Annotated in this window: 378 protein-coding genes, 6 tRNA genes, 3 pseudogenes and 1 riboswitch (2 of these 388 cut by a window edge); of the genes and pseudogenes, 211 read left to right on the forward strand and 176 right to left on the reverse strand. The window is 52.1% G+C overall.

Annotation, left to right across the window (positions count from 1 at the left end):
* Together sppA and LWL52_RS03295 are read left to right on the forward strand one after the other, a co-directional pair.
* Nucleotides 1-1,169 carry the 3' portion of a signal peptide peptidase SppA gene (sppA, locus tag LWL52_RS03290; protein WP_242916894.1) on the forward strand. Its footprint begins 595 nt before the window's first position, so 1,169 of the gene's 1,764 nt are visible here — the last part of the coding sequence; its start codon lies beyond the left edge, outside the window; the stop codon is at nt 1,167-1,169.
* A 351-nt stretch (nt 1,170-1,520) separates the two neighbouring features.
* Complete coding sequence (locus LWL52_RS03295) at nt 1,521-2,336, forward strand: purine-nucleoside phosphorylase (protein WP_242916895.1); 816 nt, start codon at nt 1,521-1,523, stop codon at nt 2,334-2,336.
* A gap of 11 nt (nt 2,337-2,347) precedes the next feature.
* Here LWL52_RS03295 and LWL52_RS03300 read toward each other — a convergent pair whose 3' ends face one another.
* The 12 genes from LWL52_RS03300 to LWL52_RS03355 form a co-directional block, all read right to left on the reverse strand.
* Nucleotides 2,348-2,527 carry a hypothetical protein gene (locus LWL52_RS03300; protein ID WP_242916897.1) on the reverse strand — a complete coding sequence of 60 codons (180 nt, stop codon included), beginning with the start codon at nt 2,525-2,527 and terminating at the stop codon, nt 2,348-2,350.
* Between the two features lie 187 nt (nt 2,528-2,714).
* A complete protein-coding gene (locus LWL52_RS03305; RefSeq protein WP_242916899.1) occupies nt 2,715-3,527 on the reverse strand; it encodes a DUF4249 domain-containing protein in 813 nt (270 codons plus the stop codon).
* Nucleotides 3,524-5,833 carry a TonB-dependent receptor gene (locus LWL52_RS03310; protein ID WP_242916901.1) on the reverse strand — a complete coding sequence of 770 codons (2,310 nt, stop codon included), beginning with the start codon at nt 5,831-5,833 and terminating at the stop codon, nt 3,524-3,526. The genes LWL52_RS03305 and LWL52_RS03310 overlap by 4 nt, the downstream gene beginning before the upstream one ends.
* Before the next feature lie 174 nt (nt 5,834-6,007).
* The gene (locus LWL52_RS03315; protein ID WP_242916903.1) at nt 6,008-7,363 is read right to left on the reverse strand and encodes a TolC family protein; all 1,356 of its coding nucleotides are present in this window, start codon (nt 7,361-7,363) and stop codon (nt 6,008-6,010) included.
* Between the two features lie 162 nt (nt 7,364-7,525).
* A complete protein-coding gene (locus tag LWL52_RS03320; protein WP_242916905.1) occupies nt 7,526-9,397 on the reverse strand; it encodes a M61 family metallopeptidase in 1,872 nt (623 codons plus the stop codon).
* A 168-nt stretch (nt 9,398-9,565) separates the two neighbouring features.
* A complete protein-coding gene (locus tag LWL52_RS03325; RefSeq protein WP_242916907.1) occupies nt 9,566-10,789 on the reverse strand; it encodes a hypothetical protein in 1,224 nt (407 codons plus the stop codon).
* Nucleotides 10,790-10,901: 112 nt separating this feature from the next.
* A complete protein-coding gene (locus LWL52_RS03330; protein ID WP_242916909.1) occupies nt 10,902-13,295 on the reverse strand; it encodes an ABC transporter permease in 2,394 nt (797 codons plus the stop codon).
* A gap of 479 nt (nt 13,296-13,774) precedes the next feature.
* Entirely contained in the window at nt 13,775-14,614 is an 840-nt protein-coding gene (locus tag LWL52_RS03335) for a toast rack family protein (RefSeq protein WP_242916910.1), read from the reverse strand.
* A 2-nt stretch (nt 14,615-14,616) separates the two neighbouring features.
* A complete protein-coding gene (locus LWL52_RS03340; RefSeq protein WP_242916911.1) occupies nt 14,617-17,025 on the reverse strand; it encodes an ABC transporter permease in 2,409 nt (802 codons plus the stop codon).
* Between the two features lie 73 nt (nt 17,026-17,098).
* Entirely contained in the window at nt 17,099-19,528 is a 2,430-nt protein-coding gene (locus LWL52_RS03345) for an ABC transporter permease (protein ID WP_242916912.1), read from the reverse strand.
* Entirely contained in the window at nt 19,509-20,228 is a 720-nt protein-coding gene (locus tag LWL52_RS03350; protein WP_242916913.1) for an ABC transporter ATP-binding protein, read from the reverse strand. Before LWL52_RS03350 ends, LWL52_RS03345 begins: the two co-directional genes overlap by 20 nt.
* Before the next feature lie 174 nt (nt 20,229-20,402).
* On the reverse strand, nt 20,403-21,656 hold the full coding sequence (locus LWL52_RS03355; RefSeq protein WP_242916914.1) for an efflux RND transporter periplasmic adaptor subunit: 1,254 nt from the start codon (nt 21,654-21,656) through the stop codon (nt 20,403-20,405).
* Between the two features lie 315 nt (nt 21,657-21,971).
* Here LWL52_RS03355 and LWL52_RS03360 point away from each other — a divergent pair, with 315 nt between their 5' ends.
* Both LWL52_RS03360 and LWL52_RS03365 read left to right on the forward strand, forming a co-directional pair.
* Complete coding sequence (locus LWL52_RS03360; protein ID WP_242916915.1) at nt 21,972-23,354, forward strand: sigma-54-dependent transcriptional regulator; 1,383 nt, start codon at nt 21,972-21,974, stop codon at nt 23,352-23,354.
* Entirely contained in the window at nt 23,344-24,741 is a 1,398-nt protein-coding gene (locus LWL52_RS03365) for a sensor histidine kinase (protein ID WP_242916916.1), read from the forward strand. The genes LWL52_RS03360 and LWL52_RS03365 overlap by 11 nt, the downstream gene beginning before the upstream one ends.
* Before the next feature lie 259 nt (nt 24,742-25,000).
* On the opposite strand, the gene trxA is transcribed toward LWL52_RS03365, so the two are convergent.
* Both trxA and LWL52_RS03375 read right to left on the reverse strand, forming a co-directional pair.
* The gene (gene trxA, locus LWL52_RS03370; protein WP_242916919.1) at nt 25,001-25,309 is read right to left on the reverse strand and encodes a thioredoxin; all 309 of its coding nucleotides are present in this window, start codon (nt 25,307-25,309) and stop codon (nt 25,001-25,003) included.
* A gap of 302 nt (nt 25,310-25,611) precedes the next feature.
* Nucleotides 25,612-26,445: a class I SAM-dependent methyltransferase gene (locus LWL52_RS03375; RefSeq protein ID WP_242916921.1), complete on the reverse strand. Its 834-nt coding sequence runs from the start codon at nt 26,443-26,445 to the stop codon at nt 25,612-25,614.
* Between the two features lie 483 nt (nt 26,446-26,928).
* On the opposite strand from LWL52_RS03375, the gene LWL52_RS03380 reads away from it, so the two are divergent.
* Entirely contained in the window at nt 26,929-27,327 is a 399-nt protein-coding gene (locus LWL52_RS03380) for a response regulator (RefSeq protein WP_242916923.1), read from the forward strand.
* A gap of 188 nt (nt 27,328-27,515) precedes the next feature.
* Complete coding sequence (locus tag LWL52_RS03385; protein ID WP_242916925.1) at nt 27,516-27,812, forward strand: HNH endonuclease; 297 nt, start codon at nt 27,516-27,518, stop codon at nt 27,810-27,812.
* Nucleotides 27,813-27,826: 14 nt separating this feature from the next.
* Here the strand turns inward: LWL52_RS03385 and LWL52_RS03390 are convergent, their stop codons facing one another.
* Nucleotides 27,827-29,302, reverse strand: a complete 1,476-nt coding sequence (locus tag LWL52_RS03390) for a nicotinate phosphoribosyltransferase (RefSeq protein WP_242916927.1) — start codon at nt 29,300-29,302, stop codon at nt 27,827-27,829.
* A 225-nt stretch (nt 29,303-29,527) separates the two neighbouring features.
* On the opposite strand from LWL52_RS03390, the gene LWL52_RS03395 reads away from it, so the two are divergent.
* Entirely contained in the window at nt 29,528-30,580 is a 1,053-nt protein-coding gene (locus LWL52_RS03395) for a DUF6687 family protein (protein ID WP_242916929.1), read from the forward strand.
* Between the two features lie 338 nt (nt 30,581-30,918).
* Nucleotides 30,919-31,770 (forward strand): universal stress protein, encoded by an 852-nt coding sequence (locus tag LWL52_RS03400; protein ID WP_242916931.1) that lies wholly within the window; start codon nt 30,919-30,921, stop codon nt 31,768-31,770.
* A 91-nt stretch (nt 31,771-31,861) separates the two neighbouring features.
* Here the strand turns inward: LWL52_RS03400 and LWL52_RS03405 are convergent, their stop codons facing one another.
* The 8 genes from LWL52_RS03405 to LWL52_RS03440 form a co-directional block, all read right to left on the reverse strand.
* A complete protein-coding gene (locus LWL52_RS03405) occupies nt 31,862-32,374 on the reverse strand; it encodes a DinB family protein (protein ID WP_242916933.1) in 513 nt (170 codons plus the stop codon).
* A gap of 148 nt (nt 32,375-32,522) precedes the next feature.
* The gene (locus tag LWL52_RS03410) at nt 32,523-32,927 is read right to left on the reverse strand and encodes a hypothetical protein (RefSeq protein ID WP_242916935.1); all 405 of its coding nucleotides are present in this window, start codon (nt 32,925-32,927) and stop codon (nt 32,523-32,525) included.
* Between the two features lie 48 nt (nt 32,928-32,975).
* Entirely contained in the window at nt 32,976-33,833 is an 858-nt protein-coding gene (locus LWL52_RS03415) for a thermonuclease family protein (RefSeq protein ID WP_242916937.1), read from the reverse strand.
* Nucleotides 33,834-34,022: 189 nt separating this feature from the next.
* Nucleotides 34,023-37,673 carry an AAA family ATPase gene (locus tag LWL52_RS03420; RefSeq protein ID WP_242916939.1) on the reverse strand — a complete coding sequence of 1,217 codons (3,651 nt, stop codon included), beginning with the start codon at nt 37,671-37,673 and terminating at the stop codon, nt 34,023-34,025.
* Between the two features lie 227 nt (nt 37,674-37,900).
* Nucleotides 37,901-39,130, reverse strand: a complete 1,230-nt coding sequence (locus LWL52_RS03425; RefSeq protein WP_242916940.1) for an exonuclease SbcCD subunit D C-terminal domain-containing protein — start codon at nt 39,128-39,130, stop codon at nt 37,901-37,903.
* Between the two features lie 143 nt (nt 39,131-39,273).
* On the reverse strand, nt 39,274-39,579 hold the full coding sequence (locus LWL52_RS03430) for an ArsR/SmtB family transcription factor (RefSeq protein WP_242916941.1): 306 nt from the start codon (nt 39,577-39,579) through the stop codon (nt 39,274-39,276).
* Nucleotides 39,580-39,752: 173 nt separating this feature from the next.
* Nucleotides 39,753-41,258: a catalase gene (locus LWL52_RS03435; protein ID WP_242916942.1), complete on the reverse strand. Its 1,506-nt coding sequence runs from the start codon at nt 41,256-41,258 to the stop codon at nt 39,753-39,755.
* Between the two features lie 263 nt (nt 41,259-41,521).
* Nucleotides 41,522-42,658 carry a BamA/TamA family outer membrane protein gene (locus LWL52_RS03440; protein ID WP_242916943.1) on the reverse strand — a complete coding sequence of 379 codons (1,137 nt, stop codon included), beginning with the start codon at nt 42,656-42,658 and terminating at the stop codon, nt 41,522-41,524.
* A 231-nt stretch (nt 42,659-42,889) separates the two neighbouring features.
* Here LWL52_RS03440 and LWL52_RS03445 point away from each other — a divergent pair, with 231 nt between their 5' ends.
* The 3 genes from LWL52_RS03445 to LWL52_RS20620 all read left to right on the forward strand — a co-directional run bounded on the left by LWL52_RS03445 (nt 42,890) and on the right by LWL52_RS20620 (nt 48,154).
* Nucleotides 42,890-45,913 carry an amidohydrolase family protein gene (locus LWL52_RS03445; RefSeq protein WP_242916945.1) on the forward strand — a complete coding sequence of 1,008 codons (3,024 nt, stop codon included), beginning with the start codon at nt 42,890-42,892 and terminating at the stop codon, nt 45,911-45,913.
* A 137-nt stretch (nt 45,914-46,050) separates the two neighbouring features.
* The gene (locus LWL52_RS03450; protein WP_242916947.1) at nt 46,051-47,400 is read left to right on the forward strand and encodes an amidohydrolase family protein; all 1,350 of its coding nucleotides are present in this window, start codon (nt 46,051-46,053) and stop codon (nt 47,398-47,400) included.
* A 634-nt stretch (nt 47,401-48,034) separates the two neighbouring features.
* Nucleotides 48,035-48,154: an AgrD family cyclic lactone autoinducer peptide gene (locus LWL52_RS20620; RefSeq protein ID WP_367615642.1), complete on the forward strand. Its 120-nt coding sequence runs from the start codon at nt 48,035-48,037 to the stop codon at nt 48,152-48,154.
* Between the two features lie 430 nt (nt 48,155-48,584).
* Here LWL52_RS20620 and LWL52_RS03455 read toward each other — a convergent pair whose 3' ends face one another.
* The gene (locus LWL52_RS03455; protein ID WP_242916949.1) at nt 48,585-50,387 is read right to left on the reverse strand and encodes a M61 family metallopeptidase; all 1,803 of its coding nucleotides are present in this window, start codon (nt 50,385-50,387) and stop codon (nt 48,585-48,587) included.
* A 220-nt stretch (nt 50,388-50,607) separates the two neighbouring features.
* Here LWL52_RS03455 and LWL52_RS03460 point away from each other — a divergent pair, with 220 nt between their 5' ends.
* Both LWL52_RS03460 and LWL52_RS03465 read left to right on the forward strand, forming a co-directional pair.
* The gene (locus tag LWL52_RS03460; protein ID WP_242916951.1) at nt 50,608-51,504 is read left to right on the forward strand and encodes a hypothetical protein; all 897 of its coding nucleotides are present in this window, start codon (nt 50,608-50,610) and stop codon (nt 51,502-51,504) included.
* A 143-nt stretch (nt 51,505-51,647) separates the two neighbouring features.
* Complete coding sequence (locus tag LWL52_RS03465; protein ID WP_242916953.1) at nt 51,648-52,127, forward strand: META domain-containing protein; 480 nt, start codon at nt 51,648-51,650, stop codon at nt 52,125-52,127.
* A 27-nt stretch (nt 52,128-52,154) separates the two neighbouring features.
* Here the strand turns inward: LWL52_RS03465 and LWL52_RS03470 are convergent, their stop codons facing one another.
* Both LWL52_RS03470 and LWL52_RS03475 read right to left on the reverse strand, forming a co-directional pair.
* Nucleotides 52,155-52,559 carry a DNA-binding transcriptional response regulator gene (locus tag LWL52_RS03470; RefSeq protein ID WP_242916955.1) on the reverse strand — a complete coding sequence of 135 codons (405 nt, stop codon included), beginning with the start codon at nt 52,557-52,559 and terminating at the stop codon, nt 52,155-52,157.
* A 201-nt stretch (nt 52,560-52,760) separates the two neighbouring features.
* Nucleotides 52,761-54,401, reverse strand: a complete 1,641-nt coding sequence (locus tag LWL52_RS03475; RefSeq protein WP_242916957.1) for a M28 family peptidase — start codon at nt 54,399-54,401, stop codon at nt 52,761-52,763.
* Between the two features lie 237 nt (nt 54,402-54,638).
* Between LWL52_RS03475 and LWL52_RS03480 the strand changes: the two genes are divergently transcribed.
* Nucleotides 54,639-55,175: a YceI family protein gene (locus LWL52_RS03480; protein WP_242916959.1), complete on the forward strand. Its 537-nt coding sequence runs from the start codon at nt 54,639-54,641 to the stop codon at nt 55,173-55,175.
* A 142-nt stretch (nt 55,176-55,317) separates the two neighbouring features.
* Here the strand turns inward: LWL52_RS03480 and LWL52_RS03485 are convergent, their stop codons facing one another.
* The 3 genes from LWL52_RS03485 to LWL52_RS03495 form a co-directional block, all read right to left on the reverse strand.
* Complete coding sequence (locus LWL52_RS03485; RefSeq protein WP_242916961.1) at nt 55,318-56,196, reverse strand: helix-turn-helix domain-containing protein; 879 nt, start codon at nt 56,194-56,196, stop codon at nt 55,318-55,320.
* Nucleotides 56,197-56,339: 143 nt separating this feature from the next.
* Nucleotides 56,340-56,723: a DUF983 domain-containing protein gene (locus LWL52_RS03490; protein ID WP_242916963.1), complete on the reverse strand. Its 384-nt coding sequence runs from the start codon at nt 56,721-56,723 to the stop codon at nt 56,340-56,342.
* Between the two features lie 176 nt (nt 56,724-56,899).
* Nucleotides 56,900-57,982 carry an AI-2E family transporter gene (locus LWL52_RS03495; RefSeq protein ID WP_242916965.1) on the reverse strand — a complete coding sequence of 361 codons (1,083 nt, stop codon included), beginning with the start codon at nt 57,980-57,982 and terminating at the stop codon, nt 56,900-56,902.
* A 227-nt stretch (nt 57,983-58,209) separates the two neighbouring features.
* Here LWL52_RS03495 and LWL52_RS03500 point away from each other — a divergent pair, with 227 nt between their 5' ends.
* Entirely contained in the window at nt 58,210-59,727 is a 1,518-nt protein-coding gene (locus tag LWL52_RS03500; protein WP_242916967.1) for a gluconokinase, read from the forward strand.
* 86 nt (nt 59,728-59,813) lie between these two features.
* Nucleotides 59,814-61,130, forward strand: coding sequence for a gluconate:H+ symporter (locus tag LWL52_RS03505; protein ID WP_242916969.1), 1,317 nt, complete (start codon nt 59,814-59,816; stop codon nt 61,128-61,130).
* 48 nt (nt 61,131-61,178) lie between these two features.
* On the opposite strand, the gene LWL52_RS03510 is transcribed toward LWL52_RS03505, so the two are convergent.
* The 4 genes from LWL52_RS03510 to LWL52_RS03525 all read right to left on the reverse strand — a co-directional run bounded on the left by LWL52_RS03510 (nt 61,179) and on the right by LWL52_RS03525 (nt 65,895).
* Nucleotides 61,179-61,844 carry a hypothetical protein gene (locus LWL52_RS03510; protein WP_242916971.1) on the reverse strand — a complete coding sequence of 222 codons (666 nt, stop codon included), beginning with the start codon at nt 61,842-61,844 and terminating at the stop codon, nt 61,179-61,181.
* A gap of 14 nt (nt 61,845-61,858) precedes the next feature.
* The gene (locus LWL52_RS03515; protein WP_242916973.1) at nt 61,859-62,581 is read right to left on the reverse strand and encodes a peptidase associated/transthyretin-like domain-containing protein; all 723 of its coding nucleotides are present in this window, start codon (nt 62,579-62,581) and stop codon (nt 61,859-61,861) included.
* Nucleotides 62,582-62,725: 144 nt separating this feature from the next.
* Nucleotides 62,726-64,576, reverse strand: a complete 1,851-nt coding sequence (locus LWL52_RS03520; RefSeq protein WP_242916975.1) for a T9SS type A sorting domain-containing protein — start codon at nt 64,574-64,576, stop codon at nt 62,726-62,728.
* 1,055 nt (nt 64,577-65,631) lie between these two features.
* Entirely contained in the window at nt 65,632-65,895 is a 264-nt protein-coding gene (locus LWL52_RS03525; RefSeq protein WP_242916977.1) for a GNAT family N-acetyltransferase, read from the reverse strand.
* Between the two features lie 190 nt (nt 65,896-66,085).
* Here LWL52_RS03525 and LWL52_RS03530 point away from each other — a divergent pair, with 190 nt between their 5' ends.
* From LWL52_RS03530 to LWL52_RS03545, 4 genes are all read left to right on the forward strand, one after another.
* Nucleotides 66,086-67,318 carry a Bcr/CflA family multidrug efflux MFS transporter gene (locus tag LWL52_RS03530; RefSeq protein WP_242916979.1) on the forward strand — a complete coding sequence of 411 codons (1,233 nt, stop codon included), beginning with the start codon at nt 66,086-66,088 and terminating at the stop codon, nt 67,316-67,318.
* A gap of 481 nt (nt 67,319-67,799) precedes the next feature.
* Nucleotides 67,800-69,782, forward strand: coding sequence for a PQQ-dependent sugar dehydrogenase (locus LWL52_RS03535; RefSeq protein ID WP_242916981.1), 1,983 nt, complete (start codon nt 67,800-67,802; stop codon nt 69,780-69,782).
* 87 nt (nt 69,783-69,869) lie between these two features.
* Nucleotides 69,870-70,310: a hypothetical protein gene (locus LWL52_RS03540; RefSeq protein ID WP_242916984.1), complete on the forward strand. Its 441-nt coding sequence runs from the start codon at nt 69,870-69,872 to the stop codon at nt 70,308-70,310.
* Between the two features lie 316 nt (nt 70,311-70,626).
* The gene (locus LWL52_RS03545; protein ID WP_242916986.1) at nt 70,627-71,526 is read left to right on the forward strand and encodes an ATP-grasp fold amidoligase family protein; all 900 of its coding nucleotides are present in this window, start codon (nt 70,627-70,629) and stop codon (nt 71,524-71,526) included.
* Nucleotides 71,527-71,562: 36 nt separating this feature from the next.
* On the opposite strand, the gene LWL52_RS03550 is transcribed toward LWL52_RS03545, so the two are convergent.
* From LWL52_RS03550 to LWL52_RS03565, 4 genes are all read right to left on the reverse strand, one after another.
* Nucleotides 71,563-71,799, reverse strand: coding sequence for a DUF3820 family protein (locus tag LWL52_RS03550; RefSeq protein ID WP_242916988.1), 237 nt, complete (start codon nt 71,797-71,799; stop codon nt 71,563-71,565).
* Between the two features lie 48 nt (nt 71,800-71,847).
* Nucleotides 71,848-72,297, reverse strand: coding sequence for a GNAT family N-acetyltransferase (locus LWL52_RS03555; protein ID WP_242916990.1), 450 nt, complete (start codon nt 72,295-72,297; stop codon nt 71,848-71,850).
* A 189-nt stretch (nt 72,298-72,486) separates the two neighbouring features.
* On the reverse strand, nt 72,487-73,458 hold the full coding sequence (locus tag LWL52_RS03560) for an aldo/keto reductase (protein WP_242916992.1): 972 nt from the start codon (nt 73,456-73,458) through the stop codon (nt 72,487-72,489).
* A 167-nt stretch (nt 73,459-73,625) separates the two neighbouring features.
* On the reverse strand, nt 73,626-73,811 hold the full coding sequence (locus LWL52_RS03565) for a CsbD family protein (protein WP_242916994.1): 186 nt from the start codon (nt 73,809-73,811) through the stop codon (nt 73,626-73,628).
* A 467-nt stretch (nt 73,812-74,278) separates the two neighbouring features.
* On the opposite strand from LWL52_RS03565, the gene LWL52_RS03570 reads away from it, so the two are divergent.
* Nucleotides 74,279-76,153, forward strand: coding sequence for a T9SS type A sorting domain-containing protein (locus LWL52_RS03570; RefSeq protein ID WP_242916997.1), 1,875 nt, complete (start codon nt 74,279-74,281; stop codon nt 76,151-76,153).
* A 217-nt stretch (nt 76,154-76,370) separates the two neighbouring features.
* On the opposite strand, the gene LWL52_RS03575 is transcribed toward LWL52_RS03570, so the two are convergent.
* Entirely contained in the window at nt 76,371-79,643 is a 3,273-nt protein-coding gene (locus tag LWL52_RS03575) for a Kelch repeat-containing protein (RefSeq protein ID WP_242916999.1), read from the reverse strand.
* Between the two features lie 104 nt (nt 79,644-79,747).
* Here LWL52_RS03575 and LWL52_RS03580 point away from each other — a divergent pair, with 104 nt between their 5' ends.
* The gene (locus tag LWL52_RS03580) at nt 79,748-79,957 is read left to right on the forward strand and encodes a hypothetical protein (RefSeq protein ID WP_242917001.1); all 210 of its coding nucleotides are present in this window, start codon (nt 79,748-79,750) and stop codon (nt 79,955-79,957) included.
* Nucleotides 79,958-80,122: 165 nt separating this feature from the next.
* Here the strand turns inward: LWL52_RS03580 and LWL52_RS03585 are convergent, their stop codons facing one another.
* Complete coding sequence (locus LWL52_RS03585; protein ID WP_242917004.1) at nt 80,123-83,827, reverse strand: SBBP repeat-containing protein; 3,705 nt, start codon at nt 83,825-83,827, stop codon at nt 80,123-80,125.
* 420 nt (nt 83,828-84,247) lie between these two features.
* Here LWL52_RS03585 and LWL52_RS03590 point away from each other — a divergent pair, with 420 nt between their 5' ends.
* From LWL52_RS03590 to LWL52_RS03610, 5 genes are read left to right on the forward strand one after another with little or no spacing between them, the layout of a single operon-like run.
* A complete protein-coding gene (locus LWL52_RS03590) occupies nt 84,248-88,267 on the forward strand; it encodes a response regulator (RefSeq protein WP_242917006.1) in 4,020 nt (1,339 codons plus the stop codon).
* Entirely contained in the window at nt 88,257-89,087 is an 831-nt protein-coding gene (locus tag LWL52_RS03595) for a CheR family methyltransferase (protein ID WP_242917008.1), read from the forward strand. Before LWL52_RS03590 ends, LWL52_RS03595 begins: the two co-directional genes overlap by 11 nt.
* Nucleotides 89,087-89,659 (forward strand): chemotaxis protein CheB, encoded by a 573-nt coding sequence (locus LWL52_RS03600; RefSeq protein ID WP_242917010.1) that lies wholly within the window; start codon nt 89,087-89,089, stop codon nt 89,657-89,659. The genes LWL52_RS03595 and LWL52_RS03600 overlap by 1 nt, the downstream gene beginning before the upstream one ends.
* 22 nt (nt 89,660-89,681) lie before the next feature.
* Nucleotides 89,682-90,851 (forward strand): sensor histidine kinase, encoded by a 1,170-nt coding sequence (locus tag LWL52_RS03605; protein ID WP_242917012.1) that lies wholly within the window; start codon nt 89,682-89,684, stop codon nt 90,849-90,851.
* A 58-nt stretch (nt 90,852-90,909) separates the two neighbouring features.
* Complete coding sequence (locus tag LWL52_RS03610; protein ID WP_242917014.1) at nt 90,910-91,212, forward strand: hypothetical protein; 303 nt, start codon at nt 90,910-90,912, stop codon at nt 91,210-91,212.
* Between the two features lie 178 nt (nt 91,213-91,390).
* Here the strand turns inward: LWL52_RS03610 and LWL52_RS03615 are convergent, their stop codons facing one another.
* A complete protein-coding gene (locus tag LWL52_RS03615; RefSeq protein ID WP_242917016.1) occupies nt 91,391-92,167 on the reverse strand; it encodes an NUDIX hydrolase in 777 nt (258 codons plus the stop codon).
* A 149-nt stretch (nt 92,168-92,316) separates the two neighbouring features.
* On the opposite strand from LWL52_RS03615, the gene LWL52_RS03620 reads away from it, so the two are divergent.
* A complete protein-coding gene (locus LWL52_RS03620; protein WP_242917018.1) occupies nt 92,317-96,081 on the forward strand; it encodes a ThuA domain-containing protein in 3,765 nt (1,254 codons plus the stop codon).
* Between the two features lie 156 nt (nt 96,082-96,237).
* Here the strand turns inward: LWL52_RS03620 and LWL52_RS03625 are convergent, their stop codons facing one another.
* Nucleotides 96,238-96,930 (reverse strand): GDSL-type esterase/lipase family protein, encoded by a 693-nt coding sequence (locus LWL52_RS03625; protein WP_242917020.1) that lies wholly within the window; start codon nt 96,928-96,930, stop codon nt 96,238-96,240.
* Nucleotides 96,931-97,223: 293 nt separating this feature from the next.
* On the opposite strand from LWL52_RS03625, the gene LWL52_RS03630 reads away from it, so the two are divergent.
* Nucleotides 97,224-98,195: a HEPN domain-containing protein gene (locus LWL52_RS03630; protein WP_242917022.1), complete on the forward strand. Its 972-nt coding sequence runs from the start codon at nt 97,224-97,226 to the stop codon at nt 98,193-98,195.
* Nucleotides 98,196-98,260: 65 nt separating this feature from the next.
* Here the strand turns inward: LWL52_RS03630 and LWL52_RS03635 are convergent.
* Together LWL52_RS03635 and hscB are read right to left on the reverse strand one after the other, a co-directional pair.
* Nucleotides 98,261-98,344 (reverse strand) — tRNA-Leu (locus LWL52_RS03635).
* Between the two features lie 21 nt (nt 98,345-98,365).
* Nucleotides 98,366-98,899 carry a Fe-S protein assembly co-chaperone HscB gene (gene hscB, locus LWL52_RS03640; RefSeq protein ID WP_242917024.1) on the reverse strand — a complete coding sequence of 178 codons (534 nt, stop codon included), beginning with the start codon at nt 98,897-98,899 and terminating at the stop codon, nt 98,366-98,368.
* 917 nt (nt 98,900-99,816) lie between these two features.
* Here hscB and LWL52_RS03645 point away from each other — a divergent pair.
* Nucleotides 99,817-102,822 (forward strand): malectin domain-containing carbohydrate-binding protein, encoded by a 3,006-nt coding sequence (locus LWL52_RS03645; RefSeq protein WP_242917026.1) that lies wholly within the window; start codon nt 99,817-99,819, stop codon nt 102,820-102,822.
* A gap of 130 nt (nt 102,823-102,952) precedes the next feature.
* On the opposite strand, the gene LWL52_RS03650 is transcribed toward LWL52_RS03645, so the two are convergent.
* Together LWL52_RS03650 and LWL52_RS03655 are read right to left on the reverse strand one after the other, a co-directional pair.
* Nucleotides 102,953-103,243 carry a putative quinol monooxygenase gene (locus LWL52_RS03650; RefSeq protein WP_242917028.1) on the reverse strand — a complete coding sequence of 97 codons (291 nt, stop codon included), beginning with the start codon at nt 103,241-103,243 and terminating at the stop codon, nt 102,953-102,955.
* 108 nt (nt 103,244-103,351) lie between these two features.
* Complete coding sequence (locus tag LWL52_RS03655; protein ID WP_242917030.1) at nt 103,352-104,128, reverse strand: SAM hydrolase/SAM-dependent halogenase family protein; 777 nt, start codon at nt 104,126-104,128, stop codon at nt 103,352-103,354.
* Nucleotides 104,129-104,225: 97 nt separating this feature from the next.
* Here LWL52_RS03655 and LWL52_RS03660 point away from each other — a divergent pair, with 97 nt between their 5' ends.
* From LWL52_RS03660 to thiL, 4 genes are all read left to right on the forward strand, one after another.
* Nucleotides 104,226-105,269 carry a PhoH family protein gene (locus LWL52_RS03660; protein WP_242917032.1) on the forward strand — a complete coding sequence of 348 codons (1,044 nt, stop codon included), beginning with the start codon at nt 104,226-104,228 and terminating at the stop codon, nt 105,267-105,269.
* A gap of 88 nt (nt 105,270-105,357) precedes the next feature.
* Nucleotides 105,358-105,786 carry a GNAT family N-acetyltransferase gene (locus LWL52_RS03665; protein ID WP_242917034.1) on the forward strand — a complete coding sequence of 143 codons (429 nt, stop codon included), beginning with the start codon at nt 105,358-105,360 and terminating at the stop codon, nt 105,784-105,786.
* Nucleotides 105,786-107,903: a ComEC/Rec2 family competence protein gene (locus LWL52_RS03670; protein ID WP_242917036.1), complete on the forward strand. Its 2,118-nt coding sequence runs from the start codon at nt 105,786-105,788 to the stop codon at nt 107,901-107,903. Before LWL52_RS03665 ends, LWL52_RS03670 begins: the two co-directional genes overlap by 1 nt.
* A 97-nt stretch (nt 107,904-108,000) precedes the next feature.
* A complete protein-coding gene (gene thiL, locus LWL52_RS03675) occupies nt 108,001-109,026 on the forward strand; it encodes a thiamine-phosphate kinase (protein WP_242917038.1) in 1,026 nt (341 codons plus the stop codon).
* Between the two features lie 407 nt (nt 109,027-109,433).
* Here thiL and LWL52_RS03680 read toward each other — a convergent pair whose 3' ends face one another.
* Together LWL52_RS03680 and rlmD are read right to left on the reverse strand one after the other, a co-directional pair.
* The gene (locus LWL52_RS03680) at nt 109,434-109,802 is read right to left on the reverse strand and encodes a hypothetical protein (RefSeq protein ID WP_242917040.1); all 369 of its coding nucleotides are present in this window, start codon (nt 109,800-109,802) and stop codon (nt 109,434-109,436) included.
* Nucleotides 109,803-109,902: 100 nt separating this feature from the next.
* Entirely contained in the window at nt 109,903-111,312 is a 1,410-nt protein-coding gene (gene rlmD / locus LWL52_RS03685; RefSeq protein WP_242917041.1) for a 23S rRNA (uracil(1939)-C(5))-methyltransferase RlmD, read from the reverse strand.
* A gap of 1,140 nt (nt 111,313-112,452) precedes the next feature.
* Here rlmD and LWL52_RS03690 point away from each other — a divergent pair.
* A complete protein-coding gene (locus LWL52_RS03690; protein ID WP_242917044.1) occupies nt 112,453-113,265 on the forward strand; it encodes an SDR family oxidoreductase in 813 nt (270 codons plus the stop codon).
* Between the two features lie 41 nt (nt 113,266-113,306).
* Here LWL52_RS03690 and LWL52_RS03695 read toward each other — a convergent pair whose 3' ends face one another.
* Together LWL52_RS03695 and LWL52_RS03700 are read right to left on the reverse strand one after the other, a co-directional pair.
* Nucleotides 113,307-114,578 (reverse strand): hypothetical protein, encoded by a 1,272-nt coding sequence (locus LWL52_RS03695; protein WP_242917046.1) that lies wholly within the window; start codon nt 114,576-114,578, stop codon nt 113,307-113,309.
* A 124-nt stretch (nt 114,579-114,702) separates the two neighbouring features.
* Nucleotides 114,703-115,236: an SH3 domain-containing protein gene (locus tag LWL52_RS03700; protein WP_242917048.1), complete on the reverse strand. Its 534-nt coding sequence runs from the start codon at nt 115,234-115,236 to the stop codon at nt 114,703-114,705.
* Nucleotides 115,237-115,510: 274 nt separating this feature from the next.
* Here LWL52_RS03700 and LWL52_RS03705 point away from each other — a divergent pair.
* A tRNA-Lys gene (locus LWL52_RS03705) sits at nt 115,511-115,583 on the forward strand.
* Nucleotides 115,584-115,731: 148 nt separating this feature from the next.
* Nucleotides 115,732-115,804, forward strand: a tRNA-Lys gene (locus LWL52_RS03710).
* Nucleotides 115,805-116,079: 275 nt separating this feature from the next.
* Here LWL52_RS03710 and LWL52_RS03715 read toward each other — a convergent pair.
* Both LWL52_RS03715 and LWL52_RS03720 read right to left on the reverse strand, forming a co-directional pair.
* Entirely contained in the window at nt 116,080-117,441 is a 1,362-nt protein-coding gene (locus tag LWL52_RS03715; protein ID WP_242917050.1) for a hypothetical protein, read from the reverse strand.
* Nucleotides 117,442-117,510: 69 nt separating this feature from the next.
* A complete protein-coding gene (locus LWL52_RS03720) occupies nt 117,511-118,269 on the reverse strand; it encodes an ABC transporter ATP-binding protein (protein WP_242917052.1) in 759 nt (252 codons plus the stop codon).
* A 368-nt stretch (nt 118,270-118,637) separates the two neighbouring features.
* Here LWL52_RS03720 and LWL52_RS03725 point away from each other — a divergent pair.
* Nucleotides 118,638-118,719 (forward strand) — tRNA-Leu (locus LWL52_RS03725).
* 153 nt (nt 118,720-118,872) lie between these two features.
* Here LWL52_RS03725 and LWL52_RS03730 read toward each other — a convergent pair.
* The 5 genes from LWL52_RS03730 to LWL52_RS03750 form a co-directional block, all read right to left on the reverse strand.
* Entirely contained in the window at nt 118,873-120,423 is a 1,551-nt protein-coding gene (locus tag LWL52_RS03730) for an NFACT RNA binding domain-containing protein (RefSeq protein ID WP_242917055.1), read from the reverse strand.
* Between the two features lie 167 nt (nt 120,424-120,590).
* Nucleotides 120,591-121,352: an MBL fold metallo-hydrolase gene (locus LWL52_RS03735; protein WP_242917057.1), complete on the reverse strand. Its 762-nt coding sequence runs from the start codon at nt 121,350-121,352 to the stop codon at nt 120,591-120,593.
* A complete protein-coding gene (locus tag LWL52_RS03740; protein WP_242917059.1) occupies nt 121,349-121,624 on the reverse strand; it encodes a hypothetical protein in 276 nt (91 codons plus the stop codon). Before LWL52_RS03740 ends, LWL52_RS03735 begins: the two co-directional genes overlap by 4 nt.
* Nucleotides 121,625-121,626: 2 nt before the next feature.
* Complete coding sequence (locus tag LWL52_RS03745) at nt 121,627-122,010, reverse strand: response regulator (RefSeq protein WP_242917061.1); 384 nt, start codon at nt 122,008-122,010, stop codon at nt 121,627-121,629.
* Nucleotides 122,011-122,019: 9 nt separating this feature from the next.
* The gene (locus LWL52_RS03750) at nt 122,020-127,239 is read right to left on the reverse strand and encodes a PAS domain S-box protein (RefSeq protein WP_242917063.1); all 5,220 of its coding nucleotides are present in this window, start codon (nt 127,237-127,239) and stop codon (nt 122,020-122,022) included.
* Between the two features lie 216 nt (nt 127,240-127,455).
* Here LWL52_RS03750 and miaA point away from each other — a divergent pair, with 216 nt between their 5' ends.
* The gene (gene miaA, locus LWL52_RS03755; protein WP_242917065.1) at nt 127,456-128,355 is read left to right on the forward strand and encodes a tRNA (adenosine(37)-N6)-dimethylallyltransferase MiaA; all 900 of its coding nucleotides are present in this window, start codon (nt 127,456-127,458) and stop codon (nt 128,353-128,355) included.
* A 94-nt stretch (nt 128,356-128,449) separates the two neighbouring features.
* Here the strand turns inward: miaA and pfkA are convergent, their stop codons facing one another.
* A complete protein-coding gene (pfkA, locus tag LWL52_RS03760; protein WP_242917067.1) occupies nt 128,450-129,421 on the reverse strand; it encodes a 6-phosphofructokinase in 972 nt (323 codons plus the stop codon).
* A 322-nt stretch (nt 129,422-129,743) separates the two neighbouring features.
* Between pfkA and LWL52_RS03765 the strand changes: the two genes are divergently transcribed.
* A complete protein-coding gene (locus LWL52_RS03765) occupies nt 129,744-130,172 on the forward strand; it encodes a TerB family tellurite resistance protein (RefSeq protein ID WP_242917070.1) in 429 nt (142 codons plus the stop codon).
* A 91-nt stretch (nt 130,173-130,263) separates the two neighbouring features.
* Nucleotides 130,264-130,518 (forward strand): hypothetical protein, encoded by a 255-nt coding sequence (locus LWL52_RS03770; RefSeq protein WP_242917072.1) that lies wholly within the window; start codon nt 130,264-130,266, stop codon nt 130,516-130,518.
* Nucleotides 130,519-130,532: 14 nt separating this feature from the next.
* Here the strand turns inward: LWL52_RS03770 and LWL52_RS03775 are convergent, their stop codons facing one another.
* The 3 genes from LWL52_RS03775 to LWL52_RS03785 form a co-directional block, all read right to left on the reverse strand.
* Nucleotides 130,533-131,156, reverse strand: coding sequence for a hypothetical protein (locus LWL52_RS03775; RefSeq protein ID WP_242917075.1), 624 nt, complete (start codon nt 131,154-131,156; stop codon nt 130,533-130,535).
* Between the two features lie 47 nt (nt 131,157-131,203).
* Nucleotides 131,204-132,961 (reverse strand): SLC13 family permease, encoded by a 1,758-nt coding sequence (locus LWL52_RS03780; RefSeq protein ID WP_242917077.1) that lies wholly within the window; start codon nt 132,959-132,961, stop codon nt 131,204-131,206.
* 253 nt (nt 132,962-133,214) lie between these two features.
* Nucleotides 133,215-134,402: an aspartate aminotransferase family protein gene (locus LWL52_RS03785; protein ID WP_242920645.1), complete on the reverse strand. Its 1,188-nt coding sequence runs from the start codon at nt 134,400-134,402 to the stop codon at nt 133,215-133,217.
* Nucleotides 134,403-134,579: 177 nt separating this feature from the next.
* On the opposite strand from LWL52_RS03785, the gene LWL52_RS03790 reads away from it, so the two are divergent.
* Complete coding sequence (locus LWL52_RS03790; protein WP_242917079.1) at nt 134,580-134,768, forward strand: hypothetical protein; 189 nt, start codon at nt 134,580-134,582, stop codon at nt 134,766-134,768.
* 59 nt (nt 134,769-134,827) lie between these two features.
* On the opposite strand, the gene LWL52_RS03795 is transcribed toward LWL52_RS03790, so the two are convergent.
* Nucleotides 134,828-135,940 (reverse strand): MBL fold metallo-hydrolase, encoded by a 1,113-nt coding sequence (locus LWL52_RS03795; RefSeq protein ID WP_242917081.1) that lies wholly within the window; start codon nt 135,938-135,940, stop codon nt 134,828-134,830.
* Nucleotides 135,941-136,257: 317 nt separating this feature from the next.
* Here LWL52_RS03795 and LWL52_RS03800 point away from each other — a divergent pair, with 317 nt between their 5' ends.
* The 5 genes from LWL52_RS03800 to LWL52_RS03820 all read left to right on the forward strand — a co-directional run bounded on the left by LWL52_RS03800 (nt 136,258) and on the right by LWL52_RS03820 (nt 140,842).
* Nucleotides 136,258-136,518, forward strand: coding sequence for a hypothetical protein (locus LWL52_RS03800; RefSeq protein ID WP_242917083.1), 261 nt, complete (start codon nt 136,258-136,260; stop codon nt 136,516-136,518).
* Between the two features lie 90 nt (nt 136,519-136,608).
* A complete protein-coding gene (locus LWL52_RS03805) occupies nt 136,609-136,872 on the forward strand; it encodes a hypothetical protein (RefSeq protein WP_242917085.1) in 264 nt (87 codons plus the stop codon).
* A gap of 412 nt (nt 136,873-137,284) precedes the next feature.
* Nucleotides 137,285-138,073, forward strand: coding sequence for a polysaccharide deacetylase family protein (locus tag LWL52_RS03810; RefSeq protein WP_242917087.1), 789 nt, complete (start codon nt 137,285-137,287; stop codon nt 138,071-138,073).
* A gap of 203 nt (nt 138,074-138,276) precedes the next feature.
* On the forward strand, nt 138,277-138,996 hold the full coding sequence (pepE, locus tag LWL52_RS03815) for a dipeptidase PepE (protein WP_242917089.1): 720 nt from the start codon (nt 138,277-138,279) through the stop codon (nt 138,994-138,996).
* Between the two features lie 37 nt (nt 138,997-139,033).
* The gene (locus tag LWL52_RS03820) at nt 139,034-140,842 is read left to right on the forward strand and encodes a DUF885 domain-containing protein (RefSeq protein ID WP_242917091.1); all 1,809 of its coding nucleotides are present in this window, start codon (nt 139,034-139,036) and stop codon (nt 140,840-140,842) included.
* Nucleotides 140,843-140,912: 70 nt separating this feature from the next.
* On the opposite strand, the gene LWL52_RS03825 is transcribed toward LWL52_RS03820, so the two are convergent.
* The 9 genes from LWL52_RS03825 to LWL52_RS03865 form a co-directional block, all read right to left on the reverse strand.
* Nucleotides 140,913-141,368, reverse strand: a complete 456-nt coding sequence (locus tag LWL52_RS03825) for a hypothetical protein (RefSeq protein WP_242917093.1) — start codon at nt 141,366-141,368, stop codon at nt 140,913-140,915.
* 6 nt (nt 141,369-141,374) lie between these two features.
* Nucleotides 141,375-141,824 (reverse strand): hypothetical protein, encoded by a 450-nt coding sequence (locus LWL52_RS03830; protein ID WP_242917095.1) that lies wholly within the window; start codon nt 141,822-141,824, stop codon nt 141,375-141,377.
* A 36-nt stretch (nt 141,825-141,860) separates the two neighbouring features.
* Nucleotides 141,861-142,400 (reverse strand): RNA polymerase sigma factor, encoded by a 540-nt coding sequence (locus LWL52_RS03835; RefSeq protein ID WP_242917097.1) that lies wholly within the window; start codon nt 142,398-142,400, stop codon nt 141,861-141,863.
* An 84-nt stretch (nt 142,401-142,484) separates the two neighbouring features.
* Nucleotides 142,485-143,438, reverse strand: coding sequence for a transketolase family protein (locus LWL52_RS03840; protein ID WP_242917099.1), 954 nt, complete (start codon nt 143,436-143,438; stop codon nt 142,485-142,487).
* A complete protein-coding gene (locus tag LWL52_RS03845) occupies nt 143,439-144,872 on the reverse strand; it encodes a vWA domain-containing protein (protein WP_242917101.1) in 1,434 nt (477 codons plus the stop codon). It lies immediately after the preceding gene.
* Between the two features lie 35 nt (nt 144,873-144,907).
* Nucleotides 144,908-145,765, reverse strand: a complete 858-nt coding sequence (locus LWL52_RS03850) for a transketolase (protein ID WP_242917103.1) — start codon at nt 145,763-145,765, stop codon at nt 144,908-144,910.
* Between the two features lie 195 nt (nt 145,766-145,960).
* Nucleotides 145,961-146,413 carry a thioredoxin-dependent thiol peroxidase gene (gene bcp / locus LWL52_RS03855; protein WP_242917105.1) on the reverse strand — a complete coding sequence of 151 codons (453 nt, stop codon included), beginning with the start codon at nt 146,411-146,413 and terminating at the stop codon, nt 145,961-145,963.
* Nucleotides 146,414-146,500: 87 nt separating this feature from the next.
* Complete coding sequence (locus LWL52_RS03860; protein WP_242917107.1) at nt 146,501-148,453, reverse strand: M23 family metallopeptidase; 1,953 nt, start codon at nt 148,451-148,453, stop codon at nt 146,501-146,503.
* Entirely contained in the window at nt 148,440-149,051 is a 612-nt protein-coding gene (locus tag LWL52_RS03865; protein ID WP_242917110.1) for a fumarylacetoacetate hydrolase family protein, read from the reverse strand. Before LWL52_RS03865 ends, LWL52_RS03860 begins: the two co-directional genes overlap by 14 nt.
* 359 nt (nt 149,052-149,410) lie before the next feature.
* Between LWL52_RS03865 and LWL52_RS03870 the strand changes: the two genes are divergently transcribed.
* Together LWL52_RS03870 and LWL52_RS03875 are read left to right on the forward strand one after the other, a co-directional pair.
* The gene (locus LWL52_RS03870; protein ID WP_242917112.1) at nt 149,411-150,205 is read left to right on the forward strand and encodes a M48 family metallopeptidase; all 795 of its coding nucleotides are present in this window, start codon (nt 149,411-149,413) and stop codon (nt 150,203-150,205) included.
* A gap of 11 nt (nt 150,206-150,216) precedes the next feature.
* A complete protein-coding gene (locus tag LWL52_RS03875) occupies nt 150,217-150,825 on the forward strand; it encodes a hypothetical protein (RefSeq protein WP_242917115.1) in 609 nt (202 codons plus the stop codon).
* A 131-nt stretch (nt 150,826-150,956) separates the two neighbouring features.
* On the opposite strand, the gene LWL52_RS03880 is transcribed toward LWL52_RS03875, so the two are convergent.
* Nucleotides 150,957-151,763, reverse strand: a complete 807-nt coding sequence (locus tag LWL52_RS03880; protein ID WP_242917116.1) for a 3'-5' exonuclease — start codon at nt 151,761-151,763, stop codon at nt 150,957-150,959.
* Between the two features lie 17 nt (nt 151,764-151,780).
* Nucleotides 151,781-153,160, reverse strand: coding sequence for a UDP-N-acetylmuramate--L-alanine ligase (locus tag LWL52_RS03885; protein WP_242917117.1), 1,380 nt, complete (start codon nt 153,158-153,160; stop codon nt 151,781-151,783).
* A gap of 211 nt (nt 153,161-153,371) precedes the next feature.
* Here LWL52_RS03885 and dnaB point away from each other — a divergent pair, with 211 nt between their 5' ends.
* A complete protein-coding gene (gene dnaB / locus LWL52_RS03890; RefSeq protein WP_242917118.1) occupies nt 153,372-154,949 on the forward strand; it encodes a replicative DNA helicase in 1,578 nt (525 codons plus the stop codon).
* A gap of 893 nt (nt 154,950-155,842) precedes the next feature.
* Here the strand turns inward: dnaB and LWL52_RS03895 are convergent.
* A complete protein-coding gene (locus tag LWL52_RS03895; RefSeq protein ID WP_242917119.1) occupies nt 155,843-156,430 on the reverse strand; it encodes a nitroreductase family protein in 588 nt (195 codons plus the stop codon).
* A 201-nt stretch (nt 156,431-156,631) separates the two neighbouring features.
* Between LWL52_RS03895 and LWL52_RS03900 the strand changes: the two genes are divergently transcribed.
* Entirely contained in the window at nt 156,632-157,909 is a 1,278-nt protein-coding gene (locus tag LWL52_RS03900; RefSeq protein ID WP_242917120.1) for a PAS domain-containing protein, read from the forward strand.
* Nucleotides 157,910-157,927: 18 nt separating this feature from the next.
* On the forward strand, nt 157,928-158,284 hold the full coding sequence (locus tag LWL52_RS03905) for a histidine kinase (RefSeq protein ID WP_242917121.1): 357 nt from the start codon (nt 157,928-157,930) through the stop codon (nt 158,282-158,284).
* Between the two features lie 61 nt (nt 158,285-158,345).
* On the opposite strand, the gene LWL52_RS03910 is transcribed toward LWL52_RS03905, so the two are convergent.
* On the reverse strand, nt 158,346-160,079 hold the full coding sequence (locus LWL52_RS03910; RefSeq protein WP_242917123.1) for a phospho-sugar mutase: 1,734 nt from the start codon (nt 160,077-160,079) through the stop codon (nt 158,346-158,348).
* Between the two features lie 359 nt (nt 160,080-160,438).
* On the reverse strand, nt 160,439-161,533 hold the full coding sequence (gene hppD / locus LWL52_RS03915; protein ID WP_242917125.1) for a 4-hydroxyphenylpyruvate dioxygenase: 1,095 nt from the start codon (nt 161,531-161,533) through the stop codon (nt 160,439-160,441).
* A gap of 148 nt (nt 161,534-161,681) precedes the next feature.
* Between hppD and LWL52_RS03920 the strand changes: the two genes are divergently transcribed.
* Nucleotides 161,682-162,077 carry a hypothetical protein gene (locus tag LWL52_RS03920; protein WP_242917127.1) on the forward strand — a complete coding sequence of 132 codons (396 nt, stop codon included), beginning with the start codon at nt 161,682-161,684 and terminating at the stop codon, nt 162,075-162,077.
* 387 nt (nt 162,078-162,464) lie between these two features.
* On the forward strand, nt 162,465-164,396 hold the full coding sequence (locus LWL52_RS03925; RefSeq protein WP_242917130.1) for a KUP/HAK/KT family potassium transporter: 1,932 nt from the start codon (nt 162,465-162,467) through the stop codon (nt 164,394-164,396).
* A gap of 76 nt (nt 164,397-164,472) precedes the next feature.
* Here the strand turns inward: LWL52_RS03925 and LWL52_RS03930 are convergent, their stop codons facing one another.
* From LWL52_RS03930 to LWL52_RS03950, 5 genes are all read right to left on the reverse strand, one after another.
* A complete protein-coding gene (locus LWL52_RS03930; RefSeq protein WP_242917132.1) occupies nt 164,473-164,841 on the reverse strand; it encodes a VOC family protein in 369 nt (122 codons plus the stop codon).
* Between the two features lie 170 nt (nt 164,842-165,011).
* A tRNA-Pro gene (locus LWL52_RS03935) sits at nt 165,012-165,085 on the reverse strand.
* A 309-nt stretch (nt 165,086-165,394) separates the two neighbouring features.
* Nucleotides 165,395-166,828: a TolC family protein gene (locus LWL52_RS03940; RefSeq protein WP_242917134.1), complete on the reverse strand. Its 1,434-nt coding sequence runs from the start codon at nt 166,826-166,828 to the stop codon at nt 165,395-165,397.
* Complete coding sequence (locus LWL52_RS03945) at nt 166,821-170,039, reverse strand: efflux RND transporter permease subunit (RefSeq protein ID WP_242917136.1); 3,219 nt, start codon at nt 170,037-170,039, stop codon at nt 166,821-166,823. Before LWL52_RS03945 ends, LWL52_RS03940 begins: the two co-directional genes overlap by 8 nt.
* A 26-nt stretch (nt 170,040-170,065) precedes the next feature.
* Nucleotides 170,066-171,157 (reverse strand): efflux RND transporter periplasmic adaptor subunit, encoded by a 1,092-nt coding sequence (locus LWL52_RS03950; RefSeq protein ID WP_242917138.1) that lies wholly within the window; start codon nt 171,155-171,157, stop codon nt 170,066-170,068.
* 548 nt (nt 171,158-171,705) lie between these two features.
* On the opposite strand from LWL52_RS03950, the gene LWL52_RS03955 reads away from it, so the two are divergent.
* The 15 genes from LWL52_RS03955 (at nt 171,706) to LWL52_RS04025 (ending at nt 184,214) form a co-directional block, all read left to right on the forward strand.
* Nucleotides 171,706-171,963: a hypothetical protein gene (locus LWL52_RS03955; RefSeq protein WP_242917141.1), complete on the forward strand. Its 258-nt coding sequence runs from the start codon at nt 171,706-171,708 to the stop codon at nt 171,961-171,963.
* 50 nt (nt 171,964-172,013) lie between these two features.
* Nucleotides 172,014-172,436 (forward strand): EamA family transporter, encoded by a 423-nt coding sequence (locus tag LWL52_RS03960; RefSeq protein WP_242917143.1) that lies wholly within the window; start codon nt 172,014-172,016, stop codon nt 172,434-172,436.
* A 511-nt stretch (nt 172,437-172,947) separates the two neighbouring features.
* Nucleotides 172,948-174,291: a PQQ-dependent sugar dehydrogenase gene (locus tag LWL52_RS03965; RefSeq protein ID WP_242917145.1), complete on the forward strand. Its 1,344-nt coding sequence runs from the start codon at nt 172,948-172,950 to the stop codon at nt 174,289-174,291.
* Between the two features lie 234 nt (nt 174,292-174,525).
* Complete coding sequence (locus LWL52_RS03970; protein ID WP_242917146.1) at nt 174,526-175,668, forward strand: TIGR03118 family protein; 1,143 nt, start codon at nt 174,526-174,528, stop codon at nt 175,666-175,668.
* Nucleotides 175,669-176,619: 951 nt separating this feature from the next.
* The gene (locus LWL52_RS03975; RefSeq protein ID WP_242917147.1) at nt 176,620-177,156 is read left to right on the forward strand and encodes a YceI family protein; all 537 of its coding nucleotides are present in this window, start codon (nt 176,620-176,622) and stop codon (nt 177,154-177,156) included.
* Nucleotides 177,157-177,228: 72 nt separating this feature from the next.
* Nucleotides 177,229-178,164, forward strand: a complete 936-nt coding sequence (locus LWL52_RS03980; protein ID WP_242917148.1) for a ring-cleaving dioxygenase — start codon at nt 177,229-177,231, stop codon at nt 178,162-178,164.
* Nucleotides 178,165-178,213: 49 nt separating this feature from the next.
* Nucleotides 178,214-178,573: a cupin domain-containing protein gene (locus LWL52_RS03985; RefSeq protein ID WP_242917149.1), complete on the forward strand. Its 360-nt coding sequence runs from the start codon at nt 178,214-178,216 to the stop codon at nt 178,571-178,573.
* A 32-nt stretch (nt 178,574-178,605) separates the two neighbouring features.
* On the forward strand, nt 178,606-179,235 hold the full coding sequence (locus tag LWL52_RS03990) for an alpha/beta hydrolase (RefSeq protein ID WP_242917150.1): 630 nt from the start codon (nt 178,606-178,608) through the stop codon (nt 179,233-179,235).
* 10 nt (nt 179,236-179,245) lie between these two features.
* Nucleotides 179,246-179,548, forward strand: a complete 303-nt coding sequence (locus tag LWL52_RS03995; RefSeq protein ID WP_242917151.1) for a GNAT family N-acetyltransferase — start codon at nt 179,246-179,248, stop codon at nt 179,546-179,548.
* 17 nt (nt 179,549-179,565) lie between these two features.
* Entirely contained in the window at nt 179,566-180,516 is a 951-nt protein-coding gene (locus LWL52_RS04000; RefSeq protein WP_242917152.1) for an adenylate/guanylate cyclase domain-containing protein, read from the forward strand.
* 176 nt (nt 180,517-180,692) lie between these two features.
* Nucleotides 180,693-181,670 (forward strand): ring-cleaving dioxygenase, encoded by a 978-nt coding sequence (locus LWL52_RS04005; protein WP_242917153.1) that lies wholly within the window; start codon nt 180,693-180,695, stop codon nt 181,668-181,670.
* A 33-nt stretch (nt 181,671-181,703) separates the two neighbouring features.
* Nucleotides 181,704-182,282, forward strand: coding sequence for a Crp/Fnr family transcriptional regulator (locus LWL52_RS04010; protein ID WP_242917154.1), 579 nt, complete (start codon nt 181,704-181,706; stop codon nt 182,280-182,282).
* A 106-nt stretch (nt 182,283-182,388) separates the two neighbouring features.
* On the forward strand, nt 182,389-183,051 hold the full coding sequence (locus LWL52_RS04015) for an NADPH-dependent F420 reductase (RefSeq protein ID WP_242917155.1): 663 nt from the start codon (nt 182,389-182,391) through the stop codon (nt 183,049-183,051).
* A 117-nt stretch (nt 183,052-183,168) separates the two neighbouring features.
* Complete coding sequence (locus LWL52_RS04020) at nt 183,169-183,741, forward strand: YceI family protein (protein ID WP_242917158.1); 573 nt, start codon at nt 183,169-183,171, stop codon at nt 183,739-183,741.
* Between the two features lie 20 nt (nt 183,742-183,761).
* Entirely contained in the window at nt 183,762-184,214 is a 453-nt protein-coding gene (locus LWL52_RS04025; protein WP_242917159.1) for a DoxX family protein, read from the forward strand.
* A 391-nt stretch (nt 184,215-184,605) separates the two neighbouring features.
* On the opposite strand, the gene LWL52_RS04030 is transcribed toward LWL52_RS04025, so the two are convergent.
* On the reverse strand, nt 184,606-184,770 hold the full coding sequence (locus LWL52_RS04030; protein ID WP_242917161.1) for a hypothetical protein: 165 nt from the start codon (nt 184,768-184,770) through the stop codon (nt 184,606-184,608).
* Between the two features lie 84 nt (nt 184,771-184,854).
* On the opposite strand from LWL52_RS04030, the gene LWL52_RS04035 reads away from it, so the two are divergent.
* The 4 genes from LWL52_RS04035 (at nt 184,855) to LWL52_RS04050 (ending at nt 189,756) form a co-directional block, all read left to right on the forward strand.
* Nucleotides 184,855-186,318: an MFS transporter gene (locus tag LWL52_RS04035; protein ID WP_242917163.1), complete on the forward strand. Its 1,464-nt coding sequence runs from the start codon at nt 184,855-184,857 to the stop codon at nt 186,316-186,318.
* A 41-nt stretch (nt 186,319-186,359) separates the two neighbouring features.
* Nucleotides 186,360-187,625: an amidohydrolase gene (locus LWL52_RS04040; protein WP_242917165.1), complete on the forward strand. Its 1,266-nt coding sequence runs from the start codon at nt 186,360-186,362 to the stop codon at nt 187,623-187,625.
* A gap of 19 nt (nt 187,626-187,644) precedes the next feature.
* Entirely contained in the window at nt 187,645-188,307 is a 663-nt protein-coding gene (locus tag LWL52_RS04045; RefSeq protein WP_242917167.1) for a trimeric intracellular cation channel family protein, read from the forward strand.
* 372 nt (nt 188,308-188,679) lie between these two features.
* Nucleotides 188,680-189,756, forward strand: a complete 1,077-nt coding sequence (locus LWL52_RS04050; RefSeq protein ID WP_242917169.1) for a calcium:cation antiporter — start codon at nt 188,680-188,682, stop codon at nt 189,754-189,756.
* Between the two features lie 77 nt (nt 189,757-189,833).
* Here LWL52_RS04050 and LWL52_RS04055 read toward each other — a convergent pair whose 3' ends face one another.
* From LWL52_RS04055 to LWL52_RS04065, 3 genes are read right to left on the reverse strand one after another with little or no spacing between them, the layout of a single operon-like run.
* Nucleotides 189,834-192,869, reverse strand: coding sequence for an efflux RND transporter permease subunit (locus LWL52_RS04055; protein ID WP_242917171.1), 3,036 nt, complete (start codon nt 192,867-192,869; stop codon nt 189,834-189,836).
* A complete protein-coding gene (locus LWL52_RS04060; RefSeq protein ID WP_242917173.1) occupies nt 192,866-193,804 on the reverse strand; it encodes an efflux RND transporter periplasmic adaptor subunit in 939 nt (312 codons plus the stop codon). Before LWL52_RS04060 ends, LWL52_RS04055 begins: the two co-directional genes overlap by 4 nt.
* Nucleotides 193,801-195,039, reverse strand: a complete 1,239-nt coding sequence (locus LWL52_RS04065) for a TolC family protein (RefSeq protein ID WP_242917175.1) — start codon at nt 195,037-195,039, stop codon at nt 193,801-193,803. Before LWL52_RS04065 ends, LWL52_RS04060 begins: the two co-directional genes overlap by 4 nt.
* A gap of 433 nt (nt 195,040-195,472) precedes the next feature.
* Between LWL52_RS04065 and LWL52_RS04070 the strand changes: the two genes are divergently transcribed.
* On the forward strand, nt 195,473-196,231 hold the full coding sequence (locus tag LWL52_RS04070; RefSeq protein WP_242917177.1) for a hypothetical protein: 759 nt from the start codon (nt 195,473-195,475) through the stop codon (nt 196,229-196,231).
* A 98-nt stretch (nt 196,232-196,329) separates the two neighbouring features.
* Here LWL52_RS04070 and LWL52_RS04075 read toward each other — a convergent pair whose 3' ends face one another.
* Together LWL52_RS04075 and LWL52_RS04080 are read right to left on the reverse strand one after the other, a co-directional pair.
* Entirely contained in the window at nt 196,330-197,682 is a 1,353-nt protein-coding gene (locus LWL52_RS04075) for a sensor histidine kinase (protein ID WP_242917179.1), read from the reverse strand.
* Nucleotides 197,672-199,030, reverse strand: a complete 1,359-nt coding sequence (locus LWL52_RS04080) for a sigma-54-dependent transcriptional regulator (RefSeq protein WP_242917181.1) — start codon at nt 199,028-199,030, stop codon at nt 197,672-197,674. The genes LWL52_RS04075 and LWL52_RS04080 overlap by 11 nt, the downstream gene beginning before the upstream one ends.
* A gap of 285 nt (nt 199,031-199,315) precedes the next feature.
* On the opposite strand from LWL52_RS04080, the gene LWL52_RS04085 reads away from it, so the two are divergent.
* The 12 genes from LWL52_RS04085 (at nt 199,316) to LWL52_RS04140 (ending at nt 217,035) form a co-directional block, all read left to right on the forward strand.
* A complete protein-coding gene (locus tag LWL52_RS04085) occupies nt 199,316-201,742 on the forward strand; it encodes an ABC transporter permease (RefSeq protein WP_242917183.1) in 2,427 nt (808 codons plus the stop codon).
* 263 nt (nt 201,743-202,005) lie between these two features.
* Complete coding sequence (locus LWL52_RS04090; protein WP_242917185.1) at nt 202,006-202,371, forward strand: BlaI/MecI/CopY family transcriptional regulator; 366 nt, start codon at nt 202,006-202,008, stop codon at nt 202,369-202,371.
* A gap of 12 nt (nt 202,372-202,383) precedes the next feature.
* Entirely contained in the window at nt 202,384-204,741 is a 2,358-nt protein-coding gene (locus tag LWL52_RS04095) for a M56 family metallopeptidase (RefSeq protein ID WP_242917187.1), read from the forward strand.
* 247 nt (nt 204,742-204,988) lie between these two features.
* Complete coding sequence (locus LWL52_RS04100; protein WP_242917189.1) at nt 204,989-207,451, forward strand: outer membrane beta-barrel family protein; 2,463 nt, start codon at nt 204,989-204,991, stop codon at nt 207,449-207,451.
* A 349-nt stretch (nt 207,452-207,800) separates the two neighbouring features.
* On the forward strand, nt 207,801-208,364 hold the full coding sequence (locus LWL52_RS04105; protein ID WP_242917191.1) for an SRPBCC family protein: 564 nt from the start codon (nt 207,801-207,803) through the stop codon (nt 208,362-208,364).
* Nucleotides 208,365-208,523: 159 nt separating this feature from the next.
* Nucleotides 208,524-208,964 (forward strand): DUF1569 domain-containing protein, encoded by a 441-nt coding sequence (locus LWL52_RS04110; protein ID WP_242917193.1) that lies wholly within the window; start codon nt 208,524-208,526, stop codon nt 208,962-208,964.
* Nucleotides 208,965-209,075: 111 nt separating this feature from the next.
* Complete coding sequence (locus tag LWL52_RS04115) at nt 209,076-210,317, forward strand: acetyltransferase domain-containing protein (RefSeq protein WP_242917195.1); 1,242 nt, start codon at nt 209,076-209,078, stop codon at nt 210,315-210,317.
* A gap of 190 nt (nt 210,318-210,507) precedes the next feature.
* Entirely contained in the window at nt 210,508-211,257 is a 750-nt protein-coding gene (locus LWL52_RS04120) for an SDR family NAD(P)-dependent oxidoreductase (protein WP_242917197.1), read from the forward strand.
* A 415-nt stretch (nt 211,258-211,672) separates the two neighbouring features.
* On the forward strand, nt 211,673-213,370 hold the full coding sequence (locus tag LWL52_RS04125) for an arylsulfatase (protein ID WP_242917199.1): 1,698 nt from the start codon (nt 211,673-211,675) through the stop codon (nt 213,368-213,370).
* A gap of 10 nt (nt 213,371-213,380) precedes the next feature.
* Nucleotides 213,381-214,274 carry a bile acid:sodium symporter family protein gene (locus tag LWL52_RS04130; RefSeq protein ID WP_242917201.1) on the forward strand — a complete coding sequence of 298 codons (894 nt, stop codon included), beginning with the start codon at nt 213,381-213,383 and terminating at the stop codon, nt 214,272-214,274.
* A gap of 36 nt (nt 214,275-214,310) precedes the next feature.
* Nucleotides 214,311-216,077, forward strand: coding sequence for a SulP family inorganic anion transporter (locus LWL52_RS04135; RefSeq protein WP_242917203.1), 1,767 nt, complete (start codon nt 214,311-214,313; stop codon nt 216,075-216,077).
* A gap of 289 nt (nt 216,078-216,366) precedes the next feature.
* On the forward strand, nt 216,367-217,035 hold the full coding sequence (locus LWL52_RS04140; protein ID WP_242917205.1) for a DUF998 domain-containing protein: 669 nt from the start codon (nt 216,367-216,369) through the stop codon (nt 217,033-217,035).
* Here the strand turns inward: LWL52_RS04140 and LWL52_RS04145 are convergent.
* From LWL52_RS04145 to LWL52_RS04155, 3 genes are read right to left on the reverse strand one after another with little or no spacing between them, the layout of a single operon-like run.
* Nucleotides 217,032-219,644, reverse strand: coding sequence for a phosphatidylglycerol lysyltransferase domain-containing protein (locus LWL52_RS04145; protein WP_242917208.1), 2,613 nt, complete (start codon nt 219,642-219,644; stop codon nt 217,032-217,034). The two genes, LWL52_RS04140 and LWL52_RS04145, sit on opposite strands and share 4 nt — an antisense overlap.
* A 25-nt stretch (nt 219,645-219,669) precedes the next feature.
* On the reverse strand, nt 219,670-220,740 hold the full coding sequence (locus LWL52_RS04150; protein ID WP_242917210.1) for an AI-2E family transporter: 1,071 nt from the start codon (nt 220,738-220,740) through the stop codon (nt 219,670-219,672).
* Nucleotides 220,741-221,628: a cyanophycinase gene (locus LWL52_RS04155; protein ID WP_242917212.1), complete on the reverse strand. Its 888-nt coding sequence runs from the start codon at nt 221,626-221,628 to the stop codon at nt 220,741-220,743.
* A 203-nt stretch (nt 221,629-221,831) separates the two neighbouring features.
* Here LWL52_RS04155 and LWL52_RS04160 point away from each other — a divergent pair, with 203 nt between their 5' ends.
* Complete coding sequence (locus LWL52_RS04160) at nt 221,832-222,404, forward strand: HdeD family acid-resistance protein (protein ID WP_242917214.1); 573 nt, start codon at nt 221,832-221,834, stop codon at nt 222,402-222,404.
* Between the two features lie 180 nt (nt 222,405-222,584).
* On the opposite strand, the gene LWL52_RS04165 is transcribed toward LWL52_RS04160, so the two are convergent.
* Together LWL52_RS04165 and LWL52_RS04170 are read right to left on the reverse strand one after the other, a co-directional pair.
* Nucleotides 222,585-222,830 carry a heme NO-binding domain-containing protein gene (locus tag LWL52_RS04165; protein ID WP_242917216.1) on the reverse strand — a complete coding sequence of 82 codons (246 nt, stop codon included), beginning with the start codon at nt 222,828-222,830 and terminating at the stop codon, nt 222,585-222,587.
* A gap of 12 nt (nt 222,831-222,842) precedes the next feature.
* Nucleotides 222,843-223,112: a heme NO-binding domain-containing protein gene (locus LWL52_RS04170; RefSeq protein WP_242917218.1), complete on the reverse strand. Its 270-nt coding sequence runs from the start codon at nt 223,110-223,112 to the stop codon at nt 222,843-222,845.
* Nucleotides 223,113-223,544: 432 nt separating this feature from the next.
* On the opposite strand from LWL52_RS04170, the gene LWL52_RS04175 reads away from it, so the two are divergent.
* From LWL52_RS04175 to LWL52_RS04195, 5 genes are all read left to right on the forward strand, one after another.
* Nucleotides 223,545-225,746, forward strand: coding sequence for a S9 family peptidase (locus LWL52_RS04175; protein WP_242917220.1), 2,202 nt, complete (start codon nt 223,545-223,547; stop codon nt 225,744-225,746).
* Between the two features lie 118 nt (nt 225,747-225,864).
* Entirely contained in the window at nt 225,865-227,352 is a 1,488-nt protein-coding gene (locus LWL52_RS04180) for an alpha-L-fucosidase (protein ID WP_242917221.1), read from the forward strand.
* Between the two features lie 197 nt (nt 227,353-227,549).
* Entirely contained in the window at nt 227,550-228,599 is a 1,050-nt protein-coding gene (locus LWL52_RS04185) for a flavin monoamine oxidase family protein (protein ID WP_242917222.1), read from the forward strand.
* Nucleotides 228,600-229,119: 520 nt separating this feature from the next.
* Complete coding sequence (locus LWL52_RS04190) at nt 229,120-230,613, forward strand: sensor histidine kinase (RefSeq protein ID WP_242917223.1); 1,494 nt, start codon at nt 229,120-229,122, stop codon at nt 230,611-230,613.
* A 42-nt stretch (nt 230,614-230,655) separates the two neighbouring features.
* Entirely contained in the window at nt 230,656-231,330 is a 675-nt protein-coding gene (locus LWL52_RS04195; protein WP_242917224.1) for a LytR/AlgR family response regulator transcription factor, read from the forward strand.
* A gap of 263 nt (nt 231,331-231,593) precedes the next feature.
* Here the strand turns inward: LWL52_RS04195 and LWL52_RS04200 are convergent, their stop codons facing one another.
* Nucleotides 231,594-232,154 carry an RNA polymerase sigma-70 factor gene (locus LWL52_RS04200; protein WP_242917225.1) on the reverse strand — a complete coding sequence of 187 codons (561 nt, stop codon included), beginning with the start codon at nt 232,152-232,154 and terminating at the stop codon, nt 231,594-231,596.
* Between the two features lie 195 nt (nt 232,155-232,349).
* Between LWL52_RS04200 and LWL52_RS04205 the strand changes: the two genes are divergently transcribed.
* The 7 genes from LWL52_RS04205 (at nt 232,350) to lysA (ending at nt 245,865) form a co-directional block, all read left to right on the forward strand.
* The gene (locus LWL52_RS04205; protein WP_242917226.1) at nt 232,350-233,396 is read left to right on the forward strand and encodes a FecR family protein; all 1,047 of its coding nucleotides are present in this window, start codon (nt 232,350-232,352) and stop codon (nt 233,394-233,396) included.
* Between the two features lie 325 nt (nt 233,397-233,721).
* A complete protein-coding gene (locus tag LWL52_RS04210) occupies nt 233,722-236,946 on the forward strand; it encodes a TonB-dependent receptor (RefSeq protein WP_242917228.1) in 3,225 nt (1,074 codons plus the stop codon).
* A gap of 4 nt (nt 236,947-236,950) precedes the next feature.
* Nucleotides 236,951-238,459, forward strand: a complete 1,509-nt coding sequence (locus LWL52_RS04215; protein ID WP_242917230.1) for a RagB/SusD family nutrient uptake outer membrane protein — start codon at nt 236,951-236,953, stop codon at nt 238,457-238,459.
* Between the two features lie 78 nt (nt 238,460-238,537).
* Nucleotides 238,538-240,541 (forward strand): MGH1-like glycoside hydrolase domain-containing protein, encoded by a 2,004-nt coding sequence (locus LWL52_RS04220; RefSeq protein WP_242917232.1) that lies wholly within the window; start codon nt 238,538-238,540, stop codon nt 240,539-240,541.
* Nucleotides 240,542-240,549: 8 nt separating this feature from the next.
* Nucleotides 240,550-243,675, forward strand: coding sequence for a beta-galactosidase, LacZ type (lacZ, locus tag LWL52_RS04225; RefSeq protein ID WP_242917234.1), 3,126 nt, complete (start codon nt 240,550-240,552; stop codon nt 243,673-243,675).
* Between the two features lie 7 nt (nt 243,676-243,682).
* Nucleotides 243,683-244,636 carry a homoserine kinase gene (locus LWL52_RS04230; protein ID WP_242917236.1) on the forward strand — a complete coding sequence of 318 codons (954 nt, stop codon included), beginning with the start codon at nt 243,683-243,685 and terminating at the stop codon, nt 244,634-244,636.
* On the forward strand, nt 244,627-245,865 hold the full coding sequence (gene lysA / locus LWL52_RS04235; protein WP_242917238.1) for a diaminopimelate decarboxylase: 1,239 nt from the start codon (nt 244,627-244,629) through the stop codon (nt 245,863-245,865). The genes LWL52_RS04230 and lysA overlap by 10 nt, the downstream gene beginning before the upstream one ends.
* Nucleotides 245,866-246,612: 747 nt before the next feature.
* Here the strand turns inward: lysA and LWL52_RS04240 are convergent.
* From LWL52_RS04240 to LWL52_RS04265, 6 genes are all read right to left on the reverse strand, one after another.
* Nucleotides 246,613-246,768 carry a hypothetical protein gene (locus LWL52_RS04240; protein WP_242917240.1) on the reverse strand — a complete coding sequence of 52 codons (156 nt, stop codon included), beginning with the start codon at nt 246,766-246,768 and terminating at the stop codon, nt 246,613-246,615.
* Complete coding sequence (locus tag LWL52_RS04245) at nt 246,762-247,397, reverse strand: HipA domain-containing protein (protein ID WP_242917242.1); 636 nt, start codon at nt 247,395-247,397, stop codon at nt 246,762-246,764. Before LWL52_RS04245 ends, LWL52_RS04240 begins: the two co-directional genes overlap by 7 nt.
* A gap of 158 nt (nt 247,398-247,555) precedes the next feature.
* On the reverse strand, nt 247,556-247,885 hold the full coding sequence (locus LWL52_RS04250) for a HipA N-terminal domain-containing protein (RefSeq protein WP_242917244.1): 330 nt from the start codon (nt 247,883-247,885) through the stop codon (nt 247,556-247,558).
* A complete protein-coding gene (locus LWL52_RS04255; RefSeq protein ID WP_242917245.1) occupies nt 247,866-248,093 on the reverse strand; it encodes a helix-turn-helix transcriptional regulator in 228 nt (75 codons plus the stop codon). The genes LWL52_RS04250 and LWL52_RS04255 overlap by 20 nt, the downstream gene beginning before the upstream one ends.
* A 781-nt stretch (nt 248,094-248,874) precedes the next feature.
* Nucleotides 248,875-249,624 carry a LytR/AlgR family response regulator transcription factor gene (locus tag LWL52_RS04260; protein WP_242917246.1) on the reverse strand — a complete coding sequence of 250 codons (750 nt, stop codon included), beginning with the start codon at nt 249,622-249,624 and terminating at the stop codon, nt 248,875-248,877.
* 188 nt (nt 249,625-249,812) lie between these two features.
* The gene (locus LWL52_RS04265) at nt 249,813-250,829 is read right to left on the reverse strand and encodes a sensor histidine kinase (protein ID WP_242917247.1); all 1,017 of its coding nucleotides are present in this window, start codon (nt 250,827-250,829) and stop codon (nt 249,813-249,815) included.
* Between the two features lie 214 nt (nt 250,830-251,043).
* Between LWL52_RS04265 and LWL52_RS04270 the strand changes: the two genes are divergently transcribed.
* On the forward strand, nt 251,044-253,497 hold the full coding sequence (locus LWL52_RS04270) for an outer membrane beta-barrel family protein (protein WP_242917248.1): 2,454 nt from the start codon (nt 251,044-251,046) through the stop codon (nt 253,495-253,497).
* A 485-nt stretch (nt 253,498-253,982) separates the two neighbouring features.
* Here LWL52_RS04270 and LWL52_RS04275 read toward each other — a convergent pair whose 3' ends face one another.
* Nucleotides 253,983-256,154, reverse strand: a complete 2,172-nt coding sequence (locus LWL52_RS04275) for a PAS domain-containing sensor histidine kinase (protein ID WP_242917249.1) — start codon at nt 256,152-256,154, stop codon at nt 253,983-253,985.
* Between the two features lie 492 nt (nt 256,155-256,646).
* Nucleotides 256,647-257,693, reverse strand: coding sequence for a T9SS type A sorting domain-containing protein (locus LWL52_RS04280; protein WP_242917250.1), 1,047 nt, complete (start codon nt 257,691-257,693; stop codon nt 256,647-256,649).
* A gap of 740 nt (nt 257,694-258,433) precedes the next feature.
* On the opposite strand from LWL52_RS04280, the gene LWL52_RS04285 reads away from it, so the two are divergent.
* The gene (locus tag LWL52_RS04285; protein ID WP_242917251.1) at nt 258,434-260,401 is read left to right on the forward strand and encodes a T9SS type A sorting domain-containing protein; all 1,968 of its coding nucleotides are present in this window, start codon (nt 258,434-258,436) and stop codon (nt 260,399-260,401) included.
* Nucleotides 260,402-260,429: 28 nt separating this feature from the next.
* Here LWL52_RS04285 and pdxR read toward each other — a convergent pair whose 3' ends face one another.
* Nucleotides 260,430-261,959 carry a MocR-like pyridoxine biosynthesis transcription factor PdxR gene (gene pdxR / locus LWL52_RS04290; protein WP_242917253.1) on the reverse strand — a complete coding sequence of 510 codons (1,530 nt, stop codon included), beginning with the start codon at nt 261,957-261,959 and terminating at the stop codon, nt 260,430-260,432.
* Nucleotides 261,960-262,156: 197 nt separating this feature from the next.
* Between pdxR and LWL52_RS04295 the strand changes: the two genes are divergently transcribed.
* From LWL52_RS04295 to LWL52_RS04320, 6 genes are all read left to right on the forward strand, one after another.
* Nucleotides 262,157-263,074: an NADP-dependent oxidoreductase gene (locus LWL52_RS04295; protein ID WP_242917255.1), complete on the forward strand. Its 918-nt coding sequence runs from the start codon at nt 262,157-262,159 to the stop codon at nt 263,072-263,074.
* 106 nt (nt 263,075-263,180) lie between these two features.
* Nucleotides 263,181-263,621, forward strand: coding sequence for a DoxX family membrane protein (locus LWL52_RS04300; RefSeq protein WP_242917257.1), 441 nt, complete (start codon nt 263,181-263,183; stop codon nt 263,619-263,621).
* A gap of 172 nt (nt 263,622-263,793) precedes the next feature.
* Nucleotides 263,794-264,306: an OsmC family protein gene (locus tag LWL52_RS04305; protein WP_242917259.1), complete on the forward strand. Its 513-nt coding sequence runs from the start codon at nt 263,794-263,796 to the stop codon at nt 264,304-264,306.
* A 277-nt stretch (nt 264,307-264,583) separates the two neighbouring features.
* Nucleotides 264,584-265,408: an AraC family transcriptional regulator gene (locus LWL52_RS04310; protein WP_242917261.1), complete on the forward strand. Its 825-nt coding sequence runs from the start codon at nt 264,584-264,586 to the stop codon at nt 265,406-265,408.
* A gap of 184 nt (nt 265,409-265,592) precedes the next feature.
* Nucleotides 265,593-266,162 (forward strand): hypothetical protein, encoded by a 570-nt coding sequence (locus LWL52_RS04315; RefSeq protein ID WP_242917263.1) that lies wholly within the window; start codon nt 265,593-265,595, stop codon nt 266,160-266,162.
* Nucleotides 266,163-266,785: 623 nt separating this feature from the next.
* A complete protein-coding gene (locus tag LWL52_RS04320) occupies nt 266,786-267,217 on the forward strand; it encodes a DUF1003 domain-containing protein (protein WP_242917264.1) in 432 nt (143 codons plus the stop codon).
* Nucleotides 267,218-267,515: 298 nt separating this feature from the next.
* Here the strand turns inward: LWL52_RS04320 and LWL52_RS04325 are convergent, their stop codons facing one another.
* Nucleotides 267,516-268,106, reverse strand: coding sequence for a Crp/Fnr family transcriptional regulator (locus tag LWL52_RS04325; protein ID WP_242917265.1), 591 nt, complete (start codon nt 268,104-268,106; stop codon nt 267,516-267,518).
* 455 nt (nt 268,107-268,561) lie between these two features.
* On the opposite strand from LWL52_RS04325, the gene LWL52_RS04330 reads away from it, so the two are divergent.
* The 19 genes from LWL52_RS04330 (at nt 268,562) to LWL52_RS04420 (ending at nt 287,267) form a co-directional block, all read left to right on the forward strand.
* Nucleotides 268,562-268,840: a hypothetical protein gene (locus LWL52_RS04330; RefSeq protein ID WP_242917266.1), complete on the forward strand. Its 279-nt coding sequence runs from the start codon at nt 268,562-268,564 to the stop codon at nt 268,838-268,840.
* 482 nt (nt 268,841-269,322) lie between these two features.
* Complete coding sequence (locus tag LWL52_RS04335) at nt 269,323-270,303, forward strand: L-histidine N(alpha)-methyltransferase (RefSeq protein WP_242917267.1); 981 nt, start codon at nt 269,323-269,325, stop codon at nt 270,301-270,303.
* A gap of 10 nt (nt 270,304-270,313) precedes the next feature.
* A complete protein-coding gene (locus tag LWL52_RS04340) occupies nt 270,314-271,717 on the forward strand; it encodes a mercuric reductase (RefSeq protein ID WP_242917268.1) in 1,404 nt (467 codons plus the stop codon).
* Nucleotides 271,714-272,931, forward strand: coding sequence for an ergothioneine biosynthesis protein EgtB (gene egtB, locus LWL52_RS04345; RefSeq protein WP_242917269.1), 1,218 nt, complete (start codon nt 271,714-271,716; stop codon nt 272,929-272,931). The genes LWL52_RS04340 and egtB overlap by 4 nt, the downstream gene beginning before the upstream one ends.
* A gap of 289 nt (nt 272,932-273,220) precedes the next feature.
* Nucleotides 273,221-273,664 (forward strand): hypothetical protein, encoded by a 444-nt coding sequence (locus LWL52_RS04350; RefSeq protein WP_242917270.1) that lies wholly within the window; start codon nt 273,221-273,223, stop codon nt 273,662-273,664.
* Nucleotides 273,665-273,679: 15 nt separating this feature from the next.
* A complete protein-coding gene (locus LWL52_RS04355; protein ID WP_242917272.1) occupies nt 273,680-274,648 on the forward strand; it encodes a bifunctional methionine sulfoxide reductase B/A protein in 969 nt (322 codons plus the stop codon).
* Between the two features lie 31 nt (nt 274,649-274,679).
* A complete protein-coding gene (trxB, locus tag LWL52_RS04360) occupies nt 274,680-275,642 on the forward strand; it encodes a thioredoxin-disulfide reductase (protein WP_242917274.1) in 963 nt (320 codons plus the stop codon).
* Between the two features lie 371 nt (nt 275,643-276,013).
* Nucleotides 276,014-276,307 carry a GNAT family N-acetyltransferase gene (locus tag LWL52_RS04365; protein WP_242917276.1) on the forward strand — a complete coding sequence of 98 codons (294 nt, stop codon included), beginning with the start codon at nt 276,014-276,016 and terminating at the stop codon, nt 276,305-276,307.
* Between the two features lie 321 nt (nt 276,308-276,628).
* Nucleotides 276,629-277,486: an AraC family transcriptional regulator gene (locus LWL52_RS04370; RefSeq protein WP_242917278.1), complete on the forward strand. Its 858-nt coding sequence runs from the start codon at nt 276,629-276,631 to the stop codon at nt 277,484-277,486.
* A 457-nt stretch (nt 277,487-277,943) separates the two neighbouring features.
* The gene (locus LWL52_RS04375) at nt 277,944-278,636 is read left to right on the forward strand and encodes a peroxiredoxin-like family protein (protein ID WP_242917280.1); all 693 of its coding nucleotides are present in this window, start codon (nt 277,944-277,946) and stop codon (nt 278,634-278,636) included.
* Nucleotides 278,637-278,717: 81 nt separating this feature from the next.
* Complete coding sequence (locus LWL52_RS04380; RefSeq protein WP_242917282.1) at nt 278,718-280,733, forward strand: protein-disulfide reductase DsbD family protein; 2,016 nt, start codon at nt 278,718-278,720, stop codon at nt 280,731-280,733.
* A gap of 13 nt (nt 280,734-280,746) precedes the next feature.
* Nucleotides 280,747-281,238, forward strand: coding sequence for a thioredoxin family protein (locus LWL52_RS04385; protein ID WP_242917284.1), 492 nt, complete (start codon nt 280,747-280,749; stop codon nt 281,236-281,238).
* A gap of 601 nt (nt 281,239-281,839) precedes the next feature.
* Nucleotides 281,840-282,283: a carboxymuconolactone decarboxylase family protein gene (locus tag LWL52_RS04390; protein ID WP_242917287.1), complete on the forward strand. Its 444-nt coding sequence runs from the start codon at nt 281,840-281,842 to the stop codon at nt 282,281-282,283.
* 110 nt (nt 282,284-282,393) lie between these two features.
* A complete protein-coding gene (locus tag LWL52_RS04395) occupies nt 282,394-283,044 on the forward strand; it encodes an HD domain-containing protein (RefSeq protein WP_242917289.1) in 651 nt (216 codons plus the stop codon).
* Nucleotides 283,045-283,606: 562 nt separating this feature from the next.
* Nucleotides 283,607-284,215 carry a Crp/Fnr family transcriptional regulator gene (locus LWL52_RS04400; RefSeq protein WP_242917291.1) on the forward strand — a complete coding sequence of 203 codons (609 nt, stop codon included), beginning with the start codon at nt 283,607-283,609 and terminating at the stop codon, nt 284,213-284,215.
* Nucleotides 284,216-284,255: 40 nt separating this feature from the next.
* Entirely contained in the window at nt 284,256-284,795 is a 540-nt protein-coding gene (locus tag LWL52_RS04405; protein ID WP_367615651.1) for a GbsR/MarR family transcriptional regulator, read from the forward strand.
* A gap of 63 nt (nt 284,796-284,858) precedes the next feature.
* Complete coding sequence (locus LWL52_RS04410; RefSeq protein ID WP_242917293.1) at nt 284,859-285,695, forward strand: thiol-disulfide oxidoreductase DCC family protein; 837 nt, start codon at nt 284,859-284,861, stop codon at nt 285,693-285,695.
* 10 nt (nt 285,696-285,705) lie between these two features.
* Entirely contained in the window at nt 285,706-286,389 is a 684-nt protein-coding gene (locus LWL52_RS04415; protein ID WP_242917295.1) for a DUF2071 domain-containing protein, read from the forward strand.
* Nucleotides 286,380-287,267: a Rossmann-fold NAD(P)-binding domain-containing protein gene (locus LWL52_RS04420; protein WP_242917297.1), complete on the forward strand. Its 888-nt coding sequence runs from the start codon at nt 286,380-286,382 to the stop codon at nt 287,265-287,267. Before LWL52_RS04415 ends, LWL52_RS04420 begins: the two co-directional genes overlap by 10 nt.
* A 697-nt stretch (nt 287,268-287,964) precedes the next feature.
* Here the strand turns inward: LWL52_RS04420 and LWL52_RS04425 are convergent.
* Nucleotides 287,965-288,174, reverse strand: a complete 210-nt coding sequence (locus LWL52_RS04425; RefSeq protein WP_242917299.1) for a hypothetical protein — start codon at nt 288,172-288,174, stop codon at nt 287,965-287,967.
* A 306-nt stretch (nt 288,175-288,480) separates the two neighbouring features.
* On the opposite strand from LWL52_RS04425, the gene LWL52_RS04430 reads away from it, so the two are divergent.
* From LWL52_RS04430 to LWL52_RS20625, 3 genes and pseudogenes are all read left to right on the forward strand, one after another.
* Nucleotides 288,481-292,506 (forward strand): Kelch repeat-containing protein, encoded by a 4,026-nt coding sequence (locus LWL52_RS04430; protein ID WP_242917301.1) that lies wholly within the window; start codon nt 288,481-288,483, stop codon nt 292,504-292,506.
* A 460-nt stretch (nt 292,507-292,966) separates the two neighbouring features.
* A complete protein-coding gene (locus tag LWL52_RS20495) occupies nt 292,967-293,098 on the forward strand; it encodes a hypothetical protein (RefSeq protein ID WP_255748391.1) in 132 nt (43 codons plus the stop codon).
* 12 nt (nt 293,099-293,110) lie between these two features.
* Nucleotides 293,111-293,314: pseudogene (locus LWL52_RS20625) on the forward strand (DUF1801 domain-containing protein); the annotation flags it as partial.
* Nucleotides 293,315-293,585: 271 nt separating this feature from the next.
* On the opposite strand, the gene LWL52_RS04435 reads toward LWL52_RS20625, so the two are convergent.
* Nucleotides 293,586-295,382, reverse strand: coding sequence for a PAS domain-containing sensor histidine kinase (locus tag LWL52_RS04435; RefSeq protein WP_242917303.1), 1,797 nt, complete (start codon nt 295,380-295,382; stop codon nt 293,586-293,588).
* A 268-nt stretch (nt 295,383-295,650) separates the two neighbouring features.
* Between LWL52_RS04435 and LWL52_RS04440 the strand changes: the two genes are divergently transcribed.
* Complete coding sequence (locus LWL52_RS04440) at nt 295,651-296,541, forward strand: cyanophycinase (protein ID WP_242917305.1); 891 nt, start codon at nt 295,651-295,653, stop codon at nt 296,539-296,541.
* A gap of 351 nt (nt 296,542-296,892) precedes the next feature.
* Here LWL52_RS04440 and LWL52_RS04445 read toward each other — a convergent pair whose 3' ends face one another.
* The 4 genes from LWL52_RS04445 to LWL52_RS04460 all read right to left on the reverse strand — a co-directional run bounded on the left by LWL52_RS04445 (nt 296,893) and on the right by LWL52_RS04460 (nt 299,392).
* Nucleotides 296,893-297,309: a hypothetical protein gene (locus LWL52_RS04445; RefSeq protein ID WP_242917307.1), complete on the reverse strand. Its 417-nt coding sequence runs from the start codon at nt 297,307-297,309 to the stop codon at nt 296,893-296,895.
* A gap of 140 nt (nt 297,310-297,449) precedes the next feature.
* The gene (locus tag LWL52_RS04450) at nt 297,450-297,776 is read right to left on the reverse strand and encodes a hypothetical protein (RefSeq protein WP_242917309.1); all 327 of its coding nucleotides are present in this window, start codon (nt 297,774-297,776) and stop codon (nt 297,450-297,452) included.
* A gap of 167 nt (nt 297,777-297,943) precedes the next feature.
* Nucleotides 297,944-298,579 (reverse strand): recombinase family protein, encoded by a 636-nt coding sequence (locus tag LWL52_RS04455; protein ID WP_242917310.1) that lies wholly within the window; start codon nt 298,577-298,579, stop codon nt 297,944-297,946.
* Between the two features lie 375 nt (nt 298,580-298,954).
* Nucleotides 298,955-299,392 (reverse strand): STAS/SEC14 domain-containing protein, encoded by a 438-nt coding sequence (locus LWL52_RS04460; RefSeq protein ID WP_242917312.1) that lies wholly within the window; start codon nt 299,390-299,392, stop codon nt 298,955-298,957.
* A gap of 270 nt (nt 299,393-299,662) precedes the next feature.
* On the opposite strand from LWL52_RS04460, the gene LWL52_RS04465 reads away from it, so the two are divergent.
* Nucleotides 299,663-300,115, forward strand: a complete 453-nt coding sequence (locus LWL52_RS04465) for a hypothetical protein (RefSeq protein WP_242917314.1) — start codon at nt 299,663-299,665, stop codon at nt 300,113-300,115.
* Nucleotides 300,116-300,730: 615 nt separating this feature from the next.
* Here the strand turns inward: LWL52_RS04465 and LWL52_RS04470 are convergent.
* Together LWL52_RS04470 and LWL52_RS04475 are read right to left on the reverse strand one after the other, a co-directional pair.
* Nucleotides 300,731-301,342, reverse strand: a complete 612-nt coding sequence (locus LWL52_RS04470) for a cupin domain-containing protein (protein ID WP_242917316.1) — start codon at nt 301,340-301,342, stop codon at nt 300,731-300,733.
* Complete coding sequence (locus tag LWL52_RS04475) at nt 301,339-301,887, reverse strand: RNA polymerase sigma factor (protein WP_242917319.1); 549 nt, start codon at nt 301,885-301,887, stop codon at nt 301,339-301,341. Before LWL52_RS04475 ends, LWL52_RS04470 begins: the two co-directional genes overlap by 4 nt.
* A gap of 325 nt (nt 301,888-302,212) precedes the next feature.
* Here LWL52_RS04475 and LWL52_RS04480 point away from each other — a divergent pair, with 325 nt between their 5' ends.
* A complete protein-coding gene (locus LWL52_RS04480) occupies nt 302,213-303,403 on the forward strand; it encodes an alpha/beta hydrolase (protein WP_242917321.1) in 1,191 nt (396 codons plus the stop codon).
* Nucleotides 303,404-304,342: 939 nt separating this feature from the next.
* Nucleotides 304,343-304,804 (forward strand): hypothetical protein, encoded by a 462-nt coding sequence (locus tag LWL52_RS04485; RefSeq protein WP_242917322.1) that lies wholly within the window; start codon nt 304,343-304,345, stop codon nt 304,802-304,804.
* A gap of 231 nt (nt 304,805-305,035) precedes the next feature.
* Here the strand turns inward: LWL52_RS04485 and LWL52_RS04490 are convergent, their stop codons facing one another.
* The 5 genes from LWL52_RS04490 to LWL52_RS04510 all read right to left on the reverse strand — a co-directional run bounded on the left by LWL52_RS04490 (nt 305,036) and on the right by LWL52_RS04510 (nt 309,392).
* Entirely contained in the window at nt 305,036-305,944 is a 909-nt protein-coding gene (locus tag LWL52_RS04490) for an NAD(P)/FAD-dependent oxidoreductase (RefSeq protein ID WP_242917324.1), read from the reverse strand.
* Between the two features lie 56 nt (nt 305,945-306,000).
* Nucleotides 306,001-307,152, reverse strand: a complete 1,152-nt coding sequence (chrA, locus tag LWL52_RS04495; RefSeq protein WP_242917326.1) for a chromate efflux transporter — start codon at nt 307,150-307,152, stop codon at nt 306,001-306,003.
* 198 nt (nt 307,153-307,350) lie between these two features.
* Nucleotides 307,351-308,103 (reverse strand): SDR family NAD(P)-dependent oxidoreductase, encoded by a 753-nt coding sequence (locus LWL52_RS04500; RefSeq protein WP_242917328.1) that lies wholly within the window; start codon nt 308,101-308,103, stop codon nt 307,351-307,353.
* Between the two features lie 16 nt (nt 308,104-308,119).
* Complete coding sequence (locus tag LWL52_RS04505; RefSeq protein WP_242917330.1) at nt 308,120-308,407, reverse strand: hypothetical protein; 288 nt, start codon at nt 308,405-308,407, stop codon at nt 308,120-308,122.
* 85 nt (nt 308,408-308,492) lie between these two features.
* Entirely contained in the window at nt 308,493-309,392 is a 900-nt protein-coding gene (locus tag LWL52_RS04510) for an AraC family transcriptional regulator (protein ID WP_242917332.1), read from the reverse strand.
* Nucleotides 309,393-309,592: 200 nt separating this feature from the next.
* On the opposite strand from LWL52_RS04510, the gene LWL52_RS04515 reads away from it, so the two are divergent.
* Nucleotides 309,593-310,654: a flavin monoamine oxidase family protein gene (locus LWL52_RS04515; protein WP_242917334.1), complete on the forward strand. Its 1,062-nt coding sequence runs from the start codon at nt 309,593-309,595 to the stop codon at nt 310,652-310,654.
* 423 nt (nt 310,655-311,077) lie between these two features.
* On the opposite strand, the gene mobC is transcribed toward LWL52_RS04515, so the two are convergent.
* The 6 genes from mobC to LWL52_RS04545 form a co-directional block, all read right to left on the reverse strand.
* Nucleotides 311,078-313,066 carry a conjugal transfer protein MobC gene (gene mobC / locus LWL52_RS04520; RefSeq protein WP_242917336.1) on the reverse strand — a complete coding sequence of 663 codons (1,989 nt, stop codon included), beginning with the start codon at nt 313,064-313,066 and terminating at the stop codon, nt 311,078-311,080.
* An 11-nt stretch (nt 313,067-313,077) separates the two neighbouring features.
* Nucleotides 313,078-314,376, reverse strand: coding sequence for a relaxase/mobilization nuclease domain-containing protein (locus tag LWL52_RS04525; protein WP_242917338.1), 1,299 nt, complete (start codon nt 314,374-314,376; stop codon nt 313,078-313,080).
* The gene (locus LWL52_RS04530) at nt 314,364-314,756 is read right to left on the reverse strand and encodes a plasmid mobilization protein (RefSeq protein ID WP_242917340.1); all 393 of its coding nucleotides are present in this window, start codon (nt 314,754-314,756) and stop codon (nt 314,364-314,366) included. Before LWL52_RS04530 ends, LWL52_RS04525 begins: the two co-directional genes overlap by 13 nt.
* 200 nt (nt 314,757-314,956) lie before the next feature.
* Nucleotides 314,957-315,871: a DUF8464 domain-containing protein gene (locus LWL52_RS04535; protein ID WP_242917342.1), complete on the reverse strand. Its 915-nt coding sequence runs from the start codon at nt 315,869-315,871 to the stop codon at nt 314,957-314,959.
* 160 nt (nt 315,872-316,031) lie between these two features.
* Nucleotides 316,032-316,712, reverse strand: coding sequence for a LytR/AlgR family response regulator transcription factor (locus tag LWL52_RS04540; RefSeq protein WP_242917344.1), 681 nt, complete (start codon nt 316,710-316,712; stop codon nt 316,032-316,034).
* Nucleotides 316,713-316,951: 239 nt separating this feature from the next.
* Nucleotides 316,952-317,302 carry a hypothetical protein gene (locus tag LWL52_RS04545; RefSeq protein ID WP_242917346.1) on the reverse strand — a complete coding sequence of 117 codons (351 nt, stop codon included), beginning with the start codon at nt 317,300-317,302 and terminating at the stop codon, nt 316,952-316,954.
* Here LWL52_RS04545 and LWL52_RS04550 point away from each other — a divergent pair.
* The 3 genes from LWL52_RS04550 to LWL52_RS04560 all read left to right on the forward strand — a co-directional run bounded on the left by LWL52_RS04550 (nt 317,289) and on the right by LWL52_RS04560 (nt 318,892).
* The gene (locus tag LWL52_RS04550; RefSeq protein ID WP_242917349.1) at nt 317,289-317,894 is read left to right on the forward strand and encodes a Crp/Fnr family transcriptional regulator; all 606 of its coding nucleotides are present in this window, start codon (nt 317,289-317,291) and stop codon (nt 317,892-317,894) included. The two genes, LWL52_RS04545 and LWL52_RS04550, sit on opposite strands and share 14 nt — an antisense overlap.
* A 190-nt stretch (nt 317,895-318,084) precedes the next feature.
* Nucleotides 318,085-318,561 (forward strand): MauE/DoxX family redox-associated membrane protein, encoded by a 477-nt coding sequence (locus tag LWL52_RS04555; RefSeq protein ID WP_242917351.1) that lies wholly within the window; start codon nt 318,085-318,087, stop codon nt 318,559-318,561.
* 31 nt (nt 318,562-318,592) lie between these two features.
* Nucleotides 318,593-318,892: a hypothetical protein gene (locus tag LWL52_RS04560; protein WP_242917353.1), complete on the forward strand. Its 300-nt coding sequence runs from the start codon at nt 318,593-318,595 to the stop codon at nt 318,890-318,892.
* 60 nt (nt 318,893-318,952) lie between these two features.
* Here the strand turns inward: LWL52_RS04560 and LWL52_RS04565 are convergent, their stop codons facing one another.
* The 6 genes from LWL52_RS04565 to LWL52_RS04590 all read right to left on the reverse strand — a co-directional run bounded on the left by LWL52_RS04565 (nt 318,953) and on the right by LWL52_RS04590 (nt 326,432).
* On the reverse strand, nt 318,953-320,335 hold the full coding sequence (locus LWL52_RS04565) for a RagB/SusD family nutrient uptake outer membrane protein (RefSeq protein WP_242917355.1): 1,383 nt from the start codon (nt 320,333-320,335) through the stop codon (nt 318,953-318,955).
* 26 nt (nt 320,336-320,361) lie between these two features.
* Nucleotides 320,362-323,550, reverse strand: a complete 3,189-nt coding sequence (locus LWL52_RS04570) for a SusC/RagA family TonB-linked outer membrane protein (protein WP_242917357.1) — start codon at nt 323,548-323,550, stop codon at nt 320,362-320,364.
* A 208-nt stretch (nt 323,551-323,758) separates the two neighbouring features.
* Nucleotides 323,759-325,099: a TlpA family protein disulfide reductase gene (locus LWL52_RS04575; protein ID WP_242917358.1), complete on the reverse strand. Its 1,341-nt coding sequence runs from the start codon at nt 325,097-325,099 to the stop codon at nt 323,759-323,761.
* Nucleotides 325,100-325,207: 108 nt separating this feature from the next.
* Nucleotides 325,208-325,684: a hypothetical protein gene (locus tag LWL52_RS04580; protein WP_242917359.1), complete on the reverse strand. Its 477-nt coding sequence runs from the start codon at nt 325,682-325,684 to the stop codon at nt 325,208-325,210.
* Nucleotides 325,677-325,952: a hypothetical protein gene (locus LWL52_RS04585; protein ID WP_242917360.1), complete on the reverse strand. Its 276-nt coding sequence runs from the start codon at nt 325,950-325,952 to the stop codon at nt 325,677-325,679. Before LWL52_RS04585 ends, LWL52_RS04580 begins: the two co-directional genes overlap by 8 nt.
* Before the next feature lie 150 nt (nt 325,953-326,102).
* The gene (locus tag LWL52_RS04590; protein ID WP_242917361.1) at nt 326,103-326,432 is read right to left on the reverse strand and encodes a hypothetical protein; all 330 of its coding nucleotides are present in this window, start codon (nt 326,430-326,432) and stop codon (nt 326,103-326,105) included.
* Between the two features lie 311 nt (nt 326,433-326,743).
* Here LWL52_RS04590 and LWL52_RS04595 point away from each other — a divergent pair, with 311 nt between their 5' ends.
* Nucleotides 326,744-327,151, forward strand: a complete 408-nt coding sequence (locus tag LWL52_RS04595) for a helix-turn-helix domain-containing protein (protein WP_242917362.1) — start codon at nt 326,744-326,746, stop codon at nt 327,149-327,151.
* Between the two features lie 213 nt (nt 327,152-327,364).
* On the opposite strand, the gene LWL52_RS04600 is transcribed toward LWL52_RS04595, so the two are convergent.
* From LWL52_RS04600 to LWL52_RS04630, 7 genes are all read right to left on the reverse strand, one after another.
* Nucleotides 327,365-328,840, reverse strand: a complete 1,476-nt coding sequence (locus tag LWL52_RS04600; RefSeq protein ID WP_242917363.1) for a class I SAM-dependent DNA methyltransferase — start codon at nt 328,838-328,840, stop codon at nt 327,365-327,367.
* Nucleotides 328,841-328,954: 114 nt separating this feature from the next.
* Complete coding sequence (locus LWL52_RS04605; RefSeq protein WP_242917365.1) at nt 328,955-330,898, reverse strand: DUF3732 domain-containing protein; 1,944 nt, start codon at nt 330,896-330,898, stop codon at nt 328,955-328,957.
* Nucleotides 330,899-330,909: 11 nt separating this feature from the next.
* On the reverse strand, nt 330,910-331,389 hold the full coding sequence (locus LWL52_RS04610) for a three component ABC system middle component (protein ID WP_242917367.1): 480 nt from the start codon (nt 331,387-331,389) through the stop codon (nt 330,910-330,912).
* 4 nt (nt 331,390-331,393) lie between these two features.
* Entirely contained in the window at nt 331,394-332,593 is a 1,200-nt protein-coding gene (locus LWL52_RS04615) for an ABC-three component system protein (RefSeq protein ID WP_242917369.1), read from the reverse strand.
* Between the two features lie 17 nt (nt 332,594-332,610).
* Nucleotides 332,611-333,849, reverse strand: a complete 1,239-nt coding sequence (locus LWL52_RS04620) for a restriction endonuclease subunit S (protein WP_242917371.1) — start codon at nt 333,847-333,849, stop codon at nt 332,611-332,613.
* Between the two features lies 1 nt (nt 333,850).
* Nucleotides 333,851-335,356: a type I restriction-modification enzyme R subunit C-terminal domain-containing protein gene (locus tag LWL52_RS20630; RefSeq protein ID WP_242917372.1), complete on the reverse strand. Its 1,506-nt coding sequence runs from the start codon at nt 335,354-335,356 to the stop codon at nt 333,851-333,853.
* 72 nt (nt 335,357-335,428) lie between these two features.
* The gene (locus LWL52_RS04630; RefSeq protein WP_242917373.1) at nt 335,429-336,631 is read right to left on the reverse strand and encodes a DEAD/DEAH box helicase family protein; all 1,203 of its coding nucleotides are present in this window, start codon (nt 336,629-336,631) and stop codon (nt 335,429-335,431) included.
* Between the two features lie 1,008 nt (nt 336,632-337,639).
* Between LWL52_RS04630 and LWL52_RS04635 the strand changes: the two genes are divergently transcribed.
* The 7 genes from LWL52_RS04635 (at nt 337,640) to LWL52_RS04665 (ending at nt 344,264) form a co-directional block, all read left to right on the forward strand.
* Nucleotides 337,640-340,549 carry a PAS domain S-box protein gene (locus tag LWL52_RS04635; protein ID WP_242917374.1) on the forward strand — a complete coding sequence of 970 codons (2,910 nt, stop codon included), beginning with the start codon at nt 337,640-337,642 and terminating at the stop codon, nt 340,547-340,549.
* Complete coding sequence (locus LWL52_RS04640; protein ID WP_242917375.1) at nt 340,530-340,943, forward strand: response regulator; 414 nt, start codon at nt 340,530-340,532, stop codon at nt 340,941-340,943. The genes LWL52_RS04635 and LWL52_RS04640 overlap by 20 nt, the downstream gene beginning before the upstream one ends.
* Nucleotides 340,944-340,949: 6 nt before the next feature.
* Complete coding sequence (locus tag LWL52_RS04645) at nt 340,950-341,477, forward strand: GAF domain-containing protein (protein ID WP_242917376.1); 528 nt, start codon at nt 340,950-340,952, stop codon at nt 341,475-341,477.
* A 649-nt stretch (nt 341,478-342,126) separates the two neighbouring features.
* Entirely contained in the window at nt 342,127-342,483 is a 357-nt protein-coding gene (locus tag LWL52_RS04650; protein ID WP_242917377.1) for a hypothetical protein, read from the forward strand.
* Nucleotides 342,484-342,977: 494 nt separating this feature from the next.
* A complete protein-coding gene (locus LWL52_RS04655; protein WP_242917379.1) occupies nt 342,978-343,355 on the forward strand; it encodes a hypothetical protein in 378 nt (125 codons plus the stop codon).
* Nucleotides 343,356-343,477: 122 nt separating this feature from the next.
* Nucleotides 343,478-343,969: a hypothetical protein gene (locus LWL52_RS04660; RefSeq protein ID WP_242917381.1), complete on the forward strand. Its 492-nt coding sequence runs from the start codon at nt 343,478-343,480 to the stop codon at nt 343,967-343,969.
* Between the two features lie 49 nt (nt 343,970-344,018).
* Nucleotides 344,019-344,264 (forward strand): Sec-independent protein translocase subunit TatA/TatB, encoded by a 246-nt coding sequence (locus LWL52_RS04665; protein WP_242917383.1) that lies wholly within the window; start codon nt 344,019-344,021, stop codon nt 344,262-344,264.
* A 263-nt stretch (nt 344,265-344,527) separates the two neighbouring features.
* Here the strand turns inward: LWL52_RS04665 and LWL52_RS04670 are convergent, their stop codons facing one another.
* The 5 genes from LWL52_RS04670 to LWL52_RS04690 form a co-directional block, all read right to left on the reverse strand.
* A complete protein-coding gene (locus LWL52_RS04670) occupies nt 344,528-345,178 on the reverse strand; it encodes a response regulator transcription factor (protein ID WP_242917386.1) in 651 nt (216 codons plus the stop codon).
* An 8-nt stretch (nt 345,179-345,186) separates the two neighbouring features.
* Nucleotides 345,187-345,972: a sensor histidine kinase gene (locus LWL52_RS04675; protein ID WP_242917388.1), complete on the reverse strand. Its 786-nt coding sequence runs from the start codon at nt 345,970-345,972 to the stop codon at nt 345,187-345,189.
* Nucleotides 345,973-346,002: 30 nt separating this feature from the next.
* Nucleotides 346,003-346,650: a hypothetical protein gene (locus tag LWL52_RS04680; RefSeq protein WP_242917390.1), complete on the reverse strand. Its 648-nt coding sequence runs from the start codon at nt 346,648-346,650 to the stop codon at nt 346,003-346,005.
* A 69-nt stretch (nt 346,651-346,719) separates the two neighbouring features.
* Nucleotides 346,720-347,133: a hypothetical protein gene (locus tag LWL52_RS04685; protein ID WP_242917392.1), complete on the reverse strand. Its 414-nt coding sequence runs from the start codon at nt 347,131-347,133 to the stop codon at nt 346,720-346,722.
* A 329-nt stretch (nt 347,134-347,462) separates the two neighbouring features.
* Complete coding sequence (locus LWL52_RS04690; protein WP_242917394.1) at nt 347,463-347,663, reverse strand: hypothetical protein; 201 nt, start codon at nt 347,661-347,663, stop codon at nt 347,463-347,465.
* 63 nt (nt 347,664-347,726) lie between these two features.
* Here LWL52_RS04690 and LWL52_RS04695 point away from each other — a divergent pair, with 63 nt between their 5' ends.
* The 6 genes from LWL52_RS04695 to LWL52_RS04720 all read left to right on the forward strand — a co-directional run bounded on the left by LWL52_RS04695 (nt 347,727) and on the right by LWL52_RS04720 (nt 352,968).
* Nucleotides 347,727-348,590 (forward strand): DNA/RNA non-specific endonuclease, encoded by an 864-nt coding sequence (locus LWL52_RS04695; protein WP_242917396.1) that lies wholly within the window; start codon nt 347,727-347,729, stop codon nt 348,588-348,590.
* A gap of 26 nt (nt 348,591-348,616) precedes the next feature.
* Nucleotides 348,617-349,036: a nuclease A inhibitor family protein gene (locus tag LWL52_RS04700; RefSeq protein WP_242917398.1), complete on the forward strand. Its 420-nt coding sequence runs from the start codon at nt 348,617-348,619 to the stop codon at nt 349,034-349,036.
* Between the two features lie 54 nt (nt 349,037-349,090).
* The gene (locus LWL52_RS04705) at nt 349,091-349,750 is read left to right on the forward strand and encodes an SOS response-associated peptidase (RefSeq protein ID WP_242917400.1); all 660 of its coding nucleotides are present in this window, start codon (nt 349,091-349,093) and stop codon (nt 349,748-349,750) included.
* A 50-nt stretch (nt 349,751-349,800) separates the two neighbouring features.
* A complete protein-coding gene (locus LWL52_RS04710) occupies nt 349,801-351,069 on the forward strand; it encodes a hypothetical protein (RefSeq protein ID WP_242917402.1) in 1,269 nt (422 codons plus the stop codon).
* A gap of 164 nt (nt 351,070-351,233) precedes the next feature.
* Nucleotides 351,234-351,698, forward strand: a complete 465-nt coding sequence (locus LWL52_RS04715) for a LexA family protein (protein ID WP_242917404.1) — start codon at nt 351,234-351,236, stop codon at nt 351,696-351,698.
* A gap of 4 nt (nt 351,699-351,702) precedes the next feature.
* The gene (locus LWL52_RS04720; protein ID WP_242917406.1) at nt 351,703-352,968 is read left to right on the forward strand and encodes a Y-family DNA polymerase; all 1,266 of its coding nucleotides are present in this window, start codon (nt 351,703-351,705) and stop codon (nt 352,966-352,968) included.
* Between the two features lie 613 nt (nt 352,969-353,581).
* On the opposite strand, the gene LWL52_RS04725 is transcribed toward LWL52_RS04720, so the two are convergent.
* Nucleotides 353,582-354,916 carry a sensor histidine kinase gene (locus tag LWL52_RS04725; RefSeq protein WP_242917408.1) on the reverse strand — a complete coding sequence of 445 codons (1,335 nt, stop codon included), beginning with the start codon at nt 354,914-354,916 and terminating at the stop codon, nt 353,582-353,584.
* 916 nt (nt 354,917-355,832) lie between these two features.
* Between LWL52_RS04725 and LWL52_RS04730 the strand changes: the two genes are divergently transcribed.
* The 13 genes and pseudogenes from LWL52_RS04730 (at nt 355,833) to LWL52_RS04790 (ending at nt 366,838) form a co-directional block, all read left to right on the forward strand.
* Complete coding sequence (locus tag LWL52_RS04730; RefSeq protein ID WP_242917410.1) at nt 355,833-356,507, forward strand: alpha/beta hydrolase; 675 nt, start codon at nt 355,833-355,835, stop codon at nt 356,505-356,507.
* Nucleotides 356,508-356,641: 134 nt separating this feature from the next.
* Nucleotides 356,642-357,159: pseudogene (locus tag LWL52_RS04735) on the forward strand (tyrosine-type recombinase/integrase).
* A 159-nt stretch (nt 357,160-357,318) separates the two neighbouring features.
* Entirely contained in the window at nt 357,319-357,636 is a 318-nt protein-coding gene (locus tag LWL52_RS04740) for a hypothetical protein (RefSeq protein WP_242917412.1), read from the forward strand.
* Nucleotides 357,637-357,738: 102 nt separating this feature from the next.
* A complete protein-coding gene (locus tag LWL52_RS04745) occupies nt 357,739-358,170 on the forward strand; it encodes a hypothetical protein (protein ID WP_242917414.1) in 432 nt (143 codons plus the stop codon).
* Between the two features lie 477 nt (nt 358,171-358,647).
* A complete protein-coding gene (locus LWL52_RS04750; protein ID WP_242917416.1) occupies nt 358,648-359,175 on the forward strand; it encodes a hypothetical protein in 528 nt (175 codons plus the stop codon).
* Nucleotides 359,176-359,236: 61 nt separating this feature from the next.
* A complete protein-coding gene (locus tag LWL52_RS04755) occupies nt 359,237-359,980 on the forward strand; it encodes a hypothetical protein (RefSeq protein WP_242917418.1) in 744 nt (247 codons plus the stop codon).
* A 331-nt stretch (nt 359,981-360,311) separates the two neighbouring features.
* The gene (locus LWL52_RS04760) at nt 360,312-361,667 is read left to right on the forward strand and encodes an IS110 family RNA-guided transposase (RefSeq protein ID WP_242917420.1); all 1,356 of its coding nucleotides are present in this window, start codon (nt 360,312-360,314) and stop codon (nt 361,665-361,667) included.
* A gap of 110 nt (nt 361,668-361,777) precedes the next feature.
* On the forward strand, nt 361,778-362,683 hold the full coding sequence (locus LWL52_RS04765) for a hypothetical protein (RefSeq protein ID WP_242917422.1): 906 nt from the start codon (nt 361,778-361,780) through the stop codon (nt 362,681-362,683).
* 117 nt (nt 362,684-362,800) lie between these two features.
* Nucleotides 362,801-363,244 carry a hypothetical protein gene (locus tag LWL52_RS04770; RefSeq protein WP_242917424.1) on the forward strand — a complete coding sequence of 148 codons (444 nt, stop codon included), beginning with the start codon at nt 362,801-362,803 and terminating at the stop codon, nt 363,242-363,244.
* A 71-nt stretch (nt 363,245-363,315) separates the two neighbouring features.
* Complete coding sequence (locus LWL52_RS04775; RefSeq protein WP_242917426.1) at nt 363,316-364,041, forward strand: hypothetical protein; 726 nt, start codon at nt 363,316-363,318, stop codon at nt 364,039-364,041.
* 643 nt (nt 364,042-364,684) lie between these two features.
* Complete coding sequence (locus tag LWL52_RS04780) at nt 364,685-365,806, forward strand: Fic family protein (RefSeq protein ID WP_242917428.1); 1,122 nt, start codon at nt 364,685-364,687, stop codon at nt 365,804-365,806.
* A gap of 243 nt (nt 365,807-366,049) precedes the next feature.
* Nucleotides 366,050-366,523 carry an MBL fold metallo-hydrolase gene (locus tag LWL52_RS04785; protein WP_242917429.1) on the forward strand — a complete coding sequence of 158 codons (474 nt, stop codon included), beginning with the start codon at nt 366,050-366,052 and terminating at the stop codon, nt 366,521-366,523.
* Nucleotides 366,524-366,655: 132 nt separating this feature from the next.
* On the forward strand, nt 366,656-366,838 hold the full coding sequence (locus LWL52_RS04790) for a hypothetical protein (RefSeq protein WP_242917432.1): 183 nt from the start codon (nt 366,656-366,658) through the stop codon (nt 366,836-366,838).
* A gap of 620 nt (nt 366,839-367,458) precedes the next feature.
* Here the strand turns inward: LWL52_RS04790 and LWL52_RS04795 are convergent.
* Nucleotides 367,459-367,989 (reverse strand): hypothetical protein, encoded by a 531-nt coding sequence (locus LWL52_RS04795; RefSeq protein WP_242917434.1) that lies wholly within the window; start codon nt 367,987-367,989, stop codon nt 367,459-367,461.
* Nucleotides 367,986-368,534 carry an RNA polymerase sigma factor gene (locus tag LWL52_RS04800; protein WP_242917436.1) on the reverse strand — a complete coding sequence of 183 codons (549 nt, stop codon included), beginning with the start codon at nt 368,532-368,534 and terminating at the stop codon, nt 367,986-367,988. The genes LWL52_RS04795 and LWL52_RS04800 overlap by 4 nt, the downstream gene beginning before the upstream one ends.
* A 224-nt stretch (nt 368,535-368,758) precedes the next feature.
* On the opposite strand from LWL52_RS04800, the gene LWL52_RS04805 reads away from it, so the two are divergent.
* Nucleotides 368,759-369,364, forward strand: coding sequence for a hypothetical protein (locus LWL52_RS04805; protein ID WP_242917438.1), 606 nt, complete (start codon nt 368,759-368,761; stop codon nt 369,362-369,364).
* Nucleotides 369,365-369,985: 621 nt separating this feature from the next.
* Here the strand turns inward: LWL52_RS04805 and LWL52_RS04810 are convergent.
* Nucleotides 369,986-370,774 (reverse strand): SDR family NAD(P)-dependent oxidoreductase, encoded by a 789-nt coding sequence (locus LWL52_RS04810; RefSeq protein WP_242920648.1) that lies wholly within the window; start codon nt 370,772-370,774, stop codon nt 369,986-369,988.
* Between the two features lie 187 nt (nt 370,775-370,961).
* Between LWL52_RS04810 and LWL52_RS04815 the strand changes: the two genes are divergently transcribed.
* Nucleotides 370,962-372,077, forward strand: coding sequence for an oxidoreductase (locus tag LWL52_RS04815; protein ID WP_242917440.1), 1,116 nt, complete (start codon nt 370,962-370,964; stop codon nt 372,075-372,077).
* A gap of 188 nt (nt 372,078-372,265) precedes the next feature.
* Here the strand turns inward: LWL52_RS04815 and LWL52_RS04820 are convergent, their stop codons facing one another.
* Together LWL52_RS04820 and LWL52_RS04825 are read right to left on the reverse strand one after the other, a co-directional pair.
* Nucleotides 372,266-373,252: a DUF1259 domain-containing protein gene (locus tag LWL52_RS04820; RefSeq protein ID WP_367615652.1), complete on the reverse strand. Its 987-nt coding sequence runs from the start codon at nt 373,250-373,252 to the stop codon at nt 372,266-372,268.
* 303 nt (nt 373,253-373,555) lie between these two features.
* Nucleotides 373,556-374,422 carry a sterol desaturase family protein gene (locus LWL52_RS04825; protein WP_242917442.1) on the reverse strand — a complete coding sequence of 289 codons (867 nt, stop codon included), beginning with the start codon at nt 374,420-374,422 and terminating at the stop codon, nt 373,556-373,558.
* A gap of 748 nt (nt 374,423-375,170) precedes the next feature.
* On the opposite strand from LWL52_RS04825, the gene LWL52_RS04830 reads away from it, so the two are divergent.
* From LWL52_RS04830 to LWL52_RS04845, 4 genes are all read left to right on the forward strand, one after another.
* Entirely contained in the window at nt 375,171-376,523 is a 1,353-nt protein-coding gene (locus LWL52_RS04830; protein ID WP_242917444.1) for a sigma-54-dependent transcriptional regulator, read from the forward strand.
* 732 nt (nt 376,524-377,255) lie between these two features.
* Nucleotides 377,256-378,365: a porin gene (locus LWL52_RS04835; protein ID WP_242917446.1), complete on the forward strand. Its 1,110-nt coding sequence runs from the start codon at nt 377,256-377,258 to the stop codon at nt 378,363-378,365.
* A 134-nt stretch (nt 378,366-378,499) separates the two neighbouring features.
* Nucleotides 378,500-380,335 carry a sensor histidine kinase gene (locus tag LWL52_RS04840; protein WP_242917448.1) on the forward strand — a complete coding sequence of 612 codons (1,836 nt, stop codon included), beginning with the start codon at nt 378,500-378,502 and terminating at the stop codon, nt 380,333-380,335.
* A 95-nt stretch (nt 380,336-380,430) separates the two neighbouring features.
* A complete protein-coding gene (locus LWL52_RS04845) occupies nt 380,431-382,335 on the forward strand; it encodes a potassium transporter Kup (protein WP_242917450.1) in 1,905 nt (634 codons plus the stop codon).
* 438 nt (nt 382,336-382,773) lie between these two features.
* Here LWL52_RS04845 and LWL52_RS04850 read toward each other — a convergent pair whose 3' ends face one another.
* A complete protein-coding gene (locus LWL52_RS04850) occupies nt 382,774-383,238 on the reverse strand; it encodes a JAB domain-containing protein (RefSeq protein WP_242917452.1) in 465 nt (154 codons plus the stop codon).
* 570 nt (nt 383,239-383,808) lie between these two features.
* Between LWL52_RS04850 and LWL52_RS04855 the strand changes: the two genes are divergently transcribed.
* From LWL52_RS04855 to LWL52_RS04935, 17 genes and pseudogenes are all read left to right on the forward strand, one after another.
* The gene (locus tag LWL52_RS04855; RefSeq protein ID WP_242917454.1) at nt 383,809-384,648 is read left to right on the forward strand and encodes an RteC domain-containing protein; all 840 of its coding nucleotides are present in this window, start codon (nt 383,809-383,811) and stop codon (nt 384,646-384,648) included.
* Nucleotides 384,649-384,887: 239 nt separating this feature from the next.
* The gene (locus tag LWL52_RS04860; protein WP_242917456.1) at nt 384,888-385,316 is read left to right on the forward strand and encodes a hypothetical protein; all 429 of its coding nucleotides are present in this window, start codon (nt 384,888-384,890) and stop codon (nt 385,314-385,316) included.
* 112 nt (nt 385,317-385,428) lie between these two features.
* On the forward strand, nt 385,429-385,782 hold the full coding sequence (locus LWL52_RS04865; RefSeq protein ID WP_242917458.1) for a DUF4134 domain-containing protein: 354 nt from the start codon (nt 385,429-385,431) through the stop codon (nt 385,780-385,782).
* 41 nt (nt 385,783-385,823) lie between these two features.
* Nucleotides 385,824-386,156 (forward strand): DUF4133 domain-containing protein, encoded by a 333-nt coding sequence (locus LWL52_RS04870; protein ID WP_242917460.1) that lies wholly within the window; start codon nt 385,824-385,826, stop codon nt 386,154-386,156.
* Nucleotides 386,157-386,186: 30 nt separating this feature from the next.
* Nucleotides 386,187-388,673: a TraG family conjugative transposon ATPase gene (locus tag LWL52_RS04875; RefSeq protein WP_242917463.1), complete on the forward strand. Its 2,487-nt coding sequence runs from the start codon at nt 386,187-386,189 to the stop codon at nt 388,671-388,673.
* A gap of 6 nt (nt 388,674-388,679) precedes the next feature.
* Nucleotides 388,680-389,351 carry a conjugal transfer protein TraI gene (locus LWL52_RS04880; protein ID WP_242917465.1) on the forward strand — a complete coding sequence of 224 codons (672 nt, stop codon included), beginning with the start codon at nt 388,680-388,682 and terminating at the stop codon, nt 389,349-389,351.
* A gap of 39 nt (nt 389,352-389,390) precedes the next feature.
* Nucleotides 389,391-390,041 carry a hypothetical protein gene (locus LWL52_RS04885; RefSeq protein ID WP_242917466.1) on the forward strand — a complete coding sequence of 217 codons (651 nt, stop codon included), beginning with the start codon at nt 389,391-389,393 and terminating at the stop codon, nt 390,039-390,041.
* Entirely contained in the window at nt 390,038-390,667 is a 630-nt protein-coding gene (locus LWL52_RS04890) for a tellurite resistance TerB family protein (RefSeq protein WP_242917468.1), read from the forward strand. The genes LWL52_RS04885 and LWL52_RS04890 overlap by 4 nt, the downstream gene beginning before the upstream one ends.
* 12 nt (nt 390,668-390,679) lie before the next feature.
* On the forward strand, nt 390,680-391,897 hold the full coding sequence (gene traJ, locus LWL52_RS04895) for a conjugative transposon protein TraJ (protein WP_242917470.1): 1,218 nt from the start codon (nt 390,680-390,682) through the stop codon (nt 391,895-391,897).
* A 39-nt stretch (nt 391,898-391,936) separates the two neighbouring features.
* Nucleotides 391,937-392,542 (forward strand): conjugative transposon protein TraK, encoded by a 606-nt coding sequence (gene traK / locus LWL52_RS04900; RefSeq protein WP_242917472.1) that lies wholly within the window; start codon nt 391,937-391,939, stop codon nt 392,540-392,542.
* A complete protein-coding gene (locus tag LWL52_RS04905; protein WP_242917474.1) occupies nt 392,539-392,805 on the forward strand; it encodes a hypothetical protein in 267 nt (88 codons plus the stop codon). The genes traK and LWL52_RS04905 overlap by 4 nt, the downstream gene beginning before the upstream one ends.
* Before the next feature lie 2 nt (nt 392,806-392,807).
* A complete protein-coding gene (traM, locus tag LWL52_RS04910) occupies nt 392,808-394,076 on the forward strand; it encodes a conjugative transposon protein TraM (protein ID WP_242917476.1) in 1,269 nt (422 codons plus the stop codon).
* A 50-nt stretch (nt 394,077-394,126) separates the two neighbouring features.
* Nucleotides 394,127-395,014 carry a conjugative transposon protein TraN gene (traN, locus tag LWL52_RS04915; RefSeq protein WP_242917478.1) on the forward strand — a complete coding sequence of 296 codons (888 nt, stop codon included), beginning with the start codon at nt 394,127-394,129 and terminating at the stop codon, nt 395,012-395,014.
* An 11-nt stretch (nt 395,015-395,025) separates the two neighbouring features.
* Entirely contained in the window at nt 395,026-395,835 is an 810-nt protein-coding gene (locus tag LWL52_RS04920; protein ID WP_242917480.1) for a hypothetical protein, read from the forward strand.
* A gap of 60 nt (nt 395,836-395,895) precedes the next feature.
* Complete coding sequence (locus tag LWL52_RS04925; protein ID WP_242917482.1) at nt 395,896-396,228, forward strand: hypothetical protein; 333 nt, start codon at nt 395,896-395,898, stop codon at nt 396,226-396,228.
* A 103-nt stretch (nt 396,229-396,331) separates the two neighbouring features.
* Entirely contained in the window at nt 396,332-396,496 is a 165-nt protein-coding gene (locus tag LWL52_RS04930; RefSeq protein ID WP_242917484.1) for a hypothetical protein, read from the forward strand.
* Nucleotides 396,483-397,217 (forward strand): annotated as a pseudogene (locus LWL52_RS04935) (recombinase family protein); the annotation flags it as partial. The gene LWL52_RS04930 and the pseudogene LWL52_RS04935, both read left to right, overlap by 14 nt.
* A 775-nt stretch (nt 397,218-397,992) precedes the next feature.
* Here LWL52_RS04935 and LWL52_RS04940 read toward each other — a convergent pair.
* Nucleotides 397,993-398,066: transfer RNA gene (locus LWL52_RS04940), tRNA-Arg, on the reverse strand.
* Between the two features lie 187 nt (nt 398,067-398,253).
* Here LWL52_RS04940 and LWL52_RS04945 point away from each other — a divergent pair.
* Nucleotides 398,254-398,670, forward strand: coding sequence for an organic hydroperoxide resistance protein (locus LWL52_RS04945; RefSeq protein WP_242917486.1), 417 nt, complete (start codon nt 398,254-398,256; stop codon nt 398,668-398,670).
* 267 nt (nt 398,671-398,937) lie between these two features.
* Here the strand turns inward: LWL52_RS04945 and sucC are convergent, their stop codons facing one another.
* The gene (sucC, locus tag LWL52_RS04950) at nt 398,938-400,140 is read right to left on the reverse strand and encodes an ADP-forming succinate--CoA ligase subunit beta (RefSeq protein ID WP_242917488.1); all 1,203 of its coding nucleotides are present in this window, start codon (nt 400,138-400,140) and stop codon (nt 398,938-398,940) included.
* A 273-nt stretch (nt 400,141-400,413) separates the two neighbouring features.
* Between sucC and LWL52_RS04955 the strand changes: the two genes are divergently transcribed.
* From LWL52_RS04955 to LWL52_RS04975, 5 genes are all read left to right on the forward strand, one after another.
* Nucleotides 400,414-401,082, forward strand: a complete 669-nt coding sequence (locus LWL52_RS04955; protein ID WP_242917490.1) for an ABC transporter ATP-binding protein — start codon at nt 400,414-400,416, stop codon at nt 401,080-401,082.
* Between the two features lie 260 nt (nt 401,083-401,342).
* A complete protein-coding gene (locus LWL52_RS04960; RefSeq protein WP_242917492.1) occupies nt 401,343-402,143 on the forward strand; it encodes a hypothetical protein in 801 nt (266 codons plus the stop codon).
* A gap of 137 nt (nt 402,144-402,280) precedes the next feature.
* Nucleotides 402,281-403,069, forward strand: coding sequence for a transporter (locus LWL52_RS04965; protein ID WP_242917494.1), 789 nt, complete (start codon nt 402,281-402,283; stop codon nt 403,067-403,069).
* A gap of 93 nt (nt 403,070-403,162) precedes the next feature.
* Nucleotides 403,163-405,070 carry a RecQ family ATP-dependent DNA helicase gene (locus LWL52_RS04970; protein WP_242917496.1) on the forward strand — a complete coding sequence of 636 codons (1,908 nt, stop codon included), beginning with the start codon at nt 403,163-403,165 and terminating at the stop codon, nt 405,068-405,070.
* A 306-nt stretch (nt 405,071-405,376) separates the two neighbouring features.
* Nucleotides 405,377-405,892 carry a DinB family protein gene (locus LWL52_RS04975; protein WP_242917498.1) on the forward strand — a complete coding sequence of 172 codons (516 nt, stop codon included), beginning with the start codon at nt 405,377-405,379 and terminating at the stop codon, nt 405,890-405,892.
* Nucleotides 405,893-405,996: 104 nt separating this feature from the next.
* Here LWL52_RS04975 and LWL52_RS04980 read toward each other — a convergent pair whose 3' ends face one another.
* The 11 genes from LWL52_RS04980 to treZ all read right to left on the reverse strand — a co-directional run bounded on the left by LWL52_RS04980 (nt 405,997) and on the right by treZ (nt 422,174).
* The gene (locus LWL52_RS04980) at nt 405,997-407,043 is read right to left on the reverse strand and encodes a proline iminopeptidase-family hydrolase (RefSeq protein WP_242917499.1); all 1,047 of its coding nucleotides are present in this window, start codon (nt 407,041-407,043) and stop codon (nt 405,997-405,999) included.
* Nucleotides 407,044-407,450: 407 nt separating this feature from the next.
* Nucleotides 407,451-408,488, reverse strand: a complete 1,038-nt coding sequence (locus LWL52_RS04985; protein WP_242917500.1) for an LLM class flavin-dependent oxidoreductase — start codon at nt 408,486-408,488, stop codon at nt 407,451-407,453.
* A 2-nt stretch (nt 408,489-408,490) separates the two neighbouring features.
* Complete coding sequence (locus tag LWL52_RS04990) at nt 408,491-409,474, reverse strand: ATP-grasp domain-containing protein (protein ID WP_242917501.1); 984 nt, start codon at nt 409,472-409,474, stop codon at nt 408,491-408,493.
* A 348-nt stretch (nt 409,475-409,822) separates the two neighbouring features.
* A riboswitch (SAM riboswitch) is annotated at nt 409,823-409,925 on the reverse strand.
* 278 nt (nt 409,926-410,203) lie between these two features.
* A complete protein-coding gene (locus LWL52_RS04995; RefSeq protein ID WP_242917502.1) occupies nt 410,204-411,643 on the reverse strand; it encodes an amidohydrolase family protein in 1,440 nt (479 codons plus the stop codon).
* A 156-nt stretch (nt 411,644-411,799) separates the two neighbouring features.
* Nucleotides 411,800-412,276 (reverse strand): GNAT family N-acetyltransferase, encoded by a 477-nt coding sequence (locus tag LWL52_RS05000; protein WP_242917503.1) that lies wholly within the window; start codon nt 412,274-412,276, stop codon nt 411,800-411,802.
* Nucleotides 412,277-412,378: 102 nt separating this feature from the next.
* Nucleotides 412,379-412,600, reverse strand: coding sequence for a VF530 family protein (locus LWL52_RS05005; RefSeq protein WP_242917504.1), 222 nt, complete (start codon nt 412,598-412,600; stop codon nt 412,379-412,381).
* Between the two features lie 90 nt (nt 412,601-412,690).
* Nucleotides 412,691-413,251 (reverse strand): peptide-methionine (R)-S-oxide reductase MsrB, encoded by a 561-nt coding sequence (gene msrB, locus LWL52_RS05010; RefSeq protein WP_242917505.1) that lies wholly within the window; start codon nt 413,249-413,251, stop codon nt 412,691-412,693.
* A gap of 291 nt (nt 413,252-413,542) precedes the next feature.
* The gene (malQ, locus tag LWL52_RS05015; protein WP_242917507.1) at nt 413,543-415,060 is read right to left on the reverse strand and encodes a 4-alpha-glucanotransferase; all 1,518 of its coding nucleotides are present in this window, start codon (nt 415,058-415,060) and stop codon (nt 413,543-413,545) included.
* A complete protein-coding gene (gene treY, locus LWL52_RS05020; protein WP_242917509.1) occupies nt 415,057-417,777 on the reverse strand; it encodes a malto-oligosyltrehalose synthase in 2,721 nt (906 codons plus the stop codon). Before treY ends, malQ begins: the two co-directional genes overlap by 4 nt.
* A 118-nt stretch (nt 417,778-417,895) precedes the next feature.
* Complete coding sequence (locus LWL52_RS05025) at nt 417,896-420,328, reverse strand: DUF3536 domain-containing protein (protein ID WP_242917511.1); 2,433 nt, start codon at nt 420,326-420,328, stop codon at nt 417,896-417,898.
* A 1-nt stretch (nt 420,329) separates the two neighbouring features.
* On the reverse strand, nt 420,330-422,174 hold the full coding sequence (gene treZ, locus LWL52_RS05030) for a malto-oligosyltrehalose trehalohydrolase (RefSeq protein WP_242917513.1): 1,845 nt from the start codon (nt 422,172-422,174) through the stop codon (nt 420,330-420,332).
* 213 nt (nt 422,175-422,387) lie between these two features.
* Between treZ and LWL52_RS05035 the strand changes: the two genes are divergently transcribed.
* The 3 genes from LWL52_RS05035 to glgB are packed head-to-tail and all read left to right on the forward strand — an operon-like array spanning nt 422,388 to nt 430,066.
* Nucleotides 422,388-424,412, forward strand: coding sequence for an alpha-1,4-glucan--maltose-1-phosphate maltosyltransferase (locus LWL52_RS05035; RefSeq protein WP_242917515.1), 2,025 nt, complete (start codon nt 422,388-422,390; stop codon nt 424,410-424,412).
* 21 nt (nt 424,413-424,433) lie between these two features.
* On the forward strand, nt 424,434-427,763 hold the full coding sequence (treS, locus tag LWL52_RS05040; protein ID WP_242917517.1) for a maltose alpha-D-glucosyltransferase: 3,330 nt from the start codon (nt 424,434-424,436) through the stop codon (nt 427,761-427,763).
* Nucleotides 427,763-430,066 (forward strand): 1,4-alpha-glucan branching protein GlgB, encoded by a 2,304-nt coding sequence (gene glgB / locus LWL52_RS05045; protein WP_437179339.1) that lies wholly within the window; start codon nt 427,763-427,765, stop codon nt 430,064-430,066. The genes treS and glgB overlap by 1 nt, the downstream gene beginning before the upstream one ends.
* 206 nt (nt 430,067-430,272) lie before the next feature.
* Here the strand turns inward: glgB and LWL52_RS05050 are convergent, their stop codons facing one another.
* Nucleotides 430,273-431,361 (reverse strand): mechanosensitive ion channel family protein, encoded by a 1,089-nt coding sequence (locus LWL52_RS05050; RefSeq protein ID WP_242917519.1) that lies wholly within the window; start codon nt 431,359-431,361, stop codon nt 430,273-430,275.
* Between the two features lie 292 nt (nt 431,362-431,653).
* Here LWL52_RS05050 and LWL52_RS05055 point away from each other — a divergent pair, with 292 nt between their 5' ends.
* Nucleotides 431,654-433,873: a bifunctional alpha,alpha-trehalose-phosphate synthase (UDP-forming)/trehalose-phosphatase gene (locus LWL52_RS05055; RefSeq protein WP_242917521.1), complete on the forward strand. Its 2,220-nt coding sequence runs from the start codon at nt 431,654-431,656 to the stop codon at nt 433,871-433,873.
* A gap of 87 nt (nt 433,874-433,960) precedes the next feature.
* Here LWL52_RS05055 and xseB read toward each other — a convergent pair whose 3' ends face one another.
* The 5 genes from xseB to LWL52_RS05080 form a co-directional block, all read right to left on the reverse strand.
* On the reverse strand, nt 433,961-434,224 hold the full coding sequence (gene xseB, locus LWL52_RS05060; RefSeq protein ID WP_242917523.1) for an exodeoxyribonuclease VII small subunit: 264 nt from the start codon (nt 434,222-434,224) through the stop codon (nt 433,961-433,963).
* Nucleotides 434,214-435,776, reverse strand: coding sequence for an exodeoxyribonuclease VII large subunit (xseA, locus tag LWL52_RS05065; RefSeq protein WP_242917525.1), 1,563 nt, complete (start codon nt 435,774-435,776; stop codon nt 434,214-434,216). The genes xseB and xseA overlap by 11 nt, the downstream gene beginning before the upstream one ends.
* 155 nt (nt 435,777-435,931) lie before the next feature.
* A complete protein-coding gene (locus LWL52_RS05070) occupies nt 435,932-436,486 on the reverse strand; it encodes a GNAT family N-acetyltransferase (protein ID WP_242917527.1) in 555 nt (184 codons plus the stop codon).
* A gap of 254 nt (nt 436,487-436,740) precedes the next feature.
* Nucleotides 436,741-437,097 (reverse strand): hypothetical protein, encoded by a 357-nt coding sequence (locus LWL52_RS05075; RefSeq protein WP_242917529.1) that lies wholly within the window; start codon nt 437,095-437,097, stop codon nt 436,741-436,743.
* 80 nt (nt 437,098-437,177) lie between these two features.
* Nucleotides 437,178-438,545: an aldehyde dehydrogenase gene (locus tag LWL52_RS05080; RefSeq protein WP_242917531.1), complete on the reverse strand. Its 1,368-nt coding sequence runs from the start codon at nt 438,543-438,545 to the stop codon at nt 437,178-437,180.
* A 417-nt stretch (nt 438,546-438,962) separates the two neighbouring features.
* On the opposite strand from LWL52_RS05080, the gene LWL52_RS05085 reads away from it, so the two are divergent.
* Nucleotides 438,963-439,808, forward strand: coding sequence for a hydroxymethylglutaryl-CoA lyase (locus tag LWL52_RS05085; RefSeq protein WP_242917533.1), 846 nt, complete (start codon nt 438,963-438,965; stop codon nt 439,806-439,808).
* Nucleotides 439,809-439,810: 2 nt separating this feature from the next.
* Nucleotides 439,811-440,551 carry a (Fe-S)-binding protein gene (locus LWL52_RS05090; RefSeq protein WP_242917535.1) on the forward strand — a complete coding sequence of 247 codons (741 nt, stop codon included), beginning with the start codon at nt 439,811-439,813 and terminating at the stop codon, nt 440,549-440,551.
* An 83-nt stretch (nt 440,552-440,634) separates the two neighbouring features.
* Here LWL52_RS05090 and LWL52_RS05095 read toward each other — a convergent pair whose 3' ends face one another.
* The 7 genes from LWL52_RS05095 to LWL52_RS05125 all read right to left on the reverse strand — a co-directional run bounded on the left by LWL52_RS05095 (nt 440,635) and on the right by LWL52_RS05125 (nt 446,326).
* Entirely contained in the window at nt 440,635-441,348 is a 714-nt protein-coding gene (locus tag LWL52_RS05095) for an outer membrane beta-barrel protein (protein ID WP_242917537.1), read from the reverse strand.
* A gap of 20 nt (nt 441,349-441,368) precedes the next feature.
* Nucleotides 441,369-442,031: a DUF3575 domain-containing protein gene (locus tag LWL52_RS05100; RefSeq protein ID WP_242917539.1), complete on the reverse strand. Its 663-nt coding sequence runs from the start codon at nt 442,029-442,031 to the stop codon at nt 441,369-441,371.
* A gap of 492 nt (nt 442,032-442,523) precedes the next feature.
* Nucleotides 442,524-443,243, reverse strand: coding sequence for a hypothetical protein (locus LWL52_RS05105; protein WP_242917541.1), 720 nt, complete (start codon nt 443,241-443,243; stop codon nt 442,524-442,526).
* A 10-nt stretch (nt 443,244-443,253) separates the two neighbouring features.
* A complete protein-coding gene (locus tag LWL52_RS05110) occupies nt 443,254-443,850 on the reverse strand; it encodes a hypothetical protein (RefSeq protein ID WP_242917543.1) in 597 nt (198 codons plus the stop codon).
* A 277-nt stretch (nt 443,851-444,127) separates the two neighbouring features.
* Nucleotides 444,128-444,454, reverse strand: a complete 327-nt coding sequence (locus LWL52_RS05115; RefSeq protein ID WP_242917545.1) for a 2Fe-2S iron-sulfur cluster-binding protein — start codon at nt 444,452-444,454, stop codon at nt 444,128-444,130.
* 7 nt (nt 444,455-444,461) lie between these two features.
* Nucleotides 444,462-445,472: an NAD(P)/FAD-dependent oxidoreductase gene (locus tag LWL52_RS05120; RefSeq protein ID WP_242917547.1), complete on the reverse strand. Its 1,011-nt coding sequence runs from the start codon at nt 445,470-445,472 to the stop codon at nt 444,462-444,464.
* Nucleotides 445,473-445,579: 107 nt separating this feature from the next.
* Complete coding sequence (locus LWL52_RS05125) at nt 445,580-446,326, reverse strand: DUF72 domain-containing protein (RefSeq protein ID WP_242917549.1); 747 nt, start codon at nt 446,324-446,326, stop codon at nt 445,580-445,582.
* A 291-nt stretch (nt 446,327-446,617) separates the two neighbouring features.
* Between LWL52_RS05125 and LWL52_RS05130 the strand changes: the two genes are divergently transcribed.
* Together LWL52_RS05130 and LWL52_RS05135 are read left to right on the forward strand one after the other, a co-directional pair.
* Entirely contained in the window at nt 446,618-447,364 is a 747-nt protein-coding gene (locus LWL52_RS05130) for a hypothetical protein (RefSeq protein ID WP_242917551.1), read from the forward strand.
* A gap of 98 nt (nt 447,365-447,462) precedes the next feature.
* Nucleotides 447,463-448,086, forward strand: coding sequence for a hypothetical protein (locus LWL52_RS05135; RefSeq protein WP_242917553.1), 624 nt, complete (start codon nt 447,463-447,465; stop codon nt 448,084-448,086).
* 72 nt (nt 448,087-448,158) lie between these two features.
* Here the strand turns inward: LWL52_RS05135 and LWL52_RS05140 are convergent, their stop codons facing one another.
* Nucleotides 448,159-448,506: an STAS domain-containing protein gene (locus LWL52_RS05140; protein WP_242917555.1), complete on the reverse strand. Its 348-nt coding sequence runs from the start codon at nt 448,504-448,506 to the stop codon at nt 448,159-448,161.
* A 538-nt stretch (nt 448,507-449,044) separates the two neighbouring features.
* On the opposite strand from LWL52_RS05140, the gene LWL52_RS05145 reads away from it, so the two are divergent.
* A complete protein-coding gene (locus LWL52_RS05145; protein WP_242917557.1) occupies nt 449,045-449,695 on the forward strand; it encodes a response regulator in 651 nt (216 codons plus the stop codon).
* A gap of 192 nt (nt 449,696-449,887) precedes the next feature.
* Entirely contained in the window at nt 449,888-450,757 is an 870-nt protein-coding gene (locus tag LWL52_RS05150; RefSeq protein WP_242917559.1) for a pirin family protein, read from the forward strand.
* 11 nt (nt 450,758-450,768) lie between these two features.
* Here the strand turns inward: LWL52_RS05150 and LWL52_RS05155 are convergent, their stop codons facing one another.
* Nucleotides 450,769-451,176, reverse strand: coding sequence for a hypothetical protein (locus LWL52_RS05155; protein WP_242917561.1), 408 nt, complete (start codon nt 451,174-451,176; stop codon nt 450,769-450,771).
* Nucleotides 451,177-451,757: 581 nt separating this feature from the next.
* Here LWL52_RS05155 and LWL52_RS05160 point away from each other — a divergent pair.
* The 5 genes from LWL52_RS05160 (at nt 451,758) to LWL52_RS05180 (ending at nt 456,383) form a co-directional block, all read left to right on the forward strand.
* Nucleotides 451,758-452,465 (forward strand): Ig-like domain-containing protein, encoded by a 708-nt coding sequence (locus LWL52_RS05160; RefSeq protein ID WP_242917563.1) that lies wholly within the window; start codon nt 451,758-451,760, stop codon nt 452,463-452,465.
* Nucleotides 452,466-452,660: 195 nt separating this feature from the next.
* Nucleotides 452,661-453,017 carry a hypothetical protein gene (locus LWL52_RS05165; protein ID WP_242917565.1) on the forward strand — a complete coding sequence of 119 codons (357 nt, stop codon included), beginning with the start codon at nt 452,661-452,663 and terminating at the stop codon, nt 453,015-453,017.
* Between the two features lie 187 nt (nt 453,018-453,204).
* Nucleotides 453,205-453,786, forward strand: a complete 582-nt coding sequence (locus LWL52_RS05170) for a hypothetical protein (protein WP_242917567.1) — start codon at nt 453,205-453,207, stop codon at nt 453,784-453,786.
* 449 nt (nt 453,787-454,235) lie between these two features.
* Nucleotides 454,236-455,516, forward strand: coding sequence for a hypothetical protein (locus LWL52_RS05175; protein WP_242917570.1), 1,281 nt, complete (start codon nt 454,236-454,238; stop codon nt 455,514-455,516).
* 300 nt (nt 455,517-455,816) lie between these two features.
* Nucleotides 455,817-456,383 (forward strand): helix-turn-helix domain-containing protein, encoded by a 567-nt coding sequence (locus LWL52_RS05180; RefSeq protein WP_242917572.1) that lies wholly within the window; start codon nt 455,817-455,819, stop codon nt 456,381-456,383.
* Nucleotides 456,384-456,625: 242 nt separating this feature from the next.
* Here the strand turns inward: LWL52_RS05180 and LWL52_RS05185 are convergent, their stop codons facing one another.
* Together LWL52_RS05185 and LWL52_RS05190 are read right to left on the reverse strand one after the other, a co-directional pair.
* The gene (locus tag LWL52_RS05185) at nt 456,626-458,275 is read right to left on the reverse strand and encodes a M1 family metallopeptidase (protein ID WP_242917574.1); all 1,650 of its coding nucleotides are present in this window, start codon (nt 458,273-458,275) and stop codon (nt 456,626-456,628) included.
* A 246-nt stretch (nt 458,276-458,521) separates the two neighbouring features.
* Nucleotides 458,522-458,800 carry a GNAT family N-acetyltransferase gene (locus LWL52_RS05190; protein WP_242917576.1) on the reverse strand — a complete coding sequence of 93 codons (279 nt, stop codon included), beginning with the start codon at nt 458,798-458,800 and terminating at the stop codon, nt 458,522-458,524.
* Between the two features lie 576 nt (nt 458,801-459,376).
* On the opposite strand from LWL52_RS05190, the gene LWL52_RS05195 reads away from it, so the two are divergent.
* The 3 genes in view from LWL52_RS05195 to LWL52_RS05205 are tightly spaced (at most 41 nt apart) and all read left to right on the forward strand, a layout consistent with a single transcriptional unit that may run on beyond the window.
* A complete protein-coding gene (locus tag LWL52_RS05195) occupies nt 459,377-460,255 on the forward strand; it encodes a TIGR02587 family membrane protein (RefSeq protein WP_242917578.1) in 879 nt (292 codons plus the stop codon).
* A 25-nt stretch (nt 460,256-460,280) separates the two neighbouring features.
* Nucleotides 460,281-460,688 (forward strand): hypothetical protein, encoded by a 408-nt coding sequence (locus LWL52_RS05200; protein ID WP_242917580.1) that lies wholly within the window; start codon nt 460,281-460,283, stop codon nt 460,686-460,688.
* 41 nt (nt 460,689-460,729) lie between these two features.
* Nucleotides 460,730-461,373: the 5' portion of a cyanophycinase gene (locus LWL52_RS05205; RefSeq protein WP_242917582.1), read on the forward strand. 337 nt of this gene lie beyond the right edge of the window; the window shows 644 of its 981 coding nt (coding positions 1-644); the start codon lies at nt 460,730-460,732; its stop codon lies off the right edge, out of view.

Here is a 461,373-nt window from a genome sequence, read left to right on the forward strand (position 1 = left end):
TCGATAAGATCAGCGCCCCGAACCGCGAGCAGCTCAATGCTTTCCTCAATGCCATCAACAATTACCAGTTGCAGAACATTGCCAAATCCAGGGGCAAGACTTTTGCCGAGATGAAGAACATCTCCGATAACATGCTGGTGCGCAATGCCGAAGATGCCCGCAAGTATGGCTTGATCACCAACATCGGCTACTACGACGAGGCGGTGGATTATATGAAGCAGAAAGCCGGATTGAAGGAAGCAGACAAACTGGAACTGGTGCAGCTATCGAAGTATAAAAAGGTAAAAGACAGCGCCGAAACCAACTCTTCTGAAAACCGCATTGCCGTTATTTATGCCGAAGGCGACATAGTGGATGGCCAGGGCGATGAAGACAACATTGGCAGCAAACGCTTTTCGGAAGCGCTGCGCCAGGCCCGCATGGACGAGAAGGTGAAAGCCGTGGTGCTGCGCATCAGCTCGCCGGGCGGCAGCGCGCTGGCTTCGGATGTGATCTGGCGCGAAATACAGCTGACCCGCAAGGAGAAACCCGTTATCGCTTCCATGTCGGATGTGGCTGCCTCCGGGGGTTATTATATTGCCATGGGCTGCGATACGATTGTGGCGCACCCGAATACCATTACCGGTAGCATCGGCGTTTTTGGGGTAGTGCCCGACATCCAGGGCTTCCTGAACAACAAGCTGGGCGTAACGGTAGATCACGTAAGCACAGGTAAATTTTCGGATATGCCCACCATCACCCGCCCCATGACGGAGGAAGAGCAGCAGATCATGCAGAACCAGATCAACCAGATCTACGAAACCTTTACGGGCAAAGCCGCCAAAGGCCGCCACATGACGCAGGACCACCTGAAAACCCTGGCCTCGGGCCGTGTGTGGTCGGGCGTGGAAGCCAAGGAACGTAACCTGGTCGATACCTTCGGGGGGCTCGAGAAAGCCATTGCCATTGCAGCGGCCAAAGCCGGCGTGCAGGACGATTACCGCCTGCTGGACCTGCCCCGCCGTAAGTCTTTCTTAGACGATCTGTTTGGCGACATGGGCTCGCAGGTAAAAGAGCAGGCTGTTAAAGCTGAAGTGGGCGAACTTTACCCGTATTACAAGCTCTACAAAAAAGTAGAAACGCTGCAGGGCATCCAAACCCGCCTGCCTTACGAGCTGGATGTGCATTAATCTGCTAGTTAGTTTTTGTGCTGATGTGGCAGGTATGAATCAGGCTGGGTAGTCTCCTATTTATACTTGTTCACCAAGCCTGACAGCAAAATAATTTATACTTGAAAACCGCTCCGGGATACAGCATCCGGGAGCGGTTTTGTTTTATGGCAAAGCTATTTTTTGCAACTTGCCGGAAGATTAAAGGTGTTGATCCAGTAATGTAGTCATATGCTAATGCAAGTATGCTGGCTTTTAGGGACAGCATCAACCCTGTGAAAGCAACGCCATTTCCCAGCACATTACCTCATCAGCACATCATCCCATTACCACATTACCCAACACCACATTAGCAAAATAGCACATTCACTTATGATACAATCGATACAAGAAGCTGCCGCATACATTGCCCAAGCCACCAACAGCTTTGCGCCGGAGTTCGGCATTATACTGGGCACCGGTCTGGGCGACCTGGTAAACGATGTGGAAGTGGCCCACAGCCTTTCATATGCCGATATCCCGCACTTCCCGGTGTCTACTGTCGAGAGCCACTCGGGCAAACTGATCTTCGGGCTGCTGGCTGGCCGCCGCGTGGTGGTCATGCAGGGGCGGTTTCACTTCTACGAGGGCTATACCATGCAGCAGGTCGCGTTCCCGGTGCGGGTAATGAAGCTGCTGGGCATCCAAAAGCTTTTCGTTTCCAACGCAGCAGGCGGCCTGAACCCGGCCTTTAACATGAGCGAGCTGATGGTGATCACCGACCATATCAACCTGTTGCCCGGCAACCCGCTCATTGGTAAGAACCCCGACGAACTGGGCCCGCGTTTCCCCGACATGAGCGATGTGTATGACGAGCACATGATCCGCGAAGCGATGGTGATTGCCGAAGATGCCGGTTTCGACCTGCGCGAAGGCGTTTACGTGAGCGCCCCCGGCCCGATGTTGGAGACCAGGGCCGAGTATAACTTCCTGCGCATTATCGGGGCGGATGCCGTGGGCATGTCGACGGTGCCGGAAGTAATTGCTGCCCGCCACATGGGCTTGCCGGTGTTTGCCATATCGGTAATTACGGATATGTGCACGCCCGACCGCCTGAAGAAAGTAGTGCTGAAAGATATTCTGGACGCTGCCGCCACGGCCGAACCCCGCCTGACGCTGCTGATCCGGGAGCTGGTAAAGCGCAGCTGATCTAGATGTTGTTAAGCGTTTTGAGCTAAGACAGCCATGGGCATCACGCTATTGGATGTCGTTTGCGCCAGAATAAGTTGATTCAGGGAAACGCTAAACAGCTTCACTAATAGCATCTCAAAACAAAAGGCAGCAGTCGGGGAGAGCCTCCGGTCTGCTGCCTTTTGTTTTATACTGGTATTTTTTGCCATACTTCTGCAGCTGTAGGTATAAAGCAAGTAAGTGTAGGAACAGAATTATACTGAAGTATAAATAAGAACTGTCATTCTGAAAGAACCTTGGTAGAAGAGAAGTTAAGCCCCTGCGACTGGCCCACAAGTTCCTTTTAGGATGACAACATACTTTAAACTAATCCTGTCCTCATACTTATGAACCAGGTTACTGGAGCACCACCACTTTGCGGTCGTAGGCCAGGTTCGTGAAAATGCCGATGCCGCCCTGCACCGATGATTTGATCTGGGCCGGTTGCGCAAAAGGATTGCCATTGGCATTCTTCGCATCAGCAGTAGAGCTCAGGAAATCGTAGTACTGCTTTTCGATGTGGAAGAGGGAAACGATGAGCAGATCCCCCTTATCATACTCGTAAGTCGAGCCGTACGAGGTGCGCTTGCCATTGGTGAGCTTGTCGGTGCTGATTTGCAGCTGCTCCGGGTCGGTGTGGAGGCTGTCCTGGTGCACCATGTAACGGTAAAAGTCGGCCGCATTGGGATCGTCCTGAAAAGTGGTGAGCAGGTACGCCTCCTCCTTGTCGTTAAACTTCCATTCGATGGTATCGATCGGCACGCGGGGCAGGATGGTGGTAAAGCCGGTTACTTTGCGGCCCTTTTCGTCGCTCACTTCCAGCCTGTAAATATCGCCGGGTTTGCCCTGCATGGTTTCGGTAGCGGAGTACGTATAAAAGCGCCCGGTGTTCTCGTCGTACTGCGGCTTATAGGTGAGCTTGGTTTTAGTGCCGTTATGCGCGATGTATACTTCCGCGTCGGTTACCAGGTCGGGCTGCGGCGTTGCAAAATAGCTGCTGCTTTCGAGCAAGGTCAGGCGGTAAGGTTTGCCGGGTTCCAGGTAGCATTCCACTACCAGCTGCGGGGTATAGGTGGGCAGGTCCACTTCCACGTCCTTCTGCAGATCGCAGGCACACAGCAACGCCAACAGGCACAGCAGCAGCATATAGCGGGAGGAGGGCTTTTTCATTTGAACTTAAAGTTATAGGTAACGGAAGGAACAATGGGAAAGAGCGACACCTGGCGGGCCTGGAAGCCGATGATCTGCCTGTCTATGTTGTCTTTCACCTGTTCGAAGTATACAAAGTAAGGGTTGCGTCGGTTGTAGGCATTGTACACGCTGAAGGTCAGGTCGGATTCGCCATACCTGGGCCGCAACTTCCACACAGCGCTTAGGTCCAGCCGGTGGTAGGCGGCCAGCCTGAAAGCGTTCCGGTCTGTGTAAATAGGCACGATAGTAGCATCCCGGCCTTCCACATCCTGAAAAGGAAAGCGGGCCACCGGCAACGAAAAAGCCTCGCCGGTGCTGTATACAAAGGCCCCTGTCAGGCTGAGGCGGTTGTTGAGCCTGTGCAGCAGCACGACGCTCAGGTCGTGGCGGCGGTCGTAGCGGGTAGGAAACCAGCGACCCTCGTTTATCTGATCAAACCGGCGCTCCGTCCACGACAAGGTATAGCCGATCCAGCCGGTGGTGCGTCCTTTCACTTTCTCCAGGTACACCTCGTTGCCATAGCTGCGCCCTTTGCCGAACAGGAATTCCTTTTCCAAACTGTCGTTCACAAACAGGTTGGCCCCTTCACGGAAATCGATCTGGCGGTGCATCCACTTGTAGTATACTTCGTTGGTGAGCAGGTAGCGGCCCTTGCCAAGCAGCTTGCTGAAGCCGCCGGCCACCTGCTGCGAGCGCTGCGGCTTCACCAGTGGCGTGGACGGGTACCAGACATCGGTGGGCAGCGAGGCCCCGGAGTTGGAAACCAGGTGGATGTATTGCTGCATGCTGGCAAAGCTTGCCTTCACGGAGGCCGTTTCGGTGAGGTTATACTTGGCCGAGGCTCTGGGTTCCAGGCCACTATACGTACTGCCCCCGCTGCTGAAGGCCGACAGCCGCAGGCCATAGTTCACCGATAGCCGGGCATTCACCTGGTAATCGTCGGAGGCATATACGCCCAGCTCGGCCGCTTTATAGTTGTTGCCGGCGCCAAACGAGAGGCTGTTGTCGTCGGAATCGAAGTTGAGCCGCCCGACCGTAAAATGGTGGTAGGTGGCCATTGCGCCGAATTTTATACTATGCCCGCCGCGCAGAAACAGGTCATAATCCGTTTTCAGAGTATAGTCTTTGATGTCGGAGGTCAGCTTAAAAGAGAAGATGTCGATCTCGTTGTTAATGGTATACTGGTAGCTGGTGGCGCTCAACGTAGTGTTGGCATACAAGCGCGGGCTATACTTGTGGCGCCAGCGCAGCGCGGCCATGCGGTTGCCCCAGTTAAAGCCAAATTTAAAGTCATCGTCCTTAAAACCGAAAATGTCATTGCCATAATAGCCGCTCAGGTCCAGCGCATCGTTCTCGCCCAGCTTGTAGGTAAACTTGCCGCTCAGGTCGTAGAAGTAATAATCCGGAATGGGGTTATAGTCGGGCTTGTCTTTGCTCAGGCGGTTTATCTGGCGGGTAAAAATATCCACGTAGGTGCGGCGCCCGGAAACGATAAAGTTGGCTTTGTCTTTTACCACAGGGCCATCCACAGTAAAACGGGAAGAGATCAGGCCCAGCCCGCCGGAAGCATGGATGCCCTCGTTGTTGCCTTCGTTAAGCTCCACATCCAGCACCGAAGAAAGCCTGCCGCCGAACTGCGCCGGAAAACCGCCCTTGAACAGTTCCACACTCCGGACCGCATCCGGGTTGAACACGCTAAAGAAACCGAACAGGTGCGAGGGGTTGTAAATTACGGCATCATCCAGCAGCACCAGGTTCTGGTCGGGGCCGCCGCCCCGTACATACAGCCCCGAAGAGCCCTCGCTGCCCGACTGCACCCCGGGCTTAAGCTGCAGGGTTTTGATCAGGTCAACCTCCCCGAACAGCGCGGGCAGCATCTTTGCTTCGCGTGAGGTCAGCTTCTCCACGCTCATGCGGGTGTCGTTCAGTTTCTGGCGCAGGGTGTTGGCTTCCACCTGCACTTCGCGCAGCTCGTTGCTGGCCGGCTGCATGGTCAGGTTCAGCGCCAGGGAAGCCGCGCCTACGCGGATCTGCTGCGTGGTGGGCTGGTAGCCGATGTAGGTGATCTGCAACGTATGGCTACCGGCGGGCAGGTATAAAGTATAAACACCCCGCTCGTTGGTCGTGCTGCCCGTCTGCAGGGCGGGCACAGCCACAGTGGCGCCTACCAGCGCCTCGCCTGTTGCGGCCGAGCGAACCACGCCGCTGACCACATGCGTCTGGCCAAAGCCAGGCACAGCAAACACGAGCAGAAAAAAGCTTAACAGCAAAAGCAAACGGCGCATCAGGGGAATAGCTAATACCTAAGTAGCAGGCGATTTCAGGTACAATTTAATCTAAAATAAAGAAGATACTGACAGTAACGCCAGTTTTACCTGATAGTTTATTTCTGCTCAAAAAAGAAGCCGCAGCCTTGGGGGGCTGCGGCTCTCAGGCAAATAGGTAGTAGCCGAATATTTTTAGCCCTGGTAAAGCGCCAGGATGCGTTGCTTAAAGTAGAACTCGCATTTGCTCTGGATGAGCTCGGCCTCGGCCTTGTTCTTGTTGTTGAGCGATTCGAGGTACGAAAAGAAGTCTGTTACGCCAGATTCGTAACGCCGTTTGGCTGTTTCGTAAGCTTTGTCAGTATATTCCAGGTTGGCCATTACGGTATTATACTTTTCCTGGGCTGCCAGCACGTCCTGGTACGCCTGCTGCACGGTCTGGCGCAGTGTGTTTTCGGTGGCTACATAATCCAGCTCGGCGTTACGCAAGTCGATGCGGGCCTCCTGCGACTGGAAGTGGTTGCTCAGGCCCCGGAACACCGGAATGCTCAAACTCAGCTGCACGATCTTCTGCTGGTTTTGGTCCAGTTGGTCGAAGTAGGGGATCTGCTCCATCTGCTGCGTTTCCGGGTTTTGCTGCATGATGTTGGTCGAGAAGTTGGACCCCACAATGCCGTTGAGCGAGAGGGTGGGCGAAAGGTTACTGCGCGCAATGCTGACGCCGGATTTGGTGGCAGCCACAGTTTCTTTGGAGGCTTTCAACTGCGGCGAGTACGCCAGGGCGCGGGCCATCACCGAGTCCAGGGGCGGCAGGGCGTCCGTGATAGCCAGGGGCGTGGTGGGCGTCTGCAATTCGTAGTTCAGGTTGGGGCCAGCGTTCATTTCCTGGGCCAGTTCCAGCATCGCGCGGCGGTAGTTGTTTTCGTGCGTGATGAGGTTGAGCTTTTCGGTGGCCACCTGCGATTTGAGCTGGTATACGTCGCTTTCGGTATGCGTGCCGGCCCGCTCGAGTATCTCCATGCGCTTTGTTTGCTGCTCGAGCAAGGTGATGCGTTCGCGGGCAATGCGGATGTTTTCCCGGTCCAGGATGGCCTGCATAAACTTTCCAGTCACGGTGGCCTCCATCGTGATCTCGGCCTGCGACTCGATATACTTGCTGGCGTTTGCCTGCTGGCGCGCGCGCTTCATCTCAAAGAACTTGGCAAAGCCATCAAACAACACCAGCTCGCCTACCAGGTATGGGTTGGAGGTGGTGGTGTTGCCCCGTTTCACCTGACCCTGCACGTTGTCGAAGGTAAGGCCGTTCACCCGGTTCAGGTCGTTGTAGGCCGTTACCGAAGGCAGGTAGGAGAACTTGTTGCGGCGCAAATTAACCGTGGCTTTGGTGCTGTTGTAGCGGGCCTGCCGCAGGGCCACGTTGTGCTGGCGGGCTATTTCGAGGCTCTGCTCGAGAGTAAGCAGTTCCTGTGCCTGGGCTGCCGATGCCAAACTAAGGCATAAGGCCAGCCCTCCCAGCTTTTTCAGCAGGGCTTGTGATGTGCTTTTTTTCATGGTTTTATTTTATACTAGTGGCAGCGAGTATTAGAATTACGAATTACGAATTACGAATTACGAATTACGAATTACATTTTCTTAGACAGCTCAGTATACCAGCTGGCGTCCTCTGTCTATTGTCTAACGTCTAAGGTCTAAGGTCTAACATCCAGCGTCTTTTTACTTGCTGTTCAGCCAGGCTGCACGCAGCGCCAGTTGTTCGGGCGTAGCGTTCGGGTCGGGCTTGAGCACGTGCAGGGCCTTGTGTTCCGAGGCTGTTACCCTGCCTTTGAGTTTCTTCTTTTTCAGCTTTCCCTTTTTATTGGCGCGGTTCACCGTAATAGTGATCTTTTCGCCCGGGGTCATTTGCTGCAGCTCTTCGCCGATCAGCTGGCGCACATTCAGGGGCGTAATGTCTTTGCCGTTCAGTTGCAGCAGCTGGTCGCCAGTCTTAAAGCCCATCGCCCGCCCAAAGGCATCCATCTCACTTGTTTCTTCCACAATAATGCGGTCTGTTTTCTCGTCGTAGCCCGGCATAAAGCCACCGTACGAGTTTACCACTTCGTTGGAGACCGGCTGGTACAGGATGCCTACTTTATGGAATGTTTCTGCCAGTGGCAGTGGCTCGGCGCCTTCCACGTAGCGGGTGAAAAAGGTGCGGATCTCAGGGTAGGTCAGCTCGGCGATCTTGTCAAACAGCTCGGCATCCTGAAAGGATTTCTCTTTGCCGTAGGTCTTGGCCAGGTCGGCCATCAGGTTGCGCAGGCCATAGGCGCCACCCGAATGTTCCCGCAGCTGCACATCCAGCGCCAGCCCGATCAGGGCGCCTTTCTGGTACACGTTGCCATACTCGTCGGCATACTTGTCCAGCACGCTGGCGCTCATCTCTGTAAAAGGCAGCGTGTCGTTAAACTGGGTTTTGGAGGTGATGATATACTCGCGCAGCTTATCCAGGTACTTGTCCAAGTCGTTGAGGCCTTCGTACGCCTGTACATGCGAGGCGAAATATTCGGTCACGCCCTCATACATCCACAGGTGCTTCGACATTTTCGGGTTGATGTAGTCGAAGTTGCCGATTTCCTCAGAGTGGATGCCCAGCGGCGTCACGATATGAAAGAACTCGTGGGCTGCCATGTCGCGCAGCGTGCTGCTGAACATTTCCTCCGGCATTTCAGGCAGGAAGTATACCGAAGAGTTGGGATGTTCCAGCGCGCCATAAGAGCCCGACTTGCCCACTTTCTCCGATACGTAAATGATAAAGGCATACTTGTCTACCGGAAGCTTGCCGCCCAAATACTGGCGTTGTGCTTCCAGGGTGCTCTTGATGTTTTCGGCTACCGGCCTGGAGGTTACCTTGCCAGAAGGGGAGTAAACGGAGATCAGCACTTTGGCATCGCCCACGTTCAGCACCGTGGTGTCGGGCTTGTTATACATCAGCGGCGAATCAGCCAGTTCCATGTAAGTGGGCACCTGGTACGTATCGGCTGTGGCCGTGGTCGAAATGGCCTTTAGCGGCGTGGAGCCGTAAAACCCGCTTGGTTTGGTAATGGTCAGCTCGTAAGGGACACTCTTCATGCCGTCGAAGTAGCCGATAAAGCCGAAGGTGTTGAGCAGGAAGTTCTTGCCGGCTTCGATGTTGGTGCCGCCCGGCTCAAAGAGCACGTCTTCCTTTTTGGGCGTATCAAACGTGTCGTTTGTCCAATAGGTGATGGTAGCCAGCTGCGGCGCGTTTTTAATACGCCAGCGGTTGGTGTCGAGCTGTTCCACTTCCAGGGGTTTGCCGCTTTTATCCAGCGCCGTGAAGCCGGTCACAAACTTGCCGAAATCGGAGATGGAATAGGTGCCCGGTACGATCTTGGGCATGTTGTAGACGATTTCCGGCTGGGTAATGGCGGGTGCCTGCAGGGTTACCAGCACCTTGTCGTCCTGCACGTTGGTCAGGTCGATAGTGAAATTATACTTGGGGGCCGCTTTGCCCTGCCCGCCAGCATAACCCGCAAAGCTCAGGCTTAGGCCGAAGCCCAGCAGGAAGAGCGATCTTTTTAGTGTCATCGTGTTTTTTTATAGTGCCTTATACTTGTAAGCCCTTAGTAACGGAAAGCTACAGGAAAATTTTCTGTACGATCGCTGCGGGGCTATGGGCATGCATCCTTTAAATATACCCTTTTCGTCTGGCTATAGCCTTGTTTTTCGACCAGCAGGCTAATTTTTCAGATGAACTTAATCCAGGGCGTCTATCACTTTGCGGTATTCATAGTCAGAGCTGATCGTCCGGGCCGTTTTTTTATAATCGTCGCGCAGGGCGGTGGCATTTGCCGGGATTTTGGCCGCTATGGTACGCAGCAATTTGCCTTTCTCATAATCCGAACTGATGCGGCTGACCACCGGCAGCAGCTCCTGGTATTGCGCCGGCGTAAAGTTATACTTGTTCAGGAGGCTTTGCAGCGATTTGCCCTTCTCATAGTCACTGGCAAAGTGGTCGATCACTGCAAAGGTGCTTTTATACTTGTCGGGGTTGAAATGGCCGTCGTTTACCCATTGCTGCAGCAGTTTGCTCTTTTCGTAATCAGACGACATGCTGCCAATAGCCGCCAGTACGTTATCCGTGGCCTCTTTGTGCAGGGTAGGTTGTTGCAGCAGGTAGGCCAGCGCTTTGCCTTTTTCATAATCGGACCCAAGGCTGCCTGCCGCCTGCAGGTATGCCGTGGTCACGCTTCCATCTTTCAGGAAAGAGGCCGGCACCTTGCCGAGAAGCTTGCCAAGCTCATAATCAGAATCCGTAAAGCTACCGGCACGTTGTAGGGCAAGCCGCATATCGGCCGGCTTCAGGCCAGGCTGCTCTAAAAGGTAATTCAGCATTCGGAGCTTTCCGGACCCATTTTCTACCTTTTCGGCTTCGGCCAATACGCCCTTGGTGCCTTGTTTCTGGTAAATAGCCTTTACACGTGCCTCCAGGCCAATGCCAGTGGTGGCCATCAGGCCGGGCATTACTTGCTGCAACCATTGGCGCCCGGCGGGTTCGTAACTAACAGCTTTGCCGTTCTCAAAGTAGGAGCGGGTCAGCTTACCCTGGGCATCGCTTTTTATCTCCAGCCGTTTTGTTTGATCATTAACAGTGGTGACATACTCCAGGTATCCTTTCGGCGAGATACTTTTGATGTCCTGGAAGTCGTCGGTGAGCGTGATATTCCCTTTGTAGGTAAGCTTTTCCTGGCGGTTGTCGTCGGAGTTGATGTAGACGAAATTCCCTTTTCCGCTCTCGCCGGTGTTGATCACCACGTGGTTGGTTTTTCTTTTGGTGGTATCCTGCGGCAGGTCTGTTGCCAGAAACAGCCTGCTGAAGGAAGAAGCAAACGTTGCCGGCGTGATGGGCTCACTGTAGAGGCTTAAGCTGCCTGAAAAAACAGCAACTGCTAAAATCGTGGTGGAGAAGAGGCTTTTCATAGTTTTAAATTTCTTGGTAACGTCTGCGGAAAGGAAGCTTCGGCAGGGCAGCTGCAACTACCCTTGCCGAAGTTTCACCTTAACACAAACAACTAACACTAACATAAATATTTTACTCGGTTCGCAGAGCCAGCACCGGGTCGGTCATGGCGGCGCGCGTAGCTTTGTAGCTCACGGTAAGGATAGCCAGCGCCAGGGCCGCCAGCCCGGAAAGTATAAAGATCCAAGCACTGATCTGGGTTCGGTAAGCAAAGTCCTGTAGCCATTTGTCCATCCCATACCAGGCAATAGGGCAGGCCAGCAGAATGGCGACCAGCACCAGCAATGCAAAGTCTTTGGTCAGCAGCAGCACAATTCCCGCCACCGAGCTGCCCATCACCTTGCGGATGCCGATCTCTTTGGTGCGCTGCTCGGCCATAAAAGAAGCCAGGCCAAACAAGCCCATGCAGGCAATCAGGATAGTCAGGCCGGCAAAGTAGCCGAAGATAGTCAGCATCTTTTCCTCGGCACGGTACTGTTGGTTAAAGCTTTGGTCCAGGAAAGTATACTCCATGGGTTGATTGGGTGCCAGCTGCTGCCATGTTTGTTCAATGTCCGCTATTGTCTCGCTGAAATGGCCGGGAGTGATCCGGGCCAAAAGTGAACCGCTGTTTTTAGGCGCCAGCAGCACGACCAGCGGCTCTATCCGGCTGTGCAGCGATTTATAGTTGAAGTCCTGCACTACGCCAATCACGCGGCCGGAGGTGGTGTCGCTTCCGCCTATCCGCCTGCCGATCGGTCCATCGGCCCAGCCGAGGGCTTTGGCTGCCGCCTCGTTGATGATATAGCCATTGTCCGGATCGGTAGCCATGTCTTTCGAAAAATTGCGGCCTTTTGTAACCGGGATGTCCATCAGGTCAAAATAGTCATAGTCTACCCAGATGGTATTCATGGTTTTCTCGGTCATTTTGCCGTCACGCTCTACATTAAAGACGATCACGCTGGTTTCTTCGCCCGGAATCATACCTGTGGTAGCTACTTTGGTGATGTTGGGGTTGCGGAGCAATCCGGCTTCGATCAGGGGTATTTTATTCACCAGGGTCGAGTCGCCGCTCGGGATATCGATCACCAGCACCTGCGCTTTGGTAAAGCCGAGGTCTTTGTTTTTGAGGTAATGCATCTGGCTATAGACCACCACCGTGCCGATGATGAGCACCAGCGAGATGGTAAACTGCAGCACGACCAGCCCCTTGCGCAGCAGCGCGCCGCCACCTCCGGGTATTTTGTCCGACTTCAGTATATCTGCCGGCCGGAAGTGCGACAGCACCAGGGCCGGGTAACTGCCTGCCACCAGGCCGATGAACACGCCGATGGCGAGGATCACCAACAGCAGCATCGGGTTTGTGAAGTAAGTAGCGGGGATCTGCTTTTCGGTTAGGGTATTAAAAGTAGGCAGGAGCAACTCCACAAACACCAGCGCAACTACCAGAGCCAGCAGCGTCAGCAGCACCGATTCGCTCAGGAACTGGGCGATGAGCTGTGGCCGGCTGGCGCCTACCACTTTGCGCAAGCCTACTTCCCGGGCGCGTTTTACCGAGCGGGCCGTGGCCAGGTTCATGTAATTGATCGAGGCAATGAGCAGGATAAAAATACCGACAAAAGAGAAGATGTAGATGTAGGATCTGTTGCCTACCGGGAAAGCTTCCCAAAGGTAATCGGAGTTTAAGTGGATGTAGGTGAGGGGCTGCAGGTAGAGTTCCACGCGCTCTTTGGTTTCGCCGCGGGCCGGTGCGACACGGCGCTTCACAAAGTCGGGCAGTTTTGCCTGCAGGGCGTCAGCCATACCAGGCTGGCGCAGCAGAACATAAGTATAACTGTTGGTGCCAAACCAGTTTGACTTGAACTGCTCCCGCAGGTCTGCCGGTAGCGAGCTCATGGAGACCAGTACATTCGGCTTCATATGAGCAGCATCTACAGCCTTAAAAATACCGGTTACTTTATAAGTGTCGCTGCCGATCCGGATGGTGCTGAACATGGCGTTGAGCGGATCGGCGAAAAATTTACCAGCTACCTCTTTGGAGAGCACGATGCTGTTGGGTTCCAGCAAAGCCGTTTTAGGGTTGCCCTCCAGCAGCTTATAGTCGAAGAGGTCGAAGTAGTTGCTGTCTGCAAAAAAGGTATTATCGATAGTGATGGCTTTCTCATGCTGGCGCAGCACCCGCTTGCGCCAGGGAATCATGCGGATAGCAGCCTCAATTTCGGGGTAATCTGCTGCCAGGTTCGGGGCCAGGGCGGCATGGGTCACAGACGCTTTTTCCACTTCTCCTTCCACCACCAGGTTGTTTACCACGCGGTAGATCCGGTCGTGTTTGGTAAAGGCTTTGTCGTAGCTGAGTTCGTGCTGCAGGTACATAAAAATAAGCAGGCAGGAGGCCACACCCATCGCCAGACCGAACACGTTGATCGCCGTGTATACTTTATTGCGCGTCAGGTTGCGCCAGGTCGATTTTAAATAGTGCTGTACCATAATTTCCTGCTATAGATTGTTGTAAAGCTTCTTCAGATTCAGTTTGTCCGCTTGCCTAAACCGGCGTAGTTCCAATTCATCCACGACTTCATTCCCTGCCATCTCACCCTTCCTTTTCGAAGGCTTCTACCCCCCAGGAGGGGAGTCTGTTGTTACTTTAGCTTAGGTATAAGTAGTATAGTTTTAGTTTAATTAGCTTACTCACAAGATCCTTTAAGGATGACAAGAGGTGGGACTCAAGAGGTCAGCATTATGTCTTTATACTTTCTACTTAGAGGCTACGAAGCGAATACTTTAACCAGGTGCACCATTTGACGATTCGATGTTTGAGCGTTCAGCGAGTTTCGAATTGTCTTGATTCTTTTGCTTACTTTTCTCATCAAGGAGAAAAGGAAGGCCCCGCCGGCGAGGCGAAAAGCTGGCGAAACGCTGTCCAGGTGAAGAGACGGAACACGCGCTAAGCGCATTCCGTTGGATTTCTACTCCTCTTTCACATTTATACTTCCCAACCCACCGGAAACCGTAATGGTAAGGGTGTTTTTGCTTTTGCCAAGCGCCGCGTTTGTAAAGTAGTCGCCGTTCTTTTTCAGGTTACCCAGGCTTCTGTCGCCAAGGCCCGACGTTTTTAGTTTCACGCCCGTGTTCTTTGGCAGCTTCAGGTTTACTTCGCCAATGCCGCCGGCAATCTCGATGGTCGCATCGTGGTCCCAGTTACCGGTCAGGTCCAGGTTTACTTCGCCAACACCCGCGCTTATACTTACATTGCGGGCACTGCTTCCCTTCAGGTTTACAGTCAGACCTACCGCTCCGGCTTCGATCGTCAGTTTCCGAAGCTGGCTGTTGCTCAGGTCCAGCTTGGTATCGCCGGCCCCCATTTTCAGGTATAAATCAAGTGGCGTGGTTTTGCTGATGTTAATGTTCCATTTATTTTCTCCGTTGTTGTCACCGCTACTCTTAAAGTCTTGTTGCTTAAAGGTCAGGTCTGTCACCCCGTTGCTGGTGTTCACATGCAGGCTGGGTTTCCAGTCAGCTTTGGCATACAGTACCTCGGTGTCGATCAGGTTGCTGCTTCCGTTGCGCAGGCGCAGCTCACCGGCCGGTATTTCCAGGTGGATGGTGCCTTTTTTGATGTTGCCCGTCGAAACGGTTTTGGTATACTTTTGCTGGGCCAGCAGCAGGTGCATGGGCAGCAGGAAACAAAGCGTGATCAACAGGTTCTTCATAATCATATTTTTTAGGAGGTGTAACAGGTTGGAAGAAGCTTTCCGGAAACCGCCGGCCATACTTGCTTGTGGGTCGCCGGTTTCCGGAATAGCCATTATTATTGGGTGCGAATGGCTTTCACCGGGTCGGCCAGGGCTGCTTTCATCGCCTGGAAAGAAACCGTCGCCAGCGCAATCACCATGGCCGATAGGCCTGCTACAGCAAAGATCCACCAGCTGAGTGGTACGCGGTAGGCAAAGTCCTGCAGCCACCTGCTCATGCCAAACCAGGCCACCGGGCTAGCCAGCACGATGGCCACCAGCACCAGCACGGCGAAATCCTTGGAGAGCAGCACCACGATGCTGCCGGTAGAGGAGCCCAGCACCTTGCGGATGCCGATCTCTTTGGTGCGCTGCTCGGCTGTGAAAGAGGCCAGGCCAAACAGGCCCAGGCAGGCGATCAGGATGGTGAGCCCGGCAAAGTAGCCGAACACGGTCAGCATTTTTTCCTCGGCACGGTACTGGCGGTCAAAAAACTCATCCATGAAAAAGTACTCCATGGGGTGTTTGGTGTCAAAGGCACGCCATTGGTTTTCTATAAATTTTATGGTAGCGTCCTGGTCTTTTGGTGCAATGCGCGCCAACAAATAACCCGGCGATGCTGGACGCAACTCAATAGCCAGAGGTTTTACTGCTGAATGCAAGGACTGGACATGGAAGTCTTTTACCACGCCAATTATCCGGGCATGATTACCCGTAAGCGTTGTATCGCCTGTATTTACTTTTTTGCCGACAGGATCATTCCAGCCCAGCCATTTTGCTGCGGCTTCATTTATGATGATGCCCGCGTGCTCATCTGTTTTCATGTCTTTGGAGAAGTTTCGGCCCTCCTTCAAATCAATGCCCATCAAGGGTATAAAATCATAGTCTACCGCTATAATGTCAATCGCCTTCTCCACCATTCTCCCATTCTGCTCTACCAGCATAATGGTGCGGCTCAACGATTCGGAAGGGATGCTGTAGGAGTTTGATATTTGCAGCACGTTGGGGTTCTGCAGCAGCCGTTGCTTAATTAGGGGCAGGCGCTGCACCAGCGTAGAATCACCGTTGGGGACATCAACAACCAAGATCTGTTCTTTTCGAAAGCCCAGGTCTGCGTTTTTAAGGAAGCGCATCTGTGCAAACACCACGAAGGTGCCAATGATCATGATGAGCGAGATGGTGAACTGCAAAACCACCAGCGCTTTGCGTAAGGCTGCGCTGCCACCGCGGGGCATTTTATCCGATTTAAGGACATCGGCCGGTTTAAAGCGCGACAAAAAGAAAGCAGGATAACTGCCGGCCACAATGCCTACCAAAACTACGATCGCAATTAAAAGGAGCATAAACTCCCACTGAAAGAAAAGGCCGTGGCTGAAGTTTTTGCCCGTAAGCGCGTTAAAGCTTGGAATAAACACCTCTACCAGCGCCAGCGCCAGCAATACAGCCAGCAGCGTAAGAAGCAAGGACTCGCCCAGGAACTGGCTGACCAACTGAGAGCGGTCTGCCCCGACCACTTTGCGCAAACCCACCTCTTTGGCGCGTTTGGAAGAACGGGCTGTTGCCAGGTTCATATAATTTATACTGGCTATCAGCAGCAGGAAGATGGCAACAACACTAAATATATAGATATACGCCATACTGCCGGCAGGTGAAAGCGCATAGGGGTCGCGGTTGTCGAAATGAATATCTTTTAGCGGCTGCACCAGTAATTTCATCTCAGCATTTAGCTTGTTTTCTTTTATCCAGGGGTTTATCAACTTGGCAGTCAGCTCATCTAACTGCTGTTGGAGAGCAGCGGGCTGCGTTGCTTCATTGAGCAGCACATAGGTGTAGTTGCTTAAGTTAAACCACTGGTTTTTTCTATCTTCTGCTGTAGAACCTTCTAAAAAGGATGCGTTAGAGATCACGCCTGAAGCATCGATGTGCGAATGTTTTTCATTGCGGTATACACCCGTTACGGTATAGGAGTCGCGGCTAAACTTGAGCAGCTTACCCATTGCCTGCGCCGCGCCACCAAAATATTTGTTTGCAAGCTCTTCGGTGAGTACAATCGTACGGGGTGCATCCAGGGCCGTAGCAGGGTTGCCGGCCAGAAACTTATAATCAAACACGCTAAAGAAAGCACTGTCACCAGCAAGCAACTTGTCTTCACTAAAGCTCTGGTTATTGTACCAGATCGTTTGCTTGTCCAGCTGAAAGCACTGCGTTACGGTTTCTATGCCGGTAAATTTTCGCGCTTCGTCCAGAAGCGGAGGGGGCGTAACGCCAAAATAATCCTGCTGCCCCTCAAACTTTACTTCTCCAACCACCCGAATAATGCGGTCTGCCTTACTGAATTGCGTGTCGTAGCTAAGTTCATCCTGTATGTAGAGGAAAATAAGTATGCAGGAGGCCACCCCGATGGCCAGGCCGGCAATGTTGATGGCCGAATATACTTTGTTTCGGACCATGTTGCGGAATGCAATTTTGAAGTAGTTCTGGAGCATTTCAGTAGTGTTAAAGCCGGCACCGAAGTGCCGGCAGTTTTATTTTTAGCGTATTTCGTAGCGTAGTATAAATTTATTCTGTCCGCAAGGCCTTCACCGGATTCGCCGAGGCAGCTTTGATGGCATGGAAGCTGATAGTGACAATGGCGATGATAAAGGCCAGGAAAGCAGCCAGCAGAAAGATGCCTGTTCCTATTGTCACACGGTAAGCATAATCTTCGAGCCAGCGGCTCATGGCATACCAGGCAATCGGCCAGGCCAGTAGGTTTGCGATCAGCACCAGCTTCAGAAAGTCGCTGGACAGCAGCGTGACGATCTTCAGGATGGAGGCGCCAAACACTTTGCGGATACCGATCTCTTTGGTGCGCTGCACGGTAGTATAAGAGGCCAGGCCAAATAAACCCAGACAGGCTATAAAGATGGCAATGCACGAGAACACGGTAAATATCTGGCCTTTGCGCTGTTCTGTTTTATACATGGCGCTATACAGTTCATCCATAAAGTCGTAGCGGAAGATCTGATCCGGTGCAAACTTGTTCCACACGGATTCGATGTGCGCCAGGGCCTGCTTCGGATCGCCGCTATACCGGATGCTCACGTTCGTGTAGCTGTCGGACCGCGACATCAGGAACACCATCGGGGCAATCTCTTGGTGCAGCGACTCGAAATGAAAGTCCTTTACCACCCCAATAATGCGGCCCCGCGTATCGCCATACTGAAATACCTGGTCCACGGCTTGCTGCGGCTCCTGCCAGCCGATCATTTTTACCGCAGTCTCATTCAGTATGAAAGCGGCAGAGTCGTCGGTGGGATGCTGGCGGCTGAAGTTTCTGCCGGCGGCCAGCTTTACTTTGTAGGTGTCGAACAGGTCCTGGTCTACATTCACATACTTGATCGTCACATCTGTTTTAGCCATACTATCGCCCTTCAGCACGCCGGCGCCCATCGAGTTGAGCAGCCTGTCGGAAGGTACCAGCAACGACTTGCCAACGCCCTGGATGGAAGATGATTTCATCAGTTCGGCTTTAAAAGCTTCATACTGCGGCGCAAGCGAGCTGTAATAGGGGAGCACGATCAGTTTTTCCTTGTCGAAGCCCAGCGCCTTGTTCTGCATAAAGAGCAGCTGCCGGTACATCACGCCTGTGGCAATGATCAGGGCAATGGAGATGGAGAACTGCACGATCACCAGTGCCTTGCGCATGGTGGGGTTTTTAGAGCTGTTGCTCAGGGAGCCTTTCAGCACCCGGGCCGGCTCAAAGCGCGTCAGGTACAGGGCAGGGTATAAACCAGCCAGCAACCCGATCAGCAAAGGGAGCAGCAGCACAAAGCCAAGTATAACAGGATCACTGAACACGTGCAGGTGCAGATCCTTCTGCGCAAAGTCGTTTAGCCAAGGTAGCGAGAGCTCCGTAAGGCCCAGGCCCAGCAACGTTGCTATAATGGCGACCACCACCGACTCCAGCAGGAACTGCTTTACTAGATCGCCTTTCAGAGCGCCCACTACTTTGCGCACGCCTACTTCTTTGGCGCGGCTCGTGGAGCGGGCGGTGCTTAGGTTGATGTAGTTGATGCAGGCAATCAGCAGAATGACCAAGGCTACTGCCGCCAGGATAAGCACCGTCGCCAGTTCACCGTTTGTTTCTTCCTCCGAGTCCAGGTGCGACTTCAGGTGGATATCGGTGAGTTTCTGCAGGTACAGGTGCGTGAACTCGGATGGTTTGCGGCCCCGGGCATGGTCGGTGCCGGCCAGTACTTTGTCCAGAAAGGCGGGCATCTGCGCCTGCAGCTTGTCTACCGGGTAATTTTCCGGTAACAGGAAATAGGTGCCGAAAGAGTTATTGCCCCAGTTGGTCTTCAGGTTCTCCGATCCGTAAATGGTCGTGTCGTTCAGGGTAGTAAACGACATCAGGAAATCCGGATGAAAATGCGCGTTTACCGGGAAGTCCTCGTACACGCCCGCTACCTTCACGCTGAAGGCATTGTTCACGGTCAGTACCTTGCCGGATGGGTCCTGGCCGGGATAATACTTCTGCGCCATCTTCTCGCTCAGCAGCACCGTAAACGGCTCGTCCAGCGATTTTTCGGGGTTGCCTTGCTTTACCGGAATAGTGAAGATCTTAAAGATATCCGGCTCGGCAAAGTATACATGCTCCTCGTTAAAGCGCTTTTGCGAGGTTTTGTCTTCCAGCAGCAGCGTGGAGTTGAGCGTGCGGGCCAGCGCCTGAATGTCCGGGAACTCCTGCTTAAGCAGTGGCCCGAATGGCGGCGCCACATGCCCCAGGCTCAGGCTCACTGTGCCATCGTTCGACAAAAAATCGCGGGTAACGCGGTAAATGCGGTCTGCCTTGGTATTGTAGCGGTCGTAGCTGACCTCATCTTTCACGTACAGAAAGATGAGGATACAGGCGGCTATGCCGGCAGCAAGGCCGACAATGTTAATGGCAGCGTATACTTTGTTGCGCAGCAGGTTACGGCTGGCAGTCTTAAAGTAGTTCTGCAGCATGACGTTTCACGTTGAGGTTCTCCGTCACGATTTGTCCATCAAATAAGTTTACAATACGGTGGGCGTACTCGGCGTCGGAAGGAGAGTGCGTTACCATCACGACCGTTGTGCCGGCCTCATTCAGTTCCGAGAGCAGTGCCATCACTTCACGGCCATGCACCGAGTCCAGGTTACCGGTCGGTTCGTCGGCCAGGATCAGGCTGGGATTTGATACGGTGGCACGGGCTATGGCCACACGCTGCTGCTGGCCACCGGAGAGCTGCTGCGGGAAGTGGTTGCGGCGGTGCGCAATGCCCATGCGCTCCATGGCGGCTTTTGTACGCTTCTCCGTCTCCGCCTTCGACACGCCCAGGTACGCCAGGGGCAGGGCAATGTTCTCCTCCACGGTCAGTTCATCGATCAGGTTAAAGCTCTGGAATACAAAGCCCAGGTTCTCTTTGCGCAGTTTGGCGCGCTGGCGCTCGGTGGCTTTGCTGATCTCCTGGCCCAGGAAGCGGAAGTTACCGGCAGAAGGGCTGTCGAGCATGCCCAGGATGTTGAGCAGCGTAGACTTGCCGCAGCCTGATGGGCCCATGATAGCTACAAACTCACCTTGTTTGATCTTGAGGTCCACACCAGCCAGGGCCGTGGTTTCTACCGTGTCGGTGATGTACTTCTTCTGGAGGTTCTCCGTTTCGATGATCATTTCTTCCTTGTTCATAGTAGTATAAGTATGACGTTATGATAGTTTTATTTTGTACTAATGGGCAGGTATAATTGCTGAATTGCTAAATGGTTAATTGTCGTTTTTATACTTTAAGTGCTTGCAGAGACTTGAATGGCTTCATTGCATATGGTTTTTTAACAATTGAACCAGTCAATTATCAGCCTTAATCTACTTTAACTCCAACCGGTCAATGTCGCCGTAGTTGTCGTAGGAGGAGAGCACTACTTTTTCGCCGGGCTGCAGGCCATCCAGCACTTCGTAATAGTTAGGGTTCTGGCGGCCCAGCTTAATGGTGCGCTTGGTTGCAAAATCGCCTGACTTATCCACTACAAAGATCCAGTTGCCGCCGGTGCTCTGGTAAAAACCGCCCCGCGGTACGAGTATGGCCAGGCCGCCATCGTTCAGGTTGAGCTTGATCTGCAGCGTCTGGCCACGGCGGATGCCCTCGGGTATGCTGCCGCCGGCAAATACCATATCTACCTGGAAGGTGTTGTTCTGCACTTCCGGAATCACTTTGGATACTTTTACCTGGTAGGTTTTGCCATTGAAGTCGAAGGAGCCGGTCTGGTTCGGGAAAACGCGGGAGATGTAATGCTCGTCGATATTGGCTTTTACCTTGTAGCCGTTCATGTCGTCTATCTGGCCGATGTTCTCACCCGGCGCTTTGGATTCGCCTACTTCTGCTTTCAGGGTAGAGAGCTGGCCGGTAAAAGGGGCTATTACGTACAGGTTGTTCAGCGTGCCCCGGGCCATGTTGATGTTGGCTTTCATGCGGCTGATAGACTCATCGAGCTGGCGCAGGCGCTCTTCCATCAGGCGGGTGTCCTGCTTCACAGAGCGGTCGGCGAGTTCTTTGCGTTTGCTCTGGTAGTCAAATTCATCCCGCGAGGCTTCAAATTCTTCCTGCGGGATCACTTTCTCTTTAATCAGCAGCTGGTTGCGTTTATACTTGCGGGCAATCAGGGCCAGGTTATAGCTGATCTCGGCCAGTTCGTTCTGCTTTTTAATCAGGTCCTGCTTCATCTGGATCTCCGAGTTCTGGCGCTCGTTCATCAGGTCGTAGAGCTGGGTTTCACGCGTCATAAAGTCGATCTGCAGGGTGGTGTTGGAGAGCTTCAGGATCGTGTCGCCTTTCTGCACCATGCGGCCATCGTCGGTATAGATCTTATCCACGCGGCCACCTTCTATAATATCGAGGTAAAAGCTCTTCAGCGGTTCTACCGATCCATCGATGGCGATGAACTCCTGGAAAACACCATCCTGCACCTGGCCCAGCGTAATGCGCTCGCTGTCTACATTCAGTTTGGAAGTATGCTCGGCAAACAGCAGGTTATAGACAATGACCACCAGCACGGTCGCGCCGGCAGCGATGAGGGCAATTTTTTTAGGCGTGTTTTTCTTTTTTTCAATTACGCGGTCCATAGTCTTGTAGCGGTGTAGGATATAGTCTTTTCACAGTTCTGAAAAGGGGGTTTCCAACAAGCGTGCCATAGTTTGTATGTTGTTGATTATAAGCAACATGTATGTGTAAGTGGCTGGGCGAGAGAAAAGGCATTGTCCGTTTCCGAACAGTCGGGTGTCTGCTACCGGACACCGGAGCAGGGACAGTCGTTACCAATGCTGCAAAAAGCCCTGCTGCTTATAATCCGGAGAACCACATCCGAAGCGATCGTTTGGCTGAAACAAGAAAAAAACTGTATTTTTATAGTATACTTGTGCCTGAAACCAGCATACATCATGAATAAGCTTGCCTGCAAAGTATTGATCGTAGACGATGAGGAGGATATCCTGACAGCCGGCAGGCTGCTTTTAAAGCAGCACTTTGCCACTGTGCTGACGACTTCGGATCCGTATCGCCTGCCGGCACTATTGCAGGAGCACCAGTTCGATGTGGTGTTGCTGGATATGAACTACAGCACCGGGGCCACCTCCAGCAAAGAGGGCTTTCACTGGCTCAAACAGATCCTGCAGCAGGACCCATCGGTGATCGTTATTTTGATGACGGCTTACGGCGACATTGAGCTGGCCGTGCGTGCCTTAAAACAAGGGGCCACTGATTTTGTGCTCAAACCCTGGCAGAACGACAAGCTGGTCGCAATACTTAAAACAGCCTGCCAGGCAAAGAGCCAGCCTGATAAACGGTCAGCCGGGAGTGCGGCGCAAGGCAACACTGTGTATCATTTTGATGATTTTATCGGCGTGTCGCCGGCCATGCAGCGCGTCTACCAGACCATCGACAAAGTAGCCGCCACCGATGCCAACGTGCTTATACTTGGCGAGAACGGCACGGGCAAAGAAGTAGCGGCCCGTGCCCTGCACCGGAAGTCTAAGCGGGCGGGCAAGGCCTTTGAGAAAGTAGACCTGGGAGCTGTAAGCGAAACGCTGTTTGAAAGCGAACTGTTCGGCCATGCCAAAGGCGCCTTTACCGATGCCAAAGAAGACCGGATGGGGCGCATTGAGGCGGCCAACGGCGGCACCCTGTTCCTCGACGAGTTGGGCAACCTTTCGTCTGCGCTGCAGGCCAAACTGCTTACCGTGCTGCAGAGCCGGCAGGTTATCCGGCTGGGTACCAACAAGCCGCGGCCAGTCGATGTACGCCTGGTCTGTGCCACCAACATGCCGCTGTATGAGATGGTGCGCGAAGGTACTTTCCGCCAGGATCTGCTCTACCGCATCAACACGGTGGAGATAAACCTGCCGCCCCTGCGCGAGCGGCGTGAAGATATAAAACTATTGGTGGAGCATTTTCTGCAGGTATATCGCAACAAGTATAGCCGCCCCGGGCTGCGTATCGGCCCACAAACCTTGCGCCGCCTCAGCGACTATCACTGGCCTGGCAATATCCGCGAACTGGACCATGCCATGGAACGGGCCGTTATACTTTGCGACGGCGACGAGCTGCATCCGGACGATTTTTACCTGGCGCCGGGGGAGCAGGCACATTCGATGAAGCAAGTGCCTGTAACCGAAGCCGGCAGCGATTATACCCTGGATGCGCTGGAGAAAATGATGGTACAGAAAGCCCTGGTAAAGCATGCCGGCAACATTACGCATGCGGCCAAAGAACTGGGCATTACCCGCACAGCCCTTTATCGCAGAATTGAAAAACATGGTTTATAACGCCTTTCGGCTGAAGCTGCTGCTGCGGCTATTCGTACTGATCGGGGCCATTGTGTTGCTGCTGCTGGTGCTCTACCGCACCGACTGGTACGTAACGGCTTTCTGCCTCGGGCTGCTCGTGGTGTTTGAAGTATATGAGCTGATGCATTTTGTGGAGCGCACAAACCGCGACCTAAGCAGTTTTCTGGAAGCCATCCGCCACTCTGACTTTACCCAACGCTTTGCAGCCAGCAAGGCAAACACCACCTACCAGGAGCTCTACAACGCTTTCAACGACATAACGGCGGCTTTTCAGCGGGTAAAATCTGAGAAGCAGGCCAACCACTTATACCTGCAGGCTATTGTGGAACATGTGGGTATCGGCTTACTCTCTTATGATGAAGAAGGGGAAGTATACCTGGTGAACCAGGTAACCAAAGAGCTGCTGCATGTGCCCCACCTGCATACCATTCGGTCCCTTGATCGGGTAAGTGAGGAGTTGGTGCAGGTCCTGGAAAACATCGGTAACCACGAAAAGGCGCTTGTCACCATACAGCTTCGGCACGAACAGCTGCTGCTCACTTTGCACGCCACGGAACTGGTATCGCAGGGGCGAAAGCTCAAGATCGTCTCGCTGCAAAACATTCAATCGGAGCTGGAAGAGCAGGAATTGCAAACCTGGCAAAAGGTGATTCGGGTGCTGACGCATGAGATCATGAACTCCATAACCCCGATTATTTCGCTTACCGCCACGGTGGGTGGCCTGCTGGATTCGCAGGTCATAGACCGGCAAAAGGCGGGGGAGCCGCTGGAGGAAGAAACGCTGGAGGATATGCAGGCGGGCCTGCGCATCATCGAAAAACGGAGCACCGGCATGCTGCACTTTGTTAAAAATTACCGCCGTCTGATGCGCCTGCCTACCCCCGAGCTACGGCCCGTAAAAGTGAACGAGCTGCTGCGCAATGTACGCACGCTGCTGGCGCCTGAAATGGAAACCCACCGGGTGCAGCTCTCTTTTTACCTGCCCGACGAAAACGTGCAGCTGCTGGCCGATGCCGAGCAGCTGGAGCAGGTGCTCATTAACCTGGTAAAGAACGGCATGGAAGCCTGCCAGCATGTTGCGGATCCTTGCGTGGATGTAGTGTCCTTTGTAGATGAAAAAGATAAAACCAGGCTCCACATCAACGTAACCGACAATGGGCCCGGCATTCCGGAAGATGTGATCGACAAGATCTTTATCCCTTTTTATACGACCAAAAAACAGGGTTCCGGCATTGGACTGAGCTTATCCAAGCAGATCATGCAGCAGCACGGCGGCAGCATCCGGGTGCATAGCAAACCCGGCCAACCCACCACGTTTAGCCTGCACCTGAAGGTGATCATGAATGAAAAAATTTTGAATAACTGAATTCTGAATGAGTGGATGAGTGAATGCGTGAATAAATTTTGATTCAGCCATTTCTGGCACAAGCGGACGCTTACGCCAGGGAGATCCTATTATATGAAGCCCATCACTGGCTTAATTTAGAACCCTAAACAGCTTCTAAGGGATTGCGTGACTAAGCAAATAAGAAATGTGCGGACAAATCCTTAAAAGCGGCTTTTATTATCTCTTATTCATCCCTCTCCATTCAGTTATTCAAAATTCAATTATTCAAAATTAAAACTTAAACCAGCGCTTTCTGCACCGCCTGCTTCAACACGTTGGCAGGCATAGCGCCGGATTGCCGCCATACTTGCTGGCCTTTGTGAAAGAGGATGAAGGTGGGCACACCCTGCACCCGGTACTGCGCGGCAGCCGCCTGGTTGTTATCCACGTTTATTTTGATCACTTTTAGCTTGCCGCTATACTCGCTGGCAACCTGCTCCACTACCGGGCTCATGGATTTGCAGGGGCCGCACCAGTCGGCATAAAAGTCTACCAGCACCGGCATACCCGGGCTGTTGATGAGTTCCTGAAAAGATTTCTTTGCCATAGTTCCGTTTAATTAAGCGCCTCTTGCATTAAGTAAATACGCACAATGACGCGACAGGTGTTGCAAAAAGGCTAGTGCCGCGTTACTTCAGCTAGCAGGTGCATGTTATCCGTCTGCACGGCAGCCGGGTATTTTTCCATCGCCTCCGTTCGGCACACACTGGATTTTACGCTCTGCAAAGTAATAAAAAGCCCTTGCCAGTGTGCCTCCTTTAGTTGCTGCCTGAAGATTAGGTTGCTGAACGGGGTGATGTCCTTAAACCCGTACCGGAGGTTGATATTTCTTTGGGAACCATACCCTGGCTACTGCTTGTCTGGCGCGCTATGTGATGCCATTTTTCTGGCTTTCAGCGAATAAACCATGGGTATTTTATCGGCCATATTTTTGATGCGCCAGTTACCGTCCGGGCTCTGCTCGGTATTGTTGAAACAGTTGTAGGGTGAGTATGGAAATTCATGAAGGAATTCGAGTTGCAGACCCTGGGAAAGCAGCGCATTGATCACTTCGGCCAGGCCATGGTTCCAGCTATATTCCGTGCCGGCGATAGGCGCGCTGCGGTCGGTGTAGGTGCCCTGATTTTGGGTGATGATGGGTTGGTGGGTGTTGTGGTAAGCATACTGCACGTACTGGAAATTGTCATCGAACATCCATACCACCGGGTGAAACTCCGCCAGGTAAAACACGCCCCCAGGCTTGAGGAAATGCGCAATAACGGCAGCCCAGCGGTCCAGATCCGGAAGCCAGCCCACTACGCCAAACGAAGTATAAACCACGTCAAACTGCCCTTGCAGGTGCGCGGGCAACTCGTACACATTGGCGCACACAAAGCGGGCATCCAGCCCTAGTTCCTGGTTTAACTTCTGTGCTTCGGCAATGGCCACATCCGACAGGTCGATACCTGTTGCATGCGCGCCGAGTCGCGCCCACGAGAGTGTATCAAGCCCGAAATGGCACTGCAGGTGCAACAGCGACTTGCCGGTAACTTCGTCCTGCATCTCCTCCAGCTCCAGGGGCGTAAGCGAGAGCTTGCCTTCTTTAAAGGCAGCCACATCATAAAACTTGGATTGGACGTGCACGCGCGTGCGCTCGTTCCACACCTGGCGGTTACTGTCAAAGTACAAAGCGTAATTTTCCATGCAATGGTATACGTCTGGTAGATAAAAATTATAATATTTATATAAATAACGAATATACTATATTTAAGCTGTTTGAAAAAGAAAAAATATCCCCACTTAAGCTGCCATTCCCTCACTGCATCTGGAAAGAATAAGCCTTGTCAGCTACATAAGAGAGGAAATGAGAAGAAACGACAGCATTATAAGCAGGCAGTTAGTATAAGCTAAGCAAATTAAGTTTGTATTTATACTTGTAGAAATTAAAGTATAGGTATAAAAATAATAGGATTGTTTTTGAACAAGAATTATTGCTTTTCCGTAAGGTGCAAAAGTTATACAGCAGGCCCTTTTTGCTTTGATCTTATCATATCCGTGCAGGGTTTTCCTGATTGGCAGGAGAATAACCTGCTCCGGCAATAGCAGGATGGAGCAGAACGTTTCTGTTTTACAGCACCCTTTTTACCCTGAAACTATAAACCGGGCAATCTTTAATATTAAATGTAAATGGATAATTTAAAGCCACTTACGGTGGCCATCGCCGATGATCATACGCTGTTCAGGAAAGGCGTGATTGCTATACTAGGGGGCTATAAGGAAGTAACTGTTCTGGCCGATGCCGGCAATGGGGCTGATCTGCTGGAAAAAATCGAAGACAAGCTGCCGGATGTCGTGATCCTGGATCTGGAAATGCCGGAGATGGATGGCGTGGTTACGGCCCGGTATTTAACCACAAAGTATCCGAAAGTGAAAGTGCTCATCCTGTCCTCAGAGGGCGAAGAATCGCTGGTGGATAAGCTGATGGGAGATGGGGTGCAGGGCTGTTTGCTGAAAAGCGCCGAACCGGAGGAGCTGCGCACAGCTCTGCAACATCTGCTGGCCGGCCATACTTATCCTGCTAAATAGCATTTCATTTGCTAAGCCGTAAAGGCCTTGAAGTGCATTCCTTCTGCCAGAGCGCTATTTTAAAAGTATAGCAGGTCTTCTGGCCCCTTCCATTTTCCAGCTTCAACTTATTTTATTTCCTGGCTGCAACCCTAAACTCTGCGCCTGTCTTTTCTGTTTCAGAAAGACAGCAAAACAGGTACAGAAGTATGGCCCGAAGGGAGCAGCAACAGGTATGCGAATTATGCGGGCGGGCGGTGCAGCACCTCTCGCGCCACCACCTGGTGCCCCGCGAAGAGGGCGGCCGTTATGGTGCTACCGCCGACCTGTGCCAGCCCTGCCACAGCACCATTCACCTGCACCTGAGCAACCACGAACTGGCCAAATCCTATAACTCCATCGAAGCCCTGCAAAAGGCGGACGCGCTGCAGAAATACCTGCGGTGGGTAAAGAACAAACCTCTGGAGCGTATCTCGAACCGCCGCGGAAAAAGCCGCCGCAAATAAGGGCAGGCTGCTGCCTATACTTCCTGCTGTTCCTGGCGGAGCTTAATAATAAGGTCGATCTTGTACTGGTGCAAGCCTTCTTCTAGGCCAGCCGGGTAGCTGTGCGGGTTCAGGTAGCGGCGTATACTTTCGTGCAGCAGGTTTAGCTCTGCTTTTGTTTTGGCTTTGATTGCGCTTAGCTCGGGCAACGTATAAACCAGCTTGCCCTGGTCAAACACAGGCTGCAGGAGCTCCTTAAAGGTGGTGCCGGCTGCCACGGTTTTTCTACGGGTGCTGTCGAGCGGGTCCACGATCACGTTCTTTTTAGGCAACGGCGCCATCTCGTTGTAGATCATATCCGCCTGGTACCCGTCACCGTCAAAAAAGCGGCGCACCTGCAGGATGCCGGGCGTCGAGGTTTTGGCCCGTTGCTCGGAGAGTTTGAGCTTGTAATCCCAATCACCGTTCTCGTGCCGGATAGCGGCCAGTTTGTACACACCGCCCAGTGCCGGCTGGTCGTAGGCTGTGACCATTTTGGTGCCCACGCCCCATACATTCACCTTGGCGCCTTCCTGTTTCAGACTGGTAATAATGTGCTCGTCCAGGTCGTTGCTGGCCACAATGCTGGCAGCCGTAAAGCCGGCGGCATCCAGCAGTTTGCGGGCTTCCACGCTCAGGTAAGTCAGATCGCCCGAGTCCAGCCGTATACCGCCGAAGTTAAAGCCCTGCGGCTGAAGTTTTTGAGCAACCGCAATAGCGTTCTTTATACCTTCCAGCGTGTTATAGGTGTCCACCAGGAAAACCGAGTCCTGCGGGAAAGCGTCTCCGTAAGCTTCAAAGGCCTCTTCTTCGGTGTTGAATGCCTGCACCCAGCTATGGGCGTGGGTCCCTTTTACCGGAATGTTGAAGAGCTTACCGGCCAGCAGGTTCGAGGTAGCATCGGCACCGCCTACATAAGCGGCCCGCGTAGCGGCCAGTGCACCATCAATACCTTGTGCGCGGCGCATGCCAAATTCGATCACCGGGTCGCCTTTGGCGGCATCCGTGATGCGGGCGGCTTTGGTAGCGATCAGTGTCTGGAAATTGACGATGGTGAGCAGGGGCGTTTCGATCAGCTGCGCCTGCAGCAAAGGGCCCCGCACCCGCAGGAGCGGCTCTGCCGGAAAGACCACGGTACCTTCTGGTACGGCATCCACCGTGCAGCTGAAACGCATGTCGCGCAAATAGTCTAGGAAACTGGTCTCGAACAGCGGTTGCCCCTGGGTGCCTTTCACCGTGGCCAGGTAGGCTAGGTCTTCTTCCTCAAACTGCAGCTCCTGCAGGTAATGCACCACATACTCCAGACCGGCTGCTACCGTATAGCCACCCCCGAAAGGATTTTTCCGGAAGTACATGTGAAACACGGCTTCCTGCTCTGCCATCCCTTGTTTCCAGTAGCCGTAGGCCATGGTGAGTTGGTATAAATCGGTGAGCAGGGTTAAGGAGGAGGCGTAAATATCTTTCAGTTTCATAAGGCTTCGCTAGGAGTGGCAAGCTACGAATTACGCATGAAATAGCGAAAGGTAGGCATCGGAAGCTTCTTTTTAAGCCTGCCGCCTTCCGGCAAAGGCAGCATCCGGAAGCCAATGCTACGGTATTGAAAAGGAGGTACGGACCTGTTCTGAGGTTAATGGCCGCCTGCTCATCTGCTTCGTAAAATAGTATCTGTGCCTGCTTCTTTTTACCTTTAAGCCATCATGAAACGAGCGTTTATTCCATTTTCAGAAATTAAAAACCAACCGGCCCTGGTCGTGGACAGCACCCATCCCAATGGGGTGATGCTCTCGCACTGGCGGGGTGTGGCCACGCCCGACGCGATCCGGTCCGATACCAGCGCCGGGATCGTGCTAAATGCTTTGCGCCTGCAGTTGCCCGAACTGGAGCTACCCTTCGTAACGGCCAACCATTTCGACATCGACGGGTTTGTGGGCGTTTGGGCGCTGCTGCACCCCGAGGAGGCCTTGGCGCATGAGGAACTGCTGCGCCAGATGGCGCTCATCGGCGACTTCCGGGAGCTGGACCTGAGTCACCCACTGGCCGGGGAAGCGCTGAAGCTGGTGTGCTGGATAAATGCCAAAGAGCGGGAGTTGTTCTACAAACCTTTTGCCGCTGACGAGATGCCCGAAAAGGAGACCGTGCAATGTGCCCGCAAGTTTGCTTATTTCCTGCGGGAGTTTTGGCGCGTACTGCAGGATCCGGACTGGGAACGCGGTGCCTGGGAAGACGAAGTGGGCGGCGTGCTGCTGGGCTACCGCGACATGTATAAACCAGAAACCAAACTGGCGCGCTACCCGGAGATCGGGTTGGTGATCGTGGAAACGCCGCATCCGCTGCATTATTACGCCCTGTTTAGCCGCACCGTCGGATTCGATATCGTGCTGATGTGCTATGAGCGGAACCGTTATGAGCTGGAATACAAGTATACCACCTGGGTTGATATCGCTTCGCGGCCTACTTTGCCCCGGGTAAGTATGGCGCCGCTGGCAACGCAGCTGAACCAGTTGGAAACCAGCGGCCTGACCTGGACCTACGATGCCGTAACCGAAACCGGTCCGCTGCTACGCCTCAATGGCGACCAGCTCAACCGGGTAGAAACGTACGACAATCCTACTGAGCGGGAGATCTATTCTTCCTCTATTCCTGCAGAGCAGCTTAAACAGGTCGTGGTGGCGTATTTCCGGGAAGCGTTTGCCGGCATAGAGCCAAAGTATAACTGGAGCTGGAAAGAAGTGAAGGAGCTGAGCAGCTAAACAAGTATAAAACCGAGCACATGCTGCTCCTTTTTGTTTTATACTTACTCACGCACAGCCCTCGCCCGCCTCTAGCGCATGTGAAATATTTCACGGCCTCTGGCTGCGTAAGGATATACTTTTATACTTGCCATGAAACACGGCAGGTGCCTACATGCTGACATAAATCGTGACGCCATGCAGCTTTCAGGTGCGTATTATACATGCAATGGAGATAGTATAAAATGCAACTGTTTAGCCCGGCAGAGAAGTTTTAGGCGAAAGTATTTCTTTGATTCGTTCGTTCACGTATACATAGCCGGCTTGGGATATAGCTGCCTGTAAGACACTCTACAACTATGAAAAAGATTCTTTGTCCGACCGATTTTTCCAGAACTGCCGGTAATGCGGTGGAGTATGCCGCTTACCTGGCGCAACGGGCCCATGCCCACCTCACGCTGCTGCATGTGGTGCACCTGCCCATTGTCGATACCTCCGACACGGCCATGGTGGCAAGTGAGCTGCTGGGTGAGCAGACGCGCGACGCTAACGAAAGATTAAAGGCTAAGTGCCTGTTTTTAGAAGAACAGTACGGCGCCAACCGCGGCGGCGGCTTTACCTGCGATTACCTGGTGAAGGAGGCCCTGCTCACCGATATGGCCAAGCAACTGACCGGCGACGAAGGCTATGACCTGATTGTGATGGGAACTACCGGCTGCGACAGCACGATGGAAGAGCTGCTGATCGGGAGCAACACCGAAGCCATAATAGAGGAAGTGAAATGCCCGGTGTTTTCTATTCCTGCTACGGCCACAGCGCCTAGCCTGGAGCGGATCGTGTATGCCACTGATTTCAGCGAGCAGGACCGCCGGGCACTGGCCGAAGTAGTGGCCTTGGGTAGCCTGTTTGGCGCTGACATCCATGTGGTGCACGTGGTAAAAGAAGATACGGCAGAAGGCAGGGCACGGGCGCAGCAGTTCTGGGCAGAAATACAGCAGCAGTACCCAGGTGTGCCGTTATTTTTTCAGGAAATTATCCATAAGCACCGCGATGAAGGGTTGAAATCATACTATCAAGAGGTGAATGGCAGCATGCTGGCCATCCTGCGCAAAGAAAAGGGCTTCCTGCAAGACCTCTTTTCGCAAAGCCTGGCCGAGCGCTTAACCTACCAGGCCGCCATGCCCCTGCTGGTGCTGCAGGGCAAAAAATAAGGCATCAGTATAAAGCCGGTGTCTTTTGCCGGCTTTATACTGATGCCTTATTTGTTTAAAAATGCCTTGTCCAGTTATGGCCAAGCCCCGGTTACATTTTGAACGGTTCGTCGGCCGTCGGGCCATACATTTGGGGCACTGGTAAATCCAGCAGGCGCAAGTACACCGACAACTGACCGCGGTGGTGGATCATGTGGTTAAGTACGATCGTGCGGATCAGGGCCTTGCGGGGCATCTGCGTGATCACGTGCTCGCCGTTTCGCAGTTTTACCATGGTGCCCAGATGCTCATCTGTGGTGCTCGCCAGCCCCTCCAGCGATTGCTGCAGGTGTTGCTCCAACAGGGTTCCCAAATCCTCAGGCGTCAGGTCAGCCTGGCGGGTTGGTCTGTAGCGGGGATCCGCCAGATCTAGATCATCGGATGTAGTGGTAACCGGCGGTATCCAAGAGAGCAGCCCGATAATGTGGGTTACCAGATCGCCGAGGGTAGAAGATTTCGGATGCGGTTTCCAGCCGAATGACTCTGCCGGTAAGCGCTCCAGCATTTTCCGGATCGATACTACTTCGTGCTTCAGCTCTGCTGCCAATGCGTCTTTTAATGCCATGGTTTTAGGTGGTTACAGGTTAGGGTTAGCCGGCGCACTTTGGCCTGGCTGGTAGCAATACTACCAACTATACTTGTTTGAAGCAAACCTGAAAGCGTCGTCGGCAAAAACAAAAGATCACTTCGCTGCTCGTCGGCTTTCGCTCTGTTTAGCGGACCATGTCTTCATCAAAAATAGTATCCAGTTCTTTGCTGCAGGTCTGGCAGTTGTAGCGGCCATACGTTTCGATTGCCCGCACCAGCGATACATTCCGGAAAGTGCCTTTGCCGCGGCATGCCACCAACACCGGGCAGTCGTGCTTTAAATGAAACACATCGGCGGTGGCATTTTCGCAAAGCCATACGTGCTTGCTGGCCATCTCCGGCGGAATGATAAAGAAGGTGGGAGCCGGCCTTTTCTGAACTGTATCGGCAGGTGCCATCTCAGCGGATTGCTGTGCCGTGGCTGGGGGCTTTTCTTCGGTAGTCTGCTGGCAGGAGCTTAGCAAAATCATACTTAAAAAAACGCCCGCTACCAGGTGCGATACGGGTTTGAACAAAAGGGTGAAACGCATAAGGGAGGAAAGGTTTGTGGGTTTAGTTGATCAAAAGGAAGCGGTACGTTACTGCCCGCAGGTTTTATCGGCGTGCCGGTTGTAGGTCCGGATCGCTTCGGATTCGGTAACGGCAATCACATCCTGCTTGCAGCGCCGCAAGCCGGGGCAGTCTTTTTTGAAATAGTAAACCGTGGCGCCGGAACTGCTGCACAGGTATACCGTGCGCTTTGTGGCTCCTGCCGGAACAGGCGCATTGGCGTTAGCTACCGCCTTTGCGGCGCCGCTACTCCGTTTGTCCTTGCGGTAATCCCAGGGCGGGGTAGGGTTGGGGCTTTGCCATAGGCCGCGCTTAAAACGGCGGGCATCTGTCTCCAGGTCGGCTAATTTCTTATCTGTAGAGTAAGCTTTGTAATGCCAGGCAAAGCCATTGCGCACCAGTTCCTCGTTCAGGCTGCGGCCATCGGGCAGTATGATCGTGCCTACCGTGCGGCCGTAGCGGTCTTTGTTTTTAGGGATGAGACGCACAAACTTGCCAAAGGCCAGGTCGGAGGTAAATTGCTTGGCCCGTTGCCCGAAATCCTGCGTCTTCTCTGGCGTATCTACCCCGTAGAGGCGGACGGTTACTTGCTGGCCGTTTTGCAGCAACACGATGGTGTCTCCGTCCTTTACGCCCACTACCTTGTCGCCGGCAGCAGTGGATGGTTTGGCAGCGGGAGCGGCTTCCATGGTGGCAGGTGCCGGCAGCAGGGTGTCCGGACTGGCAGACTGCGATGGCGTTGTTTCGGCGCTGCTGTTTTCGGGCGTACGCTCCTGTATGGCTTCCTGCCGTTTGCGGAACTGTTCCTGCGCATCCTGCTGGTTGTGCTTACAGGAAAAAGTAAGCGAGCTGAGCAGCAGCAATATAAAAGTAAGGTGTTTTTTCATGGCACGTATATGGAGATAAAAGCCGCTGCAAGTTAATGAACTGAGCGGCCTCGGCAACTATTCTATACTAACGCAAGCTTTCGGACTGCGTTCTGGCACGGCACCACTTACGATCATACGTGGCAAGTTTCAGCCATTTAAATGGCCCGTAATGTCACGAAATCATCCGGATAAAAAATATAAGGGATACTAGCCTATTACTTCTACTTTGCTCACGCCGCCTGCCAGCCGCTGCACTTTTATCTGTGTGCTGATGCGTTCTTTCAGTGCCTCCACGTGCGAGATGATGCCGATCATTTTGCCCCCTGCTTGCAGGTTTTCCAGCGTCGAGATGGCAGCATCCAGTGTTTCGGCATCCAGGGTTCCAAAGCCTTCATCTATAAACAGGGAGTTGATCTGGGTGCGGCGCCCGGCAAGGTCGGAGAGGCCCAACGCCAGCGCCAGGCTCACCAAAAAGCTCTCGCCGCCCGAGAGCGTATTCATCGGGCGCACGGCTTCGGCCTGGTAGGTGTCTACAATAAGCAGCTCCAGGTCTTCGGCTTCGGATTTAAGGATGCGGTAGCGGTCGTTAAGCTTGTGCAGGTGGCGGTTGGCCAGCCCCACCAGACGCGCCAGCGTGAGCCCCTGCGCAAAGCGGCTGAACTTGTTGCCGTCGGCCGAGCCGATGAGGTCCGATAACTGCGCCCACCGGTGGTATACCTGTTGCTGGGTTTTGAGCTGCGTGGCCAGTTCGTTGTTTCTGGCCTGCTGCAGGGCATCCTGCTCCAGCAACTGCTGGTAGCGGGCGCGTTGCCCGATCAGCTCGCGTTGGCGGTCGGTTTTTTCCTGCAGCTGCTTTTGCAGGTGGTCTATACTTTCGGTGGTCAGTTGCCGGGCTTCTACCTGGGCCAGTTCCTGCCCTACATCGCTCAGGGATTTGCGTTGCTCGGTGAGGAGTTTCTCGGTCTGGGCTTTCAGGTTGGCAATGCGGTCGGCTTCGTCACGGTCGAGCAGCATCTGGCTAAGCGCCTCGATGGTGGCGATGCCTTTTTGCTGCACCACGCGCAGCAGCCCTTCGCGCAGAGCATCCAACACCGATTTACTCTGTCGGTGTTTGCTGTGGCATTCGGTCAGCCGGGCGCGGGACTCGTGCAGTTGCTGTTGTTTTTGTAGCTGGCGGGTACGCGCTTCTTCAGCCTGCAGGGTGCGGGCCTTTAGCTCCTGCCGGGCCCCCTGGCGCTCCTGTTCCGGGTCCTTATCGCCGAACAAAGTATGGCGTTCGGTTTTAAGCTGCGTCAGCTGCGCATGCTCTTCTTTTAGTGTCTGCTGCCGTTGCTGCAGTTCCTGTTCCTTTTCCAGTACGCGCTCGTTCAGGCCTTTTAAGTCCGACTTCAACGCGGCAAATTTCTCGCGCATACCGGCTACTTTCTCCGCCTTCTCGACATATGCTGTTGCCTGCTTGTCCAGGTTTTGCACCAGCTGCAAACGCTCTTCAGGTTTATACTTGAGCCCGTATGTGGCAGCAAAAGATTCGGCTGTTTCGGTGTTTGCCTGCTGTTGTTCTTGCAGGTCGGTAAGGGTGGTTTGCAGCTTCTGCAGGTGTGCTTGCAGCAGGCTAGCCGATTGCTGCAGCTGGTTATACCGGCCCTGCGCCTGCACCTGCTCTTCGCGCAGCTTCTGCTGCAGGAGGTTTATACTTTCCACTTCCCGGCTTATGGCGCGGGCCTGTGTTAGCTGTTGCTGCAGCGCGCCTGCTGATTCCTGTTGCTGCTGCAGGAGCTGGCTCAGTTTTTCGGTTTCAGTGATAGAGATAAGGTGTGGAATCCCTTCCAGTGTTTGCTGGAAAGTTTGGCGCAGGTGTGCCAGTGCTGTTTCGGTTTCTGTTCCGGCGGTAGTGGCCAGCTGTTGTTTCTCGTGCAAAGTGCCCCGTTCGAGCTGCAGCTGGTTTATACTTTGTTCGAGAGTTCTGACCTCAGCCTGTTGTTTGTCGCGCTTCTGTACTTCTTCCGGCAGGTCGAAGCTGTAGCCGTTCTCTGCAAACGGATGCGCCTCAGAACCGCAAAGCGGGCAAGGCTCGCCGGCATGCAAGGTATGGCGCGCTTCTTCGTACTGCTGGATCTGCTGTTGCAACTGCACCAGTTTCTGAAGTGCTGCCAGGTGCTCTTCGGCGTGTTTATACCTGGCCTGTGTTTCCTGTAGCTGTGTGGTGGTTTGCGTTACCTGGTGCGTGTTTTGGGCCAGGTGCTGGTTTATACTTTGGAGTTTCTGCTGATGGGAGGTGTAGTGTTGTGCCAGCTCCAGCAGGCGCTCATACTTTGCCAGCACAGCTGGTTGCATTTGTGCCAGCTGCTCCAGTTCCTCGTGGCTTTTGTCTGAAAGGATGCGTTGCAGCTGGGCAAGTTTTTCCTCACGCTGCGTATGGAGTTGCCGGGCCTGCGTTTGGTGCTGGTCCCGTTTCTGCGTTAACTCCGTTCGTTGTGTTGCCTCCTGCTGCAGCTGGCTTTGCAGTTCCTGCTGCTCCTGCTGGATGCCCCTGATGCGCTGCTCTACTTCGTGCATATCGCGGAGTGTGGCTTTAAATTCCGGCAGGTATTCTTTCAGGTCCTGCAAACGCGCATTTTGCTCCAGCCATAATCTTATGCTGGTGCCTTCCTGTGTGAGCTTTTCCTGCTCCTGTTGCGTGGCCTGCTGCTGGGCTTTGTCCTGCTTCAGACGCGCTTCAAAAGCGGCCAGGTCTGTTTGGCGGCTGCTAACCGATTGGGCAAGGGAATGGAGCTGGTGGTCGAGCTTGCCAACCTGGACCAGCAGCGGCTCGAGCTTGTGCAGGAGGTCTTCCTGTTGCTGCTGCGCCTTGGTTGCTTCAGTAGCCATGGTGCTCACCATTTCCAGCTCGGTCTCCAAAGCAGGCAGGCGCTTTTCAAGCAACGCAAGCTGTTCCTGCACTTCCGTAACTTTACCGTTGGCGGAGCGGATCTCAGCCAGTTCGCCTACAAACTGGTGAGCCTGCTCATGCTGCTGCAACCGCTGAAACTCAGGCTGCAGCTGTGCCAGCTTTTGGTCCTGGGCCTGCAGATCTGCTTGCTGCTGCTGTTGCCGGGCCTGTAGCCGGGCGAGTTGCTGCAGCCACTGCACCTGCTCCTGCAAGGCATTTATTTCCTGCTGGTGGGTGCTTTCCTGTTGGGCCAGGTCGGCTATACTTTGTTCGTAAGCCTGGCGCTGCTCTTCGGGCAGCAAGGCCATCGCTTTCAGGCGGTGTTCCAGTTCATCGCGTTTCTGCCGTTCGGTTTTGGCTTTGTCAAAAGCAAACTGCGAGATCTCGGAGTAAATGCCCGTATCGGTAATTTTCTCGAGCAGGCTGCTGCGCTCATTGGGGTTTGCCTTCAGGAAACGGGCAAAGTCGCCCTGCGAGAGCATGACTGAGCGCAGAAATTGGTTGTAATCCAGGCCGCAGAGCTCGGCGACTTTTCCCGGCACTTCGCTGGGCTTTAAGTCAAAAGGCTGGTCATCTTCCAGGTCGCAGAGTTCCATGTGCACGGGCTGCATATTGCCCTCCGCTTTGCCGCGGCTTCGCCTGATCTGCCATTTGGAGCGGTAGCGCCGCCCGTTTGCTTCAAATTCCACCTCCGATGTGCTCTCAGCGGTATGGCGCGTCATGAGCTCCAGCGGCTTGTCGGTGTTATGGCGGTGCACCAGCCCGTACAAACCTACCGTAATGGCATCCAAAATGGTAGTCTTGCCCGCACCCGTTGGCCCGGTTATGGCAAACAGCCCCGCCTCCGCCAGCGGACTCTGGTCGAAACGGATCTCGTGCACCCCTTTTAAGGAGTTCAGGTTCTGGAAGCGGACAGCGAGGATTTTCATTTTATAAACTCAAGACGTTAGACGCAAGTATCTAGCCTTCTTATTTGTTTTTCCTGCCAACTGCGGCAGGATAGTAATTATCTATTTATGTTAGAGAGAGAAAGCAGCTGCATGTTTGTGTCCTTCAGACGCTCGCAGGAGCCCCCGAAATGCTTCGGGGCAGGTGCGCGCACTGCGAGGTCCTTTTAACTTTCTAACTCTCTAACTTTTTAACCTTCTAACTTAAATTAGCTTTCCACTTCCTGCCGCATCAGCTCGAGCAGTTCGGCAAACGTGCTGACCAATTCGGTATGGTCGCTCTCCGGGAAAGCACTTTCGCAGCGTTTGAGGAACACGTCCTGCTCCCGCAACGTGTGCAGGTCAGCTTCTTCCTGTACCTGTTGTGCCAGTGTCTGTGCAGCCGTTTTGATGATGGGCGGCCGGTGGATGAGCACTTGCAGCTCGTGCTGCTTCAGGGCCAGTATTTCCTCAAGTTGTTGGTTGAGGTCGGGGAGGGGCGCATCAAGTTCAAGTTGCAGCTCGGCCCAGGCAGATAAAGTATAAGCACTGTTATCATAAATAGCCAGTTGCTGCTTTACTTTTTCCAGCGGGCCTTTAAAGCGCACCAGCTTGCGGCAAACCGGAATGTCCAGCTCACGCAGGTCATGGAGCTTTCCGTCAGCAAAATCAAGTATAAACACCACTTTTTTGTCCGTCACTTCGCTAAAGCTAAGCGGAATGGGCGAGCCGGAGTAACGGATATGATGCGTGTTGTTTACCTTTTGCGGGCGGTGCAGGTGGCCCAGGGCCACGTAGTCGAACTCCCCGGGGAACTGGTCGGCCCCGATCTGGCCCAGGTTGCCCACGTGGATCTCTTTCTCGCTTTCGGATGCAGAGCCACCGGCGGCAAACAAATGCCCCATGGCTACCACCGGTATTTGTTGCTGTTTATACTTTTGGATGTGCGGCACAAAGGCGTCGTAATGCGCGGCAATGCCTTGTTTGATGCGCTGCTCGCGTTCTTCATAGCTCTCGCCGGGCACCGACAGGCGCACATCCCGGTCGCGGAGGAACGGTACGGCACATACAACCAATTGCACCGCTCTCTGTTCATTTTTAAGTTCGATCAGTTCCTCCAGTGGATCAGCAGAAGCGCCGCCGATCACATAGATGTTAAAGCACTCGAGCAGCTCTTTTGGTGCGTTCAGCGTGGAAACCGAGTCGTGGTTGCCGCCGGTAAAAATGATGTGGCGGCAGCAGGTGGCGCAAACGCGGCGCAGAAAATCATAGTATAGCTTCAGTGCCGTGTTGGAAGGGGCACCGTTGTCGAACACATCGCCGGCCATGAGCAAAACCTCTACCTGCTCCTGCGCAATGGTTTGCAGCAGCCAGTCCAGAAAGTGCTGGTGTTCTTCGGTTCGTTCGAGGTTTACCAGACGCTGGCCCAGGTGCCAGTCTGAGGTGTGTAGTACGCGCATGCCTTTCTTTCTCCTATTCCGCTTCAAGATACAGCAACATAGGGGCATATTGCAAGCACCCCGAAGAAGAATTTGCCGGAATCCTGCCGTGCCCGGCCTTTACCCGCGCTGCCGCCATAACGCGGGTCAATGCCGCGGCTGCCTTAGCGGCTTTTAAAATCTTTGATACAGCTGATGATGGTGGTGATCTTGGAATCGGTGAGATAATAATACATGTTTTTGCCTTCCCGTTGGGTGTCTACCACACCCTTGTCGCGCAGGTTGGTGAGGTGGTGCGATAGCAGCGATTGCTCGATGCCCAGGACTTCCTGCAGCTCGGTGACGGTCAGGCGCTGGCGCTGCTCCAGCAGGTCGATAATGCTGATGCGTACCGGGTGGGCCACACACTTGAGCACATACGACACCTGCTCCAGCTGCTTTTTTTCTAATCTGACTTTTAAGGTACTCATACTTTCCTCCCGCTTTATACAATCAAATACATGAACATAAGTTCATGTATCCAGAAGTAGGACAATTCTTTCCCCGTCGGAGTTCCCGTTTTTTAGATTAATCCGGGAAGATAAAAAACAGCGCCGACTGTTGCCGGCGCTGTTTGGGTCTGAAGCGGGAAGTATAAGCCCGGTTAATTCTGGTGCAGGGCCGGGGCGTGCTGTGCAATATCGATGCCCAGCCCCTGGGCCACGGCCAGGCACAGCGTCATATCGGCCCGGAAGAAATGGCACAGCTGGCGGTTGATGATCTCGGCTCTTTTTGGCCCCGAAATACCGCTCATAGCCCCTACAATATTGTGGATAGTGGCCGTTTTCTCCTCCGGACTCATCAGACGGAACAGGTTGCCCGGCTGGGTGTAGTGGTCGTTCTCTCCCGCGCCGTTGCGGTCGTACCAGTCGGCTGCTACGTGCTGGCCCAGGTTCTCGGCAGGCTCTTTATACTGCTCGTTCGCCCGGATCTGATCGAAGCTGTTGGGGAAGTAGTTCGGGCTTTTGCCGCCGTTGCCATCTATGCGCATCGCGCCATCGCGCTGGTAGTTGTTGGTGGCAAACGGGCAGCGGTTTACAGGCAGCTGCTCGTAGTTGGCGCCCAGTCGGTAGCGCTGCGCATCAGGGTAGCCCAGGATGCGGCCCTGCAGCATTTTGTCCGGTGAGAACGAAATGCCATCCACAATGTGCGCCGGGGCAAACGCTGCCTGCTCCACGTGGGCAAAGTAGTTATCCGGGTTCTCGTTCAGTTCCAGCACGCCCACATCCTGCAACGGGTAATCTGCCTGCGGCCATACTTTGGTCACATCAAAGGGGTTCCATTTGTAGGTGGCTGCCTCGGCTTCGGGCATGATCTGCACTTTGAGCGCCCAGCGCGGGAAATCACCGCGGTCGATGGCATCCACCAGGTCGCGCTGCGCCTGGTCTGGGTCCTGGCCCTTCATACGGGTCGCTTCTTCGGCAGAGAAGTTCCGGATGCCCTGCAGGGTTTTAAAGTGGAATTTTACATAAAAGCGCTCATTGTCTTTGTTAATGAAAGAGAAAGTATGGCTACCGAAGCCGTGCATGTGGCGGTACGAAACCGGCGTGCCGCGGTCGCTCATCACGATGAGCACCTGGTGCAGGCTTTCAGGGTTCAAGCTCCAGAAATCCCATACCATGGTGGCACTTTTGGTGTTGGTATAGGGGTCGCGTTTTTGGGTATGGATAAAATCGGGAAACTTCTTGGGATCTTTGATAAAGAACACCGGCGTGTTGTTGCCTACCAGATCCCAGTTGCCGTCTTCGGTATAAAATTTCAGAGCAAAGCCACGTGGGTCGCGCTCACTGTCGGCGCTGCCTTTTTCGCCGCCTACTGTGGAGAAGCGCAGGAACACACGGGTTTCTTTGCCTACTTCTGAGAAAAGCTTGGCTTTGGTATACTTGCTGATGTCGTGGGTAACGGTAAAGGTGCCGTACGCGCCGGAGCCTTTGGCATGCACCACGCGCTCAGGGATGCGCTCGCGGTTAAAGTGGGCCAGTTTCTCGTGCAGAATATAGTCCTGCAGTAAAATTGGTCCGCGTGGGCCGGCCGTCTGGGAGTTTTCGTGTTCATAGTAGGGTCTGCCCGAGGCAGTTGTCAGCCAAATATTCTTTTCGTTTTCGCTCATGGTCTGGTGTATTTTGGTTTTGGTGATTTGCTGTTCCAAAAGTACCGGAAGCGGGTTCATCAATCAAATTGATAATATTTATACCTTTATAGGTAAGGATTATAATCTTGTGTGTAGCTGCATAGGTCTGTGTCCGGACTTAAATAACGTAGGCTTCCACTTGTGCCTTTCTGTCTTTCGGTATACTACACAGCATGGACGCAACGCAGATATCCCCTGGCCTGTCCCAGCAGAGGACGGAGTCGCAGAGTAGGATGGGTATACTAGAATGCTTCGCCGATGACTACATAAAAGTTAGCGCCCTGGCTGCCGTAGCCCAGGTCGAAGCGCAGGTTCAGCTTTTGCTCGGCGTTCAGTGCGTAGCGCAGCCCGGAGCCAACAGAGTATTTGAGTGTGCTGAAATGAACATCGGAAACGTTGTGGAACACATCGCCTATACCGGCAAAAGCGGCAAGGCCCAGCCTGCGGTAGAGCGGGAAACGGTACTCTGCCTGCGTACCGGCAAAGTTGTCGTCTAGAAAGCGGTTGCGGGCATAACCCCGCAGAATCTTATCGCCCCCGGCAGCCGACAGGCGCATGATGGGCACCTGTCCTTTGTTTAGGTTGATGACGGTATTGAACGCCAGCACCCGGGCCGGACGCAGCTCCAGAAACTTACTGAAATTCAGGTTCAGGTTCTGGTAGTTGAAGTCGCCGCCCAGCGCTTTGCCGAAACCGTAGGCGGAAGCTTCCAGGAAAATGCCGCTGCTGGCAAAGGCAGTATTGTCGCGGGTATCGACCAGAAACAACACGCCCAACCCGCTGTTTGTACCCCCTTTGTAGCCGGCTATTTGCTGTGTTTGCAGAATGCTTTCTCGGTCTTCGCTGAGGGAATCCAGCTGCAGGTTGTAATAGTGCGTGAGCTGGTAATCGAGCCCCAGGAACATAGGGCCGCCCAGGTTCTTCAGCCCTGCCAATTTTGCACCCACAAGCGAGTAAGTATACTTGCCTTCATCGGCTTCAGGAGTATGATTGCCCAGGCCGTAAAAGCGGTCCGTATATTTGCGGTGGCGCAGTTCGCCACGGAGCAAAAACTTCTCGTCGCGTGTAAACACGTTCCACTCCAGCTCCTGGTCTGTTTGCTTGTTCAAAGTATAATCGGCCAGCACGCGGGCCGTAGAGAGGCGCGTGTAAGTAGAGTCGGTCTTGCTTCTGAGCCGGAGGTAGCCGATGGCGGCGGCGCCAAAGCCCAGCCGGGTGTCGGGCGTATAATAGAGGACGGGTATCGGTATAATCCCTTTTATGTTGCCCGACTTTACGGCAAGCGAGTCAGAAGGGAGGGCAACAGCGGAAGCGCGGGCATTGGGTGCACCGAAAAGCACGCTGCCGCCAAGCAGGATCAAGAGTAAGGCTTTTTTCATAGTGATCGGGAGAGGTATTTGGCTGCCTGCGCTTTAAGTACCTGTAGAACAGGTGTAAAGTATAAAGATAGCGCGCATTTCGCAACGAAAGATAACAGCTTATTCTTTCAGAAACCATGCTTTAGCAGGGGAGGAGTAAAAATGTGTTATGACGTTGGTTTATCTCCCAGCCGATGCTTACATTTGGTTACCTTAAACTAATCTAAAAATCAAATTCACAAACCTTTACGAATGAAGAAAGTTTTAACCATTGCAGCCTTCCTGGCTTTAGGAGCCGGGAGTGCGATGGCGCAGAACACCTTTCCGCGCAATGGCGTGTATGATGAACGCTCCGGCCTGGTAGCTTTCACCAACGCCACCATCCACACCGATTATAAAACTACCATCCCGAACGCGACGCTTGTGATCCGCAATGGCCAGGTAGAAGCTGTAGGCAGCGGCGTGAAAGTACCAACCGGTGCTGTGGTGATCGATGCCAAAGGCAAGCACATTTATCCGGGCCTGGTAGATATGTTCAGCAACTACGGCCTGCCCGAAGTGAAAGAAGCCCGTGTTGGGTATGGCTCGCCGCCGCATCCGGATTCCGACAAGCTGGGCGCCTATGCCTGGAACCAGGCCATCCGGCCGGAAACCAACGCCGTGGAGCTTTTCAAGGTAAATAAAAAGGAAGCGGAAGCGCTGCGTAAACTTGGCTTCGGTACGGTTTTGTCGGTGCACCGCGACGGCATTGCCCGCGGCACGGCCACCTTGGTAACACTGGCTGATGCGCGCGAAAACGAAGTAGTGCTGCAGGACAAAGCGGCCGGCGCGCTCTCTTTCGATAGAGGCTCTTCGCAGCAGGATTATCCTAACTCGCTGATGGGCGCGGTGGCCTTGCTGCGCCAGACTTACCTGGATGCCAAATGGAACGCCCAGAGTACGGCCAAAGAGCAGAACCTTTCTTTAAAAGCCTTTACGGAGGCTAGCAAATACCCGCAGATCTTTGAAGCCGATAACCACCTGAACGTGGTGCGTGCCGATAAAGTGGGCGACGAGTTTGGTAAGCAATACATCATCAAGGGCAGTGGCGACGAATACCAGATGCTGCGCGAGGTGAAAGCGACCAATGCGCCGCTGATCATTTCGGTGAACTACCCGGACGCTTACAACGTGGAAGATCCTTTTGATGTGCGCCGCGTATCGCTGGCGGATATGAAACACTGGGAAATGGCGCCGGCCAATGCGGCCATGCTGCAGAAAGCGGGCATCACCTTCGCCTTTACCGCATCTGATCTGAAAGATAAAAAAGACTTTCTGCCTAACGTGCGCAAAGCCATCAAGTATGGCCTGCCCGAGCAGGAAGCCCTGAAAGCGCTTACCGCCACGCCGGCTGCCCTGCTGCATGCCGAAGGCCGCGTAGGTAGCCTGGGCGAAGGCAAGCTGGCCAACTTCCTGATCACGTCCGGCAACCTGTTTGCCGACGACAACATCATTCTGGAGAACTGGGTGCAGGGGCATCAGTACAAAGTAGCCGAGGTGCCATCCGATTACAGGGGTGTTTATACCTTAAAAGTTGGACAGGAACCGGAGCGCAAACTCATGATTGCCGGCACTGCCGATAAACCCGAGCTGAAAGTAATTGGCCAGGATACCGTTAAAGGCAAGATCACATTTAACGGCAACCTGGTTACCCTCTCTTTCAACAAAAGCAAAAAAGACAAGGCTGCCATCCGCCTGAGTGGCTGGCTGAATGAGAAGAACATGCAGGGCGAAGGCCAGTTGCCGGATGCCACTACCGTAAAATGGCTGGCGACGTTCTCAGCCGCGATGAGCGACAAAGCCAAAAAGGATAGTGTGAAAACCGCTGCTCCCGTGCAGTTAGGAAGCCTTGTTTATCCTTTTGCGGCCTATGGCCAGAGCGAGTTGCCCAAGCAGGAAACCGTGCTGATCAGAAATGCCACCGTTTGGACAAACGAAAAGGAGGGCAAACTGGAGAACACGGATGTGCTGCTCAAGAATGGCAAAATTGCCAAAGTAGGCAAGAACCTGAGCGAGTCCGGCGCCAAAGTGATCGACGGCACAGGCAAGCACCTGACGGCCGGTATCATCGACGAGCACTCGCACATTGCCCTCGACGATATTAACGAAGGCACGCAGGCCGTTACTTCCGAAGTACGCATGTCGGATGTGGTGAACTCCGAAGATGTGAACATTTACCGCCAGCTGGCCGGTGGCGTAACAGCCTCGCAACTGCTGCATGGCTCTGCCAACCCTATTGGCGGACAATCGGCGCTGATTAAAATGCGCTGGGGCAAAAGCCCCGAAGAACTGCTGGTTGAAAACGCAGACGGCTACATCAAATTTGCACTGGGCGAGAACGTGAAGCAATCGAACCGTAGCCGCGAGCATAGCATCCGTTTCCCGCAGACCCGCATGGGCGTGGAGCAGGTATACGTGGATGCCTTCCAGCGCGCCAAAGAGTATGAGCAAGACTGGAAAGCCTATAACGGACTATCCAAACGCAAGCAGGCCAAAGCCACTGCTCCGCGCCGCGACCTGGAACTGGATGCCCTGGTAGAGATCCTGAACAAGAAGCGTTTCATCACCTGCCACTCTTACGTGCAGTCGGAGATCAACATGATGATGAAAGTGGGCGATGAAATGGGCTTTAAGGTAAACACATTCACTCACATCCTGGAAGGCTATAAAGTGGCTGATAAGATGGCCGCCCGCGGCATAGGCGCCGGTACTTTCTCGGACTGGTGGGCTTACAAAATGGAGGTGAAAGATGCCATCCCGCAGAACGCTGGCATTATGAGCCAGGTGGGCGTGGTAACGGCCATCAACTCGGATGATGCCGAGATGGCCCGCCGCCTGAACCAGGAAGCTGCCAAAAGCGTGAAGTATACCGGCATGAGCGAAGAGGACGCCCTAAAAATGGTAACCCTGAACCCGGCCAAACTGCTGCACCTGGACAAGCGCATGGGAAGTATAAAAGCCGGCAAAGACGCTGACCTGGTTCTATGGAACAACCACCCGCTTTCGATCTACGCCAAACCTGAAAAGACGTTTGTGGATGGCATTGCCTACTACGACGCAGTGCGTGATGCGCAGCTTCGTCAGGACATGGAGAAAGAGCGCATGCGCCTGGTACAGGAAATGCTGAACGCCAAAACCGGCGGTGCTAAAACGCAGGCGCCCGTTAGCCGGAAAGTACGCGTACTGGATTGCGACGAAGTGGAGTTGAGCCAGGAAGAGCAATACACCGCTTATTAATTGTTAATTGCTGTAGTGTTAAATGGCTAAATGGTTGGTTATCATAAATAAACAAGTATAGCTGATCAACCATTTAGCAGTTAAACCATTTAACCTTCAAGCCATTTCGCTATCAAGAAAGAACTGAATTCGAAAAAATGAAAATCACGAAAAGATATATATCTGCGCTGGCTGCCCTGCTGCTTAGTGTGCCTGTGTGGGCACAGGTTCCAGCGCCGGCACCCAAGCAAAGCAAGCCTGTTTTGCTTAAAGGTGCAACGCTGCACGTCGGCAACGGCACGGTGATCGAGAATGCTGCCGTAGCCTTCAGCAATGGCAAAATAACCTATGCCGGTCCGCAAAGTGGCGCCGACCTGAGCGGCTACGAGGTGGTGGACGTGACAGGCCAGCAAATCTATCCCGGCCTAATCCATCCCAATTCCGGCCTGGGCCTGAACGAGATCGAGAGCGTACGCGCTACCATTGATGCGCAGGAAGTGGGGCAGTTTAACCCCAATGTGCGCTCGGTGGTAGCCTATAACACTGATTCCGATATCATCCCGACCATCCGAACCAACGGGGTGCTGATGACGCAGGTAACGCCTGCTGGCGGAACGATCTCCGGAACCTCGTCGGTGGTGCAGCTGGATGCCTGGAACTGGGAGGATGCAATTGTAAAAGGCGATGAAGGGGTGCACCTGAACTGGCCTGGCATGCTGGTAGAAACCGGCAACCCGGAAATTGATAAACGCCTGGCCCGCATGAAGGAGCAGCGTGAGCAGACCCTGACCGACCTGGCCGCCCTGATGCGGGATGCCAGCGTGTATAAAACCGGCAAGCACGACAACCAGAACCTGAAATTAACCGCCTTGACGGGCCTCTTTGATGGGACTAAAAAGCTGTACATCCACGCAGACTATGGCAAGGAGATACTGGAAGCTGTTAATTTTGCGAAGAAGTATGGCGTAAAGGACATGGTGCTGGTAGGCGGCCGCGATGCGCTGGTAGTAGCCGATTTCCTGAAAGCAAACAACATTCCAGTGATCTACTCCGGGGTGCATGCCTTGCCTTCCCGTGCGGAAGAAGATGTGGACGGTCCTTACAAAATGCCTTTCCTGCTGCAGCAGGCCGGTTTGCTCGTTGCCCTGGATTATGACCTGAGCGTACATGGTATCCGCAACCTGCCGTTTATTGCCGGCACCGCCGCCGCCTATGGTCTGAACAAAGAGCAGGCTCTGGCCACGGTTACGTTGAATACCGCCAGAATATTAGGCATCGACAAGCAGGCAGGTTCTGTGGAAGTAGGCAAAGACGCCACCCTGGTGGTTTCTGCCGGCGACCTGCTGGACATGCGCACCAACAATGTGACGCAGGCGTTCATCCAGGGTCGTAAAATAGACCTGAACAACAAGCAGACCTACCTGTATAAAAAGTTTGAGAGCAAGTATAAAGCACAGCAGGACGCTGCCGCTACCACCGGTGCTGCCGCCCCATCGTCAGGCCACTAGGTTATACTTCAAATAAGCTTATAAAAGCTGCTGGTTCAGGTTCTGAGCCAGCAGCTTTTTTGTTTTAGGGAATGTTTGTAGGTAGAGCAGGAGCCTTATACTTGCCGCACGGGGATTCTTAGGGCTAATTTTCGATTATACTTGGTAGCTGGAATATGATGCGCTGGTTTATACTTTGGCTATACTTGGTAGTTGATCAAATTCATCGTTTTGTACACCTGGCTATACTTGCGTACAGCCGAGATTATTAGTTTATATATGCTGCTATACTTGCTAGTTATCGGTCTTCCTCAGTCTTATAATTGCCCTGTTTCACCTTATACTTTGGAGCGCTCCAAGCCCGCGAGGGCTCGCCCTTGCGTTTCGCGCTGCTTTCGTTTCCTGCCTAACGGCTGCCGCTCCCGCGGCACCGGAAACTCTCGAGGCGCTCAACCCAAGGACTGGGATCAGTTTCGATAGCTTAGATTTATACTTTTGCAGAAAGATGAGCTTCAACTTTAACAGCATTGTACTTTTGAAGGGACAGGTCGCGACCTGTCCGCGCGATGGCAGACGCTTTGAAACCTTAGCCTAAGTATAAGTATGACTCTTTTTCTTCTTACCTCTTTCTTTTTGTCATCTTGAAAGGATCTTGGTGGAAGGGAGGTTAAGCCTTTACTACACTTGCATTCTGTTCCTCCATCAGCCTAAAGTCCCCTTTGAGGGGGTAGGGGGATGTTCTTCTTTATCCTTAACTAATCAGCTTATACTCTGACTCAAGTATACTTGTGTTCTCACCACCAATAATTATAAGCAACCGGCTCTTTTGGAATTATAATCCAAAAGTAAAGTAACCGCAGATTTGTAATCCGCCTAGAAAAAGCCTTGGCTCGAAGCACACTAGCGGATTACAAATCCGCGACAGACTACATTCCGGATTGCAAATCCGAAACAGCAGAGTTTACCCAGATCTCTCCTAGCGTCGAGATGACAGCAGAGCGGAGTGAATCTTTTCGCATCAGCCCGAACCCACAAAGCTTATACTTCACAAGCAGCAAAAACCGGCTCCCCTCCTTAAACAAGGAGGCGCCAGGGGTGGTTGGATTCGGTCCTGCAACGTTTAAACAAGCAACCCTATAAAAAAGAAAACCCCTGATCAGCGACCAGGGGGCTCAGTAAGATAATTACAAACAACAAACTATCTTTTACATGTTCTGCAGCCAGCTGTTACGCAGGGCCAGTTGCTCGGGCGTAGCCTGCGGGTTTAGCTCAAAAACATGCTTCTGTACGGCATCGCGCTGCAGTACGGTGGTGCTTACCTGCTGCTTCACGCCGTTGCGCAAAACAGTATAGGTGATTTTATTACCGGGCTTTGCCGCCACAAGTTTCATAAGTTCTTCCTGCGCATTCTGCAGAGTTACCGGAACACCATCTTTCGCGATCAGCTGGTCCTGGTTGTGCAGGCCGGCTTTGGCCAGTTCATCAGCTACCTCTACAAAAACGATCGCGCCTTCCGGGGTTACCGTGAAATCATAGCCCAGAAAAGGCTTCTGCTCGTTTGTTTTCACAACCGGCAAATACGTTATGCCCAGCTTGCTGTAATAGTCGGCAATAGGCAGCGGCTCAGCGTTTTTAACATAACGGTCAAAGAAGTCGCCGATCTCGGGGTATGTTTTAGCAGTGAAAATGTTGAAGAAATCATTTTCCGGGAACGCCTTTTTCGGGCCATACTCCTTCGAGAGCTCATTGATCACCTCGCGCAGGCCGCGCTTTCCACCCGATAGTTCCAGCAAGCGGATATCGAGCAAGGCAGCTGTCAGGGCACCGCGGTTGTAGATGTTGCCGTATTGCTTCTGGCCTTCGGGGGTATACGAGGTCAGGGCTAGTTTCTGCAGGCTGTAGTTCGGGTCCATGCGGTCGTTAAAGTATAACTTTTCGCGCAGGTCGGTCAGGTAAGCGGGCAGGTCGATGAGCTTGTTGCGCAGCTGCATCATATCCGAGGCCCACTCGGTGGTGCCTTCGTAGAGCCACAGGTGCTGCGAAGGCGTTGGCGTTACGAAGTTAAACTGCGAAATGACCTCGCTGTGGATGTTGAGTGGGGTGATGATGTGGAAGAATTCATGCGAGGCCACATCGGTGATGTGCTGCGCAAACTCGGGCGTAAGCTCTTTTTCCCGGAACACATACTCCGAGCTGTAGGAATGCTCCCAGGCGCCCATTTCCTGGTCTTCGAAATGGTAGAGAAACGTGTAGCGGTCTACCGGGAAATCGACCACGAACTTATTTGCCGCTTCCAGCATGGCCGTCATGTTGGCCATCAGCGCCTGCGACGCTACTTTACCGGTTTTGGAGTAAGTATAAATGGCAATAGTAGTGCCTTTAAAGTTGCTTTCGGCTTTGGTCAGGGTGCCGGCAAGTATAGGCGAATCCACGATCTGGTCGAAGTTCTCGGCCTGGTAATAGCCTTTATCATCCAGCTTGAGGGCGGTGCCCACGAGCCAGCTCTGCGGGTAGTCCAGCTTTACGCGCAGCGGCGTGGCCTGTAATCCTTTCAGGTAGCCAAATACGCCCTGTCCGTTTATGAGGGCATGGTCCTGCTCCAGCGAGGTGCCGCACATTTTATACACGGTATTCTCTTTCACAGGGGTGTCCCAAGTTTCGGCAATGCGGTAGCTGATGCGGCGCACTTTTTCAGGTTTGCTCAGCTGCCACTGGTTAGTGCTGATCTGGGTAGTTTTCAGCTCGCGGCCCTTTTTATCGTAGGCTTTAAACTCGCGCACAAAACGGCCGATGTCCATGGTCTGGTAGGTGCCCGGGGCTGTTGCCGCAAACTGGTACACATCGTTTTGTTTGGAGAGCCCTTTTACCTGCAGGATCACGTTAAATTCATCGGCTGCCCTGTCGTTGAGGTTGACCAGGTAGGTGAGCTCGGGCTTTCTTCCGGCCTCAGCCTGGGGCGGCAAAGCAAGAAGTGCAAGTAAGCCAAGGGCGGCGGTAATTCTTCTCATAGCTTGAAACGGCATATAACGTCTGAGGAAAAGTATAAAATGCCGCTGCCTTTCACTAATAAATTAGATGAACGGTGCAAACATCTCGACTGAAGGGCCACTTCTGCCATTTTGCACCTTTTATACTTCCAGTAAACCAGCTATTACCAGGCGCAGACCCAACACTGTGGCCGTAAGTTCGTTTATAGGGAAAGTAAATACCTCTAAAAAAGCTATACCTATGGAAAGAGACGACCGATATTACAACAGCGGAAATAATTACGAAGGCGATAACCGCCGGCAACGACATAACAACGCGGGAGACAAGCTCTCCAATTACCAGACCCGCTACGAAAGCCACGGCAATTATTATGGTATGCCCAATGCGCAACAAACCTATCAGGATGTGCGCGCCGCACACGGCCCGTTGCATGGCAATAATACCTCCGGACCGGTAGGCGGCTACGGCGCCAGCAGTTACCGGGGGGCTAGCGACCAGGGCAACCAGGGCCGCTGGGAAGAACAAAACCGCACCCATCGCAACGAAGGCGACCGCGAAAGCCGCCACTATAACTATGGCTCGGGCCACCAAAGTACTTCCGGGCACCGCAACCGGGACAATCATTACCGGTACGGCGACCCGAACCCATATATGGGCGGATATGAGCAGACCAGGGGCACCGGCTGGGACCGCGATAGCTCGGGCGCTTACCGGGGCAGCACCAGCACCAACGACAACAGCCGCTATGCGCGCCAGGATAACAGCTACCAGAGCAGCGGCCAGGGCAGAAGGTACAGCGACTTTGGCCGTGATGAGCAGCGCTCCTACAATCCCGGCAACGTGGACGCGTACTACGACCGCTCGGACTTTAACCGCAGCAGCTCTGACAACGACTTCCGCGGGTACCGGCCTCAGCAGAACCGTTTTTACGACAGCGATGCACGGCGGCACGTAGAGTTGCAGCAGGGAGAGATCCGCACTACGCGCAGTAGCCAGGACGAAATACGCGACCAGGATTATACCAAACACGAAAACCGCTACCGCAGTGGCAGCGAGGAGCGCCGCCACCGGTCAGGCCCTAACTACAATGCCAGCTCATCAGCCAGCAGTTATACCGACAGCGGAAGCATTCGCTAGCATTCGTTAAAAGCAAAAGCCCGCAGCTGGTTCTGCGGGCTTTTTTATGCATGTTTATATTTTCGCAATCAGCGGCTGCCCGATAACACGCGTAGTTTGTTTATCACGTTAATCCCGTATCCTCCAACAAAGAACTGACACATATGCCAAGCTCCCGATTTATACTTGCTTCCTTCCTTTCCCTGCTCTTGCTGGCAGGCGGCTGCACAGTTAAACCTGTCAACGCAGATGCTGAGGCCGAAACCATCAGAGACGCTTACTGGATGCTGCTCTCGGTGGAGGGGATGAGCCCGCAGGCACCCAACAATACCCACACCGCTTATATCCGGTTCGAGGAAAATGAAAACGATGTGCACGGCTTTGCCGGCTGCAATAAGTTCACGGGCAAGTATAAGGCTGACGAAGACACGCACAAACTACAGCTAAGCGCCCTGAGTAGCACCAAAATGATGTGCCCCGATATGGACCTGGAAAACAAACTGCTGCAGGAGCTGCAGCGGGTGGATACCTACAGCCTGGCCGGCGATATCCTGACGCTGTATGCCGGCGGCAAAGCCGTTGCCATGTTCCGGACCGGCAATGAGCACGAGGTGACAGACGTAGTGGAGGGCGGGCTGCACTAAAGACAGCTCCCTGAACGTGTTTTTATTTTACTGGGATGTTTTGAGCAGCAGCTCGTTAAACTTCTCGAGCAGGGCAATATACTTGCGTTGCAGGCTCACCAGCTCCGCTTCGCATTCTTTCAAGCTGTTGGGCTTGTGCAGCTCCTGCGGCTCACCATCGAAGGGCAGCAGCAGGTTGTTGTTCTGCGATGCCTGCGGCGCTGTTCCCTCTTTTTTTACATTCTTACTCAGATGCGGGAATTCCTGTGAAAAATCGTGGTGAATCACTTCACCCAGCTTCAGTATAAAGCTGTAGGGAATGCTGGTTTCCTTAAATTTATTGTATAGCGTTTTCCGGCTCACGCCAAGCTTATCAGCTACTACGCCAATGGCCACGCCGCTGCCTTTAATGGCATCGCGTATGATCTCTCCTCTGTGTACTGGTGCTTTCATAATATCTTCCGCACGTGATCAAATCTGTGTAAAACGGGTTTGTTCTACAAAAATAGGTAAATAGTATGCATCATGTGTGTATGGCCCCAAAATTATACGGCAAAATATACCAGCTGCTAAAAAGCCCTGGCTATAACCTGCTGAAAGCCTTTTGTGAAGAGCAGCCGGTTTTAATTGGTGCCCGGTAGTATAAAATTGCTTTTAGTGGCTGCCCTGGCCAAAGAAATCTCCGGTGTTCCAGGCAGGCCGCTGCGCCGACTGCGCGACCAGGTAGCCGATGAGGAAGTTGAGCTGCGCATACTTTTTGCCCGCTTCAAAATCAAAGATGCCGTTGATATCGTCCTGCGGTTTATGGTAATATTTGGCGCGCCACTCCTTTACCTGCACATCCAGGTTGTTTTTGCCATCGGCCGTCTTGTTGCCATACTTGATGTGCAGCGCCGGGATGCCCTGCGTCACAAAACTGTACTGGTCGCTGCGCACAAAGCGGTTCTGGTCCGGCTCCGGGTCGGCTTCCACTGTCAGGCCCATGTAGGCGCTTGCCTGCTGCACCTGCTGCGCCAGCGACGAGTGTTCAGCGCCCAGGGCTACCACCGATAGCAGCGGCGCAATAATAGTCGGCATATCCGTGTTGATATCGGCCACGATACTGGCTGCAGGAACGGTTGGGTGGCGCGCAAAATAGGCCGAGCCCAGCAGACCCATTTCCTCGCCGGTTACCATCACCAGTAAAACCGAGCGTCGGGGTTTTTCTTTCAGGCGGTTATACACGTTGGCGATCTCGAGCAAACTGGCTACGCCGGAGGCATTGTCGTGGGCACCATTGTAGATCGAGTCGCCGTCCACAGGAGTGCCGATGCCAACATGATCCAGGTGGGCGCTGTGCACGACATATTCGTTTTTAAGCTGCGGGTCCGAGCCTTCGATCAGACCCACTACATTGTAGCTGTCTATGTCGTGGTAGGCCGAGGTATAGTTGGCGCTTACCGTGATCTGGAGCGGGGCAGAGGCTGGCGTTCCGTTTTTAAGCGAGGCAATTGTTTTCTCATAATCCAGGCTGGCATTGCTGAAGAGGCGGAGCAAGGCCTCGTTGGTGACCTGGGCAAGCAGTTTGATCTGGTCGGAAACATAGTTGCGCGATACGGCTACCTTTCCTTCCGGCGTCAGCACGCTATAGCTGCCGTGCGCCTGGTTAGGCAGAGTCGCCTGCGCATTAGTAGTGCCTACCACCACGCCCACAGCCCCATGTGCAGCGGCATTTTCTAGGATCGTGTGCATGTCCATACTATAGGCGGCCACGGTCTTTTCAAATTTTTCGGGCGCTCCGCGCAACACCACCACGATCTTTCCGGCCACGTCCCGTCCGGCATAATCGTCGTAACCCAGTTGGGGAGCGCTGATGCCATACCCGGCAAAAACCAGCGGCGCCTGCACCTGCACCAGCGGCAGCTGCGGGTTTGGAAAGATGATGTAGTCGTGGCCATAGGTAAGCATGGCGGCTGGGCCGGCGCTGCCCTGCAGTTGGAGGATTGCATTCGTACCGGTAGTGGCGTTCCGTAGCTTTACTGCCTGCAGGTAGCTGTTGTTTTCGCCGGAAGGCTTTACACCTGCTTTCTTATACTGGTTTATTATGTAGGCCACCGCGGTATCATAGCCAGGCGTGCCAGGTTTGCGGCCCAGCAGCCGGTCGTCGGCCAGATAAGCGATATGGTTTTTGAGCGTTTCCGGGGATACTTTCTTCAGCGCTTTGGCAACATTCCTCTCCACTTTAATGGCTTGTGGCAGGGCATGCTGGGCAGCCAGTATAAAACACAAGACAAGCAGGTATTTTGTTGATTTCATGTAAGTGCGTATCGAATGTGAAGTATAAAGATACAGCAAAACGGGTTTTACAAGCTATCAGGCGGAAAGATTTACGCGCGGGGCAGCAGGATAAAAATAAGATGAAACCCTGCGTCGGAAAGTTACATATAACGGATGTACAAACATACAATCCCTTTGCCTGCAACAGGTTATGCCGTGTGGGTACTGGCTCAAAAGCAAAACAAACTTACATCATACTTCTAAAAAGAAAGGAACATGGCAACAACTAAATGGATTATAGACCCAACGCACAGTGAGATCCAGTTTAAGGTAAAACACCTCATGATCACAACCGTTACCGGCTATTTCAGCAAGTTTAATCTGGAAGTGGAAACTGAAGACGAGGATTTTACCAAAGCCACGCACATTGTGTTTACCGCCGACGTGAATTCCATCAGCACCAACAACGAGCAACGCGACACCCACCTGCGCTCTGCCGATTTCTTTGATGCCGAAACGCACGGGGAGCTCCGGTTCGTAGGCCAGAACTTTGATAAGCGAAACGATAACGAAGCGAAGCTGAACGGCGAGCTGACCATCCGGGGCGTTACAAAACCGGTGACCGTAAACGTAGAGTATGGCGGCATTGTGGTAGACCCCTACGGCCAGACAAAAGCAGGCTTTACCGTGGATGGCAAGATCAGCAGGAAAGAGTTTGGCCTGGTTTGGGATGCCGTTACCGAGGCTGGCAGTGTGGTGGTGAGCGACGAGATCCGGCTCCATTGCGAGATACAGCTTGTAAAACAGGCTTAACAGAAGGCATAACTTTTAGCACCAGAAACAGGAAGGCCCGCCGGAAATTATTTCGGCGGGCCTTCCTGTTTAAGTATAGGTAACCTGATCAGATTTTAAATGAAAGGGAAGCAAGTATAAAACGAGCTGAAGTGTGGCTTTGCTACTGGTTCTGGCTGCGGAACTGTTCGGGCGTTTGGCCGGTGTGCTTTTTAAAGAACCGGGCAAAGTATGAATTATCAAAAAAGCCCAGTTCGGCCGCCAGCTGTGTCACCGTCAGATCGGAGTGCACCAGGAGCCTTTTTGCTTCCAGCACCAGCCGCTCCTGTATCAGGTCGGTCAGGCTTTTCCCCAACACCCGCTTGCAGGTGTTTGCCAGCTGCCGGGCAGTTAGGTGCAGTTTTTCGGCATAAAAAGTAACAGGCTGATGTGTTTTATAATGGCTGTCGATCAGGTAGTGCAGGTCCTGCAGCTGCCCGTATACCATGGGCGCTACCTGCTCGGAAGAGGCACCTTCATAGTAGATGCGCGTGAGCAGGAGCAACAGAATATCCAGGTAATCACGGATGATATCGTCCTTTTTAAGTTGCTGCTGAGTATACTCGTCTTCTATGCACCGCACGATCGCGAGCAGGCGCGCCTCCTCCGGAGCCGAAAGCGTTACCAGCGGCTTATGGAGTAGCGCATTGAAAAACGGAAAACCGTAGAGCTTTTTTTCGGAGTGGGCGAGGAGGTAAAATTCCGGAGTAAAGAACAGGATGTAGCCATCCGCATCACCGGAAAGCTGCCAGCTGTGCACCTGCCCCGGACTTAGCAGGTATACTTTGCGCGGCGCAACCGGGTAAGTCCGGAAATCGATGGTATGGGTGCCCGAGCCGCTGGTAAGCAGTAAGATGATAAAGAAATTGTGCTTGTGCGGCTTCTGAATGAACTGGTGTGCCTGCAGGTGGTTAGCAAACCGGTTCAGGTAGAAATAATTTTCGCTGCCTGGCAAGGCGTCAAAATCCTGTATCCGGAAAATGGGCAAGTGGTTCTCAGGCATTGCGGACGTGCTGTTGGGCAACGAAGATAGCACACCACAACGCAACTGCAAACGTATTTCAGGCCTGCTTGCATCCGAAAGCATCAGAAATCTTCGGGTGCCGGATCGTTAACGTACCGGCGTACCCGAACGGACGTACCGGATCAGCTTTTGGGCACGCCTTTGTAGCTGACAAAAAAGTTGATCCAGATAGCCCGGGATAAGCGGAAGAGCAGGGGCGTGAGCAGGAGCAGCACCACGATGAGCGAAATAATAAAGGCTGTCATTGTCACTTCGTCCATCAGCATGTCCAGCAGGAGCCACAGCCCGATCACCACGGCGGTAGTTAGCCCGTAGCTTACAAACATGGCCCCGTAATAGTAACCCGGCTCGGGTTCATAATGCAGGCCGCAGCAGGGACAGGTTTCATACATGTCGGCAAACTTCTGTACCTTAAACAACGTGCCTTTCGGGAACAGATCTCCCTCGTGGCACCTGGGGCATTTCATATTAACGATGCTGTAGAGCTTGGTTTCTTTCCAGGACATGGTGTATCAGCTTAAATGATTTACTAAGGCAAAGATACGCTATAATTATACGCTGCTTACCGGATTAAATGAACGAAGTATAGGACAAATAAGCAATCCCGGCGGCTGCTATCAAAAGGATAGCCCGGAAACGAAAAGACGTCCGGCAAAACCGCTGTTTTATTGCTGCTGTCCTGTCAGCTCACCTGCACCGACTCATCCCCCAGCACATCCTGGATATAGAGCATTTTTATTATCACCATCAGCATCGCAATAAGGGGCGTGGCCAGGATGAGACCCAGCGGGCCGGAGAAAACGCCTAACAACAATTGCCCGGTGATAATGAGAGCGGGCGGAATTTCCACCATCTTTTTCTGCACAAGGGGTGTGAGTAGGTTGCTTTCCACGGCCTGTATGCCTATGTAGAGCAGCACCACGTAAAGGGCCTGGTCGGGCCCTTGCAGCAGCGCGATCAGGACAGCGGGTATGAGGCCCAGGATAGGCCCGAAGTTAGGAATGAAAGAGAGCAGTCCCGCAATCACACCCAGGGCAATGGCCATTGGGATGCCCAGCAACCATAGGCCGACCGTGGTTAGGATACCTACTACTGCCATCGAGAAAAGCTTTCCCAGTATCCATTTGTAAAGGGTAGCGCCAATTTTATCGAGCACTTCTGTGATCCGCTTGCGCCTGTTTTTCGGGAAAAGCAGGATGATGCCCTGCCGGTAAGTATTCGGATCGATGGTTACAAAAATGGCGATGAACAGGATAATATAGATGTTTGCCAGTACGCTGAAAGTGGAGGAGAGCACGCCGATGCTTTTCTGCAGCCAGTTATTTTTACCCTGCAGCAGGCTGGAGGCGGTGGGTAGTTCATCCAGCAGCCGTTGCGCCCATTTATACTGGCTCAGCTGCTGTTTCAGGTCGGCAACGGCTTTGGGCAGCTGCTCGCTCAGGTTATTTACCTGTTCGCTTACCTGCGGGGCCAGCAACCACCAGGCCACCCCGATCAGGGCCAGAAAGGCCACCACCACCAGGCCCAGCGACCAGCCCTCGGGCAGGCTGGTGCGCTTATGCAGCGCGTGGGCGGTGCCCCGAAAAAAGATGGCGATCAGCAAACTGGCAAATACCAGCAGCAGCACGCTGTTAAAAGTATAAAGTATAAAAACAACAAGCAGCAGCATAAGGAGCGTAATGCCAACCGCTTTGATTACTTTGCGGTAGTAAGGTTCCGGTGTGTCTGTTTTGGTTGTAGTGTCGGGTTGTATCGGGTAGGCCATAATGGAGTATTACAGGTTAATAATAACTTTAGCGCGGGTGATTTGCAGGATGATCGGGCAGGAGCAGTATGATTTTATACCGGAAAGACTGCCTTAAAGTTGAAAATTGCCCTGTAAAGCCCGCTTAATTCAGCACCTTGCCGGCAGCAATGTTTATTTGGTAGGCAAGAAGAAGTATAAAACGAAAAGCAGATTTCCCGTAGGTACCATCAAATCAAAGCGCATACATGAAACAGCAGGTAATCATTGGCATGGACATCGGCACGACCAGTACTAAAGCAGTGGCTTTTGACGAAAGCGGGCAGGTTCTGTTTCAGGAGGCGGTAGAATACTCCATTCTGAGTCCTGAAGCGGGCTATGCCGAGCAGGACCCGGGCGTAGTTTTCCAGGCCGTGCTTACCACCTTAAAAGCCGTTGCAAAGCAGCTCCAGGCGCAAGATGATCATACCCTGGCAGGCGTGTGTTTCAGCAGCGCTATGCACAGCTTGATTGCCATGGATGCCGCGGGGCAGCCGCTTACCAACTGTATCATCTGGGCCGATACGCGCAGCAAAGCCTATGCCGACAGTCTGAAAGGCAGCGCCGCCGGGCACGCCATTTACCTGGAAACAGGTACCCCGCTGCACCCCATGTCGCCGCTGCCCAAGCTATGCTGGTTGCGCGAGCAGCAGCCGGAGGTGTTCCGAAAGGCCCACAAGTTTATCGGCATTAAAGAGTATGTGCTGTTCCGGTTGTTTGGTAAGTATAAGATTGATTATTCCATTGCTTCAGCCACCGGGCTTTTCAACAGCCGGACGCTGGACTGGCATCAGGCAGCGCTCGATGTGGCCGGCATCACCCCAGACCGTCTTTCGGAGCTGGTGCCGCCCACCTATACTTTCCGAGAGCTGCGGCCGGGCTTTGCGGCGCTGCTGGAGGTGCCGGCCACGCTGCCGTTTGTGATCGGGGCCAGCGACGGCTGCCTGGCTAACCTGGGCGCCAATGCCGTGCACCCCGGCGATGCGGTGGTGACTATCGGCACGAGCGGCGCCGTGCGCGTGATGTCCGGAAAAGCTGCTGCCGACCCGCTGGAGCGCATTTTTAGTTACATGCTGGCGCCGGAGCATTTTGTATTGGGCGGCGCCATGAACAATGGCGGCGTGGTGCTGCGCTGGTTTCGGGATAACTTTTATACGTTGGAAGCAGCCTCTGAAACAGGCGATTTTTACGATCTGCTGTGCCGGAAAGCGGCCGGTATACCTGCCGGCGCCGATGGCCTGTTGTTTCTGCCTTACCTGCTGGGCGAGCGGGCGCCTATCTGGGATGCCAATGCGCGGGCCTGCTTTATCGGGGTGCATTATACCCATACGCGCGAACATTTTCTGCGGGCCCTGCTGGAAGGCGTGATCTTCGGGGTATACAGCATGGGCCAGGCGCTGGAACAAACCACCGGGCCCATCACCGCGATTTATGCCAATGGTGGCTTTGCGCGCTGCCAGACCTGGGTGCAGATGCTAGCCGATGTGTTTAACCGCAAAGTGTCTGTATCCGATACGGCCGAAGGCTCGGCGCTGGGGGCCGCCATCATGGGCATGTATGCGCTGGGAATAGCAGCTAACCTGGAAACGGCCGCCGCCAGGATGACGTCTGTGAGCAAAACGTACTTGCCTGACCCTGCCACCCACGAGCTGTACCGGCAGAGCTACGCGTTGTTTGAAAACCTCTATCCGAAGCTAAAAGACACCTTTACCCAACTGGGCAGCTAACCCGGCTGGCGCAGCACTTTCAGGTACTTTTCTGTACCGATAAGTATAGAATTTTCATATATTGAGGACACATCATCCAAACGCCCATGTCGCTCCTCATCGTTGTTCTTGGCATACTTGCTCTTTTGCTCCTGATCCTGGTTTTTAAACTGAATGCGTTTATCGCGCTGGTGCTGGTAGCGCTGGGCATAGGCGTGGCCGAAGGGATGGATGTAAATGCAGCGCTGGCTTCGGTGCAGAAAGGCATCGGCGATACGCTGGGCTCGCTGGCGCTTATACTTGGTTTTGGCGCCATGCTCGGCAATCTGTTATCAGAGAGCGGGGCCGCGCAGCGCATCACCTATGGCCTTATCCGGCGCTTCGGCATTGGTAATCTGCAATGGGCCATGGTGCTGACAGGCTTTGTGGTGGGCTTGCCCATGTTCTACAATGCCGGGTTTGTGATCCTGATTCCACTGGTATTTTCTGTGGCCGCCTCTGCCCGGTTGCCGCTCCTGTACGTGGGCGTGCCGATGGCGGCCGCGCTCTCAGTTACGCATGGCTTTCTGCCGCCTCACCCGGGGCCAACGGCTATAGCCATTATGTTTCAGGCCGATATTACCCGCACGCTCTTGTACGGCCTGGTGCTGGCCGTACCCACCATCATCGTTGCCGGGCCGCTCTTCAGCCGTACCCTGCGCAAGTATAAAACAAAGCCGCCCGAAGGGCTTTTTACTGTTCGGCAGTTTACCGAAGAAGAAATGCCCGGCTATGGCGTTAGTATGTTCACGGCCCTGGTGCCCATTACCCTGATGGCTGTTGCCGCGGTGCTGGGTTTGCTTTTGCCGGCCGGCTCGGGCCTGAGGCAGTTCTTTTCCTTTGTAGGCGATCCAGTGATGGCGCTGCTGCTCTCGGTGCTGATTGCCGTTTATACTTTGGGGCTGAGGCGGGGCCGAAGTATGGCCGAGATTATGAAGATAACGACTGATGCCATTGGCAGCATCGCCATGATCCTGCTCATTATCGGGGCCGGAGGTGCGCTGAAGCAGGTGCTGGTAGATTCCGGCGTGGGGGCGGATATTACAAAGCTGGTGAGCGGTACCAACCTCTCGCCGCTGTTGCTGGCCTGGCTCATTACGGCTATGCTGCGGGTGTGCCTGGGCTCGGCCACGGTGGCCGCCATTACCGGGGCCGGCATTGTGTTGCCCTTGCTGGCAGGCTCGGGCATCAGCCCCGAACTGATGGTGCTGTCGGTCGGTGCGGGCAGCCTGATGTTCTCCCACGTCAACGACCCGGGCTTCTGGATGTTCAAAGAATATTTTGGACTCACGCTTCCGCAAACCATCGCAACCTGGTCTATTATGGAAACCATTGTGTCGGTGATGGGGCTTTTGGGCGTGCTGCTGCTGGCGCAGTTTGTTTAAAAAACGGTCGTAAGAAGATACCCTTCTTCGTTTACGATCCTATCATACTTAAAAGGCATAGGAAACCAGCAGGCTCAGGTGCATGGTGGTCATGGGTTGCTTATACTTTGTTACTTCGCCCTGGGCATTTTCTATTTCAAATTCGGGCTTGGTGGCCAGTAGGCCGGTCTCCAATCCCAACCCAAACTGCCGGAGATTAACATGTACGCCTGTGCTGAGGCCGTAGGCCGGCGCCATACTGTTGTCGGCGGTGCGGGTAACGTGTCCGAAAGGCGTATTGATGTCCAGAAAGGCCGAGCGGCTGTAAGCAGCACCCACAGAGCCTTTCACGTAAAAGTAACCGTCTTTGGCCGGTACCTGGTATTGCACATCGGCCAGCAGGAAAAGGGAGCGCCAGGGTGTGCTCTCTTTGCTAAGCACCAGCTCGTCCTCAGGCATCACAAAACGATCCATGTCAAACTTGTTGCTGCGCCAGGCAGCGGTGGCACCAAGCGCCACCCTGTTTTTCAGCGTATGTGTATAGCTCAGCTGCAGCAGCGCTCCATTTTTGGCAAAGGCAGGATACGCATCATCGTAATCTTTGCTGTTAAATTCATTTAGAGGCCAGGCAGCTCCTACATTAAAACTGAGGCGCGAAGCCGGATCACCCGTTTCCTGGGCAAAGGCCGGTGCGCTAAGGCAGGCCAATAAAAACACAAGTATAAACCGTTGCATAGGCTGCCGAGACGTTAAAAAGTTGCTTCAAAAGTTGTGTGCTGGCCGGGCTTGAGGCGCAGGGGTGTTTCAGTGATCGTTTCGACGCCATTTTTCGTTTTCTTTATCCGGATCAGGACCTGCTGGTTGGCGGCAACCGGCACGGTGAGCGTAGTGGCAGGTGTCTCCTTGTTCCAGTAGAGCATGCTGCCCAGGTTCTGCGCGTTGTTTTGACCCCCTGAAAACACAAAAGCGGTGATAAACTGGTCTTCCGGCTGCATGGCAGCTGTGTTGCGGAGCTGCAGTTCTACAAAGGCCTTTTGCGGGAAAGTATAATCTGCTGAGTAGGAGGTGTCGCGTTTCATGGTAATATAAGGCTCCACGATACTTTCGTAATCATACAAGGTAAAATATTTATCAGGGTTTAAAGCAGCTATAACCGTGATATAACTGTTGTAGCTATGGTCCGTCAGCTCATCATCGCGCAGCAGAAAACGCAACTCATACCTGCCATCGGCATCGGTGGTGGTGGTGGCCTTGCGTCGGTTCATGCCCCCTATGCCCAAGGTACCGCGCCATTGCCAGTTCACATCCACTTTTACATGGGCCAGTGGTGTGGCGCCGCCGTCGGTGGTCAGCCTGCCGCTGATGACGGTGCAGGAACCGGGGCAGTATTTGCTGATAAAGTCGTTTTCTTTGCTGAGGCACCCGCTAAGCAGCAACAGGAGTCCGCCATATAACAGGAAAGTTGTTTTCATTGAGTAGGTTATCAAGTAGTTAGGCGTTCTTTTACGGATGCTGAAGTTACAAATATTCTGATAAAACAGCAGGTGGCGCGCAGCTTAGAAAGAGGCTGCATTGCCTGCTGTTCCGGGCTTGGGCGAACGAGGCCAGGGAGCTTCTTATTTTTTCAGCAACTTGAACACATGACTGGCTTGCTGGTCTGTTACCTGCAGCAGGTATACTCCGTTTGCTTTTGCGGCTGGCAAGGCTACCGGCAGCAGGAGTTGTCCGCCTTCCATCGTAACTGACTGCTGTTGCAGCACCTGGCCCATACTATTGGCTATAGTTACCTGCACCTGCCGCGGTGGGCCGGCAGGAAGTAAAAGTGATATCTTGTCTGTAAAAGGATTAGGGAAGGCCGATACACCCGTTGCCATTTCATCTGCCCCCACTGCTTTTATGTTGGAATAGGTGGTGGTGCCATCCACGTCGATCTGAGCTAACCGGTAATATCGGGTGCCGCTACTGCCAGGGCTGTTATCCCGGAAAGTATAAAACTGTGCGGTAGATGTGGTTACAGCCTGGCTCTCCACAAACCCGATCTTGCTGAAGCTTTTCCCGTCGCCTGACCGCTGCACCTCGAAGCCGCTGTTGTCCTTTTCGGAAGCTGTCATCCAGCTCAGGGTAACGTCGTGCCCGTGGCGTTCGGCTTTAAACCAGGCCAGCTCCACCGGAAGCGGCAACATGTTGCTGCTGAGGGTATACATGCCGAACAGCTGCGGATCATTTATCTTGTAAGTATACTTCGGGTCCGATGTGGCTGCCGCTGGCATTTTTGTAAAGATAATGTAGTCGGTGCTCCGGAAAATATTGTAAGACATGGTTCCGGCGGGGCCATTCAGCTCATAATCCGGGAACTTCATTTCGATGGGAGTGCTAAGCGGGGTGGCCGCAGCTGTGGTGATGTAGTATTGCCGAAGCACACTCTGGTTGCCATTCAGGCCGGTTACGACCGTTCCGGTTACCCGTTTTAGTGTTACAGCGGGTGCCGTAATCTTGCTGCCTAGTATGCGCAGGCCTATCTGGCCAAATACTTCGCCATTGCCCATCACCAGGTTGCGGGTGGTTTGCAGGTTGCCGGTTATGTGCTGCAAGGCTGTTTCCTCAGACAGATACTCTGCTTTTGATCCAAGATGTAAGGTGCTCGCGCCAGTTGTCAAATTGGTATTGTCTACCCGCAGGTTGCCATCTACCGTGATGTCGCTGTTCAGAGCCGAGGCGCCATTCGAAACGCTTAGGTTGTTAAAATTACCAGTGCCGGTAGAGGTGATGGTTTTGGAAGTGCCGTTTAGTGAGATTAATGAGGAGCCGGCATTAAACGTGCCTGTGTTGCTCCAGTTGCCTGAAATAATATGGGTGCCCGTGCCGGCATTCAAGGTGCCCGTGTTTGTCAGGTTGCCTGTTACTGTATTGTTTCCAGCCAAAGCATGAAAGGTGCCTGCATTGGTAAGGCTGCCTGTTACCTGTAGCTGGTTGTAGACCGTGGCTGTAGCCGGGTTAAAGACCCCATTGTTGGTGACACTGCCGGCCACCGTATGGGTGAGGTTGGCTGTGCCACCTGCTGCAAACGTCACCCCAGTGTTCACCAGTAAATTATTCCCGATTGCCAGGTTTGTGTTAGCTGTTTTGGTACCGGTGCCCGCTAAAGTAAGGTTATAGTAGGGCACAGGCGTAATTGTTTGGTTAGCGCCGGTGTAGGTAACCATACCTGTTCCAGGCGTAAAGGTGCCGTTGTTTGTAAATGTATTTCCTACCTGGATGGTACTGCTCGAAGCGTTAAGGGTACCTGTACTGCTGTTTGTTAAACTGGTAAAAGTATGTGTGCCGGCTCCTGCATTTAGCGTTCCTGCATTAGTAAAAAGACCCGTAACAGCTAGCCCTTGCGTGCCGGTTGCAGCCGTTGAGGTGAGGATGGCGCCAGCCTCAGTGGTGGCAGTACCGGTGATCATATGCTGGAATGTTCCGGCCATGAACGTAACTGGGCTTTTTACCAGAAGATTGCCGCCTATGCTTAAATTAGCACCAGCTGTTTTGGTGCCGGAGCCGGACAATGTCAGGTTATTGTAGGTTACAGCTGCGATAGCCTGATTTGCGCCGTTATACTCAACGGTGCCGGTGCCACAGATAAATTGCGAACCTGGAGTAATAAATTTAAACGATTTTAATATTTTTATGGTACCACTTGTAGTACTAACAGTAGCTAACCTGCTGCCTTTGTTTCCATCGATCACAAGAGAATCAAGGGTTAAGGTTCTATTACTAATATTTAAAGAAGATACTTCATTCCCTTTTGAAGCCGAGTTAATAACAGACAACTTTTCGCAAACCGCATCTATATCAAGCGTGATATTATAAGGATTCTCAATGATAACCTTTGCTCCTGCCAGTGGGTAAGCATTGGGAGTGGGAAATGATTCTGTTTTTGTCCATACAGTGGCACTGCTCCAATTACCATTACCACTTGCGGTAAAGGTAGTACCAACCTGCCCGAAGCTGTTCCAGCTAATGAGCAGCAAAAAACTCAGGAGCACGATGGCTTTAAAAGCTAGCAGGTACAAAGGTAGAGATAGGGCAGGAGAGTAGGCTTGTTTCATTAAGTTTTAGGGCAGAAAAGTGTATAAGCGAAAGAATAGTAATACCGGAACTTCGATCAGCGCTATTTCATCGAGGATAAGTATACTTTAGGATTAAAATTTTGAGTTTAAGGACGAATCAGGCTTGTGTCTGATACAGAAATTTGTATGAACCACAGAAATGATGGACTAACGCTGGTAAATATTAAAGTCAAATCTATATATATAAATTTAATTATACAATAGTTTGCTATTAGGCATGAAAAAATATGATTGTTTTTTTAAGAAAGGACAATTTGGCAGGTAATGGAGAGAAGCACCTGCAGACTTTTAAGCTTAAAGGTGTGCAGGTGTATTTGCTTGGGAAATAAGAAAGTATAAGCGAATGGAAGTACAGCCTGCTGGCTGAAAAGTGCAGGTAAAAGGAAGCCATTGTGCGTAAAAGGTGCCGGTCAGGGCTGCGGGTGCGACTTCAGGTACTTGGTTACTGCCGGGCACGACGCTTTCACTTTTAAGTGCTGTTGCTGCGCGTAAGCCAGGCCTGCTTCTATCAGTTGGGTCACTATGCCTTTCCCGCGGGCATTTTCGGGCACATAGGTATGGGTGAAGTCGATCACGCCTTCTTCCGGTAGCGCATAGGCCAGCTCCGCCTCATCGTCCCCGATCTTGGCCGTAAACTGCTGGTATTTTTCTTCGTGTATGATATGGAGCTCCATTGCTTCCTGCGTTTTGATATACTTATAAATAATAGGGCTGCTGCCTGCTTTTTTGCCTGGATTGCCAGGTTAATGCACGTTCAGCCTGTACGCACGGGCTGCAGTCAGTTCGCTTTCCCGAAGCGTATAGATTCAGGTTGTAATACGTAAGTACAGAGGATTGCTTTACCTTTGCAGCTATTTATAATTTATGTCGCGCAAACAACACTTTCTTGTTATTCTGATTTTGGGGGCCTTAGCTACGATTAGCCCTTTTTCTATTGATATGTACTTGCCAGGCTTTCCGGCCATTGCCCGCGATCTGCAGACCACCATTGCGCAGGTACAGCTTTCACTGACCAGTTACCTGATCGGTATTTCTGTGGGGCAGCTCGTTTACGGGCCGCTCCTGGATAGGTTTGGGCGAAAAAATCCTTTGTATATTGGCCTGGTGATCTACATTATTGCCTCTGTTGGCTGTGCACTTACAAGGTCGCCCGAGGCGCTAATTGGCATGCGCTTTCTGCAGGCTATTGGCGGTTGCGCTGGCATGGTGGCAGCCCAGGCGTTAGTACGCGATATCTTCCCGGTAAATAAAACGGCACAGGCTTTTTCATTGCTCACGCTCGTAATTGCCGTCTCGCCGATGGTGGCGCCTACAGTTGGGGGCTATGTAACGGCTGCTTTCGGGTGGCATGCTATTTTTGTTGCCCTGGCTGTGATCACGGCACTCATTCTGGTGGGCGTGTTTTTTGCCTTGCCGGAGGGCAGAAGCGCAGATCCGTCTATCTCGCTGCGGCCACGGGCCGTGCTCCAAAACTTTTATACTGTGCTCCGGCAGCCACAGTTCCTGATCTATACCCTGGCAGGGGGCATTGCCACAGCCGCGCCGTTTGCCTACATCGCCGGCTCACCGGACGTTTTCATGAACCTTTACCATGTCAGTGAGCAGGAGTATGGCTGGATCTTCGCATTTCTGGCCTTTGCCATGATCGGTTCTACCCAACTGAACCACGGACTACTGAAACGATTCAGAAGTGAGCAGATTATTCAAGTAACGTTGCTCTACCAAACGGCTGTGGGCATTTTGCTGGTAGCTGGGGTCTGGTACGGCTGGTTTGGCAAGTATAGCCTTATCCTGCTTTTGTTTGTTTTCCTTACCGGCCAGGGCCTCACTAATCCGAACGCTTCGGCCCTCTCGCTGGCCCCTTTTACAAAGCACACCGGTAGCGCCTCTGCGCTGATGGGCAGCTTCCGCATGGCCATGGGTGGCCTGGTATCGGCTGCTGTAAGTGTGCTGCACAGCAACACTGCTTTGCCCATGGTAGCCGTTATGGCGCTTTGCGTGATCACGGGACTCGTAGCTCTCTTTGTGGGCAATGCCTCCGTACGCTACAATGCCAGTAAACAAGCGGTGGAAGAAGATACGTCGGTGCTGATCTAAAAGTATTTCGGCCTTGCAACAGGCTGCTGGTACAGGCAAAGGCGGAGGCAACAAGCGGTTGCCTCCGCCTTTGCTTTTCAGGTATACTGGCGTTATCCTTTAAATTCCCATCACAGGTCGCTGTTGCTGAATATTGGTTTGATAATGAGCTATTTACCTTTGATCCAGGCATGTTCGCCAATATTTCAGGTTTATCAAAAACTGCTGATAACAAAATCAAAAGCAGGGGAGTATAGCGAGAAGGAGGTGATTGGTAATGAACCGGTAAAAAATATAAATACGCTCCCTATGCGGCTGCTATTCCCGGCCGTGCGCAGTAAATAGAAGTAGAAGCCCCTTTCCAGGTTTAAAAGAAAGCGTACCCATTTTATAACAGCTTTTAGCCTGCCTCACACGCATCTGTTTTTTGGAACACCCTTGGTTATCAGATTGTTAAACCTTATGTAGTAAGGCGCAATCTTCCGGTATTTTATTACTGCAGGTGAATATTACCAGTAAACCAAAGTCAGTCAGCAGCTTATCCCGTTTTCTAACTAAAAAGTGGGTAGATGTATTGTTCATTGGTTTAATCGGTATGGCCATTGCCATCATCGCGCTACGCAACGCCACGCCCTACGTCATCTCGTCTAAACCCGCCAACAATGATACCGATGTAAGTATAACCACCCCTGATATCGAGACAGAGAATATTTTTATACCTGCATTTAATAATCCGGGCCGGGGACTGGAGAACAACACCGTAAATAATGCGACTGTAAGGCTGCAAAAGCTTGCCGGTAGTAGTTGGGTAGATGTGCAGGGAATTGCCCAAAGCAGGGCACATGGCGTGGGCATCCGGTTTACGCCTGCCCAGCCACTGGAGCCGGGTACCGAGTATCGTTTTAAAATAACAAAAGGTGTAAAATCGGCTGGCGGCACTTCTTTTATGCCATACCAAGCCATTTTCAGAACTGCCCCTGACAGTGCGGAAGGGATCGCGGATCTGAAAGTGCGTTTTGCAAAAGTACCAATGGCCGGTACCCAGAACAAGCAATACACCACGCTCACGTTCGGGCCCGATGGCAAACTCTACGCGCTCAGGCTGGATGGCGTGATCGAGCGGTTTACCGTAAACCACGCCGATGGCAGGCTGAGCAGCCAGCAGCTCATAACAACAGTGGTGGATATGTATGGCCCCCGGTCCGCAATCGGTTTAGCGTTTGCCCCCGAGGCAACGGCAGACAACCTGCTGGCCTATGTTTCGCATAGCTCGGCCGGCTTTCAAGATGCACCCGATTTTGATGGCAAGATCTCCCGCCTGCGTGGTGCTGATCTGGAAACCGAGCAACTGGTGGTGACAAAGCTTCCGCGTTCCACCAAAGACCATATGGTTAACAGCCTGGTATTTGGGCCGGACGGCGCCTTATACTTTGCGGTGGGCAGCAACAGCGCCATGGGTGGCTACGACCGGTTTTGGGCCAGAGCCGAAAGCCTGCTGTCGGCGGCGGTGCTGCGCCTGGACCTGACGAAACTAAAGGGCATAAGACTGCCGCTCGACGTGCAGACCACTGCTAACCAGCGCATCATCAACAAAGCGCCTGCAAACGCCATGTTTATGGCCGATGGCTCTTACAACCCTTACGCTGCTTCGTCGCCGCTGACCATTTATGCCTCCGGCGTGCGTAATGCCTACGATCTGCTGTGGCATAGCAACGGCCAGTTATACATACCCGATAATGGCGCTTCGGCCGGCGGCCGTACGCCTGCTTCGGTAGCAGGTACGCGCCGCGTAGACGGTACTTTTTACCACGGCGACCGCATTCGGGCAAGCTCCAGTGCTGAAATGCAAAGCCGCTGGATTTATAGGAAGTTAAAACGGTTTACGCTCGTCAAAACGCTTTTTCCGGAGCTAAATACAGCTGTTCAGAAAGACTGGCTTTTACGGGTAAATCCCTCAAAGCCTGTAGGATATTATGGCCATCCCAATCCGCTGCGGGGAGAATATGTAGCGGGCAGGGGGCATGTTGATAACCCTAGCTACCCGGTTTCCGTTAAACCTGACGCAAACTATCGGATGCCTGCGTATGACTTCGGTTTAAACAAGTCGCCCGATGGCCTTTTGGAATATAAAAACGGTGCTTTTGGAGGCGCTTTAAAAGGCAAGATCATGGTGTGCCGTTTTAGTGGCGGAAGCGATATTATGGTGCTGGAGCCAGGCAAACTGGTAAAAGACACCGTGGCGGAGAGTAAGAGTGACGAGGAATATGATATTGTGCGGGCTGCCTCCGGTACTGGTACAAAGGGCTTGAAAGATCTGTCTGATTTCGCTAATCCCATAGACATTGTGGAAGATACAACGACAGGGAATCTTTACGTAAGCGAGTTTAACTGGCAGCAGGATCCGGAAAAAACAGCCCAGATAACCTTGTTGCGGGTGAACGAGGAGGCCCCAGAAGAAGGAATTGCCGCCCATGCGACAAACTAATCTAACCCGTATGCCGTAGAGTGGCAGGAAAACGCAACAACAGCAAGCAATCAGTAAGAATCTATTAAATATTAAAAACCCTTTAACATGAAAAACGCAAAATTACTCACGCTCCTTTTATTAGCCCTGGTTTTTAACCTTTCCTCATGTGGGGATGATGGCGATGATCCGGCTCCTTTGTCTACAAAAGCCCAGTTCCTGACAGCCAAGCCCTGGAATATTGCGGTGATCATTTTTGATGGTGATACGGTAACGAATGATCCGGATCCGGATTTGGCTCGTATCAAAAGCACCCGCATCAATTTTAACAAAAACGGTACCTACAAGCAGTTAAGGACAGATGGTATTGAGGAGGGTAACTGGAAGCTTACGGATAACGATACCCACCTGATCTATGGCCCAAATGCCTCTAACCAACAGGACTGGGAAGTATTGGAGCTGCAGGATAACCTCTTTAAAGGAAGAACGGTTTATAAGTTTGATACCGATACCCTGGATGTGCAGGTAGACATGAAGTACGAAGAATAACTACTGTTTGAGTTATAAATAAAACAGCAAAGCCCGGAAATATTTCCGGGCTTTGCTGTTTTATATCCTTTTTAGAAAGCAGTTTTTCAGGTAAACGGAAGCAGCAGGCACTTACAAAAAGAGTAAAGCCACAGGTCCATCATTTTTATAGGGCGGCGGCAATCTGAAACTGATTGGGCACCGTATGTGAAAGCAGAACGGCAACAGGAGAGGGGGCACCAGCAAGGAGGGAAGGGACCGTTAACCAGCTAATGTTTTATTAAACAAAAGGCAGGTTGCATTGTAGTTCCTCAGGAAACACTTAAAATACTGCCCTATGCTGAAAGCCATTCGGAAAACCGTTCGTAAGAAAATGCAGGCGCTTGTAAGTACTTTCGGTCGGGGTGATGGCCCTGAGTCAGAGTTCTGCCGGCGCATCAAGTATAGGCACCATACCTTCTGGCGTGCGCCAAATGCCGAGCGCATCCGCAACACCCGCATGGAGGCTGCATATAGCCTGGACGAATGGAAAGACGTTGAAAACTGGCAGCGGAAACTGAGCAACAAGTATAATGCCCGCGAGTTTGCCAAAATGCATACCTGCCCGGTTCCGGCACTCTACTGGAAAGGACGCGACTGCCAGCAGATCGACTTCGGCAGCCTGCCCGCCCAGTATGTGATCCGGCCTACCATCGGGCACTCCTGCCAGTTGGTTTTTCTTATGAATAATGCCCTCAACCTGATGGACAGGCAAACTTATACGCCGGCAGCCATTGTAAAAGTGCTGAGCAAAGCGGTGCAGGCAAATCCACACCTGGAGTTTCTTATCGAAGAGTTTGTGCGCACCGAGCAGGGAAGCTACCGTATACCGGATGATTATAAATTTTATATGTTTAACGGCCAGCTGGCTTTCATCCAGGTCATCAACCGCTTTAGCAACAAAGAGGGCCAAACCAGCTTCTACGATTCAGACTGGCAGCAACTGGAAAATATCAACACCATTTATAAGCAAGCGGATTTTCAGGAAAAGCCCCGGTGTTTTGACCAGATGCGGGCATGCGCCATAACGTTAAGCCGGACCTATGAGATCTTTGTGCGGGTAGATTTTTATGCCACCGACAAAGGCGCCGTGTTCGGCGAGTTTACCCCCACGCCCGGCTTAGGCAATGCCTTTACGCCTTTTGGAGATCAACTGCTGATCGATTATTGGGATACCTACTGCAAAGAAATGATTTAAACCGGCGTTTTGCTGCTTTATTACTAGGTTGTAGCCTTAGCGCCGGTTGCGGCGCAGGGGTTGCAGCAGATACTCCAGGCCGTTTATTTTAATCTCGTAAATAGTAGCCAATTGCATGCCCAGTTTCCCCGGCGGAAAGCCCTCGCGCCGAAACCATTCCAGGTAAGAAACCGGCAGGTTACAAAGTACCGTATCCTTATACTTGCCAAACGGCATTTTAACGTTTACCAGCTCCACTAAAATGGCCGGGTTGGGTTGCGGGAGATCTGACATACAATTATGTTTTTTAAGCGTGAGGAAGTATGACTTGACACCCGCGCTTCAGGGCTTTGTCATTTCAATATGGTCGATGCCATCCTCATCGTATACGTCGCCCGACTGTAGGAACCCAAACGTTTCGTAGAACTTTTTGGCATAAAGCTGCGCGCCTATTTTGATCGGGCCTTTCCCGTACAGGCTATAACAGGCTTCGATGGCCAAGTCCACTAAGATTTTACCGACGCCGGTGCCGCGCACGGCCGGGCTGGTGACAATCCGCCCGATCGAGGTAGCATCGGGATATGAAAGGCCCTGGGGCAGCAGGCGGGCTGTGGCCACCAATTCGTTTTCCTTATAAAGCAACAGATGATGGCAAAGCTGATCTTTGTTATCCAGGTCCAGGAAGACGCAATTCTGCTCCACCACAAATACTTCGCTGCGGAGGCGCAACAGGTCATAGAGTTCCTGCACGGTGAGTGCATCAAAGGCTTTGCAAATCTTACTTAAGTTCATGTAGGGGTACGCATTTTAAAGGAGGCCCTAGTTACAAAAAAGAAGCGTTAAAATGCCTGCTGTGCAAAAATAAAGCCTCTGATGTGTTCATCAGAGGCTTTAAAGAATATAATCCGGGCCAGGTTATTGCCGGCGTATACATTGTGCTGCGAGCCGTGTGGACCAGTTTATTAGGACCAGCAACGGGGCTTATTGCGACCAGGCGGTTGGCTCACGGTCCCAGCGGTGTTGTTTGAGTTCGGTTAGCAGGTCCTGTGGCAATCCTTTGCCATCGCTGGCAGCCAGGTTTGCTTGTACGTGGTGCTGCTTGCGCATGCCGGGTATGGTGGTGCTAACGGCCGGGTTGCTAAGTATAAACCGGAGTGCCATTTCGGGCAACGTCATGCCGGCTGGCACCAGCGGCTTTAGCTGGTCGGCGTGTTCTACGCTGGAGTGCAGGTTTTCGGGCACAAAGTAGGAGCTGCGCCAGTCGTTTTCCGGGAAAGTGGTTTCTTTGGTCAGGGTGCCGGTCAGCGTACCTTCATCAAACGGCACGCGGGCAATAATGGCGACATCCAGCTTCTGGCAAAGCGGGAACAAGGCATCTTCGGGCGCCTGGTCAAAAATATTGTAGATCACCTGCACGCTACTGATGTGGCCTGTCTGCAATGTGTTCAGCACATTTTCGGGCTCCCAGCGGTTTACGCTCACGCCCATGTGGCGTATCTTGCCATCTGCTTTAAGCTGCTCTACGGCCCGCTGCCATTCCTCGTTTTCTGCCCAGCTGTCTTCCCATACATGGAACTGCTGCAGGTCGATAATTTCTACGCCCAGGTTTTTTAGGCTTTTTTCGGTGTATTCGATAATATGGCTTGCCGGAAAGCAATCTTCCAGTTTGTACTCCGGCTTAGAGGGCCATTTCAAGTTCTTCGGCGGGATTTTGGTTGCCACATACAAGCGTTTATCGGGGTTGCGCTTCAGCAGGCGGCCCAGGATCTGCTCGCTCAGGCCGGCGCCATAGCCCCAGGCCGTGTCAAAAAAGTTACAGCCGCCTTCCACGGCTACATCCAGCGAGCGGTCCGACTGCTCTTCTTCCGAGCCGGTCCAGCCGGCCATGCCCCACATTCCATACCCGATCTCACTTACTTGCCAGCCTGTGCGGCCAAATCGTCTATATTCCATGCGTTAAGATTTAAGGTGCAAAAGGTAAATGTATGAAAAGTATTTAAATGAAAATCCTATCTGCTTCGCGTTGTAATGAATGCCGCCGAAACGGAATTGCGGCCGGGTATAATGTATAAAAAGCCTGACGGAGGCCAGGCTTTTTATACATTAAAACGGTAAGAAAATTATAAGCTTCGCAACCAGGAAATAACTTCATCGCGGGTTTTGCCTGTTTTTTGCTGCAGGCGGCCATACAATTCATCGTCTTTTCCTTCTTCGTATCGCAGATCATCATCAGAAAGGTCGCCATAGGCTTGCTTTACCTTTCCTTTTATTTCATTCCATCGGCCTTTTAGCTCTAGATTATCCATTTTGTTTATTCTTTAGAGTGATACTAACATCCTTTTAAACGCCTGTCATAAAACAAGGTTTTGATCCGCAGGTCAGCGGCAAAGGCAACAATTCCGGAAAACAAATACGCACGGGAGCTTAACCCCTCAGCTTTGTCGGCCTGTAGCTGGCAGCCTGTCTTCAAGGTAAGTATGGAATTGCTGTTACAGCTGGTGGCAGAACTACGTGACTGTCTCTTAATCAGAAAAGTATAACAAAGGCAGGCGCCTGATCTGGCTTGCAAAGGCCAAGAATATGCTGCATTTGTATGAAGTATGATCACTATATGAAAAGATATTATTTTAAATATATAGTGAAACATAAAGGTTTAACATAGTGGCAAGCAAAGTGTTAGGTGTATAAAAATTTATATTTGTCCGATATGGAATCTTGAAATGTCTCGGTATATTGTAAAAAATAAAACTTCTATACTCTAATATCGGGTTATATGAAAAAAATTCTATTCTTTAATGCAAAACTGACGATGAGTTTTGTCTTCTTATTAGCTTTCCTGTTTCAGGGCCACCCAGAGGCTATAGCCCAAAAGGGCACGTTGCCGTTCCGGGATGATTTTGACCAGGACAACCTCAGAAAGAACTGGCATGCCTATAATTCCTGGTCGGTAGCCGATGGCATTGCGCTGAACCAGGTGCAGGGCACCGGTGGAACACTACTCACCAAAGCGCATTTTGATGCCCCTTCCTATGTGATCGAAACCGTGGCGAAAGGGTTTACAAACAGCTACTGGCGGGAGTTCCGCCTTCTTTTTGGCCAGACAAGTATAAAGAGTGATAGTGCGTATGTGTTAAGCTACACGCCAAACTCCGGCGGGCGCCTGACGCTGGGGCGGGCAACAGACAATATCCTGTACCCGGAAGTATTGGATGAAGTGGCTGTTCATCCTGATCTGGAAGCCGGCACTTGGTGTAAATTTAAGATCGCCAGACATAAAAGCGGCCTGATCCAGGTCTTCCTCGATAACGGCCACGGGTATAGCCCGACGCCTCTGCTGGAGGCTATTGATACTACTTACCCGCAGCTAGGCCACTTTGGCTGGCGCGAAGATACACAAACAGGCTCCGAGAACTTTTACGTGGACTGGATCGGCGCCCGCCTGCCTTTCCTGGATAAACCGGCTATCAAAGAAAAGCCACTATCCGACGACATGATCACCCAGGTGACTGCCAGCAGCGGTGCCGCTTACAAGGTTGCTAAACTACAAACAGGAGTTACGATGTATACCGACCGTGCCTATACGATAACGTCGGTACCGGCTAACCTGAAGGGTGCTTCTTTTGTACAGACAGCCAATGACGACAAAGCCAATGCCGCAGACGCGTTTCTAACGATGTACCTTAGGAAAGAAGCCATTGTATACATTGCCTACGACCCGCGGGGGCAGCAGCTCCCGGCCTGGCTGGCGGGCTGGCATAAAACCGGCGATACGCTGGGCACCACAGACCCTGGCTCGCGCTACCTGGAAGTATACAGCAAGGCTGTCGGCTACGGGCAGCTATACCCTGAGCCCTTTACACTGGGCGGTAACCTGGCCAGCCCGGCCGCCGGTGCGGCCATGAATTACCTGGTGCTGGCCATCGAAAAACCAAAAACTATCCTACTCGAGGCAGAAAATGCCCTGTTAAGCGGTGCCGTGGTGGCCAGTAACCATCAGAACTACAGCGGAACCGGGTTTGTCGATTTTATCCATCCAACGGGTGATTTTATTCAATGGACCGCCACGGTCGATGTGCCGGGCGCTTATACCTTAGGTATCCGGTATACGCATAACGGGGAGGAGCTTAGCCGGCCGGTTTCGCTTACCGTAGATAGTGCGGCCGTTACAACCTATCCGTTCGGAGGGACCTACAGCTGGGAGAACTGGGCCACGTACAACGGCCCTGTCATTTACCTCAGCAAGGGCACACATACCATCCGGGCAACTGCCCAGGGTGCCAGCGGCCCCAACATGGATTACCTCAGCCTGAGCTATGCTGCTGCTGCCCCGCCACTACCCTCAGTTTCAGACGTGCTGGCCGTAAAAACGATCCGGATCCCGGTGGGGCTCCAGGAAAAAGCGACCATGGCCTATCCGAATCCTTTCGGGGAGAGCACCACCATCGCCTATGAGCTAACAGAGAAAATGCCGGTTAACTTAATTGTATATAACAGCCAGGGCCAGAAAGTAAGCGTGCTGGTAAACGAGGTACAAAGTATAGGCAAGTATAATGTTACGTTTAAAGCCGGTACGCTTCAGAACGGGCTATACATCTATCAGCTAAAAACAGGAAACAAGCTGCAGGTAGGCAAGCTGCTCAAACAGTAACCCGCCTGTGGCGCAACAAGCAACTGGAATTTAACCGGATGTGAATGAAGGTTAAAGTATAAGGAGCGGCAGTGCGGCTTATACTTTAACCGCATCAAACAAAAAGCCTTACCGAGACTAGCTTCTGTAAGGCTTTTTGTTTTGATACCTTCACTTCCTGCAAATCAACAGCAAGTATAAGCCGATAACCATACCGTGTAGCGCCGGTAAGTTCCTTTTATTGGACCAGCAGCTTGCACTGGGCTTTACCGGAGGGTGCCTCTACGGTGACAAGGTAGAGGCCTTTTTCTGAAGGGGCAATGCCCAGCACAGCAGAAGCATTACCTGTCTCTGAAGTAACGGCTTTTTTGGTGTAGATGATGCGGCCCAGTACATCGTGCAGGATAATGGTTGCCTCTTCCTGCGGATTAAAATGTTGGATTAGCACCTGCACTTCTTTTCCCTGTGTTGGGTTCGGGAACACCTGTACCTGCCTTTTTTCTTCCTCCACTTCTTCTGGCACGCCGGTTACATTGGCACTGTCGGTAAAGATCTCGAGGCCGGCCAGCGCCACCCTGTTCATGGTCGGGTTAAATACAATATCCAGGTTTCCATCCGCTACCGCCACGTTAAAGTCTTTCACCAGGGCCGTTCTGTAGCCTACTTCCTTGTAGATATCAAAGTTGGCCAGGCGCAAGGCATTTTCCATGGTGACGTTGAAGATCCTGGCGGCCTCGGCAGACCAGTAGTTCTCCACAAAGTGCATGCGCACCATGTAATTGCCATTCTCGATCGGGATCTTATAGCTGGTTACGCCCAGTTCGGCGGCAGCCGAGAGGTAGGTCTGGTAAAGCACGTCTTTATCCGTAGCAGCCACCGGCGTTTTCACCACCTGTGCATCCAGTTTAATAGAGCCGCGGCGGTAGTTCTTATCTGTTTCCCATTCTTCCCCATCTATCACGATGTTGGTATCCGATCCGCCTTTAATGCGCTTTAAGGGAGTTACGACAAACTGCTTATCGTTGGCAATGCCATAAAGCGGAATACGGAGCGGCGCATCCGAACTGCTATGGTGCACCAGCAGGGCGGCGTTTTTAATGCCGCGGGAGGCCGGCCGGAACGCCACTTTTAAACTGACAGCAGCCTGTACCGCCAGTTGGGTGGCGCCGGGTTTTTCCATCGTAAATTCTTTGATATCAGGGCCCACCAACTCTATACTTCTGATCGTGATGGCGGGGTCGCTGCTGCCATCCTCATAGGTTTTACCTTCGTTCTTCAGGCTCACTGTAAACTGTTTATTGGCCCCGGCCCAGGTAGGCTCAAAGTATACGGCCGAGGGTGTGGGTACAAGCTCCGAAACATTGGCCGTGCCGTTTTCGGGCCTGACGTTGCGCACAAAATACACGTTGTCCTGGTAGTCGTAATTCGTATAATCGTTGCCCAGGTAATCGCCGCCCACAATGTAGGCATTCGGGATAAGGTTGCCGGCCGCATCGATGGCTTTCCAGATGCGCATGCCTATTTTTCCTTTCGAGTTCCGGGTTCTGTCGGAATAAGCGGTGCCTACCCTGAAGCCAAATGCCCCATTAGGACTGAACGTGCCCTGCGCCAGCTTGGAAAGGTTGCTCTGGTTACGCGGAAGGATCGACTGACCATCCAGGTTGGAGTGCGTGAACAGCGATACGGGCGTGCCACCTTTCGGATACCACTCAAAATTTTCCCGGTCATTGCAGCAGCCATGATAGGCGCTCATCTGGATCACTTCCACCGGTCTGCTGGGGTCCACCCGCACGAAAAAGGACGACAACACCTCATCCGAATTGGGCACAATCCCTTCACCCTTGATGCCATTGTCGTCGTGGTGGTAGCCGGTGGCAGTCTGAAACCCGAACGCATTGATGATCTCCTGCACCCAGGGTTCGTGCACATCTTCCCCTTCGCGCTGCCACAACCCGTGCAGGTAAACCTTTTTAGCAGGTTCCAGCTGGTCGTCCGATGCAATGGTCAGCGTTTCGTGGAGGATTTTCACCCGTTCTCCCTGGTCGCGGGCAATAAACTCGAGCGTGAGCATAACAGAGGCATTGGCCGCAAGGGTGCGGGGGAATGCAGACGGAGTATAATCGGTGTCGTTCATCTTGCTGATCCGCCAGGTGCTGGTATTGGATATGACCAGGCTGTTAACGGTGAGCGGGGCAGTACCTTTGTTGCTGATCTTGAGCTTTACCTTGTTGTGATTTTCGTTAAGCGGTGTATTAGGTCGGTGCCAGGGCACCTGCACCAGCGAAAATGCCAGGTGGTCGGGTGCCGGAAATTTGTCTTGGTTCTCTACCACCAAATATCCAGTGGCCTGCTGCCCGGTCGGATTGATAGGCGTATCGGCCATCCCTTTAAAGGTTGTGCTGGTTTTGGAGCCGCCGGTATAGTAAAAGGTCTGGCCTATATACCCGGCTACACCCGAGAAGCGGTTTTCCGGCAAAGGCGTCAGGTTTTCCCATTGATTGGTTGCCGGCGAATACGCCGAAACCATATTGGTCTGCTTGCTATGGCTGGTCTCGCCCCCCAGCACCACCAGGCGGTTATCGGCTACCACCACAGAGGAGGAAATATGGCCGCGGCCATTGGTGCCAGCGGGCGCGGGCAAGTCGGCCACCTGGGTCCAGGTATTTGTTGCCGGATCATACCGGTGCACAAGCTTGCGGGTAACCAGCTTTTCATCGTGTCCGGTCTGGCCACCGATAAAGTAGATCTTGCCATCGAGCACGGCCGAGCCGGCATGCTGCCGCGGCTGCGGGAGCGGAGCGAGAGTTTTCCAGCCGGCACCCGTGTTTTTCAGGTCTAATACATAATGGTCGCCCATATCCTGGGTGCGGGCCGTGTTCGTGCCGCTGATGTGGTGGAGCTTGCCGTTCTCATATTCCAGCTGCCCCGCTGCGATCGTAATGGGCAGGTCCGGCAGGCGCTCATACTTGTTCTGGGCTACGCGGTAGCTCCATACTTCTTTGGTGCCAAAGATCTGGCCGGTGCCGGCTGCGTTGGCGGTATAGCCGCCGGCAAAGTAAATGTCTGTGCCATCGGTGGCAAAGCCGGCATGTGTCACTCCGCCATACCGGGTGCCGTTCATGGGCGGCATGGGAGCCAAGGCCGTCCACTTGTCTGTAGCCGGATCATATACATACGCCCGGTTCGTGGGGGTAAAGCCGGATTTCTGGCTATCGAAGCCCCCAAAGCTGTAGAGCTTGCCCTTGACCACCTCGCCCTGTGCTTCGCTTACAGCATAGGGCTGCCCGGCGGCTGTTTGCCATACTATTCCAGAGAAGTCGGTAGCAGAAGCCGGTTTTTTGCTTGCGCTGATTTCTGCAAACGTGTCATCTGCGGCCGTCCCGGTAGGCCGCATCTTTTCTGCCGCGGCATACAGCTGCAAAAAAATCCCGATGAAAAAGAAGCTCAGCAGGATGCGTTTGAAACGGTAGAAGTATGATTTAGAGAGGATAGGGTAGAAGTATTTGCTCATGGGTGCTCTTGTTGTTAGATAGTATACTATTAACAGGTGGAGTGGTTACGCAGAAAGGCCAAACAACCATTGCCACACGTTAAAACGGGGCTTTACGGCAAGGATTGCGCAAAACCTGGCAGAAGTATGACCAGAATCTGGACGGCTATTTTTATCACCGTCCCGTATGGGGTTCTATCCTGATAAACAGCCAGCATACGGGCGCTTTTAAGCCGGCCCGTCACGCACTTATGGGACAAGAAACAGAACACCTGTTCGGGAAAAAGGAAGTTGTAAGTATAACGGCAACGAGAATAAAAGCGCGGGTAGTATAAAAGGTAGCCTAAACGTAAAATGGCCTTCCGGATAACTATCCGGAAGGCCATTTTACGTTGCCGGGCAGGTATCTGCCTGTGGAGGCGCTTACTGTTGGGTTGTTACGCCCGGGATAGAAAGCGCTGGAACAATTTTTTCAGGAAACGGACAAAGCGCAAGCGCAACTACCGCTGCACCACGAGTTTGGCAGACTGTACGGATGAGCCGCAGGTCAGTCGTAGGAGGTATAACCCTTTTGCCATACTTTCCACAGATAGCGCCTCTTCATAGCTTTTGCCTGTCTGAGCCGTGCCAGAGGCAATCTTTCGAACTAGGGCTCCCTTTCTGTCATAGAGCTCCAGGGTATACTCCCCGGCTGCCTGCAACGAGAAGCTTACAGTGGCTTTGTCGGAGACCAGGCTGGGGTATACCTGCAGCCCTTGTATATCCCGCTCGGGTTGTGCAGCCGTAGCAAACAGGTCGCTCAGGCTTCTGATACCCTGGTGGTGGATAACGATGGCCCCTTTTTCGATTAGCTGGCAGGCTTCGGCATGGTCGTCCAAAGCAGGCAGGCCGCAGCCCAGCTGGTTGTCATACACTACTACTACGGGGCTTCCGTCCTGCTCGATCGTCCGGATCTGGAGCCTGAGCTTATCGTTTTCCCCTGGTTTTTTTAATTGTCCGTCCGTAGCCGAGACCAGGAAGGCGAAATTCCGCTTATCCGTTTCCAGGCCGGCGGCACCCCGGCGTGTCAGGGTGCCGGCGCCGGTGAAGTAAGCTCGCTCGCCCGCTATCACCAGCGAGCCTTCTGCCATGCTGGTGGCGCGGAAGACGTAGCCGCTCTCGAGCACCAGCAGCAGGGTGCCCTCCACCGGCGCGCTAGCGCTGCTGCTGCCCGGCTTGTTCTCCTTATACCTGGCACCGAAAGCCCAGTAGGCTTTGCCCTTTTCCTGCATGAGCGCATAGTCCTTGTTGGTGGGCGAGTCAGACCAGCCTCCGCCGGTCACAAAGCCGGCTTTCGGATCATAAACAGAGACATACTTTGTGGCAGTAGTAGCAGAGCAGGAGGGCCCGGCCGCGTAAGCGATGCTCACTTTGTAGACTTCGGGTGAGTCGGGCCAGTTCACCTTGATCCCGCTGGTGCCTTGGCCGGAGAAGGAAGTATAAGCCGAGCCGTCGGGAGCGGTGATCTCCCAGTTGAAGCTGGTGGCACCCGGGGCTGTGATAGTATAGCAAGTATGCGAATGGCCGGAGGAGACCGTCGTATAGCCGGAGATAGTAGTTGCGGCCAGCACAGGACACTCTTCCTCCTGGCTATACTTGATGGTTAGAAAGTCATTGCCAGTGTCAGAACTGTAACTGTAGCCGGTGACAAAGACATTCGCTTCGCTGTCCAGGGCCATGTCTACAGCCGCGTCCTGCGGCCCCGCTGTCTGCATCTGCCAGAGCGGCGCCCCATCAGCGGCTGCGTATTTAACCGTGTTAAAAATCCTGCTGTTATCTTCTCCCAATCGTGTGCCGGCGACATAGATGCCGCCTTGTTTGTCAATGCCCATTGCGACGTCTACATCAGCTGCGCCATAGCTGTTCGCCTTTCCGTTAAAAGGACTTGCCCAGATCTGCTTGCCTGTGGCCACATCGTAGCGGATAGTAGCGCTATAGCCGGCGACGTAGACGCCGCCGGCATTGTCTACAACAATGGCCCTAGCCTGACTTCCTTCTTTGTAGCGGCTGTCCCAGGTCGGCTCTCCTGTAGCGGCATCGTAGCGGATGGTGCGGTAGTAATTAGCAACGGGGGCATTATTTTCGAAGTCATACACGATCTCTGAGCCGGTGACATAAACACCGCCCTGGTTGTCGAGGGCAATGGCTGTGGTCTCTCCAAAGGGAGAACGCCGGGCCCAGATCATATCCCCGGAGGCAGCGGCGTAGCGGACAGTGAGGAAGCTGGGAGGATCTTCTTCTGCAGGATTAAGGCTGAAGCCCGTAACGTAGACGCCGCCGGTGGCGTCTACTGCAATAGCGGTGGCGATGGCATCGCGCTGACTTCCCGCACCGTAGTGCCCTTCCTGTCGGCTGATCCAGCTTTGCCCGCCCGTGGCAGCATCGTAACGGATGGTGGCGTAGCCATAGTCGCTCGTGCCCGTGACGTAGACGCCACCGGCATTGTCGACAGTAATGGCGATAACCTGATCATCATCGTTGTCAAGCCCATTGTAGCGGCTGGCCCATACCTGCTCGCCGGAGGCGGCATCGTAGCGAACGGTCATGTAATCGTCATCTGTGGCCTGGGAGTAGCTGTTGCCGGCAACGTAGATGCCGCCTTTATTATCAAGGGCAATCGCACTGGCCTGCCCGCCAAACTGCGCCACCCAGAGCCGCTCCCCGGCAGGAGAGTACTTGATGGTGACTGCGCGGTTCGAGCTGGTGCCGGTCACGTAGCTGTTGCCTTCCGTATCTACCGCCACAGCGATCGCATCATCATTTGAATTTTCAACCCCCTTGTAGCGCCGGGTCCAGATCTCCTCGCCGGAAATGGCGGCATAGCGGATGGTGACGTAATCGTAGGAGCTACTCTTTGTAAAACCTGAACCTGCCACATACACGCTCCCCGCCTTATCGACGGCAAGGGCCCAGGCATAATTGTCTTCTCCGATATCATATTGTGGCCCTTCGTACCGCTGCACCCACGTTTGCGTGCCGGTGGCGGCCTCGTAGCGAACGGTGGCGAAAGTAGGGGTGGTGCAGCTGTCGTCATCACAGGGATAATAGGTGCCATTGCCGCTGTAGCCGGTCACGTAAACACCCCCTGCATTGTCTAGGGCTAGGGCTACGGCAACGTCATCGCCAGTGCCGCTATCGGGACCGTCGTAGCGCTGTGTCCAGCTTTCCTTCCCAGTGGCGGTGTAGCGGACGGTAACGTAGTCGAGCGGCGTTTTTCCGTAACTGTAGCCGGTCACGTAGATGTCACCTGCATGGTCAACAGCGATGGCTCGGGGTGTTTCATTGCTATTATCCCCTTCATTATACCGCTTTACCCATACCTGCTTACCGGTTTTGGCGTTGTAGCGGATCGTAGCGAAGTGGCCCTCGCTGTCTCCGGTAACATACACGTTTCCTTTGTTATCGGTGGCAACAGCAATGCCCCCGTCGGAGCCATCCCCGGGGCTGTTGTATCGGCGGGTCCAGGTTTGCTGGCCGGTGGCTGCATCGTAGCGAATGGTAACGAGATCCGTGGAGGTGCTGTCGCTGGAGCCCGTAACGTATACTCCACCGGCATTGTCCACAGCGATGGCCCAGGCCACATCATACCCGCCCTTGGATCCGTCATAACGCTGCGTCCAGCTTTCTTTGCCGGTGGCGGCCTCGTAACGGATCGTGGCAAAGTCATAGGTATCTCCGTTTTTACTGAAGCCTGTTACGTATACGCCCCCTTTGGTATCAACCGCAAGAGCCTTTGGAACATCAAAATCGCCTCCGGGCCAGTTATACTTCTGGGCCCACGTCTGTTTGCCGGTGGCAGCATCGTAGCGGATGGTAGCGTAATGAACATCATAGTCATCCCCGTAACTATAGCCTGTTACATAAACACCGCCCTTGTTATCGACCACAATGCCGTTGACGAATCCCCCCAGCTGGGCAAACTGCGCCACCCAGAGCTGCTCCCCGGCAGGAGAGTATTTAACGGTAGTGGCAGCATTATGCGCACTGTTGCCTGTTACATAAGAGTTACCCTCTGCATCCACGGCAATCGCGACAGCATCATCACTCGTACTATCAACCCCGTTGTAACGCTGTGCCCACGCCAGCGTGGGCTGCTGGGCGAAAGCGCGAGTGCAAACCAGGCACAGTAATAATTGGAAAGTGGCAAGAAGTATAGTTTTGTTCATAACGCAGGATTTTAATTTTCCAGATCGATTGCGCCATCGTGTGCTCCTGCCGCAATAGCAGGCAAAGGAGGAAAGGACAGTGTGCCCGGCGTCGGGAGAGTTGAAAACAGGAGAGCCTACTATATGGTACGTTTATTTATTATACTATACCAACTTCCTATTGAATTATATAGCGGCATTTAGTATAAGCTACCGGCAGGCGGGCAAAGAGGTACAAACCGAAGGAGAACCGGAGCGCGCCTTTGCAAGTATAGGGCGCAGGAAATAAAATAAGTTTAAAGCCGGCCCTACCGGCCAGTGCCTGCCAGGATCCGGTTGTAAGCCCACCACTACGAAAGCTTGCCTGATGCAACGTTTTAAGGCAGGTTTTTTATAATTTGCAACTTAGTTATACTTTAAATCGGTACGCAGCCGCACGAAATGAATATCATTAAGAATTTAAAGATACGGGATAAGCTCCTGCTGTTGATTTTTCTCCTGCTTCTTCCGCTGCTTTTTTTCGTCATATCAGCCATCCGGCAGGAAATCAATGTGGAGAAAAAACTGCAGCAGGAGGCCCTGCAACTGCGGGAATCTGAAAAGATATCCGATCTGATACATGCCTTTCAGAAAGAGCGGGCGCGTATTCTGGCAGCCTCCGGTGGCGACACGGCCTATCTGGTAGAAGCCAGAACACTGCGCAATGCCACCGATGCGACCGAGCGTGAGCTGCAAGATTTCATTGTCAGTTCCGGCCGCTCTTTTCCGGACCTGGCCTTGCTGAAAGACCTTAAAAAATACCGCGCCGACCTGGATCAGAACAGGCTGGATGTGCAGGAGTTCAGGAGTTATTCTACCGGAGTGATCTTTACTTTTCTGGACAGGATAGATGCCAATGCCACCGACATCAGCAATGCCGCCGTTAGTAAGGAGCTGACGAGCCTCCAGCATCTGGTGGAAACGAAAATTCAACTGGCCCGGATCCGAAGCCTGCTGATGATGGTGATTCAGGAAGGCGCCTTTTCGTACCAGAACTACGGCCATATTTATTCCCAGATCGAAGCTTACAACAAAGCACTGGCCGATGTTGTCCGGTTTTCGGATGCTGTTACCGTTGCGGATGTGCAGCAGATCACTGCTTCCGAAAATTACAAAGAGGTTGCCGCCATTTTGCAGGCCATCGAACAGGACCCCGAGATCAACCTTTCCAAACTTAACACCACCCATACCTTTCAGGTATTTACCCAAAGTATAGAAGACTACCGCAAGGCCGAAAATCAGCTCATCAACCACATCCGGGACGAGGTAGATGCGGAAAGCATCCAGAAACAGCGGAACCTGACCTTGCTGATCATTGGGCTTCTCCTGATCGTGGGCACCACTACAGCCCTTGCCATCTACATCATCAACCTGATCTCCCATTCGCTTTCGATCCTGAAAAAAGCGGCCGACCGCATCAAACTTGGCGCTTCGGATGTGGTGATCGATATTGACAGCAAGGATGAAATTGGCAGTGTGGCGGATTCCTTCAGAGGCGTGCTCCAGAAAACGGTCTCCCTCTCGCAGGTTGCCCGGGCCATCGGCAATGGCCACTATGATGTGGAAGTGGCCGTGCAGAGCGAGGAGGACGAGCTGAGCTTTGCCATAAAAGACATGAAGGATAGCCTGCAGGCCTTCACCACCGAAAACCTGAACCGCAACTGGGTGCTCACCGGCATGTCGGAGCTCAACAACCAGCTGGACAGCGAAACCACGCCTGCGAAGGTAGCCGAAAAGGCTATTGCGTTTCTGTGCAACTATACCGGCTCGGAAGCAGGCATTTTATACCTGCACCACGACAACGGGAAACTGGAGCCTGCCGCCAGCTATGGCGTGCAGTACAGCCGCGAACAACTGCCCACGTTCCTGATCGGCGCCGGCAAGGTAGGCCAGGCGGTAAGCGAGCGCAGCGTAAAAGTGCTGGAAGGCGTGCCCGATGAGTACATGAAGATCCGCACCGGCCTTTCCGACATTACCCCGGCGGCCATCATCATCATCCCGTTATACTTCGGGCATACGGTTGTGGGGGCGCTGGAGCTTTGCTCGCGCAAGCCCTATAACGACCTGCAGCAGCGGCTCTTCGGCTCGGCTTCCGAAAGGATCGCGGTGGTGCTGTATACTTTAAAAGCGCACCTGCAAACACAGGAGCTGCTCTACGAAACACAGAACCAGGCTGAGGAGCTGGAAACACAGCAGGAAGAACTACGCCAGCTCAATGCCGAGCTCAAAGCGTCGGAAGAAGAGCTGCGCGTGAACCAGGAAGAACTGCAGGAGAAAAATGCCGAGCTCGAAGAAAAGGCGCAGCTGCTGGAAGAGCAGTACGAAGCGCTGAGCACCAAGAACAAAGCACTGGAAGATGCCCGCCAGGCCATCGAGCTCAAGATCCAGCAGGTAGAAACGGTGAGCAAGTATAAAAGCGATTTCCTGGCCAATATGAGCCACGAGCTGCGCACGCCGCTAAACTCTATCCTTATACTTTCGCGGTTGCTGGCCGATAATGTGGAGAACACCCTGTCGGGCAAGCAGGTTGATCATGCCCAGATCATACACAAATCGGGGAACGACCTGCTCAAGCTCATCAACGAGATCCTGGACCTCTCCAAGATCGAGTCCGGCATGATCCGGCTGGAGGCTGATGAGATTGCGCTGGCCAATATTTCGCTGGCGCCCATGTTTCAGGAGATGGCGGCCAGGAAACAGATCCGCTTTTCAGAGAAGTATACGCCGGGCAGTTTCGATACCATCATCACCGACCGCTTCCGGCTCGAGCAGATCCTCAAAAACTTTATCGGCAACGCCCTCAAGTTTACAGACCAGGGTGGCGAGGTGACGCTTTCTGTTTACCCCGTGCAAGACAGGCCCCGGTTCCGTTCAGAGCAGCTGCGCCAGCAACCCGACATTGTAGCCTTTGCCGTGAGCGACACCGGCATCGGCATTCCTAAAGAGAAGCAGGAGGTGGTGTTTGAAGCCTTCCAGCAGGCCGATACATCTACTACCCGCAAGTATGGCGGCACAGGCCTGGGGCTGACCATCAGCAAGGAGCTGGCTGCCCTGCTGGGCGGAGAGCTGATGCTGGAAAGCGAGCCGGGCAAAGGCAGCACCTTTACCTTATACCTGCCCCGTGTGCCGTTTACAGCCGGCGCCGGCAAAGCGCAGCCCGAAAAGGTACCGGCGGCAGCCCCTTTGGCGCACAGTAGGGCCGCAGCTGTCCGGAGCGCGTTTGATAAACTTGAGCAGCGGGAGAAAAAAGATATTGCAGTGCTGATCGTGGAAGACGACAAAGGCTTCAGTGATATCCTGGCTGATTTTGCAACGGCCAAGAATTTCAAAGTGCACCAGGCCTATACCGGCACCGATGGCCTCCGGCTGGCCCGGGAAGAAAGCCCCGATGCCATGCTGCTGGATATCAACCTGCCCGATACCAATGGCTGGGAAGTGCTCCGGCAGGTGCGTGAAGACAAAGACCTGCGCCACATAAACGTGCATGTCATGTCGGCTTACGATAAGGAGGTGATCGGGGAGTTCTCCGGAAACGAGGAATACCTGCCCAAGCCCGTTACGCTCGAAATGCTCAACAAAGCCTTCACCACCATTTCCACCACCTCGGGTACCTCCATCGAGAACATTCTCATTGTGGAAGATAACGAGATCGAGAACAGGGCCGTGGGCGAGCTGCTGCTGGCGCATGGCCTGAAATCCACCTCGGCCTTTTCGGCTGAGGAAGCCGAACAGGTGCTGGCCAAACAGAAAGTGGACTGCATCATCCTCGACCTGAACCTGCCGGGCATGAAAGGCTACGAGTGGATGAAAAAGATCAAATCGCAGACCGGCCTGGCCGATATCCCGATCATCATTTACTCGGGCAAAGACCTGCTGGAAGAAGAGGAAACCGCCCTGAAGGAGTTTGCCAACACCATCATCATCAAAAACGAATACTCGTACCTGCGCCTGCTCGACGAGGTGCAGCTTTTCCTGCACAAGGTAAACCAGAAGCTGCCAGCTGGCGATGCGTATAAAATGAAGCTGCACGTGCCCGAAGAAGTGCTGCGCGGCAAAAAAATACTGGTGGCCGATGACGATGTGCGCAACATCTACTCGCTGAGCAGCCTGCTGGAGATGCACGGCATGGAAGTGGTGGTAGCCTATGATGGCAAGGAGGCGCTGCAGAAACTGGAAACGACCTCCGGGATCGACATGGTGCTGATGGATGTGATGATGCCGGAGATGGACGGCATCGAAGCAACAAAACGAATCCGGGAGATTACACGTTTTAAGCAACTCCCGATCATCGCCCTCACTGCAAAAGCCATGAAAGAAGACAGAGAAAAGTGCCTGGAAGCGGGCGCCTCCGACTATATACCCAAGCCGGTAGATACCGATAAGTTGCTGACCTTAATGCGGGTATGGCTGTATGAGGCCTGATAACGATGCCCTTTTTGAGCAGGAGGTGGAAACGCTGATCCGGGAGATCCATGCCCAGTACGGGTATGATTTCAGCGGGTATGCGCGGGCCTCGGTGTACCGCAGGATCAGACGTTTTCTGTCGCACAAGCACCTGGAAACCGTAGGGGAACTCCGCAGCAGGCTGTTTGCCGACAGCTTTTTTTTCGAGAATTTCCTGCAGGAGATCACCGTGAACGTGACCGAAATGTTCCGTGACCCGTCGTTTTTCCTCTCGCTGCGCCAGAATGTGCTGCCCATCCTTTCCACCTACCCGTTCATAAAGGTATGGGATGCGGGCTGCAGTTCGGGCGAAGAGCTTTTCTCGCTGGCCATCCTTTTAAAAGAGCAGGGCTTGCTGGACAGGACCAAGATCTACGCCACCGACATTAACCAGAAAGTACTCAAACAGGCAAAGGAAGGTATCTTTTCAGCGGCGAATATGGCCGCTTACACGGCAGGCTATTATGCGGCCGGGGGCAGCCAGGAGTTTGCAAGCTATTACAGTAGCAACTATGGCAGCGTGAAGTTCGATTCGGCACTGGTTAAGAATGTCGTTATCTACCCGCATAACCTGGCCACCGATTTCTCTTTTAATGAGTTTCACCTCATTTTGTGCCGCAACGTGCTGATCTACTTTAACCGGGAGCTGCAGGAGCGGGTTTTCGGGTTGTTTGATGAAAGCCTGGTGAGTCTGGGCTACCTGGCGCTGGGCAAGAAAGAAACCCTGGCCATGTCGGGCATCAGCAGCAAGTATAATTTTGTGGACAAGAATAACCGGATCTACCGGAAAACGATCTGATGAGTGCAGCAGGCAAGGTTATTGTGATGGGAGGTTCCTGGGGCGGCATTCAGGCGTCGCTGGCTATCCTCAAAGGGCTTCCGGCAAATTATTCCATCCCGGTTATACTTGTGTTGCACCGGCTCCGGAGTGCCGAAGGAAACTTGCAGGAGGTATATGAAAAACGGATCGCGCTAAAGGCCGTGGAGATAGAAGAAAAAGAAAAGCTGGCTGCAGGGCACCTATACCTGGCGCCGGCCAATTATCATGTCCTCATCGAGAAGGACCATACTTTCTCGCTCGACGACTCGGAACTGGAGAACTACTCCCGGCCCTCCATCGATGTAACCTTTACGAGCATTGCCGATGTGTTTGGCGCAAACGCCACGGGCATTCTGCTCAGCGGCGCCAGCAGCGACGGAAGTTCGGGATTAAAGCATATCTTTGACAAAAGAGGCATAGCCATTGTGCAGCACCCTGAAGAGGCCGAAGTGGCTACCATGCCTTTGGCGGCCTTAGCCCGTGTACCGGACGGCAGGGTACTGCACACCGCGGAAATACAAGCTTTTTTACTTTCTTTACATGATCACTGACCATCCCCTTACATCTGCGATTTTGGCATCAGACATTCAGGAAGTGAAGATCCTTTTAGTGGACGACATGGTCGAGAACCTGGTGAGCCTGGAGAGTTTGCTGTCGAAAGAAGATGAGCCGATTACCTACCTTTTTGCCCATTCGGGCGAAGAAGCCCTGAAGATCGCCCTGCAGGAAGAGCTGGCCCTGATTTTATTGGATGTGCAGATGCCCGGCATGAACGGCTACGAAGTGGCCCGCTACCTGCGCGATATCTCCAAGACCCGCGAAATTCCCATCATCTTTGTAACGGCCATCAACCAGCAGGATGCGCATGTGATCGAGGGCTTTGAAGCCGGCGCCGTAGATTTCCTCTTCAAGCCGCTGCACCCTTACATTACCAAAGCCAAAGTTTCTACGTTTGTGCGGTTTTACCTGCAGAAGAAGGAGCTGGAAAAGATAAACAAGCTTGCCCTGGAAATGAACCAGGAGCTGGAAAAGCGGGTGAACGAACGCACCCGGGAGCTGACAAAGGTAAACAAAGACCTCGACAACTTTGTATACACCGCCTCGCACGACCTCAAAGCCCCCATCAACAACATAGAAGGCCTGGTGACGGCGCTGCACGAAACACTGGCCGATAAAGGACTTGCCCTGGCAGAGGTTTCGCCGCTGCTCGAAATGATCAACAATGCCGTGGCCCGCTTTAAAAACACGTTGCTCGACCTGACCGAAGTGGCCAAAGTGCAGTATGAAGAGGACACCGAGAAAAATAAAGCCAGCTTCCAGGAAATATTCGACGATGTGAAGCTGAACATCAAAGACCTGGTTGCGCGCTATGACGCCACGCTGGTGGAGGATTTTTCGCAGGCGCCCGAGATCTTCTTTTCCCGCAAAAACCTGCGCAGCATTATATACAACCTGGTTTCCAACGCGATCAAGTATAGTTCTCCTGATCGCAAGCCTGTGATCACGGTCACCACGACGGTGGAGGATCAGTATACCGTGCTGACTGTGCGCGATAACGGACTGGGTGTGCGGAAAGAAGATCAGCCGAAAGTGTTTGGCATGTTCAAACGGCTGCATGCGCACGTGGAAGGTACCGGTGTGGGCCTGGCCATTGTACAGCGCATCGTGGAGAACAGCGACGGCAAAATAGAACTGGAAAGCGAGCTGGACAAAGGCTCCATATTCAGGGTATACCTGAAGTAAATCAACCTATCCTGCCAGTGGGTAATTAATAAGGATGCACTGTGCTATCTTTGCTTTTATGAACACCCTTAAGCTGAGCTCTTATTACCGCCTCTCTGCCTTTTCGGATTACCGGAGTATGAAGGCAGCCCTGCCGTATATGCAACGCGTGGTGCTGGCAAAAGAGCTGGTGGAAGTGCAGGAAGAAGAAGCCCGCTCCTTTGTGGGGCGCATCAGCGGGAAAGGATACAAGAACTACCTGGAGCCCCTCCATGGCCACAATACCCGCTTTACGGCTATCCAATCCCTGATAACTGCCCTGCAGGTGCTCTACAAAAGTAATGGCTACTCGGCCCGCTACATCGTGATCGAACGCGGTTAGATTAAGCTGATTGATACTTGCTATACTAGCGCAAGCGTCCGCTTGTGCTGCTCCTGCACTGACCAAAGCTACGCAAGCTGCTTCTGCCAAAGTATAAAGCTGTTGCATACGTAAGGCACAAGCGGACGCTTGCGCCAGAGGTTATACTACCAAGGATTACTATTATCAAACGCATGTCTTAATAGGCGTGCACAATTCCTTCCTGCAAGGCTTTGTCATAGTTCTCTTTCTCGAACTGGTACAGGAACGGGGAGCGGTGCGCGCCGATGTGGCGTTGCTCGTCCAGCTTTTTGATCAGCCCGAGTGCCAGCAGCTTTTTAGGGAAGTTGCGCCGGTCCAGTTCTTTGCCCAGGATCGTTTCGTAGAGCACGTGAATCTCGGGCAGCGTGAATTTTTCGGGTAGCAGGTTATACCCGATGGGCTGGTGATAAATCTGAAGGCGCAAGGTGGCTAAAGCTTTCTCCACCACATCGTTGTGGTCGAACAAAAGCGGAGGCAGCTCACTGATATCGCACCACTGGTAAGCATCCGTGAAAAAATCGGTTTTAACGGTCACTTTCGAATAATCTACCAGCGCAAAGTAGCCGATAGACAGTGTCCGTTCCAGCAGCCAGGTGCCTTCTTCCACGTCCAGGCCATACTTGTCGGCAAACTCTTCCGCGCTCGTTTCCTTTACCCGGAAAGAGGTATCACCGAACGTATAAAACTGTTGCAGATACAGATCCTTCAAACTCGTGCGGTCCTGTAAAATGCGGTACGCGGCCTGCGTCAGCGGCTCGCGGCGCCGGATAAAGCCGCCGGGCAAGGCCCAACTATTATGTCCTTTTACCCGAAGCAGCAAAATTTTTAACTGCTGATCGTGGTACCCGAAAATAACGGAATCGATCGCTACGTGGGGCAGAAATTCTTGATGACCAGATCTGACAAATCGCAACGCTTCTTCTTCAGTATTCATAGAGCAAATGTAAATAAAATAATGCGTAAGATGTACGCAATTAAAATTATCTTCTTACCTTGATTGCGTAATAAGTACGCAATTGTTCATGCGCACCAATTTCCTGCATAAACTTAAAACAACCCGATCATCCATTTTAATCAACAAGTATGGCAAAAGTTTTCTCATCTCCCAGGTCCTATCTGTTTATAGGCGGTATTTTGATATTGCTGGCAGCTTTATGGAGCTTTACCGGTTCAAAAGAACAGCCCCGGGTGCTGGTCTTCAGCAAGACGGCCGGTTTCCGGCATACTTCCATTGAGGCCGGGCAGGCAGCCTTGCTGAAAATGGGGCAGGAGCATGGCTTTGCTGTGGATACCACCGAAGATGCCGCTAAGTTCAACGAAGAAAACCTGAAACGTTACCAGGCGGTTGTTTTCCTGAGCACGACGGGCGATGTGCTGAACGCCGAGCAGCAAAACAGCTTCGAGCGCTACATCCAGGCAGGTGGCGGCTACCTGGGCATCCATGCCGCTGCCGATACCGAGTATGGCTGGCCCTGGTATGGGCAACTGGCCGGCGCCTGGTTCGATAATCACCCCATGCCCGACAATGTGCAGAAAGGCACCTTTGTGGTAGTAGACAAGAAAAATCCGGCCACCAAGTTTTTGCCGAAGCGCTGGGAGCGGGAAGACGAATTCTATTCCTACAAAAATATCAGCCCGGCCATAAAAGTGTTGCTCAAGATCGATGAAAAAACGTACCGCGGCGGCACCAACGGCGACAACCACCCCATGGCCTGGTACCAGGCGTTTGACGGTGGCCGTGCTTTTTATACAGCCGGCGGCCATACCGATGCTTCGTTTGCAGAGCCTTTGTTTCTAAAGCACCTCTGGGGCGGGCTGGAGTACGTAATGGGAGGCGATAGCCCGAAACCACTTGACTATAGCAAAGCGCACACGCGCAAGATGCCCGAAGAAAACCGCTTCTCGAAAGTAGTGCTGGATGAAAAGCTGAATGAGCCGATGGAGTTGACGGTGCTGCCTGATAACCGGGTGCTGTTTATCGAGCGCAGAGGCAATGTAAAGCTTTACAGCCCTAAAACCGGCAAAGTAACCGTAATTGCCAATATTCCGGTGAACACCAAAGTAACCGATAAAGAAGGAAAAGTGTCGGATGATGAAGGTGGTTTGCTGGGCCTGGCCAAAGACCCGAATTTTGCGCAGAACAACTGGATATACCTCTACTACTCGCCGGAAGGAAAAGAAGCGAAAAACATCCTGACGCGCTACGAACTGAAAGGGGATGCGCTGCAGTTGGATTCCAAAAAAGTACTGCTGGAAGTAAATACCTTCCGTTTATTAACCGCCCACGCCGGCGGTTCCCTCGCGTTTGATGCCAAAGGAAATTTATACCTGTCCACAGGCGATGACATCAACCCGCATCAGTCCAACGGATTCAGCCCTTCTGATGAGCGCCCCGGACGTGAATTTTATGATGCACAGGCAACATCGGCCAATACCAACGACCTGCGCGGCAAGATCCTGCGCATACACCCTGAAGCCGATGGCACCTATACCATACCCGAAGGAAACCTCTTTCCGAAAGGCACGCCCAAAACCCGGCCGGAGATCTATACCATGGGCCACCGCAACCCGTTCCGTATTGCTATAGATCAGAAAACAGGCTATTTATACTGGGGTGATATTGGCCCGGATGCAGCGCAACCCGGCGATAAGCGCGGGCCAGCCGGACAGGATGAGGTAGGCCAGGCACGCCAGGCAGGTAACTTTGGCTGGCCATACTTTGTAGGCGACAACAAGGCGTATTTCAAGTATGATTTTGCCAAAAGCCTTTCTGGTGCGCCACACGATCCGGCAAAACCGGTGAATAACTCGCCGAACAACACCGGTGCAAACCAGCTGCCGGCTGCCCAAAAGGCGCTGATCTGGTATGGCTACGACGAATCGAAAGAGTTTCCGATGGTGGGAGCCGGTGGCCGTTCGGCTATGGCCGGCCCGGTATACTACCAGGACCAGTTCAAAGGTGCCGCGCGTGCCTTCCCCGACTATTACGATGGCAAGCTGTTGATCTATGAGTGGATGCGCGGCTGGATGATGGCCGTTACCCTGGACAAGGATGGCAATTACCAGAGCATGGAGCGCATTATGCCAAGCTACAAGTTTTCGAATCCGATGGACATGGAGTTTGGCCCGGAAGGAGATCTGTACATGCTGGAGTATGGCAGCGGCTGGTTTGCCCAGAACGATGATGCCCGTCTGGTGCGCATCGAGTATAACGGCGGCAACCGCAAGCCGGTGATCCAACTGGCCGCAGACAAAAAAGGCGGCGCCATTCCGTTCGAAGCGCATCTTTCTGCAGCAAGCACCAAAGATTATGACAACGATGCCCTGCAGTATACCTGGGAAGTAACGTCGAAAGAGGGGGCTTCCAGAACCTTTGCCGAGGCAAACCCAACCGTAGCATTCGATAAAGCGGGTGTATACAAAGCTACCCTGACGGTGAAAGACGCCAAAGGCGCGAGCAGCAGCCAGTCTTTGGAGATCATCGCAGGCAATGAGCCGCCGGTGCTCACTTTCCAAGCCACATCCAGCAACCAGACCTTTTTCTTCCCGAACCAGTCGTTTGACTACGAGGTGAAGGTGAGCGACAAGGAAGATGGCAGCCTTGCCAATGGCAAAATAAAGCCGCAGGAGGTAGCCGTTAACATCGATTACCTGCCCGAAGGCTACGACATGGTGGCTATTGCGCAGGGCCATCGCAGTGCCGATGCGTCGGTGGATGTGGTGAAAGGACAGAAGCTGGTGGAAAGCAGTGATTGCAAAGCCTGCCACGGCATCGATAAAAAGTCTGTAGGGCCCTCCTTTAAGCAGGTAGCCCAGAAGTATAAAGACCAACCGGCAGCAAAAGAAAAGCTCGCTAAAAAGATCATCAATGGTGGTGGCGGCGTATGGGGAGCGGTGGCCATGAGCGCCCACCCGCAACTTTCGCAGGCCGATGCGGCCGAAATGGTAAATTATATTCTGAGTTTGTCGCAGCAAAAGCAGGCGGCTCCGGCCTCGCTGCCGGTAAAAGGCACCTATGCCATGGCCCTGCCGAAAGGTGATAAAGGCGAAGGCACCTATGTGATCAGGGCGGCTTACAAGGACAAGGGCAGCAACGGCATTCCGGCTATTACCGCTGAAAAGGTGCTAACACTGCGCAACGCCAAAATGCCATCCGGAAAAGCTAACAAAACAGAGGGCACCATGAAGTATGGCCCTATTGTGATCGCCTCCGTGAGCGGCTCCTACATGGCGTTCAACAACATCGACCTGACCGGCATTGAGCAGATCGCCTTTACCGCCGTGGCGCCCAAAGCGCAGATGAATGCCGCCGGCGGCCTGATTGAGGTAAGGCTGGGCTCCCCAACCGGCAAACTGATCGGGACGACCCCGATGATCGAACCGGTAGCAGAAGCAAGTCAGGCCAGTATGCCGGCCCCCGTGGTAGCCAAACTCTCGGGCGCCACTGGTATGCAGGACGTATACTTTGTCTTTAAAAATGGAAAGGCACCCGCAGGCCAGAGCTTGTTCGCGGTTATCGACCTGGAGTTTCAGAACGGCAAGAGCACGCAACCAGCGCCAGGCAAAGCAAGCACGCAACCTAGCCTTTCTGCTGAGGCGCTTAAAGCGTATGCTGGCAAGTATAAAATGACAGGTCTTCCGTTTGAGTACGTCGAGATTACGCCAAAAGCAGGCAAGCTTCGCGTAAATGCAGGCGGGCAGGAGGGCGACCTGGTACCGGGCGCGGAGGCGGATGTATTTGAAGGCGATAACGGCGCTGTATTTACGTTTGGCCGTAACAACGCGCAGCAAGTCACCACCCTGACACTGCAAGCCCAGGGCTTTGCCTTTAAAGGCGCCCGGGAATAAAGTTCTGGCTGATTTGAATAGCCGGCTTTTTACAGCCGCTTATACTTACCAAAACAACAAATCCCGCTGCTTAGCAACGGGATTTGTTGTTTATAGGGTTTTGGGATTGGCCTTATACTTACAGGGCGCTTGCTTATACTTCTGCTACCGGGTAGCTTACTGCAGCGCTCTTTTTATCGCTTCGTCGGTTACTTTGGCCATGATGCGGTAACCGGCCGCATTGGGGTGAACCCCATCCAGGGTCAGTTCAGCTTTCTGGCCCTTGCGATCATCCACCAGGGGCGAGTAATAATCGAGTACCGTGAAGTTGTTGGCTTTCGCATACGCCCGGATCATTTTGTTCAACGCGATGATCTTATCGGCGGGCTCCATGCCTTTGCGCCACGGGTATTCATTAATAGGCAGGTATTCACAAAGGATGACTTTGATGTTGTGAAGGCGGGCAAGTTCTGCCATCGACGCAATGCAGTCCATGATGCGCTCATTGGTTACGTGGCCCGTGTTTCCGGCAATGTCGTTGCTGCCGGCCAGGATGATGACGGCTTTGGGGTGCAGGTTGATGACGTCCTGGCGGAAGCGAATGAGCAGCTGCGGGGAGGTTTGTCCGCTGATGCCCCGGTCCAGGTACGAGTGCTCGTTGAAATATTCCGGCACCAGCTTCTTCCAGTTCTCAAAAATGGAGCTGCCCAGGAACACCACCCGGTCTTCGCCCGGCTTTGGAGGGGCCAGTTGCTGGTTCTCCTGCTCGTAGTGCGACAGGTCCGCCCAGTCGTCTTTGTTGCTTATTTCCTGCGCATGCCCGCCGGCAGCTATAAAAAACGCAAAAAGGAGGAGGGAAAGGTATTTCATATTGGCAGCGTAAAGGATTGAAACCTTAAGGTATATAATAAATTCGTTAGAACCACTGCCAGTTGATTTCTTGCTAGGATAGCAAGTGGTTTCATGTATGATGTGCCGATACCCGTTGCTTGTTGTTTCTTGCCTTTACTTTAGTTTATACTTTATGGAATTGTTATGCTGATGCAAGGCACTAGCGGACGCTTGCGGCAGAATGTGAGATTATAATAACACGGTTTGGCTATATTTAGTTATATTTTTTGTTATATTCATAAGCTATCGCTTCAAACATGCTTTAAAACACCATGAGTAACCTATACACTGCCTATATTCTAGTTGATTTTTCTGATGATTTTCATGGAGTAAATTATGCAGCTATTGGGAAAGAGTTTCTAGGTGTAGACGCTAAACTCGTGTTACCATTTAATCATAATCAGCTTAATTTAGGTAGCTTGATGATTGAGCTAGTGTATTTTGTTCCGCCTATTGTAAAGGAGAGTATGCAGGTACCTCCCATTCTTTCCGATAATAGTTTCTTGAAAGTGACATTTAATTTAGAGGAGGAAAAGTTAAGATCATTATATAAGAAAAGACATAGAGAAAATATCAATCAGTTGGTTTTGCATAGAATCATGCATCTAATGATAGTGTGTAATATTGCTGTACCAGGTATGTTTAGCTGGTATGATGGTAAATTGCTCCTAAATGGAGAGCCGATATGGAACATTGAGAGACATTATAATGAACTGGCCTTTGCTTATGAAAGAAGTAGAAGCTTAAAATGGCCTTTGCTAGAATTTTTAAGTATTAATCAGGTGTGGAATTGGTACTTTGAATTCGAGAAAGGATTAGAGAAGCCAAGTACTTCTGCTATTGAAAGGGCACTTAATGCTCTATCTCACACATTTACCTCATCAGGTGATTGGGAATTCGGAAATATCTTTTGGGCTCTTCTTGCTTTAGAGGCCCTTTATTGCAAAGGACACAATAACCTTCAAAATCAATTGGTTGAAAAAACGGAGTTATTTTTAGGAGAAAGAACAGCTTTCAAAAAAGAAGTTGGTAAAATGTATGATTTTAGGTCACGCTTTATACATGGAAATATTAACTTCCCTAGTAAATTTTCTTACGATGACATCTCTGATGAATGGGATAAATATATTCAATCATATCAAAGTTCTTTTCATCTTGCTTTGGCTATATTATTAGCTACCATCCAAAAGCTAATAAAAACTAATAAAACAAGTATTGACTTTAAACTTGTGCTTGAGGAATAGTGAATCTTGAATAAAAACAAAAAAGCCCTGCAGACTTTCATCTACAGGGCTTTTAAACTTTAATGTACCTTGGGCCGGAGTCGAACCGGCACGAGTGTAACCTCACAGGTGTTTGAGACCAGCGCGTCTACCAATTCCGCCACCAAGGCATTCTGGCTCCCGATCAGCTATCAGGAACGTGCTGCAAACTTAGATAATGTTTCCTGAATACGCAACAGATATTTTTTCTTCAGGTAGTATGTTTTTACCTGCTGCAGGGCCTCCTCGCGCGTAATACCGTGCAGCTCGGGGTAGCGCTGCAGCACCGGCAGAATGTCGTTATCGAGCTGCGCCATGGTGCCGGTGCTTTTCTCGCCCACGGCATGCAGGCGGGCCGCATCAAAGTCAAACTCCAGCTCCATCAGCTCCTCGTTCAGCTCCATCATCTCCATCAGGAAATCCGACGGCAGCTCATTTTTGCCTTCTTCCAGCAGTCCGTGCTCTTTTAAAATATACTGCATGCGCAGGTCCGGGTCGGAGAGGGTGCGGTAGGCGTTGGTGTTCTGGGTAGAAAGCTGCAGGATCTCGTCCTGTTTTGCCTGCGGCGCATTGGCATGAAAGTCAGGATGGTAGTCGCGGCTTAGCTGGTAATATTTTGCTTTCAGCGCTTTTTCGTCCAGCAGGAAGCTTTCCGGTATACTATAAAACTCGAAGTAGTTGCTCATAACTCTGGTATGGTTAAACAGGTATAAAAACCGGCTTTCGCTAGCTTTTATACTTGCAAAGGTACGTGAAAAGCCACGATTGTTTTAAAATGAGCGCAAAAGACCGCAGCGGCAGCCCCGGCCGCAGCAAAAGCTCGGCCTTTTCAGGCCCGGCCTGCCACGCCCGAAGCCCTTCTGATATTGCAAAAGCACAGGTTGCCATTAAAATAAAATTAAATGGGGTTGCCTGCTGCAGCCCCTGTAAAAAGAGGGGCTGCAGCGGAGTTTGGCCATTGCGTAAAAAGTAGTACTATTTTGTACTGTTTCGCCGAAAAAAAATATCCCGGAAAGAGCGAACCAATATTCCGAAAGCAAGTATAAAGCTTAACTAAAGCTGTTCTGCTGTAACAAGTTACTCCTGTTGTTTTAAGTATAAAGCCTCAAACGGCGATTAATTCAACTAAAACAGAACCGACAACCTGTAGCGCTAATGCTTACGCCCTGGCGCCTGTAGCTGACATACTGAAACTGAATTGGCATACTACCAAATTGGAATATATGAATAGAATTGTACGAAAACAGAATCCTTTTACTGTAAGAGTATAGCTGTTAGGCATCCGTTCAGGAGCCTTTACCCAACCTTCCACATTTCACCTCCCGTAAGCGCCTGCTACTTCAGGCCGAAGCTATACCTGAATTTTCCTTGTCCTCCGGATACGCACAGGCTGCAAAACGCCGCTCGGGTGCCGGATTCCGGAATAGCTGCATAGAAGTAACAGGTTTTACAACATTGAAATGTGCACACTCCCCGGTTTAGCCCGCTCTCCTGTTTTACAGGAGCAAAGCTGCCTCAGAATAAAGGCATAGCGCAAAACCGGCAACAACAATCACCCTGACTACCAGATTTTATAGTACGAAGCACCCTAGTACCGCAAGCCATGCAAAACATTTATAAGTCCTTTCTCCTGCTCCTTTTTGTTATCGGAACTGTCCTGCCACTGTCGGCCCAGCAGAAAATTCCGCTGGGAACTACCGCCGAGGTAGCTGGCACCTTTAAAGCCATTGCCGCCGCTAAAGCCAAAGCCGGCGTTAACGGGCTGAAGACCACCAGCAAGAGCAATATGGTGCGCCAGTCGGTGCCCGGCCAGGACTCGCTGGTGCTGAACCTGAAAGTAAGCAAGCGCGAGGGCCAGAAGGATATTTACATCGGCGAAGTTGCCAACAAAAAGAACAGCACCTTTTTTGTGAAGGTGGCGGGAGCTGAGCTCTCGGGCTACATTATCTTAAAAGATCAGAAAAAGGCTTACCAGTATACCTCTACCGCTGCCGGCGCCGCTTACCTGCAGCAGGTGGACATAGATAAAGTGCTTTGCATAGAGTACTTCGAAGGGCCTGTGGCCAATGGCGCCGCTACCCAACAGACTACGAGCAGCGCAACCGCTACAACTTCGGTAACAGCGCTGCAGAGCTTACCGGGCGCTCCGGCCGTGGTGCTGCTTGATTTTGATGGCCAGACCGTGAGCGGCACTTACTGGGATAATGGCAACACGATCAATGCTGCCCCGGCTAACTTAACCACCGCCGAAATGCAGCAGGTATGGGAAATGGTAAGCGAAGATTTCAAGCCCTTTGCCGTTAACATCACCACCAGCGAAACCGTGTACCAGAGCGCACCTATCGCACAAAGAATGCGCATCATCTTTACGCCGACAAACTATTTCTATCCCAATGCGGGCGGCGTATCATATGTGGGCTCTTTTAACTGGGGCGACGACACCCCAGGTTGGGTATTTAACTCCGGGGCAAAGTTTGCCGGCGAGGCAGGCTCGCACGAGGCGGGGCATACGCTGGGCTTGTCGCACGATGGCCGTACCTCGCCTTCGGAAGCCTATTATTACGGCCAGAACTCCTGGGCCCCCATTATGGGAGCCGGGTATAACGTAAGCCAGGTGCAGTGGAGCAAAGGAGAGTATGCCTATGCTAACAACCTGGAAGATGATATGGATGTGATCACCACCGAGAACGGCTTTGGCTACCGCCCCGATGATCATGCCAACACCAGCAGCAACGCCACCTCCTTGAAGGCAGATGAAGCAGGCAATGTGCTGGCCTCGGCCAATGGGGGCATCATTACTACCGGCAGCGATGTGGATGTTTTTACATTTCAGACAAACGGCGGCGCGGTGAACCTGACCGTGAACCCCACCGAAACCTATGCCAACCTGGACGTGCTGCTCACGCTGAAGAATTCCGCAAACGAAACCCTGGTAACAGCGGACCCCAGCAGTGTATCTGCTACGGTAAACCAGACCTTGCCTGCGGGCACCTACTACCTGTATATAAAAGGAGCCAAAGGAGCCATGGGTGCCAGTTCTAATTACGGCTCGGTAGGACAGTATACTATTTCCGGCACCTTGCCAGCCGCGGCTGCAGTTGCCAGTACAATACGCATCACTTCCGGTGGCACGCAGTTCACCGACAGTCAGTCGCATACCTGGAGCGCAGACGCCAACTACAGCGGCGGCACAACTTCTTCTAAGTCGTTTGATGTGGCCGGCACTTCCGATGATGCCCTTTATCTGAAGTATCGCTACGCATCAGCCGGCGCCCTTTTCAGCTACAAAATACCTGTAAGCACTGGCACCTACCGGGTGAAGTTGCATTTCCTGGAGCCCTACTTTGGCGCGCCCGGTGGCAAGACAAGCGGCAACGCAGGCGCCCGCGTGTTTCATGTGGATGTGGAAGGCAAGCGCGTGCTGAGCAACTATGATATCTATAGCCAGGATGGTGCGGGCAAGGCTGTTGTGAAAATATTCGACAACGTTTCGGTAAGCGACGGCACGCTGACGATTGCCTTTACCTCAGTAAATGAAAATGCCATTGTCTCTGCCATCGAAGTGGAGAAAATGCCGGCTGCCACACAGTATACCTTAGCGGTAAGCACCACTGGCAGCGGCGCGGTAACTCGCAGCCCCGACCAAGCCAGCTATGCCGAGGGCACAAGTATAAGCCTGACAGCCAAGCCGGCTTCCGGCTACCAGTTTGCCGGCTGGAGCGGCGACGTGACCGGTACAGCCAACCCGCTTACAGTTACCATGACTGGCAACAAAGCCATTACAGCTAACTTTAAGCAGATCACGACCAGCACAACCAGCATCGTTCGGATCTCAGCGGGTGGCGCCCAGTACACCGACAGCCAGTCGCATACCTGGAGTGCAGATGCTAACTATAGCGGCGGTCTCAGCGCCTCCAAGTCATTCGACGTGGCGGGCACTACCGAGGATGCCCTGTATCTGAAGTATCGCTACGCCTCGTCCGGTGCTCCTTTCAGCTATAACATTGCGCTGGGTGCAGGCACTTACCGGGTGAAGCTGCATTTCCTGGAGCCCTACTTTGGTGCACCGGGCGGCAAGACAAGCGGCAACGCAGGCGCCCGCGTGTTTCATGTGGATGTGGAAGGCAAGCGCGTGCTGAACAACTATGATATCTATAGCCAGGATGGCGCGGGAAAGGCCGTCGTGAAAACGTTTGACAACATCGCGGTAAGCGACGGCACGCTGAACATTGCTTTCACCTCGGTAGCAAATAATGCCATCATTTCCGCTATTGAGATAGAGAAGATTACGACTTCAGGCACAGTGGCAACCGCTGCCGAAATGCCCGGAACGCATATTGCCTCCGAGCTGGCACAAGTAGAAGCCTATCCGAATCCGTTTACTGAGAGCATTCGCGTTCGCTTTGGCCTGCAGCAGCCCCAGTCTGTCGATGTGAAAGTGTTTGACCTGCAGGGCAGGGAAGTTGCGACCCTCTACCAAGGCCAGGCCGCAGCGCAGGAGTATGAATCGGAGTGGAAACCGGCACCAGGACTGGCTTCCGGTATTTACCTCATCCGGCTGCATACTACCGATAAGACAAGCTATAAGAAAGTTATCCTGAACAGATAACCCGGGTAGGTATAAAGTATAAAAAAGCCGGACAGCATCATGTTGTCCGGCTTTTTTACTTATAAGATGTGGGGCAGGTGCTGGCGGTAACGTTTATACTTGCTGGCGGCTCCTGCGCAGCAACTGTAATTTATACTTGTGTCTGCCGTAGGGACCACGCCTGTGGCGGGGCGGCAAACAAGGTTTTGGTAGCCGGCCATACCTGCCCGAAGAGTTCGGAGCCGCGGTACTGGTTCAGGTGCTCTTCGGTGTCCCAGAGGCTGTAGGTGCTGTACACGTTGGGCTCGTTTATATCCTGCAGCAGCTCCACGTGATGGCAGCCTTCAAAAGCCCTGATCCGGTCTTTGGAATTGCGGAAGATCTCCAGGAACGCCGCCGTCTTATCTTCCTGAAACGTCATCCGGACGATGCGAACGATCATAATTTTGAATAACTGAATTTTGAATAACTGAATAAGGAAACTGAAGCAAAGCTACGCTTTTATCACTCCTTTATTCAATCATTCAGTTATTCAAAATTCAGAATTAATTCAGCTTCCCGGATAAAAGCGCACATCTACCTGCGAGTCGAAGCCCAGGCCCAGCAGCTCGGCGGCGTGGCCTTTGTTAATGCCGATGCAGAGCTGGCCCAGGCTGTTGTAAATGCAGCAGCAGTCGCCGTCGTCTACCTGGGTAAAGTTGGGCAGAATGCGGCCCACTGTTTCGCGGGCAAAATGCACGGTAAAGGTGCGGCCGTGGGCAATAGTTTCGATGCTGTCGCGGGTAATATCGGTGATGAGGTTGCCGTAGCGGTCTACATGGATCACGTGGCCGGAGATAGCATGATCGCCCAGGCGCAGCTGCCGGTTCAGGAGCTGCTTGAAATGCTGGGTACGCTCGCCGAGCACCTCCAGCTCGCCGCCTTTTGACAGGTAGAGCGCAGCAGGTGCCAGCAGGTCTTTGGCCGGAAAGGGCATCAACGGAAAATCGGCGTGCAGTTCTACCACCACTTCAGGCTGCCCGTCGGTCAGCAGCGAGAGCAGGCCGTTATCGGCCAGCAGGAAGTAATGGCCTTTATACTTTGCCGCATGATATTTACCATACTTGCTCCCGTTGGTATCCACGGCCGCCAGGTGCACGGTGCCCTCAGGGAAGTCGCGGAACACGGAACCCAGCACGTATTCAGCATGCGCGATGTTGAAAGGCTCAATGCCGTGCGATACGTCCACGATGGTGGCCTGGGGCTCTTGCGAGAGAATTTTTGCTTTCACGGCGGCCACATAATGATCGCTGTACCCAAAATCAGATGTAAACGTAATTAGAGCCATATTACGAACTATAATAGAATAAAATTTGTACTAATATAGAAGAATAGTAGTTAATTTAAAGGAATTATTCCTACGAACACTATACATAACTAAGCATTTGGTAGAGAAAGTAATAACCCTGGAGAATATTTCTCTGATCGACTTTTTAGGAACAGAGAATCAGAATATAAAACAACTGGCTGCCGCTTTCCCCAGCAGCAAGATCATTTCCAGAGGAAACGAGATCAAGATCCAGGGCCAAACACCCGAAATCACCAAGATCCACGAAATCCTCTCGTCACTTATAGACCATTACCATAAGTTCGGAAAGATTACGCATAACAGTGTAAATAGATACCTCTCTTCAGATTCTTTTACAGATGAGGAAGTGATCGTTACCTCGCCGGATGTGATTGTGTATGGCAGCAAAGGTGGCGTGATCAAAGCCAGAACCCCTAACCAGCAAAAGCTGGTAGACACGGTGGAAAAGAACGACCTGACCTTTGCCCTCGGGCCGGCCGGTACGGGCAAGACCTATGTTTCGGTAGCCCTGGCTGTGCGCGCGCTCAAAAACAAAGAGGTCAAAAAGATCATCATCTCCCGCCCAGTGGTAGAAGCAGGCGAGAGCCTGGGCTTTTTGCCCGGCGACATGAAGGAGAAAGTGGACCCTTATCTGCGCCCGATCTACGATGCGCTGGAGGATATGATCCCGGTCGAAAAGCTCAAGTACTACCAGGAAAACAAGATCATTGAGATCGCGCCGCTCGCTTACATGCGGGGCCGTACGCTGAACAATGCGTTTGTGCTGCTGGATGAGGCGCAGAACACCACGCCGGCCCAGATGAAGATGTTCCTGACCCGTATGGGGCCGAACGCCAAAGTGATGGTAAACGGCGACTGGTCGCAGATCGATTTGCCGCGCAACCAGCGCTCCGGTCTGATGGAAGTGCTCAACATTCTGCGCAACGTGAAAGGCATAGGCTTTGTGGAAATGACCACCGAGGACGTGGTACGTCACCGCCTGGTAAAAGAGATCGTGAACGCCTATTCCAAACTGGAAGAGGAGCGCCGTGCCGCCCGTGAAGAAGCCAAAGCCGCCGAAAACGGCGAGGCTGTAAAAGTAAACGGCTACAACCGCCGCTACCAGGCCGAAAGAGACTAACAACGGGGCGCCTGCTTTAAACCTGAATCCTGTAAAGACGCAACATGTTGCGTCTTTACGCTTTTAAACACTTTTTATACTTTGCAGCATGATCGAGCTGAAAAGAGTTGACAACGAAGAGGACATGCAGACCGTTTTTGCCATCCGGGAGCAAGTTTTTGTGCAGGAGCAGCAGGTGCCCCGCGAGGCAGAGAATGACCAGTATGAGCCCGAAGCCCGGCATTACCTGGCCACCTACCAGGGGGTGCCCTGTGGGGCTGCCCGCTGGCGTCTCACTGAAAACGGGGTAAAGCTGGAGCGCTTTGCTGTGCTGCCCGCCTACCGTAACAAGAATGTGGGTGCACAGGTGCTGCAGGCGGTGCTGGAGGATGTGCGTGCCTTGCACGCTTCCCGCGAGATTTACTTAAACGCCCAGCTGCCGGCGGTAAACTTCTACAAACGCCATGGTTTCCAGACCGAAGGGGCTATGTTTTCAGAGTGTGCGATTGACCATTACAAAATGGTGTACAAAGGCTGATGCTGCGGTGGGCTCCTTTCCCCTTTGTTCGTATCACGCTTAGTTTTATAGCAGGTATCCTGCTGTCGCTTGTATCAGGCAAGGATTCCGGGTTTGCAGCCGGGGTCCTTGCTTTTTTTGTGGCCTGCTACCTGGTTGCTTTCCTACTGGCACGCAAGTATAAAACGGCCAATATGACCGATACAGCCGGCACCCTGGGCCTGTTGTGCTTTATGGCCGGCGGCTTTTGGATGGCGCAGCAGCATAATGAGCGTAACCACCCGCAGCACCTGCTGCAGCTTGCGCAGGCACCAACCTACTATGTTGGCGTGGTAGATGATTATGTGGTGCAGAAGCCTGCCTACCAGCGTGCCGTGTTAAATGTGCAGCAGGTGCGGGTAAACGGGGACTGGCAACCGGCCACGGGGCGTGTGCAACTGTCGGTGCCGCATGATTCGGAACAGGCCTACGAGCTGACATATGGCGATGTGCTGCTGGTACAGGGAGCACCCCGTGAGGTGGCATTGCCGGCTAACCCGGGCCAGTTCGATTATAAAGCTTACCTGGCCGACAGAAACATTTACCACCAGCAATATTTGCAGGCAGGCCAGTACCTGAAAACAGGCGCGGTGCCGGGCAATTTTATCCTGTACCTAAGTATAAAATGGCGGCGGCAACTCGACCATTTCCTACGCGGGCAAGTAGGGGCGAGGCGGGAGTATGCCATTTCTTCGGCGCTTATTCTGGGCGTGACCGATGAGCTGGACAACGCCATCAAAGCAACTTATATCGACACCGGTACCATGCATGTGCTTTCTGTGTCGGGGCTGCACGTGGGGCTTATTTACGGGATACTGATGCTGGTGCTGATGCACTTTAACCGGACACCGCGGCAGCGATTCTGGGCGGCGCTCCTGGCTATACTTGCTTTGTGGTTCTATGCCTTCATGACGGGGCTCTCGCCTTCGGTGCTGCGTTCGGTGGTGATGTTTACGATGGTCACACTGGCCCTGGCCACCAGGCGCAACACCAATATTTACAACACGTTAGCAATTGCCGCCTTTGTTTTGCTGTTCTATAATCCTTACTTTTTGTTTGACGTGGGGTTTCAGCTCTCTTTTCTGGCTGTGATTGGCATCGTATACCTGCAGCCGCGCTTTTACCGGCTGCTCGAATTTGATAACTGGCTGCTGGATAAAGTATGGGTGCTGTTCACGGTATCGCTGGCGGCGCAGCTGATCACGTTTCCTTTGAGCCTGTTATACTTCCACCAGTTTCCGGTATACTTCTGGCTGGCTAACCTTGTGGTGGTGCCCTTGTCTACGCTGGCACTTTATACCGGCTTGGTAGCGCTTGCTTTGGGCTGGGTACCTGTTGCCGGGGCGCTATTGTTTAAACTGCATACGGGTGTGATCTGGACAATGAACGAGCTCAATATCGTGCTTACGCATTTGCCGCAGGCTGTTATAAACGGTATTCATATTTCAGCCTGGCAAACCGGGTTGCTGTATGCTCTGCTGTTGTTGTTCATCCTTTTCTTCTCGCTAAAGCAACTGCGGTTCCTGGCGATGGCCACAGGAGTAATAGCTCTGCTCGCGGCGCAGCAGGTGGGGGAGCTGTGGCAGCAGAAAAAGCAACGCTTGCTAACCGTTTATAACGTGCGGGGCAGTTCCGGCATTTCGCTGGTACAGGGGCAGCAGGTCTTGGTGCTGGCAGGGGCCAGAGTACTTAATGACGAGCAAAATTATACCTACAACATCCGGCCGCACCTCTGGCAACTGGGCCTGGCGCAACCGGAGCTTGTACCGTTGGCCGGTGACCAGCCGCTGCCTAATAGTCCATTGGTGATGTTGCCTGATAGCAACCACCTGCTGGTTTGGCAAAACCGGCGGATGCTGTTGCTTTCGCACCCGCCGGGCTTGCAGCCAAAGGCACCGCTGCCGCTCGACTACCTGCTCCTGCAGAACAATGTGCGCCTGAAGCCGGAAGAATTGCAGGATTATACCTGCCGTAAAGTCATTCTCGATGCCTCCAGCAGCCCCTGGTACCGGCAGCGCCTGCACCGCCAACTCGACACGCTCGGGATCGCCTGGTACGATGTGGCTGATTCCGGCGCGTTTGTGCTGTCTTTACCGTAAACACCTGTACGGGGAGAACCTTTCCGGTGCCAGGCGGTCTTCGGCAGCACTTGTCTTTTCCTTTTCGTATCTTTGCAAATCCAAAACAGATACAACGATGAGTGACTTTACCCCATTAAGCGAAGTAGGCGAATTCGGATTAATTAAGATCATCAACGATAAAACCGAGCTACGGAACGCTTCTACCATAAAAGGCATTGGCGACGATGCCGCCATAATTGAGCCGCAGGAAAAACAGCTGGTCGTGTCGAGCGACATGCTGCTGGAAGGCGTGCACTTCGACCTGACGTTTTGCCCGCTCAAGCACCTGGGCTACAAAGCCGTCGCTGTGAACGTGTCTGATATTGCAGCCATGAATGCCACGCCCACGCAGATCACGGTGAACATTGCTCTGGGGGCGCGCTATACTTTGGAGGCGGTGGAAGAGCTGTATGAAGGCATCAGGCTGGCCTGCGAAAATTACAATGTGGACCTGGTTGGCGGCGATACCACTTCGTCCAGAACGGGGCTGGTGATCAGTATAACGGCGATAGGAGAGGTGGCCAAAGGCGAAGCTGTGCTGCGCAGCGGTGCCCAGGTTAACGACCTGGTCTGCGTTACCGGCGATTTGGGAGCAGCCTACATGGGTTTGCAGGTGCTGGAACGGGAAAAACAGGCCTTTTTAGCCGATCCGGAGATGCAACCCGAACTGGAAGACAAGCAATATATTGTAGGGCGGCAGCTGCGCCCGGAGGCCCGCATGGATGTGATCCACGACCTGAAAGGCCGCGGTATTAAACCCACCGCTATGATCGATATTTCGGATGGGCTGGCTTCGGAGCTGTTCCATATCTGTAAGCAATCAGGCGTTGGCGCTACGGTGTACAAAGACAATTTGCCCGCTGATAACCAGATGCTGCAGACGGCGCTGGAGTTCAATATCGACCCGTTGAGCTGCATCATGAACGGCGGCGAAGATTATGAGCTGCTCTTTACCGTGCCGCTAACGGCCTACGACGAGCTGAAGAACCACCCGGATATCACCATCATCGGCAAAATTACGGACGCCAGCGAAGGTGTAAATCTGGCCACCAAAACCGGTCAGGCGTACCCGCTGAAAGCCCAGGGCTGGAACCACTTTTAAGATGCTAGATACTAGACGCTAGACTTTAGACAAAAACAAAAGAGGAAGCCCGGCAGGCTTCCTCTTTTGTTTTACATACATTTTATGAACTGGCGCGGGAATTAACCCGTGCCTTTTTATACATGTTCAGGCTCTGACTGAACGCGCCTGGAAGGCGCAAGAGCTACGCAGCAATAGCCTTTGTTGTACTTATACTTTCAGCTATACCTGGCTGCACCTTATACTTCATTTATCAGTACACGCGAGTTTGGAGACTCGCTTACATACTTTGTCACGGGTTAATACCCGCGCCAGTTGGATACAAATTTAAAGATAAATTCAAAGGCGAAGCACTAACGTTTTTCATTTTGTAGCATACAGCTTTTGAAAGGTCTTGTGGTTTGAGTCCTGATACTGGTGTCCCAAACTTAATCTTCCGGGAATGGGATAAATACGAAATTCTGGAACTCGTTGTCTACTACAAACAGGCAGCAGAACTCATCCGGGTCTTTGTAGGCGGCTTTAAACTCTTCTTCTTTCTCGGGTAAGATCAGCTGGCGCTGCACAAAATCTTCCAGGTACGAGGCGTTGATATGCCACTCCAGCGCGGCCTCTTCCTTGGCCAGGAAAACAGAGCCCACGGGCAGTTGCGTGCGGCTGAAAACGAAGATCGGGTAATTGGATATTTTGCGTTTGCGCACCTGGTAAGAGGCTTCGCGCAAAGTTTCGGCCACCACCACAAAGTCCTTGGAGATGGTGCCCAGGTATTTGCCGTTTAATTCAGGATCGTTTTCCATACTCGTTATACTTTAGGACACAAGACACAGAACACAGTACTTTCTGCAAAACTTGTACTTATACAAAAAGTCTTGTGTCTGATGTCTGAAATCCTGTGTCTTATCTAGCGGTTAACAATACAATATTCTCTACGTGGTGCGTCTGCGGGAACATGTCCACTGGCTGCACGCGTGCCACATCATACTTCTGCGAAAGCAGTTCCAGGTCGCGGGCTTGTGTGGCCGGGTTACAGCTTACATACACAATACGCGCGGGGTGCACCTGCAGCAGTTTGGCTACTACGTCCTCGTGCATGCCTGCGCGGGGCGGATCGGTGATCACCACATCCGGCCGGCCATGGCGCGCCACCAGCTCATCCGACAAAATATCTTTCATATCGCCGGCGTAAAAGGTGGTGTTGGTGATGTTGTTTATCTGCGAGTTAATCTTGGCGTCTTCGATGGCGCTGGGCACATACTCAATCCCGATCACCTCGCGGCACTGTGCTGCCACAAAGTTGGCGATGGTGCCGGCCCCGGTATACAGGTCATACACCAGTTCGTTGCCCGTAAGCCCAGCAAACTCGCGCGTTTTCTTATACAGTTCATAGGCCTGGTCGGCATTGGTCTGGTAAAAGGACTTAGGCCCTACGCGGAACCGGATGCCTTCCATTTCCTCATGTATGTAGGGCAGGCCTTTGTAGCAGACTACCTCCAGGTCGTGGTAAGTGGCGTTGCCTTTTGCGTTTACCACATACTGCAGCGACGTGATCTCGGGGAACGTTTGCTCCAGGTGCTGCATTAAACCAAGTATAGCCTCCTGGTCGTTCGTTTTTACCTGCAGCAGCACCATCAGCTCGCCGGTGTTGGCCGTACGGATGATGAGGTTGCGCAGAAAGCCTTCCTGGGTGACGGCATCAAAAAATACCAGCCCGTGCTGGCGGGCATACACGCGCACGGCCAGGCGAATAGCATTGGAAGGGTCGGGTTGCAGGTAACAGTGCTCGATGTCCAGGATCTTATCAAAGCGGCCCGGCATGTGGAAGCCCAGCGCATTGCGGTCGAACTCCTCGCCGGAGCGGATCTGCTCGTTGGTAAGCCAGCCGTTGCCCGAAAAGGTAAACTCGAGTTTATTGCGGTAGTAACGCGTTTTTACAGAGCCCAGGATGGGGTCAAACTCCGGCAGCGGCACCTTACCAATGCGCTCTAAGTTATCCTTCACCTGCTTTTGCTTATAGTATAACTGGGTGCTATACGCAATGTGCTGCCACTTGCAGCCGCCGCAAACGCCAAAATGCTCGCAGAAAGGCTCCACGCGTAGCTCCGAGTATTGGTGAAAGGCAACTGCCTCGGCTTCCAGAAAACTCTTCTTTTTGCGGGTCACCCGCAGGTCGACCACATCGCCGGGGGCAACGCCGCCAACAAATATTACCAGGTTGTCGTGCCGCGCCAGGCATTTGCCCTCGGCCACCATCTCTTCTATGCGGATATTTTCGAGAATCTCGAACTTGTTCTTATGCTTCTTTCTCACAGTGCGCAAAATTAATCATTTTTTAGGAGACGGAAGGGAATCTGTTTAACAAGCCGCAATTTGAGAGGATGCAGGGGGTATTTTGGTTAGACTTAATAGCTTGAGTTTGATATGGTGGTTTATACTTTCAGATACATTAGCCAACAACGAGTGGATGCTTTTTTATACTTCAGGTTATACTTGCAGCGGCTCTTTGGTACTGGTTTAGACTGTAGCTATACTTGGTAGCTAGTTGTATTTCTCAGTTTTATACTTGCCTTGTTTCATCTTATACTTTGGAGCGCTCCAAGCCCGCGGGGGCTCGTCCTGGGGTGCAGGGGCCCCCGACAAGGGCATCGTGCTGCTTTCATTTCCTGCCCTCGTACCTCGGGCTGCCTCACTAGCGTTCGTCACCGGAAATTCTCGAGGCGCTTAACCCAAGGACTGGGATCAGCTCGATAGCGGAAGTTTATCCTTCAGCTTAAGTATAAATCTTTGCCATACCTCTTTCTTTTTGTCATCCTGAAAGGATCTTGGTGGAAGAGAGAGAAGCTTTTACTAAGCAAGCATTCTGTTGTTGCTCCTCCATCTGCCTAAAGTCCCCCTTTGAAGGGGGTAGGGGGATGTTCTTCTTTATCCTAGCCTAAACTGCTTAAACTTTAGCTCAAGTATACTTAAGTTCTCAACTATTATGCAATCTGTTATTTCGGCGATAGGAGAAATCTGCTACAAACACAAGAAGAAGTTTTTAACAGATCTCTCCTTCCGTAGAGATGACAGCAGGAAAAGGCGTGACGCTTTTCTCACCTTCATAGAACCCACACCGCTTATACTTCTAAAGTAGTAATCACCAAGCTCCCCTCTTGGGGGTAGGGGCCCTCTCTAAAAAACAAGGACGGGTAGGGGTGGTTGGACCCGGGACAGCACCGCTCATACTTTACCGGCAGTAACATTTCTTGACTTAGAAAAGCGAGAGCAGAAATTTGAAGCAAGTATAACTCCGATATTTTCAAAGCCTGCATTAAGATTCTGACCAAGCCCTCGCACCTCACATTGGGAAATTGAGGCAGGTGATAGGAATGGCATTGGCAGCATGATGCGCAGCAATTAACAATTCCCTTTATCTTTGCAGCAGCAATATCAACTTTGAAATCCACTACCATGAAAGGGAAAGTAGTATTAATAACAGGCGGCACATCGGGCATCGGCAGGGCTTTGGCTTTTTCGTTTGGCAGGGCAGGTGCCAGCGTCGCGTTCTCGGGGCGCCAGCAGCAGGGGCTGCAGGAGACAGCAGCAGCACTGACGGCCGCCGGTATTACGCACCTGGCCATCCAGGCCGATGTGGCTGTAGAGGAGCAGTGCGCCCGCATGGTGCAGGAAACCGTAACTAGGTTCGGAAAGCTGGATGTGGTGATCAACAACGCCGGCATCTCCATGCGGGCGCTGTTTATGGATCTGGACCTGGCGGTGCTCCGCAAAGTGATGGATATTAATTTCTGGGGAACCGTGTATACCACCAAGTATGCGCTGCCTTATATCCTGGAAGCTAAAGGGTCGGTGATCGGCATTTCGTCTGTGGCCGGTTACAGGGGCCTGCCGGCTCGCACGGGCTATTCGGCGTCCAAGTTCGCCATGCATGGCTTCCTGGAAACCCTACGCACCGAGCTGCTCTACTCGGGCGTGCACGTGCTTCTGGCCTGCCCGGGTTTTACGGCTTCCAACATCCGTAACTCGGCGCTGGCTGCAGACGGGCAGCAGCAGGGTGAAACCCCGCGCGAAGAAGAAAAGATGATGAGCGCTGAAGAGGTAGCCGACCGCATTCTAAAAGCTACCATCAAACGCAAGCGCGACCTGGTGATGACGACGCAGGGCAAAATGGCCGTGTGGGTGAACAAGCTATTCCCAAGCCTGGCCGATAAACTGGTCTACAATGTGATGGCCAAAGAGAAAGATTCGCCGCTGAAGAAAAGCTAAGTATAAAAGAAAAGGCTTCGTGGTTTACGAAGCCTTTTTTTTTAGAAGTAAAAGTAGGTGGCGACTCCGCCAAACCGTGGGTTTACCACGTTGTTATACAGCGACCCAAACCTGTACCGTACACCGAAATTAAAAAAGAAATCATAATTAGAATCCAGTTGCCGGCGCCTGGTTAGTAGATCCTGGTCGCTCACTTCGCCTTTAATGATGTTAAGCTGGTCGCGCTGAATGGCATAATACCCGCCAATGTTAAACGATAGCCCCTTAAAAAGCCGCACATCCGCGTAGCCTGAAAAAGAAACCCGTTTTTTCGAGAAATCATGGAAATAGTGACTGTAGGAAGTAGAGCCGCTTAACTGCCCCCATTTCTGATTAAAACTCATGTCGAGCGAGAGACTTTGCTGAAAACGTAGTTCTTCTTTTTTCAGAAAGATGGTTTCCTCTATGTAATCAAAATACCTGGGGCCGGCTTTGTACATCAACCCGATATACTTGTTATTCGATTCAGCATAAGGATAAAAGTTATACTCTAAAGCCGGGGTTACAGCCAGGTTCAGGTCATAGTTGCTGTAGTCAGACTTTTCGGCACTCACGTAACCTCCTGCGGATAAGTGGTTGCTTAACGACCAGACAGTGGTATTGGTGAAGTTGTAGCGCTTGTTGGTATACTTAAATTCTTCGTCGCCTTCGCCATACCGGTTTTGGTTCTGGTTGACATCTGCAGAGAAGGTCGTTTTTAACTTATCTGTTACACGCGAGGCGCTGATGCCGCCGGTAAGGCTGTTGCTGGCGTAGTTTTTGTCGCCGCTGAAGTAGCCGCGCATGTTCAGGTTAAATACCCAGTAATTCCAGGGGTCTTCACCCGGTTTTGTGGCAATCTCCGATTGGTTACTGGCGTCTTTAAAAGAGATCACCATCTCCTTCGCCTTTTCGGTTTTCAGGATGTAGGGCAGCAAACCTAGCTTTATGATCTCGATGGCTTGTTTGCGGTCTTCGTCGTCGGTTGCGGTTGCCTGGCGTATGTAGCTTTTTGTTTCGGCCATACCTGCAAAATGCTGCTGGCCTTCAAACTGTAATTTATACTCGCGGCCCCCGCTGCCTGTAGCTTGCGAAGTGATCAGCAAGTATACGTTCGCCTGAAACCGGTCATTCACATAGTCTACAAACGTGATTTCGCGTTTCACATAATCCAGGTCGCAGTAGGCCTGGCAATCAACAAACACACGCAGGTTTTCAGGTTTGGCGGCTGGTGTTTGCGCCTGCGTGGTGCTAATGCAAAGCCATACAAGTATCAGGCTGAAGAATGTTTTCATACAAAGGCAGATTGGGGTTAAAGAGCCAGTGAATTGATTAAATTCTTTAAATATAATAATAACTATGTATAATTAAAGAATTTGTTTCTGGTTATCACTGCGTTTTAAACCATGCCTTTGGGGTTTACGGAAGTGCCACCAGGTTGCTCTTGCGGATATAGGCTTTCTCGCCTTTCCACCTGATCTCGTACCAGATATCCTGCTCGCCTGTAATAGGTACTTTGTGGCCTTTGGAGGCCGTAGCCAGCCAGGTAGCGCCAGCCGATGGAGCCGACATGATCACGGCGTTATTCTGCCTGATAATGCCCGCCACGCCTAAGTTCAGGAAGTTGATGTAATACAGGATAAACACTAGGTATAGTGTAAAACCGATTTTAAACGTGCTGGAGAACCGGTGGCCCTTGCGCCAGGAGACAATCATTACCGTAACGGTAACAACAGCCAGCAGCAGCAGCAGCTCCAGCAAACGCATGTAATACTTGCTGAACTGCGTTTTAAAGAACTGCAGGTCGTTGTACTCGTAGCCCTGCAGGCGGTGTGCCTGCGCCAGTTCCTCCATTTTTTTTAGCACAGAGCGGCTCGGCTCCTTGGTATAGAACAGGTGCAGGTAGTACATGGCGCCGGTATAATCGCGTAGCCCTTCGCGGATATAAGCCATTTTAAGCAGCATTTGGGGGGAGTAAAGCTGCTGTTTGGTCAGTATTGTATCGTATAAGGTAAATGCCTCCGTATAATACTGTGCACGGAACAGCGAATCGGCTTTTGCTAGCGAAGTGGTATCTGTCTGACTGTAAACCGGTTCAGTAAATACGATAGAAAAAAGAATAAAAAAGGCAGATATTTTGAACCAAAGGTTTTGCATTTAAAATCTGAGCTGTTACTTTTGCATCGCAATTCAGGGGAACGCCCCGGAGATGGCAAGTTACTAAAAAGATTCTGTAGCTCAGCTGGTAGAGCAATACACTTTTAATGTATGGGTCCTGGGTTCGAATCCCAGCGGGATCACGATGAAAGCGGGAGCCTTTTCTACATGGGAAGGCTTTTTCTTTCTACCTCTTCAGAGGGAAGGGAGGGAGAAGAAACGGAAATAAATTTTGGATTTTAAAATTTAGCGCGTAATTTTGTCCTCCCAAACAACGGAAAAATTAGTAACGATTCTGTAGCTCAGCTGGTAGAGCAATACACTTTTAATGTATGGGTCCTGGGTTCGAATCCCAGCGGGATCACTTCAAAAGCCACTCCAAACGGGGTGGCTTTTTTGCTTTTAAGCGCTGGCAACACCACCTTCCTATAGCTGCCTATTTTTAGAATGATCTACTTTCTTTAAGCAGCTTTATACTTGTGTTGTTCCTTCTTCTATTTGTTCGTTCCTCGATTAGACCTGCTTACGGGCAATCCTACCTACCACAGCATTTCCACCACACATTCATAGCTACCTGTAAAAAAGCGCTGGTCCCGCTCTGAAGAAGAGAACGGGACCAGCACTGAAGGTATAAAGAGCCTATGCTTTGGCTTTAAAGAGTGTTTCGAAGAGTTTATACTTATACCTGGGGTATTCTTTCAGCACGGCCATTAACGCCAGCAGCACGCCGCCGATCAGCAGTGGGTAAAGCAAGTATAAAAGCGGGTGCAGCAGTGGCAGATATAACATTCCGATGAGCACCAGCGAAATAAAACTATACAGGTAAGAGGTTTTGGAGCTGAAACTGAACACACTGTTCACCACCACCTTGGGGCTGGTAAAGGAGGCAATGATGCCCAATGGCGTCAGCACCAGCACAGAGCCCAGGTAGAACAGCACGATAAACAGGGCCATCTGATGATTGAACAGGGCTACGTAAAGGGCTGTAACAGCCGCATCGGCCAGCAGGGGCACCCGGAGCGGCAGCAGGCTACCAATGATGAAATCCTTGTAGGTGCCATTAGCCCGTTCCATTGTCAGCCACAGGTTACGGTAAAAGCCCCAGGCATTGTTAAATACATAGGTATAGAGGATGGCCGGCCCCATAAACAGCCATATCGAGATGTTCTGGTCGTAGAGGTGCTTGCCTTTCAGAGCGAACGATACGGCATCGAGTACGAGAATGAGGACCTTGAAGGCTAACCCGAAAATAATCATCTGGCGGGCCAGCTTGTGGTTTTTAAAGAGGCGCCAGCTCAGGCTGCGCTTGGCATTCTGGCTATACCGTACTTCGCGGCGCTTGGGCTCGGCGGCCGCCTGCTCCAGGAGGAAATTAGAAGCCAGAAAGAACCCGAAGGCGGCCGCATGCACCACCAACAAAAAAGGCGTATCGCCGGCTTTAAACATAGGGGCCTTGGCCTGCAGCGCTATAAAAGCGGCTGCCATAACGGCCGCTGCCCGAAACGTACTGTGTTTCCACCGGATCTTGCGCTCCACCAGGATCTGCAGCGAGCGCCGGGTTACATGGGCTGTCAGCAGCACCAGCACACTCTGCAGCAGGTCAATGAACCCGTAATCCGGCGAGAGCAGGAAGAGGATGACCATGAAGTTGAGCAGGATCAGGTAAAAGGGAGAAGTAAACTCTACCACCAGCTCTACCCAGAAGCGTTGCAGCGGCGGCACCGGATACAACCTGGAAATAAATTCGGTGCGGGGCGTATAGGAAGGGAAAAAGCCACGCATCACAATAATCACCATCAGAAAGAGGTTGGTGTAGCGCAGCACTTCATCTACACTGGGGTTTATGCCGCCTTCGTGTGCCTTGCGCAGCATGAAAGAGAACATCCAGCTATAAATACCTGAAACCACAATGCCCAGCACCAATAGCAGCAGGTTTTGCAGTTTTTTGTGCCTGAAGAAGCTTGCGAACCGTGCCCGACAGGAGAAAATGATCAAATCCATCTAATTTCGTTAAGAGTTTAAAGTTATGAGTGGAGAGTGCTTCAGGACTCTACATTTTTAACTTCTCACTTATGTCAGCATCCAGTCGAGATTTACTTCCGGGTTGTGGTGCGGGAGCAACAGGTGGAAAAGGGCCTGGTCGATCAGGTTCTTGCCATTCATGGTAAACTCCTCTATGGTGCCGTTATACATGAGCTGCCCGTCGTTGAGCACGCCAATGTGGGTAGCCACCCGCTCCACGTAATTCAAATCGTGCGAGGAGATCAGGATCACACGATTGGGGTTGCGGTAGCTCCGGATAAGCTGTACCAGCAGCTGCGCTGCAATGGGGTCCAGGCCCGTGAAGGGCTCATCGAGCAGCAGCACCCGCGGCTTGTGCAGGATGGCAGCCACAATGCCGATCTTCTTTTTCATGCCGGTAGAGTAGCCGGCAATATTTTTTTGCAGCGATTCCTTATCGGAGAAGAAATAGTTGGTGAGGCTCGTAATGCGCTCTTCCGTTTCTGCGGGGCTCAGACGGTAGAGCCTGGCCACAAAGCTCAGGTACTCCAGGCCGGTAAATTCTTCTATCAGCGGGTTATCCTCGCACAGGGCACCCAGGTTCTGTTTTACTTCCTGGCTATGGCCGGCGTAGTCTTTTTCAAAAAGCTGGATGTTGCCCGCATCCGGCTTTATCAGGTCCAGAATGCAATTCAGGAAAGTACTTTTCCCAACGCCGTTTTTTCCTAAAAGGCAATAACACTGTCCCTTGTTAATACTGAGATCCAGGTTTTGCAATATTTGCTTTTTACCGAAAGCCTTTGTAAGTCCTTTTATATCTATACTCATATATTAGTAGGTACGATTTTGAAATGTATCAAACCACTGCCGTAAGCCAGGTGAAATGTCATATTTAAAAGTAGTCATTCGCTGGAAATAGTCCTAACAAAGTATAAGACAAACGCGGGTGTTTAGCTGCCTTAGTAACCCGCTTTGAGCCGCTTTGCTTTAGGAGTTTAGTAAACGTAACATGCAGAAGTGTAAAGAAGGTTTCTGACAAAGGCAGGGAAAGTATAAATTAATTTTGAGGACGCGGAAAAGGGAACGCAGGTCACCAGATTGGGACGGCAGAAAAGAAGAAAATTTATTTTACAATGAGGCGGCAGCAGGTTGCATATGTCCGGCGGGCTCTTTACTTTTGCATCCACATTTTACCTGCGCACGTGGTGAAACTGGTAGACACGCCATCTTGAGGGGGTGGTGCCTTCGGGTGTGGGAGTTCGAATCTCCCCGCGCGCACATCAAAAACAAATGGCCTGCTGCAAAGCGGGCCGTTTGTTTTTATATTCCTTTTAAGCGAATCATACTTCTGCTTTATACTTGAGCCGTAGCGCTTCCTGTTAGTGCGTAGATCCGCCCATTCCTATTCAATTTAGCCCTCTTTCACCGGATTTATACTTTCCTTTCAAATGGGTTCTGGGGCTTCACCAGGATAACCTGCTCGCGGTCTATGGTCACGGAGCCCGGGGCAGCGCCCTTGGGCTTGCGCACATACTTCTTGGGCGTGTAGAGCACCGGGCACAACGAGTCAGATTTGCGCTTGCTATAGTGGGCTGCCAGTTGCGCCGCTTTCTCCAGCACCGTAGCGGGCACAGTTTTCCCGGCCTGGTGCTTGATCACCACATGCGAGCCCGACACATCCTTGGCGTGCAGCCAGAGGTCGTCCTTGTAGGTATGGCGCTGCGTAAGCTCATCGTTGTTTTTAGCGCTCTTGCCCACCAGAATCTTAAATCCTTCGGTCTCAAAAACCCGGAACGGCGCCTCCTGCTGGGCCTGCTGTTTGGTGGATAACAGGGGTTGGTAGTCGCGCAGGAAAAGCTTGAGCAGTTTGTAATCTGTTGCGGCTGCAAGCGCCTGCAGGGCATCTTCCAGCACGATGAGTTCCTCCAGCTTCCGTTCTACCTTTTCTTCCAGCTGGCGCACTTCCACGTGCTGGTTCTTTGCCTTGCGGTAAAGGCGTTCAGCCGTTTTCTGGGGTGTCTCGTCATGTTTTAAGGTATAGGTGCGCTGCTGATCGGCGTAAAAGTCGTAGAGCTCCACATGCGTGCTGCGGGGCGGTATATTGGTCAGATTGGCCATCAACACATCAGCCGTCTGGCTGTACGAACGGTCGTGGCGAAGCTGGTGGAGTTTCTGTTCGCTTTGATTCAGGGTTGTTTGCGTGAGGTGCAGCTTGCGTTCCAGCACCTGTTTTGCCTGTTCATACTGGCGCTCATACCCTGTTTCGGATAAATATAAGCGGGTGTAGCTGTTGAGGGCCTCCAGCGGGTCTGTGTAAGTATAAAGCACCTCACCCAGGGCCAACAACGACAGGCGCAGCTTGCCCTGCAGCCGGATGATGTAATACGCTGGTGGGGACTCCAGTATGTCGAGCAGCTGCTGCACCAGTTCCCATTTTACCTCCAGGCTGGCCTGGCTATAGTTGTGTGCTGCTAAGTATAACGCCGGCAGATCGCCAAAAGTAGGATAGAGGGTGCGCAGGTTGCCGTCAGCAGCGGCAAAAGCGGCATAGTTCTGCGGCAAAGGCCGGTCCATCTGCAGCGGGTCCAGGTCTGCATCGTTGCTGAACTTGTGCTGGAAGAGCTCCGGCTCCTCTCCGGGCTGGAAAAGCACGATGTTCGAGCGGTTTCCAAACAGCTTAAAGAGCAGCAGCATCCCGCCCGATAATTTGAGGAAAAAGCTACGCTCGTTCTGGTGCTGCACCACGTCTTCCACCACGTGGCCCTGCATAGCGGCAAATAGATTAACACTGTTTGCACGTGCCCTTCGGAACTCAGTAGGGAAGGAGAGGGACGAAAAGTGGGAGGTAAGCAGCGCCCGGATATAGAACTCCTGCCTCGGAGCGGCAAAGCCCAGCACCAGTTCGTCCTTGTTCTGGCTGAAGGTGGTGGCCACCTGCAGGCCCAGCAATTTCGGTTGAAGTGCCTGGGTCAGCTGCCGCAAAAAATAGTAGTTCTGGTGCACTTTTGGTAGAATTACGAATTACGAATTACGAATTACGAATTACGAATTACGAATTACATTTTCTAAAACAGCAAAGTATAACGTCCTGCATTCTGCGTCAGAAGCCAACTCGGAACTCGTAACCCGGAACTCGGAATTCAGTCAGATTATACTTCCAGCTGCAGGCCGTCGTAGGCCAGGTGTATAAAATCGGGCAGGCGGGGCTCCACCTCCCGGTGCTGGCCCAGCAGATGACTGATATGGGTGAGGTAAGCGCGTTCGGGTTTAAGTTCCTGCAGCAGCTCCACGGCTTGTTGCAGCGAGAAATGCGAAATATGCGGCTCCTCACGCAACGCGTTCAGCACAATGATCTTAGAGCCTTTTACTTTTTCTTTTTCTTCCTCCGATATGAAATTGGCGTCGGTGATGTAGGTGAAATCGCCTACCCGAAAGCCAAAGATGGGCAGTTTATAGTGTTTTACCCGCACAGGTATAAACAACACACCTTCCACCTCGAAAGGGGTGTTGGTGATGGGGTGCAGCTCGACCTGCGGAATGCCGGGGTATTTAAAATCAGAAAAGATGTAGGCGAACTCCCGCTTGAGTTGCTCCAGCACGCGCTCTTCGGCAAAAAGGGGCATGTCTCTTTTCTGCAGGAAGTTATAGGCCCGGATATCATCCAGGCCAGCCGTGTGGTCTTTGTGCTCATGGGTGAACACCAGCGCATCCAGCTGGCTGATACGGTCTCGTAGCACCTGCTGCCTAAAATCAGGGCCGGCATCGATGATGATGCTTTTACCGGCTACCTGCAGGTGCACCGACACGCGCAGCCGCTTGTCGCGGTAATCCACAGACCGGCATACTTGGCAGGTGCACCCGATCACGGGAACGCCCTGCGAAGTGCCGGTTCCTAAAAATGTGACTTTCAATCTTCCTGTTCCTGATGGCGGATAGCCGTATAGAGCAGCAGGTTTTTTTCGCTCAGCCGGCTCTCGTCTACGGAGATGGTGCGCAGGATATCGTAAAGGCAGTTTATTTTGCCTTCCAGGCTGTAGTATTTATTTACCACAGCCACTTTCATATCCTTTAGTACACAATAGCCTGCTTTAAAATTACCTTTCTCGTAGCGCAGCACAAAATCCGACTCTGCAAAAATATCCTCCAGTTTGTTTAAAAAGGGCCGCGTATACTTGAGCTCCATTTCTATGCCTCCGCAGTATACTTTTTAACCGTGATCACCAGCGCGTCAAAGTCCAGGGGCTTGGGCAGGTAATCGTTAATGCCGGCTTCCTTAAAGTCTTCCATGCTGTAGTTATTGGCATTACCGGTAACCGCAATAATCGGAATTCTGGCAATGTCTTTGTTCTCGTGCGCCCGAATTTCTTTGGTGCACTCCATGCCATTTTTAACCGGGATATTAAGGTCCATTAAAATAGCATCAATTTTGTTGTTTTCAACTTGCTTGAGTACCTCACCACCGTTTTTAGCAGTCAGGATCCTGTAATTTTGCAGTTCCAGGATCTTTTTGGTCAGGTTTAGAATTACAGAGCTGTCCTCTGCAATCAGAATAGTTTTGCTATCAGCCATGTACGTGTATTATGTAATAATTTCCTTATAAGCCTTTTTGTAATGTTCGTATTGCTCCAGGAGCTTGGAAAAATTTTGAGGCACATACTCCAGCCGATCCTGCTTGATGTCGTGCTCCAGTTGCTTGGCAATTTCTGCCAGCAGGTTAATGCCCAGGGTAAAGCCCGTACCTTTTAACTGATGCAATGTACTCAAAATACTGTTGTATTGTTGTGCCTGGAGTTCTTTTTTGGCCTCTTGCAGTAATTCTGCGGCCTCTATTTCAAAGTCGATATACATCTGGCGGGCAAATTCATCGCCCCCGATCTGCCGCAGCTGTGCCACCACCTGCGGGTCAATGATGGCTTCTTCGGATGCATCTGTTTCCCCGGGAGCGCCGGCTGATGCAAGTGTATCAGCCTCCTGCCAGCTGGCATGCTGCCACTTGCTGATGACGGCGTGCAGGTTAGCACTTTTCACAGGTTTGGATACATAGTCGTCCATGCCCTGGGCTAAAAATTTGGCAGCGTCGTCTTTCATCGAGTAGGCCGTCATGGCAATAATGGGAGGGCAGGCCTCTCCGAGTTTCTCCTTGATGATGTTAGTGGCCTCGACCCCGTCCATCTCCGGCATCTGAATATCCATAAAGATGATGTTGAACAACTGGGTAGTTGCCAGCTCAATGGCTTCAAAGCCGTTAGAGGCCACGGTCGTGCGGCAGCCAATGCGCTCCAGCTGCTTCTGGGCCACTTTCAGGTTAATCTGGTTATCATCCACCAGCAGCACTTTGGGGCTGCTCTCTAACTGGCCTACTTCAGTAGGTTGCAGCTGGCGCTTTTTCTGCTCGGCAATTTCAGAGGCATTTGCTTCCCGCACCTTCACCTCAAACCAGAAGGTACTGCCCGAATCAGGTTCCGATTCGATCCCGATCTCACCGCCGAGCAGCTGCGTAAGTTGCCGCGAAATAGCCAGCCCCAGGCCTGTGCCGCCAAAGGTTTTAGTCGAGGAGTTGTCCAGTTGGGTAAAGTCGGTAAACAGCAGCTCCTGGTCTTCCTGCGAGATGCCGATGCCCGAATCTTTTACGCGCACGTGCAGCAGGTGCTCTTTGCCTTTGAGCGGTTTGCTGCTCACTTTTATACTTACCTCGCCTTCGTTGGTAAATTTAATGGCGTTGGAGGTCAGGTTAGAGAGGATCTGCAGCAGCCTGGTTTCGTCGGTAATAACAAAGCGGGGCGTTTGGGGTGCAATATCGTAGCTAAAGGTCAAATCTTTTTGCTGTGCCCGGTTAGAGAACAGCGAGAAGATCTTGCCCAGTGTTTCCTGCAGGTCTACGCCGCTCTCGTGCAGCACCAGCTTGCCGGCCTGTATTTTGGAGAGGTCCAGGATGTCGTTGAGGATGGCCAGCAAGGCATCCGAGGATTTACGCAGGGTGTCGATGTATTCGCGCTGTTCCGGGTCGCTCGTGATCTGGTTAAGCAGATCGATCATGCCGATAATGCCGTTCATAGGCGTGCGCAGCTCGTGGCTCATGTTGGCCAGGAACTGGGTCTTCACTTTCAGCAGGTTTTCGGCCTCCTCTTTGGCCCGCAGCAGAGCAACCTGGGTGCGTTTCAGCTCCGACACATCGCGTACCACCCCTTCCAGGAAACTGGGGTTTCCATTGTCGTCATACACCAGGCGCGAGTCCAACAGCACGGTTTTATGCGAGCCGTCCTTGGCTACCATTTCCACTTCCACGTCCCGGAAGCTTTGCTCTTCCATTACGCGCTCTTTCACCATCTGCTGATCTTCCGGATTTACATAGAACATGGCTGTGTTTTGCCCCAGCACCTCATGCTCTTCGTAGCCCAGCAGTTGCGTAATAGAAGGGCTCACAATTTCCAGGGCACTGTCCTCGATGCTCACGCGGTAGTATACGTCCTGGAAAGACTCGAAAATGCGGCGGAATTTTTTCTCGTTTTCGGCCAGCGCCAGCTGCGACTCCTTTTTGTCGGTTATGTCCAGGGCGATACCCGAAATTTCTTCAAAGGTGCCGTCTTCCAGGTAATTCGGGTTGAGGTATACTTCGCGCCAGCTATCGGGCTGTTGCTGGTGGAACTCAAAATGCTGCGGATAGCCGGCAAAAGCCTTTTCATACTTATCCTCCCAAAAAGCAAACGAATTCTCGTGGATCATCGAGGCATCGTTGATGCGGGTAAAGGGCAGGAGCTCCTGGCCGCTTCGTTCGCCAAACGCCTGGGCAAAATTCCGGTTAAAGGTGGTCAGTTCATAATTGCGGTTCAGCGACCACATATGGTGCGTACCACTTTCGAAAATAGCATTCAGGCGAGCGTTCTGGTTGTTGATCTGCTCCTCGTTGCGCTTGCGCTCAATGGCCAGGGCCACCTGGTTGGAGATGAAGTGCAGGATCTCGATGTCTGTCTGCACGTAGGCATCCGGATTCTGGTAATCCTGCAGGGTAATCACCCCAATGATGCGGTCACCAATAGCCAGCGGGGAGCAAAGGATCACTTCCGGCATGGCCCCATAGATCACGATCTGCTCTTTTTCGGCCAGCTGCACCAGGTCCTCCTTCTGCATATACAGCGGCTTGCCTGTTTTGATGATGTATTCGCTCAGGCCGATGGAGAAGGGGCGCCGCAGTTTTAAGCGGGCGGCATTCTCCACAAACTGGTCTACGAAATAGGCAAAGTGCAGGTGTTTGTGTTCGTTATCACACAGGGCAATGTAGATGTTGCGGGTTTCAATGATCTTGCTCAGCTCGCGGTGGATGGCCGAGTAGAGCGAGTGCAGGTCTTTGCTGCTAATGGCCAGGTTGGCAATGCTATAGTATACCTTCTGCAGGCGCTCGGCTTTGATCCGGTCGGTAATGTCGTGCAGGATGGCGCGTGTGGCTACCGGGCGCCCGTCCTGCCAGCTGCAGGTGATACTGCCGATCAGGTGTACCGGTTTGCCGGCCTTGGTCAGGAACACGGTCTCGATCTTGTTCACATTCTCACCTTTGTACAGGTTGCGCAGCTGGTAAATAAGCTTGGCCTTGTAGTAGGGGTGCACAATGTCGTTGAGCGTGAGCGACTCGATGTCCAGGTCGGTATAGCCGAGGCGCTCTTTCCAGGCCTTGTTCACAAAAATGAATTTGTTGTCGGCCGAGATGTTCTGGATCAGGTCATGGGCATTGTCGAAAAGATCCTGTAGGCGTATCTTGTTATCCTTCAGGGCCTCCATGGCAATGCGCTTGTCGGTCATGTCCTTGCCTACGCTGGTCATGCCGGTCACTTCGCCGTCGGCGCCATACTCCAGCATACAGTTCCAGCGGATGGTTTTCAGCTGGCCTGATTTGGTGACCACATCGCGCTCATAATAGGCGTTGAGGTGGCCGGTCTGCAGCGCTTTTTTGAACTCTTCAAAGCGGTGCTTCCGTTCCGGGGCCGAAACCAGCAACTCGTAAAAATTCTGCCCGATCAGTTCTTCGCGGCTATACTCCACATACTTGGGGAAGTACTCGTTGGTATAGGCAATGTTGCCCTGGGTGTCGAGGCTAAAGTATACCAGGTTTACCTTATCCAGAAAGTTTCGGAACTGCTCCATGGACTCCAGCACAACCTCGGCGCGGCGCTTGGCCTGCAGATCCAGTTTTCGCTGGGTAATATCGCGCTTAAAGGCCTGCACATAATACACATCATCGATCAGGATGCGGTTAATGTTGATCTCGGCATCGAACATGGTGCCGTCCTTTCGCCTGTTTTTCCATTCAAAGGTGATGGGCTCGCCGGTAGCCAGCAGCTGGCTGATCAATGCTTTTACCTTATCGGTGGAGCGTATTCCGTCGGGTTGAAATTCAGGGGAGAAATCATTTGGCGTACGGCCGATCAAATCTTCGCGGTTGCAGCGGAAGAAATCGAGGGCTTTCTGGTTACACTCCTGCACAATCCCATCTTTGTTAAACAGCAGGATGGCATCATACGAGGATTCAAAAAGCGATTTATACTTGTCTTCGGTGGTAATGAGCTGTTGCTGCAGTTGGTGCCGTGAAATATAATTGCCTACTGCTCCGCCAATAAAGTCGAGCAGCGCCCGGAATGACGGGCTTATCCGGGAGGGTTCGGCCGGCCACAGCGCGACCATGGCCAGTAGTTCCTGGTCGCTGGTGATGGGTACAAACGTCATGCTGCGCCCAAGCTGCGCCTGCATTACCTGTGAGGCATCTGCCCATGCTTTGCGGCGGGAGGTTGCATCGGCTTGCCCGGCCAGTTCCAGCGGTATTGCATCGGGAAGGACCGGAGCCTGGGTTTTATCGTTTGCGTAGGCGAGCAGCAGCTGCCCGTGCACCGGGCAGTAAGTATACACGCAGCCGCCGGTTACATCGCTTTTCTCAAGCAGCTCATTCAGGGTCAGTTTCAGCACCTCCTGCTGGCTGGTAGACGACGAGAGCCGGATAAGCAGCTGGTTGATAAATTCCAGCTGGTTATTGCGGAAGCGTACATCCTGTTCTTTCTCTATGACGTCGTTCAGGTTTTTGGCAGAGCCAAGTATGACATCGCGCTTTTGGAAAATGCCTTTCTGCAGGGTGACCTCGATGGGCAGCAGCTCCCTGTTTTTCTCACGAAGCCACCACTCAAATTTTTGTACCGAGCCGGCAAGCGCCTGCTGTAACTGGTTTTTAAGCGAAACCCGCTCAAAGAGGTTCAGGCCAAAGCTGCGCAGGATGGAGTTGCCAAGGAGCTGTTCCTTTTCCTGTTGCACCAGGGTAGCCGCGCTGTGGTTAATATCTACAAAGCAACCGCTGCTGTCAAGTATAAAAAGTGGCTCTGCATTGCCTTCAAACACACTGCGGTACCGGTCCTCGTCCGGCGGGGGCACCAGGGTTGACGTCTGGCCCAGATTACGAAGCTCCAGGCATACAAAGGCCGCGCCCTGGTACTGTACCAAACGGCAGCTGTACTGAAATGAGCAGGCCCCTGCTTCCGTAGCCGGCACTTCGCCGGTCAGCACTTTTTGTTCCTGCAGTTGCTCTGCCAGTTGCTTAAAGCTTGCCGGGGTAAGCCCCAGCACCTCGGCAAGGCTGGTAGCAGCCCCCGCAGCACCGGGCCGGAAAGTTGCCAACACCTGGTTTGCAGCCAACACCTGGCCGGCCGGAAGCGCCACGACAAGCCCCTGATTGGGCTGCGCTAACTGCTCTAGCACCTCCAGCAAAGCACTTGCGTGCTGGTGTAGCTCATTCTGGGTATGGCGGTTCGGTATGTATGGCATTGTAGGTGGTTGAAACAGTACTTGTTATAGATGAAGCGCTCCGGCTGCTTCATAAGAACAAAGTTTACGATTTATACTATAAATTTGCAAGTGAAATACGCTTGTAGGTGAAACAAGTGTCGGAGAATAAGAATTCAGTGCCTTTCCGCTTCAGGGGTGTGAATCTGAAAGCCTCGCGGCTCGCGCCTATACAAGCTACACGGATAGAAAATAACGATGCCAAAGCACCTGATCGTAGTAGTAGGCCCTACCGCCGTGGGCAAAACAGCCTTATGTGTGCAACTGGCCCGCCACTATCACACTGAAATCATCTCGGCCGATTCGCGGCAGTTTTACCGGGAAATGCTGATCGGTACTGCCAAACCTACCCCGGAGGAGCAACAGGGCATCCGCCATCATTTTGTGGACTCCCATAGCATTGCCCAGGAATATAGTGCCGGCATGTATGAGCAGGATGTGCTGGCCTTGCTGCAGCAGCTCTTTACCCGGCACGATGTGGTGATCCTGACCGGAGGGTCGGGCTTATACGTGCAGGCGGTGCTGGAAGGAATGGATGATATGCCTGATGCTGCCCCGGAAGTGCGCCAAAAGCTGACTGCGCTGCTAGCGGAGCAGGGGCTTGCACCACTGCTGGCGCAGCTACAGGAGCGCGACCCGGCTTATTTTGCACAGGTGGACCAGGCGAACCCCCAACGGGTAATGCGGGCACTGGAAGTATGCCTGTCCAGCGGGCAACCCTACTCGTCGTTCAGGAAAAAGGAAAAGCAGGCGCGCCCCTTTCAAACAATTAAGATAGGGCTTACCCGCGACCGCGCCGAGCTTTATCAGCGCATCGATCAGCGCATGGACCAGATGCTGGCGCAGGGGCTGCTGGAAGAGGCAAAAAACCTGTATCCTTCCCGCCGGCACAATGCGTTGCAAACCGTAGGGTATAAAGAACTGTTTGATTTCCTGGAGGGGGCGTATGGCTGGGAAGAGGCCGTGCGGTTATTAAAACGCAACAGTCGCCGCTATGCAAAGCGGCAGCTCACCTGGTTCAACAAAGATGCCGGCTATACCTGGTTTCATCCCGGGCAATGGGAGGAGATAATTCAATTTATAAAAGCGGAACGCTGAATCAGAATTTATGAATGGAAGGAAAAGAATAACAGCTTTTCAGATGTTACTTTTCACTTCATTCATAATTCATACTTGCTGCCTGGCGCCGGCGCTATACCGACAGGATATCCACCATCCGCAGATAGTAGGGGTTAATAGGCTTTATTTTGGTAATGGTATCGATAAAGGGCGTATATACCAGCTCGCCATTAATGATGCCAGCCATTTCGTTGGTGTGCCCTGTAAGCAGGCCATCTACGCAGGCAATACCTAACTGGCTGGCCAGCATGCGGTCTGCAGCGGTTGGTGCGCCACCGCGTTGCACGTGGCCCAGAATAGTGCAGCGGGCATCCATGTGCGGCAGGGCATCCTGTACTTTGTTGGCAATCTCGGTTACGTGGCCAGCCACATCTCCCTCCGCCACAATCACGATAAAGGATGTTTTAGAACGGCTCCAGCCTGTGCGCAGTGCATCTACCACGGTATTAATGTTGGTTTCCGATTCCGGGATCATCACAATCTCCGCCCCACCGCCAATGGCACATGGAATGGCAATATAACCCGAGTCACGGCCCATCACTTCAATAAAGAAAACGCGGTCGTGGCTGTCTGCCGTATCGCGGATCTTGTCGATGGCGTCCAGCGCTGTGTTCACAGCCGTATCGTAGCCAATGGTATAATCGGTTCCGTAAAGGTCGTTGTCGATGGTGCCTGGCGCGCCGATGGTAGGGATGCCGAATTCTTCGTAAAAGATATTGGCGCCGGTAAAGGTGCCGTCACCGCCAATGGCGATCAGGCCATCAATGCCGTGTTTCTTCAGTTGGTCATAGGCTGTCTGGCGGCCTTCCTTGGTCAGGAAGTCCTTGCTGCGGGCTGAGCGCAGGATCGTGCCGCCTTTCTGAATAATGTTGCTTACGGAGTGAGACTCCATCTTAAATATATCGCCTTTGATCATGCCATTGTATCCGCGCTGGATGCCATATACCTCTAACCCGTGGTATATGGCTGTGCGCACAACCGCTCTGATGCAGGCGTTCATTCCCGGAGAGTCGCCACCGGAGGTAAAAATACCTATCTTTTTCATGATAGCGTTTTATGTGTTATGTAGCTTAGTTGTAATTTGCCTGGCAGGCTGCTTCGCTTTTGTTTTCTCTTGCCGCAATAAAGGAATATAATTCGTCGTATTTCTATCGCAGGTAAGGTTCAAGTAAAAAAAATGCGTTCGCATGCCTCCAAAAATATAGAAAACCGTATGTAATAGCTGCATAGAAAGGTGAAAGCCAGCAGTTGGCAGGATTATCTGGCTTTTATAGCTGGAGTCCCAACACATCACTTTAAGATGCAATAATATTTAACGCAACGATATCAATCACGAATTAATAGATTTTAAAATAGAGAGGCAACGTATGTTTGGTTTTTTTGAAAGCGAAGAGACAAAAAGATTAAAAAGTCATATCACCAATCTGGGTGCCCTTGCCAAAATAGACGGCCACCTGGACCCTGCTGAGATCAATTTTATTGTGTCGATAGGCAAGAAGAATGGTATGAAAGCCAGCGATGTTCGTCATATTTTGTCCAATGCTGAAAAGATTGAGCCACAACTCCCCACCAACGACTCTGACCGCTTCGACCAGATCTATGATTTGGTGGAGATGATGCTGGCCGACGGCATTGTGGACGAAACGGAAATGGATTTCTGTATCAACATGGCCGCCCGCCTTGGCTTTAAAAAGACCGTGGTCGGGGTGCTGGTGCGTAAGATCTCGCTGGGAGTGAAAGACGGGCAGTCGCGCGAAGACATTAAACACGAAGCCCAGTCGTTCCTTAACTATTAATTTTTTCTGAATGAAAGCTACCCGGCCTGACAGCAATGTTTTGCTTATTTTTTACGGTTGCCTTTTTTTACTTATTGGCTCACAGTTCCTCATGCGCGACGCCACGGTGATGTCGCACCTTTACCGGCAATTACCGATCGAGTTTCTGATGCGGTTCGGGGCATTCTGGTGCATCGGCATTATCGGGGCCGTTCTGCTGTTTTTGCTCTACATCCGCCTGGGCCGTATGTATATTTCCCATGCCGATAAACTCTATGCTATTCGCGTGAGCAAGTTCATTCTAACGTTTGTGACGACGGGCATTGCCCTCTCGCTGGTAACCATTTATATCCTGCTCTCCTTCTAGCAGGCCTCCCGGCATCAGTCTTTGAGCCTGATTGCTATAAAGCGGCCATTCTGGTACAGATAAACCGTGTGGCTGTCCTCCATGCCAACTCCGGGGGCATCAGCGGGAGCATGGGCCGGAGCACTGGTGCCAGAGGGCCTCAACTCCTCGCCTTTAGGCACCAGGTATACATAATAAAGGCTTTTCAGTGTGTTGCGGTCATTGAACAAAACATCCCGCTTCAGTTCTGCCAGTTCCCAATTCCCGTTTGCCGCATCCAGCACTACCACCAAAATCACGTTATTTTTTTGCTGCAGTTGCAGGACATAATCCTGGCGGTTATCACCGTTAAAATCACCGCGCACCAGCGTGGGGCCCTGCCCATCGGCGGGGGCGTGTTGCTGCGCCGTAGCTGCAAGCGTTGGCTGCTCCCAGCCCGGATAGTGCTGCGTAAGTAACTCCAGCACCGGCTGTGGCAGCGGGAGCGAGACAGGATGCTTGTCAATTTTCAACGCGTCTTTTCGGGTGTTTGCAATCGTATCCAGGGCGTCGGCTACCGGCTTGGTTTCGATCTGCTCCTGGGTCACCTGCTCGTTTTCAGGCGAACAGGCTGTTAGCAGGCAGAGCAGGGGCAAACAGGTAACAGGTATTTTCAGCATAGCAAACAGGCGTTATACTTATTTGTACTCCTGTTGCAGGCGATCTGTTACAAGGGCCAGAAGACGGGTACCAGGAATAATATAACTAAGACAAGGAGCACAGTGAGAGGGGTGCCTATCCTTAAGAAGTCCCGGAACTTATACTTGCCAGGGCTGTAAACCAGGATACAAGCAGGTTCAAAAGGCGTTACCAGCGACACCGAGGCCGCCAGCATAATGGCAATGGCAAACGCTCGTGGGTCGGCGTGCAGCTCGGTGGCGGCACGCAGGGCAACGGGTACTACCACCAGCGCGGCAGCGGCATTCGACATAGGCTGTGTCAGCAGCACCGTCAGGACAACAAAGCCCCCCAGCACAGCCAGCTTCCCAAAATCGCCGACCAGGCTCACAATGCCATGGGCCAGAAAATCAGCAGCACCAGAGTTTTCCATGGCAGTACCAAAGGCTGTCATCCCGCCAATCAGCACCAGCAGCCTGAAGTCGATCGCTTTGTAGGCTTTATCCGCGCTGATGCAGCGGAAAATGATGCTGCACATGGCCGCCAGCAAAAAAGCAATAGAAAGCGGCAGTACCTGCATGGTGCCCAATAAAATGCCTACTACAAAGCAGGAAATGGCGATAATACCTTTGCGCTTTTTATATAACACGGGCTCAAATTCATCCAGCAGTGCCACATTGTCGGTGGTGCGCAATTGAGCAAGTCGTTCAGAAGAACCCTGCACCAGCAGCAGATCACCGAGTTGCAGGTGGATACTGCCAATTTTGGAGCGTAAAGTTTCGCCGTGCCGGGAAATGGCAATTACGACCAGGCCATAGCGCTGCAAAAAGTTGATCTCCTTTACCGTGCGGCCGATCAGGTCCGACTGGCGCACGATCAGCAATTCGGCCAGCTTGATATTGTCTGATTGCAGGTCCCGTTCCAGAATCACATCGGCCATGATCTGGATGCCCTTGGTTTCTTTTACCTTGATGAGGTTTTCCAGGTCGCCCTCCACCAGCAGCACATCGCCGATGTTGATGCGGGTACGGAAGTCGGGCAGAAAGTTTTCTTTGCCCCGGATAATGTTGAGCATCCGGAAGTTAAGCGATGCCAGATCGGAGGCAAACACCAGCTGCCCGTCTAGCGGCGAATCCGGCAGCACCACGATCTCGGTCAGGTAGCGCTGTAATTTATACTCTTCGGTCAGTTGCTGGTCATCGCGGTTGGGGAGCATGCGCTGGCCGACGGTGAGCATGTATACCAGGCCTACTAAAAAGATAACCGTGCCGATACCAGTAATCTCGAACAGTCCCACCGGGGCTAAGCCCACTTTGGCAATATAGCCGCTCACGGCCACGTTGGTAGAGGTGCCGATCAGCGAGCAGGTGCCGCCAAGTATAGCTGCATACGCCAGGGGCATGAGGAGCTTGGAAGTACTTTGATTGATGCGGCGGGAAAGCCCTACCAGGGGCGTCACGAACATGGCCGTTACGGTGGTATTGTTCATAAAGGCAGAAACAAAGCCGGTGATCATCATCACGACGAGCAGCATCAGGCTGGAGCTTTTCCGGGCCAGCCGGGCCAGCCGGATGACGACAAAATCCAGGATACCTGTTTCTTCCAGGGCGGCGCTAAGTATAAAAATAGAGGCGATAATAATGATAAAATCGCTGCTGAACCCTGCAAATGCCTCTTCAGCCGTTATGATACGGGTACTAGCCAGGATGATGAGCATCAGGAGCGTCACGATCTCAACCGGCATCTTTTCGGTCGCAAAAAGAATCACTGCTATAACCAGCAGGGTTAGCACCAAGGCTATTTCCATAGAAAAACGTCGTGGTTAAGGATGCCTTGAGAAAGGCACGGTTTCGGCTTTTACGTGCCGGGGAGGCAGGCGGTGGTATTTTGGGTTAAAAAGATGAAGAAAAGCAGCTAAGCAAGTATAAACACGCCGCCACAGCCGCGTATAAATCGTCTCGGAGAGGGGCTTGGTTGCTGCAACGCGCTAGGGCAGCTGTTGCAGCAAATGACAGGTGGCTTGTGTTTAAGAGAGCAGGAGCAGGCGTAAGCTAAGCGGCTCAGCCCACTACTTCGTCGATGGAGCGCAAGATCACGTCACACGCTTCTTTTATCTGCTCTTCGGTGATGGTGAGGGGCGGGGCAATACGCATGGAGTTGTCGCAGAACAGGAACCAGTCGGTGAGCACGCCATTGAGGATCGCACGGTCAATCACGGCTTTGAGTACCTGGAAGGATTCAAATTCGGCTGCCATCAGCAGGCCGCAGTGCCGGATGCTTTTAATGCGCGGGTGCACCAGCAACTGCCTGAACAGGGCTGCCTTTTCGGCTACGCCTGCCAGCAGGTGCTCGTCGCGGATAACCTGCAGGGTTGCCAGCGAGGCAGCACACGAGATGGGGTGCCCGCCAAACGTGGTCAGGTGGCCCAGGATGGGATCGTTCTTGAATACGGCCATGATCTCCTGCGGTGCAATAAAGGCCCCGATCGGCATGCCGCCGCCCATTCCTTTGGCACAAAGCAGAATATCGGGCTCGATGCCGAACTGCTCAAAAGCCCAGAACGTGCCGGTGCGGCCAAACCCGGTCTGGATCTCATCCAGGACCAGCAGGGCGCCGACGTCGGTGCACCGCTGGCGCAATTGCTGCAGATAACTGCTATCCGGCAGGCGCACGCCGGCTTCGCCCTGCACGGTTTCAAGGATAACAGCAGCCGTGCGGGTGGTTATATTTTCCAGGTCCGACGAGACATTATGCGTCAGCAGGCGCACATCAGGCAACAGCGGCCTGAAAGCATTCTTGAAACTTTCGCTGCCGTTTACAGATAATGCTCCCTGTGTGGAGCCATGATAGGCATTGCGGAAAGTGATCAGCTCGGTGCGGCCGGTAAAGCGCTTGGCCAGCTTAAGAGCCCCTTCTACTGCCTCGGTTCCTGAGTTTACAAGGTATACGTTGTTGAGGCGCTGCGGCAGGGTGCTGCAAATAGCTTCTGCCAGCTTAGCCTGCGGGGCCTGCACAAACTCGCCATACACCATCAGGTGCATGTATTTATCCAGTTGCTCCTGAATGGCTGCCACTACCCGCGGGTGTCGGTGGCCAACGTTGCTCACCCCAATACCCGAAATCAGATCCAGGTAGCGCCCGCCCTCGTGGCTATACATGTATACGCCCTCGGCTTTCTCAACTTCTATCATCAGCGGAAAATCTGATGTCTGCGCCTGGTGCTGCAGAAACAATTGCCTCATCGAAATCATAGGGCAAAGGTACGGAATTGTTCGTTTAGTAAGGCAGCTAATGGCCCCTTTGCCTTAAGTATAGGCATAACAGAGGAGGCAAGTATACCTGAAAATTCACCATCTGCGTAAAAAGAAAAGCGCAGCTGCAGAAGCTACTACATTACATGTTTTACTTAAGAAAAGGAGGAGAATATGGCACAGGGAGATAAATCAGCCTACACCGACAAGCAGAAACGGAAGGCAGAACATATTGAAGAAGGCTACGAACACAGAGGCGTGAGCAAGGAAGAAGCGGAGAAACGCGCCTGGGCCACGGTAAACAAGCAGGATGGCGGCGGTAACAAAAGCGGTTCCGGCAGAGCCAACCACAAGAAAGATTAAAATTTCGTTATCCTGAAAAAGAGAAGTCCGGCTACTGTTGCAGCCGGACTTCTCTTTTTTCAGGGATAATTATTTGTATGGCCATTCGGGTCATCGTAGTTCGGGTCAATATCAGGCGGAAGACCAGTAGCAACACGGTTATGCGAGAAGGGCCGGTGCTGTAGCGGCTTTGCCTCCTGCTCGCGAAAAGCCCCGCTCGCGGCATACCGAGGATGCTTGGCGGCTTTTCGGTTGCGTAGCGCTGCCAGGGCGATGCCGGCCAGCGCTACGGCGCCAGCTACAGCCAGTACTTTGGGCACTGGGTTACTCACCGGCGGAGGTACCGAAACAACCCCCATTTCATCCGTCACGGCGGGTTCATGCACATACCGGCCATGGTCCGGCACGGCCACCATCCAGAAGTCCTGCACCAGCTGGTAGAGTTGCGATTGCAGCTCTTTTCCCCGCATGGGCAAACCGTGGCCGGTAGCGGCTATTTCAGGATTTAAGTCAGCCAGTAATTCCACAGAATGTTGCGCGGCGCCCCAGTCGGAGGTAAAATACGCCGGCGGGCCATGCACTTTTCGTTTCTGCGAGAGCACAGCGGCCAGCGATTCGCCATCACGCGTAATAAAGGCATCACCGGCTACCAGCGTGCGGTCGCTCTCCCTGAAAAAGGAGACGTGCCCGGCCGTATGCCCCGGCGTATGCAGCCAGCGCCACGAAGGTAAACCCGGTACACTGCCATCCGGAGGCAGCAGTTCCAGGTTATTGCTTACATCGATCGGCTTTTTGGGGTACATAAACGCCATGTACGCCATACCGCCTCCGCCCACACTAGCATCGGGCGGCGGGTAATTGGATTTGCCCGTCAGGTAAGGAAACTCCAGCGGGTGCGCATACACCGGAACGCGCCACTCGGCTGCCAGCTCGCGCAGCGACCCGATATGGTCAAAATGGCCGTGGGTGAGCAGGATGGCCCGGGGCCTGGCATCTTCGCCAAACAGTTCCACCACCGCTTTTTTTATCTTTTGCTTATACCCGTAAAGTCCTGCATCCACCAGCACCCAGGAACCATCGGGCTCCGCGATGAAATACAGGTTTACGAATGCGGTTTTTACGCCCCATACCCCCGGAGCTGCAGGAAAGGACTCCTGGATGGTGGGATGGGATTTTCTTGCAGATGCCTCCATATATGATAAGTTTGTTTAAAATTGACATAGCGACTGACAATTTACTACGTGTGTCAGGTAAAAGGGTATAGGCTGTTGCCCGTATACTTGCGGCTGCTGTTGTTATAAGGTAACGTTGCTTTAGCTACCTGATTATAAGGTACATCATAAATAGCTGGATACAAGCATCCGGCGCCGGGTGCAAGCCACTAAGTATAAAATAAGACTGACGCACCGGCTAAGGCACAGTTATTGTATACTTACAGAAAGCCCTTAATTTTGGGTCTTGCATTTTCTTTTTGCAGGAATTATTTACCTTTCTGAAAAGTTATTAGAGCATGGTTAATTTATTTGTACCCCCAAGCTATATGGCCGTGTATGCAAAGTGCGTAGATGCGTCGATGCCCGTGTTTGAGCCGGATGAATGGATTGAGGAAGGCAAGGTATATTCCGTTAAACACTTCACAGAACCCTTAAACCAGGGAGAAGGGTTTGCGGTAACGATTACCGACGAAGATGGGGTAGAGATCCACCCATCGCCCTCTCACTGGAGCTTTGCTTCCACCCGCTTTGAGCTGTACACGCTGCATCTTAATTAGACCAAAATCAGGATATTTACGTTAAACCCTTAAGGCTGCCCTGCGCAGCCTTTTTTCTGATTTGTTGGTTTGTGTTGTTCCTGACGAGACATGATTAGCGCCGAAGAATTTAATGAGCTTTCCCCGCGCCGCCAGGCAGCGGTCGTTTTAGAAAAGGGCCATTACCTGCATCACCGCATCCGCGGATGGTGCAAAATCGATCTGTACTGGCTGTTTGATTTCTATGTGGAGTTGTGGTTTCTATACGACCTCAAAAGTATTGGCCTCGTTCGGGCGCTTACCAGCTATGCTGCCCTGGACCCCTACGCCGACACCATCAAGCTGAAGCTACCCATAAACAAGGAGAGCGACTAAGCCCGCCTGCAAGCTTTTAAAACCCTGTTATATACGCTTCATTGCCGCGAACACTGCGTGCCACATATCCTGTGCGCAAATATGTCTTATACTTTGCCCTATGCCAAGTCTTTACCTTTAGTCATTTCTTTTTGCTCCTTCTTTTTAATGGCTGGTAAACAATAAGATTGAAACCGTTTTCCCTGCCGCGACGCAGCGAAAGTTTCTCTGCAGGACAGTTGCCTACATCCGGTGCTTGCCTGAAACTAGGTATTTTATACTTGTTGTTGCGGCAATAGGGCAGGAAAAATAGCTGGCCGGTTCACGCTCAAAAGGACTCCACTTACATACAGCATGTTACGAAAGAAAATTGTATTATTGGTCTATCTTTAGAAGATCCCTGGTTTATACCTTTTTCTTTAAAATCACGCTGATGCGCTTTAAGAGAATTCTGCCGTTTCTGCTCTGCTTGTATAGTATAAGTGTAAGTGCCCAAAGCTGGCATAAAAAGAAATGTGCTGTGGTGCTGACTTACGATGACGCCCTGAACGTGCACCTGGATAAGGTGGTGCCGGCGCTGGATTCGCTGCAGTTGAAGGGCACCTTTTTCCTCATCGGCTCTTCGCAGGCCTTTACCCATCGCCTGGACGAGTGGAAAAAGGTAGCAGCCAACAAGCATGAACTGGCCAACCATTCGCTGTTTCACCCCTGTAACGGCAGCCTGCCGGGCCGAAGCTTTGTAACTTCGGATTATGACCTGGCCACCTATTCTGTTCGCCGAATGACAGATGAGATAAAAGCCACCAATGTACTGCTGCATGCCGTTGATGGTAAAACCGAGCGGACGTATGCCTATCCCTGCGGCGATCTGACCATAAATGGCATGCCTTATCTCGATCCGGTAAAAGGAGAATTTGTGGCTGCCCGTGGCGTGCAGGGGCAAATGGTGCAAAAGGACAAGGCAAATCGCTATAATATCGGCAGTTATATGATCAACGGGCAGTCGGGCGACGAGCTCATTGCGCTGGTAAAGCAGGCCATGAAAACAAACACCATGGTGGTGTTCCTTTTTCATGGCGTTGGCGGCGAGCACTCCCTAAATGTGTCACTGGAAGCCCATAGCAAGCTGTTGCATTTCCTCAAAGCACATGAAAAGGAGATCTGGAATACGACCTTCCTGGATGCTGCCAAGTATATGAATACAACCCAGGCAGGCAAATAGCAAACCCCTGGCTTAACTGCTATAGCAAAGTATAATTATCTTGTAAAAGAAAAGGCGCAGCGCGTGGATGCTACGCATCTTCATTCCACTGTCGTCGTAAGCGCTACTTTTATTCCGGGCGTGGCCGAACTCCGAGGCTGGAAGGAGAAGAATCCCGCAGCTAAAATTCCGCTCTATCGTACAAAATTCCATACTTTTGAGGTATGAGCAGAGATCTACTATTAATCAGCACCTCTACCACACATGGCACGGGCTACCTGGAGCATGCCCAAGAGGAGATACAGCACTTACTAAAGGGCAAGCGCAGCCTTTTGTTTATACCCTACGCCCGCCCCGGGGGCATCTCGCACACGGATTATACCGCTAAAGTGCAGGAGGCGTTTGCACCCTGGGAGATCACTGTAACAGGTGTGCACACGTATGATGATCCGGTAAAAGCAGTGAACGAGGCCGAGGCGGTGTTTATAGGTGGCGGCAATACCTTCGTGCTCCTGCGCCAGCTATACGCCAACAAACTGGTGCAGCCCCTGCAGCAGCGTGCAGGCAAGGGGATGCCCTATATGGGCACCAGCGCCGGCACCAACGTGGCCGGCAAAACTATTGGCACCACCAACGACATGCCGGTGGTACACGTCAAGACTTTTGATGCGCTGCAACTGGTGCCTTTCAATATCAACCCCCACTACCTGGACCCGGAGCCCGACTCCACGCACATGGGCGAAACCCGTGAAACCCGGATCGCGGAATTTCATCAGCACAACCGCCAGCCGGTCGTGGGCCTGCGCGAAGGCAGCATGCTGCGGATTAAGGGCGATAAAATAGCGCTGCTGGGGCCGCTACCCGCTCGTATTTTCCTGCAGGGCCAGAAGCCGCTGGAGTTTATGCCCGGCGACGATATCGGCTTTTTGCTGGATGCGGTCTAAGCAGGCTGGTCGCTCCTTTTTAATTTCAAAAATACTTATGAAAAATATTCCGCTGGCTTTATATACTTCCCTGGCGCTGGGCGCTGCAAGTGCCTGGGGCTGTACCCGCACCACGGAGCCCTCTGAAAGCATCGCCATTGTGTTACAGGACGAAAACCTCGAAACGCTTTTCCGGAATTACTTTGAAGACCGCCTGAAGCTGTTTCCGCTGGAAGCTACTGCCATTGCCGATAACCGCTACAACGACAAGCTGCCAAACGACATCAGCCAGGCCTACAAACAGCAGGTGCGTGATTTTTACCGCAACTACCTCAACCAGATCAACAAAATAGACCGGCAGGTGCTAAATGAGCAGCAGCGCACCAGCTACGATATTTTTAAGTATGAGATGAAAATGGCGCTGGAGGGGCTTGACCAACCTACCGAGCTGCTGCCGCTGAACCAGTTCTGGGGGCTGCCCATCACCATGGGGCAGCTGGGGTCCGGTGCCGGGAATCAGCCCTTTAAAACACCCCGGGATTACCGCAACTTTCTGGGCCGCATCCAGGCCTTTCAGGTATGGGGCGATACGGCGGTGGCCAACATGCGCCGCGGTATGGCAGCCGGCATTGTGCTACCCCGCGCCCTGACGCTGAAAGTACTGCCGCAGCTGCAGGCCATGGTGGTGGACGACCCGACCAAGATCATTTTCTGGGAGCCCATCAAACATATGCCGGCAAGCTTTACCGCGCAGCAAAAAGACAGCCTCACGCGGGCCTATACTATTGCTATTAAAGAGCAGGTGATCCCGACCTACCGCAAGCTGCACGACTTTATGCTGTACGAATACCTGCCCAAGAGCCGCACAACTTCGGGTATCAGCAGCGTTCCCGGCGGGGAGGCCTATTACCAATACCTGGTGCGCTACTGGACCACGACCAACATAACGCCGGACGAGATCTATGAAACCGGACTGAAGGAAGTGGCCCGCATCCGGGCCGAGATGGAGCAGGTAAAACAGCAGGTCGGTTTCAAGGGCGATCTGAAAGCCTTTTTTAAGTATGTGAACACCGATCCGCAGTTTATGCCTTTCAAAAAGCCGGCCGATGTACTAGCTGCCTTTGAACAGATACACCAACGGGAGCAGCCGCAGCTGAACAAGCTATTCGGTCTTCAGCCCCGGTCAAAGTTCGAGATCCGGCAAACGGAGGCTTTCCGGGCCGCATCGGCCAGCGCCGAGTATAGCCCGCCGGCACCGGACGGCTCCCGGCCCGGCATTTTTTACGTGCCCATTCTGGATGCCACCAAGTATAACAAAGTAGGCATGGAGGCGCTGTTTTTGCATGAAGCCATTCCAGGTCATCATTACCAGATCTCGCTGCAGCAGGAGCAGGAAGGGCTGCCGCAGTTCCGGCAATATGCCTGGTACGGTGCGTTTGGCGAAGGCTGGGCCCTGTATTCCGAAAGTCTGGGCAAAGAGCTGGGCCTGTATACCGACCCTTACCAGTATTTTGGCCGGTTGGGCGAAGAGATGCACCGCGCCATCCGGCTGGTAGTGGATGTGGGCATCCATACCAAAGGCTGGTCGCGGGAGCGCGCTATCCAGTACTCGCTGGATAATGAGCTGACCAGCGAAGAAGCCGCCACCGCCGAGATCGAACGCTACATGGCCATTCCGGGGCAGGCGCTTTCCTACAAAATAGGGGAGTTGAAGTTCAAGGAACTTCGCCAGCGGGCACAGCAGGAGCTGGGCGATAAATTCAGCATCAGCGCCTTCCACGACGAAATTCTGAAAGGCGGTGTCATGCCTTTGGAAGTGCTGGAACGCCGCATGGATGAGTGGATCATGCAGCAAAAGAAATTCTGACCTACAAGAAAGAGGCCCTGCCGCAAAACGGCAGGGCCTTTTAGTTCTTCAACATTTAGCCAAAATGTGTTTATGGATTATTACGCGCGTTTTTATCGTCGAGGCGTTTGAGCAGCAGCTTTGTAAATTCGTGTTCGCTGCGGTAAAGCTGCAGCAGCTGCCGCGAAGAAATCACTTTCTGAAACCTGGCGGCATACTCCTTTTCCAAATTCAGCACTTTCTGGTCCCGCTCAAACTTGCTATCCAGCGTAGCCTGTATTTCCTGGTCGTTCATCTCGTCCGGATCCGCCCTCTTTATCGATCGGGAGGAAGCATAAATGTCGTGGCGCCGGGCCTCATACTCGTTGTAAAGGGGCCAGAACTTCTGCGATTGCTCCGGCGTGAGGTGCATCTTGTCGGTCAGATAAGCCGTTTTGGCCGCCTGTATATGTTCTTTCCGCTCTCTTTCCTGGGCGGATTGCGCGAAGGCGGCGCTGCTTGCCAGGGTGAACAGGAGCAGCAACAGCAGGGTTTGCAGGTGTTTCATGGTATGTTAAAAATCTTGGTCTTCGATGGGGTGGTATTCGAGCTCTTCAGCCGCTGCTTTGGAGCTTACATTCAGGAAATCAGCCGTTAAATCCTGGTCCGACAGCGAAGTTAATTCTGCCAGGTCTGCTGTTTCCAGCGGCGTGTTGGTATCGGTCAGGTAATCCACGATCTCTACTTCGGCCAAAGCTGCGAAACGGATAGGAGGTGCAGCAGATCGGGCAGGCATATTGAGGAAGTATACGCACGCAAAAACCAGCAGCAACAGGAGCGGGGCCACAGCTACCCGCAGCGGGCGCCAGAGGCCTTGCTGCCACCAGGCAGCCTGCGGCACCCCGGCTGCAGCCGTACGTGCCATAATGCGGGTTGGCAGTTGCTCGAAGTAATGCTCCGGCACCTGGTGCAGGTGGCGCTTCGGAATGTCGTGCAGCTTTATGTGTTTCCCCTTGTTTTCCATTTTCTTACCAGTTAGATGCCGATATACTGTCAAGGTTTAATCCTGTTGTATATATTCTTCTATTTTTTTTACAGCGATATGATAAGAGGCCTTTAACGCACCCACAGACGTGCCCAGTATCTCGGAAATCTCCTCATACTTGAGCTCATCAAAATATTTCATGTTAAAGACCAGGCGCTGCTTGTCGGGCAAGCGCAGAATCGCTTTTTGTAGCTTGAGCTGAATCTCGTCACCGGCAAGCTCCGGCGATGCTTCCACTTTCTGGATGAGCTCGGCCGTTACATCGTGCAGGGGCAGGAAAAATTTTCTTTTTTTACTCGACAGAAAGGTCAGGCACTCGTTGGTGGCGATGCGGTAAAGCCAGGTATACAGCTTGGCATCCTGGCGGAAGGTCTCCAGGTTCTTCCATACTTTGATAAAGACTTCCTGGGTCAGGTCGTCGGCATCTTCATGGTCGATCACCATCTTGCGGATGTGCCAGTATACTTTCTGCTGGTACTTCCGGACAAGCTGGTTAAAAGCCAGGTTGCGGCTTTCGGGGTGGGCGAATTTGGCTAAAAGCTCTTTGTCTTCCAAAAGGTGTTATTCGTTGCTCGTTACTCGTTGGTCGGAATAATTCGCTCTCCGGCTAACGAATAACGAACAACTAGCAACGAATAATTATTTACGGGCGATAGCGCGTTCGGCGGCGGCTACGATGTCCTGCTCGGAGAGGCCATACTTCTCCATGAGCTGCTCCGGCGTACCAGACTCTCCAAACGAGTCGTTCACGGCAACATATTCCTGCGGAGCCGGTCTGTTCTTTACCAGCACCTGCGCGATGCTGTCGCCCAGACCGCCCAAACGGTTGTGCTCTTCAGCCGATACCACGCAGCCGGTCTTAGCCACAGAGGCAAGTATAGCTGCTTCGTCGAGCGGCTTGATGGTATGAATGTTAATGATCTCGGCCGAGATGCCTTTTTCAGCCAGGATATGGCCGGCAAGGATGGCTTTCCACACCAGGTGGCCGGTGGCGATAATGCTCACGTCGGTACCTTCGTTCAGCATCACCGCTTTCCCAATTTCAAACTTCTGATCGGCAGGAGTGAAGTTAGGCACCACCGGGCGGCCAAAGCGCAGGTATACCGGCCCTTCGTAAGCGGCAATGGCAATAGTAGCGGCTTTGGTCTGGTTATAGTCGCAAGGATTGATTACGGCCATGTGCGGCAGCATGCGCATCATGCCCAGGTCTTCCAGAATCTGGTGCGTGGCACCGTCTTCGCCCAGCGTCAGGCCGGCATGGGAGGCGCAGATCTTAACGTTCTTGCCTGAGTAGGCAATCGACTGGCGGATCTGGTCATATACGCGGCCGGTAGAGAAGTTGGCGAACGTACCGGTAAAGGGGATCTTGCCTCCGATGGTCATGCCGGCGGCCAGGCCCATCATGTTGGCTTCGGCGATACCTACCTGGAAGAAGCGCTCCGGGAAATCTTTTTTGAAGGCATCCATTTTAAGGGAGCCGGTCAAATCGGCACAAAGGGCCACTACGTCGGGGTTGGTGCGGCCAAGCTCGTGCAGGCCGGCGCCGAAACCGGAACGGGTATCTTTACTCTCGGTGTAGGGGAAGTCTTTCATTTATCTGTTGAAAATTTTTACGGTTGTTGTTGCGCCCGATCTGATGGTGAAATCCTGCACATCAGTAAACTTACTCGCCTGGGCGGACTTGAGGCGATAAACAAATCTATACTTACCTGGCTGCAATGCCAGTGTTATTTTACTATTCTCCTCGGGTATGTTGCAAACCCACTCCTGGCTGCCACTATCGGTTATACTATACACGCTGCCGTAGCCCTGCACCTGCGACGAGATAGCCAGTTGCCCCGGCGGCGGGATGGTGATTGTGTTGGTCTCGCCTTGTTTCACGGTTACGCCTTTCATATAAATGCGCGGCAGCGTCAGAATCTCCAGCTCGTAGGTGCCGGCCATGTACTTGTGCCTGTTGCCGAATACCTGCACATGCAGGGTCTGCTCGGCTCCCTGCTGGCGCACCAGGGCTGCCAGTTGCCCGTAAGCAGAAGGCCCGTTCTGGCGCAGGTAAATGGTGCCCTGCGGCGCCTGCACCTGCACCACGTTGTGCTTGCCGGGTTGCAGGGCAATGCTTCGTTTTATCACCACGGGCGTTGTGTTCACCACCAGGTCATACGGCAGCAGCGCATCCACATCCAGCACATCGGGCTTGCCTTTGCCGTCCAGGTAGTGCACGTAGTTATATTCCGGCTGGCCGTTCAGCGCGTTTACAAACGTCATGTTCACGTCCGTTTCTACGGCTTTGCCCTGGTCATCGAGCAGCTCCACGCTAACGGTGGTCTGGCTCAGCGTCTGCGTTACGATCTCGGTCAGTACATTTTCAAATGTCTGCACATCGGCGGCATTAAAGTACTGGCCAATGCAGCTCAGTTGCTTTTCGTAAGCCGGCTCTATGCCGATGCCAATAATGAAAGGGCGCAGAAAGATGCCTTTCTTTTGCAGCGCCAGCGACATGGCACACGGGTCTCCTGCGCAGGACTCCAGCCCATCAGTGATCAGGATCACCACGTTGCGGGATTTGTCGGCCGGGAAGTCTCCGGCCGCCTGCTCCAGCGAGTAAGTGATGGGCGTGTTGCCCCGCGGCACGATCTGCTGCAGTTTGCTTTTAATCGCCTGGGTATTGCGGGCCGCGAACGGTACCTCCAGCTTAGTGTCTTTGCAGTCGTTGCGCTCGCGGCCGAACTGGTGGCCGTATACGCGTAGCGCCACTTCTACATTGTCGTAGCCCTGCAGCGAATCTACCAGGTGGGCCAGCAGCGTTTTGGCCACTTCCATGCGGTCGCTGTTTTCCCACTTAGCTAGCATACTGCCCGAGGCATCGAGCAAGAACAGGATACGCGTTTTAGGTTTGGGCTTTTCCTGCTGCCCCAAAGCCGTATTGCCTGCTGACAACAGGATCAACAAAAAACAAAATGCTGCAAAGGTGCGGTGCCAGATAGCCATAGCCGAGGATTCGTGGTTGGTTATTCGTTTTTTGTTCATCGAAAAACGAATAACCCGCAACGGGAAACGATAGATTAGTAGTCCGCGGCTTCGTTTACAGCCAGTTGCTGCAGCGCGATCTGCAGCTGCTCATCGTTTGGTGCTACCCCGTGCCATTTGTGCGAACCCATCATAAAGTCCACGCCATAGCCCATTTCGGTATGCATCAGCACCATCACCGGCTTGCCATTTCCGGCAGCAGCTTTGGCATCTTCCAGGGCAGGCAGCAGCAGCTCAAAGTTATTGCCGTCCGCTTCCAGCACATGCCAGCCAAAAGCCTCAAACTTGGCGCGCAGGTCGCCCAGACCGCCTATCTCGTCGGTAGAGCCATCGATCTGCTGGTGGTTGCGGTCTACGGTGGCAATCACGTTATCCAGCTTGTGATGCGCTGCATACATGGCAGCTTCCCATATCTGGCCTTCTTCCAACTCGCCGTCGCCCATCAGCACATACACCAGGCTATTGTCGTTGTTCAGCTTTTTAGCTTCGGCAGCGCCCAGCGCTACCGAAAGTCCCTGGCCCAAAGAACCGGATGCTACCCGGATACCGGGCAGGCCTTCTTCCGTGGCCGGGTGGCCCTGCAGGCGAGAGTTGAGCTTGCGGAACGTAGCGAGTTCTTTTACCTCAAAAAAGCCGGCGCGCGCCAGCGTGCTGTACCAAACCGGCGAGATGTGGCCGTTGGAAAGGAAAAACAGGTCTTCGCCTTTGCCATCCATGTTAAAGTTGGGGCTGTAGTTCATCACCCGGAAGTATAGCGATACGAAATAATCGGTGCAGCCCAGCGAGCCGCCTGGGTGCCCGGAGTTAACGGCATGCACCATGCGTACAATATCGCGGCGCACCTGCGCGGCCACCTGCTTCAGTTCGTCTATTCTCTTGTTGTGTGGATTCACGTTGTCTGATTATGAATTGGAAATGATACGTTATGGATCGTAAGCTAAAGTAATAAAATTTAGCGAACCGTTTACCCTTCGGCTGTAAATGAAATAGAAAAGGCGCCAGTCATGCCGGTTTATACGTGCTTTTATACTTACTTAAAAGCTAAAAAAGCGCAGCTGTGCGGAAAGGCAGCTGCGCTTTTTAGGTGATTATTTACCCAGGATCTGGCTGGCGTGCTCAGCGGTTTTTACTTTGGTGATGATGTCGCGGATCACGCCTTCCTCGTCGATGACAAAGGTGTAGCGCATGGTGCCCATATACTTGCGGCCATACATGGATTTCTCCTGCCACACGCCATACTGCTCTACAATGCGCTTGTCGGTATCGGCTAGCAGCGTAAAAGGCAGCTCATACTTGCTGATAAACTTCTGATGCGATTTCTCCGGGTCTATACTTACGCCGATCACCTCGTAGCCCTGCTGCTGCAGGTCGCTGTAGTTGTCGCGAAGGTTGCAGGCCTGGGCGGTACAGCCGGAGGTATCGTCTTTGGGGTAGAAGTATAGCAGCACTTTCTTTCCCCGGTAGTCGCTCAGTTTTACAGGCTGGCCGTTCTGGTCCTTGCCTTCAAATTCAGGGGCTTTGTCGCCGATGTGTAGTGTCATAGTTTTGTTACGTATCTCGTAGCACGTATCAGGTAGCAAGACTCTCTCATCGTGATTCGTGCTACGTGTGTCGTGATTCGATACAAATTAAATCGTTGTCGTATAGGTGGCTTCGTTGCCGGCATTGTCTTTTACCTTCAGCACAAATTCGCCGGACAAAGGTATGTTTTTATCCAGCTTCTCAGACCAGATCGTCGCATCTTTGTGCTCATACTTCATCAGGATCCATTTGCCGTTCACGTAGGCATTAAAGGAGTTGATACCCGACAGGTCGTCCCAGATCTTAAAGCGGATCATGTCTTTACTCTTGCTCAGCAGCTTCATCTTGGGCGCATTGGTATCTTCCAGCACTTTAAACTTGCCCATGTTGCGAGTAGTAAAAGTAATGGTGTTCCCGTTCCAGGTACCGCCCATAAACCCGCGGCCACGGCCAGTACCCAGGTAATATACCGCCGCCTTCGATTTGTCGGCAAACTGCCTGTCGGGCGTAATGGTAACGGCCAGGCCTTTGAGCAGGGGTGTATAAAAATCGCCGATCGTATATACATCGCCTTCTTTGCGGGTTTGCAGGTAGAGCGTGTCATAAAGCGTCTGCTCGTTAAAAATAAGGTCCAGGTAGCGGTTCGAAAACTTTACTTCCTGCCCCGGCGGCACCATGCGCTGGAAATCTAGTTTTTCTGTTTCGCCACAAAAACCCAGGGAGTCAGGAAGGCCGCCACGCAGGTCGTACAGGGCTACGGAAGCCGAGTTGTCCATGTAGCTGGGCACCAGTTGCAGCCCTTTGCCTTTCATGAACAGTTCCACATTTCGGGGGGTAGCACTGGTATCCGTGGCGCTTACTTTCAGTACGTTGCCGATGATCTCATAGTTCAGGGTTGGCTTTTTTACCGCTTTGGCCAGCGTTTTATAAAAAGCCGGTGCTTTGCCTTTCACCACAAAGTTCAGGGTGGAGGTGTTGTTGTAAGAATCCTGGGTAACAAGCTTGACCTGGTACACCGAATCGGGGCTGATGCTGATGCGGCCCTGGCGCTGATTGGCCGTACGGTAAAGCGGCAGGTCGTTGCCGGTATCTACATACGCTTTCTGAAAGGTGCGGCCCTGGCGTTTGTATACATTGTAGTCGATGTGCTGCGATACCTGTCGCGACAGCTCAAAAGGCACGTGGTCGATGTAATGCTCGTAAAGCGGTTTGCCGTTTACAAAGAGCGTTACCTGCTGCGTGCCGTTTTTGTTAACGGTGCCATCCAGCCGGTCGGTGGTCTGCAACTCCAGGCCCAGTAGGCCGTGGGCATACACCGTGTCGGTTAAAGTATAGGTACTGCCGGTTTTGACAGGCTTAAACTCTGCCCGCCCGAATTCGTTGTTTACGCGGCTGTGAATGTTGAGCGGCTGGATGGCCAGGCTGAAAATGTCCGGAGCCATACTGTCCAGTATCTCGGAGAATTTATAGAGCAGCGGGTTGTAGAGGCGGTCTTCTTTGTCGCGTACTTCAAAGTGCAGGTGCGGGCCGCCCGAGCCGCCCGTGTTGCCCGAGAGCGCGATCACATCGCCCCGCTTTACCGGAAACTGGCCAGGTTCCAGGAACAGCTCCAGCTCAAACTGCTGCTTTTCATACTGCTTCTGCCGCATGTAAGTAGCCAGTGGCTCGCCAAAAGCCGAAAGGTGCCCATAGGTAGTCACCAGCCCATTGGGGTGCGTGATATAAATGATGTTGCCATACCCGTAGGTAGAGCTTTTTACCCGCGAGATATACCCGTCGGCCGCGGCAAAAACCTGCAAACCGATGCGCTGGTCTGTTTTAATGTCCAGCCCGCCATGGAAGTGGTTGGAGCGGATCTCGCCCATGGTGCCCGAGAGGTAATTGCGGACGCCCGGTTTGATCGGGAACAGGAAATAGCCCGCTTCCACCGGGATCGGGGCTGTTTTTCCGACTTTGGTAATGTTTCCTGTTTTAACAACCGGCGTAGGGCTTTGTGCCTGCAGGCCCAGGGCGGTAAACGTACTAAGTATAACGAACGCGAGGCGCTTATTTAATTTCAAAATCAAGTAGTTTTTTGTCTTCCACATACCCTTCTAATCTGTCTCCTACCTGCACGGGGCCTACGCCTTCCGGGGTGCCGGTAAATAGAATATCGCCCGTTTTCAGGGTGACGAACCGGGAGATGTAAGCAATGATCGCGTCAAAGTTGTTGAGCATCATCTGCGAGTTGCCTTTTTGCTTGGTCACCCCGTTCACGTCCAGCCGGAAATTGATGTTCTGCAGGTCGGGGAACTGGTTAAGCGGCAGGAATTCGGATACCGGGGCAGAGCCGTTAAAGCCTTTTGCCAGCGCCCAGGGCAAGCCCTTCGCTTTTGCTTTAGCCTGCAAATCGCGGGCCGTAAAGTCGATGCCCAGGCCAATGGCATCGTAGTATTTGTGGGCAAACTTGGGGTCGATCTCTTTGCCTTCGCGGCTGATGCGCAAGATCAGCTCTACCTCGTGGTGTATGTCCTTAGTATAGTCAGGATAATAAAATGGCTCGTTGTGGCGCAGGATGGCCGTGTCCGGCTTCAGGAAAATAACAGGTTCGTCGGGAACTTCATTCTGGAGTTCGGCAATATGTTCGGCATAGTTACGGCCGATAGCGAGTATCTTCATGTAAGGGTGTGGTATTTTTACAGATATTCAAAAATAGGATTTCTTAGCTTGCGGCACAACTAACAGAGAGCCGGTTTGTCTGATTTTTTCATCCTATACTTGTTGCCTTCTATAAGGTTTAACCCGCAACGGCCGCTTTTATTGCCCGCCTGGCCGCTTACAACAATTTATCCGGTTTTTAACGTATACGAAGCATTCTGATGGTACTATGCCTGGCGGCAGCTGCCGGGAATTAAATAGAACGTAAGCCACGAAAGTATAGTGTTTTACTAATTTAATATGCCGTTATTGTTGAGTTTTCAGAAAATTGGTTCAAAATTTGAATTTACTTTTTCTGAAGCCACTAAACCTTAAACGTTATGTATAAAAAACTAATATCCTTTTCTGTTGCTGTTGTGATGCTGGTAGGGTGTACGACTGTACCTATTACCGGACGCCGACAGCTCAACCTGGTTTCGGATGCCGAAATGCAGCAGCAAAGCTATGCCGCTTACAACCAGTTTCTGAGCGAAAATAAACTCTCGCGTGATGCCCAGGCGACCGCTATGGTAAAACGCGTGGGGCAGCGTATCGAGAAAGCTGTGGAGCAATATATGGCTAACAACAACATGTCGGACCAGCTGGCGGGCTATGCCTGGGAGTTTAACCTGGTGCAGGACGACCAGGTGAACGCCTTTGCCATGGCTGGCGGTAAAACGGTGGTGTATACCGGGCTGTTACCCGTAGCGAAGAACGAAACCGGACTTGCCGTGGTGATGGGCCACGAGATTGCCCACGCCATTGCCAAACATGGCAACGAGCGCATGAGCCAGATGCTGGCCCAGCAGTTCGGTGGCCAGACCCTTTCGGCGCTGGCCGGCACGCAGCCGGGTGCGGCGGCTAACCTGGCGCTGGCTGCCTATGGGGTAGGCTCCCAGTTGGGCCTGCTCAAGTATAGCCGCACCCAGGAATCGGAAGCCGATAAGCTGGGACTCGTGTTTATGGCCATGGCCGGTTACGACCCGCAGGCGGCTATACCGTTCTGGGAGCGCATGCAGGAAAGCGGCGGACAAACGCCCCCCGAGTTCCTCTCTACGCACCCCAGCTCAGCTACCCGCGTAAACGATCTGCGTAACTTTATGCCCGAGGCATTAAAGTATTATAAAGGCAAATAACCTGAACCGACATGCACCTAACCACGCCTGCTACCCGCCGTAGCCCGCTAACGCCGGACCGCTTTCTCTATTTCATGCTGATGGTGCTGCTGCTGGCAAGCGCCTGTACCCGCCGCGAAGCTTTTCCGGAGGAGAGCGAATCAGACCCCGACGAGACGCCGGCTGAACGGTATGATGGCAAGCTGCTGGCGCAGGTGATATTGGATAGTGTGAATTATATAGTGCCGAAGCAGGAGCTGTATCAGCCTTTTATCCGCGAGTTTGGGGATGGCACAGTGGTGGACAAGGTGATGATCCGGAAGGTGCAGGAAACAAAAGAAGACAGCGCTGTTTATTACCTGGTTGGGCTGGGCATCCGCAGCGGCGCGTTTAAATCCATGGCGCTGGAGCTGGACATGACCTCCGATAACAGCCTGTACCTGAGTAGCAAAGGTGGCAAGCATACCTGCCAGGCTGCCCCTGGCTGCGAGTTCTGCTACTTTACTTACTCAGGCAATAAGATCACGGGTTGTGAATGCTCCTCGCGGGCGCCGGGCAACAATTGCGTGCACAAGTTCAGCCAGCAGAATTCTTTATTGAAAGACGTGCAGCTAAGCAACTCCAAACAGGGAAAACGTTAAAAGCCAAAGTATCCTTATAAACAAGAAAGCCGCCGGGTGTATACCTGGCGGCTTTCTTGTTTTGGATGGTTGAAGAAAGCAGAAGTGTAACTGATCGAAGAAGCTATACTTGTTGCCTGCCTATACTTTGGTTAGGACAATTGCACCTTGCGGAGGCGTATGCGCGTGAGCACTTTTTTGGTATACAGCGGAAAATCGCCTTTCATCATCCAGTCATAATAGCTGGGCTCTTTGGCCAGCACATCCTCTACAGGCACGTTTTTATACTTGCCAAAGTTAAAGACTTCCTGCCCCGCGTTGTTGTACACAATGCGGCCCGACAGGTCGGCGGTTTTCTGTACGGTAAACTTATGCAGCACTTCCATGTCGTTCTGAATCGGGAAAGTTTCGATGCCTTCGGGCAGCTCTACTGCCGTTTGCTGGTAGCGGTCCAGCTGGCCCATCAAAATATGGTAGGTCGCCACGGTGTCGGCTTCGGCGCTGTGCGCGTTCTCGAGCTTGCGGTCGCAGTAAAATTTGTACGCTGCCGAAAGCGTGCGCTGCTCCATCATGTGGAAGATCTTGCAGGCATCAACGATGTTACGGTTTTCGATATCGAAGTCAATATCGCAGCGCAAAAACTCCTCGGCCAAAAGCGGAATATCAAAGCGCAGCAAATTGTAGCCACCCAAGTCGCAGCCTTTCAGGAACTGCTCCAGATCGCGAGCCACCTGCTTAAAGGTAGGCGCATCTTTTATATCCTCATCATAGATCTTGTGGATCAAACTCGACTCCAAAGGAATTGGGATGGTCGGGTTAATGCGACGGGTCTTTAGGATCTCTTCTCCGTCGGGTGTCACCTTCAGCACGCTTACTTCCACAATGCGGTCTTTGCAGATGTCGGTGCCGGTGGTTTCGAGGTCAAAAAATACGATGGGGCGCTTTAAGTTCAGCTTCATAGCGAAAGTATAAAAAGTTAAAGAACCGCCTTGGTGAGCGCCTCCAGGTTGATGTTATTGTAAGTGCCTGAGCTCATGAGCAGCAGGTTGGCATTTTGCCAGTTGCGGCTGGTCAGGTGCTGCTGCAGCGCTTCGGAGTCGGAGTATACCTGCAGGCGCGGGTTTTGGAACGCTTCTTTCAGCTCGGCCTCCGTGAGCATTTCCATGCGCTTGTGTTCGATGGTTTTCGGGCTGAAGTACACGATCGGCTCATCGGCTTTATCGAGCGCGCCGGCATACTGGGGCAGGAAGTTGCGGTTCAGGCTGCTGAAGGTATGGAGCTCCAGTACGGCCACCAGCTCGCGCTGCGGGTACTGGGCTTTCACGGCCTGGGTGGTTGCTTTTACTTTGGAAGGCGCGTGAGCAAAATCGCGGAACACCACCGAATCAGCACTTTCCCCGATCCGTTCCAGGCGTTTGGCAGCGCCTTTAAAGGTTTTCAGGGCCTCGTAAAAGTCATGCGCTTTCACCCCAATCTTCTTGCACACTTCTTTAGCCGCGCTGATGTTGCGCAGGTTATGCTCGCCGAAAAGCGGGATCTCGATATCGCCGTCTTTTTTGGTATGCAGGATGGTTTTGCCGTTTTTGATCGTGGAGTCGTGCACGCCATAACCTATGTAGGCAATATCGGCCGGGTTACGCGGCACGGCGGCCAGCAGCACCTGTTCATCGTCCTTGTTATAGATGAGTGTGCCGGCTTTGGGCGTCATCTCGGCAAAAATGCGGAATTGCTCCCGGTAGTTCTTTGGGTCCGGAAACACGTTGATGTGGTCCCAGCTGATGCCGCTGATCACCCCGATATGGTGGTGATAGAGGTGGAACTTGGGTATGCGCTTCACCGGGTCGGAGAGGTACTCGTCGCCTTCTATGATGATGATCGGCGCATCGTCTGTGAGCTTTACCATCCGGTCAAATCCTTCGAGCTGGGCGCCTACGGCATAATCGAACTTGCGGCCCAGGTGCCGGAGCACGTGCATGATGATGGAAGTGATGGACGTTTTGCCGTGGCTGCCTCCAATTACAATGCGCTGCTTGTCGCGGCTCTGCTCGTATATAAATTCCGGGAAAGAGTAGATGGGCAGGCCAAGTTCCTGGGCGCGCTGCAGCTCGGGGTTATCCGGGCGGGCGTGCATCCCAAGTATAACGGCATCCAGTGTGGCATCCAGTTTTTCCGGGAACCAGCCTTCCTGCGCGGGCAGGATGCCGGCGGTGGCCAGCCTGCTTTTGGCAGGTTCAAATATCTCATCGTCCGAGCCGGTTACCTGCAGTCCTTTGTCGTGCAGGGCCAGCGCCAGGTTGTGCATAATGCTTCCACCAATGGCAATCAGGTGGATACGCTTAAATTCCTTCTTCTCCATAAACCAGGCAAAATGTTCTCAATCAGACAAAGTTAGAAGACCTTTTGAGAATTAAAATAGGCAAACCTTAATATGTGGATACTTTGTGGATATGTTGCTGGCAGCTGTGGATAGCCTGTTTAAAGCCTGCAGGATAATGTTAACAGGAGGGTGCGCAAGTTTTACGAACATTTTTAAGGCGCGGCATCTATAAGGATATATCTTTGTGCTTATGGAGGAGATGAAAATGAATGTGCGGCCCACGGGCAACCGGAACGGATGGCAGAAAAAAGCGCCCCTGGTTTCGGAGTTAGGCAAGAAGCCCCCACAGGCCCTTGACCTGGAAGAAGCCGTTCTGGGCGCGCTGATGCTGGAGAAAGATGCCTTAACAAACGTAATTGATATTCTGCGCCCGCAGAGCTTTTACAAGGAGGCGCACCAGCGTATTTTTAAAGCCATACTGGCGCTGTTCGATAAATCCGAGCCCATCGATATCCTGACCGTGACGCACGAGCTGCGCGAGCAGGGTGAGCTGGAGCTGGCTGGCGGCGCATATTACGTTACGCAGCTGACCACCCGCGTAAACTCAGCCGCCAACATCGAGTACCACGCTCGTATCATCACCGAAAACTCTATCAAACGCGACCTGATCTCTATTTCCTCGGAAGTACTTTCGAGCGCCTTTGAAGATACTACCGACGTTTTTGACCTGCTGGATAAGACCGAGGCCAAACTCTACGAAGTATCGGAATCCAACATCCGCAAGAACTTCGACGACATGCGCTCGCTCATGCACCAGGCCATTAAAGAACTGGAAGAAAAGCGCAAGCAGTCGGATGGTTTAACGGGGGTTCCGAGCGGGCTGGTAGCGCTGGACCGCGTTACGTCAGGCTGGCAGAAATCGGATTTGGTTATACTTGCCGCCCGCCCCGCCATGGGTAAAACGGCATTCGTGCTCTCATGTATGCGCAATGCTGCCGTGGATTTTGGCAAAGGCGTGGCGATTTTCTCGCTCGAGATGTCGTCGCTGCAGTTGGTAAACCGTCTTATTTCGTCCGAAGCAGAGCTGGACTCGGAAAAGATCAAAAAGGGCAGCCTGGAAGATTATGAGTGGGCACAGCTCAACCATAAGATCGCCAAACTAACCGAAGCGCCTATTTTTATCGATGACACCCCGGGCCTTTCTATCCGCGAGCTGCGTACCAAGTGCCGTCGCCTAAAAGCGCAGTACGACATCCAGATGATCATTATCGACTACCTGCAGTTGATGAGCGGCAACGCCGACGGCAAAGGAGGCGGTAACCGCGAGCAGGAAATCGCCTCGATCTCGCGGGCTATGAAAATGCTGGCCAAAGAATTGAATGTGCCGGTTATTGCACTCTCGCAGCTAAGCCGCGCCGTAGAAACGCGTGGGGGCGACAAGCGCCCGCAGCTATCTGACCTTCGTGAATCAGGTTCTATTGAGCAGGACGCCGATATGGTGTGTTTCCTCTATCGTCCGGAGTATTACGGCATCACCGAAGACGAGATGGGTAACCCGACCGCGGGCGTAGGAGAGGTGATCATTGCCAAGCACCGGAACGGTTCGCTTGAAAACGTGCAGTTGAAATTTATTGGCAAGTATACCAAATTTACCAACCTCGACCACGACTTCGGCGGCGATGCGATGGGCAGCTTTAATGCCTTGCCTAACAGCACGTTCGATGCCGAAACGCCGGGCTCTATCCGGCTGGGCAGCCGCATGAACGACGGCGGGAAAAGCGGAGGCGGGTTCCCGTCATCCAATTTTGATGAAGAACCGCCGTTCTAAGAGAAAGTTACTTAGCTTATTATACTGATCCCAAGCCAAAGGGATGAGAAGCCGCTGCGCCGTTTGTGCCAGCGGCTTTTCTTTTGAAATGGGTTTTGCTGTTGTTTTATACTTGCTGCTATACTTATTAGTGGCTGTACCTCCGCATCTTTATACTTTGGCTATACTTGCAAGCTTGAGTCTGATGTGGTGGTTTATACTTCCGGCTATACTTGTTAGCTAGCTGTATTCCTCAGTTTTATACTAGTCTTGTTTCATCTTTAGCTTTGGAGCGCTCCAAGCCCGCAAGGGCTCGTCCTTTGGCATCGCGCTGTGGCGTGAAGCTGCTCCTCGCTGGCGCTGCGGGCTGCCCTACGAGCACTGCAACACACCAAGGCGTTCAACCCAAGGACTGGGAAGCTTTCGATAGCGGCTGTTTATACTTGAGCATAAATATAAGCTTCAACTTTATCTGTATTGCATTTAGGTAGGGACAGGTCGCGACCTGTCCGCGCGATGGCAGCTGCTATAAAAGTATAGCTGAAGTATAAGTATGAACTTTCCCTCCTTCCCTCCCTATGTTGTCATCCTGAAAGGATCCTGGTGGATGGGAGGTTAAGCCTTTCCTACGCATGTATTCTGTTGCTACCCATCTGCCCAAAGTCCCCCTTTGAAGGGGGGTAGGGGATGTTCTTCTTCCTCCTAAACTAAGCTGCTTATACTTCGGTTCAAGTATAATCTTACTCTCCATACCTCTTTCTTTGAGTCATCCTGAAAGGATTTTTGTAGAAAGCAGATGAAGCTATTAATACCCCGCTTATGCTTTAAGCATAATAACTACTTGCTCCCCTCCTTAGTAAAGGAAGGGTAGAGTGGTTGGACCCTGCATTGCAGCACTTATTACATCCAGGCTGTTACTCTTGCCACACCACTTTCTCGTCCAGTGGGATCTGGCGTTTGCCATCGGACTGTGGTTTGTCGGAGTAGCCAAGGTATAAAATGCCCAGCACCACATCCTCTTCGCGGAGCTGTAACATGGTTTTCATGGCCGGATGATAGGCCATACCGCCAGAGCCCCAGTAGGAGGCGATACCCAGGGCGGTGGCGCCCAGCAGCAAATTCTGGATGGCACAGGAGGTAGCGGCAATCTCCTCCAGGGCCGGGATCTTAGGCAGGTTGCCGCGTTGCATGTAGGCTACCAGCACATGCGAGGCCTGATCGCCCATGTGCAGCAGCTTCTCATACTTACTTTCATGATACTGATCAGGCAGGGTTTCCTGCAGGTAAAGATCGGCGTGGGCCTCGCAGAAAACCTTCACTTTCGGGCCGGCATAAACGATAAACCGCCACGGTTCGGTGTGTCCGTGCGTCGGAGCCCAATCGGCCAAGGCCAGTAGCTGCCATACCTGCTCATCGGGGACACGCTGCCCGTTCATGGCGGCTGGCTTGGTGGTTCTGCGGTTGCGGATGATGTGCGCAATGTGCTGATAGTGATCTTCCATAAATAGGATAAAATAAACGTTACATAATTACCTTAAGTTAGTACGTGCAATGTATTTTGCAGTCGTTCGTTAAACACACCTAATTGGGCGCAAAGCGCCGGAGGCAGGTGCCTGCATCGGAAGCCCTGGTTGTAACAGAAACCCGCTTTGCGTACCTTTAAGCGTGTTCTTGAATTCAAAAGAAGTTGTGCTATCTCATACATGGACTATAACAAACTATTCCGCAATATCCCTGAAGCGATCGTCGTGCTATCGCCTGGGTATAAAATTCTGGATGCCAGTGACCGGTACCTGGCCGTGACCATGCGCACACGGGAGCAGATCGTGGGGCGACATTTTTTGTTGGAGGCTTTTCCGGACAAAGACCGCTCTTACGAAGACAACCCGGTGCGGCAGGTGCTCGACAAAACCTGCCGCACAAAGCAGACCGAATATCTGGAAGTGATTCGGTACGACCTGCCGAAACCGGCCGAAGAAGGCGGCGGCTACGACACCCGCTACTGGGAAGCGGCCCATACTCCTGTGCTGGATGAAGATGGAAATGTGAGCTACATCATCCAGCGCACCTCCGATGTAACCGAGCGGGAAGTGGCCAAGCTAGCCTTGACGCAAAGCGAGGAGAAATTCCGGTTTATGGCTGAAACCTTGCCCCAGCTGATCTTTACCACAGATCCGAAGGGTAACTATACGTACTTTAACCAGCGCTGGACCAGGTTCACAGGCTTGCCCGTAAAAGAGCTCCTCGGCTCAGACTGGAAGCAGCTGGTGCACCCCGAGGACTTGCCCCTTGTAGAACAAAAATGGACTGAAGCGCTGCAGCAGGAATCGGAATTGCAGGTGGAATATCGCCTGAAAGAGAATGACGGCAACTACCGCTGGTGCCTGTGCCGCGTACTGCCCATGACGAACGATGCCGGCCGGATACTGATGTGGGTGGGCAGCGTCACCGACATCCATCATACCCGCCAGATGGTACAGGAGCTGCTAACTGCCAACGAGCAGATGGCGCACCTGTCTGACCAGGTGCAGAGCGCCTACACCAAAGCTGAAAAAGAGCGGAAGACCCTGGAACGGCTGATTATGCAGGCGCCGGCCATTTTCTGTGTTTTGGAAGGGCCCCAGCATCGGTTTGAGCTTGTAAATGCCAAGTATCAGCAGCTTTTCCCGAACCGGCGACTGGTAGGCAAACCCGTTGCCGAGGCGCTGCCCGAAGTGGTGGAGCAGGGCTTTATACAGCTGCTGGATGAGGTGTATAACACCGGAAAGGATTTTGTAGCCGAAGAAGTACAGGTTAAAATCGACCGGCAGGACACCGGGCTGCTGGAGGATATTTATTTGACGTTTAGCTACCAGCCCATTTTTGAGGACGACAAAATAACAGGCATTCTGGTGTTTGCCAACGATGTAACCCGGCAGGTAAAGTATAAACAAAAGTTACAGGAGCTGGAGAGCGCCCATCATGACACAAGACAGGAGTAGGAGGGAGACACGCCAGGCATGAATATAGCTCAGGTTGACATTCAGCAACTGCGGATAAAACACATCCTGTACAAGTCTAAAGTACGGTCGGTGCTTTATGGCGGAGTATACGATGCGGCATTCTTTTCGCACTCGGGCCCGGTAGATACCTGGTTCAGCACGATCGGGCGGGTGCGCTATAGCCAGGAGCCAGAGATGGACGCCCTCCTGAAAGTGCACCAGGAGCTGGACATTACCGTGAACCAGCTCTTCGGTTTGTATAAAGGAGGCAAAATAGAGGAGGCGCACGAACAGCTTAAAAGTGTGGAAAAGAGCTCCACACACTTTCTCTCGCTGCTGCAGCAGCTGGAAGCACGGCTGAAGGTGCTGGCATAAAAAAGCCTGTTTAACGAAGCGTTAAACAGGCTTTTTTATGCTTTAGATGGAAGTGCCGAGCTTATTTCAGCTTCAGGTCGGTGAGGATCTGCGCTACCTTGCGGCTTAATTGCTGCTCGGTGGCGTCATAGTCGGCGGCAGAGGCCAGCGGCTCGTTTACGCTGATATAGAACTTGATCTTGGGCTCCGTGCCCGACGGGCGTGCCGAGATCTTGCTACCATCTTCGGTCAGGTATTGCAGCACGTTCGAGCTTTCCAGGTCCAGTTTGTTCTCCTGGCTGCTGAGCACCAGTTTGCGCGTGCTGAACTTATAGTCGCTGATCTCCACTACCCGGGAGCCGGCAACGGTCTGCGGCGGGTTGCTGCGCATATCGGCCATCATCTGCTGAATTTCTTCCGCGCCGCGCTGTCCTTTTTTAGTGAACGATACCAGCTCCTCTTTGTAGAAGCCATACTTGGTATACATCTCCACCATCATCTCGAACAGGCTCTGGCCATTGTCTTTGGCAACGGCCGCCATCTCCGCAATCAGGGCGCAGGCCGAGATCGCATCTTTGTCGCGCACAAAATCGCCGATCATGTAGCCGTAGCTTTCTTCGCCGCCGCCAATGTATACTTCCTTGCCTTCCAGGGCGCGGATCTTCTCGGCAATGTACTTAAAGCCGGTCAGGGTTTCGTACATGGTTACATTATAGCTATCGGCAATCTTTTTGATCAGATCGGTGGTTACGATGGTTTTCACCACGAACTCTTTGCCAGTCAGTTTGCCCGCTTTTTGCCAGGCCTGTAGCAGGTAATTGATAAGCAGCGCGCCGGTTTGGTTGCCGTTCAGCAGCACAAACTCGCCTTTCAGGTTGCGCACTGCAATACCCACGCGGTCCGAATCCGGGTCAGTGGCCAGTACCAGGTCGGCATCAATTTCTTTGGCTTTGTTCAGGGCCAGCGTCATGGCTTCCTTTTCCTCCGGGTTCGGGTACACCACGGTCGGGAAGTTGCCGTTGGGCACCGCCTGCTCTTCTACCACGTGCACGTTGGTAAAGCCAAAACGTTGCAGCACTTCAGGTACCAGCGTGATGCCGGTGCCGTGCAGCGGCGTGAATACGATCTTCAGGTCGTGCTGGCGTTTAATAGCTTCCTGCGAAATGGACAGGCGCAGCACTTCTTGGATATAAGCCTCGTCCAGTTCCCTGCCAATCATCTGGATGTTAGCGGGGTTGGGCTCAAACTTAACTTCATCCACCGAGTGGATCTTGTTTACTTCGGCAATGATGTTCTTGTCGTGCGGTGCGGTTACCTGCGCGCCATCGTTCCAGTATACTTTATAGCCGTTGTACTCTTTGGGGTTGTGCGAGGCGGTTACCACCACACCGCTTTTGCAGCCCAGGTGGCGGATGGCAAACGAAAGCTCGGGGGTTGGGCGCAGCGCCTCGAAAAGGTATACTTTAATGCCGTTGGCCGAGAAGATATCGGCGGCAATGCGGGCAAACACGTCGGAGTTGTTGCGGCTGTCGTGGGCGATGGCCACGCTGATCGGCTCGTTAGGGAAGTTGTGCTTGAGGTAATTGCAAAGACCTTGGGTAGCCATACCCAAGGTATAACGGTTCATGCGGTTGCTGCCCGCCCCCATAATGCCACGCAGGCCCCCGGTGCCGAACTCCAGGTCGCGGTAAAAAGCATCCGACAGCGCTTCGTTCTCGTTGCGCTCCAGCATGCCGTTAATTTCATCTTTGGTGGCCTGGTCGTAGTTACCGGTAAGCCACGCGTCAATTTTCTGGCGTATAGTTGTTTCGATCATAGTCTTACTGTTGGTGTTGTAATTATAATATTAAATCTGCTACAAGGTTGATCTTCGTCTCAACCCCAACGTCTTTTTTTTATATCATCCTGAAAGGATCTTTTGAGCAAAAAGGAAAGGCTTAACCTCCTTGCTCCCAAGTTTCTTAACAGAATGACAAGAAATTTAAATCTCTAAATTTTAAAGAAAACCTCTTGCTATTGAAAGGGCAGGTTGAAAACAAGCGATACCTCCTATCCTACAAAAAATCACACCAGCGCTTGTTGTACTGACGCACATCCGGAAGCGCTGGTGTGAAATTATACTTCGAAATAAAGCAATCCAAGCCATTTTTACACGGCCTATACTTTGTTCCGGGCTTAAAGGTTTCCGCGCAGCGCCTGCTCGCGCTCGATGGCCTCGAACAGGGCTTTGAAATTACCTTTGCCAAACGAGCGGGCTCCTTTGCGCTGGATGATCTCAAAGAAAACGGTCGGGCGGTCTTCCACCGGCTTGGTGAAGATCTGCAGCAGGTAGCCTTCGTCGTCGCGGTCTACCAGCAGGTTCAGGTCTCTCAAATCCTGCATGTCTTCGTCGATGTGGCCGACGCGCTCCAGTAGATCCTGGTAATAGGTTTCGGGCACGCGCAGGAACTCCACGCCCCGGCGGCGCAGCTCACTTACCGTGTGCAGGATATTATCGGTGGCAACCGCAATGTGCTGTACGCCGGCGCCGCGGTAAAACTCCAGGTACTCATCTATCTGCGATTTCTTTTTGCCGGCTGCCGGTTCATTTATCGGGAATTTGATGTAGCCGTTGCCGTTCGATACCACTTTCGACATCAGGGCGGTATACTCGGTGCTGATATCGTTATCATCGAATGTGAGGAGCAGTTTGAAGCCCATTACATCTTCATAGAACTTCACCCACTCGTTCATGCGGCCCAGCTCCACGTTGCCCACACAGTGGTCTACATACTTGAGGCCCACCGGTTCTGCGGCCACCCCGGACGAACGTGGCTCGTAGCCGGGCATAAACACGCCGTTATAGTTTTTGCGCTCCACAAACGTATGGATGGTGTCGCCATAAGTATGGATAGAAGCCAATTTCACTTCGCCATGCGCATCGGTTAATGTCCGTGGCTCGCTAGCTGGTTTGGCGCCGCGGGCTACCGTACCACGGAACGCTTCTTCGGCGTCATCCACCCAAAGGGCCAGTACTTTTACCCCATCGCCGTGCAGGTGCACATGTTGTGCAATGTCAGAATCCGGGTAAATAGCGGTTGTCAGCACCAGGCGTATTTTTTCCTGCTGCACGACATAAGAAGCGCGGTCGCGCACGCCGGTTTCAGGGCCGGCATAGGCCACCAGTTTAAAGCCGAAAGCGGTCTGGTAAAAGTGCGCCGCCTGCTTGGCATTTCCCACATAAAACTCGATGTGATCGGTGCCGTTGAGGGGCAGAATATCTGTTGCCATAGTATGATTCGGGGTTATAATAGGAATAACGTAAAAATACAGCTTTTCGTGGTAGAATAAAATCTTGGGTGCCGGATAACAAATTATCAAAGCCAATGCTTGCAATTACTACGGCATGTTGGCAACTTTGTAAAAAAACAGACACCACATGAACGCAAAAGACCTGAATAACGCCATTGTTGCCATACTGGAAAAGAAGCAGGAGTTGAACGCATTAGATTACAACGATGCGCGTTATGACGACATGGAGGAGGAGTTGCACGACCTGGAAGACGACTTTAACGAAGAATACGGCGAGTACCTGGAAGACGTGCTGGAAGATGTGCACGGCAAGCTGAAGTCGGATGCCGATATCCTGCTGCCTACCGCTTACCTGGCCAGCTCGCTGGACGGTACCGAGCGCGACGACGATGAGAAAGAAGGCGTATGGGTAGAGTCGGATTCGTTTCCGGGCGTAGAAATGCGTTTGGTGCTGGTTGCTAATCCGCCGCGCATGCTGCTGATCCTGGCTGACCAGGAGCGCGTGCTCTGGACTGCCGAGTAAATTTATACTTACGGGCAGCTGCAGGGTATACATGTATGGTATACTTGTCCTGAAGTTCGTCGCCCTGAAATTAGAAGCAATAAAACGAGGCCTGTTCCGTGAGGAGCAGGCCTCGTTTTATTTTGGTGGAAGGGGAAGTGTCTTAGAACTTTTGCAACACCGGTAAAACGCTTATGCGTTGATAATCAGGTTGTTTTTTGCTCTTTTTGTTTGTAGCAGGCCGGCCTATCATGCTGGGCAGCACTTATAAGCGCCATACTTCAGAGCGCAAACACATAGCTTAACTGCTCCACGCAGTAACCGGTCATAACCTGAAAAGCTCCTAAAGTATACAGCCAGGCGCCATTGCACGTATACAACTCACGTCTATATACAACGTGGACCAATATGAGCAATACCAATACCAGGGCCGTTACCGGAGCAGGATTACTCGTTGCGCTGGGTATTATTTATGGTGATATCGGGACCTCCCCGCTTTACGTGATGAAGGCCATTGTAGGCAACAGGCCAATTAGCCAGGTGCTGGTGTATGGAGGCATTTCATGTGTTTTCTGGACGCTTACGCTGCAGACTACCGTAAAGTATGTCATCTTAACCCTGCAAGCCGACAACAACGGGGAAGGGGGCATTTTCTCGCTGTATACCCTGATCCGGCGGCGGGCTACCTGGCTGGTGATCCCGGCCATGATCGGCGGCGCCGCTTTGCTGGCTGACGGCATCATTACGCCTCCTATTTCGGTGGCTTCTGCTATAGAAGGCTTGCGTATTCTTTATCCCCATCTGCCAACCGTGCCCATCGTGATAGCCATCATTACGGGTATTTTCCTGTTGCAAAGCTTTGGCACCCAGGTGGTGGGTAAAATATTCGGGCCGGTTATGTTGTTGTGGTTCAGTATGCTGGGCATTTTGGGAGCCGCCTCCATCCTGTACCACCCGGCTGTCCTGCATGCTTTAAACCCCATGTTTGCTTACGAGCTGCTGGTAAACTACCCGGGCGGCTTCTGGCTATTAGGGGCTGTATTTCTGTGCACCACCGGAGCCGAAGCCTTGTACTCCGACCTGGGGCATTGCGGCAGGCCCAACATTCGGGTTAGCTGGATATTTGTGAAAACCTGTTTGCTGCTGAATTATTTTGGGCAGGGCGCCTGGCTAATGCAGCAGGAGGGAGAACGCGTGCAAACCAACCCCTTTTATGGGCTGATGCCCGGCTGGTTCCTGCTGATCGGGATCAGCATTGCTACCGTGGCCGCCATCATTGCCAGCCAGGCGCTTATCAGCGGGTCTTTCACCCTGATCAGCGAGGCAACGCGACTGAATCTCTGGCCCAAGGTCAAAATTATGTTCCCTACCAACCTGCAGGGGCAGCTCTTTGTACCAAGTATAAACAGGCTCTTATGGATCGGCTGTGTGGGCATCGTGCTACACTTCCGGGAGTCGGCTAACATGGAAGCGGCATATGGCCTGGCTATTACGCTGGCCATGATCTCAACTACCATTCTGTTAAGTTACTTCCTCTATGCCAGAGTGAAAGTGGCGGGCATTGCGATCATGGTCTTTTGCTTTTATTTGCTGCTGGAAGGCTCGTTTCTCTTTGCCAACCTCGAAAAGTTTCCGCACGGTGGCTGGGTTTCGCTCCTGATGGCTAGCCTTTTGCTCAGTGTGATGTATGTCTGGATCAAAGCCTTCGATATTAAGCGCCGGCTAACCGAAGATGTCCGCTTAAAAAAGTACCTGCCCGCCCTCAAGGAGCTAAGCACAGATAAATCGGTGCCCAAGTATGCCACCCACCTGATCTACATGACAAGTGCGCAGCATCCACGGGAAATAGAAAGCAAGATCATGTATTCTATATTTCAGAAGAGGCCGAAGCGGGCTGATATTTACTGGTTTTTGCATGTCAACACCACCGACAGCCCTTATACCATGGAATACAAGGTCCGGATCATCGAACCTGCCGACGTGGTGCGCATTGATTTTATGCTGGGCTTCCGGGTAGAACAGCGCATTAACCTGTTTTTCCGCAAAGTGGTCGAGGAACTTGTACGCCAGGGCGAAGTAGATATTACCAGCCGCTACGAATCGCTCAGCCGGCATAATGTAATTGGTGATTTCCGGTTTGTCGTGCTCGAGAAATTCCTTTCCTACGAAAATGACCTACCTTTTAAAGAGCAGCGCATCATGGAGATGTATTATTTCATAAAGCAATTCTTACCCTCCGAAACCGAATGGTTCGGGCTGGACACCAGCGATGTGACCGTGGAGAAAGTACCCATCATTATCAGACCTGTCGATCTGCCGGAGCTTAAACGCATCAAGTAGCTTAAAAACAGCCACCCGAGGCTGTGCAAAAGGGCTTTCTGATCATTAGTCCTGGCTTATAGCAAAGTATAGCGAGCTAGTTGTTAAACTCACAAAAATGCCATAACACCCCGGATGGGTCATTCATAAAGAACTCTTTACCCCAATCCTGAAGCTTGATTTCTGTAAACCGTACGCCTTTGTATTGCTGCTGCAAATTTTTTCCCTGCAGTTCTGCCGCGCATTTTGCAATGTCGTCTACTTCCAACGACACCATCGAATTATTTACCCACTCTTCCACATAATAGTCCTGCAAATAAAAGCTTAGCGTTTCAGATACCTTAAACAGGCTCATCTTGTCATTAAGTATAACTTCCTCAAAGGCAAGGGCGCGGTAGAATTCCCGTGATTCCTGGTAATCTTTTGCGCCCACAAACGGGCGAAGTGCTTTTGGCTGGTAGGTCATAGTTTTTTAGTTAGCTGATTTAAATGAGAAAAGTTGAGAGTGCGCTGTGTAAAAGATGTGATATATTATGTTCAGTATAAAACGAGAAGGAGAGTGAAATAAATGGCTTCAAGTCTCCAACTGGGCTAAAAAGAAAAAAGGCCTTCTACAAACTGTAAAAGACCTTTTCGTCGGAGTGGCGGGATTCGAACCCACGACCTCCAGCACCCCATGCTGGCGCGATACCAGGCTACGCTACACCCCGGGTAAGTATAACATCCAAGGAATCAGTTCTTCACAAGGCGTTCATACTTTAAGCGTTCACAAATGTACATATTTCGGAATATTTTACCAATCATTTGAAAATTTTGGTAAGCCCAAAAATCTTATTTTATCTGAATAAATCGAAGATTTCGGGCGAAGCGCAATTGCGGCAGGCAGCAGTTATCCTGGTTTAAAAACCGCCGCATTGGGAGGAATAAAAAGCGCCCTTTTACAAGAGTTGTAAAAGGGCGCTTTGCGTAATAGCCCCGCATACTTGCGGATAGCTTAAAAGCAGCTTTTCAGCAACGGGTTAATTCCATCCACCACCCAAGGCCCGGTAAATAGTAACCCGGGCGCTCATCTGCTGCATTTTGGTTTCGATCAACTCAAACTTCGATTCCAGAGCATCGCGCTGGGTCAGGAGCACCTCCATATAGTCGGCCCTGGCCGAACGGAAAAGGTCGTTTGAGATCGAAATTGATTGGGTAAGTGCCTCCACCTGCCGGGCTTTTAAGTCGTAGCTTTTCGCCAGGTTCTGGTTCCTGGCGAGCTGATTGGCCACCTCGATGTACGCATTCAGCACGGCGCGTTCGTAGTTGTAAACTGCCTGTATCTGCTTTGCGTTGGCGCTGAAGTACGTTGCCTTAATGGCATTCCGGTTGATGAGCGGGGCAGTTAAGTCCCCAGCCAGCGAGTATAGCAACGACTCGGGCGACTTGATCAGGTAAGACGGGTTAAATGCCTGGAAGCCGATGCCTGCCGTGATGCCAATGGACGGATAAAACCGCGCTTTAGCTACTTTTACATCCAGCCTGGCCGCAGCCAGATCCAGTTCAGCCTGTTTGATGTCGGGGCGGTTCTGCAACAGTTGCGCCGGTATGCCGGCCTGCATGCGTTCGGGCACCATGTCGATCAAAGGCTGTGTGCTGCGCTGGATAGGTTGCGGGTAGCGGCCCAGCAGGAAGTTGAGCCTGTTCTCCGTTTCAGTGATCTTTTGCGCGATCTCATACTGCAGGCTCTGCGTGCTGAGCAGCTCCGCCTCAAACTTGCGCACAGCCAGCTCCGTTACCTTGGCAGCCTGCTTCTGCAGCTTTACGGTTTCCAGGGCGTTGGTCTGAATGCCGATGTTCTGCTGCACAATAGCCAGTTGGTTGTCGAGGGCCAGTAATTCATAGTAGGAGTTGGCGATCTCAGACACCAGGTTGGTCACCATAAAGTTTTTCCCCTCTACCGACGACAGGTACCGGGCCACCGCTGCTTTATTTGCATTGTGCAGCTTGTTCCAGATATCCACCTCCCACGTAGCATAGGCGCCCACCAGGAAATCGGGGAGGGGCTCGGGCATTTCTTTATCCCGGTCTATGTTGGTGTTCGCCTCCATGGCGCCAATGTTGGTATACCGGGCCACCTTATCTACGCCGGCTGCCCCGCGCACGCCCACCGCGGGCAGGTACTCACCTTTCGTGGCCCTTACTTCGTTTTTAGCAACCTCGATTTCCTGCAAGGTGATGTTCAGCTCCTGGTTGTGCTGCAGGGCCGTATCGATCAGGGCACTCAGGTAAGGATCAGTAAAATACTGTTTCCACTGCACCTGTGCGGTATTGGTGGTATCCTGCGAGTTGTTGTAACTCGCAGGAACCGGTGTGTTTACTGTTTTCTCAACGACAGCGGGCGTTTTACAAGCCGAGAAAGTTAGCGCAGCAAACGCAACTCCAAGGCTTTGGTATACTAGTTTTTTATACATGATTTTCATTTTCTTCGATCAGGACATTTCTTTGAATGTGAGGAAAACTCTCACTGGCATAGTCGTAATCTTCTGTGAGCGGGGTTTCATGCTCGTCCCTGATCAGGTGACGGCCGTCGGCCATTTTAGCGAATATGTAGTATAAACCCGGGATGATCACGACGCCAAAAATGGTACCGAACAACATCCCGCCCAGGGCAGAAGCGCCAATGGTGCGGTTCCCGATTGCGCCTGCGCCGGTGGCCACGATCAGCGGGGTCAGGCCGGCCACAAACGCAAACGAGGTCATCAGGATCGGGCGGAAGCGCACTTTGGCACCTTCAATGGCGGCTTCCAGTATCGTATAGCCCTGCAGGCGCTTCTGCACGGCAAACTCCACGATCAGTACGGCGTTTTTACCTAACAAGCCCACCAGCATGATCATACCTACCTGCGCATAAATGTTGTTCTCCAGCCCCATCAGCTTCAGCAGCAAAAACGAACCAAAGATCCCGACCGGCAACGAGAGCACCACCGCAAACGGGATGATAAAGCTCTCGTACTGGGCTGCCAGCACGAAGTAGACGAACAACAGTACAACGATGAACACATAAAGCGACTCATTTCCACGGGTGGATTCATCGTAAGAAAGACCTTCCCACGCAATATCATACCCTCTGGGCAGGGTCTTGGCGGCAACTTCCTGTACGGCATGGATGGCATCTGCAGTAGTATAGCCTTTGGCCGGAAGGCCTTGGATCGCGGCGGAGTTGTAGAGGTTAAAGCGGGTAACTTCGTTTGGTCCCTGCGTTTTCTTCAGCTTCATAAAGGCCGAGTAAGGCACCATTTCTCCCTGGTCATTCTTCACATACAGGTTTAAGATATCCGATGGCAGCCTTCTGAATTTAGGGTCGGACTGCACGTATACTTTAAAGAACTGGTTAAACTTGATAAAACCTTGCTCATAGGTGCTGCCGATCAGGATGTTCAGGTTTTCCATGGCCTTGCTGATCGTCACTCCTTTTTGCATGGCCAGATTGTTGTCGATCTCCAGTTCATACTGCGGGTAATTGGCGGCAAAGAAGGTAAACAAACCGGTGAGCTCCTTGCGTTTGGCCAGGTTGGCCATGAACTCTTTGTTGATCTTATCGAACTCATGGTAGTCTGTATCCGAGTTTTTATCCAGCAAACGCATCGAGAAACCACCCGAAGAACCGAAGCCCGGAATGGCCGGCGGCTCAAAGAACTCGACCACGGCACCCAGCCCTTTTGATTTCTCTTCCAGCTCTTCCATGATCTCTTTCACGGTATGCTTGCGGTCAGACCAGCTTTTCAGGTTGATCAGACAGGTACCGGCATTCGATCCGCGCCCTTCGGTCATGATCTCGTAACCGGCCAGCGACGACACCGATTCCACACCTTCAATTTTCTGGCAGATCTGCTGCAGCTTCTGCGATACCTGGTTGGTGGTTTCCAGCGTTGAGCCCGGAGGCGTTTGCACAATGGCGTAAATCGTACCCTGGTCTTCGTTCGGAATAAAGCCTGCCGGCAAAATTTTGTTCTCAAAGAAGATACCGACACCAAAGGCCAGCAGGATGCCCCACGTAAGTGTTCTTCTGCTTACAATTGCGCGTAGCAACCAAACATATCGGCCGGTCAGTTTTTCGAACCCGTTGTTAAAACCATCCAGCGCTTTTGTTAATGGGTTTTTCTTCTTCGGCTTCCCATGGTTATTCTTCAACAGCATGGCGCACAGCACCGGGGTCAGCGTCAGGGCGATCACAGCCGAAATCACGATAGAGCTGGCCATGGTAATAGAGAACTGGCGGTAGAAAATACCCACCGGTCCAGACATAAATAAAAGCGGGATGAATACCGCCGTCATTACCAGCGTGATAGCGATAATGGCGCCCCCGATCTCACGCAGTACTTCAATCGTTGCCCGGTAAGGGGAGAGGTTTGTTTCCTCCATCTTGGCGTGCACCGCCTCCACCACCACAATGGCATTATCCACCACAATACCAATGGCCAGTACCAGCGCGAACAAGGTGATCAGGTTAATGGAAAGCCCAAAGAGCTGGATCACAAAGAAGGCCCCTACCAGCGACACCGGCACCGCCAGGATCGGGATCAGGGTAGAACGCCAGTCGCCCAGGAAAATGAAAACCACCAGCGCTACAAGTATAAACGCGTCTCTTAACGTATGGAGCACCTGCTCGATGGAGGCATCCAGGAACTGCGACACGTCGTAACTGATCTTGTAGTCCACACCTGGCGGGAAAGATTGTTTCATGATATCCAGCCGGGCTTTCACGTCTGCAATCACATCACTGGCATTACTGCCGTAGTTCTGCTTTAACACAATGGCGGCAGAGGGCTGGCCATTCAGGTTCGAGTAAATGTCGAAAAATTCACTGCCCAGCTCTACGGTGGCAATGTCTTTGAGGCGGATGCTTTCCCCTTCGGCATTGGCCCGGATAATGATGCCTTCGTACTCGACCGGCTTGTTGTAGCGGCCTTTATAAGTGAGCACGTATTCCAGCGACTGGGCGGCTATACCCGAGCTTTGACCCAGGCGGCCCGGGCGGCCGATGATACTTTGTTCTGCCAGGGCATCCATCACGTCTTCTACCGAGATATTATAGGCCCGCATCCGGTCCGGGTTCAGCCACACACGCATGGCATACCGGCGGCTACCCAATATCTGGGCCCGGGCTACGCCTTTGATCCGTTGAATTTCCGGGATCATTTTCACGGTGGCGTAGTTGAAGAGGAACTTCTCGTCGATGCTCTTTTCCTTGGAATAGAGGTTGACATACATGAGCATACTTGGCTGAACAGGGGTGATTACCACGCCTTCGCGTTGCACCAGTTCGGGCAGCAGCGGCATGACCTGGTCCACCCGCGTTTTCACCCGCACCACCGCATCATTAGGGTCGGTGCCCGGTTCAAAAATAATCCGGAGGGTTGCCTCACCGGCACTGGTGGCATCCGTTGCAATGTAGCGCATCCCTTCTACGCCATTAATGGCCTGCTCCAGCGTAATAAGGGTGGAGTTAACCAGTACATCGGCACTGGCGCCCGGGTAGGCAATAAAAATGTTTACCGTGGTGGGCGCAATGTCGGGGAATTGGGAAATAGGCAGCTTTTTGATTGCCAGGCCACCTATAAAAACGATCACGACCGATATGACAATGGCAAATACGGGTCGGTGTATAAACTTACTAAACATGTCTTCTGCTTTTTGGGAATCTTGGATTACTCCGCATATAATTCCAGGTGAGAAATAACTTGACCGGGCGAGACAAAATTGGCGTGTATCTTTTCGTTTTCATGTACCAGCCGCAGGCCTTCCAGCAGGATCCTGTCATGCTCGGCCAGGCCACTTTGCACCGCGTAAAGGTGCGGCATTTCCGCGCCTACCGTGATCTCTCTGGACCGGAGCACGTTGTTTTTATCCAGCACATACACATACTTCTTTTCAAGTACTTCGAAGGTGGCTTTCTGGGGAATGAGCAGGGCATTTTTCAGCGGAATACCCATGCGGATATTGCCTGTTTCGCCGTGCCGTAACAGCCCGTCGGGGTTGGGGAAGGTGGCCCGGAAAGGAATGTTGCCGGTTTCGTTGTTGAAATTGGCTTCAATGGTTTCCACCACGCCCGCATACTTAAACAGCTTGTTGTTAGCCATTAGCAGGTTCACTTTCCGGGCGCTGTCGGCCTGTGTTATACTTGTCTCGTAATCCAGGTACTCGGCCTCCGGCACGTTATAGTATACCCACATTTTGCTGTTGTCCGAAAGCTCGGTTAGGAGTTCGCCCTCGTCTACGAGGCTGCCGGGCCGTACATGAAAACGGTCGATGATGCCATCGAACGGGGCCCGGATCTCGGTGAATTGCAGGTGCACCTTTGCCAGGGCTAACTCTGCTTTGGCTTTGTCGAGCTTAGCCTTGGCCATGGCCACCTCGCTTGGTGCCACCACATTTTTGCTCGAAAGGGAAGCGGTGTTCTGGTATTCTATCTGGGCAAAACTGACCTCCGCCTGTGCTTTTTGCAGTTCGGCCTGGTATAAATTGGGCATGATCTGGAACAGGAGCTGTCCTTTGCGCACGTGCTGCCCTTCGTCTACAAAAATTTTCTGCAGGTAGCCTTTTTCCTGGGCCCGCAGTTCAATGTGGTTGATGGAATGGATCTGGCACACATAGTCATCTGTGATGGTTGTATCCATCTTCATGGGGTTGGTAACCGAAAACTGCGTTTCTGCGGGTTTTTCTTCTTCTCCTTTGGTTGATGTACAGCTGGTATGGCACAGGAAGGCACACGAGCCCATTAGCATCAGAATTCTCTTCATGATCACTTTGGCTTTTTAAAGTATAACTATTGGTTGATGATTATTTTGAAAGGGGGATAAAATACAACAGGAATGCGCAACCGCTTTAGCGCTGGGCTACCGGTTGATGGGCATTTACAAATAAGAGGGGAGGAGCAGGCACGAAGGATTGCCTGCCGGAATTATACTATAGCCGGAATACCTGGATATTGATATGCCACCTATAGGCGGTAAGATGCGGTAAATGCTGGCCCGAAAGAGAGCATTTTGTTACATAACGGAATAAAAAGCCTACAGTAAAGGCATACAAAACAGCCGCAACGAAATTGCCGCTCTCTAAAAGCTTTTTGAAAAAGCCATACTCATCTGTTTCGTCCTTGTTTTCAGCTACCAATAATTTTTTGCGGCTTTCTTTCCTGGAACCGGGTGCGTGCGATTGGTTGAAAAAATAATGGGCAGCCGGCAGAGAGCTTTCGCTGGCAAGTGCAACGCTATGCCCGTTTGTTAAGGGAGAAGTATAAGTGCCGGAGTTATGAGTTTGAGCAGACGCATGACCATACCCGCTCAACATGAGCATACATAGCGTGAGGAGGTATGTTAGGAGTGTCTTCATCAATCAGAGCGCAATACTACATCAGGATGCTTTTACAGGCAAGTTTAAATATCAAATATTAATTAAATTAATTATTGCAGGCCGGCTGTATACCGCAGCATCGTGCGCCTTGCCACAGAATTTGATCAGCGAACGGGTGGCTGCAAACCCCGACTTTCTTTCAGCAGCTTACCTGGGGCAGTTAAATATTTTTTATATCTGCTGGCAGCAGTAAAGGAAACATGCTGTACTATTGCAGCATGGAACTTACGATTATAACAGAACATGGAGCCCTGGCTTAGTTATGCGTTAATAGCCATGCTCATGGGCGGCGTCGCGATGGTGTTTGCAAAGTTGGGAATGGGTGGCGCAGACGAGCATGTGGCCCTGGTGATACGGACGGGTGTGTTGTTTGCTATGGTGGTGGTCAATGCCTGGTATGCGGGCGGGCTAAAAGGCCTGAAAGCGATCGATAACAAAACCCTGATGTGGTTTATACTTGCCGGCGCCTGCACGGCCGTGTACTGGATCTTATACTTTAAAGCCCTGAAAACAGCGGATGTCTCTATCGTTGCCACCATCGACCGGGCCGGCATTATCATAACCGTATTGCTCTCTTATTTTCTGCTGAAAGAACCGCTTACCCCCCGGCTGCTGCTCGGCATGGGAACCATACTTGCCGGCACCCTGATCCTGATCTGGAAGTGAACGGAAGTATAAAAGTTACTGCCTAGCTACCTGTTGATGCGCCCGCTGTTGTCAGGAACTTCCCCGTGCCCGGAAAGCAACCAATAGCGACGCTTCCGGGCAGCAACCACGCCGCTGCATGTACCGCTAAAACTGCCATATAGCCATATTATGGGATTTGTTATATACGGCAGGCAGTTTATACTATGCCTTATAAGTTGCGGGCCTTGGCCGTGGAATTTTAGTACGTTATCTAAAAAATCTGCAAATAATTAGCTAGATTTTCAATCTAAAAAAATATTTACGTATAAAAAGTAACCCAGGCAACCAGCAAGCCCGCTGGTTCGTGATGGGTATGATGCTGATTATCCGCGGCTTACCACTATGCCCTTCCAGGTATCCGCCCCACACCTCTCATAGCAGCCGGCGATCACCTTACCCGGCCCCTGCTTCTGGCCCTTCCTTAACGTCTTGTAGGCGTTCCGCAGCTATAGTGCACTAAACTTTCATTATTTCACTAAAATCCTTTTCTATGAAAACAAAGAAAACTTTGCAACACATTTTGCTTTTAAGCCTGGGCTTGCTTCTGTTGGCCTGCGACAGAGACGATGACAATTTTCCGATCGGTAACAGCGACTCCATAAAACTGAAAGAAGTAGCATCCGGGCTCACTTCGCCGGTATTTCTGACCCAGGCACCCGGTGACAACGAGCGCCTTTTTGTGGTAGACCAGATTGGGGTGATCCGGGTCATCAAAAACGGGGAGTTGCAGGAAACGCCATTCCTGGATCTGCGGAACAAACTGGTGCAGATACAGCCCGGCTATGATGAAAGGGGCACGCTGGGATTAGCCTTTCACCCTGATTATGCGCAGAATGGCCGCTTTTATGTGTATTACAGTGGCCCGTTGCGCGGACCCGCTCCCAACGGATTCGACCACACCAACTATGTTTCGGAGTTTAATGTAACACCGGGCAACATGGATGTGGCCGATGCCTCTTCGGAAAAGATCCTGCTGATCGACGATCACCCGCAGCTGAATCATAACGCCGGTACCCTCATGTTCGGCCCCGACCGCTACCTGTACGTTTCGATAGGCGATGGCGGCGGCGCAGACGACAAGGACCTGGGCCACGTAGAGGATTGGTATAAAAAGAATGAAGGTGGCAACGGCCAGGATATAGAAAAGAACCTGCAGGGCAATATTCTGCGGCTGGACGTTGACAACGGCTCACCGTACGGCATTCCTAGCGATAACCCCTTTGTGGACAAGGATGGACTTGATGAGATCTATGCCTTTGGCTTCCGGAATCCGTATCGTTTCTCTTTTGACAAGCTGACCGGTATGCTGGTGGCCGCTGACGCCGGACAAGAGCTTTACGAGGAAGTGGACGTGGTGGTAAAAGGCGGCAACTATGGCTGGAACGTGAAAGAGGGACGCCATTGCTTTAACGCAGCCGATCCGCTGCACCCACTCAGCGACTGCCCCGATACCGATGCCTGGGGCAACATCCTGATCGATCCGGTCATTGAGTTCGGCAACAGCGAACATGTGCCCGGCGGGCTGGGCGTGGTGGTAATCGGCGGCTATGTATACAGGGGCGTGAGCAACGTGATCGGCCTGGGCGGTGATTATCTGTTCGGCGTTTGGTCGCAGGGCGACGAAGAAAAGAGCGGCGCGATCTTCGCTTCGCATGCTTCGGCAAACTCCTCGAACTGGAGCCGTCGCAAGCTTTCTATCAGCAATACCTCCGATCATGAGTTAGGGCACTACCTGCTTGGCTTTGGCCAGGACAACGCCGGCGAGCTATACGTGCTCACCACCGACAACCTGGGCCCAAGCGGAAACACCGGCAAAGTATACAGAATCGAGTAAGTGATACATCCACGGCAGCGGGCATAATTTGCCCGTTGCCTCTTTCTTTTTGCAGATGCTATTTCACTTAAAACAGTGGCTTCCGTCCGCTGATGTATGGCCCCTCCCGTGCAGCTACCCTGGCGGCTGATTGTCGGTTCATTCTTACTATGGTGCTGATCTGATTCGTGCATTCAAAACAAAAGGGCGCTACTATGTCTTGCTCCCTCCCGTTTCACAGTAACTCAAAACAATATGAAAAAAATACTTAACCCATATGGCTTCGCCACTTTTCGTGGCGCGGCCACCCGCCTTCTGATGCTAACCATTCTGTTGCTAGGCGCAGGCTGCGACCAACTTCAGGACCAGTTCCCGGATTTGTTTCCCAAAGGCTCACAAAACCTGAAAGGAGTGAAGCAGGTTAACTTAGTGGCAAACACGTCCAAAGAATACAATGCGCAGCGTGTAGACTCCAAATTTGTGAACGGTTGGGGAATCGCCTTCAGCCCAACGGGCGTCATCTGGCCAAACGCCGAGGGAACGGGGCTTAGCTTTATTTACAAAGACGACGGTACCGAATTAAGAGGCCCTGTGGCTATTCCGTCGCCGGATGGCGCTAAAGGAGGCCATCCTAGCGGCATCGTCTTCAACGGCACAAACGGGTTTAAGCTTCCCAATGGCGATCCGGCCCGCTTCATTTTTGATGGCACCGATGGGGTAATATCTGCCTGGAACGGTGGCGATGAGGCAGTGCGGGTGAAGGATAACTCTTCGAAAGCCGCCTACACCGGGCTTGCCATGGCTGCAGACGGCAATAAGAACTACCTATATGCGGCAAACTTCAAATCCAGAAAGATTGAAGTATATGACTCGAATTTTAAGCGGGTGGAGGGTAAAAAGTTCGAAGATCCTGACCTGCCCGATGGCTATGCTCCCTTTAACATCCAGAGCATCGGCGATAAACTGTACGTGATGTATGCCAAAGTAGGAAGCAACGGGGAAGAAGCTGCCGGCGCCGGCAACGGCTACGTGGACATCTACACCCCGAACGGCCACCTGGTTCGCCGCTTTGCCAGCAAAGGCACGCTCAATGCCCCGTGGGGGGTGGCGCAGGCGCCGGACGGCTTTCTGATGTATGAAAATAAAGACATAGAGGCTCCTCACAATGCCATTCTGGTAGGCAACTTCGGAGACGGCCATATCAGTGTGTATACTTCAGGGGGCGAGTACATCGGGCAGCTAAAATCCGGCGGCAAGACGCTTGTCATAGACGGGCTTTGGGCTATTATGTTCCCGCCAAGTTCTGCCAGCAGCGTAGATCAGAACAGGCTATATTTTGCCGCAGGTCCTGATGACGAGACCCATGGTCTCTTCGGCTATCTGGCGCCTGAAAAGTAATGCGAAAGGGCCTGCCGGCCTGATCATGTTTATACTTTACAGGTACCCTTACTCACCTGAATTTACGCTATACCCTAAAAACAGAATGATACGAAAGTTTCTGAAGGAGGAGATTCAGGTTGCTAAGTAAACTGTAAGGGAAGAGGTATAGCACGTAAAAAGCCGCTTCAGCTCGGGCTGAAGCGGCTTTTTACTGTCGGATAGGTTGCCATATTTTGCTTCCCGTTATAATGCTTTTCAATAAAGCTGATCGTTAGGCACAGAACTGCTGTTTCTTCAAGAGAGGAGCATTACATAGGGTTTCGCTGCTAACAGACTGCTGGCCGATTAAGGCCAGCTTCGCACAAAAGGGAGTACTGTTGCGCAAGGGGAATGGAAACAGTAGACCAATAAGATAAGCAAGCCTTTTGGCAGCCTGTGTTAGCAATGGTAGTATGGGAGCGCTGATTGCAAGGACTATATCCCTAGTTTATGGCAGGGAGCCGCAATGGTGACCCAAGTGCACAAAAAGCGCCGCTCCTTTGCTCCTGAGTGCTGTTTGAGGAAACCGCCGAGATTAATTGGTGGGTTTTATTACAAAGCAGCCATGCCCAGCTGCTTTATCACCTGCTTGTTCGGCAAAGGCTGCTCTTTTACTGTTTTGTTTCCTTCCCATCGCCCACTTAAGCTAATATTCTTGGTTTGATTATCTGCAAACCAATTTCGCAAGCAACCTGATATGTTTATTTAACTGTGTTACAGGATGTAAGCAGCACGGTTGCCGCCGCTATGTGCACCTTCTTTTACGGTAGTTTAAAGTGCCATACCCGGGTGAATAACAGGAAATGCGAAACTTTTTGCAACATTACTATGTATATACATTAAATGTACGTACATTTGATTTATCGTTACAGCATACCAGTACCTGCTGACGCACACTAACAAAGTATAAACCATAAAAACGAAAAGAACATGGCACAATTTAAATGGGTAGTAGACCCGATGCACAGCGAAGTACAGTTTAAAGTAAAGCACTTGATGATCACGACTGTAACCGGCTATTTTAAGAACTTCAACATCGAAGCCGTTACCGCCGATGAGGCATTTACGGATGTAACTTCCGTTGTTTTTACAGCCGACGTGAACTCGATCAGTACAAACAACGAGCAGCGCGACACGCACCTCAAATCACCGGATTTCTTTGATGTAGAGAAGCATGACGAGATCCGTTTCGTAGGCAAAAGCTATGAGCATGTGGGCGGCCAGGATTACAAGCTGCAGGGCGATTTAATTATCCGTGACATAACCAAACCCGTAACTATTAATGTCGAATTTGGCGGGATCGTGGTGGACCCTTACGGCCAGACAAAGGCTGGTTTTACCATAAATGGTAAAATAAGCCGGAAAGAGTTTGGGCTTACCTGGAATGCGGTGACCGAAGCAGGCAGCGTGGTGGTAAGTGACGAAATCAAGTTGCAGGCTGAAATTCAGCTGGTAAAACAGGCGTAAGCACTTTTTGCTGCACATATAAAGTATAAGCAGCTTGCGCTGCTGCTTGGAGCGTATCTTAAAAAAGAAAGTATGGAAAACAGGATAGTAGGGCTGCACCACATAACTGCTATTGCGGGCATGGCCAAAAAGAACCTTCATTTTTATACCCAGGTGCTGGGTCAGCGACTGCTCAAGAAAACCGTGAACTTCGACGACCCGGGCACTTACCACTTCTATTTCGGAGATGAAAAGGGCAGCGCCGGCACCATTCTCACGTTCTTCCCCCACGAAGGCGCCCGCCGCGGAAGTGCCGGCACCGGCATGGCCACCAACATTGCGTATGCAGTGCCCGATGGCAGCTTCGATTTCTGGCTCGACCGATTTGAAAAGTATAACGTGATCTATAACAAGCCCTCCGAAAAGTTCGGCGAAAAATACCTCACGTTCCTGGACCCCGACGGGCTGAAACTGGAGTTGGTCATTCCGAAGAACCCTGACAATAGAACGCCCTGGCAAACCGACGAAGTAAAGGCCGATGTAGCCACCAGAGGCTTTCATGGCGTAACGCTCACGCTCCAGAATAAAGAGAAGACAGCGAAGATACTGACCGATATTTTCGGCTATACTTTTCAAGAGAAGAGCGGCAACCGCTACCGGTACGCGACCGACGCAGCAGATACCGCCAACATTATCGACCTGGTGGAGTTGCCAAACGAAGCGCGCGGGATAGGCGGCGCAGGAACCAATCACCATATCGCGTTCCGGGTGAAGAACGAAGAGGTGCTGATGCATTTCCAGGAGAAGATCGCAGGCCTAGGCTACAACATCACCAACAAGATAGACCGCAACTATTTCTATTCGCTCTACTTCCGCGAGCCGGGTGGGGTGCTGTTCGAAATTGCCACCGACAATCCAGGATTTGGCATAGACGAGCCTTGGGATAAACTGGGATCAGGTTTGTTGTTGCCGCCCCAGTACGAAGGCCGTAGAGCAGAGATCGAAGCGGTTTTACCTGCCCTGAACTAAGTTTAAGCCAGCAACGTGGCTGTTCAAATAAGGACATAAAGATTTAAATATGGAGGCTTTTGCAATAACCAGGGTGTATGCCGACGAAAACGGGGACAGTTGCTTTGAGGACATTTCGCGGCAGCTGGCATCGGAGGGGGAGATCGGGTTTTTGTCGGAGCCGGAAGATGTTGAAAGCATCATTTTCCGGAAAGTAGTGGCCACTTATGATTACGACTTTCACACAGCACCGGCCCGGCAATACCTCTTTCTGATGGATGGCGGCATTGAGATAGAAACGTCGTTAGGCGAAAAGCGGGAGTTTGAGACAGGGCAGGTACTGCTGCTGGAAGACACGACCGGCAAAGGGCATAAAACAAGAAACCTGAAGCCCGCCACCCGCAGTTCGGTTTTCGTGACGCTAAAATAAAAGGCGGCTTCCATAATAGATAAAAAGTGACTATGTATACACATAAGAAGGATATCATCACCAAAGGAAAACCCTTGTCTGAGACCGGCAAAGCACTGATACTGGTGCATGGCCGGGGGGCTAGCGCCCAAAGTATACTTGATCTGGCAAACTACCTGCCGGTGCAGGATTTTACCTGCTTGGCCCCGCAGGCAACCAACCATAGCTGGTATCCCTACAGCTTTATGGCGCCTGAAGAGCAGAACCAGCCCGCCCTGGACTCCGCGCTGGAGCAGCTCGAAGCGTTGGTAAAAAGTATACTGGACCAGGGTGTGAAAAGTGAGGCTATATACCTGGGTGGCTTTTCGCAGGGGGCCTGCCTTACGTCGGAATACGCTACGCGCAATGCCCGCCGCTATGGCGGCCTGCTGGTGTTTACCGGCGGGCTGATCGGGCAGCAGGTAGATACGAGCAAGTATAAAGGCGACTTTGCCGGCACACCCGTCCTGATCACGACCGGAGACCCGGACCCGCACGTGCCGGTGAGCCGGATAGAAGAAACGGTAAAAGAGATGGAAAAGCTGGGCGCTATCGTGACCAAAAAAATATACCCGGGCCGGCCGCATACTATTTTGCAGGAAGAGCTGGACCTGGCAAGGCAACTCCTTACATCATCTAAATAAAATAAAGATTATGGAAATAGAAGTAAAGGATAATCCGGAAAAATCGAGGTTCGAGGCAACGGTAGAAGGGCTTACCGCCGTGATCGAGTATAAGCTAGGTCCCGGCGTAATGACCGTACTGCATACCGAAGTGCCCAAAGAACTCGAAGGCCGTGGGATAGCCTCGGCCATGACCAAACATGCACTCGAACAGATTGCTGCCCGCCAGTTAAAGGTAATTCCGCTGTGCCCTTACATGCGATCTTATCTCAAAAAGCACCCGGAATACCAGCACCTGGTGAAAGATAGCGCCGGTAAGATCCCATCCGAATAGTAGAACGGTACCTGCCCATGACCTGCCATGTGAATTTTAAAGGCGAAAAAGTGGTACCTGTGGAAGAGGGCCAAACGTTGCTGCAGGCCTCACTGGCTGCCGGTATACCACACTACCACGCCTGCGGAGGCAAGGGGCAGTGTACCACCTGCCGGGTACTTGTACTGGAAGGAGAGGAGCAGCTTACGGCGCCCACGATCTATGAGCGCGCCATCAAAAACGTCAAGAAGTTTCCGGATAATGTACGGCTGGCTTGCCAGTCTTTTGTGAAAGGCGAAAGCGTGGTGGTCCACCGGCTGATCCGGGACGAAACGGACCGTTATATTTTTATCGATAGCAACGAAGCCAATACAACAACGGTGATGGGAGAGCGGCGCAAAATGGCGCTTTTCTTTATCGATATCCGCAACTTTACGCCCTTTATTGAAACCAATCTGCCTTTCGACGTCATTCACATCATGCGCCGGATCTTTGCGCTTTGCCGCAATGCCATTGCCCGGTATGATGGCGAGATAATCGACACAGCCGGAGACGGCTTGTATGCCGTGTTCGGGCTTAACAGTAAAATAAGGCAGGCGGCGGAGTCGGCGGTGCTGGCGGGGCTAAAGATCCTGGAAGACATCAAGATCTTTAACAACACCTATATGCGGCCATACTTTAACCATACTTTTGAGGTGGGCATTGGCGTGCATGTGGGCAAAGTGATTGTCGGAAATGTGGGCATCGGGCTAAGCAATAACCTGACCGTGATGGGCTACCCCGTAAACATAGCGGCCCGCTTACAGGCCGCCACCAAAGAACTCGACAACAGCTTTGTGATCTCAGCTATCGCTTACCGGTTACTAAAGAACCCGCCCTATTCGGTTGGTTGCAGCTACCTGAATCTGAAGGGGGTAAGCAATGCCTATGAAGTGAAGCTGATCGGAAAACCTTATGAGAAGAAACAGGCAGCTGCTATTCAGTTGTAAGCCACCGGATCATTTATACATTATCAGATTGCTGTTCGTGCTGCTGTTTTATACCTTCATTTAAAAGCAACCGGACCGCCCTGATACCCTGTTATCAGAAAAGTTATACTTTCAAAAGCTATAGTATAGCCAACGTGTTACTAGAAAATTAGACAGCACATTTTACAGAAAATAACATGAACCAGCTAAAAGGAATACACCACGTAACTGCTATTACCAGCAGCGCGGAAAAGAATTACGACTTTATTACCAATGTCTTAGGCATGCGGTTAGTTAAAAAGACGGTGAACCAGGACGATATCCAGACCTATCATTTGTTTTTTGCCGACGATAAAGGGAGCGCCGGAACGGACATGACTTTCTTTGATTTTCCGGGTATTCCGAAGGGAGTGCATGGCACCAATGAGATCTCCAAGACCTCCTTACGGGTTCCCACAAATGCTGCCCTGGACTACTGGGTAAAGCGTTTTGATCGGTTAAAAGTAAGCCATACCGGCATTAAAGAACAATTTGGCAAGAAGAGCCTGTCTTTCGTCGATTTTGATGATCAGCAATACCAGCTCATTTCAGATGAAGGAAATAAAGGAGTTGCAGCAGGCACGCCCTGGCAAAAAGGGCCTGTTCCGCTGGAGTATGCTATAACGAGCTTAGGTCCTGTTTTTGTGCGTATTGCCAACTTTAATGCCTTTAAGCAAATGCTGGAGCAGGTGCTCCTCTTTAAAGAAACGGCACAGGAAGGATCCTTCCATTTATTTGAAGTAGGCGAAGGCGGAAATGGCGCTTCCGTGATCGTGGAAGATAATCCTGCACTTCGGGAAGCCCGACAAGGTTTTGGTACGGTACATCATGCCGCATTCCGGGTGGCCGACCGTGCCGTATTAGACGAATGGACCGAGCGCATGAGCAACATAGGGCTTCCGACATCGGGGTACGTGAACCGTTATTTTTTCGAATCTTTGTATACTAGAGTTGCGCCCCAGATCTTATTTGAGCTGGCAACGGATGGCCCCGGCTTTATGGGCGATGAACCTTACGAAACGCTGGGAGAAAAATTATCTTTGCCGCCTTTCTTAGAGCCCAAACGCGCGCAGATAGAAAAGCTGGTTCGCCCGATCGATACGGTGAGAAGCACGAAGGAATTTGTCAAAGAATAAACAAAGCATTCATCTTCTTCTTGTCGCCTGGCTATGTACGACCTGTTTTTTCAGAAATTTAATGATAAAGTGCCGCTAACTGCTGCGGAACAGGAGCAGATCAAAGCGTATCTCACGCCTAAAAAACTTCGGAAAAGGCAATACCTGTTGCAGGAAGAGGATGTGTGTAAAGCCATTGCCTTTGTAGAGAAAGGGGCCTTGCGCGAGTATGCGATAGAAAACGGAAGTGAGCACGTTATTCAGTTTGCAATAGAAGGCTGGATCATCTCCGATCTGTTCAGCTTCTTGACGGGCGAGCCGGCCACCTATAACATCGATGCCCTGGAAGATGCCGAACTGGTGCTGATCACCAAAACGGCACATGAAGAGCTCCTGAAAAAGCAGCCTAAATACGAGACCTACATCCGCCTGCTGATAACAGGAGCCTACATTGCCCTGCAAAGACGCCTTACTTCCAACATCAGCCTGCCGGCCGAAGAACGCTACACACGCTTCACGGAAACCTACCCCGACATTGTCCAGCGCGTGCCCCAGCACATGATCGCCTCGTACATAGGCCTTTCTCCCGAAACCTTGAGCCGGGTCAGAAAGAAAATGGCGGACCGCCGGTAAGCTCCTCCTGCCGTTTCATTGACTTATGTCAAGGGCTTTTCTTGACATGCCGCAATGCACAGGCAAGCGCAGGGTGGTAACTTTGTATTGTTAAAAATTCAATATCATGAAGACAACGCAAACAATCGCCATTATAGGTGCCTCCGGAAGTATGGGAGCTGCCATTTCAAAAAGTCTTGCAAAAGGCAATTACCGATTGCTCCTGTGTGCTAACGACCGCAGCAAAGTGGAGGCCGTAGCCGGGGATATAAAAAGCAGCCTTCCGGCAGCTGCAGTAGAGGTCGTGGATTGCTCCAAGGAAGCATCCTGGGAAGCAGACATCATTGTGGTAGCAGTTCCTTTTGCTGCCGAGCAGGAGGTAGCTGCTAAGATAAAGGAAGTAGCCAACCAGAAGATCGTGATCAGCATAGCCAACCCGCTAAACGATACTTACGACGGGTTAGTGACGGCACCGGATACCAGTGCGGCAGAAGAACTGCAAAAGCTGTTGCCTAATGCCAAAGTCGTAAAGGCGTTCAACACCACGTTTGCCGCAGATTTCGCTACAACCGTGATTGATGGCAAGCAGGCGGATGCCTTTATAGCCGGCAATGACGAAGAGGCACTGCAAACCGTTTCAGAGCTGGTGAGTACCGCCGGTTTTAACCCTATTGTAGCTGGTAACCTGGCGGTGAGCGGGACCTTGGAGCGCATGCAGCTTTTGCTCATTCAGCTCAACGGCAAGTATAACTACAACTGGCTGGCCGGCTGGAAGATCCTGCACAACTAAGCACTTCTAAGCCCTATACTTCAGGTCACGACCTGCGCTGCCTGATCTTCCGCGGAAACAGGGGCGGGACCATATTTCAGAACAAACATTCACATATTAAATATAAATCAAACCAACATGAAAAAGTTATTAGTTATTGTTTTTGCTTTCTTTTCGCTTTCCGCTTTTACTCCCCTGAACGGTGTGTGGAAGAATGATGACGCGCATTCACAGCTTAGCTTCACCGTTTCGCACCTGGGCATTTCAGATGTGACCGGAACCTTCAATGATTTTGATGTAACCGTTACCTCCCAGAAACCAGATTTTAGCGACGCCACCTTTGAACTGACAGCAAAAACAGCCTCTATCAACACGCGAGTGGAAGACCGGGACAAGCACCTGAAAAGTGCCGATTTCTTTAATGCAGAGAAAAACCCGGAACTAACTTACAAAAGTACTTCAGTTAAAAAGGCCGGTAAGAACAGCTACAAGTTAAATGGCAACCTGACATTGAACGGCATTACCAAACCCGTAACCATGGACCTTGTGTACAGAGGCACAGTAGAAAACCCGATGAGCAAAAAGCAGACAGCTGGTTTCCAGGTAACAGGTACCATCAAACGTTCTGACTTTAACCTGGGCAGCAGCTTCCCGGCTCCGATGATCAGCGATGAAGTTCGCATCAAAGCTGACGGTGAGTTTGTACAATAAGGAAAGCAGGTAAAGCGATTATGAAAAAGCTGATAAACCTCTATCAGAGCACAAAAAACCTGGATGCGGCGCTTTTGATTGTGCGGGTAGCTGTTGCCGGCCTGATGCTGGCCCACGGTTTACCTAAACTGGAAATGCTAATGGCTGGTGATCCGGTGCAGTTCCCTGAAGTGCTGGGCCTAAGTGCAGCAAGCTCGCTTGCACTGGCTGTTTTTGCCGAGGTAGTGTGCTCCTTGCTTCTTCTGATCGGATTGGGCACTAGGCTGGCAGTTATTCCACTGATCGTTACCAAGCTGGTCGCTGCATTTCTGATACATGGAGCTGATCCGTTTGCCAAGAAAGAACTGGCCATACTTTACCTTATCCCTTACGTGACGCTTTTGCTAACGGGAAGTGGAAAATATGCCCTCGACCACCTGTTGCAGCAAAAGTTACTGCGGGCTGTTTACGTCAGAAGGCTTTCCGTGGAATAAGTATAAGAACCTGGTGAGCAGCATTTTTCTGCCACTACTAATAAACCGAGCGAGGCGAAGGAAGGTATAAACCCTCTTTCGCCTCGTTTGGATTTTATGCCATAACAGATGGCATTTCGGTTGTTAAATTATGGCAGCCTTATACTTTAGATAAATAAGCTGATCTCCTGTATGCTTAAAGTATAGGTGGTTACTTCACTACATTCTTATACACCAGGTGGGAAAAACTGTATTAGACTGAAAACTGCAGCCTGACGTCAGAGGAGCTGAAACCATCTCTGAAATTATGGCGCTTTCCCCATTGCAGCTCAGCCCCTGCCAGAAATTGTGAAAAAGGGTTATAAAGTAAATTGTGAATGGCATAATGGCCATTTTTAAAAGTATTCGCTGCCTACGCACCCGAGTTGTAAATGCGCACCCCCGAATAGCCCATGGGGCTGCTCCAGGCATTGGTCCATTTATGTTCCAGAAAAGCCCGCCCGCCTAAAGCCGGCAAAGCAACACCCAATACAGTCGTGGTGGAATCAGCGAAATTGTTTTCTATCCCAATAGGCAAATGGAGTAAAACAATGCATCACCTTTTACAATTTACCTTGTTCGTTTTGGAATAAAATACGTTCAGATAATAAAGAAAGTGCGTATGACTTCATCCCAGCAGACCCGAACAAATACCGCTCATTACCAGGGAACAGATAAACTTATTGCTGGCATCGTCCTGGCCGTTATTACCTTCTGGCTTTTTGCCCAAACAACCCTCAACATTGCTCCTGTCATGCAGGAGGACCTGAACATCAGCCATACCCTCAACAACCTCGCTGTCAGTATTACCGCCCTGTTCTCCGGCATTTTCATCGTAGTGGCCGGCGGGTTAGCAGACAGGCTAGGCAGGGTGAAACTTACAAATGTGGGGCTGCTGCTGAGCGTTATCGGCTCCGTTTTGATTGTGCTCTCCCCTTCGGGTACTGCTGTTTTTCTGATAACCGGGCGGATTCTGCAGGGCCTTTCGGCCGCTTGTATCATGCCGGCAACCCTGGCTCTAATGAAAGCATACTACGAAGGAAAAGCCCGGCAGCGGGCACTCAGCTTCTGGTCTATCGGTTCCTGGGGCGGCTCGGGTTTCTGTTCCTTGTTTGGCGGGTTGGTTGCCTCTACCATGGGGTGGCGCTGGATCTTTGTTTTATCTGTTATTGTCGCTGTCATCAGCTACCTCCTGATCAGAGGAACTCCGGAAAGTAAAGCAAAGGCCACAGACAAAAAAGCCTTCGACTGGTCAGGGCTCATCGCTTTTGTGATCGCCATGCTGGCCATTAATATTGTGATCGGGCAAGGCGCTAGCCTGGGTTGGATCAGCCCGGCCATTCTGATCGGCTTTGCCGTGTTCATCATCTCCACCGTTGTTTTTTTGTGGATAGAAAACAGAAGTGAAAATGGCTTTGTGGATCTGTCGCTTTTCAAAAACCGTACTTTTTCAGGCGCATCCCTTTCCAACTTTTTACTCAATGGTGCTGCCGGAACACTGCTTGTTTCGCTGGCGCTTGTACAGGCTGAGGCAGGTTTGTCTTCCCTGCAATCGGGTTTAATTACGGTGGGCTATCTGGTAGCCATACTTAGTACCATCCGGGTGGGCGAAAAATTACTTCAGAAAATGGGGCCCAGAAAACCAATGCTGCTTGGCTGCAGCATCACGGGCGTGGGTATCGTGTTGACAAGCCTGACTTTCCTGCTGGCGAAAGAATACATCATCGCGTCCTTTATCGGCTTCACCTTGTTTGGGGTAGGGCTTGGCTTTTATGCCACCCCCTCAACTGATGCAGCCTTGAGTAACGTTCCGGATGACAAAGCCGGCTCCGCATCGGGCATATACAAGATGGCGTCCTCATTGGGGGCTGCTTTTGGCGTGGCCATCTCCGGCGCCATTTTTTACGGCCTCAGCCAACGGGAAGGCGCTCCGCCGCTGGCCGCTATGTTCATGGGCCGGACAGATAATGCAGGCGTACGCTTTGCAGCCGGTATCGGGCTGTTGTTCAACGTCTTTATGGTCATCGTCGCCATTGTCGCCATTCTGCTAACCATCCCCAGGAGCAGCCCCGAAGAAGCATCGTAATAACACGCATTTACTTTTCTTTCAAAATAAATTTAACTGGTATGGAAACTTCTCAGATCAAAACCATCAATCATAACATGGACAGCTTTATTGACCAGCTGCTCCCTGAGCTGGAGGCGATTTATAAAGATATTCACCAACACCCGGAGTTATCAATGCAGGAAACCCGGACAGCTAAAATTGCTGCAGACTATTTAAACAAGTATGGGTTTGACGTTACTACCGGAGTAGGCGGGACCGGTGTGGTGGGTCTGATGCAAAACGGCGCAGGTCCCATTGTCATGCTGCGGGCCGATATGGATGCTCTTCCGGTGAAAGAGGACACGGGCCTGCCGTATGCCAGCACGAAAGTTGCCCGCGATCCGGAAGGGGTGGAAGTTGGCGTATCGCATGTATGCGGCCACGATTTGCATGTAACCTGGCTGATGGGCGCTGCCCGGTTATTTTCAGAGCACCGTGACCAGTGGGAGGGAACGCTGATGGCCGTTTTTCAGCCCGGTGAAGAAATTGGCCGTGGGGCACAAAGTATGATAGACGATGGCATGATGGAGCGTTTTCCCAGGCCGGATATTATTCTGGGGCAGCATGTGATGGTGGGCGAATCGGGTACCGTAGGGTATCGGAGCGGCACCATTTTAGCCGCCGGTAACAGCATGAAGGTAAAACTTTTTGGCCGTGGGGCACACGGCTCGCAGCCGCAAACCTCCGTCGATCCGGTAGTGATGGCGGCGGCCACTACCATGCGGCTACAAACCATTGTGTCGCGGGAGATAGCGCCGATTGAAAATGCAGTGCTCACCGTGGGTGCCCTGCAGGCCGGTACCAAAGAGAACATCATCCCCGAAGATGCTACGCTGAAACTGAATATCCGCACGTTTAATGATGGCGTGAAAGACCACATCCTGTCTGCGGTTAAACGGATCTGCTGTGCCGAATGTGCAGCTTCCAATGCCCCAAGAGACCCTGAATATACAGAACTGGACAGTTATCCTCTCACCGAGAATGATGCCAAAGCTACAGCCAAAGTAGCTCAGGCTTTTGCCGCAGAGTTCGGCAATAAGGCTTATGAAACCCAGCCTGCTTCTGCCAGCGAGGATTTTAGTATATTCGGGCGGAATTGGAAAGTGCCGTATGTATTTTGGTTTGTGGGCGGAACAGATCCTGCCGTATTTCTGGAAGCAAAAAAGAAAAGTCAGTTAAATACGATCCCAAGCAACCATTCACCTAAATTTGCACCGGTAATACACCCCACCCTGAAAACCGGTTTGCAGGCGATGATAACAGCCGCCGCAGCCTGGTTCAATTAAATTGTCTCGGGTTATCTGAATGGAAAAATTACACTCGCTGTATTATGTGCTGGAAATGGCAGGTACGTTTGCTTTTGCCATAAGTGGGGCCACAGCAGCCCGAAAACGTAATCTTGATCTGTTTGGCATTTGTGCCATTGCCTTTATTGTTGCCTGCGGCGGCGGTATCATCCGTGATCTTTGTATCGGAGCTACCCCGCCCGCCGGCTTAACCAACTGGCCATACCTGGTTGTGGCCCTTATTGCCACAGGGTTAACGGTTGGCTTATTTTCTTTGGTAGAGCTGCTTCACCGCCCGGTGCTGGTGTTCGATGCCATTGGTTTATCCCTGTTCGCTGTGACAGGTGCGGAAAAAGCGCTGCACTATGGCCATAATGGCGAGGTGGCTATTTTGTTGGGGGTAACGACTGCCGTAGGAGGTGGCGTGCTGCGGGATGTCCTGCTTACGCGGGTGCCTGTTATTATGGAAAAGGAAATCTACGCCTCCGCGGCGCTTATAGGTGCTATTATTGTTGTGTTGGGCAACTATCTTAAGTGGGTGTCGGGCGACCTGGCTGCGATCATTGCCTTACTGGTCTGTTTTTCTTTACGCATCTTAGCGCTCCATTACCATTGGAACCTCCCTACGCCAGTCGATAAGAAAGCAAGCCCCGATAAAAAAGATGGCCTTGATAAAGGCTAACCTCCTGAACGTTGCGGACTTTCTACTCTACTGCTTACCACTGGTCTTTCAGGACAAAAACTTTTCGTCCTACCGCATTTCCATAAAGGCAAATAAGCCGTTTTTTTATACTATATTCCTCCCTTGGAACCAAGGGGATGAGCCTGACTTAAGCCAAGATTGCACGGCCAGCCGGTTTCGAGGAAAGCAGCAGGAAAGGGCGCTGCAAGTATACTTGCCACGGCTGTTTAAGCATCCCGATAGAAGAACATCAGCCATCGGCAGCAACCGTATTATAAAGCCGGTACTGCCTGAGACTGTTCCTTTCAAAGCGCGGGTTCGGGCAGGAATTTGTTTGAAAAACCTGGTTACACTTATTCATAAATGCACCGTATGAGATCATTGCTTCAGTGGACGACGATCATTCCTGTACTTGCCTGGCTCCTGTTTTTTTCCGGCCTTATCTATGACAGTAGCATCTTTCAGATTGTAGCCAGCATCCTGCTTATTTTTAGTGTCATGGCGGCCGTGCATCATTCCGAGGTAATTGCCGAGCGGGTAGGAGAACCTTATGGCACCATCATCCTGGCTATATCCATTACCGTGATCGAGGTCTCCATTATCATCTCCCTGATGATGTCGGAGGGGCAGGCGGCTGCCTCCCTGGCCAGGGATACCGTATATGCGGCCACCATGCTCATTCTTAACGGTATCGTCGGGCTTTGCCTGTTGATCGGAAGCCTGAAGCATTACGAACAAAGTTTTTCCAAACCCTCGGTCACCATCGCGCTGGTGTCGCTGATCTCGATTGTGGTTTTCACATTGGTGTTTCCCACCTTCACCGAAAGTGTTGCGGGGTCTTACTATTCAACCCCGCAGCTTATTTTTGCTTCTATTGCCTGCCTCGTTATCTACGGTTGCTTTTTATTTGCGCAAACCAGCAGGCACCGGCAATATTTCCTGACCATCGGCGACGATGAAGATGAAGAGAAAACGGAGCCCTTGGCCATCAGCAATAGGAATTTTTTTACAAGCCTGCTCTTTCTGATCATCTGTTTAGGGATTGTTGTTTTGCTGGCCAAAACACTTTCGCCTACCATCGAAAGGATCATTTCAAGCTACAATCTTCCGGAAACGTTGGTTGGGGTTATTATCGCGGCGATCATTTTACTGCCCGAAGGAATTGCCGCCATCAATGCTGCCCGAAACAACAGGCTGCAGACAAGTATAAACCTGTCTCTTGGTTCGGCCCTGGCAAGTATAGGCCTCACTATCCCGAGTGTCGCCATCGTTTGTGTCATGTATGATTTTAAGATCATTTTAGGACTGGACATCAAATCCATTATCCTGTTAGGGCTATCCGTCTTTACAGTGATGTTATCGTTGAGTAGCGGAAAAACAAACGTTGTTTATGGGGTGGTACTGCTTGTAAACCTGTTTGCTTTTATATTCCTGATGATCTATCCCTGAGGTCAAAAAGGGCGGCTCAGCAGGTATGCAAAAGGAACGTCTGTTACCTGTTGCAAACCTGCTTTGTTTGGCCATATTTAAGCTGTCATTCCCCTTCGCTTAAAAAGCAACAGCAGGAAAGTAGGATACACGATCAGCAGCAGCGGCAGCGCGATCACAAAACCCCCGATCACGGCGATGGCCAGGGGCTGGTGCAGTTGCGCCCCGGTGCCAATGCCGAGCGCAATCGGTGTTAAGGCGATAATCGCGCCCAAGGCCGTCATTAGTTTGGGCCGCAAGCGCGTGGAGATGGCATAGGTCACGGCCTCCTCCGGACTCGCTTGGTGCAATGTTTCTTTAAACTGCAGAAAGGTAAAAATGGCATTTTCGGCAATGATGCCAATGATCATGATAATGCCCGTGTAGCTGCCCACGTTCAGCGCGGTATGCGTGAGGAGCAGGGCCAGCAGACTACCCGAAATGCCAAGTACCGCCAGCAGCAGGATCAACAACGCCACGCGAACATCCCGGAACAAAAACAGAATAACGGCAAACACCAGCAAGGCCGCTGTGACAAGTATAAGCAGCAGCTCCCGGAATGACTGTTGTTGTTCCTGGTACGCCCCCCCATAACTGATGTGGTAGCCCTGCGGTAAATGCACTTTAACCTTGATCTGCTGCTGAATATCTCTGATGACGCTGCCCAGGTCGCGGTTGTCGAGGCGGGCGGTTACCGGGATCATGGTTTGCAGGTTTTCCCGCTCGATCTCCGCCTGGCCCGGCTGTACGTTTACCTGAGCCAGCGTCTGCAGCTGGCGGAGCTGGCCCGTTGGTAAAAAGACAGACGTACTTTTAAGCGCTTCGATGGAAGATTGGGTTGCCTGCGGGTATACCATGCGGATGCCGGTTTGCTGCTCTTTCTCAAAAATAGAACCGACTATACTTCCTTGTAGCTGTACCTGTAGCTGATTTTGCAGATCGGAAGAAGACAGGTTAAACTGCGCCAGTCGGCGGCTGTCGGGCAGCACTTCCACCGCCGGACCCGCAATGGTGATGCCGTTAAATACGTCGGCGGTGCCAGGCACGTTTTCGGTGATGGCAGCAACCTGCCGGGCCAGTTGCTGCAGCTTTCGCTGGTCATCTCCATAAATTTTTATTTCGATGGGTTGCGTAGAGCTCATCAGGTCGCCGAGCATGTCGCTGATCACCTGGCCGAAGTCCACGGTCAGGGCGGGCTGGGTCGTTTCCACAAACTCACGGATCTCGTCGATCACCTCGTCGGACGTGCGGCTACGGTCTTTTCTGAGCTGGATCAGGTAATCGCCATCGTTGGGCTCGGTAATAAAAAAGCCCATTTGCGTGCCGGTGCGGCGGGTGTAACTTTCTACTTCGGGTATTTGAGTGATCTTCTTTTCTATTTCGCGCAGCATCCGGTCTGTTTCGGCAAGCGATGTACCGGGCGGCGAAGTATAATCCAGCACAATGGAGCCCTCGTCCATCTCCGGCAGAAAACCCGTTTCCAGGTTAGAGGAGGATAAACAGGAGGCAACAACAAGCATAACTGCAAAAAGGATACTTAGCGCCGGGCGATGAATAAAATAGGTGATCCAGCGGCGTGATGTGCTGTGCGCGTTTGGCGTGGCGGCCTTTATCCGGTGTTTGCCCCGCGAGAAAAGCAGGTAAATAACCGGCAGGCCCAGCCAGGTAACAAAAAAGGAACTGACCAAGGTGATGATCATCGTATTGGCCAGTATTTTAAAGTATGCTCCGGCTACGCCGCTCAGCAGCACAAACGGGAAAAAGATGACGATGGTGCTCACCGAAGAACCCACCATGGCCGGCAGTAAATAATGCACAGACCCGGAAAGCAGCTTTTTGGTCGGCGTTTCGGGGTGCTCCTCGTGCGTGCGGTGGATCTGTTCTACTACCACAATCGCGTCGTCTATCACAAGGCCGATAGCTGCCGCAATGGCCCCCAGCGTCATAATGTTCAGGGTATAGCCCAGCACCAAAAGCACGATCAGCGAGAGGGCCAGGGTGATGGGAATGGTGAGCAGGATCACGGCGCTGGACTTAAGCGAGCGCAGGAAAATTACTGCCACCACGATCGCTAAAAGCAAACCCACAAGCAAACTGTCGGAGACGCTGCGGATGGCATCTGCCACAAAATCGCCCTGCACATAGTAGGGTTTCAGCGTGACGCCCTTCGGAAGTATAGACGCATTCAGCTGGGCCACTTTGTCGGTAACCGATGCCGCAATATCCATCAGGTTAGCGTTGGGTTGCTTGAGCACCGCCACCAGCACGGCACTTTTGCCATTGGCGTTCACCCGCACATATTCCACCTGCTCAGCTACGCGCACCTGGGCCACGTCCTTTAACTGTACCACCCGCAGGCTGTCGTTGCTGACCACAAAATCCTGTAGTTCCTCTATGTTTTGGATGGTGGCATCGGTCACCGATAAGTAGAGCCTGTTGTAGTCGGAGATGTAGCCGTTGCTCTGGATAAAGTTGGCGCTGCTGAGCGCATCCGAAATCATAGCCGGCGTGATGCGCAGCGCCTGCATGGCGTTCGGGTTCAGTTCCATCCGGTATTCCTTCGTTTTGCCGCCCGACACCCGCACATCGGCTACTCCCGCTACCTGGGCCAGGTAGGGCTTTATCGTATAGAGGGCCAGCTGGTTGAGTTCAATCGGGCTCCGGCCGGGGCCATCCAGCACGTAGCCCTGCACCGGCAAAATGCTGGGGTTCATCTTCTCCACGGTAATGGTAATGCCTGCCGGAAGCGCCTCTTTTGCCTGGTTAATGGCCGACTCCACCTGTTGTTTGCTTAGGTCGATGTTGGCGTTCCAGTCCATGAACGCGGAGATTTCGCAGCTACCCCGGCTGGTGGTGCTGCGCAGCATTTGCAGGCCGGGCACCTGCTTGATGGCGTTCTCCAAGGGCTTGGTCACTGTGATCATCATAGTGCCTACCGGCTGCAAACCCGTGTCGGCAATTACTTTTACTTTGGGGAATGTTACTTCCGGGAAGAGCGAGATCTGTATACGGGAGAAGGCAAAGGCGCCGCCCAGCAGAATTATCGCCAGTACCACCGCCACGGGGCTTTTATACCTTACAAAGAAGTTCTTCATTCCGCTTGTCTGGGATGGATGGTCACAAAAGCGGTGTCGGGCAGGCCATAGTTTCCAGAGGTAAGCAGGCGGTCGGAGGGAGCAAAAGCCGGACTAAGGATCTCCACCGTCTGCTCAGTGCTAAGGCCTGTCTTGACCGGTACTTTTACGGCGGTGGTATCGTTGAGCAGTTTCATTACCCAGTAGGCATCCATGGTTTCATTGGTGAGCACTGCCGCCTTCGGCACGACCTGGGTGCTTGTTTTTGCCGCTGTTGTTAGGCGTACCACGGCTTGCAGATTTTCCGGAAGTATAGTCTGGCTTTGGGGTTTAATTACGAATTGTTGCGTTTGGGCAGCGGCATTCATGGTAGCTAATTGGGAGGCGATGGTGCCCTGTATTTTTGTAGAATCAGCCAGGATGATTGTGACGGCTGTACCGGTGGTAGTATACTTATCCAGCTCAAAGGGCACGTTGACCAGGAAAACGAAACTCTTCAGGTCCGAAATAACGGCCAGCTGCTCCCCGTCATTTACATAGTCGCCGGCCTGGCGGTTCAGCTCCAGCACCACCCCGGAAGCGGGCGCTTTGACCGTGATCACACCCTTAAAGGGCAGCGAGGAATCCTGCGTCATCAGGTCGCCCAGCACCTGCGCTTCCTTTGTTTTCATGGTAAAGAGCGCCGCACCGGCTTTTACCTGTTGGCCCAATTTTATGAACACCTGCTGGATATACCCGTCGGTGCCCGCTTTGACCGTGTTCTTTTTCTGGTAAGTTGAAACAGCGTTCAAGTCGAGGGTTTCCTGGATGGGTACCCTGGAAACAGTGGTGACGGTAACAGGCGTTTTCACCTGGCGCATCTCCTCTTCCGCACTGTTTCCCGGTTCGCCGGAAGGAGCCGAACAGCCGGCCAGCAGGCACCCGGACAAACAGAGCAAATATAGGATGTGTCTCATTTTAGATGATTAAATTCGTTCAGTACCTGGTAGCGGCTGATCTCGGCCTGCACCAGGTTATTCTGTGTTTGGGCATAGCTGGTGATCACCAGGATAAAATCGGTGAAGCGCACCAGCCCGGCAGCAAGCTCTATCCTATACATGGCCAGGAGCTTTTGCTGGCTTTCCAGTTGCTCCCGTATGTCCTGCAGCAATGTATCGGTGGCGGCCAATTGTTCCTGTAGCTGCCTTTGCTGCATGTGGTACTGGCGCAGGTAAAAGTCGCGGTATTTTATTCGGCTTTGCTCGGCTATACTTAGTTTCTGATACGCTAGCTGCCGTTGCCCGCCATCATAAAGAGGCACCGAAAAACTAAGGCCAACGCTGGAGCCCAGGTGGCGCGGTATACTTTGCGGGGTGGTCGCCATCACACCCGCGTCGGCAAAAGCAGAAAACTTATAGCGGTAATTCAGGTCTACCTGTGTTCTGCTGAGCGCCAGTTGCAGGCTGTCGATCGTAAACTTTTGCAGGGTAGGCGTGCGGCTGGCTTGTAATAAATTCTGCACCGGAATTTCCGGCTCCTCCAGCGTTACCTGCCCGGTATCCGTGAGGCCGCAAAGGATGCGCAACCCGTTCAGATCGAATCGGTATTGGGTACGGGACTGCCGTAAGGCAATGGCCTGGGCCTTGATGTTGATGAGCAGGTTGAGGTAATCGGTTTGCAGGTATACGCCGTTCTGCACCAGTTTGCGAAGAGCAGGTTCCTCTTTTTGGAGGATGTCGAGCACCTGGCGGCTGAACTGCATTTGCCGGAAACCGGCATACGTGGTAATGTATTGTGCCGTGATGATTCTTTTTAAATCTTGTACCTCTATTTTTTGTTGCGCCGCCAGCGATTGATTTAAGAGCCGGATGTTTTGCAGCTCTGCAGCGCGCGCCCGCTTATTCAACAGATTTTGCGTCACGCTCACTATGCCCGTATAATTGCCGCCATCCGTAATGGCCTCGTCATAGCCGAAGTTCCGGCCCGTTGGGGTTTCCATGGCGTTGGCGTTAGCGCTTACCTGGGGCTTAAAGCTGGCGTATACTTTCAGGCTGTCGATGAGGTTAGCCTGTTGCTGGTAGCGGTAATCCTGCAGAAGCGGGCTGTTCTCTAAACCTGCGTTTACATAAAAGTTTAAGGTATGGATTTGCCCAAAAGCCAGGTTGCAGCAGAGTAGCAGCGCGAAGAAAAAGAAGACATACCGGTTCGGCATAGTGCGTTTTTTGGTGCTGAAAACGACGGCCCTGAGTGCAGGCCCCTATGTATAGTATAAGTAGCTGAAATTTGTTTTTGAATAGCTGCTTTATTAACGAAGCGGGTGCGTTTGCGTTCATTGGGCAGAGGGGCAGCCACTTAATACGCAGGGCCACATGGTATAACTGCATCTGCCAAGGAGCCTAAATTGGTTGAAAATCGGGCGTAGCTGTTGGTGGAAGTATACTGCTTTGAGATCTAGTTTGCCGCCCGTCAAACAAAACCCTTAGTTGGTAGTCAGGTCCGGATACCCGTATTGTTTCTGTGCCATCTATTGCTTTCTGTGCTACAGAAGATAAAGAAAACCTCACTAACAGAGCCCATCAGCCGCAGGAGGTTGGCTGCGCATGGGATTGATTTAACAACAGCAGCCAGGACCAAGTATAACCACCATGACTTATCATATTTTAAATGGAGATGCGCTGGTGGATCGGTTCCTGGCTACAGAGCTGGCCGGTAACGTGATCGTAATGCGGGAATGCCTGGTGGAAGGGAATCTGGCAGGCGATACGCTTCCTGCCTTTTACCGAACCCGGGCAAACTACCTTGCCGCAACGTATGGCGTGACTCCCGATAGCTATTTTGATAAAGTAGTCGGTGAGTTTGAAAAACTGCACCAGGCAGCTGGCCCGTCTGAATTCAACCTTTGGTTTGGTTACGATTTGTTTTGCAGGGCCAATATGTGGTTCGTGCTTGCCCTTTTGCAGGAACTGCCTTTTAGCAAAGAAATCTTCGTCGTATATCCTGCTTATCTGACCGGCAACGACGTCTGGCAGGACTTTGGAAAAGCCGGCCCCAAAGAGCTTCTTTTCTGTTATACCCAACGGCTCCAGCTTGGCGAAAAGGACCTGCAATTGGCAAACGATCTATGGCAGGCTTACAAGCATGGCGACCTGGCCGAACTGACACGCTTGTCCAGGCAGCCGTCAACAGGTTTTCCTTATCTGCAGGAAGTCTGCCAGGCACATCGGGAGCGGTTCCCTAGTGGGGAGGAGAAAGGGCGGCCAGAGAAAGTGATCGAAAGGCTGCTTGCCGGCGGCAAAACGAGTTTTCCGCAGGTTTTCGAGGCGTTCTTTAAAAGCGAAGGCGTTTACGGGTTTGGCGATCTGCAGGTAAAACGGATCTATGATAAAGTCATGCAAAGCCGCTAACCCCGGCTTGCCAAATATAAAATCGCTTCAGGCAGAAATGCGACAAGTCCACAGCTTGCTCAAAGTATACCTGCTTTTCCTGCCAGGCAGGTTGCCGCCTAATTAAACCTAAGTATAAAGGCTGTGCCTACCCCTTCTGCTGACTGCACCTGAATAGTGCCGCGGTGCAGCAGCACAATCTGCTTGCACAGGCTCAGACCAATGCCGCTTCCCTGCTTTTTGGTGCTGAAAAACGGGATAAAGATCTTTTCCTGAATGGCTTCGGACATGCCCGCACCGTTATCTTCAATTTTGATCACTATTTTGCCGCCTGCCGTGCTGTACGCCGACAAGATGATTGTAGGATCGGGGCGCTCTTTTACTGCTTCCATCGCATTCACGAGCAGGTTAATGAGCACCTGGTCCAGCAGGTTGGCGTCTGCCTGCAGCGTGAGCGAAGGATCTTTCAGCACAATCTCCAGCCGGATATGCTTCTGCCCGAGCGTAGGCTGCATGAGTTGCTGCAGGTTTGTAAAGGTCTCTTTCAGAGAAACCGTGTCTTCGTTCAGTTTGGTGATCCTGCTCAGGTTCCGATACGTGGTGGCAAATTTCAGCAGGCCTTCGCTCCGGCGCTTGATGGTGCTGACGCCTATTTCCAGATCTTCCACGTCATCAGCAGCAGCTCCCCTGATCACGGTTTCGTGCAGGCGGTTCTTCAGGGTGTCGGCAAGCGACGAGATGGGCGCTACGGAGTTCATGATCTCATGCGTCATCACGTTCAGGAGCTTCTGCCAGGCCTGTGCTTCTGTTTCATCCAGCGCCTCGTTTACGTTCTGAAAAGCAACCAGTTTATACTTGTGCCCTTCACTCTGAAATGCCGTGGCCGACAACAAGACCTTTACTGCATTCTTCTCCAGCAGAAATGTGTGAATCGTAGCGACTTTATTCTGGCCCGGCTGCAGCTGCAGCACTTCCTCGTATAGTTCTTTGTCGCGCTTCTCCAACGTATGGATCGTTTTCATGTGGGGCACCTGCAAGAGCTTTTTAAGTGTTTCGTTCATCAACAGCACTTCCCCGCTCTCGCTGTCATACGACATGATGCCCGTGTCTACCAGCTCCAGGATCAGCTGCAGTTGCTGGTGCTGGGCTTCTCTTTCTTTGCTGATGGTTTTAAAGGTGGTGTTGATCTCATTGAAGCCTTTCCGCAACTGAAGCAGGTCAGAGGGCGCGTGCTTCTCATCAAAGTAACGGGTAAAGTCGCGGTAATGGACCGATTCTACAAACTGGTTGAGCTCCAGCTGTGCCTTCCGCAGAAAGCGAATGAGCTCCACAACCTGGTAAACAGCCAGCGGCAGCAGAAAGACAAGCACCTCCGACAGGCCATTGACGATTACGATGGCGGGTATACTTAAAGTGAGGCAAAGCAGGGCAATGCGGAGGATCAGCCGGCCTTCAAAGTTCTTAAAGCCCATACTTGCTCAAACGTCTATACAGTGCCGTGCGGGTAATACCCAGCTCTTTCGAGGCTTTTGTCAGGTTGCCGCCGTGTGTCTCGAGCACTTTCAGGATGGTGGCTTTCTCCAGTTCTTCCAGGTTGGTAGCCTGCGCGGCAGCCTTCAGGGCCGGCGCTGTTTCGATCGGGGAGAAAAGGATGTCGCTGCCTTCCAGCACGTCCGTATCCGCCATAATCACGGCCCGCTCGATGGCATACTGCAGCTCGCGCACATTGCCCGGATAAGGATAGCGCAGGAGTTTTTCGCGCGCTTCTTTGGTTAGTTCCGGGGCGGGCTTCAGATACTTGTTGGCATAAACCGTTATGAAATGGTTGGCCAGCAGAATGATGTCCGCACCGCGTTCGCGCAGCGGGGGCACGGTTATCTCCACCGTATTGATGCGGTAAATAAGATCTTTGCGGAAGCGCGCCTCATTGGCCATCTCCGTCAGCGACACATTGGTGGCACACAGCAGGCGTACATCAATGTCGGTGGGCTCGTTGGCACCCACCCGGATCACCTGCCGGTTCTGCAGCACGCTGAGCAGCTTGGACTGCTGGTGCAGCGAAATGTTACCGATCTCATCCAGGAATATCGTGCCTTTATGGGCGGCCTCAAACCGGCCGGCGCGGTCTTCGCGGGCATCGGTAAAGGCGCCTTTTTTATGCCCGAACAGCTCCGTTTCAAACAGCGACTCAGTCAGGGCGCCAACATCCACTTTCACAAAAGGCTTGTCGGCCCGCAGCGATTGCTGGTGAATGGCTTTAGCGATGAGCTCTTTGCCGGTGCCGTTCTCGCCCAGAATCAGGATATTGGCATCGGTAGGCGCTACTTTTCTGATCTTGAAAAATATATCCTGCATTACCTCCGATTCGCCCAGCAGTTCGGTACCGGTCGCGGCCGTTCTGCCCGTGAGTGAGGTTGTTTTAGCGCCATTTTCTTTCCGGTCGAGGGCATCCTGCAGCGTGCCCAGCAGCTTGTCGTTGTGCCAGGGCTTTACTACAAAATCAAAAGCGCCCTCTTTCAACGACCGGATCGCCAGGTCGATATCGCCATAGGCCGTGATCATAATCACCGCCGCTTCTGATTTGAGAGACTTGATTTTCCGGAGCCAGAAAAGCCCTTCATTGCCGGTGTTGATCGAGCTGGCAAAGTTCATATCGAGCAGGATGGCATCAAACGTATGCTGGGCCAGCAGCGCGGGGATCTGCTCCGGATTCTTCTCTGTGATAATTTCCTTTACCTGCGGCCGCAGCAACAGGCGCACCGCCGTGAGTACGTCGGTATCATCATCCACAACCAGAATAGAGGCCTTTTTTAATAACATAAGCAGATCAGGTATAGCAATGAAAGAAACTATAATTATGCCACTATTGCAACAGCCTGAATATGAAGCCCCAGGCCAGCCCGGTAAACACAACTACGTGCAAATTCGCACGGCTGGTGTGCGATTTCGCACGCATCAATATTATGTTATACTTTGTAAGTCACTGAAAGACAATAGTATATTTATCTGGCATTTGTTCTGTTTACGGCTCTGGCAGATGCGGATGGTGCTTCGTCTGCCAACACTGCCAACAATTATATCTCCGGACTTAGTAAATTTAAACCTATGCTACGCAACTACTTCAAAACCGCCTACCGAAACCTGATCCGGCACAAGGGATTTACTATCATCAACATTGCCGGGCTGGCCCTGGGCCTCACGGCCTGCCTGCTCATCGGCCTTTTTGTGTATGATGAGCTGCAATATGATAAGTTTTTGCCGGAAGGCGAGCAGGTCTACCGCATCTACGACGAGGTGAGCAGTCCGGATGGTGATGAAACCGTACTCCCAACGCCGCCCCCATTTGCCACCACGCTGGACGAGAATTTCCCGGAAGTGGAGCAGACGGTGCGCATCCTCATGCAACCCTTCGATGGGCAGAATCTGGTGGAGTGGGGCGAGAAGCGGACGTATGAACAGGGCGAGTTCATTGCGGATCCGGGCTTTTTCAAGATCTTTCCGCTTTCCTTCAAGTATGGCTCCCCCGAAAAAGCGCTGGATGACCCTTCCTCCATCGTGGTATCGGATAAGTTTGCCCAAAAAGTATTCGGCAACATAGATCCTGTGGGGCAGAAGCTAACCGTGAACAAGCAGCCCTTCCTGGTGCGGGGCGTTTTTGAAAGCAACCCTAAATTCCATATGCCGGTTAACTTTGTCCTGTCGCTGAAAGCGGCGGAGTTCCCCCCTGAGCGCATGAAAAGCTGGGGCTGGCAGCAGTTTTTTACTTACGTAAAGCTGCGGGAGGGCGCTGATCCATCGCTTACCCAGGCCAAGTTCCGCGACATCGTGAAGAAGCAGGTCGACCCGTCCACCAACGAGCCCTATAAGTATAAGCCTTACTTTCAGCCCCTAAGCAAGGTCTACTTATACTCGGCCAGCTTTAAGTATAACCTGTTTCTGAAAGGAAATATTACCTATGTGAAGGCGCTCAGCATTATTGCCATTTTCATCTTGCTGATTGCCTGCTTCAACTTCGTGAACCTCGCCACAGCCAAATCCATGCAGCGGGCAAAGGAGGTAGGCGTGCGCAAAGCCATAGGTGCCAGCCGAAGCCAGCTGATGCAGCAGTTTCTTGCTGAGACCCTGCTGCTCACCCTTATTAGTGTGATCTTTGCCGCCGCGCTTACTTCGCTGGTGCTGCCTTCACTCAATGCTTTTACCGGCAAGGAAATGTCGTTTAATATCTTCTCGAACCCCCAGCTGTTATTGCTCCTGCTGGGCTTAACCCTGGTGGTGGGCATGCTGGCGGGTTTTTACCCGGCCCTGGTGCTGTCGGGCTTTAACCCGGTACGGGTGCTCAAGGGAGCCGTGGTGAGCGACAGCCGGATCGGCAAGGTGCAGTGGCTGCGGCACGGGCTGATTGTGGTGCAGTTCGCCGTATCCATTTTCCTCATCATCAGTGCCGTGATCGTGTTCCGGCAGGTTTCTTACCTGCATAACAAGGACCTGGGCTTTAACCGCGACCAGATCATGTTCTTCCAGATGCGGGGAGATAACATGTTTGAGAGCTATGAGACGTTTAAACAAGAGCTTAAAAAGTTGCCGGGGGTAGCGAATGTGTCCATGGGCTACGGTTTTCCGGGTGACGCGACAGCCGGGGATGGAATCAACGTGCCCCGGAACGGCGAGCAGGTGCGGCACCACGTCACGCAATTAATGATCGATTATGATTACCTGAAAACCCTTAATGTGAAACTGGTAGCGGGGCGGCCCTTTTCCAAAGAGTATAAAACGGATACGGACCACGCGTTCATGCTCAACGAAACAGCCGTGCGGGAGCTGGGCTATGGCTCGCCCGAAAAAGCGCTGGGCCAGCCCCTGTCCTGGAACGTGTGGAGCGACACCAATCCCGACACGCTGAAAGAAGGCAAGATCATTGGCGTGGTCAGGGACTTCCACTACAAGAGCCTGTACGACAAAATGGAGCCCACCGTGCTGCAGATATTTCCGCCCGCTTACTGGAAAGTGGCCGTGAAAATGAAGGCTGGCAATATTCCGCATACCATTGACCAGGTGACGAAAGTATGGAACAAGTATGCGCCGGATTACCCCATCGAATACATTTTTATGGACGACAACTTCCAGAAGATGTATAAGGCCGAGGACAAGCTCAAGTCGCTGCTGTGGATCTTTACGGGCGTGGCCATCTTTGTCGCTTGCCTGGGCCTGTTCGGGCTGGCGGCATATGCAGCCGAGCGCCGCAAAAAAGAGATCGGCATCCGCAAAGTGCTCGGAGCAGATACCTCGGCCATTGTAGCGCTGCTCTCCAAAGAATTCCTCAAACTGGTGCTGGTAGCGGCGCTAATCGCTTTCCCGCTGGCCTGGTACGCCATGAGCGTGTGGCTGCAGGACTTTGCTTACCGCATCAGCATACCGCTGTGGGCATTTGTGACGGCCGGTCTGGTCGCTGCCATTGTGGCTTTCCTTACCATCAGTTACCAGGCTTTTAAGGCGGCCACCGCCGACCCCGTGCTGAACCTGCGGACGGAATAGGCTGATAAGTTCGGTTATACTTTGCAGGATTGACTAGGCTTACGAAGCAGTTTTGTAGCAGTCCCTTTTTATAAGCAAACGAATGCTTGCCTGTAAAAGAGGGCTGCTACAACTGCTTTTTGCAGCTGTCTGCCAGTTTCTAAGTAAAAGGGAGCATGATCCGAAATCCTAATGCAGCAGGCTCCGTACTAATAGATTAGTTTTAATACTAATACATTAGGATTTATACTAATAGATTAGTAGTATTGGGAAATATTACCGCTATGCAGAAATTAGGAAAAAGAGAAGAGCAGATCATGCAGGTTGTCTGGAAGCTGGGGAAAGCCTTTATCAAAGAGGTGATTGATGAGCTGCCGGAGCCCAAACCACACTACAACACCGTGGCTACCATGGTGAAGATCCTGACCGAAAAAGGATTTTTAAGTGCCGAGAAGCTGGGAAACATGTATCAATATACGCCCCAGGTGTCCCTGGCCGACTACCGACAGCAGGATGTGGCTAGCATCAAGCAAAAGTACTTTGGCAACTCCTTTACCAGAATGATCACGCATTTTGCAAAAGAGGAGAAGCTCTCGGACGACGAAATTGATGAACTGGTGCGCATTATTAAATTACAGAAGAACAGCTAAATCTCAAAAACGATGATCGCCTTACTGCTAAAAGCTTCTTTTGCCCTGGGCGTTGCCCTCTTATTTTACAAGCTGCTGCTGCAGCAGGAGAGCTTCTTCAGGGCCAACAGGATTTACCTGCTCGGCTGTATTGTGCTGGCCTTTGCCTTGCCGTTTGTTAACCTGCCGCAACTGGTAAGCAGGCAAGGCTACCTAGCAACTGTTTTTGAACGCGCACCTTTCTTTGGGCAAGATAACACATCAGCACAGCAAAGCAGGGCAGCAGACCAAGAGGAAATAACAGGAGGTGTACGAAAAGAAGCCGTAACGCAAATCCCATATAACGGGCCGCAGGAGGAAGCCCCTAATGAGTTGCAGCAGTACCGTGCAAACGAGCAGGCGCAAACCACAGCTTTGCCGGCCAGCAGCGGACAAACGTTCAGCCTTGTTTTCTGGCTCGCGATGTTATACTTCTTTGGGGTAGCGGTTTTCGGGGTCAGCCTGCTCCTGCAGGTAGGCAGCATCTTTTACAAGGTCTATAAAGCTACCGATAAGATAGAAGATGGCGACTGCGTGCTTGTGAACACAGCCGAACGGCAGGCTCCCTGCTCATTTTTCCACTACATCTTTATTTACCCGGATGAGTATGATTTCGAGACATACGAGCAGATTATCGCCCATGAGAAGATCCATGTCCGGCTGGGCCATAGCCTGGACCTGCTGCTGGCCGAAATAACCGTGATCATCCTGTGGTTTAACCCGCTGGCCTGGCTGATGAAGCGCGAAATTGAGAAGAACATTGAATACCAGACCGATGCCGCGCTGCTGGAAAAAGTACCGGTGAGCCGCGACCGCTACCAGCTGAACCTGCTGCAGATTGCTGTGCCCCACAAGCCGCTCAGCATTACCACCAACTATAATCAATCACTGTTAAAGCAACGGATCATGAAGATGAATGCTAAAAAATCAACGCCGCACGCCTACTGGAAATATGCTTTCCTGGCGCCCCTGTTTTTCGGAACGCTACTGCTGCTCAACGAACCAGCCAGCAGCCAGAACAGATCACAAACAGATGCTAAGATAGAGCCAGTACCTGTGGCCGCCACTGCCCTTGCTCCGCAAACGGTACCAAATCCGGAAGCAGCGCCGGCCGGAAAAGGCAAGAAAACCAAAGTGCTAAATGAAAAAGTAAAGGAGAAAGTAAAAGAGCGGGCCGGAAAAAACAAGGGCTTTTCGCTCAACATCCAGGGCGACAAAGTCGATCTGTCGCAGGGCTATTGGTATAACAGCCAGGAAAACGGGCAGTACTGCCTCGAGCTGAAAGGCAGCAAAGGCTCCTCGAACTGGAACATGAACCGCTGTTTCGACAAAGGGCTCTTCCAAAAGAAAGGCAATGATACGTTTGTGATGACGCGGGAAGCCGGCACGCTGCAGTTGTCGGGCAACCTGGAGGCCGAGGCCGGACAAGGCAAGTATACCTTTACCCCGGATGCTTCCTTTAAAAAGTACCTGGCCGATAACCGCATCAATTCAGACGACAAGAACCTGCTGTTTCACTTGTTTTTCGGGAACGTAGACAGAAGCTACATCAGCTACCTGAAACAAAACTACGAAGAGGTAGAAGGGGAGCGCCTGCAGGAGCTGGCCATTTTCGATATCTCGAAGACAGACTTTCAGCAGTATGTAGCGCTATTCCAAAAGTATAGCAACAAAAAGCCGTCCTTACAGGAGGTGGTGGAAGCGCGTATCCAAGGCATAGACGAGGCGTATGTGCGGGAACTGGCCAGCGCCGGTTACAAGGATCTGAGCATGAAGAAAATGATGGAAGCCAAAATCCACGGAGTCAGCGACGACTATATCAAAGGCCTGCAGAAAGCGGGTTACGCCAATCTGCCCATCGACAAGGTCATCGAGACTAAAATATTTAATATCAGCCCCGAAAACATAAAGGAAATGCAAAGTCTGGGCTATGGTGAGCTTCCCCTCGACAAAATGGTCGAGCTGAGAGTACATGGGATTAACAAAGCCTACTTACAGCAACTGAAAGATGCGGGGCTAAACAACCTGACGCTGGACCAGGTTATCCAGGCGAAGGTGATGGGCCTGGATGCTAATGACGTTAAAAAGTACAACGCGTTGGGCTTTAAGGGCATGGACTTTGAAAAGATGATCGCCGCCAAAATACACGGCGTGGATGCTGCTTTTGTGCAGGACCTGAAAAAAGCCGGCTTCCCGAATTTGGATTTCGACGATGCGGTAGCGGCCAGGATACACGGCATCGACAGCAATTTTATCAACAAAGCCCGCAAAGATGGCTACAACCTCAACAGTATCGATAAATACATCGAACTGAAAATTCACAGCATGGCCATGAAGTCGCTGAAAGAGTAAGGCTGTTTGTTTGAACGGGCAACAGTAGGTTAGCCCTGCCGGTGTATACTTGCTGTTGCCCTTTTTACCTTTCCTGGAATACTACTAAAAAGTAGCCGAAGGCGCGGGTATGTCCCTGCAGGAGCTTTTTATCAGCATTCCTTCCCTTTAAAGATTTGCGGATGCGTGCAACCATCGCCCTATCCGGTTGTCTTTAGCCTATAGCAGGTAAACCCCTCTCTTTACTATCACTTCTAAAATTTATACTATGAAAAAAGCCCTACTTTTTTTGCTGGTATTGCTATGCCTGTCGCTTTGCTTTTCGGCGGCAGTGTGGGCACAGCAGGCGCCAAAAGGAAATGGCACCATCTCTGGTCTACTGACTGACTCACTTACCAGGCAACCTATCCCGTATGCCACGGTTGCGCTGCTGCTAAAGGGCGCTCCGCAGGCGCTGAACGGTACCCTGACCGACAATAACGGTCGTTTTTCCTTTTCCGGCATGAGCGCAGGCAACTATGAACTGGTCTTCAGCTTTATCGGGTATAAAACCAAAACGATCCGGCAGGTCATTATTTCAGAAGGCAAACCTGCAGTTGCGCTGGGCACAGTGTTGCTTCGCCCGGCTGTAACCCGGCTGCAGGAAGTAAACGTGCAGACGCTGCGCCCAACGATAACGCATGAGGCAGACCGGATGGTGGTGCAGGTGGAGGGATCGGCGCTGGCAGCCGGCAGCTCGGCCTATGATGTGCTGGCCAAAGCGCCGGGCGTTTACATAGACCAGGAAGGCAACATTCAGCTCAACGGCAGGGCGGGGGTAACCGTGATGCTGGATGGCAAGCTAACGTACCTCTCGGCCCGGGATTTGCGCACGCAGCTGGAGGGCATGTCGGCCGAAAATATTAAAAACATCGAGATCATTACCAACCCTTCAGCCAAGTATGATGCCGAGGGCGCCTCGGGCATTCTGAACATCAACCTAAAAAAGAATGAAATGCGGGGCATGAACGGCAGCCTTTATGCCGGTGCCACTTACAACGGCGATCTGTACGGTTACTCGGCAGGGGGCAGCCTGAACTACAAAGCGGGCAGGTGGAACACTTTTCTGAACCTGGATATGGCCAGGCGGATCGGCGGGCGCGAGGCAACCTTTACGCGCGTGTTTCAGGGGCAGGCGGAAACAGTATACTTCGACCAGGTAGCCACCGGCCAGTATCATGTGCAGGGGCCTCCGGGGGTGCGCTTTGGGGCAGACTACAGCCTGGATGAGCGCCATAGCATCGGGTTTGTGGCGAATTATGCCACCAATTTCCTGCACAACAATTTTCTGACCGATACCTACATCGGCCCTGCTCCCAACCAGCCGGCGCTATACATCGACGCCAACAACTACGTTACGAACCGCTTTACCACCCGCAATTCCAACCTGCACTACCAGGGCAAGTATGATACCCTGGGTACCACGCTTTCGGCAAATCTGGACTATGCCCGGATCAGCAACTTCGGGGAGGCGAACTTTTACAACTACTATGATTCACTGCAATCTGACCAGCCTGTTATCCAGGATTTCCTGTACACCAACACGCCCAACGGGTATGATATCTATGCGGCCCAGCTAGACTACACGTACCCTATTGCAAAGGAAAGCAAGCTGGAAATGGGGGCCAAAGCCAGCCGGGTGGTTTCCGACAATGACTCGCGTTTTTACTTTAACAATACCGAGGTGCCCCAACTGGACCCCAACCGCACCAACCATTTTGTTTATGAAGAGAACATCTATGCGGCATACCTTAACTGGAGCGGCAAGGCAGGGGAACGCTTTAAAGTGCAGGCAGGCCTGCGGGCCGAGCAGACGCAGTCGAGAGGGGAGTTGCGCACAACCGGGCAGGTGAAGGAGCGGCACTACCTGAACCTGTTTCCGAGCGTGTTTGTGCAGCAGAAGGTAAGCGACGATTACCAGCTCAACTACAGTTACAGCCGCCGTATCCAGCGCCCAAACTACGGGAACCTGAACCCCTTCATGTTTTACCGTGATCCCTATACCTGGGTGCAGGGCAACCCCGATCTGCGGCCGCAGCTGACGCATGCGTTCGGCATCCGGCAGGTATTCAAGCAGGATTACAGCCTGGAACTGAACTACCAGCTGAACCACGACGTGATTGCCGAAGTGCCCGTGATAGATGCCGAAAAAGCCACGACCTTATACTACAACGGCAATGTAGACGATGCGCAAAGCCTGAGCCTGACAGCAGTGGCCCCTGTTAAAATCATGAAGAACTGGGATACTAATAATACCCTGGTTGTTTCTTATGATCAGTACAGCACAATGGTGAATGCCGGAAAGATAAGCAACAAGCAAGCGTCTTATATGCTGCAATCGAACCACACGATCCTGCTGCCGCTGGATTTCCGGGTTGAGCTGAATGGCGCCTACAACTCACGGGAGGTTTATGCGCTGTATGTGGTGAAGCCCCGCTGGTGGGTGCACCTGGGGCTGAAGAAAAGCTTTATGGATGAAAAGCTGGACCTAAGTTTCAACGTGAACGATGTTTTCAAGAGCCAGCGCATCGCTGTGGCGGCTAAAGTGGGTGAAGGAAACGTGAATGATTTTGACCAGTACCTCTTTAACCGCTACTTCGGCCTGACCCTACGTTACCACTTCAACAAAGGACAGAAAGTGGAGGAACGGGAGCGCAACAGCTTAGAAGAGCTGCAGCGTACCGGTAACTAGAACCTGCGACATATTGGCCCGTGCAGTAAAAACAAGTATGAACCATACCTATAGGCATGTGCACCTACACTAACAGGCAGTACATGATGCAGCCACGTTGCGCAAGCGAGGGGGAGCCGCCTCTACCTTACTGGAATCGTTTAGCTTGTAACTGAACGGAACGTAAGGCTTGCCTTTAAGCCACGAAATGTATGACCTGCTACAGAAGCCGGGGGCGAGATCCGCTTCCGGCTTCTTTTCTTTAAAAAATGACGGGCTGCATCCTTCCTTTTCTTGGTACTATCCACTTTAACGGCTACCTTCAAAGCGTTGTGCTGCAGGCACATGGTCTGAACGGCAGCAGCGGCCCGTGGCCTTACTCATCGCAAGCACAAAGCCCGTGGCGGTTCAGGTTAGAGACGACAACAAAACAGAAGCGCAACATTCAAATGAAATAAAAATGACTGACATAAAAGGGCCTGTAGTAGAAACGCAAATGCTTATCAGAAAACCTGTCGCGGCAGTTTTTCAGGCCTTTATTGACCCGGCCATTACAACCAACTTCTGGTTTACAAAATCTAGTGGGCAACTGGAAGTTGGAAAGACAGTGCGATGGGAGTGGGAAATGTATGGAGTTGCAACCCGTGTGCTGACAAAGCAAATTATCCCGGAGAAACTGATCTCAACCGAGTGGGGCGACCCGGCAACCACCGTCGATTACGAATTTACAGCCTTGCCGGACGATACCACTTATGTTGTAATTAAAAATTACGGCTTCCAAGAAACCGGCGATGCTTTGATGCAGGTGATCCAGGATAGTACTGGCGGTTTTACAACGGTGCTGAACGGGATGAAAGCGTATTTAGAGCATCATATCAGACTCAATCTGGTTACTGACAAATTCCCCAAAGAAGTTGTTGCGCACGGGAAATAATACAAGCCAACGTAACTGCTGCCTGCGGCCTTGACCGCAACAGTTAATGGAGTAACAGGATTACCAGTTGGGATTGCCAACTTTATACTTGCAGTGAGGCGCTTCCTTCCTGCCCTCATGGGCAGAGGGCCATTGATTATATATATAATTCATGCAACCATGAAAACAATATTTGACAGATCCACAAGAGAGGAATTGATCGGCAGAATTAATTCGCTTGATGAAAACAGTACCGCGCAATGGGGCAAAATGAATGTTTCGCAGATGCTGCGTCACTGTACGCAATGGGATGAAATGGCCCTGGGTAATAGGCAGTATAAACAATCTTTTATGGGCAGGCTGTTTGGCAGGCTGGCGCTGAAAAGTATGTTGAAAGACGAGCCCCTGAAAAGAAACTTACCTACTGTTCCTGCCTTCATCATAAAAGAGAGCCCGGATGTAGCGGAGGAAAAAAGCAAATGGATCGCATTACTTGCGCAGTATGAGGGGTTTTCGAATGACGGCTTTATTCATCCTTTTTTCGGCCCTATGACGAAAGAAAATACAGGCTATGTGGTGTATAAACATTCGGACCATCATTTACGGCAATTCGGAGTATAAAACAAAATAGCCACCTGCTTCCCATACTTGCCAGCACAGCGACCGATAAGCGCTTACCAGCTGAAGAATACTATAGTGCTCCTAAACTTTATTTAAACCACACAGAAGGTTATGGTTACTACTTCAGATGAGAGCGGAACATTAGCGGCAATTTTCGGGAAAACGCATGCTACTATTGTGCGGGCAAGTATAAAACGTGTTCATAGTATCGATGTGATACGGGGCATTGTCATGATCATCATGGTGCTCGACCATGTGCGGGACATGCTGCATCTTACATCTATTACTCAATCGCCTACTGATCTGGCAACCACTACGCCTGCGTTGTTTTTTACCAGATGGGTTACGCATTTATGTGCGCCTGTTTTCGTTTTCCTTTCCGGTACCTCGGCTTTTATCTCCGTGTCCAACAAGCAGGATCTTGCTGCCAGTAGAAGCTTTTTGCTGACCCGCGGCTTCTGGTTGATCGTGGTGGAGTTTACATTGGTCAACTTCGGGCTGTGGTTCGATATCCATTTCAACGTATTCCTGTTTGATGTCATCGCCACTATTGGGTGCGGTTTTGTTGTTCTGGGCTTGTTGCTGGGCAAATCAACCAGAACGATTGCCACCATTGGCCTGGTAATTATATTTTGCCACAACCTCACAGCTTTTATACCCGGCGAAGCCACCTCTCTTTTCAAAACGCTGGTGATGCCGTTTTTTGCTCCGGCCGCCATTCCGTTTGGCGATGGTAAAACCTTTGTGATGGGCTACCCGCCAATTCCGTGGTTAGGGATCATGCTGGTTGGTTTTACCGCCGGTAATTTATTCCTGAAAGAAATTGCCGAAAAGAAGAGGCTGTTTTTGCGCATCGGGCTCGCTTCTATCGCCCTGTTTCTCATCATCCGATCCTACAATATTTATGGGGATACCGTTCCATGGTCGGTTCAGAAAAACGGGTTGTATACTTTTCTATCCTTTATCAACCTTACCAAATACCCGCCCTCGCTCGACTTTTGCCTGTTGTTTCTGGGGATCATGTTTTTGCTGCTCGCAGCCTTGGAAGGCGTCCAAAACAGATTTACAGCAATTGCAGCCGTTTACGGGAAGGTGCCCTTGTTTTATTTTGTAATCCACTGGTACATTATCCACCCCATTGTATTTGCCATGGTGTTCCTGCAAGGCTACAAAGCGTCTGATATGGTTTTTGGCTTCAACTTTGGCCGGCCAAAAGAAGGGAGCAGCGGCCTTGGTCTTATACCCATATACCTTATCTGGATTGCGGTGGTCGTGCTCTTATACCCACTTTGCAAGTGGTATGGCAGCTACAAGGAAAAGCACCGTGATGTAAAATGGCTGCGCTACTTATAGCTTATAAGTATACTGAAGGTAACCGCATCTAACGCCAATCAGTAATCCGCAACTTATACTTGTACAAGGCCTCTCGGTCATATCGAAGGGCAGAAAAGTTAGCGCTTGGTTGATCCTGGAATGGTCCCACGCCCTGCCTGCTTCGTAATCATACTATATACATCCTTCTTCACTTTTAAAATATTAAAGTATGAAACAGCTGGAAAATAAAGTAGCCATTATTACGGGTGCCGGCTCCGGCATTGGAAAGGCAGCGGCCATATTATTTGCAAAAGAAGGCGCCAAAGTGGTGATCTCCGATGTAAATGAAGAACACGGCAACGGTGCCGTGGAGGAAATAAAGCAGGAGGGTGGCCAGGCTTTCTTTTTCAGGGCCGATTCCGCTAAACCGCAGGACAACGAGGCGCTGGTAAATCAGACCATAAAGCAGTATGGCACCCTGGACATTGCGGTGAACAATGCCGGCATAGGCGGGGCACTGAGCTTAACGGGCGAGTACCCAATAGAGGCCTGGCAAAAAGTAATTGACATTAATCTTTCGGGGGTATTCTACGGCTTGCGGTACCAGCTACCGGCCATGCTGGAGCGGGGCGGCAGTATTGTGAACGTAGCTTCTATACTGGGTATGGTCGGCACCAGGTTATCACCGGCTTATACTGCGGCAAAACATGGCGTGGTAGGGCTTACGCAGGCAGCAGCCCTGGAATATTCAGATAAAAAGATCCGCATCAACGCTGTCGGGCCAGGGTATATAAAAACGCCCCTGGTTACCAGTTCTGTGGATGAAGCGACAATAAAAGCACTGATCAGCCTGCACCCTATGGGGCGTTTAGGCGAATCGGAAGAAATAGCGGAATTGCTGCTTTGGCTGGCTTCGCCCAAAGCCTCTTTTGTTACAGGATCTTATTACCCGATAGACGGCGGTTACTTGGCGCAGTAGCCCTTTGATCTGAAGGGATGGTATCATCACATAGTTCCCCGGATGGCATTCCCTTTCTTGTCGCAAACCGGGGTTAAACTTGCGATTTTAAGCGACACTTCTGTAGGCGGAAGAACCAATTTATCGTATAGAAAGCAAGTAGATCAGTTGCCAGAGCAACAATAATCTAGGCAAGGCTAAAACAGGCGGCAGCCTGGTGCCTGAAAATAGCCTTTACGGGCAAACTGACCAATTCCGTTTACCAAACGTCCCTTTTGCGGATCAATGTCACCCCTACCTCCGCTGCTGCTCATCCACTTTGCCTGGTACCCGAACAAATCCGGAAGCGGATGGCGGCTATACTATTCCCTCCTGTTTTTACCCGCCCTGGTAAGTAGAAGCACGGATCAATTTAGGCCTTAAAATCTAAAAACGTATGAATCTGAACCGCCAACCTAATTTCCTGCTCGTGGTAGTAGACGACATGGGGTATTCCGATTGCCAGCCTTTTGGTGGCGAGATCAGCACCCCCCACATTCAGCAATTGGCAGATAATGGTGTCCGTTTCCGGCATTTTCATACTTCTTCGCTGTGTGCGCCTACCCGGTCCATGCTGCTCTCCGGCTGCGATAACCACGATGCTGGGTTGGGTAACATGCCCACAGCCCACGCTACTAACCAGTACATGCAGCCCGGCTACGAAGGCTACCTCAACAACGACGTGCAGACCATTCCTGAAATTCTGAAAGACGCCGGCTATCATACGTACATGGCCGGTAAATGGCATTTGGGCGAGCTGGAAGGCTTCAGGCCTCATTCCAGGGGCTTTGAACGAACGTTTTCTTTTTTAGGCGGTGGTGTTAGTCACTTTAACGACCAGCGAGCCCTGAGCGAATACGAGCAGCCGCACACCGAGTACTCGGAAGACGGCAGGACGGTGGAGAACCTGCCCGAAGACTTTTATTCTTCCAATTTCTATACAAATAAAATGATCCAGTACCTGACGGAGCAGGGGGAAGATAAACCATTTTTTGCCTACCTGGCCTTTACGGCGCCGCACGACCCTTTGCAGGTGCCGGATGACTGGCGCGATAAGTATAAAGGCGCCTATGATGGCGGGTACGATGCCATTCGGGAACAGCGCCTGCAGCGGATGAAGGAGCTGGGGCTGGTATCCGAAGAGCTAACCAAAAACGAAGGCAGTGGCATGTTTGAAACCTGGGACGAGCTGGTGGAGGAAGATCGAAAAGTAGCGGCAAGAAAGATGGAGATTTATGCCGCTATGATCGAAAACCTGGACTGGAACCTTGGGCGCTTGTTCGACAAACTAAAAGAAGCCGATAAGTTCGACGACACCATCATCTTTTTTCTCTCCGACAACGGCGCCAACCCCAAAGAGCCCTACTTCTATGCGCCAAATACAAAAGAGTCAATTGCCAGGGAGTTTGATAACAGCTATGTGAACATGGGCAGGATCAATTCCTTTATTTCGATTGGCGGGGCCTGGGCCGAAGTTGCCAATACGCCCTTGTCCTACTTTAAACTCACCACCTACGAGGGGGGCACGCAAACGCCGTTCATCGTGTCGGGCCGGCGCATGCACAAACGGGGCATCGTTACCGACGAGCTGCTGCACGTGACCGACATCCTGCCCACCATTTTAGACTATGCAAATGTCAGGTACCCGAAAATGAATGATAAAAAGCCGCTCTATGGCACCTCGCTCAAGCCATACTTGCAGGAAGAAACAAAACAGCCGGTGCGAAATGCGTTCGATGTGCTGGGCTTTGAAATAACAGAATGCAAAGCTGTGCTCAAAGGCGACTGGAAACTGATCTTTATGCCGCCGCCCTATGGCAAAGGCGACGAATGGCACCTCTACAACCTGAAGGAAGACATCAAAGAAGAAAACAATCTGGCAGGGCAGTTCCCGGATAAGTTCGAGGAGTTAATGGCAGCCTGGCACGCCTATGCGCTGTCGGTGGGCTATATAAAAGCCAATGGCGAATCGGCGCTTGCCCAGCTGGGGTTTGAGGAGTTTTACCGCTTCGATCCGAAGAACCGGCTAAAACCAGAAACCGGAACAGGGGAAAGAACGAGAATGAACGTGTCGCCTACAGAGCTGGGAGATTAAACCATACCTTATGTATGCGATCTTCATCAGCATCGCAGGAATCGTCCTGCCGCTCTTTGTTTTCCTGACGATGCTGAACGTGGGCCTGACCCAGCAGCTGCAGGATATCGTAAAATATCTGCAGGACAGATGGTTCGGCTTGCGGATGTTGGTGGCTAACTTCATACTGGCGCCGCTGCTCATGTGGGGGATGCTGCAGCTTTTTCCACTAGATCCGTACCTGCGGGTTGGCCTTATCCTGTTCAGTATTTGTGCCGGTGCGCCTTTTCTCATAAAGCTTACCCAACTCTCGGAGCACGACCTGGCGCTGGGTGCCAGCACCATGATCACGTTGGTACTGGCAACGGTTATTCTGGTGCCACTGTTCTTGCCCCTGATCGTGCCACAAATTGAGATTGACGGCGGGAGGATAGCCTGGACCTTGGTGAAGCAAATGATCATCCCGATTGGGCTGGGCCTGCTACTTGCAAAGGCGCTGCCCGGCTTTGGCGCTACTGTGCAGCCGTGGGTAGCCAGAATCGGCAACTGGGCTTTGTATGGGATGATCTTTACGACGCTGGCCGGCTACTTTCCCCAGCTTAAAGAGCTATTGGGCCAGGGAGCCATACTACTGGGTGTCGCATTTATTCTGGGCGCCTTTGGTATTGGCTACCTGTTAGGTGGCCGCCACGACAAAGATCACCTGCAGGACATTGGCGCGCTGGGCACGGCACAGCGCAATACGGCTGCCAGTATGATCATCGCCGCTCAGAATTTCAGCGATCATCCCGAAGTACTCGTTGTCATTACCCTTGCTAACACCCTTGGAATTGCCCTGCTGTTAGTAATTGCCAGATTCTTATCAAAAGACAATAAAGTTAAGATCGTGTTGCCCAACCGAAAGCTGATGCAACCAGATGCCTGAAGAACGTTAATTGCTACTAACACTGCTGTGTAATACATGAACGATAGACCGGAAAATAGACCAGGCGGGAAAGCGGCAGAGGCACCGGAAGATTTGCTTCCGGGCGAAGTGGCGTTGAAGCATACGGTGGAGGAAACCAGCTATAAGCAGACAAAGGGCGCCACGCTGAAAGACGACGCCAATGCAGGCCTGACTGTGGCCATGAACGGGATTCCGGATGGCATGGCTTGTGGGCTGCTGGCCGGTGTAAATCCGATTATGGGCTTATTCGCCGCTGCTTACGGGTGCCTGGTAGGCGGAATATTCAACAGCTCCAAACTGATGATCATTTCCACGACCAGTGCGGCCGCTTTTCTTTTATATCAGCTCACGCAAGGCTACCCGGAAGCGCAACGGGTGGATGCCCTGCTCTTGCTGGTCATCCTCTCCGGCCTCCTCATGGTTTTGATGGGGCTTTTGAAGCTTGGCAGCCTGGTGCGGTTTGTTTCTTATTCGGTGATGACGGGTTTTCTGGCCGGCATTTCTATCCTTACCATCCTCAGCCAGTTGCCCACGCTTTTTGCCATTCCCGCCGAAGGGTCCAACAAGGTGCTGCAAACCGTGAACCTGGTTCAGAACATTGATCTTACCAACTGGCATGCGCTACTCCCGGGGCTGGCGACCATCCTTTTTATGATTGTATTGCCCAAAACGCCTTTGGGCAATAAATCGGCTATTGTCTCCATCGCCTTGCCCTCGCTTTTCATTTTTTTACTTAAATGGACAGACGTGGAAGTGGTGACTGATGTAGGGGAAATTCCAAAAGGCTTGCCGCCCTTTCAGCTGCCCGATTTTTCGCTGCTGCAGCCCACCCTGTTCAGTGGAGCGCTTTCGCTGGCACTGATCACGCTCATTCAGGCAGCCGGCGTCAGCCAGAGCGTGCCCAACCCGGATGGCACGCGGTCCAACACGTCCAAAGATTTTATAAGCCAGGGGATCGCCAACGTTTCGTCCGGATTATTCGGTGGCATTGGCGTGGGCGGTTCTTTAGGTTCCACTTCGTTAAACATCGTTTCGGGAGCCCGAAGCCGGTGGGCCGGCATCTTTTCGGGTTTACTGGTGCTGGCACTTGTCTTGCTGTTGCCCGGCCTGATCGGCAACGTGGCCATGCCCGTGCTAGCGGCTATCATGATCTATGCCATGGCAAGCTCCCTGAAGCTGGAAGAGAACATACAAGTATGGAACGCCGGCTGGGCATCCCGGATCGGCCTTGTGTGCACGTTCCTGATCACCTTGTTTATGCCGGTTCAATACGCGGTGCTGATCGGTGTACTTCTCTCTTTTGCGCTTTATTTCTTTACTTCTTCCCGGTTGGTACAACTACATCGGAGGCGGCTTTTAAGCCAGGGATGGTTTGAGGAAATAACGCTGCCTGCCGAAATTGAAAATGAAGCGATACACATTTTTGCCGTAGATGGTGATCTGCATTTTGCGGGAGCACGGGTGTTAGAAACCCAGTGGCCGAAACTGTTACCCAAAACCCGCCGCCCTGTCATTATTCTGGAGCTGCGGGGCCGCAATAACATCGGGGCCACCCTGACAGAGGTGATCGAAAGCTTTTACGATAAGATTACAAAAGCAGAAGGCCGGTTTTACATTACAGAATTAGGCGAAAACAGTTATGACTCCTTCCAGGTGCAGGCAAGCTCCGAAGTATTAAAAGGAATCCGGATCGTGAAGAAACACCCGATCATTGGCAAAAGTACGCAACAGGCTATGCTGGAGGCGCAGGATTGGCTTGAAAACGGTGCTCCCGCAAATTAAAACGCAAAACAAGCGGCCGCTTACCGGTCTTTGTGCTTTTACCTGGTTTGAGTGTTTTGCCTGCTTTTTATACTTCAAGGGCTTCTTTGAATTTTCCTTTGCGGGTAATCAGATAAGGAGCAGGAAGTATAAATGTGCTGTTGTGCTCCAACACACCTGAAAAACACTTAAGGGCGATGTAAGGATTGGGCTACCTTTACCCATGATTTACAAAGTTGAATACCTGCAAGGGCCTTACCTTACCAGGTATAAGTATAAGCAAGTATAAGTATAAGGTTGAACGGATAAGATGCCTAACCTGAATTTTTCACAGCGGCGAAAGCTGATACGCGTGGGTGCGGTCAGCTGCTACGTGGCCTGTATCGGCGATTTCCTGGTTACAATCCTGCTAGCAATGCTTTCGCCGGGGTATGATTCACTGGAGCAGCCCGAAAGCTTCCTGAGCGTTTCCGGCAGCCCGGTTGCTCCCTGGTTTGCTGCCTGGAGCGTTGCTTTTTCGGGCTTGTTGATCTTGTCTTCCCTGGGGATTATGGCGGCTTTTCGCCAAAGGCATTCGGCAAGTATAACGGTGTTGGCTTCGCTGATCACGCTCTATGGCATTGGGGAGGGCATTATATCAGGGGTGTTTCCTTTTGATATTGTTAACGGCAGGCTTAGTGTGTCCGCGCAGATCCACGAAGTAGCCAGTATTGTGGGGCAGATAGGTTTATACCTGGTGCCGGTGGCAGGCTGGTATGCATTGCGCCGGGAGTATCCGCTTATCAAGGGTCTGTCTATACTTGTGATCGTTTCCGGAAGTATTTTCGTGTTGCTTTACAACGCCTCCAAGCTGCACCTGGTGAGTTACCGGGGCCTGTGGCAGCGGCTCTTTATGGCCACCTATTTCCTTTACCTCATGTACCTGGCGTTGCTTGCCGACCGGCGGGCACGGGACCTGCCATCGCCAAATCGAGCTTAAACTGTCGTCTCCGATACTTTTTTCAGCGCAACCGGCACCTGCAGGAGCTGGTAATCGTCTTCGTAGACGAGGTACTTTTTCTCCCAGGCCGGCGAGAACTTCTCTTTATACTTCCGCAGCCCTTTAAAATGCCCGAATGTGCGCAGGTGCTCGTAGGCATAGCGGATCGTCTTTTGCTGAAAACTCCTGCCATCGATGCCCGATAGCGGCGCCAGGCCCATGTTTACTTTCCGGTAGCCTTTGGCTTTAAAGTATAAAAAGGCTTGGCAGAGCAGCATATCCAGGACGCCGTTGGGAGCGTCGGGCAATTGCCGGATCAGATCGTAGACGGCCATGCCCGGCACGCCGCAGGGCACTACGTCCAGAAAGGCGTATACTTTTTCATCTGCCTTCTCAATGGTCAGGATCGGATGGTCTTTCAAGATAGCCGCATCAAAAACACCTTCGGTAAAAGTCAGCTCCGCCTTTCCCTTGTCCTGCAGCCAGAGCGTGGAGACCTGTTCCAGCTTTTGCAGCAAGCCGGCTTTAATCGGCGGGTCGTATACTTTAAAAGCAAACCCATCGCTTGTCAGTTTGCGGATGGCATTGCGGTTGGCATGCATTTTACCGCCTTCTAGCGTAAAAGACGGCAGGTCCACGATGGCTTCTTCCCCAATCGGAAAGTTTTTTTTGCCCAGCAAAGTATAAACGGGCAGGTTTTCTTCGGATACACGGTAATAAGCCGTAATAAACCCGTTCTGGGCGCAATACCTATCAAAGGCTTGGATCGCCGCTTTCATCGCCTCCGGCATAGCAGCTACGGGGTCCTCCAGCGCAATAGCCACATGGCGCCATACTTTAAAAGAAACGAACGCCTGCCTGTCGGGGGTAAAAAAGAAAAGCTTGTCGGGATAGGTTTTAAAATAATCGAGGGAGGAGTGGCCATACTTGCCGGTCAAAGTGGCTGCCAGGGCTTTTTCTTCGGCAGAGTTAAACGGCTTTTGCAGGTAGGGGCGCAGCAAGCCATAGAGCACAAAAACCAGGTATGCGGCCCCTGCCGAGTAAAGCGAGAAAATGAACCAACGGGCAAAGGGCGTCCGTGGATCTATGCCTGCATTATCGAAGGTGAAAAAAAGCCGGAGCACCTGCCGGATGGATTGGGCGAGGCCGAAGTCCAGGCCAAAATGCACCCGGTCCATATAGTAAAATCCTATCACGCCATAGAGCAAGACCAGCAGCAACCCGTAAACCAGCACCAGGATACTGAGCCGGGTGTAGCGTGGGTGCGGCCTTAAAATGTAAGCCGAGCGGGTATAAAGCAGGCTGCAAAGTGTAAGGGTCGCAAACAAGGCTTCTTCGTAATCGATGGCTTTGGTTAGGTGCCCGATAATGGAAAGCGAGACAAGTATAACTGCCAGCACCCAGGCGCGCCGGGAGCCCTGCAGCAGGAAAACAGCCAGCAGCAAAAGGATCATGCCGGCCACCATCACCAAGCCGTTCGATGCCGAGATAACCTCCTGTGGAAAAATTTCCCGGACAAACTGCAGACGGGCCGGTATAGCCGGCGTAATCACCGAGAGCACATTGACGATGCCCGTAAAAAAGAGCAAAAGGGCCGGAAACACCCGCAAAAGGAAGCTGTCTTTTTTGATGAAGAAACTGCCCACGCCGGCCAGCAGCGGCAACCAGAAGTCAAACAACCGGAAAAGCAAGGTAACCGCGGCCGCAGCAACAACCGGCAGGCCGTACCGGGTCAGGATAACGGTCATAGCTACCTCAATGGCACCCAGTCCCCGAAGCAATGGGGAGGCGATCAGCAAAATCATCATGATCACGTACCCGACAAAAGCCGCCGGCCAGGAGGCCTCATAGCCCAGGGCCAGCATGGCGATGTAAAGATGGGCTACCCCGATAAAGTCGATGAGCAAAGCGGCTGCCAAAGCGTCCCATAGTTGCCCTCGGTCCAGCGGCTGCCGGGTGATCTCGTCGAGCAGGGTAGCCCACTGGGGCAGCCTATTGTGAAGCAACCTGTAAGCCCGTCCCTGTTTGAGAAAAGAGACCAGCACCGCCATTAAACCTGCTGTGAGCAGCACCAGGAAGCCAAAACCCAGCAACGCAGGCGCCTGCAGTTGCCCCCGCAGCAAAGCATAGCCCAGCGCCGGCACGGCAACAAGTATGGTGGAGAGCATGCCGCAGACACTGTAGAGCGAGGAAGCCAGGTATACGTGTGTCTTGCTAACCTGCTGTGATTCGATCTGGCGGGAGAAGAAGGCCAGCGAGGAGAAGCCACCGGCCGGCAACAGCACGCTGACGAGGTTGCGTTTCAGAAATAAAACGACCGCCTGCGGCCGGCTTACCGCGCTCCCCAGCGACCTGAAACAACGGACGTATACTTCGCCCTGCAGCAGAATATGGACGGCCGTCAGCAATGCACCAAGTACCAGGTAGAAAACCTTTGCCTGCCGCAATTGGCGCGTGATGGCTACCAGTTCAAGCTGCTGGTGCTGCAGAAAGTATACGGCCATCACCAGCATAAACAAAGCCAGCAGCGCCTGCCAGAAAAACAGGTTGTGCAGCAGGCGGGGAAAAAAGGCAATCCCCCTGTTTTTAAGTGCCGCCATGTTTTTCATACTTCATATCTTGTTCCTGAATAGCTTATGCCTGCCCTTTTTGGTTGCCCAGCAACAGCCCCCAGGGCCTGAGTATAGCAATACGGTCGAAGAAGAGTTTGAGGATGCCTGTCAGGGGGATTGACAGGATCATGCCGGCGATACCCCAGAGGGCATGCCCGGCAATGACCACCGTGATGGCCACCAAGGCATTGACCTGTACCTTGGACGCGACCAGGTAAGGGATGATAAAGGTGTTGTCGATGAAATGAATCAGGGCCGCCAGCGCCAGCACCAACAGGGGGTAGGTCATGGTATCTTTGGTGATGAAGGTGACCATGAGCATGAGCGAAACGGCCACCAGGCCACCCAGGTATGGGATCACATTCAGGAAGGCGCCGATAATACCAAGCAGCAGCGCGAACTCAATGCCGATCAGGTAGAGCCCCACGGCATACAACGCAGCTACGATAGCAGCTTCCAGCACCAGGCCCGTCAGGTAGTTTTGGATCAACGATCTGGTTTCTCCCAAAACCTCTACCATGGTGGCCGTTCTACTTTTAAATAGCTCGTAGAGAAAGGCAACGAGTAGGGGCCGGTAGAAAAGAAGCAGGACAACATAAATGCACGCCAGCAGGGTTTCTTCCAGCATAAAACCGATGGCAATAAATGCCTGCCCGATCGCCTTGCTGGTGCTGTGGATCAGGCGATCTTCCGTCTCGGTGGTCCATTTGTTTATTTGTAGCGCATTTGCATGAAACAAGCCCGATACCCAAAGCAGCACCTGGTGCAGTAACTGCTGCATTTTGAGCAGCATGTAAGGGAAAAGGCTGCTCAGCAGCCCTGCCTGGGTAGTGATATAGAACATGATAATGCCGGTGAGTAAAATGACGGGGGCCAGCGTGATGAGGATCGCGAGGGCCCTACTAATCCTCTTTTGAACCAGCCAGTTCACGATCGGGTGAAGTACGATGGATATGATCACCCCAAAAAGGAAAGGCACCAGTATAGCCTGTGCTATGGAGAGCATCGCGATAAACACATAGAGGCCTAACAGTAGCAATGCCAGCCTGGCGTAGCGGGGCAAAGGCAGGACGTAGGGCTTTTCTTCTATCATTTAGAACATCTGATGGTTTGGTCCTTGCTGCGCTTCTGAAAACCTGCCGGGGCTAACCATAAAGCACTTGCCCATGGGCAGTACGTGCAGCAACAGGTGCTCCAGGCACAGTGCCTCGCCGTTGGCGATGGCCGGGAAGTTATTTTCATACAACTGCCGGCCATCCATGAGCACGACCAGGCCAGTACCAATGGTTTCAATCACATTCCCGTTCCGGATCATCACGCCGGTGTCTTCACCCAATCCAATGCCAATGTGGTCCGGGTACGCCGCGATCGACTCGATAAGGCGCGGCATGCGGCGGCGGTTTATAAAGTGTGTGTCGATGATCAGGTTGGGCAGTAACGAAAGGCCTTCTCCCAGCCGTACGGTCCCTTTTGCCAGGATGCGCCTGTGTTCGGCGCTCCGGATCATGATGTTACCGAGCGCCATGGCACCGGCACTGGTACCGGAGATCAGGAATTTTTCTTCCTGCTGGTAGCGCTGCTGAAGGATGGAAAGTGCCTGCGATTGCAGAAATGCAGCGGCTATCCTGCTTTGGTCACCGCCCGTGAACAGCACGCCGTGGGCCTGCCGCAAACGCGCCAGGTTTTCCGGTTGGTCTGCCTCTTCCCGCGTTTGGATGTGCAACACGCCCACGTTGTGGCTGTCAAGCAGGGCAAATGCCTGCACGTAAGCAGCGCCTACTTCTTCGGGTATGAGCGAGGCTGTGGTCACGATTTCCAGCCTGGAAGTTTTGCCATAAAGCTCCCGGTGTATTCTTTCCAGAATGCCTTGTTGAAAGAAGTTTATTTTCCTTCTCAGATTCGGTAAGGAGGGGGTTGGATAAGTGCCCTTGTCTACATTCCCTCCAATGGCAATTATTTTTCCTTTTGGGACAGGCATCATGTGCTACAATTAGGTGAATGCTGCAGGACAGCAGTCGGTATTGGTTTGTATTTAATACGGTAGAAAAATAAACAAAACAATAGTTGGGGAGTAAAAATAAGAAGTGCGGGAGGTAAACGGCCCGGCCCCCTTTCCCGTTGCCTGTATGTTTGGCAGGTGTAGCGTTGTTTCTGATACAGTATAGCAGATCTTAATCAAGCCATATGGAATTGGTATTATACAGGCACTGGTGGCTGTTAAGCTTAAAAGGTGTCGTATTAATCTTGCTGGGCATTCTAGCCTTTTTGTTTCCTATTAGCATCATTATCGGTCTTGCGGTGTACATCGGCGTATTCCTTGTTTTTATGGGCGTTCTGTTAATTGTCGCCGCTTTTGCCAACAAGGATAAAAGCCAGTGGGGGTGGATCCTGGCCATCGGGCTATTTGATGTGGTGCTGGGGGCGGTCCTGATGTTTTACCCACTGCTCACAGCCATCGCCTTTGCTATCCTGACCGGTTTCTGGGCAATCTTTACGGGTATGCTGCAGATAGTAGCTTTTTTCTCGGTGCGGAAACTGCATTCGGGTACCTGGATACTCATGCTGCTGACAGGATTGCTGACCATTTTGCTGGGCATGTACCTGATCGGGAGCCCATTCAGCGGAGCGGTTGCTTTAACGTACCTGTTGGGCTTGGAAGCACTGCTGGTCGGCTTCATGAGCCTGGTGTATTCGTTCCGGCTGCGCAAGATCGCGTCCCCTCCGGCGGGAGAAGGGCCCTACCAGTTTTCGCCTTGAAATAGGCGGTATTGTAGATGGGAGAGCATGTTTTGAGTTTTGCTTCGGCTTGCGTGAGAATATACAAAACAGCCCGGCTATACTTGTAGGAGCAACTCAAAGAGAGAGGAAGCGGTAAAAGTCACGTTAACATGAGTGCTGTTATCTGACTCACCTCACACTATTAAGCTAAACTCTGCTTTAATCTGTACCCTCTCCGCCCACAAGTCCGTCACAGGCATAACCTTTCACCTTTTCTTCCTCCTGAAAGTAACTGGCAAGCCCTTTAAAGGTGCCTATGGCAAAGCCAGCCATCTTACGCTTGGAGTAGTAATCTAAAATCAATATGTTCTTGCCTACCTTGGTAACATGTAATGGGGGTGGGTTTGTCTGGCTGTTCTCCTGCTTAATGCCACCGTGCATGTGGGAACCGATGTACCGAAGCATGTCGTACGTTATTCAGATGGGGTTAATGTAGCGTTTAAAGACTAACAACAGGTCCGGTACGAATAATTTCCCGAACTTTTCCTGAAAAACGGAATAAGGTATCTCTTCCAAGCGTGCGCCCTTATCTATAATGGTAAACAGTTCCGATATCGGGTAGATCTCGTTCATCTGGTAAGGCTCCTGCAAGCGGTTCAGCCCTTCGCGCGGCATAATCCTGATCCAGGTGCTGTAATTAAGTAAAGTTGGCCTGGTGGCACATAAACGCCTTCTTTTTATTTGCATACCGACCCATAGCTCAACTTCGCTGTGGTAAACCGCTACGACAGGCAGCATGCCCATGTGTAAGGTACAGGCGTTGGGCTGTTCATCGTCAAGGGATGTAGGAAAGCCATAAAAAGGCAGGAATGAAGCTGATTAAAACCGTTTTCACCACCTCACGACCTTGTAAAATGATAGGAATGTACCACACTGTAAGTGCCCACGCATCTTATCTTGGATGAGGTGCGTTCTTTGTAAAACAGGTATAATTGCTTTATACTTACGCAGCAGAAATTCAGCGGGTGCCCTGCTTTTGGTTACACCTTGCTTGTGTCTGCATGAAAATCTCGTATTTATTTATTGTGACGTAAGGATTATGGCAAAGCTGTGTGAGCCTGTATGTTGCATAAAATGAGCTGCTTAACTTCTTAACGGATACGCTAAATTAACCCAGGTATGTTTTTTTTGAAATCTCGAATCGTTTTGCTGCAGTTACTGCTGTTGCTGTTGTCCTTTACCACGCTGGGTCAGGGCTATCAAAACCGGTATTGGTTAAAGTCGGGCAATGCCTATGTGCTGGCCGAGCAGGGGCAACTGGCCAAGTATACTTTGCCGGACGGCTCGTCCAGTGTTTTCCTGGAGAAGGCGGCCCTAATACCAGCCGGTAAAACGGAACCCTTGAAAGTGCGCAGCTTTACATTGTCTGCTGATGAAAAGAAAGTCCTGATCTATACCAATACCCGGAAAGTATGGCGCTACGATACCCGGGGCGATTACTGGGTGTATGACCTGCAGACAAAACAGCTGCGGCAGCTGGGAGCTGGCAGACCGGAATCCTCGCTGATGTTCGCCAAGTTCTCGCCGGATGGAAGCAAGGTAGCCTACGTAAGCGAGCACAATATTTTTGTAGAAGACCTGCAGAGCGGGCAGCAAAAGCAGTTAACCCAGGATGGCACCCGCAAGCTTATCAACGGCACCTTCGATTGGGCCTACGAAGAAGAATTCTCTGCCCGCGATGGCTTCCGCTGGAGCCCCGACAGCAAACGGATCGCCTACTGGCAGCTGGATGCCACGCAGGTGAAAGACTACATCATGTTTGATATGCTGGATGGGGTGTATACCAAAGTAATTCCGGTAGAGTACCCGGTAGCAGGAGAGGCCCCATCACCTTACAAGATCGGCGTAGTCGATATTAACTTGGCGGTTACCCGCTGGATGGAAATTCCCGGTAACCCAAGCAATACCTACCTGCCCCGCATGGAGTGGGCCGCTGCTGCCGATGAACTGATCGTGCAGCAACTGAACCGCAAGCAAAACGAAAGTATACTTTACCTCTGCAACGCGGCAAATGGCAAGGCCAAAGAGCTTTACAAAGAGCAGGATAAAGCCTGGATCGACATTCTGCCTAGCTGGGATGATTCCTATAATTACGGCGGCTGGGATTGGCTTAACGGGGGCAAAGAATTTTTGTGGGCGAGCGAGAAAGATGGCTGGCGCCACCTCTACCGCATCAGCCGCGACGGCAAAAAAGAACACCTGATCACCAAAGGCAACTACGATGTGATGGAGATTGCCGGCATCAACGAAAAAGAAGGCTACGTATACTTTCTGGCCTCGCCGGACAATGCCACGCAACAGTACCTGTACCGCACACGCCTCAATGGCAAAGGCAAGGCCGAGCGCTTAACACCGGCATCACAACCAGGCACCCATACGTATAGTTTGTCGCCAAATACAAAGTATGCGCAGCATCGTTTTTCTAACTACTATACCCAACCGGCGAGCGAGTGGGTGTCGTTGCCAAGCCACAAGGCTACAACTGGCGAAAGCGCCGTAGCTAATGCTTTGGCTGCGGCAGATAAAGCGGCCAGCAACGTAGAGTTTCTCAAGGTGAAAACGGCTGATGGCACTGAAATGGATGCCTGGATGGCCAAGCCTGCCAACTTTGATCCGAAAAAGAAATACCCGATCGTATTTTATGTTTACTCCGAACCAGCCAGCCAGACCGTGACCGACACCTATGGCGCCGGCCAGAATTTTCTCTACAACGGCAATATGGCCGAGGATGGTTACATCTATGTTTCGGTAGATAACCGCGGTACACCCGCACCAAAAGGCAGAAACTGGCGCAAAAGCATTTACCGGAAAGTTGGCCAGCTAAACATCGCCGACCAGGCTGCGGCAGCGCGTGAACTGCTCAAGTTACCGTATGTAGATACAGCCCGGGTAGCCGTCTGGGGCTGGAGTGGTGGCGGCTCTGCTACGCTCAACCTGCTTTTTCAGCACCCCGAGATCTATAAAACCGGTATTTCGGTAGCGGCTGTAGCCAACCAGCTCACCTACGACAACATTTACCAGGAGCGCTACATGGGCCTGCCGCAGGAAAACCGCGAAGATTTTGTGAAAGGCTCCCCCATCACCTATGCCAAAAATCTGCGGGGCAACCTGCTCTACATCCACGGCACCGGCGACGACAACGTGCACTACAACAATGCCGAGCAGTTGGTAAATGAACTGATCAAGTATAACAAGCATTTCCAGTTTATGCCATACCCGAACCGTACCCACAGCATCTCGGAAGGGGAGGGCACCGGCGAACACTTATCAACCTTGTATACCTATTACCTGAAACAATACTGCCCGCCGGGCGGCAGGTAAGGAGTGAAGGAGAAGTAGGCCGCTGTCCCCTGTCTTATAAACCTCAGCGGTCCTCCTTTTAAGAACGGTTTTCAAGGAGTAATAAATCACTAAAGCGAAGATACAATTCAGGTGCCTGATGATGAAGAAACACTGCCTGCTACTCATTGTGGTGGCTTTTGCCGCCAGCCATTTTTCCTGTTCCGGAGATAAGCGTATAAGCTCTTCGGCTGCTGTTTCTGCACCCGCACCCGTATTGCCGGTGCCCACGGCAGCGCAACTGGCCTGGCACGAGATGGAAACCAATGCCTTCATTCATTTTACGACCAACACCTTTACAAATAAAGAGTGGGGCTATGGCGATGAAAGCCCCGCTGTTTTTAACCCAACCCAGCTAAACGCCGAACAATGGGTAACCACCCTCAAAGATGCCGGTTTTAAAGGGCTTATACTTACCTGTAAGCACCACGATGGCTTCTGCTTATGGCCCAGTAAGTATACGGCGCATACAATAGCAAACAGTCCTTACAAAAATGGCAAGGGTGATATTGTAAAGGAAGTATCGGAGGCCTGTAAGCTGCATGGCCTAAAGTTCGGGGTATACCTCTCGCCCTGGGATAGGAACAGGGCCGACTACGGCACACCTGCTTACATCGCTTACTACCGCAATCAGCTAAAGGAGATTTTCTCTACTTACGGGCCCGCCTTCGAAATGTGGTTCGACGGGGCTAATGGGGGCGATGGGTATTATGGCGGGGCAAAAGAAAGCCGCAAAATCGACGGCTCCTCGTATTATGACTGGCCTACCACTCTAAAACTAGTGAACCAGTTCCAGCCGCAGCCCCAGGTACTTTTTTTCAGCGATGCCGGTCCCGATATTCGCTGGGTTGGCAACGAAAAGGGGCTGGCCGGCAGTATAAACTGGAGTACAATCAACAACGACACCCTTTATGCCGGTAAAGCGGGCATTGAGCAGTTGCTGAGCACGGGCAGTGCTGACGGTGATAAATGGATTCCGGCCGAAGTGGATGTTTCTATCCGGCCAGGCTGGTTTTATCATCCGCAGGAGGATTCGCTGGTGAAAACACCGGAGCAGCTTTTTCAGATTTATCTTACTTCTGTGGGGCGTGGTTCCACGCTGCTGCTCAACGTACCACCCGACAGGCGTGGCCTCATACACGAAAAGGATGTAGCAGCCCTGAAAGGGTGGCGGCAGCTGCTGGATGAAGCATTTAAAACCAATTTGGCGGCTCATGCAAAAGTGAGTGCCAGTACTTACCGGGGGCATGTAAAAACATATGCAGGTGCCAACGTGACAGACGACGACAAGGAAACCTACTGGGCTACAGATGATGGTGTGACAACGGGCAGCCTGGTTATAGACATGGGCAAGAATCAGCCTGTAAAGTATATTGCGCTGCAGGAATACATCAAGCTGGGGCAGCGGGTGAAATCGTTTACGGTAGAGGCCCGGCAGGGCAACAACTGGAAGCCACTAGCCCAGGAGTCCACGATCGGGTATAAACGCATCATCAAACTGGACCAACCGGTGGCAACAGACCAGATAAGAATCAACATTACGGCATCCAAAGCGTGTCCGCTTATTTCCAGCGTGGCTGTTTACTAAGAAAGACGCTTTTAGGATGGGCGTTTGAAAATGCCTAAACGCATGGAAGCGTACTAAAGCACAGCCTTCTTCCTGCCTGTTCCAGCGGATCTGGTAAAAACGGTGCCGATGCAGTTGGCCATTTTAAGGTTATATGTTTTCAGGTACACCCCTAAACTATAGATGCCAATGTTTATTTATTTTTACAATTTTACACAATGAAATCGAGCGACATCATCATTGTAGGAGGCGGGTTAAGCGGGCTTACGTTAGCTTATTTGTTAGCACAGAAGAATATAGAATCCATCGTTTTAGAAGCTTCTCCAAGGTTAGGAGGCAGAATACAAACAGTTACAGGGGCACTAGATACTCCCCTGGAATTAGGAGCCACCTGGTTTTCTGATATGCACCCGAATTTGCTTTCCCTGGTGAAGGAGTTAGGGCTGACGACGTATCCGCAGTTTTCAAAAGGGATATCCTTATTTCAAACAAAATCATTCGAGCCCCCGCAAAAGTTCTTTGTACCGGAAGCAGAAGCTCCCTCTTACAGGCTTGCCGGAGGCACCCAGACCTTGCCTGATACCTTAGCTAAGAAATTAGCTGCGCCAAGCATCCGGTTCAATACAAGGGTAACAGCCATCAGAGATGCTGAAGATAGTGTGCTTGTAGAAACCGCAACCGGGGAAGAGATCAGGGCCGGTAAAGTAGTGCTCTGCTTGCCACCCCAACTAGCGGCTGCAAACATTACGTTTTCTCCAGCGCTACCAGAACCTGTGCTCGAAATTCTGCCAACGGTGCAAACATGGATGGCAGGTGCTGTTAAGTTCACCTTAGAATATGGGGAGCCGTTCTGGAGAAAGGAAGGCTATTCGGGTATGTTGTACAGCCACGCCGGCCTTATTGCAGAGATGTATGACCACACCAATTATGAAGAAGACAAATTCGGCTTTACAGGTTTTCTAAGTGGCGGCGCAGCATCCTATTCCCAGGAGGTGCGAAAAGAGTTTGTGTTACGGCAACTAGGTGAATTACTGGGAGAGAAAGCGTTGGCGCCTACGGCTTATTTTGATAAAGTATGGACGGATGAGTTTATACTGGCAGGGACCCAGGTTATCCAGAGACCGCATCAAAACAACGGGCATCCGTTTTTGCAGCAAAGCTATATGAACGGAAAGCTCTTCTTTGCCGGGACCGAAACGGCTACTGCCTTTGCCGGTTATATGGAAGGGGCGGTGCTTTCAGCCAAATCCATTGCAGAAAGGCTTTGAAAATAATGATATGCCTTGCTGTGATTTAAGCGGTTGATTTTGTTTGAATTTTAGGAAAAGATTAAATCTTGCTAACATTATATAGACGGGAAGTATAGGTGGGTTTTTGTTACTTTGCTTGTAATCTAAAAAGTGATTAGGGTGAGATAATCTTGAAAAATGCTACTCAGGTTCACCTTTAATTTTATAATAATCTTTCGCGGAAAAGTTCGGCTAATTCCTGACTTCTCTTCTTGGCTTCTCAGCGCATTCTGAGGCAGTGCCCAGTGATGGTGTTTGTTATAGAATGCTAAGGAAGCAAAGTATAATGTGCGTTGCTGTACTATTAATTGTAGAGCTGCTGCAGCTTAAAAACCATATAGTTCTTTAAGTATGTCTTACAGGGCTTTTATACTTTCAGATTGAACGATCGAGCAACATGCTTGATTCGTCACAAACTTCAGGGCTTTCATCACTTTTATTCCATTTCAACAAAGTCAACTGCTATTATTGACTTATGAATGATGTAGCAATAAAAAACATGATGGCTGAACCTATCCAACGGAATAAGGTAGAGTTCTGGGCCGCCACTACGATTTACGTGTTTGCGCTATTTTCGCTTTCGATAGACTATAGCCCGAACGAGTATCCTTTTAAGGAAGTGAACCTGGTTTACCACTACTACGAGCATTTTTTCTGGCCCCAGTTGGTGCGCTTCACCATTATTTACCTGGCTTTCCTGCTGCTTAACTTTAAGGTGGTGCCCCGGTTGATGCGTAAGGAAGCCATCTGGGGAAATGCCATGCTTGTATTGCTTGCATTTGTTGCTGTTGGAATCGTCACCGGCATTGCAGACACTTACTTTAGGGGGTATCTGATGGCAAGGTATGATTCCGTGCAGGACTTCTGGAATTATATCTTCCAGAGCAGTTTGCAGAACACCTTGCGGTTGTTGCTTGTGTTTGGCTTTTACACGTTCATCAAATATTTCGGACTCTACCTGCTATCCAATTCTGCTGCCATACAGTCGAAGTATAAAATGCTGACGCAAGAAGTGATCACCACTTTTATGGTGTGGCTGGTGAGCGTGTTTATACTTGTTGTATTTAATGTAGGGGAGGAAATAACAGCCATCTGGACGATTGTATCGCTTAGTGCTATCCTGTTATACTTCTACTCTTTTTACGCCCTTATCCCTAAAGTACTTGCAGCCAAACGTCCTTTACTGGCCTATGAGTTACGGGTACTGTTAATCCTTGTACTTTCTTATTTGCCTGCAGCTTTCCTGTTACTGCCTATGGTACACAACGAAGACGCTGCTTTTGGGATCAGCTTTTTTAATGCCCTGTTTCAGCTGGTTATTACAGGGCCTGCCACCTGGGTCTTGTATCAGCGCCAGCTCAAGGGAAAAGAAGAGGTGTTTGTACTGAAAAAGGAGCTAGGGCATTCTGCCGCCAACCTCGACTTTCTGAGGTCGCAGATCAATCCGCACTTTTTATTTAATGCCCTTAACACGCTTTATGGCACGGCCCTGCAGGAGAACAGCGAACGCACGGCACAAGGTATCCAGATGCTGGGCGACATGATGCGCTTTATGCTGCACGAAAACCACCAACAACGAACGCTGCTGGCGCGCGAGATCGAGTACATGCGCAACTACATTGACCTGCAATTGCTGCGCACGTCTGCCTCGCCTGATATACTGATCGAAACCAATATCGAAGAGGTGCTGGACCAAAAGTATATTGCGCCCATGCTGCTGATCCCTTTCGTGGAAAATGCATTCAAACATGGTATAAGTCTGCAGCACAAGTCGTGGATACGCATCAGCCTGCACTGCGAGCAGAACAAGCTATACTTCGACGTATACAATAGTACACACAAAAAATCAGAGAACGATCCGGAGAAAGACAAATCGGGAGTGGGGTTGAAGAACGTGAAGCAGCGCCTGGAGCTGTTATACCCGGCAAAGTATGATTTGATCATCCGCCAAACGCCGGAGGAGTACTTTGTGCACCTGACGCTCGAACTATAAGCAGGATTTAAGTATATTTCAGGAGTAGGTATAAACGCAGGTATGAGAGCAATTGCTATAGACGATGAACCCATGGCGCTGGAAGTGGTGCGATCGCATGCTGGCAAGGTGCCTTTTCTGGAGCTGGTTGCCTGCTTTACGGATGCCTTCAAAGCAATGGAGTACCTGCAGCATGAACCTGTAGAGCTGCTTTTTCTGGACATTAAAATGCCTGATATTTCGGGTTTGGAGTTTGTGACCAGCCTTCAGAAAAAGCCGCTGGTTATCTTCACCACCGCCTACTCCGAGCATGCCGTCACCAGCTTTGAGCTGGATGCCATAGACTATCTGCTGAAGCCTTTCTCGCTGCCGCGGTTTATCAAAGCCTGCAATAAAGCCCACGAACTACTGCAATTAAGAGGCGCCTCAGCGCCAGCCAGAGATTACCTTTTTCTCAAGACGGGGTATGAGCAGGTGAAAGTACACTTTGAGGAGATTTTATACTTGGAGGCCGCAGGTAATTACGTCACGTTTGTGCTGGAAGACAAAAAGTTGCTTACCCGCATGACGATCAGCGAAGCCACCGACATGTTACCAGCGGATCAGTTCATCCGCGTGCACCGCTCTTACATTGTAGCCAAAAACAGGATCTCTAAAATTGAGCGCCACCAGATAGTTGTTCAAGGAAACGAAGTGCCCGTCGGAGGCTCCTATATACAGCAACTGCAGGTAGTTTAAATTTAACGAAGATAGTTAGTCTGTAAAATAGAAAAGCCGCTTCAGGTAAATTTGAAGCGGCTTTTCTATGTGTGCACCCATCATTACGAATTTAAAACTCTTTAATGAAAGACCTGAGAAAATTGTGCAGACAAGGTAGGTATAACGGGTAGCTTCTACGGGAGCTGCAAAGATGCCTGTGGCGTAAAGTTGAGCCTTTCATGGATTTCTCCTTACGTCAGCTGCTGCAGTTCCCTCTCTATAGAAGTAAAGGTAGATCCCGTTCAGATGGCTTCGTACCTTGTAAATATTTTTCTTATTACCTTTAGTGCCTTGTAGAGGTGGTTTTCAATGTTGCTGCTCGTTGTGTTCAGTTGTTGGGCAATTTCACTGTTGCTCTTCCCTTCCACACGACTCATGATAAACACCTGCCTTCTAACCGGCGGGAGGGCGGCACAGGTGTCGTCCAGTAACTGAGACAAATCCTTGTATGCGACAGCTTCTTCCGTGAAACATCCTTCGTGCTGGCCGTTGACCATGATGTATTGCGTGAAAGCAAATTCATTCGCCTTGCTCCGCGCTTTGTTATAGATCAGGTTCTTGGCGATACTAAAAAGATAGCCGTCAAAGTTTTGCGCCGGATCCAACTGATGCCGTCGTTCCCACACCTTTAGAAACACCTCCTGCACGACCTCTTCTGCATCCTCCCGCTGTCTGATCAGGTGCAGGGCGAAAGCATACAGCCTGGGCTCAAACACCTGGTACAGGTGCTCAAACGCAGTCAGGTCTCCGGTACGGAGGGCTTCGATGGTGCTAGCCAAACTGTTTAGGCCATCTGGCTTCATGATAAAGGTTTATTGCTAGGGTGATGGAGCTTCAACTAAAGCAGTCTTCTACGATAACGCAAGCTGGAATAGCGTTTTCTAAATGTAGAAAGTAAATGCTGAACTGCAAAAGTGAGTGCTTAATTATTTTTTTTAGAGGGGAGGTGGTGGAAATCCACTTTCAAGTGTAATCTATTTAGGAACAAACATAACACAATGGACAGCAGACTGCTCGATCGGTTTTATAAAGGTGAATGCTCGGAAGAGGAAGTGCAGGCGGTGCTCGAGTGGTTTAAAAAAAATAAAGTAGACCATAAGCGGGAAAGTGACCTGTATGTCCTTTGGCAGGAGGCAACCCGCAAGGAGGCTGAGAAGTCGGAGCATGATGCGGACCAGGTCTTCCGCAGGATCAGGGCCAGGATAGAAGAAACACAACACCAGGAGCCGGAAGCTAGCGGCAAAGTCATCCCTTTCAGAAGAAAGCCCTCGCCATTGCTCTGGGCGAAGGTGGCCGCGGCAGTATTGCTGCCGCTTCTCCTGATTGGCGTGCTCATACAGTTCACATCACGCGCTGAAACTGCCGTGTTGGCCTATAAGACGATCGAGGCTGCCCCGGGTGTCAAAAAGACCATTCTCCTTCCGGACGGCTCAAAGATAAAGCTTAATGCGGGCAGCAAGGTGTCCTTTCTGGAGAGTTTTGCCGCGCAGACACGCGAAATAACGCTGCAGGGCGAGGCATTTTTTGAAGTGGCCAAAGACAAGCAGCGCCCGTTCATCGTGCATACCGGCAGTATTTCCACGCAGGCCCTGGGCACCTCGTTTAACATCGATTACCGTTTGTACGACAGCACCATCACCGTAGCCTTAGCCACGGGTGTAGTGAAGGTTGAGAAAGAGAACCAGGGCCAGCAGCGGCAACTGTCCCGCCTGACGCCCGGCCAGCAGCTGTTCTATGACAAAGCATCGCAGCAGTATACGGTGTCCCCTTTCGACAGAGAAAAGGTGCTGGGATGGACGCGGGGCGTGCTTCATTTTGACGGGGCCGATAGAGAACAGGTAATAAGAGCACTGGAAAACTGGTACGGGGTAGCGATAGATGTAGATACGAGCAGCGCCGGTACCAGGCCCTGGAACTACACCGGGGAATACCATAACGAATCGCTCGAAAAAGTACTGGAAGGGATAGGCTATGTGAAAGGCTTTACTTACAAACGGACTGATAAAAACGTGAAAATAATGTTTAACCAACCCGATACTTTATGAAGGAGGAGATAAGATAAGAACAGCCGGACCTGGAAGGACCGGCTGTCAGGTGCCTCCCCAAGAATATGTTGGCGCATGTTCTGTTGCAGGGAGGCTGTTGTTTAATCTGAGCTAATCAAAAAAACACCACTAATTTATGGGAAAGAATTTTTATTACCTATTGAAAGGTAGGGCAGGCAGGACTTTGTCTATAGTATGGGCGTTATGGATGTTGGGTTTCTCCTCCTCTTTCGCCAACGGCAATACGCCTTTGCAGCCCGGCACACAACAAGCAAAGATCACCCTGGTATTGCATCAGGTCCCCCTACTGGAGTTTATAAAACGTGTGGAAGCACAAACTCCCTTCCGTTTCACCTACGACGAGAAAGAGCTGGACAGCAAAAACGTGCTTTCTGTAAAAGCAAGTAAAGAGCCGCTGGAAAATGTGCTGGAGCGCGTTGCAGCCCAGACAGGCCTGGAGTTCAAGCTCATTAACAACAACATTCACATCCGTTTCCCGGCAAAACAGGCAAAGCCTTTACCAGCCACCGGCAACGCTGTGCAAACGCAGGTAACCGTTACGGGACGCGTAACGGATGCAAGCGGCACCGGCCTGCCCGGCGTTACCGTGCTCCTGAAAGGTACCACCACTGCATCTCCCACCGATAATGAGGGAAACTATACCATCAAGGTGCCGAATGGCAATGGTACGCTGGTGTTCTCCTTCATAGGATATGAAACACAGGAAATAGCCATTAACAACAGGACCAGCATTCAGGTAACGTTAGCTGATGACGCCAAAGCCCTGGATGAAGTGGTGGTGGTCGGCTACGGCACGCAGGAGAAAAGCGATTTGACCGGCGCCGTGGCCTCGGTGAAAGGTGAAGAAGTGAAAAAGATTGCAACCAACACCCCAGCCGACGCTTTGCAGGGAAGAGTAGCCGGCGTAACCATCCGCCGTGGTACGGGCAACCCGCGTGCCGGCACTGACATCAACATCCGGGGCGTGCGCTCGCTGAGCGGCAACAACCCGCTGGTGATCATCGACGGCATTCAGGGTAATTTTGACCTGCTCAACCCCGATGACATCGAAAGTATAGAAGTGTTGAAAGACGGTGCCGCAGCGGCAATCTACGGCTCGCTGGCAGCCAACGGCGTGGTAATTGTCACCACCAAGTCCGGCAAGTCGGGTAAGATGAAGGTGGAGTTCAGCAGCTATTATGGCGTGGACAAGCTACAGAACAAGCTGGAGCTGGTGGACAGGGAAGGCTATGGCCGCGTAGCGCGTATGGCAGCTCTAAACGCAGGCATGGCAGCGCCTGATTTTCTCAGTGGCAACTGGACCGCCAACACCGATTGGGTGAGCGAGCTGTTCGACAATGGCACTTTTCAGAACTACAACCTGACGCTGGGCGGCGGCACCGAGAACGTGAACTACATGTTGTCGGGCAGCTACAACCTGCGCGAAGGCATTCTGCAGGGCGAAGACCGCGAGAAAAAACAGTTTCGCGCCAAAGTGGGGGCCAAACAGGGCAGGCTCTCGGTAGATGCCAATGTATACTATGTCGAGAACGACGACCATATTTTCGGGGGTAGTATTTACGAGGCGTATTCCATGCCGGCCATCATACCAGTGCGCGACCCCGATAAGAAGTATGGCTTTGGCTACATCGACGACAATCTGTTCAACGACCTGCCTGATCACGAGAACCCGCTGGGAGTAGACTTTTACAACAAGAACACCGCAGCCGAGGAAAACCTGACCACCAATCTATCAGCCACCTTCGACCTGTTTAAAAACCTGAAAGTAACAGGCAGAGCCGGCGTAGAGAATGCCAATACTTTCAACTACCGCCACACCAAACCCTACCAGGTGGGCAACAAAACAGAGGTGCGCTTCCACGAAGTATACGAGTTCAGGGGCGAGTACCAGCAAACGAACCTGGAGCTTTTCGCCAATTACAACAAGCAGTTCGGCAACCACAATATTGAGGTACTCTTGGGAGGCTCCCGTCAGCGGATCGAAGACAACTTCATTGCCACCTCGGTGGAGGGCAAACAGGTGCTTGCCGACGGGACGGAAGTGCCCACCGGTTTCCTGGACCCTAATTTCGGTACGCTAAGTGCCGGGCAGGGCGGCGTGACCACCAACGAAGGATCCGGTACGGCCATTTCGAGGCTTTCGCAGTACGGACGCATCAACTATTCCTTGCTTGACAGATACCTTTTCCAGGCCACGGTACGCCGCGACGGCTCCTCCAAGTTTGGGGTGAATAACCGTTGGGGTATTTTCCCGTCCTTCGGCTTTGGCTGGAAGGTGAGCGAAGAAGAATTTTTCCAGGTGGATTTCATTAACTCCCTGAAACTGCGCGGCAGCTGGGGGCAGCTGGGCAGCGAAGCTACCCTGGGAGCTTACGACTACCAGGTTAACACCGTGACCGGCTACCGCTATCCTTTTGGCGCTGCCGAGAGCCAGCGTATCGGCACCACGCTCACCAACATCCCCAACCCAAACCTGAAGTGGGAAACGGCTGAAACCGTGAACCTGGGCCTGGATTTTGGCTTATTGGAAAACCGCATTTCGGGCTCCGTGAACTACTACACGCGCAACACCCGCGACATGATCATTCCGCTGGTACTGCCCGGCTCGGCCGGCTTTAACAACCTGAACGTGAACTTCGGCGACGTGGAGAACAAAGGAATTGAAGTAGAGGCCCAGTACCGCAAAGCCACCGGTGCTTTTCAGTACACGGCCGGCCTGACCCTGGCGCAGAACTCCAACAAGATCACCAAAGTAGCGAACACTACCCGCGACGAGTTCCTGGGTGACGACACCACTATTGACGGAGAGCCGGCTAACCGCTCGCGCCTGGATTACCCGATCGGCTCGTTCTTTGTATACCAGGCCGACGGTATTTTCCAGACAGAGGAGGAGGTACAGCAGCATACCGGTACCGATGCCGAAGGTAACACGGTACTGGTGCAGCCCAACGCGCAACCCGGCGACATCCGTTTCCGCGACGTGAACGGCGACGGACAGATCAACTCCGAGGACCTGGTGTTTGCCGGCTCGGGTTTTCCTAAATTCAACGTTGGGGCAAACCTTTCGGCCAGCTACAAAGCCTTTGACTTCTCCTTGCAGCTGTACGGCGCCACCGGGTTCAAGATCTACAACGCCGTGCGCCAGAATTTCGAAGCCATGGACAATTACGAGAATTACATGACCTCTGCGCTGGACGCCTGGACGCCGGAAAACCGCGACACCGACGTACCCCGGGCCGTATTTGGTGACCCGAACCAGAATGCCCGCCGCAACTCTACCCGCTTTATCGAGGACGGAAACTACCTGCGCCTGCGCAACATCCAGCTCGGCTATACCTTGCCTGCCTCGCTTACCCAAAGAGCAAGTATAGAGCGACTGCGCGTGTATGTGAGTGGCCAGAACCTGTTCACCTGGACAGGCTACTCCGGCATTGACCCGGAGGTGGGCGGTACGCTGAATGCCGGCACCGACTTCAGCTCCTATCCTAATGTAAAAACCATGTTACTCGGACTTCAAGTAAATTTCTAAGCTCATGAAAAATTATTTATACCGATACCTGATGATCGCCTCGCTTTCCTGCATGACCATGGGTTGCAGTGACGATTTGCTGGACGAGTTCCCGAAAGACAAGCTCAGCTCCGAGAAGTTCTGGACAAACCCCGAAGATGCCGAAAACAGCCTGGTGGTGGCCTACGAGCGCCTGAACCTGGGCTTCTGGAGCCATACCGAAGTAGCTTTTGTGGTAGAAAACTTCCGTTCCGACTTTGTGCAGGCCGGCAGCGACGTGATCGCCAACTACCCCGACCAGGAAGCCTTTGACATGTACAGCGTAACCGACAACAACGGGCGCCTCGAAGATTACTGGAACCGCCAGTACCAGGGCATCTCGGCGGCCAACCTGGTAATCCACCACGTGGGTAAGATGACCGAGCAGCAGATCAGCACCGATCAGAAAACCAACATCGTGGGGCAGGCCAAGTTCCTGCGGGCTCTCTACCACATGCGCCTTTTAATGAACTGGGAAAAGATTGTGGTGTTCGACTTTTTGCCGGAAAGCGCTGACGAACTGTTACAACCTCTGTCGGAGCGGGAGGCCGTTTGGGCTGCTATCGAAAAAGACTTTACCGAGGCAGCCGCAGACCTGCCCGCCACCTGGGATGCCAACAACAAGGGGCGTGCTACCAAAGGAGCCGCGCTTAGCTTCCTGGGAAAAGCCTACCTGCACCAGCAAAAGTGGGCGCAGGCCGAGCAGACCCTGAAGGCGGTGATGGACCTGGGTGTATACGGGCTGGCACCTGATTTTGCCTCCCTCTTTGACGGCTCCAACGAGCTCAGCAACGAATCGATCTTCGAGATCGCTTTTACTGACAAGCAAGTGGCAGGAAGCGCCGTGGAGTATGCGGGCATATACAACATAGCTGCCACCGAAATGGGCGGCTGGGAGGCCATGCTGCCCACGCAGTCGCTGTTGAACGAGATGAAGAAAGAAGGCAAAATCTCAACCAAAGGCAAGTATGACGCCCGCCTCTACGGCACTTTGTTCTTCGACGAACCGGACGTTTCGATCTATGGCAAAACCTACGGCGACGTATTTGGCGAGGGCAGCACAAAGATCGCCTGGAAAAAGTACCTGTTCCGAAGTATCGCTCCCTGGGATGCGCCGCGCAAGTATCGGTCCAACATCAACAACGTGCTGATGCGTTATGCGGACGTGCTGCTCATGTATGCCGAAGCGCTGAACGAGCAGGGCAAGCCGGGTGAAGCTAAAGTTTACGTTGACCAGGTGCGGGCACGTGCCGACATGCCGGCCACCACAGCCACGTCGCAGGTTCAGTTGCGGGCACAGATCATGCACGAGCGGGCGGTGGAGTTCGCATTGGAAGGGCAACGGTTTTACGACCTGCGCCGCTGGGGCGATGAGGCCATGACGGCGGCCATTCGCAGCAGCGCCTCCAGAGGATACCAGAACTTCAACGCGGCCGAGGATAAATTCCTGCCGATCCCATCTTCGGAAAAAGCCAACAACCCAAAAATTCAATAACAAGGCATTTAAGGGTGCACGGCACTGCCAATTCCGGTAGTGCAGTGCACCTGCATGTCCGGCAGTAACTCCTTTACCATGATTTTAAAACGCTTATTATACTTGTTTACGGTAGCCGCCCTGCCTGTTGCCTGCACCGTGAGCAACGATCACAGCAGCCGCGAAACCAGCCTGCAGGAAGCTTACCCCAACGTGCTGGCCTTGCAGGAAGACCCTGCCACAGCCAAAATGGCGGGTAAGGCGGGCTTTTCGGCCTTCTCCGACCTGGGTGCCTGGCACGCCTACAGCCTGCCTACCCGTTTTACCGGCGGCTTTACCGGTCCTTTCCTGATGACCCAGCAGAACGGGGTGTGGGCCTCGCCCTCGCTTGCCAATTTATACTTGACCGATGCCGCCACCGGTCAGCCGCTTGCGCTGGATTCGGCCGCGTTCGAGGCAGTCTACCTGCCCGGGAAACTGGTGCAGACTTATACAGGCAAAGCGCTCGACCTGAAAATGGAGTTGATCTTTATTTCTTCGCGCTCGGCGCTCGTGCAGGTGCAGCTCACCAACAAGAGCGGCGCAGACTTGCAGGCCAGTTGGCGCGGTACTTCCTGGCTACCCGAAAGCCACTTCAATGCAACGGATAAGGGTGTGCGCCTCGAGCAAACGAAAGAGAAAACCATTGTGCGCTTGTGGGTGCCGGAAGCAGGCAAGGTTCAGGTAGCCGAAAACAAGTATGAACTCGAAGCACACGCGGGCAAGCCGGTGAAAAAAGGCGCTACGGTGCAGTTGTTGCTGGCGCAAAGCGCCGTTTTCTCGGAAGCGGAACTGGCGCAGGAGCAGCCGGTCGTAGCAACCGCTTTCAAAAACCCCGAGGAAGTATTCTCTCAAAATACCCAGCGCTGGAACGGCTACGTGCAAGAGGTGCTGCCAGAGGCGAAGAACGATACCCTCAGCAGGCTGGCTGTCAAGTCGCTGATCACGCTGACAAGCAACTGGCGCACGCCGGCCGGGGAGTTGAAGCATGCGGGCTTGTTTCCGTCCTATGCCTACCGCGGCTTTCATGGCTTTTGGGCCTGGGATTCCTGGAAACATGCCGTGGCCCTGGTGCAGTTCCACCCCGAGTTAGCCAAAGACCAGATGCGCACCATGTACGATTACCAGGATAAGTTTGGCATGATCGCCGACTGCATTTACCGCGATACACTGATCGATGAGCACAATTGGCGTGACACCAAACCCCCGCTTTCGGGCTGGGCAATTTACAAGATCTACGAGAAAACAAACGACAAAGCTTTTGTGGAAGAGTTGCTGCCCAAGCTGCTCAAGTACCACGCCTGGTGGTATGCGAACCGCGACCACGATCAAAACGGGCTCTGCGAGTATGGTTCCACCGACGGCACCCGCATTGCGGCGGCCTGGGAGAGCGGCATGGATAATGCCGTGCGATTTGATAAGGCGGTGATGCTGCAGAACAACGCTTCGGCCTGGTCCCTGAACCAGGAATCGGTGGATTTGAACAGCTACCTGTATGCCGAGAAAAAGTACATCGCGCAGCTCTTGCAGGCCGTGGGGAAAGCCGAGCAAGCCAAAACATACTTGCAGGAGGCGGATAAACTAGCGGCCCAAATCCGGGAAGTGTTTTACGATGCCGAAACCGGTTACTTTTACGATGTAAGGCTAGAGGACAAGTCCAAGATCAAAGTGATGGGGCCGGAAGGCTGGCTACCGCTTTGGGCTGAGGTGGCCACAAAAGAGCAGGCGGCGGCGGTGCGGGCCAAGATCATGGATCCCAAGCTGTTCAACACCCATGTGCCGTTCCCAACCCTGGACGCAAGCCACCCGGAGTTCAACCCCCGCAAGGGCTACTGGCGCGGCCCGGTTTGGCTCGACCAGGCCTACTTTGGTTTGCAGGGATTGCGCAAGTATGGCTATACCCAGGAGGCGGCGATGTTGCAGCAAAAGCTATGGCGCAACAGCAACGGCTTGCTAAGCGATGCCCCTCTCCACGAAAATTACCACCCGGTAACAGGCGAGCGGTTGAATGCAGCGCACTTTAGCTGGTCGGCGGCCCATGTGTTAATGTTGTTGAACGAGTAATTCTGATCATGAAAAAGACGATACTTGGCTGCCTGGCCCTGCTCAGCCTTTTGACTGTCCCTTTGCAGGCGCAGCAGCAAACCGCGGCAAAGCCGGACTGGGAAAACGAGCAGATCATCTCCCGCAACACCCTCAAGCCCCACGCCACGCTTTTCCCTTACGAGACGCGGGCGCTGGCACTGGAAAGCAAAAAAGAGCAGTCGGAGAACTTTCTTTCGCTGGACGGCACCTGGAAATTCCATTACGCGCCCTACCCGGAAGCGCGGCCGAAGGACTTTTACCAGACCACCTTCAACACCAGCGCCTGGAAGGAGATCAAAGTGCCGAGCAACTGGGAACTGCAGGGCTTCGGCACCCCGATCTACCTCGACGAGGAATATCCTTTTAAACCCGATCCGCCTTTTGTGCCCAAAGAAAACCCGGTGGGTTCTTACAAGCGCAAGTTCAGTGTGCCGGCCGATTGGTTGAAGGAAAAGCAGGTGATCATTCACATGGGTTCGGTGCGCTCGGCCATGTACCTGTGGGTGAACGGCCAGAAGGTCGGTTACATGCAGGTGAGCAAAACGCCGGTCGAGTTCAACATCAGCCCCTACCTGAAGGCCGGGGAAAATGACCTGGCCGTGGAAGTATACCGCTGGAGCGACGGCTCCTACCTGGAAGGGCAGGACACCTGGCGGATCAGCGGCCTGGAGCGCAGCGTATACCTGTATGCCGTGCCGGAAGCGCACATCCAGGATTTTTTCGTAACCACCGATCTGGACGAAAATTACCGCGACGCAACCCTGAACGTAGCGCTGGAGCTGGCCAAGTATAAAAAGGCCGCTTCGGCCAAGTATAAATCGGACAAGTATACCATAGCAGCCGAGCTGCTGGATGCTGCCGGCAAGAAAGTATGGCAGCAGGAAAAACCGTTTGACACGAAGTTAGCCTTCAATACCAAGCTGCAGAACCCGGCCAAATGGACCGCCGAAACGCCCACGCTCTACAAACTGCTCCTTTCGGTGAAGGCGCCGGGCGGCAAGGTCCTGGAAGTCATTCCTGCAAACGTCGGCTTCCGGAAAGTGGAGATCAAAGGCAAGCAGCTGCTGGTAAACGGCAAGGCTATCGACATCAAAGGCGTGAATCGCTGCGAGTGGGACCCTAAGTTAGGCAGGGCTATGTCGGAAGAGCAAATGTTGCTGGACATCACGCTGATGAAGCAGGCCAACATCAACGCTGTGCGTATGAGCCACTACCCCCACGACGAGCGCTGGTATGAACTCTGCGACAGGTATGGCCTGTACGTGGTAGACGAAGCCAATATCGAGGCACACGGCATGCAGTTCCACCCCGAGAGCTATGCGTTTTTGAGCGACAACCCCGCCTGGGAGAGGGCTTACATTGACCGGATCGAGCGCATGTTCGAACGGGACAAGAACCATCCTTCCATCATCATCTGGTCGCTGGGCAACGAGGCCGGCGACGGAAGTAATTTCGTGAAGTCTTACAAGTGGCTGAAGGAGCGCGATACCCGGCCTGTGCAGTACCAGCCTGCCTGGTACGAGGCCCATACTGATATCGTGGCGCCCATGTACAAGAACAAGCACTTTATCGAGGAGTATGCCAAGAAGTCGCCCACCAAGCCTTTGATCCTGTGCGAGTACGCGCATGCCATGGGCAACAGCGTGGGCAACCTGCAGGACTATTGGGATGTGATCGACAAGTATGACGTGCTTCAGGGCGGCTTTATCTGGGACTGGGTCGACCAGACCATCCTGACCAAAAACACGCAGGGCGAAGCGATATGGGGCTACGGCGGTGACTTCAACGACTTCCCCAACGACTCCAGCTTTAGTGCCAATGGCCTGGTGCGTGCCGACCGTACGCCATACCCTTACTACTGGGAAGTAAAGAAAGTATACCAGCACATCAAGGTGGAGCCTGTGGATGTGGCTGCCGGCCAGGTGCGCCTGCGCAACCGCTACTTCTTTTCCAACCTCGATAAGTTTTACCTGACCTGGGAGTTGCTCGAAAACGGACGTGCCGTGGCTTCGGGAAAGCAGACTGATTTTGCTGTGGCTCCGCAGGAAGAAATGACGCTCACGTTGCCGGTTTCAGGCTATAACTTGAAACCGGGGGCGGAGTATTTTCTTAACCTGCGATTTTATACCAAAGCACCTGAGCTCTTGCTGCCTGAAAACCACGAGGTGGCCTGGGTACAACTACCCGTTGGAGAGGCGCTATCGGTGGCGGAAAAAAGTGCCGGTGGCAAGCGGCTGAAGGTAAAGGAAACGAAAACAGGACTCACAGTAAGCGGCAAAGACTTCAGTTTATACTTTGACAAGGCAACAGGCGCCATCACCTCTTACAAGTATAAAGGCAAGGAAATGCTGCTCTCACCGCTGCAGCCCAACTTCTGGCGCCACCCCACGGACAACGACTTGGGCAACGGCCTGCAGGACCGGTCCGCCATTTGGAAAACGGCAGGGACGCAGCGCGGCGTGACAAGCGTGTCGGCAGAGAAAGGCAAAAGCGCTTATGTGATCCGTACCGCAGCTGATGTGGCAGGCGGAAAAGCAGCGCTCACGACCACTTATACCATCCACGGCGATGGTCAAGTGAAGGTGCAGCAGGATCTTGCCCCTAACGACTCGCTGCCTGATCTGCCGCGCTTCGGCATGAAGGTGCAGCTGGCCGGCGACCTGAACAACCTGCAGTGGTACGGTCGTGGCCCGTTCGAAAATTACTGGGACCGCAAGACTGCGGCACTGGTCGGTATTTACGAAAGCAGTGTGTGGGACCAGTACGTGCCGTATGTGCGTCCGCAGGAAAACGGCAACAAAACCGATGTGCGCTGGGCAAACCTTTATAACCAAAGCGGTACCGGACTGCGCATTGAAGGGGCACCCACGGTAGAGATCACCGCGCACCAGTTCGATACCGAGCAGCTGGCTTATCCGGGCCGTAAGGCGCCCAACAAGCACGGCAACGAGATCAAACCAGGAGAGTTGGTTACGCTCCACATCGATTACCGGCAGATGGGCGTGGGTGGCGACAACACCTGGGGCGCCCGCACGCACCCGCAGTATACCTTGCCAGCCGCGAAATATTCCTATACTTTTACGATCAGACCCTATGAGCGAAACGAGAAGTAGGCCCCTTATGAACTATAAGCAGGTGCAGGAAGTATTGCAGGCATATGGCCTAGAGGCAGTGTCCTTTACTGAACTGGCCTCGGGCTACGCTAACGTCAACTATAAAGTATGGACAGCTACCGGGCCGGTGCTGCTTCGCCTGTGCCGGCAGCAACCGCTTGCCTTACTTGAGTACGAGGTAGTGCTCATGCAGCAGCTCCGGCAGCTTGCTTTTTCTACAGCCTACCCAATCCCAAGGCCGGACGGGGCCTATGTGACCCAGGTAGGAGAGGAGAACGTCATGCTCTACGATTTTGTGCAGGGGCACGAACCGGGAGTAAATCCGGCTACGGCGGCTGAAATTGGAGAGGCCGTTGGTAAGCTTAGTACGCTGCAGGCTGGGCCGGAACTGCAGAAGACCAATGCAGTGCACATTCGCAACTGCCAGCAGCTGATCGCTGAATTCGGTAAGGCCACCAACCAGTACCCGGATATTTTCCGCTACTTTGAAGAGCAGACCGCTTACCTGGAGCCACTCCTGGCAAGGCCATTGCCAAGGGGTATTATCCACGGCGATGTATTTCCGAACAACACGCTGTTTGCCGGCGACAAGCTGCTGGCCATCATCGATTTTGAAGAGGCCTGCACCGACCACCTGCTCATGGACGTGGGCATGAGCATGAACGGCTTCTGCTTTGTGAACAACCAACTGGACATGGACCTGGCGGAAAGCTTTCTGGCTGCCTATACCCGGCAGCGGCCGCTGCAGGAAGAGGAATGGGCGCTGCTGCCCGTATACCTGCAGTGGGGGGCGCACGGCATGCTCTCGTGGCACCTGCGCAACAACCTGCTCTACCACGAAAAGCCGCAGCAGCTGGCCCGGGTACGGGAACTGATGGAGCGCACCATCCGGCTCCGCCAATCGGAGGACATTATTTTAAACGACATTGCAACATTAGCCCGACAACAGGCATGGAATTGATAGATAACAAGTATAAAATACAGGGAATACCCGTAGAGCAGCTGCGGGAGCAGTTCGGCACCCCGCTTTATGTATACGATGCCGAGCACATCCGCGGGCAGATCAGAAAGTTTCGGGAAGGCTTCAGCACCGTGGACCTGCACATCAAGTATGCCTGCAAAGCGCTGACAAACATCAACATCCTCAAGCTGATGCTCCGGGAGGGGCTGGGACTAGACACCGTGTCTTTGCCGGAACTGCGCATGGGGCTGCACGTAGGCTTTAAGCCACAGGAAATTGTTTTCACCCCTAATGCCGTGGACTTTTCGGAGATAGAGGAGGCCGTGGCACTGGGCGCGAAGATCAACATCGAGAACCTGTCGAACCTGGAGCGGTTTGGCCAGAAGTATGGCGGCAGCGTGCCAGTGTGCATTCGCCTGAACCCGCACATTGCCGCGCAGGCCAACTCCGAAAAGGTAGACTGGTGGCACAAGCAGTCCAAGTTCGGCATCTCCATCGACCAGGTAGGCGACGTGAAGGCGCTGGAAGAAAAGTATAACCTGCACATCGACGGCATCCACATCCACTCCAGTTCCGTGATCATGAGCCCGGAGATCTTCATCAACGGCGCCAAAGCGGTCTTCGACATTGCCCTGCAGTTCCAAAACCTCGACTTTATTGATTTCGGCGGAGGCATCAAGGTGGATGTGGGCGACGGCAACCCGGTGATCGACGTGGTTGAACTTGGTAAACAGCTGGACGTGGTGTTCTCGGACTTCTGCCAGAAGTATGGCCGCCGGCTGCAGCTCTGGTTTGAGCCGGGGCGCTACCTGGTAGGCAACGCCGGCACGCTGCTGACAACCTGTGTGCTGCGCAAGCGCAACGGCGGCTCCGAGTTCGTAGGCCTCAACTCCGGCTTTAACCACCTGATCCGCCCCATGTTCTACAACGCTTATCACGAAATCGTGAATGCCTCTAACCCAACCGGCTCTACCGAAACTTATACCGTGGTGGGCAACATCTGCGAGATCGACAACTTTGCCGTGGACCGCGAACTACACCAGGTGCGGGAAGGGGACCTGATCGCTATCCGCAGCGCTGGTGCCTACGGTTATAGCATGGCCTCTACCTACAATTCCCGTTACCGCCCTGCCGAGGTGCTGGTCATCAACGGCGAGGCCAAACTCATCCGCCAGCGCGACACGTATGAAGACCTGCTGCGCAACCAGGTGGAAATCGAGCTGGATTAGATAAGGATTATCCATGCTGTAGTAGCTGCACTTTTATGGAGTCGAGGATTTGGCTCGATTCCGGACTTAGATGTAAGAAGAAATTTTCAAAGGATTTTTTCCTTTACTTTCTTTATCTAACAAATATCTATACATACTATCTCTTAAGGGAGATAGTATGTATAGATATTGGGAAAATCAGTCTGAAATAGCTATGACGAATGGCTGGAATAGGTATAATATCAGAAACTAAAGGATGCAGACCTAAACTTTGTTGTATTTTTTGGCTTTTTATGATGATAAACTTATTCAGCTAAGCTTTGTATGCAGCAGTTCAAAGTTTAATTAAAGAAAGGACAGGGAGCCATAGAGTGAAAAAGCAGAAAGTTAAAGCGCTCTCATTTTATTAACCAGCTCAAAGCAGAACGAGGGTCAGAATAAATTCTTAACTGGGGTGAAGTGTGGGCAGAACATAATGGAAAAGGCGGCAGCTCCATTAAAAAAAAAGTATAAAAAATAATCGTTTCGACCAAATGTAAACACAAAACTCTAGCCACTTTTAGAGTAGCTAGCGCCTGAAATTGTACTGGTGCTCAAGAATATACGGATTTCGAACCATTTCATGGAAGACCTGAGGAGGTTGAGCAGCCTAGGCAGGGCTACCGGGTAACCTCTGCTGCCTATGCAAAGTTGCCTGTAAGCATAAGGATTATTCCTTTAAAAGATAAGTCTTATGCTTACACTGTCCCTCTTTGTGTCATGTCAGTATTAAAGGTTGAGTCTGGAAAACCTTTCTTGCAGCATTATCTGGTAGGCGGCTTTTAAATCTTGGCTAAGGAAACTGATCGCAATAAAGGCCAGCCATTTTTTCTTTGCTTTCTGCATCTTGCCAAACAAGTTTTCCTGCTGTTTCTCGCTCAGCATGGAGGTGTGGAAAGCTGCTGTGAAATCTTTGCGGCTGATTTTTTCTTCTTTCCATTGAGCATCAGTGCCATGTCTTTCTCGTCGGCCCGGTTCACCAGCGCCGTTGCCACCAGATCATAGGCTGGGGCAAGTACCGGCCCTAATGCGGGCTGAAGGAGCAAGGAGAAGTTCTTCAGGTGCATGTCGGCATTACCTATCAGGAAGGAGAAGAGAACCTGTTCGTAAAAGTTAACCACATCCAGGCCCGGGTTGGTCGAGTACCTGCGTATGGACTTTGCAATCTGCTCGTATGAGCCATGGTACTTATCCTCTGCGAGACGTTCGGTGTGCTGGCACATATCCTCCTTGTGCAGTTTGCCCTTCCGGGTGCGGTCTATGCGCCTGGTGATGTAAGCAAGGTTGCCCGACTGCAGACGAATCAGGCTATGCGGTACGACCGTAATGCCGGCAATTGTGGCCAGGTGCATCGTCAGGTCCTCCACCTCCGGCAGCTCGATATAGTGCTTGCTTGGTGGCTTCAGGATATAGCCTCCCCACAGGCCGACGTTCGTGAGGCGTTTGGGCGCGCCTTCTCTCTCGCCAGCAGAAAGTTCCAGCGAAAGCTTCGGCTGTACGCCGGTCACCGTCACATGGCTGCGTACGGTTTGTCGTACCAGTTCCTCCATCTGTTCTTCGGTGTAGGGCAGTATGGGAGGGGTAAGTTGGCCAAAGAGTTTTTTGCTGCAGCTTGCATGAAAATCTACTTAATCTCCTCGCAAGGGCTGATAACAATAGAAACATCTGTTCATTAGATTTCCTCCTCTGCAATAGGGTGAACACTCACGGCCCCGATGCAGTCTTTACAGCAGGCCAGCAGCAGGACCATCCGGTCTCTTGGGTTAAGTTTCCAGTTCCGCTCAGCGATGTCCAATAGCCAGCCTTCCGGTATCAGCCCATCGAAGAAAGGAAAAAGCACCCGGTCAGAATAAGGTTTCTCCTGCAGGGGGAGGGTAAGACTGACCGGTACCGGAGCCTCGGAGCGGAGGTAGGCGGCATCATAGGTGAAGTGATACCCCGTATCATCCTGGCTGAGCCAGCCTGCTGTCTTATCCCCGAATTTAACTTCTGCCTTCCTCATCTGCTAAAATATTTCGGTTGATGGGGAGTGGGCCTACTTGGTACCCAAAAAGTTGCAGAACCTGGTTCACTTTATCCAGGCGCAGGCTTTCTTTCCCTTGTTCCAGTTCCCGGATAAAGCGCAGGCCTACGCCGGCCTTTGCCGCCAGGTCCGGTTGGGTCAGCCCGGCTAATTTGCGCCGCTCCTTTACAAATTCATTTAACAACATGTTCTATACCTTATCGGGTATAAAGATAACAAATATATTAGATTTTATACCTGATAGGGTATAAAAAATTTAAATTATAAGAAATTATACCTTATCGGGTATGATTTTGTTTTAGAATGAAGGATTTAGCCCCGATAGGGTATAAAATAGAGCCGCGCATTTGTCATGGTACAATGGGGCTATGCTACAGCAGAAACATGAATGGGCCTATAGTGCTGCCCGAAAAGAGAGGGAGTGGCCTACTCTCCGACGGTTGTTCTGCAGGCCGAAGAACTCCTCAAAGCCCTAAGCTGGTACCGGGAGAAAGCGTTCGACTGCTTATGTGAACACCTATAACAATCCTTTGTGTTAGCTTTAAGTAATGGAAAAAGATGAAGGTGACCGCCTCATACTTTCTTTTGGGAGCGGATAAGCCAGGGGAGCAGGTCCTGTCGTTCGTCTACCTTTTTCATGAACCTATTTGTATGACAGGCTGTATGCGCAGAGTCATTCTAAATTGAAATGGTGCGATCATCACCATCTATGCGATCATCACCATCTATATAAATATATCCATTCAGAAAGCAACATGGCGCTCATAGCGAGCTTGCTTCTACGTCATTGGGTCAAGCTTTTAAGCTCCGCTTGCTACCTCTTTTACAAGGGGTAGAGATAATGGCGAGGGAAATAGGAGAGGTGCTGCAGCCTGGTTAAACCGGTAACCTGGGAATGCCCCCGATCAAGGGAGGGCTTATACTTGACGGCATTCCGGTAAAAAGAGTATGCTGCGCATGGCCAAAGGCTAAACTCTGCCGGTTTCCCGGACCATGTTCAGGAACTCCTCCCGGTACGTTTCCCCTACTGGTATGGATCTATCGCCAATGTAGACAGTGTTGCCATCAATCATACTTACCTTATCAATAGAAATGATGTAGGAGCGGTGCACCCGGTAAAAAGGTGGCTGGGGCAACTGTCCCGCCAGGTCGGTGAGCGATTGGTAGGTGACCAGACGCTGGCCAGGCAGGTAAAGTGAAACATAGTTCTTTAGTCCTTCCACGTACAGGATGTCATTATAGGCAACCTTGAGAAATTTGTTTTTGCTTTCGCCTTTTACAAACATATACTCCGGAACGGGTGCGGCGGCAGGAGCATACTCTGGCTTACTAGAAATACCGGCTGGTACTGTTTCCTGCTGTCGCTGCAGCATACTGTGCGCTTTGTGCACGGCCTTCAAAAACCGGTCGAATGGGATGGGCTTGAGCAGGTAATCCACCACGTCATGCTCGTAGCCTTCCAGCGCATACTCCGGGTAGGCAGTGGTCAGTATAACCTTGCACTTGCTGCCGCAGAGCTTCAGAAACTGAATGCCTGTCAGCTCCGGCATCTGTATATCCAGGAACACCAGGTCCACTTTGCCTTCCTGCACCCAGTTGATGGCCTCTATCGGGCTGGTGGTTTTACCTACCAGCTCCAGGAAAGGCACCTTGCTGATGTAATCGGCAAGGATGTTGGCAGCGTAAGCTTCGTCGTCAACGGCAATGCAACGGATCATTTGATTGAGTTCTGAGTTAGGGATGCGGAGTTCCGAGTTAAAATAGTAGTTTTTGTCTGTATCAGGATTTTCAGGATGAAGGTATCTTCAGGATTAATATACTTTGTTTAGGATTACCATGCACCATGGGTATAGCAGATTATTGCAGGGCAACATCCTGTCCCTCTTAAAATTCTGTACATCCTGATTTAGACGGTCTGCAGCTTCAGCGTGGTTTTATACTGCTGGCCATCCTCTTGCACGTCCAGGCTATACCTGCCGGGGTAAATCAAATCCAGGCGGCGGCGGATGTTAGGCAGGCCAATGCCGGTGGTCTGGTCTTTCTGGTTTTGGTTGATACGGTTGCTCACATCAAAGTATAATCTGTCTTTCTGCAGCTGCAGGTTTATGGTTACGGGGGCAGCGGCATCGTCTACCACGCCATGCTTCAGGGCGTTTTCTACAAATGGAATGAGCACCAGCGCCGGCACGCGCTGCCCGTTTACCTGGCCTTGTATGTTGAAGTTGACAAAGAAATTGTCTTCGAAGCGCAGGCGATAGATGTCGAGGTAGTTGTGCAGGTAATCCACTTCCTTCTGCAGCTCTACTTTGCCGTCTTTGCTTTCGTGCAGCATGTAGCGCATCAGGTCTGATAACTTAATAATCGCTCCGCCCAGCTTATCGGATACCGGGTAAGCCAGCGAGTATAAATAATTGAGCGTGTTGTAGAGAAAGTGCGGGTTTATCTGTGTTTTCAGAAAGGCCAGTTCTGCCTGCGTTTTTTCCTGCTTTAGGGTGCGGTTTTCACGTTCCTTCTCTAAGGTCACCTCAAAAAACCAAACCACGGCTCCTAAAACGATTCCAGGCAAAGCCCAGTAAAGGTTATCGAAAAAATAATAGGTAAGGGTCGTGCCTTCGCCGTAATTCCTGAACCCGAACAAAATGGGGAAGATAGTTTCTTCAATACCATAGCGAAGGCAAGTATAGAGCAGCATCACACCCAGTATACCAAGTCCCAGCATGAGCCAGTTCTTCCTTTTCATCCAGAAAGGTAGCACCAAAAGATAGCAGGAATAGAACTCCACCAGGCATAGAATATCGGAGGAGAACTTCAGCATGAGTATATTGAATTTCCAGTTATAGATAAAATAACCTAAAAGCGTATAGCCGAAATAGAGCATCCAGCCCAGCAGGTGCAGTCCTATCTTTTTTTGTCGTGCATTCATATTCTAAAAGTATAGATAAGTCAGCTTAGCCGCACTTTTATTATATCAGCCCGTGGTTTTATTATGCCAATCCCCGCCTTTCTGATTTCAACCCGTATACGGCTGCTTTTCTAGGTTTAGGATAATAGTTGAGGCCGTCTGGATAATATACTTTGGATAGGATAAACGGTGCCATATCTTCGGCTCAATAGGAATAAAACAAAATTATAGAGCCATGAAAAAAGCTTTTACTACCACAACAAAAGACAAAAGAAAAAATACATGCAAAAGTATAGCAATGGCTATAGGCTTGTACTTCTTTGTGATAACTTCCTGGGCACAGACTTCAGCCACAGTAAAAGGAAGCGTAACAAATGCCGCCACGCAAAAGCCGCTCGATTATGTGTCGGTGGTGTTGCTGCAGTTGCCCGATTCAGCCGTTGTAGCATCGGAGATGACGGATGCGGCAGGTGCCTATACGTTTGCGCAGGTGAAGCCGGGCAGGTATACGGTAAAGGCCCTGATGGTAGGTTTTACGCCGGGCAGAAGCATGGCTTTCGAGGTGAAGCAGCAGGCGGTGCAGGTGCCGGGTATAGCCCTGCAGGAAAGAGCCAATGCGCTGCAGGAAGTGGTGGTGAAAGGGCAGAAGCCGCTGCTGGAGCAGGAGGCAGACCGCGTGGTGATGAACGTGGAGCAGCTCAACACGGCTGGCGACAATGCCTTGGAGGTGCTCAAGTATGCGCCGGGCGTGCGGCTGGATAAGGACGACAACATCATCTTCCGGGGAAGCGGCGGGGTACAGGTGCTAATCAATGGCAAAATGACTTACATGAGCGGAGCCGAGCTACAGAGCTACCTCAAGTCGCTGCCTGCCTCGGCCATTAGCAAAGTGGAATTGATTGCCAATCCCCCCGCCTCGTTCGAGGCAGCGGGAACAGCCGGTATCATCAATATCAAACTTAAACGGGACGAGACGCTGGGCATGAACGGCTCCGTGAACCTGGGTGCCGGTTATGGGAAGTATGAGAAAGTATGGGGAGGCTTAAACCTGAACTTTAACACCGGTAAGGTGAGCCTGTATACCCGCCTGAACACGGGCCATTACAACTCCTTTAACCGCCTTACCTTGAAGCGCAACATCAACGACAGCCTCTACAACCAGGTAAACTACTGGCACCCGGTCACCAACAGCTACGATGCAACGGCAGGCGCCGATTATTTTATCAGCAAGAAGCATACCATAGGGATCATGGCCAAAGGATATGCCTCGCCGGAGAACACCCTGACTACCAGCAACTCCACCAACTACGATGTCGGTGGTCAGGTGTTCGGACATATGGGCATGCACAATCCCAAAGAATCCAGTACCGACAACTATAGCCTGAACCTCAACTATAAATTCGACAGCGACAGCACAGGCCGCAGTCTAACCTTCGATGCGGACTTGGTAAACTACAGCAGCAATGCTGATGAGCACTTTACGAACAACTTCTACGCAGCTTCCGGGGAAGCGACACAGTCTCCTTTGCTGCTTCGCAGCTTCAGCATAGCCCAGACAAGTATACGGTCGCTGAAAATGGATTATGTGCACCCGTTTGGCAAAGGATACAAAGCAGAGGCTGGTTTAAAAACCAGCTGGGTTAGCAACGAGAGCGATATCAAATTTGAAGAGCAGCAGGAGCTGGAATGGGTAAACGATAAGCTGCGCACCAACAGCTTTGAGTACAACGAAACCATACATGCTGCTTACCTGAGCCTGAGCGGAAATCTGGGTGACAAACTAAGTATGAAAGCCGGCCTTCGGGCAGAGCAAACCATTGCCGATGGCTATTCAGCCACCACAGGAGATAAGATAAACCCGGATTACCTGAAGTTTTTCCCAAGCGTGTTCGTAAGCTACAACGCAAACAAAAGCAACCAGTTTTCGGTATCTTACAGCCGCCGCATCAGCCGCCCATCCTACCGAAGTATAAACCCGTTTACTTTTTTTTCCGATCCCTACACAGCCTTGCAAGGCAACCCGTTTCTGCAGCCTTCCTTCTCTAACTCGCTGCAGTTTAACTATACCTGCAAGAGCTTCCAGTTGCTGAGCCTGAGCTATATCGAGACGAATAATTTTGTGTCAAACGTGATCAGCCAGAACGATGGGAAGAAGGTAAGCATCAGCCGGCCTGAAAACCTGAGCAAAGCCACCTACCTGAGCGCCAGCAGCGGTGGCAGCTTGCCCCTGAAGGATTGGTGGACAGCTACCCTGCAACTGGAAGGTTCTTATAACACGGTTACTTCGCCGCTGCAGGGATCGGAGTATAACAGCTCCCGCTTCAGCTGGTCGGCCAGCACAGAAGAGAACATCAACCTGCCAAGGGATTACAAGCTGCAGCTCTCAGCCTTTTATATGTCGCCGTCGGTGCAAGGGCTGTACCAGACAAAATCCGGCTACCAGCTGGACCTGGGGGCGCAGAAAACCCTGCTGGACGGCAGAGCCACGCTAAGCCTGAAACTGCGTGACGTGTTTAATACCAGCCGCTTCAGAGCCACATTAGCTTACAACAACGTGAACATGTACTGGCAAAACCAATGGGAGAGCCGCCGCCTGAACCTGACATTCGATTATAAATTCGGCAGCAACAAAGTAAAAGCAGCACGCAACCGCAAAACGGGCACGAGCGAGGAGGAGGGACGCTTGTAATAAACCAAACGCATTTCCCGGAGGTGCTGTGCCGGTGTAAGAGTTCTGAAGGAAGCTTGTAAACCGGCACTTTTGCACATGCATTCTGCCTCCGGAAATGGGCATCTAGCGGCACTACTCGTATTCGTTCTTTCCGGGTACTTCAAAGCTGAATCTTCTGTACGAAGACATTTGGAAAGTGAGAATTGAACATCCCCTCGAAATATAAAAGCTAACTTCTCGATAAGATGCTAGCGCGTTAAATTATACTTGGTACCCTCTCGTACTACGAATTTTGAATCTTTGTTAATGCTTCAAGTCGATCAAGCCATTAAAGAGGGGGATAAGAAAAGCCCTTCGCTTGAAGTAAACGGCTGAGAGCATCGCATACATTGCTACCTGCTCGCTTATTGGAGGTCTCCAATTCGTGCGGGCTGCCCGTAACACGAAGGCAGTCAGGTGGCAGCTGATCGGGTCCTCATCTGCGGTGTATACTTTCATTTCGATCAGGGTAAGTAGATCTGGACGCTGGTTCCTACATTCACCTGGCTGCTCACTTCAATGGTTCCTCCCATTGCTTCTACATGCTTTTTTACCAGAAACAAACCAAAACCCCGGCCTTTGGCCTCCTGGTGAAACTTTTGGTAGAGCTTGAAAATATGCTGCCCTGCCTGCTTGGTATCAAAGCCCATTCCGTTATCAGAGACAGAAATGAGCACGCCTCCTTCGGGGCTGTCATGGCATGCCACCTGCACCCGGAGCGGACGCTCCGGCGACCGGTATATGATGGCGTTGGAGAGCAGGTTATAGAAGATGCTGTAGAGGTAGGCTCTGTTGGCCTTAATGGTGCGGTCGTTTGAGATCTTTACCTCAAGCTCGCCGCCACAATCTAGCAACGTTTCCTGCAGAAGCAGGTATGCCTGCTCTAATATAGCAGCCAGCGGTATTTGTTCTGTTTCCAGGACCTGCTGCCTGTTACGTATCGAGAGGATGGTGTTAACATCTTTCAACACAGTGTCAATTTCTGTTATGCTTTTCTCCAGGTAAGTCAAGGTCGTATCAAAAGCCCTTGAGTTTTTGTCTAACCTGGCCAGCAAGTTTGCTAAACCCAGCGCATTGGCAACGGGCGCTCTGAGGTTATGCGATACAATGTAGGTGAACTGCTGCAGGGCCGCATTCTGCGCATGCAGGTCTTCGGTCATTTGCAGTACGTTAGCCCTGGCTTCCATTCGGGAGCTAATATCTTTCTGGATCCCGATAAACCGCGTGACGCTGCCGGCCTCATTGTAAACAGGAGTTATGTCCAGGGAGGTCCAGAATTTTTCACCTGATTTTTTGTAGTTGACCAGCTCAGTCGTAAAGGCTATGCTATGCTTGAGGGTCTGATCGATTTGTTGGGTAGTGGCAGCGTCGGTTTCTTTTCCCGCCAGGATCTGGCCTGGCTTTTTTCCTGCTATGTCAGCGAGGGTATAACCTGTCATTTTTGTGAAGCCCTCGTTGACCCATTCCGTTACTCCGTGGGCATCTGTGATGATCACGCCATTGTCGGTGTGGCTTGCCACCAGCGAAAGCTTTTCAAGCTCCTCATGCAGCTTCTTCTCCCTGGTGAAATCCGTGAAGTAAACAGAAAGCCCCTCAGCGGAAGGATAGATCTTGAACCTGTATGTGGTGCCGGAATGAGGAAAGGTTTCTTCAAAATGGCAGGAAAGGCCACTCGAAGCAGCTTCTTTGCATTGGCGGAAGAATACGGTCGAAACAGCCTGCGGAAACTTTTCCCAGATGTTTTTCCCAAGCAGTTCCTCCTTCCTGCACCCTTCATGGGCAGCATAAACAGAATTGACGTAGGTAAACCGCCAGTCCTTATCCAAAGAAAAAAAAGCGTCGGTGATACTCTCCAGCATGTGGTGCAGCTTTTTTGCCTGCTGCTCGATAAGCTCATAAGATCGCACGATGGGCGTGATGTCCTTTAGAATGGTCTGTGCCCCGACGATCTCCTCGTTTTCAATCAGGGGAAACTTTACCGTATCGAATACTCTCAGCTCCTGGTTCTGGTCTGCAAGCGTTACATCATACCTGAGAGTGCTGCCCAGCAGGGCCTGCTGCAAAGACATCTTGTTGACATTCGCCATGTCAGCCGGGAGGAACGAGGTGGCAGGCTGCCTGAGGACCTTGTCACGGTCGCACCCAAGCTCCCTGCAAAATGAGTCGTTAACCTGTGTAACTATCCCTGCTCTGTTTTCAGAGAAAATAAGATCCGGGTGATGATCAAACAGCGCCCTATACTGTTGTTCACCTTCATTGGCCTTTATACTGTTGCTCTTTCGCCCGGTAACATCGCGTGCGATGCAAAGCATCAGTTGGTCTTCTTCCGACCAGGTAACAGACCACATGATCCAAACTTTTTTTCCGTTCTTCTGCACATACCTGTTCTCGATGTCAGAGGCTGTGTAGCCTCCTTGTATCACGTTCTGAGCAATTTCCATAGCAGCAGCCTTATCTTCCGGAGATATAACGTCGAGGTAGCGTTTACCTTCCAGTTCATGTGGCTCATAACCCAGGAGATGTTTGCAAGCCTGGCTTACCTGCACAAAACGCCCGTCCTTGTCAATGGCGCAAAGCATATCAGGGGAATACCGGCCTATTTTCTCGGTGATGCTGTTGGGGTATAAGTTTGTCATAAACAAATGGTATAGGAGCTGTTGAACATCGTTTGACGCGCTGGGCTACCCAAACGGGAGCTGCCCTTTATAAGAAAGACTTATACGTACTTAATTCAATATAAGTAATACATAAAACAAATAAATGATTGACTCACAACTTTGCTGTTCATGGAGGGAAATCCAACACAGGGGTGAATCTAACTTACAAGTTTCCTTTATTTTTGAACTTGCAGCCTTGCCAGTCACCTTGTTTGTGAGCAAAGGAGAAGAACTGTTAAGTTGGATAAATTTGCTAGGAAGAAGAAGCCCTGATAGGGGGATCTAGGTACTTTCAGACATACCCTGCAACAGTTATAATTCGTATGGAATAACGCCCCTAAAAGGGGCACTTAGCTGAGCTTCTGGCCAGTATGCATAGCAAATCATATTTAGGGTAAGTGGCGTGAAGGTCCCCAATGTCCGGTACCCGCTTCACGATTTCTGATGACATGTTGCAGAACAGGCTGAAGGTTAAAGTTTTACCACTTTACATGTATAGACACTGCCACTTAGCGCGGCTGTCAGCAGGTAGATGCCCCGTGCATATACCCGGGTGGTATCGAGCGCAATTTCATTTTCACCAGACAGTACACGATAGGTCTGGCTCAGGACCTCTTCCCCGTGCAGGGTATGCACCACTACCTTTAAAAAGGCATCCTCCCTTGCAGCGACATGGAGCTGTAATGTTGTCAGGAATGGGGTCGGATACGCAAGGATGCTTGTTTTCAGGACAGGCGGCATTTCCACCACGACGATCTTGCTATACAAGGGGGCATTGTTCAAATAGACCTGGGCCAGGCGGTAATACATGGTGGGATTCTTGGTCGGGGGCTGATAGACATAATGATAGTCTGTTTCTGCCAGTGCGTGCTGCGGCAGGCAAGCCAGCGTCCCGATAGTGTGAAAACCCTGCTGCGGATCGGAAGAGGCCTCGAGTTCAAAATGGGAGAGGTCCTCGTCCGGGGCAGCCCGCCAGTCGAAGACGACAGAGGACGACTGCCGGCTTGCTTTGAAAAACACTAGCTGCACGGGCAGCGGGACAAGCGGGGGATAGCCTTCCACAGAAAAGGTCTGTGTTTCTGCTCCGGTACTGCTGTGGGATAAGGAAGCCAGATGATACTGATCATCGGTGGGCTGATACCGGATATAGACTGTAACGGCGTCCAGGGAACCATCGCCGTTGGGCTTGATTTCCAGGGTAGCGCCAAAGCCTGTTGTCTCCTGCGTGGAAATCGTAAAGGAGCCGGAAGGATCCAAAACGGAGATGAAGCCCGACTGACCGGGGGGGAAGTCGTTGAAGTAGATCACATAAAATTGGGTTTGTTCTTCCCCCTGCGCAGCCAGAAACTGGGATGGCTCACTTGCTATTTCAATAACCGGAGTAGCGGCCGGCAACCTGCTCACTGTGTTTGGGGCAGCCTGGGCAGGGAAGGAGAGCAAGCAGGCAATCGTGCCTGTGAAACCCAGCAATACCGGGAAATAAAACAAGTGTCGTAGAAAAGGCAGGATGCGTATCATAGGCGTTTAGGAGGCGGAAATCATGTTGCCAAAGCTGTGAATGCTATAACAAGAGGGAAGGAGTGCGTGTGTGAAAAGTTTCATATACCCAGGGCACACTTGCAGGCAGGGCGCGGCATTCGATCTGGGTGAGTCCTTGCCAGGGCTTTTAATAATACAAAAATAGCGCCAGCCAGCTGCAGCTGTTTTTGCGGTGTGCCCAGGCAAACGAGTCAGGCAAGTGAATAGCGTATCATATGTATAATTATAAAAATTAAAATATTAAGTATATTGTATATATTTGGTTGGTGTGTATCTGCAATAGTATGTGCTTTCATTTGATTAAGCAAGTGTGGGAGCTAAAAACAGGGTATCGACCTGTTGTGTAGTCACTAATAAAAGTAATGCGTTTTATTTGATGGCGCGGTGTCTGGCGGGTAGATAGAGGCTTGGTAAAAGGGAAAGCTGTTCTGAAATTGAATTAAAGTAATATGATACTATCCGGTGAACGGGCTTTGTTTTTCCGGTGAAGCAGGGCCGGGCCGGGTGGACCGGGAGGTTAGCGCAAATCAGGGAGAACAGAGGGCATTGAATAATGCAAACCATATCACTTAAAGTATATGATATGTGTTGGAACAAAGAATTTTTCCCTTATATAGCGATTTTTATATGTTAATGGGTTCCTATTCCTATATTGAGTCTGTATTTAGCAGGCCTTTATTCCCAAAAGTCAGGGCCGGGAGCACCCCTAACACGAAAAGATGGAACCAACTGATTCAATGCTTTCGCTTCGCAGCAAGCCCACCCGCTTCCCATATATGTCTGCGCTGCACAAGGGCTATGGCGCTTACCGGCTTTGGGGCTTTTTGTTTTGCTGCCTTTGTATTTCCTTTACAGCCGGGGCGTCTCATTTCCGGGGCGGCACCATTTCCTATAACGACCTGGGAGCGGGAAGGTATGAGATCCTGGTGAAGAGCTATTGGGACAAAAGTGAAATCGGCTCCATTGTGCCGCGCTTCCAGGGCAGCCCCAAATTCGAAACCCCGATGCGCACGGTTTCGCAAACGTTGCTGCCGGATAGCAGTACGGTAGAACACTTTCAAAAGCAGCTTGTCACGTGGAGCAAGCCGGGCGTCTACGAAATTTCCTGGAAAAGTTGCTGCCGTTCGGTGGGTGCCAATTTTGATAACAACCCTATCGGGTTGTTTGCTGTCGTAAACTTTTCGTTGGCGGCACCCAGTTCTTCCCCCATACTGCAGGATTTGCCCCTGTTGAATTTCCAGCCGGGCAACAGCATCAGCTTTAGCCTGCAGCTGCAGGACCCCGACGGCCATGAGCAGGTATATGAACTGGATGTTCCCTACGGTTTGCCGGATTCCGTGTATCAGAAATTACAGGAGACAGGCTTTCAGGTAAGCAGCAACGGCCTGCTGACCTGGGAGAAGCCGGTGGAGGGGAAATGGCTCATTAATATAAAAGTGAGGGAAAAAATTAACGGGGAATATACCGGGGCTTATATCCTGCGAGATTTTATTATTTCGGTAGCGGCCTGCTCCTTACCAGCCCCACAGTATACGGTGGTCAAGCGCCCCTGCTCAGGTACGTATACCGGTGTGGTCGCGTTGAATGCGGGAGGCGGAAGGGCACCCTACCAATATTCGCTGGATGAGGGGAGAACGTTTCAAAGCACGGCTGTCTTTGATGGGCTTGCCTCAGGCGACTATACCGGTATTGTTGTGGATGCGCTGGGCTGTGTGAGTGAACATGTGCATATCCGGCTCGATGAGACGGTCCTGCCAACAGTCACCTTGCAACTGCCTTCCACGGTATGTTTCACATCGGCCCCGCTTGCGCTGACCGGGGGAAGCCCGGCGAGCGGTACGTACCAGGGAGCCGGGGTGCAGGAGGGGTACTTTTATCCTGCCCTTGCCGGGACAGGTACCCATACCCTTTCGTATACCTACACCGACAGCAGCGGTTGTGGGGTAAGCACCTCCGCCGTCATACGCGTGGCCGAAGCCCTGCTTGCGGATGCGGGCCCGGAAACGCTTGTCTATTACGGGTATGAACCGCTAAGCTGCACGACCTTGTCGGCAAGAGCTACAGGGGGGCTGGGCCCCTATACCTATAAGTGGAGTACGGGTGCTACCACGCAAGACCTGCCGGTTTGCCCGACCGTCACGACAACGTACGGGCTTGTGGTGACGGATAGCCTGGGCTGTACGGCGAGTAGTAAGGTAACCGTGATAGTTGAAGATGTCAGAGGCGATACCACCACCATCGGCAATAAGCCGAATGTGGTGGTTTTGTGCCTCAATGGCAGGGTACGCAAAGTAATAGAGAGAAATGTGGCCAAAGAACTGGAACGCGGAGCCGTACTAGGGGCATGTACCAGTGCGTCGGCCGTTGGCCCGGCGCTAACGGCACATGCTTCCAGTGCCCTTGCCCGGCTTGCGGCGGGGCCTGTTTTAGCCCCTGCTATCCAGGTTTATCCGAATCCTGTCTCGCTTCATGGCGTGCTTCAGGTAAGCGCCGAAACCGCGGGTAAGCTTAAGATCGAACTGAGGTCGCTGACAGGCAGCGGCAGGAAGACGCTTTTTGACGGCACGATGGAAGCCCATCAGGTAGAGGCCTTTGAACTGGCAGCGCATGTAAAGGCTAAAGGGGTCTACCTGCTGCAGGTGACCACCTCCTTGCAAGTAGCGACCTTTAAACTGATCGTCCGCTAAGCCCTACCGTTGGCGTTAGAATTTTAACCTACCTTTTGGCAGCATAGGGAGCAAGGGCCTGTTTCCAAAGCTGAATTGCTCCGGCCATTTCTGTTTCATCTAAAGAACAGTAACCGATGCGGATGAAGTCATGAGGCCGGGCAATATGGGATTGAAAAAAATAATTATGGCCATCACTGATCTTTAAGCCCAGCTTTCCTGCATTCAGGGCTACTGCTGCTGCCCTTATATCCTTTCTGTAGGTAGCCCAGATGGCCAGTCCGCCGTTGGGCCGCTCAAAGGTTAAATATTCTCCCAGCTGCTCTTCAAGCAACCGGCACGTATTTTCCAACCGTGCCTGATAAACCTTGTACGACCTTTTGATGTGCCGGGAAATATCACCCGTACTCAAGAGCTCAGCGGTCGCTTCTTCCAGCAACTGTTCCCCTTGCCGGTCTATTAATTTACGAATCGCAGCGGCTTCGTTTATCACCACCTCGGGTGCCACCATAAACCCGATGCGGATACCGGGCGCAATGCTTTTGCAAAAGGATCCCACATATATGATATGGCCACTCGTATCCAGGCTTGCCAAAGGCAAAAGCGGGTTACTGGAAAAGTGGTAATCAAAATCATAATCATCTTCAAGTAAGGCAAATCCGTACTGGTGGGCCAGGTTCATCAGCCGCATGCGCCGCTCTGCACTCAGGGTAACCGTGGTCGGCCGGTGGTGATGGGGGATAATATAGATGATCTTGGGGACTTTCTGTTTACACAACTGCTCAATCATGTCCACATCCATCCCGTCCTTGTCTACCGGGATAAAGGCCAGGTCAGCGCCCGCCAGCTTAAAGGTCAGATTGGCATCCTTGTAACCGGGTTCCGGCACAAATACCGTATCTCCGGGACGGATGAGTAGCTGCGTTGTTAAATAGATGGCCATCTGGGTCCCCTTCGTTATCAGTATTTCCTTTTCAGTAACCTGCATCCCCCTGGTCCGGTTTAAAAAGGTCGCCAGTTCGACCCTAAGGCGATAGGAGCCCTGCTCCGGGCCATACATGAGAAGCTGATTTGTGAAGCGACCCTTTCCAAACCTTCTGTATTCGCGCACCAGTTCTTCAATGGGCGCAATTCTCGGATCAGGAAAACCATCATCAATTATGTAAATCGGGGGCGGTGTCACAAGGCCATTGGTGTCGCTATTGGGGCCTGTCAGGCTCGTGCCCGTGGAGGGTCGTTTTAGCAGCAAGGGATAACTAGGTAGCGGGCTGTGCATCAACTTCTTGGTATTTTCGTTAATGGTAAGAGCCGACGTATCAGGCAGGTGACTGGATACGTAAACCCCGCTTCTGTCCTTGGTTTCCACCCAACCTTGTGCACCTAATTCCTCGTAGGCCGCCACCACTGTTTTGCGATTCAGTTGCAGGCTTTGCGCCAGTTCACGTGATGAGGGAAGTGCCTGTCCTGGTTTCAAGATGCCACGACAAATCAGCTGAATAATTTCAGATTCTAATTGCTGGTATAAAGGTCTGTGCTGCCCGTCTTTTTTAAATGAAATCTCAAGAATCTTCTGAATCATAACTGGACCCCTGTGTATTTTGAAATTGGCCCACAAAGGTAGCCAAATTAAGGCTTAGCTTTATCCTTTCCATTATTAAATCATTGTCCCACCTAGAATAAGAAAGTCATGCTGAAGATAGGATTGAACACAAAAATGTACGGTCACCTCACTTCCCCACGGGGATGTTCGCTGGTGAGCAAGAAAGGAGGTGTGCTATGAAAGCCATCATTGTAGGGGACCAGGCTGCTGGCAAGGCCGGCATGAAACTCGCGGAGCGGCCCATGCCGCAGGCAGCGATAAACGACGTCATCGTTCAGGTGCATGCCTCGGGGTTCGTCGGGACAGAACTGGAATGGCCTTCCACCTGGGCCGATCGGCTCGGCCGTGACCGGACACCGACGATTCCAGGGCACGAACTGGCGGGGGTGGTTACCGCCCTGGGCTATGGCACGACGGGGCTGTCGGTAGGACAGCGGGTGTTCGGCCTTACGGACTGGTACCGTGACGGGACCCTGGCCGAGTATGTTGCGGTCGAGGCACGCAACCTTGCACCGCTGCCGGGCGACGTTGATTTCACGGTGGGCGCGAGCCTGCCGATCTCGGGCCTGACCGCCTGGCAGGGGCTCTTCGAGCACGGGCGCCTGCAGGCCGGCCAGCGCGTGCTCGCGCACGGCGCGGCCGGTGCCGTCGGTTCGATGGTGACGCAACTTGCCTGGGAAGCCGGGGCCTACGTCATTGGCACCGGGCGCGCCGCCGACCGGCAGCTGGTTCTCGACTACGGCGCCCAGGAGTTTGTCGATCTTGAGAATGAGACCCTGGAAGACGTCGGAGAGGTCGATTTAATTTTCGATGTCATCGGCGGCACCATCGGGAAGCGGTCAGCAGGCCTGCTTCGCGCCGGGGGCATCCTGGTGTCCGCCGTCGGGCCGGTCGAAGCGTTGCCCGCAAAGGGCACGGCCGTTGACTTTGTTGTCGCTGCCGATCGCAGCCAATTGGGTGAGATTGTCCAGCGGGTACGCCAGGGGCGGCTGCAAACGAACATCGGCAGCATCGCTGCCCTCGACGACGCTGTGGCCGCCTTCAATCCCACCAGCCGGGTCAAGGGGAAGACGATCATCCGCGTTCGCCCATAAGGATCCGGGGAGACCGGTCGTTTCGGCCTCCCCGGGCACGGGGGCACCAAGGGAAAGCGGTCAGGCGATATCCCAAACTTTTTTGAGTCACAGAGGCAATTAGACAATGACAAACACATTTCGGATTCCGCAATTATATCTTCGTTTAGCGCTCGGTATAGGTTTTCTGGTACCTGTAGCCGACCGCTTGGGGTTGGTCGGCCAGGCCGGGCAGAAAGGGGTAAGCTGGGGTAATTGGGAAAACTTTGCAGCCTATACCCAAATGCTTTTACCTTTCCTGAGCCGCCAGCTGGCAAGTAGCATGGGCGTGCTTGCCACGATCGCCGAAATACTGATCGGCATATGCCTTATTATCGGTTATAAAACAAGAGTTGCGGCATATGGTGGCTTTTTGCTGACACTCATCTTCGCTGTATGCATGGCCCTGTTTTTAGGGATAAGGGCACCCCTGAATTACTCTGTCTTTTCAGTGAGTGCAGGTAGCCTTTTACTGGCATGCATACCGGTATATTATGGGAGCCTCGACAATGGCATTAAACGACGATAGCTGCAAGCGTTTACAGATTGTCCTGCCTGAGTCACCCTTGAACATGCCCGTGTACTACGTGGTCACCCGTGAGCCGATCCACTGGTCTAACACATCCCTATTTACAAGGAGGACACCCCCGGCATTTTCCTTAAATAAAACATAGTCCCTAAACCCTTCTAATTCAGATAGCATGATACGTAAAAAGCAACCCGCGGCCCTATTCCCACAAGATATTACCGGCGACCTGGTAAAAGACGGGCAGGGGGTTACAATCAACTGGAGAGCTGGCCAGCTGGTGCTGGACGAGCCGCCCTTCAATGGCGGTCAAGATATCGGCCCGGACCCGTTTACAACTGTCCTCTCGGGATTGATCGGGTGTACGTTGACCACCTTGCGCATGTATATCAAGCGTAAGGAGTGGGATATCACAGACTTACATTGTTCGGTAAACATGGTGCAAGAGACAGACCCTTTCAAGACCACGATCCTCAGGACTGTTTCCTTTGGCCAGCCGGTGACCGATGAGCAAAAGGAAAGGCTGCTCTGGATAGCAAAAAACTGCCCGGTGGCCAGGTTGTTACAAGGCGAGATCGCGATAGACACGCATCTGTCCGACGATGCTGCACTACCGGCAGGCATGGGCAATTACCCACCAGCAGACGCAGCCACTACCCCGGTACCTGTAACTCACGCATCGCGATGAGAAGAACCCGGAAAGCGCATACAGCGGCTGGCAATCAGCTTGTAGGGCGCTAACCAGCAGGCTTCACGTGACCGGTTACGTGGCCAACGCTCAAGCATTTGCCTGGAGGGATGTAAATGCTGGGTGCGTGATGCTTTCGGGAAAAATCCCTTTCATGGCGCTTGTTAAACCTTTGAGAATATCGGTATTTATGTCATTGTCAAGTAAATAGCATTGGGAAAATTGTTGGATGATGGATAAACTATTGAAAATAGAATTGGTAAACCCGCTGACGAGCGTGCTTGCCTTTAAGCTGATACAGCTTGATGGCGATATGTATTTTAAAAGCCTGAAAAGCTTTAACTGTTACAAAGTGATCTTGATAAGGGAAGGGAAAGGCCAGGTAACCTTTGACAGGGCCAAGTATGATTTCTCTGAAAACTGCCTGATTCGCTTCCCGATTTATCAACCCTTTCAAATCGAAGCGGAGGGCTCCCTGGATGGGATCTTACTGCAGTTTCATCCGGACTTTTTCTGGAACCATAAATACGAAATGGAGCTGACAAGCAAGCAGGTCCTCTTTAAGAGTATCGGTGAAAATCCCTTAATAAAAATCAGCCAGGAGGAAATGGCCCAGCTCCTGTATCCGCTGGACAAGCTTCTTTTAGAACTCAACAATGACCGTTTGGGGCGTTATGATATCGCGATATCCTGGGTGAAAATATTCATGATCTATGCCTCCCGGATCAAGATGGAAAAAGGGATGATCCCTTTGGAGGCACTCTCAGAGGTCCATTATATTGTGCGCGAGCTGGTCAATGCCGTGGAGGAGAACTTTCACCGCAAGCACCGGCCAGCGGATTATGCAAAATTACTGAACGTTACCGTCAAAACACTGAACCGTACAGCAAAGCAGCATATGGGAAAGACGGTTGGGGACATGATCTCAGAACGCATCATAACACAGGCTAAGCATGAATTATATTTAAGTGATAAGCCGGTTAAAGAGATCGCGAGCGAACTTGGCTTTCACGACGTAGCTTACTTCAGCCGCTTCTTTAAGCTACGGGCTGATGTCTCGCCGGATGTCTATCGTAAATCGTTCAGGCAGGCGACTCCTTGAGAAGGGAGCCAGGGCACAGCCCGGGAGATAAAGAATTTAGCCGCAAGCAGGGCTCCGGGTAAATCAATGGGATAAGCGCATGAGGATGGACAGCATGCTGCCAACGAAGTAATGAAACAAAGCGCATTTACCGGAAGCGATGAGCAGTCCGGCAGCAATAAGAAAACAAAAATAAAGCAGAGTTATGGTATTATATGAAAACGATCTGGTAAAGGTAGTGGAAGAGTTACGCCTCAAAGGGTATTCCGATACCTTCATCATAAAAGATAACCTGATAGTTTCAGAAGAAACGAACCTGGGATTTGAAGAAGACGACGTGCTTATCGAAGGAGCCTATCAGTTTGATATCACCGAAGAGGCTTTTAATACACAGAACTTATTTGCCCTGTTCATTCCTAAAGAGGGGCTGCGGGGGTTGATGATAGATCTGTTAGGGATGTACACTTATATGGAAGATCAAACCATATCCCGGATGCTCCTAAACGTACCGTTGATCCCTTATATCTATGATGACGCCGATCCCTATTTTAAATATGGGCTAAAGAAAGTGACGCCAGGCGAGTTTGATAAAAACAGTGAGCGGTATGTGCTGCGGGTCGGATATCCTGATTTTCCTGCATGCCCTGTGGGGAGTGCTTTTTCGATGTTGGGATTCGATGAGCAGGCACAGGAATATATCTGGCTGGCTACCAGTATTATAAAGGACAGCCGTCTCAGAAGAGTAGCTTATAAAGCGGGACAGGCTCCGGTTTGATTCAGAACAGAAGTCCACAGCGGAGCGATGCGGCGTTGCCTTCTTCCCTGGGTGCCTCTTTCTCCTGCATTATGTGACATATGTCAATGGAAAGGAGCGGGCAGCCTGTTAAGTTACAGGCCAGGACAGAAAGTTTACAAAAAGAAGGAGCTTTATGCGCTGCCTTGCAGGGCTGCCGGATGCTGCAGCGCGGATGCTAAAGCCAGGACGAGCAGCGTAAAAAGAAGCCACGTTTGTTGCAGGCATCCTTTTGGAAACGTTGCACAAGCCACGACAAACGGGGCGTCAGCTAAGCCTGCCAGAGAACCGGGCAAGGGGAAACATGCTCTTTTTCCGGCGGCAAACCAAGTCAATGGGAGACTGGTATTTCCCGTATAACTTTAGAGATGCTCCATGTTGGCCGGCTTGCTGCGCAGGATGGGAGGCGGTTGCGGCCCTTACCAGGACGCGCACAGGCGCCACGTTCATAAAGCAACCGGAGGGGGGAGGCCTGCACCCTGAGCAGGTTGATCTCCGCCATTTAAATGACCGGGGCCCGCGCGGGCTGGGAGGTGTGGCCTGTTTACAAAGCGCGATATACAGACTCGTGCAAGCCGGTATGTTCAGTGAAATAGCTTTTAACAATGGAAAATAACAAAACTTGGCATGAGCAGCATGAGTCCAGCTGCAGCTTTGGCGATCATCTTGCCGATAAAGTAACAAACATAATGGGCTCCTGGAGGTTCATTATCATTCAAACCGCCATCATCCTGGTTTGGGCTGGGATCAATTTAACAGCCTATCTTCTGCACTGGGATCCCTATCCTTTTATCCTGCTCAACTTGGTGTTTTCAATTCAGTCCGCTTATGCAGCACCGATCATCATGATGGCTCAAAACCGGCAAAGTGCCCGGGACCGCGTGCAAGCCAATGATGATTACATGACCAACCTTGAATCAAAACGCGAAATCGAAGAACTGCAGGTCGGGCTCAAGCGACTTGAATCAGAGAAGTTAGACACGATTATTGCCATGCTCCAGGACATCAGGAAGGACAGAAGCTACGTCACAGAGTAGGACAAGTGCATATTGTGACATATGTCATTGATAACAGGTAGACAGACAGCTAGTTTTGTTTACTTCACTAAGCCGGAAGGGTTCGTAGGAAGCAAGACACTGGCTAAGGCAGCACCACCCGACTGAGGGCTGCTGCTCGCGCTCCTGACCCGTTCTGCAGCAAGGCCTAGCTGGCATTCGGGTATGGTCAGGATGGCGACCACGCTTTTCGCTGGGCTGCAAGGCAACACGGTAGCGTGCAAGGTGCTGTCACCACCGGTTCCCTGCAGGATGGAAACGACAAGGTGCGGGACAACCATCAGAGGTAGCCCATATTGCTGCGTATTCTGGTAAGCGTTTCCCTTTTTACGCCGAGATAGGAAGCGATCATAAAGATGGGGAGGCGCTGGTGCAATTGTGGAAAGCTACGGATAAAATGCCGGTACCTTTCTTCTGCCTGGTGGCTGATCATCATGTATATTCGGTCCCGGCTGCTGCGGCAGTCATTTGCCATGATCTGGGTGTTCAGTGCGTTGAAACCGGGTATTTCCTGCAACAGGGTTTTATAGTTACACACTGAAAACTGGATAAGGGCACTATCCTCCAAGGCATCTATAAATTCATCGGCAGGCGTTTGGTTTGCAAGACTTACAGGGTCGCAGACCCAATGGTTATCTGGCGAAAAATTAAAGATGTGTTCGCTGCCGTTGCCGTCGACCCGATAGGATCGCAGGCAGCCACTGCAGACGAAGGTATGGAACCTACAGATATCTCCCGGACGGAGTAGGTGTTGCTTCTTTTTAAGTTGCTTCGATATGGCCAGGGACTTAATGGTCGCAATCTCTTCGTCAGAAAATAAGCTTTGTGTTCTTATATAACTTTCAAAGTAATCAAGTATGAGCAAGGACATCAATAAGCTGAACTAATTACATGAAGTAAAAACCGCTGCATTCTCACGGCAGGCAGGAGGGCATATCTTGATTGATCCTTTTATGCCGGCTAAACCAAAACCGGTGCATGCACGGTTAGCTTCTCTTTTCATAGTTTCGGATCATCAGCCACCTGTCTTGGCAACGAAGCTACTCCTTAGAAAAGGCTTTATAAATGGACAAAAAGGACTTTCTGTTGTAAACGCCGCCTAAGCGGGCGATAAATGGCCGTTTTTATGGAGGTTCAGCCCTGTTTCTTTCGTAAAGAGGGTATGGTATCCGTCTATTTTTCAGATAACATATGCCCTAAGACATATAGCAAAAGTGCTATAGCGAGGGAGAGGACGTTTGCTGGAGCCGCCTTTAAGTACACGTTTTGGCGCTTGTGTCCCTTTCCTTTTACGCCTTGTGAATTTCAATTTTAAATACATACCCTATGATGACGGAAGACGACGATTACGACCTTTACGGACCCCAAATGCCGCAGGAAGCCTTTCATTTAGAAATGGACCTTTACGATACCGGCGATTATTACAACCTGTTGTTTATTCCCTGCAATGACGTATTCATTGTCGTGTCAAACAATCAGCATCTCACGACCATGGGGCAGAATGGGAGCGGCGTTGATGCCTGGGAACAGCGCGACGGGCAAGTCGAAGATGAAGTCTTCGAAAAACTGGCGATCGCGTTGGACGGCTATATCAATAACCTGTAGAAGCCAGGGGCGGGAAGGGGAAGGAATCCGGCTATGCCAGATGTTGGCGGCGCTGCCGACCGGATTGCAGCCAATCCGTCCCAGCTCAACGGGTTGGCGTTCAGTATGAGGGAAAGCGCAAGCCAGGCGTGCCCCCTGGCATGAAGCCCAACGCACTGCCGGCAAGTTGGCAAAAGAAATCTAACACGGCTTGATTCGGTGCCGGGAACTGCTGCGTAAGTGCTATAAATTCCTTTTCCTCCAGTCCACTTCGCCGGGGGTGGTCCCGGCTGTACACAGCAGAGGGCAGCCATCCATTTAAACAGGCCTTTGTGGCTTCCCCGGCCGGGAGCGGAGCAATTTCGCGCAGCATTATGTGACATATATCAATGTAATCCAGCGTTCAGGGTCCTAATTTGCTCTCCTTATCCTTTCATGACGATAGGTCGTCAGGCGGAATGCAGTTCATTTATTAACCTTACTTTTTTAACCTTACGGAATGTATGTTAGCAACGGATGCAGGTGAAAGCAGGCTTAAAACAGACAGCAACGAATTTTATTGCGATGTTATTCACGGACTGATGCAAACCCCCAAAAGGCTGCCGTCCAAATACTTTTATGACAAAAAGGGCGACAGTCTCTTTGAGGCAATCATGATGTCCCCCGATTATTATCTCACCACCTGTGAGATGGAGATTTTCACACGGCAAGCCAATGAGATTGTAGGCTTTTTAACCGGGCCGGACACGGCTTTTGAACTAATTGAACTAGGGCCCGGCAATTGTGCGAAGTCCGTTCACCTGTTGGGTGCCCTTCTGGCTGCAAAGGCTTCGTTTAATTACGTGCCGATCGATATATCGGAAAATGTCATCCGGGAGCTAGCATGCTTCCTGCCTGCTGCGTTTCCGGATTTACAGTGCGATGGGCTGGTCGGTGATTACTTTGACACTATGGCATTCCGCGGCTTAATACCCGGGAAGCGGAAGGTTGTGATGTGTTTAGGGGGCAATATCGGCAACATGACCATAGCCGATGCGAACCGGTTCTGCAGCACGTTACGGGGATTTTTACAGCCCGGAGATCAGTGTATCATCGGATTTGATCTCGTCAAAAACCCGGCTGTTATCAAACGCGCATACGATGACGGGGAGGGGCTTACGCGGCAATTCAACCTGAACCTGCTCGAGCGAATGAACCGCGAATTGGCGGCAGATTTCAGGGTTGACCATTTTGATCACTATTGCAGCTATGATCCGCTGACCGGATCGGCCAAAAGCTATCTTGTTTGTCTACGCGAGATGGTGGTGCATCTGCCCGGTGCCAGCATACCCTTTGAGAAAGATGAATGTATCTGGACCGAAATATCGCAGAAATACACAAAAAGCCAGGTCCGCCAAATGGCGATCGATAACGGGTTTACCCCTACGGCAGAATTCCTGGATACCAGATCATGGTTTATGGATACAATTTGGACAGCTGTTTAAAGCAAACAAAGTGGAAAAGTTCGATGCAATCATCATAGGCTCCGGGCAGGCAGGCAACCCCCTGGCAAAAAGGCTTGCGGCGGAAGGCAGGCGCGTCGCCCTTGTCGAGTTGGCGTGTATAGGAGGGACTTGCATCAACTGGGGGTGTACGCCCACCAAAACGTTGGTCGGCATCGCGAAAAACGTGTTTCAGGCCCGGGGCGCTGCAAAATATGGCATGCCCCTAAAGAAGCACACGCCGGATTTTGAGCTCGTTATGCAGCGGGTGAACCATGTTGTAAGCCATTTCCGGGAAGGATTGGAAAACGCCTTGCGCCAGACCCCGAATCTGACTTGCTACCATGGAAAGGCCCGTTTCGCTGGCTATAAGGAAGTCCGTGTGCAGTTAGCCGATGGGCGCTTCACAGCGATGACGGCCGAGTTGATATTTATCAACACGGGAGCCCGGGCCCGGGTCCCTGACCTGGAAGGGTTGCCAGCCGTCAACTTTCTTACCTCCGCGACCGCCTTGGCCCTGAAACAGCAGCCAAACCATTTGATCATTGTTGGAGGGGGCTATGTTTCACTTGAATTTTCACAGATTTTCCGGCGGCTGGGCAGCCAGGTGACGATACTGGAAAAGTCTTCCGGCCTATTACCGAAGGAAGATGAGGATGTGGGCTTGCTGCTTACCCGGATGCTGGAAGGGGAAGGCGTGGAAATCCGGACGGACGCAACCATCACACGGGTGAGCGCAGGTGCGCAGGAGTCGGTGCAGCTAGAGATTTTGTCTGCCGGGAAATCCTCCACACTTCAGGGCACCCACCTTTTAGTGGCTACGGGCAGAATTCCCAACACCGAAGAGTTGGGTTTGGAAAAAACAGGTATCCGGCTTGACGGAAAAGGATATATTCCGGTGAACAGCCACCTGGAAACAAGCCAGGCGGGTATTTACGCGCTGGGCGATGTAAAGGGCGGGCCCGCCTTCACCCATGTGTCCTACCACGACTATGTGGTAGTAGCTGACCACTTATTTGATCAGCAGGCTTCCCCGCCGCACAACCGGCTGCTGCCTTACTGTATTTTCACCGATCCTGAGCTTGGAAGGATTGGGCTGACAGAAAAGGAAGCTGGTGAAATGGGCTTAGATTTTTCTGTTACAAAAATGAACACGTCCGCCATCGCCCGGGCGGTCGAGACGGGGGAAACAACAGGATTTGTAAAGGCACTGGTGGATAACAAGTCAAGGAAGATTCTGGGCGTTGCCGTTATCAGTGCTGGCGGCGGTGAATTGATGTCCTTGTTTCAGATCGCCATGCAGGGAGGCCTCACCTATGACCAGTTGCGCGACACCATGTTCGCGCACCCCACCTATGCCGAGGCGATCAACAATCTTTTCAGTCCCGAACATTTACAGCCAGGAATTCCATCATGAGAGAGCTTAGGGACAAATACCGTAGCGTGCGTCAGCGAAGTGAAGCGATCTGTGCGAGCCTGAAAACGGAAGACTATGTGGTACAACCGGTGGTGGACGTAAGCCCCCCTAAATGGCATTTGGGGCATACCTCCTGGTTTTTCGAAACCTTCATCCTCTTACCGCATCTTGCGGATTATGCCTGTTTTGATCCCGCTTATCCTTTCGTCTTTAACAGTTACTATGAAAGCTTAGGTGCGCGCGTTATTCGAACCAACCGGGGCAATTTAAGCCGGCCGACTGTGGAGGAAGTCTACCAGTACCGCCGGCATGTAGACGCAGCAATGGATGAGTTCCTGTGCCTGCTGGTCAGCGATGAGCTCAAGATGCTGACGTTGCTGGGACTCAACCATGAAGAGCAGCACCAGGAATTGCTGGCGGCTGACATCAAATATATCTTAGGGCATAATCCGCTCTTTCCCGCGTATAACGAAATAACGGAGCCTGTGGAAACAGCGCATCCTGCTGACGAATTTCTTGGCATACAAGAAGGCCTCTATAACATAGGCTACAGGGGGGGAGGATTTTGCTTCGACAATGAATTGGGGGCCCACCCCGTCTTCCTTTCAGCTTATGAAATAGCGCAGGAACTGGTCACCAATGGGCAGTATAGCACATTCATCGCGGACGGAGGGTATCGCAAACATGAATACTGGCACGCCGAGGGCCTGGATTGGGTCAAAAACAACAACGTGCACGCTCCCCTTTACTGGCACCGGATAGAAGGCCAGTGGCACTCCTACGGGGCATCCGGAATGCAGCTGCTGGATGTAAACCAGCCAGTGACACATGTCAGTTACTACGAGGCAGCTGCCTTTGCGGCATGGAAGGGAATGCGGTTGCCAACCGAATTCGAGTGGGAAGCCGCATGTCATCAATTCAAGTGGGGGACCCGGTGGGAGTGGACACACAGTGCCTATCTGCCCTATCCCGGATACAGCAGAGTCGCCGGTCCTGTAGGAGAGTATAACGGCAAATTTATGGTGAATCAAATGGTGCTTCGCGGCGCTTCCACGGTCACCCCGCCGGGACACACCCGGCCCAGTTACCGTAATTTTTTCCATCCGCAGTTAAGATGGCAATACACGGGCATCAGGCTGGCTCGCACCCCTCGCCCGGATGACAGATCGGGCAAAGCGATGCACGCCGCCGAAAGAACACGGGCACCTGAATGACAGGCAGATAGCAACCCTCGCAGCCACTCCTTTGAAAGGGGACAGGGATGAGGCGGCAGGCGCAAAAAATTCGAAAGGATCCGCAGGAACCTGGAAAAGCCCTGCCTGGCGCCGCTACAAAATGACGCACCCGCCCTGATGCCTGTTCAGACACGCTGGCCCGGTGAGGGACGGAAACGCGGCCAGGCCTGGCTTTGCGCCCTGTCAACGAATAGCGCAAAGGCCCATAATATGAAAGCCGGTGATGGGTACGGCATGCGGAAGGAGGACGAAATAAAAAGGAAAATATATGGATAAACTTACTTTGAAAGCGACGCTTATAAAAGCGCATCATCAAACCCTGCAACGCTTACGGGCGGCCTATGTCACCTTTCAAAAGGGGGGCAATCTGGATCTTACCGACGTCCAGGACCTTGATGACCACTCACACCGGGAACAGGCGGAAGAATACTTGCAGGCGCTGGAAAGGCAGATTCATCAACGGGAAGATGAGATGGAAATGCTTTACAGTTTGGATTTCGGTCATAAAACATCGGTGACGACAGGAGCCGTGGTATTGGTCGATGGGCAGTACTATATCATCGGGATACCTGCGTGCCAGTTTGACTTGGCAGGAAAGCATTTTATTGCCATGTCACCCGAAGCGCCTTTTTACCAGGGACTTATGGATAAGAAGCAAAATGACTCCTTTGTTTTCAACGGCAAAGAATTTACGATTGAATCTATTTTTTAATTTAAACAGACAGATATGTTACGATGGCTTGATATAATCAAATTCACAAATCAGGGCAATCCTACTCCTGATAGAAGAGTGGAAAAAACGCCGGAAGAATGGAAGGCGCTGCTGACCGAGGAGCAGTTCAGGATAACACGACTGAAAGGAACCGAGCGGGCCTTTAGCTCAGAACTTTGTTCTTATTTTGAGCCGGGTCGATATGCTTGTGTATGTTGTGATACCGAGCTTTTTGATGCGGGGGAGAAATTCGAAAGTGGTACGGGTTGGCCCTCCTTCACGCAACCTGTAAAAGACAATGTCGTGGCCTATCACAAGGACAGCGCCTTTGGCATGCAGCGAATAGAAGCCCTCTGTAGCACGTGCGATGCGCACCTGGGGCATGTCTTCCAGGATGGCCCCAAGCCCAGCGGGCTCCGGTACTGCATAAACGCCGTTTCGTTGAAAAAAGTAGCTGCCAGTGAAAAGAAGATAGCCTTTGGCGGAGGCTGCTTCTGGTGTACTGAAGCCATTTTCCAGCGGCTCAAGGGCGTGCTAAAGGTAGAGAGCGGCTATAGTGGCGGTACGGTCATTAACCCCACCTACAGGGAAGTTTGCAGTGGGGCAACGGGCCATGCGGAAATGGTCGAAGTTACCTACAATCCCGAAGAAATTTCCTTTGAGGAGCTGCTCAAGATCCATCTAAGCACCCATAACCCCACAACAGTTAACAGGCAGGGAGCAGATCGCGGTTCCCAATACCGGAGCGTCATCTTTTACAGAACCGAAGAGGAGAAGCAGACGGCCGTGCGCCTGATCGGTGAGGTACAAACCTTATATCCCGACCTGATCGTCACAGAGCTGCAGCAGTTCGAACATTTTTATAAAGCTGAAACCCATCATCAGGACTACTACAACCGAAACCAGGAAGCGGGATACTGCCAGGTGGTGATCAATCCCAAACTGGCAAAGCTCCGGGAGCTGTACCAGGACAAGTTAAAATAATACCGATAGCGATACTTAAAGGGGACTGTCCGTGAGAGAAGCACAACAGGAAAGAATAAAATGCCTGATCATCGGATCCGGGCCATCGGGCTATACAGCCGCCATTTATACGGCCCGGGCCGATTTAAAACCCGTGTTATACACAGGGCTGTTTATCGGTGGGCAGCTCACAAAAACGTCCGATGTCGAAAATTATCCGGGATATCCTGATGGCGTAATGGGGGCAGAAATGATGGCGGGCTTTCACAAGCAAGCTTCCCGGGTGGGGGCGGATTTGCGGATAGGGGACGTCAGTGCTGTCGATTTTTCACAATCGCCCTTCAGCGTTACAGTCGACGGAGAAAAAGGGATACTGGCAGATACCGTCATCATTGCCACGGGAGCAACGCCGAAATGGTTGGGACTTGCCTCTGAACAGCAATACGCCGGCGCCGGTGTGTCGGCCTGCGCGACATGTGACGGGTTCTTTTTTAAAGGACAGGACGTGGCAATTGTGGGCGCGGGAGACACAGCTGCAGAAGAAGCCCTGCATCTGGCTAAGCTTTGTAAAAAGGTCTACATGTTGGTGCGCAAAGCAAGTTTCAAGGCTTCCAAAGCAATGGTTCACAGGGTAGAAAACACGCCCAACATCAAAGTCTTATTCAACGTCGAGGTAAAGGAAGTGCTGGGAGATGGCGTCAAGGTGCAGGGTGCACGGCTGTTCAACAATATCACCGATGAGGAATTGACCGTGGATGTGACCGGTTTTTTTGTAGCAATCGGCCATCATCCCAACACCGATCTGTTCAGGCCCTGGCTTACAATGGATAAGGCGGGGTACATCAAAACAAAGGGTTGTTCGACGAGGACCAATGTTCCCGGTGTTTTCTGTTGTGGTGACGCGCAAGACCCTGTTTACCGGCAAGCGATAACGGCTGCCGGCAGCGGCTGCATGGCTGCGCTTGATTGTGAGCGGTTCCTCTCCGAAATGGAACAGGGACCTTTTGAGTCATGATCTTCGGGTAGCTTTTAGAGGCCGTCACCTCTTCCTCGAACGCCATGCACGGGCAAAGCGTGAAGCGCAACAGCAGGAGCGGATGAGTCAATTTTGTGGCAGCTAGCATGGCAGAAAACAGCATGCATCAGCTCTAAGAGCAAGGAAGCGGGATTATGTTTGCTCCGGCGCGGTGGCGCGCTGGCTGCCGCACACGCCAAGCCAACGTGCCTGTATCTGGTGCTGGCCTCACAAGGGAGGGGTAAGTAAAAATAAGCGCTGAAAGGCTGAAGGGGGATTCCCTGTCGATGAGCCGTGCCCGAAGCAGGCAGTAAACAAGCGTACAGGATTGCCTACCAACAGAACATATAGCAAATTAAAACAAAACGAAAATGGAAACAATTGACTTGCATGAGGGCCAGAGCGGCATCACCTTTTTTTCTCTCAAAATTGATGAGCGTGAAGTGGGCAGAATGATGGTTCATATGCTGCCTGGCATCTTGAGGGCGGGGCACACGAGCGTTGACATTTCACAACGTCGCAGTGGCTACGGCCAAAAACTAATAGATGCCGTGGTGGCTTATGCACGGAAAAATGAGCTCAAAGTGATCCCGGACTGTGGCTTTGTGGCGATGGTGTTTAACAAATATCCTGAAGTTTATGGGGACATCCGGGGCACACGGTAACGGGCAGGAGCGGGGCAGGAAAAGCAACTGCCGGGACGTTTCCTACGCCGGCAGCTTCTGCAAATCAGAAAGGAGGCAGGGAGAGGAAAAGCAAGTGGCTTATTTTACAGGCATACCCCTCCGCTCCCAAGCCCGGTGTCCGGGGACGATCTGGAGGGAGGCCTTACGGTTAGGGCCAAGGGTATTTATTTTAATAGGTGAAAATCAGGCTGGTAGCGCGGTACAGGCAAGCGGCAGGCCAGCACATGCCTCACGGGCCTGCGCCCCTGACCTGCCCGTGCATGCGCATGGGGAAAGCTGCCCGTGAAATAGCAGAGCAACATGAAACTGGGATATGAGAACACAACCGATGGTGCCCGCCTCTTCATAACGGTTGGGGAGCACCAAATGAAAGGGGAGGGAATGCTGCGGAATCCTACCGAGCATATGAACACGTTGGTGGTCAACAAGTCCCCTGGCTCCCAGCGGGTAACCATTGATGCAATACCGTATACCATGCCCGGGCACTCGCTGCTCCCGTTGGTGTCAAACCAGCCTTATGCCTTCGAAGATCCAGTCTCCCTGGTGTCCTGGCACTTCAACAGGGAGTTTTACTGTATCGTCGACCATGATGCTGAGGTAAGCTGCGCCGGTTTTCTGTTCTTTGGCATTCATCATCCCATGTTCATCAGGCTCAGCCCCGAGGACCTGGCGGGCATTCGGCTGATAGAGCAGTTGTTTCTGGAAGATATGCAGGAAAAAGACAGGATGCAGGGGGAGATGCTGCGCACGCTGCTGAAGCGGCTCATTATCAAAAGCACCCGCATGGCGCGGGCACAGATGGCGAACGGCCAGCTGCTTACCGTCGATAGGTTTGATGTGATTCGCCTCTTTAACCTGCTAGTTGAGCAGAACTTCCGGCAAGAGCATGAGGTGAGCTTTTATGCCGCGGCACTGCATAAGTCACCCAAGACCCTTTCTAATCTCTTTCGGCTTTGCAGCCATCCTTCTCCTTCGACACTCATTCAGCAGCGCATCCTCCTGGAGGCAAAAAGGTACCTGTACTATACTTCCAAATCAGCAAAGGAGATAGGCTATGAACTCGGGTTTGAAAGTCCGGCGCATTTCAGCCGCTTCTTCAAATTAAAAACAGGGACCACACTTTCTGCATTCAAAAACAGGCAGGCCCTGGAAATATAAGCGGTCGGTCGCTACCGGTAGTCGCCTTCTTTACAAAGACTACCGGTGAATGGTTAGCCGGCCTTTGACCAAAGCCCAGCAGGCACTGAACCGCGAAGTCCGTTTACCGCGGCTACAGGAAAATACCCGACCACTACCCATCCGGGAAATATCGCCAACACATCGGGAACTCCTGTCATTACCTGTTGCCCGGAACCGGGCTACTTTTACTTAATTAAAAGAAGGAACGATGGAAAGAACGAGAAAGGCAAAGGTGCCTATCCCCTTAGCCCCCCGGGCCTTTAGGCGGATCAGCGGCTAGGGACTTATAGCATATGGCGGGGCCAAGCCTGGCCGCGGCATGAAGGGGCTGGTCAAAACTTTCCCGGTAATGGGAGAAGCAGACACAGGGAAATGCACCCCGATGCGCTCGTCTTGCCATCAGAAACTCACGCATTAAACCTGTAAACCCATTTATATGAAGTCAATAAATTCAGTTCAAAGCGCCCTGGTGTGGGCGGTTGCCGGCACGATGTTGCTCAGTTTCCAGGCAGGGGATGCGTTTGCCGCCCAGAAGCTCCCTTTACAAGCTGGTGATAGGGATTCGGTTGCAACGGTGGCAGGAGTGCCTTTGCTGCCACAAGACATCAGCCCGCTGCTGATAGGCGAAAGTATTCCGAAAGCAAAGCTTCCAGCTCCAGATGGGTCGTTACAGGATTTAAATGCCCTGGTGGCGCAAAAGCCTACGATTCTTGTTTTTTACCGGGGCGGATGGTGTCCCTATTGCTCCAAACAGCTTTCCGGGCTGCAGGAAATAGAGCAGGAGCTTGCAGGTATGGGCTACCAAACCATTGCCATCAGCACGGATAGTCCGGAAAACCTGCAGCACACCAAAGACAAAGGGGCTCTCACCTATCAGCTGTTATCGGATGCAGACCTGGCCTTAGCTAAAAAGTTCGGGATAGCTTATAAATCGCCGCAGAGTTACGACGCCTTTCTACCCAAAACTTCCGGCGGTAAAAACCCGGACAAGCTCCTGCCGGTGCCTTCGGTGTTTCTACTAAACCAAAAAGGAACGATTCTTTTTGAGTTCATCAACCCCGATATCACCCAAAGGCTAAGCCCCACCTTATTGAAAGCGGTTGCGGCATCACTCCGGAAAGAGGCATAAAGAAACCCACGATCACCCTGGCAGGCAGGCCGGGATCGAGCATTCGGGCTGCAGGAGACAACGCTGATGAATAAAAACAAGATGAAGAAATTTTTGATAGTACTGGCAGGGATTCTATGGTTCTCAGCCGCTGCCACCGCGCAGATTGAGCACCCTGTAAGCTGGCGTGTCACCGCAAAGCAACTAAATGCTCAGGAAGCGGATCTGATCGTGAAGGCAACGATTCAGCCCGGCTGGCATGTATACTCCCAATTTCTGAAAGCGGGTGGGCCGGTGCCGACCTCCTTTACATTCCGCCCTTCGCCGGCTTATCAACTGGTAGGGAAGGTAGCAGAAAGTCCGCAACCGGTTGCTGCTTTCGACCAGAACTTTAACATGGAGATTCTGTGGCATGAGCAAGCGGTTACCTTCAGGCAGCGCATCAAGCTTCTCAAGCCTGTCGTCTCAGTGACCGGCTCGGTTGAGTTTATGGTATGCAACGACCAGAAGTGTTTACCTCCCACGGAAGAAACGTTTGAGATTCTTTTAGGAGCTAAACCATCAACTGCTTCATCCGACCTGCAACAAGCGAAAACTACCCGGCAGGAAAGGGTGGAGAAGGCAGCAGGCACGGGCGCGGCACAGGGACAGGCCGGCGCTGCAGATGCTTCTCCGGCCTCTTATGCAGGCATTTTCATAGCTGGTTTTTTAGGAGGGTTGGCCGCTTTTTTTATGCCCTGCATCTACCCCCTGATACCCCTCACGGTTTCCTTTTTCACAAAGCAAGCAGGCTCCCGGCGCAGAGGCATACAGCAGGCGCTGCTCTACGGGCTTTCAATTATCAGTATTTATGTGGCCCTGGGAGTGCTGATCACACTCAGTTTTGGCGCTTCCGCGCTTAACGAAGCTGCCAGCAGCGCCCTCTTTAACCTGTTTTTCTTTGCCGTGCTGGTGATGTTTGCCCTCTCCTTCCTGGGTGCCTTCGAGTTGGTGCTTCCTTCGGCGTTGGTCAATAAAATGGATGAGAAATCAAGCGGCGGTGGCCTGGCCGGGCTGTTTTTTATGGCCTTTACCCTGGCGCTGGTTTCCTTCTCCTGTACAGGCCCGATCATCGGCACGTTGCTGGTGGATGCCGTTTCGAAAGGAACGTACCTGGGGCCGGCCATCGGTATGTTCGGCTTCTCTTTGGCTTTGGCTTTCCCGTTTACCTTCTTTGCGATATTTCCTGCCTGGCTCCGGGAACTTCCCAAGTCGGGGGGGTGGCTGCAGACGGTAAAAGTATCGCTGGGCTTTCTGGAGCTGGCCTTAGCCTTTAAATACCTCTCCAACGTCGACCTTGCTTACCACTGGGGTATCTTTAACAGAGACCTCTTCCTGATCGTGTGGATTGTCATTTTTGGCGTGCTGGGGCTTTATCTGCTAGGTAAACTGCCCTTGACGCAGGAGGCGGCACCCAAGCAAGTATCCCTGCCCCGGCTGATTTTTAGTATGATCGTTTTTGTTTTTACCCTGTACATGATCCCGGGCATCTGGGGAGCGCCGCTCAAGCTGATCAGCGCCTGGTTGCCACCCATTACAACGCAGGAATTTGACCTGACGGGTTACAGGGCCGGAGGCGCAGCGGAAAAGACCGCAGGCAAAAAGTACGCCTCCCTGTTTCATACACCCTATGGGCTGAATGCTTTTTATGATTACGAGCAGGCACGGGTGCAGTCAAAAAAGGAAAACAAACCGATTCTGCTGGATTTCACGGGCTGGAGTTGTACCAATTGCCGGAAGATGGAAGCGAGCGTGTGGTCGGATCCGCTCGTGTTGGCACGCTTAAAAAAGGAGTTTGTGCTGGTATCCCTTTACGTGGATGATAAAACGGAACTGGCAGAAAACGAAAAGTATACGTCGGTGTTCAGCGGCAGGAAAGTGAAAACAGTAGGCCAGAAATGGAGCGATTTCCAGGCATCTGCCTTTGGGACGAACTCGCAGCCATACTATGTGATTGTCAACGCAGCAGGAGAAAAACTAACGCACCCGAAAGCCTTCGACCTGAATATCCAAAATTACCTTGCCTTCCTGGCGGAAGGGAAAGCTGCTTTCAGCAGCATGCGCTTAGATTTAAATTAAAACGACAGGATACATGATGAAAAATAAAAAATTAAGCCGCGTTGTGCTTCAGGGTTTAGCATTGTTAAGCCTGCTGCTGGGCTTTCAGCAAGCAGCGGGGAATCCCCACCTTGCGCCTCCCGTCACCGGCACACAGATCAATTTTATCGAAAACTCCTGGGGGGCAGCCCAGAAAAGAGCGCGGCAAGCACACAAGTACATTTTTGTAGACGCCTACGCAACCTGGTGCGGCCCCTGCAAACAACTAAAAGCCACCACGTTCAGAGATCCGAAAGTCGCTGATTTCTTCAACAGGAACTTTGTAAATCTTTCCCTGGACATGGAAAAGGGGGAAGGACCGACGCTGGCTGAGACCTGGCAGGTAACGGCTTATCCAACGCTGCTGGTTATAGACCCGTTGGGCAAGGTCGTACTTCGCTACACAGGCTTCCTCAAACCAAATGATTTACTTATGCTCGGGGAGCAAGCCTTGAAAAAAGGAGCTCCAAAAGACAAGAAACCATAAAACAGCGGAGAAGGAAGTAAGCCAGCAGCTATTTGAAGGGAGAAATGTCTTAACTTCGAATGTACGACCGCAGGGGATACCGGCTACCTTTCAAAAAGAAGCACCTGCTGACCCGATCCTTCCTAAGGGCTTATTCTTTCGTCCGCTTTTTTTCTTGCAGGTTACCATCTAAGGGCAGGAACTGTTCTTGATGGCAGCTCTTTGTGCCTTGAGCTGCTTGCGGGACTCCTTTCGACTTTTATTCGGTATTTTACAGGTATCTTCTGGCTGATCTGACGTAAACGATAAGTACCCGGAGGAGGGGTTGGCAGCAATCAAATCCTGCTGTTGGTCCCGCTTTCATACGCGTGATGAAGCTCTAAGAAAAGAGCGGCAGGAAATGCTTTTGCAGGCAATGTATCAAATGGCCTTCTCACCCTTTCCTGCTGCCTGCCTTCCAGGCCGGATGGACGCTAGTGCTGATGCGCTGCCCTGATGGTTTGATTTCCTTTCTTTGCCGGAAACAGGTGAACCAGCCGAAAGAATCGTTCTTAAACCAGTTCAAGTCTTAAGCTATTCCTTTTTTGGACCTTTGCTTAATCAAATATAAACAGTCGAAGCGATGGAAAAGCGAGTAAACATTCAACAAACGGAACCTGGAGCATACAAAGCCATGTATGCCCTGGAAGGTTACTTCAAGACCACTCCGTTAACCAGCACGCATAAGGATTTAATAAAGATCCGTGCCTCACAAATTAACGGATGTGCCTACTGCATTGATCTGCATACCAAGGACGCCCTAAAAAACGGAGAAACAGCGCAACGGATTTTTATGTTGAATGCCTGGCGGGAAACGGATTTCTTCACCGAGGAAGAGCAAGTGGTTTTAGCCATGAGTGAAGAAGTGACCCTGATCCACAAGCAGGGATTGACCGAGGAAACGTATAAAAAGGCGGAACAGGTCTTTGATCAACATTACATAGCTCAAATCATCATGGCTATTGCGACGATCAATGCCTGGAACAGAATAGCCATAAGCACCCACCTGGCTCCTATACGGGATTAAAGCAGCGGCACAGTCCCTTACGATGGCACAGAAACAGGCAGCTGATACCCGGTGACAGGTAGGTGTTTCGCGGGCTTATCCGCTTGTTTTGCTCTTAAACTTAAAAGCCTATGGCATCAAGTAAACCCAAGGTCGTTGCCGGCATTCAGCTACCTGACAGTACGATAGCGACGCAGGCCACCGCGTTGTTACGCGAACATGGTACAGCATTGCTTTATAATCATTCTTTACGGGCGTTCTTATTTGCTTCTTTGAATGGGAAGCAAAACAGGATTTCGTACGACCCGGAACTCTTGTATGTCAGCGCTGTTTTTCATGACCTTGGGCTAACACCGCAGTATAGCAGTCGGGATAAAAGATTTGAAGTAGATGGTGCCAATGCTGCCCGTGATTTTCTTAAAAGTCATGGCCTGTCGCCGCAGGCGCTCCAATTAGTATGGGATACGGTTGCCCTTCATACAACCCCGGGTATTGCAGAGTATAAAGAAGCGGAAGTGGCTTTACTCAATTACGGTGTGGCCCTGGATGTGGTAGGTAGAGGCTATGCGCACCTGCCGGCACACCAACGGGAGGAGATTATCGGGCAATTCCCGCGTACCAGCTTTAAGAAAAAGATTATTCCTGCGTTTTATGACGGCTTCAAACATAAGCCCCAGACGACTTATGGAAATATCAATGCCGATATATGTGCGTGTATGAGCCCAAACTTTGAAAGAAAAGACTTTTGTGAGGCTATTCTGCAATCTCCCTGGAGCGAATAAGGTGAATTTACCTTTTCCTGCCCTATCCAAACAGGGAACGACAGATGGCAGGAGAGAGTACAGGGAGACCATCCTAAAGGAGTGCAACAGGGTCGTATAGCATCAAAAGCTGCTGCTGCCCTTAACCGGGGTAGGGGCAGGTGATTTTAGGGCCTGATGGAATCAGACAGCACGCGCTCAGATGAATGGCGGGCTGAAGCCCTGCACAGGCAACAGAAGCAGTGCATGCAGCAAGTGGGGATTTAGCAGCATATGCAGCGAAAGGGAACGTCACAGGAAAAAGAAAACGGGGCGGGCAGGAAATGCAGCGGGGGTAGGATGCCGTTTTGAAGATGGATGAGCTCTTTGTTTTGCGCAGCCCAAAAAGCTGAACAAAGCGGAAAGGAATGAATGGAACGGGATGGAAAACCAGCATTGCCGGATAAGGCCTGGTTACAGCGCGTTAACGCGTGCTTGGGCCGATGCTTTCACCAGGACGTCGGGCACCTTGCCGAACGTGTGCCACACCACCCGTTCCCGCAGGAAATGCATCCGGTCAAGCGATGCAACACATGTAGAAAGGATGAACAAAGCGGTATTTCAACATATCAACAAATTTGTTTCCATCGATGAAAATGAATTCGATGACATCATACTGTATTTCACCCGGAGAAGCGCCGAGAAGAAAGCATTGCTAATGCGCCCAGGGGATCTGGCACTCCATGATTATTTTGTCCTTTCAGGTTGCCTGCACATGTACTTTACAGACAAGAAAGGAACAGAACACACCATCCAGTTTGCTTTGAAGGGGTGGTGGCTGGCAGACTATGCAGCCCTCCAGGGTAAGAAGCCTGCCGGATTCTACATGCAAGCCGTCGAAGACTCAGAGCTGCTCAGTATCTCCCAGACAAAACGGGAAGAACTTTTTCGCGCTTTTCCTAAAATGGCATCTTATTTCAGAGCGGTATATCAGATCGCTTATGGAGCGTATCAAACGCGGATGAAGTACATGTTAAGTTACTCCAAAGAAGAAATCTATTTTGAATTCAGGGATTCGTACCCGGAATTTGTGAACAGCGTACCCCAGTACCTAATAGCAAGCTACCTGGGGCTTACCCCCGAATACATCAGTAAATTACGCCGTAAAGGCATTTTCGCTGCAGCGCAGGCAAGCATCAAACCACTTAAATAAAACATGGAGAACTAGCAGTTTATAAAACTTTCAATACGTATTGGAAGTATATAAAAGTATACTACATTTGAGCATGGAACTGCAAGAAGGAAAAGAGAAGTTCATACAGGCCTGGGGAACACTGGGGTCAAGCTGGGGCATCAGCCGCACCATGGCCCAGGTGCATGCGCTGTTGCTCATTTCACCAGATCCTTTGAGCAATGAAGATGTAATGCAGGAACTGAGCGTGTCCAGGGGAAACGCCAACATAAACCTTCGCGCCCTGCTGGACTGGGGCCTGATCAGAAAGGAGCTAAGGCCGGGTGAGCGGAAAGAGTACTTCGTAGCCGAGAAGGATATGTGGAAGGTCGCCAAACAGGTGATCCGGGAGCGACGCAAGCGTGAGCTGGAACCGATGCTGCGGATTTTGGAAGAGCTCAAGCAGGTGGAAGGGACAAAAGGGGACAAGGAAGGGGAGGCGTTCACCGAGGCGATCAGCAACCTATATGACCTGTCGGCCAAGGCTGACAACACGCTGAGCACGATGCTGCGGGCTGATGAGCACTGGTTTCTCGGCTCTTTTATGAAATTAATGCGCTGATATTTTTTTGTTCAGTATGTTTCAATAATTATTGGAAGTTCTAGAAGTTAAATTACTTGTGCCATGGAAAACAAGTTGATCATCTACGACGGCAACTGCAACGTGTGTGTGGGGCTCCGCGACATGATGCTGCTGCTGGGGCTGGTGGAGCAAAAAGAGTGTGTTGCCTACACAGCACTCGATGCCCGGTTGAAGCAGCAGGTAAGCGCTGAGCGCTTCCGCAACGAGATGGCCCTGATCGACACCGGCGGTGGGGAAACACGCTACGGTGCAGAGGGGGTCTCTTTCGTGCTGGCAGACAAGATCAGGCTCCTGCGGCCCTTGTTTCGTTTCAAACCTTTCTATGTGCTGTTCCAATTTCTTTACAAAACGCTTGCCTTTAACCGGTACATAATCGCCATTCCCCGCCAGCAGGCGATTGCCTGTGACTGCTATCCCGAGGCCGCAGAGAAGTTCAGGATCAGCTTCATTGCGCTAGCGGTCCTGCTTGCCGTTTTGCTGACAGCCCTGTTCGGTGTTTCCGTACATGAAGCACTTGGTGTTGCTCCACTGGCCGGAGCGGGGCAGCTGCTGCTCATCGCCGGCACAGGGTGGGTGATTCATATCTTTATAGCGACCCTCACCCTGCCAAGGTCGCGGACACTGGATTATGTGGGCCACCTGGGCACCATCATGGTTGCCGGACTTCTGGTGCTTTTACCCGCTATTCTCTTTTACCTGGTAAGTGGGGTGCTTTTCTACCCCTTGCCCGCGCTAAGCGTGGCATGCAGCAGCGGCCTGATGCTTTACCTGCATTACAAACGGGTAAAGTACCTGGGCATGCCTCAGCGCTGGACCCTGCAGTGGTTCCTGCTGCTCCAGGCAACGGCAGTGCTATGGTTAGGGTACTTTCACCTTTAATGCGCTTATCATGGAAATGCTGAAGAAACTGCCCATCAGGTATGTGGGGGAACTACACCAGGTGCGCCTGATCAACTTTTCAGTCGAAAAGGAAGAGGTTTTGCCGTACCTGCCAAAGGATTTGAAGGTGCGCGACTATCACGGCCGCGCTTTGATCTCCCTGGTCAACGTGAAGCTGCGTAACATGCGGCCCAGCTTTGCACCCAAGCTCTTGCATTTTGATTACCAGCACATCGGCTTCAGGCTTCTGGTGGATGATGCTCCCTACAGCGGTGGTGCGGCCAGAGGCATTTACTTTCTGCGCTCCTTTACGGATAAGGCGCTCATAGTGCAGGGAGGACGCTATCTCACAAACTATAGGTTGGAGAAAGCCCTCATCACGAACACCGAAAACCGTTTTGAACTGAGGCAGGGTGAAACGTATCTGACGTATACGTTGCATGAGGACAGGCCGCAGAAGGTAAGGCCAGCGCTACAGGAAATGATAGGGGCGCTGGACAGGGCCTACTCCCACATAGACGGCCAACTGGTCAGGGTACGAATCATGCGGGAACGCTGGCCGATCGAGTGGATGTCCTGCGAGGGCTTTGAAACCAGCTATTTTCAGACGGCCCGCTTCGAAGGAGCCTTCCAGGTGCGGGACGTGATTCATTACCAGTGGTTGCCACCCATGCCGGTTGTCCCATGCGCATAGTGGTGCTTGGTGGCAACGGTCAGCTGGGCACGCGGGTACTAAAGCATCTGCTGCAGGATTACCCGCAGGCACAGGTACTGGGGTGTGCACGAGCCGAAAGCATGGCTTCTGTAAAAGAGGATAGGCTGTTATCACAGCACCTGCTTTCATTTGATCCCTTCAAAGAGTCCTGGGGGAAGCTGGGCCGGGTGGATGTGCTGGTTAACTGCATCGGCATTATCAGGGAGACGGCCGCACTTGATTTTGAGCAGGCGCACATAGGCTTAGCGCAGCTGATGCTGCAGCATCGGGAGCTGCTCGGGAACCCGAGGATCATACAGCTGTCTGCTTTGGGCGCAGCCCTTCCTTGCCCTTCCCGGTTTCTGAGCACCAAGGCGCAGGCCGACAGTGCGCTGTTGAAACACCCGAATGTCGTGGTAGTACGGCCATCCATCGTCTGTACACCGAATACGATGCTGAGCCGGAAACTGCAGGTGCTGAAAAAGCTTTGCCGGCTGTCGTTTGGGGTGCTTCCTTTCCCGGAGCGGTTACTCAAGACAAAGCTGCAGCCGGTGATGATGGAAGACCTGGCTGCCCTTATTTCCCGCCTCTGCCTGCAAAGCCCCTACAGAGGAGTTGTGGAGGTGGGAGGGGCAGATGTTTATGCTTTAAGGCAGCTGCTGGCCCTGGTGCCGACCTGTCAGAAAATAGTGCCTGTCCCGCAGGCTTTGTTCGAAGCCCTGCTGCCAGTGGTTACGACGCTTTTTCCGGCGTTGCTGGACAGGGAGCAGCAAGTGCTGCTTCAGCAGGATAACCTAGCAGACAGCAGTGAAAGTGAACGTATATTAGGCAGGAAAATGGCAGGTACTGGCGCGTTTTGGAGGAGGGAGTTGGAGTAGACCAATGCGAACAGGTAGCGGGACAGGCGAAACCGAAGGGGAGACCAGCTGTTTCTATCAAACCCCAAAAAACCGCTCCAGGTGAGATGAAGCCGTTTTTAATTCCCCTAGTGTCCAGGAGCCCATCTTATCCCGAAGAGGTCCAGAAAGAGGCGTAGGGCTCGCCTTAAAGCGCAACATGTATTTCTTTGATATCTTAAATTTAAGATCTGTTTCAGGAAGCTATAACGTTGTTTTGCGTTTGCCATCTACCACCCGCTGCGGATGGCTTGCGTTGCATGCGATCCAGCTTACTCAGGCTCCCTTCTTGCACGGAAGTTTGGTTTTGCCAGGTTCCGCCAAAACCCCGGTAAGCTTTCAAAGATACCCTGCCTGGCAGATTTTTATGTCCCTGAATAAAGTTTGATTCCTTGTTCTCGCTTTATCAGCGGGGAAGCTACCTGCTTTTCCACTGACACAGTTCAGCCGGCTGAAGAACCCGCTGCCTAATCGGCTGGCCCGCAAACAAAGAAGTTAACTAAGGCTTCAGCTAAAATAGGAGAGGGTATCTGAAGCAAAATAATTTATTTGTTCCTTTTCTGTTAGGCTGGAGCACAGGACCTGCTTATTTAACTAAAAGAGAAGGTGTTTGAGGTTCACTGTTTAGCTTAGAGAATCAAATTACTGTCCTGTTTTGATAAAGGCGTCCCTGCTGTTTTTAGCCTATTGGATTCCCTGAAGATTCATCTATATTTGAAGTTTGTTTAAATAAAATTAGGCGAGCACGCTGTCTTAGATTTACCTTGGTGTATTGGGGCGGCTTTCCAGCTATTTTATTTTCTTGTTCATGCGATTGGATAGTGTCATTTAAGTAATTACAGGCATTTCTTTCTATTATTTTATCTTTATCTATGTTCTTTTTGCTCAAAGCTTAACATCCTCGATGTCTTCGTTGAACCCGAATGGTTCTTGTCAGAAACTATCAAATTCTTACCGTTTGTTTTTAAGAGTTAATGCTCAAAGAGCAAATACGCTTCAGCAGATAATGAAACTCAAATAGCGGTTGTCTTGAATTTGATATTGAAATAAGCTTTTAAACACAGGAATCATCATCGTGCATCGAATAACCGGCTTCCAGGCAGATAATTAAAAATTTCGTCTCTTTCGGGGCCCATTCTTACAAGCAGTATACATCCATCTGTGCTAGTTCATTTCTAAACCCTTTTCTAAGTGTATGCATAAAACCTTTACTTTCAAATCTGCCTTTCAGGCTTTCATCGTATTGTTTTGTATCCTATTGTCCATCATTGCTCCAGCCCAGACACCAAAGTGGGCTTACCTGAAAGGGGATAAAAATGCAACGCGGTACGGCGTTTATGGCACGCTAAACACAGCAGACCCTGCAAACCAGCCCGGTGAGCGGCAAAATGCTGTTACCTGGGAGTTGGATGGCAAACTGTACTTGTTCGGCGGTTCGGGTTATACCGAAAAAGGGTGGGGTACTATGAATGATCTTTGGGAGTTTGACCATGCGACGGGCAATTGGCGATGGCTCAAAGGAAGCAAAGAGCCCGTTTCTACGGCGGTGTATGGTACATTTGGAGTAGCAGCACCTGAAAACACACCCAATGGCCGGACGCAGGCTTCCGGATGGGCAGTAAACGGTAAACTGTACCTGTTTGGCGGAAGTAACGGGTCATCAGGCAGTTATAATGACCTGTGGGAATACACTATTGCCACGGGCTACTGGCGATGGATTAAAGGCAGCAACACAACCGGAGCAAAAGGGACCTATGGCACACAGACAGTTGCCGCTGCAACAAACATACCCGGTTCCCGATTAGGCGCTATGACCTGGGCGGTGGGGACCAAGCTTTATTTATTTGGTGGGTATGGTTGGCGTGCCGCTGGATCCTATTCAGAGGATTCTCTTAATGATCTGTGGGAATACGATACCAGTACGGGCAACTGGAAATGGCTAAAAGGCAGCAGCAGTTCGGGTACAGGGAGCTGTGGCACTTACGGTACGATGGGCACAGCAGCCGTTGGTAATAACCCAGGTTCCAGGTCAGATGGAACGGTATGGGAAAGTGGCGGCAAACTCTATTTATTTGGCGGAAGCGGTTTCGGTGCCTATACAAGCAATGGGTGCCAGTCAGGGCAATTAAATGACCTATGGGAATATAACCCGAGCACCAATTACTGGCGCTGGCTAAAGGGAAGCAACCTGCTCAATATGTCTCCGACATACGGCACCAAAGGCGTTGCAGCTGTTGCTAACACGCCCGGCAGCCGACGAGGTACCTATAGCTGGAAGCAGGGCAGTAAATTATACTTGTTTGGCGGGCTGGGATACAACACCACCTATGGCTTTAACAACGACCTGTGGGAATATGACATAACAACGAATGTGTGGCGCTGGCTATCAGGAGGCAATACAGTCGGTCAAAATGGTGTATATGGCACCCAGCAGATAGCGGCTGCAGCCAACACACCTGGCGCCAGGTATTCCGGTATGGCATGGGCAACTGCTGGAAAGCTATACTTGAAAGGTGGAATCGGGTTTGACGCAGAGAGCCAGGGAAGTCTGACAGACCTTTGGGAGTTTGATGTAGTTTCCGGGCAGTGGCGTTGGATGAGCGGGAGTAAACATGCCACCAAGGCAAGTGTCTTTGGCGTGCAAGGAGTAGCCTGTACTGAAAATACACCCGGGGCGCGGTACGGAAGTGCCACCTGGCAGGTAAACGGCAAGATGTATCTTTTTGGGGGAAGTGATAACACAGGTAAATACAACGATTTGTGGGAGCTTGATCAGGCAACCGGGAAATGGCGCTGGTTGAAAGGCTCGAAAAAAACAGACGATGCCGGTGCCCTGGGAACACAAGGCATTGCTGCCCCCGGGAATGTGCCTTCTGCACGGTCGCAAAGTGTAAGTTGGAGCATGGGCAATAAGCTTTACCTGTTTAGTGGGGATAATGCGCTGAATGATCTATGGGAATATGATCTAGCATCAGGCAACTGGCGCTGGCTTAAAGGAAGCAGCAGTTGGAGTACCAGTATGGGCACGTACGGCACACAAGGGACAGCAACGGCAACAACTACCCCCGGTAAACGATCAAATGCCTTGGGCTGGGCAAGTAAGGGTAAATTGTATCTGTTCGGTGGAAAAGGATATGCAACCTCAACGTCTCAGGAGGGCTACCTGAACGATATTTGGGAATATGACCCTACTACTGGCAACTGGCGCTGGATAAAGGGCAGTAATGCGATCTATCCATCGGGAAACCCATACGGTACGGGTAGCACGGTAACCCCGTCCGGGTTATTTGGAAGTCAGGGATGGGAGCTGGACGGCAAATTATTTATGTTTGGTGGAGCGGATGATAATTTGAGAATGAACAGCAGCCTATGGTTGTTTGATCTGGCAACAAACAACTGGTCGGTTATCCATGATAGTAGCCAACCTGAATACGGAACAAAAGGAATAGCTACCAACAACACAAATCCGGGAGGCAGATGGCTGCCGGCAACCTGGGTGAGCAATGGTAGGCTTTACCTGTTGGGCGGAAGTACTTATCCTACTGACAACACTTACCAGGTTAAAAATGATGCCTGGGAGTTTGACATAACTACAAGCCAGTGGCGATGGTTGTCAGGAGAGCAGGCTATTCAGCAGAACAGCATCGCAGGAGCGCAGGGAGTGGCATCCTCAATGTTTAGTCCAGGAGCCAGAGCAGGAGCAGCTTCTTGGATGGCGGGTCATAACCTCTACTTTTTCGGCGGCAGCGGGTTTGCCGAGTTAGGGGGGGCTGATCTCCAAAATGATCTTTGGATGGCTGTGTTGCCGCAGCCTCCGGTGATGGCATCGCAGCCCCAAAGTATTAAAGTCAATGAAGGATCAAATACGTTCTTTCAGGCGGAGGCTACCGGAACAGACCTGGCGTATCAATGGCAGGTAAACACAGGCAACGGAATATTTACTAACATCATCAACGGCCCCTTTTATAGTGGGACTACAACCAATCGCCTGGAGATAAGCGGAGCAGGTGCTCTATTAAATGACTACACCTACAGGCTGGTAGTAAGCAATGGTTTCACGGTAGCATCCGAAGCGGCAACCCTCACTCTAAACCGTGCACCAGGTGCGCTTGACCTTTCTTCTTTGACAATTGACGAAAATATAGTTGCTAACACGGTGGTAGGTATTTTTACTACGACAGACCCGGATGGTGATAATCGCTTTACCTACTCATTGGAAGCAGGTACGGGCGGAGTGGATAATGGGGCTTTCACAATCATCGGTGACCAGCTTCAGATAAAGGCTTCTCCTGATTTTGAAACCCAAGCCACCTATTCCATAGTGGTCCGAACAACCGATCCAGATGGCCTGTATTTCCAAAGAGCCTTTGAAATTACGGTAAATGATATGGATGATACCCCACCTACAGGCTCGGTAAGCATAAACAATGGGGACGCCTATAGTAAATCAGGGGATGTTATGCTTACCCTAACGACAGGAGATGCTACACAAATGCGCTTCACAAATGACCAAAGCAGTTGGGGAACTTGGGAAGGAGTTGCCCTGACGAAACAGTGGACGCTGGCAGCGGGTGATGGCGCAAAAACAGTATACATGCAGCTAAAAGATAATGCCGGCAATATTTCTGTTCCTTTCACAAGCAACATCCTGCTGGACACGACACCTCCGACCGTAAGCATTCGAAACGAAGTTCCCGCTAATAATTTAGATTCCTTTCTGCTGCAAATCGTTTTCAGCGAGGATGTCAATGGCTTTACAGCGGATGCTGTAACATTGGCGGGTGCTACAAAAGGGACATTCGCAGGTTCTGGAAATTCTTACACCTTGGTGGTTACACCACTGGACAAGGGGGTGCTTACGGCGAATATAGCGGCGGGAGCAGCCACCGATGCGGCAGGCAACAGTAATGTGGCGGCAACTCCGTTCTCTTTAACAATCACCGGCCTGCATGAACTAGAGAAATACGCAACGCTTTTGATTTCACCTAACCCAGTAAAGCAGCAGGGTAAGTTACAGATGCAGGTATCGGGGCTGAAGGGGAGACATTTTCAGGTTCTAGTAGTTGATGCTAAAGGACAGCAGCAATGCCAGCGGAATTATACGGTAACGCATGGAGAAGTTAATGAAGAACTGTCATTAGCTAACTTGGCTGCGGGCATCTATTTCCTGCAGTTCACGGATGGAACAACTTCCAGTACGAAGAAGATTGTAATCCAATAATAAAGTATTATAAAAGCTAAGACAACAGGTATAGAAAGCCTGTGCCTGGATAATACTACCCCTATAAGCGCCTTTAGTAGATTCAAAGGCGCTTATAGGGGTAGTCTTTTATGAAGCGTATCGAAAAGCTTGTATAAGGTACAGGGACATACCGTATACCTGTACGTTAGACACTGTTTCGGATGGCATGTTACAAGTAGGCTGCTTAATCAATAGAGACCAGTACTGCGAAGATGGAGCAGTTTTACTCGTGATCTGGCAGCTGCGAAAGCCCTAACCCAAAATTTAATTTGCGAAGTATAACCCCTGCTGATATTTGACAATGCATCAGCTTCACTATTGCGACTGGTTTCTAGTACATGTCCTAAGTAGAGGCAAGTATAGAAGGCTTTTATGGGTATCATGATGATTGTAAAGAAGCTAAGTAAACCCGCAGCATGGATACCAAACGAATTTTAATATGGAAATCAATCGTATGCATGATCAATTAACCGAATTTCTCAATAAAGCCTCAGAAGAGCAAAGATGTATTATGATAGCTGTTCGAGATTTGTTGCATGCGACCGGACCGAACGTGGAAGAAAGCTATTAATGGGGCAGGTCAGTTTTTAAGAAGGTCAAAAACTTTGCTTATCTCACTACAGCAAAAGATTATGTAACACTAGGCTTTTTTAATTGCCAGAACCTTCACGACCCAAACCATTTACTGGATGGTACTGGAAAGAATATGCGACATATTAAAATCAAGCATGCAGGTGAGATAGATGAGAAGCTGCTAAAAGAATGGTTTCAAAACTGCGTTAAATAAGAAGGCGCTACCCCCCGTGCGACAAGTACTATTTACTTATACGCGCGCTTGTCTGCCATGGCGGCATTACCCGCTCCACGCTACTGCGTTAGATCATGCGTTGCCTGAGCAGCATTTGCTGACCACGCCGAAAGTCCATAATGGTTATGTGGCTACCATAAAAGACGGGGAGCAAATCCCTACACAAATACTCGTGTGGGCTGCCAGCGTGCTGGGTACTTTTTTGGAAAATCTGCCATCTGCTTCTCTTCTACAGGCAGTAGATTCTCGTTTAATCAGGCACTAAACATTTGATTTTACCCTGTTCAATAGGGATAGCAATTGTTACCTGGGTCCCTGCACCTGTTGGGGACTTGGCAATGTCAAAGGTGCCGTTTAGTAATTTCACCGTATCCTTAATGCTGCGCAAGCCAATCCCCCTGTGCTTCGATGAACTTTCGTTCATGCCGATGCCATTATCCCGCACTTTCAGATGTATCAGTTCGCCCTCCTGGTAGAGTAGCAGCTTTGCCTCAGTGGCTTTGGAGTGCCTGATGATATTGTTGATTAACTCCTGGCTGATCCGGTAAAGGGCAAGTTCCTGGTAAGGTTCCAGGGTTAGGTCAAGCTTTGCTACTTGGCATTCTAATCTCAGGCTTTCACATTCGAATCGCCTGCACATTTCCAGGATGGCCTGTTCTGCGCCAAGATCTTTTAACATGAAAAGAGCTAGTTCGTGGGATACCCTTCTGGTTTCATGAATGGCTTCCGTCAGGAGCTTATTCAACTTTTGAACATTTTCCGCCGGTATGTCTTTGGCCGCATCATCCACTTGCAGCTTCGCTGCATACAGTAGCTGCGCTACCCCATTGTGTAAGGATTCAGAAATACGGCGCCGTTCTATTTCCTGGGCCCCTAAAACCGCTATCAGTAATTTTTTCTGTTGTTTTAATGTAAGCTGCAGGTTTTCTTTTTCTGCTTTTTTGAGCTTGGAAATATCTGTGGTCGTTGTAGCGACACCATCATCCAGTTTCACGGTAGACTGGTAGTACCAGCCTTTGAACTGCTCATGGACATAGTGTCGTTCGCTCTTGTCGGACTGGCCTGTTTGCACAACCCGTTTGAACGTGTCAAAGATACCTTCCTGCACCACTCCCGGGTTCAAGGCCAGCAGGCTTTTGCCAATCACATCGCCATAGACCTTTTCTGATGCCAGGTTATTGAGTATCCATACAAAGTCAACGATTTCTCCTTCTTCATTCCGTACTGCTTTGAATACCTGTATCATGTCTGCCGAGCTGTCAATAGTTGCTTTCAGCAGCTCACGGTTCTCCTGTAAGGAATGAGCTGTCTTTTTCTGTTCCGTGATGTCTTTCGTATTCATGATAAAGCCATCCCCCATCTTGGCTACTATTTGATGGAACCAGCCATTGAACTGCTCGTGTCTGTAGTACTGCTCCCGCTCAATGGGTGCGCCGGTTTCGGTTACTTGCACAAATAAATTGAACAACCCTGTTTCTATCACACCCGGATTTCGGCGCAGCAGACTTTTCCCCAGCACGTCCCCGTTCTGTTCGATACCCTTCCGGTTGAGCATCACCCAGGTAAAGTCAACAATTTTTCCCTGCTCATCGCGCACAGCTTCAAAGCCCTGCACAACGTAGAGCGAGCTGTCCAGGGTTGCCTGTAGTCTTTCTTTTAAAGCGGCGGCTTTTTGCCCGGCTTTTTTGCAGGACGTAATTTCCCGGTCAATGGTTAGCACATGCGCTACAGTACCATCAGCTGCTAAATCAGGAACCAGGCATGATTGATAAAGGCCATCTCCTGTGGGTGTAGCAAAGACGAACGCATGCTCGATGGGCTGGGCTGTTTCCAGAACAACTTGCAGCTTCTTACTCCAAAGGGTCGCCACATGTTCCGGCTGCCCTAGCTCCCGCATTGTTTTCCCCAACAACGAATCTACCCCTCTGCCCATCCTTTTGGCAAAGGCCGGATTTGCATAAATCAACCTGCACTCCTGATCCCATTGGGCAACAGCATCACAAGACTTCTCAACTACCAAACGGGATAGGGCTGTATTCCAAGTCATTCTTATGATTTAAATAGGTTACTTAAGGTTACTTGGCTGATAATAATACGCATTAGAAAAGGTATTTAACTCAAATAAGATGCAAGATGTTTTACCCTATTGCTTAACAGCACTCTAGAGCATTCATTCAAGCAGGAATTTTACGTGTTATTATGCTGGGCTGGCGACTGGTTCTGCGGGGAGCAACCCGGATCACTTCCATTCAGCTCTCTTTATACGTACGCCGTATTGTATACAGGTCCCCACCAGCTACACAGTGAAAGAAAATATGGCCGTTAAACAAGCTAGAAAAAAAAACCAACCACAGCAGCTACCCCTGCCGAAAGGGAAGTTGTTGGCCATTGGCGGCAAGGAGAGCAAAAGCGAAGAGAATCGCTCCCAGGCACAAGAGGATAACAGGGGCTTTGTCAGTGAACAGATCCTCAAGCGCTTTGTGGATGAGCTGCAAGGAAAAAAACCGCTGGTTGTGATCATTCCAGCTGCCTCCAGCCTTCCGGAAGAATCGGCGCAAGATTATCTCACCGTATTCAAAGCGCTTGGGGTTAAAAACATCCGGGTAGTCGATATACGAACCCGGGAGGATGCCAAGAACCCGGAAAACATCGAGCTGGTTGATCGGGCCGCCGGCATCATGATAACAGGAGGGGACCAGCTCCGGTTGACATCTATCCTGGGAGGCAGCCCATTTCTGGAACGCATCAAAGAACGTTATATCAATGAGCCAGTCATTGTTGCCGGTACCAGTGCGGGGGCTTCCGCCATGTCTACCAGTATGATTTATGCCGGGGAAACGCAAGGGGGCATGCTCAAAGGGCAGATGAGCGCCACGGCAGGGCTGGACCTGCTCAAGAACGTTGCCATCGATACCCACTTCATTCAGCGGGGGCGCATTATCCGTATGGCACAGGCAGTGGCCCAGAATCCGGGCTGTATCGGCATTGGGCTGGAAGAGGATACGGCAGTTCTGTTAAAAGAGGGCAAGGAACTCGAAGTAGTGGGTAGTGGCCTGGTTACCATCCTGGATGGTATGGACATCAGCAGCACCAATATCTACGAGATCGAAGCAGGGGAGCCTTTTACTATCTGTGATTTGAAACTGCACCTGCTGGGCAATGGGAAGACCTATACCATCCCGTCTTATAACGGCGGGCATCATTAGCAAAAGGTGTTGGCATTTGTGCAGAAACGCACCATAGCCAAGCCGTTACACTGTGACGCCTGGCGTTAGGAATTTCCAGAAAAAAACTAAAGAAATCAGACACATTGTCTATAGGACCTTGTTTACAAGGGGCGGGGGTGTTCAAGGGAAATGGAAACGCTTTTGGCTGACTGGGTGGGTCTGTTTTGCGCAGGAGCTATTTGCCTTGGCGTAAGCTATGGACTTATACCTACTAGTTGCTGAAAAGGAAATCGAATCTGCAGCCTCTAAAAAGATAATACTACTAACTTATGAGCAACAAAGAATGATAGTAGTAGCGATTAACTAGCTACCGTATAATCCCTCTGTAGGCTAGTTAATCGGCTGCAAGAGCCACTTCAATGCTTCTGTACGAGTTGAGAACAGCTTCACATCTACCGGAAGGGCAATAGCGCTTTCAATTTCTTTGAGGATACATATTATTTTCTCTTCCCGCACCACATCAGAGGTTGTAATGCGAGCTACTTTCTTTAAACAGGTAGGCAATAGCCCCACAGTTAAATGTGCCATGACCGCTTTGTATTCTTTGTCAGAAAGGTCAACTGTATTGCCCGTAAAATCAAGCAGGATGCGTTCAATCTCCTTCTCACGTACAGTGGCAACGATGGAAGAAAAAGCCTGCCGAACCTCTGCGACAGAATAAGGCTTGCGCTCCTGCCACTCGACGTAAAGGATGTCTTGGGCCGTAGCGTAATCCAGCTTGATGAGGTGGTCTTGATAAAGAAGCATAGTTAATAGACTAGTAACATTTGTCTGAGTACAGTGATGCCTTCCCCGTTTATCTCGTCACCCGCACCTCGTAGTTTTTGTAGTTCCGCTATCAAATCAGCATCAGTCACATACATTGTATTCTAACTTTATAAAGCATATTATTTCCTAGCTAACTCAAAGAAGGGATTAAGCGCATCTTTTGCTAAGGCAATCAAGTCATTGATGTTATTGATAGCTTGCGAAGCATCATCAGGGTTAGCTTTCTCTAATGCTTCATTTAAAAGCGGAAGAGCCTTATTCTTCCCATTCCATAAAAGACTGTCTTCTGATGGATCTAGATCCAGGTGAGAGAGCTTGCTTAGGGAGTTCCTGCAAACAACTCGAACTTTTGTTTTCGCCTCTTCCTGCTTTGAATCCAGCTTACATAGAAAGTAATACCCATCACTAAGCTCCTTTACCAACTGTATGTTTTCTCCTCGAACCATTTGTGCCTGTTATCTATACTCCATCCCAATATGAGTTGCTGGAAGGCGAATGAACTGCTAAAGTACTAATCTATCAGCTAAAACTATATAGTAATGTGTAAATAAACAATATTAGTTAGAATGATACTGGTGATCTGTTGATCGAATAAAGAGGTGATTAGTGTGCCTTAAAAGACCGGTTCTTTCAGTATGCGCTTCACTTTCATGACCATGTGAGGGGATACGGCACACCGTCTGGCAATCTCCCGCACGGAGCATATGCCTTCCTTCAGGTACTCTGCTACCTTCCTGTTCTCCTCCAGCAACTTGGCTGCACTTTTAACAGTGCCTTTGGGTCTGGCTAAATGCTTGCCCTGCCGTTTGGCTTCCTGCTGGCCTGAGACGATACGCTCTACTAGCGATTCCCGCTCCATCTGTGCCAGGTCTGCCAGGATGCCCGGTACCATCATCGTTACCGAATCCTTCCTGCGCTGCTTATCTAAGGAGCGTAGGTTGCGGTTTACCACATGGGTGCAGACGCCCAGTTCAGCCAGTTCCAGGATGATCTGGCGCACATCCATGTTGTCCCTGCCCAGCCTGGACAGCTCCAGGCAGATAACCTCTGAAATCTCCCCTCGTCTGGCCAGTTCAAAAACTTCCTCCATGCCTGGACGCTCGTACTTGTTCTTTGTCCCAGACACAGTTTCGCAGACAGTATAGATCACCTCAAAGCCATTGCGTCTGGCATAGTCAGTGAGTTCCGTAACCTGACGGTCGGTGTTCTGTCTGGCAGTAGAGACACGGGTGTAAAGGGCAGCTTTCATATGCAGCTAGATCTGGGGTTAAATAGTGAGAGCTGCAGATATAGTGAATGTGTCAATAAAAGCTAGTGCTTTGCGTGACACATAGAAGGTGTGTTTTTTGCTGCCTATTTTGGCAATATAGCTGTAAAGATGAATGAACGCTTTTTTGATACAGCAGGCGTACTTTAACATACCAGCAAAGTAAGCGAAAGGTGATGCTGCCATGGCTAACCAGTAACACTGCCTCCTTTGATTAGGATGACAGTTAATAGCAGACAAAGACCAGAAATTTGGTCCAGATGTAACAACTACTGTTCTGTCATAGAGGATTACCCTGCAGCAGTTAGTGCATTACTGTTGCAGAGTCGTAAATGGCAACAACCTGTTGCTTTTGATTTAACGGATAAGCAAGTCAGGCTTCGTCAGTTTTTGCGGACAATGCTGCCTGAGCCATTCTTTACCCGCGTCAAGAGAGGTAAGCACTTTGGTCTGAAAATACTCCTGCCTGGTATGAAAGGTGGCTATGTCTGTTTCCGCGATAGCACCGGGTGTATTTACCAAAGCCATGTATTTAAGGCCGGCTTCCGCTACCTGCGGTGCCCATTCTACTGCTGCCCATTCTGAGGAGCGGATCGGGCCAAGCACCAGTTGCATGTCATTGAGGATACAGTTTAATTCGGAAGTGCTGACCGCCTGGGTCACTGCCATCGCACCCTCCTTAATGATAGCCTCACTAAGATAGCCCTTCCAGGTAATTTGAATCCAACGCTTATCTTTAATCACGTCGATTGTGAGGTATGTCTGACCAAAAGCGTTTTTCAGCTCGTGTTTCATTAAACAGGTTGTGAGAGTTGTCAAATGCAACAGCAAAAGGGGCTTGTGGGTTCACTTACAGGTAGAAATCCAGGGGCATAACTTGCTTGTGCGGCAAGAGACGTAAATGGCGAAATAGCCACAGAACAGCAGTTTACGGTGCTTTAACAAGCGCTTCTGATTCTTGGCGTTCTTTTCAGGAGCCCGCCTGCTCTATTCAGGTAGTGATAGATAGCAGTATACCTTTTTTATTGTGCTACGTAAAAGGGTGACAAAAAAATTCTTAAAACTATGAAAAGACCATCTGATATAAAAACCTTCGCGCTCGCCTTAGCATTAGGCGGCTTTATGTTTGCCTGCAACCAGGAGGCACAACACGAGACACATGAAACAGCCACGGAAGTTGAAGCTGATGTAGATGACGCAACCAATGAGGCTACTCAGGAGACAAACGAGGCTACAGGAGAAGCAAATGCCGAGCTGCGGGATTTCTCAGCCTGGGTAAACGAAAACACCTCCAAAGCCGAGACTGCCACCCAGGCAGAGTGGAAGGAAACAGAAGCTGAATACAAGCGTCGTGAGGCAAGTCTGGAAGCCAAAAGCAGCACCTGGGATGAGAAGACCAAGCAGGAGTGGCGAGAGCTGAAAGATGGCTGGAACAGAACCGAAAACAAGGTACAGGCGCGCCTCAAAAACATAGATGATGTGGACGTTGATGTGGATGTGAAAAAGGACAACAACTAAGGCGAAATCACTCCTTAGGGATAAAGGGCTGTCTTGGCAGAAAGTGCAGGACAGCCCTTTTATATATTAAATGTATAAGGTGACGTGCTGCATTGCCCAGACTTAAACTCAATGACTTTATTCCTGAATTGCTCGCATTAATGCTCAATTAGGTCTCTGATAACATACTAGTCCTGATTCCTTCCTTCCTGCCTGACTTGCCTGCCGAGCAATGATTGGGTCTGATTATCCTGACACGGCAGCATTAAATGATGCCGAATGGGTGTGCTATACATCGTTCCTGTTGATCGGAATACCTCCTTTTTTCATGTAGGCATAAACTGAATCCTTTTCTGTCGATTTGCACCCCTTCTATAGTTCCCTACATGATCCGCTTCGAGAACAGTATCATTCCACAACCTGGCAAAATACTGCGGAAACTGGAAGCCCAGTTCACAGGTGATTTGGCTGACGGACCTGCTATGATTGAATATTCTTTCTTTCGCGACCACTATTCCCTTAGTTGGGAGGGATTCCTGTGCCTTTGTTCCGTTTCTCTTTCTCAGGATCTCAAAATAGTTAGGCGAAAAATTCAGTTTGCCTGCACCATAAGTTACCGAGAGCAAGCCATTTGACTTAAATGCTTAGACGCTGAAAGATGGCTTTGCAGGGAGTCGTAGATGTAACCAATAGGTGATGCGGCGTGTGCAGCGGAATAGCAAAGTAGTCCCCTGCTGTTAAGGCGTGTATCTGATCTCCTACTGTTAACCGGCAGCTTCCTTCTACGATCAAGAACCGTTCGTGTTCCTCGCGGTGCACTTCTTCTTCTGACCTCTCCCTCACCCAGAGTATGGCTGTTGTAGCTTTGGGCGTATACCCGATAACCCGGGCATACAGGTTGTCTGCATCTTTGGGCAAGACAGCATTCGCATGGTCCAGCCATCTGTCGTAATCGCTGATCCGGGAAGTGGGCGTTAAAACCGGCGGCGACTCTGGCAGCTCGCCGTTCTTCATGCGCTCCAGGTAATCTACCGTTGCCATAACCAGGGTTTTAACTGTTGCCCGAGGCTTCAGCGCATGAGCCTGTGCATACTGCTCTACTGCCAGCCTGATTTGTTTTATCTCTTTCTGTATCTCAGGGAAGGCAGCTGCCATTTCTTCTACTGCGAGTGCTTCTTCCGGACTGGCAGCTCCCATCACATAGAGTTCCAACAGCCCTGATGCTATAAATTCAGTAATAGGGTTCATACTGATTTTTCTCCCTTTAATTGCGTAAATGCCTTTTTCAATATTTGTTTTACTTCCTCTGCTGTCAGGTTCAGTTCTGCTGCCGTTTCAGCACAGGTATGGCCTTTAAGGTAAAGAGATTCCAATATCGTTTTTTCCAGGGGCGTAAGGGTGCAAGGGTCCTGCTGCTTGTGTGCTTCGTGCTGCTGGGTCTCCGTTTTATTTAACTGCGGGTAGCTTTGACTAGGTGTGGCGGCAGCTTTCGTCCCTTGTAGGCACCGGTCTGTTTTTACTGCTTCCAGGGCAATGCGCCGGGCCAGTGCCAGCCCCCAGCTGAGAAGCCGCTCTTTGGAAGCATCATATTTACTGATTTGGCCCCAGATAGTGATAAAGGTTTCCCTGAGCACTTCTTCTGCCACATCATTGTCCTGCACAATCCGGGTGATCACCCCCATCATTACCGGTGCATACGCATCATAAAGTTTGCCCAACGCCTCCTGCTTCCCCTGCCGGAGAGCGGCTACCAGGGTATGTTCCGTTTCACCGGGAAGATTTATTGCTGACATACTGGTTCATTTCCCCAATCACGCGCTTCACTCAGAAGCTGCATGAAGGCTTTAAGTTGAAACATATATAAGAGCTACTCCCAAGCAGAAGCTAAGAAATAGAAAATATTCTATACGTCATAATACCGATTTCCTCCTGCACTTTGGATATATTTTATGAAAATAGGTAGGAAGCGTATTAAAGCGGCTTTCTTGGCAAATCACCCGCATTACCTCCCGGTTTAATAAGGCCTTTCCGGCAATAAATTTTATCATGCCACTCACTAAGGCAATCCACCTTGTGGTTCGCTGCCGTACATATCGGAATACTACATAAAATTTAACTATGAAAAAAACGATTTTCCTCCAAGCAGTCCGACTCAGGTGGCTGCTGCCTGTGCTTGCGCTAAGCCTGTGTGCTCTCTCAAGCTGCGGCACAGGTTCCAACAAAGACGCTACCACTACGACTAATACTGATGCCACAAAGGGTGATTCCTTGTCAACTGCCGCTACTGTCTCCAGCACTGCTCCGGAGGATATTAAACCCAAAGGTCCCAAGCCAGACTGGGCACCTGCTTCGCTAACGCCACAAATGCAGGCAGTGCTGGAAACGCTTGATAGCCTGAGCGGTGGTAAGAAACTAACTGATCTGACCCCCCAACAGGCACGTCAAGCCCCGTCACCCGCCGATGCAGTGATGGCATTGATGAAAGAAAAGAACATTCCCATGCCAGCCTCCCAAGTGGACACCAGCGGCATTCAGATCCCGATAGGCGGGGGCCAGCACATTCAAGCAAGAGTCTATACCCCTAAAAGTGGTACCGCGCCCTTCCCTGTTATTGTCTACTATCACGGAGGGGGCTGGGTTATTGCCAACCTGGATACGTACAATGCCTCTGCCCAGGGGTTAGCCGAGCAGACAGGCGCTGTGGTGGTCTCCGTTGCTTACCGCCAAGCGCCAGAAAACAAGTTTCCGACCGCTCATAACGATTCCTATGCAGCTTATGCATGGGTGCTGGATAACGCGGCCGCCATCAAAGCAGATCCTAATCGCGTTGCTGTAGCTGGCGAAAGCGCCGGCGGGAACCTGGCAGCCGCCGTGTGCCTGATGGCCCGGGATAAGAAGGCACAACTGCCCCTGCACCAGCTGCTTGTTTACCCGATAGCGGGGTACGACCTGAACACACCTTCTTATAAGGCAAACGCCAATGCCAAGCCATTAAATAAGCCGCTCATGGCCTGGTTCTTCGATAAGTACCTCAAAAGCCCGGCTGATGGCACGTCACCTATGATCTCCCTGGTGCAGGCGAATTTGAAAGGATTACCCCCTGCCACCATCATCACAGCTGAGATCGATCCGCTCATGAGTGAGGGCAAGGCTTTGGCAGACAAGCTCAAGGCTGCCGGTGTGCCGGTAACTTACCAGAACTACGAAGGGGTTACCCATGAATTCTTTGGCATGGCCACCGTGCTGCCTCAGGCCAAGCAAGCGCAGCAATTAGCCGCTTCGGAATTGAAGAAAGGATTAAATAAGTAGAGTTGTTGTTTGTTTATAATCAGCCATCCCGGACAATGCCTTCAGTCTCCGCATTGTTCGGGATTGTGCTTTCTAGCAAGTAATGTACTGTTTCCTTTTGGTCTTGTTTGCATCCTTTTTTCTCGCCGTATCGAAATACCTTTCATGGTCTTAACCATTTTAGTATCCCGTTTATGGACTGTTAATTGACATAATCGGAAATAGAAAAAGCATCCAATGGACTGTATGAAGTATAGCTTTCATTCACATAGTGCTTGCTGGCGCGATAAGACCATTAAGGGGAGATAACGGGATTTGAAGAAAAACTACATCTTGCAACAAAGTACATGAGTTAGATTGCGGATAGAATCTTGTTCACCTCTTGTACGAGCCGTTGGCAATCATTTGTAAGTATGAAAAGTTAAAGTGTCTCACATTTACTCGCCTGTATTGCAAGCACGCTTGTGATTGATGGGCTGTCGAAGTTTGACAGTTTTATTTATAGATTTAGAAATGAAAGCTATGATAAGCAGTTGAAAGAACTTGCTGGATTTATGATTCCGGACATTGTTCTTCTCGTTCTTTTTTGTGCAGCTTTCACATTGATGCTGTTTTTTGTTAAAGCTTATGTTCAGTTATTTGACAATACAGGATAGTTTAAACAGACGAAAGCTTGTTTATGCTTGGCTTGTGCTTCGTCTCACAACAGGACTTTTTTCGGAATTAACTTTGGCGGTTTACGCTTAGCAATTGATGATGTCATTGAAAGTATAGGAATTGGGGTAGGGCTGTATATAGTCAATTACTTAATCAACTTCATTACCTATTTTAAGCTGGTTAATAAGAAATACCTTTGGGAACACAAGGCTTGCTCAACCTTGGCGAACACTGCTGGCTCCGCATGCACGCGGCCGTTTGCTGAAAACTTATAAAAAGAATCCCTATGAACACCATTGAACAATGAACCTAACTGAACTAAAAGAAAGACAGGACATCTCTCAGAACAGAGAACGAAATAGAATTTACATCCAATTCGGAAATCTTCTGAATGAACTAGACAAACAGCCACTACCTCATGAAATTACTGAACAGATAAATCAAGAGATTAATGAAATAAATGCAACAGATCGTACAGGTTATGAATTAATCAAATTAGTAAAAGAGAAGCAAACGAAAGTAATCAGACTAGTCGAAAAGCAACTCAAAATTGTCCCAATGAAATACTATTCAAAGCTTTGGTTAGCTCTCGGTATGGCCACATTCGGGTTACCCATAGGAGTAGCGTTCGGATTGAGCATCGGCAACATGGCCATGTTGGCTGTTGGTTTGCCAGTGGGGATGGCCATTGGCGCTGCTGTCGGGGCAGGCATGGACAAGAAGGCTTTCGAGGAAGGAAGGCAACTAGCCATAGAAATCAAGTAAATGTACACTTTCAGGATACTCGCTGTTTCTTAGCTCGCTCAAAAACTTTTGCGAGAAACGGGTTGAATCGTCAACTACAATACTGCTTTGATTCTCCTGAACCTTTTCTCCTTCTACTACAGGTGGAGCTTCAATTATATTTTCATTAACAGCTTCATGTCAGTATAAAGCTTAATAAAGCAATTTATCTGCAATCCTGAAAAGTAAGGGTGTAAAGGCCATTCGTACTGACTAAAACTGCTCGTCCGTTAGTTCTTTGTTTACCATAGCACCTGTTAGATTACCGCTATACACCGCATTCGCTACAGAGCGCATCATCGCAGCATTATCACCGCAGGCAAAAACACCTTCAATGGTTGTTTTCTGAAAAATATCCACTTTGATATAACCTTGTTCTGTCATTTCACATCCTAATGAAAGTGGAATATCCGAATGTTGAGTGAATGGGATTGCTGCGTAAACAGCATTAAAATCTATCTTAGTGCGATCACTGAAAACTACATTTTTAACATGACCTTTTTCGTGTTCTATTTCAGCAATTTTAGTTTCAATAAACTTAATCTTGTGATTTGAGAGTTTTATCATTTGTTCTGCATTAAAATCTGCTTTACCAGAAGTTAGAATCGTGATGTTATTTGTCAGGTTATTGACCAAGGAAGCAATGTGAAAAGCCCTCTCTCCATTTGCCATGATTCCTGTTTTCTGATGGCGGAATTCAAATCCATGGCAGTACGGGCAATGAATAACAGAAATGCCCCAACACTCGGAAAAGCCTTTTATCTCTGGCATCACATCCTTTATGCCCGTAGCAAAAACCACTTTCTTTCCCTTAAATTCTTCTCCTGATTGTGTGGTAATTGCAAAACCCTTTTCGGTTTTCCTGCCGCGTACAGCAAGACCTGTATGGAATTTTACCGTGTCATAGGTCAAAACTTGTGCTTTGGCTTTCTCTGCAATTACGCTTGGTTTTTCACCATCCTGGATGATAAAGTTGTGTGATTGTGGAGTTTGCCGATTACAGGGCAATCCGCTATCAATAATTAAAATGTTTCGTAATGAACGTCCCAATGCCATTGCTGCAGAAAGACCTGCATAACTTCCGCCAATGATGATAACATCAAAATTATTATAGTTTATCATACATGCTATCTTTAGTTAAGATCTTTTGAAATTTATTTAAAATGAATTTTCCAGCTTTACATATTTAACAACAGAAACCCTCCTATACTACCTACTAGGATTATAATAATAGTACTTAATTTTTTCCAAAGAATAGTTAAAGCGAGACATACCGCTAAAATTACCGTTCCTTGCCACTCTTGTGTAGAAGAAGTAGCTAAACGGATTCCTACAACCGCTATGATTGAAATAGAGGCTGCACTTAGACCATTTAGAAAGAGCCTTAGGAGTTGAATATTTCGGGCTGAAGAAAGTACCTTATGGAGAAAAAATGATATAAAGAAAGACGGCAAGAATATACCTATAGTGGCGAGAACACCACCAGTAGTTCCGTTGATCAGGTACCCGGCAAAAGTAGCGCTCGACAAGATTGGCCCCGGCGTAAGCTGCCCTACCGCAATGGCATCCATTAACTGTTGGCGGGTTAGCCACTGATTATTTCGCACCAGCGATTCATCCATATACGCAAAGAGCACATAGCCGCTTCCATAAAGTATAGTGCCAATTTTAAGGAAGATCAGAAAGAGCTTACTTTCCGAAAATCTGGTATGGATTTGTAGAAGTACAGGGGAAAGTAATAACCCGGTGAACAACTGCATGTTATCCTTTGCTGTGTAAGCAAGATAATTTACCACTCCTGCTCCAAGTATTAAAATTACCTCGCTAATACCTAAAAGGGAACCAACAAAAACCAGTAAACAAAGCACAATAAGAACGGGATTGCCCCTTATTGTCTTATCCCATAGGCGAAATACTGTACCTATCACCAAAGCAGTTGTTGCCGGCCTAATCCCGAACATAAATTTCTGAACATCCGGCAGCGCGTTGTATTTCTGGTAAAAGTAACCCAACAGCAGACAGATGACCATGGCAGGAAGGATGTAACAAAACCCGGCTACTATGAGCCCAAGGCGGCCGCCTCGTTCTTTTCCGCAGTGCATCACAATTTCAACAGCATTAGGGCCAGGTATGACGTAGGAGGCACTTAAGACATCCATGAAATGCTGATGATCGATCCACTTCCGTCGAACCACCATCTCATTTTCTATGGTAGCTACCATTCCCGCTATCCCGCCATAGCCGATTGTTCCCAGTTTTAAACAAGAGAAGGCAATTTCCTTAAGCTTTGTTGTGGTGCTTTCACTATGTACTGTATTTATCGATGGCATACGGGTCGGGGCGGATTCTACGGTTAAAGTTAATGCATTAAAAGAAAGCTTTTCTCCTAATTGTTTGATGGCAAAACCCTAAATTTCACCCTCATAGTAGCGCTTTAAATAAGTAGCTGTAAAGTAAAAGAGAGATGCCTAAACATCTCTCTTTTACTTTACTTATCATGTTCTATCTATTTCAACAAACTATACATTTTAGTTTCGTCCGGCCATCACGCCACCGTCTATATCCCAGATGGCCCCAGTTACCCAACTGCTTTTATCAGACAATAAAAAGGCGATCGTTTTGGCAATGTCCTCTGGTCTGCCTACTCTTCCGATTGGATGGAAACCGTTGAAACCTTGCAGGGTTTTTGCTATTTTATCTTTCTCTATAAATGATCCATAAATAGGCGTTACCACTACGGCTGGTGACACCGCATTCACCCGTATGTTGAAGTCTGCTAGTTCCATAGCCAGATGTTGCGTGAGGCTGTGCAATCCGGCTTTTGCCATAGAATAAGCTGATGATGGCGTCGCTTTGATGGCCTGCTTCGCCCACATCGAACCGATGTTCACAATAGAGCCACCGCCATTTGCTTTCATAATCTTAGCAACTGCCTGCGTGATGAAGAAAAAGGCTTTGTTGAAATTGTGGTAAATGTCATAGTCCTCCTCTGTGTGTTCCAGGAAGGCTCTTGGTTTGAAGTAACCCGCTGCATTAACCAGATATTTTAGGTCAGGTAAATCGCTTGTAATTTTCTCACAGAAAGTCCGGACTTCTTCCAGGTTAGCCAAATCCAGTCCATATACTTTTACGGAACCTATGTTTGCTAATTCCTCTTTCGTTTCATTCAGGTTAGGCGTATTTCTGCCTACTATGGTAACTTCGATTCCCTGCTTTAAAAGTATTTCAGCGGTAGTCTTTCCCATACCGGTAGTGCCACCTACAATTAGTGCTTGTTCCATTATATTGTTAAGTAATTTATGCGAGGGTGTAAATTCTTACCTCAGGCGTGTCCTTCAGATATGGCTTCAATGCTACTACTACATCGTTATTAAATAGCTCAGTTGTAAGATAGGCCTGGGCGTCTGCAGCTGATTCAAAACCGTGCAATACCTGCACATCTTCCTCCCGAATAAGAAGTTCTTTGGAAGTTGCCCCTTTTATGCTATCTAGGAAGGGAGCTTTATATTTATGGTACACGCCTGCAGCACTTGGTCTGTCTGCGTTGTCAATCTTTAGACTAATCTGTAAATATGCTTTTGTCATTGTAGAATGCGTTTCAGTTTACAATGCAAAGTTCACCAGTTTTCAGGGGGTAGAAAATGGACAGATGTGAAAACAACTGGTAGATTTAGGAAACAGATTTCCTAAAGTCTGAAGGGGAGAGTTTTGTGTGCTTTTTGAAATACTTTACAAAGTAGGAAGGGTCATCAAAACCCAGGCGGTAGCCGATTTGATTAACGTTTAAGTTAGAGTGAAGCAGCAGCCGTTGTGCCTCCAGTATCAGCCGTTCCTGGATCATCTGGGAGGGTGTCTTGCCCAAGGTATGGTTGGTAAGGTCCGATAAAGTGCGAGAGGAGATATGCAGTAGTTGAGCGTATTCGGCTACAGTTAGTCCTTTGGTGTAGTTGTCGTCAATCAGGTTCACAAATTTGATCAGGTAAATTTTTTTGTCATCCAGAGTAAAAGGTACAGCAGTAGCATTCCTTTCAAAATCATGTATTCTACGTTGCACCTGAATCAAGAAAGCTTTCAAATATATTCGGATCAACTCTTCCTTGCCAAATGACTCTTCATTTTGTAGCTCCCTTCTGATTTGCGTAATGTATTCGTCCAGGATGTGGTCAATGCCCTGGCTGATGCTACAGGAAGGCAGCTGGTAGGGATTGTTGAAAAGGTTATACTTTAGGAAAAAGTCTACTTTATTGTCTTTCTGAACCAAAAAGGCTTCGTTAAAGTGAATCAGAATTCCAGCGTAATCGGTCTTCTGGTCAAAATAATGCACCTGATTTTTAGAAATGAAAAAGATAGCGTTATCAGACACATCATATTGCCTGAAATCTACAAAGTGCTTGCCTGTACCGCGCTTGAACCAGATGATCTGGTAATAGCTGTGAATATGAGGTTTTGAAGTATCTCTCTGATTCTTGTTTAGGTATTGGCTTAAATCATGTATGGCAAACTGTGGTTTATCAGGCTGATACCGATTTAAATGGTATTCGTGGATCGGAGTAAGCTTGTCTTTTGTCATCGATGTCAGCAGTAATTTATATCCACAAGTATGTGCAGTAGCTCAACTTAGAAGTTCTATGCTATTACCTACGCTGCTACTTCATTAAAGCTGTTAAGATAAGTTATTAGGAATAAACCCGGTTAGTCTTTGCTGAATACTACCAGTGTCTTTCTCATATTTACCATAAATAAGCTCCTGAAAAGAAAGACTTTTGTAAAATGAAAACACCTGAAAAAATCATCCTTATAGGAGGCGGTTTAAGCGGACTAACATTGGCTTATTTGTTAGCAGAAAAGAATGTAGAAACCCTTGTTTTGGAAGCTTCCCCAAGATTAGGAGGCAGAATACAAACCGTAAAAGGGAATTTGGGTACGCCCATGGAATTAGGCGCTACCTGGTTTGCCGAAAAGCATTGTCATTTATCAACCTTAATAGAAGAACTGCAACTACAGAAGTTTCCCCAGTTTTCAAAAGGCCTTTCCCTGTTTCAAACAAAATCGTTCGAGCCGCCACAAAAGTTCTTTGTACCGGAAGCAGAAGCACCTTCTTACAGGCTTGCCGGCGGGACTAAAACTTTGACAGATGCCTTGGCTCAGAAGCTAGAGTCTAAAAACATCCGGTTAAATGCAAGGGTAATAAGAATCAGAGAGGCTGATGATACAGTAACTGTAGAAACGGAAAGCGGAGAAGTGTTTAAGGCTGCTAAAGTCGTGCTTTGCCTGCCTCCACAGTTAGCGGCTTCCCGGATCGAATTCTCTCCAGCATTACCTAAGCATGTTCAGGAAATCCTGCCAACCGTACAGACGTGGATGGCAGGTGCGGTTAAGTTTACATTAGAGTATGCAGAACCCTTCTGGCGAATGGCAGGCTATTCGGGTATGCTTTACAGCCACGCCGGCGTTATTGCGGAGATGTATGACCACACCAATTTTGAAGAAGATAAATATGGATTCACAGGTTTTCTAAGTAGTGGTGCCGCATCGTATACCCAGGAAGTTCGAAAAGAATTTGTGCTGCGCCAGCTAGACGAATTACTTGGAGAAAAGGCCTTGAAGCCTACTGCTTATTTCGATAAAGTATGGACGGACGAATTTGTACTTGCTGGAAGTCCGGTAATTCAGCGCCCTCACCAGAATAATGGACACCCGTTATTGCAGAAGAGTTATATAAACGAAAAGCTTTTATTCTGTGGCACGGAGACAGCTTCTGAATTTGCAGGGTATATGGAAGGAGCCATACAAGCAGCACGGGGTGTCGTTGAAAGACTTTGTAACCACTAAACCTGTATGGTATAAATACAAGCAGAACGTTTTGTAGATGCTGGATCTACATAAAACTCAAAACGAAAAGTATATAAGTGCGAAAATGATGGACGGGTAACAACAGTTAAATTATTTTCTGTTGCTCCTGAAACATAAACTACTTATTCATCTAGTAAGTGCTTTTTCATGTTCGTAGTAGAGATTCATGAGGCCAACCAAAACGAATTTGGGAGTAAATGAGAAGAGTTAGCTCTGCACTTTTCTCGAACAATGGATTTTAGATACCTTGTCAGTTCGATAAGTATAATCAAAGGGGATATTTATCGAACTAAAAAAGCCGCTCCATCTGCTGTGAAGCGGCTTTTTGCTGTAATAGTCCGTAGGGGAATCGAACCCGTGTTGCTAGAAAATCGACGGAGTACCCTACAACATAGCGCCCGGTCACTTCCGGATAACCAGGTGCGCCTGTGCCGGGTCATCCAGCAGCCGTTCAATTTCCGAGTGGATGATGTCCTGCACATCCTGCTTTACCTGTAGGTAGTTCCGCTTTACGGTTGTCTTATCCAGTTTCCGGAGCACGGGGACGTCTTTGTACCGGTCCTGTTCTTTTTTCAGCGCCTGGTGGTCGTTGAGGATCTCGCAGTGGAAGGCCTTCAGCGCCACCTGGCAGGCCGGGTCGTCGGCGACCATGCCCACGAACGTCCCGGCACTCAGGGATGCGATTTTGGAAGGAGGGACGGCGGCGTCCAGTTGCCGGGAGCGGCTGACAGAGGTGTCCCCGCTGTTGACCGAGTAGCTGGTCCGCTCCTGCAGGATCTTGCCAAACCGCTCGGAGAGCTGCCTGGCTGTGTCTCCCGACACCTGGCCGCTGATGATATTGCCCACAATGTTCATGATCACATCGGCCTGTTCCCGGCCGTAGTCCTTCCGCAGCTGGCTCAGGTCCTGCAGGCCCAGGCAGGTGGCCACCTTGTTGCTACGGGCCGTCGCAATCAGGCTGTCCATGTTGTTGAGGTAGAGGGTGGGGAACTCATCAAAGACGAGGCTGCTTTTCTGCTTTCCTTTCTGGTTGACCAGTTTGACCAGCCGGGTGACGTAAAGGGAGAGCACGGCCCCGTAAATCTGGATCTTCTGCGGGTTGTTGCCCATGCAGACGATTTTGGGATCCGCCGGGTTGTTGATGTCCAGCGTAAAGTCGCTGCCCGACAGCACATAGTAGAGTTGCGGGGAGGAGAGGCGGGCCATGGCCACTTTGGCTGCGGCGATCTGTCCTTCCAGTTGCTCCATCACGTCATGGAGGTAGGCGTTGACAAAGGGGTTGATGAGCACCTCTATTTCCTTTTCTGTGCGCAGAACGGTGAACAGGCTGTCGTAGTCTGCCTGCATGAGCTCGATGACATGGGGCAGGGTGCAGAACTCCCCATTCCTGTACCTGCGCAGGTACCAGATGACAGCGGTCAGAAAGTTGATCGGGGACTCCACAAAAAAGTCTCCCTGCCGCCTGATCCACTCCCGGTTCAGGCCCAGCAGGATGGTGCGGGCCGATTCGGCGGCATCGGTCACATCGGACATGGCCGAGGGCTCGAGGGGATTGCAGCGGTGGCTGCGGGCAAGGTCATCGAAGTTGACGACAAAGAAGCGGGGCGGCACCGGGTAGCTATCCTTTTCCTGCAGCCAGGTATTGTAGGCGATGCGGGAGAGGTCATCGAACTTGAAATCGTATACAAACATGGTAAAGCCTTTGCGGATGTGCTGCGTGATCACATGCCGGATCACAAAATAGCTTTTGCCGGCACCGGGGGTGCCCAGGACCAGCAGGGCCCGGAAGGGGTTGATGATGTTGATCCAGCTTTTGCGTAACCGGCCTTTGAGGTGATACCGGGCGGGCAGGTTGATGGAATAGGCATTTTCCAGCCGCCGCTCCTCCTGGGGAAAGGTTTCGTTCTCGCGGTTAAAGATGTCGGTGTTATGCAGGTTGAGCCGGATCACACGGGAGAGCAAGGTGCCGCCGGACAAAAGGAGCAGGTAACCGGTCGTGGTTCCGGCCATGTACCAGAGGGTGCTCTCCGGCAGGGGCAGGTCTGCAAGGAGGAAGAGAAAGCTGCAAAAGTAGAGCAGCAGCCCCGAGAACAGGCAGGCAAGGCCGGTGGCAGGGCGCAGCTTTTCATCTTTCCGGCCTTTAACGCCCAGCAGCGAGATGGCCAGGAAGGCCAGGGCAAGCAGTTTTGAATGGTGGAAAGAGGCAAACAAGCCTGTTGCCAGCAGGCGGGTGAGCAGCCGGTCTGCCAGGGGGGCAGTGAGCCCCCAGGCAGCAAACGCCGCATAGCCATAATAGTAAAAGTGCCCGGCCAGGACCAGCAGGCTGATGAGCCTTGTCATATCCAGGATCTTGCGCAGGGCCTGTTCGTTCTCGCCGGTGTGCATTGCCATCGCTCTTCGTTTTAGGGGTTAGACAGGCGCTTTCGCCTTTTCTTTTTGCGGTTTCGCTTCAGCTGGTGCGGCACATAGTCGCCTCCCTGGCCGGGCTGCAATAATATATCCAGCAGGGTGCCTGCCCCCGCTGGCCCGGGCAGCGCCGTAGCGGGCGGCCCATCCGTGGCTAGGGGCCAGGCCCGGGGTGCCTGGTAGGCTCCAGGCTGGGGGTGTAGCGCCGGCTGGCCTGCCCACCGCGGGTCGGGCAAGGCTGCCGGACGACATTGTTCCAGCATCCCCTTCGCACTGTACTGCTTTCCCAGGGCACTGCCGTTGAAGACGCACTTGGTCTGGTGGTCGATGTAGGTGAGCCCGTACAGCCGCCCCTCGCCGTTCTGCCGCAGCGCGGTGTGGATACCCTCCTTTTGCAGGGCCGCGATGAGGCCGGTCAGGGAAGGGGCAGGCGTTTGGCGCAGGGCTAGGGCCAATTTGTTTTTTAGCCGCGCCCGATGGGGCAGGCGGGCGCTTTCGTTTTGGTGGAACCGGGCCTCCAGGTAAGCGAGCGTCGGTTTGCTGTAAAAGGCGCTGGCTTTGAGAGGGACTCCGAGCTGGCGACCTGCTTCGTCCAGCACCCGGTAGGTAAGGCCCCGGTGCCGGTACATCCGGCTGTCCTCGCTGCCCCTGTCGGCCTGCACCCCGTAGAGCCCCAGCACCGCGTTGAGTTCCGCCAGGGATGTGTAGTAGTAGTGGGGCAGCACGGCCTCCAGCACCAGGGCGATGGCCCGTTTGGTTTCGGAGCGGCCGTAGCGTACTTTCTGCGCAGCGACCGGCGTCAGCGCCCGGGCAGCCCGCTGGTGGCTGTCCGCCGCCCGCACCAGCTGAAAGGCGGCTTCTATTTCCCTGCGTGCTGTTTCCGACTGGTTGCGCCCGATGTTGTGCATGTCGATGCGGCTGCCGTCGGCCCGTACTTTCACGGTGACCAAATGGAGGTGCGGATGCCCGGCATCGTGGTGCTGGTAGACCAGGTAGGGCTGCTCGCCAAAGCCGATCCGCTGCATATAGGCAACGGCGATCTCCCGTAGCTGCTGGGGCGACAGCTGCTCGGAAGGGTCGAAGTTAAGCGAGATGTGGACGCTGTTGCGCGTGACGTTCTCGTTCAGGGCCGCCTGGCGGAGCAGGCGGTTGCGCTTCTGGAGCAGCGTCAGGCAGTCGGCATCCTTGGGGTAATTGGCCGCCAGCAGGCAGGCGGCCACTCCGGCTGTTACTTTCTGCTCATTGTAGGCGAGGATGCGGTGCACGGAGGTCCCGGTTTTGATTACTGCAACCATTGGTCTGCCACGGTGTTGATCTTGTTTTTGATTTCCTCGACCTGCCCGAGCAGGCGGTCGCGTTCCAGCTCCCAGGTCCCCAGCCAGACGCGGAATTCGGGAATCCGCTCGAGCGTGTGCAGCTTTTTAACGGCCTGGTTGAAGTTGCCCCCCAGGCTGTTGAGCGCTTGGCGTAGCCGCACCATCTCCCCCATAAAGTTGTCGAGCGACTGGTTGCGGTAGTAGGCCGTAACGGGCTTTCCCAGTAGTCTGCGGCGGGCATAGTCGCTTAGTTTCCTGCAGGTGGTCTGGCTGCACCTGCGGTGGAGCAGGGCGTATTCGGCCGGCGTGAGGCGCACGTGCAGCCACTTGGTGCGGTTGTCTTTTAAGTCGCTCATCATGTTCGGGTTTGCAGGGTGGGAGCCCTTATTTCGTTTTAACAGCACCGCCCACGACTTCGGAGTATGGGGCGGAAAGCAGCGGGTGTGATACAACCGGACATCTTGCCGATTGCGGCAGCGCAGGCAATCCCCCTTTCTTGAACTGGCTGGAAAGCAGGTCCTGCAGGCCGTTTTCCTGGATGCTGAGGAAACTGCATGCCTTAGGCAGGCCGCAGGCGTGTTGCCAGGCGCTGCCTGCCGGCCTGGTGTACGAGCCAGTCATTGAGGTCCTTGTGATGCGGGTAGCGGTGGCTTTCATCCCGGTAGCGGGCACTGTACGCCAGGGCCTGGCGGCTGTACTGGCGCCCGGTGGCATCGTTGTCGAGGAACAGCCGGATCACGGCATGGCGCTCCAGGAAAGGGCGTGCCGTTTCAAAGAAGGACACGGAATTGAGCACCAGGAAATCCGGCGGGTCCGGCAGGCGGTTTTTGTGGATTTCCAGGTAGGAGAGAAAATCGATAAAGCCCTCGAAGACGGCCACTTCCCGTGCTCCGCGGGCGAAGGTGGAGATGGCCTTGGGCGAGGAGCTGGCCTTGAAAGCGGGGGTACGCAATTCATAGCCCCCGGCATCATTGGCAAAGCCCACGCTCTCATACACCTTGCCGTAAAGGCTGTAGGTCACGTGCCGGCAGTAGGCCTGCGCCGTGGCCGGCGATATCCCGCTTCGGGCAAGGTAGCGGCCGGGAAGGGAGGCGGCGGTAAGCGGGCCTTGCCGGAGGATTGTGATCTTGCCGGCCTGTGGCCCCGGGGCGGGCAGCGCAGGAGTCGCCCGCTGCGGCAGGTGCTGGAAGTCACCGCCCACGTCCCCCTGCAGGAACGCGCGGAGCGTGCACTTGTGAAAGAGGAGCGCAAAATCCAGGGCGTTGCCGCCTTTTCCCAGGCCATGATCATACCACCTGTTCAAGGCCCGGTTGATCTTGAAAGAGGGGTTCTTCTCCTCACGGAGCGGCGAACAGTACCAGTAATCGTTGTGCCGGACCCGGGCCGGGGCAAAGCCCAGTGCGGCCAGGTAGTCGACCAGGTCCCGTTCCCTTGCCTGCTGGCACGTCATCCTGTTGTTTGCTTTGTTCTGCATATGCGACAGCTATAAAGGTGAGGGGCCAAGGTAGGGAGTTGCCGGGAAAAGGACCTTTCCTCCTCAAATTCTAAAGCCTACCGGAAAGGAGCCCGCCAGCAGGCAGGGCAGGCAACGGAGAGCCTCGTCCCGGCTTGTTTTCCTGTTGACCCAGGCCCTCTCACCGCTGCAGCCATTTTCGGAAGGCTCCCGCCTTGAGCTGGCTGACCACGACAGGGGCGTGAAACGGGAGGCAGAGGGCCAGTTCGAGCTTGCCGTACCCGGCGGGCTGAAAGCCCTGGCAGGCCTTGCAGGCGATGATCATGCGGCGGTTGACCCGGAAGAACTGCTTTTTATCGAGCTGTTGGTGGATGTGGGCCAGCGGCTGGGGAACAAGGTAGTCGACCCGCTCAAAGGTGCGCAGGAAATTGTGGTTTCCCTCGCGGAAGATATAGCAGATGTGCTCCACGGGGATGGGGATGCTTTTTGTCCCGGTGTGCACGATCCAGAGGTTCCTGCAGGCGGGGGCAGAGGGGGCAGGGTTGTTTTTGCCCGCCTGTGGCTTGGGCGACCGGAGCAGGAAAGGAGACCCCGAAAGCAGGGCCATAAAGCCGGGAACCGCCCAGTACCGCCGGAGGGGAAAGGTGCAGGCCGTGTAGAGCAGGAGCGGGGCAACGCACAGGCTGAGGGCGAGCGCTGCAAAATAGGTTTCGGTGAGCAGCCGCTCGGCCAGCGTGGCTGCCTGCCCGGAGGCGGAGAGGGCGTGGGCGACAAGGAAAGCGGCGGGTACCCTGTACAAGGCATCCAGCGAGTGGAAAGGAACCGGGGGAAGGTGGCGGAACAATGCAAGCAGGTTTCTCATAGCAAGTTAAGGGGCTAAATTGCTCTGTCAGATCAGGGGGCTCCCGCCTGCCGGTCGCATCGTGTTGCCGGATCAGGGTGGGGCCCTGGGCCGGACGGCTCCTGCCAGGCCGGCAAGGGCCACCGGCAGCGCACCGTCAGGTATTCGGACTTACTACCATAAAGCTGGAAAGATGCGCCCTCCCGGGCACGGCCGGCAAGCAGTAAAAGTTAAGAGCAAGTTAAGCTGTTGTAAATAAATTACTTAAAGGATAAAGTGGCGGCGGCGCCGGGGGCTTTTCCCGCCGGTATCGGGAATAGTCCCCTGAGGCGCGTGTGGCCGCTCCCCAAAGAAGCGGGCAAAATCCCCCCGCTTCCGGGGGAAGAACCCCGTTGCGCCGGGCCGCGGCAAAGCGCATCTTTGTAAGGCCGCACCGGGTTACTTCCCCGGGCCTGCCGGGCAGGCCGCCGCTCCCCAAGCGGAGCGGGCGGCACCTCAAACCCACCCGTTGTTAGAAAGGAAGCAGGCCCTGGCGTAGGGGCATGGTGCCATCCTTGTTGCGCGGGCTTTCTTTCGACGGGACTAACCCCATTGCTTATGAAAATCGACAAACTCTGCCAGGTGGTGTTCCAGATGCACCCGCTCCCGGGAAAGCTCAGGGACAAACAGGTGCAGGAAGCGCTCCGGGCCCATGTGCGCGAAATTATCGCCGAGAGCCACTACCGGGAGCGGCAGCTGTTGCTGAGCACGGGGCAGCCGGCAGAACATGCTTATTTCATTGCGGAAGGCTTTGCCCGGGGCTTTTATTACGACGAGCAAACGGGGCGCGACATCACCGTCTTTTTATGGAACGAGGAGGCGATCGCCCTGGCGGCTAACAGCTTTTTCCTGCGCCAGCCCTCCGATATCCACATGGAAGTGATGCCCGGCAGCACCCTGCTCTCGCTCTCCCACGGGCAGGTGTCCACGCTCTTCGAGCTCTTCCCCGCCACCGAGGCGCTGGCGCGGGCCCTGTCGCTGCAATACAACGCCTTCCATAAAAAGCGGATGAAAGACCTGCTCACCCGCTCGGCCTGGGAGCGCTACCAGGACCTGCTGCGCACGCACCCACGGGTGGAGCAGCACGTCTCCCAGGAAGTCATCGCCTCTTACCTGGGCATCACGCCCTGGTCGCTGAGCCGGTTGAAAAAGCAATACAAATAACTCCCCTCGCCCCGGTTTCCGGGGCATACTCTCCCTTCCGCAACACAAGACAACACGCCCGGGCATGCCGGGCAAGACGCCCGCTGTCCGGGCGCAAACCAACCCTTGCCCGGGGCCCTGCGCACTCCTGCCCTGGGGTAAGCAGGCGGGACGGAGCGGGCGCTACCTTTACACAACAAACAGAAAGCACATGAAAAGCAGGAACCTGATCCTTGCGGGGAGCACCCTGGCGCTCGTCGCCTTGTGGGTGTATGCGGCTGTGAGCAAGCTGCAGGAATTTGAGTTGTTCCGCGAGCAGCTGCTGCGGCAGCCTTTCCCGGCCTGGCTGGCCGGCTGGCTCGTGTGGCTGGTGCCCCTGGCCGAGCTGGCGGCAACCGGCCTGCTGCTGTTCCGGCGCACGCGGGGCTGGGGGCTGATTTTTTCGGTCGGGCTGCTGGCCCTGTTTACCGGCTATGTGGGGCTGGCCCTGGCAGGCGTGTGGGAGCAGGTGCCCTGCGCCTGCGGCGGGATCATCGGCCGGCTGGGCTGGCAGGGCCATTTCTGGTTCAACCTGTTTTTTACCCTGCTGGCAGCAGGCGGTTTAGTCGTGTGGAAACAAAAAAGACGCCGCGCCTCCGGGGGAGACGCCGCGTCAGGGGAAGCAGCCTACCGAAGTGGCGGCAGATAAAATATTATTTTTTAACCATTCATTTTTTTCAATGATGAGAAAATTCAAAAGCAATGGCCTGGTCCTCGTAGCGGGGATCGTGGCAGCGGGCACCTTTGCCTTCAAGGCACCGGTGGCCCAGAGCTGGGTGTTTACCGGTTCAACCGAATCCCAGATCAAGGATGCCGATGCCTATACGCTGTCGAATACGACGCCCTCCAACTGTGAGGTCAGTGCGTCGCTGCCCTGCAGCCTGCATGTGGAGGCGACGAACCGGACACAGCTCCAGGCCTACCTGGATCCCAAGTCCACCGAGGAGATCATGGATGAAGCAGACGGCCAGCGGGACTAGCCGGCCCTAAACACAGGAAGGCCCGGGTGGGGACGCACGTCCCTGCCCGGGCCTTTTGTATCAGCGGGGATTCTGCGGCATGCCCGAGAGCTCCAGCACGTCTTCGGGGAGCGGCAGCGCAAAGCGCGGGTCCCCGGGTGCCAGCACGAACGTCTGCCCGTCGAGGATACGCCGCAGGGTGATGCCGGCCCCTTCTTTGTTGAGCCGCTTGATGTCCATCCAGCGCAGGCCCCGCAGGAGGAGTTCCTTTCGCCGCTCCTGCAGCACCAGGGCCAGGGCTTCCTGCGCATCGGCAGCGGTCAGGTCGGTGAAGGTGCCCGTGCGCCACCGGTGGCGGAGCAGCGTGTTGAGGCTGGCCAGGGCCCCGGTAACATCGCCGGCACGGGCGCGGCACTCGGCCTGCACCAGGTACACTTCATCGGTTGCAGCCCCGGCAAAGAAGCTTGAGCCGGCCCCGTCGTAGCTCCCGCGGAAGGAATGGCCGCCATCCGGGGTGCTTTTGAAGAAAAGGGTTTTGCGCAGATCGTCGGCCGCATACAGGCCATAGAGCACCGTGTCGATGCGGGCCCTGCTGGGAGTCAGGGGCTGCGGCGCGCCGAAGAGGCTCTCGTGGAGCACCTCGGTGTTGAAGCGGGGGATAGGATAGCTGGCCGTGGGCGAGAGCGTGTTGTAGTCGAGCAGCTGGTCAGCAAGCTGCAGGCTGCTGTCGGCATAAGCGCCGGCTTCGGGGTAGCGGCGCATGGCCAGGGCCGTGCGGGCCAGCAGGGCATAGGCGGCCGCCCGGCAGGGGCGCATCACGTGGGGCACGGTCACGGGGAGCAGGCTGGCGGCCGTCTGCAGGTCTTCGAGCACCAGGTCATAGGTCTGCTGCACGCTACTGCGGGTGAGCGTTGCGTTGAAGTCTGTTGCCCGGGGCAGGGGCAGTCCCAGGTCACGTGCCGCGGTGGCCGCGTCATAGGCCAGCGTCCAGTTGATGGCCGCCTTCAGCAGCGCCTGTCCCCGGTAATAGGCGGCCTGCCCCCGCAGATTGTCCCAGGTGGCGGCATTGGCAGGGGTGCGCGGGATGCCGGGCAGGGCTTCGAGCACGGTGTTGGCGTAATAGATCGTGCCGTAGCATTCGTACCAGTCGTTGGGCCGGTAGCCGATGCGGAAGAGGCCGTCCTGCTCCCAGGTATATTTACGCCGCTCGGCTTCGTTGCTCATGGCCGCCCAGGTAGCCGTGGGCAGGTAATAGTTGTCGGCGCTGGTCTCGGCCGAGCCCGCGGGGTCATCCTCGTTGAGGTTGCCATAATAGTCGAGCAGGGCCTGCAGGTCGGGCAGCGTGTCGGGCAGGGCCAGCTTTTTGTCCGGCGTTTCGTCCAGGAAGCTGTCGCAGCCTGCCAGCAGGGAGGCCCCCAGCAGCAGCAGCAGGTACATGCTGCGGTTGATCGTTCGTAAAGTCATGGTGCGTGTCGGTTAAAGGTGAAAACTTAAAGCGAGGCCCTGACGCCCAGCGACAGGCTGGCGGGTTCGGGCAGGGCGTTATACTTGTACTGGTCGGGGTCGAGCCCCAGGCGGTTGGCGCGCCAGAGGATGCCCAGGTGGCTGCCGCTCAGGTAGAGCTGCAGGCGGGTGAAGGTGCTTTTGCCGGGGTGCGTGGGCACCAGGTCGTAGGCGGCCGTAAGGTACTGGAGCCGCACGTGGTCCCCTTTCTCGACAAGGACGCCGGACCCGCTGTAAAACGCGTCGCGGGCGCTCGAGCCGGGGTAGGCCAGGGCGGGCACATGCGTGAGCTGCTCATCCCCCGGCTTTTGCCAGCGGCGGGCGAAGTCCGCGTGGCCGCCCGCGCCGTCAAACAGGGCCGGGTAGCTGATGGAAGGGGCGCGGAAATAATAGCCCAGCTTCCAGCTGATCGCAGCTGTCAGGGAGAAGCCTTTCCAGGTAAAAGTGTTGCCCAGCGAGCCGTAGGCGGTGGGCAGGGCGGAGCCGTGGTACACCAAATCGCCCATCGCCAGGTCACCGTAGACGATCGCGTTGTAGTCCTGGCTCACTTCGCCGTTGACATAGCCCTGCGGGGCCCCCGTCTGCGGGTCCAGACCCGCCCACTTGTAGGAATACAGCGCATAGACAGGCTTGCCTTCCACTCCCGGGACGCGGGAGCCGGGCGATACGAGCTGGTAAGGGGCCGGGGTGCCCAGGTAGTAATCGCGCACCCGGTCCTGGTTGAAACTCCAGTTGAGCTGGCTCGTCCAGCCCAGGGCTCCCTGCAGGTTGGTGCTGGCCAGCGTCAGGTCCGCGCCCTGGCCCGTGATGGTGGCCACGTTGCGGACCACCTGGTCGCCCACGCCCGTGGTATAGTCCACCGGGTAGAGGGCAAACAAATCAAAGGCTTTCTTGCGGTAGTACTCCAGGCTGCCCGAGAGCCTCGAGTTTTTGGTGCCGAAGTCAAGGCCCGTGTTCCACATACGCACCGTCTCCCAGGTCAGGTCGGGGTTGGCATAGGTGGCAAAGCGGGCATAGGGCAGCTGGGTGTAGGGGGAGGTGACCACGTATGCGATGGTGGACACCGCCGTAAAGGCCGGGTTGGTGTTGCCGCTGAAGCCGTAGGTGGAGCGCAGCTTGAGGTAGGGAAGCCACGCCTGGTGATAGAAGGGCTCGCGGGAGAGCTCCCAGCCCAGGCCCGCCGACCACAGCGGGTTCCATTTGTCGTTGGTGTGCAGGCCAAACAGGTTCGAGGCATCCCGGCGCGCGCTCAGCGAGAGGGTGTAGCGGTCGTGGTAGGTGTAGGCCGCGTTGGCAAACTGGGACACAAAGCGGCTGAGCCGGGCCTCCTCGCCGTTCAGGTCGGGGATGTACTGGGCATAGCCGGTCACAAAGTCAGGATAGGGGACGGCGTAGTCCACCCGGCCCGAGGTCAGCTTGGCGGGGTTGTAGCCATAGCGGCGGCTGCTGTAGCCCGTGGTCCGGGCCTGACGCAGCTCGGCCCCGGCCAGCGCGGTGAGGGCGTGGCGGTTCCAGGTATGGTCAAAGGAAAGCTGGGCGCGCAGGTGCTGGGCCACCAGCAGGCTGCTGCGCAGATCCAGCATCCCGCCGCGCGGGATGGGGTAGGAGAAGGTACCCGTTTCCGGGTCGCGCTGGGAAAAGAGGTTCACCAGGTGGCGGGCCGCATAGCTCTGGGCGTCCTGCAGCAGGCGCTGGCTCGTCTGCTGCCGCTCATACTGGTAGCGGACCTCGGTCCGCAGGCCCTGTGGCCAGTCATAGGCAAGCCCGGCGTTGGCGGTCACGTCCTGCAGGCCGGTTTCGTCCTGCACATGCTTGTAGTCCTCCAGCGGGTAGTAGTTCCAGTCGAGCAGGTGGCCGCCGCCGGCCGTATCCTTGAAGGCCTGCTGGTAGTCTTTGGGGAAGGGCAGCGGGTTGCCTGCCTCATCGGCAAAGCGGGTGTAGGGAAGCACAAAATGCTCGCCGTAACCGATCTGGCCGTAGCCGGGCCGGCCCCCCGTGCTTTCGCTCTGGGTATAGGCGGCCCCGGTGGTGAGGGTGAGGTGTCTGGCCGGGCGCAGGGTATTGTCAAAGCGCAGGTTGAGGCGGTTGTAGCGGGCATCCAGCTGGTCGATGTTGCGGTCATAGCCGCCCGAGAGGTGCCAGGCCAGCACCTCGGAGCCGCTCTGCAGGTCAAGGGCGTACTGCTGCTTCAGGGCGGGCTGGTAGATATACTTTTTATAGTCTTCGCGCACATCGGCGCTGCGCAGGGCGTTGAGCCGGGCGGCCACCTCGCCGGCCGGCAGGGTGCCGTTCTGCTGCTGGAAGAGCAGCTCTACCACGGGGGAGAGCACGGGCTGGCCATAGCCGCCCGACAGGCCCTCAAAGTAGCCCTGCTCAAAGAGAAACTGCTCCACGTCGATATAGTCCGTGGCCCGCATCGGCTGCAGGTACGAAAGGTCGGGCCGGGCACTGCGGGTCACGTTCAGGTGGAGGGTGGCGGCCAGGGGCTGGTGGAAACGCCCTTTTTTGGTGGTGATCACGATCACGCCGTTGCCCGCCCTGGCTCCCCAGATGGAGGCGGCGGCCGCGTCCTTGAGGATGGTGATGCTCGCCACATCATTGGGGTTAAGGTTGGCGATGTCGCCCTCGTAGGGGAAGTTGTCCACGACGATCAGGGGCGCCTGTGAGCCGTTGATTGTGGAGAGGCCGCGCACCATGAGCTGTTGCTGAATGCCCGAGCGGTCCACCGTCACGCCCCCGGCCACCGCTTCCAGGCGGCTCAGGATGTCGGTGCCTACCTGCCGGTTGAGGGTCGCCTCGTCGAGCTGGGTAAAGGAGCCCGTGGCCCGCTCGCGCGGCAGGCGCTGGTAGCCGGTGGAGACCACCACTTCCTGCAGGGCCTGGGCGTTTTCCTGCAGGGCGATCTCCAGCGGCCCGGCGGTGGCGGGCAGCGGGAGGCGGCGGGGCACATAGCCCAGGAAAGAGACCAGCAGCGTATCGCCCGCCGCGGCGGCCGGCAGGTGAAAGCGCCCTTCGGCGTTGGTGAGCACGGCCCCGGGCCTGCTTGTCAGCCGGACGGTGGCCCCGGGCAGGGGAAGCAGGTCGCGGGCGGCGACCACCCGGCCCTCCACAGCGTGTTGCGCCCGGGCAGGAGCCAGGAAGCCCAGCAGGCACAGCATCAGTACTATTTTTTTCATCGGTGTATGGGGTTTAAAAGGTGAAAGTTGTACAGGTAAAAGCGATGCGGGAAAGCGTATCCCGGGAGCAGAAAGGAGCGGGGGGAGGGCAAAGCCGGCGGCCGCTGCACAAACCCAAACCTTAAACAAACAAAGGGTGAGGCGCGCCGGCACCGGTGCTGCAGTGCCGGGCCATCCCCCTGCCTCCTTTCTGTGAGAAGCACCCGGCCTAGGGGGCCGGGGTAGGCGGCTGGTCGCGCAGCACCAGCAGTGGGATCGTCCGTTCCGCCTCCACCAGGTCCAGGTGATAGCGGCGCAGCTCCCTGCGCAGGGCCGGCAGGTCATCCAGGGCAGCAGTCAGGTCCAGGTCGATGTTGCCGGCATAGCCGGTCTCGTCCAGCACGGGCAGGTGGATGCCCGGCTCGCTGAGCAGCTGCTTGACCAGGTAGGAGACCGGGGCATTGCGCAGGCGCTTGGAGCCGGGCTTGAAAAGGGTGCTCTCCCGCGGGCCACCCCGGGAGGCGAGCTTTTTGGGGCTGCCCGTCAGCTGCAGCACCAGGCACTTGGCAGGGTGCGCCTCGATGGCCCCGTGGTAGCCCGAGTAGCGGTTCAGGTCTTCGAGCATGCGCTCGTAGAGGTGGCCGGCTTCAGCCGGCGGGGCGATCAGGTCGTAGCTGTAGAGGTGCTGGCGGTTCCAGGCATCGGGGCTGTCTGCGGATTTATCGGGCAGCAGCGGAGCCAGGTCCCGCACCTGCAGCAGCAGACGGCTGCGGGTATAACCGGGCAGGGCATGCAGGGCCACGGTCTCGTAGAAAAAGAGCAGGGGCTGGTTGGTGATGGCCCTTCCGACGATGGTGTCGCCGCTGCGGCGGAAGTGGGAGCCGCTGGGCAGGCCGTCGATCTTGCCCTTAAGCAGGATGGAATAGTGCACCAGGTTGCCCGTGGGCAGGTACTTGCCGGCAAAGAGCGGTTGCTGCAGGTCGAGGTCTACTTTCATCCGGTCGGGCATGGTGCCCTCCTGCAGGGCGCGGCGGATGTTGGCGGCCGTGACCTGCTCGGAGGTGGTGATGGCCTGCAGGGTGCCGTCAGGGCCAATCCAGACATAGTGGGGCACCAGCCGGTAAGGAAACAGCGCGTCCAGGGCGGTGGAACCGACCGCCGAGGGCAGCCGGTAGGGATCGCCGTCGGGGCTTTTCCACTTAGTGAAGAAGGCCTGCACCTTGGCGGCCTCGTCGCGCGTGACCAGCAGCACCTGCAGGCTGTCGCCAAACTCTTGCTGGAGGGCTTCGAGCCGGGGCAGGGCAGCTTTGCAGGCCCCGCACCAGGTCGCCCAGAAGTCCAGCAGCAGCAGCTTGCCTTTAAAGTCGGAGATACGCGCCGAGGAGGTGGGGTATGCGACCAGGGGAGAAAGCAGTACGTCGGGAACGGGCTGCCCGATCGCCAGCCCCTCGGCCGGGGCCTGCGCCCGGGCAACGGAAAGAAACCAGCCCGGCAGCAGCTGCAGCAGCAGGGCCAGGAGCAGGAAGTAGAGAAACAGGGGAATTTTGGTAAGCCAGTTGGTTCGTGTCATAAGGTATAGGTTAAAGGTGAATTCCTGAAAGTGAGAAAGCGGTGCCGGGCCATGCGCCCGGAATCAGCCCGGATCGCTTGGAGTCTGCGGCCACGATGGTGGACAGGCTTACCCCAGGTCCTTGCCTGCGCCAGGCGTTGGCCGGTTCCCGGCAGGGGGTGCGTGCTCGCGCTGGTGGTTAACCAGGGCAAGCTGCTGTTCGAGCTCCTCGAACAGGGCTGTCAGCCGGTCGAGGCGGCGCAGGTGCTGTTGCCGTAGGCTGGCGCGCAGGGCAGGCAGCAGCCAGTCCCAAAGGGCCTGCTGCGCCGCTTGCAGGGTAGGAGCGGTGGAGAGCGTCGCCAGCACCTGTTCTATCGGCGGGGAGAGCGTGCCGTCCGCTGCGAAGGTGAGCTTTTCCCGGGGCAGGCAGGGGTTATAGCGGCCCCGCCGCAGGAGGGATGCTTCCTGCCAAAGCCAGGAGGCCAGTAGCTGGAAGCAGGTCCGCCTGCTGCCAACGGGCGTGCCGGCCAGGAACTGGGGACGTGCGCGGGAGTCTACCCGTTCTCGCTTGAGCGGGCCGGAAGGGGCGGCAGGCAACTTACGCATGGTGCGGCCCTCCTTCCTGCGTTGTATTTGGTTCGGCCGGCAGCGCGTGCAGGTCATACACAGCCGAAATAACTTCTTCCAGGTTTTCATAGAAGGCGATGAGTTTGTTAGTATAGTCAGGATCTAAGGTGGTCAGCCCGCCGGTGAGGGCCAGCATGAACCAGTGCCAGAGCCGCCGCTGGGCTTCATCTTCCGGGTAGCGGCGGCAGAACTGGCCGAACACGTCGGTAGGCGTTTCAGGTGGAGCAGGTGTAGGAGTATCAGGCATAGTTTGTTTTTTAAGGTATTAGGGTAAGACAATAGAGTTCCTGGCCGCTACTTTTCTTCAAAGAGCGACGACAGGGGAGAAAGGGTGAAAACGGGGCCGCCGGAAGGGTGTGCCTTGTGTTTTGGCGGCTGAAAGGGAGGAGGGGAACCCTTACTCGGGCGGGGAGATGAGCAGCACCCAGTTATGGGACACAGTTTCCCCTAAGGAGGCTAACGCTGTGGCGAGCGGGGTTGAAGCCGGTGCCGGGGCAGGCAGTTGGTATATGGCGGCGACCAGCTGCTCCAGGTGGGCGCAGAAGGTGGCCGTGCGGTCTGCCGCTTCCGGGGCCTCCGCCCGGATACTGGCCAGAAGGCGGGGCTGCAGGCAGCGCCAGAGCTGGTCCCGGGCTTCTTCCAGGGTAAAAGCCTGCCGGAAGTTGTGCAGGGCCTGTTCGGGAGTAAGGGGGGTTGGAGGGAAAGGTAAGGTATCGTTTGTTCTCATCAGTAGTGGATTTAGCAGTGTTTTCTTTATTGTATTTGTGACAGCCTATTGCACGTGCTGTCCTTTCTAAACCTTCTGTTTTAATCCTGATTCCTACAGAAAAGGCTTTTACGCGTGCATCACCTGAATATTAGCTGTTCTTTATGTATATTGGCAGCAGCATACGAGTTGGAGTATGTTCCATTGTAGTACAAAAAACATATATTATTGACTTGTATGAAATGTGGTAAGCTTGTATAAAACAATAGGTATATTGTGAAATACAATAAGTAGCATTTGGATTAATTGAACAATTTTCGTATATTATTTCTATGGAAACAGCAGCCAGAAAACGACCGATTCACTTGGGCGACCATGTCCGCAGAATGCGTACTGCCTTAGGCGTGAAGCAGGCTACCTTAGCCAATGAACTAGGTACCACGCAGCAGAATATCTCCCGCATTGAGCAGGAGGAGGAAGTGGATGATGCAACATTGGAGAAGATTGCGAAAGTGTTAGGAGTGACCTCTGAAGCAATTAGGAATTTTACTGAAGAAGGGGCAGTATTTCATATTCAGAATATGCATGATAATGCATCAGCTGGCGCTGGAGTAGGAAATTGTAACCAACATACATTTAACTTTAATGCTGTTGAAAAAATAGTTGAGCTATATGAAGCTTTACTGAAAAGCGAGCGGGAGAAAATTGAGATGTTGGAGCGTATGCTTAAAAATCAGTAGCCGGTTAATCCGTAAAGAGATTTGTACAGTATTATCGCTCGAAACGCAAAGTAACTCCTTCCTCTGAGGTATGGGGACCTTCTTAGACTTATAGGATGTTACCGTAGGTGAACTTGGAAGTGTTATTCAGGAAGGCACCTTTATTATGTTGGCACCTTTCCTAAATAACAGGTAAAATCATCGGTGGCATTGAGGATATAGAATAACTGAACGCTACTTCTCCAAAGCCGCCAATATTGTTCTGAAACTCTCCAGCCCCGCTTCCAAGTTCTCTATAATATCTTCAGCCAGTACATCCGGATCAGGTAGGTTATCAAGGTCTGCTAGTGATTTATCTTTTAGCCAGGTGATATCCAAGCTGGTTTTGTCGCGGGAAATTATTTCCTCGTAGCTGAACTTGCGCCAGCGACCTTCTGGGTTAATTTCAGGGTGGTAGGTCTCTTTGCGCTTGTGGCGGTTCTCAGGGTTATAGAGTGTAATGAAATCGTGCAGGTCTTCCAGCTTTAGCGGGTTCTTCTTTAAGGTATGGTGCACGTTGGTGCGGTAGTCGTATACCCAGATTTCCTTCGTCCACGGGACTTTGCTGCTGGGCTTGTTATCGAAGAACACTACGTTGGCTTTTACGCCCTGTGCATAGAATATACCTGTCGGCAGGCGCAGGATCGTGTGGATATCGGTTGTTTCGAGTAGCTTCTTGCGAACCGATTCACCGGCTCCACCTTCAAACAGCACGTTGTCTGGCAATACCACCGCGGCTATACCTGTGGTTTTGAGTATGCTGCGAATGTGCTGCAGGAAGTTAAGCTGTTTGTTGCTGGTGGTAGCCCAGAAATCCTGACGGTTGTAGGTCAGGTCTTCTTTCTCCTGTTCGCCATCAGCATTGGTAAAGGTCTGGCTGCTCTTCTTGCCAAAAGGCGGGTTGGCCAGCACATAGTCGTAACGCACACCAGCGTCTGCAATCAGCGCATCGGCAGGGGAGATGAAGTTGTCGCTGTCAATGTCGCCGATGTTGTGCAGGAACAGGTTCATCAGCGCCAGGCGGCGGGTGCTAGCCACGATCTCGTTACCGAAGAACGTGTTATACTTCAGGAACTGCCGTTGCTCCCGATCCAGCTGATGGTGCTCCACCAGGTAATCGTAAGCTGCCAGGAAGAAACCACCTGTACCGCAAGCCGGATCAGCAATGGTCTTCATCGGCTGCGGGTTCACGCACTCCACCATGGCTTTGATCAGGGCGCGCGGGGTGAAGTACTGGCCGGCACCGCTCTTGGTGTCTTCGGCGTTCTTCTCCAGCAAGCCTTCGTAAATATCGCCTTTGTCTTTCACGCCCATCATCAGCCACTGCTCGTTGTTGATCATGGCGATAATCTTGGAGAGCTTGGCCGGGTCCTGAATTTTGTTCTGGCTCTTGGTGAAGATCTGGCCCAGTATACCTTTCTCTTTGCCGAGTTCGCGCAGCATGATGGTGTAGTGCGCCTCCAGTTCAGCACCTTTCAGATCAACCAGGCTTTCCCAGTTGTATTCGACAGGTATAGGCAACTGGCGGTTGTGAGGTGGCTTGGTATACTCGTCTGCCATCTTCAGGAATAGCAGGTAGGTAAGCTGTTCTAAATAGTCGCCGTAGCCCACACCGTCGTCGCGGAGGGTGTTACAGAAAGACCATACTTTAGAAACGATGGCGGAAGTCATAATTTACTTAGAGTTTTATATTGTGATTCTTTAATTCGAAAATATTCAAGTTGCTATTAGTGTTAACCAATAAATAGTGGACTTAAGAATATACTTAAAAGCATAGTACTTAATTCAATTTATCCATTCCGCAGGTATTAAACCTTCATCTAATCTACTCCATCTGTATTTCGTTGCATCTACATAACTAGGAAAGTCCTTAAAGAATGCATGCTCAAGTATAATCACTTGCAGGCCGAGATTTACTTTAACTTCTTTAAATATAAATTCAAAATACTTCCTTAGCCGGTCATTATCATTCTCTTCACCAATCTCAAGTTCTTCACTATCCTCGTCACTGTTATAGTAAGGCCTACTTAACTGATCAAAGACTAATACACTTGGCACTGGTGCATTATGCTCAGAAAAATATCTATGTAGAGCAGAAAGAACTGCTACATGAAGGCTTAAATAATTTTCATCAGACCCAATTTCTCTCATAGGAACATTCCTTTCCGCAGTTTCCACACTTACTGAAAGATCATTGGGATTGAAATCTAGATCATTTCCTCTGTATCGTTCATCAAAAGGAAGCTCCGAAAGAATATCACTAGCAATTCTAGATATGTGTTTCCTTACTTTAAATAACTCTTCAGTAAGTGAATCATGTCCTAACTCTGATTCTAATTCATCAATTTCCTTCGATAGAAGTATTAAAGCAATCTTATCTACTCTACTATTATGTTCACCAACCATAAAGTCCAAGTAGAAGCTAATTCTTCCAATAACAGTGGCTTGCTTTTGCTGTTCTGAAAGAAGGCGTGTACCATCTGTGCCAACCTCAGAGGTTAAGCCTCTAATAAGAATTTTAAGATTACGCTTTTCCTCACGCAACTCTTGGATCTTCCTATTCTTTTCATTTATATAAGTGTCAATTTTTGGAACTTCACTTTCCAGATTAGAAAGCTCATTAGAAATTTGGGATAGGGAATGTTTAACATCTTCAACTATTTCAAAATCATCAGCAATAACTGAATCACATAAAGGGCATACATGCCCATTCTGAGGCTGTTCAATAATTTTTACAACTTCCAATCGTCTTCTTAACTCACCTTGTCCTTCAGAATATGAGTAAGCTAAATCCTTATACTTGGTAAGCTCTCTAATCTGGTGGTTAAGAGCTTCAATTTCATTATTTAAATTTTTTTCTTTTTCAAGATATTCAAAGATAAGTTCACTATCTGGTATTTCAACAGTAACATTAAAGCCAGATGATCTGATTTCTGATAATGTACGTACAATCTTATCTATATCACCTAAACCATCATCAGTTGCCAATCCAACTTGTCTTGCTTCATCTATTAGTGATTTAGCTAAAGCGAAGTCTTCCTTCAGGACCTTATTACGTTTTTCAAGTGCTAATTCTACATATTTTAATTCTTGCCTTTTAGCTTTTAATTCAGATTTTTTCCGAACAATTTCTTGATTTATTACTCCTAAGAAATATGGCAATGCATCAGTAATCCCAACACGTTTTCTAGCATCATCCATTCCTCTAAAAAGGTTGACTTTACTAATAATGCTATGATCATCTTGTAATAAAAAGGGCATACAGTGCCTAAAAGAAACCCTTTTTGAGTCAATTTTCTTAGTGTTTATTTCATCGTTTTTTATATCTTCAATTCCAAGTTGTGCCTCAAACTTTAAAATACTGGAATCGACATTCATGTTTGGAGTGAATTCAGATGCCGACTCAGGAATTCTAACATCAGAACCTGATAAATAATAAATGTCACCAGACTGCTTTGCATTATTTTTGGGCATCCTTCTGCATACAAGAACTTGCATGTTCTCTTTTTGCCAAAGAATTCCAACCCAGGAAGTATTGTCCCTGACCATAGCTGGAATGCTGCATTTTGAACTTCCAGCACAATAATCAATAATATCTACTATTGAAGATTTTCCTGAATGTGATCTACCAGTAATAATATTTACAGCATTTAAATCAAATTCAAGCTCTTTCTTTAAATCTCCTGTTTTACTGAATAAGATTATTTTTCTAATGTTCCACCGGTTCATAAAATCCCTGATTAAAAAGTTATACCAAGTGCAAAAAATACAGCTTCTGGAGAATCTAAATTTCCAATCCAACTTCCAAATCTCTGTGCTATGGTTGTGTAATTTTGAATACCTAGTTGCTTAGCTTTAGAATCACTTATTTCTCCATTTGGGAGAAATTTACCATCCTCAGTAATTGTAATTAATTGATTGTTTAATCCGAAACGAATAGCAGACTTTGTAATCGCTGTAGTGTTGGTAATTCTATCACCAATACCTATTCGGATTATCGGATTTGCAACAATCCAATTTAGAAAAGTTGTTTTCTTATTCGTTTGAACCATCGTTGACATTATATCTTGAGATAACAAAATGGGGACAGGTAAAAACATAAGAGGAAAATCTATGCCCTTCTCTTTAGCTTCATGGTGCCCCTTCAAAAAGTAGTGAAGAACAACAGCGCAAAATATAGGGTTAGTTGCTGCGAATATATCATCTAAAGTCTTTTTCATGCTGCTAACTAATAGAATCATAACTAGGGTGCCAACCAACCTCACCCTTATCTGCCAACTCTTGGTAACTTCCACGGACCAAGTATGCACTATTCCATCTTTCTACTATCGGTGGAATGGATGTTGGGGCTTTCTTATGAGACCAATCAAGGAGTTCTAAACCTTTTTCGCATTTTTTGTCATTTGAAAGATCCTCGCAATCTTCCTTCATAACATCAAATTCATCTTTCCACTCTTGAATAAGGCTTCTGTCAAAGGCTGCAAGCTTGGGTGCTAAACTAATGTTGTTCAATAGCCATGCACTTCGTTGTTTCATTGCCTTCCACCTAGCTTTAGTGGCTCGAACAACCCTTGCTTTTCCGCCACTAACAAGTGTAATCTGTTTTTCCATTAAACTGCCAGAATACATATTTAAATCATCTGGTTCCTTTTCACCATAATCATCAGAAAGAAAGTCATCCTTGCATTCTTGAACTATTTCAACTATTTTATCTTTCACTTCGGTGCAGGAAATCCTTTCTTCTGATTTATCATATAGTGACCTAACAACACGTAATCCCCACCATTCAAGAATTTTTTCTGATACTAAACTCCTATATTTTTGTGGAAGTAGCAGTAGATTTAATTCAACCTCACTTTTAATATTAGTAATGTTTACTGCTTGTGAGAGGACCATGACTTTTCCAATAAGCAGGTGCCTTTGGTTACTTTCTAAGGTGAGAAATGCCTGACAACCTTTGTACTTCACTTCATGAGGTAACTTCTTTCGATTATTCTTTCTAGCAAACTCTCTTTCTTCTAGTACTCTCTTTGCTTCAGTTTCCAAAGCATCTGCTAATTCCTCAAGAGAATCAACCGGACAAAGGCTATTCTCAACTAATTTCAGTTTATCATTCTCTCCAACAGTCGCTGAGGTAACATACATCAGCCTTGTAATTTCACTATCTTTTGAGTATTTGCACCAAATGTCTATTGTTTTCCAAAGACCATCATTTTTTACAGTTAATGGTGGAGGGGACCCAAGACTATGTTTTAATTGTAATAGAGATTTATTATTTTGATCTGCTAACTCAATATCATCTTGAGTCTCAATGCTTACATAAGAATTATCTGGAGCCTGCAATAGTTGAAGGAGTGCGAAATAACCTTGATATAAATATCCTAGTAAACTTGAGCTTGCAGAATGCTTATTTGGATTAGACATATATTAAGAATTATTTTTTACAATTTCCCCTCAAACGCCTTCTTTAAAATACTCTGCCGCAAGGTCTCTGCCTGCTGTATACCTTTTGTTATCGTCTCTTCTACTTTATCGCAAACACTCAAGCGGCTTTCTATTTCTTGAACAAGATGGTGTTGTTCTACAAGTGGTATAAGTTGAATTGGGATGCTTTTTACACGCTCTTTATTTAGGGCTTTTTGATTGTTTCCAGAGCCAACTCGTCTATTGTCTTCATACTTCCATACTAAGAAGTAGTAAAGCAATTTAGATAGATATTTATCCTGATCTACTCTAATAGCAGCTGTGTTTTGGTTGTGAGTTGCCTCAACTTTAAGTATAGCTGCTTGACCTCTCGTTTTTCCTTCACCAATCATAGCAATTATCACTGTGCCTGGTGGGTGGAGCTTACATGAAGATTTAGTTAATCCTTCTTCAGTAATTTTTTGTTTTGTTTCGTTGATGTTGCAGAATGCGACCTCGCCACTACTTACCCAGTTGATGTTTCCATTCCAGTAACTATCTATCTTTCTACTAGGTGTAGAGCCAACAAAAACCTCGAAAATTTCACCTATAGATGAATTTGACCACCCCTCAGGCAACTCACCATCTTTAACCACAGAATTAGTAAATCTCCCCTCAAAAGCCCACTTCAAAACAGCTTGGCGGTATACCTTGAGTTGCTTCAGGGCAATTTCTAATTGCTCTTTGCCTTTTTCTAATTCGCTAAACAATTCTTCTATTCTAGCAACTATCTCCTGCTGTTCGGAAAGGGGAGGTATGAAAATTTCTAATTGTTTAAGATTAGCTGCTTTTATACCTTTTACAGTAGTTCCAGTTGCTTTTGAGTTTAATGCCTTCTGGAATTGAGGACTCATCAGGTTGTAGTGCAAGAAGGAGCTATTCAAGAAATCATAGGCTTGAAAAGTTATCATTCTTTGAGCCAAGGCAATTCGGGCTGAAGTATTTAGTCTTGCAACATTCCCTAATGGCGCTTCAGTGGTAAAAAGTACATCTCCTTCATTTGGTATACCTCTTGTCATCCAACTTTCATAAGCTTCTTCAGCTATAAATTCGCGGGGCTCTTCGTTGATATAGCCCATTTTTACATTTTTAGCTGTGATTAGTGGAATGCCGGAAATTGTTTTCTTCGGTGTTCTACCTCTGTAGTCAATAAATTTTGCTGCATCTCCTAACTTCTTCACTTCCCAATGTGCAGGAAGTATACTTTTATCAATCATGCTACGCTGCTAACTCCTCGTTTAATTCATTCATAATTTCGTCTGTTTTCTCTTCAAACAGATTCCACATTTTACCCAAACCGCCGTGTGCGTTAAAAGGACTTAGGTCAAAGTCATCGCGCTCAATCCGGAAGCTGTTGGCTACATAATCCTTGATCATGCGGAGCCACTGCATTTGCTCTTCGCTGAACTTCAAAGCGCCTGCCTGCTTCCGGAACACCCAATCCTGAAAATTGCGGTCCACGGTTTTATCGTAAGCCGTCAGCTTCTCGTCCAGACCGCTAACCCACCGTATCAGCGCCACTAAGGCCATCATTTCGTTTTTAGGCTTGCCTTCTACTTTCTCCAGATGTTCGTAAGCCCGCCAGATGTTGAGCGGGGCCATGGCAGGTTTGTCGGCTTTCAGCACCTCCACCAGTTCCTTCATCATTTTGTAAGTGAGCTCGCGCCGCTGGTAAGGCTGTCCGTAAAAAAGCTGCAAAGCTACGATTTCGGTTTTATGTGCTTCTATCCAGCTTCTGAAATCGCTTACCAGATTTTCTGCCTCTGCCTTGTTGTCCTTCACCCAGCCGATGTTCACCAGTTCGTCCGGATTGATGTGGTCGATGATCTGGTCATACTTCCGGCGGATATCTACCACAAAATCGCGTAGCTCGTAGTCATTGAAAACAGCTACCGCTTGCTCCACCAGTTGCTGGTGCTGCTCCTGTATTTTAGTTTCAATGGTGTCGGGTGCAGCACCCGGGTTCTGGGCTTTTACTTCCTGTGTTATACCTGCTATCGTATCCGGGTCGTGCGCGTGCAGCAACTGCTTCACCACCTGGTTCAAGGTATAGCCATTGGCTTTTTCGGCAAAAGCCATTTTCTCTTTTTCGTTTATCTGCTTGTCGAGCCTGATCAGGCGGTTGGCCAGTGTGGTCAGCATGGCCTCGTCGGTATTACCCATGGCTATACTTTCCAGCACCTGCTTCAGCGAGAGCCCTGGCTTCTTCTCCAGCGGTCGGCTATCGGTCTTGCGGCTTTTCTCCACGCCAATGGCATCGATGATCACAAAATGGTCTTTGGTAAATTTAGCCGATGGCGTACCCGACGCCCGCAGGTCCTCCAGGCTCAGGGTGCGCGTGCCACGGCCTTTCATCTGCTCGTAATAGCTGCGGCTCTTCACGTCGCGCATAAAAAGCAACACCTCCAACGGTTTGATGTCGGTGCCGGTCGCAATCATGTCCACGGTCACGGCCACACGCGGGTAGTAGCTGTTGCGGAACTGTGTAAGCGTGCCTTTCGGGTCTTCGGTGCGGTAGGTGATCTTTTTGCAGAACTTGTTCTCCTCGGCAAATTCCTCGCGCACAATGTTGATGATGTCGTCAGCATGGCTGTCGCTCTTGGCGAAGATCAGCATTTTAGGCACCTCAAAATTGCCATCCTTGTCGTAGCGGTCCGGGAACATGGCCGGCAGGTTTTCCTTCACCGCTTTGGTGATCAGCCGGATCTGGTTCACGTTCACCACCTTGTCGTCGAGCTGCTTGTTGTTATACTCTACCTCTTCGTCCAGCTGGTTCCAGAACTCTTTTCTGGTAATTTATTCGCGTGAGCTGACATACTCACCCAATTCTATTTTCGCGCCCTGCTGCGTTACCTTGGTCACGATCTCAAACACATTGTAAGGCACCAGCACGCCATCCTCCACGGCTTTCTGGTAGCCATAGTCGCAGACAAGGTTTTGGTTGAAGTAACCAAAGGTGCGGTTATCCGGTGTGGCCGTCAGACCGATCTGGAAAGCGTCGAAATAATCGAGCACCTGCTTCCAGAGGTTGTAAATGCTGCGGTGGCATTCGTCAATCACCACGAAGTCGAAAAATTCCATCGGAATTTTCTCATTGTAAACCACGGGCAGTGGCTCTTTGGGCTGCCACTTGTTGCCTTCATTAGGGTTCTCCTCTTCGTCCTTCTCGTCGAGCGGTGTACCCTTTAGAATAGAGTAAAGGCGTTGGATGGTGCTGATGTATACCTGACTGTCGTCCGGTACAAAGGAGCTGCTGAGCCGGGTGAGTCCGTAGAGCTCCGGGAAAAGCCGGTTATCGTCCTGCGGTAGAAATTTTCGAAATTCCTGTTCTGCCTGTTCTCCTAAGTTTTTGGTATCGACCAGAAACAGTACACGTTTGGCTTTAGCAAACTTGAGCAGACGGTAAATAAAGGTGATGGCCGTGAAGGTCTTGCCTGAACCCGTTGCCATCTGGATAAGCGCCTTTGGCCGGTTCTCCCGGAAAGACTGCTCCAGATTTGTAATCGCCTCTACCTGACAATCACGAAGGCCATCAGTTGCCAGCTCAGTTATGTCAGCAAAGCGTGCCCGTAAGGTCTTCTCTTCTTTTACCCATTTCTGAAAAGTCTCTGGTCTGTGGAAAGTGAAAACGGAGCGGGAGCGGGGCTTGGGGTCGCGGTAATCGGTGAAGCGGGTCACTAAGCCTGTGCTCTCATACACAAAGGGCAGCGGACCATTGTTGATGTGCTTGAGCTTAGCTTTGGCGTAATCCGAAGACTGCTCTTCATGTATTGTTAGTTTTACGCCATCTTCCTCACGTTTCGCCTCAATAATGCCCACAGGCTTTTTGTCCACAAACAACACATAATCGGCAGGACCCACATCCGTCTGCCATTCTCGGATAGCTACCCCCAAGGCGGCGCTCAGGTTAAATGTTTTCTTATCCTGAATTACCCAACCAGATGCTGTTAATAGCTCATCAATGTGGTCGCGGGCAATCTGTTCGGGCGTTTGGTTCATAGCGGGAGCGGCAATCAAAAGAACACGACTATATTCATTCCCTTAAATATAAGCTCTTTTCTTGAATTATTAACAAACGAAAAGGCAGATGTTCAAATCCGAAAAAAAAACACTTTCCGTACGACTATTACTTTCGACCGGAGGCTTGTGCCCTAGGGGTAGGGGGAGGCACAGCAAAAGTTAAAGCTGTACTTACAGATTTATTAAGTGGTGAAGGGACACTTGTAATCGTTTTGCGACTATAGGAAGGTTGCGGCAGTAGCCCTGCTGTACTTCCTTCTAAGCACATGAATACCTGCTGATTATATATTCTAGTGGCATGAGGTAGTACCTTTATATGCATGAGCACTTTCAAAATGCTCCTGTCCACCTGCTTTAGCTACAAGCGTGCGAGATTCACCAACCAACTTATTCTTGCCCTGTAAAAGAATTGTCCCGCCTTTTATAATGTCCGCCTGCAGCCCACTCCGGGAAGCCGTGGTACACCTCCTGTCAGCCTAAACCAGCACAAGCGGGAGCACACTTGTTGGGCAGATCCCGCCCGGGGCAACCCGTTTTGCGCTCCAGGAGAATGGGCTTTCCGCTTTACTGAAGGATTCCCTGCAGCACCTTTTAGCAACGAGCAGGGGAGGAACTAGGCAACGGGCGATCATCGGATCAACACGCCGTACTTCTATGTTTTCGCAAGCCCTAGCCGCTCCCTGATTCCTTGGCGTTACTCAACTTAATGCAGCTTGAAGGGTACGAGCCTAGAGACACTTCCCTTAATGCCCATTTTACCTGAATTAGCAAACACCAGGGGTGGCGGCTGCAGGCATTTGACCCTGGTTGGCTTCAAAAGATCAGAATTTCACAGAGCCCATAAATTTGTATTTTGTTAAAAAATACATTTGTCACACTTTTTTTAAACTTGTTTTCACAACTTTATACCCTTGTTCACGGGAAAACAATCCCGTTTTGATGAATTAACACAGTATCAGCATACAGCCCGACATACTCTGAAAACAGATGAAAACAAACCAACCCCCTTTTGACTTCGAGAAGATGGTGAGGCATTCCCTCGACATCATGGGGAGCCTCGACCGGAATGGGTACATCCTCTTCGTGAGTGATGCCTGTCAAACGGTATTAGGGTATGAGCGCAACGAACTGATCGGGGCTCATTATTCCAGGTTCCTGCACCCGGAAGATAGGGTTGCCACCAGCCAGGCTCTCCGGGAAGTGTGTGCACGCGGCAGGAAGACCGACTTTGAGAACCGCTACCTGCACAGCAACGGACAGCCCGTGCTCATGCGTTGGTCCGGGGTATGGTCTGAGGACGAAGAAACCCTTTACTGTGTCGGGCGTGACATCACCGAGCAAAAGGCAAGAGAGCAACGCTACCAGGCGTTGTTCGACAATAGCCCAGACCTTGTATTCGTGGAAAGCCCCGAGGGCCTTGTCATGGAAGTCAACCAGGTGTTTCAAAAGACATTTCACCTTGGGGAAGAGCAGGTAACAGGTGCTCCTGCATCTGCGTTCCTCTCTTCCGAGGCGGCGGCTGTCAATGCCCTTTATTTTGAGCAGGCCTTACGGGGAAACGCCACCAGGTTTGAGCTTACGCTTGCTATGGAGGGCGAGACCCGGATATATGATACCCAGAAGTACCCTGTCCTTGTGAATAATCAAGTCGTGTGCGTCCAGACGGTTGCCAAGGACCTGACGCCTGTCATTCACTCCTATGAAACGATCCGGCAGCAGGCAAAAAAACTGCATAATATCTTTGAGAGCATCACCGATGCCTTTCTCACCCTCGACAAAAACTGGAACTTTGCCTACATCAACAGCGAAGCGGAGCGGTTGTTCTCGTTGAACAGGCAATACCATATTGGAAAAAATGCCTGGGAGGAATTTCCGGCCGAAATGCAGGGCGAATTCTTTCAGCACTACCAGCATGCCGCCCAAACAGGAAAATCCGTGCATTTTGAAGCCTACTACGCCGGTACGGACAGGTGGGTGGAAGTAAAGGCTTTCCCTTCGGAGGAGGGGCTGTCCATTTACTTCGACGATGTCACCGAAAAGGTAAAGGCAAGGAAGGAACTTGAGAAGCTCTCGCTGGTAGCCAGCAAGACGACGAACGGCGTGATTATCACGGACAGGGAACGCAGGATCGAGTGGGTGAACGAGGGCTTCACCAGGCTGACGGGATACGGGTTAGAGGAGGCGCTAGGGAAGAAACCGTCTGAATTGCTGCACAACCCCAACACGGACACAAGGGCTTTCGAATCGGTGCGGGATCGGATGGATAGCGGGGAACCCGTGTCTTTCGAAATCCTGAACAGCAGAAAAAACGGGGAGGATATCTGGCTGTCTGTGCAGGTAAACCCTATACACGATGAGAAGGGCCAGCTATCCAGGTTCATCACCATACAAAGTGACATTACCGAAAGAGTAAAAGCACAGCAGGAACTGGGCAAGCTTGCCCTGGTTGCCAGCAAGAGCAAGAATTCGGTGATCATCATGGACAGAGACCGGCAGGTCGAGTGGGTCAATGAGGCCTTCACGATCCTGACGGGCTACACCCTGCCCGAGGTCGCGGGCAAAGCCCCCTACAGCCTGCTGGCAGGAGAGGAAACCGACAAAGCAACTGTCCGGCAAATCATAGAAGCGGGAGAGCAGGGGCTGCCTATCGAAGGGGAATTGCTGGTCTACAAAAAGTCCGGTGAGAAACGTTGGTTCAGGATAGAGGCTACGCCTGCTTTTGATGAAGGGGGCAACCTGTTTCGGTTCATTGGTGTGCAGACCGATATCACGGAAAGTGTCAAGGCTAAGCAGGAGCTTGAGATGCTTTCCCTGGTAGCCAGCAAGACCAACAACAGCGTGCTCATTGCCGGCAGCGACTGGCGGATCACGTGGGTGAACGAGGGCTTTACCCGGTTGACAGGGTATAGCCTGGAGGAGGCATCAGGCAAAATGCCCTCCGAGCTGCTGCACGACCACCGCACAGACCCGACGACGTATGCGGCGCTGGAAGGAAAGCTACTGGATGGCGAGCCGATTACTTTTGAAGTCCTGAACGTGAAAAAGAACGGGGAAGCCGTATGGATCAACGTGGACATCACCGCCATTTTCAACGAGGCAGGGCAGCTGACAAGGTTCATTGAGGTCCAAACCGACATCTCCGCCCTCAAAAACTCGGAACTGGAACTGACCCAATCCGCAAAAGACCTGTACCGGCACAACAAGGACCTCGAGCAGTTCACCTACATTGTCTCCCACAATCTCCGGGCACCGGTCGCCAGCGCCCTGGGACTGGCTAACCTGCTGGCCCGTATGGACAAAGGCAGCGCGGTATACGACAGCGCGCTGGCCAACTTAAAGGAAAGCGTGAGCAGGCTGGATACGGTCATGAAAGACCTGAATAAGATTCTCTCCATCCGGGACAGCAAAGCAGCCCTGGAGCTGGATCAGGTGGATGTCCCCCTTGTCATCCAACAGGTAGCGTCTTCGTTGCAGGAGCTGCTGGAGAAATGCGGAGGCGAGATCATCACCGACATCGCGGAAGGTTGTAGCGTGTTGGCAAACAGGGCCTACGTGTACAGCGTGTTTTACAACCTGCTGTCCAATGCCATCAAATACAGGTCACCGGAGCGCGCCCTTTCCGTGCGCATCAGGTGCTTTTGCAACAACACCAAAGGCGTGCTGATCTCGTTTGCAGACAATGGCTCGGGGTTTGATACGGAAGCGGCTGGCACGAACCTCTTCCGGCTTTACAAGCGGTTCCACTCGGACAGGGAAGGCAGGGGTATGGGCCTGTACCTGGTCAAAACCCATCTGGAAGCGATGGGGGGACACGTGGAAGTCAGCAGCGAAGTGGGAGTAGGCACCCGATTTCTGATATATTTACCGCATCAACAGCATGAACATATTCCTCATTGACGATGACGATCTGAGCAGGTTCCTCACGCAGCACACGCTGCTCCTGGAAGAGGCGCAGCTCCATATAGAAACCTTCCCTTCAGCCATGGAAGCTTTGGGGGCGTTGAAGGCAGCAGGCAATGAGGTTCCCGACATCATCCTGCTGGATCTGAATATGCCCGTCATGGATGGCTGGCAGTTACTGGAGGCCCTCGGGCCACTCATGCCCAGGCTTTTAGACAGGTGCCGGATTTATATCCTGACTTCATCGCTTGACCTGGCCGACAGTGAAAGAGCCAAAGCCTATGCCCTTGTATCAGGTCTTATCCACAAGCCGCTCAAGAGCGAGGACATTGAAGTGATCTTTTCCCAGTACCCCACCCCGGGCAAGGGCAACCCTGAAAAGAAGAAGTAGCAGCGCATGAAAAAGGAGAATCCGTTCGAAAAACCGTCTGTTCCCGCTAAGGAGGAAGAGCGGCTGGCAAAGCTGCTGGGCTACAACGTCATGGACGACTATGCCAGGTCAGGCACTTTTAAGCATGTGGTGGGGATGGCAGCGTATATTTTCCGGGTGCCGATCGCATTCGTCAACTTTGTGGCGGAAGAAAATATCCTCATCAAAGCAAGTGTAGGGATCGAGGGGCTCGGCGAGGTCAGACGGGAGATAGGCTTATGTTCCCTTGCGGTGCTGCGGGATGAGGTGACTGTATTTGAAAATGCCAGACTGGAACAGCGCCTGGCAACAAATCCCCTGGTGCATGGGGCGTTCGGCCTGCAATTCTACGCCGGGGCCCCCATCAGGACACCGGACGGTATCAGGATCGGGGTGGTGGCTATCGCCGATAAACAGCCCCGGACCTTCAGCCGGGAAGCTGAACAAATGCTCGAAGCGCTGGCAGCTATTGTCATGGACGAACTCGAAGCGCGCAAGGCCCTGCGAAACCTGTAGCCCTTCAGTCAGGCTATAGGCTGTAGAACGTCCTGTTATGTGTGGAAAGCAATAGGAAAGGGACAAAAGCCAGTTTCCAGCCTTTGAGCGTCAACGCCCTGGATCGGTCTGGCACAAGGCACCTGCTGCCGTTTCTTCTCTTCCATGTACCAACGACTGAATTCGGCTTTACGCACGCATATACCCAGGCACGTTCGCGGTTGATCACTTCCACTGGTACCGAATCAGGGAAACTGGATTGCTATCTACTATGGAGAAAATATCGCCGTTACCTTGGCGTTTTATATAAACACCGGGTCCTAGCTCATGATGCGGCTTTCGTGTACACAGCCGATAAAAAGGAGAAGGAAGACCTTGAGAAAAAGAATAAGACAGGAGACGGGTAACCACCTTGATGAAAAGCCTGATAGGAACCGGCACCGCATTTCCTGGTAAAAAGCTTCCGAGAACAGGTTGCAGCTTGAAGCCTGGCTCTACCCCGGGCTTGGGCTGCACAACAACATGGCCTGTCATTTTAACAGCAATTCAGGGGAGCATGCGCCTTACCTGGTTATCAGGGGACGCGCCACCGGGCTCTACAGGCGACGTGGCTGCAAGAATGTGATGAAAAGGGTTGGTAACAGGTGGCTTGTATGCTATATTTGTCACAATGTCCGGCAAAAAAACGATAGCGAAACAGTACTGGCTGACTGCCCTTGTCGGGGTGGCGCTGCTGCTGCTTTTTAGCTTTCAGGTGAAAACGGTTGACGGACACCCAACTGCGCCTGTTTCCAAAAGTGCCGTGGCGGTGGCGCATGCTGCTGAGCAAGGGCACAGCATTTGGAAGGTGCAGGTAAGCGATCCACGGGAAGGCCTTGCACCGGAATGGCAGCAGGTCCTGGCTGTGGCTGTCGCGTTCGGGCTGCTGTTGTTGTTCCCATTGCCTGTTGAAAAACAAGCGGTGCTGTCCCTGGCGCTGCCGCTTGCTTCTCGCAACTTCTGCTGTATTTTCCCCAATGGCCCTTAAAACGGGGCGCTCATCTATTTTATTCCCACTCCCGCGGTTGAAGCCGCATAAGGCACATCCCCAACTAATGGAGGTGCCGCTGTGGTGCTGTTTCTGCCTGTAGTGGCTTTCCCGGTGTGTGCCCCTGTTTTTACCCGTTTAACGCCCCTGCCGGGGCGCTGCTGATTCCGATGTTGCGGTTTAATCCAGCCAAGGGAAACAGGTAGCCCACGCTGGTATAGGGCATGCGGGGCTCCCAGGAGCCGGGAGGCGTCCTTGGCGCTGTCCGCCTTGTTCCTGGAAGCCGCATACCTGGGAAAACCCAATCAGTCGTCTAAGGGGGTAGCCGCTTCATGGGCATAATAACGAAACAGTATCCGCAAGAGCAGGCCCGGGAGGATCTGTGGACACTCGCGCGGCCTCCCATCTGGCGGCGTACGGGACCTGCGCCATCGTAGAAGAACATCAATTGATCCTTGAACTGAAAAGGCGTTTTAACATCCGGCTGATCACGTATGGCATTCTGCTTTAACACTATCCTGCTTTTGCTCTTCGCGCTGCTGCCATGCAGTGGGGGCGAAGGTGCCCTCCGGGTACCTATAGCCGGGGGCAGGGGGGAGTATGTGCCTGATACTGGTCCGGAGGCAAAAATTGCAGGTAGCAGGCAGCTTACCTTCCGCTTTCTGGACAGGGTACCTGAGCTTGCGGTAAGCTGCGCCAACCGGCCTGTCCTGCCATACCCGGGGCATGGTGCCGCCGGCTTAGGGGCAGGATGGGTAGCCCTGGAGCACAGGAGCCTCTGCCTTGTCGCCCGGACCCTGCTGCATGCGGCCTGGAGCTGCCACGGCCTACGCGGCAGGGACATGATCTACCCGTTCCATAACTTCTGGTGACCTGCCTGCAAAGGAAGGAAACGCGGCCGCAGCCATGCTGCTGTCACACAAATTTATTTTTGCCGCCCGGGCAGCCGGCTGCCTGTGGCGGCGCATCAACAGACGTTTAAACCAGATCAAAAATGGATTCAGTATCATTAACAATAGGACTCATTAGTATGCTCCTGCTGGCCTTGCCCTTCGCCTATGCCCGCCGGAAAAACCGCTTACGGAACCAGAAGCTGCTGGAAGGGCTGGACGCACTGGCCATGCAGCATGCGCTGACACTTTCCGGGTATGACTTCTGGAACCCCGGCTATGCCATCGGTATCGACGGGCAACAAAAGCAGCTGCTCTATACCCGGAAACAGGAGGGCAGGGAAGTGCAGACCCTGGTTGACCTGTTAGACGTGCAGGATTGCCGAATAAGCAAAGAAACACGCGAAACGAACGGGAACTTGGTCATCGAGCGGATAGCGCTCATTTTTTCTCTGCGCGGACCAAAGCACCCGGAGGTAGCGTTGGAGTTCTACAATATGGCAGTAAACCTGAACCATACCACAGAGCTGCAGCTGGCCGGGAAGTGGAAGGGCATCGTGGACAGTTGCCTGGCGGCAGCGCCCCTGGCGCGGTAACCTAGCAGATTTGTGCAAGGATTGTTTTACTTTATAAACATTAAATAACATGATTTTAGAAAACGTGCTTCTTTTCCTGGGGGATCTCGGGGGCGGGGAGATCATGATCATCCTGGTCGTTTTTCTTTTGCTGTTTGGCGCAAAGCGCATTCCCGAACTGGCCAGGGGCCTTGGCCGTGGTATCCGGGAGTTCAAGGATGCGGCCAGCGAGGTGACGCACGAGATCACGCGTGCGGCCGATGAACAGGATCGGATAAAGGGGGAGCAGCAGGAGAATCAGCCCTCCCAGCGATAGCTTCGGGTTCCTGCCCTGCAGCCCCTGGCCTGAAAGCCCGGGAGCAGAGGCATTTCCCCTTTGCCACCTGGCAGGATGATGTGAAGTAGAAAGGCTTGGGTTAAACTAACCCAAGCCTTTTTTTTGCCGTGATGTCTCCCTGCAGGTTGGTTGGAGCCCGTGTTGGGTTGGTATTTAAGTTTGTTCCACCCTGCAGGCCCCGTGTCGCGGGGACGAGCCCGGCAGCGCAAGCCAGGAGACAACTCCCCGGCCGCTCCCGCGGCTTACACTACCTTAAAAATGCCTTCCCTGATGGCATAGAGGACCAGGCCGGTCCGGGAGACCACGTCCAGTTTGCGAAACAGGGCCTCCCGCGTGGATTCCACCACCCGGGGCGACACGTGCAGCAAAGGCGCAAAGGATTTGTAGGGAAGCTCCGTGCAGGCCAGCCGGAGGAATTCCACTTCCCGCTCGGTCAGCTCCGCCTTGGGCGCCTTTTTATTTTGCAGGTCCCGCTTGAGGACCTCGCGCACGCTGCCGGCATAGTAGCTGCCGTTTACTTCCAGCGCCTCCAGGGCCATGCGCAGCTCCGAGGGATCGGCGTTCTTGAGCACATAGCCGTCTACCCCACATTGGAGCATGCGCAGGACGGTCTCCTCATCGTTTTTCATCGACAGGGCCAGGATCTTGACCTGCGGGTGGTGCTCCTGCAGCCAGGCGGCTGTTTCAAAGCCGTCCATCACGGGCATGCTGATATCCAGGAGCACAATATCCGGGATGTTTTCCGGGAAGAGCTTGCGGGTAAAGTCCCTGCCGTTTTCGGCCTCCAGCGACACGGTGTAGGTGCTAAAGCCGTTAATGAGTTCCAGCATGCCCTTTCGGAACAGCTTATGATCATCTACGAGGGCGACTTTGGTGATTGAGACTGGCTGCATAGCGGTATTCAGTTTAGGGGTAATTCAAGAGCAAGGCGGGTGCCTTCCCCGGGCGGGCCCTGGATGCGGAGGGTGGCACCGATGAGCTCGGCCCGGTAATACATGTTTTGCATCCCGGTGCCCCGGAGACCCTGTGTTGGAGAAGCCGGGTCCGGTGCCGGCAGGCCCTTGCCGTTGTCAGCAAGGTGGAGGGCCAGCTTGCGCGCAGAAAAAACAAGGCGGGCCGTGAGGGTGTCGGCCCCCGCATGCCGGAGCGTGTTGTTGATGGCTTCCTGCGCGATGCGGAAGAGAATCAGCTTCTTTTCAGGATGCAAAGGGCCTTCCTCGCCCGTAACCTCCAAATGCGTGGCGACCACGCCGGTTTTGCCGATCAGCTCCAGCTGGAAGCGAAGCAGGGTAGCCAGGCTTTGCTGGCTCACGTAGTTGCTGTTGAGTCTTTTGGAGAGGTCGCGCAGGTCGGCGATCGCCTGGTCCAGCAGGACTTTGCTGCTTTGTATTTTCTGATCCGAGCCCGTGGGCATGCCCGTTCCGAGCGTACTGATATGCAGCCGCACCAGCGAGAGGATCTGGCCGACGTTGTCATGGATCTCCTGGGAAATGGAAAGGAAGGTCTGTTCCTGCATTTCCAGCTGGGCTTTGAGTATTTCTTTCTGGTAGGCTGTGACAAGGCCCGTCACTTCCTCCTGGTGCTGCAGGCGCTTTTGCTGGTAGGCAAGCGTCATAAAGGCGATGAAGAGCCCCAGCAGCAACAGCAGCGTTGTGCCCACAGCGATGATCAGGAGGGTATCAGACATGCAGCCTTAGCGGTAGATAAAGGATCATACTCATTCCAGTGCATACTGACTTGCCTTGCGCTCCAGCACAAAGGCAATCAGAAAGGTAATATAAAGTAAATATTCGAGAAAGATGCTGATGTAGTACAGGGCGCTGGCCAGTTCGAACGAGTCGCTCAGCAGCTGGTTCATGAGCCCGTCGACAAAGAAGCTGCCCAGCGAGTAGAAAAAGAGCCCCGTACTGACCCAGAACATGGGTTCGTGGGTCAGGCGCGTCACCTGCAGGCTTTCGAATACTTCTTTGTAGTAGCCCAGCGCCCAGCAGACGATCAAAACGTTCTTCAGGGAAAGCGCATAGGAGTTGTACTCCGAGAGCCCTTCCAGGCAAAGGGTAAAGTAGGTTGAGGCCGCCAGGTACAGCGGGAGGGACGCGAGCACGGCCTGCCGTAGCCTGGTCCCGGTCAGCACTTTGTAGAAGACAAGCGCAAAGAGCGCATACTGCAAAGGCGTGAGGAAGTGGTACAGGTAGAGGTTCCGGATATTGTGAAACATCAGGTAGGCCGCAAAACCTTCCACCACCAGGGTGAGCAGCAGCCCCAGCCCCAGTAGGCGGGAGGCGGGCTGCAGGTGGCGGTAGCTGGTGGCCCAGATGAGCAGGTTGAGCGACAGGAGGCTGAAGTATATAGCGACTTCCCACATAGGGTTGCAATATAAGAAGAGGACATGGTTTGTGGCCATGTCCTCTTTGCTTTTCAGATCGTTGAGGGCTTAGGATGCCAGCAAGGGGTCTTCCGGGCAGTTGCCCATGGGCGGGCAGCGGCAGCAGTCATCCACGTAGATGGTCTCCTCGGTCATCGCCAGCGTTCCTGCGTCCGACACTGGGGCCATGAAGAGCAGGTGTTCCCCGTTTTCGTCCAGGCCGTAATACACCCGGATAAAGGCGCTGGTGGGGCTCTGCTGGATCAGCTGCAGGACGGAGTCTGTCGTAAAGTTTGCTGCCCGGATCATGGTATTTTCTTGTGGGGGCTGCAGGGAGGCCAACAGGTCCCTGTAGCGGGCACAGCGTGCCTGCAGCGCTTCGATGGTTACCTGCTCTTCCAGGAACACATTCTGCGACAAATCGGTAAAATGGCAGGGCTGCTCTTTGGTCTCTGTGGTGTTGCGCGTGATCAGTCTTGGCATAGCTTAACTCGTTAAAGGTGAAAAAAGAAAGGTTGCGGGGACTAAGTAGCGCAGGATCAGGCGAAATGGCAACGCGCCTGAAATCAGGCTTGCCGCGTTATGGTTGTTTAAAAGGTTGTTATACAACTTGTTAATAAATACGGTGCCTGCGCATAACGGGCAAGATCACGCGGCAAAGGGGAAAAGGTACAAAGAAGTGCGGGGGCTTCCCTGGCCGGGGGCGGGGAAAAGCCGGGAAACCCAATGGGAAAAATCCCCTTGCAGCTTACAGCTGATCCAAAGCAGCTAGGCTAGCAACTTGCAGGAAGGAGTGGAGCATAGCGCCCCTATTATTTCATCGGGAAGCAGGAGGGGTTGAAAGGGGACCGGCTGAAAGCTCGTAAAGGAATGGCTGCCAGGATAGTACCTGCTAGCGTCCGCCTCATCGGGTCTGCTTCCAGGCGGCGCTTTTCTTTATACCGGCTGTAAAGCTTGTCCAGGAAGCGCCTGACCGGGTTTTTAAGCGCAACGTAGCCCGGAAGCGTTGCCATAGTAAAGGGAGATACGTTAGACAGATACCTGCCACTTGAAACCATTTAATGGGCCTTAAAAAGATGCGGATACTTAAACCTTACTATCGTTATTTTTTGTTTTTCCTGCTGATCTTGGCCGGCTGTAAAGAAACGGAGGTAACACCCCAGCAATCCGTCTCGCTTACGCCCGAGCAGGAGCAGCTGCTGTTGGGAAATCCCAGCGGCGCTACCGCCCAGGAAAGCAATCCAAACAACTTCCTAATGGAAAAGCCGCAGTTTGCGCTTTCCTATAGCCGGCAGCGCGGCACGCCCAACTGGGTGAGCTGGCATGTAAGCCGGCAGTGGCTGGGTTCGGCCGAACGGCAGGATAACTTTCGCCCGGATCCTGCTTTGCCCGAAGGCTGGTACCAGGTAAGTGCCTCGGCCTACAGGGGCACGGGCTTCGATCGCGGGCATAACACGCCTTCGGCAGACCGGACAAACTCCGTAGAAAGCAACGCAGCCACCTTTCTGATGACCAACATGATTCCGCAGGCTCCCAATAACAACCAGCAGACCTGGGCGAACCTGGAGGATTATACCCGTGCATTGGTAGCGGCCGGCATGGAAGTATATGTGGTGATGGGCAGCTATGGCCAGGGAGGCACGGGCAGTAATGGCTTTGCCAAAACCATAGACAACGGCCGGGTCACAGTGCCCGCCCGTATCTGGAAAGTGCTGGTGGTGCTTCCGGAAGGAGAAAATGACCTGCAGCGCATCAGCAGAACGACCCGGGTGATTGCCGTGGATACACCCAACGAGGAGAGCGTCCGTTCCGACTGGGCCTCCTACCGCACCACAGTAGACGCGATTGAAAAAGCCACCGGGTACGATCTGCTCTCGGCCTTGCCCGAGCAGGTGCAACATGTGCTCGAGAGCCAGGTGGACGAGCAGGCCATACCCTAGCTGAACCGGTTTAACACAACGAGATTATGAGCAGTCAGACAATATCCACCCAGGAGCTTTTAGAAGCGCTTCAAAAGCAGGCGGAAGGCCTGTACTATGTAAGCGAAACCGATGCCCCTTTCGAAGTTGTGCATTACCCTGCCGGCCAGGAGCCGGAACAAATCGCAAGGCAGGTAGCCGTAGCGGCTGGCATGCCGGCCGCGCAGGAGCTCGTCACAGAAGAGCTGGCGCATTTTTTTCGGAATATGACGAACGCTGCTGCTGATTTACCGGCAGAAGCACAGCAGGAGGCCCGACGCTTTGAGGAGCTGCAGGCTTTCCTCGAGCAGCACCTCGCGCAGGTAAAGGTCTACCGGGCAGGAGCGCGGAAGATCACGGCTCTCATCCTGGGCAAAGCTTCAACAGGCGAGGTGGTGGGCCTCAAAACGCAGCTGGTGGAAACATAATCCGAACATTTTTCTTCCAGGGCACGTGCTTATACTACCCAAAAATTTCTTATTATGTGTGGACGATATTCTGTAGCCCCCAAACCCAAAGGTGACTCCAAGGCAGCCCGGCTGCTGGCGCAAAGTATGAAGGAAGGGCGTTTCAACGCAGCCCCTTCCCAGGCCCTGCCTGTCATCACCAACGAGCAGCCCGACCAGGTGCAGTTTTTTTCCTGGGGCCTGCAGCCCTTCTGGGCCAAGGATGCCAAGGCCGTCAAACGTTCGATTAACGCCAGGGCCGAAACGCTGACAGAGAAGCCCTCCTTTCGCAAGCTGCTCACCTCCAAACGCTGCCTGGTGCCGGCAGACGGTTTCTTTGAGTGGCAGGTCACGCCGCAGGGCAAGGTGCCGCACCGCATCCTGCTCAAAAACGAGGAGCTGTTCTCCTTTGCCGGTCTCTGGGACGAATGGCTCGACAGGGGAACAGGGGAAGTGCTGCACACCTACACCATCATCACCACGGAGGCGAATGAAGTGGTGCGGCCGATCCATGACCGCATGCCCGTCATCCTCTCACCCGAAGCTGAAGAACTCTGGCTGGATGAGCACGAGTCGCAGGAGGAACTTCTCTCGCTGCTACATCCTTTCCAGGCAGAGCAGATGAAAGCCTACCCGGTTTCCCCGCTGGTCAACTCCCCGCTAAACGACGTGCCGGAAGTGCTTAATTCGCTCTGATAAGATCCTGTCAGACAGGAGGGAGGAAGTTGTAACTAAAGAATACCACTTTGGGTATATATCCCTTCATCCACATATGTCGCCAAGCTATGCGAATTAAGCTACCCTTGAGCCTCCTGCTGTTACTCTTCCTGCTCAGCTGCCAGGACCCCAAGACCGAAGATCCGGCGCCGGGCCCGGGAGCCAAGATGTTCAGCTTCAACTATAGGTTTGACCCAGAAGACCGCGGGGCGAGTGAGTTTGAGTTGATCCTCTCCGAGGAGACCGGCAAGGTGGTGCTCGACACGCTTCTGGCTGTTGAGACCGACCACCGGCTCCAGGTGAAGTCAGAGGAAACCAAGTTTGACGTGACGACCATCTATGACACGGAGTCTGACGACTACAGGTACCTAATCTGGACTTACATACAGGTGGACCCCGACAGCTGGCAGCACGCCAAAGCGCCAGCCTATACTTCCACAGGGGAAACAGCGCCGGCAAAGGTGCGTTATAAGAACGCTAATGCCGTGGGCGGCATCATCTTCACAGGCATAAACGCTCTCGGCTGGTCTGGGCACTCGGGAAGCCAAGGTGTGGAGATCACTTATGACAGACTCCTGCCCAAGGACCTGCTCTACCTGCTGATCCCCGCGACCGGCAAGTACATCTTTTCCGAGGTGTCCTCCGCAGATACCGTCATTGACTTCTCGGCCGCGGGTGAGGCCGTAAAACGTAGCTACGACAAGCCCCAGGGGGCGACGACTCCCACCGTCTCCCTTATCGGCTATCCCAAGGCAGGGGATTACGGGCGGATGCTGCACCTCTACTCGCCGTTAGATAATCTCGTGCACGGTAATGACCTGCAATTTCCCCCAAAGGGCATAGAGGAGTATGAGTTGCGGGTTTCCTACGCGGATGCCGAAGGGGCCGCACATACTTATTTTAACCTGGGGCCGGAGGTCCCCCAAGAGCTTAGCCTTGGCGGCACCACCGGCTTCACCGTGGCTAAGTCGGCGACCGATGGCTTTGAGGTGGTGTATGCCCAGGAGAGCCCCGTCGCCAGCCAACTCACCTTAAAAGGTGCCATAGGGGGAGAAAGGGTATACTGGAGCGTTTACCTGCCATTCGAGCAGACTACCTTCAAACAGGGGCCTTTTTTGAAGGGACTACAGGCAAAGATCCTTCGGGTCGGCGATTTTTCAGACCTCCAGCCTTATATCCTTTATGCCTATTACGCCGAAGGCTATACTTATCAGTCCCTGCTAGACTATTGGCACAGTCCGGAAGCGATGCAGAAAAAAGAACTAAGACGGTACCATTACGTCAGGAAGAACCTTTAACCTGTAAGGCAGATAAGATTGTCTTCTTCTAAACTATAAATCAAGATAATAACCTAGCAGAGGTCCTCGGCGGTGGAAGAATTGAAAAATTATTTCCAATATATTTAGCTTTTGCTGTTCTTTTGATCGTATTATTGCTAATAATATTAGTAAAACTGAAAACTATGAACAGCATAAAAACGATTCCCCTGCACTCTGCTGTGTTGGAGCTCCTGGACATCCAAAGCTTTGAAGAACTCGAGCTTCCCTTTGTGGCCTCTTATGTGTCGGCCGGTTTTCCCTCGCCTGCCGAGGACTACGTGGAAGACAAAATCGACCTGGGCCGGTACCTGGTGCAGAACCCCTCGTCCACCTACTTCATGCGGGTGCGGGGCAACTCGATGCAGGACGCCAACATCCACGAGGGCGATGTACTGGTGATCGACAAGTCGTTGAAGCCGGCGGACGGGCTGCCGGTGATCTGCTTTCTGAACGGGGAGTTTACCGTCAAGACCTTCAGCCAAAGCCGCAAAGGCGTTTTCCTCCTGCCGGCCAACCCGGTGTATGCCCCGATCGAAATTACCGAGGAGATGGACATGCGGGTATGGGGCGTGGTGGTGTGGGTGCTGCACAAGCCCGTAAAGCGCTAAGGCAATGGTGGGGCTCTGCGACTGCAACAACTTCTTTGCCTCCTGTGAGCGGGTGTTCGCCCCTGAGCTGAACGGAAAGCCTGTCGTGGTGCTCAGCAACAACGACGGCTGCGTGATCGCCCGGAGCAACGAGGCCAAAAAGCTCAACATCCCGATGGGGGAGCCTTACTTCAACATCGGGAACCTGGTGGAAAACGGGCACGTGAGGGCCTTCTCTTCCAACTACGTGCTGTATGGAGATATGTCTGACCGCGTGATGCAGACGCTGGCGCAGTTCACGCCCAACGTGGAGATCTATTCCATCGATGAATGCTTCCTGGACTTCTCTTCCTTTTACAAAAAGGACCTGAGCGCCTATGGCCGCGAGATCAGGAACACGGTGCAGCGCTGGACAGGTATTCCGGTCAGCCTGGGGATTGCGCCCACGAAAGCACTGGCCAAGGTGGCCAACAAGCTGGCCAAGAAATCCGCAAAAGCAAACGGGGTGCTGGTGCTCCAGGAGCCCCGCCACATCGAGGCGGCCCTGAAAGCCACGGCCGTAGAGGACGTGTGGGGCATTGGCGGGCAGTATGCCAAACTGCTCCACAAGCACGGCATGCACACGGCCCTGGACTTCTCGATAGCTTCCCCGACATGGGTCCGCAAGCACATGAGCGTAGTAGGTGTCAGGCTTCTAAATGAGCTAAGGGGAGAGGCCTGCCTGGCGCTCGAGGAAGTGGCTCCGCCCAAGAAAGGCATCTGCACGTCCCGCAGCTTTGGCAAGAAACTCACCGATTTTGAAGACATACAGAATGCCACGGCCACGTACGCGGCCCGGTGCGCCAAGAAGCTACGGGCGCAGAAGAGCTGCGCGCGGCTGATCACGATCTTTCTCAACACCAACTGGTTTTCTGATAAAGACCAGCAATACCATGCCAGTAAAAGCATCTACCTGCCCGTGGCCACGAACTCCGGTATAGAGCTGATCCACTATGCCAACCTTGCCCTGAAGGCCATCTACCGGGAAGGCTACTGGTACAAGAAGTCGGGGGTGTTCGTCACCGACATCATGCCGGAAAGCCAGGTGCAGCTGGACCTGCTCGATGAGGTGAACCGCGCCAAGCACCGCAAGCTCATGGCGGTGATGGACACGCTCACCGACCGGTTCGGCAGGGAGCGGGTGAAGGTAGCCGAGCAGGGGGTGGACAAGGGGTGGCTGCTTCGCTCGGACATGCGCTCGCCTTGTTATACGACCAGGCTCAGCGACATCCAGACAGTATATGTGCGCTAAACGTTGGCGATAGGCAGGTATCGTTTTTCCTGGGGCTAGCTCTTGAGTGGCTGTATCCCTACATCATCGCGATAGAGTTGTTCCTCAAAGACCTGGCGGTGTTTTTGCCTTTCATCTCCGCTCCTGGAAAGATAGGTCTGCTTTATTTCTACTGTAGCCTAGCAGGTGCTGCCCTTAGGGAAGCACCTGTATGGCATCCTGGTCTTTAAGATCATCGCATGGTGAACAATGCCAGGGTAACCGGCAGGCTAAATAATATCAGGGCTAGGGTTAATTATGAAACCGTTTTTTTAAAGATCATCGGGACGCTGTGGCTACTTGAAAAGGCCAGGAGATCGATGTTACAAGTACAGGATTTTGTATGGCCTCGGCAGCTTTTTGTAACGAAACAGGCGCTGCCGTTCGCTATTTTAGATCCGCGGCATGGATCGTGTCACGGTTCATATTTAAAACAGCTGGTCAATCCTCTCGTGCATGAGTAAATTCTGAGATAGGTAATTCGCCTGATGAAAATGGATTTTGGCCTGATCTGGCTTGTTGACTTCTTGTTAATTTTTGTTTGAAATCTGTTTTCTGTGCGTGTGGTAGGCTAGCAAATAGCTTCTTTTGTGCCTTACAGCGCAGTAGGAAGGGCCGGCAAGGTGATCCGGAATGTTGTTCCCTTCTCCTGTCCGTTATCCAGTTCTAAAGTACCCTGGTGCATTTCTACCAGTTTTCGTGCGATGCTTAAGCCAAGCCCAACCGTTTGTTCTCCTTGTAACCCTTTTCTTCCTGCCCCGGAGAAAGGCTCGAATAAGCGGGAACGTATGGCCTCCGGTATCCCGATGCCATCGTCTGTGATCTCTAAGTGTATCATGCTTTCCTGTTGCACCGGGCGGACCATGATGTTGCCTTTCTCCTGGGTAAACTTAACAGCGTTCGAGAGGAGGTTATCCAACACCCGCCTGAACTTCTCCACATCCAGGTTAACCCACAGGTCCTCCGAGGCTTTTTGTACAAAAAGCTGTCGCGTATCCTTTAACTGAAACTGCCAGGAAAGCTTCAGTTCATCCAGCAAGTCGTTGAGCTTCACAGGCTCCGGAAGGCAAGCCCCCTCCTGGTCGTAGCGGGCCATCTCCAGCAATTCATTGATGAGGCCTTTCGAATTCTGGCAGCTTTTCAGGATATGCTCAAAAAATCGGGTCTGCTGCTCGGGTGCCATGGGCTTGTGCAGCAACATCGAAGCCATCTTTTCAATATTGGCAAAAGGGCCGCGTAAATCATGTGCAACAATTCCGAGAATCTTGGTTTTTGCTTTACTCAGCTGTTCCAGCTCTTCTTTTTTCTCCTCAATCAGTCTGAGCTGGTGAAAGTGGTTGAACCGGAAGCTATAGTTTAGCCTGCTAATAAGGAAGAAGAAGAGGATCAGGAACAGGGACCCGGTCTGGTTCATGATGATGCGTTCGGTAGGCAAATCCAGCAGCATGACACCTCCCACAAACGTAAGCTCCACGACAGCTGCCAGGATTATCAGTTCTTTCAATTCCAATACAAAAAGCACGGCGATGAGCGAGAGCCCCAGCAGGTACATGGTCATGTTGTTGATGGGGCTTCCCTGCACAGCCACCGACATCAGCAGGCATGTTACAGCAAATACAAAAGCATAGCCCAGGTAGAGGTAGCGATAGTATTTTCGAGTCCTTTCCGCCTGCTGAGACCTAAGCCAAAGGTCGACAAGGAAAACGCTTAGCCCGGCTACAAGATAGAGACTGTAAGCGACACGGTAGAGGGCGGCGCCCGGAAACTGGTGGGCATAGCTGACCACAAAATTACTCGCAAATACCAAAGCGGCGATAATCAGCCATGTCCTGGAGAGCAACCGGACAGCCTTGTTGTTGTAAGGAAGGTAGTGATGTTGGAAACCTTGGGAGTGGGCTTTGGGAGCAGAACGAAAAAGGTAAATATCCATAGCGTGATGATACAAACGAGGTGCAATATAGCAGGTATAGTATTAGCTATCTAAGCATTTAAAACATTTAATAGTAGGCTGAAAAGGAACTATAAAAGTATATTTTGCTATAGGACAAGTTTTGCCCTGCTGCCAAATTATGCAATTTAGGTGTATGCAGGATTACAAACAGTTTTACCAGGAAGGTACGAAATGTTTATCGGCTCGAAAGAAGCGGCAAAGTGCAACGTAGCTAAGACTAAAACCATCCCTATTCTTAGTAGTCGTGCCTCCCTAAGGAAGTAGCAGAAGCGATCCTGCCTCTTAAAGCGAAAATGTTAGCTAGCTTGGTGTGTTTGTGCCTATGCCGTTTGAATCTTGCTCGATAGCTCCTGATTACTTAATTCGATGTATCACAAAGCCTGTTGCCATGTTTCTTTCCTTTTAAATGAATGATAAAGGTAGTGCCTGCTTCGGGGTGGCTTTTGACTGCAACACGTCCGTATAGATTATACCAAGGGGCCGCAGTACCACTACGGCCTGGCAAAAGAACGGACCAGCCTTCGAAGTAATGGTTTATTAATTATGGGAAGTGGAAACAAGGTACATAACCTGCGCATGGTAGTCAGGGATTAAATAAATGAACCCGAAATGGCTATGACTGGCTAAGCAGATAATTACCCCGTTTAAAGAACTGATCGGTAACGGCAGCCACGACGAGCTGTTAAAGTATGAGCAACTTGGCAAAGAAGCGCGCTTGCCATCCCGAGGCCGGAACATTACTGGCCGTTGCTTTATACACTGGGCCTGAAGGGCATCAATGATGCCGTTTCGATCTTTAACGACAAAGTTGTAGGTGGCTCGCTTACCATGACATCTGTATTAATAGGGTATGGGTAGATTTGCCCTCTCTGCAACTATACTACACAATTAACTTATGGCAGCAACTATAGAAACAATGGGAAATAACCTGAACACCGATCTGGGACTGAGCTATCTGATAAAACCGGCAACTAATACTGCCGGAAAGCAGAAAGCGCTTATTCTGTTACATGGGGTAGGTAGCAACGAGAAGGACCTGTACAGTCTCGCGAACTATTTACCGGCCAACTATACCGTTATATCCCCCCGTGGACCTTTTGTTCTTGGCGAAGGTCGCTTTGCGTGGTATGAGGTAGATTTTTCTTCAGGAAATCCTCAGATTAATGCTGGTCAGGAAGCACAGAGCAGAGAAGCCATACGGGAGTTTATAGTGCAGGTAAAGGAAAAGTATAAGCTGGATGAGGTGTACCTGGGTGGTTTTAGCCAGGGCGCGATCATGAGCTATACGATTGGCTTAACACAGCCAGAGTTGGTTACAGGTGTACTGGCTTTCAGCGGTAGAATTTTGCAGGAGATCAGACCACTTGTAGCAGCGCCAGCCTTGTTAAAGGACCTGAGAGTACTTATAGCACATGGCACACAGGATGGCACCTTGCCGGTTCATTACGCCCGCGAAGCTAAAACTTACCTGGAGGGTTTAAATATCAAACCAAGTTATCACGAGTTTAACGGCGGCCATCAGATTACAGGTGACGTATTAACCGCAGTATCCGAATGGTTGAAAGTATAATCCTCTCCCTGCTCTTTTGTCAATTAATCGATCAACGGAGCCAAGTTCTACTACCAGCGTGTGCTGCTGCACCATGAAGTACAGTTAAACCAGGTAGAGCGGCCTGAAAAGCCCGAGCGCCTGCCCCAGGTGCTGTGCAAGCAGGATGTACTCAAGATCCTTCAGCCACAGAGTATCTAAAGCACCGATGCCTGCTGCAGCTCTTGTATGCCGGTGGGCTTCGGATCGGGGAGGTGATCAACCTCAAACTCACCGATGTTCAGTCAGAGCGCAACCTGCTGCTCATCCGGGGGGCAAAGGGAAAAAAGACCGCACCACCTTGCTTTCTCAAAAGCTGCTCGAAAGCCTCAGGGCCTACTACAGGCAGTACAAGCCCCAGGTATGGCTCTTTGAAGGGCAGGCAAGCGGCCAGTACATGGTGGAGAGTATCCGCAATGTGTTTCGGGCCAGCAAAGCGAAAGCGGGCGTGAAAGCGCCTGCTACGCCTCATACGCTGCGCCATTCCTTTGCCACGCACCTGTTGGAGCAGGGAACGGATCTACGGTATATCCAGGTACTGCTGGGCCACCGATCCAGTAAGACCACCGAGATCTACACTCACATCACCACCCATGCCTTGGATAAAATTGTAAGCCCATTTAATAATCTGTAGAGAACACTTATATTAGCTAAAGCATATGAAAACAACAGACGCAGCTACAAACTTGACCAGATCCTGCCTAAAAACAGGCGGCAGCAGTTACGTATATAGTGCAGATAAGCGTATGTTTTCGTTTATCCAGTAGTTGAGCATCATTTGTAATTATAGAAATTGAAAAGAAAAGCACTAATAATTGGCATACTGTTTCTTCTAAGCTCGTGTGACTGTATCCAGGAAGTACATGGAACTGTACTTGACGCAGAGACAAGTGAGCCGATTGATAGTGTGTATGTTTATAAACAAAATGACGAGAATGACTTTGGTTATACTGACCCACAAGGACACTTTGATGTAGAAAGCATTAGTGGCGGTTTATTCAGGTGTCCTCCAATGACAGTAGAGTTGAAGAAAGAAGGCTTTGAAATGACGGCAACAGAAATAGAAGTTGGCTCGCATGCAAAGGTCTTCATGCGAAAGGTGAAAAAATAGAAAAACGATTGCTCAACACAATGCATGCTCAACCTTCGCTAACGCTTCAGGCTCCGCATGCACCCGTCCGTTAGCGGGTAAAGAAAACACAGAAGAAAAGAAATGCAAGTGAATGCAATAGCAGATGAGGCTGATAGTAGTACCTTACTTAGGCTACTTTACGAGGTTATTCAATGGGATGCGTTTCATGCTGAAGACCTTGAAGCCATTAATAAGGCAATAGTAACTAAGGCATATGGTAGAAAATATAAAGCCTTAGCTGAACTATTCCTTATATGCTTTTTACAAGCAAACATAGGGGTTGGCTTTAAAGAAAAGTACTATGTGTTTGATGAAGATGAGAGTGAAGTACGAAGACAGCTTAGGTTGTGTTTATATACCCATCTAATCATCTTCATTCTTCTAGCTGTCATTGTCCCCACGCTATCTGGAAAGATAATAGCAGTTTCGCTTTACATGATAGTGACTGTTTATTGGGGTATGGCAACCTTCACACCTGTTTACAGAGGATTAAAGAAACACTTCATTCGCTAACCACACCTATAGGTTAGCTTCGCCACCCTATAGGCAAATCCGTTGGTAGTAAGCTATAAAATAAAAATGGGACACAAGAAACTTTGCTTAGACTGTAGAAAGGCGTTCAATCGTGACTTCGACCCTGGTTCAGGGCACGATTATATATGCCCCGACTGCGGCAAAGTAATGATTTTAATGCCTCATCGATTTAGACCACCAAAAAGGACGGACGATAAAAAATGGGAAACTGTCAAATACTTTATTGATAATGGATTCAAGTATCAGCACATTTACAAATACACCGACTTAAATGGCAGGTTAGTGTCAGAGAATGTAGAATATCCAGAGACGTTAAAAGAAGCTAGAGAATTCGTACAGACCTATAAATCGCAGTCTTATAAAAAATAAAAAAGCCGACTGCCAACATTGCATAAACGTCACCTTTCGGCCAACGGCCTTCGGCGTCGTTTATACCAACCGTTACCTGTCATAAAAATGATGGAAATCGAGAAGCTAAATAGTGCTGACAAGAGCAGAGTGAAGCTTGAAATAAAACAGGTTTTGGTAAGCTATTTAGCTATCGTACTTGTCTTGTCTATAGTAATTGCTGCCGCTATCATCTTTATTCAGAAGAATGCTAGGATTCCAATTGAAAAGAGTACAGCAATCACTGTTTTGCTCTTAGCCGCAGTCTTAGGATTCGCAGCCTTCTTGCTTCATGCAATTAAGGACTACGTTATGGACTTGAAAAGTGATTCCAAAAGAATATACTCTGGACAGATAACAGATAAACCTACCACTACCAACTGGGGGTGGCATGGTAATCCTGGTGCTGACTCTAATTCACAGCCAAAGTTGGTGGAGTACTTTTTAGTTATAGATAATCAAAGGGTAAATGTAGAAGAAGGAGTTTATAACAGTTTTGAAATTGGAGAGAGGGTAAGTCTTCACTCTACAACCCAGAGTAAAACCCTGTTAGGTGTAACAAAAGAATTACGTGCAGGTAACAAAGCACAGGCTTAAGCTTCGGCTAATGCCTCGCCTTAGCCTGTACAAGACCGTTAGGTAAAACTTAAATCATAGAATGAAAACAAATATACTTGCTGTCATTATTCTTCCTTTATTGATTCTGCTCTCGTGTAGTACTCAGAAATCAAAAGAAGAAGAAATAAGTGTACAAGGAGATTCTACAAATGTAGTTGAACAGGACATGGCAGTAGAGCCTGTTTCTTCTATGGCAAGCAATTATCAAAAAACAAAAAAATTGGACAATGGCTTTGAGATTCAGGTGGGGGATGAAGAAGACTATGAGAAATTTAAAACCTATACCCTTTTCAAATTAAGCCATAACGGGTCAGTAATTTACATGGACAGCTCTCTTACAGAGTATGAGTTCGGTGATAAGAAGTACCCTATAGTTTTTCCCTTAGGCAGACATAAGTTCGAAGTATTGGTAGAGGTAAATGACAGACCAAATAAAAACTACTTGAAGCTCTTCAGGATAGAAAGTAACAAACTAATCGCAGTAGAACAGCTACCAACCTTCATATCATATCCGTCTGACTTGGATTCGGATGGAGAAATAGAATACGCTGGGTTTTGGGACTACCCGCAGGTAAGTGGGGATGAGACGGCTTATAACCCTATTCTCTATTACCAACTTACCGATGATGGTCTAAAGCTCGATAGCACTTTAACCATAGAGAAGAATACTGTGATTTACGGCAAATTTAGTGGGTATAAATTTACAGAAGCCGTTATTGTGCCGACTTCAACATTCCAAGCGCATGAAGCTGAAGTGAAGCGAATAGAAGCAAAAAGAAAATAACCTTTACCTAACCCTGCACATAAGCCATGCTTCGGCTACGCCTCGCTCGCTTTATGTACAAACCGTTAGGCATAATTCCCCCCATATTAACTATTGATTTCTCCGGCTAACGCTTCTGCGTATCTACACTGTATCCCTTGCAAGACCGGTTTCTAATTGATGCTTCCAAGCTCGCGCGTAATTCTGGTTGGAGTGTAAAAAGCTTTCTGCTGTAGCAGAGGAGCTTTGAGGTGATTTCAGTGGTGGCTCTTCGGAGACCCCGATCAGGATACTTTCAATACCTACAGTACATTCCCCTGGGATATTTTTCTTTCACTTCATTAAGCATGTTATGAAAAAGAAGAATCTGCCCATGGAAATTGTCAATCAGCATGCCGCCGGCATTGATGTAGGCAGCCGCTCCCACTTTGTGGCTGTGGGCCAGGGAGAGACCCAAGTGCGGGAGTTCGGCGTTTATGAATCTGACCTGCGGCAATTAGCCCAATGGCTGCATGAGCACCATATCACCACGGTAGCCATGGAAAGTACCGGTACCTATTGGCAGAATCTGTTTGCTGCCTTACAAGGTTCCGGGCTGGAGGTGCTGCTTTGCAACGGCAAGTTCACCAAAAACATCAAGGGCCGTAAGACAGACGTACAGGACTGCCAGTGGATCCAGCGGCTGCACGCTTTGGGGCTTCTCACGGGTAGCTTTCTGCCTGATGATACCACCGAAGAGCTGCGCACCTATTGCCGCCACCGCACCTCGCTGCTGGAGACGGCTGCCGTGACCACGCAGAAGATGCACAAGTACCTGCGCCTGTTGAACCTGCGCCTCGATGTGGTGGTGCGGGATGTGACCGGGCAGACAGGCATGGCTATTATCGAGGCTGTTTGCCGGGGGGAAACAAACCCTGAGCGACTGGCTTCCTTCCGCCATGGCAACTGCCGCAAATCACGAGAAGAGATCGCCCGGGCTCTCTGTGGCAACGGCCGCCGGGACCTGCTCTTTGCCCTCACCCAGGAGCTGGAACTCTACAAGGTGCTGCAGGCAAAGATAGCCGCCTGTGATGTGGCCATTGAGCAACTGCTGATCGAACAAGTAGAGGCAGATGAAGAGAGAAGGCAGTTAAAAGCAGATCCCAAGCCTTACAAGCGGGTAAACAAAAACGCTCCGCAGCAGATGGACCTTAACCAGCTATCCTACCAGTACTATGGCGGAGTGGACCTGCTCAAGATAGAGGGGGTGAGCCACGCGACGCTGCTGGCACTGATGAGCGAGGTGGGCGCTGAGGGCATCAGAAAGTTTCCAACGGCCAAGCAGTTCTCCAACTGGCTCCGCCTGTGCCCCAACACCAAGGTGAGCGGGGGAAGGGTGCTCAGCAGCCATATCCCCAAAGGCAGCAACCGGCTCAAAATCGCTTTGAGAAACGCTGCCAATGCCATCGGCAACCTGAAGGAGACGCACCTGTCGGACTTCTTCCGTCGTGTGGCCTTCCGCAAAGGAAGACAGGCGGCGGTGAGCGCCACGGCCCGCAAACTGGCAGTCATTATCTGGCACATGCTCACTTATCGCGTGCCCTACAACCCGCCCACCCAGTATCTGTTTCTTGACGAGAAAAGAAAGCTGAAGCTGGTGCAAAGGATAAGGAAAAACATCGCTAAATTAGACCTGAAACCTGAAGATGTGGGCTTCGCAACGGCCTGAGAAATAAACGTTAGTCAGGATATGAAATAGAGGTTAAAAATTTATTGGAGAGGACTATATCTATCTTATTTCTGAAGAATATTTCTATACTTAAAATAAAAAGATGATAGATGAATGCACAACATAATTGCATAAATGAATTTACAGAATCGGCAGGTAATTATAGTCGACTTTCTACTCCAGAAAGAATGGTCATCTCAACTACCCATTTCTTTTATGATAGAAAGTATTTGAAAGCAGCAAAGCTTAATAACAAGGAAAAACAAATATTCAAAAAGCTGTTCATCGAACTTCATGTACTTTTTTACAATAAAGTTATTAATGGACCTAGATTTTTTAAAATATCTAGATTAATTCAAAACTTTTTATTCTTAAGAGCAAAAGAAAATATAAGATTAGTATTATTTGCATTTAATCCATTTAATCTAACAGCCTTTGTTCATGGAATTAGGTCACAAATAGAGATTAATGCTTTGTTAAATAGGTTTGTAAGAGAAAATGACTCCTATTTTGAAGAATACTTTACAAGATCTGAAGACAGAAAAAAAGATGATCGTCTAGTTAATATTCAAACTTTAATTGATAAGATGGATAATCACATTATTAACTACAGAGAGTTGTATGATGACTTAAGTAATATTCTTCATCCTAATCCAACAGCTGTAAAATTGCACACACAGGCTACACCTGCAAATTCTAGTTTAGAAGGTGCATACGCTCCCAAAATAAGCCGATATTTTGAAGAAACCCTTCCATATACAGTTGAGAGCAAAAAGTGGTTTAGTGCGTATTTATTAGAATTTTCAATTTCTGTTATACACTTCTTTGAATTAATTGAAAAATTAAATAAAGATTTCTTTATAAATGAAAAAGAAAAAAATGATTTCGAAATTTTATCAATGCTCCAAATCGTAAGTCAAAAAGATTTTTTAAAGTACGTTAATTCAAACAAGCTAGAAAACATCAATATGGAAGAATACTTTGAATGGCTCAAAAGTAAAAAGAAGAAATCATAGCTGAATACTTAACAAACCATAAGCATAAATAATACTATGCCTAACAACAGCTAAAAAGCATTAAAACGCTTTTTAGCCAAACCGTTAGGCACCATATAATAAAAATACATTTTGAAAGTGGAATTAATTGATAGAGTAGAATCTAAAAGGATGGAAAAATTTCGAAAGATCTTCTTCTATTTGGGAGTAGGTTCTGCAATAATATTGACACTAAAAGTTTTTACCAGAACAAGTCACTCTGGTACTACTGGTTTCCTAATTGATTGTCTATTTATGATCCTCCCTATTTATATGATGTTTAAAGGGTATAGAAACTCGAAAACACGGTTAGGACAATTTATTGAATGGCAAGCAGTAGATATTCAATACAAATTGAAAGAAGATGCTTCTATAAAAACCATATCTATTAAGAGCATAAATAATATAAATATTGGACTAGATAGTATTATAGTTAGAACAGATACAGAAGAATTTGTGCTTAATATTGAAGACTTCACGAATTATAAAGAAATCAAAAGGATCAAGAGAAACTTTGAAATAATAAAGAAAAACACTGCCTAACCCTGTACAGGCTCCAAACTCGGCTATGCCTCCCTCGCAGCCTGTACTAACACGTTACCTGTATTGAATTCATGAAAAATCTATACTTGCTTCTTTTCCTACTTTTTGTTGGTTGTGCTACTAAGCAACAACAGAAAATGGGGCAAATAGCGGAATTAGAAAAAGTAGTTAGCACAGGTGTATCAGAAGCTGACTGTGATAAATGTTCAGCTTCTGACTATGCAGAATCTGAGCCTGACACAGCTTTTATTTTTTCCAACGGCAGTGAACTCCTTCTCTGCGGTTACTCAGAATTGAAAGATGGAAGAAAAATATATTCAGAGTTTGTGCTGTCAGAGTGTGGCAAGGACAGCATAGTAGACTTTTGGAGTGCAGTTGAAGAGTATGAAATCTTATTTGAGCAGGATACGCTTCATCTACAAAAATTAGAGCTACTTGCATTAGATAATAATCGTGAATTTGTAAAAAAGAAATGGCTAACCGAAAGCCTCTACTATGAGAATGGAGAACTCAAAAGAACAAAGAAGCTCAATCCTGAAGTAAAGTACAGTCAACGCCAAACTGACCAATCGCTGCAAGAGTACGAATCAACCCATTGGAAAACTCAGATTGAAGCCTCAGAAGAATACACTGAAGCGAAAATGGAGTTGGCTAATCGCCTTTTGATAGCAGCTGTTTCAGGAAGTGAAAAAGCAGAACTATACTTTAAAGAATTTTACAGTAAATTCAAGCCAGACGGAGCGTACGCTGAATGGTACCATGAGATGGCAGATATGCTGGAGTTTGCAAAAAAGTAGAAAAACAAAATCAGGTAACAAGGTGCAGCAGTTATGCTTATGCCGATGGCCTTGCACACTCGCTGCACGAGTACGTTGGCGGTAAAGGAAAAAATAGAAGAACAGATTTCAATGAGAAATCATGAAGCGGTTCTATTAGCAATTCTACTTCTTATCCCGACTCTCTCATTTGCACATGGGGAAGAAATCATCTATACATTGTGTATTGAAGTAGTTTCAATTATTTGCTTTATTATCGTACTTATCGCGGTGAATTTAAGTCAAAAAGGGAAAGGAATTTTAGCTTCAACCTATATCCTGACGACCTTAATAATGTTTTTCATTACTAATAATGTTCCGTACAGGCAAAATATGAACATTATAAACTGGTCTTTGATACTTGTTCCAGCACTAATACTGACTTTATCATACTTGTACTTAAAGCCAAGATATTATTAGGGAAAAATAAAAACCTCTACCGCTAACAACGCCTAAAAGTCAGCCTTCGGCCGATGGCCTCGTAGTTTAGCCGCAGCCCGTTGTACATAATGCAATATATGAAATGAACCTACAGGAGTAATATTTACCTCTGAACAGACAACAAGTGTAATAAATTGCTATTTTTACCTTTGTTCATAAAACAAGCGTAAAGTTTACCCTCGTTATGGCTCCATTTCATAGAGAAGAACCTTATAATGATTTACCCCTGCTTCCTCCGGAGATAGACCTGGAAACAAAGGAAGTCATGCGAAAAACCGTTAAGGCAAGCAGGGCTTTGGCGCAGTTGAACGGCGCTATCATCAACTTGCCCAACCCAAGCCTTTTCCTGGACACGATTCATCTGCAGGAAGCCAAGGCAAGCTCTGAAATAGAGAACATCATTACCACCAACGATGACCTCTATAAATCAGTCGTGGCTGAAAAGAGGTATGAATCCACTGCAGCAAAAGAGGTTATAAGTTATAAGGAGGCGTTGTGGTACGGCTTGGAAAAGCTCAAAGAGCGGTCTTTCATCACAACAAACCTCTGTGTGGAGATCATGCAGTGCATCAAGCAGAACACATCGGGAATCAGAGCCACTCCGGGCACAACCTTATCTAATATTCAGGGCGAAGTAATCTACACGCCGCCGTCGGGCGAAGCAGTAATACGCGAGAAACTGGCTAACTTGGAGCGCTTTATTAACGAGGAAAGTACCTTGGACCCGCTCATCAAAATGGCTGTAATGCACTACCAGTTCGAGGCCATACACCCGTTCATAGATGGTAACGGACGTACAGGAAGAATCCTGCTGCTGCTTTACCTGAAAATGGAGAAACTGCTGGATGTGCCTGCGTTATACTTAAGTGAATACATCATCCAGAACAAGTCGTCTTATTACCAAAAGCTACGGGACGTCACAGAAGCCGGAGACTGGGAGGGCTGGATACTCTACATGCTGGACATGATAGAGAAAACAGCCACCAGCGGACTCAAAAAGTTGGGGGAGATTATGGCCGTCATGGAGGCCACGTCGGAGGAAATAAGAGAGAAACTCCCCAAAGTATACTCGAAGGAGTTAATAGAGATACTATTCAGGCTGCCCTATACAAAGCGTCAGTTTCTGATTGACGCGAATATGGGAACACCAAAGACAGTAGGCAATTACCTGATAGCGCTTGAGCAGGAAGGCTTTTTAAAAGCAACCAAGGTAGGAAAAGAAAAACTTTACCTGAACCAGCGATTAATGGAAGTACTGGAGAATAAAAGAAAAGCACGAAAGCACAACACCAGCTATGGTGCATAAACGCACCATACCCCAGCACGTTGTGAATCAAGTTAGTAGAAAGCCTGAAAAACGCTAAAAACTGGTAGCTAAACATATTTTATTTTCGCTTTGGCTCTTGGCATTCCTCTTTTTTGCTTCTGTTGGGTTGGCACAGAACAGAGACACTTTAGTTGGAGCAGAGTATGTGAATAAATCGCTTTACAAGGACCGGCAGGTTCTTCCGGATGTTTATGGCAAGCCAAACCCGGACCTGCAAAATCGTTGACGCAGGTAAAGGGCAACCTCTATCGGCACACCAACGACACCATTCCATCACTGCACAGCGGCCTTGTCTTGATCACGAAGGCAGGCGCTATTGTGATGGACCCCGCTTTAACACCCGCCGCCATTTGGCTGAATGATGAAATTAAAAAGCGTTTCAAAGTAAAGGTAAAATATGTCATTCTGACCCATGCGCACTACGACCATGCAGGAGGTCCTCAAATTTTTCAGCAGGACGGGGAAAAGGTCATCATCCAAAAAAACGGGTTAGAACCCATTAATGGCAAAAAGCTTCCCATAGCGGTGCCCGATATGGTGTACGATAAACAACTGACCATAAAGCTCGGCGGCGAAACGGTGGTGCTTCATCATATTGCACCCAGCCATTCCAACAGCATGTTCGGTCGTGTCGTTCCCTGCTTCCAAAGCCCTTCAGTTGACCGATGTCGGGCAATCCAACACCATGCCCTATAATGATTTTCTGGACATTTATTATGATGGCTGGATAGAAACACTCTACTGGGTTTTAAAACAGGATGTGGATTGCCCGACATCGGCCACTATACCCCCGCTACTAAGGAAACAATCAAAAATGAAAGAGACTACATGGTTGACCTTCACCAGCAGGTATTAAATCTGGTGCGCCAGGGCCAAAGCTGGGATCAACTATACCGGAATGTAAAGTTCTCAGACCAGGTAAAAAGCTGGTACGGCTTCGCTACGATGAGTAAACTGAACATTTTGGGCATGCACAGATGGGTAACCAATCACAGACGAGGCGTTTGGTGAGCCTTATGTTTTCGTTTGTTAAGGAACCTTGCAAGGCCTGGATCGCGTTGCTCCGCAGCTCGGCCTGGCCTGGTAAGCCTAACGTGTTTTAGAAATTTTGTCTTGCCTATCTTCGTTTTAAGGGACCCTCCCCATGGCCCGGCAGGAAACTTATTCGTTGGCTTTTAGCCGCGTTCGTCTCCTAAGTTCCTGCATTACTTTTCTGTTTAGTTGTGCTTCGGACCGGTATAGCCTCATAATCTGCTGCGGCGTTAGCACTGTTTTAAACTCATTGTAGTACTTTCTTCTTACGGTGCTTAGCCGGATGGCATTATCCAGCTGCGCTGTTATCAATTTGTCAGCTTCCTCAGCGCTTAGGCTATCAGGGCTTGCCCGAAGCAGTCTACCCTGTCGCAGAAAGCTGGTTTCATTTTTTTCAGCCTCGTAGCGTTTGTAGATAGGAGCCAGGGATTTTATTTTATCGTCACTTAATGCCAGCGCCTTGCTTATCTCTGCTAGCTTTGCCTGCGTTATCCGCTCCTGCACTTTGGGATTCCGGTTTAAGTCCTGCCCTTGTGCAGTATAACAGAACAAAATGAGGATACCACTTATAAGGATTACTGTCGTTAAAAACTTGTTCATCATTCAAAGGTCTGTTTATATTGATTTAATTCCGACTCTGCTACGGCAGCAAGCAATACCAACTCTTCATCCGATATGTTTGCCAATACTTCATCAAGTGTCTCTGGCTTTTGAGCTTTAATCAGCTGATCCTTTTGGGGCTTTGTAGCTGTGTCTGCCGGTTGGATATCGGCCGCCATGGTTTGCTTCCCTGGCTTAGCTGCTACCTCTTCAGTTGCTGAAGGCATGGCTTTGTCTGCTTGTTCAGCCACAGCTGGCTTATGTTGTTGCCCCTCATTTTCCCTTAGCGCAACTCTTGGCTCGTTGGGGCTTGTTTTGCCGGTATATACAAGGTAACCAAGTGTGAACAGGAGCGCTATACTGGCAGCTACAGCCATCGCCGGCCACAAACTGCTCCGGCTTCGTTTCTTTACAGGCTCCCTTCGCGCTGCCGCTGCCAATGTACTTTCAGTTATCTTATCAAAGAAGGCGGGCGGTACTGTGTAGGGCATCCGCTTCCCAACTTTATCAAAATCAAAATCCTCTTTCATGAGTCTTTCAGCATATATTCTTTGATCCTGCTACTGGCATAATGGTAGTTGGTTTTTAAGGTAGCTACCGAGCTGTTGAGTACCTGGCTAATCTCTTCGTAAGTGAGTTCGTCGTAGTAGCGCATGTTAAAGACCAGTTGCTGTTTCTCAGGCAGCCGCAGTATTGCCTCTTGAAACTTTAGCAGAATCTCTTCGGCATCGATGGCACTACTTTCGTAAAGTTGATTGATCAGCTTTTTATTTACTTCCTTTTCAGATACTAAAAATTTCTTCCTGTTTCGGAACAGTCTCAGGCATTCATTGGTCGCTATCCGGTAAAGCCAGGTGTATAACCCGCTGTCACCGGCAAAACCATCCAGTCCGTTGTATACATTGATGAATGTTTCCTGTAAGATATCCTGCGCATCGTCGTGAGACACAACCAGGCGCCGAATATGCCAATAGATCCGTTCATTGTATTTGTTCATCAACAAAGTGAATCCGTTGCTCTTAGTGCTCTGCTCACGAAACAGCGACAAAATCTCTTCGTCTGTTGTCGTTGTCATTAATGGGGGTATAAAATCTATATCATGCACCTTAGAAACCCAAATGTGCCAAAGGTTAAATCGAGGGCTAAAATTTTCATCTACTCTTATTTCTGTCATTCCCCGCAGGGTAAGGCAAATATCGGGTGTTATAAATATTTTTTGCATCCGATATTTAACCTTTTGATGTTTCGGGTCTCATAAGGGCATCAAGAATGTTTAACGAATCGATTAACATGAACAAAATGAAACTTACCTGTTCGGCAGTAGCATTTGCCGCACTTATCGCCTTTTCTGGTTGCCAGAAAGAAGATGTAAACCCTGAAAGGGAAGAGGCTGTACTGGCCGTTGATGAGCAGGGGGGGGCGATCACCGACGTGAACGGACTTGAGAACCCCATCATCACCGGGGCCTCTGAAAGTACTGCGTTTGGCGTCAACACCACCGACACCCGTCCTGAATCCTACCGGCTGACCTACATCCTGAAAAGGCTGAACCTGAACGAAGGACAGCGCACCGCTGTGCGGAGGTTTGTGGAAGCGTATGAGGTTTGTGTAGCAGAACATCGCAGCAAAGTGCAGCAATATCATGAGGAGTTGTTAAAACGGGCCAACGCAATCCGGGAAGAACACATCAGCGCTTATCGAGCTGGTGCCATCACCAAACAAGAGCTGGACCAAAGGCTGGCTAACCTGCACAAAAAGCTGGAAGAGGAGATCAAGAAGCACCCGGGCAGGCAAATGCATGTAAGAATCATGCACCGCTGTCGAATGGAGTTGTTTTCTAAGGTCGAGTCGGTGCTAGGCCCAGAGCAATTGAAGCGATGGGAGCAGTGGAAAAGCCGTCTCTAATATTGAAAACGGCGGTAGTCAAGCGATAGATTGGCAGTTTCATTACAGAGCTACATGAGCGGGGAACTGGGGAACAGGAGCCCCGCTTTTGTTTCATTATACTCGTCAGGATATAATCTGACAGTAGCGGATTGGCGGGCATGCCCATGCCAGAAGGGAGTATGGCATGAACCCGCGTCGTCGGGTTTTGGTTTTGGCTTTGCTGTAGCTGACATGCTGTTACCCGAGTTGCCTTTGCTGAAGCCACGAGCTGTGCCTCCTGGTTAAAATACCAGATCTCAACGTCTTGCTGTCTGCCAAAAGCAGTCAGGGAGTTTACTGTCGCTCCTGTCATTCCTTCCCCTGGTTCCGGGGCAACGTCAATGATAAACATGCCGATCTTAACTCGCCTGTTCTGCATTCTTTCGCTCTCTTCCCGCTGTGCCACTAATTTTCGGATACCTGTCTCTATTTCCTTTTGCTGCAGGGATGCTTTTACACGTAGGGAGCTGTTAGATATAGGGCACAGTGCCCTATCTGGCGGGCTGTCGCTGGCGAGTTCAGCGATAGGCAGCAAACGGCTGGTTGTGCAAGGTGGGATGAGCCGTGGTCAACACCACCGGCTTACAGCAGCAACTGCCTTTACATGGAGCGGTGCTGCCGGGTTCTTTCCCTCAACGCTTCGTAGTTGGCGGCGGCGAAGGCGTCTATTTTCCTTGGCTCCAGGAAATTAACCTTGATCTGCTCTTCCCGCTCCTTACCCCCGAGGATCACGTTGATCTCCCCTTTGAGCAGGCCATCCACGGAGGCCTTGGCCACTTCTTCAGGCGTATCCAGGCTGCTTACCACGGCTGTCTTCATCATGTCGGTGTCGGTGGCCGAAGGATAGACCGTCATTACGTGGATCGCGTGCTGGTGCAGCTCTCTGCGCATGGCATCGGAGAACTGCCCCACAGCTGCCTTGGTGGCGGCATACACGCTGTAGAAGGGCATGGCAATGTAGCCGTAGCCCGACGAGATGTTCATGATGGCCGCTTCCTTGCTCTTTTTCAGCAGCGGGAGGGCTTTCTTGGTGAGCAGGATCAGACCTGTTATGTTGATGCTGATCTGATTGATGATGTCTTCGTCTGACAAGTCGGTAAGCAGGCCGGCGCTTACTACTCCGGCATTGTTAATGAGGATGTCCAGCTCTCCCCACTGTTCCGTCACCTGCGCTACGGCTTTATCCAGGTCCTGTGGGTTGGCCACGTTACCTGGAAGGGTAAGGAATTCAGCGTCGGGGAAAGCGGCCTTCAGGGCGTCGAGCGCCTCCTGCCTTCTGCCCATTACAGCGAAGTCCTGTACCCCTCGCTGTACCAGTTCCTGTATGATTGATTTCCCTATGCCGGCGCTGCCGCCGGTTATCAGCACTTTCTTCCCTTTTAGATCCATCACAGTCAACAATTTTATCCTAACAAAAACGTGAACAAGATATAATGGTTATCCGGCCCACTCGCAAGACCTGCGCCTTTAACAAAACCTTTTAGGGGTACAAGCATATAACCTCTAACCAGCATGGCATCGGCCACTCTTTTCAGGCAGGCGGTGCGGGTCACTCAAAACGATAGCAAATTCAAAGATGATCAAACAAGGAGAGGCACAAGGCAAATACCCGCTACTGTTCTCAGAGGGGAGACTGGGAAACCTACAGCTAAAGAACCGCATCGGCCTGGCCCCGATGACCAGGACATCGGCCGAAAGCAACGGGGTGCCCAACGAAACGATGACCAAGTACTACACCCGCTATGCGGAGGGGGGCTTTGCGCTGTTGATAACCGAGGGCACCTACCCCGACGAGAAATACAGCCAGGGCTACCTGAACCAGCCGGGGATAGCAAACGAAGCTCAGATAAAGGGATGGAAGGGGGTTGTTGAGCGCGTGCATGAGGCCGGGGCGAAGATCATTTGCCAGCTGATGCACGCCGGCGCTTTGTCCCAGGGAAACATCTACGCAGATGAGACGATCGGACCCTCCGCCGTTCAGCCCAAGGGGGAGCAGATGGCGTTCTACGGGGGCAACGGGGCTTTCGCTGTACCAAAAGAGATGAGTCAGGAGGACATCAAAGATATCGTAAGAAGGTTTGCACAAGCTACCCGTAATGCCAAAGAGGCCGGCTTCGACGGCGTCGAGATACACGGGGCGAACGGTTATATTCTGGACCAGTTCCTGACCGACTACACCAACCAGCGCCGGGACGAGTATGGCGGCCGCACGGAGAACCGGGTACGGTTGCTCGTGGAAACGGCGCAGGCTTGCCGCGAGGCGGTAGGAAGCGATTTTCTTATAGGAATCAGGATCTCACAGAGCAAAGTCAACGACTATACGCACAAGTGGGCCGGTGGGGAGAAGGATGCTGAGGTAATATTTACGGCGCTGCGTAACGCTGGCCTAAACTTTATCCACGTCACGGAGCACCATGCCGATCAACCGGCCTTTACAGAAGGAGGGCCCACGCTGGCCTCCCTTGCAAAGAAGCTCAGCGGGCTGCCGGTGGTGGTGAACGGCAACCTGAACACCCCGGAGCAAGGGGAAGCCATGCTCGAGAGCGGAGAGGTGGATGTGGTCACGCTCGGCAAGTCGGCCCTTGCCAATCAGGACTGGGTGAAGAGAGTAGCCGAAGGAAAGCCCTTGGAGGAGTTCGCCCCGCAGCGATTCTTTGTGCCGGACGCGAAGGTGAAGGCGTTCGAGCTGTAAGCAATTATGGGGACAAAGCTGTGGCGGAGCGTTTCTTTGAAACCATCACGTCCGGAAGGCGCTACCATCACAAATTTACAATCCAGCAGCAAGCCCGGCTGGCCACTTTGAGTACATTGCAGGCCGCAGCAACCGGAAAAGGAACTGCGCGGCACCGTGCTACGTAAAGCAGTTCCACCATCAGCTTGTCAATGCTTTTTCATGCTGTTTGTTTTCTGTTGCCCTAATATGTCGAGCGCCGCCCGAAAGCCCTGTGCCAGTTGCGTTGCGGGGCCTTGCCCGTAGTAATGCAGAAAGAAGATGCGCGGCTCGTCGCCTAACATGTGGTTGTGCACGGCCACGACTTCCAGGTTGTTTTCGCGTAGCGTATTGATTACCGGGTTTACCTCATGCTCCAGCATAGCGATGTCTCCGGCGATGTGCGCCTTTTCCTGCGACCCCGCCAGAGAAGCCCAGGAGTTAAGTCCCATGGCTGTGGTCATATCCGCACCCATGGCCATCACCTTCAGGTTGTCGCGGCCAACCGTGTACTTGTAGGTTGGTCCATTAACAGTGCCATGTTCCTTCACGAGGGCATCCAGTTTGGCGATGTCAAACAGTTCGTTCCCCGGCTGCTGAGGAGTGCCTGCAGTTTTGTGCTGGTTGCCGGGATAGAGCATGCTGTCTTTGACGGCGGCGGCGTAGCGTTTTGCCAGATCGGCAGGTGCTCCTATGCCATGCAGGTGCATGTAGAAAATACGCGGCTCCTCGTAAAAGAAGTGGTTGTGGAGGGCGCTTACCTCTAACCCGCTGGTCTGGGCTGCTGAGATCAAAGGGTTAACCTCTTCCTGCAGCAAGACTGTGTCGCTCATCAGCACAGCCGATTTACCGTCGGTGGTTTTTTTTATGGCTACCCAACCGCCAAAGCCAAAGGGAATGGGCACGGGCTCCCCTTTAACCGAAATTTTCAGATCGTTGCGGGGAAGAGAGGTACTGTGCACGGCCTGGTCTTCGTGGTACATACCCTTCTTCCCCAAAGCAGACTCTATGGCGGCTATTTCTGCCGTAGTCAGGGGTGGTGTTTTGACCCGCTGAGGCACAGCGCCCAATACAGATTTCATATCCATCAAGCCGGCGGTACCCACCAGGGCCGTGGCAAATAGCGCCTGTCTTCGATTCAGTTTTGCAAAACGCATGTCCGTGATTTTTTAAGACCCATAAACAACTTTATACTATGTACTTACGGCGTAGCGCCATAACGGTCTGTGGTGTCCACGCTACTTTCGCTTAGCTGAAGAAGTACAGAGGCAAACCCAGACGGCCTGTGCCCGGAAAAACAAATACAACGGCTCACTGTAACTGTATGCGGTAGAGCACCAGTAGGCAGACCTTGGGTTTGCGGCTTGCGCTAAGTTGTTTTGCCGTTTAATATCAAAGATTTCACCGGTTTACGCAGAAATAAATACGTGATTTCACCGGAACGAATCTGCATTTGACTCCTAGGGGTATAGTTTAACAAGAGGTTGTCTTTCCTGCCGCTGGGGTACAGTGCCATCTGGTTGCTGCCATGTACGCTGTTTCTTAAACGGGATGGCAAAAAGGTTGAAGGCGGACTGCTCATTTGGGTCCCGGTATGCAGGTACGCCAATCGTAATATCAGCCTGTGCAACATGCAGGAGCAGGGACTTGTGCAGGCGGTCCCACCATGAGAAAATAACGGTGAAGTTACTGTTGGTCTCCCTTGCCACTATGGAATGGTGGATGCCGTGCATACGGGGTGTTACCATGATACGGCAAAGCCACTGTTCAGCTTTAACGGGTAACCGCAGGTTGGAATGATGAAAGGCAGTACAACCTTCAAAAATTACTTCATAAAACAACACGAGTGGCGCAGGTATCCCAATAAGGGCAACAGCAGCATTTCGGCAAGGTGCTGACGCAATGTTTTCGCCTACATGGAAGCGCCAGGCAGTGGAGTGATCCAAATCAAGGTCCATGTGATGCACGTTATGAAAACGCCACAATAAATCAGATTTATGTAGCAGCACATGCCACATGTAGTTGGTATAATCGAGCAGTAGAAATCCGGCTACGTAGTGGAACCATTTGGGCATACCTGACCAATACAGGAGCCCCATTCTATACTTTGCAGCTTTTTGGGCCGATGCATACCTACAGGGTAACAGCAATAGCCGCAAAGCAGGAAGTGCTAGGGCCGCTACCCCGGCATTTTCTTTCAATCGCTGCGGTTTGAGGCGTGTGCGTTTTCTGAGTTGGCGTTTAGATTCAAGCACAAATAAGAGGAGTGCAGTTGTGCCAAGCAGGCTCATTCCTATGGTGTCAAAATATGGAAATCTGACTTTCATGTTTAGAGTTACCTCATGGGCTAACGCTTTGTTATTGGCCGAGGGTTTAAACTTGGTTTTAGCCAGGTATAAGCCAGCGGTAAATGCCTCGTCAGAGCACTATCAAAGACGTATCTTGTGTACACACAATAGAAGAATTATTGCTGCGGCAAAGGCTGTTGAGATTACCTTTCATCCTGGGCTGGCCGGTGCGCACACTTATTGGATATTGGTATGCATTGGTTCTGGCCGGAAATAGCCTTTGTTGATAAAGGTGATAGGCACTAAAGAGGAGGTGCCACAGATCCAGGCGGCTTCTAGTGTTCGGGTTAGAGTAGTCAAGGTTTGTTTTACGTTTGTAGGGAGCCTGCAGTGTAAAAACGCGTATATTTTAGTTCAGGTAAGTTCAGGTACGACACGCATCACCTACCATTAAATTAAAAAAGCACCACAAGAGCGGTGGAATGCGGGATGTTAATAGGAGACTGTGTAGTTTTATAGGTAAGAAAGGGAACGAAGAAGCGCCACATAAGTAGGAGCAAACCCCGTAAGGACTAAGAGTAGAAAGAAAGGAGAGTCTTGCGGCTTGCCAGCGGAGCCCACGGCAGTGTCCCTATAGGTAAGCAGAGAAAATCACGATAACTGTCAGCAAAGGGAAGCTATCTTCGTAAAGCTGTTTTTTAACTCTACACTATTATCCTTTGCTCATAAAGTATGCTTCTAGGAACAGCTACAGGGGTGTAAAAAAACCAACCGGAAGGGTCATGAAATGATTAACGCCATCACATTACTACTCATTGACGATGAACATAACCTGCGTCTGGTACTGGCACGGGTGCTCGAGTTGGAAGGCTATCAGGTACTGCAGGCCAAAAACGCTCGCGATGGCCTTGAGCTGCTGGAAAACCAGGCAGATGAAATAGGGGTAGTACTCTGCGATGTGAAGCTGCCCGACGGCAACGGGTTACATATACTACGTAGAATAAAGGAAAAATTCCCGCAGCCGGAGGTGATTCTCATGACTGCTTTTGGGACCATACAGGATGGAGTAAGCGCCATGAAGCAGGGAGCCTTCGACTACCTGACAAAAGGGGATAGTGATGACCAGCTATTAGTTGCCGTCGCCCGGGCCGCTGAAAAAGCCACTTTACGCAGACGGGTAGCCGAACTAGAGGAGCAGGTCGGGGCTAAGTACAGCCTGGATAGTATTATCGGCAGCACCGCTGCGCTAGAGAAAGCCAAGGAACTGATAACCCGAGTGGCGGTTACAGATTCGACGGTGCTACTGGAAGGGGAAACGGGGGTTGGCAAAGAGCTCTTTGCGCAAGCTGTGCATAGCGCCAGCCCTAGGCGCAGTAAGCCATTTATCGCCATTAACTGCAGTGCATTCCCTCGGGATTTGCTGGAATCAGAGTTTTTTGGGTACAGGAAAGGGGCCTTTACAGGAGCCGTGCGAGATAAAAAAGGACTCTTTGAAGAGGCAAACGGCGGAACTATCTTTCTAGATGAGATAAGTGAAATGCCCTCCGAATTGCAGGCAAAGTTCCTAAGGGTGCTTGAGACGCAATCTTTCACCAAACTAGGGGACACCAAACCTGTCACCATTAATGTGCGCCTGGTGGCTGCTACCAACCGCAACCTACAGGCGGAGGCCGAAGCGGACCGTTTTCGCCCTGACCTGTATTACCGCCTCTCTGTTTTCAAAATTCGTGTGCCGACCCTGCGAGAGCGGCAGGGGGACATTCCCTTGCTGGCACGGCATTTTTTACAACTTAACAATGCCAAAATGAACCGCCGCATTGAGGGGATGAGCGAGGAATTTATCGGGATGCTGGCAGCCTATCCCTGGAAGGGCAACATACGGGAGCTCAAGAATGTAATCGAGCGTGCCGTTATACTGGCTGACGACACGATTTTAACGCCTGAGCACCTACCGGTAGATTTTTGGACAGGAGCTCCCGCATTGCAGGTTGCTAACAGCGACACGGCCCTTAGCACCGTGGAGCGCAGCCATATACTGAAGGTGCTGGAAGCGGTAGGTGGCAACAAAACAGAGGCCGCCCGCCGGCTACACATCGGCCTGACCACCTTATACCGTAAGATCCAGGAATATGGGTTGTGAGGGTGGGAATGGTACTGCAGCACCCGTTTTTTAAAGGGGAGCCCATCAAAGGACACAGGAAGCGTGCCGCCAGGGAACGCCGGAAGGTCTACTTGTTCTGGTCGGGTAAATCCCTGTATCCGCGTCTGTCCGGTGCCTTCCCTAGCACCGTTTTTGTACTACGAGGGTGAGGGCGCCCGACCTCTAATCCCTTTCCCGGGGAGCCGGTCAGTTTGCTATGGCCGAAGCAGCAGGGAAGAGAACCGGCCTTCCTTTTCTGTTGTCCACCCTACCAAAATGATATGCCTACCCTGTCGAAATGATAGGGTGCCGTGAGGTTCACCACACGTTGAGTAACACAAAAGCATCTATATGGGTGTTTAGGGCCATCTAGATGCTTAGCCCTTCCTTAGCGCCTTTCTGGCACACGTTTGGAATAACTATAGCTGCCACCAACGCAAGGGGGTGCAGTGAGAGCCATGCAAGACCCAACGCAGCTACCGGGCGCAGTAAAGCAATAGCCTGCTGTTTTCTCCGTATCGTTGACTTCAAAGGGGCGACGTGCAAGCAGCGATAGCACTTCCGTAGCACTTCGTCATCACCTGGCTTAACTGCTGGTAGACATGAGCGAGTTACCTGCATAGGAGGCTATGGCTCAGGATATGCTCCTGAAGCGGAAATTGGAGGTCCGGGACGCTTAGGAAAAGGTAACCACCCTTATACCCGTCCGTTCACGATAGGCAAAGAAACAGCATGAACATGGTGCAAAAGCATGAAGGCTCTTACCTGATAACATTGACATTGCTTTGCCTCCTGATCAGTGGGGCTGCAAAGGCGCAGACAATTGACTCTTTGGGGGTGCCAGCAAAGCACAGTCCTTTCCGGGTCAGTGGCGGTCTGGACGTCTATTACGCTTATGATTTTACAAAACCTTTCGACCAGGACAGGCTATATACCACGCAGGCATTCCGCCACAATGAGTTTAACATCAATTGGGGATTCCTTAGGGGGGACTACACCACCGAAGCTGTTCGGGCCACGCTTGCTCTTCAAACAGGTACCTATGTGCAAGCCAACTACGCCGCCGAGCCAAAGGAACTGACACGGCTGATTGCACAGGCGCATGCGGGGGTAAGGCTGGCTAAGGGGGTTTGGCTGGACATGGGCATTCTGCCTTCCCATATCGGCTATGAGAGCACATTCTCGCTCGATAACGAAATCTACACCCGGGCCCTGATGGCCGAGAACTCCCCCTATTTTGAGGCTGGGGCGCAGCTCACAGGCGAGGTGTCAGACAAAGTGACCATCAAGTTTCTGGTTTTGAACGGATGGCAGATTGTTAGGGAAACTAATGAAGCCAAATCGCTCGGCTTTGGCATCAGCTATACGCCTGCGGAGAAGCTGTCCTTAAGTTACAACAACTATTATGGCAATGAAGCACCGGAAGGCATGGCACCCAAGCGGAGGTTCTTCCATAACGTCTATGCCGGCTATACTCTGACCGATAGGATCGATCTGGCGGGGAGTGTGGATTATGGACGACAGGAACTGTTCGGTAGCGGAGAAAAAGGCATCTGGTATGCCGGCATGCTGTTGGCACACTACCGGTTAGGGGAGGGATTTGCCTTAGCCGGGCGCCTGGAGCACTACAATGATCGAAAGCAGCTTATCGTTGCGACCCATACCCCTAATGGTTTCCAGACCTCCAGCGCCTCTATCAACTTCGACTACATCCCGGCCCCAAACTTCCTATGGCGGGCGGAGGTCCGTGGCTATGACTCCAAGGACAGCGTGTTCAGGGGTAGGGAAGGAGCAAGGAAGAAAAACCTGCTGCTGGTCACTTCATTCGCCCTCAAGTTTTAAACGCAGTAGAAGGGAATGATGACGATGCGTTACCGGTAAACCCAATACCTGCTGGGCAGCGGGATGGGGAGGTGGAGAGCAGGAAGCGGAGAAGAGAGCATTACGCTGTGCATTCAATACTAAAAAGCATTGGAATGAAATTCAAGACCAAAATAATGCTTGGCTATCTCACCATATTATTGGTGTTGCTGGTCATGGGCATTTATTCGATCATTAATCTAAACTCGCTCGACAGTGCGGCCACCAATATCCTAAAGGACAACCTGTTTACCGTACAGTTGAGCCAGCGCATGGTACTGGAACTGGATAAGATGCAAGTGACCAGACAGCAGTTGATTCCCTCTGAGACAATGCCTCCTGTTTTTGAGAAGGCGATACGGGAAAGCGTCCATGCCTTTGAGGTGAACCTGCGAAAGGAACAAGATAACATAACCGAGGCGGGAGAGCGTGCGCTTACAGCCAGTATGGCCGATGTGTTCGAAGAGTACCAGGACCTTCTGCTGCAGCAAAGGATGAGCCCAGGCGACTATGGCACCGAGCTTCTGCCGCGTTACCAATTGATTCGTGACCAGCTGGATCAGCTCATGAGCATGAACATAGAGGCTATGGCAAAAAAAAGCGACCAAGAGCAACGGATAGCGCAACAAACAAAGTTCTACACCTTTACATTCCTGGCGGTGGCTTTGCTGCTGGGGCTGGGTTTTCTGCTGACCGTGCCCGCGGCCCTGTCCAAGCCAACCAGGCACCTGGTCGACTCTATCCAGGCAGCCGCCAGGAAAGACTTCACGCAACGCCTGCCGACGCGCGGCAAGGATGAATTTGGCAAGATCGCCAAGGTATATAACAGCATGCTTAAAAAGCTAAGCGAGTACGAGTTCTCTAACCTGAATGAGCTGCTGACCGAGAAAAGGCGCATCGAGTTGATATTGCAGAGCTTAGACGAGGGAATATTGCTGTTGGACCAAAACCTGAAGATTACCGAGGCCAACCCTACCGCCTGTAGGATATTGGGAGTGGGGCGGGAAGATCTGGTAGGCAAGCAATCCCAGGTGGTGGAGAACGAAAATGCCCTGTACAGGGAAATAGTCAAAGATATTATGATAGGCACTACTTCGGGGGACCACCTTGTTACCGTGAGGGAGGCCAAGGAAGAGGCATTTTACCGCAAAAGCATCGTGGAAATCGTCTCCTACAACGAATTGCTGGAGCGCAGCGAACTGTCGGGCTATGTGATCTCGCTGCGAAATGTTAGCGATTTCAAACGCCTGGACCAGGCCAAGTCCGGCTTCCTGGCCACTGTTTCGCATGAGCTGAAGACCCCTCTGGCTGCCATTGGCTATAGTCTTAAGCTGCTGCAGGATGAGCGGGTGGGACGGGTAAACCCTGAGCAGCGGGACATTCTCGCCACAGTAAAGCAGGAGACTGGCAGGCTGCAGCGCATCGTAGGACAGCTGATGGATGTGTCACGTCTGGAGTCTGGGAACATACAGCTGAACATACAGCAGGCCAACCTCGCCGACATCATCCGCTTTGCTGAGCAGGTTATTGGCCTGCAAATGGTGCCTAAGGGGCTCCGGCTGGAGGTCAGGATAGAGAACGAGTTGACAGATGTGCTGGTGGATGCGGAAAAAACGGCCTGGGTTCTCATCAACCTGCTCAGCAACGCCGTCCGCTACTCACCCGAGAATGATGTCATCACCCTCTCTACACAGGACCGGGAGCATGAAGTGCTGGTACGGATCCATGACAACGGTCCGGGTATTGACCCGGCGGACCATCAAATGATATTTGAGAAGTTTGTGCAAATCGCCGGGAAGACGCAGTACAAAGGCAGCTCCGGCTTGGGATTGTCTATCTCGCAAGAGTTTGTCCGGTCGCAGGGCGGCCGTATCTGGGTGGAGAGTGAGCTGGGCACAGGGAGTACCTTCGTCCTTTCGCTGCCATTGTATATGCCATTCAGGGCGGAATGAAAATGTGATGTAAAGCAACTACAGGTCCTACCATCAGCAGATTTTGTAAATACTTCAGCACGAGAGAATATTTGACTAACCTAAAAACTATATTAATGAATCCTCAATCTCTTACTGACCCGGTTCTGGCTCCTCAAGGTCGCAGTACGAAATACCTCCTGCTCCTTTCGCTCAGTGCACTTGGGGTCGTCTACGGCGATATTGGCACCAGCCCACTCTATGCCATCCGGGAATGCTTTTACGGGGAGTATGGTGTACCACCTGTTCACGACAATATTTTAGGAGTGCTGTCGCTGGTATTCTGGTCCCTCATTCTGGTGATTTCGTTTAAATACCTGATTGTGGTGATGCGGGCAGACAACGAAGGGGAGGGAGGGATTCTGGCGCTGATGGAGTTGGTCCTGCCCAACAGTAAAAAGTGGTATCATGGGATGGTACTGGTCATGGGCCTGTTCGGGGCCGCCCTTTTATATGGCGACGGGATGATCACGCCTGCCATCTCGGTGCTCAGTGCTGTAGAAGGTCTAAATGTGGCTACGCCCCTCTTCAAGCCCTATGTCATCCCCATCACCATTGCTATTCTGCTGGGCCTTTTCGTGCTGCAGCGGAAAGGCACCGGGGGGGTCGGTAAGATTTTCGGCCCCATCGTTTTCCTTTGGTTCCTGGTATTGGCCGTGCTTGGGGTTTCAGCCATTATCAAAAACCCGGTGGTGCTGGAGGCGATGAACCCCTATTATGCGGTGGTCTTCTTTCAGTTGCATGGCGCCAAGGGGCTGTTGGTACTGGGCGCGGTTTTTCTGGTAGTTACTGGTGGTGAGGCCTTGTATGCGGATATGGGGCACTTTGGCCGTTTGCCCATCCGCCTTGCCTGGTTCATTATGGTGCTGCCCTGTCTTGTGCTGAACTATTTTGGCCAGGGGGCTTTGCTGCTGGATCACCCGGAGCTGGCTGTTAATCCCTTCTTCCATCTTGCTCCAGCGTGGGCGCTGTACCCCTTGGTAATCCTCTCTACCTTCGCTACTGTTATCGCGTCTCAGGCTGTCATTTCCGGCGCTTTCTCCCTCACTTACCAGGCGCTGAACCTGGGTTACTTCCCGCGCGTCTCGGTCCTGCATACCTCGGAGCGGGAGCGAGGTCAGATCTACATCCCGCAGATCAACTGGCTTATCTTTGCAGCCACAGTGGGCCTGGTGATCGGCTTTGGCAGCTCTACCAACCTGGCAGCGGCCTATGGCGTGGCTGTCACCACGACCATGGTCATCACCAGTATCCTGGCTTTCATAGCCATGCGCAAGCTTTGGAAATGGACGACGCCCCTAGCAGTCGCCCTGACCGTATTTTTCCTGATCCTGGACCTTTCCTTTTTCGGCGCTAACATTCTCAAGGTGGCGGAAGGTGGCTGGTTTCCACTTGCCATCGGCGGTATAATCTATCTTTTGATGCGCACCTGGATGTCAGGGCGGCGCGTGCTGAAAAGCATGCTTCGCAGTCTTACACCTCCCCTGTCCTCCTTTATTCAAGGTTTGACGAATCGGCACTACACCATAGTAGAGGGAACAGCCATTTACATGACTGGTAACCCAAAGACGACGCCCCCGGCACTGGCGTTGAACTTGCAGCACAACAAGGTGCTGCATGAGCAGGTCATCATTTACAGTTTGAAGGTAGAGAAAGTGCCTCATATCATGAATAGGAACAAGCTTCGCGTGGACGAAATAGCTCCTCGCTTCTATCGGGTTGTAGAAACGTATGGTTATATGGATAAAGTAGACATCGAACAATCTATCAAGGCCTTGCAGCAGATGCCGGCTACCCTGAAGCTACATGATGTGACCTTCTTTATTGGCCGAGAAACGCTTATTCCTTCCAGGGACGTGGGGATGAAAGATTGGCAAGCCAGGTTATTCGCGGCCTTGACCATTAGCTCGCAACGTGCCACCAAGTACTTCAACATCCCCTCGAAACAGGTGTTTGAGGTAGGCACACAAGTGAAGATTTGATACGGCAGAAAAAGAGGCGCCGGAAGCTGCTTTGAGGATAGTATAGCCTGCAGTTAAAAAAAGGCAAATCAAGAGGAACAACGAACCGCTAACACGGGCTTTGCGTTAGTGAGCGGACGGTGCGGATAGAAACAATGGAGCAATTAATAAACGTTGGTGCAAGCAGACAGTTTACGGTTTCAAAAGCCCACCAACCCAAAGCCCTTCACCGTTGAGTGAAATAAATAATCAATGAAAAAGGATTTTTAGCTTTGATACTTTCAGTTTTTTGTTGCCTGTCTTGTAGTTCAGACAAAGATGTAGAAGTTGAAACTCTTGCAATTATAAAAGGGTCTTCAACGAAACTAGTTGAAGAAGTCAGACGGGAATACTGTTCTCCCGCCCATGATATTTATAAAGAAGCTACGTAGCAGCATGATTAAAATGAACAAAAAGGGGCTATAAAAGCCCCTCGTCCGCCAGCGAGTAATAACTCTCGCTGGTCAGGATGATATGATCCAGGACCGCGATGTCGAGCAGTTCCCCGCCCTGCTTCATCTTCTTGGTCAGCAGCAGGTCCGCTGCACTGGGCTTGAGGTTGCCCGAAGGGTGGTTGTGGCAGAGGATGATGCCGGAGGCGCAGGCTTTCAGGGCAGCCACGAAGATGAGCTTGGGGTCGGCCACCGTGCCCGCTACCCCGCCGGTGGAGACCTCGTACATGCCCAGCACGCGGTTGGCCCGGTTGAGGAGCAGCACCTTGAACTGCTCTACAAATTCAATTCTTCCCAGGTCCCAGCCGGCTTTGAGCACCAGGTAACTGTCGGCAGAGGAGGTGACCTGGGGCCTCTCGCCCGGCTTTACCCGGTTGCGGTAGGTGAGCTTGATTTCGGCTACTCTGGCGAAGGTTTTAGTTGTCTTTTCCATAATCCTGAACTTTTTAAAGTGAGAAATTGATTATGGCGCCCCATTGCCCCGGGGCCGGACTAAAGGCAAGGTGGAGACAAAGAAAATGCGGAGGCTCCGCCCACAGCGGATACCCATTTTGTTTGTACGACCTTGCTTCCTGTGTCCGGACGCGGCGGCTACCTTTGTGCCTGCAGGAATGACGATTCAATTGTTTGCAGCAGGCTGCAGGATGCCAATGGCAGCAGGTTGTGGTCATAGCTGCTTTGCGAAGGGTGGGTAATGTTTGACTAGGCAGGCTGGCAGCCCGTTTGCTTGGCCGGCTTTGTTTCCAGCTTATAGAAATCCTTAAGAGTCCCGGTTCGCAGCAGCTGCGCCCCCATAGGGCGCATCCCGCCAGCGACCTTCCCGGTTTGCTACTTTCTGGTTCAGGCGGGGAGATTCCTGGTTCATCCCCAGTTATTCGTAGTTCAAACATCAATTCTTTTAACCGCCTCATAACATAGCGTAAACCGGACAATCAGAGATGATCCTGCGCTGCCAACGGGGGAAGGCGCCAGGTCCGGAAATTGTCACCAAACGCAACCTGTTATGATACAGTTCGCCAACAGCCTGTATGCCCGGATGAACGAAGGGCTGCAGCGCATCGCCCTCGAAGCGGAGAACCCCCTGCAGCGGGCCGAGCAGTCCTGCCGCGCCATAGAAGCCGCGCTGGAAGAGCTCAAAGCCTTTATCCAAGACTACGTATTCGCCGACACGCAGGCAGAGATCACCTTCTTTAAAGAAATCAAGCCCCGCTTCCTGAGGGAATTGCTCTACTTCATCGAGCTTTTTTACCTGGAGGCCTGCAAACCTGTCGGCAGCACGGACATGCAGCGGGCCTACCTGCTGCAGGCCATGGACCGGATTGCCGCCTTTGTGGATCGCAACCAGTGGCTCTACAGCTATTACCGCATGAACCAGTGCCACCTGGACCACCTGCTTTTCGTGCGGGGGGACCATGACGTGCCGCGCTGGCCCGGCTTCTCGCTGGAGCTGGACCCCGGTTTTTCGACCCTGCACAGTTTCCAGCTCTCCAAGCTGCAGGCCTATGAGGCCTTGCGCGACCATGTACAAAGCCTGCTGCACGCCCTGGGCAACGAGCAGCCCCCGGAAGGGGAGAAGGCCCGGGGCCCCCGGTTGAGCTGGACCGACTCAAAAGCGTCCCTGATCGAGCTGGTTTATGCCCTGCGGGCGCGCGGGGCGGTCAACCACGGCAAGTCGGATGTCAAGGAGCTCATCAATGCGCTCGAAGCGCTTTTCAATATCCGGCTCGGCAATTTTTACAGGGTCTACCAGGGCATGCGCATCCGCAAAAAGAGCCGGACGCCTTTTCTGGAGGCGCTCCGGGAAAGCCTGGAGCGGCGCATGGACGAAGCGGACGAGGCATAAAGCAAAATTTTTACCCCAATTTCTTTTTGTTAGCTCCCACGGCAGTGGCAGCACCGATGCCCCATGGGATCCCTGGGGAAGAAGTATTCCCTGCTGCCAGCTGCCACGATAGCAATACGCTCCCCGGGGGACAGCAAATTTATTTTTGTTAGCTCACACGGGCTTGTCCCTTATCCCTTGTCCGGCGATGCACCTTTGTCTTAACACAAGGGGAAACGGGTCCCCGGTAAACGAAAATTATGTTAAACGGCATATCATGGCATCTTTACCTGGCTGGTGCCGGGGCGCTGCTGGGTGGCTATTACCTGGCCGCCGGCCTGTGGCTCTACCGGCAGGAACTGCAGGCGCTGCTGCTCAGAAAGCAGCGGGCTGCCGGCGCAACATCACCTGAAGAGCGCGGGGACGAAGCGCCCCGATATTTATCCTATGAAGAATTAGAGCATGTGGCGTCCCAGATACGCCGCGGCATCCTGGAGGCAGGCAAAGAAGCCAGCAAGCAGGATCTGTTAAGACGGATCAAAGCAAGCCTGGCCACCTCCGGCGGGTTACGCCTGCCTGCCTCCCGGGGTGCCATCAACCACTATATCGTGCAGCAGGCACAGGAGATCTGCGGGGTAGTGTTCAGCGAGGAAGAGCTCGAGCAGGAGTGGGAAACACTACCCCGGTAATCAGGGCACTTCCGGTCTCCCGGGGCAAAAATCAGCAGGAGCCGGAAGTGTTTTTCCTGCCAGGAGGCAGGCAGGCAACAGAAAAAATCATCGACCATTAAAATAAACGAACATGAAAAAGGGAACAAAACAACACGGGGAGAACGGGAGGCCGGCAATTCGTAGCAACCGCTGGCGTACCTTCTGCCTGGTGGCCGTCGGCACGCTCTGCAGCTTTTGGGCACAGGCCCAGGATGGCCTGGCGGGCATCAACGAGGCCAACCAGAAGGTGCGCAGTTATTTTGATGCGGGCACGCAGCTCATGTATGGGGTGGGAGCGCTGCTGGGGCTGATCGGGGCCGTGAAGGTCTACCAGAAATGGAATGCCGGGGACCAGGACACCGGGAAGGTGGCCGCCGCCTGGTTTGGCAGCTGCGTCTTCCTGGTGGTGGTGGCCACCGTGATCAAGTCCTTCTTCGGCGTCTGAGCCGGGATCTGCCTGGCAGCCAGCGCCTTTAAACCGCGACCATGCGCAACAGTGTGTATCCAATCAACAAAGGCATCAACAAGCCCATCGAGTTTAAAGGGCTCAAGGCCCAGTACATCTGGTACCTGGGCGGGGCCGTGATCGGGCTGCTTTTGCTCTTTACCATCCTCTATGCCCTGGGCCTGCATGCGTTTCTGTGCCTGGGGATCATCCTGGTAACGGGCGGGCTGCTGACCCGGCGGATCTACCGGCTCAGCAATACCTATGGGCGCTACGGGATGATGAAAAAAGTGGCCCGGCGGCGGGTGCCTGCGGTGGTCACCTCCTCGGGCAGGGCCCTCTTCCTGGGGAAGGAAATCAAACAGGACGCCTAGCAGGTCTGTCACCAGTTTAATCAAGTGCAGATGAAAAAGAAGTTACACGATATCTGGCCCCTGATGGGCGTGGAGCATGATTGCATCCTCTCGCGGCAGGGAGACATCACGCTCGTCTACCAGGCAACGCTCCCGGAGATATTCACCCTCTCGGACGCGGAATACGAGGCCTTCCACCAGGTGTGGGTCAAAGCCCTCAAGGCCCTGACGCCCGATACGGTTTTCCACAAGCAGGACTGGTTCCTCGACAGCCGCTTTGCCCCCGATTTCACCCGGGGGGAGGCCAGTTTCCTGTCCCGCAGCAGCGACCGCTTTTTTAACGAGCGTCCCTACTTACACCATGCCTGCTACCTGCTGCTCACCCGGCAGCCGGCCGGGCGGCGGCGCGCCAGCTCCCTGCTCTCCAACCTGGTGCGCCCCGCGCTGGTACCCGACCTAACGCTGCAGCCGGCCCTCTTGCAGGCTTTCCTGGACAACGCCGACCAGTTCCGGCACATCCTGCAGGACAGCGGCTTTGTGCAGCTAACCCGCCTGCGGGCTGGGGAGCTGCTGAGCCACCGCCGAAAGGCCGGCCTGATCGAGCGCTACTGTACCCTGGCGGGGGGCGGAGAGGGTTTGCTGGTGAAGGATATCGCCTTTGCCGAAGGCATCCGGGTAGGCGACCAGCTGGGGCAGTTGTATACCCTGGCCGACGCTGCGGACCTGCCGGCCTGGTGTGGCTCGCGCATCAACTACGAGCGCTACTCGTCTGATAAAATAAAGTTCAGCGTAGGTTTTGCCGCCACGCTGGGGCAGCTGCTGCCCTGTAACCACCTCTACAACCAGTACATTTTCCCGCAGGATGCCCGGCAGACGATCCGCCGGCTTGAAAGCAAGCGGCTGCGGCTGCAGTCCCTGGCTGCCTATTCCCGGGAAAACGCCCTTGCCCGCGATGCGACCAATGCCTTCCTCAACGAAGCGGTCAGCCAGCAGCGCCTGCCGGTGAAGGCCCATTTCAATGTGCTGGCCTGGACAGACAGCCGCCAGGAGGAGAAGCACCTCAAGAACCTGGTGGCAGCGGCCCTGGCCCAGCTCGATGCGGTGGCCAAACAGGAAACGGTGGGCGCCCCGCAGATCTTCTGGGCGGGCATACCCGGCAACGAAGGAGATTTCCCGCGCAACGAGACCTTTGACACCTTTGCCGAGCAGGCCGCCTGCTTTCTCAACCTGGAGACCAGCTACCGCTCCTCGCTTAGCCCGGTGGGCCTGCGGCTGGGCGACCGCCAGACAGGAAAGCCCGTGCATGTGGACATCAGTGACGAGCCGGTTAAAAAGGGCATCTGCACCAACCGCAACAAATTCATCCTGGGGCCCTCGGGCAGCGGCAAGTCCTTTTTTACCAACCACCTGGTCCGCAGTTACTACGAGCAGGGCACCCACATCGTGCTGGTGGATGTCGGCCACAGTTACCGGGGGCTCTGCGAGCTGGTCAAGGGTTACTATTTTACTTATGACGAGCAGCACCCGATCTGCTTCAACCCCTTTTATACCGGCGACGGGCTGGCGCCCGACACCGAGAAAAAAGAAAGCATCAAAACGCTGCTGCTGGCCCTGTGGAAAAAAGACAACGAGACCTTCAACCGCTCGGAGTACGTGGCCCTGTCGAGCGCCCTGCAGAACTACTATGCGCAGCGGGCCGGCCGGCCGGGGCAGGCGGCGGACTTCAACGGGTTTTACGAGTACGTGCGGGATGAATTCAGCGTGTGCCTGCAACAGGAGGGCGTCAAAGAAAAGGACTTTGACCTCGGCAACTTCCTCTACGTGCTGCGGCCCTATTACCGGGGCGGCGAGTTCGACTTCCTGCTCAACGCCACCCGGAACCTGGACCTGCTGCAGGAGCGCTTCATCGTCTTCGAGCTCGACAATATCAAGGACCACCCGATCCTCTTCCCGGTGGTGACCATCATCATCATGGAGGTCTTCATCTCCAAGATGCGCAGGCTCAAAGGGGTGCGCAAGATGATCCTCATCGAGGAAGCCTGGAAAGCGATCGCCCGCGAGGGCATGGCCGAATACATCCGCTACCTGTTCAAGACGGTGCGCAAGTTCTACGGGGAGGCCGTCGTGGTGACACAGGAAGTAGAGGACATCATCTCCTCTCCCGTGGTCAGGCAGGCCATCATCAACAACTCGGACTGCAAGATCCTGCTCGACCAGTCAAAATACCAGAACAAGTTCGGGCCGATACAGGAGTTGCTGGGACTCACCGAAAAGGAGAAAGCGCTGGTGCTCTCGGTCAACAGGGCCAACGACCCGGCCCTGAAATACAAGGAAGTGTTCATCAGCCTGGGCGGCACCCTTTCCCGCGTGTACCGCACGGAAGTGTCCCCGGAAGAGTACCTGGCCTATACCACCGAGGAGACCGAAAAGGTAAAGGTGCAGCAGTACGCCCGCCGGTATGGCAGCATGCAGCAGGGGATTGCCGCCCTGGCCGCAGACCTGCAGGCGGAAGCAGGACAGGACGAACCCGATAACTGAAAAAAGATGAAAAAGCTTTTTCTACTGCTCGTGCTGGCCGGTATCCTGGCTCCCTGGCAGCGCGCGCAGGCGCAGGTCCCGGTGGCCGAGGTGATCAAGGCCGGCGTGGTGAAGGTGATCCGGGCGGTGGATTTGCAGATCCAACGGCAGCAAAACAAGGTCATCTGGCTGCAGAACGCCCAGAAGGCCCTGGAAAACGCCATGGCCCAACTGCAGCTGGAGGAAATCACGGACTGGACGGAAAAGCAACGCGCCCTCTACCAGGCCTATTATGCCGAGCTCTACCAGGTAAAAAGCCTGGTGTCGGGTTACCGGCAGATCCGGGACATGGCCCGCCTGCAGGCCCAGCTGCTGGCAGACTACCAGCGGGTATGGCCCCTGTTGCGGCAGGATGACTCCTTCACCCTGGCCGAACGCGCCTATATGGCGCAGGTGTACGCCGGCATCCTGGCCCAAAGTGCCCGGCACATGGACCAGGTGCTCCTGGTAGTGGAGGACCTTGCCACGCAGATGGACGATGCCGCCCGGCTGGAACTGATCCGGGCGGCGGCCGGCGAGCTGGCGGCCACTTACAACGACCTGCAGCTTTTTAACCGCCAGAACCTGCAGCTGCGGATGCAGCGGGCGGGGGACCGGCAGGCGGTGGCCGCCGTCAAGCGGCTCTACGGACTGCCCTGAGCGGATCACACAGACACTGAACCCCTAAAAACCATACCCATGAAAAAACTACTCGTCTTGCTGCTGCTGCTGGCCGCCACCGGGGCGCGGGCCCAGGCCTTGGCCGAATGGTTCCGGCAGGGAAAAACGCAAAGAGCTTATTTACTCGAGCAGCTGGCGGCCCTGCAGCTCTACCAGGGCTATGCCCGCCAGGGGTATGCCCTGGCCGCGGAGAAACTCGGCGGGATCGGCCAGCGCAAGGAAGCGGAGGCCGGCCTGCACGAAACCTACTTCCGGTCCCTGGAGCGGGTAAACCCGGCGGTGCGGCACGCGGGGAAAGTGGCCGCGATCGTCTCGCTCCAGGCCCGGCTCATCGCCGTTCTGGACGCCACCTGCCGGCAGCTGCTGGCTTCCTCCATTCTGGAGCCAACAGAGCAGGCCTACGTCTACCGGGTATGCCGCAGCGTGCTGCGCGACTGCGCAGCCGACATGCAGGCACTCGTGGAAGTGACCACCGACGGGAAGCTGGCGATGACGGACGCCGAGCGGCTGCAGCGCCTGGACGCGCTTTACCGGGCCATGCAGGAAAAGTACCTGTTTGCAAAAGGGTTTGGTGCCGAAGCGGGCCTGCTGGCCGTCGCCCGCCTGCAGGCCGAAAATGACGGACGCGCCAGTCGGCTGCTGCACGGCATAAGGCGGGAGGAGCCATGAAAAGGCGCCTCACCCTGCTGCTCTTTGTCCTGATGCTGGCCACCCGCGTTTGGGCCCAGGAACAGGAAATACAACAGCTCCTGCTCAACGTGGAGAAGCTGGCCCGGCTCAAGGAGATCCTCGGCGAGATGGAAAATGGCTACCAGGTCCTCAGCGCCGGCTACACCAGGGTCCGGGACATCTCGCAGGGCAGTTTCCACCAGCACCAGACCTACCTGGCGGGGCTGCTGCAGGTGAGCCCCACTGTTAAAAACTACCACAAGGTAGCCCGGATCATCCGCTACCAGGTGCTGCTGGTGCGCGAATACAGGCAGGCTTATACCCGGTTCAAGGCGGACGGCAACTTTAGCCCGCAGGAACTTGACTATATGCGCGGGGTATACGAGCGCCTGTTCCGGCAGAGCCTCGATAACCTGGATGCCCTGACCACGGTGGTCACGGCCACGGCGCTGCGCATGACGGATGATGAGCGCCTGCAGGCCATCGATGCCCTCTTCCGGGAGATGGAGGAGGCCCTGCTCTTTCTGCGGCACTTCAACAAGAGCACCACGCTGCTGGCCGTGCAGCGGCACCGGGCAAAAAGCGATGTGGCCGCGCTGCGCAGAAGCTACGGAATCAACCACTAAACAAACAAGGATATGGCAACATGGCAAAAAGCTGCGCTTCTGGCAGTGCTGGCAACAGGATGGCCGGTGCTTTTGCAGGCACAAGGCCTGGCGGGGGAGACGGGCAGCCTGCACGGGGTGCTGGACCAGCTCTACGGGGAGATGGTGCCCCTGAGCAGCAAGCTCATCGGCGTGAGCCGGGGAATAGCGGGTTTTGCCGCTACCTGGTATATCGCCCTGCGGGTGTGGCGACACATCGCCCAGGCCGAGCCCATTGACTTTTACCCCTTGTTCCGCCCCTTCGTGCTGGGCTTTGCCATTGTCATCTTCCCGTCTGTGCTGGACCTGCTCAACGGGGTGCTGCAGCCCACGGTCACTGCCACGGCGCAGATGGTGGGGGATACCGATAAAGCGGTTGCCCTGCTGCTCGAGCAGAAGGAAGCGGCCATCCGCCACTCGAGTGCCTGGCAGATGTACATCGGCGAGAGCGGGGAGGGGGACCGGGACAGGTGGTATAAATACACGCACGACGACCAGGACCCTGTCGGGGAAGGGCTGATGGAGCAGGTGGGCAATGACGTGAAGTTCGCCATGGCGAAGGCTTCCTACAGCTTTCGCAACTCGGTGAAAGCATGGATGAGTGAAGTGTTGCACCTGCTCTTTGAGGCGGCGGCCCTCTGCATCGATACCATCCGCACCTTTCAGCTGGTGGTGCTGGCCATCCTGGGGCCCCTGGTCTTCGGCCTGGCGGTCTTCGACGGTTTCCAGCACACGCTGACCGTGTGGGCCGCCCGCTACATCAACGTGTTCCTGTGGCTGCCGGTAGCCAATATTTTCAGTGCCATCCTGGGCAAGATCCAAGAAAAGATGCTCGCCCTCGACATTGCCCAGGTCGAGGGAGCGGGGGACACGTTCTTCAGCACGACCGATACGGGGTACCTGATCTTCCTGGTCATGGGCATTGTCGGCTACTTCACGGTCCCCTCCGTGGCCAACTACATCGTGCATGCCAGCGGGGGCAACACGCTGCTTTACAAGGTCAACAACCTGTTGAGCAGCACCTCGCGCAGCGCCGTGCACACCGTCTCCGGGGGCGCCGGCATGGTAGCCGATGCCCTGGGGGACACGGCAGGGCGGATGGGCAGCAGCATGAGCAGCAACGCGGCCAGTGCCGGCTATTTCCGGGAGCCGGGGCCCGTGCAAAACACCCCCAGCTCCCTGCCAGGCAAACTGGCAGGCAACCAGGAGTGAGACAGGACCTTTAACAGCTAAAGCACCATGTTCAGACAAATGAAAAACTTAGACACGGCCTTTCAGCAGGTACGCACCTTTACCCTGGCCGTGGTCACCGCCAGCACCTTGCTCTGCGGCTTTGCACTCTATAAAAGTTATGCGCTGGTCGCCGGCATGCAAAGCAAGGTGTATATCCTGGCGAACGGCAAAGTCCTGGAAGCCTACGCGGTGGCCGGCAAGGATAACCTCCCCGTGGAGGCCCGGGATCATGTGCGCACATTTCACCGGCTTTTCTTTACCCTGGACCCGGATGATGCCGTCATCCAGGCGAACATGGCCCAGGCCCTTTACCTGGCAGATGCATCGGCCAAAAGGGCGTACGACAACCTCCGTGAGAGCGGCTATTACACGGGCCTTATCGCCGGGAACATCAGCCAGCGGGTGGCCGTGGACAGCGTGGCAGTGGACGTGCGCCAGGATCCTTATTTTTTCCGCTGCTATGCCACCCAGCGCCTGGTCCGCGCGACCAGCATCCTTGTCCGGAGCCTGGTCACCGAAGGCTACCTGCGCCGCGTCAGCCGGTCGGACAACAACCCGCACGGCTTCCTGATTGAACGCTGGGTGACGGTTGAAAACCGGGACCTACAAAACATAAAGCGGTGAGGCTGCCTTTTCGGGAGGGGCAGCAGGCTGCGCGCCTGCCGCGCCGCGCCCAGCTGGCAGCGCTGGTGCTTTTCTGCCTGCTGGGTGGCGGCTTCAGCAAGCACCTGCTCCTGGCCAGCATCGAAGGGGAAACGTCCTTTCCGCGGCCCGGCAGCCTGGCTCGCAGGCCGCGGGCGGGGAAGGGGCGGCAGGCCGCGGGTGATGCCCGCGAGTATTTCTTTCCCTGGGAGTGCCCGGATAATTCGCAACCTATAAAAAAGTAAAAATGAAACACGTAGCCCATTCTCCACACTTTCTGAGGCGCCGCCGGTTCCTGCTGGTGCTGCCGCTGCTGGTCATGCCCTTTCTGACCCTGTTCTTCTGGGCGATGGGCGGTGGCCGGACAAACCCCCAGGCCGCGCCGGCCCCTGCCGGCCTTCGCCCCGATTTGCCGGACGCCCGCCTGCCCGAAGCAAGGACGCCCGATAAGCTGACGTCCTACAAGCAGGCGCTTGCTGATTCTTCCAGCTTAAAAGCACTGCTTCGTGAAGGCCCCTTTGAGGACTGGGGAGCCAATGGGGCAGGGGGGAGCTTTCCAACGCCACCCCTGGGCGGGGCATTGGAAACGGCGGATTCCAGCGAGGCCCGCGTTTACCGGAAACTGGAGCGCCTGCAAGCGGTTCTCGCAGAGGAGCCCTCCCTTTCCCACGTGTCCGGACAAGGTGCCGCCCCTGCCACCCGCCCGGCCAGGATACCGGCTGGCGGAGGGGAGCTGCGCCACCTTGAGCAGGTGATGCAGGCTGCCGGGCAAACAGGCAGCGGGGATGGGGAATTGCAAGAGCTAAACGGCATGCTGGAAAAGATACTCGATATCCAGCATCCCCGGCGCGTCGAGGAAAAGATCCGGCAGTCTTCCGAAAGCCGGCAAGGGCAGGTCTATGCCGTGGCGGCCAGCCGGCCGGGTGCTGCCGTATCCCTGCTGGGGCGCGGCCGGCAGGACGGCGCAGGGGCTGCTCCCGCTCCCGGGGATGCCCCTGCCGCCAACAGGTTCTACTCCACTGCGGCGGATCGGGGAGACGATCCCCAGCAGAATGCCCTCGCAGCCGTCGTAGAGGAAACGCAGTCGCTGGTTTCGGGGGCTACCCTGAAGCTGCGCCTGACCGGCCCGGTAGCTGTTAACGGCACGCTGATCCCACCGGGCACCTTGCTGTATGGGACGGCAACCCTGGCCGGGGAGCGGCTGCAGGTCACCATCAAAAACATCCGCTACCAGCAGGCCCTTTTCCCGGTTGCCCTGTCAGTCTATGACCTGGATGGCCTGGCAGGCCTTTATATCCCGGGCACCCTGACCCGGGAAGTTGCCCGGCAGTCTGCGGACCGGGCGGTGCAGGATCTGGGCCTTTCTTCCCTGCATCCTTCCCTGCAGGTGCAGGCAGCCAGTGCCGGGGTGGAAACGGCCAGGCACCTGCTTGCCCGGCAGGCCAGGCTCATCAAAGCCACCGTCCCGGCTGGCTACCGGGTGTTGTTGCGGGACGAAAAAAAGCAGAACCGCTAAGCCCCGCATCTTACCACAAAGCAGATCAACTCACTTTAAAATGCATACAGATGAAAAAGCTAAAATTACTATTGGTCCAGCTGAGCCTGCTGGTGCTGGGTTACAGCCCGGCCTACGCGCAGCAAAGCGCCGGGCCGGGACCGGCCGTCGGCGTCACACCGTCTTCCCTGGCCGTCTCCCTTTACAAAACAAGCCACCTGGTCTTTCCCTTCGCGGTGAAAAGCGTGGACAGGGGGAGTGGCGAGATCCTGGTCGAGCAGGATGCGGCCCTGGGAAATGTCCTCCGGGTAAAAGCCGGTAAGCCGGGTTTCAGGGAGACAAACCTCACCGTCATCACGGCGGATGGCGGGCTGTATTCTTTCCTGGTAACCTATGCTGCAGACCCGGCCGTGCTCACCCTGCTGTTGCCGGAAGCCACGCCTCCCGGGTCCGTACCGGCCCTTGTGGGTGAGACAGGCTGCAATGAAGCGTCCGCGCAACGGGATGCCGCGCGCGTGGCAGCAGACAAAACACCCCTTCCCGGGCGCAGGGATAATAAGTTCGGAATGCAGTTAGCGTTGCGCGGCATCTACGTCCGGGGAGAGACGATGTACTACCGGCTCAGGCTCCGCAACAACTCTGACATCCCCTACGCGGCAGACGGGCTGCGCTTTCTTATCCGGGATAAACAGCATACCCGGCGCACGGCCACCCAGGAGCAGGAACTGCAACCCTGCTATGTTTACGGCGGCCCGGCGAGCGTGGCAGCTCAGTCGGAGCGGGACCTGGTCGTTGCCCTGCCCAAGGTGACACTCCCGGCCACCAAGTACCTGGCTATCCGGCTGATGGAGAAAAACGGCGGCAGGCACCTGCAGCTCAAAGTGCCTTATCACATGCTCCTGCGTGCAAAGCCGTTTTCCCTTCCCAAAGGGGCGGATGACAGGATTGTTTCATTTTAATAATATGTGCCATGAACGAGAAAAATTTCGAGTATCTGCGGGATCAGCTAAAATACACCGGCTTCGGTGAGGGGTTGGAAAAGGAGCTGCGGGAAAAGATGGAGCAGAAAACGCCCGAGTTCGAGTTGTTCCATCAGGCCGCCTTTGGAAAGGACCAGGCGGTTGCTGTCCTGCAGTTCAGGAAGTCTGAGCAGGACATGTACTTCTTCAACCGCTACCTGGTGGCCCTCCGGGGAGAGAAACCCGCTGATATCCTCGAGCAGACGTTTCATATCAACAAGGGAAACAACATCACCCTGAAGGAGGCCTACAACCTGATGCAGGGCCGGGCGGTCAACAAGGATCTAACCAGCAGGGAGGGGCAGGGCTACAACGCCTGGCTGCAGCTGGACTTCAAACAGGCAGACCCTGCCGGTAATTACCAGGTCAAGCAGTACCATGCCAACTATGGCTTTGACCTGGAGAAAACGCTCGAGCGGTTTTACATCAAAGAGTTGGAAGACCCGCAGCAAAAAGAACAGTTGATCCATTCCCTGAAAAAGGGAAACCAGCAACTGATAACCGCCCTGGAGGAGGGATACGAGGTGAAGCGCTACATTGAGGCCAGCCCCCAGTTCAAGACCATCAACGTCTACAACGAGCAGCGGCAGCGGGCCATGCGCGAGACCATCCAGCGGCAGGAGCCCACGCCGGGGGAGTCCCTCCAACAACAGGCGGCTGCCCGGCAGGAGCGCCGCAAGGAAAAGCAGCAGCAGGAGCAGGGAGAGGAACCTGGGCCCGGGAAAAGGACAGTCCGCAAAAGCCGGTCCCTCAAACCCTGAAGCAAAGGGCACGTGCACGGACGGGCCCCTGCCTGAGAGAACCCATGAAAGGACGAGCTTATGAATGGGAACACACCGGTCAAATTCCCCGAATCTGCTGGGCAGCAAGAGCTGTTAAGCAGGTTCTTCGGGGCTATTCTGCAGGACCCGCGCATCGGGCCTGCCCACATCGCCTTGTACGCCGCCCTGTACCATTGTTGGCTGGCCGTGGGCGGGAGAGGGGCGGTTTGCGCTTACAGCCACGAAATGATGCCTGTTGCCAAGCTATCGAGCAGTGCGACCTACCACCGGGTCCTGCGGGAGCTGGACAAGTGGGGTTACCTGCGGTACGAACCTTCTTACAGCCGCCTGCGGCGCAGCAGGGTGTTGCTGGCCTGGGACGACAGTTCCTGAAGGGGCCAGGGAGCCCGGGAGGAAATTTTCCGGGGCTAAAGGCGGAACGCAGGTTCCGCCTTTTTTATGAACCAGGATCGAATCATCAGGAAAGCGAGAGAGGATGAAACCACGGGAAAAAGACAGGATAAGCCCTGAAAAAGCGAAGGAAATGCTGCGGCGCGAGGGCGTGGAAGTCTCCCTGTCGGAGGCGAAAGCAGTTTTGGAATTCTTGCGATTATTTGCTAAAATAGCTGTAAATCAATATTTAAGGAATGGAAACAGCTGATTTGTACATACGGGTGAGCACCGATGAGCAGGCAGACAAAGGCTATTCACAACGCGACCAGGAAGAGCGTTTGCGGCATTACTGTGAGCTACAGGGCATACGCGTCCGCCATGCCATCTACGAAGACCACTCGGCCAAGACCTTCAACCGCCCGGCCTGGCAGAAACTGCTGCTGGAACTGAAAAAGCAAAAAGGAAAAACGGACCTGGTGCTCTTCACCAAGTGGGACCGCTTCAGCCGAAATGCCGGGGATGCCTACCAGATGATCAGCACCCTGCGGCGGTTGGGCGTAGATCCGCAGGCCATCGAACAGCCGCTGGACCTGGCGGTGCCGGAAAACAAAATGATGCTCGCTTTTTATCTGGCAGCACCGGAAGTGGAAAATGACCGGCGGGCCCTGAACGTGATCCGGGGCATGCGCAAGGCCAAAAAGGAAGGCCGCTGGATGGGGGCCGCTCCCATCGGTTACAAGAACAGGATCAGCGAAGGCGGAACCAAATACATTGCTCCCGAAGAGCCGGCAGCCTCCATCGTACGCTGGGCCTTCGAGGAGCTGGCCTCCGGCCGCTTCAACACCGAGCAGATCTGGAAAGTAGCCAGGGAAAAAGGACTCACGTGCCAGAAGAGCAATTTCTGGCGTGTTATCCGCAACCCTGTTTATTGCGGCAAGATCTTTATCCCCGGTTACAAGGACGAGGAGAGCTGCTTTGTGCAAGGGCTGCACGAACCCCTGATCACAGAGGACATCTACTACCGGGTGCAGGATGTGCTGGACGGGCGGGGCAGGTTCTACCGCCCGCAAGTGGAAACACAGGATGAGTTTCCACTGCGGGGCTACCTGGTATGCCCGATATGCGAAAGGATGCTCACGGCCAGTAAGTCGAAGGGGAGGCATGCCTACTACGCCTACTACCACTGCAACAAGGGCTGCCCTTTCCGCTCCAGGGCAGCCGAGGTGCACGAGGCTTTCGGGCAGGAGCTAAAGCAGTATGTGCCGCGCAAGGAGTTCCACAGCCTTTACCGCAGCCTGCTGCTGGAGGCCTTCAACGAGCAGACCCATGAACAGGGCAGCGAAAGAAGACAGCTGCTCAACCGGGTGAAGGAACTGGAGAAGCGCGTCTCCCATTCCCGCGATCTGATCGCAAGCGCACAAATCGAACCGGAAGACTTCCGAAAGATCAAGGCAGACTGTGCGGCCGCTATCGAGAAATTGGAGGCAAAAATCAGCGCACTAACGCAGGAAACGGACTTGCAGGGGCTGTTAAAACAGGGTCTGGATCACCTGATGCGCCTGGAAAATTTGTACGAAAACGGCAGTAACCGGGAGAAACGCCTGCTGATCGGTTCGATGTTCCCTGAAAATCTGGTGTTTGAAGGTGGAAGCGTTCGAACCGCTCGGGTGAACGAAGTAGCGCGTGTAATATATCTGATTAACAGGCTGTTAGGGCCTAAAAAAAACTGGACAAAAAGCAAAAACTGCCTTCTGTCCAGTAAGGTGCACCCGAGAGGATTCGAACCCCTAACCCTCGGAGCCGAAATCCGATATTCTATCCAGTTGAACTACGGGTGCGTTGATGCGTGCAAAAATAGCAAGTAAACTGACAATACGAAACTCTATAGCTAAAAAATATCTGCCACCAATGCTGTTTACGTTCCCTTTTGCGCCTTCTGCGGTGAATATCACCTGTTTGCAAACCTTTGCCTGTTTTTAATGTTTAGAGGCTTACGGATCAAAGGCTAATCAAAACGGAAAACGTATGGAAAAAATGTATACGGCAGAGGTAACTGCCACTGGCGGCCGCAGAGGCCATGTAAAGTCATCAGACGGTATAATTGATATGCAACTGGCTATGCCTACCCACATGGGCGGCCAAGGCGATAAGACAAACCCTGAGCAGTTGTTTGCAGCAGGCTATGCGGCCTGCTTCCAGAGTGCGCTATTGGTAGTTGCTGCCCGCCACAAAGAGCGCCTCGACCCTGATGCAACTGTCACCGCTCATGTCGACCTGCTCAAGCTGGACGACAATGGCTTTGGGCTGGGCGTAAAGTTAGTGGTGAACCTGAAGGGCACAGATGCTGCCAAGGCCCGGCAAATGGTAGATGAAGCGCACCAGATATGCCCTTACTCTGTTGGCACGCGCGGCAACATTGATGTGCAGCTGGAAGTGGTTTAGGAAGTTAGAGAGTTAGAAGGTTAGAAAGAGTTTGTGAGGAAGTGGGGCCTTTCTTTTGCCAGCAAATTCAGCTTCTATACTTGCCTTTTTTACTGCTGTGTATACAGCAGCAAGTTCGGGATCAGGGCTAACGGCAACTACGTTGCAGTATCATGTTACCCTTCTCTAACTTTCTAACCTTTTAACTCTCTAACTTCTTACAAGTATAAAAACAAAAAAAGGCTGCCAATTCTGGCAGCCTTTTTTTGTTTTTATACTTGTAAGAGACTAGGCTCCTGCTTCCGCAAGCACCTGCTTCACTTTTTCTGCGGCTTCTTTGAGCACTACGGCTGAGTATACTTTCAGACCGGACTCGTCGATGATACGTGCGCCTTCTTCGGCGTTAGTGCCTTGCAGGCGAACGATGATCGGAACGCGGATATCGCCAATGTTCTTGTAAGCTTCCACAACCCCGTTGGCCACGCGGTCGCAACGCACGATACCACCAAAGATGTTGATCAGGATCGCTTTTACATTCGGGTCTTTCAGGATAATACGGAAACCGGCTTCTACGGTCTGGGCGTTGGCGCCACCACCTACGTCCAGGAAGTTAGCAGGCTCGCCGCCGGATAGCTTGATAATATCCATGGTAGCCATGGCCAGGCCGGCGCCGTTCACCATGCAACCAACGTTACCGTCCAGTTTTACATAGTTCAGGTTGTGCTCACCGGCTTCTACTTCCAACGGATCTTCTTCGGAAATATCGCGCAGGGCAGCCAGGTTCTTGTGGCGGAACAGGGCGTTATCGTCCAGGTTCACTTTGGCATCTACCGCCAGTATTTTATTGTCCGATGTTTTCAGCACCGGGTTGATTTCAAACATAGAGGAGTCAGTCTCCACGTACGCCTTGTAGAGGTTGGTCACAAATTTCACCATCTCTTTGAAGGCTTCTCCCTCCAGACCAAAGGCAAAAGCAACTTTACGGGCCTGGAAAGGCTGTAAACCTGTTGCCGGGTCGATCCACTCTTTGATGATCTTCTCAGGCGATTTCTCCGCAACCTCTTCAATGTCCATACCCCCTTCGGTAGAGGCCATGATCACGTTCTGGCCCTTGGCGCGGTCCAGCAGGATGCTCAGATAAAATTCTTTCGGCTCCGAAGCGCCGGGATAGTATACATCCTGTGCCACCAGCACTTTCTGCACCAGCTTGCCTTCAGGGCCTGTCTGGTGCGTTACCAGTGTCATGCCCAGGATCTGGCCGGCGATTTCTTTCACCTGCTCCAGGTTTTTGGCCAGCTTTACGCCGCCCCCTTTGCCACGGCCACCCGCATGGATCTGTGCTTTGATTACGTGCCAGCCTGTGCCGGTTTCCTCAGTCAGTCGTTTAGCAGCCGCTACAGCCTCTTCGGGCGTGTCAGCCACAATCCCTTCCTGGATCCGTACACCGTAGCTTTTTAATATGTCTTTAGCCTGATATTCGTGTATGTTCATGCTTTCAGTTTTAATGGACGCACGAAAGTACGCCATTATCCCCTCAAATTCAAGAAAAGCGTTTTTAAAATATTGCGCCCGCAGGCGGCTTTTCCACTGTGCCTGCCATACTTGCCGGCAGCTCCTGTAGCCTGCCTGAAACAGGCACTATCCGGAAAAAGGCTAATCCGGGTGCAAACCTATTTTAAAGTCAGATTAACAAAGTATAGCGTTTGTTTTGTAGCTTTGGAGGGTTTATACATTAGCCATTGCTTTTCTATTAATTGCCACGCTGTGCTACAGGTCTCTAATATCTACAAGAAATACGGTTCGCTTCCGGTGCTCAAAGGCATCGACATGTCTATTGCTGCCGGCGAGGTGGTGTCTATTGTGGGTGCATCCGGTGCCGGCAAAAGCACCCTGTTGCACATTCTGGGCACCCTGGATACAGCCGATTCCGGTGAGGTGATGTTTGATGGCAAGAATATAGCCCGCCTGAACGCCACTGAAATGGCCCGTTTCCGCAACAGGCACATTGGCTTTATTTTCCAGTTTCATAACCTTCTGCCCGAGTTCACGGCCCTGGAGAATGCCTGTTTGCCGGGCTTCCTGGCCGGCCGGCCCGAGCAGGAAGTGCGCGAGCGCGCCGAGCAACTGCTGGATATGCTCAACCTCTCGCATCGCCTGCACCACAAACCATCCGAGCTGTCGGGTGGGGAGCAGCAACGCACGGCCGTGGCCCGCGCGCTCATCAACTCGCCCCGCATTATTTTTGCCGATGAGCCCAGCGGTAACCTGGATTCTAAAAACGCGCAGGAGCTGCACGACATCTTTTTCCGGTTGCGCCAGGAGTTCAACCAGACCTTTGTGATCGTGACGCACAACGAGCAACTTGCCGCCATGGCCGACCGTACCCTGGTAATGAAGGATGGCCTGATCGTGCAGGAGTCGCCGGTGCTATAGGTACAATTCTTTTTTTCGTTCCATTTCAGATTCTTATGCCGCCCGTATACCTACCGGCGAAATCCCCGTATATATACATCCCCTTTACGCAAAATTTAGCTTTAGCCAACAGCTGCAACCGACGGTGAAATTATTTTTAAAATAATTTGCAACGTATTGATTATCAGTAGTATGAAATAGGTGATTTATTTAATAAAATGCACCATTTTATAGGCGGTTGTGTTTATTATTTGTACCATCTAAAGGAAAGCTAAGTGGAAATGAATCAACCAAATAAGGAAACAAAAGTGCTGAAGAAGTCCAAGATCGAGAGCTATGATATAGCCAAATCGGACGAGACGCTGCACCTGGCTGTGGACTTGGCAAAGTTCATAAAGGAAAACCGCCTGTACCAGAACATTCAGGGGAAGGAGTATGTGAATGTGGAAGGCTGGCAGTACGCCGGTTCCCGTTTAGGTATTCTGCCTATAGTGGAGCACGTAGTGAACGTGAGCACCGACGATGAGATTAAGTACCAGGCCAAGGTGAACCTGCTGGACCTGCGCAGCGAACAGGTGGTGGGTGCTGGTTTTGCTATCTGCTCTAACCGTGAGCAGGGCAAAAAGTACTACCAGGAATTTGCTATTGCCTCGATGGCGCAGACGCGTGCTATTGGTAAAGCCTACCGTAACATACTGGCCTGGATCATTCGTGCCGCAGGGTATGAGCCGACACCAGCTGAGGAAATGGACTACAGTGGCAACGACCAGGCGAAGCATGCCATCCCGACGGAGAAGAAGCCTACTATGAAGGCAGCGGCCAGCACAGCGAAGGTAGCAGAAGCGCCAGCTCCGGCAGCAGCAGAAACTGTGGCGGAGGAATCGACCAGCGTACGGTATGCATCGGCCAAGCAGAAGGAGGAAATTATCCGCCTGCTGAACAACCCGGTGATCACGCGCCAGGAGAAAACCAAAATGCTGCTCAACATCAACCGTTTCGATGAGGAGCGTGCTGCCCAGGCGATCGAGAAACTGAAGAAAGTGATCGAAGACCGGGAAGACGGTCAGTCAGCGGCAGCATAAGCAACCACTTATACCTCAACGAAAGCCTGCTCCTCTTGGAGCGGGCTTTTTTTATGCAAAAAAATGTGCCTGCGCCCTTCCAACATTAGCCTATACTTAGCGGATTGGCCGTATACGTCTCAAAATAACGCTAAAGGATGGTACTGAAAGATACACTCAGCAAGAAAGTATGGCTGCTGGCTTTGGGTATGGTGTTGCTGCTGGCCGGCAAAGGGCATGCCCAGGAACAGGAAAACATTGAGACGGCCCGGCCCACCGAGGCACAAAGTGCCACCATTGTTCCGCTTAGAACCTTGCAGTTTGAAACGGGCTTCCGCTGGCAGCACGACACCAAAGCAGGCGTAACCGAGATCAACCATGCGTATCCGGAAGTGATGCTGCGGGCAGGAGTGCTTAAATGGCTGGAGCTACGCGTAGAAGCGGCCTGGCAAGACACGGTGCAGGAAGGTATAAGCCGGCGCGTGGCGCACGGCATAGGCCCGGTACGCGCGGGTGGGCAGGTGCAGTTCTGGCAGGCCAGGGGGTGGCTGCCGGCGGCGGGATTGCTGGCCATGGTTACTCTGCCGGTAGGGAGCAGCGACCTTCGGCCCGACAGAGCCGAGCCCGAGCTGATGCTGGCCCTGACCCAGGAGCCTACCCAAAAGCTGCAGCTGACTTACAATGTGGGCTATAGTTGGCAGGAGCAGGACCCGGAGAAAAGCTATGTGGTGAACATGGAAGGGGAGCTAAACGACAAATTCTCGGTTTATGGCGAAGTTTTCGGGAAAAAACCAGCCGAACAAAAGGCTGCGCACCAGGCGGGTGCCGGCTTGCTTTTCAGGCCGCGGCCCAACATGCAGCTGGATGTCGCGGCAGGGCTGGGCCTGAATAAAGCAGCACCCGACTATTTTGTGCTGACCGGTTTCTCGATCAGGCTTCCGCAATAGCTAGCCGCTTTTATACTTGCGGCGGCAATTTCTGCCACACGGCTTCCGAGTTTTGAGTTCTCTGTGTTATCTTAGCAGGTAAATCTCCTCGCCTTGCAAGACATCCACCACATCCTTAAAACCTACTGGGGCTTCGACCGTTTCCGGCCGCTGCAGGAGGAGATCATCCAGTCTGTGCTGGCGGGGCAGGATACACTGGCCCTGCTGCCCACCGGTGGAGGCAAGTCCATCTGCTTCCAGGTGCCGGCGCTGGCCTTGGATGGGCTTTGCCTGGTGATCACGCCGCTCATCGCGCTAATGAAGGATCAGGTGGAACAGCTGAAAAAACGGGGCATTGCGGCCGTGGCCATTTACTCGGGCATGCACCGCCGCGAGATCGATATTGCCTTGGACAATTGCGTGTATGGCAACGTGAAGTTCCTGTATCTCTCGCCGGAACGTTTGCTCACCGAGCTCTTCCAGGAACGCGTAAAGCGCATGAAGGTGCGTTTGCTGGCAGTGGATGAGGCGCACTGTATCTCGCAATGGGGCTACGATTTCAGGCCGCCCTATTTACAGTTAGCTGAACTGCGGGAGTCGCTGCCCGGTGTGCCGGTCATTGCCCTGACGGCTACCGCTACCGAGCAGGTGAAGCAGGACATCCAGGCGCAGCTCCGGTTTCCGAAGCCAAATGTGTTTCAGAAGAGCTTTGCCCGCGCGAACCTTTCCTATTCCTGCCTGCCCACCGAAGACAAAGCCAGCCGCTTGCTGGAGATGTTGCAGCGCCTGCCCGGCCAGAGCATTGTGTATGTACGCAGCCGCCGCCAAACCGCCGAGCTGGCTAGGTTCCTGCAGAGCCGCCGCATTGCGGCAGCTGCCTATCATGCTGGTTTAAAGTTTGAAGACCGCAATGCGGTACAGCAGGCCTGGATCACGGACAAAGTGCGTGTGATGGTAGCCACCAATGCCTTCGGAATGGGTATCGACAAACCCGATGTGCGGCTGGTGGTGCACCTGGACCTGCCCGAAAGCCTGGAGGCCTATTACCAGGAGGCCGGGCGCGCCGGGCGCGATGAGCAGTATGCGTACGCAGCCATACTTTACGGCCCCAACGATGTGGCCGAGCTGCAGCGCAAAGTGGAAGAAGCTCACCCTGCTGTAGATTATATCCGGCGGGTGTACCAGTGCCTGGCCAATTATTTCCAGCTGGCCGTGGGCAGCGGCCTGATGAGCAGCTTCGACTTTGAACTGGGGCCATTTGCCAAAAACTATAAACTGCAGACTCTGGAAGTGCACCACGCCATCAAGCGCCTGGAGCAGGAAGGCTATCTGCAACTGAACGAGAGCTATTATATGCCCTCGCGGCTGATGCTGGCTCTTGAAAACACCGCCCTCTACGACTTTCAGTTAAAGAACCCGGAGCATGACAAGCTTATCCGTATGCTGCTGCGCATGTATGGCGGCGAAGCGTTTGTCAATTTTGTGAAGGTGTCGGAACGACGGCTAGCCGAATACCTGAAATTACCGGAGCCTGACCTGCGCCGCAAACTCGAATACTTGCACAAGCTGCAGGTCATCCAGTATGAACCACAGCACGACTCGCCGCAACTCATTTTTACAGCGCCACGGCAGGATGCAGGCGGGTTAAAGCTGGATGTGAAGCGGCTGAATGCCCTGCGTGAGCGGGCGCTGCTCCAGGCCAGAGAGATGGGCCGCTACGTAGAAACAACAAACCGCTGCCGCACCCAGCTGCTGCTCGAATACTTCGGTGAGCTGACCGACACCCGCTGCCGCATCTGCGACTACTGCCTGGCTGAACGCAAAAAGGAGCGGCAAGGTCAGGAACAGGAGGCCTTGCGTACTAGACTAATGGAACTGGTGCAGGTTGCGCCCTACCTGCCCAAAGAACTGGTGCAGGCCTTTGAACCCAAACATGCCGAAATTATCACCGCCCTGATCCGCGAACTAATAGATCTGGGCCGGCTCAAGTATAAAGAAAGTGGTAAGCTGGAGGTGGCGTAAAGCATAATATAATTTGTCTGCACACAAGTATACCTTAAGGTATGGGAACAAGCTACTTTCAACTTGCTACAGAATAACCAAATTAATTCCCGTACAAACCCTTTGTGAAGAACAGGTACAAAAGACAGCCAGGCAGCAAAAAGATAAAATGCGGGCGCAATTAATTCATGTTTTCAGTTTTGGTGAGAGGGCCGAAGTACCTATACAAGTAGAAACCCGGTAACCATCAGAGAAGTAGTAGCAATAGCAGGTCAGCTGAGAAAATATACCTGCAACTACATCATCCACCTAAGACACGATACAAGTATGGCAACACCAACTAAACCAGAAGTATGGCTGCGCGGGCCTTTGCCCGGTGTGCCGGGACTTTTGCAGCCGGTTGCGCATGCGCTGCTGCAGGCGCAGGAAGAAGTAGAAGCACTCATGCAGCACTTCCCCAGGGAGCTGCTCTGGGAAAAGCCTGCCGGCGTGGCCTCAGTTGGTTTTCACCTGCAGCACTTGCGCGGTGTGCTCGACCGGTTGTTTACGTATGCCCGCGGCGAGCAGCTCACCGAAGCGCAGCTGCAGGCCCTGAAAGCAGAAGGAAAACCGCCGGAAGTGCAAAATAATGTACAGGAACTGGTGCAGCACTTCAGCCGGCAGGTAAGCGTGGCCCTGGAGCAGCTTCGCCATACCGATGCAGGGCAACTGCAGGAACCGCGGGGCGTAGGGCGGGCGCAACTTCCGTCTACCGTTTTAGGGTTACTGGTGCATGCGGCCGAGCACACGCAGCGGCATGTGGGGCAGTTGCTGGTAACAGCCCGCGTGCTGCAAGGCACCTGAACCACCACTTATACCTGCGAAAACAGAGACCTTATGCCAAAAGGGAAACCGGCAGCGAGTAGGCCAAACTATTCATCCCGTTTCGGACCGGTACAGGTGCCAGGTTAGCTACCAGATGGTTTCTGCTGCGCGGCAACCGCTTTGATAAAATTGATCACGCCGTTCATGTATACCTGCTGGTCGTCCCACATGGCCAGGTGGCTGCCGTTGGGGCAGTAGAGGTATTGCCCATTTTGTACCAGCCGGCTCATCTCCTTCATTTCCTCGGGGTTCATGGTATCATACTTCGCGCCAACGGTGAGGGTGGGCACCGTAATCTTTTTCAGGTCGCTCCAGCGGTCCCAGTTTTGCAGAATGCCGCCAGGCACAAACTCGCTTGGCCCCTGCATGTACTCGTATACTTTCTGGTTCACGTGGCCTAAGCTGCGCATCACGGCTTCCGGCCATACTTCGAGGCGGCACAGGTGCTTGCGATAGTAATTATCGAACACCAGCTGCTGGTACACGGGGTTCATGAAGTCGTTTTTCTTTTCGTATACTTCCAGCGAGTCGATGAGGGAAGGGCGCATTTCGGCCCGCAGCTTGGCGTTGTAGGTCGCATACTTCGGGAAGCTGGCCGTCATGTTGCAGATGATGAGGCCTTTGAGGTTGTCCTGGTGCTTCAAAGCGTACTCAAGGGCCAGCATGCCACCCCAGGAGTTGCCCAGCAAATAAAAGTTGTCCTTGTTCATACCCAGCTGCTGGCGCACCTGCTCTACCTCTTCCACAAAGCGGTTGATGTTGTAGAGACTCATATCGTCGGGCTGGTCGGAGTAAGCAGAACCCAGCTGGTCATACTCATAAAACTCGATGTTGGCTTGCGGGAAAAAGCTCTCGAAAGCTTCCATGTATTCGTGCGTCATGGCGGGGCCGCCATGCAGGAGCAGCACTTTCATGGTCGGGCTGTTGCCAAAGCGCTTCGTCCATACTTTGTAGCCTTCTTTTAGCTGGATCATCTGCACGCCACCAGCCTGCACCGGGGTAGGCGTTTTAAAGTCGAGGTAATCTGCTGTGGTGGCGGTAGTGGCAGCTTCCGGTTCGGTACGCTGGCAGCCGGTAGTTAGCAGGAGTAGGCCCAGGCAGGCGATCAGAAAAGAGAAAGGCTTTTTCATGTATAACAGCAGGTTTAAGGTGAGACGGTTTAACGGAACAGTGCCGCAGCTAAAGGCCACGGGAGCTAAAAGATAAAGTTATTTCTGCTGAAAATCGTAAGGTGCTGCTGATAAAAGTTTTAGATGGAGCAACGTGCCATTTCCCGGCCCATCTCTCTGGCTCATCCCGCATACTTGACGCAAGCGTCCACCTGTGCCGTGCGTAGCAAAATCGATTACTGTATCCTGGCTATTTGTTAATGTACACGTTATTGCTGTTCCATTGCCACTTAAGTATAGGCATATGCGGACGCTTGCTTCATTTACGTTTTAGGAGCACATCTACTTCAGGCAAAAAAAGAACCCTGCGGCTTCAAGGCTGCAGGGCTCAAGGTCAGTTTAGTTTAGGTTTATTGTTTGTTAGGTTCTTATGCTGTTTGTTTTTGTGGAGAGAAAGCCCTGATCACGGAGTCGGAGAAGCGCTCCATCTCCTCGAGTTGCGGACTGCACTGCAGCAGGAAGAAATCCACCCCCACTGCCTCGAAGGCGGCGATGCGGTCCTGGATCTGGGCAGGCGTGCCGGTCAGGCCGCTGCGCAGGCCGCGGTTGGATACCGAGTAATCCTGCAGCGACACCTGCTGCTCGAGCTGCGTGCCGGCCAGCCACTGCTGGTAGTTGCCATAGCCGGCAGCCGAGGCCTGCACGTTGGTAATGCGGTCGAGTTCTTTTTTCACTTCCGCCTCCGTGTTGCGCACAATGCTGTAGGCCGCTACCCCGAATTTCATCGGCGGCAGGCCCAGTATCTCGCGGCGGCGGCGCATGTCGGCAATGCGCTCCCCGATCTTTTCAGGCGAATCGCCGTGCATCACGTAGCCGTCGCATTGCGTGCTGATCATGGTTTTAGCAGTTTCCGACTCGCCTCCGGCATAAATAAATGGCTTTTTGGCAGGCTTGGGCTGCAGCACGTTATCTTCCACCTTGTAGTAGTTGCCGCTGTAAGTCACGTGGTCGCGTTCCCACACGCTGGTCACCACGTCCAGCCACTCTTTGGTGCGGGCGTAGCGGTCGTCGTGCTGCTCAAACTGGATGCCATACTTGGTCGCCTCATCGCGCCACCAGCTCGATACCACATTCAGCGACAGGCGGCCATTGCTGATCAGGTCGATGTTGGCGGCCTGCTTAGCCAGCTGCGCCGGGTTGTGGAACGTAGGGCGCACGGCCACCATGATCTCCAGCTGCTGGGTCACAGCGGCCAGCGCCGCTGCCGTAGACCAGGCATCGAGGGCCGGTGCTTCCTGCCCTTTGATATCATTTAAGTATAACTCTGCGATCAACGACAGGTGGTAGCCCCAGCTCTCGCTTTTTTGCGCCAGTTTTTTAACGTAATCCCAGGAGGTGTCCATTCCTTCGTCCGGAATGTTGCGGAGCCATCCTCCGAAAACGGGTAACCAATAGCCGAATTCCATGCTTATACCTCCTGTAGTTTAAGTTGCGCTTTCTTCTCCAGGAAATCTACCAGGCGGGCGTGTGGGTTAAAGCCGATCACGTTCACGGCATCGGCCACAAAATTAGACAGCGCGTTGATGTCGTAGTAGTAGATCCTACCATCGCGGTCGTCCACCATGTACTCAATGCCACCCACGTCGATGCCGGCTTCCTGCACAATGCGTTCGATGTTGTCGATTACTTCCTGCGGCGGGGTATAGGCTTCCACGCGCATGCCATTCTTAGGCGCATCCAGGGCGCAGGCATTGCGGCTCAGTTCCTTGCCGTTGGTGGTCTGGCAAATGTCGGCCGGGCAGAGGTTGAAGCTCTCGCCGGAAGTATACACGTTGATGCCGTAGAGGTATTTGCCGCCCAAGGTTTCGATGCGGGTGATATGGCCGCCGCGGGCTACCACATACTCCTGCACCAGCGCCGTGTGGTCGATGCCCAGCTTCACCTCGGCGGCAGCCACAGCTTGCGCGAGTTCCTCCACAGAATCATAGCGCACAATGCCGGCGCCGCTGCCCCCAATATTGGCTTTCACCACCACCGGGAAGCGCAGCCCTTCGGAGGCTTTCACCGCCTGCGAGGCATGGTTGATGATGCGCGCTTTTGGGTAAGGCAAGCCCAGTTTTTCGAGCAGCGTGATCTGCAGCGCTTTGGAGGTTTCGTACTGAAAGGCCTTGTAGCCGTTCACCACCGGCACACCGGTCGTTTCGAGGTAGGCCAGCAGGCTCAGCGTATAAAAGATACTGTTCTCGTTGTTGCGCAGGTAAGCCGAAGGGCTAGTGCGGTTAAAGAACAGGCTGTAAGGTACTTCCTTTTCGGCCGGATCATAGGTATGGGCGGCGGCATTCAGGCGTTCGTAGCCAATGCCACGGGCGTCCAGTTCATTTAACAAGGGGCGGAACCAGTCCGGGTGCTCGTGAAAAATGGCAATGGGTTTATCGGTGGTGTACGTTGACATAAGTTCTGGTTTTTGAAGTTAGAAGTATAAAGCAGCGGATTATGCACCGCTACAGGCTTTGTTAAATTAAAGAAAGAAGTATGGAATAAAGGGTCAGAAAGCCCCGGAAACGGCCTGAACAGGTACAAACAGGCCATGCCTTTCCCGCAAAGCTGCACACAGATAGGCTGGCAAGTGGGCGCGCCACAATGCATCAGCCTACCGCCAAAGCAGCAGGACTAGCGACAACAACAGCAACCGTAGGCCGGCGCTACAGAAGTATAAACAGAGGTGTTTTCGGAGAAAATCCGGTTAAAAAGGCCCGCCAGTACGGCAGCAAAAGCGATAATAGTAGTTTGCATTATTAGTAATTTATATGCCCTAAATAATTTAGGCAGGATGTAGCACCTGGTTATGCAACTGGTTGCTAGAAGTTCACAGAGCCTGTTCTCTCCCTTCTTCTTTATAAATCAAATACTTGTGAGGGTAATTGACTTGATGAATGCAAAATTCGGAGCTGCGATTTACATTTCCAAATTTTTACCTAAAAATAATGTTGGTACACCATTTAAGTTTTGACAAAGGATAATTTGACAAAGGACAAAAGAACATTGAACAGGGAGAATGATAAAGCAAGTTTAGCAGTTGAATGTTGAAGTATAGCAGGCGGTAAGGCCGGCCTCTGTCCATTTAAAGTTCTTTTCCTGTTACTCTTTTGTCCTTTGTCAAATTATCCTTTGTCCTAAACGCCTACTTTTTCAGCCACTCCAATAATTGCTTCAGCTCGGCAGCAGTATAAACCTTTCCTCCGAAGATCACCGCTTCAATGGCTTCGGTATTGCGGATGTCTTCCAATGGGTTCTTGCTGAGCAGTACCAGGTCGGCTACTTTACCGGTAGCGATGGTGCCATACTGATCGGCTTTACCCATCACGGTAGCGCCGTTCAGGGTAGCTGTTCGTAGGGTCTGGGCGGGTGTCAGGCCGGCTTCCTGCAGCGTTCTAAGCTCCTGGTGCAGCGACTGGCCCGGGTATACATACGAGTTAAAGGCACCGGCATCGGAGCCGGCCAGTATCGTAACGCCTGCGGCCTGCATTTGCGGTACCATGCCGGTAAACTTGTCTTCCAGGTCATGTATAAACGCTCTTGCTTCCGGCGTCTGGCGCTTGGCGCTGTTTTCTCTGCCAGCGTAGGTTTTAATGATACCGTCCTTGATATAGTGCAGGTATTCGTCGTGGCTGTGGTCGGCTTGCGACAGGTTGTTGAGCACGCGGCCAATGTATAAGGTAGGCGTAACGGCGGTATGATGCGCGGCCATCTTCTGGTAGATCTGCGCCGCCGTGGCCGGATCATAGGTGTCGTAGAGCCAGTGGAGGGCCGTGTAAAAACCAACCGGCTTGCCTGTTTTTTCGCCAGCCCGGATCACGTTGGTGATGCTGTCTTCTTTGGTAGAGGCAGCTTTAAAAGTATAGTATAAATGTTCGGTGATATCCAGTCCATTGTCAATCGCATCGCCCAATTTTACGCTAAAGGGCATGTGACCGGCCGTGAGCATGCCCCGGGCCTGGGCCTCTTTGACAATGGCCAGAAACACATCCCCCGAAATAGTGCTGTCATAGATCTTTACAAAATCGACACCCAGCTTTTGCAAGGAATCCAGGGCCACAGGCACCTGTGCTACAGTGGCTACTTCAATAGAGCCGGCCCAGGTGGGCTTGGGGCCATCCAGCTTGGGGCCTGCCGAAATAATGCGCGGACCAACCAGCTTATTGGCTGCAATCGCTTCGCGCCACGCCTGAACGGCCGGGTACAGGTCGCCGCCCGCGTCGCGTACCGTGGTGATACCGTTGATGATGTAAAGCGGGAGCAGGTCTTTGTTGGCTTCCTCCAGTTGGGCGCCGCCGCGCAGGTGCACGTGGTTGTCCCAAAGCCCGGGGATCAGGTACTGGCCTTTGGCATCCAGCGTAGTGGCGGCCTTATACTTGTTGCGGGCACCGGCATCGCCGATCTCCTGGATGAGGCCCGCATTGATCCAGACGGTTCTGTTGCGGAGCAGTTTTCCCTGTTCCACATCCACCACGTTCACGTGTGTCAGCAGCAGGTCGTAGGTCTGGGGCGGCCGGGCGGTGGTGCAGCTCAAAAGTGAGAGGCTCAGCAGCAGGAGCAAAGCAAAAAAGGCAGGGTTTCTCATCGGTCACATCGGTCAGATCAAAAGCCAAGTTAAGGATTCCTGCCGCGTGTGCAATACCCGCAACAGCAGGCCGGCGGGCCTGGAAGTATAAAGTTGTTGTGTGATTGGAATTCCGCACTAAATGCGAGTGAAATCGGGTGGCCTTCAGGTAGTAGCCTACTTTTTACGGGGAGCTAATTCCAGCACCATGTGTTGGGTGGATACCTTAAAACCCTGCGCCTCCCAGAAGCGCACCCCTGTAGGATTATTGATGGCTACCTGCAACTCCAGGTGATCGGCGCCATGGTCTATGAGCCACTTTTTGGCTGCTTCAAACAGCACTTTGCCTACGCCGCTACCGCGGTATTTTTCCTTCACCACTGTTTCGGCTACGTAGCCTTTGTGGGCCAGCTTTAGTCCCGGGGTAGCTTTGCGCATGCTGGCGATCAGCAGGCCCTGCCATTCATCGTCCTGCACAAAACCAAAGATGCGGGTGTCCTTGTCTTTCATGCGGTAAAGCAGCTCGGCTTTAAGGGCTTGCTCCTGCTCGGGGTAGTAGGCAAACACCCGGTGCAGGGGCTGGTGGTAGTCCAGCAGTTCGCGCCACAGCTCAAAAACATCATCTATATCGTCGGGTTCTGCTATTTGTATCATCTCTCCTGCAAAATTGCTGTTGCTTTACTAACGGCAGGCAGTGCTTTTAGATGCTCCCAAACTGCAGGAAAGGAGGCCTTCTAAACGGCCGGCCAGCGCAGCTTACTTATACCGGATGGTTTTGAGGTATAGCTCTTCTACTTTCTGGCGGGCCCAGGGTGTTTTCCGTAAAAAGGTCAGGCTCGATTTGATACTGGGATCCGACTTAAAACAATTGATATTGATCTTATGCCCCAGGTGTTCCCAGCCATAGAAATCCACCAGGTACTCAAGTATCGCCTGCAGCGTAATGCCATGCAGCGGGTTGTTCTTCTGTTCTTCCATACCCTGCAAAAGTAGCGAATGTGCCGAACTTAAACAGCGCAGGTCAGGGCTGTTTTCCGGGGCCAGGGCTTTTAAACGGCAAAGTATAGCTTAAAAGCCAAGGGGCTTACCAGCTTCAAAGTCCAGCACCAGCGAGTTCATGCAGAAACGCTTATAGGTAGGAGGAGGGCCGTCATCAAACAAATGGCCCAGGTGCGCACCACAACGGCCGCACAACACTTCGGTGCGCTCCATGCCAAAGGAGTGATCGGGCTTGTACAGGACGCCATTCTTGCGGATGGGCTCAAAAAAGCTGGGCCAGCCGCAATCGCTTGCAAACTTGGCATCAGACCGGAACAGGGCATTGCCACAGGCCGCGCAATAATAGGTGCCAATGCCGGTCGCGTTCCAGTATTTTCCGGAAAAGGCGCGCTCCGTGGCTTTGCCGCGTGCGACCTGGTATACGTCGTCGGGTAGAATTTTTTTCCAGGTAGCATCCGGCAGGTTTAGTTTAGCGGTGTCGGTGCGGGAATAATAGGGATTTTTAGGGTGTTGTGCCTGGGCCGCAGCTGGCTGGGATTTGGCTGTGGCAGCAGCAGCGGGCTTGTTCTGGCCCTGGCAACTTAACAGCGTAGTGGCTGCCAGGGTAAGTATAAGAATGATTCGTTGCATTTTGCAGAAGTATAACGGTCTGTTCTAATAAACGTATTTGCTGCAGGGGCGGATTGCCTGCTTAGTTGTGAGCACTGCAAAAACTGTGCGACACTGGCTGGTTTTGAAAATAAAGCAAAACCATTGGCACTGCATCCTTGGTTTATGCCCGTACCGCAGGCATAAAGGAACCTGATTTGGCGGGGACATCAGCCCAAACAAGTATGAAGCAAGTATAAAGGCAGCACCAGCAAAACCGCCCAGGCGAGGGTTTGTTTGCTGGTGCTGCCATTAAATTATTTTAATATGCGATCAGGCGCGGCCGTAAAGCGCCGTGAGTTCCTGCAGGTAGGCGACCTGCTCCTTGCCGAACTGCCCGGCTTTGAGGCGCCATTCCCAGTTGCCTTTGCCTACGGAAGGCTTGTTCATGGTGGCTTCGGCACCCAGGCCCAGCACGTCCTGTACCGGCACCACCGCTAACTGGGCCACCGAGCCGAAAGCCAGATGCAGCAGCACCTCGTGCACATTTTCTTTGGTAATGTGCTTGTCGGTATACTCGCTCAGGCGGTGCTTATCCTCGGAGCTCATATCCTTCTCAAACCAGCAGCGCACGGTGCTGTTGTCGTGGGTGCCGGTATACACAATGCTGTTTTTGCTGTGGTTGTGGGGTGCATACGGGTTACGGGGCAGGTCCTCGCCAAAAGCAAAAAGCAGCACCAGCATGCCCGGTAGGTCAAATTCCCGCATCAACTCGCGCACGGGCTCGTCAATCTCGCCCAGGTCCTCGGCAATAATGGGCAAAGGGTGCTCCTGATGCTGCTGCTGCACAAGGCGCAGTATGGCCTCGCCGGGCGATTTTGCCCACTTGCCGTTTACAGCAGTTTTCTCCCCGGCACATATCTCCCAGTAAGCTGAAAAAGCCCGGAAATGATCGAGGCGCAAAAGCCCGAACAACTTCAGGTTATGTTCAATGCGGTGTATCCACCAGTCAAACTCGTGGCGGGCCAGCACCTGCCAGTTAAACACGGGCGTGCCCCACAGCTGCCCGGTCTCGCTGAAATAATCCGGCGGCACACCCGACACATGGGTTGGCTGCCCTTCCTTGTCGAGCTTAAAATACGTCGGGTGCATCCACACATCGGCACTGTCGTGGCTCACATAAAAGGGCATGTCGCCAAAAAAGGCAATGGCCTTGTCCTCGCAAAAGGCCTTTAACTTAAACCACTGGCGGTAAAACAGAAACTGCTGGAATTTGACAAAATTTATCTCGTTCGTTAGTTCGCCGGCCAGGGCTTCCACTTCCTTTTTATGCTGATGCCGTATTTCTTCAGGCCATTCTACCCAGCTTTTGTGGCCGAAGTGCTGCTTAAAGGCTGCAAAGCGCGCAAAGGGTTCCAGCCAGTGCTGCTCGTCTTCCTCAAACCGGGCAAAAGCCTTTTTCAGGACTGCAGGCGGCGCGGAAGTATGCTGCTGCCAGGCTTTCTCCAGGAGTGCCCTTTTAAAGGAAGTGACCTTTTCAAAATCAACCTTGTCGTCCGGAAAGGCCGTGTCGGGCTGCAGGTCTTCTTTGCCGAGCAGGCCTTCTTCGGCCAGTAGTTCGGGGCTGATGAGCAGGGGGTTGCCGGCAAAAGCAGAATGGCTGCTGTAAGGCGAGTTGCCATACCCAGTTTCGGTAGGGTTGAGCGGCAGGATCTGCCAGAACCGCTGGCCGGCTGCTGCCAGCTGTTCGGCAAAACGATACGCCTCCGGCCCCAGGTCGCCGATACCGAACGGGGAGGGGAGCGAGGTGATATGGAGGAGCAGGCCGCTGCTGCGGTTGTTTAGTATCATAGGGTTTGGGCGGTTAAAAGGGCTACCGGAAAAGTTTGCAACACCGACGCTGCGGCTAGTGAGCCGTTTGCATGCAGCGTGGTGTTATCCAGGGCATGGTGCCACTGGGCGGGCGCATCAGGGGGCAGTACCAGGGCGGTGTCCTGCCATACTTTTTCTCCCAGGGGCAGCTCCTCGTTTGAGATCAACTCCACCAGCAGGCGCGGCACCACCACCAGGCACCATTGTTTCTGGTAACGGCGCGCGTACGCAAACAGGTGCCGGCTATACTTGCCCGTAATGCTTACCGGAATATATTCGCCTTCTTCAAAAAGGTCCGGCCATTGCAGGCGCACATGCAGCACTTTGTACAAAAGGTAGAGCTTCACCTGGCCGCTGGCCGGCTGGTGCAGGAGCTTTGCATGCAAGTGCGTGCTGTTCTCTTCCTGCTGCTTTATTTCGTGCAGGAACGCTTGTCGCTGGGCGTAATCGACTGGGCGGCGGTTGTCGGGGTCTACCAGGCTGAAGTCCCACAGCTCGCAGCCCTGGTACACATCGGGCACCCCGGGGCAGGTGGTTTTTAACAGCACCTGGCACAGCGAGTAGAGCCAGCCGTAGTGGGCAATTTTCCGGAAAAAAGGATAAAAGGATTGCCAGAATGCTTCGTCTTCCTGCAACAATTTTTGGACCAGTTCCTTTACGGCCTCCTCATAGTTTTCATTCGGGTCGGCCCAGTCGGTTTTTACTTTTGCCTCGCGCAAGGCCTTGGTCAGGTATTCCTGCAGGCGCTCCACCAGGGTGTCATCAGCCTGGGTATCTTCCATAGGCAGCGCGCCCAGCATGGTCTGGAACATAAAGTACAGGTCGTTGGCGGTGGGCTTCTGGGTATACTTGCGCGCAATGGTGTACCACTGCTGCACATGCTGTTCCCAGACTTCGGGCAGCTCCGTCAACACGTTCAGGCGCACGCGGGCGCCTTCGCCGCGTTTGGTATCGTGGGTGGCCGTGGCGTTGAGCGAGTGCGGGTAGGTTAGCTGCCGGTGCTGCATTTTGGCGTGGAACTCGTCGGGCTCCAGGTGGAAAATGTTAGGACTGTTGCCTACCTCGTTCAGCGATATCAGGCGGTTATAGTTGTAGAAGGTGGTATCCTCCACACCCTTTGCTGCCAAGGGGCCCGTAAACTGCTGGCTGCGCATTACAAAGTATAGCTTGTTGTGTTTGCGTTCCTCACTATCCTCTGGCTCCAATGTGAAGAGGCGGTGCAGCCCGTCGAGTTGTTCGGTTTGGCCGGGGGCCTGCTTTCGGGCTTCGGCAAAGGCCTCGTCTACAACCGCCATTTCCTGTTTTGACAGCGGCAGGCGGTTACCATAAATGCAGTATACCGGAAACGCAGCCAGCAGGGCAGCCAGCGCCTTGCGCCACTGGTCTTCAGGCTCGGCCGGGATCAGCTGCCGCTCCTGCAGCAGGCGTAGCAGGTTTTTCAGCTCGCCCTGCATGTAGTTGTTGAGGATGAAGATCTTTTTATCATAGACCAGCTGCTCATAGTTCAGGGGGGCATTGGGCACCAGGTGGCGGTAACTGTCGGTGAGCTTGCGGCGACCGGCCCCTGAAGTATACAGGTTGCTGACCTGCGCCAGGAAATCGTAGCCACTGTTGCCCTGTATGGGCCAGCGCTCGGGCAGGTGCTCTTCTCCCTCCAGGATTTTCTCTACGATTAGGTAAGCTTCCGGGCCGGCCAGCTGGCGTAGCCGCTTGAGGTAGGTAGTGGGGTCAAACAGGCCATCTACATGGTCTACGCGCAGGCCCTGCACCAGCCCTTCTTCACAGAGCTGCTGAATAAACTGGTGGTACTGGTCAAACACTTCGGGCCGCTCCATACTCAGGCAGATAAGATCATTTACCGTAAAAAAGCGGCGGTAATTGATGCGCTTTTCGGTTTCCTGCCAGAAACAAAGGATGAAGTGTTGCTGTGCCAGCACTTCCTGCAGCTGTGCCGGGTCCTCGTTCAGGCGCGCTACCACCTGCTGCAGCGCCTGGCTTATTGTTTCCTGCTGTTGGCCGGCGCGGTATACTTTGGTTTTGAAGTTGGTCCAGGCGGCAGGCGTGATGCTCGTTTCCTGCGCAAACTTCTCTAATTCCTTTAGCAGGGAGGCCACCAGCGTACTCACCTCTGGCGCGCCCGACAGCTGGCGGGCCTTTTCCAGCAGCGTGCGGTAAGTGGCTATACTTACCGGATAAGCATTGTCGAAGTAATGGAGGGTAAGCCCCTGCTCGCTGAGTTTGAGCTGCAGTTCTTTTTTTTCCAGCACCTGCTCCAGCGGTTCGCCCAGAAAAGGCACCATCACCTGCCCGGCAAAATCGGGGTGGTTAAAATCAATGTCGAAGAAAGTATAAAAAGGCGACTGCGGCCCTTTCTCCAGCACATCCATCAGCCAGACATTGTCCGGGTGAAAGGCCATGTGGTTGGGCACAATGTCCTGCATCCAGCCCATACCGCGTTGTTTGAGTTCCTTCACGATTTCCTGGAACTCGTCCATGGTGCCGATCTCGGGGTTAATGCGGTAGGGTGCTGTAACGTCATAGCCGTGCTCGCTTCCGGGGCGGGCAACGAAAAAAGGTGCCGCGTAAATGGTGCCGATGCCCAGGGCATGCAGGTAAGGGATGATCTCCCGCACCTGCTGCAAGGTAAAGCCATGCGAAAGTTGCAGCCTGTAAGTGGAGGATGGATTATATGTCATAGATAAAAAGATACAAAGCGTAGGTTATTAGCGGGCAGATCCGTTTGTTTTTAGTGTTGGTCCGCTACAGGTTATACATTGAAAGAAAGCGGGATGAAGCGTTTTGCCCAGTGCACGGTTATACTTTAAGGTTGAGGATGTTATAGAGCGCATCAAACGCGTTGCACCATTCCGTCGCAGCGGCATCGCCCTGGTCCATCCGTTCCCTAAAGGCATCATATTCGTTTTGTTTTATCCGGAAAGCCACGTTCTGGGCCAGCCAGTAATCGGGTTCCATTTCCGAACTTTCCAGCTGCGTGATCAGCTCAACCAGCACCTGCATGAGCCTGGAGTTATCCGGGTGCTCGCCCAGGCGCTTCATCAGCTGGTCTATTTGCTGGGTGGCGGCAAAGTTGAGAGTTTCAGTGTTGAGCTTCAGCTTCATAAGCACTGCCTCCGCCCGCAGGTCCTTCAGCTCAGTTATGTCCGGCAGGGCCGCCTCCAGCACCCGCTTTAGTTTGGTGTCCACAATATACTCCACAGTCTGTTGCAGGGCGCGGGGCAGGTGCATGTTCAGGCTTTTCATGGCCACCATCAGCGGGTAGTTGTTGTCGTAGATCTGCTGAAAATCGTTTTCGATGTTTTGCATGGTCCGCGTCAGCACTTTGGTCAAGATCTTTTCCTGATCATCTTTAAAGAGGTGCCAGAACGAATAACTGTGCGACTCAAAATGCTTATCGAGCAGCATGATGGTCTCGCTGGTGTTTCCCTTTTCAAAGGCGGCCGACAGGTCTGCCTGCATCAAACCGAAGGCTTCTTCGCTTACAAACTCGCGTACGCCGCCAAACAGCTGATGGTCTCCCAGGTGCAGCACCCCAAAGGTGACGAAGATCTCCTGCCAGGTGATTTTGGAGGTGATGGTGGCCTGTCCGACAGCGAGTTTCTGGCGGCCCACCGTCCGCATCTGGTAGTGTTTGGTAGCGGCATGAAAGCTGTAGAAGTCGATGTTATCGGGGTAGGCGGCAAACAGCGAGGAAATAGCATAGTGCGCGCTAACCCGCAGCAGGTCGACCATGGTAGGCTTCACAATGGTGATGTAGGCGTGCCCTGCATCTACCTGACTTTTGATGTTGCTCTTTGCCAGCGACAGCAGCTCTATAAAATGGGCTTCGAGGTTAGCCTGGCTGATGAGCTGCGCCAGCTGCAGGGCACGGGCCGCATAAAAAATGTCCTGCATCGTCTCGATGCCGGTTACCTCGTCAAAAAACCAGCCGCAGCTGGTATACATCAGCATGGTGTGGTACTGCATTTCGAGCAGCTCCAGAAAGCGCACTTTTTCTTCGGGTGTGAGCTCCCGGGAAGTATGGCTTTTGATGAACTTCTCGACATTCTTTTCGGAACGGTCCATCACAATCTGAATATAATCGTTGCGGGCGGCCCAGGGGTCCTCCGGGGTAAGTTTCTGCATTTCCTGCTCATAGAGGGGCACGAGCTGGTCGCGAAGCCAGTCGAATGCATTGCGGAGCGGGGCGCGCCATTCCTGGTTCCACTTGGGGTTGCCGCCCGAGTTGCAGCCGCAGTTGCTGCGCCAGCGCTCCACGCCGTGCACGCAGCTCCACGAGGTATTCTCGATGATCTCGACTTCGTACTGGGGCGGAAAAAGCTGCAGGTACTCGGCATAAATGGTGATCCTGGCCAGCTGCTCTTCTTCTATCTGGTGCATGGCATAGGAGAGGGCCATTTCGCCGAAGCGGTGGTGGTGGCCATAGGTCTCGCCGTCGGTGGCAATGTGCATCAGCTGCGGATCCTTGCTTGTTTCGTCGTAGGATCCGGTCAGGCGCTTGGCCAGCACTTCGCCATTGTTCAGCAGGCCTTCAAAGGCAATGCCCTGCGATACGGGGGCATCGTAAAAAAACAACACGATCTCTTTGCCTGAGGGCAGGTGGCAGAGGTACGGTCGGCGCGGATTGATCTTGGCGCCTTCCACGTTCTCCCAGGCAGCATCATCCCCGCCGATCTTGCGGAAGCGCCGGGCCTGGTACGGAGACAGGATGGTGAATTTAATACCTTGCGCAGCCAGGGCCTCCAGCGTAGGCGTGTCGGCAGCGGTCTCGGCCAACCACATGCCTTCGGGCAGGCGGCCAAAGCGTTTCCGGAAATCATAGATGCCCCAGATCACCTGCGTCTCTTTGTCGCGCTCATTGGCCAGGGGCATAATCAGGTGGTTGTATACCTGTGCCAGCGCCGAGCCATGCCCCGAAAAGCGTTCCATACTTTGCTTATCAGCATCCAGGATGGCCTGGTACGTATCGGGTGCTTTCCGTTGCATCCACTCCAGCAGGGTAGGGCCAAAGTTGAAGCTCATCAGCGCATAGTTGTTGATGATGTCCACGATGTTGTTCTGGCCATTGAGAATGCGGGAGGCCGAGTTGCGGGCATAACATTCGTCGGTGATGCGCTCATTCCAGTCATGGTACGGGTAAGCCGATTCCTGCAGCTCTACTTCGTTCAGCCAGGGGTTCTCTCGGGGGGGCTGGTAAAAATGGCCGTGTACGCAGATATATTTGTTCATGCTATCCTATACTTTGTAAAATTAAAACCGATGCGGCGGGCAGGGTAATTTGCTGCTGCGCGGGCAGGGGTTGCGTCAACTCATCGCCCGGGCCGCCCCATACTTCAGCGGATGATTGAAGGAGCGGCTCCCATGAATTGGTCTTATCGGTTGCGAGCAGTGTTGTTATCTGTGGTGTGTTTGTTATGTTAAACAGGCAATAGAGATGCGGCTCTTTCGAAGTATGCACCAGGTGCAGTACCAGCTTGTCGGCTTCCAGTTCAACACGCATCTGCTGCTTGTCTGGCCGGTCCAGCGCCGGGGCGGATTTGCGGAGCGCGATCAGGGCTTTATAAAATTCGCGCAGTTGGTTTTGCCGGGTATTGTGGGGATAGCTGTGCTGTAATTTAGAGTTGTTAAAGGTTTCCTCGCTTTGGGGGTCGGGTACTTCGCCTTCCCAGGTAAAGGCTTTGAATTCTTCTTTGCGCCCTTTGCGCACGGCTTCCACCAGTTCCTCGTCGGTGTGGCTCACAAAGTATAAAAAGGGGCTCTGCTCGCCATACTCCTCGCCCATAAACAGCATTGGTACATACGGCGAAAGTAAAATAAGGCCCGCAACGGCTTTGAGCATTTCAAAAGAAACCAGCTGCGTGAGGCGCTCGCCCAGCATGCGGTTGCCTATCTGGTCGTGGTTCTGCGCGCAGACCACAAACTGCTGCGCGGGCGTAAGGGTGGCATCAGAGCCCACGGTTTTGCGACGGTGCTCCGAGTAAAGGCCGTTATAGACAAAGGTCTGTTCCAGCGCTTTCTGCAACTGGGCCGGCTTGCCGAAGTCTTCGTAATAACCCTCCTTTTCGCCTGTGATCAGGGTATGGATGGCGTGGTGGTAATCATCAAACCATTGGGCATCCAGCCCGTAGCCTCCTTGTGCTGTGGGGTTCAGCAGGCGCACATCGCTTTGGTCACTTTCTGCAATGAGCAGGTAGGCCCGGCCCGTTTCCCGTTCCAGCTCCAGGGTATGTTCTTTGAGTTCCTGCAGAAAATGGCGGGCACCCGTATCGTAAATGGCATGCACGGCATCCAGCCGGAGCGCATCAATGTGGAACTCGCGCAGCCACATGAGCGCGTTCTGGAAAAAGAAATTCCGCACATGGTCCGAGTCGGCATCGTCGAAGTTGAGGGCGTTACCCCAGGGCGTGTTATACTTGCTGGTGAAGTAGGGTCCAAAGTCGTTGAGGTAGTTTCCTTCCGGGCCCATATGGTTGTAGACCACGTCCAGCACCACCGCAATGCCCTGCGCATGGCAGGCATTTACCAGCCGCTTCAGCCCTTCGGGGCCACCATAGGAGTTCTGCGCGGCAAAGGGATAAACGCCATCGTAACCCCAGTTGCGGCCGCCGGCAAACTGGGCCACCGGCATCAGCTCAATGGCCGTAATACCTAGGTCTTGTAGCTCTGGCAACTTACGTATGATCCCCTCAAAGGTACCTTCCTGGGAGAACGTGCCTACATGCAGTTCATAGATGATGAGCTGTTCCAGGGGCAGGCTTTTCCAATGTTCATCAGTCCAGGCAAAATTTTGCTGGGCCAAAACAGCCGATGGGCTATGCACGCCATCCGGCTGAAAACGGGAGGCGGGGTCGGGGCGTTCCAGCTCGCCATCCAGCTGAAACAGGTAGCGGTCGCCGGGAGCCCCTGCTTCGTTGAGGCCGGTCCAGTATCCAAAGTCCTCCCGCTGCAAGGTAATCGTGCGGTTTGCGGGCGCCGTAAGCCGGACGGTCACCTGCTTGGCTTCCGGTGCCCACACCGTGTAAACGGTCCCTTTTTCAGGAGTATATACAGCGCCAATCTCTCTTAAAATTCCCATATTCCCTTGTTTTGCATAGCTGATTATAACTGGCAGAAAAGAGTTTAGGTTATAGGTATTTAGTAAAGGAGGGCTTGAGCAGGCGCAAATGCAGCAGGGCATGGCAGCCAGGAAAAGCGGCAGCGGCCGTAATACAGGCTTAACACCTGCTGTACGTAACCTAATTGCCAGAGTACAGTACCTATGACTTACGAACGAAGAACTCTTAGCTAAATGGAAGACCTCGAAGGAACCAAGCGTATTGTAATCGAACATGTACAACCTCAGATAAATTGCGGTAAATATCCGGCCAAGCGGGTGGTAGGGGAGGAACTGGTGGTAACAGCCGATGTTTTCGGTGATGGCCACGACGAAGTGAAAGCCCAGCTCGTGTACCGCCATTCTAAGAAAAAAACCTGGAGCCAGGTGCCCATGCAGTTTCTGGGCAACGACCGCTGGCAGGCTGCTTTTACCCCCGATACTATGGGGCGTTATGAGTATACCGTGCAGGGTTGGATAGACCATTTTTATACCTGGCAAAAGGGCCTGAAGAAGAAATTTGAAGCCAACCAGGATGTTACTGTAGAGCTGCAGATCGGAGCCCAGCAACTGGAAGCCGCCGCCGAAACGGCAAAGCCAGGCCAGCAGAAACGCCTGCGCAAATGGGCCGGGCAGCTGCGCAGCAACACCTCGGCCGCCGATGCGGTAGCCTGGGCCACCGGCCCCGAAGTAAGCGAGCTGATGCACGCCTGCTGCGAGCGGCAGAACGTGACCACTTATGCTAAAACCCTGCAGCTGGATGTGGAACGCCAGAAAGCCCTGTTCAGCACCTGGTATGAGTTCTTTCCGAGGTCGGCCGCGCAGGAAGCTGGCCAGCATGGCACCTTTAAGGACTGCGCGCGCCTTTTGCCGCGCATTGCCGAAATGGGCTTCGATACCATTTACCTGCCACCTATTCATCCCATTGGCCGGGCTTTCCGGAAGGGCAAGAATAACTCGCCCACTTCCGATCCGGGAGAGCCGGGCTCGCCCTGGGCTATCGGGGCAGCCGAAGGAGGACACAAGGCTATTTTGCCGGAGCTGGGTACGCTCGAGGATTTCCGCGAATTTGTGCACCAGGCCCGCGAGCATGGCATAGAGGTAGCCCTGGACTTTGCCATCCAGTGCTCGCCTGACCACCCGTATGTAAAGGAGCACCCGGCTTGGTTTAAGTGGCGCCCGGACGGCACGGTGCAATACGCTGAAAACCCTCCCAAAAAATACCAGGACGTATTGCCGGTGAACTTCGAAACAGAAGACTGGCAGAACCTGTGGCAGGAGATGAAAAGCATCCTGATGCACTGGATCGAGCAGGGCGTGTTCATCTTCCGGGTAGATAACCCGCACACCAAAGCGTTTGGTTTCTGGGAGTGGGTAATTGCCGAGGTACACAAAAGCTACCCGCAGGTCATCTTCCTGGCCGAAGCCTTTACCCGCCCGCGCGTAATGGAGCAGCTGGCCAAGATCGGCTTCACGCAGTCCTATACCTATTATACCTGGCGCAACACCGCCGAGGAACTCAAGCAGTACATGACAGAGCTGACGCAAACCGAGATGCGGGAGTATTTCCGGCCTAACTTCTGGCCAAATACGCCCGATATTCTGCCGTACGCGCTGCAGGAAGGCGGCGAGGCAGCCCACATTACACGGGTGGTGATGGCAGCAACGCTCTCTTCTAACTATGGCTTGTACGGGCCAGTTTATGAGTTTGGTATCAACACGCCTGTTCCAGGCAAGGAAGAGTATTATAACTCCGAGAAGTATGAAGCTATGCACTGGGACTGGGGCCGGCTCACCAAGACCCGCGAGGTCATCACGCTCATCAACAAGATCCGGAAAGTGAACCCGGCGCTGCAAACCACCTGGAACATTGCTTTCTGCGACACGGATAATCCACAGTTGTTTAGTTATGTTAAGTGGAGCAGCGATTTTAAAAACCTGATGCTGATGGTGGTGAACCTGGACCCGCACAACACGCAGGCCGGATGGGTGAAGGTGCCGCTCTGGCAGCTGCGCATGCCGCAGGACCAGCAATACCAGGTGCACGACCTGCTCTCGGAGCACAAGTATACCTGGACCTCGGAGTGGAACTACGTGGAGCTGCGGCCGCACGAAATGCCCGTACACGTGTTCCGCATCGAAACCACCACCCCGGGCATGGGCCACGATAATTTAGATGATACCTGGCTTCCCAACGACCATCATACTTCAAACGAATAAGCAACCCTTTTGACCATTCTTATGGCTGACGAAAAAGAACAGTTAGACGATAACATTCATTGGTATAAAGACGCCATTATTTACGAGCTCCACATCAAGGCTTTTAAAGATGGCAACGGCGACGGCATCGGCGATTTTAAGGGGCTGATGCAGAAGCTTGATTATCTGGAAGACTTAGGGGTAACTGCTATCTGGCTGCTGCCCTTTTACCCTTCCCCGCTGAAAGACGATGGCTATGATATTGCTGATTATCTCAGCATCAATCCCTCTTACGGCGACATGCAGGACTTTAAGCTATTTGTGCGGGAAGCGCACAGCCGCGGACTCAAAGTGATCACCGAGCTTGTTATCAACCATACTTCCGACCAGCACCCCTGGTTCCAGCGGGCACGGCAGGCGAAGAAAGGATCCAAATTCCGCGACTGGTATGTATGGAGCGACGACCCCAACAAGTATAAGGATGTGCGCATCATCTTTACCGATACCGAGCAGAGCAACTGGTCCTGGGACCCGGTGGCCGGCCAGTATTACTGGCACCGCTTTTTCTCGCACCAGCCCGACCTGAACTACGATAACCCTGATGTGCAGAAAGAGGTGTTCAAGGTGCTCGAGTACTGGTTCGACCTGGGGGTAGACGGGTTCCGCCTGGATGCTGTGCCTTACCTGTTTGAGCGTGAAGGCACCAACGGTGAAAACCTGCCTGAAACCCACGACTTCCTTAAAAAGCTGCGTGCACACGTTGATAAGAAGTATGTGGGTAAGCTGCTGCTGGCTGAAGCAAACATGTGGCCCGAAGATTCTGCTGCCTACTTTGGCAATGGTGACGAATGCCATATGAACTACCACTTTCCTATTATGCCGCGCCTGTTCATGTCGGTGAAAATGGAAGACCGGTATCCCATCATCGATATTTTTGACCAGACGCCAGCCATACCGGAAAACTGCCAGTGGGCCATGTTTTTGCGCAACCACGACGAGCTGACGCTGGAAATGGTGACCGACGAGGAGCGGGACTACATGTATAAAGTATACGCTACAGACCCGCTGGCGCGCATTAACCTGGGCATTCGGCACCGCCTGGCCCCGCTGCTGGGCAACGACCGCAATAAAATTGAGCTCATGAACATGCTGCTCTTTTCCATGCCCGGTACCCCGGTGGTATACTATGGCGATGAGATCGGTATGGGCGACAACTATTACCTAGGCGACCGCGACGGCGTGCGTACGCCGATGCAGTGGGACGATAACCGCAACGCCGGCTTCTCGGATGCCAACCCGCAGAAACTATACCTGCCCATCATCATTGACCCTGAGTATAAGTATGAATCGGTGAACGTGGACACGCAGAACCACAATGCCAACTCGCTACTCTGGTGGATGCGCCGCACCATTAACATGCGCAAGCGCTACAAAGCGTTTGGCCGCGGAAGTATAAAATTCCTGAATCCGAGCAATTCCAAAGTGCTGGCTTTTATCCGCGAATACCAGGACGAAACCATCCTGGTGATCGCCAACCTGTCGCGCTTTCCGGAAGCGGTGGAACTGGACCTGCAGGACTACAAAGGCCGGATGCCGGTAGAAGTGTTCAGCAAAAACAAGTTCCCGGCCATCAAAGATGATAATTACCTGTTCACCGTCAGCGGCTACGGGTATTACTGGATGGAGCTCAAACTTTCGGAGGCAAACGAAAAAATAGGCGAGGAGGGGCAGCGCCCGGCCCTGCAACTGGGCAGCCTGCGCAATGTGCTGGACGGCAAAACCCTGAAAGGGCTGGAGGCGCGCATCATCCCGAACTATGTGGTGAAGCGCCGCTGGTTCGGTGGCAAAGCGCGTACCATTCAGCGCATGCAGGTGGTGAGCAACATGCCGCTGGCCGCTGGCAAGTATGGCTCCGCGTTGCTGTTTATCGAGGTAACCTATAACGAAGGGCTGCCCGAACTTTACCAGTTGCCGGTGTCTTTTGCTACCGGCGAGCAGGAGCAGCTCCTGCGCGAGCAGTTCCCCAATAGCGTGATCGCCCGAGTGGCGGTGGATGGCAAAGAAGGCATATTGTATGATGCCCTCTACAGCGAGGATTTCAGGCAGGAACTGCTGCAGCTGATGGCCAAACGCAAAACGGTAAAAGCAGGCCAGGGCGAGCTCGAAGGCTACAGCCATCGCAGCGTAGCCGCTGAAATCAAAAATGCCGGGCAGCCGCTTACCTCCCGCATTTTGCAGGCCGAGCAAAGCAACACGTCCATCCTTTACGGCAATGCTTACTTTATGAAAGTATACCGCAAGCTGGACCGCACCATGAACCCCGATGTGGAAGTGGTGCAGATGCTGACCGACCAGTTGCACTTCCCGAACGTGCCACGCTACATGGGCTCCATTGAGCAGCAGGAAGCAGGCAAGCAGCCGATGGTGCTGGTGATGCTGCAGGAACTGGTGCCCAACCAGGGCGATGCCTGGAGCTACATGCAGGATGCCCTGAAGCGTTTTTACGAGCGCATCCGCACGCAGAGCGAACGGCAGAAACTGAAGCCCATTTTAGGTACCCTGGCCGAGCCGGTGGCCTTCGCCGACATACCCGAAGAGTTACAGCTGGAGCTGGGCGGAGCCCACGTGGAGAGGGTGGAGCTGCTGGGGCAGCGCACCGCGGAAATGCACCAGGCGCTTATCTCGGCTACCAACAACCGGGACTTTGCACCGGAAGATTTCTCGCTGCATTATCAGCGGTCGCTCTTCTCGTCGCTCACCTCGCTGGTGCGCAGCAATTTCGACAGCCTAAAAAAGCACCTGCCAAACCTACCTGAGCATGTGCGGGCAGAAGCCGAGGAAGTGTTGCAGATGCGGCAGGAGGTGCTTACCCGCCTCAAGCGCATTTTCGCACACAAGATCGATACCAAGAAGATCCGTAACCACGGCGACTACCACCTGGGCCAGGTGCTGTTTACGGGCAAGGATTTTTATATCATCGATTTTGAAGGCGAGCCGGCCCGCTCGTTTAGCGAACGCCGCCTGAAGCGGTCTGCGCTGCGTGATGTGGCCGGTATGATCCGCTCGTTCCATTACGCCGCCTACAATGCCCTTTTCCAGCAGGACAGCCTGCGCAAGGAGGATGTAGACTACCTGGACGGCTGGGCGGAGCAGTGGCACCATTATGCCAGCGGTTTCTTTATGCACAGCTATCTTACCCGCACCAAAGGAACTGGCCTGGTACCCGCTTCTTCCGAGGATTTTGAGATCCTGATGGAGACCTATTTGCTCGAAAAAGCGATTTATGAGCTGGGCTATGAACTGAACAACCGGCCGGATTGGGTGCTCATCCCAATCAGAGGCATAAAGTATATCATGCAAAAGTATAAGTGATGGCGAAGAAAAAAGAAGGCGCAGCAACAGATAACACCGGAAAAGAAGCAGGAACTCCCAAATCAAAGGCAACAGCAAAAGCTCCGAAAGCGAGTGCAGCTGATGACACAACGCCTGTCCGCCGCGGAAGGCCAAAAAAAGAAACCGATACGGCTGCCGCTGCCGCTGCTAGGAGCACTGTTGCTGGTGAGGCAAAGCCTGCATTGCGTAGCAGAAAAAAGAAAACGGATCCCGCGGCTCCGGAGGCAAGCGTTGCCATACCGGTAGCCACCTCTGAGGCAGTGCAGGAGCTGGTCGTGGTGAAACCCCAGGAACCAGGGCATAAACCGGTGGCCGGGAAAACCATATCCGAAGTGAGCCAGCAAAGTGCGCAGAAAGAGATGGAAGAGGGCGTATACTATACTGTGAGCCGCTTTACCGAGTTTGATGTATACCTGTTCCGCGAAGGCAAACATTATACATTGTACGAGAAGTTTGGCGCGCACCTGATGGAGTACCTGGGCATGCAAGGCACTTACTTTGCCGTATGGGCGCCTAATGCTGAACAGGTAGCTGTGATGGGCGACTTTAACAGCTGGAACCGCGAGAGCCACCCGCTGCAGGCCCGCCCCGACGGCTCGGGCATCTGGGAAGGCTTTATCCCGAAAGTAAGTACGGGCGTGCTCTACAAGTATCATATCAAGTCGCGCTACAACCTGTACCATGTCGAGAAAAGTGATCCTTTTGCTTTCTGCCGCGAGGTGCCTCCGCAAACCGCCTCAGCGGTGGCCAACCTAAACTATAACTGGCAGGATACCGGCTGGCTGCAACGCCGCAGTGAACTGAAAGGCGTGCCGCAACCCTACAGTGTGTATGAGCTGCATGTGGGCTCGTGGCGCAGGAAAGCGGAAGATAACAACCGCCCGCTCACCTACCGCGAACTGGCCGAGGAACTGCCAAAATACATCCGCGAAATGGGTTTCACACACGTGGAGTTCATGCCGGTGATGTATCACCCCTTTAATGGCTCGTGGGGTTACCAGATCACGGGCTATTTTGCTGCGGCCAGCACCTATGGCTCGCCGCAGGACCTGATGCACCTGGTCGATGCGCTGCACCAGGAAGGGATCGGCGTTATTCTGGACTGGGTGCCGTCACATTTTCCGTCTGATGAACACGGCCTGGCTTACTTTGACGGCACACACCTCTATGAGCATGCCGATCCGCGAAAAGGTTATCATCCGGACTGGAACAGCTATATCTTTAACTATGGCCGCAACGAGGTACGCGCTATCCTGATCAGCAATGCCCTGTTCTGGCTCGACAAATACCATGTGGACGGGCTGCGGGTAGATGCGGTGGCCTCGATGTTATACCTGGATTACAGCCGCAAACAGGGCGAGTGGATTCCCAATGAGCACGGCGGACGCGAAAACCTGGAAGCAATCTCTTTCCTGAAAGAATTTAACGAAGCCGTGCATGCCCGCTTCCCGGATGCCGTGACGGTGGCCGAAGAATCTACGGCCTGGCCAGCGGTAACGGGCCCTGTCGCACACGGGGGGCTGGGCTTTGACATGAAGTGGATGATGGGCTGGATGCATGACACGCTGGACTATTTTTCCAAAGACGCCATTTACCGCCGCTACCACCAGGGCGAGATCACCTTCAGCTTGATGTATGCGTTTACCGAGCGTTTCATGCTGCCCCTGTCACACGACGAGGTGGTGCACGGCAAAGGCGCTCTGCTGCGTAAAATGCCTGGCGATGAGTGGCAGCAGTTCGCCAATTTGCGGGCACTCTATGGCTATATGTATGCGCACCCGGGTACAAAACTGCTGTTTATGGGCGCTGAAATTGCGCAGACCTCCGAATGGAACCACGACAGCAGCCTGGACTGGCACCTGTTGCAATACGGGTACCATGCAGGCGTGCAGCAGGAGCTGCAGGTGCTCAACCAGCTGTACCGGCAGGAGCCGGCCCTGTACGCACACAGCTTTGATGCGCAGGGCTTTGAATGGGTGGATTATAATGATGCCCACAACAGCGTGCTCAGCTTCCTGCGCAAAGGCAACACCCCCGAAGAAGTGCTGTTGGTCGTATGCAATTTGACGCCTGCCGTGCACGACCATTACCGCTTAGGTGTGCCGATGGCCGGGCATTGGGAAGAACTGTTCAACAGCGACGACGCGCGATTTGGCGGCAGCCATTACCGGGGCAACCCGGAGGCGCTGCATTCGGTTCCGGACCCTTACCATGGCCGTGACTTCTCGCTGGAACTGAAACTGCCACCGCTTGCCGTACTGTATTTTAAGTGGCGGCCCTGACCGGGTGCTTAAATCCGGCGTATCTTTTGCCACATAAACAACTATAAAATTTGGAATGGGAACATCAGCTGATGTTCCCATTTTTTTGCGCAGCAGGGTAGGATAGGGCACCAGCTTTGTAAGTATAAGATGGTTGGTATAGCAAGTATAAAAGTAATGCAACTACTTCGTGTGATTAGCTTATACTTTCGGAGCAACAACTTAAATTAAAATGGCTTTGAAAAATTGGAAGGCGGGAGCCCGCTGAGCTCGGCACGCACTTTTGGCAGCGAGGCCGGGTGCTGTTGCTGCAGGAAAGTAACTAGTTTCTCGCGTACCAGGCAGCGCAGGTCCCAAGCAATGGCCGAGTTGCTGGCACTCATCAGCGCACGTAGCTCCAGGGTTCCTTCTTTGGAGTCCGTTACCTGCAGGCCCTGTACCCGCTTATCCCATAGATCGGTTTTCTCCAGTATGCGTGCCAGTTCCTGCCGCAGGGCCTCCACAGGCACATCGTAATCGGTGTAGAGGTACACCGTGGCCAGGATGTCCGAGCCGGTGCGGGTCCAGTTCTGGAAAGGTTTTTCGATGAAATAGTTCAGCGGCAGGATCAGGCGGCGGTTGTCCCAGAGGCGCAGCACCACATAGGTCAGCGTAATTTCCTCCACCCGGCCAAACTCATTTTCAACTACCAGCACATCATCCAGGCGAATGGGCTGGGTAAAGGCCAGTTGCAGGCCGGCCAGCAGGTTGGCAATAGAGCGCTGCGCAGCAAAGCCGATCACAATGCCCGCCACGCCGGCAGAGGTCAACAGGCCGGTGCCCAGTTTCCGAACGGGCTCAAAGCTTAGCAGGATAATGGCCACCGCAAGAAAGACGATGATCACCAGCGCCAGCCGGCGCAGAAATTGCAGTTGGGTGAAAAGCTTGCGCTCCCGGTAATTGTCAGCTTTGTCGATGGCGTATTTGTGCCGCACCATGTCGCGCGCAACATCAGTCAACTTAATCAGCATCCAGGCAAACGTGATGATATCCAGGATCTCGATCAGGCGCGCCAGAAACTCGGTATGCGCCGGTGAAAGGGGCATGAGCGGCAACGAAACAGACACGAACAACAGCGGGATAAAAAGGCCCATCGGGCCGCTCAGGTGCTGGGTAAGCGAACGCACCAGCAAGGGGTTACGGTGCCTGTTATAGAAATCAAGGAGCTTAAAGATTACATATTTTGCCAAGATACCTACTACAATAGCCGCCACAAAAATCATCAGACTGGTAATCAGGTCGGGGAACTGATCAAACAAAGCAGTAAGCTTTTCCATAGTATAAACGGGGTTTTGCCGGTAGCCTGCAGTGCCTGCCGCAAGCTTCTTTTTAAATCTAAGGGTACTGGAAAGGCCGCTGCAGGGTTATAAACCGGCCGCCTGGGAACAAAACAGATTGATAGACATTATTTTATAGCTAAACGGCTATATAGGCTAAACGATGCGCGGTTTGTTTTCGTAAGAGAAAAAAGAGAAGCTGCGGAGATCTGGCAGCAGCCAAAAACATTACTGGATAGCAGCGCTACAATTACCGGGCGATGCCTAAACTGCCGGAGTTAACTAAAAATACATGGCAAAACTTATTATCGTTTCTAACAGACTTCCTGTAAAGCTGCAAGAAAAGGACGGAGAGCTAACTTATAAAACCAGCGAAGGCGGCCTGGCAACAGGGTTGGGGTCGATTTACAAGAAGGATGATAACATCTGGATCGGTTGGCCCGGCCTGGTGATAGAAGAAGAGGAGAAGCAAAAGCAAATTGCCAGCGATCTGCGGCAGGAAAGCATGCGCCCTGTTTTTTTAACTGAAACCGAGATCAAGGAGTTTTACGAAGGCTTCAGCAACGAAACGCTGTGGCCTACTTTCCACTACTTCAGCCAGTACGCCGTGTACGACCAGCAGTTATGGGAAACGTATGTGAGCGTAAACCAGAAGTACTGCGACGAAGTGGTAAAGCAGGCGGGCCCCGACGATACCATCTGGGTGCACGATTACCAGCTGCTGTTGCTGCCTTGTATGCTGCGCAGCAGGCTGCCCAATATTACCATCGGCTTTTTCCAGCACATCCCGTTCCCTTCTTACGAGATATTCCGCATCCTGCCCTGGCGCAAGGAAATACTGGAAGGTATGCTGGGCTCCGATCTGATCGGTTTCCATACCTACGATGACATGCGCCACTTCCTGAGCGCCGTGAACCGCATTGTGGGCTATGGCAGCATGCATGGCTGGATCAACACCAACAACCGCTCGCTGCTGGTAGACTCTTTCCCGATGGGCATTGATTACGAGAAGTATGCCGACACGGCCAACCTGGAGGAAGTAAAGAAGCGCGAGAAGATCTACCGCTCCAATCTGGCGGCAAAAAAGATCGTCCTTTCCATCGACCGGCTCGACTATTCAAAAGGCATTCCGCAGCGCTTGCAGGCGTTTGAGCTTTTCCTGGAGAAGTATCCCGAGTTTCATGAAAAGGTAACGCTCGTGATGCTGGTGGTACCCAGCCGCGATGCCGTGGACAAGTATAAGGAGCTGAAAGAAGAAATTGATGAAATGGTAGGCCGCATCAATGGCCGGTACAGCCACATCAACTGGAACCCGATTCAGTATTTCTACCGCTCATACCCCATTGAAACACTCTCGGCTTTTTACAGGATGGCCGATGTGGCGTTGGTTACCCCGATGCGCGACGGCATGAACCTGGTATGCAAGGAGTATGTGGCCAGCCGCCTGGATCATACCGGCGTGCTGATCCTGAGCGAAATGGCGGGTGCTTCCAAGGAGCTTTCCGAGGCCCTGCTCATCAACCCGAACGATATCAACCAGCTGGTCGAAACCCTGCACACGGCCCTGACCATGCCGGAAGAGGAACAGAAGGCGCATATGAGCAGCATGCAGGACACGTTGCGCCGCTATAACATCCATCACTGGGTAAACATGTTCATGGACCGGCTTTCTTACGTCAAGATCAAGCAGATGTCGCTGGCAACGACGTACCTGGACGAGGCGACCTTTATGGAAATGAGCGATTCGTACGATTCGGCCAGCTCCCGCCTGTTCTTCCTGGAGTATGACGGTGCCCTGGTAGACTACAAGAACAAGCCTTTGATGGCGCGGCCGGATGAAGAGCTGATGGAGTTGCTGGAGCGCCTGTGCAACGATCCTAAAAACCGCGTAGTGATTGTGAGCAGCCGCGAAAAGGCAAACATGCAGGACTGGCTGGGCCATCTCAACATCGATATCATAGCGGAGCATGGCGTCTGGATAAAGCAGCGCGGCACCGGCTGGCAAACCATGCTGAGCTTGATGGACGACTGGAAAAAAGACATCCGCCTGATCCTGGACCTTTACGTAGATCGCACGCCGGGCTCTTTTATAGAAGAAAAGCAGTACTCGCTGGTATGGCACTACCGCAAGGTAGAGACAGGGCTTGGCGAGATGCGTGCCCGCGAACTGGTGAGCCACCTCAATTTTCTGGCGGCCAACAGCAACCTGCAGGTGCTCGACGGGCAAATGGCCGTGGAGATCAAAGCCCAGGAAATCAACAAAGGCAAGGCAAGCAGTTTCTGGCTGAATAAATACCCGCACAAGTTTGTGATGGCAGTTGGCGACGACTGGGGTGACGAAGACATCTTCAAAGCCATGCCGCGCGAAGCGTATACGATTAAGATCGGCAATGCTTACTCGGTGGCCAAGTATCACCTCGATTCATGCGACGAAGTCCGGGAAACCCTCACTAAACTTCTGCAGGTGCGCCGGCAGGAATCCGCTTCCGGTGGTGCCCTCATGACAGGCTGATCATGATAAACAGCTAAACTAAAAACGGCAGCTGCCCTGAAAATCATTATTCAGGGCAGCTGCCGTTTTTAGGCTATACACCAGCGTCTAGAAAAGGGTATTGCCAGTCGGCTTGCCTTCTGCTTTTGGTTTGGCAGGCGCCTCGCAGTTCTCTTCGTTAAACACTTGGTCGATGGCCTTTTCGGCATTGCGCAGTTTGTCTTTGCAAAGCTTTATCAATTGCGACGAACGTTGTACCTTTTGCGTCAGCTCGTCCACATCCACTGCATCGTTCTCAATGGCACGAAGTATTTCTTCCAGCTCCTGGGTTGCCTCGCGGTACGTTAAATCTTTTAGCTCCTTATTCATCATTTCCGTCAATATTAACTACCATACTATGGAGGGTGCCATCCTGCATCTTCGTTTGTATCACGTCTCCGTTTTTCGTTTCTTTTATACTTTTAATGATCTTTCCGTTCACCAAGGTTAAGGTATAACCCCGCAGCAGCAGCCGTTCCGGGTCGTTAGCGGCAATGCTCATCTCCAGCAGCTTCATGCGGTGGTTTTCGTGCTGGAGTTTATTTTGCGCCCCATACTTCAGCTTGTCGTCTAGGCGGGTGGCGCGTAACTGTTCCTGCTGCAGCGTGTCTTTGGCTTCTGTTTCAAGGCAGTGCACCAGGTGGTTCAGCTCATGTTCTTTCATGTGCAGGTAGCGCTGGCTCTTGCCCTCCACACAAACCGAGAGTTCCTGCAGCTGGGTATGCTGGGCATGGAGCAGGTCTTTGGTCGAGGCGCTGATGTCTTTGTCGAGGTTACTGACCAGGTGCTTCTGTGCTTCCAGGTAGGTTTTGGGTTTGAGCACCAGCCCCCGCGAGAGCTGTTCCAGCTGGTCTTTGTTTGTTTGCAGCAGCGCCTTTGTCTGGTTGGTGTAGCGCAGGCGCAGGCGCTCAAGCCTGTCCTCGGTCAGCCGGAGCTGTTGCGCCGAAAACATGCGGATGCTATCGTAAAAGCCTTCGGCCAGTTCCTCGGCTTCCCGAAATGTATCGAGCAAAAAATTGGCTACCGCGGTCGGTGTTTTCAGGCGGGTATGCGCCACCAGGTCCGCAATGCTTTCGTCGCGCTCGTGGCCGATACCCGTGAGCACCGGTAGGGGAGCGTGGCCGATAGCCGCTGCGATACTATAATCATCAAAGCAACTGAGGTCTGTCTGCGAGCCACCGCCCCGGATCAGCACAATGGCGTCGAAGCGGTCTTTGTACCGGGCCACCAGGTCCATGGCGCGTTTTACCGAAGCGGGCGCCTCGTTGCCCTGTACCGTCGCCGGAAAAAGGGTGGTATCGAAGGTATAGCCGAATGTATTATGCCGGAGCTGGTGAATAAAGTCCTGGTACCCGGCGGCGGTAGCTGACGAAATAATGGCTAGGCGTTGCGGCACCAGCGGCAGCTCCAGGGCTTTGTTGGCTTCCAGCAGACCTTCAGCTTCCAGCCGTTTCAGGGTTTCCTGCCGCTGGCGGGCCAGGTCTCCGATGGTATAGTTCGGATCGATGTTAACGATATCCAGGCTTAAGCCATACAGCTCATGAAAGCGCACGGTAGCCTGGAACAGGATCTTGAGGCCTGCTTTCAGGGGGTGCCCTGTTTTCTCCTCAAAGTAGCGGCCCAGCATCTGGAAACGTGCGCTCCAGATCGTGGCCCGCGCCTGCGCCAGCATCTGGCGGGCATCGTCGCCTTTGTCCACCAGGGTCAGGTAGCAGTGGCCTTTGCGGCGGTCGGGCGATACCTGTGCCACCTCGGCCACCACCCAATAGCTTTCCGGAAACGCTACTTCCAGCTCCTCCCGAATCTGCTGGTGCAGCTGGTAAAGCGAAAGCGGCGTTTGCAACTCCTGGTAAGCGGATGTCTGCTTAAAAATAAACTGCGCCATGTGCCTGGGGCCTTGTGCTACTGAAAGGTTAAACAGAGCCGGTCTAAGTGCCTGCTTCCGAGGCACAAGATAAGATTTTGTAGCTTCAGCGCCAAGCGAAGCCGCACCGGTTTTTGCTTTCTTTAATATAGGGGCAGCAGGATGTTATGTGAGTCTCAGGCGCTTGGTTCGTAAAAGCGTTCGTATACTTGTTCCCTAATTTTGGTAACGATATCTTCCAGCTCGGCGGGCTGCAGCATGGGTGGGCTCGTCATTAGGACCAGGGGCACGGGCTGCCCGTGGCGCTGGTAGGGCGGCTGCTGGTACGGGAAGGAGTCGTGCAGCGTAAAGCCCAGCCGTTCATAAAAGCCTACCCGCCGGGTGCTCAGTTTGTCGGTTGGGGCCTCTACTTCCAGTATGATCGGGACGTTTGTCTGCGCCAGCAGCCATTGTATGGCGCGCTCGCCCAGGTGCATTCCGCGCAGCGGGGGAATAATGGAAAGGTGCTCGAGAAAGAGAAAATCATCAAACTGCCAGTGTATACTGAATCCGGCAAATCGCCCGGCCGGCAACAAAGCATGTACGTGCATGTTGGGTTCTGAAAGCAGCTGCTGCAGTTGCGGTAGTGTGCGCCGCTGCTCCTCTACAAAGGCCATTTCATATAGTTGCTGCAGCGCCGGCAAATGAGGGTGGTCGCCGTGCTGTATTCGGGTGACGTGGTACATGGGCATCTGCTGAGTTTGTATTTTTCGGTTACGTTTTTAATTATGTGTGGTTCTGATGTTTCAGAACGTGCCTCCGGCAAAGATTCCGAAGGGCTTGTTACATCAGGTAAGCGGTATAAAAAGCTACTACGCCGGGCTACTAAGTATTTCCGGTCAGAAACGCGGCAATTTATACTTGGTGAAAGACCCGGAGCAGCCTAAACAGGTACGGAAAATAACCTTATGCGTAGAGACTTCTTTGCCGCCCGTCATACTTCCTGTTAATGCACCACGCGCAGGACCGGCTCCTCCAACGGCTGCATGGTCTCATGGTCGATGGTATAGTAGCTGACCAGGCTCGGGCCGTAGCCCAGGTTAATTTCCACCGCCGTGTTTTCTCCGGGCAGCATCGTGATCACGTCCGTGCGCAGGGCTTCATATTGCCCCAGCAGCCGCTCGATCTGCTGCTCTGTTTCGGCCAGCTTGCTGCGCGCAGGCTCTTTTTCGGGCTGTTGGTGCCGTAGCGACAGTACTTCTGCCTCCAGCTGCCGGATCGTATGCTCCACCTCCAGGTACTGCTTCACCTTATTCTCCAGCGGTATCAGCGAGTCGTCCAGGTATTCCGTCAGGTTTTCCATAGGAAGGAGAAATTGGTACAGCAACGTATACGTAGTTTGCAGAATTTAATAGTAGTTAATACGGATTTTACAAAAGCTGGCTACAGCCATTTAAACAGCTTGCGAATAAAGGGTAGGCGCTGGTGGTAGGGCGGGTAGCGCACCGGCAGATCCAGCCAGGTGCCGCGGTTCACGATGCTTTTTTTATGGGAGAACAGGTCGAAACTGGCCTGGCCATGGTAACTGCCCATGCCGCTGTGCCCGACGCCTCCAAACGGAAGGTTGGGGTTGATCAGGTGCGAGATCGTGTCGTTGATACAACCGCCGCCAAAGGGAACCTGCTCAAGCACTTTGTGCTGCTTCTCTTTGCTGGACGTGAACAGGTATAGCGCCAATGGTTTTTCGTGGCTGTTTATCTGGGCAATCGCATCGTCGATCTCCTCATAAGCAAGAATGGGCAGTATAGGGCCAAAGATCTCTTCCTGCATTACCGGGTGCTCCCAGGTAATATGCTCCAGAATGGTTGGGGCAAAGTAGCGGGTGGCAGCATCGGTCTGGCCTCCCATGCGCACGCTACCCTCTTTCAGGAAATTGGATAGCCGGTTAAAATGTTTGTCGTTGATGATGCGGGCATAGTCCGGGCTTTGGGCCGGGTCTTCGCCGTAAAAATCGCGGATGCACTGGCCCAGCAGCTGAATGAATTCTTCCTTTACCTGCTCGCGTACCAGCACATAATCAGGGGCTACGCAGGTTTGGCCGGCATTCATAAACTTGCCCCACGTAATGCGGCGGGCCGCCAGCTCCAGATCCGCATCCAGCGCCACTATGGCCGGGCTTTTGCCGCCCAATTCGAGAGTTACCGGCGTCAGGTGCTCGGCAGCAGCTTTCATCACAATACGGCCCACGGGGGTGCTTCCGGTAAAAAAGATATAGTCGAAGCGCTGCTGCAGCAGCTGTTGCGTGGTTTCCACACCGCCTTCCAGCGCCGCCACATAGGCATCGTCGAAGTTCTCCCGGATCATTTTTTCGATAGCGGCAGCAGTATGCGGGGCTAGTTCCGAGGGCTTGACGATGGCACAGTTTCCGGCAGCCATGGCGCCGATCAGCGGAGCCAGCACCAATTGCAAGGGGTAGTTCCAGGGGCCGATAAGCAGCGTCAGGCCGAAGGGCTCGGAGTGGATCGTGCTCCGGGCCGGGAAATTGATGATGGTCTCGCGCACGCGCCGGGGTTTTGCCCAGCTTTCCAGTTTGTGAAGTGCCAGCTTTAGTTCCTGCTCCAGAAAGCCTACTTCTGTTGTAAACGACTCCATAGCAGGCTTCCGGAAATCAGCATACAGAGCATCTGTCAGCGCCTGTTCGTTTTCATACAGCGCCTGCTGCAGGTCACGCAGGCGTTCTTTTCGAAAAGCAAGCGGAAGGGTTTTGCCGCTGCGGAAAAAGGTGCGTTGCCGTTTCAGTAGCTGTTTCACCTGGTTTTCAACAGGTGAAACAGCTACTGGGTTCGGTGGCGGAACACGGGACATAAGGAGCAAATATGGAGTGGATTTAGAGCCGTTGCAACCTGTACCCGGCTCTGGCATCTATGAAGATATACGTTTAATTCCAGACCAGCTATATAGGAGGGTGCACGAGTTGGTAAGTTGCTGTCGGAGCAGGGTAAAAGGTATAAAATAGTAGGTTTATAGGGCGTGTTGCCAAGTAACGGTTTTCCGGAATACAGCCGTTTTGTGCTTACCCCGACATATCCCAGGTACAGCCGAAGCCGGGAAAGTATGGGAAAGGGCAGCAGGATTCGGCAGGCGGTATTTTTCGGCAACAGGTGTACGGAATGAGTATATTTGAACAAACGCCTTTGCCGGCAAGTATAAAGCCTGAACCGCCATACTATGAAACTCATCGAATGCCCCCGCGATGCCATGCAAGGCATTACCCGATTTATCCCTACGGAGCGAAAGATCGCCTATATTAACCAACTTTTAAAAGTAGGATTTGATACGATTGATTTTGGAAGCTTTGTGTCGCCCAAGGCCATTCCGCAGCTACGCGACACGGCCGAAGTGCTTGCCAACCTGGAACTGGAAGAAACTGCCACAAAGCTGCTGGCAATTGTGGCTAATGTGCGGGGAGCAGACGAGGCGATGCTGCATGAAAAGATCACGTACGTAGGGTTTCCGTTATCGGTGTCGGAAACGTTTCAGCAGCGCAACACAAACAAAAGTATAGCCGAGGCCCTGCAGCAGCTTGCCCAGATCCAGGAGCTTTGCCAGCGGCACAATAAAACGCTCGTAACCTATATTTCCATGGGCTTTGGCAACCCTTATAACGACCCCTGGAATGCCGAAACGGTGCTGACGTTTGTAGAAAAGCTGGATAAGCTGCAGGTGCAGATCATCTCCCTTTCAGACACCATCGGCGTGTCAGACCCGGCCAATATCACCTACCTGTTCGGCAGCCTGGTCCCGGCGTTTGAGCACATCGAATTCGGCGCACACCTGCATACCACGCCTGCTACCTGGCGCGAGAAAGTAGCCGCTGCCTACGATGCCGGCTGCCGCCGCTTCGACGGGGCCGTGCGCGGCTTTGGCGGCTGCCCCATGGCCAAAGAGGAGCTGGTGGGCAATATGGCGACCGAAAATTTGATCAGCTACTTCGAAAATATTGGCGTAAATTTGCACCTCAACAAAGCAGCGTTCGCGGCAGCTATGGAGCAGTCCGGCACTGTGTTTTCCTGATTATGGCAAGCAGAAAAGTAGTAGATATCTTTATTCCGTGTTTCGTCGACCAGCTCTTTCCGGAAACGGGCCTGAACATGGTAAAAGTGCTGGAGCGCGTTGGCTGTGAGGTAAACTATAATCCTAACCAGACCTGCTGTGGGCAGCCGGCTTTTAACGCAGGCTTTTTTGACGAAGCCCGCGAGGTGGCTACCAAGTTCCTGGATGATTTCTCGAACGAAAGCGCGCATTACATTGTGGCACCTTCGGCCTCGTGTGTGGGCATGGTGCGCAATGCTTACCAGGATATCTTTGTAAAATCATCGAACCTGGTAAAATACCGGACGATGCAGAAAAAGGTGTACGAGCTGACCGAGTTCCTGACCGATGTGCTGGGCATTACGAGCATTCCGGGGGCCGCGCTACGTGGCAAGTTTACCTACCACGACTCCTGCAGCGCTTTGCGCGAGTGCCACATCAAAGCCGGGCCGCGTGCCCTGCTGGAAAGTGTGCAGGGGCTGGAACTGGTAGAGATGGCAGACACTGAAACCTGCTGTGGCTTTGGCGGCACCTTTGCCGTGAAGTTCGAAGCCATTTCCACGGCCATGGCCGAGCAGAAAGTTGATAATGCGCTGGCCACCGGCGCCGATTACATTGTATCGACCGACAGCAGCTGCCTGATGCACCTGGAAGCCTATATTCAAAAGCAGAAAAAGCCGATCCGAACCATGCACATTGCCGATGTGCTGGCCAGCGGCTGGTAAGTATAAACGGTCATCCCAGGTATAAAAGCAACGTCCTGCGCAGTTACTACTGCGCAGGACGTTGCTTTTATACTAAGGTAACATTAGCGGCTGATATAGTAGCTGATGGAGAAAACAAGGGAACTGGAGGATAGGTTTAGGCCGAATGTGCTGATGCTTGATTCTGAATCCGAACTATTATTTTCATTAGCAAGCGCCTTGTACGTATAGCCTAGTTCTCCAAACGATGCCCCTAATCCGATCTTATTACTTGGAAAAAAGGTGATGCCTGGGCTGATTGCTAATCCTGCTTCCTTACTCGTCGAGGTATTTGTATAGCTATTCTGTTGCTCGGGTTCATAGGTTATGGGGTTTAAACCATAAAAAGCCGACTCAAGATCATCCTGCTCATAAGCGTAGTATAAATTAGCCTTCGCATGAAGGGCTATTTTATCGGATAGCATAACGTACTTTTGGAGGTAAGTGCCAATCGAAAGGGACCTACTTTTAGTGCTTATTAAAGCAGAGTTTGGCATAGGTGTGCCACCAGGTTTCATTCTCTCGAAGTTATAAGCGGTACTAATTCCCCACGCCAGGTTGTCCGCTATAAAGTATCCGATACCAGGGCTGATGCTGTAACTTAGCCTTTTGCTTGATACAGTATTGTCCGTGCTTTGCGCATCAGAATAATACGTTCCTTCACTTTTATTCGAATTCAGGCCAAGCCCTCCTGATAGCACAAGGGTGCCTTTACTTGTCTGGGCAAATGCACCTGTGGCAAGTATAAGCAGGGATGCAAGAAGTATAAGCTGTTTCATATGCGTTTTCTATAGCTGGTTTAACGGTTAAAGTAGTAGCCTATCCCGAACGTATAAGTCTTGGGGATCAGGCTAAATGAAAATTGATTATCGGTGGTCGCGCTGTAGAGGTTCTCGCCCTTGGTTTTAGTATAACTATGAGAATAGCCGAGAAGACCCAGGGAGGTAGCTAGACTGAAATGATCCGAAATAAAGTAGTTCAACCCAGGCGAGAGGCTGGCCCCTACATAATACCCTCTCCCTGTCGTGTTCAACGCAGGAGAATCCGGAACCCGGACTTTGGTGAGATGGTAGGAAGCGGTGACAGCTGCCATGCCCGTAAGATAGAGTTGATCGGTCAGTTTCCAGTACCGCTTCAGGTATGGCGTAAACGCAAGGCCGTAGCCTGTTGATTTATGGGGCAGGAGCGGGTTGTCCCCATTATAGCTGTAACCGGACCCGGGAGTGAAGGCGAGGCTGACACCTACGCCCGCTTCCAGGTTATCTTTTAAAAACAGACCAATAGCCGGATTTACCAATACGAGGTGGTTGATCGTTTTAATTTCCTGGTTGTTGACGTTTTGGGTACTCTCGTCTCTTCCGAGCATAACACTACCACTCAGCGCCCTGTTGCCCTGCTGCAGTTGGGCAAAAGCGCCTGTGCCCGAAAAGACCAGAAAGGCCATTACTAAAAGTTTTCTCATGTCTGTTTCCTTCATTCAGATTATCCAAAGCGCCATACTTCTTTCGTTCCCAGGCAAAGTATAAAAGACTCAGGTGTAAGAAGTGAGAGCAATATATAACTATATTCTAATATTACAAGTGCGTTGAAAGTCCCGGTTTACGCCTGCTACTTTAACAGGAACAAGGGCCAACGCCTGGCTGCAGCAAAGGATGCCAGTCTAAGTATAGCGCGGAAGTATGGCAAGAAAGGTAGCATGCAGAAACATAGCCGACAAAGGCTAAAGGAGCGAGGAGCGCAGACGGTTGCATAAAGCGGATTCTGGAAAACTGGTCCTGTTTTTTTATAGAAGGGTTATGGACGCTAAAAGCAACAGGCGTAAGCTCAAGAAGCCATCAAGCTTCGACATGACGCGTGACTGGCAGTCTTTTAAAGTACACGCCAACGAGTGGTTATGAACAGTAGTGGCCCCGCCATCAGGTGGGGCCGCTACTGTTCAGGCGCTGCCATGGCTTTATTTGTGGAAGAAGTAGGACAGGCCCAAATTAAAGTTCATACTCGAGAAATCCAGCTCCAGGATATGGGAGGTATACTTTGTTTCATAGGTGTTGTCGGGGAAGCGCGTGTCTATATTTTTAAATTTCTCATCTACTTTATACCTGCTGTAGGCAAGGGCGCCCAGGTTCAGGCCAATTGCTATTTTATCTGAAACAAAGTAGGAGAGCCCCGGCGATAAGGCAGCCGAATACGTGTTGTAGTGATCGGCAATCGTATAGGTCGTGGTAAAGTTTGGCGCGTTTAAATAAGTAGCAGTATTTACCACGTCAAAAGCAATGTTGTTCCAGCCGCCCGATAGGGTAGCATGGGCCGCCAGTTTTTCTGTCAGAAACTTATACTTGCGGGCATATATCCGGAGCGTTTTCTCCTGCCTGTCCGAGCGTTGATCTGTGATATGGGAATAGTAGGGGGTCAGGCTTTTGTTTTCGGAGTTGTTCATGAAAACAGAAGCCCCGAGCTCCAGGTTATCCTGTAAAAAAAAGCCGGCAGCCACGGCAATGGTATAGTCCTGGTCAAGGGCATCGTACCGCACACCCAGCTCCTCCTTATCAGCAGATCCGGTATTCCGGTAATAGCCCAGTATGCCGGTCAGCGCCACCGTCCCCTGGGTGGTTTGTGCCTGCACCTGGCCGGCAGCCAGCAAAACTAATATCCATACAATAAGTCCTTTTTTCATTGGTGCCGGGTTAGCGTGCCAGGTAATAGCCTACGCCCACGCTGATGCTGTTAGGCGAAAGGTTTGCCGTAAAGGTGTTGTAGGTTCTGGTGGATTGCTGCGTGTCTTTTGGTTTTTCCTGGGTGCCGGTATAGGCCAGCGAGCCGAAAGTAGCGGTTAAGCCGAGCTTTGGTGTAGCAAAGTATGTTAAGCCCGGATAGAGGCCCAGCCCAACGCTGCGGGAGGTGCTGATCACCTGATTGGAGGAAGTGTTCAGGCCCTGATACTTGCCGTTGCCAATCCCCACGCTGGCGTAGCCGGTGGCATGCAGCAGCAGGTTATCCGTAATAGTGAAATATTTCTGGATATAAGGGCGGAAGCTGATGCTGTTGTTGGTGCTGATTGTATGGCCTTCTTCCTGTTTTAATTTGGAAGCGTATTGCGATAAGCCAACCCCGATGCCGATGAGCAGCCCATCCTTTACAAAGTAGCCTACCGATGGATTCAGGTTGATGGTTCTGTTGAGGATACTGTTCTCACTGGCAACACCGTTATTGTTTTTAATAGTTTCGGTGCGGAGACTCACCGAACCTGCAATCACTTTGGTGCCCGTGGTAGTTTGTGCCATGGCAACAGTACTGAACAAAGCAAAAAAGCCGGAAAGAAAGATTATACGAGCCTTTATTTTCATTGGGATTTTAAGGAATCAAATTTTATATGAGAATAATATACAATATTCAGTATATTAAATCTTTTAACCAATTTTTTCAGGGAATTATTTTATAGAAAGTATAGGGCATAAAAAAAACAGGCACTGCGCATACGCAATGCCTGTTCTGATTTGTACTCCGATCCGGCGTTAAAATTGCCGGTATACTACTTTTAGCGGCATGTTCCGCGGCAAATTAGGCCTCCGGCATGATCCGCACCACCAGTCCGTCCAGTTCCGGGTTTACGCGCAGCTGGCACGATAGGCGGCTGTTTTCGGTGGCGTGCGGCAACGACTCGAGCATATACGCTTCATCGTCGCTGGGTTCTGGCAAGGGCGGGCTTTGCAGCACCTCTACGTGGCAGGTAGCGCAGATGGCCATGCCACCGCAGAGCGCCGGAATCTCAAACTCATTGGCTTTTAGCACCTCCATCACCGAAAGGCCCATGTTAGTTGGCGCCTCCACAGAAACGCGGTCGCCGTTTTCGAGCGCCACATAAATTGTAATGATATCGTTTTGCATGATGTTGTTATAATTCCTGAATACCATTTACGGTCGTATACTTCAGCACAAATTTCTTGTCGGGGTATACGATGTTGTAAGCGCTTTGCGCCATAAGGGCCGCCTCATGAAAGCCGCATAAGATCAGCTTGAGCTTACCCGGGTAGGTGTTGATATCCCCAATGGCATACACGCCCGGAACATTGGTGGAATAATCCTTGGTATCAACCACAATGGCATTTTTGTCCAGTTCCAGCCCCCAGTTGTCGATCGGGCCCAACTTGGGCACCAGGCCGAACAGCGGAATAAAATAATCTACTTCCAGCTGAAAGGGCGTGTCGTTGTCCACCATCACGGTGACGCTGTCCAGTTTGCCGTTGCCATGCACTTCCGCCACGTTCGATTTAAGGATCAGCTTGATCTGTCCTTCTTCGGCCATGCTCAGCACCTTGGCTGCCGATTCGGGCGCGCCTCTAAAAGAAGTGCCGCGGTGCACCAGCGTCAGGTCGCTGCACAAGCCAGCCAGGTAAATGGTCCAGTCCAGGGCGGAGTCGCCGCCGCCGGCCAACACCACGCGCTTGTCACGGAATTTCTCAGGATCGAGCACCATGTAATGCACGCCTTTGCCCTCAAATTTTTCCAGGTGTTCGATGGCCGGTTTGCGTGGCTCAAACGAGCCCAGGCCGCCAGCAATCACTACTACTTTACAGGCAATGCGGGTGCCTGCCACGGTGCTCACAATAAAAGAGCCGTCTTCCTGTTTGTCGAGGTTCTCCACGCGCTCGCCCAGCGTAAACGTCGGGTGGAAAGGGGCAATCTGCTTCTGCAGGTTTTTTACCAGGTCGCCTGCGAGCACTTCCGGGAATCCCGGAATATCATAGATGGGTTTTTTGGGATAGATCTCAGTGAGCTGGCCGCCTACGGCTGGCAGGGCATCTACCACATGGCAGCGCATTTTCAGCAACCCTGCTTCAAACACCGCAAAAAGGCCCACCGGACCCGCGCCTACGATGCATATATCCGTTGTTATATCGTTCATGTCAGTTGTTTATACTTAAAATTTGTTGCTACAAAGATACAGCCAAAAAGTAGCTTGCATATCCTTTTTCGAACTTTTCTGCAGCGCAGCAAAGCATCCTATTATAACTATGCCGGCAGGGTGATTTGTTCCTTCACCAGCTCCTGCAGCCGCATGGCATTAAAGGCAGCATAGCCCAGCTGGTCGTTATCAAAGTATACATACACATCATGCCCCGCCTGCTGCCATTCTTTGCACTGTTGCGCCCATCCTTGCAGGGCACTCTCGCTGTAACTGCCCGCATACTTGCCCTCGGGGCCATGCAGGCGCACATACACAAAATCAGCCGTCACTTCCAGCGGCGACAGGTGATATTCCAGTTCATAGATGCAGAAAGCCGCCTGGTGCTCGCGCAGCAAATCCAGCACTTCGGGCGCATACCAGCTGGGGTGCCGGAACTCGAAGGTATAGCGGTAATAGGGAGGGAGCAGCTTCAGAAACTGGCGCAGCCGGTCCACATTCACTTTCCACATGGGCGGCAACTGAAACAGAATGGGGCCGAGCTTTTCTTCCAGCGCATTGATGTTGTGAAACAATCGCGACAATCCTTCCTGTGGCTCTTTCAGCTTCTTCATGTGGGTGATATAGCGGCTGGCCTTCACGGCAAAAAGAAAGTCGTCTGGCACCGCGGCGCGCCAGTTGGCAAAGGTTTCGGCAGAAGGCAGTTTATAAAAAGAGTTGTTGATCTCCACGGTCTGGAAAAAGCGGGTGTAATAGTTGGTGAAGTCTTTCGATTTTACTCCTGCAGGATAGAAGTTTCCCATCCAGTGCTTGTAGTGCCAGCCGGAAGTGCCGATATGTATTTTGTGCTCCATGGGTTCTTTTTCTTGTGCAACGTGAGTTATACTTGGTGTAGCAGCAATGAGTTAAGCAAATCGGGGTTTGCTGCCCACCGGTCGCTTTAAACCAAAGCAAATATGGCCGGAGAAAGATGCCGGGATTTGCTGTGCTGCTGCCTTCCGAAAAAGTTTGTTTACAGCTGAAAAGTCACTTGTGAAAGGGATAGTTTAGCCTGGCTTTAAGGCGCTTGCGGATAAATTACCAGAACAAGCCAGTGCGGGCTGCGTTAAAAATGAGTGTTTATTTCTAACCAAAACCAGCATGCTATGAATAGAAACTATCAGGATAGGGACCGGGCGTATAACCAGGGTAGCGACGCGCGTTATTCCGAAAACAGCCGCTATACTTCGCAGGCCAACCAACAGGACCGGAACCTGGCGAGTGGCCGCAATCGCAACGAAAACCGCAGGGAAAGCGACTACAACCAGGACTACAATAATGATTATAACCGGAACTATAACCGCGATTACAACCGCGACTATAACAGCTATCATTTGTATAAACGCGACCATGACCGGGGCCCATCCCGCAGCGAACACACCACGAACTTTGGTGCCAGGGCGCAGGGCGATTACAGTGGCGGCACCCGGTATGGCGAAGGGGGCAGCACGTATGGCGGCGGGTCTGGCTATGGCCATTCCTATTATGGCCCGGCAGGTGACCAGGGATGGCGCAACAGCAGCAGTGATCGTGAACCTTCCCATTCAGTAAATGTGCAGCGCGGCTACGATCGTTACATGGATGCTGACAGTCGAAACTACGGCAGCTTTGCCGGCTACCGGCAGGAAGACTTTGGTGGCAGCCGCAACCAAGACCACGATTATCGAAGTGGCGCCAATACAGGCTACAACCGGGGTAATGCGAACTTTAACCAAACCGGCTACGGTGCTACCCGCTACAACAACCGCGACATGGATCGGGAACGCAGCGCCTCCCGTAACCGGGACGAAGACAACCGCAACGATGAATACACCAGAAGCCGCTACCGCGCCGATTACCGCAGAGAACTCTAGGCCCAGGGTGGCAGCCTGCTATAGGCTGAGAAAACCGAACAGGGCTGCCTGCGTTTAAAACAAGGTAATTGTGTGTATTATTTAACAGCTACGAAAGCATGAGACACGATAATCAGGATTTATACTTCCATAGTGAACTGGGCGATGAGAACCGCCGCCACTATGGCGCCGGCGATCAGAGCCGGGGCGCTTTTGGCCGCAACCACCGCGACAACGATCACGACTTTGATAACGAGCAGTTACGGAACTACCAGCGCCGCGATTATGACATGGAGAACAGATACTATGAAAACCTGCGTGGCGACAACAACGATCTGGGCAATATCCGGCAGGGCTATGGGGTTTCCACTTTTGGCGGCAGCAGCTATGGCTATGATTCGGACCGGAACGGCAACCGCCAGGAAAGGGAACGAAGCGACCAACAGGGCTATGGCACCGGCCGCATGGGCGGTTACAGCGGCTCGGCTTTTGGAGGCGCTAATTACAGCGCCCACGGCGCGTTTGGCGGCTCCCCGGAGTATGGCTCGATGAGTGGGGGCGGAGGTAACCTGAATGACGATGCCTCCTCGTCGGGTTACGGAAGCGGGTATGGCAACCGTTCGGAACGCAGCCGCTATGGCCACCGGAACGCCTCTGATGCGGATCGCTACGACCAACGTCCCTATTCCGGTAACCCGGATCGGGGCGGGTATCGGAATGATGACCCGAACAGGTGGCACTAACGCACCGCTATACTATAAAAAAGGCCCGCTCATATGCGGGCCTTTTTTATAGTATAGCGGTTATATGTATGATCAGCTTACTGCACTCAGGGCTTCTTCTTCAGTTGCTACAATCGGGATGACCTTTTCCAGGCCCAGAATGCAGAGGATATTTTTGATACGGGGCTGAACGCCGAAGAGGAACAGCTTCACCGAACGGTGTTTACAATCATGAAAGGTGGAAAGCACGGCACCAAGTCCGGCAGAGGAGATATAGGTCAGGTCATTACAATCAATCAGAATAGCTTTGGTGGTGCTTTTTAAGGCTTCTACCATGGCCGTGTCTGCCACCGTGGAGGTGCTGGCATCCAGTTCGCCCGATAACCGGACAAGTGCTACCTCGCCGTGCTGTTCTGTTGTAACATCAAAATGTTGTTTCATGGCCTGTTTCCTCTTAGCTCAAAACATGCCCCTTTTAGTTGAACTGGTTTCTGCAAATTCTGTTGCGGTTACATGTACCAAAGTTAGCAGGCAAGGCAATTCCGCGTAATGTAAGACCAGGCAATAAAGGAGCTGTTAGTGCATGGTATGCCGGGAATGCCGAAGAGAAATAAGAATCGATTCGCCTCCGTCTGCCTCACACATCATCGCAATCAAAAATACACGATATCAGAAAACTAATATAGGGTTTTATACAGAAAAATTACTTCGGTAAATACTTATATTTTTATAGTTATATTAAATAATTGAGCCGGGTGTAGCCGGCACAGCACAAGGTAACTATGCGGGGTAGAAGTTAGCGGATCAGCAGGTGGTTTGTATAATTATATTCTGAATTTGAATTCTTTTATTTAGTATAATCCGTATAAGAAAAATCCCTTGTAAAGAAGATAGGAAGTATGGCACTGGCAAGCAGGATAAAAATGCCCGGAATTGCAGCAGGCCATTGCCCGGAAATATACCGCATAGCCATGAAAGGATGATAAGAGTTATACTTACGGATGACCATAAAATGGTACGGGAAGGGTTAAGGGCCCTGTTGCTTGATTCGGATTCCATACAGGTAGTGGGGGAGACGGCAGATGGGCAGGAGCTCCTGCATTTGCTCCAGACCACCCCGGCCGACGTGGTGCTGATGGATATGAACATGCCCGGTAAGAATGGCCTGGAGACGACCACAGAGATGAAACAGGCTTTTCCCCACGTCAAAGTGCTGGTGCTCTCGATGCTGGACCATGAACGGCATGTGGCGCAAATGATCGAAGCGGGAGCGGCGGGGTATATCCTGAAAAATGCGGGCAAAGAAGAACTGGTATCGGCCATACAACTGGTTGCTGCCGGCGTGCCCTACATCAGCTCCGAAATCACCATCGATCTATTGAAGAAAACGCCGGTACCTGGCAGACATGAAAGCCCGCCCGCCGAAAAATCGAAATGCGACCTGACCAGGCGTGAACTGGAAATATTGGCGCTTATTGCTGAAGGCCACACCAATGCCGAGATATCTGAAATGCTCTTTACCAGCAAGCGTACCATAGAAACGCACCGCCAGAATCTGCTCGAAAAAACGCAGACCAACAACACGGCCACGCTGATTAAGTATGCCTTTAAAAACGGCCTGCTTTCCTGACAAAGCGATCATACTTTAGGGCCAGCCAGCGGCTGGTGATCACTGCCCGGCTTGCAACCTCAAAGCCAGCTTGCATCGTGCGGCCCTTTTCCCGATACTTGTTCAAGCAGTCCAGCGTATAATCTTGGTGGGTGCGCTATACCTTGCGGCAACGCCCTCCGTACAGAAACAAAACCTAGCAAGAAAAAGAGCATGAAAAACCGGACAGTGGAGCGCCTGCTGTATGCAGAAATAACAGACATGGGAGACATGCCCGTTCGGCAGCCTTTCCCTACCCAGCAGGTAGGGCAGCTGGACCCTTTTCTGTTGCTCCACCACCACATAGCGGAGCTGCCCGAGGATGCCATTCCCGGTAAGGCCGGTGTGGGGCCGCACCCGCACCGGGGCTTTTCGGCGGTTACGTTTGTGTACCGCGGTGGCGTGCACCACCGTGACTCGCGCGGCAATAACAGCGTGGTGTATGCCGGTGGCACGCAGTGGCTGCATGCCGGCATGGGTTTGGTACACAGCGAGCGCCCGCCGCACGACCTGCAGGAACACGGCGGCGTACAGGAAATCGTGCAGTTGTGGATCAACTCGCCTGCCGCGCATAAAATGGACCAGCCCTCATACCAGGCTTTGCAGGCTGAAGATACCCCGGTTGTGGAAAGTGAAGACCGCAAAGTGCGCGTACAGGTTGTGGCCGGAACATACCAGGTCGCTACAGGGCCCATAAAACCGGTAAGCCCGGTACTTGCCCTGCGCCTGACGATGAAAGCCACCGGAGTTTGCCAGGTGCCTTTGCCCGAAAATTTTAATGCCTTTTTATACTTGCTCGATGGCAGCATCCGCCTCGAAGGGTATGGGTTGGTAGAAGGCCATTATGCGGTTATGCTGCACCGCGATGGCGAAGGCGTGACCCTGACCGCTACGGAAGATACCCGCGTCCTGCTCATGGCCGCAGCTCCGCTAGATGAGCCGGTAGCGAGCCACGGCCCCTTTGTCATGAACAACCAGACCCAGCTGATGCAGGCCATGCGCGATTACCAGATGGGCAAAATGGGCATCCTGATAGAAGACTAACCTGCCTTTTGTTAATCCATCATATTGATCCAGTCCTGAGCGGCCTGCAGCGAGGTGAACTGGGCAAAACTTGCTTTGGCTAAAAATTGGGAGTGGGTTTTATCAGCGATGTTTTCGTAGGCGATGTACTGGAAGACATCGCTGCTGCCGATGCGGGCCAATTTCCGGAGGCCGGAGGCCGCCAGTTCCGGCGATACCTCTTTCAGGATCCACTGCTGGTCAGCCACGGAAGGGCTGCGCAGTTGGTGGGCATCAATTATCCAGAACCGGATATCATACTCCCGGATGACCTGCAGAAACCGGAGCACGCCTGCTCTGAGTTCTTCGCTGCTTGTTTGCCTGAGCCAGGTCGTATACAGCAGGTGCTGGTTGCGGGTAACTTCAATGCGTAAATAATCCGGGGCTTTAAGTGTTATCATAGCAGGGGTGTAGGTGTAAGTGGCGAAAGTGCAATAAAACCAACAATAGGAAATAAAGCAATATGCTGGCAGTTTTAAGTTACCTGGTAAGTATGATTTAATTTCTTTTTGATAGAACAGGCACTAGCATTGTGTAATTGAAGTTATACCTTACAGCTTTGATCCAATTTTGCAGTAGCTACAAGTATGATGCGTTTGCAAAAGCCGCTGGCAGGGCTACTGCCGAAGCAGGAGTTGCAGGGATGTAGTTTTCGTAACTAAATGGGTGCTTGCAAATTATCATTCAGGCAGAAAGCACCTTTTTCAAACCAGCATTAAACCTTACTCATTTTTTGGTACAGCTTTATACTTGCGACTCCTTTAAAGACTGCTATACTTTAATAGTGGTGAAGAAGCTGTAAATCTCAGGAAAGTGCTTATATTTAAATAGCTATATAGTAAGAATAGGTCAAATTAAGTGCCTGTAAAAGCTTGATTTTCTGTTAAGCCTACTTACGCATATAAGGCAGATAACCGTCATCGTGACGGATATACTATAGTTGGCAGGAAGTAAATAATTATTCAATTAAGACATTCCTAATATGAAAATAATAGCAACAGTTTTAATGTGGATGTCAGTAACATTAATATTTAGTTCTTGTGTAAGGGAAGATGTTGATGTCTTTACCATAGAGGGTTATATAACTGATGAAATATCACATCAGCCAATTGCAGGTGTCCCTATTACGTTCATTGCAATCAAATCTCCTTCAGGGATGGGAATACTTAATGGCGGTAATAGTGAAACTGCAGGCCAAGCAACTACAAATGAAAAAGGCTATTATAAAGCAAAGCTGAAAGTTATCAAAGAAGCTAATGGCCTTGAAATGCAGATAAACGAGGACCACTTACGTGAGGGATATATGTATATTACCCATCCAATTCCAATTTCAGACTTAAGAAAAGGAAGTAACAGTACTTTTAGCCATACTCTCAGCCCAACAGCAATTCTTAAAATTAAATTTGTCAACATCAGCCCTGTTTCTGATTTGGATGAATTTCAGCTGCTTTGGAGTACTCCGGGATGGGCGAAAGGAATTATCGATAAGCAAAGTTGTGGAACAGTAAAAGAATCGGAAGTAAATAAATGGATAGGTAAAGACGTTTGTGGAGTTTATACAATTGATGTTGTTGCCGGATATAAAAAAGATATAGATTGGATGGTAACTAAAAATAATATTGAAAGACGCTTTTCAGATTCTGTCTATGTGAAACTTGGAGAAATTAATGAGTTTCAAATAAATTATTGAGGCAGTTGATTAGAAAACCAACTGCCAACAAAACACAGGCAGCATGTTCGGCTGGCGCCTCACCCGTTGCCTGTCCAAGTCCGTTAAAATATTTTATTTAGGCGTAAACAAAAACCAACTTTCCCTAATATCTAGGAAATTCAGAAGTATGAAAACACGATAGTTCGTATACCGCGTCTAAAAATTTTTAATGGAATGAAACTGGAAAACCGCAGGCAAGAAGTATTACCGTTTCCGCATTTCCTGATCAGGCTGGGGCGTTACGGTCTTTTTGCTTTTTGTTTGATCGCGTTTTCTGTTCTGGTCGGGACAATCGGCTACCATCATTTTGGGCAAATTTCCTGGCTCGACAGTTTCCATATGGCTTGTATGATCTTAACAGGAATGGGCCCCGTCGTCGAAATGAAATCCGCTATTGCAAAAATATTCTCGTCCTTTTATGCTTTATACAGTGGCGTGGCATTTTTAAGTATAACAGCCGTATTCTTCACGCCCATAATTCACAGGTTGCTGCACATCTTACACGTTGAGCAGCGCGAAGATGCAGCCTGATTATACTGCCTGAAACCAACAGATTGCATTGATTTTGTAACAGGATCGCTGCCTGTAATTGCTGACCAATAGCGGAATAGCGAATAGCAAACTATATCAATATATTGAAGCGGCCCGGGCACGAAAACCACCATGTAATACCCGTGTTGATCAGCCTAAAAGGAAACCCAAGTACATAAACTATAAGATGGATACGATAAGCTCTGTTAAATTCCGGAAGATCAGGCTCTGTGTAACGGCTGCCGTAAGCATTGCTATCTGGGTACTGCTGGCCTGGGATCATTTTCATGGAGGTATACCCCGCCATCATATTTTAGCCAACGAAGCGCTGCCCGCCATTTCAAATGCCTGGGGTGGGCTTTTGCTTCCTTTGCTTACTTGGTTCCTTTTGTACCGTATTCAAATGCAGGCCTTGGGTAGCCAGGATGCATATGACATAATAATCAGCCGCTTCCGACGCCAGCTATACAGGTTTACAGGTGCCTTGTTATTTGGCGTGGTGCTCTCCGCTTTCTTTACCACCGGGTACGCCGATATATGTGGCTATTTGGTTTTAGGGCTTTTCCCCTTAGCCCTTGTCATCCCCATTTACCGGGCCGAGTGTGTATTGGGATTTGTGTTTGGCATGACCTTTACTTTTGGTGCCATACTTCCCACGGCGTTTGGGTTGCTGTTGAGTCTAGCAGGGGCGGTGCTGTACCTGTTTATCCGACCCGGCTTATGGTATGTTGGGACCCGGATTGCGCTGGTGAGGCAGCAAAGGCCATAAACCGCAATACGCCAAAGCTACAAATTATACTTCTATCTGAAGGAAGGCTGTATCTTCGTTTCCCCCTTGGTTTCCATTAGGCTCGTCCGCCTACATCAAGTATAAAAGACCGAAGCTTATTACCGTAAGCAGCCAATGAGGTACTACAGCTTTTCGGGCAGGAAGAAGTAGTCGGGAGCATACAGCCTAGGATTTGAATAACCAAGGTCGTTCAAGGATCGGTTTAGCTTAAAACTGATGCAGGCCTTTAAAAATCAGGAAAACCTTTCACGAAAGAAACGACTACAATGACTAATATCGGATATGACTTCTGACGGGTGAAAAGCTAAACCAAGTTTTTAGATTCTAGTAAAGCCTGCTTGCTGTAAAAGGTTTTTTGCGCGCCGCCACCAGCCATATGCTCATGCGTGTTGCATCATGTGCAAGTAAATACTCTAATGGCAGCAACTATGAAAACACAGATCAATTCCCTGCAAGAGCTGATGGCAGCGCTCGCGAATCCTACTCCGGCCACGCTGGAACTTCAAACGTCCATTCTCTGTCCTTACGCGCTCACCCTGCCTGCTGGCTTTCGTTTGACGGGCACAGACAAGGATTCATGCATTTTAAGTTTCAGCAACAGCGATGGGATTGGGCTGACGGCCGATAATGAGGTAACGGATCTTACCATACAAACCAATCCGAACAACCGGGCCATTTATTTGCTCAGCAGCCAGGCCGACCTGGGCACATTAACGCTGAAGAATCTTACCATCACCGGGCAGGTGCAAATCTTAACCAGGGCGGGCACTAACAAGACCCAGCTTATTGCCGACAATATCGATGTGGTAGCTTGCGATGCCCGCCGGTATTCGGAGCAGCCGCAGAAATACGGGGTAAATGTGTACCAGGGCGCGTTTACGGTTTACAATTTCAATAGCGATACGGAAAGCATGATCAAGGCTACTTTAACCAACATCAGCCTGGGACGCAAAGGAGCGCCGGTTATTGGTTCCGGCTTATTTGTGTGCGGCTTCGGCGACAAAGGGGGCTGGGTGGTTGCCGAGAATATCACCACGGGAGATATTTATTCGAACGGTATGTTGCCCTATGGCCAGCCTGATATGATCACCGCGGGCGTGTTTATTGTAAACGGCACCAAAGTGAAAAATATAACCCACACAGGTACTGTTACCACCTATGGCGTCAATGATATGGTGCTGGATACGTGGGGAGAAGTGGAAAAATGGTCGGCAGAGAAGCCCATCACCTCGTATGGCCCCAGCGGAATTGGCTTTGTGAATTTTGGTGTTGTAAATGAATTTGAAGCAAAAGATAAGATAGAAACCTTTGGCCTGGGCGCGCGCGGCTTTAATCAATACGACGGAACGGTTGCCAAAGCAACTTTTCATTCCTTGATTACGCATGGCAACGGCTCTATTGGTATGCAGGTGAGTAAACCGGTAGGCAGCATCACGGTTAAAAACGGCATTGTTACAAACGGCACCACAGGGCAAACACTGGTGAAAGGCGTTATTATGGAGCTTCCGGCTGACGGGGTAAGTATAAAGCCCGGCGGCGAGATCAAACAACTTTCTATTTCCGGCGGCATTACGACGCATGGCAACGAGGTGCATTCTTTTAGTGTGGAAGGAGGCCTGGTGCACCAACTGGATATAACCGGAGCGGTGGAAGCCAATGGGGAAATTCCGTTGCTGTGGCTGTTACTGCTAAGGGGCAAACACCCTTAACCAATGTTTCTGCCGTCTCAAAACAAGGTATAGCCGTCCAGATTGACAAAGGAACCGTTATAGATCGATCAGGATTGGATGCCAAAGGTGCAAAGGGAAACTTGGTGGAGAAATAATTAGCCTCATATAAATTCCCGCATACTTCGAACTGGTTATAGAAGCGGTGGCGATTTCGGGTGAACCCGTATACTTGTAAAGGCGGAGAAGAATAAGTGAAAGTTGTAAACCTCTTTGGCTAAAGTATAACAATGCAATCCGCCTATCTGCCTACCTTCGTCTGAAAGATCTACCCCTGGAAGTATGACCAAACTCTATATCAAAAACATGGTGTGCGACCGCTGCAAGCGGGTAGTGGCCGAAGAGCTCGAAAAGCTGGGGCACGAGGTGCTCGAGATCGGTTTAGGCGAAGCGGAAATTGCCGCAGACGCTCCTGATCTACCCGCCATACGCGAGGTGCTGGAAGCCAACGGCTTTGAACTGCTCGATGACCGCAAAACAAAGCTCATCGAACAGGTAAAGCTGGCTGTAATAGCCCTCATCCACGAGCGACCGCGCATGGACCTGCATGTCAACACCTCGGACTATATCGCCGGAAAAGTAGGGCTGGATTATAACTACCTGAGTACGCTGTTCTCCTCTTCCGAAGGCATTACGATTGAAAAATACGTGATCCTGCAGCGGATTGAAAAGGTAAAGGAACTGCTGGTCTATAATGAATTAAGCCTGAAGGAAATTGCCTTCCAGCTAGGCTATAGTAGCGTAGCGCACCTGTCAAGCCAGTTCAAGAAAATAACGGGTCTTACGCCCAGCCATTTTAAGCAGGTAAAAGAGCAAAAACGCAAAACCATCGACAAGGTACAGGACTAGCTTCTTCTGCGTTTATACTTTTTCTAGCGATAACTTGCTTTCCTGTAAGTTCGTTTACCCGTGCTGCTACAGACCTCAGTAGGGCAGCTTTGTTAGATGCGCTAAGTATGAATGAATCCCTTCGAATACGTTTGCAACCAGCGCTAAAGGGCAATGCCAGCAGTGCAATGTAAAATCCTGCACGGGCGCATTAGCTTAAACTAACGCAGCTTTCCCCATACATCAATCGTAAGGACAAAGCCCTATTTGGTGCCCCCGGTGGTTGCCCGGGTGGTGGTTACGTAAAAGTTGGGATCGGTTTTAAAGGTGGCGCCTTTTGGCACGCCCGGCAGCGCCTGCCAGGTGGTGGTCGGCGTCAGCCATTTTTCTTTTCCGTTCACAGTTACTTTCACCGGCATGTTAAAGCCGGTCACCGTGTTGGCCCACCTGTAGCTTAACTTGCCGCCAGCCAGCTGGTATTCAAGTTCCGGAATCCGTACATCGCGCAGATACTGGTCAAAAACCGGCGACAGGTCCCGGCCAATATGCTGACTCAGGTAATTTTCTATCTGCTGGGTGGTAACGGTCTGGTGATAAAAATCCTTGTTGAACCCCCGCAAAATACTGCGCCATTTTTCATCATCGTTTACAATTTGGCGGAGTGTATGCAGCATGTTGGCGCCTTTGTAATACATGTCGCCCGAGCCGCTGTTGTTTACATTGTAATACCCGATAATAGGGCGGTCGTTGCGGATGTTGGCGCGGGTGCCGATCACGTAAGCCGCGCTGGCTTCCTTGCCATAGTAATAATCCAGGAACAGGTTCTCGGAATAGGCCGTAAAGCTCTCGTGAATCCACATATCGGCAATGTCCTTGTATGTGATGTTGTTGGCAAACCATTCGTGGCCGGATTCGTGCACAATGATAAAATCGAATTTAAGTCCCCAGCCGGTTCCGCTCAGGTCGCGGCCCAGGTAGCCGTTCTTAAAGTCATTGCCATAGGTTACGGAGCTTTGATGCTCCATGCCCAGGTAGGGCACCTGCACCAGTTTATAGCTGTCTTCATAAAAAGGGTAGGGGCCGAACCAGTGCTCAAAAGCAGCCAGCATGCGGGGCACTTCCTTAAACTGTTTTCGGGCTTTGCTTTCATCGCCACGCAGCACATAATAATCGCAGTCCAGCAGGCCTTTTTCGCCCTTAAACTTTTCAGAAAAGTGCACATAGTCGCCCAGGTTCATATTAACACCATAGTTGTTGATGGGGTTGGATACAAACCAGTGGTAGGTTTTGGTGCCGTCGTTATTCTGGTCCACTTTGCGCAGGCGGCCATTCGATACATCCATCAGCTTTTCGGGCACTGTAACGCTAATAAGCATGCTGTCCGGTTCATCGTACATGTGGTCTTTGCAGGGCCACCAGAGGCTGGCCCCGTCGCCCTGGCAGGAGGTAGCGGCAAAAGGGTTGCCCTGGGCATCGTGTTTCCAGGTTAGGCCGCCGCTCCAGGGCGGGTTTTTGCTCACTTGCGGTTTGCCGCCATAGTATACATCCACACTGTTTACCTCACCGGCTTTCTGCGGAGCGGCCAGTTGTATAAACCATGCATTGCCATCATAAGTGTAGGTTAGTTCCTTCCCGTTCTGCATCACTTTTTCGATGGCCATGGGTTGCTGCAGGTCTACCTGCATGACCTGCTTGGGCGCCAGAACTTTGTACCGGATAGTGTTCACGCCGCGGATGGTGCTGTCGGCCGGGTTTACTTTTATGGCCAGGTGATAGTAGGCCAGGTCCCACCAGGCGCGTTCGGGCGTGATGGCGCCGCGCAGTGTGTCCTGGTGCGTGAAGACGGGTGTTTGCGAAAAAGCAAGGCTTGCGGTAAGTGTCAGCAGCACGGTAAAAAGGGAGCGGAGGAGCATGCAGGTTAGGTTTAGACGGTGGAATACAAAGCAGAAAGCCTGCCCGGGTGCTTACAGGGAATCAGCAGCTGGCTGCACCGGAGCCCGAAACACAGCAGCAAGATACGATTTTAGCAAGTATAGCCAAATACCCGGAAACCCGGCGTTGCAGCCGCCGCTACGAATGCGGGCAGCCCGGCCAAAAACAAAGCTGCCTCCCGGAAACCCAGGAGGCAGCATGCAACCATTTGCTAGCTATTGCCGGGTTTATACTTCCTTAACTATATCCTGGTAGTCTTTGTGCCGATTGAGGTAAGCCTCCACTACCGGGCAGGACGGTATTACTTTATAATGCTGCTCACGGGCAAAATCCAGGCTCGTCTGCACCAGCTTGTCAGCCATTCCCTGGCCGCGGTACGCCTGTGGTACAAAGGTATGGTCCAGGTCCATTACATCGTCTTCGGGGTAAGTATAGGTGAGTTCTGCCTGCTCGTCTCCGAGTTGCGCATAAAACCGCAAATCATCTTCATCATGTATCACTTCCATTGCCTTCTTCGGGTTTAGTTTCCTTCCTATACGCAGCAGCAGCAGGCCAGTTCTAAGCAGTTTGCCGGAATGCAGCCGGGTGGGGCTAACGGGAAACACCTCTCCCTAAATCTCCGGGCCTAAGTATAAATACGCAATAAGCCTTGCGCAACCTACGGCTGTAACCTAAGTGCAGGCAGGGTGTACCGCTTCAGGCAAACCTTATTTACGAGCCTGTAAAAGGCTGTTTGATGTCAGAACTTTGATGCAGGAGATTTCATCCTGAAACTAAGTAAATGAAGCAGGTAGCTGAGTATAAACAAGGATTTTATTAGTAAATATCACATTATCGGTATGGAAGCCGTATAAAGGCCTGAATTGAACAGAAGTTGTGGCAAAAGGGCTTTACAGGGCCTATTTGTAGGATTTTTTGCAGGATTAAACGGTAGCGCCAGAGCACAACAGGGAGCCACTACTTTGTACAGGCTTAGGATGAACAGAGAGGCGCGTGCGAGCATCCTGTAAATGACATTAAGCTGGTTAACCCGGTAGCTACCCGAATATGGAATAGCTGCCAGGTGCAGCATACTAAAATATATGAAAGAACAACGTGATAACCGGCCCGTGGAGAAATCCCTGAAAGAGTATGCCCGAGGCATAGCGGGGGGCTTGCTGTTCAGTTTTCCGTTGCTGTATACCATGGAAGTATGGTGGATCGGTTTTATCGTTACCCCGCTGCAACTGATCATGCTCATCGTAGCCACCTATATTTTACTGCTTGGCTACAACCACTTTGCCGGCATGCGGGCCGATGCTTCCCTGCGCACGGTAGTGATTGACTCTGTGGAGGAAATGGGCATCGGCATCTTGATCTCCTTTATTTTGTTGCTGCTGCTCAACCGGATCGACTTTGACAGTATGTCTCTGAGTGAAGTGGTCGGAAAGACGCTGGTGGAGGCCATGGCCGTATCGATTGGCGTATCGATCGGGACTGCCCAGCTAGGCGGCGGCAATGATGATGAAGAAGAAAAGGAGCGCGATGAAGTGAACAAGGCCTTTTGGGCAAACGCCAGCTGGTGGCAGCAAAAAGCAGGGCTGGTGGTGCTGGCTTTATGCGGCAGCGTGCTGATTGGCGGAAACGTAGCGCCCACCGAGGAAGTGACCATGCTGGCCTTTGAATCCACCCCGGTGCACATCCTGCTGATGGCGGTTTTCTCGCTGGTGCTGAGCGCGCTGGTAGTTTTCTTCAGCGATTTTAAAGGTACCGTACGCCGGACCGGTACCAACTCAGTGGCCATCGAAGTTATAACCGATACCTGCCTTACCTATCTTGTAGCGTTAGGCTCTTCGGCGGTGTGTCTTTGGTTCTTCGGGCGCTTTGATGGCGTCGTTTTTCAGGTAGCTTTTGCGCAATGCATTGTGCTGGGCGTGCTTTCGTCGCTTGGTGCTTCGGCGGGCCGGCTGCTGATAAAATAAAGTTCGACAAGGTTTTAAACTGTTTATGGATCATAAAAAGAACACTGCTGCCGACGACAGCAAAAATCTGCTGGAATGGGTGGTGTTTTATGTAAGCTTACTGTTAATTCTGATCATACTTGGTTACCTGGGCTACAAGGCTTATATCTATAAGCCCTCAGCCCCGGACCTGCTGGTAACCTACCGGCATGATCCTTCGAAGTATGCGCCTTACCGCTACCATATACAGGTAAAAAACCAGGGAGGCGAAACAGCCGAGGGGGTGAACGTGGAGCTTGTGTTAGAACAGGCCGGAGAAGAACTGGAGGCGGCAGAACTCCAGATCCCTTACTCGCCAAGAGCCTCCCTGCGGGAAGGGTGGGTGAACTTTAAAACCAATCCAATTACGGCCGACACGATAATAGCCCGGGTGATGAGCTATAAAAAACCCTGATCAGCAACTTAGCGCTTCAAGAAAAGAAAGGAGTAACAACAATGGCAAAGAAAAACGAACCAGCGCACGAGGAAGAGCAAAAAAAGCCTGAGAATGAGGCACAGCAGCAACAGGCGGTGAAGCACGGAAGGCGCAGGCTGGTATCCGCGCGTGGCAAAGAACACCAGGCGGCTCCTATCCCAAAGGGGATTCTGCTGGCCATCGGCGGCAAAGAGGACAAGGGTGAGCAGGACTTAAAAGAAGAACAAAAGCGAAACACGGATTTTGAGAGCTATGAGATATTAAAATACTTTACCTCCGAGCTAAAAGGCAGTAACCCCCTGATCGTTGTGGTGCCAACGGCCTCTAGTGTGCCGGCAGCCATTGCGCAGGATTATATCAAAGCCTTCAAAGAAATAGGGTATACCAATGTGGAGGTGCTTGACATCCGCAGCCGCCAGGATGCGAATAAGCCGGAGTTTGTTGAGCTGGTAGAGCGCGCTGCCGGGATCATGTTTCCAGGCGGTGACCAGCTGCGCCTGACAGCCATTTTGGGCGGCTCTCAGGTTTTGCAGCTCATGAAAGAGCGCTATACCTACGACGAGGGATTTATTGTGGCCGGTACCAGTGCCGGGGCCACGGCCATGTCCACGCCGATGATCTATGAAGGGGAAACCCAGGGAGGCTACATCAAAGGCGATGTGCG

This window comes from Pontibacter liquoris (assembly GCF_022758235.1).
Taxonomy (GTDB): domain Bacteria; phylum Bacteroidota; class Bacteroidia; order Cytophagales; family Hymenobacteraceae; genus Pontibacter; species Pontibacter liquoris.

Bases quoted from the DNA above. Each gene is read 5' to 3' on its own strand.
- LWL52_RS03295 (WP_242916895.1), top strand. From the start codon at position 1,521: ATGATACAATCGATACAAGAAGCTGCCGCATACATTGCCCAAGCCACC.
- LWL52_RS03300 (WP_242916897.1), bottom strand. From the start codon at position 2,527: ATGGCAAAAAATACCAGTATAAAACAAAAGGCAGCAGACCGGAGGCTC.
- LWL52_RS03305 (WP_242916899.1), bottom strand. From the start codon at position 3,527: ATGAAAAAGCCCTCCTCCCGCTATATGCTGCTGCTGTGCCTGTTGGCG.
- LWL52_RS03310 (WP_242916901.1), bottom strand. From the start codon at position 5,833: ATGCGCCGTTTGCTTTTGCTGTTAAGCTTTTTTCTGCTCGTGTTTGCT.
- LWL52_RS03315 (WP_242916903.1), bottom strand. From the start codon at position 7,363: ATGAAAAAAAGCACATCACAAGCCCTGCTGAAAAAGCTGGGAGGGCTG.
- LWL52_RS03320 (WP_242916905.1), bottom strand. From the start codon at position 9,397: ATGACACTAAAAAGATCGCTCTTCCTGCTGGGCTTCGGCCTAAGCCTG.
- LWL52_RS03325 (WP_242916907.1), bottom strand. From the start codon at position 10,789: ATGAAAAGCCTCTTCTCCACCACGATTTTAGCAGTTGCTGTTTTTTCA.
- LWL52_RS03330 (WP_242916909.1), bottom strand. From the start codon at position 13,295: ATGGTACAGCACTATTTAAAATCGACCTGGCGCAACCTGACGCGCAAT.
- LWL52_RS03335 (WP_242916910.1), bottom strand. From the start codon at position 14,614: ATGGCTATTCCGGAAACCGGCGACCCACAAGCAAGTATGGCCGGCGGT.
- LWL52_RS03340 (WP_242916911.1), bottom strand. From the start codon at position 17,025: ATGCTCCAGAACTACTTCAAAATTGCATTCCGCAACATGGTCCGAAAC.
- LWL52_RS03345 (WP_242916912.1), bottom strand. From the start codon at position 19,528: ATGCTGCAGAACTACTTTAAGACTGCCAGCCGTAACCTGCTGCGCAAC.
- LWL52_RS03350 (WP_242916913.1), bottom strand. From the start codon at position 20,228: ATGAACAAGGAAGAAATGATCATCGAAACGGAGAACCTCCAGAAGAAG.
- LWL52_RS03355 (WP_242916914.1), bottom strand. From the start codon at position 21,656: ATGGACCGCGTAATTGAAAAAAAGAAAAACACGCCTAAAAAAATTGCC.
- LWL52_RS03360 (WP_242916915.1), top strand. From the start codon at position 21,972: ATGAATAAGCTTGCCTGCAAAGTATTGATCGTAGACGATGAGGAGGAT.
- LWL52_RS03365 (WP_242916916.1), top strand. From the start codon at position 23,344: ATGGTTTATAACGCCTTTCGGCTGAAGCTGCTGCTGCGGCTATTCGTA.
- trxA (WP_242916919.1), bottom strand. From the start codon at position 25,309: ATGGCAAAGAAATCTTTTCAGGAACTCATCAACAGCCCGGGTATGCCG.
- LWL52_RS03375 (WP_242916921.1), bottom strand. From the start codon at position 26,445: ATGGAAAATTACGCTTTGTACTTTGACAGTAACCGCCAGGTGTGGAAC.
- LWL52_RS03380 (WP_242916923.1), top strand. From the start codon at position 26,929: ATGGATAATTTAAAGCCACTTACGGTGGCCATCGCCGATGATCATACG.
- LWL52_RS03385 (WP_242916925.1), top strand. From the start codon at position 27,516: ATGGCCCGAAGGGAGCAGCAACAGGTATGCGAATTATGCGGGCGGGCG.
- LWL52_RS03390 (WP_242916927.1), bottom strand. From the start codon at position 29,302: ATGAAACTGAAAGATATTTACGCCTCCTCCTTAACCCTGCTCACCGAT.
- LWL52_RS03395 (WP_242916929.1), top strand. From the start codon at position 29,528: ATGAAACGAGCGTTTATTCCATTTTCAGAAATTAAAAACCAACCGGCC.
- LWL52_RS03400 (WP_242916931.1), top strand. From the start codon at position 30,919: ATGAAAAAGATTCTTTGTCCGACCGATTTTTCCAGAACTGCCGGTAAT.
- LWL52_RS03405 (WP_242916933.1), bottom strand. From the start codon at position 32,374: ATGGCATTAAAAGACGCATTGGCAGCAGAGCTGAAGCACGAAGTAGTA.
- LWL52_RS03410 (WP_242916935.1), bottom strand. From the start codon at position 32,927: ATGCGTTTCACCCTTTTGTTCAAACCCGTATCGCACCTGGTAGCGGGC.
- LWL52_RS03415 (WP_242916937.1), bottom strand. From the start codon at position 33,833: ATGAAAAAACACCTTACTTTTATATTGCTGCTGCTCAGCTCGCTTACT.
- LWL52_RS03420 (WP_242916939.1), bottom strand. From the start codon at position 37,673: ATGAAAATCCTCGCTGTCCGCTTCCAGAACCTGAACTCCTTAAAAGGG.
- LWL52_RS03425 (WP_242916940.1), bottom strand. From the start codon at position 39,130: ATGCGCGTACTACACACCTCAGACTGGCACCTGGGCCAGCGTCTGGTA.
- LWL52_RS03430 (WP_242916941.1), bottom strand. From the start codon at position 39,579: ATGAGTACCTTAAAAGTCAGATTAGAAAAAAAGCAGCTGGAGCAGGTG.
- LWL52_RS03435 (WP_242916942.1), bottom strand. From the start codon at position 41,258: ATGAGCGAAAACGAAAAGAATATTTGGCTGACAACTGCCTCGGGCAGA.
- LWL52_RS03440 (WP_242916943.1), bottom strand. From the start codon at position 42,658: ATGAAAAAAGCCTTACTCTTGATCCTGCTTGGCGGCAGCGTGCTTTTC.
- LWL52_RS03445 (WP_242916945.1), top strand. From the start codon at position 42,890: ATGAAGAAAGTTTTAACCATTGCAGCCTTCCTGGCTTTAGGAGCCGGG.
- LWL52_RS03450 (WP_242916947.1), top strand. From the start codon at position 46,051: ATGAAAATCACGAAAAGATATATATCTGCGCTGGCTGCCCTGCTGCTT.
- LWL52_RS03455 (WP_242916949.1), bottom strand. From the start codon at position 50,387: ATGAGAAGAATTACCGCCGCCCTTGGCTTACTTGCACTTCTTGCTTTG.
- LWL52_RS03460 (WP_242916951.1), top strand. From the start codon at position 50,608: ATGGAAAGAGACGACCGATATTACAACAGCGGAAATAATTACGAAGGC.
- LWL52_RS03465 (WP_242916953.1), top strand. From the start codon at position 51,648: ATGCCAAGCTCCCGATTTATACTTGCTTCCTTCCTTTCCCTGCTCTTG.
- LWL52_RS03470 (WP_242916955.1), bottom strand. From the start codon at position 52,559: ATGAAAGCACCAGTACACAGAGGAGAGATCATACGCGATGCCATTAAA.
- LWL52_RS03475 (WP_242916957.1), bottom strand. From the start codon at position 54,401: ATGAAATCAACAAAATACCTGCTTGTCTTGTGTTTTATACTGGCTGCC.
- LWL52_RS03480 (WP_242916959.1), top strand. From the start codon at position 54,639: ATGGCAACAACTAAATGGATTATAGACCCAACGCACAGTGAGATCCAG.
- LWL52_RS03485 (WP_242916961.1), bottom strand. From the start codon at position 56,196: ATGCCTGAGAACCACTTGCCCATTTTCCGGATACAGGATTTTGACGCC.
- LWL52_RS03490 (WP_242916963.1), bottom strand. From the start codon at position 56,723: ATGTCCTGGAAAGAAACCAAGCTCTACAGCATCGTTAATATGAAATGC.
- LWL52_RS03495 (WP_242916965.1), bottom strand. From the start codon at position 57,982: ATGGCCTACCCGATACAACCCGACACTACAACCAAAACAGACACACCG.
- LWL52_RS03500 (WP_242916967.1), top strand. From the start codon at position 58,210: ATGAAACAGCAGGTAATCATTGGCATGGACATCGGCACGACCAGTACT.
- LWL52_RS03505 (WP_242916969.1), top strand. From the start codon at position 59,814: ATGTCGCTCCTCATCGTTGTTCTTGGCATACTTGCTCTTTTGCTCCTG.
- LWL52_RS03510 (WP_242916971.1), bottom strand. From the start codon at position 61,844: ATGCAACGGTTTATACTTGTGTTTTTATTGGCCTGCCTTAGCGCACCG.
- LWL52_RS03515 (WP_242916973.1), bottom strand. From the start codon at position 62,581: ATGAAAACAACTTTCCTGTTATATGGCGGACTCCTGTTGCTGCTTAGC.
- LWL52_RS03520 (WP_242916975.1), bottom strand. From the start codon at position 64,576: ATGGCCGGAACATTCCAGCATATGATCACCGGTACTGCCACCACTGAG.
- LWL52_RS03525 (WP_242916977.1), bottom strand. From the start codon at position 65,895: ATGGAGCTCCATATCATACACGAAGAAAAATACCAGCAGTTTACGGCC.
- LWL52_RS03530 (WP_242916979.1), top strand. From the start codon at position 66,086: ATGTCGCGCAAACAACACTTTCTTGTTATTCTGATTTTGGGGGCCTTA.
- LWL52_RS03540 (WP_242916984.1), top strand. From the start codon at position 69,870: ATGAAAAACGCAAAATTACTCACGCTCCTTTTATTAGCCCTGGTTTTT.
- LWL52_RS03545 (WP_242916986.1), top strand. From the start codon at position 70,627: ATGCTGAAAGCCATTCGGAAAACCGTTCGTAAGAAAATGCAGGCGCTT.
- LWL52_RS03550 (WP_242916988.1), bottom strand. From the start codon at position 71,799: ATGTCAGATCTCCCGCAACCCAACCCGGCCATTTTAGTGGAGCTGGTA.
- LWL52_RS03555 (WP_242916990.1), bottom strand. From the start codon at position 72,297: ATGAACTTAAGTAAGATTTGCAAAGCCTTTGATGCACTCACCGTGCAG.
- LWL52_RS03560 (WP_242916992.1), bottom strand. From the start codon at position 73,458: ATGGAATATAGACGATTTGGCCGCACAGGCTGGCAAGTAAGTGAGATC.
- LWL52_RS03565 (WP_242916994.1), bottom strand. From the start codon at position 73,811: ATGGATAATCTAGAGCTAAAAGGCCGATGGAATGAAATAAAAGGAAAG.
- LWL52_RS03570 (WP_242916997.1), top strand. From the start codon at position 74,279: ATGAAAAAAATTCTATTCTTTAATGCAAAACTGACGATGAGTTTTGTC.
- LWL52_RS03575 (WP_242916999.1), bottom strand. From the start codon at position 79,643: ATGAGCAAATACTTCTACCCTATCCTCTCTAAATCATACTTCTACCGT.
- LWL52_RS03585 (WP_242917004.1), bottom strand. From the start codon at position 83,827: ATGAACAAAACTATACTTCTTGCCACTTTCCAATTATTACTGTGCCTG.
- LWL52_RS03590 (WP_242917006.1), top strand. From the start codon at position 84,248: ATGAATATCATTAAGAATTTAAAGATACGGGATAAGCTCCTGCTGTTG.
- LWL52_RS03595 (WP_242917008.1), top strand. From the start codon at position 88,257: ATGAGGCCTGATAACGATGCCCTTTTTGAGCAGGAGGTGGAAACGCTG.
- LWL52_RS03600 (WP_242917010.1), top strand. From the start codon at position 89,087: ATGAGTGCAGCAGGCAAGGTTATTGTGATGGGAGGTTCCTGGGGCGGC.
- LWL52_RS03610 (WP_242917014.1), top strand. From the start codon at position 90,910: ATGAACACCCTTAAGCTGAGCTCTTATTACCGCCTCTCTGCCTTTTCG.
- LWL52_RS03615 (WP_242917016.1), bottom strand. From the start codon at position 92,167: ATGAATACTGAAGAAGAAGCGTTGCGATTTGTCAGATCTGGTCATCAA.
- LWL52_RS03620 (WP_242917018.1), top strand. From the start codon at position 92,317: ATGGCAAAAGTTTTCTCATCTCCCAGGTCCTATCTGTTTATAGGCGGT.
- LWL52_RS03625 (WP_242917020.1), bottom strand. From the start codon at position 96,930: ATGAAATACCTTTCCCTCCTCCTTTTTGCGTTTTTTATAGCTGCCGGC.
- LWL52_RS03630 (WP_242917022.1), top strand. From the start codon at position 97,224: ATGAGTAACCTATACACTGCCTATATTCTAGTTGATTTTTCTGATGAT.
- hscB (WP_242917024.1), bottom strand. From the start codon at position 98,899: ATGAGCAACTACTTCGAGTTTTATAGTATACCGGAAAGCTTCCTGCTG.
- LWL52_RS03645 (WP_242917026.1), top strand. From the start codon at position 99,817: ATGCAAAACATTTATAAGTCCTTTCTCCTGCTCCTTTTTGTTATCGGA.
- LWL52_RS03650 (WP_242917028.1), bottom strand. From the start codon at position 103,243: ATGATCGTTCGCATCGTCCGGATGACGTTTCAGGAAGATAAGACGGCG.
- LWL52_RS03655 (WP_242917030.1), bottom strand. From the start codon at position 104,128: ATGGCTCTAATTACGTTTACATCTGATTTTGGGTACAGCGATCATTAT.
- LWL52_RS03665 (WP_242917034.1), top strand. From the start codon at position 105,358: ATGATCGAGCTGAAAAGAGTTGACAACGAAGAGGACATGCAGACCGTT.
- LWL52_RS03670 (WP_242917036.1), top strand. From the start codon at position 105,786: ATGCTGCGGTGGGCTCCTTTCCCCTTTGTTCGTATCACGCTTAGTTTT.
- thiL (WP_242917038.1), top strand. From the start codon at position 108,001: ATGAGTGACTTTACCCCATTAAGCGAAGTAGGCGAATTCGGATTAATT.
- LWL52_RS03680 (WP_242917040.1), bottom strand. From the start codon at position 109,802: ATGGAAAACGATCCTGAATTAAACGGCAAATACCTGGGCACCATCTCC.
- LWL52_RS03690 (WP_242917044.1), top strand. From the start codon at position 112,453: ATGAAAGGGAAAGTAGTATTAATAACAGGCGGCACATCGGGCATCGGC.
- LWL52_RS03695 (WP_242917046.1), bottom strand. From the start codon at position 114,578: ATGAAAACATTCTTCAGCCTGATACTTGTATGGCTTTGCATTAGCACC.
- LWL52_RS03700 (WP_242917048.1), bottom strand. From the start codon at position 115,236: ATGGCTTATATCCGCGAAGGGCTACGCGATTATACCGGCGCCATGTAC.
- LWL52_RS03715 (WP_242917050.1), bottom strand. From the start codon at position 117,441: ATGGATTTGATCATTTTCTCCTGTCGGGCACGGTTCGCAAGCTTCTTC.
- LWL52_RS03720 (WP_242917052.1), bottom strand. From the start codon at position 118,269: ATGAGTATAGATATAAAAGGACTTACAAAGGCTTTCGGTAAAAAGCAA.
- LWL52_RS03740 (WP_242917059.1), bottom strand. From the start codon at position 121,624: ATGGAGCTCAAGTATACGCGGCCCTTTTTAAACAAACTGGAGGATATT.
- LWL52_RS03745 (WP_242917061.1), bottom strand. From the start codon at position 122,010: ATGGCTGATAGCAAAACTATTCTGATTGCAGAGGACAGCTCTGTAATT.
- LWL52_RS03750 (WP_242917063.1), bottom strand. From the start codon at position 127,239: ATGCCATACATACCGAACCGCCATACCCAGAATGAGCTACACCAGCAC.
- miaA (WP_242917065.1), top strand. From the start codon at position 127,456: ATGCCAAAGCACCTGATCGTAGTAGTAGGCCCTACCGCCGTGGGCAAA.
- pfkA (WP_242917067.1), bottom strand. From the start codon at position 129,421: ATGAAAAAGATAGGTATTTTTACCTCCGGTGGCGACTCTCCGGGAATG.
- LWL52_RS03765 (WP_242917070.1), top strand. From the start codon at position 129,744: ATGTTTGGTTTTTTTGAAAGCGAAGAGACAAAAAGATTAAAAAGTCAT.
- LWL52_RS03770 (WP_242917072.1), top strand. From the start codon at position 130,264: ATGCGCGACGCCACGGTGATGTCGCACCTTTACCGGCAATTACCGATC.
- LWL52_RS03775 (WP_242917075.1), bottom strand. From the start codon at position 131,156: ATGCTGAAAATACCTGTTACCTGTTTGCCCCTGCTCTGCCTGCTAACA.
- LWL52_RS03780 (WP_242917077.1), bottom strand. From the start codon at position 132,961: ATGGAAATAGCCTTGGTGCTAACCCTGCTGGTTATAGCAGTGATTCTT.
- LWL52_RS03790 (WP_242917079.1), top strand. From the start codon at position 134,580: ATGGCACAGGGAGATAAATCAGCCTACACCGACAAGCAGAAACGGAAG.
- LWL52_RS03795 (WP_242917081.1), bottom strand. From the start codon at position 135,940: ATGGAGGCATCTGCAAGAAAATCCCATCCCACCATCCAGGAGTCCTTT.
- LWL52_RS03800 (WP_242917083.1), top strand. From the start codon at position 136,258: ATGGTTAATTTATTTGTACCCCCAAGCTATATGGCCGTGTATGCAAAG.
- LWL52_RS03805 (WP_242917085.1), top strand. From the start codon at position 136,609: ATGATTAGCGCCGAAGAATTTAATGAGCTTTCCCCGCGCCGCCAGGCA.
- LWL52_RS03810 (WP_242917087.1), top strand. From the start codon at position 137,285: ATGCGCTTTAAGAGAATTCTGCCGTTTCTGCTCTGCTTGTATAGTATA.
- pepE (WP_242917089.1), top strand. From the start codon at position 138,277: ATGAGCAGAGATCTACTATTAATCAGCACCTCTACCACACATGGCACG.
- LWL52_RS03820 (WP_242917091.1), top strand. From the start codon at position 139,034: ATGAAAAATATTCCGCTGGCTTTATATACTTCCCTGGCGCTGGGCGCT.
- LWL52_RS03825 (WP_242917093.1), bottom strand. From the start codon at position 141,368: ATGAAACACCTGCAAACCCTGCTGTTGCTGCTCCTGTTCACCCTGGCA.
- LWL52_RS03830 (WP_242917095.1), bottom strand. From the start codon at position 141,824: ATGGAAAACAAGGGGAAACACATAAAGCTGCACGACATTCCGAAGCGC.
- LWL52_RS03840 (WP_242917099.1), bottom strand. From the start codon at position 143,438: ATGAAAGACTTCCCCTACACCGAGAGTAAAGATACCCGTTCCGGTTTC.
- LWL52_RS03845 (WP_242917101.1), bottom strand. From the start codon at position 144,872: ATGAACAAAAAACGAATAACCAACCACGAATCCTCGGCTATGGCTATC.
- bcp (WP_242917105.1), bottom strand. From the start codon at position 146,413: ATGACACTACACATCGGCGACAAAGCCCCTGAATTTGAAGGCAAGGAC.
- LWL52_RS03865 (WP_242917110.1), bottom strand. From the start codon at position 149,051: ATGAAGATACTCGCTATCGGCCGTAACTATGCCGAACATATTGCCGAA.
- LWL52_RS03870 (WP_242917112.1), top strand. From the start codon at position 149,411: ATGTATAAAAAACTAATATCCTTTTCTGTTGCTGTTGTGATGCTGGTA.
- LWL52_RS03875 (WP_242917115.1), top strand. From the start codon at position 150,217: ATGCACCTAACCACGCCTGCTACCCGCCGTAGCCCGCTAACGCCGGAC.
- LWL52_RS03880 (WP_242917116.1), bottom strand. From the start codon at position 151,763: ATGAAGCTGAACTTAAAGCGCCCCATCGTATTTTTTGACCTCGAAACC.
- LWL52_RS03885 (WP_242917117.1), bottom strand. From the start codon at position 153,160: ATGGAGAAGAAGGAATTTAAGCGTATCCACCTGATTGCCATTGGTGGA.
- dnaB (WP_242917118.1), top strand. From the start codon at position 153,372: ATGGAGGAGATGAAAATGAATGTGCGGCCCACGGGCAACCGGAACGGA.
- LWL52_RS03895 (WP_242917119.1), bottom strand. From the start codon at position 156,430: ATGGAAGATCACTATCAGCACATTGCGCACATCATCCGCAACCGCAGA.
- LWL52_RS03900 (WP_242917120.1), top strand. From the start codon at position 156,632: ATGGACTATAACAAACTATTCCGCAATATCCCTGAAGCGATCGTCGTG.
- LWL52_RS03905 (WP_242917121.1), top strand. From the start codon at position 157,928: ATGAATATAGCTCAGGTTGACATTCAGCAACTGCGGATAAAACACATC.
- LWL52_RS03910 (WP_242917123.1), bottom strand. From the start codon at position 160,079: ATGATCGAAACAACTATACGCCAGAAAATTGACGCGTGGCTTACCGGT.
- hppD (WP_242917125.1), bottom strand. From the start codon at position 161,533: ATGGCAACAGATATTCTGCCCCTCAACGGCACCGATCACATCGAGTTT.
- LWL52_RS03920 (WP_242917127.1), top strand. From the start codon at position 161,682: ATGAACGCAAAAGACCTGAATAACGCCATTGTTGCCATACTGGAAAAG.
- LWL52_RS03925 (WP_242917130.1), top strand. From the start codon at position 162,465: ATGAGCAATACCAATACCAGGGCCGTTACCGGAGCAGGATTACTCGTT.
- LWL52_RS03930 (WP_242917132.1), bottom strand. From the start codon at position 164,841: ATGACCTACCAGCCAAAAGCACTTCGCCCGTTTGTGGGCGCAAAAGAT.
- LWL52_RS03940 (WP_242917134.1), bottom strand. From the start codon at position 166,828: ATGTATAAAAAACTAGTATACCAAAGCCTTGGAGTTGCGTTTGCTGCG.
- LWL52_RS03945 (WP_242917136.1), bottom strand. From the start codon at position 170,039: ATGTTTAGTAAGTTTATACACCGACCCGTATTTGCCATTGTCATATCG.
- LWL52_RS03950 (WP_242917138.1), bottom strand. From the start codon at position 171,157: ATGAAGAGAATTCTGATGCTAATGGGCTCGTGTGCCTTCCTGTGCCAT.
- LWL52_RS03955 (WP_242917141.1), top strand. From the start codon at position 171,706: ATGAGCATACATAGCGTGAGGAGGTATGTTAGGAGTGTCTTCATCAAT.
- LWL52_RS03960 (WP_242917143.1), top strand. From the start codon at position 172,014: ATGGAGCCCTGGCTTAGTTATGCGTTAATAGCCATGCTCATGGGCGGC.
- LWL52_RS03965 (WP_242917145.1), top strand. From the start codon at position 172,948: ATGAAAACAAAGAAAACTTTGCAACACATTTTGCTTTTAAGCCTGGGC.
- LWL52_RS03970 (WP_242917146.1), top strand. From the start codon at position 174,526: ATGAAAAAAATACTTAACCCATATGGCTTCGCCACTTTTCGTGGCGCG.
- LWL52_RS03975 (WP_242917147.1), top strand. From the start codon at position 176,620: ATGGCACAATTTAAATGGGTAGTAGACCCGATGCACAGCGAAGTACAG.
- LWL52_RS03980 (WP_242917148.1), top strand. From the start codon at position 177,229: ATGGAAAACAGGATAGTAGGGCTGCACCACATAACTGCTATTGCGGGC.
- LWL52_RS03985 (WP_242917149.1), top strand. From the start codon at position 178,214: ATGGAGGCTTTTGCAATAACCAGGGTGTATGCCGACGAAAACGGGGAC.
- LWL52_RS03990 (WP_242917150.1), top strand. From the start codon at position 178,606: ATGTATACACATAAGAAGGATATCATCACCAAAGGAAAACCCTTGTCT.
- LWL52_RS03995 (WP_242917151.1), top strand. From the start codon at position 179,246: ATGGAAATAGAAGTAAAGGATAATCCGGAAAAATCGAGGTTCGAGGCA.
- LWL52_RS04000 (WP_242917152.1), top strand. From the start codon at position 179,566: ATGACCTGCCATGTGAATTTTAAAGGCGAAAAAGTGGTACCTGTGGAA.
- LWL52_RS04005 (WP_242917153.1), top strand. From the start codon at position 180,693: ATGAACCAGCTAAAAGGAATACACCACGTAACTGCTATTACCAGCAGC.
- LWL52_RS04010 (WP_242917154.1), top strand. From the start codon at position 181,704: ATGTACGACCTGTTTTTTCAGAAATTTAATGATAAAGTGCCGCTAACT.
- LWL52_RS04015 (WP_242917155.1), top strand. From the start codon at position 182,389: ATGAAGACAACGCAAACAATCGCCATTATAGGTGCCTCCGGAAGTATG.
- LWL52_RS04020 (WP_242917158.1), top strand. From the start codon at position 183,169: ATGAAAAAGTTATTAGTTATTGTTTTTGCTTTCTTTTCGCTTTCCGCT.
- LWL52_RS04025 (WP_242917159.1), top strand. From the start codon at position 183,762: ATGAAAAAGCTGATAAACCTCTATCAGAGCACAAAAAACCTGGATGCG.
- LWL52_RS04035 (WP_242917163.1), top strand. From the start codon at position 184,855: ATGACTTCATCCCAGCAGACCCGAACAAATACCGCTCATTACCAGGGA.
- LWL52_RS04040 (WP_242917165.1), top strand. From the start codon at position 186,360: ATGGAAACTTCTCAGATCAAAACCATCAATCATAACATGGACAGCTTT.
- LWL52_RS04045 (WP_242917167.1), top strand. From the start codon at position 187,645: ATGGAAAAATTACACTCGCTGTATTATGTGCTGGAAATGGCAGGTACG.
- LWL52_RS04050 (WP_242917169.1), top strand. From the start codon at position 188,680: ATGAGATCATTGCTTCAGTGGACGACGATCATTCCTGTACTTGCCTGG.
- LWL52_RS04055 (WP_242917171.1), bottom strand. From the start codon at position 192,869: ATGAAGAACTTCTTTGTAAGGTATAAAAGCCCCGTGGCGGTGGTACTG.
- LWL52_RS04060 (WP_242917173.1), bottom strand. From the start codon at position 193,804: ATGAGACACATCCTATATTTGCTCTGTTTGTCCGGGTGCCTGCTGGCC.
- LWL52_RS04065 (WP_242917175.1), bottom strand. From the start codon at position 195,039: ATGCCGAACCGGTATGTCTTCTTTTTCTTCGCGCTGCTACTCTGCTGC.
- LWL52_RS04070 (WP_242917177.1), top strand. From the start codon at position 195,473: ATGACTTATCATATTTTAAATGGAGATGCGCTGGTGGATCGGTTCCTG.
- LWL52_RS04075 (WP_242917179.1), bottom strand. From the start codon at position 197,682: ATGGGCTTTAAGAACTTTGAAGGCCGGCTGATCCTCCGCATTGCCCTG.
- LWL52_RS04080 (WP_242917181.1), bottom strand. From the start codon at position 199,030: ATGTTATTAAAAAAGGCCTCTATTCTGGTTGTGGATGATGATACCGAC.
- LWL52_RS04085 (WP_242917183.1), top strand. From the start codon at position 199,316: ATGCTACGCAACTACTTCAAAACCGCCTACCGAAACCTGATCCGGCAC.
- LWL52_RS04090 (WP_242917185.1), top strand. From the start codon at position 202,006: ATGCAGAAATTAGGAAAAAGAGAAGAGCAGATCATGCAGGTTGTCTGG.
- LWL52_RS04095 (WP_242917187.1), top strand. From the start codon at position 202,384: ATGATCGCCTTACTGCTAAAAGCTTCTTTTGCCCTGGGCGTTGCCCTC.
- LWL52_RS04100 (WP_242917189.1), top strand. From the start codon at position 204,989: ATGAAAAAAGCCCTACTTTTTTTGCTGGTATTGCTATGCCTGTCGCTT.
- LWL52_RS04110 (WP_242917193.1), top strand. From the start codon at position 208,524: ATGAAAACAATATTTGACAGATCCACAAGAGAGGAATTGATCGGCAGA.
- LWL52_RS04115 (WP_242917195.1), top strand. From the start codon at position 209,076: ATGGTTACTACTTCAGATGAGAGCGGAACATTAGCGGCAATTTTCGGG.
- LWL52_RS04120 (WP_242917197.1), top strand. From the start codon at position 210,508: ATGAAACAGCTGGAAAATAAAGTAGCCATTATTACGGGTGCCGGCTCC.
- LWL52_RS04125 (WP_242917199.1), top strand. From the start codon at position 211,673: ATGAATCTGAACCGCCAACCTAATTTCCTGCTCGTGGTAGTAGACGAC.
- LWL52_RS04130 (WP_242917201.1), top strand. From the start codon at position 213,381: ATGTATGCGATCTTCATCAGCATCGCAGGAATCGTCCTGCCGCTCTTT.
- LWL52_RS04135 (WP_242917203.1), top strand. From the start codon at position 214,311: ATGAACGATAGACCGGAAAATAGACCAGGCGGGAAAGCGGCAGAGGCA.
- LWL52_RS04140 (WP_242917205.1), top strand. From the start codon at position 216,367: ATGCCTAACCTGAATTTTTCACAGCGGCGAAAGCTGATACGCGTGGGT.
- LWL52_RS04145 (WP_242917208.1), bottom strand. From the start codon at position 219,644: ATGAAAAACATGGCGGCACTTAAAAACAGGGGGATTGCCTTTTTTCCC.
- LWL52_RS04150 (WP_242917210.1), bottom strand. From the start codon at position 220,740: ATGATAGAAGAAAAGCCCTACGTCCTGCCTTTGCCCCGCTACGCCAGG.
- LWL52_RS04155 (WP_242917212.1), bottom strand. From the start codon at position 221,628: ATGATGCCTGTCCCAAAAGGAAAAATAATTGCCATTGGAGGGAATGTA.
- LWL52_RS04160 (WP_242917214.1), top strand. From the start codon at position 221,832: ATGGAATTGGTATTATACAGGCACTGGTGGCTGTTAAGCTTAAAAGGT.
- LWL52_RS04165 (WP_242917216.1), bottom strand. From the start codon at position 222,830: ATGCTTCGGTACATCGGTTCCCACATGCACGGTGGCATTAAGCAGGAG.
- LWL52_RS04170 (WP_242917218.1), bottom strand. From the start codon at position 223,112: ATGCAAATAAAAAGAAGGCGTTTATGTGCCACCAGGCCAACTTTACTT.
- LWL52_RS04175 (WP_242917220.1), top strand. From the start codon at position 223,545: ATGTTTTTTTTGAAATCTCGAATCGTTTTGCTGCAGTTACTGCTGTTG.
- LWL52_RS04180 (WP_242917221.1), top strand. From the start codon at position 225,865: ATGATGAAGAAACACTGCCTGCTACTCATTGTGGTGGCTTTTGCCGCC.
- LWL52_RS04185 (WP_242917222.1), top strand. From the start codon at position 227,550: ATGAAATCGAGCGACATCATCATTGTAGGAGGCGGGTTAAGCGGGCTT.
- LWL52_RS04190 (WP_242917223.1), top strand. From the start codon at position 229,120: ATGATGGCTGAACCTATCCAACGGAATAAGGTAGAGTTCTGGGCCGCC.
- LWL52_RS04195 (WP_242917224.1), top strand. From the start codon at position 230,656: ATGAGAGCAATTGCTATAGACGATGAACCCATGGCGCTGGAAGTGGTG.
- LWL52_RS04200 (WP_242917225.1), bottom strand. From the start codon at position 232,154: ATGAAGCCAGATGGCCTAAACAGTTTGGCTAGCACCATCGAAGCCCTC.
- LWL52_RS04205 (WP_242917226.1), top strand. From the start codon at position 232,350: ATGGACAGCAGACTGCTCGATCGGTTTTATAAAGGTGAATGCTCGGAA.
- LWL52_RS04215 (WP_242917230.1), top strand. From the start codon at position 236,951: ATGAAAAATTATTTATACCGATACCTGATGATCGCCTCGCTTTCCTGC.
- LWL52_RS04220 (WP_242917232.1), top strand. From the start codon at position 238,538: ATGATTTTAAAACGCTTATTATACTTGTTTACGGTAGCCGCCCTGCCT.
- lacZ (WP_242917234.1), top strand. From the start codon at position 240,550: ATGAAAAAGACGATACTTGGCTGCCTGGCCCTGCTCAGCCTTTTGACT.
- LWL52_RS04230 (WP_242917236.1), top strand. From the start codon at position 243,683: ATGAACTATAAGCAGGTGCAGGAAGTATTGCAGGCATATGGCCTAGAG.
- lysA (WP_242917238.1), top strand. From the start codon at position 244,627: ATGGAATTGATAGATAACAAGTATAAAATACAGGGAATACCCGTAGAG.
- LWL52_RS04240 (WP_242917240.1), bottom strand. From the start codon at position 246,768: ATGCTGAGCGAGAAACAGCAGGAAAACTTGTTTGGCAAGATGCAGAAA.
- LWL52_RS04250 (WP_242917244.1), bottom strand. From the start codon at position 247,885: ATGAGGAAGGCAGAAGTTAAATTCGGGGATAAGACAGCAGGCTGGCTC.
- LWL52_RS04255 (WP_242917245.1), bottom strand. From the start codon at position 248,093: ATGTTGTTAAATGAATTTGTAAAGGAGCGGCGCAAATTAGCCGGGCTG.
- LWL52_RS04260 (WP_242917246.1), bottom strand. From the start codon at position 249,624: ATGATCCGTTGCATTGCCGTTGACGACGAAGCTTACGCTGCCAACATC.
- LWL52_RS04265 (WP_242917247.1), bottom strand. From the start codon at position 250,829: ATGAATGCACGACAAAAAAAGATAGGACTGCACCTGCTGGGCTGGATG.
- LWL52_RS04270 (WP_242917248.1), top strand. From the start codon at position 251,044: ATGAAAAAAGCTTTTACTACCACAACAAAAGACAAAAGAAAAAATACA.
- LWL52_RS04275 (WP_242917249.1), bottom strand. From the start codon at position 256,154: ATGACAAACTTATACCCCAACAGCATCACCGAGAAAATAGGCCGGTAT.
- LWL52_RS04280 (WP_242917250.1), bottom strand. From the start codon at position 257,693: ATGATACGCATCCTGCCTTTTCTACGACACTTGTTTTATTTCCCGGTA.
- LWL52_RS04285 (WP_242917251.1), top strand. From the start codon at position 258,434: ATGGAACCAACTGATTCAATGCTTTCGCTTCGCAGCAAGCCCACCCGC.
- pdxR (WP_242917253.1), bottom strand. From the start codon at position 261,959: ATGATTCAGAAGATTCTTGAGATTTCATTTAAAAAAGACGGGCAGCAC.
- LWL52_RS04295 (WP_242917255.1), top strand. From the start codon at position 262,157: ATGAAAGCCATCATTGTAGGGGACCAGGCTGCTGGCAAGGCCGGCATG.
- LWL52_RS04300 (WP_242917257.1), top strand. From the start codon at position 263,181: ATGACAAACACATTTCGGATTCCGCAATTATATCTTCGTTTAGCGCTC.
- LWL52_RS04305 (WP_242917259.1), top strand. From the start codon at position 263,794: ATGATACGTAAAAAGCAACCCGCGGCCCTATTCCCACAAGATATTACC.
- LWL52_RS04315 (WP_242917263.1), top strand. From the start codon at position 265,593: ATGGTATTATATGAAAACGATCTGGTAAAGGTAGTGGAAGAGTTACGC.
- LWL52_RS04320 (WP_242917264.1), top strand. From the start codon at position 266,786: ATGGAAAATAACAAAACTTGGCATGAGCAGCATGAGTCCAGCTGCAGC.
- LWL52_RS04325 (WP_242917265.1), bottom strand. From the start codon at position 268,106: ATGTCCTTGCTCATACTTGATTACTTTGAAAGTTATATAAGAACACAA.
- LWL52_RS04330 (WP_242917266.1), top strand. From the start codon at position 268,562: ATGATGACGGAAGACGACGATTACGACCTTTACGGACCCCAAATGCCG.
- LWL52_RS04335 (WP_242917267.1), top strand. From the start codon at position 269,323: ATGTTAGCAACGGATGCAGGTGAAAGCAGGCTTAAAACAGACAGCAAC.
- egtB (WP_242917269.1), top strand. From the start codon at position 271,714: ATGAGAGAGCTTAGGGACAAATACCGTAGCGTGCGTCAGCGAAGTGAA.
- LWL52_RS04350 (WP_242917270.1), top strand. From the start codon at position 273,221: ATGGATAAACTTACTTTGAAAGCGACGCTTATAAAAGCGCATCATCAA.
- LWL52_RS04355 (WP_242917272.1), top strand. From the start codon at position 273,680: ATGTTACGATGGCTTGATATAATCAAATTCACAAATCAGGGCAATCCT.
- LWL52_RS04365 (WP_242917276.1), top strand. From the start codon at position 276,014: ATGGAAACAATTGACTTGCATGAGGGCCAGAGCGGCATCACCTTTTTT.
- LWL52_RS04370 (WP_242917278.1), top strand. From the start codon at position 276,629: ATGAAACTGGGATATGAGAACACAACCGATGGTGCCCGCCTCTTCATA.
- LWL52_RS04375 (WP_242917280.1), top strand. From the start codon at position 277,944: ATGAAGTCAATAAATTCAGTTCAAAGCGCCCTGGTGTGGGCGGTTGCC.
- LWL52_RS04380 (WP_242917282.1), top strand. From the start codon at position 278,718: ATGAAGAAATTTTTGATAGTACTGGCAGGGATTCTATGGTTCTCAGCC.
- LWL52_RS04385 (WP_242917284.1), top strand. From the start codon at position 280,747: ATGATGAAAAATAAAAAATTAAGCCGCGTTGTGCTTCAGGGTTTAGCA.
- LWL52_RS04390 (WP_242917287.1), top strand. From the start codon at position 281,840: ATGGAAAAGCGAGTAAACATTCAACAAACGGAACCTGGAGCATACAAA.
- LWL52_RS04395 (WP_242917289.1), top strand. From the start codon at position 282,394: ATGGCATCAAGTAAACCCAAGGTCGTTGCCGGCATTCAGCTACCTGAC.
- LWL52_RS04400 (WP_242917291.1), top strand. From the start codon at position 283,607: ATGAACAAAGCGGTATTTCAACATATCAACAAATTTGTTTCCATCGAT.
- LWL52_RS04410 (WP_242917293.1), top strand. From the start codon at position 284,859: ATGGAAAACAAGTTGATCATCTACGACGGCAACTGCAACGTGTGTGTG.
- LWL52_RS04415 (WP_242917295.1), top strand. From the start codon at position 285,706: ATGGAAATGCTGAAGAAACTGCCCATCAGGTATGTGGGGGAACTACAC.
- LWL52_RS04420 (WP_242917297.1), top strand. From the start codon at position 286,380: ATGCGCATAGTGGTGCTTGGTGGCAACGGTCAGCTGGGCACGCGGGTA.
- LWL52_RS04430 (WP_242917301.1), top strand. From the start codon at position 288,481: ATGCATAAAACCTTTACTTTCAAATCTGCCTTTCAGGCTTTCATCGTA.
- LWL52_RS20495 (WP_255748391.1), top strand. From the start codon at position 292,967: ATGGAAATCAATCGTATGCATGATCAATTAACCGAATTTCTCAATAAA.
- LWL52_RS04435 (WP_242917303.1), bottom strand. From the start codon at position 295,382: ATGACTTGGAATACAGCCCTATCCCGTTTGGTAGTTGAGAAGTCTTGT.
- LWL52_RS04440 (WP_242917305.1), top strand. From the start codon at position 295,651: ATGGCCGTTAAACAAGCTAGAAAAAAAAACCAACCACAGCAGCTACCC.
- LWL52_RS04445 (WP_242917307.1), bottom strand. From the start codon at position 297,309: ATGCTTCTTTATCAAGACCACCTCATCAAGCTGGATTACGCTACGGCC.
- LWL52_RS04450 (WP_242917309.1), bottom strand. From the start codon at position 297,776: ATGGTTCGAGGAGAAAACATACAGTTGGTAAAGGAGCTTAGTGATGGG.
- LWL52_RS04455 (WP_242917310.1), bottom strand. From the start codon at position 298,579: ATGAAAGCTGCCCTTTACACCCGTGTCTCTACTGCCAGACAGAACACC.
- LWL52_RS04460 (WP_242917312.1), bottom strand. From the start codon at position 299,392: ATGAAACACGAGCTGAAAAACGCTTTTGGTCAGACATACCTCACAATC.
- LWL52_RS04465 (WP_242917314.1), top strand. From the start codon at position 299,663: ATGAAAAGACCATCTGATATAAAAACCTTCGCGCTCGCCTTAGCATTA.
- LWL52_RS04470 (WP_242917316.1), bottom strand. From the start codon at position 301,342: ATGAACCCTATTACTGAATTTATAGCATCAGGGCTGTTGGAACTCTAT.
- LWL52_RS04475 (WP_242917319.1), bottom strand. From the start codon at position 301,887: ATGTCAGCAATAAATCTTCCCGGTGAAACGGAACATACCCTGGTAGCC.
- LWL52_RS04480 (WP_242917321.1), top strand. From the start codon at position 302,213: ATGAAAAAAACGATTTTCCTCCAAGCAGTCCGACTCAGGTGGCTGCTG.
- LWL52_RS04485 (WP_242917322.1), top strand. From the start codon at position 304,343: ATGAACCTAACTGAACTAAAAGAAAGACAGGACATCTCTCAGAACAGA.
- LWL52_RS04490 (WP_242917324.1), bottom strand. From the start codon at position 305,944: ATGATAAACTATAATAATTTTGATGTTATCATCATTGGCGGAAGTTAT.
- chrA (WP_242917326.1), bottom strand. From the start codon at position 307,152: ATGCCATCGATAAATACAGTACATAGTGAAAGCACCACAACAAAGCTT.
- LWL52_RS04500 (WP_242917328.1), bottom strand. From the start codon at position 308,103: ATGGAACAAGCACTAATTGTAGGTGGCACTACCGGTATGGGAAAGACT.
- LWL52_RS04505 (WP_242917330.1), bottom strand. From the start codon at position 308,407: ATGACAAAAGCATATTTACAGATTAGTCTAAAGATTGACAACGCAGAC.
- LWL52_RS04510 (WP_242917332.1), bottom strand. From the start codon at position 309,392: ATGACAAAAGACAAGCTTACTCCGATCCACGAATACCATTTAAATCGG.
- LWL52_RS04515 (WP_242917334.1), top strand. From the start codon at position 309,593: ATGAAAACACCTGAAAAAATCATCCTTATAGGAGGCGGTTTAAGCGGA.
- mobC (WP_242917336.1), bottom strand. From the start codon at position 313,066: ATGGCAATGCACACCGGCGAGAACGAACAGGCCCTGCGCAAGATCCTG.
- LWL52_RS04525 (WP_242917338.1), bottom strand. From the start codon at position 314,376: ATGGTTGCAGTAATCAAAACCGGGACCTCCGTGCACCGCATCCTCGCC.
- LWL52_RS04530 (WP_242917340.1), bottom strand. From the start codon at position 314,756: ATGATGAGCGACTTAAAAGACAACCGCACCAAGTGGCTGCACGTGCGC.
- LWL52_RS04535 (WP_242917342.1), bottom strand. From the start codon at position 315,871: ATGCAGAACAAAGCAAACAACAGGATGACGTGCCAGCAGGCAAGGGAA.
- LWL52_RS04540 (WP_242917344.1), bottom strand. From the start codon at position 316,712: ATGAGAAACCTGCTTGCATTGTTCCGCCACCTTCCCCCGGTTCCTTTC.
- LWL52_RS04550 (WP_242917349.1), top strand. From the start codon at position 317,289: ATGAAAATCGACAAACTCTGCCAGGTGGTGTTCCAGATGCACCCGCTC.
- LWL52_RS04555 (WP_242917351.1), top strand. From the start codon at position 318,085: ATGAAAAGCAGGAACCTGATCCTTGCGGGGAGCACCCTGGCGCTCGTC.
- LWL52_RS04560 (WP_242917353.1), top strand. From the start codon at position 318,593: ATGATGAGAAAATTCAAAAGCAATGGCCTGGTCCTCGTAGCGGGGATC.
- LWL52_RS04565 (WP_242917355.1), bottom strand. From the start codon at position 320,335: ATGACTTTACGAACGATCAACCGCAGCATGTACCTGCTGCTGCTGCTG.
- LWL52_RS04570 (WP_242917357.1), bottom strand. From the start codon at position 323,550: ATGAAAAAAATAGTACTGATGCTGTGCCTGCTGGGCTTCCTGGCTCCT.
- LWL52_RS04575 (WP_242917358.1), bottom strand. From the start codon at position 325,099: ATGACACGAACCAACTGGCTTACCAAAATTCCCCTGTTTCTCTACTTC.
- LWL52_RS04580 (WP_242917359.1), bottom strand. From the start codon at position 325,684: ATGCGTAAGTTGCCTGCCGCCCCTTCCGGCCCGCTCAAGCGAGAACGG.
- LWL52_RS04585 (WP_242917360.1), bottom strand. From the start codon at position 325,952: ATGCCTGATACTCCTACACCTGCTCCACCTGAAACGCCTACCGACGTG.
- LWL52_RS04590 (WP_242917361.1), bottom strand. From the start codon at position 326,432: ATGAGAACAAACGATACCTTACCTTTCCCTCCAACCCCCCTTACTCCC.
- LWL52_RS04595 (WP_242917362.1), top strand. From the start codon at position 326,744: ATGGAAACAGCAGCCAGAAAACGACCGATTCACTTGGGCGACCATGTC.
- LWL52_RS04600 (WP_242917363.1), bottom strand. From the start codon at position 328,840: ATGACTTCCGCCATCGTTTCTAAAGTATGGTCTTTCTGTAACACCCTC.
- LWL52_RS04605 (WP_242917365.1), bottom strand. From the start codon at position 330,898: ATGAACCGGTGGAACATTAGAAAAATAATCTTATTCAGTAAAACAGGA.
- LWL52_RS04610 (WP_242917367.1), bottom strand. From the start codon at position 331,389: ATGAAAAAGACTTTAGATGATATATTCGCAGCAACTAACCCTATATTT.
- LWL52_RS04615 (WP_242917369.1), bottom strand. From the start codon at position 332,593: ATGTCTAATCCAAATAAGCATTCTGCAAGCTCAAGTTTACTAGGATAT.
- LWL52_RS04620 (WP_242917371.1), bottom strand. From the start codon at position 333,849: ATGATTGATAAAAGTATACTTCCTGCACATTGGGAAGTGAAGAAGTTA.
- LWL52_RS04630 (WP_242917373.1), bottom strand. From the start codon at position 336,631: ATGAACCAAACGCCCGAACAGATTGCCCGCGACCACATTGATGAGCTA.
- LWL52_RS04635 (WP_242917374.1), top strand. From the start codon at position 337,640: ATGAAAACAAACCAACCCCCTTTTGACTTCGAGAAGATGGTGAGGCAT.
- LWL52_RS04640 (WP_242917375.1), top strand. From the start codon at position 340,530: ATGAACATATTCCTCATTGACGATGACGATCTGAGCAGGTTCCTCACG.
- LWL52_RS04645 (WP_242917376.1), top strand. From the start codon at position 340,950: ATGAAAAAGGAGAATCCGTTCGAAAAACCGTCTGTTCCCGCTAAGGAG.
- LWL52_RS04650 (WP_242917377.1), top strand. From the start codon at position 342,127: ATGTCCGGCAAAAAAACGATAGCGAAACAGTACTGGCTGACTGCCCTT.
- LWL52_RS04655 (WP_242917379.1), top strand. From the start codon at position 342,978: ATGGCATTCTGCTTTAACACTATCCTGCTTTTGCTCTTCGCGCTGCTG.
- LWL52_RS04660 (WP_242917381.1), top strand. From the start codon at position 343,478: ATGGATTCAGTATCATTAACAATAGGACTCATTAGTATGCTCCTGCTG.
- LWL52_RS04665 (WP_242917383.1), top strand. From the start codon at position 344,019: ATGATTTTAGAAAACGTGCTTCTTTTCCTGGGGGATCTCGGGGGCGGG.
- LWL52_RS04670 (WP_242917386.1), bottom strand. From the start codon at position 345,178: ATGCAGCCAGTCTCAATCACCAAAGTCGCCCTCGTAGATGATCATAAG.
- LWL52_RS04675 (WP_242917388.1), bottom strand. From the start codon at position 345,972: ATGTCTGATACCCTCCTGATCATCGCTGTGGGCACAACGCTGCTGTTG.
- LWL52_RS04680 (WP_242917390.1), bottom strand. From the start codon at position 346,650: ATGTGGGAAGTCGCTATATACTTCAGCCTCCTGTCGCTCAACCTGCTC.
- LWL52_RS04685 (WP_242917392.1), bottom strand. From the start codon at position 347,133: ATGCCAAGACTGATCACGCGCAACACCACAGAGACCAAAGAGCAGCCC.
- LWL52_RS04690 (WP_242917394.1), bottom strand. From the start codon at position 347,663: ATGGCAACGCTTCCGGGCTACGTTGCGCTTAAAAACCCGGTCAGGCGC.
- LWL52_RS04695 (WP_242917396.1), top strand. From the start codon at position 347,727: ATGCGGATACTTAAACCTTACTATCGTTATTTTTTGTTTTTCCTGCTG.
- LWL52_RS04700 (WP_242917398.1), top strand. From the start codon at position 348,617: ATGAGCAGTCAGACAATATCCACCCAGGAGCTTTTAGAAGCGCTTCAA.
- LWL52_RS04705 (WP_242917400.1), top strand. From the start codon at position 349,091: ATGTGTGGACGATATTCTGTAGCCCCCAAACCCAAAGGTGACTCCAAG.
- LWL52_RS04715 (WP_242917404.1), top strand. From the start codon at position 351,234: ATGAACAGCATAAAAACGATTCCCCTGCACTCTGCTGTGTTGGAGCTC.
- LWL52_RS04720 (WP_242917406.1), top strand. From the start codon at position 351,703: ATGGTGGGGCTCTGCGACTGCAACAACTTCTTTGCCTCCTGTGAGCGG.
- LWL52_RS04725 (WP_242917408.1), bottom strand. From the start codon at position 354,916: ATGGATATTTACCTTTTTCGTTCTGCTCCCAAAGCCCACTCCCAAGGT.
- LWL52_RS04730 (WP_242917410.1), top strand. From the start codon at position 355,833: ATGGCAGCAACTATAGAAACAATGGGAAATAACCTGAACACCGATCTG.
- LWL52_RS04745 (WP_242917414.1), top strand. From the start codon at position 357,739: ATGCAAGTGAATGCAATAGCAGATGAGGCTGATAGTAGTACCTTACTT.
- LWL52_RS04750 (WP_242917416.1), top strand. From the start codon at position 358,648: ATGATGGAAATCGAGAAGCTAAATAGTGCTGACAAGAGCAGAGTGAAG.
- LWL52_RS04755 (WP_242917418.1), top strand. From the start codon at position 359,237: ATGAAAACAAATATACTTGCTGTCATTATTCTTCCTTTATTGATTCTG.
- LWL52_RS04760 (WP_242917420.1), top strand. From the start codon at position 360,312: ATGAAAAAGAAGAATCTGCCCATGGAAATTGTCAATCAGCATGCCGCC.
- LWL52_RS04765 (WP_242917422.1), top strand. From the start codon at position 361,778: ATGAATGCACAACATAATTGCATAAATGAATTTACAGAATCGGCAGGT.
- LWL52_RS04775 (WP_242917426.1), top strand. From the start codon at position 363,316: ATGAAAAATCTATACTTGCTTCTTTTCCTACTTTTTGTTGGTTGTGCT.
- LWL52_RS04780 (WP_242917428.1), top strand. From the start codon at position 364,685: ATGGCTCCATTTCATAGAGAAGAACCTTATAATGATTTACCCCTGCTT.
- LWL52_RS04790 (WP_242917432.1), top strand. From the start codon at position 366,656: ATGGTTGACCTTCACCAGCAGGTATTAAATCTGGTGCGCCAGGGCCAA.
- LWL52_RS04795 (WP_242917434.1), bottom strand. From the start codon at position 367,989: ATGAAAGAGGATTTTGATTTTGATAAAGTTGGGAAGCGGATGCCCTAC.
- LWL52_RS04800 (WP_242917436.1), bottom strand. From the start codon at position 368,534: ATGACAACGACAACAGACGAAGAGATTTTGTCGCTGTTTCGTGAGCAG.
- LWL52_RS04805 (WP_242917438.1), top strand. From the start codon at position 368,759: ATGAAACTTACCTGTTCGGCAGTAGCATTTGCCGCACTTATCGCCTTT.
- LWL52_RS04810 (WP_242920648.1), bottom strand. From the start codon at position 370,774: ATGGATCTAAAAGGGAAGAAAGTGCTGATAACCGGCGGCAGCGCCGGC.
- LWL52_RS04815 (WP_242917440.1), top strand. From the start codon at position 370,962: ATGATCAAACAAGGAGAGGCACAAGGCAAATACCCGCTACTGTTCTCA.
- LWL52_RS04820 (WP_367615652.1), bottom strand. From the start codon at position 373,252: ATGCGTTTTGCAAAACTGAATCGAAGACAGGCGCTATTTGCCACGGCC.
- LWL52_RS04825 (WP_242917442.1), bottom strand. From the start codon at position 374,422: ATGAAAGTCAGATTTCCATATTTTGACACCATAGGAATGAGCCTGCTT.
- LWL52_RS04830 (WP_242917444.1), top strand. From the start codon at position 375,171: ATGATTAACGCCATCACATTACTACTCATTGACGATGAACATAACCTG.
- LWL52_RS04835 (WP_242917446.1), top strand. From the start codon at position 377,256: ATGAACATGGTGCAAAAGCATGAAGGCTCTTACCTGATAACATTGACA.
- LWL52_RS04840 (WP_242917448.1), top strand. From the start codon at position 378,500: ATGAAATTCAAGACCAAAATAATGCTTGGCTATCTCACCATATTATTG.
- LWL52_RS04845 (WP_242917450.1), top strand. From the start codon at position 380,431: ATGAATCCTCAATCTCTTACTGACCCGGTTCTGGCTCCTCAAGGTCGC.
- LWL52_RS04850 (WP_242917452.1), bottom strand. From the start codon at position 383,238: ATGGAAAAGACAACTAAAACCTTCGCCAGAGTAGCCGAAATCAAGCTC.
- LWL52_RS04855 (WP_242917454.1), top strand. From the start codon at position 383,809: ATGATACAGTTCGCCAACAGCCTGTATGCCCGGATGAACGAAGGGCTG.
- LWL52_RS04860 (WP_242917456.1), top strand. From the start codon at position 384,888: ATGTTAAACGGCATATCATGGCATCTTTACCTGGCTGGTGCCGGGGCG.
- LWL52_RS04865 (WP_242917458.1), top strand. From the start codon at position 385,429: ATGAAAAAGGGAACAAAACAACACGGGGAGAACGGGAGGCCGGCAATT.
- LWL52_RS04870 (WP_242917460.1), top strand. From the start codon at position 385,824: ATGCGCAACAGTGTGTATCCAATCAACAAAGGCATCAACAAGCCCATC.
- LWL52_RS04875 (WP_242917463.1), top strand. From the start codon at position 386,187: ATGAAAAAGAAGTTACACGATATCTGGCCCCTGATGGGCGTGGAGCAT.
- LWL52_RS04880 (WP_242917465.1), top strand. From the start codon at position 388,680: ATGAAAAAGCTTTTTCTACTGCTCGTGCTGGCCGGTATCCTGGCTCCC.
- LWL52_RS04885 (WP_242917466.1), top strand. From the start codon at position 389,391: ATGAAAAAACTACTCGTCTTGCTGCTGCTGCTGGCCGCCACCGGGGCG.
- LWL52_RS04890 (WP_242917468.1), top strand. From the start codon at position 390,038: ATGAAAAGGCGCCTCACCCTGCTGCTCTTTGTCCTGATGCTGGCCACC.
- traJ (WP_242917470.1), top strand. From the start codon at position 390,680: ATGGCAACATGGCAAAAAGCTGCGCTTCTGGCAGTGCTGGCAACAGGA.
- traK (WP_242917472.1), top strand. From the start codon at position 391,937: ATGAAAAACTTAGACACGGCCTTTCAGCAGGTACGCACCTTTACCCTG.
- traM (WP_242917476.1), top strand. From the start codon at position 392,808: ATGAAACACGTAGCCCATTCTCCACACTTTCTGAGGCGCCGCCGGTTC.
- traN (WP_242917478.1), top strand. From the start codon at position 394,127: ATGAAAAAGCTAAAATTACTATTGGTCCAGCTGAGCCTGCTGGTGCTG.
- LWL52_RS04920 (WP_242917480.1), top strand. From the start codon at position 395,026: ATGAACGAGAAAAATTTCGAGTATCTGCGGGATCAGCTAAAATACACC.
- LWL52_RS04925 (WP_242917482.1), top strand. From the start codon at position 395,896: ATGAATGGGAACACACCGGTCAAATTCCCCGAATCTGCTGGGCAGCAA.
- LWL52_RS04930 (WP_242917484.1), top strand. From the start codon at position 396,332: ATGAAACCACGGGAAAAAGACAGGATAAGCCCTGAAAAAGCGAAGGAA.
- LWL52_RS04945 (WP_242917486.1), top strand. From the start codon at position 398,254: ATGGAAAAAATGTATACGGCAGAGGTAACTGCCACTGGCGGCCGCAGA.
- sucC (WP_242917488.1), bottom strand. From the start codon at position 400,140: ATGAACATACACGAATATCAGGCTAAAGACATATTAAAAAGCTACGGT.
- LWL52_RS04960 (WP_242917492.1), top strand. From the start codon at position 401,343: ATGAATCAACCAAATAAGGAAACAAAAGTGCTGAAGAAGTCCAAGATC.
- LWL52_RS04965 (WP_242917494.1), top strand. From the start codon at position 402,281: ATGGTACTGAAAGATACACTCAGCAAGAAAGTATGGCTGCTGGCTTTG.
- LWL52_RS04975 (WP_242917498.1), top strand. From the start codon at position 405,377: ATGGCAACACCAACTAAACCAGAAGTATGGCTGCGCGGGCCTTTGCCC.
- LWL52_RS04980 (WP_242917499.1), bottom strand. From the start codon at position 407,043: ATGAAAAAGCCTTTCTCTTTTCTGATCGCCTGCCTGGGCCTACTCCTG.
- LWL52_RS04985 (WP_242917500.1), bottom strand. From the start codon at position 408,488: ATGGAATTCGGCTATTGGTTACCCGTTTTCGGAGGATGGCTCCGCAAC.
- LWL52_RS04990 (WP_242917501.1), bottom strand. From the start codon at position 409,474: ATGTCAACGTACACCACCGATAAACCCATTGCCATTTTTCACGAGCAC.
- LWL52_RS04995 (WP_242917502.1), bottom strand. From the start codon at position 411,643: ATGAGAAACCCTGCCTTTTTTGCTTTGCTCCTGCTGCTGAGCCTCTCA.
- LWL52_RS05000 (WP_242917503.1), bottom strand. From the start codon at position 412,276: ATGATACAAATAGCAGAACCCGACGATATAGATGATGTTTTTGAGCTG.
- LWL52_RS05005 (WP_242917504.1), bottom strand. From the start codon at position 412,600: ATGGAAGAACAGAAGAACAACCCGCTGCATGGCATTACGCTGCAGGCG.
- msrB (WP_242917505.1), bottom strand. From the start codon at position 413,251: ATGCAACGAATCATTCTTATACTTACCCTGGCAGCCACTACGCTGTTA.
- malQ (WP_242917507.1), bottom strand. From the start codon at position 415,060: ATGATACTAAACAACCGCAGCAGCGGCCTGCTCCTCCATATCACCTCG.
- treY (WP_242917509.1), bottom strand. From the start codon at position 417,777: ATGACATATAATCCATCCTCCACTTACAGGCTGCAACTTTCGCATGGC.
- LWL52_RS05025 (WP_242917511.1), bottom strand. From the start codon at position 420,328: ATGAACAAATATATCTGCGTACACGGCCATTTTTACCAGCCCCCCCGA.
- treZ (WP_242917513.1), bottom strand. From the start codon at position 422,174: ATGGGAATTTTAAGAGAGATTGGCGCTGTATATACTCCTGAAAAAGGG.
- LWL52_RS05035 (WP_242917515.1), top strand. From the start codon at position 422,388: ATGGAAGACCTCGAAGGAACCAAGCGTATTGTAATCGAACATGTACAA.
- treS (WP_242917517.1), top strand. From the start codon at position 424,434: ATGGCTGACGAAAAAGAACAGTTAGACGATAACATTCATTGGTATAAA.
- glgB (WP_437179339.1), top strand. From the start codon at position 427,763: ATGGCGAAGAAAAAAGAAGGCGCAGCAACAGATAACACCGGAAAAGAA.
- LWL52_RS05050 (WP_242917519.1), bottom strand. From the start codon at position 431,361: ATGGAAAAGCTTACTGCTTTGTTTGATCAGTTCCCCGACCTGATTACC.
- LWL52_RS05055 (WP_242917521.1), top strand. From the start codon at position 431,654: ATGGCAAAACTTATTATCGTTTCTAACAGACTTCCTGTAAAGCTGCAA.
- xseB (WP_242917523.1), bottom strand. From the start codon at position 434,224: ATGATGAATAAGGAGCTAAAAGATTTAACGTACCGCGAGGCAACCCAG.
- xseA (WP_242917525.1), bottom strand. From the start codon at position 435,776: ATGGCGCAGTTTATTTTTAAGCAGACATCCGCTTACCAGGAGTTGCAA.
- LWL52_RS05070 (WP_242917527.1), bottom strand. From the start codon at position 436,486: ATGCCCATGTACCACGTCACCCGAATACAGCACGGCGACCACCCTCAT.
- LWL52_RS05075 (WP_242917529.1), bottom strand. From the start codon at position 437,097: ATGGAAAACCTGACGGAATACCTGGACGACTCGCTGATACCGCTGGAG.
- LWL52_RS05085 (WP_242917533.1), top strand. From the start codon at position 438,963: ATGAAACTCATCGAATGCCCCCGCGATGCCATGCAAGGCATTACCCGA.
- LWL52_RS05090 (WP_242917535.1), top strand. From the start codon at position 439,811: ATGGCAAGCAGAAAAGTAGTAGATATCTTTATTCCGTGTTTCGTCGAC.
- LWL52_RS05095 (WP_242917537.1), bottom strand. From the start codon at position 441,348: ATGAAACAGCTTATACTTCTTGCATCCCTGCTTATACTTGCCACAGGT.
- LWL52_RS05100 (WP_242917539.1), bottom strand. From the start codon at position 442,031: ATGAGAAAACTTTTAGTAATGGCCTTTCTGGTCTTTTCGGGCACAGGC.
- LWL52_RS05105 (WP_242917541.1), bottom strand. From the start codon at position 443,243: ATGAAAAAAGGACTTATTGTATGGATATTAGTTTTGCTGGCTGCCGGC.
- LWL52_RS05110 (WP_242917543.1), bottom strand. From the start codon at position 443,850: ATGGCACAAACTACCACGGGCACCAAAGTGATTGCAGGTTCGGTGAGT.
- LWL52_RS05115 (WP_242917545.1), bottom strand. From the start codon at position 444,454: ATGCAAAACGATATCATTACAATTTATGTGGCGCTCGAAAACGGCGAC.
- LWL52_RS05120 (WP_242917547.1), bottom strand. From the start codon at position 445,472: ATGAACGATATAACAACGGATATATGCATCGTAGGCGCGGGTCCGGTG.
- LWL52_RS05125 (WP_242917549.1), bottom strand. From the start codon at position 446,326: ATGGAGCACAAAATACATATCGGCACTTCCGGCTGGCACTACAAGCAC.
- LWL52_RS05130 (WP_242917551.1), top strand. From the start codon at position 446,618: ATGAATAGAAACTATCAGGATAGGGACCGGGCGTATAACCAGGGTAGC.
- LWL52_RS05135 (WP_242917553.1), top strand. From the start codon at position 447,463: ATGAGACACGATAATCAGGATTTATACTTCCATAGTGAACTGGGCGAT.
- LWL52_RS05140 (WP_242917555.1), bottom strand. From the start codon at position 448,506: ATGAAACAACATTTTGATGTTACAACAGAACAGCACGGCGAGGTAGCA.
- LWL52_RS05145 (WP_242917557.1), top strand. From the start codon at position 449,045: ATGATAAGAGTTATACTTACGGATGACCATAAAATGGTACGGGAAGGG.
- LWL52_RS05150 (WP_242917559.1), top strand. From the start codon at position 449,888: ATGAAAAACCGGACAGTGGAGCGCCTGCTGTATGCAGAAATAACAGAC.
- LWL52_RS05155 (WP_242917561.1), bottom strand. From the start codon at position 451,176: ATGATAACACTTAAAGCCCCGGATTATTTACGCATTGAAGTTACCCGC.
- LWL52_RS05160 (WP_242917563.1), top strand. From the start codon at position 451,758: ATGAAAATAATAGCAACAGTTTTAATGTGGATGTCAGTAACATTAATA.
- LWL52_RS05165 (WP_242917565.1), top strand. From the start codon at position 452,661: ATGAAACTGGAAAACCGCAGGCAAGAAGTATTACCGTTTCCGCATTTC.
- LWL52_RS05170 (WP_242917567.1), top strand. From the start codon at position 453,205: ATGGATACGATAAGCTCTGTTAAATTCCGGAAGATCAGGCTCTGTGTA.
- LWL52_RS05175 (WP_242917570.1), top strand. From the start codon at position 454,236: ATGAAAACACAGATCAATTCCCTGCAAGAGCTGATGGCAGCGCTCGCG.
- LWL52_RS05180 (WP_242917572.1), top strand. From the start codon at position 455,817: ATGACCAAACTCTATATCAAAAACATGGTGTGCGACCGCTGCAAGCGG.
- LWL52_RS05185 (WP_242917574.1), bottom strand. From the start codon at position 458,275: ATGCTCCTCCGCTCCCTTTTTACCGTGCTGCTGACACTTACCGCAAGC.
- LWL52_RS05190 (WP_242917576.1), bottom strand. From the start codon at position 458,800: ATGGAAGTGATACATGATGAAGATGATTTGCGGTTTTATGCGCAACTC.
- LWL52_RS05195 (WP_242917578.1), top strand. From the start codon at position 459,377: ATGAAAGAACAACGTGATAACCGGCCCGTGGAGAAATCCCTGAAAGAG.
- LWL52_RS05200 (WP_242917580.1), top strand. From the start codon at position 460,281: ATGGATCATAAAAAGAACACTGCTGCCGACGACAGCAAAAATCTGCTG.